Annotated in this window: 412 protein-coding genes, 9 tRNA genes, 3 rRNA genes and 12 pseudogenes (2 of these 436 running past the window's edge); 239 read left to right on the top strand and 197 right to left on the bottom strand. The window is 53.7% G+C overall.

The features are described from left to right. The 3 genes in view from CPH80_RS09580 to CPH80_RS09570 are tightly spaced (at most 37 nt apart) and all read left to right on the top strand, a layout consistent with a single transcriptional unit that may run on beyond the window. On the top strand, positions 1–68 hold the end of the coding sequence (locus tag CPH80_RS09580) for a TAXI family TRAP transporter solute-binding subunit (RefSeq protein WP_096277265.1). Its footprint begins 892 nt before the window's first position; 68 of the gene's 960 nt are visible here — the last part of the coding sequence; its start codon lies off the left edge, out of view; it ends in the stop codon at positions 66–68. A gap of 15 nt (positions 69–83) precedes the next feature. Next, positions 84–641, top strand: coding sequence for a DUF1850 domain-containing protein (locus tag CPH80_RS09575; protein ID WP_227520428.1), 558 nt, complete (start codon positions 84–86; stop codon positions 639–641). A gap of 37 nt (positions 642–678) precedes the next feature. After that, positions 679–2,697 (top strand): TRAP transporter permease, encoded by a 2,019-nt coding sequence (locus CPH80_RS09570; protein ID WP_096277263.1) that lies wholly within the window; start codon positions 679–681, stop codon positions 2,695–2,697. A gap of 99 nt (positions 2,698–2,796) precedes the next feature. On the opposite strand, the gene CPH80_RS09565 is transcribed toward CPH80_RS09570, so the two are convergent. Next, the gene (locus CPH80_RS09565; protein WP_096277261.1) at positions 2,797–3,225 is read right to left on the bottom strand and encodes a hypothetical protein; all 429 of its coding nucleotides are present in this window, start codon (positions 3,223–3,225) and stop codon (positions 2,797–2,799) included. An 89-nt stretch (positions 3,226–3,314) separates the two neighbouring features. Then, a complete protein-coding gene (locus CPH80_RS23330; RefSeq protein WP_227520427.1) occupies positions 3,315–3,422 on the bottom strand; it encodes a hexameric tyrosine-coordinated heme protein in 108 nt (35 codons plus the stop codon). Between the two features lie 50 nt (positions 3,423–3,472). On the opposite strand from CPH80_RS23330, the gene CPH80_RS09555 reads away from it, so the two are divergent. Further along, the gene (locus CPH80_RS09555) at positions 3,473–3,826 is read left to right on the top strand and encodes a DUF1428 domain-containing protein (protein WP_096277259.1); all 354 of its coding nucleotides are present in this window, start codon (positions 3,473–3,475) and stop codon (positions 3,824–3,826) included. 61 nt (positions 3,827–3,887) lie between these two features. Here CPH80_RS09555 and CPH80_RS09550 read toward each other — a convergent pair whose 3' ends face one another. The 12 genes from CPH80_RS09550 to CPH80_RS09495 form a co-directional block, all read right to left on the bottom strand. Next, positions 3,888–5,513, bottom strand: a complete 1,626-nt coding sequence (locus CPH80_RS09550) for a phytoene desaturase family protein (protein WP_096277257.1) — start codon at positions 5,511–5,513, stop codon at positions 3,888–3,890. Beyond that, positions 5,510–6,130: a TetR/AcrR family transcriptional regulator gene (locus tag CPH80_RS09545; protein WP_096277255.1), complete on the bottom strand. Its 621-nt coding sequence runs from the start codon at positions 6,128–6,130 to the stop codon at positions 5,510–5,512. The genes CPH80_RS09550 and CPH80_RS09545 overlap by 4 nt, the downstream gene beginning before the upstream one ends. Positions 6,131–6,279: 149 nt before the next feature. After that, positions 6,280–7,965 carry an AMP-binding protein gene (locus CPH80_RS09540; RefSeq protein WP_096277253.1) on the bottom strand — a complete coding sequence of 562 codons (1,686 nt, stop codon included), beginning with the start codon at positions 7,963–7,965 and terminating at the stop codon, positions 6,280–6,282. Positions 7,966–8,030: 65 nt separating this feature from the next. After that, positions 8,031–8,609, bottom strand: coding sequence for a peroxidase-related enzyme (locus CPH80_RS09535; protein ID WP_096277251.1), 579 nt, complete (start codon positions 8,607–8,609; stop codon positions 8,031–8,033). Between the two features lie 29 nt (positions 8,610–8,638). Next, entirely contained in the window at positions 8,639–9,550 is a 912-nt protein-coding gene (locus CPH80_RS09530; RefSeq protein ID WP_096277249.1) for a hydroxymethylglutaryl-CoA lyase, read from the bottom strand. Further along, positions 9,550–11,577 (bottom strand): acetyl/propionyl/methylcrotonyl-CoA carboxylase subunit alpha, encoded by a 2,028-nt coding sequence (locus CPH80_RS09525; protein WP_096277248.1) that lies wholly within the window; start codon positions 11,575–11,577, stop codon positions 9,550–9,552. The genes CPH80_RS09530 and CPH80_RS09525 overlap by 1 nt, the downstream gene beginning before the upstream one ends. 1 nt (position 11,578) lies before the next feature. Then, positions 11,579–12,412 (bottom strand): enoyl-CoA hydratase/isomerase family protein, encoded by an 834-nt coding sequence (locus CPH80_RS09520; protein ID WP_096277246.1) that lies wholly within the window; start codon positions 12,410–12,412, stop codon positions 11,579–11,581. A gap of 15 nt (positions 12,413–12,427) precedes the next feature. Continuing rightward, entirely contained in the window at positions 12,428–14,035 is a 1,608-nt protein-coding gene (locus tag CPH80_RS09515) for a carboxyl transferase domain-containing protein (protein ID WP_096277244.1), read from the bottom strand. Between the two features lie 64 nt (positions 14,036–14,099). Beyond that, on the bottom strand, positions 14,100–15,266 hold the full coding sequence (locus CPH80_RS09510) for an isovaleryl-CoA dehydrogenase (protein WP_096277242.1): 1,167 nt from the start codon (positions 15,264–15,266) through the stop codon (positions 14,100–14,102). Between the two features lie 57 nt (positions 15,267–15,323). Continuing rightward, positions 15,324–15,770 carry a MerR family transcriptional regulator gene (locus CPH80_RS09505; protein ID WP_096277240.1) on the bottom strand — a complete coding sequence of 149 codons (447 nt, stop codon included), beginning with the start codon at positions 15,768–15,770 and terminating at the stop codon, positions 15,324–15,326. A 107-nt stretch (positions 15,771–15,877) separates the two neighbouring features. Continuing rightward, positions 15,878–17,452, bottom strand: a complete 1,575-nt coding sequence (locus tag CPH80_RS09500; protein WP_096277238.1) for a fatty acyl-CoA synthetase — start codon at positions 17,450–17,452, stop codon at positions 15,878–15,880. A 118-nt stretch (positions 17,453–17,570) separates the two neighbouring features. Continuing rightward, positions 17,571–18,584: an AraC family transcriptional regulator gene (locus CPH80_RS09495; protein ID WP_096277236.1), complete on the bottom strand. Its 1,014-nt coding sequence runs from the start codon at positions 18,582–18,584 to the stop codon at positions 17,571–17,573. A 146-nt stretch (positions 18,585–18,730) separates the two neighbouring features. Between CPH80_RS09495 and CPH80_RS09490 the strand changes: the two are divergent. The 5 genes and pseudogenes from CPH80_RS09490 (at position 18,731) to CPH80_RS09470 (ending at position 24,360) form a co-directional block, all read left to right on the top strand. Continuing rightward, positions 18,731–19,874 (top strand): annotated as a pseudogene (locus CPH80_RS09490) (acyl-CoA dehydrogenase family protein). A 51-nt stretch (positions 19,875–19,925) separates the two neighbouring features. Beyond that, the gene (gene bktB, locus CPH80_RS09485) at positions 19,926–21,113 is read left to right on the top strand and encodes a beta-ketothiolase BktB (protein WP_096277234.1); all 1,188 of its coding nucleotides are present in this window, start codon (positions 19,926–19,928) and stop codon (positions 21,111–21,113) included. A 108-nt stretch (positions 21,114–21,221) separates the two neighbouring features. After that, entirely contained in the window at positions 21,222–21,983 is a 762-nt protein-coding gene (locus tag CPH80_RS09480) for an SDR family NAD(P)-dependent oxidoreductase (protein WP_096277232.1), read from the top strand. A gap of 25 nt (positions 21,984–22,008) precedes the next feature. Next, positions 22,009–23,160, top strand: coding sequence for an acyl-CoA dehydrogenase family protein (locus CPH80_RS09475; RefSeq protein WP_096277230.1), 1,152 nt, complete (start codon positions 22,009–22,011; stop codon positions 23,158–23,160). An 18-nt stretch (positions 23,161–23,178) separates the two neighbouring features. Then, positions 23,179–24,360 (top strand): acetyl-CoA C-acyltransferase, encoded by a 1,182-nt coding sequence (locus CPH80_RS09470; RefSeq protein WP_096277228.1) that lies wholly within the window; start codon positions 23,179–23,181, stop codon positions 24,358–24,360. Between the two features lie 49 nt (positions 24,361–24,409). Here the strand turns inward: CPH80_RS09470 and CPH80_RS09465 are convergent, their stop codons facing one another. Then, positions 24,410–24,718, bottom strand: a complete 309-nt coding sequence (locus CPH80_RS09465; RefSeq protein WP_218972071.1) for an ACT domain-containing protein — start codon at positions 24,716–24,718, stop codon at positions 24,410–24,412. Further along, the gene (ilvG, locus tag CPH80_RS09460) at positions 24,715–26,415 is read right to left on the bottom strand and encodes an acetolactate synthase 2 catalytic subunit (RefSeq protein WP_096277226.1); all 1,701 of its coding nucleotides are present in this window, start codon (positions 26,413–26,415) and stop codon (positions 24,715–24,717) included. Before ilvG ends, CPH80_RS09465 begins: the two co-directional genes overlap by 4 nt. A 526-nt stretch (positions 26,416–26,941) precedes the next feature. Here ilvG and CPH80_RS09455 point away from each other — a divergent pair. The 3 genes from CPH80_RS09455 (at position 26,942) to CPH80_RS09445 (ending at position 32,978) form a co-directional block, all read left to right on the top strand. After that, the gene (locus CPH80_RS09455) at positions 26,942–27,835 is read left to right on the top strand and encodes an efflux RND transporter periplasmic adaptor subunit (protein ID WP_264754824.1); all 894 of its coding nucleotides are present in this window, start codon (positions 26,942–26,944) and stop codon (positions 27,833–27,835) included. 5 nt (positions 27,836–27,840) lie between these two features. Next, entirely contained in the window at positions 27,841–30,924 is a 3,084-nt protein-coding gene (locus tag CPH80_RS09450; RefSeq protein ID WP_096277224.1) for an efflux RND transporter permease subunit, read from the top strand. 164 nt (positions 30,925–31,088) lie between these two features. Further along, complete coding sequence (locus tag CPH80_RS09445) at positions 31,089–32,978, top strand: 7TM diverse intracellular signaling domain-containing protein (RefSeq protein WP_227520426.1); 1,890 nt, start codon at positions 31,089–31,091, stop codon at positions 32,976–32,978. On the opposite strand, the gene CPH80_RS09440 is transcribed toward CPH80_RS09445, so the two are convergent. Both CPH80_RS09440 and djlA read right to left on the bottom strand, forming a co-directional pair. Continuing rightward, positions 32,945–34,063, bottom strand: a complete 1,119-nt coding sequence (locus CPH80_RS09440) for an amidase (RefSeq protein WP_227520425.1) — start codon at positions 34,061–34,063, stop codon at positions 32,945–32,947. The two genes, CPH80_RS09445 and CPH80_RS09440, sit on opposite strands and share 34 nt — an antisense overlap. Positions 34,064–34,342: 279 nt before the next feature. Beyond that, positions 34,343–35,122, bottom strand: a complete 780-nt coding sequence (gene djlA / locus CPH80_RS09435) for a co-chaperone DjlA (RefSeq protein WP_096277220.1) — start codon at positions 35,120–35,122, stop codon at positions 34,343–34,345. A gap of 143 nt (positions 35,123–35,265) precedes the next feature. On the opposite strand from djlA, the pseudogene alkB reads away from it, so the two are divergent. From alkB to CPH80_RS09420, 3 genes and pseudogenes are all read left to right on the top strand, one after another. Continuing rightward, positions 35,266–35,916: pseudogene (gene alkB, locus CPH80_RS09430) on the top strand (DNA oxidative demethylase AlkB). A 166-nt stretch (positions 35,917–36,082) separates the two neighbouring features. Then, complete coding sequence (locus CPH80_RS09425; protein WP_096277219.1) at positions 36,083–37,570, top strand: SulP family inorganic anion transporter; 1,488 nt, start codon at positions 36,083–36,085, stop codon at positions 37,568–37,570. A 1-nt stretch (position 37,571) separates the two neighbouring features. Then, entirely contained in the window at positions 37,572–38,465 is an 894-nt protein-coding gene (locus CPH80_RS09420; RefSeq protein WP_096277217.1) for a universal stress protein, read from the top strand. Between the two features lie 51 nt (positions 38,466–38,516). On the opposite strand, the gene CPH80_RS09415 is transcribed toward CPH80_RS09420, so the two are convergent. The 3 genes from CPH80_RS09415 to CPH80_RS09405 form a co-directional block, all read right to left on the bottom strand. Continuing rightward, positions 38,517–39,710 (bottom strand): NAD(P)/FAD-dependent oxidoreductase, encoded by a 1,194-nt coding sequence (locus CPH80_RS09415; protein ID WP_096281528.1) that lies wholly within the window; start codon positions 39,708–39,710, stop codon positions 38,517–38,519. A 66-nt stretch (positions 39,711–39,776) separates the two neighbouring features. Continuing rightward, positions 39,777–40,580 carry a PhzF family phenazine biosynthesis protein gene (locus CPH80_RS09410; protein WP_096277215.1) on the bottom strand — a complete coding sequence of 268 codons (804 nt, stop codon included), beginning with the start codon at positions 40,578–40,580 and terminating at the stop codon, positions 39,777–39,779. Beyond that, a complete protein-coding gene (locus tag CPH80_RS09405) occupies positions 40,577–40,858 on the bottom strand; it encodes a hypothetical protein (protein ID WP_096277213.1) in 282 nt (93 codons plus the stop codon). Before CPH80_RS09405 ends, CPH80_RS09410 begins: the two co-directional genes overlap by 4 nt. A 191-nt stretch (positions 40,859–41,049) precedes the next feature. On the opposite strand from CPH80_RS09405, the gene CPH80_RS09400 reads away from it, so the two are divergent. The 5 genes from CPH80_RS09400 (at position 41,050) to CPH80_RS09380 (ending at position 47,127) form a co-directional block, all read left to right on the top strand. Next, positions 41,050–42,471 carry a PLP-dependent aminotransferase family protein gene (locus CPH80_RS09400; protein ID WP_096277211.1) on the top strand — a complete coding sequence of 474 codons (1,422 nt, stop codon included), beginning with the start codon at positions 41,050–41,052 and terminating at the stop codon, positions 42,469–42,471. 35 nt (positions 42,472–42,506) lie between these two features. Continuing rightward, entirely contained in the window at positions 42,507–44,135 is a 1,629-nt protein-coding gene (locus CPH80_RS09395) for an acyl-CoA synthetase (RefSeq protein ID WP_096277209.1), read from the top strand. A 152-nt stretch (positions 44,136–44,287) separates the two neighbouring features. Further along, entirely contained in the window at positions 44,288–45,130 is an 843-nt protein-coding gene (locus CPH80_RS09390; protein ID WP_096277208.1) for a metal-dependent hydrolase, read from the top strand. Further along, positions 45,115–46,065 carry a DegV family protein gene (locus tag CPH80_RS09385; protein WP_096277206.1) on the top strand — a complete coding sequence of 317 codons (951 nt, stop codon included), beginning with the start codon at positions 45,115–45,117 and terminating at the stop codon, positions 46,063–46,065. The genes CPH80_RS09390 and CPH80_RS09385 overlap by 16 nt, the downstream gene beginning before the upstream one ends. 27 nt (positions 46,066–46,092) lie before the next feature. Continuing rightward, positions 46,093–47,127: a hypothetical protein gene (locus tag CPH80_RS09380; protein ID WP_096277204.1), complete on the top strand. Its 1,035-nt coding sequence runs from the start codon at positions 46,093–46,095 to the stop codon at positions 47,125–47,127. A 121-nt stretch (positions 47,128–47,248) separates the two neighbouring features. Here CPH80_RS09380 and fdxA read toward each other — a convergent pair whose 3' ends face one another. Together fdxA and mutS are read right to left on the bottom strand one after the other, a co-directional pair. Then, entirely contained in the window at positions 47,249–47,572 is a 324-nt protein-coding gene (fdxA, locus tag CPH80_RS09375) for a ferredoxin FdxA (protein ID WP_096277202.1), read from the bottom strand. A gap of 148 nt (positions 47,573–47,720) precedes the next feature. Continuing rightward, a complete protein-coding gene (mutS, locus tag CPH80_RS09370; RefSeq protein WP_096277200.1) occupies positions 47,721–50,339 on the bottom strand; it encodes a DNA mismatch repair protein MutS in 2,619 nt (872 codons plus the stop codon). A gap of 82 nt (positions 50,340–50,421) precedes the next feature. Between mutS and CPH80_RS09365 the strand changes: the two genes are divergently transcribed. The 3 genes from CPH80_RS09365 (at position 50,422) to CPH80_RS09355 (ending at position 52,626) form a co-directional block, all read left to right on the top strand. Continuing rightward, positions 50,422–50,922, top strand: a complete 501-nt coding sequence (locus CPH80_RS09365; protein WP_096277199.1) for a nicotinamide-nucleotide amidohydrolase family protein — start codon at positions 50,422–50,424, stop codon at positions 50,920–50,922. A gap of 165 nt (positions 50,923–51,087) precedes the next feature. Then, positions 51,088–52,134 carry a recombinase RecA gene (gene recA / locus CPH80_RS09360; protein ID WP_096281526.1) on the top strand — a complete coding sequence of 349 codons (1,047 nt, stop codon included), beginning with the start codon at positions 51,088–51,090 and terminating at the stop codon, positions 52,132–52,134. A gap of 21 nt (positions 52,135–52,155) precedes the next feature. Next, positions 52,156–52,626 (top strand): flavodoxin family protein, encoded by a 471-nt coding sequence (locus CPH80_RS09355; RefSeq protein ID WP_096277197.1) that lies wholly within the window; start codon positions 52,156–52,158, stop codon positions 52,624–52,626. A 113-nt stretch (positions 52,627–52,739) separates the two neighbouring features. Here the strand turns inward: CPH80_RS09355 and CPH80_RS09350 are convergent, their stop codons facing one another. From CPH80_RS09350 to CPH80_RS09320, 7 genes are all read right to left on the bottom strand, one after another. Further along, complete coding sequence (locus CPH80_RS09350) at positions 52,740–53,351, bottom strand: TerD family protein (RefSeq protein ID WP_096277195.1); 612 nt, start codon at positions 53,349–53,351, stop codon at positions 52,740–52,742. A gap of 125 nt (positions 53,352–53,476) precedes the next feature. Then, complete coding sequence (locus tag CPH80_RS09345; protein WP_157746879.1) at positions 53,477–54,349, bottom strand: aldolase/citrate lyase family protein; 873 nt, start codon at positions 54,347–54,349, stop codon at positions 53,477–53,479. Further along, positions 54,349–55,485, bottom strand: coding sequence for a cysteine protease StiP family protein (locus CPH80_RS09340; protein ID WP_096277191.1), 1,137 nt, complete (start codon positions 55,483–55,485; stop codon positions 54,349–54,351). The genes CPH80_RS09345 and CPH80_RS09340 overlap by 1 nt, the downstream gene beginning before the upstream one ends. Further along, on the bottom strand, positions 55,482–56,240 hold the full coding sequence (locus CPH80_RS09335) for a hypothetical protein (protein ID WP_096277189.1): 759 nt from the start codon (positions 56,238–56,240) through the stop codon (positions 55,482–55,484). The genes CPH80_RS09340 and CPH80_RS09335 overlap by 4 nt, the downstream gene beginning before the upstream one ends. Beyond that, positions 56,237–57,406 carry a phosphoribosyltransferase domain-containing protein gene (locus CPH80_RS09330; RefSeq protein WP_096277188.1) on the bottom strand — a complete coding sequence of 390 codons (1,170 nt, stop codon included), beginning with the start codon at positions 57,404–57,406 and terminating at the stop codon, positions 56,237–56,239. Before CPH80_RS09330 ends, CPH80_RS09335 begins: the two co-directional genes overlap by 4 nt. Before the next feature lie 167 nt (positions 57,407–57,573). After that, positions 57,574–58,152: a TerD family protein gene (locus tag CPH80_RS09325; protein WP_096277186.1), complete on the bottom strand. Its 579-nt coding sequence runs from the start codon at positions 58,150–58,152 to the stop codon at positions 57,574–57,576. Between the two features lie 70 nt (positions 58,153–58,222). Beyond that, a complete protein-coding gene (locus tag CPH80_RS09320; protein ID WP_096277184.1) occupies positions 58,223–58,795 on the bottom strand; it encodes a TerD family protein in 573 nt (190 codons plus the stop codon). 693 nt (positions 58,796–59,488) lie between these two features. On the opposite strand from CPH80_RS09320, the gene CPH80_RS09315 reads away from it, so the two are divergent. The 8 genes from CPH80_RS09315 to CPH80_RS09280 all read left to right on the top strand — a co-directional run bounded on the left by CPH80_RS09315 (position 59,489) and on the right by CPH80_RS09280 (position 68,009). Continuing rightward, on the top strand, positions 59,489–60,679 hold the full coding sequence (locus tag CPH80_RS09315) for a TerD family protein (protein ID WP_096277182.1): 1,191 nt from the start codon (positions 59,489–59,491) through the stop codon (positions 60,677–60,679). A 62-nt stretch (positions 60,680–60,741) separates the two neighbouring features. Then, on the top strand, positions 60,742–61,386 hold the full coding sequence (locus CPH80_RS09310) for a vWA domain-containing protein (RefSeq protein ID WP_096277180.1): 645 nt from the start codon (positions 60,742–60,744) through the stop codon (positions 61,384–61,386). A gap of 11 nt (positions 61,387–61,397) precedes the next feature. Beyond that, positions 61,398–62,444 carry a TerY-C metal binding domain-containing protein gene (locus CPH80_RS09305; RefSeq protein ID WP_096277178.1) on the top strand — a complete coding sequence of 349 codons (1,047 nt, stop codon included), beginning with the start codon at positions 61,398–61,400 and terminating at the stop codon, positions 62,442–62,444. Next, on the top strand, positions 62,441–63,997 hold the full coding sequence (locus CPH80_RS09300) for a PP2C family serine/threonine-protein phosphatase (protein ID WP_096277177.1): 1,557 nt from the start codon (positions 62,441–62,443) through the stop codon (positions 63,995–63,997). The genes CPH80_RS09305 and CPH80_RS09300 overlap by 4 nt, the downstream gene beginning before the upstream one ends. Beyond that, positions 63,994–65,487 carry a helix-hairpin-helix domain-containing protein gene (locus tag CPH80_RS09295; protein WP_096277175.1) on the top strand — a complete coding sequence of 498 codons (1,494 nt, stop codon included), beginning with the start codon at positions 63,994–63,996 and terminating at the stop codon, positions 65,485–65,487. The genes CPH80_RS09300 and CPH80_RS09295 overlap by 4 nt, the downstream gene beginning before the upstream one ends. A 59-nt stretch (positions 65,488–65,546) precedes the next feature. After that, positions 65,547–66,200, top strand: a complete 654-nt coding sequence (locus CPH80_RS09290) for a DUF1523 family protein (protein WP_134033473.1) — start codon at positions 65,547–65,549, stop codon at positions 66,198–66,200. 351 nt (positions 66,201–66,551) lie between these two features. After that, positions 66,552–67,001, top strand: coding sequence for a tellurite resistance TerB family protein (locus tag CPH80_RS09285; protein WP_096277171.1), 450 nt, complete (start codon positions 66,552–66,554; stop codon positions 66,999–67,001). Between the two features lie 54 nt (positions 67,002–67,055). Continuing rightward, positions 67,056–68,009 (top strand): calcium/sodium antiporter, encoded by a 954-nt coding sequence (locus CPH80_RS09280; protein ID WP_096277169.1) that lies wholly within the window; start codon positions 67,056–67,058, stop codon positions 68,007–68,009. Positions 68,010–68,159: 150 nt separating this feature from the next. On the opposite strand, the gene CPH80_RS09275 is transcribed toward CPH80_RS09280, so the two are convergent. After that, positions 68,160–68,537, bottom strand: a complete 378-nt coding sequence (locus CPH80_RS09275) for a PilZ domain-containing protein (protein WP_096277166.1) — start codon at positions 68,535–68,537, stop codon at positions 68,160–68,162. Positions 68,538–68,783: 246 nt separating this feature from the next. On the opposite strand from CPH80_RS09275, the gene CPH80_RS09270 reads away from it, so the two are divergent. The 3 genes from CPH80_RS09270 to CPH80_RS09260 are packed head-to-tail and all read left to right on the top strand — an operon-like array spanning position 68,784 to position 73,488. Beyond that, a complete protein-coding gene (locus CPH80_RS09270; protein ID WP_096277164.1) occupies positions 68,784–71,192 on the top strand; it encodes a Lon protease family protein in 2,409 nt (802 codons plus the stop codon). Between the two features lie 39 nt (positions 71,193–71,231). Next, positions 71,232–71,858, top strand: a complete 627-nt coding sequence (fixJ, locus tag CPH80_RS09265; protein WP_096277162.1) for a response regulator FixJ — start codon at positions 71,232–71,234, stop codon at positions 71,856–71,858. A 46-nt stretch (positions 71,859–71,904) separates the two neighbouring features. Then, positions 71,905–73,488 (top strand): response regulator, encoded by a 1,584-nt coding sequence (locus CPH80_RS09260; protein WP_096277160.1) that lies wholly within the window; start codon positions 71,905–71,907, stop codon positions 73,486–73,488. Here CPH80_RS09260 and CPH80_RS09255 read toward each other — a convergent pair. Beyond that, complete coding sequence (locus CPH80_RS09255; protein WP_096277158.1) at positions 73,485–74,360, bottom strand: MaoC/PaaZ C-terminal domain-containing protein; 876 nt, start codon at positions 74,358–74,360, stop codon at positions 73,485–73,487. The two genes, CPH80_RS09260 and CPH80_RS09255, sit on opposite strands and share 4 nt — an antisense overlap. Before the next feature lie 309 nt (positions 74,361–74,669). Between CPH80_RS09255 and CPH80_RS09250 the strand changes: the two genes are divergently transcribed. After that, a complete protein-coding gene (locus CPH80_RS09250; RefSeq protein ID WP_096277156.1) occupies positions 74,670–75,701 on the top strand; it encodes an AraC family transcriptional regulator in 1,032 nt (343 codons plus the stop codon). Between the two features lie 134 nt (positions 75,702–75,835). Continuing rightward, positions 75,836–75,912: transfer RNA gene (locus CPH80_RS09245), tRNA-Asp, on the top strand. Between the two features lie 55 nt (positions 75,913–75,967). Here CPH80_RS09245 and CPH80_RS09240 read toward each other — a convergent pair. Continuing rightward, on the bottom strand, positions 75,968–77,023 hold the full coding sequence (locus CPH80_RS09240) for an AraC family transcriptional regulator (RefSeq protein WP_096277154.1): 1,056 nt from the start codon (positions 77,021–77,023) through the stop codon (positions 75,968–75,970). Between the two features lie 161 nt (positions 77,024–77,184). On the opposite strand from CPH80_RS09240, the gene CPH80_RS09235 reads away from it, so the two are divergent. The 22 genes and pseudogenes from CPH80_RS09235 to CPH80_RS23325 form a co-directional block, all read left to right on the top strand. After that, a complete protein-coding gene (locus CPH80_RS09235; protein ID WP_096277152.1) occupies positions 77,185–79,254 on the top strand; it encodes an NADPH-dependent 2,4-dienoyl-CoA reductase in 2,070 nt (689 codons plus the stop codon). A 115-nt stretch (positions 79,255–79,369) separates the two neighbouring features. Then, entirely contained in the window at positions 79,370–80,614 is a 1,245-nt protein-coding gene (locus CPH80_RS09230) for a DNA repair protein (protein ID WP_096277149.1), read from the top strand. 135 nt (positions 80,615–80,749) lie between these two features. After that, positions 80,750–81,634 carry an NAD(+) kinase gene (locus CPH80_RS09225; RefSeq protein WP_096277147.1) on the top strand — a complete coding sequence of 295 codons (885 nt, stop codon included), beginning with the start codon at positions 80,750–80,752 and terminating at the stop codon, positions 81,632–81,634. 2 nt (positions 81,635–81,636) lie between these two features. Then, positions 81,637–82,656 carry a metallophosphoesterase gene (locus CPH80_RS09220; protein ID WP_096277145.1) on the top strand — a complete coding sequence of 340 codons (1,020 nt, stop codon included), beginning with the start codon at positions 81,637–81,639 and terminating at the stop codon, positions 82,654–82,656. 45 nt (positions 82,657–82,701) lie between these two features. Next, complete coding sequence (locus CPH80_RS09215; RefSeq protein WP_096277143.1) at positions 82,702–83,565, top strand: rhomboid family intramembrane serine protease; 864 nt, start codon at positions 82,702–82,704, stop codon at positions 83,563–83,565. A 163-nt stretch (positions 83,566–83,728) separates the two neighbouring features. Beyond that, complete coding sequence (locus CPH80_RS09210) at positions 83,729–84,022, top strand: YeaC family protein (RefSeq protein ID WP_096277141.1); 294 nt, start codon at positions 83,729–83,731, stop codon at positions 84,020–84,022. Next, the gene (locus CPH80_RS09205) at positions 84,019–84,858 is read left to right on the top strand and encodes a DUF2797 domain-containing protein (protein ID WP_096277139.1); all 840 of its coding nucleotides are present in this window, start codon (positions 84,019–84,021) and stop codon (positions 84,856–84,858) included. Before CPH80_RS09210 ends, CPH80_RS09205 begins: the two co-directional genes overlap by 4 nt. An 84-nt stretch (positions 84,859–84,942) precedes the next feature. Next, positions 84,943–87,591 carry an aminopeptidase N gene (gene pepN, locus CPH80_RS09200; protein ID WP_096277137.1) on the top strand — a complete coding sequence of 883 codons (2,649 nt, stop codon included), beginning with the start codon at positions 84,943–84,945 and terminating at the stop codon, positions 87,589–87,591. Between the two features lie 179 nt (positions 87,592–87,770). Continuing rightward, complete coding sequence (locus CPH80_RS09195; RefSeq protein ID WP_096277135.1) at positions 87,771–89,159, top strand: DUF1329 domain-containing protein; 1,389 nt, start codon at positions 87,771–87,773, stop codon at positions 89,157–89,159. Positions 89,160–89,255: 96 nt separating this feature from the next. Continuing rightward, a complete protein-coding gene (locus tag CPH80_RS09190; protein WP_227520424.1) occupies positions 89,256–90,404 on the top strand; it encodes a WD40/YVTN/BNR-like repeat-containing protein in 1,149 nt (382 codons plus the stop codon). Positions 90,405–90,451: 47 nt separating this feature from the next. Beyond that, positions 90,452–92,836, top strand: a complete 2,385-nt coding sequence (locus CPH80_RS09185) for an efflux RND transporter permease subunit (protein WP_096277133.1) — start codon at positions 90,452–90,454, stop codon at positions 92,834–92,836. A 184-nt stretch (positions 92,837–93,020) separates the two neighbouring features. After that, complete coding sequence (locus CPH80_RS09180) at positions 93,021–94,004, top strand: TAXI family TRAP transporter solute-binding subunit (protein ID WP_096277131.1); 984 nt, start codon at positions 93,021–93,023, stop codon at positions 94,002–94,004. Positions 94,005–94,092: 88 nt separating this feature from the next. Continuing rightward, positions 94,093–96,702, top strand: coding sequence for a TRAP transporter permease (locus CPH80_RS09175; protein ID WP_096277129.1), 2,610 nt, complete (start codon positions 94,093–94,095; stop codon positions 96,700–96,702). 169 nt (positions 96,703–96,871) lie between these two features. Next, entirely contained in the window at positions 96,872–98,797 is a 1,926-nt protein-coding gene (gene thrS / locus CPH80_RS09170; RefSeq protein ID WP_096277127.1) for a threonine--tRNA ligase, read from the top strand. A 2-nt stretch (positions 98,798–98,799) separates the two neighbouring features. Then, positions 98,800–99,339: a translation initiation factor IF-3 gene (infC, locus tag CPH80_RS09165; RefSeq protein WP_096277125.1), complete on the top strand. Its 540-nt coding sequence runs from the start codon at positions 98,800–98,802 to the stop codon at positions 99,337–99,339. Between the two features lie 93 nt (positions 99,340–99,432). After that, positions 99,433–99,624, top strand: coding sequence for a 50S ribosomal protein L35 (gene rpmI, locus CPH80_RS09160; RefSeq protein WP_071264804.1), 192 nt, complete (start codon positions 99,433–99,435; stop codon positions 99,622–99,624). A 44-nt stretch (positions 99,625–99,668) separates the two neighbouring features. After that, positions 99,669–100,022 carry a 50S ribosomal protein L20 gene (rplT, locus tag CPH80_RS09155; protein ID WP_096277123.1) on the top strand — a complete coding sequence of 118 codons (354 nt, stop codon included), beginning with the start codon at positions 99,669–99,671 and terminating at the stop codon, positions 100,020–100,022. 159 nt (positions 100,023–100,181) lie between these two features. Further along, positions 100,182–101,180 carry a phenylalanine--tRNA ligase subunit alpha gene (gene pheS / locus CPH80_RS09150; RefSeq protein WP_096277121.1) on the top strand — a complete coding sequence of 333 codons (999 nt, stop codon included), beginning with the start codon at positions 100,182–100,184 and terminating at the stop codon, positions 101,178–101,180. 60 nt (positions 101,181–101,240) lie between these two features. Next, entirely contained in the window at positions 101,241–103,613 is a 2,373-nt protein-coding gene (gene pheT, locus CPH80_RS09145; RefSeq protein WP_096277119.1) for a phenylalanine--tRNA ligase subunit beta, read from the top strand. A 3-nt stretch (positions 103,614–103,616) separates the two neighbouring features. After that, complete coding sequence (ihfA, locus tag CPH80_RS09140) at positions 103,617–103,919, top strand: integration host factor subunit alpha (RefSeq protein WP_096277117.1); 303 nt, start codon at positions 103,617–103,619, stop codon at positions 103,917–103,919. After that, positions 103,900–104,265 (top strand): MerR family transcriptional regulator, encoded by a 366-nt coding sequence (locus CPH80_RS09135; protein ID WP_096277115.1) that lies wholly within the window; start codon positions 103,900–103,902, stop codon positions 104,263–104,265. The genes ihfA and CPH80_RS09135 overlap by 20 nt, the downstream gene beginning before the upstream one ends. A 54-nt stretch (positions 104,266–104,319) precedes the next feature. Then, a pseudogene (locus CPH80_RS23325) lies at positions 104,320–104,367 on the top strand (hypothetical protein); the annotation flags it as partial. 24 nt (positions 104,368–104,391) lie between these two features. On the opposite strand, the gene CPH80_RS09130 reads toward CPH80_RS23325, so the two are convergent. From CPH80_RS09130 to CPH80_RS09120, 3 genes are all read right to left on the bottom strand, one after another. Further along, on the bottom strand, positions 104,392–104,676 hold the full coding sequence (locus CPH80_RS09130) for a DUF6172 family protein (RefSeq protein ID WP_096277113.1): 285 nt from the start codon (positions 104,674–104,676) through the stop codon (positions 104,392–104,394). Positions 104,677–104,877: 201 nt separating this feature from the next. Further along, a complete protein-coding gene (locus tag CPH80_RS09125) occupies positions 104,878–106,308 on the bottom strand; it encodes an aldehyde dehydrogenase family protein (protein WP_096277111.1) in 1,431 nt (476 codons plus the stop codon). A 95-nt stretch (positions 106,309–106,403) separates the two neighbouring features. After that, on the bottom strand, positions 106,404–107,261 hold the full coding sequence (locus CPH80_RS09120) for a helix-turn-helix transcriptional regulator (RefSeq protein WP_096277109.1): 858 nt from the start codon (positions 107,259–107,261) through the stop codon (positions 106,404–106,406). A gap of 122 nt (positions 107,262–107,383) precedes the next feature. On the opposite strand from CPH80_RS09120, the gene CPH80_RS09115 reads away from it, so the two are divergent. The 4 genes from CPH80_RS09115 (at position 107,384) to CPH80_RS09100 (ending at position 110,262) form a co-directional block, all read left to right on the top strand. Then, positions 107,384–107,908 carry a sterol desaturase family protein gene (locus CPH80_RS09115; protein WP_096277107.1) on the top strand — a complete coding sequence of 175 codons (525 nt, stop codon included), beginning with the start codon at positions 107,384–107,386 and terminating at the stop codon, positions 107,906–107,908. Positions 107,909–108,033: 125 nt separating this feature from the next. Then, on the top strand, positions 108,034–108,672 hold the full coding sequence (locus tag CPH80_RS09110) for an SDR family oxidoreductase (RefSeq protein WP_096277105.1): 639 nt from the start codon (positions 108,034–108,036) through the stop codon (positions 108,670–108,672). 107 nt (positions 108,673–108,779) lie between these two features. Continuing rightward, positions 108,780–109,487, top strand: a complete 708-nt coding sequence (locus tag CPH80_RS09105; protein ID WP_096277103.1) for a hypothetical protein — start codon at positions 108,780–108,782, stop codon at positions 109,485–109,487. 46 nt (positions 109,488–109,533) lie between these two features. Next, complete coding sequence (locus tag CPH80_RS09100; protein WP_096277101.1) at positions 109,534–110,262, top strand: molecular chaperone DnaJ; 729 nt, start codon at positions 109,534–109,536, stop codon at positions 110,260–110,262. 76 nt (positions 110,263–110,338) lie between these two features. Here CPH80_RS09100 and CPH80_RS09095 read toward each other — a convergent pair whose 3' ends face one another. The 4 genes from CPH80_RS09095 to CPH80_RS22405 are packed head-to-tail and all read right to left on the bottom strand — an operon-like array spanning position 110,339 to position 113,297. Further along, complete coding sequence (locus CPH80_RS09095; protein WP_227520423.1) at positions 110,339–110,962, bottom strand: SCO family protein; 624 nt, start codon at positions 110,960–110,962, stop codon at positions 110,339–110,341. Next, positions 110,959–111,801, bottom strand: coding sequence for a cytochrome c oxidase assembly protein (locus tag CPH80_RS09090; RefSeq protein WP_096277099.1), 843 nt, complete (start codon positions 111,799–111,801; stop codon positions 110,959–110,961). Before CPH80_RS09090 ends, CPH80_RS09095 begins: the two co-directional genes overlap by 4 nt. 58 nt (positions 111,802–111,859) lie before the next feature. Beyond that, positions 111,860–113,035, bottom strand: coding sequence for a hypothetical protein (locus tag CPH80_RS09085; protein ID WP_227520422.1), 1,176 nt, complete (start codon positions 113,033–113,035; stop codon positions 111,860–111,862). Continuing rightward, complete coding sequence (locus CPH80_RS22405; RefSeq protein ID WP_227520421.1) at positions 113,007–113,297, bottom strand: hypothetical protein; 291 nt, start codon at positions 113,295–113,297, stop codon at positions 113,007–113,009. Before CPH80_RS22405 ends, CPH80_RS09085 begins: the two co-directional genes overlap by 29 nt. 275 nt (positions 113,298–113,572) lie before the next feature. On the opposite strand from CPH80_RS22405, the gene CPH80_RS09080 reads away from it, so the two are divergent. The 3 genes from CPH80_RS09080 to CPH80_RS09070 all read left to right on the top strand — a co-directional run bounded on the left by CPH80_RS09080 (position 113,573) and on the right by CPH80_RS09070 (position 116,394). Next, positions 113,573–114,733 carry a TauD/TfdA family dioxygenase gene (locus CPH80_RS09080; protein ID WP_157746878.1) on the top strand — a complete coding sequence of 387 codons (1,161 nt, stop codon included), beginning with the start codon at positions 113,573–113,575 and terminating at the stop codon, positions 114,731–114,733. Continuing rightward, positions 114,730–115,329, top strand: coding sequence for an HD domain-containing protein (locus tag CPH80_RS09075; protein ID WP_096277096.1), 600 nt, complete (start codon positions 114,730–114,732; stop codon positions 115,327–115,329). The genes CPH80_RS09080 and CPH80_RS09075 overlap by 4 nt, the downstream gene beginning before the upstream one ends. Positions 115,330–115,455: 126 nt before the next feature. Further along, positions 115,456–116,394 carry a LysR substrate-binding domain-containing protein gene (locus CPH80_RS09070; RefSeq protein ID WP_096277094.1) on the top strand — a complete coding sequence of 313 codons (939 nt, stop codon included), beginning with the start codon at positions 115,456–115,458 and terminating at the stop codon, positions 116,392–116,394. A 647-nt stretch (positions 116,395–117,041) separates the two neighbouring features. Here the strand turns inward: CPH80_RS09070 and CPH80_RS09065 are convergent. The 42 genes from CPH80_RS09065 to CPH80_RS08865 all read right to left on the bottom strand — a co-directional run bounded on the left by CPH80_RS09065 (position 117,042) and on the right by CPH80_RS08865 (position 148,509). Next, on the bottom strand, positions 117,042–119,672 hold the full coding sequence (locus tag CPH80_RS09065; protein ID WP_096277092.1) for a hypothetical protein: 2,631 nt from the start codon (positions 119,670–119,672) through the stop codon (positions 117,042–117,044). Beyond that, positions 119,672–121,162: an RCC1 domain-containing protein gene (locus CPH80_RS09060; RefSeq protein WP_096277090.1), complete on the bottom strand. Its 1,491-nt coding sequence runs from the start codon at positions 121,160–121,162 to the stop codon at positions 119,672–119,674. Before CPH80_RS09060 ends, CPH80_RS09065 begins: the two co-directional genes overlap by 1 nt. Then, the gene (locus CPH80_RS09055; protein WP_096277088.1) at positions 121,162–121,566 is read right to left on the bottom strand and encodes a hypothetical protein; all 405 of its coding nucleotides are present in this window, start codon (positions 121,564–121,566) and stop codon (positions 121,162–121,164) included. Before CPH80_RS09055 ends, CPH80_RS09060 begins: the two co-directional genes overlap by 1 nt. Then, complete coding sequence (locus tag CPH80_RS09050) at positions 121,563–121,913, bottom strand: hypothetical protein (RefSeq protein ID WP_096277086.1); 351 nt, start codon at positions 121,911–121,913, stop codon at positions 121,563–121,565. Before CPH80_RS09050 ends, CPH80_RS09055 begins: the two co-directional genes overlap by 4 nt. 115 nt (positions 121,914–122,028) lie before the next feature. Continuing rightward, entirely contained in the window at positions 122,029–124,800 is a 2,772-nt protein-coding gene (locus CPH80_RS09045; protein ID WP_096277084.1) for a phage tail tape measure protein, read from the bottom strand. 42 nt (positions 124,801–124,842) lie between these two features. Continuing rightward, positions 124,843–125,307 carry a DUF4124 domain-containing protein gene (locus CPH80_RS09040; protein WP_096277082.1) on the bottom strand — a complete coding sequence of 155 codons (465 nt, stop codon included), beginning with the start codon at positions 125,305–125,307 and terminating at the stop codon, positions 124,843–124,845. Between the two features lie 161 nt (positions 125,308–125,468). After that, a complete protein-coding gene (locus CPH80_RS09035; RefSeq protein ID WP_096277080.1) occupies positions 125,469–125,933 on the bottom strand; it encodes a hypothetical protein in 465 nt (154 codons plus the stop codon). Continuing rightward, entirely contained in the window at positions 125,933–126,910 is a 978-nt protein-coding gene (locus CPH80_RS09030; RefSeq protein WP_096277079.1) for a hypothetical protein, read from the bottom strand. Before CPH80_RS09030 ends, CPH80_RS09035 begins: the two co-directional genes overlap by 1 nt. Before the next feature lie 101 nt (positions 126,911–127,011). Further along, a complete protein-coding gene (locus tag CPH80_RS09025; protein WP_096277077.1) occupies positions 127,012–127,446 on the bottom strand; it encodes a hypothetical protein in 435 nt (144 codons plus the stop codon). Further along, positions 127,446–128,021 carry a phage tail protein gene (locus CPH80_RS09020; RefSeq protein ID WP_096277075.1) on the bottom strand — a complete coding sequence of 192 codons (576 nt, stop codon included), beginning with the start codon at positions 128,019–128,021 and terminating at the stop codon, positions 127,446–127,448. The genes CPH80_RS09025 and CPH80_RS09020 overlap by 1 nt, the downstream gene beginning before the upstream one ends. Beyond that, on the bottom strand, positions 128,018–128,326 hold the full coding sequence (locus tag CPH80_RS09015; RefSeq protein WP_157746877.1) for a hypothetical protein: 309 nt from the start codon (positions 128,324–128,326) through the stop codon (positions 128,018–128,020). The genes CPH80_RS09020 and CPH80_RS09015 overlap by 4 nt, the downstream gene beginning before the upstream one ends. A 78-nt stretch (positions 128,327–128,404) precedes the next feature. Next, positions 128,405–129,400: a major capsid protein gene (locus CPH80_RS09010; RefSeq protein ID WP_096277071.1), complete on the bottom strand. Its 996-nt coding sequence runs from the start codon at positions 129,398–129,400 to the stop codon at positions 128,405–128,407. Positions 129,401–129,468: 68 nt separating this feature from the next. After that, positions 129,469–129,804: a head decoration protein gene (locus tag CPH80_RS09005; RefSeq protein WP_096277069.1), complete on the bottom strand. Its 336-nt coding sequence runs from the start codon at positions 129,802–129,804 to the stop codon at positions 129,469–129,471. A 15-nt stretch (positions 129,805–129,819) separates the two neighbouring features. Beyond that, on the bottom strand, positions 129,820–130,911 hold the full coding sequence (locus CPH80_RS09000) for a head maturation protease, ClpP-related (protein ID WP_096277067.1): 1,092 nt from the start codon (positions 130,909–130,911) through the stop codon (positions 129,820–129,822). A gap of 3 nt (positions 130,912–130,914) precedes the next feature. Then, entirely contained in the window at positions 130,915–132,351 is a 1,437-nt protein-coding gene (locus CPH80_RS08995; protein WP_096277065.1) for a phage portal protein, read from the bottom strand. 1 nt (position 132,352) lies between these two features. Beyond that, complete coding sequence (locus CPH80_RS08990) at positions 132,353–132,562, bottom strand: phage head-tail joining protein (RefSeq protein WP_096277063.1); 210 nt, start codon at positions 132,560–132,562, stop codon at positions 132,353–132,355. Next, positions 132,562–134,610: a phage terminase large subunit family protein gene (locus tag CPH80_RS08985; protein ID WP_096277061.1), complete on the bottom strand. Its 2,049-nt coding sequence runs from the start codon at positions 134,608–134,610 to the stop codon at positions 132,562–132,564. The genes CPH80_RS08990 and CPH80_RS08985 overlap by 1 nt, the downstream gene beginning before the upstream one ends. Beyond that, on the bottom strand, positions 134,607–135,095 hold the full coding sequence (locus CPH80_RS08980) for a DUF1441 family protein (protein ID WP_096277059.1): 489 nt from the start codon (positions 135,093–135,095) through the stop codon (positions 134,607–134,609). The genes CPH80_RS08985 and CPH80_RS08980 overlap by 4 nt, the downstream gene beginning before the upstream one ends. A 210-nt stretch (positions 135,096–135,305) precedes the next feature. Continuing rightward, positions 135,306–135,623: a hypothetical protein gene (locus CPH80_RS08975; RefSeq protein WP_096277057.1), complete on the bottom strand. Its 318-nt coding sequence runs from the start codon at positions 135,621–135,623 to the stop codon at positions 135,306–135,308. Positions 135,624–135,626: 3 nt separating this feature from the next. Next, positions 135,627–136,184, bottom strand: coding sequence for a hypothetical protein (locus CPH80_RS08970; RefSeq protein ID WP_096277055.1), 558 nt, complete (start codon positions 136,182–136,184; stop codon positions 135,627–135,629). 2 nt (positions 136,185–136,186) lie between these two features. Further along, positions 136,187–137,095 carry a hypothetical protein gene (locus CPH80_RS08965; protein ID WP_096277053.1) on the bottom strand — a complete coding sequence of 303 codons (909 nt, stop codon included), beginning with the start codon at positions 137,093–137,095 and terminating at the stop codon, positions 136,187–136,189. Between the two features lie 34 nt (positions 137,096–137,129). After that, positions 137,130–137,306 carry a hypothetical protein gene (locus tag CPH80_RS08960; RefSeq protein ID WP_157746876.1) on the bottom strand — a complete coding sequence of 59 codons (177 nt, stop codon included), beginning with the start codon at positions 137,304–137,306 and terminating at the stop codon, positions 137,130–137,132. Beyond that, on the bottom strand, positions 137,296–139,929 hold the full coding sequence (locus CPH80_RS22000; RefSeq protein WP_197703627.1) for a reverse transcriptase/maturase family protein: 2,634 nt from the start codon (positions 139,927–139,929) through the stop codon (positions 137,296–137,298). Before CPH80_RS22000 ends, CPH80_RS08960 begins: the two co-directional genes overlap by 11 nt. Before the next feature lie 105 nt (positions 139,930–140,034). After that, positions 140,035–140,409 (bottom strand): hypothetical protein, encoded by a 375-nt coding sequence (locus CPH80_RS08950; RefSeq protein ID WP_096277049.1) that lies wholly within the window; start codon positions 140,407–140,409, stop codon positions 140,035–140,037. Next, positions 140,406–140,636: a hypothetical protein gene (locus CPH80_RS21635; protein ID WP_143752986.1), complete on the bottom strand. Its 231-nt coding sequence runs from the start codon at positions 140,634–140,636 to the stop codon at positions 140,406–140,408. Before CPH80_RS21635 ends, CPH80_RS08950 begins: the two co-directional genes overlap by 4 nt. Then, positions 140,620–140,892, bottom strand: a complete 273-nt coding sequence (locus CPH80_RS08945; RefSeq protein WP_096277047.1) for a hypothetical protein — start codon at positions 140,890–140,892, stop codon at positions 140,620–140,622. Before CPH80_RS08945 ends, CPH80_RS21635 begins: the two co-directional genes overlap by 17 nt. Next, positions 140,892–141,272, bottom strand: coding sequence for a D-Ala-D-Ala carboxypeptidase family metallohydrolase (locus CPH80_RS08940; RefSeq protein WP_096277045.1), 381 nt, complete (start codon positions 141,270–141,272; stop codon positions 140,892–140,894). The genes CPH80_RS08945 and CPH80_RS08940 overlap by 1 nt, the downstream gene beginning before the upstream one ends. A 132-nt stretch (positions 141,273–141,404) precedes the next feature. After that, on the bottom strand, positions 141,405–141,950 hold the full coding sequence (locus tag CPH80_RS08935) for a hypothetical protein (RefSeq protein ID WP_157746875.1): 546 nt from the start codon (positions 141,948–141,950) through the stop codon (positions 141,405–141,407). Next, positions 141,904–142,140 carry a hypothetical protein gene (locus CPH80_RS08930; protein WP_157746874.1) on the bottom strand — a complete coding sequence of 79 codons (237 nt, stop codon included), beginning with the start codon at positions 142,138–142,140 and terminating at the stop codon, positions 141,904–141,906. Before CPH80_RS08930 ends, CPH80_RS08935 begins: the two co-directional genes overlap by 47 nt. A 19-nt stretch (positions 142,141–142,159) precedes the next feature. Continuing rightward, positions 142,160–142,636: a dATP/dGTP diphosphohydrolase domain-containing protein gene (locus CPH80_RS21995; protein ID WP_197703626.1), complete on the bottom strand. Its 477-nt coding sequence runs from the start codon at positions 142,634–142,636 to the stop codon at positions 142,160–142,162. After that, on the bottom strand, positions 142,633–142,851 hold the full coding sequence (locus CPH80_RS08920; protein WP_096277040.1) for a hypothetical protein: 219 nt from the start codon (positions 142,849–142,851) through the stop codon (positions 142,633–142,635). The genes CPH80_RS21995 and CPH80_RS08920 overlap by 4 nt, the downstream gene beginning before the upstream one ends. Next, the gene (locus CPH80_RS08915; protein WP_227520420.1) at positions 142,848–143,132 is read right to left on the bottom strand and encodes a hypothetical protein; all 285 of its coding nucleotides are present in this window, start codon (positions 143,130–143,132) and stop codon (positions 142,848–142,850) included. Before CPH80_RS08915 ends, CPH80_RS08920 begins: the two co-directional genes overlap by 4 nt. A gap of 59 nt (positions 143,133–143,191) precedes the next feature. Beyond that, positions 143,192–143,503 (bottom strand): hypothetical protein, encoded by a 312-nt coding sequence (locus CPH80_RS08910; protein ID WP_096277036.1) that lies wholly within the window; start codon positions 143,501–143,503, stop codon positions 143,192–143,194. Further along, complete coding sequence (locus tag CPH80_RS08905) at positions 143,500–143,856, bottom strand: hypothetical protein (RefSeq protein ID WP_172898592.1); 357 nt, start codon at positions 143,854–143,856, stop codon at positions 143,500–143,502. Before CPH80_RS08905 ends, CPH80_RS08910 begins: the two co-directional genes overlap by 4 nt. Positions 143,857–143,864: 8 nt before the next feature. Continuing rightward, entirely contained in the window at positions 143,865–144,449 is a 585-nt protein-coding gene (locus tag CPH80_RS08900; RefSeq protein ID WP_096277032.1) for a hypothetical protein, read from the bottom strand. 9 nt (positions 144,450–144,458) lie between these two features. Further along, on the bottom strand, positions 144,459–144,914 hold the full coding sequence (locus tag CPH80_RS08895; RefSeq protein WP_096277030.1) for a hypothetical protein: 456 nt from the start codon (positions 144,912–144,914) through the stop codon (positions 144,459–144,461). Continuing rightward, positions 144,889–145,764 (bottom strand): conserved phage C-terminal domain-containing protein, encoded by an 876-nt coding sequence (locus tag CPH80_RS08890; protein ID WP_096277029.1) that lies wholly within the window; start codon positions 145,762–145,764, stop codon positions 144,889–144,891. Before CPH80_RS08890 ends, CPH80_RS08895 begins: the two co-directional genes overlap by 26 nt. After that, positions 145,746–146,135 (bottom strand): hypothetical protein, encoded by a 390-nt coding sequence (locus tag CPH80_RS08885; protein ID WP_096277027.1) that lies wholly within the window; start codon positions 146,133–146,135, stop codon positions 145,746–145,748. The genes CPH80_RS08890 and CPH80_RS08885 overlap by 19 nt, the downstream gene beginning before the upstream one ends. Then, positions 146,132–146,884, bottom strand: a complete 753-nt coding sequence (locus tag CPH80_RS08880) for a Rha family transcriptional regulator (protein WP_096277025.1) — start codon at positions 146,882–146,884, stop codon at positions 146,132–146,134. Before CPH80_RS08880 ends, CPH80_RS08885 begins: the two co-directional genes overlap by 4 nt. Further along, the gene (locus CPH80_RS08875; protein ID WP_096277024.1) at positions 146,881–147,642 is read right to left on the bottom strand and encodes a hypothetical protein; all 762 of its coding nucleotides are present in this window, start codon (positions 147,640–147,642) and stop codon (positions 146,881–146,883) included. Before CPH80_RS08875 ends, CPH80_RS08880 begins: the two co-directional genes overlap by 4 nt. 115 nt (positions 147,643–147,757) lie before the next feature. After that, on the bottom strand, positions 147,758–148,093 hold the full coding sequence (locus CPH80_RS08870) for a hypothetical protein (RefSeq protein ID WP_096277022.1): 336 nt from the start codon (positions 148,091–148,093) through the stop codon (positions 147,758–147,760). Next, positions 148,090–148,509 carry an endodeoxyribonuclease RusA gene (locus CPH80_RS08865; RefSeq protein WP_096277020.1) on the bottom strand — a complete coding sequence of 140 codons (420 nt, stop codon included), beginning with the start codon at positions 148,507–148,509 and terminating at the stop codon, positions 148,090–148,092. The genes CPH80_RS08870 and CPH80_RS08865 overlap by 4 nt, the downstream gene beginning before the upstream one ends. Positions 148,510–148,650: 141 nt before the next feature. On the opposite strand from CPH80_RS08865, the gene CPH80_RS08860 reads away from it, so the two are divergent. Further along, positions 148,651–148,830, top strand: coding sequence for a hypothetical protein (locus CPH80_RS08860; RefSeq protein ID WP_096277018.1), 180 nt, complete (start codon positions 148,651–148,653; stop codon positions 148,828–148,830). Positions 148,831–149,045: 215 nt separating this feature from the next. On the opposite strand, the pseudogene CPH80_RS23320 reads toward CPH80_RS08860, so the two are convergent. Both CPH80_RS23320 and CPH80_RS08850 read right to left on the bottom strand, forming a co-directional pair. Beyond that, positions 149,046–149,219, bottom strand: a pseudogene (locus tag CPH80_RS23320) (DNA translocase FtsK); the annotation flags it as partial. A 300-nt stretch (positions 149,220–149,519) separates the two neighbouring features. Beyond that, entirely contained in the window at positions 149,520–149,768 is a 249-nt protein-coding gene (locus tag CPH80_RS08850; protein ID WP_096277014.1) for a helix-turn-helix domain-containing protein, read from the bottom strand. 105 nt (positions 149,769–149,873) lie between these two features. Here CPH80_RS08850 and CPH80_RS08845 point away from each other — a divergent pair, with 105 nt between their 5' ends. The 5 genes from CPH80_RS08845 to CPH80_RS08825 all read left to right on the top strand — a co-directional run bounded on the left by CPH80_RS08845 (position 149,874) and on the right by CPH80_RS08825 (position 152,793). Continuing rightward, positions 149,874–150,758, top strand: a complete 885-nt coding sequence (locus CPH80_RS08845) for an XRE family transcriptional regulator (protein WP_096277012.1) — start codon at positions 149,874–149,876, stop codon at positions 150,756–150,758. A 46-nt stretch (positions 150,759–150,804) separates the two neighbouring features. Beyond that, a complete protein-coding gene (locus CPH80_RS08840; protein WP_096277010.1) occupies positions 150,805–151,281 on the top strand; it encodes a hypothetical protein in 477 nt (158 codons plus the stop codon). Positions 151,282–151,493: 212 nt separating this feature from the next. After that, on the top strand, positions 151,494–151,931 hold the full coding sequence (locus CPH80_RS08835; RefSeq protein ID WP_096277008.1) for a type II toxin-antitoxin system RelE/ParE family toxin: 438 nt from the start codon (positions 151,494–151,496) through the stop codon (positions 151,929–151,931). Positions 151,932–151,943: 12 nt separating this feature from the next. Beyond that, positions 151,944–152,372, top strand: a complete 429-nt coding sequence (locus tag CPH80_RS08830) for a helix-turn-helix domain-containing protein (RefSeq protein ID WP_096277006.1) — start codon at positions 151,944–151,946, stop codon at positions 152,370–152,372. Then, positions 152,362–152,793, top strand: coding sequence for a protein-export chaperone SecB (locus CPH80_RS08825; protein ID WP_096277004.1), 432 nt, complete (start codon positions 152,362–152,364; stop codon positions 152,791–152,793). The genes CPH80_RS08830 and CPH80_RS08825 overlap by 11 nt, the downstream gene beginning before the upstream one ends. A 56-nt stretch (positions 152,794–152,849) precedes the next feature. Here CPH80_RS08825 and CPH80_RS08820 read toward each other — a convergent pair whose 3' ends face one another. Both CPH80_RS08820 and CPH80_RS08815 read right to left on the bottom strand, forming a co-directional pair. After that, positions 152,850–153,146, bottom strand: coding sequence for a BrnA antitoxin family protein (locus tag CPH80_RS08820; RefSeq protein ID WP_096277002.1), 297 nt, complete (start codon positions 153,144–153,146; stop codon positions 152,850–152,852). Next, positions 153,133–153,414, bottom strand: coding sequence for a BrnT family toxin (locus tag CPH80_RS08815; RefSeq protein ID WP_197703625.1), 282 nt, complete (start codon positions 153,412–153,414; stop codon positions 153,133–153,135). Before CPH80_RS08815 ends, CPH80_RS08820 begins: the two co-directional genes overlap by 14 nt. Positions 153,415–153,707: 293 nt before the next feature. On the opposite strand from CPH80_RS08815, the gene CPH80_RS08810 reads away from it, so the two are divergent. From CPH80_RS08810 to CPH80_RS08735, 16 genes are all read left to right on the top strand, one after another. Beyond that, positions 153,708–154,097, top strand: a complete 390-nt coding sequence (locus CPH80_RS08810) for a response regulator transcription factor (RefSeq protein WP_096277000.1) — start codon at positions 153,708–153,710, stop codon at positions 154,095–154,097. Positions 154,098–154,111: 14 nt separating this feature from the next. Next, positions 154,112–154,312 (top strand): hypothetical protein, encoded by a 201-nt coding sequence (locus CPH80_RS08805; protein ID WP_096276998.1) that lies wholly within the window; start codon positions 154,112–154,114, stop codon positions 154,310–154,312. A gap of 14 nt (positions 154,313–154,326) precedes the next feature. Continuing rightward, a complete protein-coding gene (locus CPH80_RS08800; RefSeq protein ID WP_096276997.1) occupies positions 154,327–154,521 on the top strand; it encodes a carbon storage regulator in 195 nt (64 codons plus the stop codon). Next, complete coding sequence (locus CPH80_RS08795) at positions 154,514–154,756, top strand: hypothetical protein (protein ID WP_096276995.1); 243 nt, start codon at positions 154,514–154,516, stop codon at positions 154,754–154,756. Before CPH80_RS08800 ends, CPH80_RS08795 begins: the two co-directional genes overlap by 8 nt. Beyond that, a complete protein-coding gene (locus tag CPH80_RS08790) occupies positions 154,749–155,048 on the top strand; it encodes a hypothetical protein (RefSeq protein WP_096276993.1) in 300 nt (99 codons plus the stop codon). The genes CPH80_RS08795 and CPH80_RS08790 overlap by 8 nt, the downstream gene beginning before the upstream one ends. After that, complete coding sequence (locus CPH80_RS08785) at positions 155,038–155,271, top strand: hypothetical protein (RefSeq protein WP_096276991.1); 234 nt, start codon at positions 155,038–155,040, stop codon at positions 155,269–155,271. Before CPH80_RS08790 ends, CPH80_RS08785 begins: the two co-directional genes overlap by 11 nt. Before the next feature lie 3 nt (positions 155,272–155,274). Continuing rightward, the gene (locus CPH80_RS08780) at positions 155,275–155,913 is read left to right on the top strand and encodes an HNH endonuclease signature motif containing protein (protein WP_096276989.1); all 639 of its coding nucleotides are present in this window, start codon (positions 155,275–155,277) and stop codon (positions 155,911–155,913) included. Next, the gene (locus CPH80_RS08775; protein ID WP_096276987.1) at positions 155,910–156,377 is read left to right on the top strand and encodes a hypothetical protein; all 468 of its coding nucleotides are present in this window, start codon (positions 155,910–155,912) and stop codon (positions 156,375–156,377) included. The genes CPH80_RS08780 and CPH80_RS08775 overlap by 4 nt, the downstream gene beginning before the upstream one ends. Then, positions 156,374–156,805 (top strand): hypothetical protein, encoded by a 432-nt coding sequence (locus CPH80_RS22400; protein WP_227520419.1) that lies wholly within the window; start codon positions 156,374–156,376, stop codon positions 156,803–156,805. Before CPH80_RS08775 ends, CPH80_RS22400 begins: the two co-directional genes overlap by 4 nt. Further along, the gene (locus tag CPH80_RS08765) at positions 156,805–157,449 is read left to right on the top strand and encodes a hypothetical protein (protein ID WP_227520418.1); all 645 of its coding nucleotides are present in this window, start codon (positions 156,805–156,807) and stop codon (positions 157,447–157,449) included. The genes CPH80_RS22400 and CPH80_RS08765 overlap by 1 nt, the downstream gene beginning before the upstream one ends. Next, positions 157,449–157,745 (top strand): hypothetical protein, encoded by a 297-nt coding sequence (locus CPH80_RS08760; RefSeq protein ID WP_096276983.1) that lies wholly within the window; start codon positions 157,449–157,451, stop codon positions 157,743–157,745. The genes CPH80_RS08765 and CPH80_RS08760 overlap by 1 nt, the downstream gene beginning before the upstream one ends. Next, positions 157,742–159,271, top strand: coding sequence for a hypothetical protein (locus tag CPH80_RS08755; protein WP_096276981.1), 1,530 nt, complete (start codon positions 157,742–157,744; stop codon positions 159,269–159,271). The genes CPH80_RS08760 and CPH80_RS08755 overlap by 4 nt, the downstream gene beginning before the upstream one ends. A 157-nt stretch (positions 159,272–159,428) precedes the next feature. Then, positions 159,429–159,878, top strand: coding sequence for a hypothetical protein (locus CPH80_RS08750; protein WP_096276979.1), 450 nt, complete (start codon positions 159,429–159,431; stop codon positions 159,876–159,878). Positions 159,879–160,057: 179 nt separating this feature from the next. Then, a complete protein-coding gene (locus tag CPH80_RS08745) occupies positions 160,058–160,372 on the top strand; it encodes a hypothetical protein (RefSeq protein ID WP_096276977.1) in 315 nt (104 codons plus the stop codon). An 11-nt stretch (positions 160,373–160,383) separates the two neighbouring features. Then, positions 160,384–160,569, top strand: a complete 186-nt coding sequence (locus CPH80_RS08740; protein ID WP_157746872.1) for a hypothetical protein — start codon at positions 160,384–160,386, stop codon at positions 160,567–160,569. Further along, positions 160,566–161,642: a phage integrase Arm DNA-binding domain-containing protein gene (locus CPH80_RS08735; RefSeq protein ID WP_096276973.1), complete on the top strand. Its 1,077-nt coding sequence runs from the start codon at positions 160,566–160,568 to the stop codon at positions 161,640–161,642. The genes CPH80_RS08740 and CPH80_RS08735 overlap by 4 nt, the downstream gene beginning before the upstream one ends. A 90-nt stretch (positions 161,643–161,732) precedes the next feature. Here CPH80_RS08735 and CPH80_RS08730 read toward each other — a convergent pair. Both CPH80_RS08730 and CPH80_RS08725 read right to left on the bottom strand, forming a co-directional pair. Then, positions 161,733–161,809: transfer RNA gene (locus CPH80_RS08730), tRNA-Pro, on the bottom strand. Between the two features lie 149 nt (positions 161,810–161,958). Continuing rightward, on the bottom strand, positions 161,959–163,602 hold the full coding sequence (locus tag CPH80_RS08725) for an FMN-binding glutamate synthase family protein (RefSeq protein ID WP_096276972.1): 1,644 nt from the start codon (positions 163,600–163,602) through the stop codon (positions 161,959–161,961). A 270-nt stretch (positions 163,603–163,872) separates the two neighbouring features. Here CPH80_RS08725 and CPH80_RS08720 point away from each other — a divergent pair, with 270 nt between their 5' ends. Then, positions 163,873–165,477, top strand: a complete 1,605-nt coding sequence (locus tag CPH80_RS08720) for a BCCT family transporter (protein ID WP_096276970.1) — start codon at positions 163,873–163,875, stop codon at positions 165,475–165,477. A 103-nt stretch (positions 165,478–165,580) separates the two neighbouring features. Here the strand turns inward: CPH80_RS08720 and CPH80_RS08715 are convergent. From CPH80_RS08715 to CPH80_RS22395, 3 genes and pseudogenes are all read right to left on the bottom strand, one after another. Further along, a pseudogene (locus CPH80_RS08715) lies at positions 165,581–166,057 on the bottom strand (sugar-transfer associated ATP-grasp domain-containing protein); the annotation flags it as partial. Positions 166,058–166,154: 97 nt separating this feature from the next. Then, positions 166,155–166,853, bottom strand: coding sequence for an ATP-dependent zinc protease (locus CPH80_RS08710; RefSeq protein ID WP_096281512.1), 699 nt, complete (start codon positions 166,851–166,853; stop codon positions 166,155–166,157). 68 nt (positions 166,854–166,921) lie between these two features. After that, positions 166,922–167,152 carry a hypothetical protein gene (locus tag CPH80_RS22395; protein WP_227520417.1) on the bottom strand — a complete coding sequence of 77 codons (231 nt, stop codon included), beginning with the start codon at positions 167,150–167,152 and terminating at the stop codon, positions 166,922–166,924. A gap of 497 nt (positions 167,153–167,649) precedes the next feature. Here CPH80_RS22395 and rmuC point away from each other — a divergent pair, with 497 nt between their 5' ends. Both rmuC and CPH80_RS08695 read left to right on the top strand, forming a co-directional pair. Then, positions 167,650–169,068: a DNA recombination protein RmuC gene (gene rmuC / locus CPH80_RS08700; protein WP_227520416.1), complete on the top strand. Its 1,419-nt coding sequence runs from the start codon at positions 167,650–167,652 to the stop codon at positions 169,066–169,068. 5 nt (positions 169,069–169,073) lie between these two features. Next, positions 169,074–169,952 carry a hypothetical protein gene (locus tag CPH80_RS08695; RefSeq protein WP_227520415.1) on the top strand — a complete coding sequence of 293 codons (879 nt, stop codon included), beginning with the start codon at positions 169,074–169,076 and terminating at the stop codon, positions 169,950–169,952. Here CPH80_RS08695 and CPH80_RS08690 read toward each other — a convergent pair. Next, on the bottom strand, positions 169,949–170,974 hold the full coding sequence (locus CPH80_RS08690) for an AraC family transcriptional regulator (RefSeq protein ID WP_096276967.1): 1,026 nt from the start codon (positions 170,972–170,974) through the stop codon (positions 169,949–169,951). The two genes, CPH80_RS08695 and CPH80_RS08690, sit on opposite strands and share 4 nt — an antisense overlap. A 208-nt stretch (positions 170,975–171,182) precedes the next feature. On the opposite strand from CPH80_RS08690, the gene CPH80_RS08685 reads away from it, so the two are divergent. Continuing rightward, complete coding sequence (locus CPH80_RS08685) at positions 171,183–172,289, top strand: CaiB/BaiF CoA transferase family protein (protein ID WP_096276965.1); 1,107 nt, start codon at positions 171,183–171,185, stop codon at positions 172,287–172,289. Positions 172,290–172,412: 123 nt separating this feature from the next. Further along, the gene (locus CPH80_RS08680) at positions 172,413–175,085 is read left to right on the top strand and encodes a penicillin acylase family protein (RefSeq protein ID WP_096276963.1); all 2,673 of its coding nucleotides are present in this window, start codon (positions 172,413–172,415) and stop codon (positions 175,083–175,085) included. A gap of 394 nt (positions 175,086–175,479) precedes the next feature. Here CPH80_RS08680 and CPH80_RS08675 read toward each other — a convergent pair whose 3' ends face one another. Then, entirely contained in the window at positions 175,480–178,335 is a 2,856-nt protein-coding gene (locus CPH80_RS08675) for an MECDP-synthase (protein WP_096276961.1), read from the bottom strand. Positions 178,336–178,624: 289 nt separating this feature from the next. Next, a complete protein-coding gene (locus CPH80_RS08670) occupies positions 178,625–179,404 on the bottom strand; it encodes an enoyl-CoA hydratase (protein WP_096276959.1) in 780 nt (259 codons plus the stop codon). Positions 179,405–179,598: 194 nt separating this feature from the next. Between CPH80_RS08670 and CPH80_RS08665 the strand changes: the two genes are divergently transcribed. Then, positions 179,599–181,113, top strand: coding sequence for a fumarate hydratase (locus tag CPH80_RS08665; protein WP_096276958.1), 1,515 nt, complete (start codon positions 179,599–179,601; stop codon positions 181,111–181,113). A 14-nt stretch (positions 181,114–181,127) separates the two neighbouring features. On the opposite strand, the gene CPH80_RS08660 is transcribed toward CPH80_RS08665, so the two are convergent. Further along, the gene (locus CPH80_RS08660; protein ID WP_096276956.1) at positions 181,128–182,582 is read right to left on the bottom strand and encodes a protein adenylyltransferase SelO; all 1,455 of its coding nucleotides are present in this window, start codon (positions 182,580–182,582) and stop codon (positions 181,128–181,130) included. Positions 182,583–182,660: 78 nt separating this feature from the next. Between CPH80_RS08660 and CPH80_RS08655 the strand changes: the two genes are divergently transcribed. Together CPH80_RS08655 and CPH80_RS08650 are read left to right on the top strand one after the other, a co-directional pair. Continuing rightward, positions 182,661–183,851, top strand: a complete 1,191-nt coding sequence (locus tag CPH80_RS08655; RefSeq protein ID WP_227520414.1) for a DUF3524 domain-containing protein — start codon at positions 182,661–182,663, stop codon at positions 183,849–183,851. A gap of 107 nt (positions 183,852–183,958) precedes the next feature. Continuing rightward, positions 183,959–184,927, top strand: coding sequence for an NAD(P)H-quinone oxidoreductase (locus CPH80_RS08650; protein ID WP_096276954.1), 969 nt, complete (start codon positions 183,959–183,961; stop codon positions 184,925–184,927). Between the two features lie 48 nt (positions 184,928–184,975). On the opposite strand, the gene CPH80_RS08645 is transcribed toward CPH80_RS08650, so the two are convergent. After that, positions 184,976–186,001: an NADP-dependent oxidoreductase gene (locus CPH80_RS08645; RefSeq protein WP_096276952.1), complete on the bottom strand. Its 1,026-nt coding sequence runs from the start codon at positions 185,999–186,001 to the stop codon at positions 184,976–184,978. A 190-nt stretch (positions 186,002–186,191) separates the two neighbouring features. Between CPH80_RS08645 and CPH80_RS08640 the strand changes: the two genes are divergently transcribed. From CPH80_RS08640 to CPH80_RS08615, 6 genes are all read left to right on the top strand, one after another. Continuing rightward, a complete protein-coding gene (locus CPH80_RS08640; RefSeq protein WP_096276950.1) occupies positions 186,192–188,336 on the top strand; it encodes a type VI secretion system Vgr family protein in 2,145 nt (714 codons plus the stop codon). Beyond that, positions 188,333–191,701, top strand: a complete 3,369-nt coding sequence (locus CPH80_RS08635) for a toxin VasX (RefSeq protein ID WP_096276949.1) — start codon at positions 188,333–188,335, stop codon at positions 191,699–191,701. The genes CPH80_RS08640 and CPH80_RS08635 overlap by 4 nt, the downstream gene beginning before the upstream one ends. Beyond that, positions 191,698–192,771, top strand: a complete 1,074-nt coding sequence (locus tag CPH80_RS08630; protein WP_096276947.1) for a hypothetical protein — start codon at positions 191,698–191,700, stop codon at positions 192,769–192,771. Before CPH80_RS08635 ends, CPH80_RS08630 begins: the two co-directional genes overlap by 4 nt. Continuing rightward, complete coding sequence (locus tag CPH80_RS22390) at positions 192,771–193,928, top strand: hypothetical protein (protein WP_096276945.1); 1,158 nt, start codon at positions 192,771–192,773, stop codon at positions 193,926–193,928. Before CPH80_RS08630 ends, CPH80_RS22390 begins: the two co-directional genes overlap by 1 nt. A 78-nt stretch (positions 193,929–194,006) precedes the next feature. Further along, positions 194,007–194,420, top strand: coding sequence for a TA system antitoxin ParD family protein (locus tag CPH80_RS08620; protein ID WP_096276943.1), 414 nt, complete (start codon positions 194,007–194,009; stop codon positions 194,418–194,420). Further along, the gene (locus tag CPH80_RS08615) at positions 194,404–194,982 is read left to right on the top strand and encodes an AAA family ATPase (protein WP_096281505.1); all 579 of its coding nucleotides are present in this window, start codon (positions 194,404–194,406) and stop codon (positions 194,980–194,982) included. The genes CPH80_RS08620 and CPH80_RS08615 overlap by 17 nt, the downstream gene beginning before the upstream one ends. A gap of 30 nt (positions 194,983–195,012) precedes the next feature. On the opposite strand, the gene CPH80_RS08610 is transcribed toward CPH80_RS08615, so the two are convergent. Beyond that, a complete protein-coding gene (locus CPH80_RS08610; protein WP_096276941.1) occupies positions 195,013–195,909 on the bottom strand; it encodes a DUF1853 family protein in 897 nt (298 codons plus the stop codon). 112 nt (positions 195,910–196,021) lie between these two features. Here CPH80_RS08610 and CPH80_RS08605 point away from each other — a divergent pair, with 112 nt between their 5' ends. The 3 genes from CPH80_RS08605 to CPH80_RS08595 all read left to right on the top strand — a co-directional run bounded on the left by CPH80_RS08605 (position 196,022) and on the right by CPH80_RS08595 (position 198,363). Continuing rightward, positions 196,022–196,462, top strand: coding sequence for a VOC family protein (locus CPH80_RS08605; protein WP_096276939.1), 441 nt, complete (start codon positions 196,022–196,024; stop codon positions 196,460–196,462). A gap of 133 nt (positions 196,463–196,595) precedes the next feature. Further along, on the top strand, positions 196,596–198,017 hold the full coding sequence (locus CPH80_RS08600) for a hypothetical protein (RefSeq protein ID WP_096276937.1): 1,422 nt from the start codon (positions 196,596–196,598) through the stop codon (positions 198,015–198,017). Further along, complete coding sequence (locus CPH80_RS08595; protein ID WP_096276935.1) at positions 197,989–198,363, top strand: hypothetical protein; 375 nt, start codon at positions 197,989–197,991, stop codon at positions 198,361–198,363. The genes CPH80_RS08600 and CPH80_RS08595 overlap by 29 nt, the downstream gene beginning before the upstream one ends. An 84-nt stretch (positions 198,364–198,447) precedes the next feature. Here the strand turns inward: CPH80_RS08595 and CPH80_RS23160 are convergent, their stop codons facing one another. Beyond that, positions 198,448–199,059 (bottom strand): cold-shock protein, encoded by a 612-nt coding sequence (locus CPH80_RS23160; RefSeq protein ID WP_096276933.1) that lies wholly within the window; start codon positions 199,057–199,059, stop codon positions 198,448–198,450. 208 nt (positions 199,060–199,267) lie between these two features. On the opposite strand from CPH80_RS23160, the gene CPH80_RS08585 reads away from it, so the two are divergent. Further along, positions 199,268–199,486 (top strand): SlyX family protein, encoded by a 219-nt coding sequence (locus tag CPH80_RS08585; RefSeq protein ID WP_096276930.1) that lies wholly within the window; start codon positions 199,268–199,270, stop codon positions 199,484–199,486. A 68-nt stretch (positions 199,487–199,554) separates the two neighbouring features. On the opposite strand, the gene dapE is transcribed toward CPH80_RS08585, so the two are convergent. The 5 genes and pseudogenes from dapE to map all read right to left on the bottom strand — a co-directional run bounded on the left by dapE (position 199,555) and on the right by map (position 205,916). Beyond that, a complete protein-coding gene (dapE, locus tag CPH80_RS08580; protein WP_096276928.1) occupies positions 199,555–200,685 on the bottom strand; it encodes a succinyl-diaminopimelate desuccinylase in 1,131 nt (376 codons plus the stop codon). A 74-nt stretch (positions 200,686–200,759) separates the two neighbouring features. Then, positions 200,760–201,788, bottom strand: a complete 1,029-nt coding sequence (gene dapD, locus CPH80_RS08575; protein WP_096276926.1) for a 2,3,4,5-tetrahydropyridine-2,6-dicarboxylate N-succinyltransferase — start codon at positions 201,786–201,788, stop codon at positions 200,760–200,762. A 134-nt stretch (positions 201,789–201,922) separates the two neighbouring features. Then, positions 201,923–202,470: pseudogene (locus CPH80_RS08570) on the bottom strand (aminotransferase class I/II-fold pyridoxal phosphate-dependent enzyme); the annotation flags it as partial. 29 nt (positions 202,471–202,499) lie between these two features. After that, complete coding sequence (locus tag CPH80_RS08565) at positions 202,500–205,145, bottom strand: [protein-PII] uridylyltransferase (protein WP_096276924.1); 2,646 nt, start codon at positions 205,143–205,145, stop codon at positions 202,500–202,502. Then, a complete protein-coding gene (gene map / locus CPH80_RS08560) occupies positions 205,146–205,916 on the bottom strand; it encodes a type I methionyl aminopeptidase (protein ID WP_096276922.1) in 771 nt (256 codons plus the stop codon). A gap of 263 nt (positions 205,917–206,179) precedes the next feature. Between map and rpsB the strand changes: the two genes are divergently transcribed. The 18 genes from rpsB (at position 206,180) to CPH80_RS08470 (ending at position 222,294) form a co-directional block, all read left to right on the top strand. Then, on the top strand, positions 206,180–206,923 hold the full coding sequence (gene rpsB / locus CPH80_RS08555) for a 30S ribosomal protein S2 (protein WP_096276920.1): 744 nt from the start codon (positions 206,180–206,182) through the stop codon (positions 206,921–206,923). Positions 206,924–207,016: 93 nt separating this feature from the next. Then, positions 207,017–207,886: a translation elongation factor Ts gene (gene tsf / locus CPH80_RS08550; protein ID WP_096276918.1), complete on the top strand. Its 870-nt coding sequence runs from the start codon at positions 207,017–207,019 to the stop codon at positions 207,884–207,886. A gap of 185 nt (positions 207,887–208,071) precedes the next feature. Beyond that, positions 208,072–208,800, top strand: coding sequence for a UMP kinase (pyrH, locus tag CPH80_RS08545; RefSeq protein ID WP_096276916.1), 729 nt, complete (start codon positions 208,072–208,074; stop codon positions 208,798–208,800). 42 nt (positions 208,801–208,842) lie between these two features. Next, the gene (frr, locus tag CPH80_RS08540) at positions 208,843–209,400 is read left to right on the top strand and encodes a ribosome recycling factor (protein ID WP_096276915.1); all 558 of its coding nucleotides are present in this window, start codon (positions 208,843–208,845) and stop codon (positions 209,398–209,400) included. A 69-nt stretch (positions 209,401–209,469) separates the two neighbouring features. Continuing rightward, positions 209,470–210,240 (top strand): polyprenyl diphosphate synthase, encoded by a 771-nt coding sequence (gene uppS, locus CPH80_RS08535; RefSeq protein ID WP_096276913.1) that lies wholly within the window; start codon positions 209,470–209,472, stop codon positions 210,238–210,240. Between the two features lie 21 nt (positions 210,241–210,261). Beyond that, the gene (locus CPH80_RS08530) at positions 210,262–211,101 is read left to right on the top strand and encodes a phosphatidate cytidylyltransferase (RefSeq protein ID WP_096281503.1); all 840 of its coding nucleotides are present in this window, start codon (positions 210,262–210,264) and stop codon (positions 211,099–211,101) included. A 2-nt stretch (positions 211,102–211,103) separates the two neighbouring features. Continuing rightward, positions 211,104–212,288: a 1-deoxy-D-xylulose-5-phosphate reductoisomerase gene (ispC, locus tag CPH80_RS08525; RefSeq protein WP_096276911.1), complete on the top strand. Its 1,185-nt coding sequence runs from the start codon at positions 211,104–211,106 to the stop codon at positions 212,286–212,288. A 47-nt stretch (positions 212,289–212,335) separates the two neighbouring features. Continuing rightward, the gene (gene rseP, locus CPH80_RS08520) at positions 212,336–213,685 is read left to right on the top strand and encodes an RIP metalloprotease RseP (protein WP_096276909.1); all 1,350 of its coding nucleotides are present in this window, start codon (positions 212,336–212,338) and stop codon (positions 213,683–213,685) included. Between the two features lie 44 nt (positions 213,686–213,729). Beyond that, complete coding sequence (bamA, locus tag CPH80_RS08515; RefSeq protein WP_096276907.1) at positions 213,730–216,048, top strand: outer membrane protein assembly factor BamA; 2,319 nt, start codon at positions 213,730–213,732, stop codon at positions 216,046–216,048. Between the two features lie 47 nt (positions 216,049–216,095). Then, positions 216,096–216,590, top strand: coding sequence for an OmpH family outer membrane protein (locus CPH80_RS08510; RefSeq protein ID WP_096276905.1), 495 nt, complete (start codon positions 216,096–216,098; stop codon positions 216,588–216,590). Positions 216,591–216,638: 48 nt separating this feature from the next. After that, a complete protein-coding gene (gene lpxD, locus CPH80_RS08505) occupies positions 216,639–217,664 on the top strand; it encodes a UDP-3-O-(3-hydroxymyristoyl)glucosamine N-acyltransferase (protein WP_096276903.1) in 1,026 nt (341 codons plus the stop codon). Between the two features lie 11 nt (positions 217,665–217,675). Beyond that, positions 217,676–218,113, top strand: a complete 438-nt coding sequence (fabZ, locus tag CPH80_RS08500) for a 3-hydroxyacyl-ACP dehydratase FabZ (protein WP_096276901.1) — start codon at positions 217,676–217,678, stop codon at positions 218,111–218,113. Next, positions 218,113–218,904, top strand: a complete 792-nt coding sequence (gene lpxA, locus CPH80_RS08495) for an acyl-ACP--UDP-N-acetylglucosamine O-acyltransferase (protein ID WP_096276900.1) — start codon at positions 218,113–218,115, stop codon at positions 218,902–218,904. Before fabZ ends, lpxA begins: the two co-directional genes overlap by 1 nt. 20 nt (positions 218,905–218,924) lie before the next feature. Then, a complete protein-coding gene (gene lpxB / locus CPH80_RS08490; protein WP_096276898.1) occupies positions 218,925–220,106 on the top strand; it encodes a lipid-A-disaccharide synthase in 1,182 nt (393 codons plus the stop codon). Beyond that, positions 220,107–220,748, top strand: coding sequence for a ribonuclease HII (rnhB, locus tag CPH80_RS08485; protein ID WP_096276896.1), 642 nt, complete (start codon positions 220,107–220,109; stop codon positions 220,746–220,748). Positions 220,749–220,863: 115 nt separating this feature from the next. Next, positions 220,864–220,940 (top strand) — tRNA-Met (locus tag CPH80_RS08480). Between the two features lie 239 nt (positions 220,941–221,179). After that, positions 221,180–221,545 (top strand): MbcA/ParS/Xre antitoxin family protein, encoded by a 366-nt coding sequence (locus CPH80_RS08475; protein WP_096276894.1) that lies wholly within the window; start codon positions 221,180–221,182, stop codon positions 221,543–221,545. After that, positions 221,542–222,294, top strand: a complete 753-nt coding sequence (locus tag CPH80_RS08470; protein WP_096276892.1) for an RES family NAD+ phosphorylase — start codon at positions 221,542–221,544, stop codon at positions 222,292–222,294. Before CPH80_RS08475 ends, CPH80_RS08470 begins: the two co-directional genes overlap by 4 nt. A 17-nt stretch (positions 222,295–222,311) precedes the next feature. On the opposite strand, the gene CPH80_RS08465 is transcribed toward CPH80_RS08470, so the two are convergent. Further along, entirely contained in the window at positions 222,312–223,514 is a 1,203-nt protein-coding gene (locus CPH80_RS08465) for a M24 family metallopeptidase (RefSeq protein ID WP_096276890.1), read from the bottom strand. A gap of 189 nt (positions 223,515–223,703) precedes the next feature. Between CPH80_RS08465 and CPH80_RS08460 the strand changes: the two genes are divergently transcribed. From CPH80_RS08460 to CPH80_RS22380, 5 genes are all read left to right on the top strand, one after another. After that, on the top strand, positions 223,704–227,432 hold the full coding sequence (locus tag CPH80_RS08460) for an ATP-binding protein (RefSeq protein ID WP_157746871.1): 3,729 nt from the start codon (positions 223,704–223,706) through the stop codon (positions 227,430–227,432). Then, the gene (locus tag CPH80_RS08455) at positions 227,425–228,060 is read left to right on the top strand and encodes a condensin complex protein MksE (RefSeq protein ID WP_096276886.1); all 636 of its coding nucleotides are present in this window, start codon (positions 227,425–227,427) and stop codon (positions 228,058–228,060) included. Before CPH80_RS08460 ends, CPH80_RS08455 begins: the two co-directional genes overlap by 8 nt. Then, positions 228,060–229,304 carry a hypothetical protein gene (locus CPH80_RS08450; protein ID WP_096276884.1) on the top strand — a complete coding sequence of 415 codons (1,245 nt, stop codon included), beginning with the start codon at positions 228,060–228,062 and terminating at the stop codon, positions 229,302–229,304. The genes CPH80_RS08455 and CPH80_RS08450 overlap by 1 nt, the downstream gene beginning before the upstream one ends. Next, a complete protein-coding gene (locus CPH80_RS08445; protein ID WP_096276882.1) occupies positions 229,294–230,142 on the top strand; it encodes a hypothetical protein in 849 nt (282 codons plus the stop codon). The genes CPH80_RS08450 and CPH80_RS08445 overlap by 11 nt, the downstream gene beginning before the upstream one ends. A 180-nt stretch (positions 230,143–230,322) precedes the next feature. Then, positions 230,323–230,841 carry a hypothetical protein gene (locus tag CPH80_RS22380; RefSeq protein WP_227520413.1) on the top strand — a complete coding sequence of 173 codons (519 nt, stop codon included), beginning with the start codon at positions 230,323–230,325 and terminating at the stop codon, positions 230,839–230,841. Between the two features lie 42 nt (positions 230,842–230,883). Here the strand turns inward: CPH80_RS22380 and CPH80_RS08435 are convergent, their stop codons facing one another. The 4 genes from CPH80_RS08435 to CPH80_RS08420 form a co-directional block, all read right to left on the bottom strand. Next, positions 230,884–233,451 carry a CHASE2 domain-containing protein gene (locus CPH80_RS08435; protein WP_096276880.1) on the bottom strand — a complete coding sequence of 856 codons (2,568 nt, stop codon included), beginning with the start codon at positions 233,449–233,451 and terminating at the stop codon, positions 230,884–230,886. Positions 233,452–233,480: 29 nt separating this feature from the next. Next, positions 233,481–235,124 carry a FecR domain-containing protein gene (locus CPH80_RS08430; protein WP_096276878.1) on the bottom strand — a complete coding sequence of 548 codons (1,644 nt, stop codon included), beginning with the start codon at positions 235,122–235,124 and terminating at the stop codon, positions 233,481–233,483. Next, positions 235,117–235,869, bottom strand: coding sequence for a response regulator transcription factor (locus tag CPH80_RS08425; protein WP_096276877.1), 753 nt, complete (start codon positions 235,867–235,869; stop codon positions 235,117–235,119). The genes CPH80_RS08430 and CPH80_RS08425 overlap by 8 nt, the downstream gene beginning before the upstream one ends. Before the next feature lie 116 nt (positions 235,870–235,985). Beyond that, entirely contained in the window at positions 235,986–238,148 is a 2,163-nt protein-coding gene (locus CPH80_RS08420) for a DNA topoisomerase 3 (RefSeq protein WP_096276875.1), read from the bottom strand. A gap of 137 nt (positions 238,149–238,285) precedes the next feature. Between CPH80_RS08420 and CPH80_RS08415 the strand changes: the two genes are divergently transcribed. Both CPH80_RS08415 and CPH80_RS08410 read left to right on the top strand, forming a co-directional pair. Then, complete coding sequence (locus tag CPH80_RS08415; protein WP_096276873.1) at positions 238,286–238,657, top strand: BolA family protein; 372 nt, start codon at positions 238,286–238,288, stop codon at positions 238,655–238,657. Then, on the top strand, positions 238,654–239,277 hold the full coding sequence (locus CPH80_RS08410) for an L-threonylcarbamoyladenylate synthase (protein ID WP_096276871.1): 624 nt from the start codon (positions 238,654–238,656) through the stop codon (positions 239,275–239,277). Before CPH80_RS08415 ends, CPH80_RS08410 begins: the two co-directional genes overlap by 4 nt. 3 nt (positions 239,278–239,280) lie before the next feature. Here the strand turns inward: CPH80_RS08410 and CPH80_RS08405 are convergent, their stop codons facing one another. After that, positions 239,281–239,946, bottom strand: a complete 666-nt coding sequence (locus CPH80_RS08405; RefSeq protein WP_096276870.1) for a hypothetical protein — start codon at positions 239,944–239,946, stop codon at positions 239,281–239,283. A gap of 242 nt (positions 239,947–240,188) precedes the next feature. On the opposite strand from CPH80_RS08405, the gene CPH80_RS08400 reads away from it, so the two are divergent. Next, the gene (locus CPH80_RS08400) at positions 240,189–241,811 is read left to right on the top strand and encodes a methyl-accepting chemotaxis protein (protein ID WP_096276868.1); all 1,623 of its coding nucleotides are present in this window, start codon (positions 240,189–240,191) and stop codon (positions 241,809–241,811) included. Positions 241,812–241,854: 43 nt separating this feature from the next. Here the strand turns inward: CPH80_RS08400 and rnk are convergent, their stop codons facing one another. After that, the gene (gene rnk, locus CPH80_RS08395; RefSeq protein ID WP_096276866.1) at positions 241,855–242,238 is read right to left on the bottom strand and encodes a nucleoside diphosphate kinase regulator; all 384 of its coding nucleotides are present in this window, start codon (positions 242,236–242,238) and stop codon (positions 241,855–241,857) included. Positions 242,239–242,616: 378 nt separating this feature from the next. Here rnk and CPH80_RS08390 point away from each other — a divergent pair, with 378 nt between their 5' ends. The 21 genes from CPH80_RS08390 to CPH80_RS08285 all read left to right on the top strand — a co-directional run bounded on the left by CPH80_RS08390 (position 242,617) and on the right by CPH80_RS08285 (position 269,006). Further along, complete coding sequence (locus CPH80_RS08390) at positions 242,617–243,747, top strand: aminotransferase class V-fold PLP-dependent enzyme (protein WP_096276864.1); 1,131 nt, start codon at positions 242,617–242,619, stop codon at positions 243,745–243,747. A 169-nt stretch (positions 243,748–243,916) separates the two neighbouring features. Beyond that, a complete protein-coding gene (locus tag CPH80_RS08385; protein ID WP_096276862.1) occupies positions 243,917–244,813 on the top strand; it encodes an ABC transporter substrate-binding protein in 897 nt (298 codons plus the stop codon). A 3-nt stretch (positions 244,814–244,816) separates the two neighbouring features. After that, positions 244,817–245,992, top strand: coding sequence for an ABC transporter permease (locus CPH80_RS08380; RefSeq protein WP_227520412.1), 1,176 nt, complete (start codon positions 244,817–244,819; stop codon positions 245,990–245,992). Beyond that, positions 245,989–246,936: an ABC transporter ATP-binding protein gene (locus tag CPH80_RS08375; protein WP_096276860.1), complete on the top strand. Its 948-nt coding sequence runs from the start codon at positions 245,989–245,991 to the stop codon at positions 246,934–246,936. Before CPH80_RS08380 ends, CPH80_RS08375 begins: the two co-directional genes overlap by 4 nt. Continuing rightward, positions 246,936–247,682: an ABC transporter permease gene (locus CPH80_RS08370; protein ID WP_096276858.1), complete on the top strand. Its 747-nt coding sequence runs from the start codon at positions 246,936–246,938 to the stop codon at positions 247,680–247,682. The genes CPH80_RS08375 and CPH80_RS08370 overlap by 1 nt, the downstream gene beginning before the upstream one ends. A 155-nt stretch (positions 247,683–247,837) precedes the next feature. After that, on the top strand, positions 247,838–248,521 hold the full coding sequence (locus CPH80_RS08365; protein WP_096276856.1) for a PEP-CTERM sorting domain-containing protein: 684 nt from the start codon (positions 247,838–247,840) through the stop codon (positions 248,519–248,521). Positions 248,522–248,590: 69 nt separating this feature from the next. Beyond that, entirely contained in the window at positions 248,591–252,853 is a 4,263-nt protein-coding gene (locus CPH80_RS08360) for a putative Ig domain-containing protein (protein WP_096276854.1), read from the top strand. Positions 252,854–252,874: 21 nt separating this feature from the next. Beyond that, positions 252,875–255,787, top strand: coding sequence for a transglutaminase-like domain-containing protein (locus tag CPH80_RS08355; RefSeq protein WP_096276852.1), 2,913 nt, complete (start codon positions 252,875–252,877; stop codon positions 255,785–255,787). A 651-nt stretch (positions 255,788–256,438) separates the two neighbouring features. Beyond that, positions 256,439–256,885, top strand: coding sequence for a hypothetical protein (locus CPH80_RS08345; RefSeq protein ID WP_096276848.1), 447 nt, complete (start codon positions 256,439–256,441; stop codon positions 256,883–256,885). A gap of 469 nt (positions 256,886–257,354) precedes the next feature. Continuing rightward, a complete protein-coding gene (locus CPH80_RS08335; protein ID WP_096276844.1) occupies positions 257,355–259,262 on the top strand; it encodes a transglutaminase domain-containing protein in 1,908 nt (635 codons plus the stop codon). A gap of 75 nt (positions 259,263–259,337) precedes the next feature. Then, positions 259,338–259,748 (top strand): hypothetical protein, encoded by a 411-nt coding sequence (locus CPH80_RS21625; protein WP_143752978.1) that lies wholly within the window; start codon positions 259,338–259,340, stop codon positions 259,746–259,748. A gap of 525 nt (positions 259,749–260,273) precedes the next feature. Further along, positions 260,274–261,266 (top strand): IS30 family transposase, encoded by a 993-nt coding sequence (locus CPH80_RS08330; protein WP_096281498.1) that lies wholly within the window; start codon positions 260,274–260,276, stop codon positions 261,264–261,266. 341 nt (positions 261,267–261,607) lie between these two features. Continuing rightward, positions 261,608–262,006, top strand: coding sequence for a hypothetical protein (locus tag CPH80_RS08325; protein ID WP_143752977.1), 399 nt, complete (start codon positions 261,608–261,610; stop codon positions 262,004–262,006). Between the two features lie 26 nt (positions 262,007–262,032). Beyond that, positions 262,033–263,511, top strand: a complete 1,479-nt coding sequence (locus CPH80_RS08320; protein ID WP_096276840.1) for a hypothetical protein — start codon at positions 262,033–262,035, stop codon at positions 263,509–263,511. Further along, positions 263,508–264,029, top strand: coding sequence for a hypothetical protein (locus CPH80_RS08315; RefSeq protein WP_096276838.1), 522 nt, complete (start codon positions 263,508–263,510; stop codon positions 264,027–264,029). The genes CPH80_RS08320 and CPH80_RS08315 overlap by 4 nt, the downstream gene beginning before the upstream one ends. 42 nt (positions 264,030–264,071) lie before the next feature. Continuing rightward, a complete protein-coding gene (locus tag CPH80_RS08310; RefSeq protein ID WP_143752975.1) occupies positions 264,072–264,758 on the top strand; it encodes a hypothetical protein in 687 nt (228 codons plus the stop codon). 244 nt (positions 264,759–265,002) lie between these two features. Continuing rightward, positions 265,003–265,215 (top strand): hypothetical protein, encoded by a 213-nt coding sequence (locus CPH80_RS08305; RefSeq protein ID WP_096276835.1) that lies wholly within the window; start codon positions 265,003–265,005, stop codon positions 265,213–265,215. 231 nt (positions 265,216–265,446) lie between these two features. Continuing rightward, positions 265,447–265,896 carry an OsmC family protein gene (locus tag CPH80_RS08300; RefSeq protein WP_197703624.1) on the top strand — a complete coding sequence of 150 codons (450 nt, stop codon included), beginning with the start codon at positions 265,447–265,449 and terminating at the stop codon, positions 265,894–265,896. A 227-nt stretch (positions 265,897–266,123) separates the two neighbouring features. Continuing rightward, positions 266,124–267,821 carry a choice-of-anchor I family protein gene (locus CPH80_RS08295; protein ID WP_096276833.1) on the top strand — a complete coding sequence of 566 codons (1,698 nt, stop codon included), beginning with the start codon at positions 266,124–266,126 and terminating at the stop codon, positions 267,819–267,821. Between the two features lie 91 nt (positions 267,822–267,912). Further along, on the top strand, positions 267,913–268,317 hold the full coding sequence (locus CPH80_RS08290; protein ID WP_096281495.1) for an antitoxin Xre-like helix-turn-helix domain-containing protein: 405 nt from the start codon (positions 267,913–267,915) through the stop codon (positions 268,315–268,317). After that, positions 268,317–269,006 (top strand): RES family NAD+ phosphorylase, encoded by a 690-nt coding sequence (locus tag CPH80_RS08285; RefSeq protein WP_096276831.1) that lies wholly within the window; start codon positions 268,317–268,319, stop codon positions 269,004–269,006. The genes CPH80_RS08290 and CPH80_RS08285 overlap by 1 nt, the downstream gene beginning before the upstream one ends. Positions 269,007–269,072: 66 nt before the next feature. Here CPH80_RS08285 and CPH80_RS08280 read toward each other — a convergent pair whose 3' ends face one another. From CPH80_RS08280 to CPH80_RS08250, 7 genes and pseudogenes are all read right to left on the bottom strand, one after another. After that, positions 269,073–269,696: a DUF6088 family protein gene (locus CPH80_RS08280; protein WP_096276829.1), complete on the bottom strand. Its 624-nt coding sequence runs from the start codon at positions 269,694–269,696 to the stop codon at positions 269,073–269,075. Between the two features lie 103 nt (positions 269,697–269,799). Then, positions 269,800–272,675: pseudogene (locus tag CPH80_RS08275) on the bottom strand (type I restriction endonuclease subunit R). A gap of 49 nt (positions 272,676–272,724) precedes the next feature. Further along, complete coding sequence (locus CPH80_RS08270) at positions 272,725–273,228, bottom strand: GNAT family N-acetyltransferase (RefSeq protein WP_096276828.1); 504 nt, start codon at positions 273,226–273,228, stop codon at positions 272,725–272,727. Then, a complete protein-coding gene (locus tag CPH80_RS08265; protein WP_096276826.1) occupies positions 273,225–273,515 on the bottom strand; it encodes a DUF1778 domain-containing protein in 291 nt (96 codons plus the stop codon). Before CPH80_RS08265 ends, CPH80_RS08270 begins: the two co-directional genes overlap by 4 nt. A gap of 105 nt (positions 273,516–273,620) precedes the next feature. Continuing rightward, a complete protein-coding gene (locus CPH80_RS08260; RefSeq protein WP_096276824.1) occupies positions 273,621–273,821 on the bottom strand; it encodes a CopG family transcriptional regulator in 201 nt (66 codons plus the stop codon). A gap of 54 nt (positions 273,822–273,875) precedes the next feature. Beyond that, positions 273,876–275,162 carry a restriction endonuclease subunit S gene (locus CPH80_RS08255; protein WP_096276822.1) on the bottom strand — a complete coding sequence of 429 codons (1,287 nt, stop codon included), beginning with the start codon at positions 275,160–275,162 and terminating at the stop codon, positions 273,876–273,878. Continuing rightward, positions 275,159–277,135: pseudogene (locus CPH80_RS08250) on the bottom strand (type I restriction-modification system subunit M). The gene CPH80_RS08255 and the pseudogene CPH80_RS08250 overlap by 4 nt, the downstream one beginning before the upstream one ends. A 576-nt stretch (positions 277,136–277,711) precedes the next feature. Here CPH80_RS08250 and CPH80_RS08245 point away from each other — a divergent pair. Next, positions 277,712–278,852, top strand: a pseudogene (locus tag CPH80_RS08245) (IS3 family transposase). Between the two features lie 229 nt (positions 278,853–279,081). Here the strand turns inward: CPH80_RS08245 and CPH80_RS22375 are convergent. From CPH80_RS22375 to CPH80_RS08225, 4 genes are all read right to left on the bottom strand, one after another. After that, entirely contained in the window at positions 279,082–279,723 is a 642-nt protein-coding gene (locus tag CPH80_RS22375; RefSeq protein WP_096276820.1) for a PEP-CTERM sorting domain-containing protein, read from the bottom strand. A 756-nt stretch (positions 279,724–280,479) separates the two neighbouring features. Further along, positions 280,480–280,941 carry a hypothetical protein gene (locus tag CPH80_RS08235; RefSeq protein WP_096276818.1) on the bottom strand — a complete coding sequence of 154 codons (462 nt, stop codon included), beginning with the start codon at positions 280,939–280,941 and terminating at the stop codon, positions 280,480–280,482. Between the two features lie 12 nt (positions 280,942–280,953). Further along, the gene (locus CPH80_RS08230; protein WP_096276816.1) at positions 280,954–281,907 is read right to left on the bottom strand and encodes an IS1595 family transposase; all 954 of its coding nucleotides are present in this window, start codon (positions 281,905–281,907) and stop codon (positions 280,954–280,956) included. An 87-nt stretch (positions 281,908–281,994) separates the two neighbouring features. Further along, positions 281,995–282,969: a hypothetical protein gene (locus tag CPH80_RS08225; protein WP_157746870.1), complete on the bottom strand. Its 975-nt coding sequence runs from the start codon at positions 282,967–282,969 to the stop codon at positions 281,995–281,997. 904 nt (positions 282,970–283,873) lie between these two features. On the opposite strand from CPH80_RS08225, the gene CPH80_RS08215 reads away from it, so the two are divergent. The 8 genes and pseudogenes from CPH80_RS08215 to CPH80_RS22370 all read left to right on the top strand — a co-directional run. Further along, positions 283,874–284,224 (top strand): hypothetical protein, encoded by a 351-nt coding sequence (locus CPH80_RS08215; RefSeq protein ID WP_096276810.1) that lies wholly within the window; start codon positions 283,874–283,876, stop codon positions 284,222–284,224. Between the two features lie 30 nt (positions 284,225–284,254). Continuing rightward, the gene (locus CPH80_RS08210; RefSeq protein WP_096276808.1) at positions 284,255–285,217 is read left to right on the top strand and encodes a DUF932 domain-containing protein; all 963 of its coding nucleotides are present in this window, start codon (positions 284,255–284,257) and stop codon (positions 285,215–285,217) included. A gap of 67 nt (positions 285,218–285,284) precedes the next feature. After that, positions 285,285–286,304 (top strand): YqaJ viral recombinase family protein, encoded by a 1,020-nt coding sequence (locus CPH80_RS08205; RefSeq protein WP_413772264.1) that lies wholly within the window; start codon positions 285,285–285,287, stop codon positions 286,302–286,304. Positions 286,305–286,365: 61 nt separating this feature from the next. Next, on the top strand, positions 286,366–287,253 hold the full coding sequence (locus CPH80_RS08200; RefSeq protein WP_096276805.1) for a hydrolase or metal-binding protein: 888 nt from the start codon (positions 286,366–286,368) through the stop codon (positions 287,251–287,253). Positions 287,254–287,557: 304 nt separating this feature from the next. Continuing rightward, positions 287,558–288,091 (top strand): hypothetical protein, encoded by a 534-nt coding sequence (locus CPH80_RS08195; protein ID WP_157746869.1) that lies wholly within the window; start codon positions 287,558–287,560, stop codon positions 288,089–288,091. 103 nt (positions 288,092–288,194) lie between these two features. Then, on the top strand, positions 288,195–288,536 hold the full coding sequence (locus CPH80_RS08190; RefSeq protein ID WP_096276801.1) for a hypothetical protein: 342 nt from the start codon (positions 288,195–288,197) through the stop codon (positions 288,534–288,536). Positions 288,537–288,643: 107 nt separating this feature from the next. Continuing rightward, positions 288,644–288,958 carry a short-chain dehydrogenase gene (locus CPH80_RS08185; RefSeq protein WP_096276799.1) on the top strand — a complete coding sequence of 105 codons (315 nt, stop codon included), beginning with the start codon at positions 288,644–288,646 and terminating at the stop codon, positions 288,956–288,958. A gap of 323 nt (positions 288,959–289,281) precedes the next feature. Next, positions 289,282–289,422, top strand: a pseudogene (locus CPH80_RS22370) (IS3 family transposase); the annotation flags it as partial. 45 nt (positions 289,423–289,467) lie between these two features. Here CPH80_RS22370 and CPH80_RS08175 read toward each other — a convergent pair. The 5 genes from CPH80_RS08175 to CPH80_RS08155 form a co-directional block, all read right to left on the bottom strand. Continuing rightward, positions 289,468–290,400: a hypothetical protein gene (locus tag CPH80_RS08175; RefSeq protein WP_096276795.1), complete on the bottom strand. Its 933-nt coding sequence runs from the start codon at positions 290,398–290,400 to the stop codon at positions 289,468–289,470. Positions 290,401–290,651: 251 nt separating this feature from the next. Next, entirely contained in the window at positions 290,652–291,539 is an 888-nt protein-coding gene (locus CPH80_RS08170; protein WP_096276793.1) for a hypothetical protein, read from the bottom strand. Positions 291,540–291,792: 253 nt separating this feature from the next. Continuing rightward, a complete protein-coding gene (locus CPH80_RS08165; RefSeq protein WP_096276791.1) occupies positions 291,793–294,444 on the bottom strand; it encodes a DEAD/DEAH box helicase in 2,652 nt (883 codons plus the stop codon). A 2-nt stretch (positions 294,445–294,446) separates the two neighbouring features. After that, positions 294,447–296,267 carry a site-specific DNA-methyltransferase gene (locus CPH80_RS08160; protein ID WP_096276789.1) on the bottom strand — a complete coding sequence of 607 codons (1,821 nt, stop codon included), beginning with the start codon at positions 296,265–296,267 and terminating at the stop codon, positions 294,447–294,449. 212 nt (positions 296,268–296,479) lie between these two features. Further along, on the bottom strand, positions 296,480–296,692 hold the full coding sequence (locus tag CPH80_RS08155; RefSeq protein ID WP_096276788.1) for an AlpA family transcriptional regulator: 213 nt from the start codon (positions 296,690–296,692) through the stop codon (positions 296,480–296,482). Positions 296,693–296,829: 137 nt separating this feature from the next. Between CPH80_RS08155 and CPH80_RS08150 the strand changes: the two genes are divergently transcribed. Further along, positions 296,830–297,132, top strand: a complete 303-nt coding sequence (locus CPH80_RS08150; protein WP_096276786.1) for a hypothetical protein — start codon at positions 296,830–296,832, stop codon at positions 297,130–297,132. Positions 297,133–297,223: 91 nt separating this feature from the next. On the opposite strand, the gene CPH80_RS08145 is transcribed toward CPH80_RS08150, so the two are convergent. From CPH80_RS08145 to CPH80_RS08135, 3 genes are all read right to left on the bottom strand, one after another. Next, positions 297,224–298,120 (bottom strand): protein rep, encoded by an 897-nt coding sequence (locus tag CPH80_RS08145; RefSeq protein WP_096276784.1) that lies wholly within the window; start codon positions 298,118–298,120, stop codon positions 297,224–297,226. Positions 298,121–298,299: 179 nt separating this feature from the next. Then, on the bottom strand, positions 298,300–298,773 hold the full coding sequence (locus CPH80_RS23155) for an AlpA family phage regulatory protein (protein ID WP_319823052.1): 474 nt from the start codon (positions 298,771–298,773) through the stop codon (positions 298,300–298,302). A gap of 175 nt (positions 298,774–298,948) precedes the next feature. Beyond that, positions 298,949–300,361: a hypothetical protein gene (locus CPH80_RS08135; protein WP_096276782.1), complete on the bottom strand. Its 1,413-nt coding sequence runs from the start codon at positions 300,359–300,361 to the stop codon at positions 298,949–298,951. A 190-nt stretch (positions 300,362–300,551) separates the two neighbouring features. On the opposite strand from CPH80_RS08135, the gene CPH80_RS08130 reads away from it, so the two are divergent. Further along, entirely contained in the window at positions 300,552–301,238 is a 687-nt protein-coding gene (locus tag CPH80_RS08130; RefSeq protein WP_157746868.1) for a hypothetical protein, read from the top strand. Positions 301,239–301,257: 19 nt separating this feature from the next. On the opposite strand, the gene CPH80_RS08125 is transcribed toward CPH80_RS08130, so the two are convergent. Together CPH80_RS08125 and CPH80_RS08120 are read right to left on the bottom strand one after the other, a co-directional pair. Then, positions 301,258–302,478 (bottom strand): tyrosine-type recombinase/integrase, encoded by a 1,221-nt coding sequence (locus tag CPH80_RS08125; protein ID WP_096276778.1) that lies wholly within the window; start codon positions 302,476–302,478, stop codon positions 301,258–301,260. Positions 302,479–302,672: 194 nt separating this feature from the next. Continuing rightward, positions 302,673–302,749: transfer RNA gene (locus CPH80_RS08120), tRNA-Arg, on the bottom strand. Positions 302,750–302,835: 86 nt separating this feature from the next. On the opposite strand from CPH80_RS08120, the gene CPH80_RS08115 reads away from it, so the two are divergent. Further along, positions 302,836–303,543, top strand: coding sequence for a TIGR04283 family arsenosugar biosynthesis glycosyltransferase (locus CPH80_RS08115; protein WP_096276776.1), 708 nt, complete (start codon positions 302,836–302,838; stop codon positions 303,541–303,543). Continuing rightward, positions 303,530–304,159, top strand: a complete 630-nt coding sequence (locus CPH80_RS08110; protein ID WP_096276774.1) for a TIGR04282 family arsenosugar biosynthesis glycosyltransferase — start codon at positions 303,530–303,532, stop codon at positions 304,157–304,159. Before CPH80_RS08115 ends, CPH80_RS08110 begins: the two co-directional genes overlap by 14 nt. Here CPH80_RS08110 and CPH80_RS08105 read toward each other — a convergent pair. Both CPH80_RS08105 and CPH80_RS08100 read right to left on the bottom strand, forming a co-directional pair. Further along, positions 304,152–306,995, bottom strand: coding sequence for an insulinase family protein (locus CPH80_RS08105; protein ID WP_227520411.1), 2,844 nt, complete (start codon positions 306,993–306,995; stop codon positions 304,152–304,154). The two genes, CPH80_RS08110 and CPH80_RS08105, sit on opposite strands and share 8 nt — an antisense overlap. An 80-nt stretch (positions 306,996–307,075) precedes the next feature. Beyond that, positions 307,076–307,375 carry a hypothetical protein gene (locus CPH80_RS08100; protein ID WP_096276772.1) on the bottom strand — a complete coding sequence of 100 codons (300 nt, stop codon included), beginning with the start codon at positions 307,373–307,375 and terminating at the stop codon, positions 307,076–307,078. 373 nt (positions 307,376–307,748) lie between these two features. On the opposite strand from CPH80_RS08100, the gene CPH80_RS08095 reads away from it, so the two are divergent. Further along, entirely contained in the window at positions 307,749–309,734 is a 1,986-nt protein-coding gene (locus tag CPH80_RS08095) for an SDR family oxidoreductase (protein ID WP_096276770.1), read from the top strand. Positions 309,735–309,819: 85 nt separating this feature from the next. Here the strand turns inward: CPH80_RS08095 and rnt are convergent, their stop codons facing one another. Continuing rightward, positions 309,820–310,476 carry a ribonuclease T gene (rnt, locus tag CPH80_RS08090; RefSeq protein WP_096276769.1) on the bottom strand — a complete coding sequence of 219 codons (657 nt, stop codon included), beginning with the start codon at positions 310,474–310,476 and terminating at the stop codon, positions 309,820–309,822. 43 nt (positions 310,477–310,519) lie between these two features. Continuing rightward, positions 310,520–311,551, bottom strand: a complete 1,032-nt coding sequence (pyrC, locus tag CPH80_RS08085) for a dihydroorotase (RefSeq protein WP_096276767.1) — start codon at positions 311,549–311,551, stop codon at positions 310,520–310,522. Between the two features lie 241 nt (positions 311,552–311,792). Between pyrC and CPH80_RS08080 the strand changes: the two genes are divergently transcribed. Beyond that, on the top strand, positions 311,793–312,710 hold the full coding sequence (locus CPH80_RS08080; protein ID WP_096276765.1) for a flagellar protein MotY: 918 nt from the start codon (positions 311,793–311,795) through the stop codon (positions 312,708–312,710). A 30-nt stretch (positions 312,711–312,740) separates the two neighbouring features. Here the strand turns inward: CPH80_RS08080 and CPH80_RS08075 are convergent, their stop codons facing one another. Next, the gene (locus CPH80_RS08075; protein WP_096276764.1) at positions 312,741–313,667 is read right to left on the bottom strand and encodes a histone deacetylase family protein; all 927 of its coding nucleotides are present in this window, start codon (positions 313,665–313,667) and stop codon (positions 312,741–312,743) included. 158 nt (positions 313,668–313,825) lie between these two features. On the opposite strand from CPH80_RS08075, the gene CPH80_RS08070 reads away from it, so the two are divergent. Next, positions 313,826–316,570, top strand: coding sequence for a GNAT family N-acetyltransferase (locus CPH80_RS08070; protein WP_096276762.1), 2,745 nt, complete (start codon positions 313,826–313,828; stop codon positions 316,568–316,570). Between the two features lie 44 nt (positions 316,571–316,614). On the opposite strand, the gene rdgC is transcribed toward CPH80_RS08070, so the two are convergent. The 8 genes from rdgC to CPH80_RS08030 are packed head-to-tail and all read right to left on the bottom strand — an operon-like array spanning position 316,615 to position 322,354. Further along, entirely contained in the window at positions 316,615–317,541 is a 927-nt protein-coding gene (rdgC, locus tag CPH80_RS08065; RefSeq protein ID WP_096276760.1) for a recombination-associated protein RdgC, read from the bottom strand. A gap of 19 nt (positions 317,542–317,560) precedes the next feature. Then, positions 317,561–317,761 (bottom strand): DUF2788 domain-containing protein, encoded by a 201-nt coding sequence (locus CPH80_RS08060; protein WP_096276758.1) that lies wholly within the window; start codon positions 317,759–317,761, stop codon positions 317,561–317,563. A gap of 24 nt (positions 317,762–317,785) precedes the next feature. Next, the gene (yaaA, locus tag CPH80_RS08055; protein WP_096276756.1) at positions 317,786–318,556 is read right to left on the bottom strand and encodes a peroxide stress protein YaaA; all 771 of its coding nucleotides are present in this window, start codon (positions 318,554–318,556) and stop codon (positions 317,786–317,788) included. A gap of 13 nt (positions 318,557–318,569) precedes the next feature. Then, positions 318,570–318,803 carry a glutaredoxin family protein gene (locus tag CPH80_RS08050; RefSeq protein ID WP_096276754.1) on the bottom strand — a complete coding sequence of 78 codons (234 nt, stop codon included), beginning with the start codon at positions 318,801–318,803 and terminating at the stop codon, positions 318,570–318,572. Then, positions 318,803–319,552: a YciK family oxidoreductase gene (locus tag CPH80_RS08045; protein ID WP_096276752.1), complete on the bottom strand. Its 750-nt coding sequence runs from the start codon at positions 319,550–319,552 to the stop codon at positions 318,803–318,805. The genes CPH80_RS08050 and CPH80_RS08045 overlap by 1 nt, the downstream gene beginning before the upstream one ends. A 60-nt stretch (positions 319,553–319,612) precedes the next feature. Beyond that, positions 319,613–320,272 carry an HAD family hydrolase gene (locus CPH80_RS08040; protein ID WP_096276750.1) on the bottom strand — a complete coding sequence of 220 codons (660 nt, stop codon included), beginning with the start codon at positions 320,270–320,272 and terminating at the stop codon, positions 319,613–319,615. Continuing rightward, positions 320,262–320,978 carry a bifunctional 2-polyprenyl-6-hydroxyphenol methylase/3-demethylubiquinol 3-O-methyltransferase UbiG gene (gene ubiG / locus CPH80_RS08035; RefSeq protein ID WP_096276748.1) on the bottom strand — a complete coding sequence of 239 codons (717 nt, stop codon included), beginning with the start codon at positions 320,976–320,978 and terminating at the stop codon, positions 320,262–320,264. The genes CPH80_RS08040 and ubiG overlap by 11 nt, the downstream gene beginning before the upstream one ends. Before the next feature lie 35 nt (positions 320,979–321,013). Beyond that, positions 321,014–322,354 carry a TRZ/ATZ family hydrolase gene (locus CPH80_RS08030; RefSeq protein WP_096281489.1) on the bottom strand — a complete coding sequence of 447 codons (1,341 nt, stop codon included), beginning with the start codon at positions 322,352–322,354 and terminating at the stop codon, positions 321,014–321,016. A 148-nt stretch (positions 322,355–322,502) separates the two neighbouring features. Here CPH80_RS08030 and mtnA point away from each other — a divergent pair, with 148 nt between their 5' ends. Continuing rightward, on the top strand, positions 322,503–323,627 hold the full coding sequence (mtnA, locus tag CPH80_RS08025; protein WP_096276746.1) for an S-methyl-5-thioribose-1-phosphate isomerase: 1,125 nt from the start codon (positions 322,503–322,505) through the stop codon (positions 323,625–323,627). Here mtnA and CPH80_RS08020 read toward each other — a convergent pair. The 5 genes from CPH80_RS08020 to CPH80_RS07995 all read right to left on the bottom strand — a co-directional run bounded on the left by CPH80_RS08020 (position 323,616) and on the right by CPH80_RS07995 (position 332,939). Beyond that, positions 323,616–324,404: a helix-turn-helix domain-containing protein gene (locus tag CPH80_RS08020; protein ID WP_096276744.1), complete on the bottom strand. Its 789-nt coding sequence runs from the start codon at positions 324,402–324,404 to the stop codon at positions 323,616–323,618. The two genes, mtnA and CPH80_RS08020, sit on opposite strands and share 12 nt — an antisense overlap. Further along, positions 324,404–326,575 carry a carboxy terminal-processing peptidase gene (locus tag CPH80_RS08015; protein WP_096276743.1) on the bottom strand — a complete coding sequence of 724 codons (2,172 nt, stop codon included), beginning with the start codon at positions 326,573–326,575 and terminating at the stop codon, positions 324,404–324,406. The genes CPH80_RS08020 and CPH80_RS08015 overlap by 1 nt, the downstream gene beginning before the upstream one ends. Positions 326,576–326,873: 298 nt before the next feature. Next, complete coding sequence (locus CPH80_RS08005; RefSeq protein WP_096276739.1) at positions 326,874–329,024, bottom strand: 3-hydroxyacyl-CoA dehydrogenase NAD-binding domain-containing protein; 2,151 nt, start codon at positions 329,022–329,024, stop codon at positions 326,874–326,876. A gap of 32 nt (positions 329,025–329,056) precedes the next feature. Next, positions 329,057–330,265, bottom strand: a complete 1,209-nt coding sequence (locus CPH80_RS08000; RefSeq protein ID WP_096276737.1) for an acetyl-CoA C-acetyltransferase — start codon at positions 330,263–330,265, stop codon at positions 329,057–329,059. A gap of 202 nt (positions 330,266–330,467) precedes the next feature. Further along, positions 330,468–332,939: a DUF349 domain-containing protein gene (locus CPH80_RS07995; RefSeq protein ID WP_096276736.1), complete on the bottom strand. Its 2,472-nt coding sequence runs from the start codon at positions 332,937–332,939 to the stop codon at positions 330,468–330,470. 143 nt (positions 332,940–333,082) lie between these two features. Between CPH80_RS07995 and CPH80_RS07990 the strand changes: the two genes are divergently transcribed. Then, positions 333,083–333,568 (top strand): regulatory protein RecX, encoded by a 486-nt coding sequence (locus CPH80_RS07990; RefSeq protein WP_096276734.1) that lies wholly within the window; start codon positions 333,083–333,085, stop codon positions 333,566–333,568. Positions 333,569–333,571: 3 nt separating this feature from the next. On the opposite strand, the gene mltF is transcribed toward CPH80_RS07990, so the two are convergent. After that, the gene (mltF, locus tag CPH80_RS07985; protein WP_096281487.1) at positions 333,572–335,053 is read right to left on the bottom strand and encodes a membrane-bound lytic murein transglycosylase MltF; all 1,482 of its coding nucleotides are present in this window, start codon (positions 335,051–335,053) and stop codon (positions 333,572–333,574) included. A 313-nt stretch (positions 335,054–335,366) separates the two neighbouring features. On the opposite strand from mltF, the gene purL reads away from it, so the two are divergent. Together purL and CPH80_RS07975 are read left to right on the top strand one after the other, a co-directional pair. Then, a complete protein-coding gene (gene purL, locus CPH80_RS07980; RefSeq protein ID WP_096276732.1) occupies positions 335,367–339,272 on the top strand; it encodes a phosphoribosylformylglycinamidine synthase in 3,906 nt (1,301 codons plus the stop codon). Positions 339,273–339,689: 417 nt separating this feature from the next. Continuing rightward, the gene (locus tag CPH80_RS07975; protein WP_096276730.1) at positions 339,690–340,001 is read left to right on the top strand and encodes a YqfO family protein; all 312 of its coding nucleotides are present in this window, start codon (positions 339,690–339,692) and stop codon (positions 339,999–340,001) included. Here CPH80_RS07975 and CPH80_RS07970 read toward each other — a convergent pair. Continuing rightward, positions 339,996–340,559: an NUDIX hydrolase gene (locus tag CPH80_RS07970; RefSeq protein WP_096276728.1), complete on the bottom strand. Its 564-nt coding sequence runs from the start codon at positions 340,557–340,559 to the stop codon at positions 339,996–339,998. The genes CPH80_RS07975 and CPH80_RS07970 overlap by 6 nt on opposite strands. A gap of 96 nt (positions 340,560–340,655) precedes the next feature. Between CPH80_RS07970 and CPH80_RS07965 the strand changes: the two genes are divergently transcribed. The 9 genes from CPH80_RS07965 to rrf all read left to right on the top strand — a co-directional run bounded on the left by CPH80_RS07965 (position 340,656) and on the right by rrf (position 348,897). Beyond that, entirely contained in the window at positions 340,656–341,237 is a 582-nt protein-coding gene (locus CPH80_RS07965; RefSeq protein ID WP_096276726.1) for an NUDIX hydrolase, read from the top strand. A 13-nt stretch (positions 341,238–341,250) separates the two neighbouring features. Further along, positions 341,251–341,778, top strand: coding sequence for a gamma carbonic anhydrase family protein (locus CPH80_RS07960; RefSeq protein WP_096276724.1), 528 nt, complete (start codon positions 341,251–341,253; stop codon positions 341,776–341,778). A gap of 12 nt (positions 341,779–341,790) precedes the next feature. Further along, the gene (locus CPH80_RS07955) at positions 341,791–341,973 is read left to right on the top strand and encodes a DUF1289 domain-containing protein (RefSeq protein ID WP_096276722.1); all 183 of its coding nucleotides are present in this window, start codon (positions 341,791–341,793) and stop codon (positions 341,971–341,973) included. A gap of 51 nt (positions 341,974–342,024) precedes the next feature. After that, positions 342,025–343,221: a formate-dependent phosphoribosylglycinamide formyltransferase gene (gene purT, locus CPH80_RS07950; RefSeq protein WP_096276721.1), complete on the top strand. Its 1,197-nt coding sequence runs from the start codon at positions 342,025–342,027 to the stop codon at positions 343,219–343,221. Positions 343,222–343,682: 461 nt separating this feature from the next. Further along, positions 343,683–345,222 (top strand): 16S ribosomal RNA (locus CPH80_RS07945). 104 nt (positions 345,223–345,326) lie between these two features. Then, positions 345,327–345,403: transfer RNA gene (locus tag CPH80_RS07940), tRNA-Ile, on the top strand. A 3-nt stretch (positions 345,404–345,406) separates the two neighbouring features. Continuing rightward, a tRNA-Ala gene (locus tag CPH80_RS07935) sits at positions 345,407–345,482 on the top strand. Between the two features lie 307 nt (positions 345,483–345,789). Continuing rightward, positions 345,790–348,684 (top strand): 23S ribosomal RNA (locus CPH80_RS07930). 97 nt (positions 348,685–348,781) lie between these two features. Continuing rightward, positions 348,782–348,897: ribosomal RNA gene (rrf, locus tag CPH80_RS07925) — 5S ribosomal RNA — on the top strand. The 16S, 23S and 5S rRNA genes sit together here with 2 tRNA genes alongside, the layout of an rRNA operon. 60 nt (positions 348,898–348,957) lie before the next feature. Here the strand turns inward: rrf and CPH80_RS07920 are convergent. From CPH80_RS07920 to CPH80_RS07885, 8 genes are all read right to left on the bottom strand, one after another. Then, the gene (locus tag CPH80_RS07920) at positions 348,958–349,638 is read right to left on the bottom strand and encodes a sensor histidine kinase (protein ID WP_096276719.1); all 681 of its coding nucleotides are present in this window, start codon (positions 349,636–349,638) and stop codon (positions 348,958–348,960) included. Beyond that, a complete protein-coding gene (locus CPH80_RS07915) occupies positions 349,635–351,284 on the bottom strand; it encodes a tetratricopeptide repeat-containing response regulator (protein WP_096276717.1) in 1,650 nt (549 codons plus the stop codon). The genes CPH80_RS07920 and CPH80_RS07915 overlap by 4 nt, the downstream gene beginning before the upstream one ends. After that, complete coding sequence (locus tag CPH80_RS07910) at positions 351,281–354,799, bottom strand: PAS domain-containing hybrid sensor histidine kinase/response regulator (RefSeq protein WP_096276715.1); 3,519 nt, start codon at positions 354,797–354,799, stop codon at positions 351,281–351,283. Before CPH80_RS07910 ends, CPH80_RS07915 begins: the two co-directional genes overlap by 4 nt. Before the next feature lie 54 nt (positions 354,800–354,853). Further along, positions 354,854–355,360 (bottom strand): hypothetical protein, encoded by a 507-nt coding sequence (locus CPH80_RS07905; protein ID WP_096276713.1) that lies wholly within the window; start codon positions 355,358–355,360, stop codon positions 354,854–354,856. Positions 355,361–355,458: 98 nt separating this feature from the next. Continuing rightward, positions 355,459–357,240, bottom strand: coding sequence for a sodium:solute symporter family protein (locus CPH80_RS07900; RefSeq protein ID WP_096276712.1), 1,782 nt, complete (start codon positions 357,238–357,240; stop codon positions 355,459–355,461). A gap of 4 nt (positions 357,241–357,244) precedes the next feature. Continuing rightward, the gene (locus tag CPH80_RS07895) at positions 357,245–357,508 is read right to left on the bottom strand and encodes a DUF4212 domain-containing protein (RefSeq protein ID WP_096276710.1); all 264 of its coding nucleotides are present in this window, start codon (positions 357,506–357,508) and stop codon (positions 357,245–357,247) included. Positions 357,509–357,718: 210 nt separating this feature from the next. Then, entirely contained in the window at positions 357,719–358,426 is a 708-nt protein-coding gene (locus tag CPH80_RS07890) for a PolC-type DNA polymerase III (protein WP_096276708.1), read from the bottom strand. A gap of 17 nt (positions 358,427–358,443) precedes the next feature. Next, positions 358,444–360,360 carry a putative nucleotidyltransferase substrate binding domain-containing protein gene (locus tag CPH80_RS07885; protein ID WP_096276706.1) on the bottom strand — a complete coding sequence of 639 codons (1,917 nt, stop codon included), beginning with the start codon at positions 360,358–360,360 and terminating at the stop codon, positions 358,444–358,446. 169 nt (positions 360,361–360,529) lie between these two features. Here CPH80_RS07885 and smrA point away from each other — a divergent pair, with 169 nt between their 5' ends. From smrA to CPH80_RS07845, 8 genes are read left to right on the top strand one after another with little or no spacing between them, the layout of a single operon-like run. Next, positions 360,530–361,111: a DNA endonuclease SmrA gene (gene smrA, locus CPH80_RS07880; RefSeq protein WP_096276704.1), complete on the top strand. Its 582-nt coding sequence runs from the start codon at positions 360,530–360,532 to the stop codon at positions 361,109–361,111. 59 nt (positions 361,112–361,170) lie between these two features. After that, on the top strand, positions 361,171–361,665 hold the full coding sequence (locus tag CPH80_RS07875) for a (2Fe-2S)-binding protein (protein ID WP_096276702.1): 495 nt from the start codon (positions 361,171–361,173) through the stop codon (positions 361,663–361,665). A gap of 1 nt (position 361,666) precedes the next feature. Beyond that, positions 361,667–363,886: a xanthine dehydrogenase family protein molybdopterin-binding subunit gene (locus CPH80_RS07870; protein ID WP_096276700.1), complete on the top strand. Its 2,220-nt coding sequence runs from the start codon at positions 361,667–361,669 to the stop codon at positions 363,884–363,886. Beyond that, complete coding sequence (locus CPH80_RS07865; RefSeq protein WP_096276698.1) at positions 363,879–364,907, top strand: XdhC family protein; 1,029 nt, start codon at positions 363,879–363,881, stop codon at positions 364,905–364,907. Before CPH80_RS07870 ends, CPH80_RS07865 begins: the two co-directional genes overlap by 8 nt. Positions 364,908–364,910: 3 nt before the next feature. Then, complete coding sequence (locus tag CPH80_RS07860; protein ID WP_096276696.1) at positions 364,911–365,537, top strand: methylthioribulose 1-phosphate dehydratase; 627 nt, start codon at positions 364,911–364,913, stop codon at positions 365,535–365,537. Beyond that, a complete protein-coding gene (locus CPH80_RS07855; RefSeq protein WP_096276694.1) occupies positions 365,534–366,094 on the top strand; it encodes a 1,2-dihydroxy-3-keto-5-methylthiopentene dioxygenase in 561 nt (186 codons plus the stop codon). The genes CPH80_RS07860 and CPH80_RS07855 overlap by 4 nt, the downstream gene beginning before the upstream one ends. Next, positions 366,091–366,780, top strand: a complete 690-nt coding sequence (gene mtnC / locus CPH80_RS07850) for an acireductone synthase (protein WP_096276692.1) — start codon at positions 366,091–366,093, stop codon at positions 366,778–366,780. The genes CPH80_RS07855 and mtnC overlap by 4 nt, the downstream gene beginning before the upstream one ends. 30 nt (positions 366,781–366,810) lie before the next feature. Next, on the top strand, positions 366,811–367,866 hold the full coding sequence (locus CPH80_RS07845; protein ID WP_096276690.1) for a DUF3080 domain-containing protein: 1,056 nt from the start codon (positions 366,811–366,813) through the stop codon (positions 367,864–367,866). Positions 367,867–367,884: 18 nt separating this feature from the next. Here the strand turns inward: CPH80_RS07845 and CPH80_RS07840 are convergent, their stop codons facing one another. The 4 genes and pseudogenes from CPH80_RS07840 to CPH80_RS23315 form a co-directional block, all read right to left on the bottom strand. Continuing rightward, entirely contained in the window at positions 367,885–369,699 is a 1,815-nt protein-coding gene (locus CPH80_RS07840) for a GspE/PulE family protein (protein ID WP_096276689.1), read from the bottom strand. Between the two features lie 29 nt (positions 369,700–369,728). Next, complete coding sequence (locus CPH80_RS07835) at positions 369,729–370,088, bottom strand: DUF2069 domain-containing protein (protein WP_096276687.1); 360 nt, start codon at positions 370,086–370,088, stop codon at positions 369,729–369,731. 52 nt (positions 370,089–370,140) lie between these two features. Next, the gene (wrbA, locus tag CPH80_RS07830; protein WP_096281485.1) at positions 370,141–370,746 is read right to left on the bottom strand and encodes an NAD(P)H:quinone oxidoreductase; all 606 of its coding nucleotides are present in this window, start codon (positions 370,744–370,746) and stop codon (positions 370,141–370,143) included. A 45-nt stretch (positions 370,747–370,791) separates the two neighbouring features. After that, positions 370,792–370,914, bottom strand: a pseudogene (locus tag CPH80_RS23315) (arsenate reductase (glutaredoxin)); the annotation flags it as partial. A gap of 131 nt (positions 370,915–371,045) precedes the next feature. On the opposite strand from CPH80_RS23315, the gene CPH80_RS07820 reads away from it, so the two are divergent. From CPH80_RS07820 to CPH80_RS07740, 17 genes are all read left to right on the top strand, one after another. Then, positions 371,046–371,450, top strand: coding sequence for a TlpA family protein disulfide reductase (locus tag CPH80_RS07820; RefSeq protein WP_096281483.1), 405 nt, complete (start codon positions 371,046–371,048; stop codon positions 371,448–371,450). 83 nt (positions 371,451–371,533) lie between these two features. Then, positions 371,534–375,016 carry a DNA polymerase III subunit alpha gene (gene dnaE, locus CPH80_RS07815; RefSeq protein ID WP_096276685.1) on the top strand — a complete coding sequence of 1,161 codons (3,483 nt, stop codon included), beginning with the start codon at positions 371,534–371,536 and terminating at the stop codon, positions 375,014–375,016. Positions 375,017–375,174: 158 nt separating this feature from the next. Beyond that, entirely contained in the window at positions 375,175–376,128 is a 954-nt protein-coding gene (gene accA, locus CPH80_RS07810; protein WP_096276683.1) for an acetyl-CoA carboxylase carboxyl transferase subunit alpha, read from the top strand. Positions 376,129–376,159: 31 nt separating this feature from the next. Beyond that, positions 376,160–377,452, top strand: coding sequence for a tRNA lysidine(34) synthetase TilS (gene tilS, locus CPH80_RS07805; RefSeq protein ID WP_227520408.1), 1,293 nt, complete (start codon positions 376,160–376,162; stop codon positions 377,450–377,452). Between the two features lie 87 nt (positions 377,453–377,539). Beyond that, the gene (locus tag CPH80_RS07800) at positions 377,540–379,171 is read left to right on the top strand and encodes a CTP synthase (RefSeq protein WP_096276679.1); all 1,632 of its coding nucleotides are present in this window, start codon (positions 377,540–377,542) and stop codon (positions 379,169–379,171) included. After that, on the top strand, positions 379,171–380,016 hold the full coding sequence (gene kdsA / locus CPH80_RS07795; RefSeq protein WP_096276678.1) for a 3-deoxy-8-phosphooctulonate synthase: 846 nt from the start codon (positions 379,171–379,173) through the stop codon (positions 380,014–380,016). The genes CPH80_RS07800 and kdsA overlap by 1 nt, the downstream gene beginning before the upstream one ends. Before the next feature lie 78 nt (positions 380,017–380,094). Beyond that, positions 380,095–381,390: a phosphopyruvate hydratase gene (gene eno / locus CPH80_RS07790; RefSeq protein ID WP_096276676.1), complete on the top strand. Its 1,296-nt coding sequence runs from the start codon at positions 380,095–380,097 to the stop codon at positions 381,388–381,390. Between the two features lie 155 nt (positions 381,391–381,545). Continuing rightward, on the top strand, positions 381,546–381,818 hold the full coding sequence (locus tag CPH80_RS07785) for a septum formation initiator family protein (protein WP_096276674.1): 273 nt from the start codon (positions 381,546–381,548) through the stop codon (positions 381,816–381,818). A 33-nt stretch (positions 381,819–381,851) separates the two neighbouring features. Then, on the top strand, positions 381,852–382,553 hold the full coding sequence (ispD, locus tag CPH80_RS07780; protein ID WP_096276672.1) for a 2-C-methyl-D-erythritol 4-phosphate cytidylyltransferase: 702 nt from the start codon (positions 381,852–381,854) through the stop codon (positions 382,551–382,553). 27 nt (positions 382,554–382,580) lie between these two features. Then, on the top strand, positions 382,581–383,060 hold the full coding sequence (gene ispF / locus CPH80_RS07775) for a 2-C-methyl-D-erythritol 2,4-cyclodiphosphate synthase (protein WP_096276670.1): 480 nt from the start codon (positions 382,581–382,583) through the stop codon (positions 383,058–383,060). After that, positions 383,057–384,151 carry a tRNA pseudouridine(13) synthase TruD gene (gene truD / locus CPH80_RS07770; protein ID WP_096276668.1) on the top strand — a complete coding sequence of 365 codons (1,095 nt, stop codon included), beginning with the start codon at positions 383,057–383,059 and terminating at the stop codon, positions 384,149–384,151. Before ispF ends, truD begins: the two co-directional genes overlap by 4 nt. A 33-nt stretch (positions 384,152–384,184) precedes the next feature. Beyond that, positions 384,185–384,955 (top strand): 5'/3'-nucleotidase SurE, encoded by a 771-nt coding sequence (surE, locus tag CPH80_RS07765; protein WP_096276666.1) that lies wholly within the window; start codon positions 384,185–384,187, stop codon positions 384,953–384,955. After that, entirely contained in the window at positions 384,952–385,608 is a 657-nt protein-coding gene (locus tag CPH80_RS07760) for a protein-L-isoaspartate(D-aspartate) O-methyltransferase (protein ID WP_096276664.1), read from the top strand. The genes surE and CPH80_RS07760 overlap by 4 nt, the downstream gene beginning before the upstream one ends. A 74-nt stretch (positions 385,609–385,682) precedes the next feature. After that, positions 385,683–386,597 (top strand): DUF368 domain-containing protein, encoded by a 915-nt coding sequence (locus CPH80_RS07755; RefSeq protein WP_227520467.1) that lies wholly within the window; start codon positions 385,683–385,685, stop codon positions 386,595–386,597. 352 nt (positions 386,598–386,949) lie between these two features. Then, positions 386,950–387,714 carry a peptidoglycan DD-metalloendopeptidase family protein gene (locus CPH80_RS07750; protein ID WP_096281481.1) on the top strand — a complete coding sequence of 255 codons (765 nt, stop codon included), beginning with the start codon at positions 386,950–386,952 and terminating at the stop codon, positions 387,712–387,714. 154 nt (positions 387,715–387,868) lie between these two features. After that, positions 387,869–388,861: an RNA polymerase sigma factor RpoS gene (rpoS, locus tag CPH80_RS07745; RefSeq protein WP_096276660.1), complete on the top strand. Its 993-nt coding sequence runs from the start codon at positions 387,869–387,871 to the stop codon at positions 388,859–388,861. 220 nt (positions 388,862–389,081) lie between these two features. Next, positions 389,082–389,654 (top strand): chalcone isomerase family protein, encoded by a 573-nt coding sequence (locus CPH80_RS07740; RefSeq protein WP_096276658.1) that lies wholly within the window; start codon positions 389,082–389,084, stop codon positions 389,652–389,654. Between the two features lie 71 nt (positions 389,655–389,725). On the opposite strand, the gene nth is transcribed toward CPH80_RS07740, so the two are convergent. Genes nth through metG form a run of 8 tightly spaced genes read right to left on the bottom strand, consistent with a single transcriptional unit; the run spans position 389,726 to position 397,754 of the window. Next, complete coding sequence (nth, locus tag CPH80_RS07735; RefSeq protein WP_096276656.1) at positions 389,726–390,364, bottom strand: endonuclease III; 639 nt, start codon at positions 390,362–390,364, stop codon at positions 389,726–389,728. Positions 390,365–390,392: 28 nt separating this feature from the next. After that, positions 390,393–391,106, bottom strand: coding sequence for an electron transport complex subunit E (locus CPH80_RS07730; RefSeq protein WP_096276654.1), 714 nt, complete (start codon positions 391,104–391,106; stop codon positions 390,393–390,395). Between the two features lie 2 nt (positions 391,107–391,108). Next, entirely contained in the window at positions 391,109–391,810 is a 702-nt protein-coding gene (gene rsxG, locus CPH80_RS07725) for an electron transport complex subunit RsxG (protein WP_096276652.1), read from the bottom strand. Positions 391,811–391,813: 3 nt separating this feature from the next. Next, positions 391,814–392,866, bottom strand: coding sequence for an electron transport complex subunit RsxD (gene rsxD, locus CPH80_RS07720; protein ID WP_096276650.1), 1,053 nt, complete (start codon positions 392,864–392,866; stop codon positions 391,814–391,816). 21 nt (positions 392,867–392,887) lie between these two features. Then, positions 392,888–394,489, bottom strand: a complete 1,602-nt coding sequence (rsxC, locus tag CPH80_RS07715) for an electron transport complex subunit RsxC (protein ID WP_227520405.1) — start codon at positions 394,487–394,489, stop codon at positions 392,888–392,890. Continuing rightward, positions 394,489–395,067 carry an electron transport complex subunit RsxB gene (gene rsxB / locus CPH80_RS07710; RefSeq protein WP_096276648.1) on the bottom strand — a complete coding sequence of 193 codons (579 nt, stop codon included), beginning with the start codon at positions 395,065–395,067 and terminating at the stop codon, positions 394,489–394,491. Before rsxB ends, rsxC begins: the two co-directional genes overlap by 1 nt. Before the next feature lie 15 nt (positions 395,068–395,082). Beyond that, positions 395,083–395,664, bottom strand: a complete 582-nt coding sequence (gene rsxA / locus CPH80_RS07705) for an electron transport complex subunit RsxA (protein ID WP_096276646.1) — start codon at positions 395,662–395,664, stop codon at positions 395,083–395,085. Positions 395,665–395,711: 47 nt separating this feature from the next. Beyond that, positions 395,712–397,754: a methionine--tRNA ligase gene (gene metG / locus CPH80_RS07700; RefSeq protein ID WP_096276644.1), complete on the bottom strand. Its 2,043-nt coding sequence runs from the start codon at positions 397,752–397,754 to the stop codon at positions 395,712–395,714. Between the two features lie 139 nt (positions 397,755–397,893). Between metG and apbC the strand changes: the two genes are divergently transcribed. From apbC to CPH80_RS07680, 4 genes are all read left to right on the top strand, one after another. Further along, the gene (apbC, locus tag CPH80_RS07695; protein WP_096276642.1) at positions 397,894–398,994 is read left to right on the top strand and encodes an iron-sulfur cluster carrier protein ApbC; all 1,101 of its coding nucleotides are present in this window, start codon (positions 397,894–397,896) and stop codon (positions 398,992–398,994) included. Positions 398,995–399,131: 137 nt separating this feature from the next. Then, positions 399,132–399,698, top strand: coding sequence for a dCTP deaminase (gene dcd / locus CPH80_RS07690; RefSeq protein ID WP_096276640.1), 567 nt, complete (start codon positions 399,132–399,134; stop codon positions 399,696–399,698). Further along, positions 399,695–400,294, top strand: a complete 600-nt coding sequence (locus CPH80_RS07685) for a YjaG family protein (RefSeq protein WP_096276638.1) — start codon at positions 399,695–399,697, stop codon at positions 400,292–400,294. Before dcd ends, CPH80_RS07685 begins: the two co-directional genes overlap by 4 nt. 78 nt (positions 400,295–400,372) lie before the next feature. Further along, positions 400,373–401,650, top strand: coding sequence for a valine--pyruvate transaminase (locus tag CPH80_RS07680; protein ID WP_096276636.1), 1,278 nt, complete (start codon positions 400,373–400,375; stop codon positions 401,648–401,650). Here the strand turns inward: CPH80_RS07680 and CPH80_RS07675 are convergent. From CPH80_RS07675 to purM, 3 genes are all read right to left on the bottom strand, one after another. After that, positions 401,647–402,399, bottom strand: a complete 753-nt coding sequence (locus CPH80_RS07675; protein ID WP_096276634.1) for a DUF3108 domain-containing protein — start codon at positions 402,397–402,399, stop codon at positions 401,647–401,649. The two genes, CPH80_RS07680 and CPH80_RS07675, sit on opposite strands and share 4 nt — an antisense overlap. 84 nt (positions 402,400–402,483) lie before the next feature. After that, positions 402,484–403,146, bottom strand: coding sequence for a phosphoribosylglycinamide formyltransferase (gene purN / locus CPH80_RS07670; protein ID WP_096276632.1), 663 nt, complete (start codon positions 403,144–403,146; stop codon positions 402,484–402,486). Next, positions 403,143–404,207 carry a phosphoribosylformylglycinamidine cyclo-ligase gene (purM, locus tag CPH80_RS07665; protein WP_096276630.1) on the bottom strand — a complete coding sequence of 355 codons (1,065 nt, stop codon included), beginning with the start codon at positions 404,205–404,207 and terminating at the stop codon, positions 403,143–403,145. The genes purN and purM overlap by 4 nt, the downstream gene beginning before the upstream one ends. Positions 404,208–404,419: 212 nt before the next feature. Here purM and CPH80_RS07660 point away from each other — a divergent pair, with 212 nt between their 5' ends. From CPH80_RS07660 to CPH80_RS07640, 5 genes are all read left to right on the top strand, one after another. Beyond that, positions 404,420–405,745, top strand: a complete 1,326-nt coding sequence (locus CPH80_RS07660; RefSeq protein WP_096276628.1) for a DUF2066 domain-containing protein — start codon at positions 404,420–404,422, stop codon at positions 405,743–405,745. A gap of 21 nt (positions 405,746–405,766) precedes the next feature. Continuing rightward, complete coding sequence (locus CPH80_RS07655) at positions 405,767–406,327, top strand: CDP-alcohol phosphatidyltransferase family protein (RefSeq protein WP_096276626.1); 561 nt, start codon at positions 405,767–405,769, stop codon at positions 406,325–406,327. Then, positions 406,306–407,022 (top strand): DnaA regulatory inactivator Hda, encoded by a 717-nt coding sequence (gene hda / locus CPH80_RS07650; RefSeq protein ID WP_096276624.1) that lies wholly within the window; start codon positions 406,306–406,308, stop codon positions 407,020–407,022. The genes CPH80_RS07655 and hda overlap by 22 nt, the downstream gene beginning before the upstream one ends. A gap of 84 nt (positions 407,023–407,106) precedes the next feature. Beyond that, positions 407,107–407,904: a ParA family protein gene (locus CPH80_RS07645; RefSeq protein WP_096276622.1), complete on the top strand. Its 798-nt coding sequence runs from the start codon at positions 407,107–407,109 to the stop codon at positions 407,902–407,904. A gap of 11 nt (positions 407,905–407,915) precedes the next feature. Beyond that, complete coding sequence (locus CPH80_RS07640) at positions 407,916–408,251, top strand: YqcC family protein (RefSeq protein ID WP_096276620.1); 336 nt, start codon at positions 407,916–407,918, stop codon at positions 408,249–408,251. Here the strand turns inward: CPH80_RS07640 and nadC are convergent, their stop codons facing one another. After that, positions 408,252–409,091 (bottom strand): carboxylating nicotinate-nucleotide diphosphorylase, encoded by an 840-nt coding sequence (gene nadC / locus CPH80_RS07635; RefSeq protein ID WP_096281479.1) that lies wholly within the window; start codon positions 409,089–409,091, stop codon positions 408,252–408,254. It lies immediately after the preceding gene. Between the two features lie 235 nt (positions 409,092–409,326). Here nadC and CPH80_RS07630 point away from each other — a divergent pair, with 235 nt between their 5' ends. From CPH80_RS07630 to CPH80_RS07615, 4 genes are all read left to right on the top strand, one after another. After that, the gene (locus CPH80_RS07630) at positions 409,327–411,645 is read left to right on the top strand and encodes a DUF1631 domain-containing protein (RefSeq protein ID WP_096276618.1); all 2,319 of its coding nucleotides are present in this window, start codon (positions 409,327–409,329) and stop codon (positions 411,643–411,645) included. Positions 411,646–411,768: 123 nt separating this feature from the next. Next, positions 411,769–412,368 carry a 1,6-anhydro-N-acetylmuramyl-L-alanine amidase AmpD gene (gene ampD, locus CPH80_RS07625; RefSeq protein ID WP_172898645.1) on the top strand — a complete coding sequence of 200 codons (600 nt, stop codon included), beginning with the start codon at positions 411,769–411,771 and terminating at the stop codon, positions 412,366–412,368. Then, positions 412,369–413,256 (top strand): regulatory signaling modulator protein AmpE, encoded by an 888-nt coding sequence (gene ampE, locus CPH80_RS07620; protein WP_096276614.1) that lies wholly within the window; start codon positions 412,369–412,371, stop codon positions 413,254–413,256. It begins immediately after the preceding gene. 98 nt (positions 413,257–413,354) lie between these two features. Then, positions 413,355–415,385 (top strand): methyl-accepting chemotaxis protein, encoded by a 2,031-nt coding sequence (locus CPH80_RS07615; protein WP_096281478.1) that lies wholly within the window; start codon positions 413,355–413,357, stop codon positions 415,383–415,385. Positions 415,386–415,393: 8 nt separating this feature from the next. On the opposite strand, the gene CPH80_RS07610 is transcribed toward CPH80_RS07615, so the two are convergent. The 5 genes from CPH80_RS07610 to CPH80_RS07590 all read right to left on the bottom strand — a co-directional run bounded on the left by CPH80_RS07610 (position 415,394) and on the right by CPH80_RS07590 (position 422,019). Beyond that, the gene (locus CPH80_RS07610; RefSeq protein ID WP_096276612.1) at positions 415,394–415,951 is read right to left on the bottom strand and encodes a cob(I)yrinic acid a,c-diamide adenosyltransferase; all 558 of its coding nucleotides are present in this window, start codon (positions 415,949–415,951) and stop codon (positions 415,394–415,396) included. Positions 415,952–416,007: 56 nt separating this feature from the next. Beyond that, positions 416,008–417,009 carry a ketopantoate reductase family protein gene (locus CPH80_RS07605; RefSeq protein WP_413772266.1) on the bottom strand — a complete coding sequence of 334 codons (1,002 nt, stop codon included), beginning with the start codon at positions 417,007–417,009 and terminating at the stop codon, positions 416,008–416,010. A 38-nt stretch (positions 417,010–417,047) separates the two neighbouring features. Then, positions 417,048–419,900 (bottom strand): valine--tRNA ligase, encoded by a 2,853-nt coding sequence (locus CPH80_RS07600; protein ID WP_096276608.1) that lies wholly within the window; start codon positions 419,898–419,900, stop codon positions 417,048–417,050. 96 nt (positions 419,901–419,996) lie between these two features. After that, the gene (locus tag CPH80_RS07595; protein ID WP_227520400.1) at positions 419,997–420,512 is read right to left on the bottom strand and encodes a DNA polymerase III subunit chi; all 516 of its coding nucleotides are present in this window, start codon (positions 420,510–420,512) and stop codon (positions 419,997–419,999) included. Positions 420,513–420,528: 16 nt separating this feature from the next. After that, a complete protein-coding gene (locus CPH80_RS07590; RefSeq protein WP_096276604.1) occupies positions 420,529–422,019 on the bottom strand; it encodes a leucyl aminopeptidase in 1,491 nt (496 codons plus the stop codon). 249 nt (positions 422,020–422,268) lie between these two features. On the opposite strand from CPH80_RS07590, the gene lptF reads away from it, so the two are divergent. Then, positions 422,269–423,372, top strand: coding sequence for an LPS export ABC transporter permease LptF (gene lptF, locus CPH80_RS07585; RefSeq protein WP_096276602.1), 1,104 nt, complete (start codon positions 422,269–422,271; stop codon positions 423,370–423,372). Next, entirely contained in the window at positions 423,365–424,426 is a 1,062-nt protein-coding gene (gene lptG / locus CPH80_RS07580) for an LPS export ABC transporter permease LptG (RefSeq protein ID WP_096276600.1), read from the top strand. The genes lptF and lptG overlap by 8 nt, the downstream gene beginning before the upstream one ends. Before the next feature lie 17 nt (positions 424,427–424,443). On the opposite strand, the gene CPH80_RS07575 is transcribed toward lptG, so the two are convergent. Further along, positions 424,444–424,995: an RDD family protein gene (locus CPH80_RS07575; RefSeq protein ID WP_096276598.1), complete on the bottom strand. Its 552-nt coding sequence runs from the start codon at positions 424,993–424,995 to the stop codon at positions 424,444–424,446. 141 nt (positions 424,996–425,136) lie between these two features. Here CPH80_RS07575 and alaS point away from each other — a divergent pair, with 141 nt between their 5' ends. The 6 genes from alaS to CPH80_RS07545 all read left to right on the top strand — a co-directional run bounded on the left by alaS (position 425,137) and on the right by CPH80_RS07545 (position 429,999). Continuing rightward, positions 425,137–427,767, top strand: a complete 2,631-nt coding sequence (gene alaS, locus CPH80_RS07570) for an alanine--tRNA ligase (RefSeq protein WP_096281476.1) — start codon at positions 425,137–425,139, stop codon at positions 427,765–427,767. 109 nt (positions 427,768–427,876) lie between these two features. Further along, complete coding sequence (locus CPH80_RS07565) at positions 427,877–429,115, top strand: aspartate kinase (RefSeq protein ID WP_096276596.1); 1,239 nt, start codon at positions 427,877–427,879, stop codon at positions 429,113–429,115. Positions 429,116–429,299: 184 nt separating this feature from the next. Beyond that, positions 429,300–429,509, top strand: a complete 210-nt coding sequence (gene csrA, locus CPH80_RS07560) for a carbon storage regulator CsrA (protein WP_096276594.1) — start codon at positions 429,300–429,302, stop codon at positions 429,507–429,509. Between the two features lie 128 nt (positions 429,510–429,637). Beyond that, positions 429,638–429,727: transfer RNA gene (locus CPH80_RS07555), tRNA-Ser, on the top strand. A gap of 65 nt (positions 429,728–429,792) precedes the next feature. After that, positions 429,793–429,869: transfer RNA gene (locus CPH80_RS07550), tRNA-Arg, on the top strand. Between the two features lie 53 nt (positions 429,870–429,922). Then, positions 429,923–429,999, top strand: a tRNA-Arg gene (locus CPH80_RS07545). 97 nt (positions 430,000–430,096) lie between these two features. On the opposite strand, the gene CPH80_RS07540 is transcribed toward CPH80_RS07545, so the two are convergent. The 7 genes from CPH80_RS07540 to dsbD all read right to left on the bottom strand — a co-directional run bounded on the left by CPH80_RS07540 (position 430,097) and on the right by dsbD (position 437,366). Then, on the bottom strand, positions 430,097–430,657 hold the full coding sequence (locus tag CPH80_RS07540) for a winged helix DNA-binding protein (protein ID WP_096276592.1): 561 nt from the start codon (positions 430,655–430,657) through the stop codon (positions 430,097–430,099). Positions 430,658–430,719: 62 nt separating this feature from the next. Continuing rightward, the gene (locus CPH80_RS07535) at positions 430,720–432,024 is read right to left on the bottom strand and encodes a TRAP transporter large permease (RefSeq protein ID WP_096276590.1); all 1,305 of its coding nucleotides are present in this window, start codon (positions 432,022–432,024) and stop codon (positions 430,720–430,722) included. Between the two features lie 4 nt (positions 432,025–432,028). Beyond that, positions 432,029–432,568: a TRAP transporter small permease gene (locus tag CPH80_RS07530; protein ID WP_096276589.1), complete on the bottom strand. Its 540-nt coding sequence runs from the start codon at positions 432,566–432,568 to the stop codon at positions 432,029–432,031. A 43-nt stretch (positions 432,569–432,611) separates the two neighbouring features. Further along, positions 432,612–433,634 (bottom strand): TRAP transporter substrate-binding protein, encoded by a 1,023-nt coding sequence (locus CPH80_RS07525; RefSeq protein WP_096276587.1) that lies wholly within the window; start codon positions 433,632–433,634, stop codon positions 432,612–432,614. Between the two features lie 297 nt (positions 433,635–433,931). Continuing rightward, positions 433,932–434,732, bottom strand: a complete 801-nt coding sequence (gene dsbG, locus CPH80_RS07520) for a thiol:disulfide interchange protein DsbG (protein ID WP_096276585.1) — start codon at positions 434,730–434,732, stop codon at positions 433,932–433,934. 20 nt (positions 434,733–434,752) lie between these two features. Next, on the bottom strand, positions 434,753–435,568 hold the full coding sequence (locus tag CPH80_RS07515; protein WP_227520399.1) for a prolipoprotein diacylglyceryl transferase family protein: 816 nt from the start codon (positions 435,566–435,568) through the stop codon (positions 434,753–434,755). A 10-nt stretch (positions 435,569–435,578) separates the two neighbouring features. Beyond that, positions 435,579–437,366: a protein-disulfide reductase DsbD gene (dsbD, locus tag CPH80_RS07510; protein ID WP_096276581.1), complete on the bottom strand. Its 1,788-nt coding sequence runs from the start codon at positions 437,364–437,366 to the stop codon at positions 435,579–435,581. Between the two features lie 182 nt (positions 437,367–437,548). Between dsbD and CPH80_RS07505 the strand changes: the two genes are divergently transcribed. From CPH80_RS07505 to CPH80_RS07495, 3 genes and pseudogenes are all read left to right on the top strand, one after another. After that, entirely contained in the window at positions 437,549–438,232 is a 684-nt protein-coding gene (locus CPH80_RS07505; RefSeq protein WP_096276579.1) for a response regulator, read from the top strand. Then, entirely contained in the window at positions 438,229–439,548 is a 1,320-nt protein-coding gene (locus tag CPH80_RS07500) for a histidine kinase dimerization/phospho-acceptor domain-containing protein (protein ID WP_096276577.1), read from the top strand. The genes CPH80_RS07505 and CPH80_RS07500 overlap by 4 nt, the downstream gene beginning before the upstream one ends. Before the next feature lie 13 nt (positions 439,549–439,561). Then, a pseudogene (locus CPH80_RS07495) lies at positions 439,562–440,301 on the top strand (5-oxoprolinase subunit PxpA). 6 nt (positions 440,302–440,307) lie between these two features. On the opposite strand, the gene CPH80_RS07490 reads toward CPH80_RS07495, so the two are convergent. Continuing rightward, the gene (locus tag CPH80_RS07490; RefSeq protein WP_096276576.1) at positions 440,308–442,164 is read right to left on the bottom strand and encodes a methyl-accepting chemotaxis protein; all 1,857 of its coding nucleotides are present in this window, start codon (positions 442,162–442,164) and stop codon (positions 440,308–440,310) included. A 225-nt stretch (positions 442,165–442,389) separates the two neighbouring features. After that, the gene (locus CPH80_RS07485) at positions 442,390–442,926 is read right to left on the bottom strand and encodes a DUF2058 domain-containing protein (protein WP_096276574.1); all 537 of its coding nucleotides are present in this window, start codon (positions 442,924–442,926) and stop codon (positions 442,390–442,392) included. 108 nt (positions 442,927–443,034) lie between these two features. On the opposite strand from CPH80_RS07485, the gene dbpA reads away from it, so the two are divergent. From dbpA to CPH80_RS07465, 4 genes are all read left to right on the top strand, one after another. After that, positions 443,035–444,408, top strand: coding sequence for an ATP-dependent RNA helicase DbpA (gene dbpA / locus CPH80_RS07480; RefSeq protein ID WP_096276572.1), 1,374 nt, complete (start codon positions 443,035–443,037; stop codon positions 444,406–444,408). Positions 444,409–444,637: 229 nt separating this feature from the next. Next, a complete protein-coding gene (locus tag CPH80_RS07475) occupies positions 444,638–444,889 on the top strand; it encodes an OadG family protein (RefSeq protein WP_096276570.1) in 252 nt (83 codons plus the stop codon). A gap of 45 nt (positions 444,890–444,934) precedes the next feature. Next, on the top strand, positions 444,935–446,719 hold the full coding sequence (gene oadA, locus CPH80_RS07470; RefSeq protein WP_096276568.1) for a sodium-extruding oxaloacetate decarboxylase subunit alpha: 1,785 nt from the start codon (positions 444,935–444,937) through the stop codon (positions 446,717–446,719). Positions 446,720–446,732: 13 nt separating this feature from the next. Then, positions 446,733–448,055, top strand: a complete 1,323-nt coding sequence (locus CPH80_RS07465) for a sodium ion-translocating decarboxylase subunit beta (RefSeq protein ID WP_264754823.1) — start codon at positions 446,733–446,735, stop codon at positions 448,053–448,055. A 66-nt stretch (positions 448,056–448,121) separates the two neighbouring features. Here CPH80_RS07465 and CPH80_RS07460 read toward each other — a convergent pair whose 3' ends face one another. From CPH80_RS07460 to imuA, 4 genes are all read right to left on the bottom strand, one after another. Beyond that, on the bottom strand, positions 448,122–450,248 hold the full coding sequence (locus CPH80_RS07460) for a methyl-accepting chemotaxis protein (protein ID WP_096276564.1): 2,127 nt from the start codon (positions 450,246–450,248) through the stop codon (positions 448,122–448,124). A gap of 202 nt (positions 450,249–450,450) precedes the next feature. Beyond that, the gene (locus tag CPH80_RS07455) at positions 450,451–453,582 is read right to left on the bottom strand and encodes an error-prone DNA polymerase (protein ID WP_096276562.1); all 3,132 of its coding nucleotides are present in this window, start codon (positions 453,580–453,582) and stop codon (positions 450,451–450,453) included. Continuing rightward, complete coding sequence (locus CPH80_RS07450; protein ID WP_096276561.1) at positions 453,582–455,000, bottom strand: Y-family DNA polymerase; 1,419 nt, start codon at positions 454,998–455,000, stop codon at positions 453,582–453,584. The genes CPH80_RS07455 and CPH80_RS07450 overlap by 1 nt, the downstream gene beginning before the upstream one ends. A gap of 6 nt (positions 455,001–455,006) precedes the next feature. After that, positions 455,007–455,696 carry a translesion DNA synthesis-associated protein ImuA gene (gene imuA / locus CPH80_RS07445; RefSeq protein ID WP_096276559.1) on the bottom strand — a complete coding sequence of 230 codons (690 nt, stop codon included), beginning with the start codon at positions 455,694–455,696 and terminating at the stop codon, positions 455,007–455,009. A 127-nt stretch (positions 455,697–455,823) separates the two neighbouring features. On the opposite strand from imuA, the gene CPH80_RS07440 reads away from it, so the two are divergent. Next, positions 455,824–456,162 (top strand): 4a-hydroxytetrahydrobiopterin dehydratase, encoded by a 339-nt coding sequence (locus CPH80_RS07440; protein ID WP_096276557.1) that lies wholly within the window; start codon positions 455,824–455,826, stop codon positions 456,160–456,162. Positions 456,163–456,192: 30 nt separating this feature from the next. On the opposite strand, the gene CPH80_RS07435 is transcribed toward CPH80_RS07440, so the two are convergent. Next, positions 456,193–456,363: a DUF2897 family protein gene (locus CPH80_RS07435; RefSeq protein WP_096276555.1), complete on the bottom strand. Its 171-nt coding sequence runs from the start codon at positions 456,361–456,363 to the stop codon at positions 456,193–456,195. 134 nt (positions 456,364–456,497) lie between these two features. Here CPH80_RS07435 and yghU point away from each other — a divergent pair, with 134 nt between their 5' ends. Together yghU and CPH80_RS07425 are read left to right on the top strand one after the other, a co-directional pair. After that, positions 456,498–457,379 (top strand): glutathione-dependent disulfide-bond oxidoreductase, encoded by an 882-nt coding sequence (gene yghU, locus CPH80_RS07430; protein ID WP_096276553.1) that lies wholly within the window; start codon positions 456,498–456,500, stop codon positions 457,377–457,379. Next, positions 457,369–458,094 (top strand): ZIP family metal transporter, encoded by a 726-nt coding sequence (locus tag CPH80_RS07425; RefSeq protein ID WP_096276551.1) that lies wholly within the window; start codon positions 457,369–457,371, stop codon positions 458,092–458,094. Before yghU ends, CPH80_RS07425 begins: the two co-directional genes overlap by 11 nt. A 334-nt stretch (positions 458,095–458,428) precedes the next feature. Here CPH80_RS07425 and CPH80_RS07415 read toward each other — a convergent pair whose 3' ends face one another. Together CPH80_RS07415 and ftsH are read right to left on the bottom strand one after the other, a co-directional pair. Then, positions 458,429–458,566 (bottom strand): hypothetical protein, encoded by a 138-nt coding sequence (locus tag CPH80_RS07415; protein WP_197703623.1) that lies wholly within the window; start codon positions 458,564–458,566, stop codon positions 458,429–458,431. Positions 458,567–458,660: 94 nt separating this feature from the next. Further along, positions 458,661–460,568 (bottom strand): ATP-dependent zinc metalloprotease FtsH, encoded by a 1,908-nt coding sequence (ftsH, locus tag CPH80_RS07410; RefSeq protein ID WP_096276549.1) that lies wholly within the window; start codon positions 460,566–460,568, stop codon positions 458,661–458,663. Positions 460,569–460,886: 318 nt separating this feature from the next. Between ftsH and CPH80_RS07405 the strand changes: the two genes are divergently transcribed. Together CPH80_RS07405 and CPH80_RS07400 are read left to right on the top strand one after the other, a co-directional pair. Then, entirely contained in the window at positions 460,887–461,231 is a 345-nt protein-coding gene (locus tag CPH80_RS07405; protein WP_096276547.1) for a DUF1778 domain-containing protein, read from the top strand. Next, positions 461,188–461,373 carry the beginning of an MbcA/ParS/Xre antitoxin family protein gene (locus CPH80_RS07400; protein ID WP_096276545.1) on the top strand. It continues 495 nt past the right edge of the window, so 186 of the gene's 681 nt are visible here — the first part of the coding sequence; it begins with the start codon at positions 461,188–461,190; its stop codon lies off the right edge, out of view. Before CPH80_RS07405 ends, CPH80_RS07400 begins: the two co-directional genes overlap by 44 nt.

Raw genomic sequence — 461,373 nt, 5'->3', positions numbered from 1 at the left:
TGCATCCAGGTGCACTGCGTTACTTTGAAGAGGTTGGAGCTACGATTCCCGATCGTCTGCGTCTCTAAACCTTGGATGGTTAAATGGCTATGCAAAGACAACGCGGCACGGTTGGGTCACGTTTGGCGTTAGCCAAGCGTTGGCTGACAGCCCTGTTGATGATTTGCTTACCACTGGCCGGAGCGGGGGCTTCCCCCGCTCCGGCGGTTTCCCCTGACCGCCTGCAAGTCGTTACCGAGCATGGTGAAATGTTGGTCGATATCGCCGTTCCGCCCGGAATGCGTTGGTGTATTGAGTGGAACCACTCGGTGAAAGGGTTCACCGTTCTGGACTGCTATCAAAATGTTGCTGGTGTGATGCAGTTAGAGCGTAGCCACCAACCTGATTTTGCGGCGGGCTTAGGGCATACGATAGGGCGGGGTGAGCAAGTCTCCGACGGACAAGGCGGCTACTGGATCAATGCAATTGACGAACCAGTCCCCAATAATCGATACATTTTGCGTGTGGGTGCTGAGGCCGTGAATCATCGCGTGGTATGGCACGAAGGCGATCAGCGTCGGGAAGTGAGTCTAAGTGCCCTCGCCGCTGGGCAACGCGCCACTATTCAACTTATCGAACCCACACCGCCACCGCCTGCGTGAATTATAAGTAAGCCAGACAACGTCTGACGAGGAATCTATGAACGAATCCAAGCAACCGCCAACCGCGATGCCGAGGGTGAACGTGATTCAACCCCGCACGGTGCTTTGGGCCATCACTTTCGTAGCGGTGGGTCTTTCCCTGTTTCAACTCTACGCTGCGGGTATTCAGCCCTTAGGGCTGTTTTATCAGCGCAGTATTCACCTCGCATTGATCATGATGCTGGCGTTTTTAATGTTTCCAGCCTTCGGCCCAACCCGTAAGCGTGGGGTAGTGGGGTGGGGGCTGGACGTGATGTTTTTGGCCGGTGCGGTACTGACGGGCGGCTATTTAGTGCTCAACTTGGATGAGATTTTCAGTCGTGCTGGTTTTTGGAGCAGCACCGATATTCTGGTTGGCTGTATCGCCACAGTGACGGTGCTGGAAGCCAGCCGCCGTGCGGTGGGGTTCAGTATGACCGTGATTGGTCTGCTGGCGATTGTGTACGCGTTTGCTGGGCCGCGGGGTGAGCTGCCGTGGTTGGGCGAGTGGATGCCGGGTATTCTGGACCATCGGGGCTATACCATTGATCGTGTCGCCGGTCAGCTCTATCTGGGGCAAGAGGGCATCTTTGGCCTGCCGCTAGGTGTAGCGGCTACCTATATCTTTATTTTTGTACTGTTTGGGGCCTTCCTGGAGAGCACCGGTGCGGGCAAATTCTTTATTGATATGGCCTATGCGGCCACCGGTCGCCAGCGCGGCGGGCCAGCTAAGGCGGCGGTGTTAGCCTCGGCGGGTATGGGGTCTATTTCCGGCAGTGCGATGGCCAACGTGGTCACCACGGGTGCCTTCACCATTCCACTGATGAAGCGGCTGGGCTATCAGCCCAAACAGGCGGGCGGGATCGAAGCGGCGGCCTCTACCGGCGGGCAGATTATGCCGCCGTTGATGGGCGCGGGCGCCTTCCTGATTGCTGAGTACACCCGTACGCCGTACTTGGATATTGTCAAAGTCAGTATTCTGCCCGCGATTATGTATTTCGCGACGGTGTACCTGTTTGTGCACATCATTGCTCTTAAACAAGGCATGCAGGGGCTGCCCAAAGACGAACTGCCGCAAATGCGCCAAGTGATGAAAGATGGCTGGCACTTTCTGCTGCCGCTGGCCGTGCTGGTTTGGCTGCTGGCGATGAGTATGTCGCCGATGAGAGTAGGTTATTACGCAGTGGTCACAACATTGGTAGTGGCGGTGATACGTTACGCGCTGTGGTTTTTCTTTGTGGCGCCTGGGCAGGGACATCCAGTGACGGCTACTGCGATCAAAGGCGCCCTACGTGCTGGTCTGGCTAAGCTGGTAGGAGGCTTAGAGCTAGGTGCGCGCAATGCGGTGTCGGTGTCCATGGCCTGCGCGGTCGCTGGGATTATTGTCGGCGTGGTGGGCTTAACAGGCCTGGGGCTGAAGTTCTCGTCCATGATGCTGGCCTTCTCCGGTGGCAATATTCTGCTGGCGCTGTTAATGGTGCTGTTGGCCAGTTTGATTCTGGGGATGGGGCTGCCGGTAACCGCCAGTTATATCGTCTTGATTGTGCTGGTTGGACCAGCGTTAACCCAAGAGTTTGGTATTCCGTTATTGGTCGCTCACCTAGTGGTGTTCTGGTACTCCCAAGACTCCAACGTGACGCCGCCGATCGCCTTGGCAGCTTTTGCCGGGGCGGCGATTTCGGGTAGTAAGCCGATGGAAACGAGCTTCCAGGCATGGAAGTTTGCCAAAGGGCTCTACTTGATTCCGCTATTTATGGTCTTTAATCCAGAAATCATCATGGGCGGCCCGGTGCTTGTGGTCATCTGGAACGCAGTCATTGCCCTTTTGGCATTAGGTGCGTTTGCGGCGGCATTGGAAGGGTACCTGTTTACCCGGATGTCGTGGCTGCCTCGTCTGGCCATTACCGCAGCAATTATTGGCGTGTTTTACCCCAGTCTGATGACTGAAATTGCCGGCGTGGTTGTTATGGCGATTGCTATCGGTGCTAACTGGCTGGCGAGCAAACGTGAAGCGCCCCCGACTCCCGTCAATGCTTAATCGTTAGTGGAGTAGTGGAGTAGTGGAGTACGAGCGCGTAATATCGAGTAGGGTGAGGCGGTGACGCCTCACCCTACTCGATACGTCTGCTTCTTAGATCTACTTCGCTTCGAGCATTTTTTGCACACTCATAGCAGAGGTTTTCGCCTCGTCATAATCGTCTGCGTCGAGCCCACTGTTGGCTTTATCAACAGCGCTCTCCAGTTTTTTCTTCATGTCGTCGTCTTTAGTGTCGGGAATGGCACCGTTGCCCATGTCTCCACATGGATTCATCTCATCGCTGTCAAAGCCGTCACCATCTGGGCCAACAAGACAGTTCAATGTGTGGTGCAAGTGCGTGTGCACCCCTTCAACATTTGCCGCCTGCGAAGCAAGACCTGCGTGCATAGCGGCCGTCTTCACTTCGGAGGCCGTGTCTGCAGCCAGGGCTGATGAGGAAATCAGCAGGGCTAGAGTTGTTCCAAAAACAAAAGATACGAACCGTACAGCGAAATCGGAACGAAAGGTAAAGCCAGAATGGATGTTCATTTGTGCTTCTCCTTAACGTGATAAACATGAAATCGCCGGGCCAACATTTTTTGCTAGCCGGCTATTAAGCGTAGCAGCTTTTACGCCCGTCAATAATTGTTGGCCGCCGCTACGGTTTGAAAATTAACCGCAATAACGTGGGAAGTAGCGGTCAGCCCATCCGCAGAGTTTGCGTATGACCTACATCTGCACAACACCTTCTCGTTCTCGACTATATTATAGAGTTAAAGAGACAGGAGAACCGGTTATGGACTATGTAGATGGTTGTGTTTTGGCAGTACCCACCAAGAATAAAACGGCGTATATCGAACACGCGACTAAGGCGGCGAAGCTGTTTAAAAAACACGGCGCCACCCGCCTTGTGGAATGCTGGGGTGAGGATGTGCCCGAAGGGAAGTTAACGTCGTTCCCCATGGCGGTTCAATGCAAAGACGATGAAACGGTTGTGCTGACTTGGATTACCTGGCCCTCGCGCGAAGTGCGGGATGTCGGAATGAAAAGCGTTATGGAGGAATGGGGTGCCGATGGTGACGACAACCCCATGCCGTTTGATGGCGCGCGGATGATCTTTGGCGGTTTTCAGATGATTGTTGACGAATAGCATCGATCCTTTTGATTCTGGCACAGTAATGATGGCAGTGGCGCCAGAATCAAAAAGCTTATCAGCCCACAAACATTTTTTTGGCTAGCGGCAACCCCTTGAAGCCGCTCACCGCCACAGTGGTTAGCAGGCCGCCCAGCATGGCGCCTACTACGCCGCAGGTCATGATGTCTTGGCCAGTTAGGTACAACCCAGGAATGCGGGTTTTGGGTTTTAGCCAATCGAGCTCGAAGCGGTCGGGGGTGTGGTCCAGCCCGTAGATTTCCCCCTCGCTGTAGCGACAAAAGTAATCCGTAGAGAGCGGCGTAGACAGCTCGTAGTAGTCAATTTTGCCGTCCAAGTGCGGGAACTTTCCGTAAAGCTTGGCCAGTAGGCGTTGGGCGTATTCTTCTTTTTTGGCTTCGTATTCATCGCCACGCTTGCCCCACGTTTCGTCCGCCCATTCTTCATACCACTCGAACGGCCCGGGTGCGACGATCTCGATGGTGGCGCGGCCTGGGTAGCGTTCGACAAAGCTGGGATCTTTGGCGGAAGGGAAGGAAATGTAAGTCAACGGGATGTCAGTGCCATCCGGGTCGGCCATGAAGTCCTTCTCCTGTTGCTCGTAATTCGGGCCGGGATAAATCCAGTAGTTGGTTTTCGGCAGGCCGAGATTCTCGGCTGTATCTTGTAGGCCGATATACAGGCAGTTGCTGGCCATGGAGCGCTTAACAGTGGTCAGCTTGTCCTGATAGTAATCCCAGCTTGGTGCATCTTTGGGCAGCAGCTTGTTGAAGGTGTTGAACACGCCGGCGTTGCTTATAACCAAGAGCGCACGTACCTCTGCGCCATCTGCCATGCGAACACCCGCGGCTTTGCCTTTCTCGATCATAATATTCGTGACGTCTGCGTACGTGAACACTTCACCCCCGCTTTGCTGAATTACTGGAATGATGGTCTTCGCCATTTCCGAGGCGCCACCAATAGGGTAGTAGCCACCGTGCAGGTAATGGCGTGCAATCAGTGAATGGATGATGAAACTGGATTTCGCTGGTGGCAGGCCGTTGTCGCCCCACTGGCCAGCGAGTACGGCAATCAAGTCTTGGTTATTGGTGATGCTTTCCAGCACCTCACGGGTCGGCTTGTTGAGAAAATCTGGTGCCCGGCGCTTAGTAAGTTTGCTCAGGGGGCCAGCGAGTAGGTCTGGCAGAACTTTACCCAGCACAATGCCGGGCATGGCTTTCGATACTTGGCGCAGATAATCCAGGTAGGTGTCGATGGCGCTTTCTTCTTCCGGAAACGCCTTAATCAGTTCTGCCCGGAAGGCCTCTGGGCCGGCAACCAGATCCACGTGTTTGTCGCCTAGGAAAATACGGTCGTAGGCAGGATCCATCGGCGCCCAGTGTAGTTGGCCATCAGTGATGTGGTCGAACAGGCGCTTGCCCAAAGTATGGTCAGCGCCCATGTCGCCAATGTAGTGCACACCCACATCCCATTCATACCCGTCGCGGTCGTAACTGTGGGTGAAGCCGCCTGCGGTATAGTGCTGCTCGAACACCACCACTTTTTTACCCATCTTGCTCATGCAAGCTGCGGCAGTGAGGCCGCCAATGCCGGAGCCGATGATAATGGCATCGTAGGGGCCGTTCAGGCGGTTTTCGCGATAACGTTTGCCAACGCGGATGGTGCTGGGTTTTGGGCTGCTCATGGGGTGAGATCCTGTTGTGATTGTTGTTGATCAGGCCGAGAGCCGTCCAGCAGCAAGCTGAGTACGCCCTCGGTTAACATGGGTTCGGCCTTTGCACCGGGCAAATGGCCATCAATTGTGAGCTGCGACAGACCGTGCACCAGAGACCAAGCGGCGGCAGTCATTAGAGAGACCGGCGAAGGCTTGAGGTAACCAAGCTGGCGCGCGCGGGCCACGGTGTCTTCCAGAACCTGAAACGCGCCTTTACCAGCGGCATCCAAGCGCGGGTGTGCACCCATGGGTAATACTCGGCCGCCGAACATCAGGCGGTACAGGTTGGGTTCTTCCTGAGCGAAGGCCACATACACCAGCCCAATTTTGATCAAAGCCTTGCGGGGCGTTTGCTGGTCTACGGCGCGCAGGCGATTACGCAGAGCCTCGAATCCGCTGATAGCCAGCTCAGCCAGCAGAGTATTCCTGTCTGAAAAATGTCGGTACAGCGCCGGTGCGCTAACGCCCAGTTGTTTGGCGAGGGCACGCAGGCTGATGGTAGCATCGCCTTCTGCTCTGAGCGTATTTAGGGCCAGCTGCTGAGCTTGTAAGGGGAGGTCGCCGTGATGATAGGCCGGTTTTGCCATGGGCTGTTGGAGCTCGTTCTATGTTATCGGGGGTAACAATGTTAACTGTGATAACATCACGAAATTGTGTTGCAGTCAAATAGCTTTTCAAAGGCCAAAAAAGCCCCGGGCTTAGCTAAGGAGCACCGGGGCCAGCAACTGTTCAGGTTTTACTTCAACCCCAGCTCTTCAATGGAAATCTCCCGCATTTTGAACTTCTGAATCTTACCAGTAACCGTCATCGGGAATTCATCCACGAATTTGTAATTCCGGGGAATCTTGAAGTGGGCAATCTTACCTTTGCAGAAGGTCATCAGGTCGTCGGCGTCTACCGGATCGGCATCTGGGCGTAGCTTTACCCAGGCGACCAGCTCTTCACCGTACTTATCATCGGGAATACCAGTTACCTGAACTTCCTCGATGGAGGAGTGGGTGTAGAGGAATTCTTCGATCTCTTTCGGGTAGATGTTTTCACCACCGCGAATCACCATATCCTTGATGCGACCGACAATTTGCACATAGCCTTCTTCGTCCATGGTGGCCAAGTCACCGGTGTGCATCCAGCCGGCGTCGTCGATTGCTTCGCGGGTTTTTTCTTCGTTGTTCCAGTACTTCAGCATCACGCTGTAACCGCGGGTGCATAACTCACCAATTTCGCCCCGGGGCAGTACGTTGCCGGTTGCCGGGTCGACGATTTTGGTTTCCAGGTGCGGCTGCGTGCGGCCCACGGTGGTTACTTGCTTCTCGAACGGGTCGAGGGAGCTGGTCTGGGTAGACACCGGGCTGGTTTCGGTCATGCCGTAGGCAATTTGAACTTCTTTCATGTTCATCTTGCCATTAACGCTCTTCATCACCTCCGCTGGGCAAATTGAGCCGGCCATGATGCCGGTGCGCAGAGTCGAAAGGTCGTAGGATTCGAAATCCGGCTCAGCCAACTCCGCGATGAACATGGTGGGTACGCCGTACAGCGCAGTCGCCTTTTCCTGATGAACTGCCTGCAAAACGGCCTTGGGTTCAAAACCTTCACCCGGGTAGATCATGGTAGAACCGTGGGTAATGCAGCCCAAGTTGCCCATCACCATGCCGAAGCAGTGGTACAGAGGTACCGGGATAACCAGGCGGTCTTTCTCAGTAAGTACCTGACTTTCACCCACGAAAAATCCGTTGTTCAGAAGGTTGTGGTGGGTGAGGGTAGCGCCCTTGGGGCTGCCTGTTGTGCCTGAGGTGAACTGGATATTGATAGGATCGTCGAACTGCAGCTGGCTCTGAATCTTGTCCACTTCGCTTTGGCTGACTTCATTCGCAAAGCCGGTGAACTCATTCCAGCTCCACATGCCGGCGTGTTTTTCGGTATCTAGGTTGATCACCGCACGCAATTCAGAAAGTCGCTGGGCTTTGATCTTGCCGGGTGTGCCGGCTTTTATCTCAGGTGCTAGGTCGTAGAGCGCTTTACGGTAATCGGATGCTTTAAAGCTGTCCGCCGTAACCAGCACGCTGATGCCCGACAGGTTCATGGCGTATTCCAGCTCATGCACGCCATAGGCTGGGTTGATGTTGACCAGAATGGCGCCCACTTTGGCGGTGGCAAACTGGGTAACCGTCCACTCATAGCGGTTGGGCGCCCATATGCCCACCCGATCACCGCGCTTGACGCCAATGGCTAGAAAGGCACGTGCGGCTTCATTAACCTTGGCGACGAACTCTTTGTAAGTCCAGCGAATGTCTTGGTGCAAACACACCAGGGCCTCGGTGTCGGGATACTTGCCGGCAGTGCGGTCAAGCATCTCGCCGATGGTCATGCCCAGCAGTGGTGTGGTGGAGGTACCGCTGGTGTAGCTTGGCGTGGTCTGGTTCATTGTCTGCCTCCATTTGTTTTTGTGGTCGAGGTCTAACGGGGTTGATAACAGTGTTGCTTAGCGTGTTAGCGACTCTGGCTGTGATATTCAGGGTTCGGTCGCATGTCGCTGGCAATCGCTACGCGGTTAGTCATGTTGTAAAAGCCAATGAGGTTGCTCACATCCCAGATTGCACGGTCGCTGAAGCCTGCATCCCGCAATGCCTGTACCTCGTCTTCTGCAACCGTTTGGGGGGAGCGGGTTAGCACAGAGGCGAAGTCCAGCATGGCGCGCTGGCGTTTATCCAGTTTGGCAGACCGGTAATTCATCACCAGATGCTCGCCAAGCGCTGGGTCGCCACTCATAACGCGAACAGCAGCTCCGTGGGCTACCAAGCAGTAAAAGCATTTGTTTTCTGAGGAAACCACAACCGCAAGCATTTCCCGTTCAAGTTTGCTGAGTTCACTTTCCCCCATCATCAGCTCATTGTATAAGCGGCTGAAGCCATCCAGCTGTTTCAGGTTATGGGTAAAAACCGTAAGCACATTCGGAACCATACCTAGCTTTTCGATGCAGATATCAAAGTACTTTTTAACATCCGCTGGCAGGTCTTCCATGTCAGGGATAGGAAGATCCAGAGCGACCACATCTTTGTTGTTCGTCATATCCGTTCCTTAGGAGCTTGTTATTGGTGTTAGGCGCTTGGGTTTCCACCCAGCGCCTGTCCCACTTTGGAGCCGTTATGTCGTTTAAGCTGGCCGCTGATCCACTCGCCGGTGGCGACCAGTTTGTTTAGATCTACACCTGTGCTGATGCCCAGGCCGTTGAGCAGATAAAGTACGTCTTCGGTTGCGACGTTGCCGGAGGCACCTTTGGCGTAAGGGCACCCGCCTAAGCCTGCGACCGACGCATCAATAACACCGACGCCTTCTTCCAATACCGCGTACAGGTTGGCTAGCGCCTGGCCGTAGGTGTCGTGAAAATGTGCGGCCAAGCGCTCCACGGGTACGTGCTTCGTCACAGCCTCCAGCATACGCTTGGCTTTCAGCGGCGTACCTACGCCAATGGTGTCGCCCAGGGAAACTTCATAGCAGCCCATATCGGCTAGATCTTTGGCGACCCTCGCTACTTGTTCTGGAGCAATCTCGCCTTCATAGGGGCACCCAAGCACGGTAGAAACATAACCGCGCACGGGGATATTGTGTTTTTTCGCCGCTTCCATCACGGGAAAGAAGCGCTCCAGGCTTTCTGCGATGGAGCAGTTGATGTTTTTCTGGCTGAAAGCTTCCGAAGCCGCGCCAAATACCGCCACTTCGTCTACGCCTGCCGCCAAGGCATTTTCAAAGCCTCTGAGATTGGGGGTCAGGACGGAATAGCGCACACCGGTCTTGCGGTTGATGCCAGCCATCACCTCAGCAGCATCGCCCATTTGTGGCACCCACTTGGGTGAAACAAAGCTGGCGGATTCGATGTGGGTGAGGCCGCAATCGGCCAGCCGGTTGATCAGCCCGGTTTTGATATCCGTGGCAATCACCGAGCCGGCTTCGTTTTGCAGGCCGTCTCGGGGGCTCATCTCAACCAGTCGCACCTGTTGCGGAAAGGCCATTAGCCTGCCTCCTCATCGTTCTGTTCGGCGCTCTTTTTGGTACTCTCTTCGGCAACCTCTATGGCGATTAGTTCGGCCCCATCGGAGACTTGTTCGCCCTCGGAGAAGAATATCTCAGTAACCACACCGTCTGCCGGTGCCTTAATGGCGTGCTCCATTTTCATGGCTTCCATGATGACCAGGGTTTGGCCGGCCGTCACTGCATCGCCGACCTTGGCTTGTACCGCCACAATCGCACCATTCATAGGCGCGCATAAGCCACCTTGAGGCTCCATGTCTGCGAACACGTAGTTTTCCCGGTACAAGGTGCACTGGAAGGTGTCGCCGTGGTAGAAAAGCACAAGTTGGTCGTTGTGCAGGTTGCCGTGAATACTGAGCCGATGGCCATTGATCACAGCCTGCATGTAATCGTCATCCAGCTTCGCTGTGAGGCTGTAAGTACTGCCGTTCACGAATACTTGATAGCAGTCGTCCCGCTCCAGAACCTTCAGTTCGTGAATCTCGTCGCCCACTTGCAACTGAAGTGGTTGAGCGTATTCGGAGTTTAGACGCCAACTGTTGCTGCGGCCGAACGGTGACCAAGGGTCTGTGCTTACGGATTCCCGGGATTTCCGCTGTTCCAGCACAAAGCCGGCGGCCAGCACCAGTGCCTTGTGGGTGTCTAATTTCGATTTCGAGAACAGTAAATCCCGGTGATCTTCGATAAAGCCAGTTGTCAGGTCAGCTTCCCGGAACGGTTGCGCATCGGCCAGAGCATGCAGGAAACGGATGTTGGTTTTTACGCCAGCGATCCGGTAATGCTCCAGGGCCTGAACCATGCGGTTGATAGCCTGACCACGGGTTTCGTCCCATACAATCAGTTTGGCAATCATCGGGTCGTAGTGAATGCTGATGTCGTCGCCTTCGACAACGCCGGTATCCACCCGCACATGGGCGCTCTCATCCGGCGTGCTCAGGTAGCGTAGGTTGCCAGTGGCGGGTAGGAAGTCCTGATCCGGGTCTTCGGCATAAATGCGTGCTTCCAGAGCATGGCCACGGATTTTCACCTGAGACTGCTCAAGCGGCAGGGGCTCACCCCAGGCTACTTTGAATTGCCATTCCACCAAGTCTTGTCCGGTCACCATTTCGGTAACCGGATGCTCTACCTGCAGGCGAGTATTCATTTCCATAAAGAAGAATGAGCCGTCGACATCGTAGAGAAACTCCACGGTGCCTGCGCCCACATAGTTGATGGCTTGCGCCGCTTTAACCGCCGTTTCACCCATGGCTTTGCGGGTTTCTTCGCTTAGCCCGGGTGCTGGCGCTTCTTCCAGAACTTTTTGATGGCGACGCTGAATCGAGCAATCACGTTCTGCCAGATACACGCCATGGCCACTCTGGTCACAGAATACTTGGATTTCCACGTGGCGCGGCTGGGTCAGGTAACGCTCGATTAGCATGTCTGGGTTGCCGAACGCGTTCTTGGCTTCGCGCTTGGCGGCGGCGAGTGCCTCATCAAACTCGCCGATGTTCTCAACCACGCGCATGCCTTTGCCGCCACCCCCGGCAATCGCTTTCAGCAGCAGCGGGAAACCGCATTTTTCGGCTTCAATGCGTAGGGTTTCTGGCGCTTGGTCGTCGCCATGGTAACCGGGTACCAGGGGCACGCCGGCTTTCTCCATGATGATTTTGGCGGCGGATTTGGAACCCATGGCCGCAATGGCAGAGGAGGGCGGGCCGATGAATACCAGATTGTTGGCCTCACATGCCTCGGCAAAATCGGTGTTTTCAGAAAGAAAGCCGTAGCCGGGGTGAATGGCTTGGGCGCCGCTCTTCTTGGCGATTTCGATGATTATGTCAGCGCGCAGGTAGCTTTCGGAGCTGGGCGCTGGGCCAATGCGAAAGGCTTCGTCGGCCAAGGCCACGTGGTGGGCGTTGGCGTCGGCATCGGAATACACAGCAACACATCGGATACCCATGCGTTGTGCGGTCTGGATAATCCGGCAGGCGATTTCGCCTCGGTTTGCAATGAGGATTTTGCTGAACATGTTAGTTGCTCTCCGGAATCCAGTTGGCGCGACGTTTGTTCAGGAAGGCGCTTAGCCCCTCCTGACCCTCTTCGCCTACGCGGATATCAGCGATGCGGTGCGCAGTGTCGTCAATCACGGTGCTGTCGATGGGCTTTTGGCTAACGGCAAACACTAAGCTCTTGGCGGCTTCCATAGCTTCTGGGCCATTCGGGGCAAGCTGTTTCAGCATCTCATCACAGCGGGCGTTCATGGCATCTGCATCGTCGCAGACGATATGCACAAGGCCGAAACGCTCAGCATCACGGGCATCGAATACTTCCGCTGATAGAAAGTAGCGGCGCGCCTGGCGTTCGCCAATGGCGCGCACCACGTAGGGGCTGATGACAGCTGGAATCAGGCCCAGCTTTACTTCGCTCAGGCAGAAGCTGGCTTTTTCTGTGGCTATCACAATGTCGCAGCAGGCGGCTAAACCGACGGCCCCGCCGTAGGCTGCACCCTGAACAAGGCATATGACGGGCTTTTTGAGCTCGTTCAAGCATTCCATCATGCGGGCAAGCTGGCGGGAATCGTCCAAGTTTTCCTGGCGGCTGTTATCTGCCATATGGCGCATCCAGCCAAGATCTGCTCCAGCGGAGAAGTGTTTGCCCTCAGAGCGCAAGATGACCACCTTCGTTTCGCGATCGGTGTGCACGTCTGTGAAAGCGTTGATCAGTTGCTGGATGATCACGTCATCAAACGCGTTGCGCTTTTCTGGCCGGTTCAGCACGATCTCGGTCACGCCGTTTGCGCGGCGCTTGATCAGAATCATCGATTCTTGGTCTGGCTGGTCTGACCGTATGTGGGTATCTGTCATAGTTATTCTCCCCGATTACATCCGGAACACGCCGAAGCGCGTAGGCTTCGCCGGCCGGTTGAGGGTGGCGGAGAGGCTAAGGGCAACCACTTCCCGGGTCTGAGCCGGGTCAATCACACCGTCGTCCCACAGGCGGGCGCTGGCGTAGTAGGGGTGGCCCTGCTCTTCGTAGGTATCGGTAATCGGCTTTTTGAACGCAGCTTCTTCTTCGTCGCTCCATTCTTGGCCTTTACGTTCCATGCCTTCACGGCGAACTTGAGCCAACACGCCGGCTGCCTGTTCGCCGCCCATGACTGAGATGCGGGCATTTGGCCACATCCACAGGAAGTCAGGACTGTAGGCGCGGCCACACATGCCATAGTTGCCGGCACCATAGCTACCACCGATCAATACGGTAATCTTGGGTACGTTGGCGCAGGCAACGGCCATCACCATTTTGGCGCCATGCTTGGCAATGCCTTCGGCTTCGTACTTCTGGCCAACCATAAAGCCGGTGATGTTTTGCAGGAACAGCAACGGGATGTTGCGCTGGCAGCACAGCTCGATAAAGTGCGCGCCTTTCAGGGCGGACTCACTGAACAATATGCCGTTGTTGGCGATGATGCCCACGGGGTAGCCGTGTATGTGGGCAAAGCCGGTTACCAGGGTTTGGCCGTAGAAGCGTTTGAATTCGTCAAATTCGGAGCCGTCTACGGTGCGGGCGATTACGTCGCGCACGTCGAACTGTTTGCGCAGGTCGGTGCCAACGATGCCGTAAACTTCGCCTGGGTCGTACAGTGGCGCTTTGGGTTTGCGAATTTCTACATCAACGGGTTTGCGGCGATTGAGGTTGGAGATACAACGCCGTGCGATGTCTAGGGCGTGAGCGTCGTTTTCTGCGTAATGATCGGCTACGCCGGAGGTTTTGCAGTGTACGTCTGCACCACCCAGGTCTTCGGCTGTTACGACTTCGCCGGTGGCGGCTTTTACCAACGGCGGGCCGGCGAGGAAGATGGTGCCTTGGTTGCGCACGATGATGGATTCGTCGGCCATGGCCGGTACGTAAGCGCCGCCGGCGGTGCATAGGCCCATTACGACGGCGATCTGGGGGATGTCGTCGGCGGACATGCGGGCTTGGTTGTAGAAGATGCGGCCAAAGTGGTCACGGTCTGGGAAGACTTCGTCCTGCCGGGGCAGGTTGGCGCCGCCGGAATCTACCAGGTAGATGCAGGGCAGGCGGTTTTCCAAGGCGATTTCTTGGGCGCGCAGGTGTTTTTTAACTGATAACGGGTAGTAGCTGCCGCCTTTTACGGTGGCGTCGTTGGCGATGATCATGCATTCGGTGCCGGATACGCGACCTACGCCTGCGATAACGCCGGCTGCGGGTACGTCTTCGTCGTAGACTTTATAAGCTGCGAGCTGGCCGATTTCGAGGAACGGTGAGCCGTCGTCCAGTAGGCGGTTGATGCGCTCTCTGGGCAGGAGTTTGCCGCGGGCTAGGTGGCGTTCCTGGTACGAGGGTCCGCCACCTTGCTGGATGGTGGATACTTTGTCCCGCAGGTCTGCAACGACTTTTGCCATGGAGGCCTGGTTGGCCTGAAACTCTTCAGACCTCGGGTTTATTTTGCTCTGCAGTATCGTCATATGGCTTCTGATCCGTGCATCGGGGGTGACGGTCTGGCTTTCCGGGAACCGCTATGAGCACCCATTAATTGTTTAGGAACAGCTCTCGTCCGATCAACATACGGCGAATTTCAGATGTACCCGCACCGATTTCATACAGCTTGGCATCACGCAGCAGGCGGCCAGTAGGGTAGTCGTTGATGTAGCCGTTGCCCCCAAGAAGCTGAATGGAGTCTAGGGCCAATTTGGTGGCCATCTCTGCGGAGTAGAGGATTGCGCCAGCAGAGTCTTTGCGGGTGGTTTCACCACGGTCGGCGGATTGGGCCACCATGTATACGTAGGATCGGGAGGTGTTCATCGCGGTGTACATGTCCGCCACTTTGCCCTGAACCAGTTCAAATTCGCCGATGGCCTTGCCGAACTGCTTGCGTTCGCGGATGTAAGGAACCACAACGTCCAGTGCCGCTTGCATGATGCCCAACGGGCCGCCGGAGAGTACTAGGCGTTCGTAATCGAGGCCGCTCATGAGTACGCAGGCACCGCCGCCTACGGTGCCGAGAACGTTTTCTTTGGGCACTTTGCAGTCTTGGAACACCAATTCGCAGGTGTTGGAGCCGCGCATGCCGAGTTTGTCGAGTTTCTGGTGCCGGCTGAAGCCTTCGGAGTCGCGTTCTACGATGAAGGCGGTGATGCCTTTGGAGCCGGCTTTCACGTCGGTTTTTGCGTAGATAACGTACACGCTGGCTTCTGGGCCGTTGGTGATCCACATTTTGTTGCCGTTCAGCACGTAATGGTCACCGGCGTCTTTGGCGCTCAGTTTCATGGAAATAACGTCGGACCCGGCGTTGGGTTCAGACATGGCCAAGGCGCCAACGTGCTCGCCGCTGACGAGTTTTGGCAGGTATTTCTGCTTCTGCTCTTCGGTTCCATTCCTGTGAATCTGGTTTACGCACAGATTGGAATGGGCACCGTAAGATAGGCCAACGGAGGCAGATGCGCGGCTGATTTCTTCTACTGCAATCACGTGTGCCATGTAGCCCATGCCAGAACCGCCATAGGCTTCGTCTACGGTAATACCTAGCAGGCCCATGTCGCCGAATTTTTTCCACAAATCCGCCGGGAATTCGTTGTTGCGGTCGATTTCTTCGGCTCGAGAAGCAATCTCAGTGGCGGCAAAGCTGTTGACCTGCTCGCGCAGCATATCGAGGGTTTCGCCAAGGCCGAAGTTAAGTTCTGAGTATTGTGATTTCATGTTTGTTTGCCTTTGTTCTGCCAAGTATATGTTTTGCTAATGAATTCGGGTTGGTCATCAGCTCTGTTCTGTGACGTTTCCTGTTTCGCTATTGGTCGGGCTTTGCTGTTTTTTCTGTTTCTGCAGTTCCGTGAGAGCTTCAAGGCAACGGGATTCTGCCGTTTCGATTTCCATTTCCGCCATGGCTATGTCATTTTTCTGCTGTTCCATATGAGCTCGTTTGTTGTTCAGTATGGTCAGCATTTTCAATAATTGCTTTTCGTTACCTGTCAGGGTCTCGTCCCACAGATCGAAAAGTTCTTTTGTTTCAGCGAGTGAAAACCCCATGCGCTTGCCCCGGAGGATCAGCTTCAGGCGCACTCTGTCTATGGTGCTGAAGATTCGAGTTTGTCCGCGCCGTGTTGGCTTTAGCAGGCCCTGATCTTCATAAAAACGGATGCTACGGGTAGTAACGTCAAACTCACTGGAGAGCTCACTAATACTGAACGTTCTCTTTTCGGTCATGTCTATATCCTTTTTCAGGTAAGACTAGTGAAAGTTTACGTTAACGTAAAGTAGTTTCCGGCGTTAAATTATTGGCGTTCAGTACCAGAAGGTGTTCAGAGAGGGAGTTACGCTAGATCTTCTCTGAGCTTTCGTTTTAGCAGTTTGCCAGCGGTGTTCTTGGGCAGTTGCTGCACAAAGTGAATCTGCTTTGGCAATTTGAAGCTGGCAAGCCTGGCTCGAGCGTGGATCATCAAAGCTTCTGCATCTTCCGGGTAGCCTTCTTTAACAACCACTACAGCACAGATTGCTTCTATCCATTTTTCATCTGGTACTCCGATAACCGCGACTTCCGCAACGGATTCGTGTTGGTAAAGGGCTTCTTCTACGTCGCGGCTGGCCACCAGCACACCGCCGGTGTTCACGACGTCCTTGATGCGGTCAACAATATAAATGTAGCCGTCTTCGTCCTGGTAGCCCAGGTCGCCAGAATGGAACCAACCGTTTTTGAATGCTTCTTCGGTCGCCTCAGGTTTGGCCCAGTAGCCTACCATTAGCTGCGGTGAGCGGTGCACCAGTTCTCCCTGTTCCCCGGGTTTGCAATCTTTGCCGGTAACCGGGTCCACAATACGGGTCATAACGGTTTGCATAGGCCGACCGGCCGAAGAGGGGCGGTCGGCGTGTTCTTCCGGTAGTAGAACGGTTGCCAGCGGTGCGATTTCGCTTTGGCCATAGCAGTTGTACAAGCCGGCGCCTGGTAGTTTCTCGCCCAGCTCTTTCACTACTTGGGCGGGCATGATGGATGCGCCGTAGTAAAGTTTATCCACGTGCTGCAGTTTGTCTGGGTTGAATTCTGGGTGGCGTAGCAGCGCAATCCAGACCGTGGGCGGTGCAAAAAAAGCGTTCAGCTGGTCGCTGGCCAACAGTCCAAGAATCGCTTCCGGTGTTGGTGTATTAATCATTCGGCTGTACCCGCCGCTCAGTAACATCGGCATGGTAAACACATGCATTTGTGCTGAGTGGTAGAGCGGCAACGCAGCCAGTGATCGGTCGGTGGGACGAATCTCCAGATGATATTGGCAGGCGCCATAATGCGTCATTAGCGAACGGTGGGTGTGCATGGCGCCTTTTGGGTCTGAGGTCGTGCCGGAGGTATAGAGAATTTGCACCACGTCTGTGTCGGCAAGCGCCAGTTCCGGTGCTGTGTCTTTACCGGCCTCAAGCGCGAGCTGCAATGCGTCGAGTTTGCTTCCGCCGTGGAGGCTGCCGTTAATGTCCGCCTCAGATTTATCCGCGACAGCATCAATTTGGGATTGCAGATCCAGATCGGCAAATAAGGCCTTGCAGCCAGACTGGTTGAGCACGTAGGTAAGTTCGTGTTCAACCAGAGCATAGTTGATGGGCACGTGGATTAGTCCGGCTTTTGTGCAGGCCAGCCAAAGCAGTACGTAGGCATCGGAATTTTTACCATAGGCGCCAACACGGTCACCTTGCTCCAGCCCTAGTTCGATCAGGCGGTGGGCTAGCCGGTTTGAGGCTGCGTGAATCTCTGAGAACGTCCAGGTACGGTCGTCAAACGCCAGCGCAGTGCGGCTACCATGGGTGCTCGCGGAACGGGAAATGGCGTCTCCGATGGTGTTTCGCAGAGCCCGCTGGATACCCGCCGATACGGAGGAAGAAGCGGATGTACGGGAGTTGTTCATGCATATACCTCTTTGCTGTTGTTATTTATTGCGTACAGGCATTAACTCAGAGGAGTGGGTTCCCCGTGAATGATCGGTCAGGTCGAAAAAATTGACCCAATTAGACACCGTTGAGTTTTTACCCTGGCCACTGTGAGGGGGATTTTCCAGTCCAACGCTTGAACGCTCTACAAAACGAAGCGGTTTCTGAAAAGCCAACGCGCTCGCTGATATCGGCAACGCTGAGGTTCTCCGTACTCATAAGCTTGGTTGCGAGCTCTCGCCGCAAAGACATTTTGATAGTGCGTAGGGAGGTGCCCTCTTCTTGCAGTTTTCGCCCTATGCTTCTGGGCGTCATGTGCAACTGTTGCGCAATCTGATCCAGGCCTGGCATGTCTTTGAGGCTTCGCTGTGCCAGTAGAGTGCGAACCCGGTTGCGCAGGCTATCGTCATGATCCGGGCGATGTAGAATATAAGCAGGCGCTTCCTTCAGAAAAACAGCCAACTCAGCCTCACTTCGGATGATGGGCAGTTGCAAATACCTTTCGTGCAAATAAAACCCACAAACAGATTCATCAAACTGCAGCTCGCTGGGGTACATGGCCCGGTATTCCGCAACGTGATTCGGCGCTGGGTAACTGAATTGGGTCGTTGCTAACGGAATTTGCTGATCTACCAACCAACACGCGAATCTTTGCCACATAAGCATTAGGAACTCCTGCAGCAGGTGATCCGTATCTTGGCTGGTGTCGTGAAGGTTCAGGCAGAAAAATACCAGCTTGTTGCTATTGCTTTGACCAAGGCCTATGTCGACGTTGTCACAGGCTATGTTGAAAAAGCGCGCGCTTTTTCTCAGCACCGCACCGAGCGTGGCAGAGCCAAGACAATAATCAGTCATCAGTGCAAACATGCCGTTTTTGCAGCGACTGGTTGAAAGCCCCATGAACTCGTCACGTGTTGCTCTCCATACACCCTTTATAAGCCGGGTAAGTTGCGCTTCGCTGATCAGCTGCTCGGGCTTGTTAAGCCACGCTACCGGCACACCCGCGCTTTCCAAAAGCGCCTCACGTTGAACCCCTTGTCGCTCTGCGCCTCTAATGGATGCCTGCAGATAGTGGTTTGCAATATGAGGTTTGGGCTTGGAATTGGGCATATCTATGGAGGTTCAGTTGCGTAATGAGTCAATTTTTTCGGCTTGTACGGCCATTCTCGGTGGACAGGATAACCCTTTAAATAGACGGTTGCCTGATTAAACAGATTATTAACGGGGTTATAACGGGGCTATATAGGGGAATATGTATGTCCGAACATCAAGAAGATACTGAGCTCTTTCACTCTATGATCAACCGGGTTCTCGACAGGGAAATCGCGCCCTTCTACGGCCAGTGGGAAGAGCAGGCCGCCATTCCGCGCGCCCTATGGAATACTCTGGGGCAGGCGGGCATGCTTGGTATTGATATGCCAGAGGAGTATGGCGGCGCACAGGCGAGCTTTGAAATCTCACAGTTGGCAATTGAAGAAATGGCCCGCAAGGGCTTTGGCGGCCTGGCCGGTAGCTATAATATTCACGCCAACATTGTGATGCCTTATATTCTGCACCTTGGTTCTAACGCCCAGAAGCAGCGGTACCTTCCGGATATGATTAGCGGCGATGTGCTTAGCGCAATCGCGATGACCGAGCCAGGTGCCGGTAGCGATCTAGCCGCTATGCGCACCACGGCTCAACGCACGGATGACGGCTATGTGATTAACGGCGCCAAGGTGTTTATCACCAACGGTTTGCGGGCTGAGCTGGTGATCGTATGTGCGAAAACAGATCCTGCGGCCGGAGCCAAAGGTGTATCGTTGTTTCTGGTGGATAGCAGTTTGCCAGGATTTTCCCGGGGCAAGGACATTCGCAAAATTGGCCAACACGCCAGCGATACTGCCGAGCTGTTCTTCTCGGATCTTGTGGTTCCGCACGATGCACTGGTTAGGTGAAGAAGGCAAAGGGTTTGCCTATTTGATGCAGGAGTTGCCGCGAGAGCGCCTAGGTGTCGGTGCCCAAGCGGTGGGTGCGACAGAGGGAGTGTTGGCGATCACTTTGGATTACGTGCAGCAGCGCCAAGCTTTTGGCCAGAGAATCGCTGATTTTCAGAACACCCGGTTCAAGCTCGCAGAAGCCCGAGCAAGACTGGAGATGGCAAAAGCCTACCTGAAACAGTGCATCGCGAAATACCATAAGGGCGAAATGGGGGCAACCGATGCGGCCATTCTGAAGCTGATGCTCACCGAAATGCAGTGCGATATAGCCAGCGACTGTTTACAAATGTTCGGCGGCTATGGGTACACCCTGGAGTATCCCGTATCGCGATTCTTTGTGGATGCCCGGGTGCAGACAATTTATGCCGGGACATCTGAAATCATGAAAGAGGTTATTGCTCGCTCCATGTTGGGCAAATGAATTATCCGTTCTTCGGACTTACACTGATCTGAACATTAAAGGAAACAAACGATGAAATTAACCGATGTTGTCATTCTCGACGGCGCCCGTACCGCCATTGGTAGTTTTGGTGGCAGCTTGAGCTCGCTAGGCCCGGCCGATCTGGGTACTTGTGCAGCAAAAGAAGCCATTACCCGCGCAGGTGTACCGGCTGAAGACATCGACCATTCTGTGTTTGGCCATATCATTCCAACCGGCCCGGCGGATGCATACGTGGCACGGCATATCGGCTTGAACTCTGGCCTGCAAAAAGGGTCTGCAGCGTTTAATGTGAACCGTTTGTGTGGCTCTGGTGTGCAGTCGGTTATCAGTGCCGCGCAGATGATTGTGATGGGTGACAGCCAGATTGCCTTGGCTGGTGGTGCCGAGAGCATGAGCCAGGGTGCCTATGTGTTGCCCAACGTTCGCAAGGGCCTGCGGATGGGTGATAGCAAAGTGATTGATATGACCATGGGTACGCTCAGCGATCCGTTTGGCAGTGGCCACATGGGCATGACGGCTGAACGAATTGCCGAAAAGTACGGCCTTACCCGTGAAGACTTGGATGCGTTCTCGGCAGAAAGCCACCGCCGCGCTAGTCAGGCCATTGAAAGTGGCTATTTTAAGGAACAGATTGTACCGGTAACGGTAAAACAGGGCCGTAAGGAGTTCACCTTCGATCAGGATGAGCATGTACGGGCTGGCACCACCACTGAAAGCCTTGCCGGCCTGAAGCCAGCTTTCACCAAGGATGGCATCGTAACGCCGGGCAACGCTTCCGGTATTAACGATGGTGCGGCCGCCATGGTACTCACCAGCGCTGCGGAAGCGGAAAAGCGCGGCCTTAAAGCTCGTGCACGCATAGTTGGCTACGCCTTTGCCGGGGTAGATCCCAGTGTAATGGGGCTAGGCCCGATTCCGGCTGTGCGCCGAGTGCTGGAGAAAACTGGCCTTAAGGTGGCAGACCTGGATGTGATTGAATCCAACGAGGCCTTTGCCGCTCAGGCGCTGGCTGTTAGCAAGGAACTTGGCTTTCCTGCAGACAAGGTGAACCCCAATGGCGGCGCTGTTGCTATGGGCCACCCGGTAGGCGCCACCGGTTCTATCCTGATTATTAAAACCCTGGCGGAGCTTGAGCGCACGGGCGGCCGCTATGGCCTGATTACCATGTGCATTGGCGGCGGTCAGGGCATCGCGTTGATTGTTGAGAGCATCAGCTGATCTGACAGACTGATTTATTTTTAAGGCTGAATTGGTTAAAGTTTACGTCAACGTAAAGTTTTATTTATATCCAATTCAGTCAACACATTTGATGTGAAGGATAAGACGATGGAATTCAAAAACATACCGGCCATTGTTACAGGTGGCGCATCCGGGCTTGGCGAAGGTGCAGCTCGGGCTCTGGCCGCAGCTGGCTGCAAAGTCGCGATTCTTGATCTGCAAAAAGAGCAGGGCGAGAAGGTTGCTGCAGACATTGGCGGAATTTTCGTGCATTGCGATGTGAGCTCGGCTGAAAGCGCGGAAGCAGCGCTTGCAACGGCACGCGAGGCTCACGGCCTCTGCGGGGTTGCGGTTAGCTGTGCAGGTATTGGCCCGGCGGCCAAGATTCTGGGCCGCGAAGGTGTTATGCCGTTGGAGAGCTTCAGCAAGGTAATCCAAGTAAACCTGATCGGAACCTTCAACATTCTGAGACTTGCCGCAGCCGATATGGCGCAGCGTGAACCCAACGCAGACGGCGAGCGCGGTGTGATTATTAATACCGCGTCTGTGGCTGCATACGAAGGGCAAATTGGACAGGCGGCTTACAGCGCGTCCAAGGGCGGCGTGGTTGCTTTGACCATTCAGTCGGCCCGGGAACTGGCCCGCGAAGGCATCCGCGTGAACACCATCGCACCTGGGTTGTTCATGACACCGATGATGTCTGGCATGCCCCAAGAAGTGCAGGATAGCCTGGCCGCGACACTGCCATTCCCTAAGCGCCTGGGTAAGCCTGAAGAGTTTGGCATGATGGTGGATCAGATGGTGCGCAACCCGATCCTGAACGGAGAAACTATTCGGCTGGACAGTGCCTTGCGCATGGCGCCCAAGTGAATTTGTTTACAGGTAGGAGCGCGCAATGACTAATTCTGTGGATCAAGAAGAACTCGCACTGTTCCGGGCGTCTGTCATAAAGGCTCTCGAAACCGAAGTCGCGCCACATTACGAGGCCTGGGAGAAGTCGGGGCTTGTACCCCGTGAGCTTTGGAACACGCTCGGCGATGCCGGCATGTTATGTGTGGATATTCCTGAAGATTGCGGCGGGTGTGAGGCACCGTTTCAGTACTCCGTGGTGGTTGGTGAAGAACTGGCTCGCATGGGGTTTGGCGCACTTTCAACCAGCGTAATGGTGCATTCAGACATTGTGGCGCCATACATCAGTCACCTGGGTAATGAAGCCCAGAAGCAGCAGTGGCTGCCGAAAATGGTGTCTGGTGAAGTGGTTGGCGCCATCGCCATGACTGAGCCGGGCGCTGGCAGTGACTTGCAGGCGATGCGCACCAGTGCGGTGCGGGACGGTGACGACTATATTCTGAACGGCTCAAAAACCTTCATCACCAACGGTCAGCATGCCGGTATGGTGATTGTCGCGGCAAAAACCGATCCTTCGGCTGGCGCCAAAGGCATCAGTCTGTTTCTGGTGGATACCACCTTGCCGGGTTATAGCAAAGGGCGGAACCTCGACAAGATAGGGCAGCACAGTGGCGATACCTCTGAGCTGTTCTTTTCAGATATGCGTGTACCGGCAACTGCGCTGGTGGGCGAGGAAGGTAAAGGCTTTGTTTACCTGATGCAGGAATTGCCCCGGGAGCGGCTGGTTATCGGCGCACTGGGTGTGGCCGCCGCCAGAGGTGCGCTGGATCTCACCATAGCCTACACCCAGGAACGGGTATTGTTCGGCCAGAAACTGGCGCAGATTCAGAACACCCGGTTTGAAATTGCCCGAATGGAAACCGAGTACCAGGTTAACAAGGCGTTTGTCGCCCAGTGCATAAACCAGTACGAAGCCGGCGAACTGGATGCGCCTACGGCGTCCATGGCCAAATACAGTGCCACAGAAATGCAGTGCCGAGTGGCAGATGGCTGCCTGCAGCTGTTTGGTGGATATGGTTACACCACGGAATATCCCATTTCCCGTGCATTTACCGATGCCCGTGTTCAGCGCATCTATGGTGGCACGTCGGAAGTCATGAAAGAGATTATTGCCCGCTCTATTTTGGGCAGAGTTTGAAATCAGTGAGGTTTTAATATGAGCGACAACAGCGTTGTGATTGCGGGCTCGGCCCGCACTCCCATGGGCGGCATGATGGGTTCCCTAAGTTCCGTGCGATCTCCGGATTTGGGTGCTGTTTCCATCAAGGCAGCCATTGAACGCAGTGGTCTGCAACCAGCAGATATCCAGGAAGTGATCATGGGCTGCGTGTTGCCCGCAGGGCTTGGCCAGGCGCCGGCGCGCCAGGCTTCACGCGCTTCTGGTATTCCGGACAGTTCCGGCTGCACCACCGTGAACAAGATGTGCGGTTCGGGCATGCAAGCTGTGATCATGGCTCATGACCAGATCAAAGCGGGTACCAACAACATCATGGTTGCCGGTGGCATGGAGAACATGAGCCAGGCACCTTACCTGTTACCGAAAGCTCGCGGCGGCATGCGCATGGGCCACGGCCAGGTGATGGACAGCATGTTTCTTGATGGCCTAGAGGATGCCTACGAAGGTGGCCTTATGGGTGTGTTCGCGCAGCGCACGGCCGATAAGTACAAGGTCACCAGGCAAGCGATGGATGAGTTCGCCATAGGCTCACTGAACAAGGCACTGGCGGCCATAGAAAATGGCTGGTTTGAGCCGGAAATCGCACCGGTTTCTGTTGCAGGTCGTGGCGGTGAAACTCTGGTCGATACTGATGAACAGCCAGGCAAGGCCAGGCCGGAAAAAATTCCAACGCTCAAGCCGGCTTTTGCTAAAGACGGCACGGTAACTGCCGCCAACGCCAGCTCCATCAGTGACGGTGCGTCTGCGCTAGTGCTCGCTTCTGCGGCTGAAGTCAAAGCTCGGGGCCTAACACCCCAAGCACGTATTGTGGCCCACGCGACCTACGCTGGGTTACCGGCGGAATTCTCGGAGGCGCCCATAAGCGCAATCGAAAAGGTGCTGGAGAAGGCAGGCTGGAGCAAGGATGATGTGGATCTGTTTGAGATCAACGAAGCCTTTGCAGTTGTCAGCTTGCTGGCGATCAATGAGCTAAAGCTGCCAGCTGAAAAGGTCAACGTATTCGGCGGGGCCTGCGCTCTCGGGCACCCGATTGGCTCATCCGGCTCGCGAATTATCGTCACGCTCATCAATGCCTTAAAACAGAAGGGGCTGAAGCGTGGAGTTGCTTCTCTGTGTATTGGCGGTGGTGAAGCGACAGCCGTTGCTATTGAACTGATCTGATTATGAGGCACACGCAGGGCAGGCGGTTAACCTGCCCTGCGTGTTTGCATCAGGCTATGCGGTTTGCTGCATGAGTTACCGCAGGCGCGGCAAGTTTAACGTCAGCTACGGTATGCAGCTTCTCAAGTTGTGACTGAAGCATGGCCACCGGCCGGGCGCCCTGAATAGTCAGCGCTATCTCCAGCGTCTCTTCTGCACCCCCCCATTCGCCGTCCAACACACTCTCCACTGCCATGGTTGCAATCCGAAAGCCACGAATGCGAACCACCTGGCACAGGCGCTCAAGCGCGGCCGCTTCATGTTTCATGCGGCAGGTAATCGTGTAGCTGGGTGCTTGTTTGCTGCTTTGCGTGGTCATGCAACTTTCTCCTTTTTGTCCGCTGCAGAACGGCGGGTTTCATCAATCATGTCTCTGTTACTCCCACCTGGTTTTACAACCGGCCAAACGTTTTCTTCCCGGGCAATGGCTACGTGCAACAGCATGGGGCCGTTAAAGGCCAGTATGGTTTCAATGCCCCGCCGAACCTGATCGGTTCGCTCAATTTTCAGTGCCGGGATGTCGAACGCTCGGGCCATGGCCACAAAATCCGGATTGTCATCGAGGTTAATCTGGCTTTCCCGGTTGTTGTAAAACAGTTCTTGTTGCTGACGCACCATGCCCAGGCATTGGTTGTCCATAATGATCAGCTTTACTGGCAGGTTGTATCGGCGAACGGTAGCCAACTCCTGTGCGTTCATCATGAAAGAACCGTCGCCGGTGACATTGATAACGGTGCTTTGGCGGTTGGCAAACTGGGCACCGATAGCGGCTGGCAAACCAAAACCCATGGTGCCAAGGCCACCGCTGGTAAGGTGATGGCGCGGGTGATCAAACTCGTAATGCTGGGCTACCCACATCTGATGTTGCCCAACGTCACACGCGATAACTGTGTCATCCGGTGTAATGCGGGACAGCTGGCGTATGAAAGCCGGGCCGATAATCGGTGCCAGCGGCTCTTCGTTATCTGCCGCTTGAAATCCGCCCGTTGTGCGCCAGGTATGGCACTGCTTGCGCCAACCGTCGATCGCTAAAGGTGCTTCCCGAAGCGCTTCGCTCAAGCCCCCCAGAATTGCATTCAAATCACCGCGCAGCGCGACGTCTGCATGTCGAAGTTTGTTGAACTCAGCGGCATCGGCGTCAATGTGAATCGTTCGCGCATTGGGGGCGAAGCCGTCTAGCTTGCCGGTGGCCCGGTCGTCTAAGCGGGCGCCAATAACCAACAGAACGTCGCACTCGTCTACCGCACGGTTAGCAGCGCGAGAGCCATGCATGCCCAACATGCCAAGGTTGTAAGCGTTGTGCTTACCTGGGTTTCCGATACCTTTGAGAGTCACAACCGCCGGCAGGGCCGAGCACTCAGAAAATGCGCGAAAACTGTCTTCCGCATGGGCTAGGCTGATGCCCCCGCCGCTGTATAGCAGTGGTTTTCGGGCAGCGTGCAACATGGCTACCGCGGCTGTCAGATCCGGGCAGGAATGCGCCTGTTGTGCCGAATGGCTCATGGGCGCTGCGGTGGTATCCGTCAGTAGTACATCTTTAGGGATATCAATCCACACTGGCCCAGGTCGGCCGGTTTGAGCCAGCTCCGTGGCTTCTTCCAGAATAGCGGGCAGCTCGTCCGCACTCTCAACCAAGTAGCTGTGTTTTACGATACCCAGGGTCATCCCCAGAACATCGGTTTCCTGAAAGGCATCTGTGCCGATCAGCCCAGAGGGAACCTGGCCGGTAATAACCAGCATGGGAATGGAATCCCGGTGCGCATTGGCAACGCCGGTAATCAGATTGGTAGCGCCAGGGCCGGAGGTTGCAATACAAACCCCCATCCTGCCGCTGGCCCGGGCATAGCCGTCGGCGGCCAGAGCGCAGCCTTGTTCGTGGCGGCAAAGCACGTGCTCCACGCGTACATCATCCACCAAGGCATCGTATAGCGGCATAATGCAGCCACCCGGATAACCAAAAACGGTTTGGATGTTGTGGCGGTGAAACGTGTCAAGAATGTGCTGCGCGCCGTTCATTATCGTATTTCCTGTTTTTTCTTCCGCAAAAAAGAAACCCCCGGGACCTTGCGGTGCCGGGGGTTTCTGGTGTTTTTGTCAGGTTTGTCGCTATCTCACCTGCTTATCCACGCAAATCCCCCCGGAAGGTACGACGACCACCAGGACGAGCAGTGCAAGGATAATGACTGAGTTGAGATTCATAAAATGGACAACATGCTCTGAATTCGTAAAAGGATTCTGTGTAGAATCTACCTCACGCTTTGAGCAGGTTGCAACCGTTTAATCCTGTTTTTTCAGATAAGATCGTTTTCCGGATCGTCATTCATCGATTTCAGGCTGTATAGGTACTTAATGAGCAAAGTAAAATGGAGTTCACTGGGGCTGTCTGTGGTGGTTGTGATTGCTCTTGTTATCTGGATGGCGACGGGCGAAATCAAAGTCGCCAGTACCAAGCCCCCCCCCCGCACAGCGCGAAGTAACTCAGCAAGAACTGGCACGAGTACAGGTTACAACTCTTAACGCACAATTATATGAGCCTGGCCTTTTGCTCCAGGGCCAGCTTGAGCCATGGAGTGCCGTAACCCTAAGCGCGCGGGTTGCCGGCACAGTTGAAGCCATTGAAGCAAATCTGGGTGATTCGGTAAAAGCCGGAGAGGTGCTTTTAACGCTGTCTGAAGATGGCCGTGGCGCAGGGGTTGAGCGCTGGCAGGCGCGGGCTAAAAAGCTGGAGGCGGACCTGGCAGCGGCGCGAAAACTGCATGCCCGCAACTTAGCGTCGCAATCAGAAATTCTTAATGTGGAAAGCGAACTGGCCGCAGCCAGGGCGGAGTTGAAAGGTGCTCAGCTTTCGGTTTCGCATCTCCGGCCTAGGGCTCCATTTAAGGGCGTGATTAACAGTAAAAGTGTTGAGGCTGGCAGCTTGGTGCAGGTGGGCTCGCCGTTATATGAGTTGGTTCGCACGGATCGCCTCAAGGCCAAAGGGCAGGTGCCCCAAAAATCCGTTGCGCAGGTTGCGCCGGGCCAAAAAGTGCGGGTACGCCCCCTGGACGGAGAAGCACTGGATGGCGTAGTTACCTTTGTGGCCAGTGCTGCAAACCCTGAAACCCGGAGCTTTGCGGTTGAGATTGCTGTTGAAAATCCAGAACAAAAACGTATAGCCGGGGGCAGTGCCAACCTCCGCGTTGCTCTGGCGGATGTCCAGGCCACGTTTATTTCTCCGGCGTATCTTTCTCTGGGGGACGATGGCCGCCCCGGTGTGAAGTATGTTGATGAACAGAACCGGGTCGTTTTTCGCACAGTAACGTTAGTCAGTGTTTCCACCGAAGGTGCCTGGGTCACTGGTTTACCAGATGAAATTCGCCTGATTACCCGCGGCAGTGGCTTTGTCAGTGAGGGCGAGCAAGTGGAGCCAGTTGACGCCTCCGAAGAGCGGGGCTGAGTAATATGCGCGCACTTATTTTCGCCGCCATTGATCGCAGCCGTACCACACTACTTGCCCTGTTGTTTTTGACTCTTGGCGGTATAGCCGCATTCCAGGCTATTCCCCGGGAGGCAAACCCCGACATCACCATTCCCATGGTTTATATCTCCATGACACTGGAAGGTATAAGCCCGGAAGATGCAGAGCGGCTGCTGGTGCGCCCCATGGAGCAGGAATTGCGCTCACTTGAGGGTATCAAGGAAATGCGCGGAACAGCTTCTGAAGGGCATGCCTCGGTAATGCTGGAGTTTGATGCCGGTTTTGACCCGGACACAGCCATGCAGGATGTCCGGGAAAAGGTTGATACGGCTCGTAATAAGTTGCCCCGGGAAGCCGATGAGCCGCGAGTGAATGAGATTAACGTCTCTTTGTTCCCGGTACTTTCTATTGGCCTTTCCGGCCCGCTGTCCGAGCGAGAGCTGATAACGATTGCTCGCAGGCTTCAGGATGCCATCGAGGCGATTCCCGAAGTGCTGGAGGTCGAAATCGGCGGCGACAGGGAGGATCTACTGGAAATTGTTGTGGATCCCCAGGTACTGGAAAGCTACGGCATAGACTTCGACCAGCTCAGCTCGCTGGTCACCCGCAATAACCAGCTGGTGGCAGCGGGATCGCTGGATACCGGCAATGGTCGCATGGCTTTGAAGGTGCCCGGCGTTATCGAGAATATCGAAGACGTTATGTCTATGCCCATCAAGGTTGATGGCGACACCGTGGTTACCTTTGGCGATGTCGCCATGCTGCAGCGCACCTTCAAAGACCCGACTGGGTTCGCGCGCATCAACGGCAAGCCTGCTCTTGTCTTGGAGGTGTCCAAGCGCAGTGGCGCGAATATCATCGAAACCGTGGGCCAGGTACGCGAGTTGATTGCTCGGGCACAACCGCAGCTGCCGGACTCTCTAGATATCCGCTATATCATGGATCAATCCGACGAAGTCCGCGATCTGTTGAGCGATCTGCTCAACAACGTACTGACCGCGATTGTGCTGGTGATCATCGTGATCATTGCCGCCATGGGGCCACGATCAGCCATGCTGGTAGGGCTTACCATTCCTGGCGCGTTCCTAACTGGCATTTTGGTTATTTGGAGTATGGGTTATACCCTCAATATCGTTGTGCTGTTCAGCCTCATTTTAGTAGCTGGCATGCTGGTGGATGGGGCGATTGTTGTATCAGAGCTGGCAGACCGAAACCTGTCTGAGGGGCATACGGTGAAAGGCGCATGGGCGGAGGCGGCCAGCCGTATGGCTTGGCCGATCATTGCGTCTACCGCGACCACTCTGGCGGTGTTTGTGCCCCTTCTGTTTTGGCCCGGAGTGGTGGGCCAATTCATGAAGTTCCTGCCCATCACCGTGATTATCTGCCTGCTAGCCTCTCTGGCGATGGCCCTGGTGTTTCTGCCGGTTCTGGGTGGTGTCAGCGGCGGCCGTCGTGCCCGCACGGTGAGTGAAAGCGGGCGAATGATGCAGGGCTACCGCCGGCTGCTATCCACGCTTCTGTCCTATCCTGGCTTCACGCTGGTGGGCGTGCTGGCGGTGGTTTTATTGGTCTATGCCGCCTATGGCAAGTTCAATTATGGCGTTGAGTTCTTCCCCAGTGTGGAGCCGGATTCTGCTCAGGTGCAGGTTCGTGCACGTGGGGATCTTTCGGTGCTGGAGCGGGATGCCATAGTGCAACAGGTAGAGGATCGTTTGCAGGGAATGCCCGAAGTAAAAGCCCTTTATGCGCGGTCAATGCTGAACGCCAGCACGCAGATGGCTCCGGATGTGATCGGGGTGCTGCAGTTTCAGTTTACCGACTGGTTTACCCGCCGCCCGGCCAGCGCCATTCTTGATGATTTTTTGTCCCGAACTGAAGATATTCCGGGCATTGAGCTGGAGTTCCGCAAGCAGGAAAACGGCCCTGCCGGCGGCAAGCCGATTGAGCTGCAAATCAGCAGCCGCGACAGCAGCAAGCTTAATGGGTTTGTGGATGAGATTGAAAACCAGATGCGCGCCCAAGGCGGTTTTCTGGATATTGAAGATGACCGCAGCCTGCCGGGGATTGAATGGCGGCTAGAGGTTGATCGTGAAGCTGCCGCTCGTTTCGGAACCGATGTGCTCAGCATTGGCAGTGCTGTTCGCCTAGTAACCAATGGCCTGGTGCTGGCCACCTACCGCCCGGAAGATGTACGCGACGAGGTAGATATTGCCGTGCGGGTTCCAAACAACTGGCGCGAGCTTGATCAGTTACAGCGCCAAACCATCAATACAGCCCGCGGGCAGGTTCCGCTGTCACAGTTTTTGGATCTGCAACCGGGGGAGAAAACCGGCAGCATTGTTCGGGTGGATGGTCAGAGAACCGTAACGATCAAATCTGATGTACAACCCGGAGAGCGTGCGGATACTCTGCTGAAAGCGCTTCAGGTGGAGCTTCCAGAGGCGCCAGATGGCGTGTCGGTTAAATTTGCCGGCGAAAATGAAGATCAGCAGCAGGCGTCCAATTTTCTGGTAACGGCGTTTTTGATTGCGATTGCCATGATGCTGCTCATCTTGGTGACCCAATTCAACTCGTTGTACCAGAGCTTTCTGATTCTTTCGGCGATTGTTCTCTCCACGGCGGGGGTTCTTCTGGGATTACTGCTGAACGGCCAGTCCTTTGGCATTGTTATGGTGGGCATGGGCATTATCGCGCTGGCGGGCATTGTGGTGAACAACAATATCATTCTGATTGATACCTACAACCAGATGAAAAAAGAGGGAATGGAGGCCTACGAAGCTGCGCTGGAGACCAGTTGTTTGCGCCTGCGCCCGGTGCTGCTGACTGCCGTTACCACCGTGTTGGGATTAATGCCGATGGTGTTGAGTGTCAACGTAGATCTGCTGACCCCATCCCTCGGGTTAGGTGCCCCATCAACACAGTGGTGGGCGCAGCTTTCAAGTGCTATTGCTGGGGGGTTGGCTTTCGCTACCATTCTAACATTACTACTGACACCGGCGATGCTTGTGTTGGGTGAGCGCGTTGGGCTGGCTATTCGCCGGAAAGTCCGCCGAATCAGGCCGACATAGTAATGCACAAAACTGCATGATCTGTGCAGTTTTGTAGCTTTTCTTGTCGGTTTGCGCCGATTTGCGCCGATTGGTACGAAGTGTAGGCAAAGATATGAACGTTGAGTCATACTTATATTGTAACGCATAACGACATATAAGTCAGCGTAAAATCGGAGCGATTTTTGCAGAAACACTTCGGGTTATTTTGTCTGTTCTTCCTACTGTTTACGTCTGTGCCGGCATTCTCTGCCGACCCAGTCGGTACATGGGATAAGCATTCCAAGCGGATGGAATTGTCCCGCTACGTTGACTATTGGCAGGAGCCAGCCGAAACCGCTGAAATTTCCGACGTTACCCGTTTGGATAGTAAAGCTTGGACTCGCAATGGCAGTGACAGTATCAACCTCGGTTATACTAGGAAGGTTTACTGGTTCCGGATGGCGATGGAAAACGCGACTGGCAGTGAAGCTAATACCTTCCTTGAAATAGGCTATCCCGTTCTCGACCAGATCGCGATCTATATCAACCCAGAACAACGGGGCGCCAAGTCGCTGGTGCTGGGCGATAAACAACCGTTTTACGACCGGCCAATCCTTCACCGCAACTTTGTTGTACCTATTACGCTTGCTCCCGATCAGAAAACTGTGGTTTACCTTCGTGTAGAAACCACCAGCTCGATGCAGGTTCCACTGACCTTGTGGAATCAGGATGCCTTTTACTCAGTAGAACAGTCTCGGAGTATGTTCGAGGGGCTATATTACGGCATTGTGCTGGTGATGATTTTGTACAACCTGTTTGTTTACCTGGCCGTTGGCGAGCGGAGTTTTCTGCATTATGTGGGGTTCATTGCTGCTATGCCGCTGTTCCTTGCCAGCCTCCACGGAGTGGCGTTTCAATACTTATGGCCGGAAGCAACCTGGTGGAACGATCAGTCTATTATCGTATTTCTCAGCCTCGTGGTGCTGTTTGGTGGGACGTTCAGCATTAAGTTTATAAATGTTAGCCGAGAGAATCATCCACTACTGAACCGGTGGACAGTTGGTGTCGTTATCGCCGCTGGGCTGATGGCAACAGCCGGCTTGCTAGTGCCGTATAAGTATATGATTCTGCCCACAATACTGTTGGCTGTTACCGGCTGTTCGACCATGCTAATGCTGAGCATTGTCCGTTGGGTTAAAAAAGATCCGGCGGCCAAATATTACACCTTTGCGTGGGTGTTCATGTTATTCGGTGGCATTGTTCTGGCTATGAGCAAGTTCACGATGTTGCCTCGAAACCTACTAACAGAGAATGCCACCCAGGTTGGCTCTGCTCTTGGTGTTATTTTACTGTCAATCGCGTTGGCGGATCGGCTAAATAAAGACAAAAAACGGGTTTTTGAGGCCCAGCAGCGGCTTTTGTGGGAGGAGCGTAAGGCGCGGGTTGCTCAAACAAAAACCCTGGAAATACAACGTGAAGCCAATGTTCTGCTTGAAGACAGAGTACGGGAACGCACCCGTGATCTTGAAAAACTGAACGAGCAGTTACTTGAATTAAGCGCTACGGATGCGCTAACCGAACTTAAAAACCGTGGTCACTTTGATCGAGTCTTCCAGTCGGCGGTAGTGCACGCCTATCGGTATCAGGAGCCTCTGTCACTTCTGATGCTGGATATTGACCACTTCAAGCAGTTTAACGACAACTATGGCCACCTCGTGGGGGATGATTGTTTGAGGATGGTTGCTCAGTGTGTGCGCCAGCTAGTAACCCGGCCGCAAGATCTGGCGGCTCGCTATGGTGGTGAAGAATTTGTTGTGTTGCTGCCCAACACGCCCCACAAAGGGGCCAATGATGTTGCTGAGCGAATTCGCACAGCGGTTGCAGCAATGGCTTTCCCGTTATCGGGGCAGACACTCCATCTGACCATCAGTATTGGTGTTTGCACAGTGCTGCCGGGTAGGGCGAATGCCACTGACGAGCTTTTCAGCAGAGCCGATGAGGCGTTGTATCAGGCTAAGGCCAACGGGCGTAACTGTGTTGTCGCGTGGGCGCCGCCCCGTCAGAGCGCGGCGCCGGCCATTGCACCCGCTTGACTATAACTCTTAGCATTTTCCCGAAATGCCCACGGGGAATAATCGGATTCTAGTGCGAACGCAAGCTGCAGCAAGGTTCGCTCACCGCCGTACTTCCCCATAAGCTGGATTGAAACGGGAAGATTATCCGCAGTCTGGGCCATGGGCAACGAGATAGCCGGTGCGCCGGTAACATTGGCCAGGGGCGTAAAGTTAGCGTATCGGGTTAGCCGGTCGAACAAGGTATCAAAAGGCACCTCTGGGCTGAGATGGCCAAGCTTTGGGGTGGTATGTCCCAGAACCGGCGTCAGCACTGCATCGAAGCCTTCCATTGCCTTGGCATAGTCGAATCGCGCGCGACGCAAGCGCCACAGGATTGCTGGCAGCCGCCAAGCCCCACTCAGGAACATCCTGCTCATCCCTTCCGTAAGGCCATCTACCCGTCGTTTATCAAAATCCGGATGGGTTATCTTGCGGCCATTGAGCTTCATGCCAAGAGCCAGTAACCCCCAGTACATTGCGAAATCATCGGGGAAAGTTGAGTTCACGGGTATGGGAACAGGCTCGATACGGTGCCCCTGTGCTTCAAGCAGTCGCGCGGTGGCTTCGACGGTTTCACAGGTAATGTCGTCCGTTGCGTGCCCGTTGATGGAATCTATGACCATCCCAATCTTCAGTGGCCGGTCAGGCGGGCCTTCCACTTTACCAACCGCCGCCAATTTTGGGTTGCGGAAATACTGCTCGGCTTGGTGGATAAAGTTGGCGGTGTCGCGTACCGAGCGGGTTACCACGCCGTCGCTGACAATGTTGATAGGCAGAGATTTGGCGGCGTCGTTGTCGATAACGCGCCCACGTGTTGGTTTCAGACCCACCAGCCCGCAGCAGGCCGCTGGTATACGTATTGAACCGCCACCGTCGTTGGCATGGGCAATGGGCACTGCGCCACTGGCGACCAGTGCAGCCGAACCACCAGAGGATGCACCGGTGGAGTAGGCCAGGTTCCAGGGGTTGCGGCTGGGCGCATCATGGAGAGGCTCGGTGGTGGCGTTAAACCCGAACTCCGGCAGTGTGCTTTTTCCAAGGCACAGAAAGCCCTGGGCCAGCATCTGTTGTGCGAACGGGCTGGTTTTCGCGGCGGGATGGCCAGCCGGTACAGCATCTGATCATAACGATCTGCGATCACACCGTGAACCAGCGGTTTCACTTTGTTCAACCGATCAATGGCGGCCTGGGTCAGCTCGGTAACCGATACATCTCTGCGGCGAATACGATCCGCTAGGGCGGTGGCATCGTCATTGCCCAAGGCGTCATTGGTGAACACGCTAGCGGTTTGCGGGGAATCAGAGAATGACATCCGTGGGGACTCCGTAATTGTTTTCAGGGGATCAGGCGCTGTTTTCACGGAATTCTTTGATCACATCGTAAGCGTGGGTAATTTCCTGTGTACGCTCCTCCGCCATTTCGCGCATGCTCTCCGGAAGTCCGCGCCCTGCAAGTTTGTCTGGATGATTCTCGCTCATCAGCTTGCGATACACCTTTTTGAGCTCGGCATCACTGATTGAGGACGATACCCCAAGAACCTTGTAGGCATCGTCTGTTTGCTGGGCGGTAGAGCGTTGTTGGCCGCCTGCCTGGCTGGAGTGCGCCCCGCGCAACATGGCTTCCAATTGATCGATCTGGCTTTCTGGCAGGCCCAGGCCGCGGGCAATGCGCATCAGCATCTCGCGTTCGGCGGGGTGTACCACACCATCTGCCGCAACCGCAGAAAATTGCACTTGAAGAAACATTTGCAGGAAGGCTGGCTGGCCCCCACTAATACGCAGAAAGTGCTGCAGCTCCGCATCCAGATCAAAGCCTTCGGCTTTGCCACGGCTGAACGCAGCTTTGGCTGTCGCCCTTTGGGTTTCGTTAAGTCGGAAGCGCACAAACATGGCCTCGGCCACTTGTATTTCATCTTCTGAGACGACGCCATCTGCCTTGCAAAGGGCGCCCATAACCGCAAATACAGATTCGATGAAGCCCGATTGAATGTTCTGGAGTTTGCCAACCAGGCGGCTTTTTATACGGTTAAGCAGAAACGCACCAATAGCAGCGCCCACAAGAAAACCGAGGAATTTGCCAAAGGCGTAACCAATCAAACCACCAACGATGATTGCAAACAGCATTAAAACGTCCTTAACGAAAAATGGGTCAGGCCGCAGAATATACGTGTTTTTCAGCGGATCTTCATGAATAGGCTTTCATTCGGTTCATCTGTTTTGTTCTGGGCGCGTGAGCTGTCACATTTTTCATGTTAAAAATACAAGCTATGACTCTCGATCTCTTTGCCAGTCAGCCCGCTGAAATAACCACTGAGCCTCTCTCGGAGGGAGCCTTTGTGCTCCGGCAGTTTGCATGCGCGCAAGTGCAGAGCCTGCTGAGTGAAGTTCGACAAATAACGGCAACTGCTCCTCTAAGGCACATGAAAACGCCGGGCGGGCACAGTATGTCTGTCGCCATGACCTGTTGCGGAAGCTGGGGTTGGGTGACCGATGCGCGAGGATATCGCTATCAGTCGGAAGATCCGTGTTCTGGTGATCCTTGGCCGGCTATGCCTTCCGTTTTCATGGATTTGGCCAGGTCGGCCGCGCTGGCTGCGGGATATCCAAACTTCACTCCGAATGCCTGCCTTATTAACCGTTATGAACCCGGCGCAAAAATGGGGCTGCATCAGGACAAAAATGAGCGAGACTTCTCGCAACCGGTTGTATCGGTATCACTGGGGTTGCCCCAGGTGTTCTAGTTTGGCGGGCTGACGCGCAGCGAGCGGCCATCGAACATCCCTCTGGGCCACGGTGATGTGGTGGTCTGGGGTGGGCCTTCACGGTTGCGCTACCATGGTGTTCTCACACTCAAGGCCGGAACGCATCCGCTGACCGGCCCCTGCCGATACAACCTTACCTTTCGTTGCGCTCGCTGATGTCTGCCTGACTACTGAAATCCGGTAAACGGAAAACAAGCACTCTTACGCCGGCACTCGCATTTTGATAGAATGCGCGCCCTTTATTTTTGTCGTAATTGCCGTTATTCAGGCGACGGCAATTCGATGTTCATTAAACAGCGCAGCCACCCGGGTACCTCAAGCTATGCTATATACTCTGAAAGCCAACTGGTTTTCCAACATCAAAGGCGACTTGCTCGCCGGAATTGTGGTTGCCCTCGCGTTGATTCCGGAAGCGATTGCGTTCTCGATCATCGCCGGAGTCGATCCCAAAGTAGGGCTTTACGCCTCATTCTGTATCGCCGTGATCATTGCATTTGTGGGTGGTCGCCCGGGAATGATTTCCGCCGCAACCGGCGCCATGGCGTTGTTGATGGTGACTTTGGTAAAGGAGCACGGCCTGGAGTACCTGTTGGCAGCCACCCTGTTAACCGGTGTGATTCAGGTTCTGGCGGGCTGGTTGAAGATGGGAAGCTTGATGCGGTTTGTCTCTCGCTCGGTGGTTACAGGCTTCGTGAATGCGCTGGCAATCCTGATCTTTATGGCCCAGTTGCCAGAGCTTACCAACGTAACCTGGCACGTTTACGCAATGACCGCCGCCGGGTTGGGTATTATTTATCTGTTTCCCTATGTGCCCGTACTGGGCAAGCTGTTGCCATCGCCGCTGATTTGCATCGTGGCGCTGACCATTGTGGCGGTGCTGTTTAATATTGACGTGCGCACCGTGGGCGACATGGGCGAACTGCCCGATACACTGCCGATCTTCCTCTGGCCAGAGGTGCCGTTGAACCTAGAAACCCTAATGATTATTCTGCCGTATTCCATTCCGTTGGCAATGGTTGGCTTGCTGGAATCCATGATGACCGCCACCATCGTGGACGATCTGACCGATACAGAAAGTGACCGTAATCGCGAGTGCCGAGGGCAGGGGATTGCCAACATCGGGTCTGGTCTGCTGGGGGGCATGGCCGGTTGCGCAATGATTGGTCAGTCGATTATCAACATCAAGTCAGGCGGCCGCACCCGGCTTTCCACGCTCATGGCTGGCGTGTTCCTGCTGTTGATGATACTGGTACTGGACGATATTCTGGTGCGAATTCCCATGGCCGCTCTGGTGGCTGTGATGATCATGGTGTCTATTGGCACCTTCTCCTGGGAATCTATTCGTAACCTGAAAACCCATCCGCTTTCCACCAATATTGTGATGCTGGTCACCGTGTGCGTGGTGGTTGTGACCCATAACCTGGCGCTGGGCGTGTTTGCCGGTGTGCTGCTTGCGGCGCTGTTCTTCGCTAACAAGATCGGGCACTTTATGGAAGTACAGGCAACGTTGGATGAATCATCGGGCACACGCACCTACACAGTGACGGGGCAGGTATTCTTCAGTTCTTCAGAAAAATTCGTTGCAGCGTTTGATTTCCGCGAGGTGGTCGATAAAGTGGTCATAGACGTCAGCCGCGCGCACTTCTGGGACATTACTGCGGTGGGTGCGCTGGATAAGGTGGTGATCAAGTTCCGCCGTGAGGGTGCGGAGGTGGAAGTGATTGGCATGAACCAGGCCAGCGCCACCATCGTTGACCGTTTTGGAGTGCACGACAAGCCGGAAGGCGTTGACCAGTTGATGGGCCATTAATATGCAAGATACGACAGAGAATCCCCAAGCGAATCCTCAGGATACACTGCACGTTGTGGCCTGTATTGACGGTTCCCGCGCTGCCCCGGCGGTGTGTGATTATGCCGCTTGGGCCAGTAAATATATGGGCTCACCACTGACCCTGCTGCACGTGCTCGACCAAGAGCGCTATCCCGCGGAGCCCGACTTGGCCGGTAATATTGGCCTAGGTAGCCGTGAGCACCTTTTGGATGAACTGGCGTTGCTGGATCGCAAACGGGCCAAGCTGGCGCTGGAACATGGCAACCACATGCTGGACGAAGCCGCCCACAGGTTGCAGAACGCCGGCATTGGTGAAATCAAAAAGCGTCAGCGCCACGGTGATTTGACCGAATCGCTGCTGGCTATGCAGGAGCAAACTCGCTTGCTGGTCATGGGGCTGCACGGCGAAAGCAGTTCCGATCGTGATCAGCGCATTGGCAGCCAGCTGGAAACTGTTATTCGCAGCATGAGCCGCCCAATTCTTCTAGTGCCGAATGAGTTTTCAACGCCCAAAAGCGCCATGTTGGCGTTTGATGGCAGTGCAACGGCCTTTCGCGGCGTGGAGCATTTAGCTGCCAGCCCGGTACTCAAAGGGATACCCATGCACCTAGTGGTGGTGGGTGATGAAACGCCTGAAGCCATGGCGCAGCTTCGTAAGGCCGAGGCCATGCTAGCGCCTTTGGAGTCTGAGATTACTCTAGCTATTCGTAGTGGTGAGGTAGAGCCGGCACTGCGCAGTTATCAGGATGAATTCAATATCGATATTCTGGTGATGGGTGCTTACGGCCACTCAAAAATCCGCCGCTTTTTGCTAGGCAGCACGACCACTAGCATGCTGAATTCAGCGAAAACGCCGTTGGTGATTTTGCGATAGATTTTTGGTTAGAATACCAAGCAAGAAAAAGGCGAAGCGGGGCCTGTTTGATCAAACTGTTTGTCCGGCCGCCACTCCGGAAGCCCATGCCCATTGAAAGTTGTGCCCGCCCAGATGGCCGGTTACGTCCACAACTTCGCCGATAAAGTACAGGTTTGGGTGATCCAGCGCGGCCATGGTTTTTGATGAAAGCTGGCGGGTGTCTACCCCGCCCAGTGTAACCTCAGCAGTCCGATATCCTTCTGTTCCCGCTGGCTTCACCGTCCACTGGCCCAGAGTATCTGCAATTTGCTCAAGGTCGTTGTTTCTATAGCCTTGAAGTGGGCCTTGCCAATCATAAAGCTCGTTAAATGCCTGCGCGAAGCGTTTGGGCAGGTGCTGGGCGAGGTATTGAGCCACGGTGGACTGCGGTTTTTGTTTGCGCAGGGACGCCAGATCTTCTTGGATATTGCGTTCCGGTAGCAGGTTAATGGTCAGTGGATCGCCGGGCTGCCAGAAACTGGAGATCTGCAACATCGACGGCCCACTCAGGCCCCGGTGTGTGACCAGCATGGGTTCACGGAAGTGGTGATGGTTGCAGGCTGCTTCTACCGGGCAACTAACGCCAGACAATGGTGCTAGTTGCTGTTTCAGTTCTGGGTGCAGGGTGAAGGGCACCAGCCCGGCCCGGGTGGGCAGAACCGTGAGGCCGAACTGCCCGGCGATCTCGTAACCGAATCCTGTGGCGCCCATGGTCGGAATGGACAAACCGCCGCAGGCGATAACCAGGGATTCACAGGTTAAACTGCCAGAGCCAGTGTTCACGCGGTAGTGTTCAGCCTCTTGGGCAACGCTCTTAACGTTGGTCTTCATGCGAATCTCAGCGCCCGCCCATTCGCATTCCGTCAGCAACATGGCGACTATATCTTTAGCGCTGTCCTTGCAGAACAGTTGGCCGGCGGCTTTTTCTTCGTGCTCTATGCCGTGGCGCTCAACAAGATCCAGAAAGTGCTGCGACGTATAGCGTTTAAGTGCAGAAATGCAGAAGGGCGGGTTGTCTGATAAAAAATTGGCAGGCGTGCTGTTGAGATTGGTGAAGTTACAGCGCCCGCCACCGGACATGAGAATCTTTTTCCCAGGCTTGTTTGCGTGATCGAGTACCAGCACCTTGCGCCCGCGATAGCCTGCTGTGGCGGCGCACATAAGCCCAGCGGCGCCGGCCCCTATGATGATCAGGTCGTATTGGTTGCTGGAACTTGCCGTCATTACTGCCCGCCCTTTAATATATGTGGCGGGCAGTATATCAGCCTCACGCAAGGTGTACGGTTGCTTCTATATATGCACGGCTCCTTCCATATAAAACGCAGCCTGTCCCGCAATGGCAACACGGTCACCTTTCAACTCACAGCGCAAAAAACCACCACGGGCTGAGAGTTGCCGAGCCTCGAGCTTGGTTTTGCCGAGTTTTTGCGCCCAGTAGGGCACCAGAACGCTGTGAATCGAGCCAGTAACCGGGTCTTCATCAAGACCCATGCCGGGCGCAAAGTACCGGCTGACAAAGTCGGCGGTTTCACCAGGTGCAGTGATGATCAAGCCCAGATTGTCGAGCTCTTTTAGCATCCGCATATCCGGCTGCGCAGCTTTCACGGCTGCCTCGTTTTCCAGAACAACCATGTAGTTGGCGTCGCTGGGTACGTAGAAGGCCGTGGTTGGCGCGCCGTCAAGGGCGCCGCTGAGAAGTGCCGGTGTTTCCCGCTCCTCAATAGGAAGGTTGGGGAAGTCTAGAATCAGCCAGTCGCCCGGGGCTTTTTGGACACCCAGTGGTCCGCTTTTGGAGTGAAAACGAATGTGCTCCGCAGGCCAATTCAGCTTATTGAAAATAACCCATGCGCTGGCCAGAGTGGCATGCCCGCACAGAGGCACCTCGATACTCGGAGTGAACCAGCGGATATGGAAGTCAGAGCCCTCAGCGCCAGGCTCGCGCACAAAAAATGCAGTCTCCGACAGGTTGTTCTCTGTGGCCAACGCCTGCAAGGTCTCGTCTGGAAGCCATGTTTCCAGCGGCATGACAGCGGCCGGATTACCCTTGAAAATCTCGCTGGTAAAAGCGTCTACCTGATAGATGGGGTAACTCATGTACTGTTCTCCGGCAGCAAACGCTTAGCATAGTGGCGGGCTTTGTAGCTGGCAAATTGTGCCAGTTCGCGCTCACTGTAAAAATGTAGCTCGGGTAGCGGATTACGATGTGTTACTACCCAGTGCTCGTGGCCCGGCTGGCTGACAGAAAAACCAAGATCTTCAAGCCACCGGTAGCTGATGTATAACCCGCCCCCATACAGGGAGGGAACGTTTGTCTGAAAACCAAAAAGATTGTTCCGGGTTGCGGCGAGGCCGTGAGTGGTGGCAATGCCCATAATGAAGCTCCTTCTTCTGTTTGCGATGTTGTTATTGTCCTCCCATGCTGACAGGCATAACAGATTCAGATAACCTATTTTTGAACCGGTACAGAATGCATTTATAGTAATCTGTACCGGTAGGTTTTTCAGGTATCTGTACTGTTCTTCTCAGATGCCAATCTGTTGCAGCAAAGGGTGGGGCAAGCAGGATGGGCGTTCTATATAACCAAGTGGCAGACAGGCTTCAGGCACTGATTCAGGAGGGCGTGTATCGAGACGGCGATCGCCTGCCGGGCGTGCGGGTGCTGAGCAAGCAGCTTGGGGTCAGTATCTCAACGGTATTGCAGGCGCATCAGACACTAGAGGCTCGAGGCTATCTTCTAGCCCGGGAACGTAGTGGTTACTTTGTGCGCCTGCCAGTGGTCGATGCCCCAGAGCCTGTTATGCATAAGCATCGCAGCCGCCCAGTACCCGTCAGTGCCCGTGAGATGGCTCTGGATTTGTGCGCCGATGAGCGAAAGCGCATGGTGCCTTTAGCCACCGCAGTTCCCCATGCGGACTACCTGCCGTTGCGCCAGATACAACAGAGCACAATTTGGGCGGCCCGGCGTGGCCTTGAAACCTTGGATTATGCCTTTCCCGGCAAAGAGTCATTCCGAAGGCAAATTGCACAGCGTATGGCGGCTGTGGGGGTTCCTATTACGCCCGATGACGTACTGGTTACCAACGGTGCTCAGGAAGCCATTATTCTCGGCTTGCGTGCGGTTACGAAGCCCGGCGACATAGTGGCGATCGAGTCACCGTCGTTTCCCGGAATTCTGCAGGCGTTAGAGGTGGTTGGGTTACGGGCGATGGAAATTCCTACGCATCCGTCTGAGGGCCTTAGTCTCGAAGGTCTACAGTTGGCCTTGGAACAGTGGCCGCTGAAGGCTTGTGTGGTGGTGACCAACCACAGCAACCCCATGGGCGCCAGAATGCCCGATGAGCGCAAGAAACAACTGGTGTCGATGCTGGCTGCCGCGGGAGTACCGTTGATTGAAGATGATATATACGGCGATCTTTACCACTCCGGCGAAAGGCCCAAACCCGCGAAAGCTTTTGACCGCACAGACAACGTCATTTACTGCAATTCCTTTTCAAAAACCATTTCTCCGGGCCTAAGGCTGGGTTGGATGCTGCCTGGGCGCTACATGGCCAGTGCCAGACAACACAAATATTTTGCTAACCTGGCTACGTCTTCCATTCCGCAATTGGCCGTTGCCCATTTTTTGGAGCAGGGTGGTTATGATCGTTATCTGCGTTGTGCACGACAGAATTACCGCGAGGCAGTAGAGCGCATGCGTACTGCGGTGGCACGGTCATTCCCTGCTGGCACGGCAGTAAGCCGGCCCCAAGGCGGTTTTGTGCTCTGGGTACAATTGCCCGCTGGTGTTTCGGGCACCCGGGTTTACCACCGTGCCAGGGCGGAGAATATCAACGTGGCACCGGGCTTGATGTTCTCGATTTCAGACAAGTTCGAGTCCTGCCTGCGACTGAACGGTGGCAACCCCTGGAGCGAGCGGATCGACCAGGCAATCGCAAGGCTTGGCGCGCTGACTCATGAGGAGCAAGCCAATAATATTGGTGTATAGTCTTTGCTCAATAATACGTTACAGAGGACCACATAATGACCTCAATTTTCGATCAGGGCCTTGCCCCCGTTGATGCGAACTACGCCGTTCAATCCCCAATTGATTTTATTGAACGTACTGCCAGTGTGTATCCGGATTTCCCCGCCATTATCCATGGGGCTATCCGCTACACCTGGTCGCAGACCTACGATCGCTCACGGCGCTTGGCGTCGGCATTGAAAGGGCGTGGCATCAATCGGGGCGATACCGTAGCCGCCATGCTGCCCAATATTCCAGCCATGGTGGAGTGCCATTTCGGTGTACCGATGATTGGCGCGGTCTTGAACGCGTTGAATATACGTCTGGATGCAGAAGCCATTGCTTACATGCTGGAGCACGGTGAAGCGAAGGCTGTGATCGCAGATCGGGAATTCGGTGAGGTGGTTCGCGAGGCCGTTAGCCGTATGGACAACAAGCCACTGATCATCGATGTCGACGATCCGGAATACGGCGAGGGTGTTCAGGTCAGCGATCTGGACTACGAAGCCTTCCTGAACGAGGGCGATCCGCAGTTTGAATGGAAATTCCCCGAAAACGAGTGGGATGCTATATCGCTGAATTACACTTCCGGAACCACCGGTAACCCCAAAGGTGTGGTGTATCACCATCGTGGTGCCTATTTGAACGCCCTGGGCAATCAAACCGTGTGGTCCATGGGTATGCACCCGGTGTATTTGTGGACGCTGCCGATGTTCCACTGCAATGGCTGGTGCTTCCCTTGGACCATTACCGCCATGGCAGGCACCCATGTGTGCCTGCGCCGGGTAGATCCGGTGAAGATCTTGCAGTTGATCAAAGAACACCAGGTCACCCACATGTGCGGTGCGCCCATTGTGCTGAACGCATTACTAAATGTGCCGCCCGAGGCCAAAGCAGGTATTAACCACGAAGTCCGTTCCATGATCGCGGGCGCGGCGCCTCCGGCTCAGGTAATTGGCGCGGTTGAGGAAATGGGCATTAAGGTGACTCACGTATACGGCCTAACGGAAGTCTATGGGCCGGTAACGGTGTGCGCTTGGAAATCCGAGTGGGACGAGCTGCCGCTGCATGACCGTGCGACGATTAAAGCCCGCCAGGGCGTTCGCTATCACACGCTTGCGGGCACCATGGTCGGTGACATCAACACGATGGAGGCGGTTCCCAAAGATGGCAAAACCATTGGAGAGATCTTCCTGCGCGGTAATACCGTGATGAAGGGTTATCTGAAAAACCCAAAAGCTACTGAAGAAGCTTTCCGCGGCGGCTGGTTCCACACCGGCGACCTGGCTGTGTGGCACGAAGATGGCTACATGGAAATCAAAGATCGCCTGAAGGACATCATTATTTCTGGCGGCGAGAACATTTCCACCATTGAAGTTGAGGGTGCGCTTTATCGACACCCCGCCATTCTGGAGGCTGCCGTGGTGGCGCGCCCGGATGAAAAGTGGGGCGAGACGCCCTGTGCGTTTGTCACCCTAAAACCGGAAGCAGGAGACGTGAGCGAAGAGGAGATTATAAGCTTCTGTCGCGAACACCTGGCCCGTTTCAAGGTTCCGAAAACCATCGTGTTCTCCGAGCTGCCCAAGACATCGACGGGCAAGATTCAGAAGTTTGTACTCAGAGATCAGGCCAAAGCTCTGGAGTAATGTGCTGACAGAATGTCATTTCGTGACAAACTGTCCGGTTATGACGTCCAACCCTTCCTTTGCTCAGGCGTTCAGGTTTAAATTGGATGAAGTGATGAATTTTCATCCAATTTTCACGACTGGTTGCACTATAACAAAATCAGGAGGCAGTCATGACCGTCAGTTCCACTCCCGAGGGGGTGTCCGTTAAGCCACGGCACTTGCACTTTGATGTCAGCGAAGAGCTGAAAACGCTCTGGCACGGAGATAATGCTTTCCGGACGGCGTTCTTTAATGCGCTATCGCTTCAGTTTCCGGATGGCGAACAGCAATTTATTAACGCGGTGCGGCTATACCAAGGCAAGGTTGATGACCCGAAACTGAAAGCCGAGATTCGTGGTTTTATCGGGCAGGAAGCGCTGCACAGCCGCGAACACAAAGCCTACAATGAGGCACTTAAAGCTCGGGGTTATGACATTGAAGGGTTGGATCGCCGTTTCCGTAAGCATATGGAGTGGGTTGGAAAGCTATCACCCAGCCGACAACTAGCAGGTACATGCGGCGCAGAGCATTACACGGCGGTACTGGCCAATGCTATTCTAAGCCACCCCGAGTGGCTGGAAGGCGCAACGCCGGTTATGGCTAAGCTCTGGCGCTGGCATGCCATAGAAGAAACCGAACATAAATCTGTGGCGTTTGATGTGTACCGGGAGTGCGTCGGTAACGAGCGCCTGCGGCGCATTATTTTCCTGTTTGTGACTTGGAACTTCTTCAAATACACCTTTCTCAACACCTGCAGTCTGTTGAAGGCCGACGGCAAGCTCTGGAACCTTCGCACCTGGATGGGCGGGTTCAGTTTTCTGTGGGGCAAGCCTGGCATTTTACGAAAGTGCCTGCCTGAGTTTCTTGCGTATTTTCGCAAGGGTTTCCATCCTTGGCAGCAGGATAACAGGGCATTGTTGGAGAAAAATCTCCTGGAACTGGACAGGGGAGGCCCGTCATGCGAGTTGGTCTGATCGTTGATTCGGCGTGTGATCTACCCCACGAATTCAGTCGCAAGCACGACTTGTTCATTCTCCCCGTTACGGCGGTTATTGATGGAGAAACCTACATTGATGAACACGACCCTGTAAGAACCCAGGAGTTTTATCAAAAAGGGCTTCTGGAGAAAGGGCGTCACGCAGAAACCCACGCCTTCACTACGGATCAGATTTACGATCTGTTCATGGAGAAGATTGTTCCCCAGTTTGATGTGGCCATCTGTGAAACGGTCACCCGAAGCCGTAGCTTGATTTACCAGAATGCTACGGAAGCCATGAACAGCGTGATGGCCAATCATGAACAAGTGCGCTCTGCTTCGGGCCGTGAAGGCAAGTTTTCCATGCGCGTGATTGATAGCAAGCAGATCTTCGCAGGGCAGGGTTTGCTAGCAGCCCACACGCTCCGGCTGATCGATCAAAAGCTTTCTAAAAATGCGCTGCGAAATGAGGTGGAGCGGTTCTCAGATAAAATATACACCTGCATCATTCCCCGGGATCTTCACTATATTCGCGAACGCGCTAGGCGTCGCGGTGATAAAAGTGTGTCGGCAGTGGCGGCATTTTTGGGCAAAGCTTTGAACATCACGCCGGTGATATTCGGGCAGGGTGTGCAAGGCCAGCCTGTTGCCAAGACCCGCAATTTTGGTATGGCGGTGGAAAAGGTGATGAATTATGCCACTGCCCGCGTTGAGGCTGGGCTGCTGACTCCCTATGTGAGTTTGTCCTGCGGCCTGAGCTGGGCAGAGATCGAAGATTTACCCGGCATAAATCAGCTTAGAAATGCCTGCGAATGCAATGGCGTTGAGCTCCTGCTATCGCAGATGGGTATTACCAGCAGCATCTATGTTGGCCCAGGTAGTTTATGCCTGGCGCTTGCGGCAGAACCTCACGGCTTTAACGATTACCAGTAATTTTCTACATACGCGGCTACCAAAACCATGACCAGTAAAAAGATCGATCCAGCCAGTCAGTTGCTTGAACTGCACGTAAAGCATGAAATGGCCTCGCTGAAAGGCGCAAAACTACACAAGTTTTTGAAACAAGAAGTGGGTGAGCTTCTTGATCATGCCAGTAGCGTTACGTTGAACCGTGTAGCCTCACAAAGCCAAGTGATGGAGACCATTCAGCGTGTTGTTGTAAACATGGAACTGGATGCGGGCATTCCGGAGCTGGCGGGCGAAATGGCAACCCAGGTGTTGAACTCGCCGGTTCAGGCACAGACAACGCTGGGCGAAATCATCACCCGGGAGCAGGCCACCGGCTTTGTGGAGGAAATACTTCAGCTGAGGCATCAGCGCGAGCGGGTGATCAGCGAAATCATGGCACACCCGGTCTACCAGGAACTGATCTCGAACGTGGTCTATCAGGGTGTGGTCAATTACCTCTACGAAGACAACCTGATTACCAAATCGGTACCCGGCGTTGGCTCCATGATGAAATTTGGCAAGCGAATGGCCAACAAGGCTGTTCCTGGGCTGGATGAAACCTTTGAACGCCGGTTCAAGGCCTGGCTTTCAGATAGTTTGCCAGGAATTATCGGCCGCAGTGAGCAGTTCCTACAGCGGGCGCTTTCTGATGACGAAGTTCGGGATACGGTGATGGCGGCCTGGGTAGCCGTCGAAGATAAAACGATTGCGCAGTTGCACGAAGGGCTGGGCGATGTTGAGCTGCAGGAGTTTGTGGTGCTGGGCTATGAGTTCTGGCTGCAGTTCCGGAAAACTGCCTACTTTGAGGGTTGTACCCGGGCCGTGGTTGCGCACCTGTTCGTAAAATATGGCGATCGGCCGCTCACCGACCTACTCGGCGACGTTGGGGTTACCCGTGAGGTAATCATGGCAGAGGTAGACGCCTGGGCCATTCCGGTTATAGACGTGCTTCGGGAAGAGGGCTATGTTGAGGCACTTGTGCGCCGGCGGCTTTCAGCCTTTTACAAATCCGCGGCGGCACGCAAACTCCTGCAGCCGGAATCATAACGTTTACTGCCTGCTATTGATCAGGCATTCAGAGCAGAGCGAGCGCATAAAAAAAGGGAAGCCGGAGTAGGCTTCCCTTTTTTTGTTAAGGCTTAAGCTATAGCTCTAAGCCTTGCTGGAATTATCTTTCCAAGTATTTAAGCTTGTTGGGCTTGCCATCCCATTCTGCGGCATCTGGCAGCGCGTCTTTTTTCTCGGTAATGTTGGGCCATTTCCCCGCCAGATCGGCGTTGATTTCTACGTACTGCTCCTGATCGGCTGGCAGTTCGTCTTCCGAGAAAATAGCTTCAACCGGGCATTCCGGCTCGCACAATGCACAGTCGATACACTCGTCGGGGTCGATTACCAAAAAGTTCGGCCCTTCGTAGAAGCAGTCTACCGGGCACACTTCCACACAGTCTGTGTGTTTGCACTTGATGCAGTTATCAGTAACGATAAACGCCATAATCAGATCCCTGGTCCAGTGGTCAATCTCATCCGGAGCTTGTGGTCTGGCTCCATGGTTATATTTTAATGGGCGATATTGTAGGGAGCCACCCGCACAGCCGCAAGCGTTTGGCTGCTATAACCTTATTACCCAGAGCAACTTCCTGTCAGTTTTTCAATAATCCCTTCAATTCATACAGCCGATTCATAGCGTCTCTGGGTGATAACCCGTCTAGGTCGAGATCCTGCAGGGCGTCTTCCACGGCGCTGGGCTCTGCACTGGAAAACATATCACCTTGGTAGACGGTTTGGCTGGGCGTTGCCGGCTGCTTTTGCCCCGCCTCAGCCACCGACGCGTGCCTGATGGAAGTGGACACGGCGCTGCCTTCCAGCAGTCTTAGCTGTGTTTTGGCGTTATGTATAACATTCTGCGGCACGCCGGCCAGCTTTGCCACCTGCAGGCCGTAGCTCTGGCTGGCTGGGCCTTCGTGCACGTTATGCAAAAACACAATGCTGTCGTCGTGCTCAGTGGCTGTCAGGTGCACGTTTACTGCGAGCTCAAGATCGTCCGCCAATTGTGTGAGCTCAAAGTAGTGTGTAGCAAACAGGGTATAGCAGCGAATTTCTTTTGCCAGATGCTCTGCCGTAGCCCAGGCCAAAGACAAGCCATCAAACGTACTGGTTCCGCGGCCTACTTCGTCCATCAGCACCAGGCTGAACTCGGTGGCGTTGTGCAGAATGTTGGCAGTCTCTGTCATTTCCACCATAAAGGTAGAGCGCCCGCCGGCAATGTCATCTGATGAGCCCATGCGAGTGAAAATGCGATCCACCGGCCCCAGTACGGCACGGTTTGCGGGCACAAAACTCCCCGTGTAGGCCAATAGGGCGATCAGCGCTGCCTGGCGCATATAGGTGGATTTACCGCCCATGTTAGGGCCAGTAATAACCAGCATTCGCCGCTTTGCGTCCATCAGCAGGTTGTTGGGTACGAAAGGCTCATCAAGAAGTTGCTCCACCACCGGATGGCGGCCACCCTCAATATCAAATCCCGGCGAATCGCGGAATTCGGGAGCGGCAAAGCGCAAGGTGGTGGCACGCTCAGCAAAGTTGCTGATCACATCCAGCTCTGCCAGTGCCTGGGCCGCGTCTTGCAGCGGCGCGAGCTGCTCTGCCACCGCCTCCAACACTTCATCGTAAAGGGCTTTCTCTCTGGCCAAGGCACGGCTTTTAGCGCTTAGGGCTTTGTCTTCGAATACTTTCAGCTCCGGTGTGATAAACCGCTCCGCGTTTTTCAGCGTTTGGCGGCGAATATAATCAACCGGCGCTTGAGCCGACTGGGCCCGGCTGATTTCAATGTAGTAGCCGTGCACCCGGTTGTAGCCAACTTTCAAGGTGCTGATGCCTGTGCGTTCACGTTCCCGGGTTTCAACATCCAGAAGGTATTGGCCGGCGTTTTCACTAATATTGCGCAGCTCGTCCAGTTCTTCGTCGAAACCCTCGCGAATTACACCGCCCTCCCGGATCACAACCGGGGGATTATCGATAATGGCGCGCTCCAGCATGTCTGCCAGCTCGGGATACTCGCCAATCACGTTGGCCAATTCGACGATGTGGTGGGAGTTGACCGGCTTTAGTGTTTTCTGAAGTTCGGGCAGAGCTAAGAACGCATCTCGCAGACGGGCGAGATCTCTGGGGCGCGCCGAACGAAGGGCCACACGGGCCAGAACACGTTCAATATCGCCGACTGTTTTAAGCAGGCTGTGTACCGGTTCGTAATGGAAGCCCTCAAGCAGCGCAGATACCGCTTGCTGGCGCCGCTGCACCACGTCCACATCCCGCAGCGGTCGGTTCAGCCAGCGCCGTAGCTCCCGGCCGCCCATGGACGTTGCGGTTTTATCCATCACCCAGGCTAGGGTGTGCTGGTGGCCGCCCATGAGGTTGACGTCAATTTCCAGATTGCGGCGGCTGGTGGCGTCCAGAATGACCGCTTCGTCGCGGCGCTCCTGGGTCAGCTTTCGTATGTGGGGCAGGGCGGTGCGCTGGGTTTCTTTTGCATACTGTAAAAGGCAGCCGGCTGCACAAATGGCAAGGCCGAGGTCGTCGCAGCCAAAACCAATGAGGTCGCGAACCTGTAATTGCTGAGTAATGACCCGGCGCGCCGTGTCGTATTCAAACAACCAGGGCCCCTGACGACGAACGCCGGTAAGGCCAGCAAGCACATCCTGAAACGGGAAGTCCTCACTGACCAGTATCTCCGCAGGGCGCAAGCGCTGCAGTTCCCCCTGCAGGGCTTCCAGGCTGTCCAGCTCTGAAACTACAAACCGACCGCTGGAGATATCCAGTGATGCAAAGCCGAACTGCTCGCGATGATGGAATATGGCGGCCAACAGGTTGTCGCGGCGGTCTTCCAGGTAGGCGTCATCACTCAAAGTGCCGGGTGTAACGATTCTGACTACCTGACGATCAACCGGCCCCTTGCTGGTTGCCGGGTCACCGATCTGTTCACAGATCGCGATGGATTGACCTGCTCTGACCAGCCGTGCAATGTACCCTTCGGATGCATGAAACGGGATGCCTGCCATGGGAATGGGGTTACCGCCGGACTGGCCCCGGGCTGTGAGGGTAATATCCATCAGCTCTGAGGCTTTTTTTGCGTCTTCATAGAACAGCTCATAAAAGTCCCCCATGCGGTAGAACACCAGCTCATCCGGGTGCTGACCCTTGATCTTGAGGTACTGTTGCATCATTGGGGTGTGCAGGGGTTTGTTGTTCTGAGCTACTGACATGGACGAGTCCGAATAATCTTGCTTTGGGTGAAGCCACGGATTGTAAGAAAATAACGCCCGTGATGGAACGAAGGAGAACATTATGCCTGCCAGTGACCACGAACTCGAACATGCAGGAAGCCAGTTGGCTGAACAGCTATTGGCAGCGGGCCACACTCTAGCAACCGCAGAAAGCTGCACCGGTGGCTGGGTTGCTAAGGTATTGACAGACAAGGCGGGCTCTTCCGCCTATGTGGTGGGTGGTTTGGTTACGTATAGCAATGATGCCAAGCAAGCACTACTTGGGGTTACCGATGCCTCCCTAGCTAACCATGGCGCCGTAAGTGAGCCGGTTGTGCGCGAGATGGTCGCTGGGGCATTGGCCACAACCGGCGCGAATTTGGCGGTAGCTGTTAGCGGTGTGGCTGGGCCAGGTGGCGGCAGTGAACTGAAGCCTGTAGGCACGGTTTGGTTCGCTTGGGGCAGTAGCGTTGCGGCCACTGAAGCAGTGGTTCAGTATTTTAGTGGCGACCGTGATCAGGTGCGGCGCCAAGCGGTTCTCTTTGCCCTGCAAGGCGTTAGCGGGTTTTTGGGAAAAGCCTGAGTGTTTTCACAATAACAGGGGTTGGCCTCCTTCCCGGGGTGTGTTTTAATACTGTTCAAATATACAGGGAATTCTGCTGAAACCGCTGTGCAGGTTCCAATTCATTATCTCTCCGCCGGCTTGTATTATCTCGCGGGTGGCCAAGGCAACAGAGGGTTTGCACTGATGGAAGACAACCGCAAAAAAGCATTGAGCGCAGCGCTGAGCCAGATCGAGCGCCAGTTCGGCAAAGGCGCAGTCATGAAAATGGGCGACCAGCCTCGCGAAGCCATGCCTGCGGTCTCCACCGGCTCTCTCGGGTTGGACGTTGCTCTGGGCATAGGCGGCCTGCCTTACGGACGGATTGTTGAAGTGTACGGGCCTGAAAGCTCCGGTAAAACAACACTGACCCTCCAGGTTATCGGGGAAGCACAGAAAGCGGGCAAAACCTGTGCTTTCATTGATGCCGAACACGCCTTGGATCCTATCTACGCAGAAAAAATCGGTATTAACGTAGACGAACTCCTGGTTTCCCAGCCGGATACCGGGGAACAGGCTCTGGAGATTGTCGACATGCTCGTGCGCTCCAACGCGGTAGACGTCATCGTTGTTGACTCCGTTGCCGCCCTTACACCGAAAGCTGAAATTGAAGGCGAAATGGGTGACAGCCACGTTGGTCTACAGGCCCGCCTGATGTCCCAGGCTCTGCGTAAGCTCACGGGCAACGTGAAGAACTCCAACTGCCTGCTGGTCTTTATCAACCAGATCCGTATGAAGATCGGCGTGATGTTTGGCTCGCCCGAAACCACCACCGGTGGTAACGCCCTGAAGTTTTATGCTTCCGTACGCCTTGATATTCGGCGCATCGGCGCTGTAAAAGAGGGCGATGAAGTAGTGGGTAATGAAACCCGCGTTAAGGTCGTGAAGAACAAGGTAGCTCCGCCTTTCCGGCAGGCCGAGTTCCAGATTCTTTACGGCAAGGGCATTTATCAATTGGCTGAAGTGCTCGATATGGGCGTTAAAGAAGGCTTTGTGGATAAAGCAGGCGCTTGGTATGCCTACAACGGCGATAAAATTGGCCAGGGCAAAGCCAATTCATGCAAGTTTTTGGAAGAAAATATGGACATTGCCAAGGAAATTGAAGCCAAGGTACGTGACAGGCTGATGCCGAAGCCGGTTTCCAAGAAAGACGCGGCGGCGGCCGCGGAAGAAGCGAGTAGCGAGCTGCTCTAAAATATCGTGGGGGGGTGCGTTATGGATCGTAAAAAGAAATTGCTTATAGTTTCTCATGCGCCTTCTCCGAATACCCTCACCCTGCGCGAAGCGGTCGCGCAGGGTGCAGGCCATGAAGATATTGAAAACGTAGAAGTAACCGTGCTGGCGCCACTCGATGCCGGTCCAGATGACGTTCTCGCCTGCGATGCCATTATCCTCGGCACTACTGAAAACCTAGGTTATATGAGCGGCGCTCTCAAGGATTTCTTTGACCGCAGCTACTACCCCTGCCTGGAGAAAACGGAAGGACTGCCATTTGCCTTCTACATTCGAGCCGGGCTTGATGGCACGGGCACCCGAAGGGCGATTGAGTCGATTACTACGGGGTTACGCTGGCGTTTGGCCCAAGAGCCACTTATCTGCAAAGGTGATTTTCAATCGGAATTTATCGTCCAATGTGAGGAGCTTGGTCTCTCAATGGCTGCCAGCTTGGATGCTGGAATAATCTGAGTTGTACCTCGGTCACCTCTCATCTTCGCCCCAATAGTGTAGTGGTCAAATTTAGTTGACCACTACACACCGCGTAGCGAACGCGGTGGGCGTGAAATTCCTTAATTAAAACTTCAGTTGGCGTAATCGCGCGCGAAAGCAGCCAGTGACGTCGTCAAGTCATTTTCGGCAATCGCCGCGCCAATGCTGCGGAACTTCCAACTGTTGTCGTTTCGATACACGCTACCCATGATCATGCTCACTTTTCCCGAAAACGTTGGGTCGTTGGCCACATCAAACGTCGCAAATACGCTGCCGGTGCCGGCTTTGCCGTTGTGGATGCGAATACCGGCAAAGGGGATTACGCCGAAGTTTTGCTGGGAAAAAGAATTCAACACCAATGCCAGCGTGGTTACGTTACCAGGCACCTTATTCAAGTTAATTTGAATAACTTCATTGTCCTCGCCATCATCGCCACCGGTGTCGCCCACGCGGTCATCACCGCTATGCTGGATCGATCCACACTTAGATTTTAGCTGACGAAACCACACTGTATCGACCAAACTGCCGTTGGCATCAAACATGCCAACCGAGGCGTCCAGGTCGACAGCGACATGTTTTTTGCCGCCGAAAAAGCCTTTCTTTTCGATCGCGCCCCAGTTAACACCGATTTCGATGTAATCCAGGGTGCCGCCACCTTCCTTCTCAAGACTGATGCGCTGACCTTTTGCGAGATCAATAGACATACAAGTTACTCCATTTGAGCGTTAATGCCGACCAAAAAAGTTCTTCGGCGTTGTGGGTACATTTTTAAACGGTAAAGGATGTTGAATTAGTGAGCTTAATATTGCAATTCCCCGGCGTCGGATGGTTAAGGGATGGCTTGTAATGAGGCAATGCGTTTAGCCCAAGGGGTATGGCAAGTCGCCTCCAACATCTGGCCATTGTCTTTAAGCACGGCGTCACTCGTGTTGAGCAGAGCATGGGCCTGTTGCTGTTGGCGGGCTATTGCTTGCGCAAAGTGCTCTTCAACCAACGCCAGCTGCGCCGGATGGATGCAGGTCTTGGCGTAAAATCCCCAACGAATGTCCTGTGCCACCTCCCGAGACAGCGTGTCGGGCTCACTGATCAAGTCGCACACAGGGGCCGCTAACTCGAATCCCGCTGGGCGAAAAATAGTGATCAGCCGCTCTATGGTAGAGCGTAAGGGCGTGTCATAGATCGTTTGCCCTGGTTGGCGCTTAAGGCCTATGGCACCTAAAAGATCGTTAGCGCCAATACGTAGCGCGATAACCGGGTTACATAAGGCTTCCACCGCTTTAAGGGTGGCGATAGCGGTATCTTCACGAAACAATGACGGGGTTTCTAGGGTTGGCATGATGGCCAATGATGGATGGCCATCAAGCGCTTCACGCCACGCGGGCATCGCGGTGTCGTCGAATTTTGGAATGACAACTCCATCAATGCGCGACACGGCGTCAGTCGATTCAAGTAACTGACGCAGCACAAAGGGATTGCGAGGCCTTACAAAGCGTAGAAACGGCACCTCTTTCGGCGCGGCCTTTAAGGCTTTTATCAGTCGATGCACGGCCCAGGCGACGGCATCGGGTGCCACTGAATCTTCCGTGCACAGGATGATTGATCGAGCGTCATAACAGCCTAGGGCCAGAATCTGCTCCAGAGATTTGTGCGTGGCGGGCACATACAGCGATGCCCCCAGATCGCCATAACGCGGATTGGCCATTAGTGAGCCTCCGTGCGCGCAAGAGTTTTGATTAATGAACACGCATGGAAGGGCATGTGGGGGCATACGTCTACAGGCACGCTTTTTTCCTCAGCCAGCAGCATTAAGTGTTCAACATCGGGGTGACTAGCATCGCGCACTATCAAGAGGGCGGGGACGCGTCGCAGCATGACCCGAGTGGCCTCGGCGATGCCAGGCTTGATGTGATTGATATCGTTGATGCCATAATCGCGCTGTATCTGGCCGAGCATTTCTTGCATCAGGAACCGCTGGCGTGTGAGCTCTCCTTCTGAGGGCAGCGTGGTGCCTTCCGTGTGCTGGCCTAAGTGTTGGGCAACTCGCTCAATAAACGCCCGAGTTTGATCGTACTTTGCCAGATCGCTATAGATGACACAGCCATGAAAGGCGCCAGTAGGTACTTGATGGTTCAGTACCGAGCGCGACACGAGACCTGACACCGTTGCGTTAAGTATTCCTGAAGGTATTGCATAATCCTCGCAGGTAGCAGCGTAATCGGCCGTCCCGCCAATATCAGAAATGACCGCCAGGCGGGGCTGAATAGTGCTCTTGCCCTTAGCGCGGCGGGTATTGTTGTAACGCGTCATGTCTGAGCGCAATTCTCGGGTAATGACGCCCTTTGCCGTCCAGGCATCGACAAAGACAGTGCGTTTAGCATCAACCCCTACCTGGTCTAGTAGGTAATCTAATGCTGTGGTGTCGATTCCGCGATCACGAATAATGGACACGCTGAAGTGATGGCACGGCTGGTCTTCATAATCCACCAAAGCGCGCCGCAGTAACGCGCCAGCAGGCGTGCCAGCACGCACCAAGCTGACCAGGGTAATGGGTGAGGCGCTATAACCTAGATCGCTCACCAGCTGTTGAGCGAGCTGACGTACTTCTCGAGCGAGCCTCGGTGCGTAGCGATCGCAGAGTGTCTCGAACAACGCCAGATAGCGCGGGCTTGGCGCGGCCTCACGATGGATCATTTCGCTGTAATGTGCTTGGCCTGTTTGTATTCTGCGTTCCTTCTCCTCAATAGAGAGATACTCCGCCTCGATCGGGGTGAGAAGGAATTGGCAATCCTCTGGCTGGTAAGAGCCGTGCAGGGGTGTGAGCGGGGCCAAAGCGGTCATTGGTTGAGATCCTTCAAAGAGTTCCAGAGTTGGCTGCGAGTCGGTATGACGGCCATGTCGCTTATGGTCATGAAACGAAGATCAGATAAGCTGTCCCCAAGCGCGATTAACGTGTCCTCGGGCTGGCGCTGGATCACCTCTTCAAGCAAAAAACGGCATGCTTCGGCTTTGCAGGTATAGGGTGGGCGCAAAGCGGCATTTCGGGTGTTGGCATGCAGCGTCAGCCCATGAGCATGCGCAATGCGCGACAGCAGCCCGTGTACCTCCACCGGTAGTGTCTCAGCTGCTTTAATCGATAAATATACCGGCACTGATAGGTCTTCTAGCTGTCGCAGCGTGAACTGCAGGTGCGGATATTCACGCGGCAATGCCTCGCAGAGATCAGCACAAGCTCGACTAATCGCTAAGCGAGCTCCCTTCAGCTGTGGCGCCAACCGCGACTGCCATACGGGCAGTACTTTTCCTTCGTAGGTAACCAGTGCGCCATGACTCACCACGGCATAGCCACCAGGAAAGGGCAGAGACACACGGTCTAGCGCATAACTGGTTCTTCCGGTCACCGGAATAATGAGATCAGCCGCGCCACTGAATAAGTCCCATAGGGTGCGTTGCTGATGCGTTTGAAAGGAGAGTGGTGCACCATGTCCATCCACCGCAGCCAGCTTTACGCGGGCCGCGTCATCAGGCAATGACCGTTCGCTTGCGAACAAGGTATCGTCAAGATCCGTTAGAACGATCAGTCGGCCGCGACTCAAGCCAATTGCTCCTGCGTTTCATCCGAATGCTGACGGTGTGATGCTTCAAGCGTGTGGCTTAGGTGAGGCAAGCCAATGCCATCAAAGGCCAGGGGTACACGTTCCAGCGGCGGATTATAGACGAAGTGGGTTTTACTGCTGTCGCCCGGAGCTGGGTGTTCAAGTCTATTCACCACCTCATCACCGAGTGCGATGGGTGAGCGGGTCGAACTCTGAAATAACATATCCATCCCGGCAGTTTCCAGCGCAAGCGCAATCCGGAAGGGGGTGTCCAGAAACTCTCCCATGCCATAAACAACATGTGGCTTGTTGATGTTGAAAGGGCGTGAGATTAGTTCGTCAGGCAGTAAAGCCTCGCAAATACCAAATATTTTGCCATAAAGGCCATGTCGTTCCAGCGGGAGAGGAGCAGGCTCTTGATGGCGTTGTGCTATTAGCGCATCGCAGAAATCAACATCAACATTATCCGGCAAGACGGCCTGATAGTCCTGGGCGGCGGTGAAGATAAAGGTTCCAGCCATCAGTTGAACGAATTCAACCTCGATGTGATGAGGCAACAAGGCCAATAACTGCGATCGTGCTTCATCATCCAGCCAGCTCACTAACGATACTATGTGCAACCGCCTAATACGGGAAAGCTCAGGTTGCGCCACTAAGGCATGAGCCAGTTGCGCCAGGGTGCGCCCCGTTGATATCTCATCATCGACCAGCACAAGGTCTTCGGTGGTTTGGACGGCCAGACACGCATCGCCCTCAAGGCGGGCCATGTGCATCGTATCGGCGTGTGAGTGTGCCTCTTGGATACGAAGCCAGGGCTCAGGTACCAAGAAGCGAGTCGTGTGCTGAAACACACTGTATTCGTGAAGTCTGCCTAGGTGGCGTGCGACTCCGGCGCCTAAGCCCACAGCCGTTTCGGCCATGCCGACGACATAAGCGGAGTCGCCACGTAGGTTGATAGCCACGGCCAATTCGGCGTGAATACTGTCCATCTTTGAGGGGCGAACCGGGATGTGTTTGCCCAGCACGCGGGAGACAAACAGGTAGCCGCGGCGAGGGTTCAGCCGTGACGCAAAGGCAATCAATTCGTCGAGGCGGTGGCCGTTTTCGGTCAACGTAATTGTTAAGCGACCAGCCTGGATGTCTTTAATCAATCTTTGCGTACTCATAGCCGAAATTCCATAAAGTTTGAAAGCTCCGGAAAACGTATTAGCCACTGCTAACGTGATTTTCAGAACTATCAAAGCCGAACACCGTATACCGGTGCTATCTACCGTTAAGGGATGGAAGGCGGATAGATAGGGAGTGGAAACCGCAGACTCCACTCATACGCCGATTACGAGGCACTTAGACCATACTTAGAGGCGAGATCGCCCAAGCCACCGCTAAAGCCTTGACCGATGGCACGGAACTTCCATTCGCCGTTGTTCCGGTAGAGCTCACAAAAAATCATGGCGTCTTCTACCGAGTAATCTTCTGAGAGGTCGTAACGTACGACTTCTTGATTGTTATCTTCGTTGATGACGCGAGCAAAAGCGTTATCAACTTGACCAAAGTTTTGGCCACGAGCGGCGGAATCGTGAATGGTTACCGTGACGGCAATTTTGTCGACGTCAGTAGGTACCTTGGAAAGATCTACTTTGATGACTTCATCATCGCCATCGCCTTCACCGGTCAGGTTGTCGCCAGTATGCTCAACAGAGCCTTCGGTAGACTTCAGGTTATTGTAGAAAATGAAGTCTTTGTCGCTGCGGCACTTGCCCTCGCTATTGACCAAGAAGACGCTTGCATCTAGATCAAAGTCCTTACCGGTCGTAACACGGGGATCCCAACCCAAACCGATACGGATTTGCTTGATACCCGGTGATTCTTTGCTCAGCGAAATGTTGCCGCCTTTAGAAAGCGAAATAGACATGTTTTCAACCTCATCGTCAGTTTATGGGTAACGTTAATTGGCCAAGCCATCGCCTGGCCAGAGAAAGACCTTAGTTCAGGCCGTAACTAGTCAAAAATGAGGCTAAGCCACCGGCAAAGCCGTCGCCTTTCGCCGCAAAGCGCCATTCGCCATCTTTCTTGTAAATTTCACCAAAGATCACCGCGGTTTCGGTGGAGTAATCTTCAGAGAGGTCATAGCGAGCGACCGGATCGCTGCTGCCATCTTTCAACACGCGTACAAATGCGTTGTTAACCATGCCGAAGTTCTGGCCTCGGTCGTCAGCTTCATGAATGGTGACGACCAAAACAATTTTTGCGACATCAGCATTTAGTTTTTCGAGATCGACAGTGATTGTTTCGTCGTCGCCTTCGCCTTCGCCAGTGCGGTTGTCGCCTGATGACACGACACCACCGCACGGAGAGGAAAGCTGGCTATAGAACACCAGGGAAGCGGCTTCTCCTACGGGCTTGTCATTGGTATCCAGCAACAGCGCAGAGGCGTCAAGGTCAAAGTTCGCTCCATCGGTAATACGGGTATCCCAACCCATGCCCAGCGTGAATTTAGTGGCACCGGGGGCCTCTTTGGATAGATTGATACGGCTGCCTTTACTCAGATCGATCATGCAACTCTCCTTAATACGTCATACTGTTTAGTACCTGGTAATAGGCACTGGCAAATACCCGTCAGGCACTTGCCAGTGCCTCCCTTGGGGGAGGCACTGGTCGACTCATGAACATTTTGCTACCGCTCAATAGCACGATAGCGGAAATAGCATTTCAATCCAATGGGATAGGCCAAACTCGGCCGTTCCTGCCACCACGGAGATACCGCGGAAGATTAAGGCGGCAGCGATCCCGTTATTAAAAATACGAGGCTCATTGCGCTGGTGGTCATCGCCGCGTTCAGGAAGTTGTTGTTTTGAGCTTCATTGCATCGATCTTAAGGTGACAAGAATGATTCATGGGCTTTTGCAACAATTGAGTTGAGCATAATTTCCTCGGATGATAGCGTGTGACTCACGACGCAAAGCTCAGATTACCTTAATAAATATTGAATGCAATAAGGTTAAAGGGTTTTTATTTGCGCCAGTAAAAGCCCGACTTATCCCGTCTGCAGTTATGATGAAATCTCATAACTTAGGGCATATAAAGTTGGTTAAGGTGCGTACTTTCCGTCTCAAATAGGCGTACTGCTTGCACGCTTTTGGAACACTGGTGGAAAAGTAATGACAACATTTTAATGAGTTTCGAAAAATCCAAAGTTAACCTAATAGTATTTAATTAGACGTTTTTTCCTACTTAAGGATACGTAATACATGGGTACCAAGCTGATTGCAGGGCAGAATGCCAAGCTAAGTGATTCACAGCTCACTTTTCGGCTCATCGTCGGTAATAGCCAAGGTGCTAGTCTCGATGCGTCGGCCATTCTTCTGGCCACAACGGGGAAGGTGTCGGCCGATGATGATTTTATTTTCTTCAATCAACCGCAGCATTCATCCGGCGCAGTAATCCAGAAGGATGGGTCAACCTTTGCGATCGATCTGAGCAAGGTGCCTGGCCATCTTGAGCGGATTGCGTTTGTACTTACCGTTGTGCCAGGTTTATCTGCACTGACGAGCGGCTACCGCTTTGAACTATCGGGCAACAGTGACCATTTTGACTTCAGTGGTCAGGGCGCCGGCCGCCCGGAGAAATCGCTCATCGTTTGCGAGCTGTATCGTCGCAACAGTGACTGGAAAGTCAAAGTCGTTGATCAAGGTTTTGCTGGGGGCATGGCGCCGCTGGCCGAGCATTTTGGCGTTGAGGTTGATAGTGATTCCAAACAAGAGCCATCGCCGACACCTACCCCTGCGCCAGCATCTTCAAAGCCGCAAGATAAACCGTCGATCAATCTCAGTAAGGTTACCCTTGAAAAAAAGGGTGACACGATCTCGCTTGAAAAGAAGTCGGGCACCTTCGGAAAAATCCACGTCAACCTGAATTGGGATCAACCGACAGGCGCCAGCAAAAAAGGCCTGTTTAGCTCATTTCTTGGCGGTAACCAAAGCGGCATCGACCTTGATTTAGGCTGTATGGTTGAGCTAAAGGATGGCTCCAAGGGGATCGTCCAAGCCTTGGGTAAAAACTTTGGTAGCCTGGACAGAGCGCCTTATATCTTTCTCGATGGTGATGACAGGACAGGCTCTGTGAATCAAGGCGAGAACCTGTACATCAATGGCAGGCACTGGAGCGACATCAAACGCGTCATGATCTTTGCCTTCATATATGAAGGGGTCGCCAACTGGGCGCAGACCAATGGTCGCGTATCGATTAACGCACCTGATCAGCCTGAAGTCGAAATCCGTATGGATGCTTCCGGTAAAGACCAAAAGTTCTGTGTGATCGCGATGCTAGAAAATCGAAACGGCGCCTTGAGTATTTCCAAAGAGGTGAACTACTTCGGAAGTCATAAGCCAGCGGACGATCACTATGATTTCGGTTTTCAGTGGAAGGCCGGCAGTAAATAACGACGCATAGCCCAATGAAATCAGCGTCATTAATCTGAGCAAAGACTGAGCTAGGAGCTACCATGGATCGTCGTTTACCCATTTATCTACTCATCGACTCGTCGGGCTCAATGCGAGGCGAGCCCATTCAATCTGTCAACGTTGGTTTGTCCGCCATGCTATCGGCGTTGCGCCAAGACCCCTATGCGCTTGAAACCGTTTATCTATCGATCATCACGTTTGATCATGAAGTCAAAGAGCTGCTTCCCTTGCAGGCCTTGGAAAGTGCTCAGGTGAATGACATTGAGTTGCCGCGCTCGGGGGCGACCCACATGGGCGAAGGCCTCAATAAGGTTTGCGACTGTGTTGAGCGGGATATTCTAACGTCCACGTCTGACCAGAAGGGCGATTTCCGACCCATGCTGTTTGTCATGACCGACGGCGCGCCGTCGGATCTGATGGATTTTGAGGCGGCGGTACAGCGCATCAAAGGGATGAAGTTTTCCGAGATTATCGCGTGCGCAGCTGGTCCTAAAGCGAAGCAAGAGCATCTTAAAAAGTTTGCAACCAAAACCGTGAGTCTAGAAACCATGGACAGCGCAGGCTTTGCGACCTACTTCCAATGGGTGTCAGCGTCCATTGCGGCCAACGCCAGTGGCCAACAAAACGGTGCAGAAGACGATATCACTCTGCCACCTCCGCCCGATGAAGTGCAGGTGGTCCTGTAGCCGAGGTTTCAATGAGACGCTTACCCATTTTCTTTGTACTCGATGTGTCAGAATCCATGGCGGGTGAGCCCCACGCGCAACTGCAACGTGCAATGGAGTCTATAGTTGAGCAGTTACGCCAAGACCCTAACGCACTTGAGAGCGTTCATATTTCGGTGATCGCCTTCGCGGGCAAGGCGGGAACCGTGGTGCCTATGGTCGACCTCATGAGCTTTTATCCCCCGCGTTTGCCGCTTGGCGGCGGAACCGCACTGGGCGAAGCCCTGGACGAGCTGATGACTCGCATCGAGGTGGACGTTAAAAAAACCACACCGAATCAGCGAGGAGACTGGGAGCCCGTTATCTACTTGTTGACCGATGGTCGCCCAACGGATCGCACCGAGGCCGCGATCAAGCGTTGGCGCCAGCACTATGCCAGTCGCGCGCACTTAATTGCAGTCACCCTGGGGGGCGCTGCAGACACTCAGGTGCTAAAGCAGCTCACTGATGACGTGGTGTCACTGGATAACGGTACAGGGGAAGATTTGAGTCGCTTTGCCCGCTGGGTATCGGCGTCGGTCGCGGCCCAGAGCCAAGCGCTGGACGCCGGTAAAACCGCACCCGGCATTTCACTTTCTAAGGCCGGCGACGTTGGCATTAGCCTAGTCAAGAAAGGTGACCCAGCACCGGTGGATGATCAGGTGGTTGTCTTTACCGGTCGTTGCCACCGCCATAAAAAACCTTACCTGCTCAAGTACAATGCGGTCGCGGTTCCTGGCGGCCTTGGCGGGATAACCTCCCGGGGTATTTATGGGCTAGAAGGCGCATATCCGCTCAGTGAGGAGTATTTCGAGTGGTCATCGGTGAGTAGCACGAAAGCGTCGGTCAGTAGTGATCAACTGGAGGGAGTACCACCATGCCCTCACTGCGGTGCACTTTCGTCGTTTGCGCTGTGCCGATGCGGCAAGCTGATGTGTTGTAACGGGCCAGGGGTGCAGACGTGCCCTTGGTGCGACGCCGACATTGAGTTTGGTAAAGGTAGCGGCAGCAGCTTTGATGTTGGCAGGGGGCAAGGGTGAAGCGTTCACGAGAATATTACAGGGGCGTTCTCAACAGTTTGATGCGTGATGAGCATAACCGACCTCTTCGTGGTAAGGATTTCGATCGGGTGATGGGAGAGGCTGATGGAGCAACTCTGATTGATGAACTTAGTGGCCGCTTTAAGCGAACCATGGAGGGGCAGCTTAAACTGGAGGGAGAGGGCGAGGAACGCGCAGTGTCTGAACCAAGCAATGTAAATTCCAACGATGTTGACGCCAACACGCTAGACGCCAGCGATGGCAATCCCCTGAAGCCAGGTGAGATACCGGCATACGCCCCTGTTGAACGTCCCCTTCCAGTAATGATGTCTCGTACAGTGAGCTTGCCCAATGGTCGGTCAGGGCAACCTTATAACGTTAGCCTTGATGAGCTACTGGATGACTTGCCGCTGCAGTTGCAGCTCGAGAACGACGCCGGGAGTGGGCTGTCGTTAACCGATGATCACCGGTTGCAGGGAACACCTACCGTCAATGGGTCACTTCAGCTCGCTGTGGTAGGCCTTGATGACCAAGGCGATCCGACACTGCAGCTGCAGCTCAAGCTGGCGCTAATACCCAGCTCGCGTGATCTTTGGAAAAACCTGCCTTCAGATCCTGGTGCACCCTATGCCAAGTCGGATGACGACGTCGATCGGCTGCATATTGGCAAGGGATGGCGCATGGTGATGGGGTCGCAGCGTGGGCGCTCGCATGCCCATCGCGGTGGCCAGCGTGACGATCATGGGGTCATCGCTCGTGCAGCGTCAGGCTGGAACGTGTTAATTGTGGGGGATGGTGCCGGGTCATGTGAGTTTTCACGCCAAGGTAGCCTTCTGGCCACCACCGTGGCGCGCGATACGTTGCTTAGCTCTCTGGGAGGAGACGAAGGGGCGAGGTTAGAAGCTGCGGCGCTTACATGGTTGAAGGATGGCGATTATTCACGCATGCCTCAAGAGTTATTGGTGCCGCTGCAAAGCACCGTGATTACGGCCGTCCACGCAGGACATCGTGCGATTTCACAGGAAGCAGCAGACTCGGGTCATTCGATAAAGGCATTTTCGACGACGCTACTCCTTGCCATCCATAAAGAGACCCCCGAGGGCCACATCGTAGTAACGTTTGGCATCGGCGATGGCGCGATTGCAGCCCTCACAGAAGGACGACAAGCACAGATGCTGAATACGGCGGATTCGGGGCAGCATGCAGGCCAAACCCGTTTTCTTGATGCGCCGCTTTTTCAGGAACAGCAAGGGCTGTATCAACGGGTGACCGTTAAAGTGTATGAAGCGCTAGATGCGTTAGTTTTGGCGACCGATGGTGTTACCGACCCGAAATTCAGTTCTGATAACGATATGCACGACCCAGAGAGCTGGTGGTCACTATACAATGAGCTGGCGCCAACCCTAGCCGGGCCAGACGAAAAGGCTGAACGAGACCCGTTACTGGATTACCTGAGCTTTTTTGTTGAACGTCATCATGACGACCGGACATTGGCCGTGCTTTACCGTGACGCCAGTGCGTCAGTGCAGGGTAAATCGGAGGTATCTGCATGAGTGCCTCTATTGTTACGCTGACAGCCTCCAACGGTGAGCAAGTCCAGTTCCGTGACAAGATCATCGCCACCGGAGGCATGAAAGATGTCTATGCCAGCCCAGACAAGCGCTATGTCGTTGCCTTTTATCGCAGCCAGCTGGACGACGCTGCCCGTCAACGCCTTGAGATGATCACCGGCACCTATCGGGAGCGCATCTTTGACAATGAGCAGGGCGCATACTGGGATCAACTGTTTTGTTGGCCCACGGCTACGGTGGAGCACAATGGCCGTACCGGGGTAGTGTCGCCGTTCTATCGTGACCACTTTTTTTTTGAGCATGGTTCGTTCAACAACGACATGCTCAAGATTCAGGGAAGGGACAAAGAAGGGAAGTGGTTCGCGTCACCCAATAACCAGTTCAAATTCTTGGACGAGCGAGAACGAGGCAACTGGCTTAATTACCTGCAGCTTTGCTTACGCTTGTCACGGGCGATTCGGCGACTTCACGCTGCAGGATTAGCGCATAGCGACTTGAGCTACAAAAATGTCTTGTTATCACCCACTACCGGCAACATCTGCATAATCGACATGGATGGTTTGGTGGTGCCTGACAGGTTCCCTCCTGAGGTGGTTGGCACCCCCGATTTCATTGCCCCTGAGTGCGTTGCGACGAGCCACCTAACCAAAGTGGACCCGCTGCGCGTATTGCCCAGCATATTAACCGATCGCCATGCCCTAGCGGTCATGATGTATTCGCTGCTGCTATTGCGCCATCCTCTGCGTGGCCAGAAGGTGCACGCAGAGGATCCCAGCGAAGACGAATGTCTTACGATGGGTGAAAATGCACTGTTCGTAGAGCACCCAACAGATACCAGCAATCGCATCAGTCCGTTGGAAGCAACCAAGCCGACAGAGCTGCCCTGGAAAGATCCGATAAAACTTCCTTACACGGTGACAGGCCCGTACCTAAAGGCGTTATTCGACCGGGCCTTTATCAAAGGGTTGCATGACCCCCGCAGCCGACCCAGCGCTGACGAGTGGGAAGTTGCGCTGGTCAAGACGGTTGACCTAATTCAGCCCTGCCAAAATGCTGACTGCCAGCAAGGCTGGTTTGTGTTCGACAACACCACGGCGCCACGCTGTCCCTTCTGCAGCACCCGCTATAAAGGGAAATTGCCGGTGATTAACCTCTACTCTTCACGAGGTGACCGTTATCGACCGGATAACCATCGTTTAATGGTGTATTCAAATCAGAGCGTCTTCCCATGGCACGTCGATCGCACGATCACGCCTAACGAGCGCCTCGGTGATGAGCATAAATCGAGGGTGGGGTACTTCGTTTTACACCAGAGTCGCTGGTATTTGGTAAACGAAAAAATGCCTTATTTAAAGAATGCCAAGACGGGTAAGGAGATACCAATCGGCGAGAAGGTGGAGCTGGAGGACGGGCTACAACTACTCACTGGAAATTCGTCCAGCAGTCGATTGTTTTACCTGCAAATGGTTTAAGGTGTTCTTTGAGCGTACGGCCAGACTTTCAAGTTTACGAAAAACGCGAGAAAACTGAGATGAAAAAAATACTGACTGTTCGAAATACCTTGATCGCACTTCCCACCGTTATCCTGATGGCAGCACTCCATTATTCGCTGCCACAGGTAGATGTTGTGCGGGCTGTCGGTGTTGAGATAAAGCGCGTAGATATCACTGAAGGCGATACCGGACAAAACCGCACCCGCGACGTCTACCAACTTCAGATGGAGACGTTAGACGGAAAGCCCAAGGTCTATCGTAATGAGGATAATTTCCTTTATGGTAAGTTTGCTTCTGCGGATTTACAGACGCAAGTTCAATCCTTTGCGGCCGATAAACAGCTGGTTGCACTGCGTCATTACGGTTGGCGGTTGAAATTGTTTTCGACATTCCCGAACGCGGTCAAGGCTTGGCCTGTCGAAAAGGGGTATCGGCATATTCCGATATTCAACATCGTTGTTCTGGCGTTTATTGGCTATCTCATCTTCATGTTGGTCCGGTACATCCGCCGCGTGCGTAATGCATTGGACGCAAAACGACGATCGCTGGACGCTGATCGTGCAGGTCGTGAAGCCGCTGTCTCGCATGAAAAACAAGCGGCGGCAGGTACCCGCCGAGAAACAGAAAGAAAAAATCAGGATGACGTTAATACATTTTTCAACACTGATGATGACAAAAATAATGGCCCTTGAATAAAAAAATTTTCCGGAAAAACCCGGCCGGCATGTCTCATGACACGCCGAGGATAGCGTGAATTTGGGTCGAGTAAGTTGTTCGTCAGGGACTCGCCCCGCGGTGCTTTCTCGTGGGGCTAGTCTGGATCGGGGAACTTTGTTCTAATGATGTACGCATTAAAAACCGGTGCGATAATCATGCGTACGAAGAAGTGGGCAACTTTCACGCCACTGGCCGATTAAGGTAATAACGTCGAATTCTGTCGTTGTATGATTATGTATACGGTTACCATGCTGATGTTTTTTAGCGAGTCAGAGAGAAAATAGACTTTTCTGACTCTACAATGTGTGTAATTTGAGGATAGAGATATGTTCAACTGGTTAAAACAAAATGCGGAACAGGCTCGCTCTAAACTGACGGCGGAAGCCTCCAAGTTCAAGAATCGCTCCTTCATGGAAGCGGTAGTGAGTGGCTGTGCCTTGGTCGCTGCAGCGGATGGAAATATCGACGCGTCTGAAAAGCAGAAGATGGCTGGCTTTATTGAACGAGCCGACGAACTGAAGCATTTTGACATGCGTCAGGTCATTGAGGTCTTCCAGAAGGCCGCTAGTGATTTCGAGTTTGATCATGGGATAGGCAAAGCATCGGCGCTGAAAGCGATCGGCAAGATTAGAGGCAACGACGATCAGGCGCGTCTGCTTGTGCGGGTAGTCTGCGCAATTGGTGCTGCTGATGGCGATTTTGACGCGCAGGAAAGGGCCGTAGTGGTTGAAATTGCGAAAGAACTTGAACTAAATCCTGAAGATTTTGATCTGTAGGTTTGCGAGCTTTTAACACGTATTTGATTTAAGGATCTAATAAGGCAGATGTTAATGCACGAACTTGAAACTTACCAACTGACCGTTATAGCGGTCGGTGCTATTGCTTTTGGTGTTTATTTACTTGTTATAGGTGGCGATTGGACTGTCGATAATGCAGTGGTTGTCGCCGAACGAGCAGGACTGTCTAAGTATTTTATCGCAGCTACTGTCGTAGCTTTTGGAACTTCAGCGCCTGAATTGTTTACGTCTGTTAACGCCAATATTTCAGGTTACCCAGGGATTTCTGTTGGCAATGTAATTGGCTCGAACATAGCGAATATCCTATTGGTGATCGCGGTATCCGCAATGATCGCCCCTTTGGTTTTTAACCGTAAAGACGTGCGCGTAGATACGATTGTTATGATCGGTGCGACCGCAGCGATGGTTGTCGCTATTCTGTCCGGGCTACTGCCACGCTGGGGCGGTTTTGCAATGGTGGCAGCGATAGTGCTTTATATTTTATACCAATACAAAGCCCACAAACTGGATGTTGAGGAAACTGACGAGGACGCGCCAAGTGCGGTAGCGCCTGGACTGATGTTGATTGTTGGTATTCTTACGCTTCTTGTCGGCTCTGAGATCCTTGTTCAGGGTGCGGTTGCAGGTGGCGTGGCTCTCGGCGTGCCCGAAGCGGTGATTGGAATGACCATGATCGCGTTCGGAACCTCGTTGCCGGAACTTACGGCCTGCGTGGCTGCTGCTCGTAAGAACCACTCGGACATGATCATTGGTGGAATCATTGGGTCAAATATCTTCAATATTCTGTCGGTTATGGCATTCGCCGCGATTGCAAAACCTCTTGTAATTGACAGCCGCTTTGCCACCTACGACATGTACATTGTTGTTGCAGTGACACTCCTGTTTGCGGTTTTGCTGTTATTTGCAGGGAGGATTGGACGTTTGGCTGGAGCGCTGATGGCCTTCGGATATCTGGCTTTCTTTGGTGTGCAGTTTATTTTGTACTGATGTTGACTGAAAAGCGCTTCCGGAAGGTGGGGCGCTAAAGTGCGATTGGACATCGAGCTACCAGACGGAGCCCATTACGCCATTCCCTTGTGATGAGGCTACGCTTCCTTTTGGAACTGATGCTCGGCCAGTCTGAAATTCTGAAGCGATCTAACTAGCGAAACGGTTATAAAAACCTTCGATGCGCGACAAAGCGTTATCCACCGTTCTGGAATATCCTTTTTTGTTGAGGCAATAACTGAACTGCACGCTTACCCGGTAACCGGCCTGAAAGGGGTGGCATTCCACGACCCGGGCACAAACCTTCGATTCATTGATGTACTTGCCTTCAAAATCCATAAGCACGCGTGTGCCCGGCTCTAGCGGCCGTGGGCACAGCATAGCCATGCCGTAACGGTTCATATCAAGGCAAGTAACTGGGGCCGGATTCTTACCGCGTCGGAGCAGCCCGCGCTCACGTATCTGTACTCTAAGGCAGGAGGCAGAGTAGCGATCCTTGATCCTGCGATCTGCGGAATCACTCATCATAGACGGGTATCCGTTGCGTATTTTGTAGTTCTTATTGCCGACTATAAGACTAAAAAAGGATTGTCGGTAGGCTAAGTGTAGTGTTGGGATAAAGGTGAGGACAACGAGGAGACGACAAAGTGTGAAGTGGGTCACAAAGGGAGTCTTCTCGGAGCGTTTGCCACAATTCTTCCCCCTGAGCGCGACAGACTGGTTCGTAGAACCTACAATGACCGGCCAATGAGTTAATCGTTACAGGACCCAACCTTGAAGCCACTGTCTCTGCCTCAGCTATACAAAGCCTGCGTTCTTAAAGATCTGCCATTCAAGTCCACCAGACAGCTGGAGCCGCTAGCTGAAATTGTAGGTCAGAATCGAGCCCAGGAAGCAGTGCGCTTTGCGCTGGCTATGCCCCATGACGGCTATAACGTGTATGCCGTAGGGCGTAACGGTTTGGGCAAGCGCACAATGATGTTGCGTTACCTAGAGCATCACCTGGATACCAAGCAGCGAAGCCACGATTGGTGCTATGTCGCCGATTTTGAGGAGCCGCGTATTCCCAAGCTGCTCCAGTTGCCAGCGGGCAAGGGTGTTCAGCTGAAGCAAGACATGGAAAAGCTCATGGGTCGGCTGGTTAAGGTTATTCCTCAGACCTTCGACAGTGACAGCTTTTTGGAGCGCTCAGAGCAGCTTAAAGAAGAGTACGGGAAAAAGCAGGAAGACGAGCTTGAGAAGGTGGCCGCCCAGGCGCGCAGAAAGAAAGTTAGCTTAAATATTACTACCCCCGGCGGTTATCGCCTGGTCGCTATGAAAGGCGATGAGGCCCATACCGCAGAGACATTCAAAGAGCTCACAGAGACGCAGCGAGACAAGTTCGAGGATTCGGTCAACAAACTGGAGAAAAAGCTCCGCCAGGCGCTACGTAAACTGGCTGATTGGGAGCAAGAGTACGCTGATAAGCAACAAGCGCTGAACAAGGAAACCTTGGAAGGCATATCTGGCCACCAGATTGATGCGCTGGTTGAAAGCTATAAGAGTCTTCCAGATGCGGTTGCCTACTTTGAAGCTGTGCGGGTTGATTTGGTTGAGAATCTGGATATTTTTCTCGACGACAACGAAGAGCAGGCAGCCATCGCCTATGCGTCTCTGAACAAAAAGATGCCGCGCCGTTACCTCGTTAACGTGTTAGTGCACCAGAAGACCAACGAAGTTCCCATGGTGGTGGAAGACAACCCGACCTATCACAACCTGTTCGGATACGTTGAGAATGTGACCTACAAGGGTACCGTATTCACTGATTTCTCCCTGATTCGTGCGGGTAGCCTGCATCGCGCCAACGGTGGTTATCTGTTGATGGATGCCATAAAGATGTTAGAGCAGCCATTTGTTTGGGATGGGCTGAAAAGGGCTTTGCGAGCAAGATCCATTGAGATCAATTCCCTTGAGCGTGAACTTACACTGTCGGGCACCATCTCAATTGAGCCCCAAGGTGTGCCTTTGAATGTAAAGCTTGTGCTTTTCGGCGATCGAGAAACTTGGATGCTGTTGCAGGATTACGATCCCGAGTTTGCGGAGTTGTTTCGCGTAACGGCAGACTTCGAGAATGAGATGTACCGCTCTGAAGACAGCCAAGTTATGTACGCGAAGTTTATCGCCAGCGTTGTCAAAGAAAAGAGCCTGCTGCATTGCTCAAACAAAGCGGTGGCAAGAGTCATTGAGTACAGTGCCCGTATGGCGGAGCACCAGAACAGGCTGTCGTTGCATGCGGCTAATATTGCGAACCTGCTCCGGGAGTCGGATTTTTGGGCACGCCAAGCAGGCGCCAAGGTGATTCAGGATGTTCACGTAGAGAGGGCGCTCGAAAGCGCCAAATACCGTAGCAGCCGTATTCGCGATCAGTTTTATGATTCAATTCGAGATGGCTCCACGTTGGTGTCAACGCAAGGGGCCGTGGTGGGCCAGGTTAATGCGCTGTCTGTTTTGTCCACCGGTGGCTTTGAATTTGGCTTGTCTAACCGAGTAACCGCTACCTGCTATTATGGAGATGGCGGCGTCATGGACATTGAGCGAGATGTGAAGCTGGGCGGTAACATCCATTCCAAAGGTGTGATGATTCTCAGTTCCTGGCTTGCTTCTCACTTTGCCGTGAACGATCCGATGCACTTGTCGGCGAGCCTTACGTTTGAACAAAACTATGGTGAGGTGGATGGTGACAGTGCCTCGCTGGCAGAGCTTTGTACGTTGATGTCCTCGCTGTCGGGCGTTCCGGTGCGGCAGGATCTGGCCATTACTGGGTCCGTTAACCAGTTTGGCGAGGTGCAGCCTATTGGTGGGGTTAACGAGAAAGTTGAAGGCTTCTTTGCCACCTGCCAGCTTAAAGGCGGGCTAACAGGCACCCAGGGCGCAATTGTGCCGGCTAACAACGTACAGAACCTCATGCTGGACAGTGAAGTGGTTCAAGCTGTGCGGGAAAGCCGGTTTGCTGTGTACGCGGTTTCGAGTGTTGAAGAAGCCGTGACTTTGCTTTTGGGCAAGCCAGCCGGCAAGGCGGACAGCAAAGGCAACTATCCGAAACAGAGCGTTTTTGGCATTATCCAGCAGAGGCTTGAGACAATGCGTGAGCACGAGCGCCAGGAACACGCCAAGGACGACCAGAAAGATCCGTCAATTCACTGAACGGCGGCCAAAACAAAACAGACAGGAGAGAGCACCCCCATGACTGATATACAGCAAACTGTGTACGTGGTAGAGGACGACGAGGCAGTTCGTGACTCACTGGAACTGTTACTTAAGACTGATGGTAAGACGGTCAAAACCTATGAGGACGCGGCAGTGTTCCTCAAAGACTATTCCGAAACGATGGCCGGGTGCATTGTGCTGGATATTCGTATGCCGGGCATGGACGGCATGGAGCTGCAGAAGAAACTGAATAGCAAGCATTCTATACTGCCGATCATTTTTGTTACCGGGCACGGCGATGTGCCCATGGCTGTTGATGCCATGAAAGAAGGCGCTGTGGACTTTATCCAGAAGCCCTATCGAGAAGAGGCGCTGCTTGAGAAAATCGAGGCTGCGCTGGAGCAGGACCAAGAACAGCGCAAAACGCTTGATGAAAAACAGGAGATTATGCGTCGGATCAAGAGCTTGACCCCTCGTGAGCACGAGATCATGGATCGCATGATAGAAGGGCAGGCCAACAAGGTAATCGCTATCGAGCTGGAAATTAGCCAGCGCACGGTAGAGATTCATCGCTCTCGGGTAATGCACAAGATGGGTACCCACTCACTGGCACACTTGGTTCGTATGGTGCTGTCAGTAAAGGACCTTATCGACGCGCGGTAATCCCGCATGCATTATACGGTTATCTTTTTGACCGGCCTTTTACTATATGACTGAAGTCGTCAGCGAAAATTCAGAGGTTACGGTTCTGCTCGTGGATGACAATCCACAGAACCTGAAAGTTCTCTATGAAACACTGAAAGATCAAGACTATCGGCTGCTGATTGCCAATGAAGGCGAGAAAGCACTGGATCTTGCTCGCCGCCATCAGCCTGAAGTTATCCTGCTTGATATCATGATGCCGGAAATGGACGGCTATGAGGTGTGTCAGCACCTTAAGGCCGACCCTGAAACGGCTGACTGTGCTGTGGTATTTCTCTCGGCTCTAGATGATCTGCAAGCTAAGGTAAAAGGCTTTGCCCTCGGCGGTGCTGACTATATTTCCAAGCCTTTTCAGTCCCAAGAAGTTATTGCCAGGGTCCAGACCCACGCTCGTGTTATCCGGCTTGAGCGTGAGCTGCAAGCACGTAATCGAGAGCTTCAGGGCGACCAAGCCCGCATTCTTAATTCCATCAGTGAAGGCATTTATGGCCTAGATGAGAATGGCACGATCGAGTTCGCCAATCCTGCGGCTGCAATCATTATGCGGTGTCCGGTTGAGGATCTGATCGGGCGCAATTTTTTTGAAACCCACTTTTCCACGGCGTCGGAGTGCCCAGATAGCCTTCCGGTGCAGGCAACTTGCCGCCAGGGTGTAGCCGAGAATCAGCGCGACATCAGAATGTTGCGTACGGATGAAACGGGTTTTCCGGCCGAATACCGCTCCACACCAAAACACGATAGTGATGAGCTGCACGGTGCGGTAGTTGTATTCCGCGACATTACCACCGAGCTGGAAAGTGAGAGGGCGCTTGAGGAAGCACGTGAGCTTGTTCAGGAGCAGCGCCACCAGTTAGCGCACACGTCCCGCCTGACCACCATGGGTGAGATGGCAGCAGGTGTCGCCCATGAGGTAAACCAGCCGCTGACGGCGATTGCCAATTACGCCCGAGTTTCCAAGCGGATGATGGCTGTTGATAACCCGAATCTGAGCCTGCTGAAAGAAACCCTCGACAAGATTGAGGCGCAATCTCATCGTGCCAGTGAAATTATCCGCAGGATTCGCCGGTTTATGAAAAAACCGGCGACAGGTAAAGAAGTGTTGTCCGTATCCGTATTGCTGGAAGATACGCGGCAATTCGCAGAGGTGGATGCGCGTAACAACGAGGGAAAAATTGAGCTTGTGGTGCCTGAGGATTTGCCAGATATTCTGGCGGATCCGATTCAAGTGCAGCAGGTTGCGCTCAATTTAATACGGAATGCGCTTGAGGCCACGCGCAGTGCTGGCTCTGCATTGCCAGTGGAGGTGAGCGCGAGACTGACCGATGATGGCTGTATGCGGATTGAAGTTCGCGACCATGGTATCGGGCTTGCGGAAGATGCAGAAGAAAAGCTGTTTTTGCCTTTTTACACCACCAAAGACGAAGGTATGGGCATTGGATTGCCTACCTGTCGCTCCCTGATTCAAGCTCAGGGCGGGGAGATCGGTTTTGAGCGCCCCGAAGATGGCGGCGCCCGATTCTTCTTTACCCTTCCTGCGGCTAGTGTGTCATCTTGCTCGTCAGGCGATGAGAGCGCCTCTGCCGCTGTTTAGAGCCATTCGATGCGCCCGCTCAGGTGTGGCGCATTGCTTCTTGCGTTCAGCAGCTGATAATCCCACCCAGGTTGCCCTGTGCGCCAGTTCAGTTGCGCAGTGCCCGGTAAAAACAAGGGCTTCTTGAACTGACAGCTCACTTTTACAGGGCCTGAGCGCCATTCATCCTGTTGCTCCATAATGGCTAGCGCGTGTGCCTTGCTCCACATGCCGTGCGCGATTGCCCGTGGAAAGCCAAAAAGTTTTGCGCTCAGGGCGTGCATGTGAATTGGATTACTGTCACCAGAAACTTTTGAGTATTGGCGTCCGATGGATTCTGGTGCGTCCATTTCCGCTGTGTTTGGGTATTGCTCTAGCGTTGGTGGAGCCTTTTTTTCGCCCGGTTCTGTCTGGTGCTCAGATTGCCGGAAGAGCATGGTGCTGGTTTCCTCCCAGACCACTGTGCCTGCAGAGCTGGCTGTGGTTATCATGCCAAATTCTATGCCCCGGCTGGTGCGTTCCTGCTCACCCAGGCACACATGCAGCTTCAGGGCCTCTCCCGTTCCAATCGCCCTATGCTGGGTTATGGTGTTGCGCAGGTGCACCAGGCCTAGGAGCGGCAGCGGAAAGGCTTTTTCGGTCAACAACTTAAGGTGTAGCGGAAAGGCGAGAATGTGGGGCCAAGTAATGGGAATATGATTGCTGGGGCGAAAACCGCACACGCGCTCATATTGGCTCAGTTCACTGCTGGAGGTGTGTGCGCAAAGCAGCTCTGCGGAAAGCTTCGGTAGCGTAATATCTGCCCCGGAGATGTTCTTTTTTGGCAGAATTGCCTTGCCGTAGAGTGGCAGTAAAGCCGGTGGGGTGTCTTGGTAAACGAGTGTGTCTGGCATGAGTTTTCTCCCTGATAGCCGATATGTTGATGGATAGCACATGAAGGATCGACGAAAGATTGCTAATACAGGTGCCTGTGGCGTATGGAATCTGATACAACTGTGAGCCTGTGGCCTGATATGCTGTAATGCAAGACGATAGTATTAGGCGGCTTTTGAACAAGCCAGCCAATTCAGGGCCGGGCAAGTATTGTTTATAAGCCTGCCGCAAGTTTGGCAAACCCGTCCAGGCGGCGCATTGACTTGGGGTGTTCCGGCGGGTGTCCGCTGGGCCAAAGCAGTATCCAATAAATACAAAGCGGGACTTTCATGCAGGAACTACGTGACGCGGGAGTAATGTTGCGCCTTATCTACGAGGCGATGAAAACGAAGGGTATTGATACCGATCTCGTTTTCAGCCGGCTGGGCGTAAATGCAGATTACGTTTACACAGAGCAACTACGTACTCCCCATAGTGCTCAAATGTTTTTTTGGCAGGCCGTTGAGGACGTCTCTGGCGATCCCGATATCGGGCTGCATCTTGGGCAGGTTCTACCGGTGTACAAAGGGCAGGTTCTGGAATACCTGTTTCTCAGTAGCCCAACCTTCGGTGAAGGCTTGCGACGCTCAAAAAATTATCAGCGACTGCTGAGCGATGCTGCTAACACAGATTTCCACATTGTGGGCGATGATGCCTGCATGGTGCTGGATACCGCCTCGGATGATGTTCGGCGCCTTCGGCATTTCAATGAGTGCTTTGTGCAGGGGTTGGTCACATTTTTCCGATCCATCACCGATGACCAATTTCACCCCTCACGAATCGAGTTTGTACATGAGCGTGAGGAAGGGAGTGAGCACGTTAAGGAAGTGCTTGGCTGTGACGTAATATTCGGTGCTGCAGAAAACCGGCTGTACTTCCCCGCCTGCCTGCTTGCCCACACGTCGCCTCACGCAGAGCCGGAGCTGTTGGATTTGCACGAGCGCTTTGCCAGCGAACAGGTTGCTCGCTTGGAAAAAAAGGACATTGTTGGGCAAGTTGAGCGCATTATTGCCGAATTGTTGGATAGTGGTGAAGTGACACTGGATGCGGTGGCGACGCGACTGGGTATTAAGCCCCGCACCCTGCGCACCCGGCTTACTGAAGCAGAAACCAGCTTTAATCAAGTGCTCGCAGATTTTCGCTACCGTCTTGCTCGGCAGCTGTTGGCAACGACGAATGAGTCCATTGATGAGATTGTGTACCTTACGGGATTTTCGGAGCCGAGTACCTTTTACCGGGCGTTTAAGCGTTGGTCCAGCATGACTCCCATTGAGTACAGAAAAACAGCGCAAGGCAAAGATGCAATGGTTGATGCCATGTAAAACGCTGGTTTTCTGAATTTTTTAGGAAAGGCGTTGACATAAGCAGGCACCTCTTTATAATGCGCTCTCGTTGTCACCGAGTAATCAGAGCATTGATTGCAAAGCCTTAAAAAGCAATCGGTTATAACTTGCGCGGAGTGGTAGTTCAGTTGGTTAGAATACCGGCCTGTCACGCCGGGGGTCGCGGGTTCGAGTCCCGTCCACTCCGCCAACTATTTTTCTTCCCCCCTGTTGTGAATCCTCAGCTTTCTATTTTTAAGCTATGTTTATCTAGCCATCGTTCGAAGTTGCTTTCTATGTTCTCCGGGGCTTAGTTCAAACCAGCGTTTGTAGGCTTTGTGCAATGCTGCGGGGTTAGAGAAGCCGAGCAGCCAGGCGATTTCAGATAACGACGTTTCAGTTTCCCGAATATAATCCCGCGCCAGCTGTTTTCTCGTGTCATCCATTAGTTCCCGAAACCCGGTTTTCTCGGCAGATAGTTGTCGCTGCAGTGTCCATGGCGTAACACCCAATTTTGAGGCGATGGTCTCAAGGCTCGGGGTTTCCCCTTTGAATAATGGCGTGAGTAGGCTTCTTACTCGGTCTCCGGTTGTCCAGCCCCGCTGAATCTCCTGCATTTCTTTGTCACAAAGCTGTATCAGCTTCTCGTGCGTGGCGGGTTGCGCCTGTGTGGTCGCTTGATTCCATATGTCCTGTCTTACGGTAATGCTATTGCTGGGTGCGCTGAATTGAACCGGGCAGCGAAACCAAGCTTCAAATAGCTCATCTAAACCTATCGATTCGTATTCTATAGTGATCCTCTCAAGCACATCCCAGCGCCCGGTAACCGTGCGTAGAAACTGTGTCCAGGCGCCCAGTACCGAGTCCACAACAAAATAGTTAAAGGAATTGTAGGGGCGAATGGAGTAGAACTGCAGCCGGCGTTTTTCGGGCTCCGCTATCGGTACCCCTCGGCTGTTGCGGCTGGTTTGCAAGGCGTAGCGAATAAGCGTTTGTATTGCTGCGCCAGAGGTGCTGGCAGATTCCCCGGCCAAGCCTGCGATGCCCGCATCGACAGGCCGAGACAGCGCGCCCATGCGCAGCCCTAGGGCGGGGTTGCCGCAGGCCTCGATGGCCGCGTGGCCCAGCCTCATAAAGCGCGGAATGCTGATGCGTGCAGCGTGTGAGGTGAGGGTTTGCTCGCTGAGTTGAAAGCGCTGCATCAGATTCTGGATGTTTACCCCCTCGGCCCCGGCGGCACGCAGAAGCACGCACACATAGAGAACGCTGATGTCGCCGAGAGGGTTGCGGTCGAGGCGGTCTTGATAGTGAAGTGAGCTCATGGACGTTCTCGAGAGGTGTGTGCTCTGGGGATAATAGAATGTTATTCAAGGATATTGTTGAAGGCAAGCCGCATTGGTAGTTTAGTTGCTATTAAATAGCACCTATTAAACCGAGCTGGGCAGCAAAGGCCTCGCCAATGATTATTTTGAGGAGATCAGCAATGACGACCAACGCTACACCGGGCCTTGCCAAATATCCGCACATGCTTGAGCCGCTTGATTTGGGTTTTACACGGTTGCGCAACCGCACGCTGATGGGCTCTATGCACACCGGCCTTGAGGAAGCGAAAAATGGTTTTGAGCGGCTGGCAGAGTTCTATGCCGAGCGTGCACGTGGCAGCGTTGGCCTTATCGTGACGGGTGGTATTGCACCCAATACCGAAGGCGCTGTGTTCCAGGGCGCGGCCAAAATGACCAACGACGACGAGGTCGAGCAACACAAGGTAATCACCGGTGCTGTGCACAAAGCCGAGGGCAAGATCTGCATGCAGATTCTCCACGCGGGCCGTTATGCGTTTTCTCCCGCGCTGGTAGGGCCTTCTGCTATTCAGGCGCCCATCAACCCGTTCAAGCCTAAAGAGCTGGATGAAGAGGGTATAGAGAAGCAGATTGAAGACTACGCCGTATGTTCGGAGTTGGCACAAAAGGCCGGCTACGATGGCGTAGAAATCATGGGTTCAGAAGGCTACTTCATTAACCAGTTTATTGTGTCTCATGCCAACCAGCGTACCGACCAGTGGGGCGGCAGCTATGAGAACCGTATCCGCCTACCTATTGAGATCGTGCGTCGTGTGCGGGAGCGGGTAGGTGCAGAGTTTATTCTGATTTACCGCCTTTCCATGCTGGATCTCATTGAGAACGGCAGCACGTGGGAAGAAGTAGTGCAGCTGGCGAAGGAAATCGAAAAAGCCGGCGCAACCATCATTAATACCGGTATTGGCTGGCACGAAGCACGAGTGCCTACCATTGCTACATCTGTGCCCCGTGGTGCCTTCACGAAAGTTACCAAGCGTCTAAAAGATGAGGTTAGCATTCCGCTGGTCACCACCAACCGAATCAACATGCCAGACGTTGCCGAGAAAATTCTGGCGGAAGGCGATGCGGATATGGTGTCTATGGCTAGGCCATTCCTAGCGGATGCCGATCTTGTACAGAAAACAGCAGAAGACCGCGCCGAAGAAATCAACACCTGCATTGGCTGTAACCAGGCGTGCCTGGATCATACCTTCAGTGGCAAGCTGACCACTTGCTTGGTTAACCCTCGTGCCTGCAATGAAACCGAGCTTAGCTACGTGAAAACGGCAGCACCTAAATCGATTGCTGTGGTAGGTGCTGGGCCTGCAGGTATGGCTTTCGCATCGGTAGCAGCAGAGCGTGGCCACAAGGTGACTCTGTTTGACGATGGCAAAGAAGTGGGTGGCCAGTTCAACGTTGCCAAACGCATTCCGGGCAAAGAAGAGTTTTATGAAACCCTGCGCTACTACCGCGTGATGCTTGATAAGCACGGCGTGGATGTTCGGCTCGAAACCCGTGTAACGGCTGAAGACCTGAAAGCCGGTAATTTTGATGAGGTTATACTGGCAACCGGCGTGAGCCCCCGCACTCCAGATATTGAAGGCATTGATCACCCGAAAGTGATCGATTACCTCGACGCCCTGTTGGAGCGCAAGCCTGTGGGCCAAAAAGTGGCCGTTATTGGTGCCGGTGGTATCGGTTTTGATGTGTCTGAATTCATTGTGCACAAGGGTGCTTCCGCTGCGCTGGATACTGATCACTTCATGCGCGAGTGGGGCGTGGATCTGACGGTAGAGCACCGTGGTGGCATTAAGGGTATGACGCCGGAAGTTCCGGAACCCGCCCGTGAGGTTTACCTACTGCAGCGCAAAGCAACAAAGGTTGGCAAAGATTTGGGTAAAACCACCGGGTGGATCCACAGGGCGTCGCTTAAAAACCGCAAGGTGCAGATGGTTCCTGGCGTTACTTATCGCAAAATTGACGATGAGGGCCTGCACATTACGGTGACACCTAAGGGTGCAGAGCAGGGCGAGGATCAGATTTTGCCGGTGGATACTATTATCTTGTGTGCTGGCCAAGAGCCTTTGCGTGAGCTTCAGGCAGGGCTTGAAGCAGCTGGGCTGCCCGTGCACCTGATTGGTGGTTCCGATGTGGCAGCAGAACTGGACGCCAAGCGTGCTATCGATCAGGGTTGCCGACTGGCTGCCGGTATTTAATCAAAATAGCCGGATCACAAAACGTTGCAGTTTTTCTCTGCGCACCGGAGACTCTCTGGCTAGACTATAAACTTTGGGTCTGCCAGAGAGTTTTTTGGAATTTAGGGAGTCTGCAATGGTATCTGCCGGCCAGGCAACGGGCGATTATTCGGCGGTGTTCTTCATAGAAGGCAATCAGGTGGCCCGCGAGATGCGTGCCAACGAGTTTGGAGCCTTCCTTGATGGCTATGTTGGGTTATCGGATCTTGCTGAAACAGATGTCAAAGCCGTTCTGGTAGATCTGAGTGGCGATCTGCTTGTGCGTGCGCTTGTGTTTTTTCGCATCTGGTTTGATGAGGAGGGCAGGGCCGACAGCAGCTGGAACGTGCCTATTGAAGAGCTCGCCACCCAAGGGGCTAAAGGGCCGGACATGGGGGGCGGCGCTATTCGTCTTGTCTGCCGTAGCCAGTGCCCAGATCCCCAGTACGCGGCAGAGTTGTGGGATCCGGATATGACCCCGGGCAACAACCATTTCCAAGCTATCCGCAAAGCCGTTGACGCCAATACCCTCAAGTTCCGCCGCGTTCAGCCTGAAGAAGAGGAGAACATTCCTGTGCTTCGTGCCGGGGATAATTCCGATTTAGCTGAAGAAGATCGTATCGGCGCTGATCGTGCCCGCCTAGCTCAGTTGATTCGTGAGCAACGCCTGCGCATTAAGACCCTGCAGAGCGTTCACCGGCATGTGCTTTCTGAAGTACAGCGAGAGCACCGGCTTGAGACCAAAACCCTGCGCAACGAAACCATTGATCTAGAACAGAAGTATGAGCGACAACGCCTCAGCAACGAACAGCTAAAGTACCGTTTGGCGGAGCGTAACCAGCAGTACCTCACCATGCAAGAACAGGTGGATTCCGGTGGTCTAGGGAAAGATCGCAATGATGCCAATGTGAATGCGGAGCTGGTATTGCTGAGGGAGCAGCTGGATCGTAAGCAGCGTGAGCTGGCGCACGGGGATGAAAAGCTTGTTGCCCTCGATCAGGAGGTGCATGAGCTCAGGCACAGGGAACCGCCGGAAAACACAGTGATGGGCCAGCTGAAAGCACAGTCTGTTTTTTTGGTTGGTTATCACCCGGGCGTTGGCCACCTGACCCTGCCTTATGATGAAATCGAAACCTACTTCGGCAACCCCACCGCTTACGCTGCGGAGCGTTGTGGTATGAATGAGCCGGCATACCTTCAGTGGCTTGAGCACTACGAGAGCCCAGTTTGTCAGCACGGCCTTGAAAGCGGGGAGCTTTGTGGCGAGCCGCTACTGCGGGTAAGTCAGCCAGGAGAATTTAAGCCCGGTCTCGACGACCGCTGCGAGAATCATCAGCCCTGAAAATGAGGGGCGCTTATTAGGGCCCCAGAACTTTTTTCAGTATCAGGGTGACTTTCGTTAAACTGTAGGCCAGATTGATATGGGCGTGAGCGGTCTCGTCCACTCTCGTCGTGTTCCGACACCACAGGAAGCTTCATGGAACAATTCAGAAACATAGGCGTTATCGGCCGAATGGGCAGCGTTAAAGTGGTTGAATCATTGCGCCAGCTCAAACAATATCTGGTCGCCAACCATTACCACGTTATCCTTGAGGAGGACACGGCCAGTATGTTGCCTGGCCATGGCTTGCAGGTTGCCAGCAAGAAACTGCTCGGCGAAATTTGCGATCTGGTTATTGTGGTCGGAGGCGATGGGAGCTTGTTGGGCGCGGCTCGGGAACTGGCAAAATCCAAGATACCGCTGCTCGGGGTAAACCGCGGGCGATTAGGGTTCCTTACGGATATTTCGCCCGCTGATCTGGAAGAGCGTCTCGGTAAGGTACTTGAAGGCGAGTACATTGAAGAAACCCGCTTTCTACTTGATGGCAACGTCGAGCGCAACGGGCAGCCCTTGGGTTTTGGTACCGCACTGAATGAGGTGGTCCTGCATCCAGGCAAATCGACCCGCATGATAGGCTTTGACCTGTATATCGATGGCCACTTTGTATACAGCCAGCGTTCAGATGGCTTGATCGTAGCCACTCCCACGGGCTCAACTGCGTACTCGCTTTCAGCGGGGGGACCGATTATGCATCCGAAACTGGATGCCATTGTACTGGTGCCTATGTTCCCTCATATGCTCAGTAGTCGACCGATTGTCGTTGATGGCAAGAGCGAGATAAAGCTGGTTGTCGGGGAAACCAACGAGACCTATCCGCAGATCAGCTTCGATGGCCAGATGAACATTGCCTGTGCGCCGGGTGATATCATTCGCATCGCTAAAAAGCCGTTCAAAATCCGTCTGATTCACCCTAAAGACCATAATTTCTATGCCACCTGCCGGGACAAACTTGGTTGGGCAAGCGAAATAGCAGCGAGTTGATCATGGCTGGAACGAATCATACTGCAAGTCGTGGTTATGACCTCATTGGTGATATACACGGCTGTGCAAATACGTTGGCACAACTGTTGGAGCAAATGGGCTACAGCAAGGTTAACGGGGTTTACCAGCACCGCCGCCGGCAGGCTATATTTATCGGTGATATCATCGATCGAGGCCCGAGAGTCCGTGAAGCCCTACACTTAGTGAGGAACATGGTTGAGCGGGGCTCTGCGCGTATTGTGATGGGTAATCACGAGTATAACGCCCTAGGCTATTGTACGCTGGCACGGGCGGGCAGTGGCAAAACTTGGCTGCGTGAGCACAATTCCCGTCACGACCGTCTGATCCAGGAAACTCTTGCTCAGTTTGATGCGTATCCCCACGAGTGGAACGATTTCCTTGAGTGGTTTTACACCATTCCGTTGTTTATTGATGACGATGACTTCCGCGCGGTGCATGCGTGCTGGGACAGTGAACTCATCGAGAAATTCAAACGCATGCAAGGTGGCGCCTGCATCGACGAGGACTTTCTTCATGCCTCTGCGGCAATCGATTCTTTCGCCGGTCAGGTTATGGATACACTGTTACGAGGCACGGACCTGCGTCTTCCGCAGGGTATGGCGATAACCGGGCGAGACGGATACGTTCGAGAGTTTTTTCGCACCAAGTTCTGGGCGGATAACCCCCGCACCTACGCGGATGTTGTGTTCCAGCCAGACCCTTTACCGCCGGAAGTAGCCAGCCGGGCTCTTACTGAAGCCGAGCGCAGGCAGTTGATCAGCTATCCGCTGGATGCACCTCCGGTGTTTGTGGGCCATTACTGGATGGAGAGCGAACCTGCGCCACTGAAATCCAATGTTGCGTGCATTGATTTCAGCGCCGTGAAATACGGTAGGCTGGTGGCATATCGGATGGACGGTGAGAAGGCACTTTCCGCCGATAAGTTTGTCTGGGTTAACGTTGCCCGGGATCATCACGACTCCCCAGATTATCCCATCAGTGAAGACAGTGTTGCGCGCTAGAGCGTGCAACCTTTAGCCAAAATACTCTTTGAGGCAAGCTAGATTGTGTACCGCGTAAAACAGTTGGATACCAATACAAACCTAAGTGGATTTAGCCAGTGGTTGAAAGGCCGGGGCGTTCCTCACAGAATTAGTGAGGAAGGTGATTTCCAGGTGTTATGGCTGGAAAACCCCGACCATGCCGAACCTGTGCTTGAGGCACTCGATCGGTTCCTCGCGGAGCCCGACATTCAACAGGCGGTAGAGCAGCAGAATCGCTCGCCGGTGTTTGTGGCAGGGCGCTGGCAACCCTCTCCGCGGCATGCCCCGCTGGTGCTGGGTATAATCGTGCTGGGTGTGCTGATGGCCTGGCTTACCAGTCTGGGCAGTAACCAGTTTACCGTTAACCTACTGATTGTTGATCCGCGAGCATACGACTGGGGAAACATGGCTGAGCGCCTCGATGCGCTCTCTGCAACGCTTGCCAGTGGCCAGGTGTGGCGGCTGTTCACTCCGGATTTCCTGCACTTCAGCTGGACCCACATTATTTTTAACTCTGTGATGTTGTGGTTTTTGGGCAGTCAGATTGAATGGTTTGACGGCCGTGGCAGGCTGGTTCTGCTTTTCATCATAACCAGTCTTTTTTCTAACGGGCTGCAATATATCGTTTCGGGGCCTTTTTTTGGCGGCCTTTCGGGGGTTGTTTATGGCATTCTTGGTTATTGCTGGCTTAGCCAACGAAAGGCGCCGCGGTTCCAGTTTCCGCCTGCGCTTGTAACCTTTGCCGTGGTGTGGATGGTGATCGGGTTTACACCCTTGCCTGAAATGCTGGGCCTAGGGCGTATGGCAAATGAAGCGCATTTAGGCGGATTTGTTGCGGGCCTGGCGCTGGCAGCAATTCTGCCGGTCCGTAGAAAACAGCAGGCATAAAAAAACCCCACCAAAAGGTGGGGTATAAAAGAAGCGTATAGCTCCTGATGAGAGAGACCAAATAACACGACCGTCGTTACTTGGTGATGCAATGATAATCATTATCGTTTGTGCCTGTCAAACGATTCCACTACTTTTTATGAAGGTTTTTCAGGAGAACCCGATGACCTACGAAGAACTTATCGAACGACTCGATCCCAATGTTTACCAGAGCTTGCGGCAGTCCATCGAACTCGGGAAATGGCCTGATGGCCGAAAACTTACGCCGCAGCAGCGTGAGATCAGTTTGGAAGCTGTCATCTATTATGAAAACCTGCAGAAGATCCCGGAGCAAGAACGGGTAGGGTTCCTCGATCGCGGCCGCAAGGCGGGTACAGACTGTGACCCTACCGTGCGTCGCAGCCAGTCAGGCGGTAATGGCGTTGATCCCAATCAGTTTGTTGAGGTTAAGTCTTGAGCGACCTTGCTGATGTGACCGGCCGGCTCAGAAAGATGCCGGCAGATGCGGGCGACCCGGTGTCTTATGTTTTAGCGGTGGGTGATGCCCGCGTGCCACTGAACGAGCTTATTGGCAAACCCTTGCGTTTTGATTTTGAGGGTGTGATTCGTTGCATTCACTGCGATCGGGTAACCAAAAAGAGCTTTAGTCAGGGGTTCTGCTACCCCTGTTTCCGTAAGCTGGCGGCGTGTGATACGTGCATCATGAGCCCAGAGAAGTGCCACTACCATCTGGGCACCTGCCGCGAGCCGGAGTGGGGCGAGACTCACTGCATGATTGAACATGTGGTCTATCTGGCCAACTCATCAGGCTTGAAGGTGGGTATTACCCGGGGCTCTCAGGTACCAACACGTTGGATAGACCAGGGAGCGGTTGATGCAATTCCCATGTTTAGAGTGGCTACCCGCTATCTTTCTGGCCTGGTTGAAGTGGCCTGCAAGGCGCATGTTGCTGACCGCACAAACTGGCGTGCGATGCTCAAGGGTGATGTTCCGGAGCTGGATCTCGCGCAAGAGCGCCAGCGGATACTGGCGCTGATCGCAGACGATATTGCCGCCCTGCGGGAAGAGCATGGGCAGGATGCTATCCGTGAAGTGGATGAGCAGGGGCTAGGCCTGAGCTATCCCGTACAAGTATGGCCAGAAAAGATTAAAACCCACAATCTGGATAAAACACCAGAAGTGGAAGGGGTTCTTGAAGGTATCAAGGGCCAGTACCTGATTCTCGACACCGGTGTGATCAATATTCGTAAATTCACCGGTTATGAAGTCCGTTTCCGGGTGATGGGCGCTTAACGCGACCTTCTACCCGCCCGTTCTAATAATGCCTGCCTGGCCCGCTTGGGGTCAGTTGCAGGCTGAGAAATCTGGAGGCAATCAATGCGCACCAATCAGCCAAAAACCACCCGCCTGAGCGAATACAAAGTACCCACATACCTGGTGGACACGGTGGATCTTCGCTTCGAACTCTTTGACGATGGCGCAAGGGTGCATAGCACGCTGTCTGTGCGCCGTAACCCAGAATCGGCCGAGGTGTCTGCCCCGCTCGCGCTGGACGGCGATAGCCTGAAACTGGAGAGTGTCGCACTGAATGGCGAGAAGCTCGCTGCGGACGCCTACGAAGAAACCAGTGAACAACTGGTTATTGCCAAGGTGCCGGCCCAGTTCGAGTTGAAGGTTGTGACATGGGTTGAGCCGCAGAACAATACCCGCCTTGAGGGCCTGTATAAATCGTCGGGCATGTTTTGTACCCAGTGTGAGGCTGAAGGTTTCCGCTGCATTACCTATTTTCCGGATCGGCCGGATGTGATGGCTCGTTACCGTACCCGCATTGAGGCTGACAAAAACGCCTGCCCGGTGTTGTTGTCCAACGGCAACGATGTAGAAAAAGGCGACCTAGAGAATGGACGCCACTTTGTTACCTGGGAAGATCCGTTCCCCAAGCCCAGCTATCTTTTCGCCTTGGTGGCGGGTGATCTGGTTGAAAAAAAGGATGCCTTCACAACCTGTTCCGGTCGAGACATCGATTTGCGCATCTACGTTGAGCCGCGCAATGCGGCAAAAACTCAGCATGCCATGGATTCTCTCAAGCGCTCCATGCGTTGGGATGAAGAAACCTACGGCCGCGAGTACGATCTCGACATCTTCATGATTGTGGCTGTCGACGACTTCAACATGGGGGCCATGGAGAACAAGGGCCTGAATATCTTCAACTCGTCCTGCGTACTGGCCAGTCAGGAGACTGCAACCGATCTCGCGTTTCAGCGCATTGAATCCATTGTTGCCCACGAGTACTTCCATAACTGGTCTGGCAACCGCGTAACCTGCCGTGACTGGTTTCAGCTAAGCCTGAAGGAAGGCTTCACCGTATTCCGCGATTCCACCTTCTCGGCAGACATGGGCTCATCAACCGTGAAGCGTATGGAAGATGTAACCCTGCTGAGAACGGCGCAATTTGCCGAAGATGCAGGCCCTATGGCGCACCCCGTGCGCCCAACGTCTTATATGGAGATTTCCAACTTCTACACCCTGACCATTTATGAGAAAGGTGCAGAAGTCGTTCGCATGATCCACACATTGCTGGGCCCGGATCTGTTCCGCAAAGGCAGTGATGTGTACTTTGAGCGCCACGACGGGCAGGCAGTTACCACTGACGACTTTGTAAAAGCGATGGAAGACGCCTCCGGTCGGGATCTCACGCAATTCCGGTTGTGGTATGAGCAGGCGGGCACCCCAGTGCTGAAGGTATCGGATGAGTACGATGCAGAGCAGGGTATTTACCGCTTAACGATTCAGCAGACCATTCCGGATACCCCGGGCCAGACTGACAAGAAACCGCAGCATATTCCTTTTGCCCTAGGCCTGCTGGGCGCAGATGGCGAGGCTCTGCCGCTCAGTCTTGGAAGCACTGACGATGCTGCGAGTGCGCCAACCGAGCGCGTTCTTGAGTTGACCGAAGCAAGTCATGCGTTCGAGTTTCACGGGCTGGCCCAGAAGCCGGTTCCATCACTGTTGCGCCACTTTTCTGCGCCGGTTCGTGTGGCTTACCCCTGGAGTCGCGAGCAGCTGGTGTTTTTGATGAGTCATGATCCGGATGGCTTCAACCGTTGGGATGCGGGACAGCGCCTCGCCGTTGATGTGATTCAGTCACTGGTTGGCTCTCCCGATGCCGCCGAGGTAGAGCCCCGCTTGGTGGAGGCTTACCGCACTTTACTTGCTGACCCGAAGCTTGATCAGGCGCTGGTGGCAAAAATGCTGCAACTGCCCTCTGAAGCCTATCTGCTTGAGCTGGCGGATAGCCCCGACGTTGCGGCCATTCACCGTGCCCGCGAGCAAGTGTTAAACCATCTCGCAACGTCGTTGCGTGAGGAGCTTATCGCCTGTTATCACCGCAATGCCGAAGTTGGCGCCTACGAAGTTACCCCGGAATCCGTTGCCCGCCGAAGCCTGAGAAATACCGCGTTGGCCTGGTTGTTGATGATCAATGATGAAACCGGCCGCGACCTGGCTCTTACTCAGCTCGGCAACGCCGATAACATGACCGATCGCATGGGCGCACTGCGAGCCCTGGTAAACTCAGATTATGCGGCCGAACGAAGCCAGGCTCTGGCCGACTTCTATGAACGGTTCCAGGATGATCCTCAGGTGGTGGAGCAGTGGTTCTCGGTGCAAACATCCAGCGACCGCGCAGGCCAGTTACCACAAATTCACACACTGTTGGAGCACCCTGCCTTCGATTGGAAAAACCCCAACAAAATACGTTCTGTGGTTGGTGTGTTCGCCGGTCAGAACCTAGCGGCCTTCCATAACCCGGATGGTTCCGGCTATGAATTCCTGGCTGACCAAGTGTATCGCCTGGATGACAGTAACCCGCAGATCGCGGCTCGCTTGGTAACACCGCTTACGCGTTGGAAAAAGTTTGCTCCAGCGTACAGTTCACTGATGCGCTCAGCTCTGGAGCGCATCCGGGACAAGTCTGGGTTGTCTGCTGATCTGTACGAAGTGGTACACAAGAGCCTTGAGGCCTGAGGGCAGGCAAGGGGGACCGGCCGTAATTGTAAGTCGTTGATTACGGCCGGATACAAAATCGCACTTTCGGTCGATAGACAACCTTGACGAATCGGCTAACCTGTGTAAAAGCTTGTATTTCTATCAGGCAACAATAAAAAGCCTTCTCACAGGCTTCCAGTCGAATTCAGGGTTATATAATGAACTATAAAAAGAGTGCGATACTCGGGGGCCTGCTCGCCCTCTCGATAGCATCCTCTTATTCCTTGGCCGGAGTGTCCTCAAATGAAGCATCACGCCTAGGCCAAGATCTCACACCGTTCGGTTCGATTAAGGCCGGAAACAAAGCGGGGACTATCCCCACCTGGACTGGGGGTTTAACAGAGCCTCCTGCTGGTTATGAGGGTACGGGGCAGCACCATATCGATCCGTTCCCAACCGACGAAGTACTCTTCACCATTAATGCGTCTAATAAGGATCGCTACGCCGAGCACCTTTCTGATGGCGTTCTTGCAATGCTTGAAACCTATCCCACCACCTTCCGTGTGCCGGTGTACAAATCCCGACGCACTCACGCGGTACCTGACTGGGTTGCAGAGAACACCAAGGAAAATGCGGTAGACGCAGAGATTGTCGGCAAGGGCGCAGGCCTCGAAGGTGCCTATGGTGGCTATCCTTTCCCGATCCTTCACGGAAATAACGAGCAGAAAGCCTGGCAGGTGATTTGGAATCATTTGGCGCGCTGGCGCGGCGTTTCTATTACCCGTCGATCCAGCGAGGTGGCGGTTCAGAGTGATGGCGACTATGCGTTGGTCACCTCTCAGCAGGAAGTCTTTTTCAACTTTTACAACCCTGAGGGTAATGAAGATGATCTGGACAACATCATGTTCTATTATCTCTCGTTTACCCAGTCTCCGCCCCGCCTTGCAGGTGGCGCTATTCTTATCCATGAAACCCTGAACCAGATCGTTAACCCGAGAAATGGCTGGGGTTATAACGCAGGGCAGCGCCGCGTACGCCGTGCTCCGAACCTGGGTTACGATTCGCCAATTGCAGCCGCTGAAAACCTCCGCACGGCGGATGATAGTGATATTTTCAACGGTGCACTGGATCGTTATAACTGGAATTACGAGGGGTTGAAGGAAATCTACATTCCTTACAACAACTACCGCATCGGCGAAAAAGGCACACCTTATTCCGAAATACTCGGCATTTCTCACCTAAACCCCGATCTTACCCGCTGGGAACTGCAGCGTGTTCACGTGGTTGAGGCGACGTTGAAAGACGATGCGCGCCATATTTATCAGAAGCGCCGTTTCTATGTAGACGCGGACAGTTGGAATACGCTTTTGGTGGATCAGTATGATGGCCGTGGTGAGTTGTGGCGTGTGACCATGGGGCTCGCCAAAAATTATTATGAACTTCCGGGTGTGTGGACGGTTCTGGACGTCTATCATGATCTACAGGCCCGCCGTTATCACGTACTCGGCCTGGATACGGAAGAACCCAATACACGGGTCTTCAATGAAGATATACCGAACAAGCGCTATTTTTCTCCATCTTCCCTGCGCCGCAGGAGTGTCCGCTAAGCTGGGCATTTTCACCGTTGGTGCCGGTATGTTTCCCGTTATTGCCGGCACTGCCGGCCAGAGACGTACAGTTAAACAACATAATAGGCAATTTGAATGGCTAAAAGGTTGACGTGCAAGACTCTGGGGGCAGCCTGCCTCGGGCTTTCCATGGTTTGGTTCGCGCCAGCGGCGTTTGCGCTTGCGGATATCATCGAAACTCCGGCTCGGCAAACCGACCTGGCTCCCACACACCTGCTTAATGACGCTGTGCTTGCGGGTGATCGCATAGTGGCTGTCGGGGAGAGAGGGCACATCATCTACTCCGATGATGACGGGCAAACTTGGACGCAGGGCAATGTTCCTGTCTCTGTGACGCTGACCGCCGTGGATTTTGGATCCGACACCCACGGCTGGGCCGTGGGTCACAGCGGTGTGGTGCTTCATACCGAGAACGCTGGCGAGAGTTGGAGCCTGCAGCTAACCGGCGTAGGTGCAGCCGAACTGGCCATTGCCGGTAAGGAAAAACAGGTTGCTGCCATGGAAGAGCACATTGAAGAGGCGCCTGAATCGGAGAAGGGTGATCTGGAATGGGCTCTGGACGATCTGATTTTCACCATGGAAAACATGCAGTCAGATCTGGATATAGGCCCGGTAAACCCGCTTCTGGGTGTTTGGTTCGAGAATGATCAGCACGGATTTGTTGTGGGTGCCTACGGCATGATCCTGCGTACGGAAGACGGCGGTAATACCTGGAATGATTGGGCGGGGCAGATTGATAATGCCCGGAACTTTCACCTTAACAGTATTGCTCGCATAGCTGGCGGCGCGCTTGCCATCGTTGGTGAGGTGGGGCAGATCTACGTTTCTGTGAATGGTGGGGACACCTGGGAGCAACGGGAAAGCCCTTACGAAGGTTCTCTGTTTGGTGTGATTGGAACCGGCCAGGTTAATGAGATTTTGGCCTTTGGGTTGCGTGGCACCATGCTATTTTCGACGGATCTTGGAAAGAGCTGGCGCATGGTTCCAAACAGTGCCGGTGCAACACTTAACGATGGGGCCGTAGCCGAAGACGGCCGGATAACATTGGTAGGTAATGGTGGCACGGTGCTTATGAGTAGCAATGGTGCAGATTCATTCCGTGAGCACTTTCGTAGTGGCCGGTCTGGCATCATGAGTGTGGTTCCGGTTTCGGGAACCAATCTTCTTATCGTGGGTGAAAGCGGCGTAAAAGTTACTGACGCGCGCGGGAAAAACCTTCAATAACGCCCTGATGTGGCAACAACTGAAAAAATAATAGAGGGGCTTTTTGAATGTCCAACCCGAACCATGACAAGGGTGAGCACTACCTAACAACGCCTAAGGCAGAGCCGTTTCTGGAGCGCCTGATTTTCAACAACCGGGCCGTGATTCTTATCGGCTTTCTGCTGTTGACGGTGTTTTTGGGCTACAACGCGATAAAGATCCAGCCAGATGCAAGTTTTGAGCGAATGATCCCGCTTGAGCATCCTTATGTTATCAATATGCTGGACCACCGGAATGACTTAGAAAACCTTGGCAACTTTGTACGAATTGCCGTGGAAACCAAAACGGGTGATATTTTTTCTGCGGAGTACATGGAGACTCTTAAGCAGATCACCGATGAGGTTTTCTATCTTGATGGTGTTGATCGCTCAGGCCTGAAAACCCTGTGGACATCAAACGTTCGGTGGGTGGAAGTAACGGAACAAGGCTTCCAGGGTGGCACAGTCATTCCAGATGGCTATGATGGCTCGCCTGCAAGCTTAGAGCAGCTGCGCCAGAATATCCTTCGTTCCAACGAAGTAGGGCGCCTGGTATCGGATAATTTCAAGTCCACGATTGTGTACGCACCGCTGTATGAAAAGAACCCGGAAACGGGCGAGCCATTGGATTACGCCACGTTCTCCCGTCAGCTCGAAGAAAAGATCCGCGATAAGTACGAAACACAGAATCCCAATATCGACATTCATATTGTCGGTTTTGCCAAAAAAGTCGGTGACCTTATTGAAGGTATTGGCTCCATCGCCTGGTTTGCGGGCATTACGATTCTGTTGACCACACTTTTGCTGTTCTGGTACTCCCGCAGCATCACCGGCACGCTGGTGCCGGTATTCACGTCGATTGTTGCGGTGTTCTTACAGCTAGGTGCCCTCAGGATTTTGGGCTACGGCTTGGATCCGTACTCGGTTCTTGTGCCTTTCTTGGTTTTTGCCATTGGCATCAGCCACGGTGTTCAGATCGTAAACGCCATGGCTGTCGAAGCCAGCAAAGGTTTCGATGCTGAAACCGCGGCCCGCCTGGCATTCCGTGCGCTCTATATTCCGGGCATGTTGGCGTTGATTTCTGATGCATTTGGCTTTCTTACGCTGTTCTTTATCGAGATCGACGTTATCCGCGATTTGGCCGTAGCGGCGGGCTTGGGTGTGGCCTTCGTTATCCTTACCAATCTGGTGCTGCATGTACTGATCATGTCCTACCTTGGTATTTCCAAGGGTGGTATTCGTCACGTTCAGAATCAGGGCGAAAAGCAGGATCGTAAATGGCGTTTGATGTCGTACTTCGCTCACCCAGGCGTTGCACCGATTTCACTGCTTATTGCTGTGATTGGTCTGGGGCTTGGCCTTTACTACAAGCAGGATCTGAAGGTAGGTGATCTCGACCAGGGAGCGCCCGAGCTTCGTGCGGACTCGCGTTATAACCTAGACAACGCGTACATCATCGATAATTATTCCACCAGCGCCGACGTACTGGTTGTGATGGTTAAAACACCGGTAGAGCAATGTACCCAGTACAACGTTTTGCGAGCCATGGACTCACTGCAATGGGAGCTACAGAACACGCCAGGCGTTCAGTCCTCAGCTTCCCTTGCCGACGTTTCCAAAATCGTGACCAAGGCTCTGAATGAAGGTAACTGGAAGTGGTACGAGATCTCCCGCAACCAGACCATCATTAATGCGTCTATCCGTGAGGCGCCATCTGGGCTTATCAACACCAACTGCAGCCTAACGCCGGTTTTGGTGTTCCTTGAAGACCACAAGGCAGAAACGCTTGAAACGGTGATTGAGAGGGTTGAGGTGTTTGCTAAGGCGAACAGCAACGAGGAGCATACCTTCTTGCTGGCGGCTGGTAATGCCGGTGTTGAGGCGGCTACAAATGAGGTTATCGCCAATGCCAAGGATATGATGCTTATCCTGGTCTATAGCGTGGTGAGCCTGCTTTGTTTTGCTACCTTCCGCTCCATAAGGGCAGTGCTTTGCATTGTGGTTCCACTGGGCCTGACCTCGGTTTTATGTGAAGCGATCATGGCGGTGTCGGGGATCGGCATTAAGGTAGCTACCCTGCCAGTCATCGCGCTTGGTGTAGGTATTGGTGTGGACTACGGCATCTATATTTACAGCAAGCTCGAGCATTACCTACTAGAAGGGAAAACGCTTCAGGATGCCTATTTTGAGACTCTGCGCTCGACCGGTAAGGCGGTTATGTTTACCGGCGTAACGCTTGGGCTTGGTGTGGTAACTTGGATCTTTTCGCCAATCAAGTTCCAGGCGGATATGGGCTTCTTACTGTTCTTCATGTTCCTTTGGAATATGGTTGGAGCAATCTGGCTACTACCGGCACTGGCGCGGTTCCTGCTGCGGCCGGATCAGATGATCGCCAAAGCCCGCGCTGCAAAATAGAACTTGCAGTCAAGCACAAAAAAGCCCGCCGCGCGGGCTTTTTTGTTGTTTTCTCAACTGGTTAGCGAGCTAATCCATACTTTATTTATAGTGTGAAGTGGTCTATGTTCTATAACGAGCGCGATGCTTGCCCGCGAGCTCAGGCGGGCAGTTGATAACAACGATCAAAATAAGGAAAATTCACATGACACTGAAACTTAAAGCCTCCGCATTCGCTGTAGCAGCAGCTTTCAGCTTGGGTGCGGCCTCAACAGCTGTTTCTGCACAGGAACAACGCTTTGTTACCATCGGAACTGGTGGTGTAACCGGCGTTTATTATCCGGCTGGTGGTGCTATTTGCCGCCTGGTTAATATGGATCGCAAAGAGCACGGAATCCGCTGCTCTGTCGAAAGCACCGGTGGTTCTGTTTACAACCTGAACGCCATTCGCCAAAACGAGCTGGATCTGGCGGTTGCGCAATCCGACTGGCAGTACCACGCCTATAACGGCACAAGTCAGTTCAAAGAAGACGGCCCTAACAAAGATCTGCGTGCCGTATTTTCACTGCACCCAGAACCGTTCACCGTGGTGGCCAGCAAAGGCTCGGGCATCAAGAACTTTGACGATCTAGCAGGCAAGCGGGTCTCTGTAGGTAACCCGGGGTCTGGCCAGCGTGCGACAGCCGAAGTGCTGATGGACGAAATGGGCTGGACCTTGGATAAGTTCTCTTTGGCTGCCGAGCTTAAGGCTGCGGAGCAATCCCAAGCCCTGTGCGATGGCAACATTGATGCGTTCTTCTACACCGTGGGCCATCCATCCGGCTCTATCAAAGAGGCAACCACCTCCTGTGATAGTGTGCTGGTTAACGTCAATAATAAGGCGGCCAAAAAGCTGATTGAAGACAACCCGTACTACCGCAAAGCTGTTATTCCTGGCGGCATGTACCGTGGCTCTGATAACGACGTGACCACCTTTGGTGTGGCAGCGACGTTTGTATCTTCTACCAACGTACCAAACGAAGTAGTGTACGAAGTGGTCAAGGCGGTGTTTGAAAACTTTGACAGCTTCAAGCGCTTGCACCCTGCTTTCGCCAACCTGAAGAAGGAAGAAATGGTGTCTGACGCCTTGAGTGCCCCGCTGCACCCGGGCGCTGCCAAGTACTACAAAGAAGCTGGCCTGATCGATTAATTCGGTTACCGGCGAGTAGAGCAACTGCGGGCAACCTCTGCCCGCAGTTTTAATTTATCTTACCCTTTTCCTCTGACAGGACTCTGCTATGACCAATAGCGACCCGAGCGCCGGGGATCGTATCGATAAGCAGAAGGTTGAGGCGTTTCTTCAGACCGAATCCGGTGGAAGGGCTGCAACTGGGTCTGCCGCGATCATTCTTTTTGTTGTTCCTTTACTCTGGTCTCTTTTCCAGCTTTGGATAGCATCCCCACTACCGTACATTTTTGATTTTGGCTTGCTTAACTCTACAGAGTCACGCTCGATTCACCTTGCTTTCGCCTCATTTTTGGCATTTTCAGCGTTCCCCATGATTCGGGGTAAGCACGCGAACAAGGTGCCTATCTACGATTGGGTTTTAGCGTTGGCTGCCGCGTTTACAGCGTCGTATCTATACGTTTTTTATGACCAGCTGGCCACTCGTCCTGGCGCGCCTAATCTCCAAGACATTATTATCGCAATGGCCGGGTTGGTGTTGCTGTTGGAGGCAACGCGTCGTGCGCTGGGGCTCCCTCTAACGATTGTTGCAGGCGTATTCATTATTTACTCCTTGGCCGGCCCTTATATGCCAGCCGTTATTTCTCACAAGGGAGCGAGCCTGAGCAAACTGGCTTCGCACCAGTGGCTTGGCACTGAGGGTGTGTTTGGTGTCGCCCTGGGCGTATCAACCAGCTTTGTTTTCCTGTTCGTACTTTTTGGTGCCTTACTCGAGCGTGCCGGTGCCGGCAATTACTTCATTAAGGTAGCTTACGCAATGCTTGGCCACATGCGCGGCGGCCCGGCCAAAGCGGCAGTGGTTGCTAGCGGTCTTAGCGGCATTATTTCCGGCTCTTCCATCGCCAACGTGGTTACCACCGGCACCTTCACCATCCCGTTGATGAAGCGGGTCGGTTTTCCGGCCACCAAAGCCGGTGCCGTGGAAGTGGCGGCCTCTACCAATGGCCAGCTGACACCACCGATCATGGGCGCCGCAGCGTTTCTGATGGTCGAATACGTGGGCATTTCTTATCTAGAAGTGATCAAGCACGCGATTCTGCCCGCGATGATTTCTTATGTGGCACTTATCTACATCGTGCACCTAGAAGCCTGCAAGATGAATATGAAGGGCGTTGAGCGGCTGAACAAGCCGACTCTGGCCCAGCGCATGCTTGTTTGGGTAATGGTGCTTCTGGGGTTGAGCGCAGTGACCTTAGCGGTTTATTACGGTGTAGGCTGGATGAAAGACGTGTTTGGCAGCGCGGCTATGTGGGTACTCACGCCGTTGTTGCTGGCGGCCTATGTTGGGCTTGTCGGTTACGGGTCGCGCTTCCCAGAACTGGAAGAAGACGGCCCAGATTCTGTAATGGACGAGCTGCCACCGGTGGGGCCAACGGTAAAAACCGGTCTCTATTTCCTGTTGCCGGTGGTAGTGCTTGTGTGGTGCCTTACGGTTGAGCGCTTCTCGCCGCAGCTGTCGGCTTTCTGGGCCACGGTGTTCATGGTATTTATCATCATCACCCAGCGCCCTCTGAAAGCGTTTTTTAACGACCGAGGTAATTACCTGAGCGGTCTGAAACAGGGCGGGCTAGACCTTACCCAGTCACTGGTCACCGGCGCCCGCAACATGGTGGGCATTGGTGTGGCCACGGCAACTGCAGGTATTGTGGTGGGTACTGTAACTCTCACCGGCATTGGCCTGGTGATGACTCAATTTGTGGAGTTCATCTCCGGTGGCAATCTGCTGTTGATGCTAGGGTTTACGGCCGTTATCAGCCTGATCCTGGGTATGGGGCTACCCACCACGGCCAACTACATTGTAGTGTCTACCCTGATGGCGCCGGTCATTGTTAGCTTGGGCGCGGAAAATGGCCTGTTGGTGCCCTTGATCGCAGTGCATCTGTTCGTGTTCTATTTCGGCATACTCGCGGATGATACGCCGCCGGTGGGGCTCGCGGCCTACGCCGCCGCTGCTATTTCGGGGGCGGACCCGATACGAACGGGTATACAGGGCTTCACCTATGACATCCGAACCGCCATTCTGCCGTTCATGTTCATCTTCAATACTCAGTTATTGCTGATAGGGTTGACCGGTTGGTTTGACTTGTTAGTGACGGTGTTCAGCGCGGTGACCGCCATGTTGGTATTCTCAGCAGCCACCCAGGGTTTCTGGTTTACCAAAACCCGTTGGTGGGAAACCATTGGCCTGCTGCTGATTACCTTCACCCTGTTCCGTCCGGGCTTCTGGTGGGACGAAATATACCCGCCCACCAACGATCGCCCCGGTGCAGAGCTGTTGCAGCACGTAGACGAAGTGGCTGCAGATCAGCCCATCATTCTCCAGGCTTCTGGTATGTCGCTGTCGGGTGATGATGTATCCAAGTACCTGAAGCTGCCATTGCCTGCGGGCGACACGCCCGAGAAACGGCTGGCGGCAGCTGGGCTGGAAGTGTCAGCGGCGGGTGAGGTGATGAGCGTCGAGTTCGTTAACTTTGGCAGCGATGCAGAAAAAGCTGGGCTCAGTTTTGGCTGGACTATCGACATCGTGCAGGTGGAAAATCCACGCCCGCCAAAAGAGCTGATGTTTATTCCGGCGTTGCTCTTGCTCGGGCTGTTGGCCTTCGCACAGTTGCGGCGCAGGGCCGGTGAGGGCGAACGACCGGCCTTTGTCCCCTCGCGCTAATCTGGCGGGCACAATGTGCAAGCCCCTAAGCAATCCCCGGCATTAACCTGCCGGGGATTTTTCTGTTAAACTCCGCCCCACTCTTGGCACCGTGGTTTGTATCGCGGCGGCCATTCACACAAGTGGTCTTTGGTATAGATCACCGCTGAGCATCTCCCAGGAGCATTCCATGCCCGTAGTTACCCTGCCTGACGGCAGTCATCGCAGTTTTGCCCAACCCGTCAGCGTACACGATGTGGCGGCCGATATTGGCGCCGGTCTGGCAAAGGCGGCACTGGCGGGTAAAGTCGATGGCAGCCTGGTCGACACCAGTTACCTGATTGAACACGACGCCGAACTGGCCATCATCACCGAGCGCGACGCCGACGGCCTTGAGGTTATCCGCCACTCCACGGCCCACCTGTTGGCCATGGCGGTAAAAGAGCTGTTTCCGGAGGCCCAAGTGACTATCGGGCCGGTTATAGACGGCGGTTTTTACTACGATTTCAAGTACGACCGTCCCTTCACGAACGAAGATCTGGCGCGTATTGAAAAGCGCATGACGGAGCTGACCAAGCAGGACATTCCAGTGTCGCGCTCGGTGCTGTCGCGCAGCGAAGCCGTTGCGTTGTTCACCGAGATGGGTGAAGAGTACAAAGTTCGCATTATCGAAGACATTCCCGGGGAAGAAGATCTGTCTTTTTATCGCCAAGGTGATTTTATCGACCTGTGCCGTGGCCCTCATGTGCCTAGCACCGGCAAAATGAAAGCCTTCAAGCTGACTAAGGTGTCCGGCGCTTTCTGGCGTGGCGATACGGATAACGAACAGTTGCAGCGCGTGTACGGCACCGCTTGGGCTAACAAAAAAGACTTGAAAGCGCATCTGCACCGCATTGAAGAAGCCGAAAAGCGTGATCACCGCAAAGTGGGCAAAAAGCTGGGCTTGTTCCACATGCAGGAAGAAGCTCCGGGCATGGTGTTCTGGCATCCGGCGGGCTGGACCGTGTATCAGAAAATAGAGCAGTACATGCGAGATATCCTGCACCGACACGACTATCAGGAAATCAAGACACCCCAGATAGTGTCCCGCGAACTGTGGGAAAAGTCCGGCCACTGGGACAAGTTCAAAGAAAGCATGTTTACCACCGAGTCGGAAAAACACGACTTTGCTATCAAGCCGATGAATTGTCCGTGTCACATCCAGGTATTCAACCAAGGCCTGAAAAGCTATAAGGACCTGCCGCTGCGCTTGGCGGAATTCGGTTCCTGTCACCGAAACGAAGCCTCTGGTGCGCTGCACGGATTGATGCGCGTGCGTGGTTTTACCCAAGACGACGCCCACATCTTCTGTGAAGAAGATGCCGTTCAGCAGGAAGTGTCCAAGTTTATTGACCTGCTGCACGAGGTGTACAAAGATTTTGGCTTTACCGAGATTCTGTACAAGCTGTCCACTCGTCCGGAACAGCGCGTGGGCTCTGATGAAGTTTGGGACAAATCCGAAGCTGCACTTGAAGAGGCTCTGAACCGCGAAGGTGTCGATTGGGAGCTTTTACCGGGCGAAGGCGCGTTTTATGGCCCGAAAATCGAGTTTTCTTTGAAGGACTGTATCGGGCGGGTATGGCAGTGTGGCACTATTCAGGTAGACTTCTCCATGCCTGGCCGCCTTGGTGCGCAATACGTCGCGGATAACTCCGAACGTAAAACACCGGTGATGCTGCATCGAGCCGTACTTGGCTCGTTTGAGCGGTTTATTGGTATCCTGATTGAGGAGTACGAAGGCGCGTTCCCGACTTGGCTGGCTCCAACCCAGGTGGCAATTCTCAATATTACCGATAATCAGCGTGATTATTGTCAGAATCTGGCGAAAAAGTTGGATTCTTTAGGCTTTAGGGTTAATGCTGACTTGAGAAACGAGAAGATCGGCTTTAAAATCCGCGAGCATACTATTAACAAAGTTCCCTACCTTGTCGTTGTCGGTGATAAAGAAGTCGAGAACAACACCGTTGCGGTGAGAACCCGCAAAGGTAAAGATTTGGGAACCTTATCGCTCGAAGCGTTTGAGCAGCTTCTACAGGAAGATGTTGAGCGCAAGGGCAGAACCAAGATGGAGAATTAACTATTAAACAGCGAGCGAATCGGGGTGGGCGTACTCCAAAGGCACCGATTAATGAGAATATTGATGCAACTGAAGTCCGCCTGATCGATGCCGAAGGCAATCAGGTTGGGGTGGTTTCGATGGAAGACGCCCTCAAGATGGCAGAGGAGGCGACCCTGGATCTAGTTCAGGTTACAGATTCCGATCCGATCGTCTGTAAAATAATGGACTATGGCAAAAAAGTCTTCGATGAGAAAAAGGCGAAGGCAGCTGCCAAGAAGAAGCAGAAACAAACGCAAGTTAAAGAGCTTAAGTTCCGACCAGGAACTGAAGAAGGGGATTATCAGGTAAAACTACGCAACCTGGTACGTTTCCTTGAAGGCGGGGATCGCGGCAAAATCACTATCCGCTTCCGTGGCCGTGAGATGGCGCACCAAGAAATTGGTATGAAGCTCATGGAGCGAATTGAAGTAGATATTGACGCGCTGGCTCAGGTTGAAATGCGGCCGAAAATGGAAGGCCGTCAAATGACCATGATCGTGGCTCCCCGCAAAAAGAAGTGAATTTGATTCAGTGATGAATCCCCTGCCATAAGCGGGGGTTTTGTCGTTCAAGTTCATATTGATGTCATTAAAAACGAATGCGGAGTTTTAAAAATGCCTAAGATGAAAACGAAAAGTGGAGCGGCCAAGCGGTTCAAGAAAACCGCTACCGGCTTCAAGCACAAGTCAGCCTTCACCAGTCACATCCTGACCAAGAAGAGCCCTAAGCGTAAGCGTCAGCTGCGTGGTACTTCATTGGTTGCCAAGTCTGATGTGGCATCCGTAAAGCGTATGCTCGGAAAATAACGAGTACTGCACACACAACGGTTTAAAGGTAGAAGGATTATAGTATGGCTCGTGTTAAGCGTGGCGTGGTTGCACGTCGTCGTCACAAGAAGATTTTAAAGCAGGCCAAGGGTTACTACGGTGCTCGTAGCCGTGTATACCGCGTTGCCAAGCAAGCGGTTATCAAAGCCGGTCAGTATGCGTATCGCGACCGTCGTAACCGTAAGCGTACATTCCGCGCATTGTGGATTGCCCGTATCAACGCTGGTGCGCGTCTTAACGGTCTGTCATACAGCCGTTTGATCGCTGGTATGAAAAAGGCAAATGTTGAAATCGATCGTAAGGTTCTGGCAGATCTGGCCATGAACGAGAGGCAGGCATTTGCTGCTGTTGTTGAGACAGCCAAAGCATCTCTTTGATCGCTTAGTTCTTTCATCGATTACGAATCGATCCGGTGCCAGGTGCTGATCACATAGCGCAATAGGCACCGTTTAATAGGGGAAGGGCACGCTCTTCCCCTATTTTTGTTTCAAAATTTCAATTTTTGAAATTCTCACCTCTGGTTTGGAGCAGGGTCAATGGAAAACCTGGAGCAACTGGTTCAGGACGGTTTAACGGCGGTCGAAGAAGCCGACAGCTTGCAGGCGCTTGATCAAATTCGTGTGGAATACCTCGGTAAGAAAGGCGCTATTACCCAGCAGGCAAAAACCCTGGGTAAACTCTCAGCAGAGGAACGCCCTGCAGCCGGCCAGAAGATTAATGAGGCAAAAGGACAGGTTGAGCAGGCGATTAACGCCAAGCGTAGTGGCCTCGAGAGAATCGCCATTGAGCAAAAGCTTGCCAGTGAGTCTATTGATGTAAGCCTGCCCGGTCGCGGTCAGGATCTTGGTGGTTTGCACCCGGTTACCCGCACACTTCAGCGTATCGAAGAGTTCTTTTCTCGCGCCGGCTACACCGTAGAGCAGGGGCCGGAGATTGAGGACGACTATCACAACTTCGAAGCGCTCAATATCCCCGGCCACCACCCGGCCAGGGCCATGCACGATACCTTCTATTTTAATCCAGGTACGTTGCTACGCACCCACACCTCGCCGGTTCAGATCCGTACTATGGAAGCCGCAAAGCCTCCGTTTCGCATGATCTGCCCTGGGCGGGTTTACCGCTGCGATTCCGACATGACCCACACACCTATGTTCCACCAGGTTGAAGGGTTACTGGTTGAGAAAAATGTCAGCTTTGCGGATCTGAAAAGCACGGTTGAAGAGTTCCTGCGTGTGTTTTTCGAGCGCGATCTTCAGGTACGTTTCCGCCCGTCTTACTTCCCGTTTACCGAACCCTCTGCGGAGGTGGATATCGAGTGGGGCCGCGAGGCGGATGGCAGCATAAAGTGGCTGGAAGTTATGGGGTGCGGCATGGTGCATCCGAAAGTGTTTGGATACTGCGGTATTGATGCCGAGGAGTATCGCGGCTTTGCATTTGGCATGGGTGCCGAGCGCTTGGCCATGCTCCGCTACGGCGTAAATGATCTGCGCATGTTCTTTGAGAACGACCTGCGTTTTTTACGTCAGTTCCGTTAATACGACGTTTCACGGCATCCAAATCGATAGTCGAAACCGCATCAGGACAAGGCAATAACCATGAAATTCAGTGAGCAGTGGCTGCGCGAGTGGGTTAACCCGAAAATCACCTCTCAGGAGTTGATGGATCAGATTACGATGGCAGGGCTGGAAGTAGATGGCTTCGAGCCTGTGGCCGGTAAGTTTCAAGGCGTGGTGGTTGGCGAGGTTCAATCGGTTGAGCCTCACCCAGACGCCGACAAGCTGCGTGTATGTCAGGTTAGTGATGGCAGCCAGACGGTTCAGATTGTGTGCGGGGCCCCCAACGTTCGTGAGGGGCTGAAGGTGCCTTTTGCCGTGGTTGGCGCTGTGCTGCCCGGCGATTTCAAAATTCGCAAAGCCGAACTTCGTGGCCAGCCTTCTGAAGGCATGCTGTGCTCTGAATCCGAGTTGGGGTTGTCTGATAGCCACGAAGGCCTCATGGAATTGCCTGCTGATGCTCCGGTGGGTGCCGCGCTAACTGATTATCTTAAGCTTAACGATGTCGCCATTGATGTGGACCTAACCCCCAATCGGAGTGACTGCCTCTCCCTTAAAGGTATTGCCCGCGAAGTCGCTGTTCTGAATAGCCTGGTTCCCGAGGGGCCGCAGATTGATCCCGTTGAAGCCGTACACTCAGAAGTACCTGATATTCGTGTTGATGCGCCCGAGGGCTGCCCGCGATATCTGGCCCGCATACTTCGCAACGTAAACCTGCAAGCTGAGACGCCTCTGTGGATGCAGGAAAAACTTCGCCGTTCTGGGATTCGGTCGATTGATGCGGCGGTGGATGTGACCAACTACGTAATGTTGGAACTGGGTCAGCCCATGCATGCGTTTGATCGTGATGAGATCACCACGGGTATTGTGGTGCGCATGGCAAAGCCGGCGGAAAAGCTGGTGCTACTGGATGGCCAGGAAGTTGAGTTGACTGAAAAAACGTTGGTGATTGCCGATCATGAAAAGCCCATTGCGATCGCCGGCATTATGGGTGGCGAGCATTCAGGCGTTAGCGAAAAAACCCGCGACTTGGTGCTCGAGTCTGCCTATTTTGAGCCGATTTCTCTCGCAGGCCAAGCCCGCCATTATGGCTTGCACACAGATGCCTCCCATCGCTTCGAGCGCGGCGTGGACTATGAGCTTTCCCGCGACGCTATGGAGCGCGCCACAGGATTGTTGATGGAGATCGTAGGCGGCGAGCCAGGCGAAATTGTTGAAGTGGCCAGTGCAGAGCATCTGCCGAAAGAGCGCACAATTAATTTTCGCTCGCAGCGACTTGCCGATGTGTTGGGCCTAGAAATTGATCGCACCACGGTTGAGGAAATTCTGACCCGGCTAGGCTTGCGCGTCGATAAATTGCTTAAGGATGGTTGGCGCATTCTTGTACCCAGCTTTCGCCCTGATATTTCGATCGAAGAGGATCTGATAGAAGAGGTGGGTCGCATCTATGGTTACAACAACTTGCCGATTACTGAACCGACTGGTGCCTTGGGCCTCAGGCTAAATGACGAAGCGACTCGTCCATTGTCGGCTATACAGAATTATTTTGTGTCTCATGGCTACCAAGAAGCAATCACTTACAGCTTTGTGGATCCGAAGGTGCAAACCCAGGTAGACCCAGAGCGTGAAGGGATTGCATTGGCAAACCCGATCTCGTCAGACCTGTCCGTTATGCGGACGAGCCTTTGGAGTGGCCTGCTGAAAACGGTCGCCCACAACCAAAATCGACAGCAGCCGCGCATTCGCCTGTTCGAAACAGGTTTGCGCTTTCTGCAGGACGATCAGCGTATTGATCAGCAACCCATGTTGGCAGGCGTGGTTGTAGGTCCACAATATTCTGAAAACTGGGTGAACGGTCGCAGAAATGCGGATTTCTTTGACGTAAAAGGGGAGTTGGAAGGGCTCTTCAGTTTGCTGGGCATTGAAATCGGGTTTATTGGCAGCCGACATCCGGCGCTGCATCCAGGCCAAACCGCAGAGCTGCTGCGGGATGGCGAACATGTTGGATGGCTGGGTACGCTGCACCCACAAGTTCAGAAAAATCTTGAACTTAATGGCACTATCCTGATGTTTGAGCTATCCTTGAATTCGATCGTTACTGGATATGTGCCTAATTTCAAAGAAATTTCGAAATTCCCCGAAGTTCGTCGAGATTTGGCAATTATTATTGGTGGCGATGTCGCGTTTGCCGACGTAGAGCGTATAGCCCGAAAACATGCTGGCGAGCGCCTGACCGCGTTGCGTGCGTTCGATGTCTATGAAGGAGAGAGTCTTGGCGAGGGTAACCGAAGCCTAGCGCTTAGCCTGTTCTGGCAGCATCCTGAACGTACGTTGAATGAAGATGAAGTGCATTCGCTCTTCAACGGTGTTATCGATGCACTGAAGGACGAGTTGGGGGCAACACTAAGGAGTTGAGAGATGGCGGCTTTGACGAAAGCGGAAATGGCGGAGCGCTTGTACGAGGAATTGGGCCTGAACAAACGCGAAGCCAAGGAAATGGTGGAAGCTTTCTTCGACGAGATCAGAGGCGCACTCAGCCACAACGAGCAAGTGAAATTGTCGGGTTTCGGCAACTTCGATCTGCGTGATAAAAAGCAGCGTCCGGGGCGAAACCCAAAAACCGGTGAAGAGATTCCGATAAGTGCACGACGTGTTGTTACATTTCGCCCGGGACAGAAACTGAAACAGAAAGTAGAAACGTATGTTGGAACCCAGTCATAACAACGAACTCCCCGCTATTCCCGGGAAGCGCTACTTCACGATAGGTGAGGTTGCGGAGCTGTGCGCAGTTAAGGCTCACGTTCTGCGCTATTGGGAGCAGGAGTTTTCGCAGCTATCACCGGTAAAACGCCGGGGTAACCGCCGCTATTACCAGCGTGCTGATGTGATTACCATCCGCCAGATACGCAGTTTGCTGTACGAGCAAGGTTATACCATTGGCGGTGCCAAGCAAAAGCTGAGCAGCCATGAAATAAAAGATGACACGACTCAGTACAAGCAGCTTATCCGACAGATGATCAGTGAACTCGAAGAGGTTCTGGACGTACTTAACGCGCCAGCAAAATAAGCAGCCTCTTCAAACAAAAAAACCGAAGCGATTCCCCGTCACTTCGGCTTTTTTGTGTCTGAATTAACCTACTCTCATCAGAGGCTCGGTGTTGCGCTTGGAGCTGCCAGAGAAGTGGTTAGCCGGTTACTTTTCACCGGCCGTAATCGCTTTCGGCGTAATTTCTACATAAAGCGTCATAATGTTGTTTTCAACAAGCTCATCGATATGTTTCATCAGCGATGATAGGTGCACCTCAGCCGCTGCCTCTTCCGATTGGCCAAATTTGCAATCGAAGCCCCAATATATTGCATCGGAAGGTAGGGGTTTTTTACGTTCTTTTTTCAGGAATTTTCTGATGTCGTGCTTCACCGAGTCGACGACGCGAGGCACTTTTATTTTCGGATGGTCTAGCTTAAAGGTCTTTTTCATTGGGATCCTACTGGGATGGGCTACCACTGTTTGCTGGAGAGTTTCTAACTATTTGCTGGAGAGTTTCTAATGGCACGCAGTGTAAATTTTAAAGGTGGATTCTACCATGAATTCGTAGGGCGCTCCGGCGCTGGTATGCAGCGCCGGAGGCAAACAGACTAGTGCCCCCGGCTTTTGGGTATTGCGAGTAAGGTATGCGGCTTACCAGTCAGTGACGGACTTTACCTCCAAGAATTCTTCCAGGCCCCAGACGCCGCCTTCACGACTGCCATTACCCGATTGTTTCATGCCGCCGAATGGGAAGCCGGCCGATCCAGACTTGCCGTTGACTTCCACCATGCCAGACCTGACCTGCCTAGCGAGCCTTCGTGCTCTTTCTTTGTCAGCGGTCTGGATGAAGTTGGTTAACCCATAGAGAGTGTCGTTAGCCAGTTCCACAGCCTCCTCTTCGGTTTCAAAAGGTGTGATGGCCAAAACCGGGCCGAAGATCTCTTCGCTCCAGATTGTCATGCCGGGTGTAACATCAGCAAAAACCGTTGGTTTCACGAAATAGCCCTTTTCAAAACCTTCTGGTCGCCCTTCACCGCCGGCAACCAGCGTGGCACCTTCCTCTATGCCCTTTTTAATCAGCGCCTGAACCTTCAGGAACTGTTGCTCGGAGACCACCGGCCCAATATGCCGGCCTTCGGTACCTGCGTGGCCCACGTCGGTTTTGCTGGCAATCATCGCTGCGGTTTCAACGGCCTGCTTATAAATAGACTTTTCCACCAGCATTCGCGTGGGTGCGTTACAGGACTGGCCCGAGTTAACGAAGCAGTGGCGAACGCCCCGGGTCACGGCTTTTTCATCGGCATCTGCAAAGATGATATTAGCGCCTTTGCCGCCTAACTCCAGACCAACCCGCTTCATGGTATCCGCCGCTGCAATTGTAATTGCTTTGCCGGCACGGGTTGAGCCGGTAAAACTGACCAGATCAATGTCCGGATGCTCGGAGAGTTGCGAGCCCACGCCTGCACCGTCGCCGTTAATCAAGTTGAAAACGCCATCCGGGAAGCCCGAGCTATCGATCATCTCTGTTAAAAGCATGGCGGATAACGGCGAAATCTCAGATGGCTTGAGAACCACTGTGCATCCCGTGGCAAGCGCAGGGGCTACCTTCAGCATCACCTGGTTCATCGGCCAGTTCCAAGGTGTTATCAGCGCACAGACGCCCACTGGCTCGTGCACAATGATGTTATCTGGCGCGTGATCGCCAAGCGGATGCTCAAAGTTGAAAGATTTTAGCGCGCGGATGGTGTTTTTTAGATGGGCCGCGCCGGCACCAACCTGTGCGCTTCTCGCAAGATCAATGGGGGCGCCCATTTCTCGGCTGATGGTTTGAGCCATTTCTTCTGCACGCGCTTTGTAGGTTTCGAGCAAGCGCTCCAGCAGCTCAATACGTTGCTCTTTGGTCGATGCCGCCCAAGCCGGGAGTGCTTTTTTTGCAGCCCCGACAGCGTTGTCCGTATCGGCCTGTGCGCCTAGGGTAATCGTGGAAAAGCCCTTCTCATCAGAGGGGTTGATAACCTCAAGCGTCTGGGCTCCCACAGGCGTGACCCACTTCCCATTGATGTAAAACTTGGTTGAATCCATTGCGGCTCCGCTCTTTTTAGGAATTTGAATCATGATAACAGAGTCGTTGGCGCTCTATCTGCGAGTGTCGTTGTCTGGATACGGAGTGTTGGCGGTTACGAGTGTTTTTTGGTTTCCTGCCACTTTTTCGGGGATGCTCCGGCTTCCTGCAAAAAAAAGTGATTAAAGGAGCTTTGCTCTTTGAAACCGAGTAACTGACTGATCTGCAAAATGCTCAAGTTTGAATACTTTAAATAATCCTGCGCATGACCCAATCGAACCTCGGCCAGCAGATGTTGATAACTTGTGCCATGTTGCTTCAGTTGCCGCTGTAAACCGCGCTCGCTTTGCCCCAATATGGATGCGATCTGTGCCAGTTTTGGGCTGTTCGTCAGGCTTCTTTTAAGCTCATTTTTCACCTGCTCAACGACGTGTCGGGAGTCCATTGCCGTGACCGATGGGCGGGCTATGTGCTGCAGCGGCCACGACAGTACATCTGCCGCTATCATGATGCTGTTATAGCTTTGGCTGAATTTGCACTGAGCTCGGAACCCCTGTTGGTACTCTAAGGCCCGGTAATCCGACGGCCTTGGGTGCACAAAACAAACCTCCATCATTGGAATCAAACGCCCTGTCAGCTGCTCGGCCAGATGAATAATGCCGGCAAGCACGCTCTCGCACACCAGCCCCGCATGTTGCCCGATCTTTATCCCCAGGTGCGCATCCTGTAACAGATGGCTCGCACTGAGCACTAGCCGGAAATACTCCTCTATCGCTATTTTTTCCGGTGGGTTAATGATCCAGAGATCACTGACAGCCATTGCGTCAGCAAGCGTTGAAAGCCGTCCACCCGCATACAGATATGCTAACAACACCGGCTGAATGTATGGCCCCACCACATAGTGAGCCGGAGAGTTGGTGGGCTGATCAACTGAGCTGCCAGCCAAGTAGGGGAGGTATTCGCTATCGCCCAATCAGTGTCGCCTTCTAGTAAATTTTATACGGGAACGAGCAATTAAGGCAGCGTAAAGCAGGCTAGTATATTTTTCAAACAGCTTTATCAGTAGCTGAAAATAAAGATAAAAAGAGATGGCGTATGAGCAGCATTCTAACAAGCACGACCGTTGAAGGTGCCGGCATGGATGTATTTGCATATTGGGGTGAGTTTTATAACGACCCTTGGTTCTGGCAGTTTCCCATGGCGACCCTCGCTATCAGCATGGCGGCGTTTCTGATCGTCGCATTGCCCTGGACCGTTGTTGCCTGGCTAGACCCGATCCCGCTGAGAAAGTATAAAATCCAGCAAAAGCCGTTTGAGGTTAAAAAGTTTTTCCTGCCGTCCCTTGGGCGCATTCTTGTAAATAACATTATTTTAGCCACACTTCTGGTGCTGAGCTGGCCATTGTTAAAGCTCACAGCGGTGCATAGCAACGAGCTGCCGGTATGGTATGTGATTGTGGCGCAATTGGTGTTTTTCGTGCTGCTGGACGATTTTTTGTATTACGGCATGCACCGATACATGCATGAGAACAAATGGTTACTGAGGAATATTCACAGCGTGCACCACCGGGTTCGTAATACCTGGGCAAAACTCATATTCCTGCTTATCTGCGGTATTTGAAGGCGAAAAAACGTGGCTTAACGGCGGCTGAGATTGCGAAACAGGAGCGCACGGGTTGAATTGAGCGTGTGTTGCACTGATCTATAGACTGTAGCCATCAGAAATAGCCAATCAGGAGATTCACCATGCATGTGTTCATTGCAGGAGCTAACGGGCAGATAGGGCAGCACCTGTTGCGGGAAATAGCAAACAGCGATCACGAAGCTAGGGCCATGGTTCGGCACCCTGAGCAGGGGCCGGAATTGCAGCAACTGGGCGCCACCGAAACCGTGGTGGGAGATCTGGAACAAGATTGTAGTGAAGCTATGAAGGGCTGCGATGCGGTTATTTTCGCCGCTGGTTCCGGCCCTCATACGGGGCCGGATAAAACCACAGATGTGGATCAAGACGGCGCTATCCGGCTGATCGATAGCGCCAAGGCCGTGGGCATAAAACGCTTTGTCATCGTGAGCAGTATGGGTGCCGAGGATCCGGAGAATGGGCCAGAAAAACTCCGCCATTACCTGCAAGCCAAGCACAACGCCGATGAGCATCTGAAAAACAGCGGCCTGAATTACACCATTGTTCGCCCGGGCCAATTGATTGATGACGAGGGTACGGGCAAGCTCGCGGTCAGTGCGGGGCAAGGGGACTTTGGCAAAATTCCACGGCAGGATGTCGCTCGCGTTCTGCTGGCGGTGCTGGATACGGATACCACTATTAATCGGGTTTTTGAGGTGGCGTCTGGTGACACGCCAGTGGCTGAAGCACTGGCAAAACTTTAACGTTCAAAAGGCCCGCAGGTATCGCGCCGCCGGGCCTGTGAATTGCGCCGCCTTTCCCCTAAGCTTGAAGTAATACATTGGCAGGGCGAGGCGGTTTGTAAAAGCATATGTCCGATAAAGAGCTGCGTAAAAAATCCGATAAACAATCGGTCGACCAGTTTATCCATCAGGTTCGCACAATGCCTAAGCAGGGTGGCGGAGAGTCTGGTGGACAGGGCCGACTAATTTTCGCTCTGGATGCCACGGCCAGCCGGGAGGCTACCTGGGATCAGGCTTGCCACTTGCAGAGTGAGCTTTTCATGGCGACCAAGGATTTGGGCGGCTTGGCGATCCAGCTATGCTACTACCGCGGTTTTAGGGAGTTCAAAGCTACGGGGTTTGTCAGCGAGACCGGCCAGCTGCTTAACCTGATGAACGGCGTTTCCTGCTTGGGCGGACGTACCCAGATTAGCCGGGTGTTAGCGCACGCCAGGAAAGAAACCCGGGCAAAGACAGTCAAGGCCGTGGTGTTTATCGGGGATTTCTGTGAGGAGCCTGTGGACGAACTTTGCCATATTGCCGGGGAGTTAGGCATGCTGCGAACCCCGGTATTCATGTTCCATGAGGGCGCCGATGCACACGCCAAGGCCGTGTTCCAGCAGGTAAGTAAGCTGTCGGGGGGCGCTTATGCGCCTTTTGATCGCAACAGCCCTCAGGTGCTTAAGGATCTTATGGCCGCTGTTGCGGTCTACGCTTCCGGGGGAGCCAAGGCCTTGCAGGACTATTCTAACCGCAGCTCCTCCGAGGTTAAGCGTTTAACTCAACAGCTTAGATAGCACTTCTTCCAATCAACCGGTGGGCCAATTGGCCTGGAGTATCCGAGTGCCACTGACGCTTCTGGTTATCGTAATGACAGTTTTTGCGTGGGTATGGCTACGCAGCCAACCGCCCAGCCAACGAAAACCGGCTATCCTAAAATTGGTGTTGATTGCCGGTGTCCTGATGGCGGTTCTTCTGGCCGTTACCGGCCGTTTGCAAATCTTGTTAGGCTTGCTGGTTTTCCTGTTTCCCTTGCTACGCCGCGTGTTGCCATCTTTGCTGACGGGTCGGATGCGGGGCTCTGGACAGGGCGAAGCAGAGGCCAAGCCCGGCAACCAATCCCATGTTTCCAGCGATATCCTCGACATGACTCTGGATCACGACTCCGGAACCATGAGCGGTGAGATATTGAAAGGCCCCATGGCCGGGCGCGCGCTGGCGGATCTGGGCGAGAGTGAATTCATCGAGTTATTGCAGTATTGCCGGGACCACGACGAGGATTCCGCCCGGCTTCTGGAAACCTATCTGGACCGCCGCTTCGGGGATTCCTGGCGCACTGACGACCTGGCCGGCAATGACAGCGCGCGGGAAGGGGAGCCTGAAAATTCGGGCAGTGGCGGCGCTTTGACCGAGAGCGAAGCCCTGGATGTTCTGGGGCTGGAGGCTGGTGCCAACCGGGATGAGATTATCAAAGCCCACCGTCGAGTGATGCAGAAAATACACCCAGACCGTGGCGGGAGTAACTACCTGGCTGCGCGTGTTAATGAAGCCAAAGAGCGTCTTCTGAGCTAAGGAGCCGACCTGCAGTTGCCGATCCTGAAGCGCCAACTATCAGACGAAGGGTGACTCGGATTGCAGGATCTCAATGTCAAATTCTGTTTTCCTGAGCCAATGCAATCAGGTCTGTCCGGATGTCTTCGACACTCAGGTCAGGTTTGAACAGAAGGCGAGCATTTCCGTTGCGGTCGAATACATAGACGGCGCCACTGTGCGACACGTTGTAGTTGCCCTCCGCATCCGGATCGTCGTAGCCAAAGGTGGTGCGGTAGCGTTTACTCAGCTCCCGCAGCGCTTTTTCTTCACCGGTGAGGCCGATGGCTCTCTCGCTGAAGAAATCCACATAGCTTTTGAGCCGTTCCGGCGTGTCCCTTTGAGGGTCAACGCTGACGAAGACAATCCGGGTGTCGTCCTGCCATTGGTCAGGCATGTCCTTCACGGCGCGGGACAATTTCTGGAGGGTAGCGGGGCAGACGTCGGGGCAGGAGGTGAAGCCGAAGAACAGCATCCGGATCTCACCGTCGGTTTTCTTAGCAGTCACGGTATCGCCGGATGTGTCTGTCAGCTCGAAGGCCAGTTCCGGCATCAGGCCGCTGATGTCCTTGCCGCGCCAGGACTTGTCGTCGCCGAAACAGCCGGCCAGGATTACCGCTGCAATGACTACGACAGTGATCGACAGCATTCTTGGCAGGCGTGAACGGAACTGAATACTCATGAATGGGTTGCCTTCAGCTTTTCGGAATAGGGGGATACCTTACCGTCTTCTCGCATGGCGCGGCGAAGGATGATCAGTATGCCGAGAATGCTCATCATGGCAGGAGGGATCCAGGTGAGCAGCCCGCCCAGGATCTGGTCCGTCTCCGGTGCCATCGGCCAGGCACGGCCGCACACTTCGTAGACGTCATAAACCATGCTTCGGGAGAAAACGATGGTGGCGCCCAGGATTATCTGCGGAATCGCCACCATGGCCAGCAGCAGGATCCGCTTGCCATACCCTAGGGCATCACCGGATACCGGCGAGCGCGGGTCCAAGATAAGCCACCAGAACAGCAGGCCATCCAGCAGCATGCTCCAGTTCATGACCCAGTACAGATTGCGGCTGAGCATGGCATTAAAATGGATGGGCGGCCATAGCCAGAAGTAAATCAGCCCTACGAACAGGAAAGATGCAATAGCAGGGTGCTGCAGGAACCGGTATATCCAGCCCAGAGGGCACAGTGCCTGCCTGATCCCTGGCTTGATCCGGCTGAAGAGAAAGCGCATCACCGGCAGGGGATTGGAGAGTGCGATCAAGAACGGCCCCAGGTGGTGAAGAATCAGGTGCTGGCCCCGGTGAACGAAGAACATGTATTGAGAGTAGTAATCAAACCGGGTTTGCATAACGCCGTAGCAAATCATCACGCCCACCACGAACACCAGTATCCGACCGCTGCCTGGCCGATTGTCTTCAGGCATTTTCAACAGCCCGTAGCCATAGAACCCCAACACAAGCACGCAGCCCAATATCGTCGCTGGCGAAAAATCATACGGTGTCAGGTAGTCTGTAACGGACATCGGACGTTCCTTAAAGCTCTGGCGCAGAACCAGGGCATGGTTTGATCACTGCTAACAGCTAGTCGGTGTCGTTGGCTGCCCAGCTGCCGAACGCCATGTCAGCCACTCGGGCAATTTCGTCCGCCGGCACGGCATCAACGTCCCCTAGTTCCAGCGTGTCGAAGTGGAACGCACAGAGCCTGGATGCAAATTCCGCGATAGGCAAGGACGCCTCGCCACGGATTTCTCCGTTACCCTGCGTCGAGCAATTAACACCCTGGCCCCAGTCCTGACCGCTGTCGTTGTTGGGATTGAAGAAATAGACCCGCATTTCGTAGTCGTTGATCTCCCCGGTTTTGACATCGGTGACCGCGAGAAACCCGTGATTGACCCACCAGCCGTAGAATTCCGGGTTAATCCAGCGGTGAGCGTCGTCATCCCGTTCACTGCAGCGTCGCCACATTTCACCGTAGATACGATCCAGATGAGGAATCAGAATGAGTGATACCGGGTCCACGTCCACGGGTGTTTCTGTCACCAGTCCGAGTTTGAGATTTTTCGAGGAAACTTCATTGCCCTCAAAGCGTATCAGTATTTCGTTGTCCCGGGCCGCCCAAGCCAGTATTTGCAGCAGATAATCCGCCTCGTGGTCGGCCCAAAGAGACAGGCCAATGGCTGACTGGCAGCTGGGGTTGTTGCCCTGGCCAACGCCCAGTGGTTGCCCCAGCAGGTTCAGTACACCCGCCAGCAAAAACACTCTCGGAGGTTTGGCTTCACCGAACACCATTCGCAACAGTTCGCGATTCTCTTCCGACAGGTTGAGATGGATCTGACGCCACAGCGCATCGGGAATCAGATCGTCTGTTTTGTGTTCCCGCAGGTGGCGGATCAGCACAGCATGGTAGGGCGAGGCCAGACCGGTATCGTGCATGATGTTGGCGAAACATTTAGCTTCCTGGGTAAGGTCAGAATCGCCCATATCACCAAGGCGTTGACGATACACCTGCACACCAGGATCTTCTTTGCTCCCCGGGGTGGGGGCAAACAGGCTGTTAACCAGTCGGGAGGCACTTTTATTCACCGACATATCGAGTGTTGGGTCAAACAGACAGCTAGCGATCTGGCCAATCATCTCGCGGATACTGTCGACCTGAACAGGCCGTTGATCCAGCAAACGCCATACTTCCAGTACAAGGCTGTCCAGCAAGTCGGCATAGCCCAGGTGATCAACCAGGTATTGATAGAGAGACTGCAAGCGACTGGCGTGCCAGTGCCGGTTGAAGAAGGGCCGGCCGGGCCCAGTCACTGTTGCCGAATATGCCCGCTGATTCCAGCGCAGAAACCCGGCGATACAGTACATCGAACCCACCAGGCAACGTCATCAACTGACGAGCGCGCTCCAGCAGACCCATACTGGGTGCTTTTTTATCGGCACTGCGGGCGCGGGCAAAGTCTGCTATCGCCGCGTCAAAGTCTCTTGATGCTTTGGTTAAAGCAGGGCTACCGGATAGGCTCAAACGTTGAACTCCTTATTTTTAAAAGCAACGCACAGAGGCAGGATGAACCCTAATTCTACTCAGGGCCAGCGTCTCAATATCTGTAAGGATAGCAGGAGCATCGGTTACCCTTGAGCCTGTGGTGCAAGATGCGAAGTAAATCCAACCTGTCATGTGTCCCGGAACACTGCCATAAGAAAAGTGCATGGTGATGATAACACCACGCCCCTACTGTCCATCTCGAAGGTGCGATACAAAGGGATAATTAAAATGCCATCATCTAAATGAGCTTGGACATGCCAATCACGTCACTGACCCTCACCAATTCGCCCCTTAGCCTCAACTGCGTGACGCCCTCTGGCCTTGAGCCCATCAGCCCTCTATGGCTGCGCGAGCGAACCCAGGATCCGCAGCAGCTGGATGCCTTGACCTGCCAACGGCTATTCGATTCTCACCGAACCGATCCGGACCTAACGCTGGTCGGAGCGCGGCCCTTGAGCGACACGCAAACCGAGTTTTCTTTCAGCGATGGCCACGTTGAGGTCTACGACCTCGGGGCCTTGGCTTCCGAAATTGAAGGCGACAGCAACTTTCCTGAAGCCATTGCCTGGGACAGCGGCATCAATCAGACGGCCCAACGATTCGATTGGCATAAACAGGGCGACAACGAGGCATTTCACAAGGCGCTGACTGCCTATCTTCAGTTTGGCTACATCATTCTCACCGGGGTGCCAACCGATCGTGAGCGAATTCTGGAAGTCGGGAGCCATTTTGGCTACGTGAAGGAAACCAATTTCGGTCGCTACTTTGAAGTTTATTCACGACCTGCCGGTAATGATCTTGCCTATCGCAGTGTGGCGCTGGGCCCGCATACCGACAACCCATATCGCAGCCCAGTGCCGGGTATTCAGATGCTGCACTGTCTGATCAACGAAACCCGTGGCGGCCTTTCCACACTGGCCGACAGCCTCAAGGTGCTTGAAGTGCTGAAACACGAACTGCCTGAAGGCTACGAGCTGTTGCGTACCATCCCAGTGGGGTATCGTTTCATCGATGCGGGTACCGAGCTGACGGCCCGCCGCTGTATGATTCGCACCGACGCTGATGGGAATCCTATTGGGGTTCACTACAGCCCACGTCTTGACCGCCTGCCACACCTGTCCCCGGAAAAAACGCGGCTGTTTCACCTGACCCGTCAGCGCCTTGGCGAATTGTTTGCAGATCCCGCCTTTGAAATCCGCTTTCAACTCAACGCTGGCGAACTTATGCTGTTCGACAACAGCCGAGTCTTGCATGGTCGAACCGCCTTCGATACGCAAGAGGGCAGGCGACACATTCAGGGCTGTTATCTAGACAGCGATGGGCCACGGGAGCGCTTCGCAACGACATTGATTAAGGCTCGCCACGGCGTCCACGAGCGAACATGGGCTGAGAAAACAGAGGAAAGTTACGCATGAATCAGGTGGCATTCACCCAAATGAAAGACGGTACCGCCGAGGAGTACCGGTTTCTAGAGAGGCTCGAAGAACAGTTCAATGCCGGGCTGGTCGATCGCCTCATGCAGGCCCTGCAAAACCTGGAGCACGGTCTGAGTGGCTACCAGGTAAGCCGCCTGGAACACTCGTTGCAAACCGCTGCCCGTGCCGAGGCAGACGGCGGTGACGATGACCTGGTAGTCGGCGCATTACTGCATGACCTGGGTGATGAGCTGGCGCCCTGCAATCACTCGCAACTGGCCGCAAGCATCATTCGCCCCTACGTGAGTGCTGAGGTCACCTGGATAGTTCACCATCACGGGTTATTTCAGAAGGTCTACTACGCGCACCACTTTGGCGAAGATCCGAATGAGCGTGAACGCTATCGTGATCACCCCTGGTACCAGAAATGCGTCGATTTCTGCGAGCGCTACGATCAGGCGGCCTTCGACCCGGGCTATCCGACGCCGCCACTGGGGCATTTCGAACCCGTGCTGCGCCGAGTGTTTTCACGCAGGCCCTTCGACCCTGAGGTAGTCGGCGAGGAGCCTGCTGGAGGTTTCGATAGCCGAGGCTGACGCCGGGGTGGGAGTAGACCAGGCAATTGATTTCGCCCATCGAGTGGCGTATAAATCCTCGTGATAGAGGCGGCTCTTCTGTCCCTGGGCCTTAGCCGCCGGGCCGGATCAGTATCGAGGATATACGTGCCCGCCCGACGAGCTTCCACCCTGTTGCCTCCCGATATGGGGGCTCTCCCATCATTACGCGGTTTGATTGCATTTGAAGCCACGGTCAGGCTGGGTTCGATGACCGCCGCTGCGAGCGAAATGCACACCACACAGCCCACCATCTCTCAGCGTATTCGCGCGTTGGAAGAGAATGTAGGGTGTCCGCTGTTTGACCGCAGGGGCGGTCGGCTATCTCTCAATGCCCGAGGTGAAGCCTTCTACGAAGAACTGGTACCCGGGTTGGCGCGCCTTTGTGGTGCTGTCGTTGACCTCCGTCGGCGAACCCGAGAGCCGTCTCCGGTTGTCAGCATCGCTGCGGGTGCCGGTTTTACTCACATGTGGTTGCGGCCGCGACTGAAGCGCCTCGAACAGACCTTCCCCGATCGTTCGTTTCGCCTGCTGCCCATCGACAGGGACGAAGCCCCTGAGATGCAAAAGGCCGACATCGCGCTGCGTTTCGGGCCACCTCAACGGGATGATCTTGCCGATACGCTAGTGGTTCCGGAAAACGCGTTCCCGGTCTGCAGCCCGGAATACGCGCGCGAGCACAATCTGGGCGCCGAGCTGGATGCCGAAGCACTGAAGCGCATTACTCTGCTGCACCTGGACATGCGTGATCCACGCTGGCTGGATTGGGCTAGCTGGTGCAAGCTGGCACACTTGCCGCCACCTCCGCTGGAAAAGGCTTTCCCCTACAACAACTTTCCTCTGTTGCTCAATGCGGTGATCAGCCACCAAGGCGTTGCCTTGGGCTGGAGCCACGTGATCCAGGACATGCTGGCCAGCGGTCAACTGGTGGCACTAGGGCCACATGTAACGCGCAAAAGCCACGGTTACCGCCTTAGCGTGCGGAACCCTAGTAGTGCAATAATTGCCCCGGTGGTCGACTGGCTGGTACGGGAGTTTGGAGGGTAATTACAGAATATAATAGAGCCGGGTTTATACGCTCAACCTATACCCAGTCATAAACTGACCACAAACGAAAAAGGGCACACCCGAAGATGTGCCCTTTTTCGTTGAAATATGGTCGGGACGGAAGGATTTGAACCTTCGACCCCTTGCACCCCATATAAGGACAGCAGCGCGAGCAGCCTTATGATTTCTCAGGGAAACAGGGTGTTTTGGTGGGGTGTAAAATAGGGAATTTCGGCCTTTACAGATCAAAGGGTTACATTACTGTATTGGATTGGGATTATCTTGGTTTCACCCTTCGGCATCTACCATGTCAATGTGACCCGCTAATTCAGGAAAGCCCCTAGCAATCAGCCTCATAGGCTAAAATCACGCGCAGTTAACGCAGGCCCCGCAACTGTGCGCAATCAATGAGTTGCGCCCTGTATATTACAGCGCGATCTGGGTGCCGAGTGTATAGAGGGATTCGAACCCTATAGCGCGACTGGACAGAACCGGACAGATGCGGAACGGCTAGGCTGACCGATGTAGTCAGTGGACCGAAGCGGCCAGTATAGGTCGGAAGATTGCCCCAATTTTGCCCCAAGAATCGTTTTTACACTAAAGGCGCTGTTTTTGCTGGCTGGGCTTGGGGCAATATACAAATTTTGCTAAATCAGCGAAAGTGCGCGGAAAAAATACAGGTCATCTGAGTTGCGGCCGACTATCTCAAGCACAGGGTCCGAGTAACCAGGGAACATCGTCAGCGCAGAGTACTCGTCATTTTCTCGGCGCCATATGAAAGAACACGCTGACATAGAGGCATCGCCCGCCGATGAGTTCCAGCTGATTGGTCGGTAGATAGCTCTCGGCGCGGGGCCAAGATATCGCGTCATCGTTGGATTCTGCTTTTCCTTGGGGAAGGCGATCCGATACGAAAAATACGTGCCCGGCGCCCCGCTATCAAATATATTGCGCGTTAGCGATGGGTAGGTTCCGGTCTGCGGGCCGAAGGCTGCGGGGTTATTGTAAGTTTCCTCCTCATGAACTTTTACCCCGTCTTTCCACACCGCAAAATGCCAAATTACGGTACCTACTCCGCTTCTGGTATACCCATCATCGTCAGCGTCATATTGCCCCGAAGCTGTCGCGCTATCTTCCAGTCGATCTTCAAACAGGCAGCCGGCTACAAAACCAGAGCGGGCATCAATGTATAGATATTCCGGGGTCAGGGACTTCGACTGAACTGTGTCAGAGTAGTTAAAGGTGAACGTCCGAGGTGATCCTCCACTGTTATCAGATCCAGAAAGGGTCTCGGTCGCCACCAGAGCCCGTGAATGGCCCTCACTAATCGCAGCCAGCACCTCGCCTTCGCATAAAATTTTGAACGACCCACTATTTTCAGAAATAGACCACACGCGAGTCTCGCCGTCGGGCTTGTTTAGCCTCACTGGCTCACCATCATTGTCGTAGCCGTCAATGTAGGCTGATGCAGATTCGCTTGTGTTGTAGCTTCTAACCTCAGTGTATTCCGGGCTCAGCAACGTCACACGCTTTTCATCCTCGCCCACCATCTCCACATAGAGTAGCGACTCGTCCGCCTGGGTGTGATAGGTGTCTGTTCGTGATGTAGTGCCGTTTGCCCAATATGGGGCCCGGTCAACTGGAGAGCTAAGATTAACGCTGAGTGGCGTAACAATACGGGTTCCGCTATATGTCGCAGCTACGCTCTCTGTGGTGATCTCGTTATTTGCAAAACGGGTAATCAAGCGCTCGTTAGCAGGGCTGCTCCCGAACACTACGGTTTGCACGCCCTTTTCGCCAGATCCGCTGAAATACATTCCAGAAAGCGGCTGCCACTGGGTGGCGGGGAATTTGTGTTCAGCCAATAGCGTCAGGGGGCCCAAGGCGTAGGTATCGCGGGCGAATGTAAATTCATAAACCCATATTTGATATGCCGAGTTTTCAGCAACCGAATCAGAATAATTGGATAAAGTGACGCGCAGGTATCTCTGGCCATCTCTGTCGTTAAAAGCGGCGCCTTCCACGTAATAGGCATCGGGCGGTAAATCTTCCCTGTAGTCGTTTGAGTCATAGATTCTAGCGTTCTTATAGAACACCCAAGGCCCGCGCACAGGAGAGCCGGGGCCGCCAACATAACGACGCTCATCTTTGCGCGGGTCGCACACTCTGCTTTCGTGACCATGCCAGCTGAGAATGTCCGACTTGTTCCGACCAATCCACGTCCACAAGCCGTACTGTGTATCTTTGCCGCGCTCAAAACTGAACCCGTTTTCTGATTTGTCTGCTATCCATGCGGGGTCTGCTCCAGATTCCGTGCCTAGCGGCGGGTTGATTTCGGCGCCTGCTCCATCGACAAACGGTTTCCCGTAGGTTTTTGACAAGAAGAACGAGAGGCCTAGTGACGGCAGAAAAATAAAATCAAATATTCCGCAGGGTCTTGGCTCCTGCTCAAACCCAATCACCAGGGGGCCGCTTTGCGTGAAGCGAACCAGCACCCGGTCGCCGTCATCGAAGGCGTCACCGTTGCAGTCCATATATTGAATTGGAACCTCTGAGTATAGGTTGAACTTATTGATATTCAGATCCTGTTCGGATGAAAGCGCCTCGGGCAAAGTAATGACACAGGTATCGTTAACAATATTGCTGATGATTCCAACACGGTAGCGTGGGCGCCACTTCTGCACGCCTGGCATTATCGCCGCGTTGAAATACACCTGCTGGCCGGTTTGGGCTTCCCTTGGCATCAGAACCCCGTCTCGTGTCGGGCTGTAGACCGCCTGATCCACATAGCCGGGCTGTATAACGACGCCCTGACGGCCCTCGTCATTGATATCAACTAGGCCTACATCGCCCGCCAGCGCGTCACTGTAATCAGCGCACCAGGCGTCGATCAGCTTGTCTTCCGGGATATTTGCAAGGACACCCCGGCGCTTGAGTAGGCCGAGGTTTTCGGCAATCAATAGATCTCGGGCATAAATCAGCCGGGCAACAGTCCCCCGCTGCGTCATCAGCTTGGTCTGCAGATCCATCATCTGATCGGCGTTGCCTTCCCGGTTATTTCGGTAGGCCGGAATCAGCAGATCAATGGCGCGGGCCAAGTCGCTGACAACTTCTTCGGCCTGAATTACCAGCAGTTTCTGATCGGGCACAGCTATCGCAAGCCCTGCTATGCGCACATTGGTTTTTTCCAGCTCGGCTTTTACGCGATCTACCGCGTATTTAAGCTTTACAGAGTAGAGCCCATCACCTTTATGACTGACAATCTCGCCCTTAGACATTACTCGTCACTGACCTCGCTGAATCGGTCGCTGCCGTTGGCGTAATAGTTTATGTATGAGGCTCTGAACGCGCGCCCTCGGGCATTCACCGTCATACCCGGCTGCAAGAAAAGGTCGGTTTTGCATCGCACGCGATATTTGCCATTGGTCAGGCTGATTGAGCGGATTTCCATTAGTGTACGAGCGCCGTTTTTTAATGGCCCGCCAAGTCTGTACCCGGAGACAGTCATGGTGACATTGGTGGGCCCCTCGTCGTAGCGTGACGTATCGAACCCGACCCGAACCACCTCTTCTGTCTTGGTGGTGCCGTCGCTGAATTTAAAGCCTTGCCGGATCACCAGGTCACCATTGTTTCGATCCTGCAGCGCCTGCAGGTATTGCCCCGCCTCTGGGATCACCGCCTGAACATATACTGAGCGCGGGGCGGCCTGGTTCGTAGCTTGCCAACTTGAGATTGGAATGGTTGTGTCGTCAAGGCCATCTGCCGAGCCGGTCACCGTTAGTGTATAGATTTCCTGAATCGTGGCAACGGGCAGTGCAGCCACCCAATCCTGAAATGCCAAGCCGCTGAAAATGAACGGCAGTGCAGCGTTGATCTGGCCATCAATAGGTTCCGGTAGGTCGATTTGATCTTGAATTAGAACCTCTAATCCAGCCGGAGGGGTTGAGTGGCCAGCGCTATCTGAACCCCACATGACCACGCTGCCATCATATTTAACCGCAATGCCGGTATCTTCCCCAGCGTAGACAGCGGCAACATTACTCAGGCCGACAGGTGGAACCAGGCTTATTGTTCCTGTCCCGTCATATACGTCTTCTTTGCCCCAATGAACAACCGTTCCATCAGACTTGAGAGCCAAGGAAACATTTCGTCCGGCAGCAACCATTACAACATCGGACAGCCCCACCGGTATGCTGAGTTCGCCAACACTATTGGGTCCCCAGCCGATTACCGTTCCATCACTTTTGAGGGCGAGACAATGGCGAGCGAATCCAGATATTTGATAGATGGCAGAAAGTCCGCCCGGCATAGGGCTGTTAGTATCGCCCCACTCCGCTGTTGTTCCATCCGACTTCAAGGCCCATGTAACATCTGTGCCGCAGGCAACCATTACTACATTGTTCAGTCCGGCAGGAACAATGACGCCATTTGACCCACCCCAGGCAACCACTGTCCCATCGGATTTAACGGCTGCTGCATGGCTGTAAGAACCATCTAAATAGACCACGCCTGCAAGACCGACCGGAACGCTCTCTTGACCGTTTCCGGTGGTTGGCGCACCCCAGCCAGTGACAGTTCCATCATCTTGAAGCGCCAAGCCGTAGCCGCGACCGGTCGCAACGTGAATAACACCAGTCAACGACGGCACTGGCAGCAATCCAGAGCCAGCAGAGCCCCAGGCAACCAGGGTGCCGTCCGCTTTTACTGCAAGGGTGCCGTCCTTTTCTGGGGCCGCTGTGGGGGCGGCTGAACCGCTATAAGTAGCCATTAACCACCCACAGAGATGGATGCAAGCGATATGTTCATGGGTACGCCCACGGCAATATTCGGGTCGGTGATGATAAGATCCGCCCCAGACCCAGGGCCACCAGCGGTCAGATAGGCAGACTCAATATTGCCGCCGTCGATCATTCTTGCCCAGCCCGCCAGCCCCGCTGCATCTGTCCCGCTGTCGCCTGCGATAGCGCCGAAGGCTATAACTCCCGCCTCCTCGGTTCCAATGCCGGGCGAAAGCTCAAAGGTCGCCAGTAAGGTGTCTGTGATGGCCTCGCCCATGGACGCAGGAATGGTTCCATCGTATAGCTGGATGGTTGGGTTTGCTCCGCCCCCGGTGCTTAGATCCGTAAGCAGTGCCTGCGCCGCCGCAGATCTAGCCGATGTTCTCAGTTTCATTGGTCTAGCCGCCTTTCCACGAAGATTCTGAGATGAACAGTGTTTTCGCCTGGCGTGAACTGGTCGGGCGCCCCAAGAAAGCAGCCTTCCCGACAGGAGACGATCAGACGGCTGTACGCTTTCACCATGCGGGCAACGTTATCAGCCTGGCCGCGACTGGCAGGCCGCCACTCAATGTCCAGCGTTCTGTCTGCATCTGAATAGCCGAAATCGTTAACAGAGGCCCCACCGTCCAGCGTGGCTACCCGAGAATTTCGCCGTCCAAATTGAGACAGGCCGGATTGGTCTGGATCATCTATTATTTCGCTTCCGTCAATATCAAAAATAGGCGCATTGATTGTCAGCATCACTGTTCCTCTTTAGTGGCATCTAACCGGGCCTGAATCTCTTTCAAAAGCTGAATCATGAAATCTTCCAGCTTTGGGTTAAGTGACTCGCCACTCACAACGATAGTGCTGCTCATCAGTTAAGCCCCAGCAGCATCTCTTCGCCGTCTGCGTTCACGCGAAGCTGAATCGTTCTTAATATCTCGAACATGAAGGCCTCCAGGTGAGGCTGAAGCCCTGCGCCATCGACTTTGATAAGCGCGTCACCCCGTTTCAGGTTTTCGGTTTTCTGCTTAATATTGTCAACCTGTGCCTGTGTCAGTTTGCTTTGGTCGTCCATCGCCTGCTTACGGAGTTCGTTCTCTTTCTTGATCTGGCTGGCTATATCGAGCTGCGTCATTCGGGATGCGTCATCAATTCCGCCAAACAGCTTTCCGATCAGGTCGCCGGTGCTGGCGAATGTCTCGCCTATGGTTTTTGCAATGGCCTCTACGCGCTTTGCGCCGGCTTCGACTTCGGCAATGTTGAGAGATACCTTGGCCTCAATGAGTTTTATTTTCTCATCTGAGTTCAGTTCCAGAAGCTTGAGGCGGTAGGCTTCAGTTTCCTCTACAACCTTCTCAGTTTTCTTTGCGGCATCATCCAGCGACTTGTTCGATTTAACGATGGTGCCGGAGAAGCTGTTGATCTTCCCGGTGGTTTCGTCATAGCCCAACTGCAGAGATTTGTTGTTGTCGGATAGCTCTTTGGTTGTTTTCGAGATCTCGCCAAGGGCGCCACCGCTCTCGCTGATTTGCCGGTTAAGATCCTCAACGGCACCGGTTGTCTCGCGCTGAGAATTGGTGAATTCTTCTGTATTCTTTGAATTCTCGACCAGTTGCGCAGCGTAAAGGTTGAACTCTTTGCGCTGCTCTTCCGTCATCTCAGTGGTGTAGCCCATGGTTCCGCCGAGAGCCTTATTCATCTCGTCGTAACGCTTGGACACACCTCTCAGCTCTTCGGTTTCATCCGCCAGCTTTTTAACTTCGCCCGTGAGCGGTGCAAACTGCGCGTTGATTTTGGCGATTTCGTCGGCGTTGAATTGGTCATAGAGCCACCCGCCAATGGTGCCGCCAAACGCCTCTTCCATCGGGCCAATGATGTATTCGTTGATTAGCGTACCAACGCCATAGCCGCCAGCCAGTGCCAGCCCTACGAGCCCGCCCTTTCCGGCCACTCCCGCGATTGCACGTACTGCGCCAAGGTTGCCGATCAGAGCCCTGAAGCCCTGAGCCCCCGCGAGGGCAGTGAGGCCGGTGCCAACGGAATCAAGGCCAGTCCCAAGCCCGCCGATAACCGGCAATAACGTATCAACGGTTTTGGAAAGGCCGAGCAATTCGCCAACGCTGCGTTTTGTGGCTTCGTCCAGATCCTCGAACTCCGTAATGCCCTTTCCGATTGCATCGAACAACGGGCTTAAACCATCTACTATGCCAGCAGAGATGGTCACTAGAGCGGTAAATGCGTCCACGACTCTCTGCAGTGCAGACTCAAGCCCCTCAACCGTGCCCAGGTCAATGTCACCAAAAACAGCAGTAAACGCACCGCCAAGCTCATCGCCCAAATCGCCAAAGGAGGACAGGAACTTCGAGAAATCCAGCCCCTCAAAAGCTTCCGGAAGGTTCTTTGCTATTACCTCAACCTGCTGAGCAAATGACTCCATGCCGTTTCTGAGCGCTTCAAACAATACGTCTGCGTTGTCGCCCTGGGCAGCCTCGCGGAAAGAATCGAGCAGGCCGGTCGTGGCCTTGGTTACTTCTTTCGTCTGGTCAATGTACTCAAGGCCAATGGTGGCAGCGGTCGTAGTAAAGGACGCTTTAAGCTGGTTTAGAGCAAAATCAGCGGATTGAGTTTTGACATTAAACTCTTCGATGGCCGAGCCACTAGACTCCATGGCTACTTTTAGGATTTCCTCTGATCTTTTTGTGCCATTTAGCACCGCAAGAAACCGGCTCATTTGCTCGGCGCCAGCAATTATTGTGGCGACCCTTGCCTTTTCGTTGTTATCCAGTCCTTGTGTTGCTTCGATCAGGTCGTAAAGAACATCCTTTGTGTTCCTGCGAACGCCATCCACTTCAAGCTGGATACCCAACTCATCCTTCAGAAGGCCGAGCCGTTCACCGGTCGGTTTTATCAAGTTGCTGATGGCTGTCTTCAGTGCGTTGGCTGACTCAGAGCCTGATCGTGTAACTTCAACCATCGGGGTCAGTAGCGCTGCAGTTTCTTCAAATGACAGGCCCAAGGCTTTCGCGACGGGGCTTAGTATTTTAAAGCCATCGCCAAGCTCAGATACTGACGCGCCTGCTTTGTTGGAGACTCCGTTCAGAATGTCCAGCAAGCGGGCCGCTTCCGACGCTGGCGCCTGAAACCCTGCCAGGGTGCCGATCAGAAGTTCGCTAGCCTCAACAGTCGAAAGATCAGCGGCGTTAACAGCCAGAAGTGATTGCTCGACTAGGAATAGCGAGTCTTTTATGTCGTAGCCGGCCTGCCTATAATCTGCAGCGCTCTGTATGACCAGCGAGGCACTGACGCCAAACTTGCTGGACATGTCCGAGAACACATCACTGTAGTCAGACGCGCTGCCTTCGCTTTCATCCATGACCTTCTGAAGGTCAATCAAGGCAGCTTCGAATGTAACCGCTTCCTTCGTTGCGAACGCAAGCGCGGCGACTCCCAGGGCCGCCAGCGCCAGATCAAGCTTTAATATTGAATCGGTAACGCTGGCGAGTGGGCCGGTAATGCTGCCAACTTGTCCTTCGAGCTTGCCCAGGCCCCTTCCCACGGAGCTTATGGCACCGCCCGTGTTATCGATACCTCCAAAGATGATCTCGACTGTTCTTGATACGGTGGCCATCTTTTCTCCGGGCATGAAAAAACCCCGCCGTGGCGAGGTTCTGTTTGATTCGAGGTTTTAGCGGCAGATGTTGTCTCGGTGCCGCTCCAAGTCTTTTATTTTTTGTTCGTGGTGGTTCTTTTCGCTGATCGTGAGACCTTGCATCTTTGCGTTATGAAATCTCTCGTTTGCGCTTTTTAGGCGGTCTTTTACCCCAGTGCACACATAATCAGGGCTGTCCTTATCGCTACTGCGGGCTACATCGACTGCATCCCTGTAGCGCTCTTTGGCCCTCTCGTAAGCCTGTTCCTGTTTGCGGCTTTCAAGGTCGCGGGCCTGCCGGATAATGTCGGATTCAGAGTTTCCATATTGCCGGCCTGAGCCCATGGCGCCCGGGCTGCTCTCCCGGATCTCCACTTGCTGCTTTTCTCCAGGTGGCGGTTGACTGCCAAAATGAACTTGGCCGCTGGCGTCCGTCCATTTATAGACTCCAGCCATGGCGGGAAATGAAAGGGATATGAGTAAAGCCAGAATCAGGCGCATGAGTGCCTCCGTGTCATGTTTCGACTGAGGATAGCACAGCAATCACCTCTGGCTCTTTTACCACATGCCCCAAAGGTTGATTTCGCAGTCCGTGAGATAGCCCTCTGGAAATACATCAGGCCGGCTCTCATAGAGATACCGGCCCTTCCTGTCCGCAAGGGCTAGGCTTGCTTGGATGCTTGGGTTTTCCCAGAGGGCTTTTGCTTTACCTGGGCCTGTTGCCCCTTGCCAGTCAGCTCCATGATCTTGTTGGCCATAATGCTGAACTCAACCGGGAACACTTCGGCCAGTTTGGCCACGTCCGCCAGTTCCAGCTTTGGGTCAACCGTGGCAAGGCGCACATGCTCAAGGCGCTTTGCAAGCGCTGCAGGAACGTCTTGGTGGTAGCCAATACCGTCCATGATGGCGCCGACCTTTTCCTTGCCGGCGCCAGCCAGCCGTTCAACCAGATCGGATAGCAACTTTCCCTTTGATGCAGATTCTTCAGCTTCGGCAAGCTCGTGCGCAGTCAGCCCACGCACGATTACCTTGCCATCACCAAAGCCAGACTCGGCCAGAGCATCCAGCGTGACTTCCGTTTCACGCGGGACAAAGCTCGCCTTCTGGAAGGCTTTGAGATCCAGCATTATGCAGCCACATCAGAGCCGTCAGACTCAGGCGAGATGGTGCAGGATGCCTGGATCTCATCACCGGCCGGGAAGGTGCGGCTGATGCCAAGCTTGCCCTGATCCAGACGGTAGGCGCTCTGAAACTTGTTCGGGAAGAACTTGAACCATAGGGTTTCGTTCTTCAGCCGCACAAGCGCGTCACTGATGCCGTCGTTCAGGTAGGCGGTAAAGCTGCCCTGGTTCAGCGTTGAACTGGTGGAGCCCAAAGTTGTGCCGTAGATCTGGGTTGAGCTTGTGGAGTGAGAGGTTTCCGCAGGCACGTAATCGGTGCCTTTTGGAACATCCGCAAAGATCGGCTCGGCAAAGCTTGCGTAGACGCTCTTCGACTTGGTTCCAGTGTGGATGATCGGCAGGGCAGAGTTGAAAACCACGTTCCCGTTTCGGTAATCCACTTCGTAAATCGGGAAGTCGTAGCGCTCTTGGTGAAGCCCCACAACTTGGAATATGTCGGATGCCTTGGCCGGGGCGGCGGCCTTGACTGAGTAGCGAACCTGACCAACCTCAATCTTACCGACTGCAATCAAAGGCGGGCCACCGGCAGATCCTCGGGCGCCGAAAGCGCTTCCTTCGGTGCCTGCGGTCGTGCTGATGGTGCCTGTAGCGTCCACGGTGATCGAGTGCACGATGTGCGTGGATGTTGATGCTCTTGCGCACATCAGTGCGGATTCAGCCGATGCCGCAACCGCTACGCCAGCAACGTAAGCCGTGAGCGCAGAAACGTCCACGGTGTTGCTAGCGCCGGCTGACCCGGGCGAAACAGCGCCGCCATTGATCAGGCCGTCAGGGCGGATGACCGGCTCAAAGCCTGAGCGGCGCGACCAGAGCTCTGCGCCTGATTCGAAGGTTGTGGCGTCTCCAGAATCGGACAGGGCTGCAAGCGCCGACTGGTTCTGACCGCCCTCATATTGGATCTTTGCATTTTCAGCGTTTGCCATGATCTTTTCTCCGGGTGCTGATGCCCATTAGCGGGCGGTTTACGATGAATTTCAGGCACAAAAAAAGCCGCTCGAGGGCGGCCTGATCTGAGGGTTTTGGTTTATTGGGTGAACGGATCGCCGTTCTGGGTTTCGAAGGTCAGGTCAAGCTTGAGCCCGCACCCTGTTACTTTCAGGCCGGGCTCGGGGGTCAGGGGCAGAAAGGATGCTTCACTCATTGATTGAGCGAGGCCGTTCAGTGTTGGCTCAAACTGGCCGTTTTTCATGAAAACGCTGGTCACCGCCTGGGCATACATGGCGCCGGCCGCTTCCGCAGGATGGCCAGCAACTTTAAGTTTCACGAACTCAACGGTTACTTCCATGGTGTGCTGAAGGCTGCCATACCTGGTGCGGGCCGTTTCCTGTTCGCCGTCCCACACGCAGATAAATTCGTCCTCGTCGGCGTATTGTTCCCGGCGAAGTACAGGCGTGGAGATCAGGGGCGATAGCCGCGCCATGACTTCCTGCACGATCTGCTCTCGGATAGTTTTCGGCATTACAAAAGCCCTCGGTTAATAAGTCCGACTTGCCGGTCTAGCTCTTTCAGCATGGCTTCGGCGGCGGTCTCCTCGGCTTTCTGGGCGAGGCCTGGTGTTTTCTGGTAAATAACGGGAACAGCTGGGCCGCTCTTGGCTCTGAGGGGAGTTCGGCCATCATACTGAGGGCTTCCTATGTCACGCTCGTATACACCCTTGGTGCCGCCTGTACCGAGTTTAGCGATGAACGAATGCCTGTAGCGCTCGCGGCCTTCGTCTTTCCAGAGCTTGAACGTGACGCCTTTTTTAGTCTGACGTGCGCCGAAATGAATTAGCGGTGTGGATCCACCCTTAATTACAACCTTGGCGGACATGCCGCTAAGGCTGGTGAAGTAAACCGAAGTCTTCTCTCGAATGCGCTTCTTGGTCAGGTTGGCCTTTTGGGCCATTCCATCGACTGCGGCCTTTCGGCCCTTCTTTGCGCCGAGATTTATCGAGCGGTACAAGGCTTTCTGGGAGCCTTGCCGATACGCCGCCAGCAAGTTGAGCGTATCGCGCAGGCTGGCCGGGTCGATTCTTACTGTTGGATCGCTCATTGCTCGCTCACCACCACCTGAATTGTATAGCCGTCATTCGCAATTTTACTCTCGACTTGCCAGACAGTTGGGCCTATGTGGATTTGATCGCGCTTTTTGAGATTGCCCACGTCTTCTGTCAGAAGCTCTGCTTCGTCACGCAGCTCGAATGTTTCAGTCTCGCCAGCGCTAACGGCCTGTACATCTCGGGAAATGTGAACCAGCACGTTGGCAACGGTCGAGCCGTCGTACCGGTAAAGGTCGGCCAGGACGCCCATGGATTTCAGTATCCTCCGGGCGGATTTCTTGAATTGTCGATCGCTCATAATGGTTCTCCGCAAACTGAAACAGCCCCTCGGAAGGGGCTGCTTGGATTTGCAGACAGGTCTGCAGGTTTACAGAGATCAGCCGGTCAGCTTCACAACTGCGTTGGGACGGGTGCACAGGAACAGTGGGTTGGACTGAGATTCCAGCGCCATCCCTTTGTTCATCGCCAGCGGCTCTGCTTTGGTGTAGTAAGGCAGGCCATTGGTGCCAACGGTCTCCATGTAGTTGGCTGGAGCAAAGCGACCAATGAACAGATCGGGCACGCCCTCGGGAATGGCATACGCCTCTCCGTCAGCCACGAACTTAGTGCTGCCCACTTGTCCGCGATACTGCTCAAAGGTGCAGCCGCCAAACTCGAAGCCTCCGCGTACATCGTCGCGCAGAGCTGCGCCATCCTGCCAGCGGGCATAAGCCTCTTTCACAGAGTCGTGGCCTACCAGGTTCTTGAAGTAGGTGCGGCCGCAAACCACGCGAACGCCCGTGAACGACACACCTTTAAGCTCATCCTCGATCTTATCGAGAAGCTCCAGAACTTTTGTCTGTACCTTGGTGCCAGCGGTACCCAACACCAGAGAGTGGGTAACCTGAGAGATACCAAACGAGGTGAATGTGTTCAGCAGCGGGGTTGATCCGTCTGCGTCCATGATGATGCCCTTCACAGCGCCAATTTTCAGGTGCTCCATGGTGGCGTCCAGCTGTTGGCGATGCTTCGCCTGCCGCTTCGCGACATAGTTTGCAACCGCTTCTACCTCGGATTCGGTACCAAACGCCCGCAGGCTCTGGATCTCGTCAGCCATTACCGTAGAGCGCTGTGGCAGGTGCAAGGTGTTGAACGGAATCAAGCTGCGGCGATCTTCATTCACAACCAGCCCGGGCGCGCCGCGATCCGCTGCAGGAACCAGTGCCAGGGTTGCGCCATCCTTCTCGATGCTGAGATGGGTGGTGTTAATGCCTTCGTTGTTGAACAGGCCCAGGGCGCCAAGGCGGCCCGGAACGTGTGGTGTTTCCATGATGGCGGCGGTCAGCGATTGCAGGCTGAACGCGTCATCATTGAAAATATCAAGTGTAGCCATGGTAGAACTCCTGATTTCAGTTTCGTTTCAGCGGCTGTGGGCTGAACCGTTTAAGCGGTTAGGTCTGGTTAGCGGGAAATGATGCCGGCAGCGGCCAGATCGGCGATTGCGTCGGCGTCAGCGCCGGTCAGCAATACTTCGGAAACCTCTGCATCCCGGGCGATAACCGCAGCGGACACGTCAGCGGCAGAACCATCAGCAGGGCCGTAGAGAACCACTGCTGCTGTCTCGGTGCCGTTTGTGGCGCCGGATGCGTAGGCGGTGTGCTTGCCGGATGCGGTGACAACGCCAAGTACCTGGCCTGGCAGGTAAGGCCCGCCGGTCAAGGTGACGCTTTCGCGGGAACGCTCGCCGTTAGCTTCTGATACCAGAAATTCACCGGCACGGACTGTTGCAGTGCTCATATATAACCTCCAGGGTTATGCTTGATTATTCAGTTGGGAATAAGCCTTTTTGAAGTCAGGCTGCTTGCTGTTGCCCGGGCCGGGCGCGTGATGATGATCCAAGTCTTTATCTGCCAAAGCTTTCGCCTCAGCGATAGCAGACCGGATCATCTGGGTTGGATCGTTCAGGTGCTTGAGCATAATTTCGGAGTCAACGCCTGACGCCTTGGCGATGTCCTCCACGTCCTTCGCCATCCGGATTCGAGCCTCAACGGTCGCAATCGGAAGCTTCTCTTTTGACATGGCAACCGCCAGCGATTCCAAGCCAGCGGTAGCGCAGAGATCGATCACCTGGTCCGCTGTTGCTGCTGTCGGATTGCGGAGCGCTTCGAGCTGGCTGGTGATGTCGTCAATCTGGGAGCCGAGCGCCGTGATTGCCTCGTCCTTAATGGTGACAAGAGCCGTGGCGGCTTCTGCCTCAGCTTTGGCCGCGCGGATCTGGCCCTGCATTTCGAGCTGTTGCTTGAACTGGGCTGGGTCGGCGCTGGCAACGGCTTTCAGCTTGGCGTCCTTGTGGGTAGCCAGGCCCCATTCGATGGCCTCGTCAGCACCCATGTAAACGTCACCGCGATCGAGCAGGGCGTTTATCTCGTCTGCCGTTTTCCCGGTACCGGCGACATAGGCTTCAACCAAGGAGGCATCGATGGCGCCGATTCCCTTGGAGTGCTCTTCCATTTCCTTGGCACTGTAGAAGCCGACCATCAGCGTAGATGCACGATGAGTCATGACACTGGTGCCGATACCCATGGTGCGGGTGTCTCCCGCCAGCATGATGATGGTGGCGATACTGGCCGCCATGCCGGTGACCTTAACGTGTACCTCAGCGTTATGGCTTTTGAGGTAGTTCATGATCCGCACGCCAGAAGCTACGTCACCACCTGGGCTGTTGATCTCCAGATCAATTCGATCCAGCTCGCCAAGCGCTTCCACTGCCTCAATGAATTCCCGGGCGGGCTTTTCGCCGGTAAAGTCTGATATCCAATCTGGCGCCCAATCGGAGCCGATCGCTCGGTCAATAATTACCTTGGCCGTCCGATCTCCGGAAGCCTGTGCTTTGAACCATTGCATGGTTTATTCCTCTTCGGTGACGCCCGCTGTTTTGAGCATGTCGGCTTTGCGTTTTTTGGCTGTGACGTTGGCTTGCTGCACATCAACGGCGCGATATCCGCGCTTGGCCACGGCTGCATCCAGGCTTTCAAGATCGTTTTCAATCTCTTTAACCGTCGCGGCCACGTCTTGGGTTGGGTGAATGTGCGGCCAGCGCTGGGTGCGCCAATCACGGCGGTTGTAATCGTCGTACTTGTCGGCATAACCAGGGGCGCGAATTGCTCCGGAGAGCACGGCCGCATCTGTAAACCAGAAGCCGACCCTTTCGCAGATCTGATGGATGGTCAGGTGATCCTGAGCTGTCTCGATCTCGCGGCGATATTCAGTAATCATGGCCCGATAGGTTCGGTCGTTGATGTTCGACCAGTCACCGGTGACCAGTTCGTATAGTGACTTCGCGCCGCCAGCGATGGAAAGTAGCTGTTGGCGCTGGAAGTCGCTGTATCCGGAGCCGGTGTTATCCCCATCAAAGAGGTTCATCTTTTCGCCGGCCGCACCGGTTAGGATGGTTCCGGGCTGGGCATTCACCTCAGGCAGTGGATCGTCATCAGCTACCGGCTCGCCGGTGATGGGGTCAAAGTTCCAGTCTTGGTCGTTGGTGTAGTCTTTTTGCAGAAACCCTGTGAAGGGCGCGCGGGTCTCTTTGCGTACAAGTTCGCTGTCTTCATAGCTGTCGTATGTTTTGGCGCGCAGTAGTGACTGAACAATGTCTGGCTCCCCCCGAACCTGGCCTGGGCGAAGCGGCGAGTAATGGTGAATGATCTGGCTCGCCCGAATCCGGATAAGCCGGTTCAGTGCCATCATGCCCGCATCTTGCGGATGCTCCGGATACATCCAGACCGCGACGAACTGGCCTCGCTTGTTGAACTCCTTGCCCGCAATAATTCGGTTGCCGTTCTTCAGATCCTGATTCAGTGTTTCAGGTACGTGATCCGGCTCAATGATCTGCAGCTGCACAGGAACTGTCATCCCGAAAGAGGCGGGGCGTGAGCGCAATCGAATGAACACCTCGCCTGAGGTGCGGCGGCAACGAACGGCTTGGGCAAGCTGCCCATAGAAATCCAGCGCACCATCTGGGGCTGACATTCCAGTCCATGGGAGCCAGAGCTTTGCTATGGAGTCGTTGAAATCAGTCTGGCTTGATTCGAATATCGGGGTAATCCCGGTACCGACTTCGTTGACCACGTTGCGGGTGATGGCCCGCTCGATCCATGCGTTGTTCCGGAAACTCTGGCGGGCGCGATTTCTCAGCGTGCTCAGTGAGCCATTTAGCGCACGATTGGGGCCACTGGCGGGAGCGTTCCAGCCTGTGGCACGGCGGCCATGGGTAGCGCCTTCGTAAGCCTGAGCTCGGGTGGTCATTACCTGGCCGGACTGAACTCTGATTCTTGGCTTACTCATATCAGAGCCCCTTGGTCACATTCATACGGACGCCACGGCGCGGACGCTTGCCGAGCGCTTTGGTGATCACGCTCTCGATGTGGTACTTGGCCCGTTCGAGTTCGCTAATTGACCGGTACCTGGTGCGCTTGCCATCCGCGAACTGAACTTCCAGAACGCCGGTGGCAATCGCCTCATCGATCGCTTCGATGTCTTCTTGAGTAAATGCCATCAGCCTTGGAACCTGAATCGTGACCGCCGGCGCTGTCGTGACGCGGGCAGTGCGGTGGACTTCTTCGAATCAGACGCTCGTCCGTCAGATTGAATCTCTGAATTGCTATCCCATGGCCGGGCCCAGGGCGGTGGAGACTCCCAGTTGATTTTGTCGTAACCGTGAAGTGTGGCCACCGCATCGCAGTAACCCATGAGATCGAAGGCTTCGTTGTTGCCCTTGCCGGGCTTATCCCATTTTCCGTGGACGTTTCGCTGCTCGTAAGTGAGCTCTTCAAAGAACCACTCCCCAAGCCAGTCCGGGAAATGTATGTAGCCCGGCCCGGGCGTTTCTCGCTCCAAGCAGTTGGCGATTGTGTCCTTGATCAAATTAGTGTTCAGAATGTAAAGGGGGATATCTCCACGGCTGCTGGCGTGCCGATCTTTACGGCCGGTGCTATCCGGGAATGATTCACGAATCCTCGGAGCCCCCAGCCGACTTCCGCCCTTGATCAGCTTGGTCTTTCTGTGCAGGCCCTGGCGTTTCAAGCGCCGGTAAAACTGGTACGAGTTTTCGGTAACCCCGTCCTCGCCGCCAGTGTCGATACCCGACAGCAGAACCGGCATTTCCCGGCCACTACCATCCGCCAGCGGATACCGCCGAGAGATGACGAAGTTGATCAGCAGATCCCAGTCTTCTGGGTACCCGCCCGGGTCAATCCGCATCTTCTCGCCGTCTTCATCAACACGGTCAGATTTGCGCAGGGCGTAGCGGTCGATCAGCCAGCGTTCGCCATGCTCGCCGTACCCAACAACCTGAATGACAAAGCGGCGCTTCTTGCCTCCTTGGACGTCCACGGCTGCGAACAGGCAGCGCACACCCTCAGGCACCTCGCGGTCACCGAGCTTTTCTGCGCGGGACTGGATAACCTCCAGGCTGCGCACGTTCTCAAGTTTTCGGTACCGGTAAGGGCGGCCCCAATCGGTGTTGACGGTGGCCTTCAGCTTTTCCTGTGAGCCGGTCTGCTCATAAACCTCTTCGGCCTGGCGTAGTTTGTATGCCAGGTTCTCCCAGGTCTGGAACTTTGCGGCCGGGCCTTCCATCCAAAACGATGCAATGCGGCTTGCTCGCGGCTGGCCGCTGTATTCGTCTTCGGCGTTCAGGTGGCAGCCTTCTTGAATCCATCTACCGCCCCGGTTCAGATTCCTTTTTGCGTCCGCGCCCTCGATGATCGTTCCGCAAGAGGGGCAGAACGGGTGCGCCGCTTCGAGGTTGAAATTCTCAAGTATTGGCTGGAACCATTCCGCGCAGCTTGGGCACTGCCAATACAGCCGGCGGCGATCGCCCAGGTTGTACAGCGCGAGGGCTCCCTTGGTTGGGGGCGCCTGGTGCGGGAACGCTGGATCACGCTTCCAGTCCGGATCCGTAACCTCCCAGCCCGGAGATGTCTCAACCAGCGTCATGCCGGAGGACATAAATGTCTGTGTCCGCTTCGAGGCGAGACTGAATGGGTCACCTTCGCCGCTCAAGTCTTCATCAAGCCGGTCGTAGTCGGTGAGCGCCACGAACCTGTAATCAGAGGAAGAAAGCACGTTGACCGTGGGCCACTTGATGCCGAGATAGTTTCCGGCGCGAAAGGTCTTGTCGTGAACGTTGTTGTCATGGCCGTGCGGGCTCATGAGCGGAGCCAGCTTCGGCGAATTCCGGAGCATCCGGTCTATCCGCTTTTTGCTGTACTCGCGTGCCTTCTCTTCGCTGACCTGAACAATCAACATATCGCCCGGGTCACAACTGATTACGTAGGCAACCCAGCCATCCAGCAATGAAATCGTTTTCCCGGACCGGGCAGGGCCAATGAAAACAACCGCATCGTATAGCCTGCTGGAAAGGCAGTTCATTGCCTCGGTCATGTAAGGAGTCAGGTCGTCCTTGAACGGGGAAATCTTACCGCCGCCGTCAACCACCATCATGTGATCCGATACGGCATCACTGATCCGGATTCTGCGCGGGGGCTTTATAAGCTCAGCAACCTCTCGCTTGATCTGGGAGGCACTGGCAAGCGAACTCATTCTTCGTCTTCCTGGATGATTCGCAGGTACATCTGTTCGCGCAGCGCATCCATTGTTTCCTGTACTCGCTCAATCGCCTCTGGCGTCAGGCTGCAATCCCGCTCAAGAATGTCGGGTAAGCTATCGAGGGTCGTGGTTACCGCCTTCGCAAGCCGGCTCATTTCAAGATGAACCTCGTCAGCACTCAGCAGCTGGCGAAGCTCTACCTCCAACTTGATCCGCTCGTTCTCGGACTGGTACCAGGCCTTTCGATCCTGAGGCGAAAGCTCATCAGGATCACCATCAGAACCGGCAAAGCTGTCCGCGAACAGGGCCGGGCCCACATCTTTTAACCGGTAGACGTTGGCGTTATTTCGGGTGCCAGATGGCACGACGCCGGCGGCGTTCAAGCGCTTTCTGATCGTATCCCGGTGAAGGCCGAAGGCATCGGCCAGGCGCGTCAGGTTCCAGCTGTACGCATCTTCAAGCCGATTTATTTCAGCCAAGGTTTGTCACCTCAGGTTTCAACAGTGTCAACAGCGGGTATTTCAGGGGCCGTAAGGGTTACAGAGAGGTGCTGCTGTTGGCCCAGGGGGGCCGAAAATTTGCCGAAAACCGCGTGGTTGCCCCGGCCCCGCGGGCTGGCCGAAGTGCCAGGGGCCCCGGATTTACTGGGCTCCACATCACGACTAGAAGTTTGATCGGAATGTTCATCATCACTGCGACACCTTATTGAACGACCGATCTTTAACCACCATCGTCTCCCGGCTCGTTGCTTTGATCCCTGAATACACAGACACAACCTCAACGATTATGTGAGTGCCATCCGGAAGATCGATTGGCGGCACCATTCCGATATACCGGCCAGCGCCAGAGGGGGAGAGAATTACCGGGTTGGTTACACCTGGTGCAGCGGTGCCATCCTCCAGCGTAAGAGTTGCCTCGACTGTTGCACCCGCGATGACATTGCCATCCTGGTCCTTCAGTTCTGGCAGCTCGATGACTCTGCTGTTTTCCCGGTAGTAGATGCGCATTGCTTACACAGCCGCCTGGGTAAACTCAGCAGTGACGGTTATCGTAGAACCTGCGGGCAGCATGACATCCCCCTGGGTGAATGCGCCGGCAGCGAATAGCAGGCCGGTAGATCCACTCTTGGTTGAGTTATCTGCGAGGAATGCACCGCCAATGGAGGTGCTGTTACTGGTAATGGTGAACACGGCAGCGGCGGCATTGTTGTTAACCTTCTGGCTTGCAACGGCGCCCGGACTCCAGGTCTGGCGAACTGCCTCGTCATATCCGGCAACTTCTGTCCAACCAGCATGTGACGCCATAGTGTCGGCAGCGGCCACGGTAGGTGATCCATCCGTCAAGCCGATATACCAAGGGCCGGCACCGATGAGACCACCACTCAGCAACTGGTTCAGACCTGCATTAACAATCAGGTTTTGCCACTCGCAAACATCGATCAACACCCCGTTAGGGTCGCGGATCTCCGCCTTCCAGTTACCCATTGCCCCGGCGTTACCCAGGGGGAGGGAGGTAGGGGCGGCTCCCACTGCTTTCATGTGGTTTTGTGCGTTGCTGGTGTCTTTCATGATTAATGTCCTGGCTTGATCGTGACAGTTTGGTAGAGAGCGGGTTTCGTGTTGATCGAATAGCTGAGGGCTGACCGGAGGACTATCGCACCCATGACGAGGTAGCGGATGCCGGCGTTAACAATTGCGAATGAATCGGATGCAATGGCACCAGAAACGATGCCAGCGGACACGGTAGCCCGCGCAGTCATCAGGTCGCTGGCGGTAACGGTGTCGGACAGTTCAGCGGTGAGCGTTGCAAGAATCAGCCAAGTTGCACTGCTGATAGCGCCTGACTGGATAGCGCCTTGGAATCCAAAATCAACATTGAAGGTGCCGCTGGCGATGGCACCGGATGCAATGCCCGCCAGCTGTGTCACAACGGCTATGTATGCGTCACCGGCAGAGGCTCCATCGATTACGCTTGCGATTGACTCAAGGGCTGCGAGAAACTGATCGGATGCTGCCGAGCCTTCTGAAATCGCCGCACTGATAGCAGAATCGGTCTGCCTTGCGATTTCATCACTGCTTTCCGCGCCGGACAACATATTAGTCAACACCTGAGCCTGGGCAGACCATGACTCTCCAGCGGATGCGGCGGCATTCAGTGCGCCAGAGGCCGAGGCCAGAGCGTCAACGGATGTGCTACCAGTAGCGCCAGATTCAAGCGAAGCGAGGGCAACCGGGCCATCTCCAGTCGTGTCAGAAGCGTTGGCAGCGGAGATTACTGATGCGTTGACTGCTGCGATTGAGTACATATTATCGGAAGCAATCGTGAAGCTGGCGATGGAAGCCACTGAATCACACGCGGCTGACCAGTTGTCTGAGCTGGATGCGGCAGATAGATTGAACGTGTCAATGTCTGGGCCAGCCGCCCAACCATTTACCGCCCTGGTGTTTACTTCCCCGCCATTTACCGCCGCATTGAGCATAGTGTTGCGCCTTCATCCTTTGAGGTTAGTAGGTTTATACAACCCCTGTTGCCGCATCAAACAAATTGTCAAGTTGGTCGTCTGTCAGCTCTATAGCCGCTTGCATCTGCATAACAAATGGGTTCAACCGTTCGAAGCCGGCCTCGCTCCATGCCAGGCCAATCAGCGGGTCTTCTGATGCATCGATAGCCACCTGAATATCATCCAGCAAGCCCGCCTGCAGCAACGCTGCTTTCGCCTGAAACCTCGTGACCTTCATCTTTTCCCTGCGCTTTCTTAGCGACCACTCTTCGTGAGTTTCGACTACTGCGTCTTCCGGTTGCATTGGATCCACCGTGCTGTCTCCTGAATGTTGCTTTTCTGAGCATGGCGGCAACCGCTGGTACTGCGTTGCCGTGCCGGGCGTGGTTCGTCCAGCTGTGTAAATTTTCGCGCACATGGGCTAGGTCAATCTGGCCTCTGGCGTACTCGCTCTGCCATTCTTTTAACTGGCGAGACAGTCGCCGCAAGCTGGCCTTTCGTAGCCTGCGGGCATTCGGCCAAAGGTGGTAGCCAAGGAAATCCAGGCCGCGCCCACCGTGGTGCCGAACAGGAAAAACAAAAGTTTTATGATTGGTTTGTAGCTCCAAGTTGTCGGCCAGCCATGCTTCGGCGTCGATGCGCAGTGCCTGCAGGTGGCGCTTGTCAGGATGCACTACGATCCAGTCATCCATATACCGCACGTACCAGCGCTCCTGGCGGCGGCACTTCATCCACTGGTCTAACGCGTCCAGGTAGATGTTGGCGAACATCTGGCTGGTTAGGTTTCCGATCGGAATGCCCTTGCCGGGTGTTTCTGGCTCACTGTAGCTACGGATGATTTCCTCAATCACGGCCATTATGCGCTTATCGGCTATTCGGCGGCGCAGCAGATTAAGCAGTATTTCGTGGTCAATGCTGGCGAAATACTTGCTGATATCTGCCTTGAGAACAAACACTTCGCCGTGCTCTCTCAGGCATTGACGCAGCATTTCTTGCGCCTTGTTGGCGCCCGCGTGTGTGCCTTTCCCTATGCGGCAGGCATAGCTGCCCGAAATGAATCGCGCTTCCCATATTGGCTCTATGGCAGCAAAGATGGCGTTCTGGACGACGCGATCGCGGAACAGTATGAGCGCCGTAATCTTGCGGCGCCTTGGCTCTGTCACATGAAAGATGATGTAACCGCCGCACTGATACTCATCCCAGATCAGCTCATTTTGTAACTGGATTAGATTGCACTCCAGGTCGCGCTCAAAGTGCCGGCATGGCCAGCTTTTGCGCTTACCCTTTCGGGCCCTGAGGTAGGCTGCGTGTAGAGATTCAAAGGTTGTGATTTCTTCGAATAGACCGGTGAAGGTTTTTGCCATGCCGTGCTCTAAATAGTGGGCGAGCGCTACAGGCCTCCCCGTTGCGGGTACTACGCGCAGCGCTCTAAATATTTTTCGGCTCCTGCCGTGGATCTGGCGTCCTTTCAGTTGAGCGCTGGATGAAAAGCCTTGGCCCTTTAACTTCTGGCCCAACAAGAACTGAGAGCGGGGGCGAAACCCGATATTCGAGTTCGAATTCGTGCGGGCGTTGTTGAGGTTCAACGCGCCCAGCCCGGCATTGCCGGAATTGCTGCGAGCGCCGCCACGGAACGGGAGCCGTTCCCCTGACAGGTTAGTGTAGAGTCGGCCTATCGGGTCATTAATACCCTTGGGAACTATTCCTGCTCTCTTTAAAAGTTCGCTTGCTCCCGTTGTATCCATCGACGCCCAGGGGTTGCTGCTAGAGATATCAAATCCGCTGTCTACGTATGCAGACTCTGCCGGAATTTCGTTGTCAGAAGACAGGAATATTCTGCCGTCCACCGCTTTAAAGCCAGACATCCACTCCCACACATTGCCAACAAGATCCGAAATACCCGACATGGTGCCATCATGACGCCAGCTTGCAGGGCCTGATCCGAGCAATATATTGCCGATGCCGCTGCTATTGCCGGGCGCGCCGTTATCTTGTCGTGTGCCGGTTTCAAATCGCTCATCGTGATGCCGGCCGTAGTTTGTGTTTCCGCGAGGCTCAAAGCCGTTGGCCATGCACCAATGCATTATGGCTGCCCAATCCCAATGGGTTTGTAGGTCAAAGCCGGGGCCGCACGCTTGGCACGCGGCGCGGGCGCTGTCGTAGTTGATGGAGTAACCGGCGGGGATGCCTGGCTGGCTTACCCCTTCGCCGTTTAGGGCTGCGCCTTCGTAAGCGCCCAACCATATTTCAGCATCTTCCACTCCGCTGAATTTGAAGGCCTCGTGTACGCCGGTGCCGAGTTCGCCGCCTGGCGCAACGTCTTCGCAAAGGTACTTTGGTTGTCTGAAAAAGTAAGAAGGCTGATTCTTTGCCGTGTAAAATACGGTCATGTGGCCGCCGCTTGCCGCTTCGACTGAACGGCGCAGGCCGTCGATTAGTGCAGGGGCGTGAGGGAGCTCAGACTCTTTGAGGTATTGGGTATGCGGGTCAGTTGCGGCAAGGTGCTCCTCTGACTGCATGTAAGATGCATGCACTGCTTCAGTAAATCGGAGATCTGCTGTATCGCCCGCCAAAAACTCCTGCGCCGAAGTGCCCTCCTGCGCCCGCTCTACTGTAAGGGAGTCTCCAGACCTCCCCGTAACCCTAACCACCTCCAAGGTGCCATCTCCCTCCAGTGTGAGAGGAAGCCAGTCACCGCCCGACGGGGCGGGGAACATCACGCCATCTCCGCTCTCAAGCGCAACTACCGTGCCCGAAGTCGTTAACGGTGTAGCTAACTTTGAGGTGGCGTTGTTTGCCAGTAGTGCTGTCATTATTTAATTCCTAGCGCGTCAACGAGGCCGTTATGCCTGGTTGCGCAACGATGATATTGATAGCCCCACTCGCGCATGGTTAGCACGACATCCTTGCCAGTTCCGTCAGTCAGGCTCGGCAGGGCTTGAGGGCACTTGGTAGTCAGGTTTGCGGGCAAAGGCTCCCGAGGCAATATCGTTAAGCAGCCGGAAAGCAGGATCATCGGGAGGAATGCACACGTTTGTATAAACGGGCTTTTCGATCTCACGGATAATCCCCCGGTCTATAACTCTCTCGCTTGCTGTGAGTTGACTGAGTCGCCGCTCAACCATCTTTGATACTTCGGCCTGGCCTGCTCTTATCTCATCTGCAAGGGCTTGCTGGGCAGTGACTGCGATCAGCTCCTTGCTGTCTTCAAACCAGCCTCGCGCCATCCAGCCGCCTGCGGTTAGGCCGGCTACTGCGATAAGTGCGATTGCTGGCTTGGCGTAGGGGATCATTTGCGCACCTTGGCGAACGCCTCAAGCGCGTTGTTGGTGTAGTAGGCCGCAACGATGAAGCCGAGAATCCAGCACAATCCCTCAACCAACGGCAACATTGGCTCAGGGATGGTTCCGGTTAGCGCACAAAGCAGGCTTACGAGGATCGAGGCCAGGCAGATATAAGCCATCAATCGCCTGTGATACCACCATTGGCCGGGGTTAGGGTGGCTATCGGTCACTTTCAATCAGCCGATCCAGCTTTGAGTTGATCGTGCGCAGGTCTGTCTTTAGCTCATCGAACTTCTTTTCAGTGCGGCTTTGGTCGTTGATGCGGGACTGCTGAAGGTAATTAACTCCAAGCTCCAGTACAGCGATGCGCCTGTCCTGCCCAGCGATATACCAGAGCGCTGTAACAATTAGCATTAGTGTGGTGATTATGTGCGCCACACCAATTCCTTTATCTACATGCCAGCCCCGGCGGTCGTTCACATCATCCGCCATTAGTAACTCCACACCCACGGGCGCAAATGGCCTTGCGAGTGTGAGAGGTCGTCAAGGTGAATGAAGCGCCCACTGCCCTTCTGCTGAACGCCAATGCCAGTAAAGCCGTGCTTGACTGCTAGCGCGATCAACTCAATAGCATCACCACCACGTACAGCAACATCACAGGCATGGCCGGTGCTGTGCGCGCCTGGCTCAACCTTCTTTGCTTCAATGGGGTGTGTGGCGTCGCGGTAGCCGCTACTGATAACCATGGGCTTGCCGTAGTCGGTGCGAAGCGCTTGCAGTCGAGCCATGAACATATCGTCCATGCGCAGCTTCCCTGTGTGCTTGCACTGAAATTCAGTCGCACTAAAGTTCGGGAAGCTCTGCCAGTTCATGAGGAATCCTGAGTTTCGGGCACAAAAAAACCGCCAGCTCTGGTGGGAGGGCGGTTTTTGTAGGTGGTTTTCGATACTGGGGAAATTAGACCATTTACCGGACGGACAGTCAACAATCGAATTGCCTTACAATTACGACGCCTTCCGGCTTATCCGCTCAAGGGCTCTCGCCTCAATATCCGAAAGCCAAATCATCATGCCCTCGTATGGACGCATCATCCGATTATCCCGGAAGGTAGATTTTGGTATTTCGCACGCCCTAGCCCTTGAGGCCTCTGATACCAGTCGATTACCATTGCCGCCGCACGAGCTGCACTCAACAATTTTTGCCGCTTCTTTCGTCTCGCCGCTCCCTTTGCACTTCCGGCACTTCTTCGCGCCCACGAACTCTTCGATCATTGCCGCAGCAACGTAGCTCCTGCGCATCGGCTCCATATCTGCCCACAAGCTATCCTGATAGCACATTTCCTCCTGAAGCTCCCCGAGAGCCTGTATAGCGCTGCGCACGTCGTCGCAATACTTTGCCATTATCAGATGGAAGTGTAGGGGCTGAAGGCGAGTGCAGGCCGCTGCAATGTCTGTGCGGCTCAACTCAGGTATGCCGCCGAATGATGCGCCGTGTGGAACGCCTTTAGTCGTCAGTCTTGCCATTAGATACACCGCCTTGGTTGCGCTCATTCTCACCCCGTCTCTCGTTTACCCAGTCGGCCCGCCAGCCGGTATACCTGCAATCATCTATCTGCATTCGATACTGTCTTGCCGCCAGCTGCACGATGTTGTCATAAGCTACCGGTGTGTTCTGCGCCTCGATCCTGTCCAACTCTGCCCGATATGCCTCCCGGTCACCGGTGAGGGCGATATCGATCAATTGGTTTGCCGCTATGTGCTCAGGCCTCAACCGGCTTCACCAGATCCACCTCGCCCAAAAACATCAAGCAGCACGCGGCATGTGCGGCATGATGCAGGCCGGTTTCTTCGTTTCGCTCGATGCCCTGCTGCAGTGCGTTGATGTGCCGTTTGGCTGCTGCTATGTACCGGCGCCTAAGATCTGGCACATGGCGCCAGTTATCAGGGCCATACTTTGCGGCCCCGAACGTCAGCACGTGAGCAATCTCCAACTCCATCACCGGGGGTATCAGATCCATCATGGGCTTGTCGGTGTCGTATTTGACGCCCGGGCTGTCGAGGGAAGGATCGACCCCCACGTACTGTCCAAGACAATTTGGCACCATGCATTCGTCTTCGAGCAGTTGGCCGGGAGCCATTTGGCGATTGTGGCCGCAATTGAACCGCGCGCCCTTGTAGTGCTCTCCGTCATTACCGTTCTGGCCTATCGCGTCTATCCGATCCTCGTCAAAGCTCATGCCGATACCTCTACGATTTCAATCTTGTTTTTGCAGTCAGCGCTGCCCATGGAAACAGGAATGCCCTGGTAATCCGGAATGCCGGCCTCTCTGTCCCACTCGGTGAGCGCTAAGAAACGCTGGCAGGTGTGACGCTCAAGGCGCCACTCGTCGAATTCATCGGTAAAAGCGAAGCGGGCAGCGCAGCGTGATACGTCATACGGAAGGGTCTTCACACCGCCCCCTCGCTTACTGCTCTCGCGATCGTTCTGACTACCCACTCAAACTGCTGAGGCCAGAGTTCAGGGCTTATGTGGATCTCGTTGTGGTGCTCCCGGCATAGCGGCATTGCTAACAGGTCGGGCGCTGTCATGCCCATGCCACCCAGACCGACGCCGATAATGTGGTGTGGATCATCTGCTGGCCTTTGGCACATGGCGCACGGCTGAGTTTTAACCCAGTCCAGGTAGTTCCGATTGTCACCCGCACGGGGCTTTCGGCTTGATCTCTTTTTCATAGGAGCCCTCGCCTTCAGCTGGGTTCTGGTTTTCAGCGGCGTTTTGCGCGCAAGCATTATCAATCTCCCCGGTAATGTGAGCCGCCAGCGCCACGACTATTGGCCTTTTCTCTGCCTGTCAGGTTCATAAGCTTCGCTCTCAACTCCGCCAGCTCCTGCTCACGTTCGTTCAGGAGTAAGCACAACTGCTGCACCAGCACATCCATTGGCATACCCTCGCCGGTTTCCTTGTCGACAAGCCCGGATCTATGGCAGTGGTCGCAGTCCAGTTCGTAGAACATCGGCTTCACAACACCCCGGCCGTTGCATTCGGGGCAGCGCTTCAGGGGTCGCTTCTCTTTTCGGAGTGATGGCCCTGAACGCTTCCTCATGCAGCTGAAACCTTCTTCTTGCGCTTGGCCTTCGGGCTCTCAAAACCCGCAAAATCTAGCTCTAGGCTGATAGCGTCCGTGGTTACCTGGTACTGAACGGCTAGGCAGGCCTTTGTCAGGCTGCCCAACCTGCGGTCTAGTCTGTCCTTCTCCCTGATGCACAGGCGGATAAGGTCTTGATCTTCCTTGTCCAGCACGCGCACAGGCATGTTCAGCTTCACTCTTTTGATCGTCGCTTCATTGCGGGTGAACTTCTTGGCGAGCGACTTATCAGAGAGCTCTTCGGCCTGGATGCGCAGTTTTGCCCCAAGCATGTAATCCTTGGCCGCTTCGCGGGCTCTCAGTTTTGCCATCTGGTCTGTCACTTTTCTGGCCTCCGCAACATGCCGGCGCCGTATAGGGCCCGGCAGAAGTCGGTTCGACTTAGCATCCCATCTGACGGGCGGCAGTCCATCGACAGCGCCGCTTCAACAACCTCATCACACTCGCACTGCTCTGGCATGCGGATTGGGCGGAATTCAAAGCGGGGCAAGTGTGCGACCTGATCTTTTCCTAGGTGCGGACACCAGACTACCGCTCTCCATCCGTCTGCATCCTCGTGACTAAACCCGGTCAGCACATATCTCACTGTGCATGAGTACCACTTTGTGTTCCCACCACCTATGCGGAACTCACACTCCACCCCCACCGGGGGCACGCCGGGGGCATCCCATTCACGAAGGGCGGACTTCTCTGGGCGCGGAATAAGTCGCACCGGCGGATCAGCCTTAAAGCCCTCTCGCCACTCCGAAAACCTCATGTGCCAAAGCATTGGAAGGCCGCCCTCATCGATCTTGAACCAAGTTTTCCCTAATTCGTGAACCGCGCAATGAGTTGCATCATCTGGCGAGCCACACAACTTCCAATACCTTGGATCTATTTTTAAACGCTCAATATTAATGCTCATGCTGGTTCCTCAATGGCCCGGGCGGTCTTCGATGAAACAGGCGCCACCATGCAGGACGGCGATAGCGGTCTGGCTGGCGATGCGGCCAACGACTCGGCGCTGTGCGCTACGCCACGCCGGTTCGGGCTGGCCGGGTTGGAACACCTGGTACGCTGCTTTGCGCTTCTGCTCATTGAGCAAGGCGAGCATTCGAGGGATTTCGGGCCACTTGTAGTCAGGATCGCCAGCAGCAAGGCGCTTCTTAAGTTTTCCAAATAGGGCTTCCATGTCATCGAGAGAGAGCTTGCTGATGGTGCTGGCCCATTCACGGCGCATAACCTTAAGCTGTTCGCTGGAGTTGCCCCAGAGTGTTTTGGCTCGGCCCTGACCGTAGATCGTGACGATGCGCGCAAAGAACGCATTGGTTTTGTCGAGCTGTTCGCGGGTGAATTTTGGCGCATTAGAAATTGTCCCTTGCGTATTCAAGGTCGGTGAGCTGCCGCGTGAGCTCGCTGTCAGAATGTCCACTACTTGTCCAATTTTCTGCATTGCCGTCACCGTTACGCTGTCCGTTGCTGTTTGCCGCTGGCATGGGAGCGCCTAGCTGGCCAAGGTAATTATTAAACTTCTCTGCGTTGAACAAAGTGGCTGGCCGCAGGTACTGCTCGCGGTTTTGGTCGCCTAGCCACTCCGCACACTTGCGATCGATCACCGCTTTGAAGTCCGCCAGCGTGGCGCCTTCCTTCGATCTTGCGTGGATCAGCTTTGTGCTGCTGGGGACGGACTTGAAGTTGCGACCCGCTTTGAGATTCAGATACGCAATTGCATCAGCCGCAAAGTCGGGTTGCCCGACAGAGTCTTTAGGATCTCTGGTAACTTGATTACTGGTACACTGATTTGTCGGAGATTTATCCGAGGTCTGTCGGATATTTTTCCGAGGTTGGTCGGATATTTCTCCGCCCTTGATCGGATATTTTTCCGAGGTAGTGCTGGCGGACTTATGGGCATGAGCTGCCGCTTTCTCTTCCTTCATATTCCAGCGCTTACCCTTTTTGGTAATCCTCACCAGTGTGATTTTTGATGTGCTGGATAGCTCCACAACGCCCTTTTCCTGAAGCTGGCGTAGCAGCCTGTAAGCAGTGTCTGGTTTGTCTGTAAGAATGGGCAGCTCGTCGACAATCTTCTGCTTGCTGATCGCATAGAAGATATCTCCGTTTTTATTTACATGGCCGGCCCAGGTCGGGAGCTGGTGGACAAAAGAAAACAGAATCGCCTGCTGAGTGTTTAATTCCCACTCCAGCGACGCCTGCTGATCGACTAGCAATGTGAACTGCACGCGCTCACCCCCTTTTTTGAATTGCAGGAGCGGCGCTGAGTCTGCAAGTTGTCTAAATTGGTCGGGCCAGCATTCAGCTTGTTGAACCTCCGCCCCATGCGTCTCTCGGCGTTGTACTGCTCTTGGCGGGCGTTACGCAGCTCCCTGTATGGTTTGCCGGTGGCGAACTGGAAGGCCTTGGCCTCGGTCACCTCATGCCACTTGCGCTCACCAACTGGGTTGTCCTGGAGGAACTGGTCACGACAGACCTGGTAGTCAACACGGGCTTTGCGCACACGCTCTTTCGCCGCCATAAACGCTGCGGCTTCTTCAGCCAGCTGCAGCAGGAGCTGGGATCTCTCGAATTGAGGCTTTGAATGCTGAATGGTCATGCCGCCGCTCCGCTCTCAAACGCCAGATGGCTGCAGCTGCCATCCCAGTCTTTCCTCATGGTCAGGCGACCTTTCTCGTATTCGGCATAAAGCCATTTAGCGCCCTTCTGGGTCAGAACAACCTTCTCGCAGAGCCGGCCTTCTTTATTGAAGTGGCGGCGCTCAATGAAAAGATCACCGCGATAGGCCGCAGGGGTTCGGTAACCATGTTCGGTTTTCAGAAGGCGCTTGCGCTCTACCAGGTCAGACTGAACGCGATTCAAATGCACACCGTTGAGCATCCGGCAAAACTCAACCGGGGTGAGGCCGTCTTTCAGGTTTGCGGCTAGATCATTGCAGACAGTGTTCAGCCGCTTCGTTTCAGACTGCAGGTGCTGGATAGTGCTGCTCTGATCCTCAATGACTGTCAGAGCTTGCGGGCTTAGATTCTGAATCCACGCCGGCAAGCCACGATTACCCTTAAGCTCATTCTCAAGCTGGTGCAGGCGCTTTATAACTTTGTGCCGAAGCGGGATGCTGTATCCAGTAACCAGAGTCTCGGTCAGTTCTTTGTTTAGGTGGATGCAAGAGGTGTAGTCCCGGCGATCCCTCTCTTCACGGACATGGTCCAGATCTGAGCCATCCCCCAATGCATCAAGCATTGTCTTGATGTCGCGAATAACGTGCTTGTGCTGCTTACCTGTGAGCTCCGCTATTTCGCGGCTGCTCATTGTCATTTCGTCGTTGCTGATCGTTAGGAGGCGCTTCATGCGGAAAGTCTCCGCGCAAGCGCACTGTCGTTCACGCAGCTCAGAAGCTCTGTTGCGGAAAATTCCTTGCCGGAAATCTCAATTAACTTCTCTACTCTCCCATCTCTGAACCAGGCGGCAGGGATCGTGTTCTGCCCAGAAAGTATGGATACATATACAGGAGATACTGACGCTACCTCTGCGACGATCTTTCGCCCGCCACAAGAGCGAACAAAGCGATACATAAGAGTGTTTTTTACTCCGCGCTTATGTGCCAAAGTCCTGCCTAAAACAGAGTTGTTAACGATGGTATCTATGTAGACGTTGCCATTTTCGTAAGCGCCGGAATCGCCAAACCGACACATGCAATACCTGCCAGCGCCCTTGCCGCGCTGATTCCAGCGGCCTGAGTCTTGCCAGATACTCCACCAGTCCCAAAAATTTAGCCTCCATTCCACGCCACGAGAGTTGGCATGGTTCATTTGCGTGGTGTATGCAACCATCACGGAGCCGCTGCCGTCACCGAGATTGATGACAGATCTGTATTGCGCAAATGTGCAGCCGCGAGTCTCTAAAAACCGCTGATCTAGCAGGTCGGCTTCTCGCTTATCTCTAATCTTCTTGCTGATGGACCGCCCGCCATCAGCTGCATGAATGCCTCGCGCCCTTAATATTTGCCCAATGCGAGCCCCCGAGCGCCTAACCTCTTTGGAAATTTTGCGCTGCGACATACCTGATTTAAATTTCGAAATTATTGTGCTAATCTGTTTTTCGTTCATATAAATCTCTCTCTGATTACCCGCCGAGGTGTTTGCTGCACCGTTTGAAGGCGGGTTTTCTCGTTTATGGAACATCACTTCTTAATCAGGGCCACCAACCAGCGCCAAAAGCGCTTCAGGTAACCCGCAATTCCAAAGGGGCGTTCGGGATCTCATCGCTGATCGCAAACGTCACTGGCTCAGACCACTCAGACACACGCTCTGGGTCTTCCTTAGCGAATGACCGCAAGGCCATCACATACTTGCCAGGCGGAAGCTGTATGTCCGCAATTGGCGCCTCGTAACGCTCATCACTGCGCAGGCTTCCCGGGATCGTCATGATCCGCTCGAAAGGCCCACTGCCAGCCTGCAAGCCAACCTCGTACTCGAGCTCATAAGTAATCGGCGTGCCGTCCACGTTGGTGGTGGAAGCCGCCCAGCTCAGGGTTTTTGGGTTAACGATCATGCTCATTCTGAATCTCCGGGTGTTGGGCCTTTCACGGTTATAACCACGCGCACCTCGCCACCGTTGACGATTTGATCGCGGTGCAGGAAGGGACGTGTGCGGAATAAGTGGTCATCGATGCCCAAAGCATCAGCAACACCATCCAGCCCGCTTTTGAACAAACCCGGCAGATTGTTGTCATCGCGCCGGCGGCGATCGGGTGGATAGAAGTCGATGGCAACATGCAATTCAGCACCGCCAGCTACCATGTCTCGAAGTGTCTGCACGTCCCATTTGCCAGCCTGGATGGTTTCCAGTGAAAGCATTTTGCAGTGGTAACGATATTTGTGAGCGGCGGTGGCCTTCTTGGCCCAGTGCCCCCGGGCGTTTGAGCTCATCGCTTTGCTAGGCCAGGGCAGGGCGATTTCGAATTTCTCTGGCATTACCTGCTCCGTTTACTGCTTTAATGCATTTCGTGACATGTCACGTTTTACTGATATTGCCCTTTCGACCTAAAGGTGGGGCCCTGCCTTCTGCTAAGCTGACTGCTGCAACACAAACCAACTCTGAAAAAGGAGGGCCCCATGGCCGCTCAAACTGATTCCCCTGAACGCATTGCCGCTGACATCCTGATTGCGGCAATGCAAAACCCTGGTGATATTGCGCAAAAGCGCCTGATGTCCACTCCCGCAGAAGCGGCAAAGAACTTTCAAATCATCTTCAATACCGTTCTTAACGCCCGCAATAATTTAGAGAAGGACTAAGAGCCAGGGCTCTGCGTTGTTCCGTCCTTGAGCAATTGCAGGGCCTTGTTTAGCTCGCAGGCGGCCTCGCTTAAAGTAAACCCGGCCGCTGCGGCAAACTGAACGACCTTCTCCATCCGCCAGCACAGCTCGTCGTTGTATAGCTTCTCTGGGACTTCAGCTTTTTTGGTGTCTTTTGCTTCTGCAATTTCCGGCATCTTTCCTGACTCCGTAATTAGCACCCCTCTGGCGCCGTTGTGGCCTGCCTTTGTCACCACGCCAGCTTCTTCCATGGCATCAACTAAGTTGGCCGCACGGTTGTATCCGATTTTGTGATGGCGCTGAATCTGGCTTATTGAAATGCGCTGCTCTTCTGCAACGAATGCCACTGTCGCGCTATAGAGCGGGTCAGCCCTTGTTTCTTCGTGATCCTGATTCATGCCAGTCCTCCCTTGTTTGAATGTCAGGCCAGTTTGCTGTCATGGCCCAGGACTACTGCTGCAAATGTCATTGCCTTGATGCTGTAAGCATCCGTGGAGGGCTCTACCTGACACGCAAGCCTGGGGAGACCTGCCAAGTCACCTTGGTTATGGGAGCAAAGCCCTCCCGGACACCCACTGCCTTACAAGCGCGGTGCAAACCCCTGTATAGATATCCACCACCGGTTAACTCGGTATCTGAGCTGGGCGGAAGTGGTTTAATGGAAATCATCAAGCAGCCGCTCCAGATTTCGCTGCGGGCAGGCCGTCAGTTGGGTTTGGGTAGATGTCGGGACGGAGTTCGTGCGGGGTTATCCGCCAGCCAGTAGCTGCAGAGATGGCAAGAACTCTATTAGCTGGTGCCTTCCTGCCCTGCCGATTGAGCCAGTTCCAGACATGGGCCTGTTTTACGCCTATCTCTGCAGCGAGTGCTGATTGGCCGCCCATATATTTAATTGCGAGATCGAGAGAAGTTTCCATAAGCCCGAGAATACAAAATTGCTTGTATTAAATCAACAGTGAAATTTGATCAGTGGCACTAAATTAACAATGAAATTTGATTAGCAATGCGACAAGATTATTTGTATGAACGAAATTAAAGATAGAGTGCTCAGGTGTCGTAAACAACTAGGGCTCACCCAGCAAGAGCTGGCCAAGAAAACTGGCGTAAAACAGCAGAGTATCCAGCAACTTGAGGATGGTTTGGTCAAGCGTCCTCGATACATACTGGAATTAGCTGAAGCACTTGGTGTAGCGGCAAGATGGCTTTTAACTGGAAAAGGGCATGAGCTCGATATTTTCAAAATGGTTGACGCTATGCAGGCGAAGGAAATCAGAGATGTAGGGCAAGAAAGCCTAAGCGACTCAGAGGTTGTCCGGTTGTATGAGGAAAAGCAGCACACAAAGGAGATGGACGAGCAGTGGGCTCGGATGTCTCCAGAGCAAAGAGAGGATGTTGCTGGCCACCCGAACGAAGGCAAGACCGATGAGCTGGAGTTCGTAGGCCGGCTGGATGCCTGGGACAGCAACACACCACTGGATGATGACGAGGTTGAATTGCCGCTGTTCAGAGAAGTAGAGCTGGCAGCAGGCGCAGGCCAGACCGAAGTAGTCGAGAACCGTGGCGCGAAACTCCGCTTTGCAAAATCTACGCTGTCCAGGGCAGGTGTCATGAAGGAGAACGCAGCGTGTGCGTTTGTCCGTGGCAACAGCATGGATCCTGTTATGCCGAACGGTACCTGTGTTGGTGTGAATACCGGTGACACCACCGTTCGAGACGGCGAGATCTACGCGATCGATCATGACGGCATGCTTCGCGTGAAGTATCTGCACCGTCGACCAGGTGGCGGCATCAAGATCGTGAGCCAGAACGCCATCGAGCATGAACCAGAAGACTTTTCCGCCCAGAGAGTGGCTGAAGAGAACATCCGGATCATCGGGCGAGTGTTTTGGTGGTCGGTGCTGAGATAGGTTAAACGTTTTCAAAATACCGATTTAAAGAGAGGGAGCTCTGATTGTGAAGAATGAATCTTTCAGCGACATGAAAGCCGAACTCATGTCCAGCAAGCCCAAGTTGATTTTTATCACAGTGCTGGTTGTTCTTGGTGCATTGGGACTAGTGACGAGCGGACTAAAAATACCCGGCCTTCAAGGGCAGACGGTAAACACCACCTATGACGAGATGATGAAAGAGGTGTACCTGTCGCGACTTACGTCTGCCCAGGTAGCCGAGAAGAAATCCAATTTTGTGGGTAAGCGTGTTAACTGGGTGGGCACCGTCACCGATGTTAAGCCGGGCTCCTGGGGTAACACCGTCGCGCTTAGCGATGGCGAGAAACAAACGCTCACAGATTACTTTCTTGAGGGCGTTTCAAAAGACAAGGCGCTGCGATTGTCTGCTGGGGATGTTGTTCGATTCTCAGGGAAGGTTGACAGGATTCAGGACGGAGTGCTGACCGGCTACGTCTACCTGAACGGTGTAGATCTGAACTAGTGGCGCTAGGCTTGCATTGGTCCGCGCGAGAATAGCACCAGGATTACCGGGCGGGTGTTCTGGTGGTCGGTGTTGCGCTAGCAACACCATAATAAATAAGATGTTTCTCCGGTTTCGAGCCGCGTTGGCGCAGAGTAAGCCTAGAACTATGGCTCTCATCAACAAAATTTAACGATACATTTTGTGAAAAATGTTAACCTATGAGTTAAGATGTGATCGACAAAATCAAGGTAATAGAGATTGAAAGTGACCGCTACACAGTAACGGCGGCCGCTACCGACAGAAAGGGCAAAGTGGAGTGCTCGCTGAATGACTTTCTGACTGAGTGCGTAGATAGCAAGCAGTATCACGGTTCAGCTGTCGGTCTCTATAAGCTTATAGAGATGTTTTCTGTATCTGGGAGCGATGCCCTCACAACCGATCAGTCTCACTTTGTCGACCAGGAAAACAAGATATATCAAATAAAGAAAGGGGATCTCCGGGTTCTCTATTTTTATACCAGTGAAAAAAGAATTGTGATCTGTTCACATGGTTTTTTGAAAAGCACGACGAAGGCTGACAAAAAGGAAGTCAAAAAAGCTGTCAGGCTTCGTAACGAGTACTTGTCATCAGGTCAGCTCGAATTTGTTGAGTTACCGGAAAATGACTAATAGGAGGCTCTAATGGGTATCAATGCGCTGAAAAAGCTGAAAGAGAAAATTCACAGCTCAGAAACCTACTGGTTTGAAAGTGCGAAACTTGAGTTCGTGAAGGCTCTCAATCAGCGCGTCCGTAGACTCGGCATGAAGAATAAAGATTTAGCTAACCATATAGATTCAAGTCCCGCGTATATATCTAAGGTTATGCGTGGTGACGAAAACCTCACGATTGAAAGCATGGTCAAGCTCGCCCGCGCAACTGGTGGCCATATCCATTTCCATATTACTGAGGTCGACGAACGTGTCGCATGGTTTGGTGTAGCTAGAAAGAAGAAGGCAGCTGGCAAGCCAGGAAAGTCCGAGTCAGTATTCAAAAACTTGGTTTTTGATATGGATGACACTTATCAGTGGCTCCAAACTAACGGAAAAGGCGAAGAGTTAAATGCAGCTTGAATTATCCTCTTATACCGTTCCTGAGACGTACTGCAGGGCCAATAGAGATAACGCTAGTAGCGAAATAGATCGGCCACCGGTTGTGAAAACTTTGGTCAGTCATATCTATGATGAAGATGATATTGAGATCGCTGTATCTCTTAATGTCACCAATAAGGATGATGTAACAGAAGAAGATCCATACGAGTTTGATATTGAAGTGTTTGGAGTGTTCAAAGTCGAGCTAGAAGACGGGGACTCCCTCTCAAATATTGAGCATGCATATCCTAGCTTAGTAGTAAATGCTGCAAGAATTCTGTATTCGGGAGCAAGGGATTACCTTCACACGATTACGGGAAAGGCTCCATTTGGAGCCATTACGCTCCCGACAGGTTACTTTAGCCAAAAAGGTATAGATTTTATAACGAGTAAAGATGATTAATCGTCTTAAAGCCCGCTATCGAGCGGGCTTTTTCTTATCCGCAAGAATCCGCCAGCTCACCCCAGCCGCTCAATATCAGACTGGCTGTGATTGCGAAGGTAATCCTGTAGCGCCCGATCCATTCGGCCCTGCCAGCCGCTACCGGTGGCGCGGAATTGCTCTACCACTTCCGGTGACAGGCGAATGGTGATGCGCTCTTTGGTTACCTTGGCCTTGGGCCTTCCCACCGGCCGCAAGCGTTTAAACTCAGCGTCTGTTAGCTCGTAAGTGTCCGGATCGGCGGCAATGCCTGCGTTGATCTCGGCGTCTTCTTCATGTGTTGGCCAGATAGTGCCTGGCTTAAGCTTCGGCATAGCGTTTAATCTCCCGTGTATTGGCTTTACGAAGGCTGATAATTCGGCGTGCCTCTGCGCGATCGGTATAGACCACGCAATAGAGCCTTAGCCCGATATAAGCAAAGCCTACCTCTCGCAGCTCTTCGTATTCCCTTCGCCCATCTGGGCGTGCCCACAGCGTTTCCCATTCAATGTTTTCAGCCTCAGACAAGGACACCTCGTGCTTCGCAAGGTTGATGTCATCTTTGGCGGGGTCGAATTCAATTTCCATATGTTTATTGTACATACAGTAATTGCGATGGCCAAGCCGAATATCTATAACTCTAAGTAAAGCGTTGGGTGCCAGCTACCGGGCGTTTCCGCTCTCCAAGAGCTTGATGATCCATACCCCTATCAACTCTATAGACGCCCACCTAGTAAACCGCAGTGAACCGCTCTCCAAGAGCCGGGGCGTTCTCAGTCTCCAAGACATCGAGTTGGTTAAGATCATTAATTAATAGAAATACAAATATAATTGTTGACAAAGATACAAGTAAATTTGTATCGTCTGTTCATTGATAACGAACAGGGAGTCGAATCATGAGCCGCAAACCAAGAACCACTTATCCAAGAATGCTCGTCGAGCTGGCGGACACCACGCTTTTACCACCACGCAGAGGCGAGGTGGTCATGTGGGCCGCACGCGGCATGACCGCCAAAGAGATTGGGCGGGCACTTCACATCTCTCCAGAGACCGTTAGCTGGCACCTGGACGAAGCCAAAGATCAATTCCACGCAAGCAGTCGAGTAGATCTCATCAGCCAAGGTTGGATGCAGGGGCTTTTCCGTGCCCGGATGCTGGCTTGGGCGCTGTTGGTGCTTTCCGCTGGGCCCGCCCTAAGAAGCCGGCCTTCCCCGGTGAACGGTACCCGACCGCCTGTGACCGCCAGCCGGATAGGTCGCACACAAATTCGCTGCAACTACGCATAAGCAGGAGAACAGTCATGGCAACAATCACGATCGAGCTTCCAGACGACACACCGGTTATTTCTTTGATGCAGTTCGCTGCACAAGTTAAGTGCGACATGACTCTGGTGGAGAGCAACCGGTTTCGGTTTAAGCGCAAAGACAGTCAGAACACTGTGGTTCGTATGCCAACCAGAGCGCGGGCGATCAATGCACCAACAGGGCCAAGTGTAGCCTGAACAGGGAGAGCGGAATGCTGATTTTAACACGCAGGCCTGGTGAAGCCCTGGTTATGGAAACTCAGTCTGGGGATCTCATCAAGGTGGTGGTCATCGAGAACAGCGGTGCACAGGTGCGGCTAGGTGTGATTGCAAACCGAGAGGTCGCGGTAGACCGGGAAGAGATCTACCTGCGCAAGAAAGCAGGGAAGGAGGTGAGCCGTGGCTGATTTGACGGTTATTGAACGGATGAATAAGGCGCGCGAGTTCCGCTCAGAGTGGGGATATCCGCGTGGCCTCGTCATCTTCTTGGGCGACAAGGTTGCCGGGTGGGTCCGCGACCTTGAGGGCGAATGCACATACGTGCCCGACTGCATTGCAGTTGATGAGAGCGGTAGCGAGTGGGTGGCCGTGGGTGGCAACGACTACGACGGTGCTGATCGTTGGGAGAACGCTAATGGCTGATGCATTTGGACTGGTTTGGCCGGGAGAGGAAGAAATCTATACCACCTACACGCCCGGCACAGATGTTAGAGAGGTGATGGAGCGCTACAAACTGCGTCGGGTGCCTTTGATGCTCGAAACCGCCAAGGCGCGGCATGCAGATGAGCTGCACCAGGTGCTCAAGGATCTGACCGGGCTGGTGAAGATGGCCAGTGCACCCCTGAACACTTACCAGGCAGCGATTCGCAATGCGGATGAGCTGCTGAAGCAAATTGAGAGCGAATCCACGGAGGAAGAAAGTCATGGCCAATAGCCTTAGCAACCTTAACGAAGCCCTGTTTAGCCAGCTTGAGCGCTTGAATAATCCAGACCTGTCTGGCGATGCACTGGAAACAGAACTGAAGCGGGCGCAGTCGGTTACCAGCGTGAGCAAGGAGATCGTCTCCAACGCCCGGGTTGTTCTGGAAGCTGAGAAGCACCGCATGGAGTACGGCTCACTGTACGCGCTTCCCAAGATGCTTGAGAACAAGGAGTAGGTCGTGACAGCCACCGCCAGCATTCGTGAATGGACAGCAGCTCAGGATCATTGGCTGAAGGGGCTCTACCCAAGCATGAGCAATACCAAGATTGCCAGCATCATGGGGCGAACCTATCCAGCCATCCAGAACAGAGCCATCAAGCTGGGCTTGAAAAAGTGTCCGGATTACCTGGAACAGGAAAAGCCCGGGCGCTTCAAGAAGGGCGGCACGTCATGGAACAAAGGCATTCACTTCAACAGCGGTGGGCGGTCAGTTCAGTCGCGCTTTAAAGCGGGCCATGCTCCGGCAAACCAACTGCCGATAGGTTCTGAGGTTGTGGATAACTACGGCTACCGCAAGCGCAAGGTGCGGGACGATGCGCCGAAGGGTAGGGGCTATCAAAACTGGAAGTTCGTGCACGTGATTGTCTGGGAGCAGGCCAACGGGCCTCTACCCAAAGGCCACATTGTGAGGTTTCGGGATAGCGACATCACCAACGTAGTGCCCGGCAACTTGGTTGCACTGACCCGGGGTGAGAACGCAGTCATCAACCGTTGGATGGCGATGGGCGCTCTGCCAGAAGGCGGCATGGACGTACTGATTACGATGGCGAAGCTGAGGATCGCGGCGCGGAAAAGAAAAGAGGAGCTGGCAGCATGAAGGACCACCACAGCCCATTGGCAGTGCAAGAGATGCAGATACTCCACTACCTGATGCGGCACGGAGAATCTCATACCAACGATCTGCAGGCCCAGTTTGAAGAATTTGAGACGCGCAAGCAGCTGAGTTTGGCGCTTGGCAACATGAAGCAGGCCGGATTGATTGCCAAGCACAACCCCGGCCGGTGGTCGATCACCGCTGTTGGCAGGATCGCGCTCGATCAGAGCGGTTATCCGGGAACTGACAACGCGGGTAATCCGCCAGCCCAGGCACCGGAAGAAAACAACGATACGTGGCAGCTGCTGGACAAGATTCAGGCGCAAGTACCGGAGAACGCTTCACTGGTAATCGAGTCCGGCGAGCTGTTCTTTGTGGTCGCGGGCCAGAAGTTCGAGATTCAGAGCCCTGGCGACTTCGAAGCCATGGCCCTGGTGGCTGATCGGTATATCGGAGAGGTGGCATGAGCCTCAAGGCTGAGAATCTGAGCCCAGTGAACGACGCTCAAGCCATCGTTGCACTGATCGAGCGCCAAGGGCTGGCATACATGCACTCAAGCGGGTGCGCAGTGCTTGGAGACGGAACGTGGCTGCAGCCAGAGCAATGGGATACATGGCTGAATATTCACGGCCTGTTTGCTGAAGAATCTGGAGCAAGGGGAGAAGAGGGCATGGATAAGGTCACCGAGACTGAGGCAGCAAAGGTTGTTGGTTCATCCGCCAGCGACTGTGAGATCCAGATGATGGGGCAGGCAGATAGAAACCCACTGTCCGCGTTAAACGCCGTAGCCGGAGCTCTGCATTACATGAACTCCAAGGGTATCGAGAGGATAAGCCACAGGCGGGCCCTGGTTAAAGCCGGGCGGAAGGCTTTGGCAGAACTGGAGAAGATCTGATGGATCGTCCAATTTTATTTAATGGCGACATGGTGCGAGCAATTCTGTCAGGCCGGAAGACGCAAACACGGCGGATCATGAAAGTTCAGCCGCCGACTGACAGGCACCAGTTGTTACACATCATGGATTCAACCGACAGACGCCGGGTTGGGAAAAGCCACTGGGCAGTTCTGAACGCTGAAAAAACCAGCGTGATTGAGAGCGACAAAAAATATTTCTCATCTCCATACGGCAAGCCTGGTGACAGGCTCTGGGTAAGGGAGACATGGCGGCAGTTTCAGTCCGTAGACGAATGTGGTTGCAGCGAAAGCCCGTGTGGATGCCCTGATAACGGATCCGCGATCTTCAGGGCAGATGGATCAGACAGTGAGGCCAAGTGGCGGCCATCTATCCACATGCCCCGCTGGGCCACCCGGATCACGCTTGAGATAACCGATGTTCGGGTTGATCGGTTGCAGGATATCAGTGAGGCAGATGCCAAAGCGGAAGGCGTAATGAGTGAGCAGGAGGCAGCTGCATCAGGCCTAGCCTGGTTCGACAAACCCTGCCGGGCTTTCTGGTTCCTGTGGAAAGCCATTAACGGTACCGACTCTTGGGATGCCAACCCATGGGTGTGGGTGATCGAGTTCCGGAGGGTTGATTGATGGCAATGACCGATGCAGAACGTAAGCGCCGCCAGCGTGAGCGGCTGAAGGCCCTCGATGTTAGGCCTTTCCAGATGGAACTGGCAGCCAATGAGCGCAAGGCTATCGAGGAAGCAGCTCAGGGCAGGGGCTTTGAAGATCAGACCGAGTACTTGCTGGCGCTGGTTTATAAGGATCGTGACATGTCACGAAAAGAAAACGTGTGCAGTTACCCAAAGTGCAATTGCCCTTTCGATAAGCCAGAAGGCGCGGCGTGTTACCGGGGACGTACAGAGCAGGAGGCAGGTGAAGCATGAGCGAAGCCAAAAAAGTATTTGAGAAGTGGTGGCAGGACAACTCTGTGAAAATGCAGGGTTGGTATCCTATGGCCATTGCCTGGGCTGCATTCCAGTCGAACTGTAAGGGAATCCTTGATAGCTGCGAGCCTGCAGCATCCGTAAATGTCGTTCACGGGCACCGCGTGCTGCAGTGGACTGGTGAGGCTCTGCCAGTTGGGGCAAAGCTGTACGCCAGTTGTTCGGAAATTCCTAATAGCTCAGACCATATTGCTGACGCCAACAAAATGGTTGCCGATGATGCTGTGGCTAGAATCCTAATTGATCGTGTGGTCGCTGATCTTGATGGTGGATTCGTTGCATGTAACCGGTGCGGGGACCAGGAAGACACGGCAACGCTCGACTGTATGGGCGACCTTAAAAGGCTACAGGAAATTCTAGCCCACCCTGCCAGCGCCGAACCTTGCCGCTTCCACGACCTTGACGACGAAGCGTGCGAGCAATTCAGCGGGCAAGTGCCGTGCGAGCCGTATCCTGCCAGCGCCAAGCCCCTGCAATTCGGCAACGGATCTCTGGTAGTCGCTGACGGAAGTATTGACGGTGTGCCCGCCGTGTTCATCTCCCCCGCGCTTGAGCACGAAAAAGCGCCTGATACCGCGCTCACTGGCAAAGATGCAGGGCGCAGGCGTGACAGACTTTATGGTGATGAAACTGTGTTGATATTCAAGACAGTAGAGCATGCCAGTGCTGTGGCCGGGGCACTGATTCGAGGGAAGACTGCCAGCGCCGATGTGCCTGACGCAATGATTCTTGACGACGAGCCGAATCCGGAAAGCCTGGAGTCAATTGCTCGTGTGGAGAGTTGGAACGAATGCCGGGACTTTTGTTTACGGTTGACCGCTGAATCTCAAACGCCATCCCTCGGCCAGCGCAAAGCCGATCAGGTCGGCAAAACCATAGGCGTACTTGTGCAGAAACCTGATGGTGGAGTGATGGCGATCAGTGACCTTGGGCGATGCACTATGCTGCGGCAGGATGTGACTGGGGCGGGTGATGGAGTGAGTGTGCCGGATATAGAAAATGAATGCCCAGCATGCGGTGGCGATGGGGGCTTAATCCAACCTGGATACCCCAACGGCGCACTGTATGTTTGCCCTGAGTGTGATGGTGATGGCACCACCCCCACAAAGGCCGATGAGGCTGTGAGTGTGCCAGAAATAATAAAGGCGCTGGCCGATAAGATGGAGGTAGCGGAAGGCGAAGACGTGAAAGGCGGCTATATGTGGGACGCCTCAGATTGTGCAGAGTTTATGCGGGAAGAGGCGGGCAAGATAGCCACCACACCCACCAAGGCCGATGGCTGGATTAAGTGCAGTGAGCGGTTGCCTCATGAGGGAGACGGTCATATTTGGATTTTTGATGACAGGGGGCGCTTAGTACTTGGGCCCTACGAGTGGGATATGTTAGAGCCGGATATGGGTGAGACTCACTGGATGAGGACTGGACTGGTGATGCCAGATATGCCAAAGCAGGAGCAAGGCAAATGAGTAAAACCAGGGTCGTAATAGCCTCAAAAATCACCATGGCACACGCAATATCCCAAGCTATGGCTATGCCAGAAGCTCACACCCTTTTTGAACCAGAGAGCCATACGGCCCTTAGCAGAGGTAAGGGAAAAAAGCGCAAACAATGGGAGAAGCAGAAATGAGCACCCCAGAATTTATCTACCTGGTACCCGGCAAGTACGACGGGGAACGCGGCATGATCTGGAGCGACGATCCAGACCCGGACTCTTACTCTGATCCCGAAGAAGCGGTGAAGTATGTGCGCTTTGACAGTATTGAAGCGTTGCAGGCTATGAACGCGGATCTGACAGAAGAAATCGATCACTTGCAAGACTCGCTAATCAGGCAAGGGAAGATGCTGAGCGCTATCGTCAATATTACGAAAGGCCAGCCGGAGGGAAACACCCTGCACTCCACTCATGATGCCGTTGAGAGTGTTGAGCGTTTGCAGGCGCGTATTGCTGAGCTTGAGGTCGCGCTTGAAGCGGCAGCGCTGGACTATCATCTCGCATCTGGCGGGGATCATTTATTTTACGCCATAGCTGCGCTTGAGGTAGAGAAGGCGGGAGATAATGATGGAAGCCTGTAAAAGTTACCGGCGGGGAACGGCGTTTTGCGCCGACGGATTCCCGCAATGCGCCTACTGCTGGAATGGCAGAACGGGAGTATACAACCGCCCGCTATGCCTGAATGACGATCCATCAGAGCACCAAATGAAAGCATTTTTAGATGATGCTGGTATGCCGAAAAAGATAGCGGGAGGTTGTGATGCTTAAAGCTTACAGGATCCATGCGGGTGAGCCGCAAGATGCCGCAGCCTTGGTGTTTGCCGAGTCATTCCGCCAGGCGAAGGTGTTGGGTTTTAATTCTTGCGCTTGTGAAGGCTGCGATTATACCGATGTGCGCGGCGACCATATAAAAAATGACGGGTGGCTGAAAGCGAATGCAGCCGATCAAGAGAAGCTTACCAAAGGAGTTCCGCACGTTATAGACGGCCCGCCATCGTGTGAGGATTGTGAGCTTTGGTATGACGAGCTTTTCGGTGGGCTATGCGAAAGCTGTTCAGAAGAGGCAGGAGGTTAGCGGTGAAACTCATGAAAGCAACTCAGTTCCGGATCCGTTATTTTGAGAAGGGCAGTGAGCCGGACATGAAGACGCTGAAGAAGCTCATTGAAGAGGGCGATCTGCCGGGCCAAAAGATGGGAACGATTTACTACGTCGATCTGGATCGAATCAAAGTTTCCAGCAACCCTCTCGTGAATAAGGTATTGGCAGCATGAGTCCGAGGCCGCGCAACAAAGCCAATAAGCCACTGCCGGATAATCTATATCCGGCCAATGGTGGGAAATCGTACCAGTACCGGCACCCGGTCACCGGTAAGTTCCATGGCATGGGCGTGAGTCGGTTGAACGCTATTGCCGCGGCCAAAGAGCTGAACACAATGCTGATTCCTGACAACGATCTAGTCGCAAAGGTGCTCGGTAACATTACTGTCCGCCAGCACGCCAAGTGGTTTATGGATAATATCGCTCCAGAGCGGGAGTACAAAGCCAGCACCCTGCAGATGTACCAGGTGCAGATTCGTAAGCTTGAGGCTGCCATGGGTGATGTGGCTGCTGAAGATGTAAGTGTTCAGGATCTGGCACAGCTTCTGGAGAAGTATTCGCCGCGGACGGCCAATCAGATAAGGCAGGTTGCAGTGGATCTGTTCCGCGTTGCTGTCAGTCGAGGTCTCAGGGCGGACAATCCAGCCGAGGCAACGTTGAAGCGGAAGGAAAAGAAAGCGCGGAAACGTCTAACTCAAGATGAGTACGATACGATCAAAACAATGAGTCCGCTATGGGCACAGAATGCAATGGACCTCGCCCTGATTACGCTGCAGCGCAGGAGCGATGTTGCCCGTATGAAGTTTGAGAACATCCGCGATGGCAAGCTTTACGTCATCCAGGAGAAAACCGAGAAGTACGATACCGGTTATCTGGCCATAGCGGTTGGCCCGCGGCTGGACAAAGTGATCAAGCGTTGCAGGGATGATATGGCCAGTCCGTACCTGGTGCACCGTCGACCGGAACGGAAGGTGAAGGATAGGGCGGGCATGGATCACTGGACTCAGGTTAAGCCACAGATGTTGACCAGGGCATTTGCAGAAGCCCGGGATGAGTCTGGCTTATTCGATAAAGCCCCGGAAGGTGAGCGGCCAACGTTCCACGAGATCCGTGCACTGGGTATCAAGAACCTCCGAGACAAGGGTGCAGATCCCCAGAAACTTGCCGGCCATTCAAGCGCAAAGATGACGAGCAATTACGATTCAGGGCACGACGAAATAAGGTGGGTTGAGGTCTCAGCAGAATAGAAGGTTTTGGATTTATATTGGATTTGTTTTGGATGGCTCAAAAGCAAAAAAGGCAGACCACTCGTAAGTGCCTGCCTTAATTGACTAATATGGTCGGGACGGTAGGATTTGAACCTACGACCCCTTGCACCCCATGCAAGTGCGCTACCAAGCTGCGCTACGCCCCGATTTGCTAATTACTGCCTTTTCAAAGCCTAGCTTTGAAGACATATGCCAAGGAGACTTAAAGAGGAATCTCAGTGGCTTAGCGGGAGCGAAGTCTACACTAGCTCAGATCAAAAATAAACAGACTTTGCTGGTTTCGCCCCTATATTCTTTACCGAAGCTTGGTTTCCCTGAGTTGTTGAACGAACTTTGGTGGATCAAACGTATCCGGCTGGGATTCCGCCCAGTATTTATCAAAGACCGCTAGGCCAGTTTTACCCTCAAGCAAGGCGCCGGGCGCTAGGAAGGGGAACAGATCAATATACGAGTGCACCTCGGTTCTCGATACCCTGCGTACAATGTGTTCCGGCCCCAGTTCGCCAGGATGGCGCAAGCCTGAGGCCTCCAGCAAGTTCTGCAGCGCATCCAAGGTATTTCTGTGGAAGTTGTAGACCCTCTGGCTTTTATCTTCTACATCTAGCTTGCTGCTTCTTCTGGGATCCTGCGTGGCAACACCGCTGGGGCAGCGCCCGGTATGGCAGTTCAAGGCCTGAATGCAACCCAGCGAGAACATATAGCCGCGGGCCGCATTGCACCAGTCGGCGCCCAACGCCAGCGTGCGCGCAATATTAAAGGCGGAAGTGATTTTACCGGCTGCGCCGATGGCTATGTGTTCCCGAAGGTTGGTACCCACCAGCGTGTTATGCACCAGCAAGAGTGCTTCTGTCATGGGTGTGCCAATGCGGTTGATAAACTCCAGTGGTGCGGCTCCCGTGCCGCCTTCACCGCCATCTATTACAATAAAGTCTGGCTTGAGACCGGTTTTAAGCATGGCTTTCACGATGGCAAACCACTCCCAAGGATGGCCGATGGCCAGCTTGAAACCTACCGGCTTGCCTCCGGACAACTCGCGGAGCTGATCAAGAAACTCAAGCATTCCAATGGGCGTTGAAAAGGCTGAATGCTGAGCGGGGGAAACGCAATCTTCGCCCACGGATACGCCCCGGGCTTCCGCAATTTCTGGTGTTACCTTGGCGCCGGGAAGAATACCGCCATGGCCTGGTTTTGCACCCTGAGACAGTTTGACCTCTATCATTTTTACCTGGTCGAGCGTGGCGTTCTTCTCGAACATTTCAGGGTTGAATGAGCCGTCTTTGTTGCGGCAACCGAAGTAGCCAGACCCGATCTCCCAAACCAGGTCGCCACCGGGCTGTCTGTGGTAACGGGAAATAGAGCCTTCGCCCGTATCGTGGTAAAAACCGCCCATTTTTGCGCCGGTATTTAGGCTCAAAATGGCGTTAGCGGAAAGCGAGCCAAAGCTCATGGCAGAGATATTGAAAACGCTTGCGCTATAAGGCTTGGCGCAGCGCGAGCCAATCTGGATACGAAAATTGCTGTCTGAAATCGTGGATGGCTTTAGTGAGTGATTGATCCATTCAAAGCCCTCTTCGTACATTTTTAACTGCGAGCCAAAGGGGCGCTTGTCCAGCACATCCTTGGCGCGCTGATAGATGAGGGTGCGCTGATCCCTGGAAAAAGGCTGCTCGTCGTTATCGGATTGAATAAAGTACTGGCGAATTTCCGGCCCTATGGATTCAAACAGATAACGGAAGTGCACCATGATGGGGTAGTTTCGGCTGATTGTGTGCGCGGTTTGCAGCACATCGTAGGTGCCAAGAATGACTAAGGCGCCGAATATGCCTGGGATCAGATACCACGCTTCGTAATGCAGGCTGAGAGCCAGTGAGGCAACAAAGCCAGTAATGCTTATAACGTAGGCCGAGTAGCGCATCGGGAAAGTGGTTGTTTTCTCCATGAATCTCTCGCTTTACTTCGTGGATATGGTGAGTGGTTTGCATCATTTTGTTGGCGCCCAGTATATCGATACGGCGCCTGACTGCTATCCGATTGATTGTGCTTTTGGCTTTCAGGGCTTCGAATTTGGTCTATTCTAGGTATAAGTGTTGCTGGTTTTTCGCCTTTTGATGTTTTGAGTTCAAAACACTATTATGGCGCGCTTGTAGCGTTTGCACCCAGATTAAGAGGGGTTTTCGATACTAAATTCTAAACTAGGAGGCGCCAACACGTGGGCGACGTAGTTAAAGATGTAGTTAAAGACGAGTATCAAACCGATTACGTAGCCGGCCAGGATAATATCAATCCATTCGGGCTGGATCTGCATGCACCGGTATTTCCCATCACGGCGATTCTGGTAGTTTTGTTTGTTATAGGGACGCTCATGTTCCCGGAAGTTTCCAAAGAATGGCTGAATGGTGCCAAGAACGAGATTATCGAAACGTTCGATTGGTTCTTCCTGCTAAGTGCCAACATTTTTGTCATCGTGTGCATTGCGCTGATTTTTATGCCTGTAGGCAAAATTCGCCTGGGTGGCATGGATGCGAAACCTGAGTTCTCTACTTTTTCCTGGTTTTCGATGCTCTTTGCGGCAGGTATGGGTATTGGCCTGATGTTTTGGGCTGTCGCAGAGCCAGTCGCCTATTACACTGGCTGGTTCGGCACACCATTTAACGTGGCGGCGAATACCCCAGAGGCGCGGGATCTTGCCATGGGTGGCACCATGTACCATTGGGGTCTTCACCCCTGGGCTGTTTATTCAATCGTCGCGCTTTCACTGGCGTTCTTTGCGTACAACAAGAACATGCCTCTGACCATTCGTTCGGCTTTTTTCCCTTTGTTGAAAGATAAGGTTTGGGGCTGGCCTGGTGATATCATCGATACGCTTGCGGTGGTCGCTACGATTTTTGGTTTGGCTACGTCTCTTGGTTTCGGCGCACAACAAGCCGCCTCAGGACTGCATTATCTGTTTGGTGTGGGGTCTGGCATCAACGTTCAGATGGCCATTATTGTGGGTGTGACTGCCGTTGCGCTTATGTCTGTGCTGCGTGGGCTAGACGGTGGCGTTAAGGTGTTGAGCAACATCAACATGTCCCTGGCGGGCATTCTATTGTTCTTCGTTATTTTTGCCGGCCCCACCATGAGCATTCTGGAAAACCTGTGGGTGACCACTTCGAGCTATGTAACCAACGTTGTGGCCTTTAGTAATCCGTTTGGCCGTGAAGATGAAACCTGGATGCGTGGCTGGACGGTATTCTATTGGGCCTGGTGGATCTCCTGGTCGCCGTTTGTAGGCATGTTTATCGCGCGGGTATCCAAAGGACGTACGGTTCGTGAATTCGTCACCGCGGTTCTTGTTATTCCGACTGTGATCACCTCTGTATGGATGAGCGCTTTTGGTGGCGCGGCATTGGAGCAGATTGACCAAGGCGTTGGTGCTCTCGCAGAAGAGGGTATTACTGAAGTGTCTCTGGCTATGTTCCAGATGTTTGCAAACTTGCCGTTTACCAACATTCTCTCGTTTGTTGGTATTGTGTTGGTGCTGGTGTTCTTTATAACTTCTTCGGACTCGGGCTCGTTGGTTATCGACAGCATAACGGCGGGTGGTAAAACCGATGCGCCGACAGCACAGCGTGTGTTCTGGGTTATTATGGAAGGTGCTATTGCGGCTACGCTGATCTTTGGTGGCGGTGCGGATGCTCTGGGTGCAATCCAGGCGACTGCGATTAGTGCCGGCTTACCGTTTACGGTGATTTTGCTGATCATGACCTGGGGCTTGCTGAAGGGCCTGACCCAAGAGCGTAAGTTGCTGATTTCAAGGGGCGAGATGACATAACATAAGCAGCGAGGCATAAAAAAACCGGAGCACGACCTCCGGTTTTTTTATGCCTGATATTTAGAAAGACAAAAAGCTCAACAACCGTTATACAGCCCGTAGTTTAAAGGCTCGGGAAGGTTTTCATAGCGTAATCTGCCCGCTCCTTGGGTGTGAAATGAGGGCGCTTTAGGGCCTCAACGGCCCGCAATCTTGGCAGCAGGCCACGGCCATTTGCCATCTGAATTGCCAGGCCTGGCCGGGCGTTAAGCTCAAGCAGCAAAGGCCCTTCGTGGGCGTCTACCACTAGATCAACACCCATATAACCCAGGCCAGTTGCTTCATAACACACGGATGCCATTTCCAGCATCTCGCCCCAGGCGTCAATGTTGATGTTTTCCAGTGCAAGGCCGGTATCTGGGTGCAGCGTAATAGTTCGATTGAACTGCACGGCGTTCAGGCTTTTACCTGTGCCAATATCCAAACCTATGCCCACCGCACCCTGGTGTAAGTTAGCTTTGCCATCAGATGCCGTGGTGGCAAGCCGCAACATAGCCATAACCGGGTAACCTTGAAACACGATTATACGTATGTCGGGTACCCAATTCTATGTGTCGCCACACGGCGAGTGAAATACCTGCAGTAATGATCAGGGAAACGGCGATATAAAACGGTAAGCGAGAGGGACTGGTCGCTGTTTATTTTCCGTTATCTTTGTCGGTGCGGATGGATTCAGGCAGTTCCGTTGCGTACTCTTTGCCGACATCAATCAGCATCACATCTCGGAGCACGTTGCGGCCGATAAGCGCCTGGTAAGTTAGATTGCTCCGGTCTGCAAGGGTAAATTCTGCCACTTGCTGATGATCGCCAATGGTGAACTGAAGCTCCACAACCACACGCCGTTCTGCTTCCTCGGTACTGGCTTGGATGACCTTTACGCGTCGAGAGATTTCTTTCTCAAGGGTAATGAAGTTCTCTGTGCCAGGCACGGGTACATCGAAGCGTACCCAGTTGCTACCATCACGCTCAAAGCGGGTAATGTTGCGTGCGTCGATGGAGGAGGTTTCAGCGCCGCTATCAATCCGTGCCTTGTAGATAAGCCCTGGGCCAGCCAGATAAAAGTTTTCAACTTCACCAATAACTACTTTGCCTTTGAGGCGATCGGCCCGGCCTTGTGTTTTGTCGGAAACAGGGCAGGCTTTCTGAGCCGGTATCGGTGGGCAGGAGGGCTTTGCAACCTGGGTCGCGATGGCATCTAGCACTTTTTGTGTAACGGCTTCGTTCTGTTTCAGAACTGTCTCATGCCGAACTGTTGCGTTGTTCTCCATAGTAACCAGTGTTGCACGCTGGCTCTGAACCGAAGCGTTGAGATCGCCCAGGCTGGATTTAGGAACCATAAAATAACTGTCTGTCGAGCAACCCGTCAGCAGAACCGTGCCTGCAATAACCAACCTGTGTATTTGCTTTACAGTTGGTTAAGGGGCGCAGATAGGAAGTGGCTTGTCCCAAGAACCTCGTCGGAGCGCAGGTAATCCTGAATCATTGGGGAACAGTTCAGATATAGCAGCAAAAATTCCCGCTGAATGTCTTGATCCTGAACCCGGGCAGCAAAGGCAATCAGATCACGTACCGCATCGTCTTTGCCGGTTTCTGCCGCTTCTGGGCTCCGGCCATACCGGCTCTTGAGCAGTGACATTAGGCGTTCAAGGTGAAATTCACCGGTGTGGGTGACTTGAGGGAGAATCCTAAAATCGGCTGACCCGTAAAATGCGGGCCCATAACATTCAGGCGAGCTTTCTCCGCACTCATTAAAAGCGCCGTCGGCCTGTAGAAAATCTGAGCCCAGCTTTCGCCAAAGTTCTTTTAACATGGTCAATTGTCCGTTTTAGTTCTAAGTCGACCCGAAAGCCGTTAAAAAAGCGTAATGCCATTAATCGCGGACGACCTTTACTCTTTTGACCTTTACTACTTTTAGTGGATATTACGTTGCGCGTCCAGAGTCGGATTGGTGCGCATTACCAAATTGCCAAGCAGTCGTGATACAGGCCGTGTGTGCGGCCTAGGGCTATGCACCGAGCTATGAGAGCCGAAGAAAAGAACGCTGTGTTCCGATAGAATGTAATGCGTGGGTAAGCTCACGTTAATCCTGATACTTACTGAAAACCCATACTGAAAACGAAAGGAGAGTTGGCTGTGCCAGAGGCCGTCAGTGAATTTGTAGCATCCCAGCCGGGATTAGTGGCGGCATTGGTTACCCTGCTGTTAGCAATCATAATTATTGTTGCCCTGTTTTTGGCGAAGGCGAGGGCGGAAAGCCGGGCTGCAGGCCTGCAATCTGAAGTGGTAGCGCACAGCCGACGGATAGAAGAACTGGCAGAAGAGCGCCAAAGCCAACAATATAAGAGTGATGAGCTTACGGCTGAGTTGAGCGAAGCTCGTGCGGTTCTGCGAGAGCAACAGATTACTCTAAAAGAAGAACGACGCTCTGCGGCGGAGAAACTGGCACTGCTGGAGCACAATCGGGATGCCCTGAAGCAGGAGTTTGAAAATCTCGCCAACCGGATTTTTGACCAGAAAAGTGAGCACTTCACTCAGCAGACCCGCACAAGCCTGGATACCTTACTCAATCCCTTCCGGGATCAGTTGCAGGATTTTCGCAAACGGGTGGAAGATGTTTACACCACAGAAACCCGGGATCGGCAGGCCCTTCGCAGCGAGATAAAATCTCTTCAGGATCTTAATCGTCAGATTACTGAAGAAGCCGCCAACCTTACTCGGGCCCTGAAGGGCGATAAAAAGATTCAGGGCAACTGGGGCGAGCTGATACTTGAACGAGTTTTGGAGAAATCCGGGCTACGCAAGGGCATTGAGTATGAAACCCAAGGCAGTTACCGAGACAGTGAAAATCAGCTTTTAAGGCCAGATGTGGTCGTAAACCTTCCGGATAGCCGCAACCTAGTGATCGATTCCAAAGTATCGCTGCTGGCTTACCAGAAGTGGGTTACGGAAGAAGATGACAGTGCCCGAGAAGAAGCCTTGAACAATCACGTGGAAGCGGTTCGCAACCACATACGCACGCTCAGCGACAAAGACTATAGCCAGCTAGGCGGCCTGCACTCGCCAGACTTTGTTTTCCTTTTTATGCCCATAGAGCCGGCATTTGTGGCGGCTTTTCAGCAGGACGAGAACCTTTTCTCAGAAGCCTTCGAGCGAAAGATTATTGTGGTAACACCGACAACACTGTTGGCGACTCTACGCACGATTGAAAACATCTGGCGGTATGAGCGGCAAAGCCAGAACGCGCGCTTGATAGCAGAGCGCGCCGGCGCGGTTTATGACAAACTCAGGGTGTTTGTAGAAGCCATGGAGCGCCTTGGCGTGCAACTCCATACTACACAGGCCACCTACGATTCGGCTATGAACACGCTGACCAGAGGGCGGGGTAACCTTATTGCTCAAGCTAATCGGTTTGTTGAGCTTGGGGTTAGAGTGAAGAAAGAGCTGCCGAAAGCGATTACGGATCAGGCAGAGGTGGATGCTGATCAGGGAGCACACCCCGAAGAGCCAAATTCCGAGGATCAGGCTATGGGTGCAGTCAACGAGCAGGAGTAATGGTTATGGCAGTAAGTTTTGAGGGTAGCCGTTTACCGGCCTGGAAATCAAAAGGCCGCCAACTGGCCAAAGTGGCGATTGTCGCTTCGGCGCTGGTGGCAGGGCAGGCTGCCGCATTGGCGCCAGAGCACGAAACCCGCCGTCTGATGCTGGCTACTGAAGAAGCGGTAACCGCTGAGAACTGGGGCGAAGCCAGCGAGTACCTGAACCGCTTGCAGCTTTTGGATGCGAACAAGCCGGTTGATTACCACTATTACCGTGGCCAGGTGATGCTTCAGTCTTCCCACTTCAATGAAGCCCAAGCGGCGCTTGAAGCCTACGTGACCAAGGCGGGTGCGGAAGGCAGTCATTACCAGAATGCCCTGAAGCTAATCACCGGGATTGAGCGAGCAAGAAAAGACAAAGCTCAGGCTCCGCAGACGGGCGAAGAAGCCAGAGTGGCTGTGATTGAGCCCGCGGGGGGCAATCGAGTTGCGTCCTTGCGCAGGCTGTACCTGGCAGATTCTGATCGCGAAGCGCTTGTTTTGCATCTCAACAGCTTGTTGGGTGTTGCCGGGTGGCGAACGGATCAGACGGTCGTGCGCCTCGACCGACCAGCAGATATTGAATACCGCCTGAGCAGTGGCGGTGATGCTATTTCCATTCAGGAGATTCGGCGCAACAACTCCGGTGGCGCTACTCGTAAAACCGCGCAAATTCCGGTTTTTGGTATAAACCCCCAAGTCGAGTGGGGCTGTGAGCAGGCCGTGGCTACCTGCTGGGTATACGATCCACGAGATGGCTCGCGGCTGATCCAGCTTTCGCCGAACCGAGGCCAGGCTGAAGAAATAGCCCAAACCCTGGGTAAGCTGATCCGCAACTTGCAGGCGCCCCCAAGCTCCTAACGCTCTGTTTTGACGTTACCCCGCTCGCCTTCTCGATAGGCACCCGGGGTAACCCCCGTCCATTTTTTGAAGGCTCGATGAAAGGTCGAGGGCTCTGTAAATCCGACTTTCGCGGAAATGTCATTAATAGAGAGCTCTTGCCGGCTCAAGTAGTAAATCGCCATATCCCTGCGTAGTAGATCCTTGATCTCTTGGAACGACGTATTTTCTTGCTTCAGCCTGCGGCGCAGTGTTTGCGGGCTGGTGTGTAGCTCCGTCGCAATCCATTCAAAGTCGGGCAGAGGTTTTGAGAAATCCCGGCCAATAAGTCCCCGAATTTTACCGGTAAACGTATTGCTCTCGTCTGGGCGGGATAGCAGATCCGCCGGTGAAGTTTTCAGAAACTGAAGCACTTCCGACTTGTCCCTGATAACCGGTGCTGACAAAAAGCGTTTATCGAACGTCAGAGCTGTGCGGTCAGACTCAAATGCCAGCGTGCAATGAAAAATATGACGATACTCATCGCCATGGGCTGGCCGAGGGTAGTTGAATTCGGCTTTCTCCAGCTCCACCGGCTGCCCGACCAGCCAGCAGCCAAGCCGATGCCAAAGAACTAGGAGACTTTCACGCATAAAATAATGGGGATCGCGAATTTCGCCTTCAATGTGCGAAACCAAGCGCACCTTCTGATTACCCGTTTCCAGCTTCATGGTCACCATAGGCTCGAACAAGCGAGAATACTGATACGCCCGCCGGTACACGGCCTCTAAGGTAGGGCAATCAATAACCAGTGCACACATAGTGGCGAATGTGCCCGCCCGGGCCCGCCTGGGGCCCATGCCCATCAGCTCGTCATCCAAACGGCTCCAGACAATCTGCAGCAACAGGCTGAATTGATCACTGCTTACTCGGGCCATCTCAATGCGCAACAAATCGGTGGATATACCCGCGTCCCGGAGCATCTCTTCGGTATCAAACCCCAAGTGTTCAGCGCCGGCCAGAGCCGCGTGTACAAAGTGCCGGGAAACTGTTAGGTCAGACATCTAACTCGCCATTTAATGAAAACGAGACCTATCATAAAACCCCCAAGCCACAATGCAACCAGAGTGCATCAAGAGTGCATCAAGAGTGTAACCAGAGCGGCTGTAAGAATTAGCTAATTGTTATGGCGTAACAGGCAGTTGGCCCCAGGGGCAAAACCGTGCAGCATGAGGCGAGCCAGAACAACACATCACACACAAGGAGAACACCATGGCAGGTCCTTTGACCTCAATGCGAATTCTAGATTTCAGCACACTGCTGCCCGGGCCATACGCCACCATGCTTTTAGCAGATATGGGCGCGGAAGTATTGAGAGTAGAGGCACCAGACCGGGTAGACCTTACCCGTGTGATGCCACCCCACGATGCGGGTGTGAGCACCTCTCACGCATTCCTTAACCGGGGCAAACAGTCTCTTGCGCTTAACCTGAAAAAAGAAGGCAGCAAGGAAAAAATTCTGGAGCTGGTAAAAGATTACGACATAGTGATCGAGCAGTTCCGCCCCGGCGTGATGGATCGTCTCGGCATTGGCTATGAAACCCTGAAAGCGATCAACCCCAAGCTTATCTACTGCGCCATTACAGGGTACGGCCAAACCGGGCCCTACAAAGATCGGGCAGGGCACGACATCAACTACCTCTCTATTGCCGGCGTCAGCAGCCACTGTGGCCGGGAAGAAAGCGGCCCCCCACCCATGGGCATCCAAATTGCCGACGTGGCAGGCGGCTCTCACCATGCGGTAATGGGCATACTCGCGGCAGTGATCCATCGCCAACAAACCGGAGAAGGCCAGTTTGTGGATATCAGCATGACCGACGCCGCCTTTGCACTTAACGGCATGGCCGGTGCCGCCTCCATTGCCGGTGGCCAGGAACAGAAGCCTGAAGGCGCCATGCTCAACGGCGGCTCGTTCTACGACTACTACAAAACCCAAGACAGCCGCTGGCTTTCTGTAGGCAGCCTGGAGCCCCAGTTCTCCGCAAGGCTATGCGACATACTCCAGCTGGCAGACATGAAGAGTTTTGCCCTCAGCCAAAACCCGGAGCACCAGGTAAAATTCAAAGCTGCGCTTAGTGAAAAGATCCTGCAGAAAACGCTGGAGCAATGGCAGGTAATTTTTGCCGATACGGACGCTTGTGTGGAGCCGGTGCTGACTATTTCTGAGGCGGCTGAACACCCACAGTTAAAAGCTAGGGATATGGTGATTGGGGTTGATCGGGGAGATGGCACGCTGCAGAGGCAGATTGGGTTTCCGATTAAATTTGAGAAGACGCCAGCGTCGACTACGTGCATTGGGCAGCCGCTGGGAGGAAAGTAATCAGAAAGTATGATTTGTTGCTAAACAGGTTGAATGAAGGTTCAGTTTTTAAAGCTTCTGCTAGGCTTAATAGTGTCGCCGATGACGGCGAATCCCGCAATAAACAATTATAAGGGTAACACTATGCAAACTTGGAATAATCGGGCCGTGCGAACAGTGCGCGGCGCAGCGCTGGTGCTGCTGGGCAGCACCATGCTGACCGGCTGTTTTGATGGAAGTAGCTCATCATCTGGATCATCTGAGCCGGAACTCAACACAAACCTGTTTCCGGCGGATGGCAAGTTGGAAGCAACCATAAGGAGAACGGAAGGGGGCGTACCCCATATCAAAGCTGACAACCTGAAGTCAGCGGCATTCGGGCATGGTTACGCGCAGGCGCAGGACAATGTTTGTCTTTTAGCTGAGGCGGTGGTTAAGGCTCGGAGTGAGCGGGCTAAGTATTTTGGGCCTGGTCCTGATGCAGGATTCGGTGTTGGTTTGAATGTCGTTACGGACTTTAGTTATAAAGCTCAAAAAATATACAGTGGCGCTGAAACAGAACTGCCAACGCTCAGTAGCGAAAGTCGCGCCTTGATAGAGGGGTTTGTTGAGGGATATAACCGCTATGTCACCGAAACGGATCCGGGAACATTCCCTGCAGAGTGCAAAAGCCAGGAATGGGTCAAATCTATTACGCCGACTGATCTTCTAGCCCATTATCGGATAGTCGGCCAGTACGCCAGCGGAAATTCTTTTGCCACCGGCGCAGCCTTCCTCGCGGTTCCTCCGGGTGTAAGCCCTGCGCCAACTCCGGTTGCAGCTCTTACCGGCGCTAGCGATCAGATTGAAAAGTTACAACAAGATGTTATCGATACAGCCTTAGCTTCTGCTAAGTCCGTTCAGGATTTTACGGATACAGGCCTGGCGAGTAATGCCTGGGGCATCGGGAAAACCATGACAGAGAAGGGTCGCGGTGCGCTGCTGGCCAACCCTCACTTCCCGTATACCGGCCATCGTCGCTTGTATGAAGTGCAGATGACCGTACCGGGTTATATCAACGTTCACGGCGCCGGTCTGCTGGGCACTGCCATTCCACTGATCAGCTTCAACGAAAATCTTGCTTGGTCACACACCGTGACTACCAGCCGTCGATTCACTTGGTATGAGCTGGTGCTGAAAGACGGCGATGACCTTACGTATGTGAAGGACGGTCAAGAAAAACCAATCACCGTTGAAACATACCAGATCGAAGTGAAGATGCCGGGTATGCCGGAACCATTGGTGCTCGAACGGGACTTTTACCTCTCGGAGTATGGCCCGATGATTGCGGCAAATGCCGTCAATTCGCAATTGCCAGCCTGGGGAGGCAATGGAGCCCTGAACGCAGGTAAAGCTGTTGCGATGACCTATCGCGATGCCAACGCCAACACGGGTGGCCTGCTGGACACTTGGCTGCAGATGAGCCTCGCAAAAAATCTATCTGAGTTCCAGAATGTATTTAAAAACTGCGGTTCGACGCTTTGGACAAATACCACCTACGCCGATGACCAAGGCAACGCGTTCTATATAGATAGTAGCTCCGTACCAAACCTTTCGGACAAGGCCGCTGCGCTGGTTAATTTAAGGCGGTTGCAGCCTTCCTACGCTGGGCTGTTTGATCAGGGAGTTACACTTCTGGACGGTAGCAAGTCTATCGAGGATTGGGTTGAAACCCAGTGTGGCGGATTGACACCCTACGACCAGAAGCCAAAGCTGTTGCGTACCGATTGGGTTCAGAACTCTAACAGTAGCCACTGGGCAACCAATCCCGCCGAATTCCTGACAGGGTATTCGCCACTTTACGGCGACGAGAAAGCACCCATTAATGCCCGTACTCGTTTGGGGATAAAGATGCTTCAGAACCCCATGGAAACTGGCTTCCCCTCGGCTCCTCTTGTCGCAGGGCAGGATGGCAAGTTTAGTGCGGAGGAGATCGTTGGCGTTATCTGGAATAACCGTGCCTGGTACCCAGAGCAGTTGCTACCGGAGCTTTTGGAGCGCTGTAACGACATCGGCAGCACGCCAGTCGACGGCCTTGATCTCACCGCGTGGTGTCAGGCTCTCGATAGCTGGGATGGGCTCTATAATCTTGATAGCGAAGGCGCGCACATCTTCAGGGTGTTTATGGCTAACTACCTAGATGACATAGACGCTGATCTGACTAAGCCATTCAGCCCCGCAGATCCTGTCGGGACACCTGCGTTACCCAGCCAGCAGGGCGCAGGAACGCCTAGTGACACTATGCTTCTTGCCCTCTCTGCAGGGGTGAGTTCGCTTAAGTCTCAGAGCATACAGCCAACAGCGGCTCTGGGGACTCTCCAGTACTATCGTGCATCTGGCGATGCGGTACCGGGCCCCAGTGGAACACCGTCCTTTCAGATGCTCGGAATTCCCTGGCATGGTGGCGATGGCAATATTGATGGCGCGTTCAACGCCGTTGGCGTTTACACCGGTGACGTTGCGGAAGACACACGATTCCCTCGAATTGCACCCAAGACAATTCCTAAAACTGCCGGGCTTTCTGATGGCAGTGACGGAGTTGATGGCTGGTTGATGTCCAGAGGAACGAGCTGGCACTTCGGGCTTGAGTTTACAGACAATGGCCCAGAGGCTTATGGACTTGTGAGCTACTCACAGTCTTCAGATCCCATGTCGCCTTATTTCAAGGATCAAAGCGAGATGTACTCCAACAAGACGTACAGAAAGCTGCCCTTCACGGAAGGCGAGATCACCGCGAGCTTGGTTACCAACGGAGAGACGACGATCAGTAACCAGTAATCAGATTGGAACTGTAGTTTAAGGAAAACAGATAGAAGTCTGGCCCCAAGGACGGGGCTGGCAACATCCCATTTGAGCACACCCTTACGACACTTTGTAGTCTCAGTACCCGCCGCCTCTAGCGCAATCCCTGCCTGTAGGTTGATCAGACCTGCTTGCCGCAGTTTCGATGTTAATTGGGTAGAGATGGTTTGCCAGTGATTTTCTGTGTCGCTGCCCCTTGTATTGCGCTCCATTGTCGGGCCGTCTGGAGTTTATAGTTCTAACACACGCTCAACCACTTTCGCCTGGCATACTTTATCTTGTGCCAAATGCAACGAACCCCGGAAGGCCGGGGTTCGTTGGTATTCTTGTCCCCCGAATAGCTCGCGGCTTGGTTGCTTACAGCTGTCTATCAGTTCTGATCAAGTGCTTTATCGATCGTCAGGCTAGCGCCAAGCGAAGCTTGAACTGCTTGGGAAGCATCACCAGGTATCCCCGGCCCGCTTAAAGCCGCAGCTGTTTGTGTAACCATCGCGCTGAATGCGACGCTGGTATCTGCCGCTCCGCCAGGGCAATTTGCATTAGGTACAAGCGGTGCTACAAACGTGCCGTGATTTGCCTCGGCGCATGGGTTGGTACCAGCGAAGAAGCTCGCAGCTGGCATAGCGCTGCCTGTTGGCGTGCTTGTGTCGATAATGCCAAGACCTTCTGATCCATCAGCGAGAGAAACGCCGCCAGCACCCAGATCGATCAGGGCCATGAGCGGCTCAGTTCCAGCAAGTGGTGCAGACAGAGCGTTGCCTAATGGTTCTACGTTTGCTTCATTGGGCACTGTAGCGTCGCCAACAACCTCCGTGATCAAAATATTGGTTGTAGACGCCCCCAGTTCTTTTGCGAAGCTAACCGGGTCGGATGCATCGAGGATGGACTGGAATACGTAGAAGAAGCTCTCAAATTTGGAACTCCCCTGCGTTACACCAGCTGCGGCCAGCCCATTTAGAAGAGAGCTGGAGAGCCCTGGAGAGTTTTCGATCAGGCGAGTGACTTGACCACTGGTGTCGTGGAGAACAACGGAGTTTAGTGTGGGGAAGGTTAAGGGGTTCAAGCCGGCGTCTGTGTAGACCCCGTTGAGTGTTCCGTTCAGGAGTGGATCGTTCGCAAGGGTTGCAAATGCGGTTCCAGAAATGCCGCCGAGCGAGTGACCGACGAAGTTCACCGGTACGCCTGCCAGATCACCTTGGGTGGTCAAGTCACCATCGATATCAAAGGTCTGTATAGACGCTGCAACGTTCAGCAGATCCACAACGCCTTGGCGCAGGTTGTCACGGCTGTTCATCATATTGCCTGGATTGATAAACAAACTGCCTGACGAGATATCAGCTGGATCGGCTGCAACGGGTTCCAGCTGACCATTATTGGTATAGCCGAAATGGCGTTCACCAATATAGTCAGCACCGATGAGAGCGTTTAGCTGAGCCTCAAGCTGTGAGCCAGCAACAACGTCGGGCCCCTGAAGCGCCAGATTTACCTTGGCCGTCAGAGTAGTCTCGTCCAGAGTATCAAGTCCTGGCACGCTGCCATTTGTTGCGCCAGCTAGGCCATGTAGCGGCTGGTCAATGGCAACAACTGTCTGACAGGCACTTTGGGCGAGCAGGATCGCAGGAAGCATGGAAACACTACGATCGACGGTAATGCCGTGCTGGAGAATTGTTACACCATTGGGTTTACCCGCTCCGGCGTTAACGCAGGAGGTTGGTTGCGCGCCAGTCCCATCCAATACTGGGTGAAAGATAACAACCGGTACGGTGGTCGAGGCGTTCTTTTGCGGGAACGGGAAGTAGCCATTCACGTTCAGTTTGCCGTCGATATCGCGCAGGAATGAGAAGATCTTCTCGCCTGGTGCAAGGTTTTCGTTCAGGTCTGTTTCCAGACTCGTGTTACCAGACCAGCTTCCCGTTACGATTCCTGCACCAGATTCTCCTGGAAGGTTCTGGAAGTAGGGTAGAGCGATGGCGCCTTGGGATACTTGTACCTGTTGCGCAGCCTGCTTAATGGAGTTTGCCGCATCCAGACTGCCAATGGTGGCTAGCGTGGTTGCCGATTCTGCCGGGAAGAAGAACGACGGACGAGGAACTGGAATATGGAGAGTGTCTCCAATCTCTGCGGCTATCTCTGCGCCGATCTTGGTGGGAGTGATTAGGGGCTTAATCTGTCCCAGTCGTGTAATCGCTGCCAGTTCAGTGGCTGTGAGTGTGCTGGGGTCAAGCTGACCTAGGCCCAGCGCTTCGGCCTTCGCGGCGATCTCTCCAAGCTTTGTAGTCAACTCTGAGAAGTTCAGAGTCGGGTAGTTGTCCCTGATTACTTTAAGGTTGGCGGTGAAGCCAATCTTTTGACCCAAGGCTGCGCCGAAGTCCCCGGCAACAGGTGCCATCATGGCTCTCAGAACGTCTGTGTCTGAGTTGGTGGTGAATGAGTAAGCAAGCGCCGATTCGGACCCGGTATTGTTGACTGCGAGAAAGCCATTGGCCAAAGCGTTCAAGTTTTGAAGCAGGCTTTTCACGTTCCCCAGGGCAGGATTGCCCAGAGTACCATCCGCCAGCGCAACGTCTTGAACCGAGCGAGCAATTGGTTTGCCATTGGCGCCAACAACGTCATCAGTGATAATTACCAGATACTTCTGGCCTTTTTCTAGAGGCTCTAGAGGCACAACACGAACTGCGTTGTTGCTACCACCATCAAGGCTTACAACATCGGCTCTGAAGTTAGGTTGCGCGAATCCCAAGCCCTGACCGAAAGGGTTGGCTGCAACAATGCTGCTGGGGTTCGTGTTTGGTAGGGCTAGGGGCGCAGACGCTAAGGCTGGGCCTACGTTCAGTGGCACCAAAAATACCGTTGCATTGGCCATAACTGAGGCCGGATTTAGCGTGCCGTCAAATTTCAGGCTGAATGCGCCGGACGTGGAGAACCCCGAGAGGCGGTTGACTGCATCGTCTGCGGGTGTTTTGCCGGTGGACAGCCCTGTGAAGTCAAAATTGGCGCTTTGCGTCGCGCCCAGCAACAGAATCAGATCCGAGTTAATCGGGAATGCTGCATTTTCCCCAGCTAGTGGATTCGGGTTGTAGAAGGGCCGCACCAAGCTGCGATCAATGGTCGTATCCTCAATCTGATAATCCGGATTAGCATTACCCCCCTCATCAGCGCCACTAAGGCAGCCTGTTAGCCCAAGGGAAGACGCCACGGCAAGACTTATTAGAGTTTTCTTGAACATGGGTGGAACCTTTTCCTGTTGTTGTATCGTTATGTTCGGCAACTAACGGGGCCGGTCTGATGCGGTAAACCCGATGTCAGTGGCCTGTTCTGCTGTAACGGTTGTTTGAAATTGTAGCCAGCGCTTGAAGCCAATTTCTATACCTAGGACTATAGCGCCACTATTGCCAGTGTTGATCAGCCAAAAGTGTGATTCTTGCGGTTTGCATCCTCCACGCACAAAGGGGGCTCGGCCTTAATGCAAAATAGTTGGCCATGGGCCGTTTGTCGAGCCTTAGCAGGCAATGGTGTTATTTGAAGTTCGAGAAATCCGGTTTGCGCTTTTGCATGAAGGCGCCGAAAGCTTCGGCCGCTTCTGGTGATTTCAGGCGTTCTACAAACAACTCCCCTTCGGCCAGCATGGTGTCGGTAAGCTCTTTGTGAGTAGGGCCGCTCAGGAGCGTTTTGGTGGCCCGGATGGCGGCCGGTGGCTGGCTGGCGAGCTTCTGGCAGGCTTCCAGGGCCGCAGTTTCCGTGTCGGCTGGGTCACACACGCGGTTAATCAGCCCAAGGCGATAGGCGTCGTCTGCACTGAAAGCTTCGCCCAGCATGAGTAGCTCTGCAGCCCGTACCCGGCCAATCCAAGAGGGCAGCAACAGGCTGGAGCCACCTTCAGGGCACAGCCCTAGGTTGGCGAACGGCATCTGGAAGCGTGAATTAGTGCCCGCAAAAACCATGTCGCAGTGCAGCAGCATGGTGGTGCCAATGCCTACGGCTGGCCCATTTACCGCGACAACAACTGGTTTGGTGGCGTTGGCTAAAAGAAACAGAAAGCGGCCCACGGGTGTTTCTGTGAAGGCGCCCTTTAGGCCGCTGCCGCTGGCAAAATCGCTCAGGTCGTTACCGGCGGTAAAGCATTCTTCGCTGCCGGTAAACAGTATGCAGCGAATGTCGGCATCTGTTTCTGCCTGCTCAATCGCGTCACCCAGTGTGGTGTACATAGCGTGGGTGAGAGCGTTCTTGCGCTCTGGGCGGTTGATGCGAACAGTCAAAATCTGGTTGTTAATGTCGGTAAGAACAAGGTCTGTCACGGTCTCTCCTTCAGTGCTTTATAAGCTGCTTCCTAAGGTGTTTTTATCATTTGATTAGGATGATACCTTTTTCCCGGCGTTTGTTAAGAAAAGCTTCGCCTTCTGTCGGATCCCGCGCTCTTTCGATTTTCTGGTAAACTGTGCCTCCTGTTTTGACCATACCTTCATAACGATACCAACCTGATGAGGCGCCTATGACCACCGTAATCCGCCAGGATGACCTGATTGAAAGCGTAGCGGACGCGCTGCAGTTCATCTCCTACTATCATCCGAAAGATTTTATTCAGGCTGTTCACGAGGCTTATCTGCGGGAAGAGTCTCAGGCGGCCAAAGATGCCATGGCACAAATACTGATCAACTCGCGCATGTGCGCCCAGGGCCACCGGCCGCTGTGCCAGGACACGGGCATTGTGACCGTATTTGTAAATGTTGGCATGAACGTGCAGTGGGATTGCGCGATGTCACTGGACGACGTGATCAACGAAGGTGTGCGTCGCGCCTATAAGCAGCCAGATAACGTGCTGCGTGCGTCGATTTTGGCCGACCCGGATGGTAAGCGTGAGAACACCGGAGACAACACGCCGGCGATTATCCACTACAAGATCGTGCCGGGCGACACGGTTGAAGTGCAAGTGGCAGCTAAGGGTGGCGGTTCTGAAGCCAAGTCCAAATTTGCCATGTTGAATCCGTCTGATTCGGTGGTGGACTGGGTGTTGAAAATGGTGCCGCAAATGGGCGCTGGCTGGTGCCCGCCTGGCATGCTGGGTATTGGTATCGGCGGAACTGCCGAGAAGGCGATGCAGATGGCGAAAGAGTCGCTGATGGATCCTATCGATATCCACGATCTGCAGGCGCGCGGTGCATCGAACCGTGCAGAGGAACTGCGCCTTGAGCTTTTCGACAAGGTGAATGATTTGGGTATCGGTGCCCAGGGCTTAGGTGGTCTCACCACTGTTCTGGATGTGAAGGTAATGGATTATCCCACCCACGCGGCGAACAAGCCGGTGGCGATTATTCCGAACTGTGCCGCTACTCGCCACGCGCACTTTACGCTGGATGGCACTGGTCCATCTCTGCAAACGCCGCCGAGCCTAGACGACTGGCCGGAAATTACCTGGGAAGTGGGTGAGGGCGTGCGCCGAGTAAACTTGAATACGGTTACGCCGGAAGATGTAAAAGACTGGCAGCCGGGTGAAACCGTTCTGCTGTCTGGCAAGATGCTGACAGGCCGCGACGCCGCGCATAAGAAGATGGTCGATATGATCAACAACGGCGAAGAGCTGCCGGTGGATCTGAAAGGCCGCTTCATCTATTACGTGGGCCCGGTTGATCCGGTACGCGAAGAAGTGGTTGGCCCCGCAGGCCCCACCACGGCAACGCGCATGGACAAGTTTACTCACACCATGCTGGAGAAAACCGGCCTTACCGGCATGATCGGCAAAGCCGAGCGCGGTCAGGCGGGGATTGACGCCATCCGCGAATTTGGAGCGGTGTATCTGATGGCGGTGGGCGGCGCTGCGTACCTGGTGTCAAAGGCCATCAAGCACGCAGAGGTGGTCGCTTTCCCAGAACTGGGTATGGAAGCCATTTACGAGTTTGATGTGGTAGACATGCCAGTGACGGTCGCGGTGGATTCCCGAGGTACGTCTGTGCACCAAACAGGCCCCGCCGAGTGGCATGAGAAGATCATTGCTGCCAAGGCGGTCTGAGGTTAAGTAAATCGTTAGCTCGAGCAACTGATATTCAGGTGTTTGCCCCAGTCTGGCGGCAATGCAGCGTATCTTTCATGCTCGGGCTGTTCGTCATACGGTTTTTCCAGAACTTTGATCAGCTCCTTCATGGGCTCGTAATCGCCATTCTGCGCTTCTAAAATCACTTGGTGCGCCAGATAGTTCCGCAAAATGTATTTGGGGTTTACCCTGCGCATCTCGTACTCACGCTCATCGCGGGCACGGGTTTCTTGTTCTAGCCGCTGTGCATAGCGCGCCAGCCATTTATCCACCACTTCACGATCCACAAACAGATCCCGCACGGGTGCGTGGCCGTGGTCGTACAGGCTGGAGAGTGCGCGGAAGAAAGCTGTGTAATCGGTATGCTGCTCGTTGAGCATGCTGAAGGTATCCATAATCAGGCTCAGATCCCCTTCGTCTTCTTGCATCAGGCCGAGCTTGTCTCGCATGTTTTGTAAAAAGCGCCCGTTGTAGGCGGCTTCATAACGCTGCAAACCGTTGCGAATAGTGTTTTCGTCCATAATCGGCAGCAGGGCATTAGCAAGATACTGACAATTCGCAAAGCCTACCTGGGGCTGGCGGTTATAGGCGTAGCGGCCGCCTTGGTCGGTATGGTTGCAGATGTATCCGGCATCAAAATCGTCCAGAAACGCGAAAGGCCCATAATCGAAGGTATCGCCGATGATCGACATGTTGTCGCTGTTCATCACGCCATGGCAGAAGCCTACGGCTTGCCAGTCGGCAATCAGGCGGGCGGTGCGCTCCACCACTTCTTCAAACCAGCGGGCATGGCGTTCCTCTTCTGCTAGCTGGATCAGGTGTGGGAAGTGAAGAGCTATAACGTGCTCAAGCAGCGTTTTTACCGCTTCCGGGCCTTCGTGGTTTGCAGCAAACTCAAAGTGACCAAAGCGGATATGGCTCTGGGCAACGCGCACCAGGGCTGCGGCGGTTTCGATGGATTCCCTGCGTATCGGGTCCCGTGCGCTAACCATAAACAAGGCACGGGTGGTTGGAATGCCCAGCCCGCTCATGGCCTCGCTGCACAGGTACTCGCGAATGGTTGAGCGTAGCACCGCCCGGCCATCGCCAAAGCGGGAGTAGGGTGTCAGGCCGGCGCCTTTTAGGTGCCAATCCCAACGGCGACCATCGGGGCCTACGGTTTCCCATAAAAGAAGGCCACGGCCATCACCCAGTTCTGGGTTGTAGCCGCCAAACTGATGGCCGGTGTATTTCATGGCAACGGGGTCCATGCCTTCGAGCAGTTCCGTGCCACCGCCAATTCCGGCCCAGTCGGCTTCGTTGGTAACATGAAACCCCATGTCCTGCGCCAGCTTGTGGTTGAAGCAGACCATTTTTGCGTCTTTAAGTGGCGTGGGCTGCACGCGAGTGTAGAAGCTGCCTGGGAGTTCTAGGTAACGATGCTCTACACGAAAATCGTTGCTGCTCATAAATTGCTTATACTCCCAGTTGATACGAATTCTGCTGAATACTTAATTAATTGATCCATCAAAGATGGGAACCTTAACTTGTCTAGTAGTGAGCTTAAACCAACCATACCGCCCCTAAAACCCAGAATACTCCTGCTCTCCGCCTATGACGCAGGCAGCCATAAACGCTGGAGAGAGCAGTTGGTGGTCAGCCAGCCAGAATTTGAGTGGCATGTGCTTGCTCTGTCTCCACGGTTCTTCCGCTGGCGGATTCGCGGTAACGCGCTGACCTGGCTGAGCGAGCCGCTGCTGAAGGAGAGTTGGGATCTGCTGCTGGTGACGTCTATGGTCGACTTGGCCTCGATCCGGGGCTTTCATCCGAACCTGGCCCATACGCCGGCGCTTCTGTATATGCATGAAAATCAGTTTGCCTATCCGGCGTCTGATGCGCAGCACAACAGCATTGACCCTCAAATGGTGAACCTATACAGCGCCCTTTCTGCCGAGGCTGTTCTATTCAACAGCGACTGGAATCGGCGGAGCTTTCTTGAGGGTGTTGAAAAACTCTTCCGGCGATTGCCCGATGGTATCCCGGAGGGAACCCTCGAACGCCTCGCCGCAAAATCTCGGGTTTTGCCGGTCCCCATCGATGATCATGTGTTCCTCAACAAAGAAGGACGCCAGAACCTTGCGGCGGGTGAGCGTTTATGGGGTAACGGCCTTGAGTCTAGGCCTTGCTCATCGCCGCTAAGGATTGTGTGGGCAGCTCGCTGGGAATATGACAAGGGCCCCGACAGGCTGCTCGCGATTTTGCAGGAACTTGATCGCAAGGCGATGAGCTACCAGGTGTGTGTTCTTGGTGAGAGTTTCCGAAAAGTACCTGAAGCCATGACAACCATCCAACAACAGTTTTCCCACCGACTGGTTCAGTTTGGGTATGCTTCAAGTCGCACAGAGTATTACGAGTGGTTGGGCAGTGCGGATGTGATTCTTTCAACCGCGTTACATGAGTTTCAGGGGCTGGCGGTGCTTGAGGCAGTGGCCGCTGGCTGTGTGCCCATTGTGCCCGAAAGGGAGGTCTATCCGGAGCTGTTTGCACCAGAATACCTGTATCCGGATTGTGGTGACGATATTCCCGCCGAGGCGGCCCTCGCAGCGGCGTTGATTGAAAAGCAGGCTGTGAAAAGCCATGGTGAGCGATTGATGGTGCCAGATGTACAGCGCTTCAGCCTTGACGCATTGAGCCCGATATACAAGACGATGCTGTCGGAAGCGATCACCAGATTATGAAAACATTCTCATTACAACCGCCCAGTCACATGGGGTATCCTGACTAGATATTCATGACTGAACACTCGATTCATGACTGGACACCCAAAAGTGCCGAGATCTAATACATGATGAAAGCAATCAAGGTAACCGGTGACTCCCTCACATGGGAGGACTGCGCGAGCTATGAAGAATTGCCGGCAGATCACGTAGCGATTGATGTTGTCTGGACTGCCGTTAACCGTGCCGATCTGATGCAGCGTGCCGGTGTTTATCCATCGCCCCCGGGAGCCTCAACCATACTCGGACTGGAAGTCAGCGGTCGTATCGCTGCGGTTGGCGGATCCGTAACAGGCTTCGAGCTGGGCGATGAAGTGTGTGCGCTGCTTACGGGCGGCGGCTACGCCACTAAGGTTGCGGTTCCTGCGGCTCAGGTGTTGCCTGTTCCCAAAGGGTTTTCGCTGGAAAAAGCTGCGGCTATTCCTGAAGTGTTTGCGACCGCTTGGCTGAACCTTTATCAGGAGGCCGATCTGCAGCCTGGCGAGAGGGTGCTATTGCACGCCGCAGCCAGTGGCTTGGGTACCGCCGTTATTCAGATTGCGACGGCGTTTGGTAACCCAGTATTTGCAACCGCCGGCGATGAAGAAAAGCTGGAAGTGTGTCGCAAGCTAGGCGCGACAGGCACTTGGAACCGAAACGACGGCTCTTTTGTGGATGCAGTAAAGAGCTGGGGCGGTGTGGACATGGTGCTGGACCCGGTCGGCGGAAGCTACATTCAGGACAATCAAAAAGTTCTGAGCGCCGATGGCCGAATTGTTCTGATCGGTCTTATGGGGGGGCGGTTTGCGGAAGTCGATCTGGGGCTGATGTTGATGAAACGCCACAAGCTGATCGGCTCTACGTTACGGTCCCGCTCCGTCGCGGACAAAGGGCGGGTATTGCAGGATTTGTACCGTCACGTTTGGCCATTGCTGGTTGCAGGGCAGATTGAGCCTTTGATCGACAGCTCCTGGCCTATTGAGCAGGTTGAAGAAGCTATGGCTTACGTGGCGGAGAACAAAAACACCGGAAAGGTTCTTCTCAAAGTAGGAGAATAACTTTCTCGGTGCTTGGTGCAGGGTTCTAGATGCTAGATGCCGTTTGCCTTAATCGGCGATGTGCACCAGTTGCTTGCCGAAGTTTTTGCCGTTCAGCATACCCTTGAAGGCCTCAACTGCGTTTTCGAGGCCTTCAGCAACCGTTTCACGGTATTTGATCTGGCCTGAAGTAATGCGGCTGGTAAGGATATCGGTAATCTCTTGGTGCCTGTCTTGCCACTCGGTTACCAAGAAAAAGCGGTGCTCTGGAACCGGGTCGAGGCGCTTGAGAATATCGAACGGCGTCTCTACTTTGTCTGTGCTCTTGGCATTGTAAGCCGAGACAAAACCGCAAATGGGCACCCGTGCCCCAGGGTTCAGAAGTGGAGCAACGGCGCGGGTCACGTCGCCACCTACGTTCTCGTAGTAGATATCTATGCCGTCTGGGCAGGCGGCTTTCAGATCGGCTTCCAGGTTGCCCGCCTTGTAATCCACGCACGCATCAAACCCGAGTTCATCAACCACGTAGCTGCATTTTTCCGGGCCACCGGCAATACCGACTGCCCGGCAACCGTTGGTTTTGGCGGTTTGGCCAACAACCGTGCCCACAGGGCCGGAGGCAGCAGAAACCACCACCGTTTCACCGGTTTTGGGTTTGCCTACATAGGTTAAACCGCAGTAGCCGGTGCGGCCTGGCATACCGGCAACGCCAAGATACGTCTGCAATGGAACACCTTCTATCTGCTGGATCTTGTAAACCATCGGCGCGTCTGCCGGGAAGGTTACATATTCCTGCCAGCCCGAATAACAGGTGACCAAGTCACCGACTTTCAGCTTATCCGACCGGGATTCCACAACCCGCGCTACGGTCTCGCCTGCGATGGGTTCATCAATGGCGATGGGGTCCATATACCCTTTAGCATCGTTCATGCGTGGGCGCATGTACGGGTCTAGAGACAGCCACAGCACCTGCGCAACAACTTCGCCCTCTGTGGGCTCGCGCACCGGGCGCTCTTCCATAACCAGATCGCCTTCCTGGATTTCGCCGTTGGGGCGTTGCTTCAGCACAATGGCACGATTTTGATATTGGCTCATGGTATTCCTCCCTACCTATATAGTTGCGTAACGAAACCAGATTAGCGTGCAGCAGAATTGTGTTGTGGTCAACCTCTCATGTTTTGCGCGGTTCTGCACAGTGGGGTTACATTCCGGAATCTGGAGGTTATAATCGGGCACCGGCTCAGGATGAGCACGAATAACACACTAATCTTCAGGGATCGAAGACATGTCCCAAGCAAGCGGACTGCAGTTTACCGCCCGTGTTGGCGAACTCCCCTCTGATCTATTTTCCGTTGTCGGCTTTACGCTGACCGAACGGCTATCCGAGCTATTTCACGGCCGCCTTGAGCTGGCCAGTACCGATCCAGATGTGGATGTTTCAGACGTTCTGGAACAGCCGGTGGATTTGGTGGTTTGGCAAGACGGTATGGCGCTTCGCCGCTTTACCGGCGTGGTCAACGAGTTTGCCCGTGGCGATAGCGGCCATCGCCGCACCCGCTACGAACTCGTCATCCAGCCGCCCTTATGGCGCTTAGGGTTGATGCACAACAGCCGCATATTCCAAACCCAGACCACAGACGCCATCGTGCGCACCCTGTTGGAAGAGCGGGGCATTGTGAACTCGGTGTTTGATTTAAAGCGCGCGCCCCAGGAGCGTGAATATTGCGTACAGCACCGGGAAAGCGATTTGGCGTTCGTTGAACGGATGGCCGCAGAAGAAGGCTGGCACTACCGTTACCAACATGGCAGCGTAGAGGGGGATGAGCAGCCTGGATTAATCCTATCCGGCCATCATGGCGATGCGCCCCGGCTGGAAGCGGCCGAATATAACGGCAAAGCAGGCGGAAGCACCAAGCAGCCTGCCGTTTTCCGCTTTCGCTACGAAGAGCGAGTACGCGTTGCCTCTGTAGCCACGAAGGATTACACCTTCAAGAATCCGGCTTACGCCCTGATGCACGAGCGAAGCGCAGCCAGCCCCAACCAGCGCCAAGACTATCAACACTTCGACTACCCCGGCCGGTTCAAAGCCGACGCCAGCGGACAGCCGTTTACTGATGCGCGATTGGATGCACTCAGAAACGACGCCAGCACCGCCAACGGCGAAAGCAACCGCGCGGACTTCACCTGTGGCGCTAAAGCCGAACTGACCGAACACGACAGCGCCAACCTGAACCGCGACTGGTTACTCACCGCCGTTACCCACACTGGCAAACAGCCCCAGGCAATGGAAGAAGAGGGCGGGTCTGGCCCAACCACTTACCACAACACGTTCAGTGCCATTCCTGCGGATAAAACCTGGCGACCCCTGAGCGACCACCGCCCGCTGATGGACGGCCCCCAGATTGCCATTGTTACCGGCCCCGAAGGTGAAGAAATTCACTGTGACGAATTTGGCCGGGTAAAAGTACGGTTTCCCTGGGATCGGCGCCAGCGGCCAAATGAGGTAGAGAGCAGCAAGAACGATGAACACAGCAGCGCTTGGTTGCGCGTTAGCCAAGGCTGGGCCGGTGGTCAATATGGCTTCATGGCGCTGCCGAGAATTGGCAACGAAGTCATCGTCTCGTTTCTGGATGGTGACCCAGATCAGCCCATCATTACTGGCCGCACGTACCACGCCACCAACACGCCACCCTATGCGCTGCCAGAGCACAAAACCCGCACCACCCTGAAAACCCAAACCCACAAAGGCGAGGGCAGCAACGAACTACGATTCGAGGACGAAGCAGACAAACAACAGGTCTACGTTCATGCCCAAAAAGACCTGGACCTGCTCACTGAAAACAATCGCACCGAGGTCATCAACAAAGATAGCCACCTGACCGTTGAGAATGACCGTTTCAGCCACGTAAAAAGTAATGACCACATCACCGTTGATGGCGAAACGCGCCAAACCATCGGCGCCGATTGCAGCCAGAACGTTGGCGGCACCCTGCATCAGAAATCTGGCGGCGCCACCTTATGTGAGGCCGGTAGTGAAGTTCACTACAAAGCTGGTGCCAACGTGGTACTGGATGCCGGTGCCGAACTCACCATTTCTGGTGGTGGCAGCTTTATTAAGCTGGATCCTAGTGGAGTTACGCTGAGTGGGCCGGGGATCAAGATTAATTCCGGGGGGAGCCCGGGGAGTGGAAGTGGTGCGAGTCTTCAAAGTGCAGATATGCCAAACGTATTAGATGGCGATATGCCAGTTTCACCGCCTGCGGCGAATCTTGCGAATGTAAGCACACGTCAAAATGTTGCCGCCGTTCCCGTTCAGATAGAAGGGCTGCCAGGTACTGACCGAAAACTCATTGTTGATGTGATTGGCGGGAATGCCAGCAGAGGTTCGGTTGACGTGGTCAAAGGCTCGTCAGAAGGGGGTGAAGCATGACAGATTCAGTGACTTTTACAGACGAGTCCAAAGAGCATTCAGTTCGCCGAAAAGCAGAATACGATGACAGTAATCCGCATGATCTAGTCCTTACGATAGCCAAGCGCGAAGGAGGGCAGATCGCGATCCCTCTCCTGAAAAATGCCCGTTCGAATATTGAACGGGAGGACTATCAGGAAAATACACTGTTAAGGATTAAACCCTTGGCAGAAATTGAAAGCGCACTTCCCATCTCCACCGGTTATGGAGCCCCGGTTTTTCAGGGCAAAGCTGTTGCGATGCTCCGACCGGGTTATCTGTATATATTTCGTCGGGACAGGCTGTGGCGTGAGCTGGAGATCGGGCCAGATTCGAAGGTGAGTGATGTAGATCTGGCAGCAGCGCGGAAAGCGGTGGCGAGCCCAGAAAGCAATTTACGGATAGTGCGTCCCGCCGAAGGTGAATGGCTTGATGATGTGCTTGTACCGGTATTCCTGCAGGGGCAGGGGGTCATGCACGATATCCGAATGGCTTACAGTGAAGTGCAGTGGGATTGGGGGTACGTTCAGAAGCTAGAGGCAGACGAAAAGGCCAGAAATGCTCGAACGACCGGAGTGGGCCACGCCTGGGCAGTAACCAAGGTGGAAGGCCTTAGCTTCCAGACCGGCTTTCCGGCATCACGAGTTGAGGACTTACCAGAGCTCCGTGCAAGGGATCTGGGTGTTGAGCTGATGTTGGAAAGCCCCAGGGACTTCAATCCAGAATTCGAAAAGCCATCTGATTCTGAACTCTGCGCAAAACTAGCCGCCCGCCTGCGCGAAGCACAGGCGGAAGGTGAGGAGCCTATTGATCTCGATATCCGTTGTGATCCTGATGAAGACCGGCTTGCTGAGCTGAGAGGTCAAAAAGGGCTGGCCTGTGTTGCTTTACCAGACCCGCTGTTCAAACTGCGCCATTCTCTTGCTCAGTTGCAGTTGGCTTTGCATTACCTTGATGCCATTGATGTATCGATAAAGGACAGGCCTTTGGTTCATTCAGCCATGTTGATACGTCAGGCCCTGTTTGACCCAAAGGCACCGGCCTCCAGTGACGACGTGATGACACTGCGAGCGGCGGTGGATCAGGAAAAACTCAACAAGATTCTGGAGCACTCAGAGCGCCGCAAGGTGCTTGAAAAAATTACGGTTCACATGGAAGCGTTGGAAAAACTTCTCGATAGCGGCGAGTTTGACGTGACCTGTGGCGACTACCTAAATCACAAGGGCCTCGGGCCTTGTGAAGCTTTTTCTCTCCATGCGAGCCTGCTCGATCTGACTCAGCAAATACCCGGAGTGCTGAGTGCCAATGGTCTGGAAACGCCAACCACAGTGTCTCGACTGCTTAAACTGGGTTTGGGCGAGAGCCTTCTTATAGAGGCCCTGGCAGGAGGCGAGAATGCGAACAACGAGCTCTCGCCCATGCTGACTCAATTAAAGGAGCTGGCCCGGAAGCAAGATATGCTCACGGGGGAGCATCTGAATGAAGTGGGCCTCTCTTCCATCGGTGCTTTGGCACTGCAAGTGAAACAGGAAGAGGGTGACTCCGTCACCAAGGACAATGACAATAGCGGGTCTTCAATCCCTAACGGTGCTGCTGGTAGGGTTGCGGGAATGGTTCAAGCAGCGCTGGGAGGTTGGAGTGGTGCTGTTCTGAAAGCTGCTGAACGTTTGCGCGAAAGTGGCGACCTGACGGCTATCAAGCTGGATCGTGTTTTTACGTCTGTCGCGGAAGTGGCAGATATAGCAGACCCCAATCTCGGCGGCGAATTGCGACTAATGAGCCGAGGGGCCGTTGATCTTACGCGCTATAGCATCGTGGGTATGCATGGGAAAGGACTCTCTTTTGGCCTGACCGATGCAGATCTCCGGAGTGAAGCGCTAACAAGACGCAATGACTATTTGTTCGCGGATCGCGCAAACGCGGCAGGCAAAACGGTGGCATCCACTAGCCCAGCCCGACTGGCTGATGAGATCGGCGAAGCCGCAGTGAAGGCTGCCGCTCATGCTTGGGTATTTGTGCTGCCCGTTAATCACCCAGAAGCCCTTAAGTTCAGCGCATTTAAATTTGATTGGGCGAATAAGGCGAAGGCTATTGCTGATGGGCCTGGGTTGTCTCGGGTTTTGGTGGGGCTGGCTGTATATAACCTTGTTTCCGAAATTTGGTCGTTGAGACAACTAAAATCAGGAGACGTTAGTTACTCGATTACTAGATTTATGAGTGCAGGGTTAGATCTTTCCACTGCATTGATGAAGCTTCACATTGTTAGCTCACCGGCGGATAACAAACTGGTTTCAAAGGCAATACTCAGGCCACTCTTCGAGGTGAAATCCCTGCCAATAGTCGGGCCGCTTATCCAGAAACGGCTTGTGCATGTTGGAGCGAGTACCATTGTGCGCTCTATGTCACTGGTTAATTTCTTTGCGGGTAGTGTGATGGTAGGCGTCAGTGCCTGGGATTACCGTAATAGTGTTAGCAGTGGGGACTTGGATGCTGCTATAGGGCACGGGTTGGCAGTAGCAGGGGGCAGCATTTTTGTAGTGTCGAATTTGATGAGCGGATTGCTGGCGGTACCCGGTTGGGGCTGGGCTTTGTTTGGGCTTGGGCTCGTGGTGGGTGGCAGTGTGTTTGCAGCCATTGCTACTGACAGCCAAATGGAGAGGGTATTGAAACAGGGACCCTTGGGTCTTGGCCCAAGCCACGATGGGCTTCCAAAGGACGATGCGGTTTACTATCCGCAGTTGCTAAGCGTGCTTTCACCCGTAAGCGTATCCGCTAAGCGTTTTGGTGACTTGAGTGATGCTGAAAAAGCGATGTTTGCCGATCATAATCCATCCGCAAACGACTACCGAGTGACGGTGACGTCCCCTCTGATCAGTCGTTTTAAACTTGGTCAGAAGACTCAAAAAGAGATCAGCGCCAAAGGTAATAAGCCGGGCTTAAGATTGGGTGTTCAAGAACTTGAGTACACCCACAGCACTATTGAAACGTCTGCTGGCCAAGTAGATGAGTTTAATATAGCCCGAAAAGCAGCGTTGAAAAAAATAACAACATGGGTTGCCTTGCCGGAAGATAACGCAGTGCATTTTTTGATAGAACGGGATCTTGCTGGTGGTGAAACCCAGGCATTTGGGCGTCGGGAACAACGAGCCATTAGCCTGAGGGTTGTCTTGCAGGCGCGTATCGAAAGTGAAATAGGAACATTCAGGTTTCCTATGCCGGTACTTGATGATTACGAGTCGTTTGATGCAAAGCGCCATGAAATTCTGCCAGATAAGACGTTTCAGCCATTCAATCCATTCAAAAATGATCCCGTTCCTTATTGGCTCGTGAAAGAGGTCACCTTGTGAGCGAAAATGGTGAAAATATCAGCCATGAAAACGGGGGGTTCCGTGGGGATCAGGTTCCGCACCTCCCTGAGCCTGTAAAAAGCAGAAAACAGCTCGGTCAGGATCTTCAACCCGTTGGTGATTACGCTGAGATCGAACCCTATTACCGGGTGTGTGAGGACGTTGGTGACGTCCAGCATCAGGAGCAGAGCGAGCCAGAAGCTTTTACCTCCGGCGATTGGTGGTGGAATCAATGCCAGATTCGCTTCCTTAACGGAAAGGCATTCATTGGCCTATCTGTTTTGTTGTTGCTAATACCCTATATTTGGGGTGGATTAGTTCTGGTGGGCGGAGGATGGTTGTTTTATTACTATTTTTATCTTCTGGTGATGGGTACACCCGATATTTTTTTTATGCTGGCAATGTTGTTTTCGGCACTTATTTGGATACCTATCTCTTTATACATCATCATAAAAACCATGCCCTGGGTCATGGGCGCTTTTGCCCTTCTACTAAGGCCATTCGACAAACTCCTCGCCAAGCTTTTGGACAAAGGCCTGGAGGCGGGTGAAAGCTACTTCAGTCGCGAGACAGGCGAGGTGAGCTTCGCAGTATCCGGTGGTAAGAAACTCACGGCCCCCTTTGCAGAGTTCGATGCCTATGTGGAGCGCGTGGTCGAAATGGGTGGTATCTTCTATCGCTTGATGTTCGTGCATCGCTACACCGGCAAGCAATTTAGTCAAACATCCTTGAGTCGGGTTGAGCCGGCGAAAGAAGAGGTGATGGCGCTATGGGATATGCTCCAACGATACATGGATGTGTCCCGGCCTTTGCCCGACGTGCCAAGGCTGGAGCCATTCCGGCACTTGGACTCGGTAACCGTCGAGCATGACAAACGCATCGGACGTAACCCCCGCTTTTGGCGCGATCTGGATCTGGAAGCTTGGAAGCAAGATGAGGGCGCTGAGTGGCTGAAGCGACAAGCGGAGTATCCCTGGGGGAAGCGCAATTGCCGGCTAACCCCGCAGCTGGGTAAGATCTCAATGGAAGAGTACCGCAAACAGCGGCCTGCGGAAGCCTGGCCGATTTAATGCGCGATCAGGTCAAAAAGTCGGGGCCAGATTTTGTTCTTGGTACCCAGCCAGAACAGCCGCCCCGCGCCGGGCGCTCCGAGCCCTTCCCAAGCGGCCGGCTGACCTTTTTATCACCCAGCCCCCTGCCGACAGATCAACCGCCGGTGGACCATGGTTATGCGGTGGGGAAAGTAAATGACGGCTACCTAGATTTTGGAACCGGAGTGATACCAGCGTTTGGTTGGCAAGCCACTCTGGGCATTCCTTTTTTCTGTTTTTTGTTTATTGCTTTTTTCACTCCCGCGATGGCCTTTCTGTTGTTTTACTGGTTGGGTAACGGATGGCCGGATGCAGTTCATGCGCTTCGTGGTGTGTTTGACGTTACCTTCGGGCTTGCTTTTTGGGCGTGTAGTTTCTTCCTTCTGCTCGGCCTCGGTATCTGGTACCGAGAGCACCTGAAGCTTGAATCCGTAATCCCCACCCGCTTCAACCGCCAACGACGTGAAGTATGCTTTGTACCAGAAGGACAAAGAGAACCGATTTTCGTCCCCTGGGAAGAGCTCGTCGCCTGGGTCACTGAAGCTCAGGGCGTTACCGAATATGGCGTGCAACGCCAGTACGGCTTCGGCATTGGCTTTTACCACCCGGAAACCGGCGAGAAATACACCCTGGAATTTGAAACTCCGGGTTTGCCGCTGGCCATAAGCAACTGGGAAGCGATCCGGGCCTACATGGAGTACGAAGTCCACACCCTGAAAGAAATTCAGGATCCCTTGGATCTTCAAGGCCCAGACGACCCGCCCTGGGAGGGCGTTCACGTTTTCCGCAATGCCCGAAAACGCCTCCATGACGAATATAGAGACGGCAAGCGGGGCGTCGCCTATCTAATCGGCTGGTATCTTTACCATCTCATGACGTTCTGGACGATTCCGAATCGGCTGGTGGAGTGGCAGGTCAAAAAAATTAAGCGCATGAGCCAAAAGACGCTGCCCAAGGCGATGTCTGAATGGTCTGAACCACTATCCGAGGACCAGTGGGCAAAGCCCAGTGACGAACTAAAGCGCCAGAGCAGGCGAGTGTTGGAACTGCAAAAAGCACACCCCGGAAAGTCTACCTTGGAAATTTTTGCGCTCGCAAACGAGGAAGTCAGCGCTGAGAGGTCGATAATAGCTTGACCAAAAATCAACGCTTGTTGCAAGACGCAACACCTGTGGTAATCTGTACTCATGTAATATAAGCCACAGGAGGCTCCCATGACCATTGCCATTCGTCTAGAAGATAATCTGGTTCGTCACGCGGCTGCCGAAGGGCAGGTGCACCGGCGCTCTACGCCCAAGCAGATCGAGTATTGGGCGGAGATTGGTCGTGCGGTTGCGGGAGAGGTGAGTGCAGAGGATCTGATTGCGATCCTTCAAGGCATTCGGCGCGTTAAGGTTGAGCCGGTTGTTCCGGAGCCTGTCACCAGTGATGATTTGTGGGCGGAAGTAGGTCAGGCTCGCGAGACTGGTGAGTTAAGCCGTTCGATTGCCCGGGGGCAGACGGTCTATCAGGCAGCGGCTGATAAGCCGGGATACTTGGAAGCGATTTATCCCAGTGGTATACGTGAGCTAGGCAAGTTTCGCAACGGGCATTTTGAAGCTGTGAGTGGCCGTGACGACGCAGCCTGAACTTTGGCTGCTTGTCGGTGGTAATGGCGCGGGCAAGTCGACGTTTTATGAGCGTTTTCTGGCCCGGCGCAGCATCCCTTTAGTTAACGCGGATAACATTGCGCGTAGCCTTTGGCCGGATTCCCCTGAGAAACACAGCTACGAGGCTGCGCTGATTGCGGAAAAGGAACGATTTCGCCTTTTGCAGGAGCGTCAGAGTTTTTGCTTTGAAACCGTTTTTTCTCATCCTTCGAAAATAGACTTTGTGGGGGCGGCGAAGGCTGCAGGTTTTCGTATCCGCATGTTCTATTTTCATCTGGACACAACGGCTCTCAACAAAGCCCGGGTGACAACCCGTGTGCAGTCTGGCGGCCATAATGTGCCGGAGAAAAAGATAGAGAGCAGGATTCCGAGAACATACGCGAACCTGCACGAATGTGTCGGGCTGGTGGATGAGCTGCATCTTGTTGATAACTCCAGCTTGGATCAGCCCTTTGTTCGTGTGGCTGCTTGGGAAAACGGCGAGTGGCAGCGCTATTGCGAGACGTTACCCGGGTGGGCGAAGGACTTGCTGGATGACTGAAGCTGTTGCGCAAAAGTCTCTACAGGCCGCTCACGGCCAAGTTCCCGGCACCACAAACACCCGATCTGCTTCCACCCAGCTTCCCGTTTGAAGATTTTGCCGCATGATGGCGAACAGCTGCGGAATGGATTTGCTCTCAACGCGCTCCAGAGCTTCCAGAGTATGTGCTGTATCCGGCTGCTCACTCTGAAACCAGTTGCCAATCCAGTGCGGCTTTTCGAGTACAGCCCAGCATGATGTGTCCTGTGCTTTTGCGTCACGGACGTATACCCAGCGCCCGCGCAGATGCTCTGCTGGAACATAATCCGGTGTGACCGCTTGCGGGTCGTCGGGGTAGAACAGGTACCCGGGCATGAAAATGCGTGGCGTCAGCGGGCCGGTTATATGGGATTCAGAGAGCAACGCGAGGGTCTCCGGTAGCTGTGTGCGGCGGCTCTGTTGCTCGAGCAGGCTGGTTGTTTTCATGTCCAGCCGGTCACGGGCATTGGGGCCGTACCAGAGTGTCGAGCCGGCGAGTTCTGATACGCCGAGATAAAACTTGATCGCAATTTCGTGGTGTTCGATGCGATCATCTTTGGTGTTGTGCACCACGAAATCCAGTTCGCCGATGGTGCGCCCGCTTGACTGGATCTGTTGGTTTTTCAGCAAGATGGGCCAGCCAAGCAAGTCTTCCAGCAAAACCTGATACAGTCGCTCGAAATAGAAGCCGAGCCTGCGCTGCGGTGGTTCACTTAACAATGGTGGTGCAGCGTCTGTGTCTTGATCCCAGGCGTTAAGAATATCGGGGTAGTTCGAAGGCAAATACTGTGCGGGCTCAAACGTGATCGGCGAGCGCATGAGTTGCGGCGCCTGGCAAAGCCATGCGAGATGCCTGATTGCAGGCGTTTGGTAGGAGTTGATCAGCCCAGGAGCGAGGTTTGCATTCATTCGTCCAGAATACCGTAAACTGTTCGGTAATAAAGGTGCGAGTGTTTCACTGGGTGGTCGCTTAATCACCAGCCCTCGTCCCGCGATACAATAGGAGATAACAGGAGAAAGTATGCAATACCTACATACGATGATCCGAGTCAGCAATCTTGATCAAACGCTGCATTTTTTTTGCGACCTGCTCGGTATGGTCGAAATTGATCGTAAAAGCAGTGACAAAGGCCGATTTACGTTGGTATTTCTGGCCGCACCGGACGATGAAGCCCGGGCGCGTGAAAACAGGGCACCGATGCTGGAGTTGACCTACAATTGGGATCCGGAAGAGTACCCCGGCGGTCGTAACTTTGGTCATCTGGCTTTCGGGGTGGATGATATCTATGCCCTTTGCGAGCACCTGCAGGCAAATGGCGTAACCATCAATCGCCCGCCTCGGGATGGGCACATGGCATTTATTCGAACCCCAGATAATATATCCATAGAGCTGTTGCAGAAGGGTGACCCGCTGGCGCCCAAAGAGCCTTGGGCCAGCATGGAAAACGCCGGCAGTTGGTAGGGATGTGGCTGCTTGGCCTGCAGGAATTGCACATGTGCGGAAACGGCCATAGAATCATTATGGTTTTGAGCGATACGTTATAGATATAACTTCTAAAGCATCAGGATGATGCGATAAAACAGGGAAATGTTTCATGGAAGACTGGCAAGGATGCCTGGCCCCCCAATGTCAGACTGCGTTGTTGTGTGCCCGCGAAGATGTTGATCGTCGTGGCGGCACCGTCATCACGGTTGAAGACTTTCTGCTTGCATTGCTCGACTCCAGCCCCTCCGCAAGCCACTTTTTGCGTGATTCGGGTGTGGATATGGATGAGCTGATCCGTACCATCCAGTGCGAGCAACCCATTGTCACTGAAGTAGGTGGTGAAGGCCTGCTCTCCTCACAGTTAATCTATTGGCTGGCGACAGCGCGAGAAACCTTTGATACGCCTGCCTGGCTGGACTGGCCGCAACTGCTGGGAGTGCTCGCCAGGTATGCAGAGCGCTTGCAGGAAAAAGCGTATGTGGCGATTCTTGAGCTGGTTTCACGCTGGCCAGAATCGGGTAGTTCGGACGGCGGCGGAGAACGCTTCGAGGAGCCAGGTATTGAGGAGCATGAGGCTGCGCCCGTTGTAATCACCGACCCGGCATGGATCGAGCTGGCGGAAGATGTCTCCATTACGCTGGCCGCAATGCCGGATGCGCTGGTATGGGTTAGGAGCGAGCGCGGTGGAGGCAAATCCGCTTGGCTGCGCTCGCTGTTATCGTCGTTGGCGCAACCCTATGTTGAGATGGATCTGCGCCGTGAAGCTGAGCTGATGTCCAGCGAACTCGCCGTTATTCCTGCTGCTGGCAGAAAACCCTGGCCAATTCTTGTACTTGATAATGTAACGCCGGCGGATCTGTTGATGTTGATGGATCGCCCGTTCGACCTTGCCTCTGAGCTGGTTCTTCGGTGGCAGGGGCCTGTGGTGCTGCTCGGGCCGGATTCGCCAGATAGCGATGAGAGCCGCCGTATTCTGGAGCAACGGCTTGGACGAGCGCTGGAAACCTGTGATATTCCACCTTCCAGTATGATGCAACGCAAGGCCATTATGGTTGCTCATCAAGCGGCTATTGAGCGTCGCTGGAACATTCAGATACCCCGTTCTGCTATTCAGTTTGCTGCCTCCCGGCGTAGCCGGTGTGTCAGTACGCCAGGCGGAATGTTGCAGTGGGTAGAGCGCGCTGCTGCACGGCTGGAGCTTTTTGCTCGGCGCGGGCCAGCAAGTTCAGTGGCCTTTTGCGGGCAAGCGGACACGCTTCGACGCGAAAGCCTGGTTGCCATGGCTCGGCAAGAACCGCTGGATGACCTTGAGCAGTCGCTTGAAGAGATACATCTGTTACGCGCAGCTGCGGAAATAGCGTGGCACGAACGTAAAGCCATGGGGACACTGCGTCGGCTTACGGTGGAAGATCTGCGCGAGGAACTGGAGCGCTGGGTTGCAGCGCGCCCCGGGCCGGTTCACTATGTGCTGCATTGTGACCATCAGCATGGAGAATCTGCGAGTGCAGGATCTGGAAATTTACATTCGTGACCTGGAAGCAGGCGCGGTTTGCCGTTGGCTGGAAAGCCATGTTGAGCAGTTGGCGCTCGATGACAGTGATGTGTCATCCGTTACCAAAGGCACAGGCTATTACGGTGACGATCGCTTAAAAATAACCCTGTACCCACAAGCTTTTGGTAAGCGCTTTACCTCACTGATTATCGAAGGTGAGCGGCTGCCCTGGAGCAGTGATCTGGATTGTGCACGCAGCGCATGGCAAGTGATGGATACAGAAATACGCTGCAGCCCGGGAGAGTGGAAAGAGGGTGAGCGGGCAGAGGAAGAGAAGTGGTGGCGATTGGATAGCCGAGGTGAGCAACTCGCTGTTTGGAATTGAATAGCTTGGAATTGAGCCGCCTAGAATGAAAAAAAGGCAGCCCGCGATTCATAGCGGGCTGCCTTTTTCACATCAACCGACGTTTCAGTCGCTTAGAATCGAAACGTTATCTGCTTGCAGGCCTTTATCCGCTTCAACCACGCTGAAACGAACCAGTTGGCCTTGGCGCAGAACCCGGCGGCCACTTCCACGAATAGCACGGAAGTGAACAAAGACTTCGTCTCCACTGTCTCGGACAATGAAGCCAAATCCTTTTTTAACGTTAAACCACTTTACAGAACCTTCTTCGTCGCCTTCAGGGCTGTTGTCATCATAGTCGGCATCATCATCGGTGTATTTCTGGTTAGAGTTCTGGTTAGAGTTCTGGTTAGAGCTCTGATTAGAACTCTGATTAGAACTCTTATCCCGTGACTGTGAGCTGCTGCGCGAAGACGTGCTGCGTGCAGGCTGCTTAGTTGCGATGATAACGGCCAGAAAACCGGCAATGCCGAAAACAAGGAAGCCGATAATGTATGCGGCGATACCTTGAGCGCTACCGAGAACGAACGGCGTACTTTGGGCCAGTTCACTGCTCTGGGATTGAGACAGGATCTGGAACAGTTCTGGGGTAAAAGAAACCAGCAGAAAGCCAAGGATGAACGGGGCGGGAATGGCGATCAGAATAGCAACAAGGATCGCTTTGGCTGGATTACGCATTGACTGATAATTCTCCATTTCTTATTAACGCTGACGATAAAAAACCGGATATCGGGTAAAATCGCTTATCCGGCCAGTGAATACCGCCTAGTTTCCGGGAAAACGGAAGTAAAGGCGGGCAAAACGGCATGATAACAGATTAACCCGACGGCTGACCAAGCTTCACTTATCCACACGAACGATTCATGTGAGGGAGTTCCGATACCCGATGAGCCACAACGATCTGCAAGCCAGACTGGACGAGCTGGAAACACGGCTTGCCTTCCAAGACGATATTATCAATACCCTGAGCGAACAGGTGACGAAACAGGAGATGGATATTCGTGAACTCTGGAACGCAAAGCGGTTACTGCACAGCCAGTTGAAAGAGGTCTCACCTTCCAATATGAAGCGTGAAGAGGAAGAAACCCCTCCGCCGCACTATTAACACGCGAAAATAAAAAGCCGAAGCAATGGCTCCGGCTCTTAGTGTTAATCAGTTTTCGAATATACCCATCAGGCTAGCAATTCCACCAGAATTTGTTCGTAGATCTGAGATAGCGTATTCAGGTCTTCGGCTTTCACGCACTCGTTCACCTTGTGAATGGTGGCGTTGATCGGGCCCAGTTCCACAACTTGCGCTCCGGTGGGTGCGATGAAGCGTCCATCAGATGTGCCGCCTGAGGTGGAAAGTTCGGTTTCACGCCCGGTCACGTTGCGGATGGCACTCTGGCTGGCAGACACCAGTGCACCTTTATCGGTAAGAAAGGGGCGACCACTGAGGTGCCACTGCAGGTCGTATTTAAAGTTGTGCCGATCAAGAATTGCCACCACTCGCTCTTCCAGGCTTTCTGCCGTGTTCTCGGTGCAGTAACGAAAGTTAAAATGCACCAGGCACTCGCCGGGAATGATATTACTGCCGGTGCCGGCTTCCACCTTTGTGATCTGAAAGGTTGTGGGCGGAAAGTAGTCGTTGCCGTTATCCCAGAATTCGTTAGCCAATGTGTGCAGGGCAGGTGCAACCGCATGAATGGCGTTCTCTGCCAGGTGCGGGTAGGCCACGTGGCCCTGAACTCCTTGCACGGTCAAGTAGCCATGCAGCGACCCGCGACGGCCGTTCTTGATCACGTCACCCACTTCCTGAGTGCTGGAAGGCTCGCCTATCAAACACCAATCCATCTTTTCAGAGCGGGCTTCTAGGGCTTCAATCACCTTTATGGTGCCGTTCTGGGCCGGGCCTTCTTCATCACTGGTGATCAGCAGGGCAATCGAGCCGCGATGATCTGGATGGTTGGTCACAAAACGCTCACAGGCTGTGATGAAGGCCGCAAGGCTGCCCTTCATGTCGGCCGCGCCACGGCCGTGCAGAAACCCGTCTTTGATAATGGGATCAAACGGCGGATGCGCCCAGTTTTTCTCTGGCCCGGTGGGCACCACATCGGTATGGCCGGCAAACGCCAACACCGGCCCCTCTGAACCTTTACGGGCCCAGAGGTTGTCGGTGTCACCAAAGCGCATGTGTTCGGCAGTAAAACCTAGGGAGGCCAGGCGTGACATCATCAGTTCTTGGCAACCAGAGTCATCCGGCGTAATGGATGGCCGGCTAATCAGGTCGATGGCCAGTTCAAGCGTAGGCGAAAGTGACATATCAATCTCTGCAGTTATAAAAATCCCCTCTCCCCAGGCGGGAGAGGGCTAGGGAGAGGGGGTATTCGCGCAAATTAATTATTCGCGTGCAGCGCTTCGTTCAGCTCAATAGCGGATTGATTGGTTTTGCATTCAACCGCGCCAGTCTGGCTATTGCGACGAAACAGCAAGTCTGGCTTGCTGGCCAGATCACGGGCTTTGATGATTTCTACCAGCGTATTGCTGTCATCCAGTAGGGCCACTTTTGTGCCGGCAGTAATGTACAGGCCGGCTTCAACTTTGCATCGGTCGCCCAAGGGAATGCCAATACCGGCATTAGCGCCAATCAGGCAGTTCTCGCCAACGGCAATAACCATATTGCCACCGCCAGACAGGGTGCCCATGGTGGAGCAACCGCCGCCCAAGTCAGACCCTTTGCCGACCATCACGCCAGCAGAGATGCGGCCTTCAATCATGCTGGTGCCTTCGGTGCCGGCATTGAAGTTGATAAAGCCCTCGTGCATTACGGTTGTACCTTCGCCCACATAGGCGCCGAGACGCACGCGCGCTGTGTCTGCAATGCGAACACCCTTGGGCACCACGTAATCGGTCATCTGTGGGAACTTGTCTACCGATTTAATCTCCAGCGTACGGCCTTCCATGCGGGCCTTGAGTTGGCGCTCGGGCAGCTCGTTTAGATCTATGGCGCCTTCGTTAGTCCAGGCTAGGTTTGGTAACAGGCCGAAGATGCCGTCGAGTCTAAGGTCGTGAGGTTTTACTTGGCGATGGGAAATCAGGTGCAGTTTTAGGTAGACCTCCGGAGTGCTGGAAGCGGTGTCGTCAGTCTCTAGCACAGTCACCACCACTGGGCGCTTGCTGCCGGCTGCTTTTTCCGCGAGCGACGCTTGGGCGGTTGCATCAGTTTGGCGCAGGGCACTGGCAAGCTGTGTCAGTTGCTCAGCGGTGGCATGAATAGCCTGATTGCCGCCTTTATAGTTGAGGGACGTTTCTACGACATCGATCAGTTCTGTTGCCGGTGTCATGATTGGCTGTGGATAAAATACCTCCAGCCATTCGCCCTGGTTATTTTGGGTGCCAATACCGATTCCGAATGCAAAACTCATGTGGCAATTGTTCCTGTTTAGTTGATTAGTGTTGCCCCCTCGTTGGCATTAAAGCCGACAAAAATAGAGCTTTCATGCTCGACCAGGGGCTGTTTAACAGTGTCGCAATTTCAGATTTCGTATAGCTTCATAAGTCAGTTTGCCTTCACAAATTCAACAATACGTTTTGCGGCTTCAACACACTCTTCTAGCGGTGCAACCAGTGCCATACGCACTCGGTTTCCCCCTGGGTTGTAGCCGGCCAGAGATAGAATCCCGCATCGGGGAAATTCACATCCATCACCTCACGCAGAATGGGCACAACGGCTTCAAATTTAGCACGGTAAGCGGCCCGATTTTCACGTACGTGATCTTCATCCTGCCAGGCGGCGATACTGGCCAATTGATTATGAACCGGCATAGCGCAGCCATGATAGGTGCGGTAGCTCAGGTAGCCTTTTAAGATGCGCGCATCCCCTGCAACGAAGCCAGACCTCAACCTGGGCAGGTTGCTACGTTTCGAGAGGCTGTGAAAAACCACACAGCGTGCGAAGTCGTGCCGGCCGATAGCCGCGCAGGTCTGCAGCAAGCCTTCAGGCGGATTATTTTCATCGGGATATAACTCTGAGTAGCATTCATCTGAAGCAACAATGAAGTCGTGCCTGTCTGCCAGCTCAATGACTTTCGCCAGTTTTTCAAAAGGGTAGGGATGTAGCTTATCAAGGTTCGGATTCATTGAATGTCATCCAGCATTTTGCACAAGTCTTGTTGCAGTGCGCGGCACACGGAAGGATCGCTGATGGGCTGGCCGTGTTCGTCGGTAACAAAGAACACGTCTTCCACCCGTTCGCCTAATGTCGCGATTTTGGCATTACTCAGGCGTATACGATGATTCAGCAGTACCTGCCCAATCCTGGCCAGAAGGCCGGGTCGGTCAGGCGTAACCACTTCAATCACCGTGCGCTCGTTAATGGTGTCATTGGAAAACACCACCTCGGTGGGGAACGCGAAATGCCGAAGTTGCCGTGGTGTGCGGCGGTGAATAATGTCGGGGTAGTCTTCCGGATCGTCCAGCTCCTCAATCAGGCGCTTGCGCACCCGCTCTTTGCGAGCCGGGTCCACACCTAGCGGTTGGTCTTTTTCGTCGAGCACCACATAAGAGCTGATCGTATAGGGGCCTTCATTTGAGCTGATACGAGCATCAACAATGTTTAGGTTGAGCTGTTCCAGTACCGCTGTTGTTGCAGCAAACAGGGTTGGCCGGTCGTTCATGTAAATAATGATCTGGGAGTAACCATCGGTAGGGCTGCCGAGGGTATCCCGAATAAGTACCAGTGGCCCGGGTGTATCGCCATGGTTGATGATGGCTGCAGTTTGCCAGGCGATATCGACCGTGGAGTCCTGCAGAAAGTAGTCCTCATCAACCGTATCCCAGATGGCATCTATCTGCTCATTGGAAATGTTCTGGGCATGAAGAATTTCACGGGCCTCAGACTGCGTGGCCCGAATCCATGCCTGCCGGTCAACTGGAATATCTGTGCCGCGCCGAAGTGCGCGCTTGGCTTCTACATACAGCTGGCGCAACAGCGATGCGCGCCAGGTGTTCCAGAGCTTGGGGTTAGTCGCGCTTATGTCGCACACCGTAAGGATGTACAGATAATCCAAGTGTGCCTGGCTGGGCACTGCGCGGGCAAAGGACTGGATAATGTCGGGGTCAGAAATGTCTTTGCGCTGGGCTGTCATGGACATCAGTAAGTGGTTTTCCACCAACCAGGATGCCAGCTGGGTGTCGCGCTCACCAAGATGGTGGCGCTGACAGAAGGATTCGGCATCCACGGCGCCAAGCTCTGAATGGTCCCCACCTCGCCCTTTGGCAATGTCGTGGTACAAGCCGGCAATATATAGGATTTCCCGCTTGGGAAGCCCGTGAATCAGCCTGGATGCTAACGGGAAGTCGTCGCGCGCGTCCTCGCCGTTCAGCCGTACCATATTGCGGATAACCCACATGGTGTGGGCATCAACGGTGTAGATGTGGAAAAGGTCATGCTGCATTTGGCCGATAATCTTGCCGAACTCTGGCAAATAGCGCCCCAGTACATTGTATTTCTTCATGGCGGAGAGGGTTTTGTCCAGCGCATGGGGTGTCCGCAGCAATTCCATGAACAGGGATGTCACGGCCAGATCACCCCGGAAGGCATCGTCAATCAGGTGTCTGTGTGCCCGCAAAGACCGGATGGTCGTGGCCCGTATGCCTTTTATTTCAGGGTGCTGGGCCATCAGCACAAAGATTTCCATGATTGCGTAGGGGGAGTAGGCAAATACTTGGTTATTTACCGCCTCTATATAGCTGTTGCGAATCTGGAACCGATTGTTGATGGGCTGAATATCGTCTTCTGTGCCGGTGCCAAGTATCGCCTCATCGTAAAACTGAAGAATAACGTCGGCGAGTTCTGCCAGCGCCAGCACAGTGCGATAGTAGGATTGCATCATCAGCTCGACATCCAGCCGTTTGCCTTCGTCCTTGTATCCCAGCATCTGTGCCAAGGCACGCTGATGGTCGAACAGCAGCCGGTTTTCGTTACGGTCTGCGATCAGCTGAAGCCCGTAGCGCAATTGCCACAGGAGGGTTTCGCCCTGAACCAGAACCTGATGCTCTTCGTCTGTGAGGATGCTGAAGCGGGTCAAATCGGCAATGCTTTGCAGGCCAAAGTGCCGTTTGGTAATCCAGCCGATGGTCTGAATGTCCCGAAGTGCGCCAGGGGAGCCCTTTACGTTGGGCTCCAGGTTATACTCAGTGTCACTGTACTTTCTGTGGCGCCGCCTCTGCTCTTCGCGCTTGGCAATAAAGTAGTCGCGATCGGTGATGATGCTATCGGAGTAGGCTTGTTCGCTGAGCTCCTTACGCAGTTCATCCGGGCCAGCAATTGTGCGGGTTTCCAGCAGGTTGGTCAGGGTGGATATATCGCCCCGCGCCGCGGTTTTGCTTTCTGCAATGCTGCGAACGCTATGGCCGATGTCGAGTTTGAGATCCCAAAGAAGCGTAACGAAAGCGCCAAGATCTTCCTGCCAGCTTGGTTCAATGCCGCTGCGAGTCAGTATCAGCAGGTCGATATCTGAATGAGGGTGTAGTTCACCACGGCCGTAACCGCCAACGGCAATTAGCGCAATATCGGGTGAGCTGGAAAAAGGATACCGGTTCCAGATCAGTTTCAGCACGGTATCAATTGTATCGGCTCTGGCGTGAACCAGAGCCCTTACATCGGCGCCTTGTTGAAAGGCTTCTGCATCTGCATTATAGCGTTGTTTTAGCAGCTCCCTGGCTGCCATAACAGGGGAGGTATCCCCGCTGATCCTGGCCTCCAGCTTCGGGTGATTCACTTAGAAGGACTCCTCCGACCGCTTGGTCAACACTTCGTAGCCATCGGCAGTCACCAGAATGGTGTGTTCCCACTGCGCCGAAAGCTTGTGGTCTTTGGTGACCACAGTCCACTGATCCGGTAGCAGCTTGGTGTGGTACTTGCCTTGGTTGATCATGGGTTCAATGGTGAAGGTCATGCCTTCTTGCAGCTCCATGCCGGTGCCTGGTTTGCCGTAGTGCATCACTTGCGGCTCTTCATGAAACCCCTTGCCGATGCCGTGCCCGCAATAATCCCGCACCACAGAATAACGGTGTTTTTCGGCATGCTGCTGAATCACATGGCCAATATCGCCCAGGCGTGTGCCGGGCCTAACCAGCTCCATGCCTTTATAGAGGCATTCCTGGGTGACCTTGATAAGGCGTTCTGAGCCCGGCTTTGGCTTGCCGACAATCCACATCTTGCTAGTATCGCCGTGGTACTCATCCTTTATAACGGTGACATCGATGTTAAGTATGTCGCCGTCCTTCAGGATTTTCGTTTCTGAGGGTATCCCGTGGCAGATAACGTGGTTTACGGAGGTGCACACGGATTTTGGAAAGCCTTTGTAGTTCAGCGGGGCAGGAATCGCCTCCCGCTCGTTAACAATGTAGTCGTGGCAGATTTGATTGAGCTCTTCGGTGGATACGCCAGGCTTGACATGCTCCCCGATCATATTAAGAACATCCGCCGCCAGGCGGCCTGCTACGCGCATCTTTTCGATTTCTTCTGGAGTCTTGATCGATACTTGCATTGGACTTCCCGTTGATATGTATCAAACGTCTATTTTAAGGGCCCTGCGCCCAGGGTACAAGGAGGCCGTGATGCAAAATTAATGGCGTGAGGCCTGTATTTTATGGTATAAACGCGCCCGCTGGAAACGAATCCGGCAAATTCGCACACGAGTCAGCACGTTGCCCCAGGGTGCCTGCTCCCGCTTTAAATGCTGTACAGGGAGCCTGGTTGGGGTAATTGGACGCGTGGAGGACTAACCCGAAGCTACACTAAGGTAATATCATGGCTCAGGTAAATATGCGTGACCTGCTCAAGGCAGGTGCTCACTTCGGTCACCAGACTCGCTACTGGAACCCGAAAATGTCGAAGTACATCTTCGGCGCCCGTAACAAGATTCACATCATCAACCTTGAGCAGACTGTTCCTGCCATGAACGAAGCGCTCGATTTCGTTCAGAAACTGACAGAGAACAAGAACAAGATCCTGTTCATTGGCACCAAGCGCGCCGCGGCCAAGGTCATCAAGGAAGAAGCCGAGCGGTCCGGCCAGCCTTTTGTTAATCACCGCTGGCTCGGTGGCATGCTGACCAACTACAAAACCATCCGTCAGTCTATCCGTCGCTACCGTGATCTGGATGCCCAGCGTAAAGACGGTACGTTCGACAAGCTGACCAAAAAAGAAGCTCTTGAGCGCACCCGTGAAATGGATAAGCTTGAGCGTTCCATTGGTGGTATCAAGGATATGGGCGGTTTGCCTGACGCGTTGTTTGTTATCGACGTTGATCACGAGCGCATCGCTATCAAGGAAGCCAACAAGCTGGGCATTCCTGTTATCGGTGTAGTAGATACCAACAGTAACCCTGATGGCGTTGATTACGTTATCCCGGGTAACGACGATGCCATTCGCGCGATTCAGATCTACGTGAAGGCCGTTGCAGATACCTGCATGGAATCAACACAGGGTGGCGCTGACGAGTTTGTAGAAGTCGCTGAAGAACCTGCAGGAGCGGCTCCGGCTGCAGAGTGATGCGTAAGCGTCACTTTTGAGATGTAAGGCATATCCTGACGTATTTCAGGGTATGCCTCCCCACCGAATTCAGAAAAGTTAAGAGGATTGGACATGGCTGCAATTACCGCTGCAATGGTCAAAGAGCTACGCGAGCGTACTGGCCTAGGCATGATGGAATGCAAAAAGGCGCTGGTTGAAGCTGGCGGAAGTGTAGACGCTGCGATTGAAGAGCTGCGTAAGTCTTCTGGCCTGAAAGCTGCCAAGAAAGCCGGCCGAACAGCCGCTGAAGGCGTGTCGCTGATCAAGATTTCCGACGACAAGACGGTTGGTTATATTGTTGAAGTGAATTCTGAGACGGACTTTGTTGCCCGCGACGATAACTTCATCAATTTTGCCACCGACGTTTTGAACGTTGCCTTCGAAAAAGGCGAAACCGACGTTGCTAAGCTGATGGAAGGCGATCTGGAATCCAAGCGCGAAGCGCTGGTTCAGAAAATCGGCGAGAATGTTTCCGTGCGCCGTGTAGTTGAGATTAAAGGCCCGGTTGTTGGTGGCTACGTTCACAGCACTAACAAGATTGCCTCAGTTGTTGCACTGACTGCAGGTGATTCCGAGCTGGCCCGAGATATCGCTATGCATGCTGCCGCTGTCAATCCGCGTGTTGCAAGACCGGAAGACATGCCTGCTGACGAGCTCGAAAAAGAGAAAGATGTCATCAAGGCTCAGCCGGATATGGCAGGCAAGCCCGACGAGATCGTTGAGAAAATGATGGGTGGCCGGATCAAGAAGTTCCTCAAGGAGCACAGCCTTGTAGAGCAGCCTTTCGTCAAAAACCCAGAGCAGACCGTGGGTGAACTGGTCAAAGCCGCAGGCGGCGAACTGGTCGGTTTCGCTCGCGTAGAAGTGGGTGAAGGCATTGAAAGAGAAGAAGTAGACTTTGCTGCCGAGGTTGCTGCTGCAGCCGATGCAAGCAAGGCCTGATTTCTTTGTAGGCGCTGTAACCGCGGGTTACAGCGCCATCTGAGTCTGCCACGTTGGTCGGTGTTTTCCGGCTCTCGTGGCGGGCTTGTATCTGAGATGCCCCTTTTTTTTAAGGGATATGTCAGATACAAGCCTGCAATGCGTCTCACGCCGGATAGCAGTCAACAGAGAAAAAGGGGATCAGTATGCCGACACCACCGAAAAACCAGCCAAGATACAATCGTGTTCTGCTCAAGCTCAGTGGTGAGGCCCTTATGGGGGAGCATGAATTTGGCATTGATCCCAAAGTTCTTGACCGTATGGCCCTTGAAATCGGTGCGCTGATTGGCATTGGCGTTCAGGTGGGCCTGGTGATTGGCGGTGGCAACCTGTTCCGTGGTGCTTCCCTTAGCGAGGCCGGTATGGACAGGGTTACGGGTGATCACATGGGTATGCTGGCTACCGTTATGAATGGCTTGGCCATGCGCGATGCTCTCGAGCGTTCCAACATTCGCACCCGCGTTATGTCGGCTATTCCCATGAGTGGTATTGTTGAGCATTACGATCGCCGTCGCGCTGTTCGCGACCTGAAAGACGGTGATGTGGTTATATTCTGTGCAGGCACAGGTAACCCTTTCTTTACAACAGATTCGGCAGCTTGCCTGCGTGGTATCGAAATTGAAGCAGACGCGGTGCTGAAAGCAACCAAGGTAGATGGTGTGTATTCTGCAGATCCGCACCTCGACCCCACCGCAGTGAAGTTTGATCACCTGACTTACGATGAAGTGCTGGATAAAAAGCTGGGTGTGATGGATCTGACGGCCATCTGCCTAGCCAGGGATCAAGGTATGCCGCTGCGAGTTTTCGATATGAGTCGTGCGGGCGCACTGACGCGCATCGTGACCGGCGAAAAAGAAGGTACACTGATTGAATAACGGGTTTCATGATGGCCCGACGAACGAATTGAGGATAATTACGTGATTAACGATATAAGAGCGGAAGCCGAAAAGAAAATGACGAAGAGCCTAGAGGCTCTGAGCTCGGCGTTCAACAAAATCCGGACCGGTCGGGCGCACCCATCCATTCTGGACAGTGTGACGGTTAACTACTACGGTCAGCAAACCCCGCTGAAGCAAGTTGCCAGCATAAACGTGGAAGATAACCGCACGTTGGCTGTGTCGCCGTGGGAGAAGAACCTGGTGCCCGTTATTGAGAAGGCTATCATGGCCGCTGATCTCGGCCTGAATCCCGCTACTAGCGGCGACCTTATTCGTCTTCCGATGCCGATGCTGACCCAGGAAACCCGCAAAAATATGGTCAAGCAATCGAAGGCAGACGCAGAGAATGCTCGCGTTTCTGTCCGGAATGCGCGTCGCGATGCCAACAGCATGATGAAAGAGTTGCTGAAGGAAAAAGACATCAGCGAAGACGATGAGCGCCGGGGTGAAGAAGAAGTCCAGAAGCTTACCGATCGCTACATCGCTGAAGTTGAGAAGGTGCTCAAGGCTAAAGAAGAGGACCTGATGGCGGTCTGATCGCCTAGTTTCACTTGCACGCGAAAACACGGCCAGCAGCGATATTCTGCTAGCCGTACAGGGGATTTCATGACGGGAACAGTATCCGCAGAGATTCCGGTGTCGGCTGATGGCCGGCCCCGGCATGTGGCCATTATCATGGATGGTAATAATCGGTGGGCCAAAGAGCGCCGATTGAAAGGGGTAGCAGGGCACAAGGCTGGCGTGGATGCGGTAAAGGCTGTTGTCGAAACCTGTGCCCGTGAGGGTGTAGAAGTGCTTACCCTGTTCGCTTTCTCAAGCGAAAACTGGCGGCGGCCAAAGGACGAAGTGTCGGCTTTGATGAAGCTGTTTCTCTTTGCGCTGGAACGGGAAGTCAGAAAGCTGCATCGCAATGATATCTGCCTGCGCATCATCGGTGATCGCTCCGCGTTTAACGCAACTCTGCAAGAGCACATGGCCAAGGCAGAGGAGCTCACCCGCAACAACACCAGAATGACGCTTGTCATCGCCGCAAACTATGGCGGACACTGGGATATAACTCAGGCGACTCAGCAGGTTGCCCAAATGGTGAAGGGTGGCGAGCTTGAGCCTTCAGACATTACCGGTGACCTTATCCAGAAGCACCTGAGTATTGGCGACCTCCCAGTGCCGGATCTTATGATCCGTACGGCAGGCGAGCAACGGATCAGCAACTTCATGCTTTGGCACTTGGCTTACACCGAACTGTATTTTTCGCCCGTATTCTGGCCTGATTTTAAAGAAGACGAGATGCGCAAAGCGTTACAGGCCTACGCCGGACGGCAGCGCCGCTTTGGTCAGACGGATGACCAAGTTGCGGCCAAGTCGTCACAAAAATAACGAATGACAGCGACCTCTATTGTGCTAAAAACCCGAATTATCACCGCGCTAATCCTTGCTCCCATCGCTATTGGGGGCATTTTTTTCCTGCCGTCAATGGGTTTCGCGCTGTTTACCGCTGCGATTATCACATTGGGTGCTTGGGAGTGGGCCAACATGTCTGGCCTTGAGAATCAGCCGGGCCGGATTGGTTATGCTGCGGTAATCGCAGTTATTCTGTATAGCCTTCTTGGTGTGTCTGCCGCTGCGGTGCTCTGGCTTGCGCTTCTTTGGTGGATTGTCTGTTTTTTGCTGGTTCGCAGTTATCCTGCAGGTTCAGAGCGCTGGGGCAGTGTGCCTGTGCGAGCGCTTATGGGCGTGTTGGTTCTCGTGCCAGCGTGGGTTGGCCTGAACCATCTTCGTGCGGGCAGCTTTCAGTTTGGCGATACCGACAACAATCTGCTGGTTATTCTGTACGTGTTTTGTATTGTTTGGGTTGCAGACATTGGCGCTTACTTTGCCGGCCGCGCCTTTGGTAAGGCTAAGCTGGCGCCCAGGGTCAGCCCGGGCAAATCTTGGGCCGGCGTGTGGGGAGGTCTGGCGGCTGTTGGTGTTTTTGCCATCGTTGCCAGTACTCTTGTTTCGGCGAGCACTGCTGAAACCATGTTGCTGGTCGCAGCAAGTCTGATAACCGGCTTGGTATCGGTACTTGGGGATCTTCTAGAGAGCATGCTTAAACGCTTCAGAGGTATTAAGGACAGCAGTCGGCTGTTACCTGGGCATGGTGGGATCATGGATCGCATTGATAGCCTTACCGCGGCTGCTCCGGTGTTTGCGCTTATTATCACGCAACTCGGCTGGCTGACAGCCGGGCACGTGTGAATATGGTTAAGCGCTCAGTTACTCTGCTAGGGGCCACGGGATCAGTCGGGCTATCTACACTAGATGTTATCCGCCGTCACCCAGGGCGGTTTTCTGTGTACGCACTAACAGCCGGCACCCGTGCCGAAGAGCTTGCGACGCTCTGCCGTGAGTTTCACCCGAAATTTGCCGTAATGGCCGATCCTGCAGCAGCCCAAAAGCTTGAGAAATTGCTTGTAGATCGGCCGGATATTTCTGTCCTTAGCGGCGAGCCGGGTTTGAGCGCGGTGGCTTCGGCCCCGGAAGCATGCACCGTTGTTGCCGCTATTGTGGGTGCCGCCGGGCTGGCGCCAACGCTTGCTGCTGTACGCGCAGGTAAGCGTGTATTGCTTGCCAATAAAGAAGCGTTGGTTATGTCCGGTAAGCTATTTATGGACGCTGTCGCGGCCTCTGGTGCAGAGTTGTTGCCGATAGACTCCGAGCACAATGCGATCTTTCAGTGCTTGCCGGCCGAGAAAGTTCGCGATCCGGATGGTGCAGGTATTACCCGAATTCTTCTGACTGCTTCCGGAGGGCCTTTTCGAGAGCACAGCGCGGAAGACCTGCGTTCGGTTACGCCAGCACAAGCCTGCGCCCACCCGAACTGGTCCATGGGGCAAAAAATCTCTGTCGACTCCGCAACTCTGATGAACAAAGGGCTCGAACTAATTGAGGCTTGCTGGCTATTTAACATCACGCCGGAGCGCATCGAGGTTCATGTACACCCAGAAAGCATTATTCACTCCATGGTAGAGTATGCCGATGGCTCTGTGCTGGCTCAGCTGGGCAGCCCGGATATGCGTACGCCCATAGCCAATGGTTTGGCTTGGCCGGAACGCATTGCTGCTGGGGTAGCACCGCTGGATCTGTTCACAATAGGACGGTTTCATTTTGAGCGGCCGGATTTGCTTCGCTTTCCTTGCCTGCGTTTAGCAGCGGAAGCCTTTGAAGTGGGTGGCACTGCACCTGCAGTGCTGAACGCGGCAAATGAGGTTGCGGTAGACGAGTTCCTGAAAGGGAATCTGGCTTTTACTGACATTCCGGTTGTGATCGAAAGAACCCTGTCGGCAACGCCCGTGGCGGCTGCAGACAGCTTTGACGTCATCTTTGCGAAGAACTCAGAGGCACGGCAGCGGGCTAGGGAACAAGTTAATCTGTTAACTATCTGATATTCAGAGAATATTTCCGCCGGGCTGGCGCTTAAACCAGGAATGCTATGCAGATTATACAAACCGTACTTGCTCTTGCGCTGACTCTGGGAATACTTGTTACCGTGCATGAGTATGGCCATTTTTGGGTAGCACGCCGGTGTGGCGTGAAAGTACTGCGCTTTTCAGTGGGTTTTGGAAAGCCACTGTTCTCGTGGTATGACCGCCATGGCACCGAATTTGCGATAGCGGCCATCCCATTGGGCGGCTACGTAAAAATGCTCGATGAGCGAGAAGGCCCGGTTCCCGACGAGCTCAAGGATCAGGCTTTTACGTCCAAGGCGCCTTCACGGAGGATAGCCATTGCCGCAGCTGGGCCTGCTGCCAACTTCATTTTTGCCATCTTTGCCTATTGGTTGCTTGGTGTGGTGGGTGTCACCCACGTTGTGCCAATTGTGGGTGATGTTGCCGGCCAAAGCGTTGCCCAAAAGGTCGGTTTACGTGAAGGGATGGAGATTTACGAAATAGACGGGCACCGGGTAAGTTCTTGGCGCGACGTGAATATGCGCATTCTCGAGCGTGCGGGAGAGCAGGGCCAGATAACCTTGGGCGTGTCCGATGGCGGAACACGGGGCACCTTAAGCGGTGAGCTCGGTGGCTGGCGCCTTAGCGATGAAACCCCCGATCCGATTGGTGAGTTTGGGATTACACCCTGGCGGCCAGATGTGCCCGCCGTACTGGGCCAGATTTCAGAAGGCGGTCGTGCCCAAGCTGCGGGTCTTCAAGCAGGAGATCGCATTCTTGCGGTGAATAATGAACCAGTGACCGACTGGTTTGAGCTGGTTGATTTTATTCGCAACGCACCCGAGCAGGCGCTGGCTCTTACCGTTGAACGTGCCGGTTCCGAACGATCCGTGCAGGTTACGCCAGCGGAAAAGAAGCAAGATAATGGCGAAATAATCGGGTTTGTAGGTGCCGGGGTGGAAGCCATTTCCTGGCCCGACAATGTGCTTCGGGAGGTTCGCTATGGCCCGTTAGCCGCGATTCCCATTGCGCTAGATGAAACCTGGGCCGATACCCGCCTTACTCTTGTTGCCATCAAAAAAATGGTTACAGGGCTGTTGTCGCCCAGCAACCTCAGTGGTCCGATTACGATTGCCCGGGTGGCCGAGGCCAGTGTCACTTCCGGGTTTGAAGATTTTGTTCGTTTTCTGGCTTACCTCAGTGTCAGCCTGGGTATTCTCAATCTGTTGCCTGTGCCGGTTCTGGATGGTGGTCACATCGTGTATTACACCATCGAGGCCATCCGCAAAAAACCGCTCTCGGATGGGGTTCAAGCCCTTGGATTACGAATTGGTATGGCAATGATTCTTACATTAATGGTGTTTGCTCTTTACAACGACCTGATGCGGTTGTGAGAATTGCGGGCTCCTTACGCGCATTAACTAGGCGAAATAATTGAATGAGACGTTCTCTTCTAGGTTTAGCCGTTGGCCTCGCTGTTGCCGCAACCGGCATGACGCCAGCATTTGCAGATGAATTTACGGTTGCAGATATTGAGGTGGAAGGCTTGCAGCGTGTTTCTGCAGGTACTGTGTTTTCCTCTTTCCCCGTCAATATCGGCGAGAAAATGGACGAAACCGAACTGACAGATGGGATTAAATCACTGTTCCGGACCGGGTTGTTCACCGATATAGAGGCCAGCCGCGATACCGGTATCCTCATCCTTACCGTGCGGGAACGCCCTTCGATCACCTCGATCGACATTGAAGGCAATAAGAACATAGAAACCGACATGCTCCTGGACGCCCTTGCGGGCGCCGGGCTTCAGGAAGGTCAAGTGTTCCGTCGGGCAACCCTAGAGCGGCTGGAGTTGGAGATTTTGCGCTCCTATATTGGCCAAGGGCGCTACAACGCTCGGGTAAAAGCAACCGCTGAAGTGCTGCCGCGTAACCGCGTTGCGATTCGCCTGGATATTAACGAAGGTACGGTTGCCGCCATCCAGCACATTAACCTGGTGGGCAACCAGGATTTCAACGATGAACAATTGCGTGATCTGTTTGAGCTGCGAACCAGCAGTTGGTGGAATTCCCTCACCAACTCAGACAAGTACGCGCGGGAACGCTTAAGCGGCGATCTGGAAACGCTGCGCTCGTTCTATCTGGATCGTGGTTACCTGGACTTCACTGTGGAATCCAGCCAAGTGTCCATTTCGCCTGACAAACGTCAGGTCTTCATTGCGATAGCACTGAACGAAGGGCCGCAATATACGATTTCGGAAGTCAGGCTCCGAGGCAATCTTATTGTGGGTGAAGAAGAGCTGCGGGAGCTAATCCCCGTGGACGAGGGCGACGTGTTCTCCCGCGCCCGCATGACGGCCATTTCAGAAACACTGGCGTTCCGGCTGGGTACAGAAGGCTATGCGTTTGCGAACGTGAATGCCGTGCCTGAGCCAGGCGAAAATAACACCGCTGCTGTGACCTTTTTTGTTGAACCGGGTAAACGAGCTTATGTTCGTCGGGTTAACTTCGACGGCAACGTATCTACACGGGACGATGTTCTGCGTCAGGAAATGACACAGATGGAAGGCGGTATTGCCTCGTCGGATCGCATTGAGTTTTCTAAAACCCGTCTCGAACGACTTGGCTTTTTCAAAGCGGTCAATGTAGACACGGTTCCTGTACCGGGAACAGACGATCTTGTTGATGTGAATTACTCGGTGGAAGAGCAGCCAACTGGCAGCCTCTCAGCGTCCGTAGGCTTCTCTCAGGATTCGGGCGTTATTCTTGGTGCCAACGTGTCTGAAAACAACTTTTTCGGCACAGGTAAGCGGGTATCGTTTGGCGTAAACGTGAGTGACTCGGTCAAGAGCGCCAACATCTCCTACATGGACCCTTACTACACCGTAGATGGCGTAAGCCGTGGGTTCAGTGTGTTTGCCCGTGAGACCGACTTCGAAGAAGAGGATATCAGCTCCTACCTTCTGGATGAGTATGGTGGCCGTGTTACGTTTGGCTATCCCACGGACAACATTACGCGACTGAACTTCGGGCTAGGCTATACGCTTTCCAAGATCAAAGGCGGCGTGTTTACGTCTAAGGAAGTAACGGATTTTATCGATGAGGAAGGTAACTCATTCAATAATTACTCCCTGTTTGGCAGCTGGCGCCGCAGCACTTTGAACCGAGGTGTGTTGCCAAGCGACGGCTACAGCCACTCGTTGTCGCTCGATGTTACGGTGCCCGGCAGTGACCTTACGTTCTATAAGGCTAGCCATAAAACCGATTTCTACTTCCCGATTACAGAAAGCAACCGCTGGGTTGTGCGCACAAGAACAGAAGTCGGCTACGGCAATGGCTACGGTGATCGCCAAGTGATGCCTTTTTATGAGCACTTTTATGCGGGCGGTTATGGCTCGGTTCGGGGCTATCAAGCCAACTCATTGGGGCGGCGTGCCGAACCTGCACAAAACGATCTTTCAGATCCCGATCCTTTCGGTGGTAACCTCTTGACCGAAGCGTCTCTGGAGCTGATTTTCCCAACACCGTTTGCCGGTGATACCCGGTCTATGCGCACGGCGTTCTTTGTGGATGCCGGGCAGGTCTTTGATCCGGACCGCGGGTTTGACCCAGATCCGGAAGAACTGCGGTTGTCGGCCGGTATCGGCTTCCAGTGGATCACCGCCGTTGGCCCGCTGGCCTTCAGCTTGGCAAAGCCGCTGAACAATAAAACGGGTGACGATACTCAGGTATTCCAGTTCTCGCTTGGCCAAACATTCTGATTCAGAGACACGAGAAACAAAAACGAATGAAACTCAGGAGACCTACTATGTTCAGAATCGTACTGATGTTTGCTGCAGCTATGGCGCTAGCGTTGCCAGCCGTAGCAGAAACCCGTGTTGGCGTTGTAGATCTGCGCCAAGCTTTGTTTTCATCTAACGACGCCAAGTCGTTCAGCGAAGCCATGCAGAAGGATTTCGCCAGCGATGAAGAGAAAGTTCGCGAAACTCAAGAATCAGCACGCATGCTGAAAGAGCGTCTGGAAAAGGACGGGGCGATGATGAACGAGAACGAGCGCACCAAGCTTGCGGGTGAGTTCCAAGAGAAAGTTAAGGAATTCAACTTCCTTAAACAGCGCCTTGATACCACCGTTAACCAGCGCAAACAGGCGTTTCTGGAAGAGGCCCGCCCGGAAGTGGACGCAGCAGTGAAAGAGTTACTGGAAGAAAACGATCTCGACCTGATTCTGCCCAGCGAAGCTGTTGTCTATGTGAAGCCAGAGATGAACCTGACCTCACAGCTTTTAGACAAGCTAAACCGTTAATTCCTGCCTGAGGGCCTCCGGGCTCACGAGCGTGTTGTGGAGCGCGTGATGACAGAACAGTCTTACCGGCTTGGGGAGATAGCAGAAGCTTTGGGAGCAGAGCTTCGCGGCGACCCGGAAACACGGGTTTCCGGCCTTGCGACTCTCCAGGCGGCTGGCCCGGATCAGCTTAGCTTTTTGGCAAACCCCGCCTATGCAAAGCACTTAGCGAATACCCGCGCTGCCGCAGTTATTTTGTCGCCTGCAGCAGCGGGGGATAGTCCGACCAATGTCCTCTTACTCGACAATCCCTACTTAGGCTATGCTCACCTCAGCCACTGGTTCGATCCTGCGCCAGTTGCACCGCCGGGCATTCATGCGGCCGCCGTGGTGGATCCCAGTGCTACGGTGGCAGCCAGTGCCAGCATCGGCCCGCATGTGGTTATTGAAGCGGGAGCTGTGATTGGTGAACACGTTGCTATTGGGCCGGGCAGCATTATTGGTGCCCGCACTAGCATAGGCGCCGGCTCCATCATTCGCCCCAGAGTTACCCTGGCCCACGATGTGGTAGTAGGGCAGCGCTGCCATATTCTCAGCGGTGCGGTGATTGGTTCGGATGGGTTTGGCTTCGCGAATGAAAAAGGTTATTGGCACAGAATTGCACAACTCGGCCGTGTGATTCTTGGTGACGATGTTGAGGTTGGGGCAAATACAACGATTGATCGCGGCGCTCTGGATGACACGGTTATTGGTAACGGCGTTAAGCTCGATAATCTTATTCAGATCGCCCACAACGTCCGCATTGGGGACCATTGCGCCATGGCCGCTATGGTTGGAATTGCGGGCAGCACAAAGATCGGCAGCCACTGTGTATTTGGCGGCGCCTCCGGAGTGGCCGGCCACTTGGAAATCGCAAATCAAGTGCATCTTACCGGCATGACTCTGGTAACCGGGAATATCCCGGAGCCGGGAGTTTATTCTTCTGGCACCAGTGCAGATACGAATCGGCAATGGCGCAAGAACGCCGTGCGTTTCCGTCAGCTGGATACTCTGGCGCGGCGCGTTAAAGAACTCGAAAAGAAATCAGAGGGCTGAGGCCGATCAACATGATGTACATCGATGAAATACTGGAATATCTCCCGCACCGCTATCCGTTTTTACTGGTGGATCGGGTGACCGAGATTGAAAAGTCCAAATCGATCAAAGGCTACAAAAACGTCTCGTTTAACGAGCCGTTCTTTGCTGGCCACTTTCCTGATAACCCGATTATGCCTGGTGTGCTCATTATTGAAGCCATGGCCCAGCTCTCAGGAATTCTCGGATTTGTGACAGTAGGGCGGAAGCCGGGAGACGGGCTGGTACAATACTTGGCTGGGTCCAGCAAGGCGCGTTTCAAGCGTCCTGTTTTGCCGGGAGACCAGTTGTGCATGGAGTCGGAGATAATCTCTGGCAAACGTGGCATCTGGAAATTTCATTGTCGCGCATTGGTCGATGGAGACGTCGTCTGCGTTGCAGAGATACTGACTGCTGAGAGAGAAGTTTAATGGCGACAAATGACTGGTCGGGTGTTCATCCTCAGGCGATTGTAGACCCGTCAGCCAAGCTAGCGGATAACGTAACAGTGGGTCCGTGGAGCTATATTGGCCCCAATGTTGAAATTGGTGAAGGTACAGAAATCCTTTCGCATGTGGTGGTGAAAGGGCCAACGGTTATCGGCCGGAACAACCGGATTTTCCAGTTTTGCAGCGTTGGAGAGGAGTGCCAGGATAAAAAGTACGCCGGGGAGCCAACCACGCTGATAATCGGCGATAACAATACTATTCGCGAGAATTGCACCATTCATCGTGGCACTGTGCAGGATAAGGGTGAAACCCGAATAGGCAGCAACAACCTGTTTATGGCATACGTGCATGTGGCCCACGATTGCGTAATTGGCAACGACATCATTCTTGCCAACTGCGCAACACTTGCCGGGCATGTAACGGTGGGCGACCACGCTATTCTGGGCGGTGGCACCATGGTTCACCAGTTCTGCCATATAGGGCCACACAGTATGGCTGCCGGTGGCAGTATCGTGCTGAAGGATATTCCGGCTTACGTTATGGCCGCTGGCCAGTCGGCAGAGCCTCACGGCATAAACGTTGAAGGCCTCAAACGCCGTGGTTTCGACAAAGAGGTACTGATGACCCTGCGCCGTGCGTACAAGGTTATCTACCGCCAAGGCCTGACCACCGAGCAGGCCGTTGAAACGCTGGAAGAAGCCTATTCCGATACGTCGGAAGTGCGCGTGCTTATCGACTCCCTGCGCGGAGCTCATCGCGGCATTATCCGCTGAGTTGGCAGGAGCCTTGTTTGATGAATCTTCCCCAAACGGCAGTCGTCAGTGATCGCAGAATAACCTTTGGAATGATTGCAGGTGAGGCGTCTGGGGACATTCTCGGCGCCGGCCTGATTCGATCACTTCGCAATCGCTACCCCAAAGCCCGTTTTGTCGGCATTGGTGGCGATGAGATGATTGCCGAAGGCTTCCACTCCCTGGTTCCCATGGAACGGCTCTCTGTTATGGGGCTGGTGGAGGTTCTTGGTCGCATTCGGGAACTCTTCAGGATCCGCGCCCGACTTCTGAGCTATTTCTTTGCCACACCACCGGATGTGGTTATCGGCATTGATTCCCCCGATTTTACCCTTGCCATTGAACGGCGTTGCCGTGAAGCCGGTATTCCATCCGTTCATTACGTCAGCCCTTCTGTATGGGCTTGGCGGCAGAAACGGATTTTTAAAATTGCCAAATCCGTTGATCTTATGCTCACCCTGTTGCCCTTTGAGGCCAGATTTTATGAGGAGCATAACGTGCCCGTTGTGTTCGTAGGGCACCCTCTCGCAGATCTTATTCCCGTTGTCCCCGAAACAAGCAAAGCCCGCCAAGAGCTGGGGCTTGAAGAAGGTGTACCTTTGCTGGCCATACTGCCAGGAAGCAGGGCTGGCGAAGTCGAACGCCTGGGCACCCTGTTTCTGGAAGCTGCGCGCTGGATACAGGCTAAGCGACCGGATGTGCAGTTAGTTATACCCTGTGTGAATCGCGATCGGGAACAGCAGGTTCGCGACCTTATTGAAGCGCTGGATGTGAAGCTACAGGTCACCATTGTGAGAGGTCGATCCCGCGAGGTGATGGCTGCCTCAGACGTTGTGTTGCTGGCCTCCGGGACCGCGACCCTTGAGGCCATGCTGCTGAAGAAACCCATGGTAGTGGGTTATCGGTTAAGTAAGGTGAGCTACGCACTTCTATCCCGTTTGGTGAAAGTGCCTCACTTTTCACTGCCCAACCTGCTGGCTAAGCAACGGTTAGTCCCCGAACTTTTACAGGACGACGCGACACCAGAATCACTCGGCGCAGCCGTATTGGAACGTATGGAAAACCAGCAAGAGCGTGAACGCTTGGTAGAAGCATTTACAGAGCTTCATCACACATTGAAACAGGATGCCGACGAGAAAGCCGCCCAGGCAATCTCGATGCTTCTTGAAAAGAGAGCGCACTGAATGGCCCGCGCACCCGCACTGCCACCTTTTGAGTGCGCTTATCAGGGACGGCTTTTGGCCGGCGTGGATGAAGTAGGGCGTGGGCCGCTTATCGGCGCGGTAGTGACGGCCGCTGTGATTCTGAACCCTGATCGGCCCATTGTTGGGTTGGCCGACTCAAAAAAGCTCACAGAGAAAAAGCGCAATGCCCTCTATGACGAACTCATCGAGCACGCCACCGCATGGTGCCTCGGCCGCTGTGAGGCTCACGAGATTGATCAGATCAATATCTACCAAGCCACGATGATTGCCATGGAGCGAGCCGTTGCCGGCCTTGGTGTCGCGCCTGAATACGTGCTGGTAGATGGAAACAAATGCCCGAAGTGGCACTGGCCCTCAGAGCCGGTGGTAAAAGGAGACAGCCGAGTAGAGGCAATCAGCGCCGCATCCATAATTGCCAAAGTAACCCGAGATCGGGAAATGCAGGAGATGGAGCTAACATACCCGGGTTACGGCCTTGCACAGCACAAAGGCTATCCCACGCCCGTGCACATGGAGGCATTGTTCCGGTTAGGCGTAACGCCAGAGCATCGCAAGTCTTTCCGGCCAGTTCAGGAAGCGATGGAGCAGGTTGGCTTCTTCAAGGCGCCGGTGACACCCTAGGCAGAAAACCTTCGCTACCCAATGGATCTCTTTGAAAACAGTAATTGACAACTGGCACATGAGTCCTTACTATACGCGCACGTTGATCGGGGTCACCCGGTAACAACCAGTTTGATGCGGGGTGGAGCAGTCTGGTAGCTCGTCGGGCTCATAACCCGAAGGTCGTAGGTTCGAATCCTGCCCCCGCTACCATATTAAAAGGCAAATCAGTAACTTACTGATTTGCCTTTTTTCGTTTCTGCCTTCTGAGTTTGCTCCGTGCCGTCACTTCACAACGCTTGGTTTTGCGAGCTTCGCCTTTCCAAACGGCCCTCTTTACTGCTTGGCTTATTGTCCCACTGGTGTCAAATGTATAGTGAATAATCTCTATTTAGTTCTATTTTGTTGTTTATTCACTATACTGAGTACGGCAATAGAATAGGAGTTAGGCAATGACTACAGCAACACAAAAAAATAACGAGATTGATGACCGGCAGGTTCTGGGTAAAGCCTTTTGCAATGCAGCAGAAACGCTAGGTATCAGCAGGGCAGACGCTGCGGGAATCATCGGCCGCGAACGCACCGGTGTTGCCCGTGACGGCATCGATCCGAAGTCAAAGGCGGGTGAGTTGGCCCTGATGCTTATTCGGGTGTACCGGGGCCTGTACGCGGTGGTGGGCGGCGACCAAGAGAATATGAGGCACTGGGTGGCAACTGATAATCAGTATTTTGGGCAGTCACCCCGACAAATGATAGAGAGCTGCCAAGGACTGGTCCGGGTGCTCATGTATCTTGATGCGATCAGGGGCAAAGTTTGAGTTATCTGAATCGCATCAAGGCATCTATTGAGCCGGTAAAAGGCCAAGGGTTTCGGGTAGCTGAATCACAAGAGCACGTCGCCACCACGGATATTGTGGATTCGGCCGCCGAGCAATCGCGCTTAGAAGAGCTGTTAGAGGAAAACAAACCTCGCTACCCTGATTTCGTTGATAATCTTCACTACTTGCTGAAAACGCCGTTCCGTTATCCTCCTCTGATTTACGGATCTCGCTTTGGACAACCGTTTGAGAAAAGCCTGTTCTATGGGGCCGCCGATACTAAAACGGCTTTGGCCGAAACCGCCTTCTACCGGTTCGTGTTTGTCTATGACACGCGGGTGCCCTTTCCTAAGCCGGTGAAATCCCAGCACACAATTTTTGAGGTCGCTGTAAAGACCGACAGTGGGGTTAAATTGCAATCCCCAGACTGGCAAGATGTGCGAGACCAGCTTGTGAGCCCAGTGGACTATCGATTTACCCAAGCGATCGGTACTGAAATGCGAGAAGCCGGTGTTGAGGCTTTTCAGTTCATTTCTGCCCGAGCAGTTGAGGCTGGGATCAACTGGGGACTGTTCAGCCCCCGCGCTTTCCAAAAAGCCAAACCATCCAATCTTCGTCCGATGATTGCCGTAACCACGAAAGAAAAAGTCTCGATCTCAGTGACTGAACCAGATGGCACGTCGACGGCTATTGAATACCCCGTTACACATTTCATGATTTCAGGTCGTATTCCCCGGCCAGCTTCGTAAGTCCAAACTCCCCGTTGCTATAAGAAAATTTCCCTAAGAGACAGTGTATTGGTAGTAATCCGCTCGGCTCCCGTCGCTGTAATACGCACCGTTTCGCTAAAACCGACACCGAACTCCCCCGGCTTGCGCAGGCAGATCGGCAGATGAAACACCATGTCTTCTTCCAGAATTGCCTCGTTGTCGGTGGCTATGAACATCGAGCCGGCGACCCAGGATGGCGGAAACGTCGCGCCGACCGGGTAGCCAAACACACCTGAGAAAAAAGCCCGATCGACGATAGGCGCTAGCGCCGCCTCGCCGGCGCGGGCTGCAGAGGCGGAGCTTGAACCGGCTCGGGCGGCCGACATCACCGCTTCTAGGACGTCAATACAGACCGAGTGAAATTCACGAATTTCGGCGGAGGCCTTGCCGACGACAGCTGTACGCATCATCGGGGCGGTGTAGCGCCGGCGAACCGCACCAAATTCGGTGAACACCACGTCACCGCGTGCAACTTCATAACCTGCGTGATTTGTATGAATGATGCCGCTGCGCACGCCAGTCGTCACAATGGGTTGCATGCTCATGAATTCGCTACCTGCCCCAAGCATGGAGTTGGCACCGGCCTGGGCGATTTCATGGTCAACCACGCCTGCTCGTACCACCGCAGCCGCCGCGTCTAGACCGGCGCCGGTGATGGCCGCACTTTCCTCAAGGTAAGCCATTTCGGCGGGGGATTTAACCAAGCGAACACGATCAATCAGCGCGCCAAAATCGATAAACGTAGCTGTATCCAACGTGTTTTTGAGTGCTAAAAGCAGCCCCGGCCGAAAGGAACCCGCCCAAGGATTGAAGCCGATCTGTGGCGCCGAATTGCCTGCGGCGCGGCGCACCTGCGTAGCCAGTTCGCTTGCGACCGTCTCCGGTGCCTGCCACGGATAGCCGATAACCTCGTCCACCCGGCTCAGATACACGGCGGGGCCAATCTCGATAGCCGGCACGAACAGCACGGTGCGATCGGACGACACCAGAAGCACACACTGGACCGAGACCTCAAAGGTAGTATATCCAGTCAGGTAACACAGTTCTCCGGCTTCGGTCAGCAGTAGCAGATCAAGCCCGGCTTTAGCCATCTCCTGACGAACGCAGGCGAGCCGTGCTTCGTATTCATTGGGCTCGAACGCCAGTACAGGCTCGGGAAATTTCGACTGCAGTTTTTCGCGGTAGGTACGGTAATCCATTGGGTGATCGCTCGCCGTTCGGGAAACCAGTACTCATTAATCGTTCATTCATTCGCAGTATGCAAGGCCCAATATGTAAGGAAAAGGGGGCGAGTTGCTGAGCGATGGCGCTACCCACGGCTTTGTCCCTGACCTATTCCCTGTATACTGCGGGTATCAAAAACGACCTGCCGTTACGGGGAAATCAGTTTGTCTGGCGAGACTGTAAGCTACGGATTAGAAAGCATCGTCCTGCACCACTCCTTCAAGCAAGTGAAGGGACGAACCATCAAAATCGATTGCCGTGAACGAACGCACCTGGGTGGTGTGAACGGGGCCGGCAAAACCTCTGTTCTGGCGCTGGTGCCGGCCTTCTTTGGTGAGGAGCCGGAGCGGATAGTGACCAAGGCATCGGGCAAGCTGTCCTTTTTGGACTATTACCTGCCCAGCTTTCAGAGCCTCATCATTTTTGAGTATCGCCGACACACAGGCCTTCATTGCGCCGTGATGTATCGTCACGCTCAGGGAAAGCCCTGCTACCGATTTGTGGCTGGGTCTGCGGAAGAAACATTCTTCACGCCAGAGGTGAAGGAGCTTCTTCAGGCGGGTGCCAGTGCAGACGATGTGTTTGCTGAGCTCCGTCGGCGCGGCACAACTGTCTCAAAGATTATCGATACCATTACCAACTACCGGGCAATCATTCAGCGCAATCAAAAGCTGCTGAAACGGTTGCCTGCGGATGCCCGGTCGCTGCGCGCATTGGCTGCAGAATTTGGTCTGGGTGACAGCGACACCCAGATGACCAACATTGAACGGCTCACCCATGTGGTGTTGAACAAGCATCGGCTTCTGAGCAGTTTCAAGACCATGATCTGCGAGACTCAGTTTGAAAACATCCACCAGCACGCCAAGCCCCGGGCCATTGATCGCAAAGATTTGATTGCGGATATACAGAGCCTCTCTGCCTTCGCGGGTGAAGAAGAAAAAATCCGTGAATGTCTCAGAAAGGATGCCGAGCGCCGGGCGATACTTGAGCAAACCGATAAAACCGTTGCCAATTTGTTCGTAACCGTTGAGGAAGCTCGGGAAAAAGCCAGCGAGCTGAGCCAGCGCAAAGATCGACTTGAATCAGAGAGAGGCGACCGGCGGGCGGAGTTTGAGGGCACGGATCACCAACTGGCTCGGCAGGTGACCGATCACAACGCCGATTTTGAAACGCTGGATGGGCGCGTAGCGGCTCTGCACCAGCAGAACGATAAGTATGAAGCTGATAATCTGCCAGACTTGGCGCAGAGCTTTGATAATCTGGCCGATTACCGCCAGCGCCTAGCGACAGCGCAAGCCGATTACGACAGCCTGACCGGTAAGGCGTCTGCCATTGAGGGCGAATACGACCTTGAGAAGCAAAGCATTCAGCGCGAGCATGAGAAGCATCAGGCCCAGCGCCAGCAGCGTTTGCGCGAGGCTACTGACGCGCTTACCTCTGCGAAGCACGCTTATGATCTGAAGCTGAACTCGACCAAAACAGACAAAGTAACTGCGGTATCTGAGTACAAAGATACCCGGTCGCTTGAGCGGTCGGAGCTGACCAGTGAGCAAGCCCGGTTGTCAGCGCTTAGGGAAAGCCCCGGCCAGACTGAGGCTGAGCAACAAGAGATTGCCGTCGCGGAGCAGGCATCCGAGGAAGCCACCGAGCAGGTCTCCCAAGCACACGAAAACCGTTTGGAAGCGGGTCGTAAACGGGATCAAGCAGACCGCGACTGGAAAGCCGCTCAAGAACAAGTTCAGCACATGGATGTAAGCGTCCAAGCGCTGGAAGACAGGTTTAACGAGCTGCAGAGGCAGATCACGCCGGAAGATGGCACCTGGTTGTCGCAGCTACGTGCCCAAGACCCAGAATGGGGCAACCGCTTGGCGAAGGTGGTTAATCCGTCTTTACTGCACAGAAAGGATCTCACGCCTACCCGTGATCTAGATGCCAATGGCACCGCGGTTATGGGCTGGCAGCTTGCACTGGATGCCCTACCGATACCGGATTTTGCCGCCTCCGAAGATGCTCTTCAAGTTCGTAGCCGAGGCACAGATACCGAGCGCCAGGCCGCGATCAAACAGCGGGCAGAAACCGAGCGCGAAGCCCAGCGCCGGCACGAAACCTACAAAACCCGCGCGGAAGCCGCTGACCGGCTGGAGACAGAGTTTTCATTGGTTGAGCGCACCCGCAATAACGCCCAAACCAAGCTTGGCAATGTGCGCCTGCGTGTTAAAGAAGCACAGGCCGCCCGGGTCGCAAAAATCACCAAAGATCTCGATGCGGTTCAGCTCAAGCTTAAAGCCTTCGATGAGCAAACCGGGGAAGGTATTCGAGACGTTGAATCTGGTTTTAAACAGCAGATGCTGGATATGCGAGGCCATTGGGCGGAGCAGGAATCTGAGCTTCAAGCCAGCAAAGATCAGCAGGCAGAGCTGATTGCATCGGCAGAGCTTGACCACAAGACGCGCCTAAAGAAAAAGCGTGAGATCTACGATCAGCGCCTCTCTGAGGAAGGCATTGATCCGAAGGTGGTTCAGGAGGCGAGGGAAACGCTGGCCAAACTCGATGAAACAGTCAAAAAGATTGTGGCGTCTGAGGATCTCGTGCGCGGCTACCGAAAATGGCGCGAACAGGAATGGAGCAAGGTTGAGGCGCTTACGGAGCAAGCCAACCAAGCCAAAGCACAGCGCGAGGCAGCCGTTCGGAAACGCGACGAGGCAGAGCGCACCTGGAAGGAACAAGACAGCAAACTGAAGATTTCTATTGCCGAACATCATGGCGCCATCAAATCCCTCCGAGATCAAACGGAAGCCGCAGAAGGTGTGCTCAAACACTTCCACGGAAGAACACTTACGGAAGGATTCCCGGGCAATCTCGCAGACCTTACTCAAGAACTTCAGGGTGCTTACCAGAAGCTGGAGCAGCTGCGTAAAGAGGTGGTGGGAACGTTCGATCAAGCCACATCCATTCTGAACCGGTATGACAACACCCAGATCCAGCAATCCTGGCACAAGCTGTCTTCCCACCGGCGCGGGCAGATGACTGGCGAGGTGCTAGACCATGAGGAAAGCTTCAAGCTGGCGCGGGTTCCAGATCTGCGAGAGCTGCTGGATACCGACATTCCCCAGCTTCGGGATGCGCTGATTGATCAGTTTGTGTCCGAAGCGGGCAGTCTGGTGAAGTATTTCGACAGCTTGGAGGTGATGGCCCGTGAGGTGAAAACGGTATCGAGCCTGCTGAAACGAAAGATCAACACAGACCAGCAAATTGAAAGCCTTAGCGATATTCAGGTTGTGCTTGAGCCTCGAATTTATGAAGACGAAACCTGGCAGCCATTGAAGGAATTCGTGGATCAGTGGCAAGCATGGATCCCCATGAACCGCCGGTCACTGCCGAGCGATGGGGTTCTGAGGCGTTTCAAGCTGGTTACGGACACGCTGAGTGATGCCAAAGTAAAAGATAGTGTCGAGTCGATGATCGACATGCGCCTGGAAATGAAAGAAAACGACCGGCAAGTGGTGATCCGCACAGATGCGGACTTCCTGTCTGCCAGCTCCACTGGCCTTACGTACCTGGCGATCATGACCGTGTTCATGGGGCTTACCCGCTACCTGTGCCCGGATTTGAACACCCGCATTACCTGGCCCATTGATGAGCTGGCCACGCTCAGCCCAAACAACATATCCCACTTGGCTGACATGTTGGAGGCGAACAACCTGACCATGATCTCTGCGTGTCCAAAATTGGACAGAAGCCTGCGCAAGTTCTTTGAGAACAAGATCTCGCTCAAGCAGGGTCGGATTCATACCTATGAAACCACTGCGCATACGGGAAAGCATGCAGAGATGTTCGCCAATGTGAGCCATGGCGAAGAGGCAACAGTGGAGGAGGTGCAAAACCATGAGTAGTCCACTATTCGAACGCACTGTTACGGCCTTGCTTCAAGAGCGGGTGATCTGCGAGGTCAGTGACGACGAGCTATACAACTACCTGCTTATGCCGGGCAACCAAGATGTAGTGAACCGGTTTTTGGCGCAGATCAACCGAACGCTGCGCCAGACCAGCGCTCATGATGCTTTTGTATGTGCGTATCTGGATATCTCGGGTGCTGACACCAAGGATGCGATACGCCATCAGTTCAGGGATGTTGCGAACAACCTTGAGGCGTTTGTGCAGTTCCTGCGGCTGGTCATGATGCTAGAAGCAAACGACCGCCCGGTATTGCCTGGCGATAAGCTGTCTGAAGGCGCCATTCTTGACCGGATTGCGGCAGCACCGGCGCTGGAATCAAAGCTGAGATCGCTGGCGGAAAAAAAGGTGTTTCACACCAAGCGTGCCGATTCAGCCGGCCAGATTCGAGCGGTTCTCTCCAGCCTAGAGAAGATGGGTTATCTGAAACCTATTGGTACCAGTGGCAGTCTGTTCCGGGCCACTGGCCGCTGGAGCTGGCTGTACGATGCCATGACGTTCATTCAGACCCACGAGGGTATTCAAGGGTCTGAGGATGCGGATTCTGAGCAGATGAGGCTTCACTAATGGCTCGCGCTCAAGACGCCCACAGCACGCTCCGGGCCCTGGCCAAGTACGGCGAGGCGATTCTGGAGGCGCACCTTCGAAACGGAAACCGTGTTCCAGATTCTGATGATAATCTCGGGCTGATTGAAACCTTAGAGCATCACCGACTGGTGTGGCGCATTGGTGAATCTGAAGATCTGCAGCTGAAAAAGGTTCTGGTTCAGTTTCTCGATCACATAACCGAGTCGGAGAGGCGCCGCTACGCCAGTGCCCAAGTGCACATTCTGTGGCAACAACTAAGCGAGCTGTTCGAGGAATACAAAGAGGCGAAGAAGCGATCCGCCCTGAGCGACATCGACCGGCTGGAAGGCGAAATCAAAGAGTGCCTGGCGGACGTAATCGAAGATATCCGAAATGCCACGGAAGCGTTCGCCACCTATATAAACACCGGTTTCGCGTACATCACGGATCTGAATCTGCGTATCCGTGAGAACGAGCGGGTTATTGAACGCGCTGGTCGCTTGATTACCCTGTTCGAGAGCTTTCGCATACGGGAACTGGCGGAGCAGGCGGGTTCTGATGCGTTCCTGAAGCGCCTGTTGCTGCGGCACCTACCGGCCACCCTGGAGTCTTCACAAAAGAACCTTTCTTACGCCCTTAACCAGCTGCGCAAGATGCTGGTGCGCATGCGCGAAGATCAGCGGTTGAGCCGGCTGGTCGGTGCTTTTGAGGCCCACTTTATTAACAACCGGGGGTTTGAGCCGTCCATTGACCACCTGGATTTGAGGCGGGTTCCGGAATTCCTTAATACCGTGGCTCCGTTCCAGATACGCGGCTTTGGGGATATCTACGATTCTTCCGATGACCTAGAACTGATAGAGATTGCTGCGAAAGCCCGAACGGTTCCCGTGGAGCTTGAAGACAAGCCAGCGCCGGATGATGTGGATACTGTTAACTTTGATATTGCGGGTGAAACCGAAGCTGAGGAAGACGACCCAGTAGAAGAAGCCATTGAGGAATTGATTCAGCTGGTTGTAGACGGCGCCCTAGGTGAGCGAACCATCCTTGCCTCCGAAGCACTTGCGAGTACTGGCTTGGGGATCGACAAGGCAGACTGGCTGCAGGCCATAGTCTCCGAGATTGAATCCCTGCCAGACGGAGATCAGAGGCACATTGAAGTGGTCTACCACCAGATTCCGCACCGGGTTTATCCAGATAATATTATGGTTTCTGACCTAACCCTGAGGCACAACAATGCCGGCTGAAATCGCTGCCATCGAGCGCCTGCTAAAGACAGGCAAATCGAAGGTTCAGCGTAATCAAATTTGGGAACAGATTTGTGCGGAAAACGGAGTAGGACAGGTCATAGGCAGAGAAATCCACTTTACGCCCGCAGACAAGCGACGCCTGAGAGAATACGTTGTGGCCGAGCATGGCCTAGACCCGCAATTCGACGTCCGCGCCGGTGGCCCCATGGCGATGGCCAGCAAGGACTCTAATGAAAAGCTCAGCAGCGACTCTGTCTTCGGCCACCTGATCGTACTGGCGACCGCCGGCACCGCAAAGGTGAGGGCGAGCGGCGAAGATGTCGCCACTCCCGAAGGCAGTGTGCTCAGCGTGTTACCGGAATGCTTAGATACTGACCACCTTCAGTCTCAAAAACTCGTGATCATCGAAAACGGCGGCGTGATGCCCTATTGGGCCAACCTTCAGCTACCGGCGTCTTGGAAGGATTCAGTGATTCTGTACCGCGGTCACCGAGAGAATGCCCGTTCAGTAGCTGAGATCGCCCGCAACCAACCCGCAGAGAAGCTAGCCTGGTTTTACGATTTTGACCCAGCTGGGCAAGCCCTCGCGCTCGATAAAGATCGAGGGAGCACCCTGGTGCCCGAGAAATGGCGGGAACTCGGCAGGCATACACCGTTTAACCAACCAAAGACCCACCGTAATCAGTCCGCAGCCCTGAAAAGGCTGAAAAGCCGAGCCACCGGTGAGCTTCTCGCCATCGCTGAACATATGGCGAACGAAGAATTGGCGGTGATGCAAGAACACATGGTTCTGCGGCATGTGCCTCTAGCCGCCCTGGCTTTAACGGCTGTCTGATAGACCTCTTTAACTCATCAATACAACCCCGAAAAATCATCTATTATTTTTTCGACCTCTCCGATAGCCCACATAACAAATATCGGGCAAAAAATTGCCTGAGCAATCAGTAACTCGCGTGAATTTGTCGGCTTTATTACGATTTAGTGACGAGATATTGACGATTTTTTAACTGGAGAGATGACGAACCTCACATCGATAATTGTCCGCGTTTTGTACAATTTAACAAATTCGACGATTAATTGGTGTGAAATCGATATGAAACGCGTCATTAAAGTGTCACAGGCATGGATAGCCGCGTTTGCTTTAGGAATCTTGCTCACAGGGTGTGGCGGCGGTTCTGATTCTACGAATACAGGCGCAGCACTAGGAGCGAGTACTGCGGAGCCAGAAACAGGAGGTTCAATAGGTGAGCCGATTGAGAGGTCAGCAGTTCTGAGCTGGAGTGCCCCTGAGAGCCGGGTAAATGGTGAGGGGATTAGAATGGGTGAGCTGGATAAGTACATTATCCACTACGGCCAGAATGCTGATGATCTGGATCGCAAAGTTGTCGTTCGCGGCGCTAAGGAAAATGCGAATATGACGCATAAGGTGAGTGGTCTTGATACTGGCACTTGGTATTTCACAATCCAAGTTCAGGACAGTGGTGGCTTAATCAGTGCTCCCTCAACTTCTGTCTACAAGCAAATAAAATCTTGAAGATTGTTATGGCGACCATCTGAGGTAGCAGTGCTTGCTCGTTTACACCATCGGATCCGTAATCGGGAGCTTCAGAGTAAAAGATGAGCCTTCACCGGGGTTTGAAACCACAGAAATCTCACCTCGGTGCTTCTCGACAACCGTTTTGACAAACGACAGCCCCAACCCAGTACCGTGAATACCCGCAAGCTCGCTACTTTTCTGGCGTCTATATCGGTCGAATAGGTAGGGCAGCTCCTCTGGGTCTATACCAAGCCCGTCGTCTGCAATCGTCAGGCATGCCTGATGCCCTGCTCGAAACACCTGAAGGCTCACCGCTGAACCTTTAGGGCTGTACTGTACGGCGTTAGTCAGCAAGTTGATGACCGCTCGCTCAAGCAGTTCTGCATTGCCTTTTAACCACAAGTCTTCCGTACCTTGCAGCTGTAATGGAATGCGCTTCTCCAATGCCTGCTCGCTCACGCTGTCGCGGGCATTTTCAACAATGGCTAGGAATTCGCACTCATAAAAACGGGTCTCTGTGAGCTGTTCGGCGCGCGCCAGCTGAACAAACTCCTCAGCCAGATGGTAGCTTCGCCGTGCTAGGCGCCCCAGTTGCTCCAACTGGCTTTGACCGATATGTGTGGGGTCGCGCTTCAGCTGTTCGATAAGCGCCAGTTGTGACACCAAGGGTGAGCGGACATCGTGAGAAATAAAGTCGATTGCTTCCCGGTGCTGACGCTGCTGTTCCCGCAGCTCGGAAATGTCAGAAATGTTGGCAATAATGCCGTATTGCGAGCTGTCAGGGAGGGCAAAGGGTGCGAAATGAATGAGAAAATCCTTGTCCTTTATTTTCAAATCCACTGTCCGGCTTTGCAGCAGGGTGAGTGTTTCTGAAACCGTTTCATGCCATGGCGGGGTTTCGCGCGGATCGTGACCTTCCAGAAGGCGGGTCAGCGGAAGCCCGCCTAAGCTGGGCATGGGCTCTCCGAACCATTCTTCAATATGGCCGTTGGCAAAACGGATGATGCCTAATTCGTCGGTTACGATGATGCCGTCCGGCATACGCTCAAAACTGCGGCGGATAAATTCATGAATGTGGTTGAGGCGCTCGGTGGCTACTTTAACGCGCTCAATGCGCGCCGAAATGTTATCGCTTGGCCTGAGTTTTTTTGTCGCGGGTGCCGTTTTGGAAAGCGTTAGTCGGCGCAGGTAGCGCTGAATAGCTTCCCGGCTGAGATCGTTGGGCAGGGTGAAGCCCAGTGTGTAGCAGGCGCTGCCACGGTGTATCTGAACCCAGCTCTGGTTGCCCTCATGTCGCCATACCCCCGGCTCTAGGTTGTCTGGAACCTCGGTTAAGCCCAGGTTTCGGGTGGAGATAATGTCGTTGCCTTCGGCCAATAACCAGCCTTGCGGCTGAAACAGCGCCTGAAAATGCTCAAGAAGTTGTGTTGGCGGGCGCTTTGCCGGCTCTGGCAGTGCCACTCTTGGGCTGCGAACCAGCTCATCCAGTTGTCGATTGAGAAACTGGTTGGTCATGGTCAAGCGTAGGCCACTGGCGATTGGGAACGCCAATAGGGGAATGATGAGCGCGTGGGCAACAGGAAGCCATATCCGGAACGCGGCCAGCATAACGACGCTAAGGCCGAGGATCACGGCGCCGGCCGTAATACATGTGATTAGCGTGCGGGCGGGGCGTATGCGAGGCAACAGAATGGCTAGCGCCAGCAGTGTGATAGCAGCGAGGGCCATGTTAGCCCATTTAGGAGCCCGGCTGATCAGGAGCCCCTGTTGCTCCGCAGAAAGAGTATTTGCGTGGAATTCCACCCCGGACATCGGCTGGCTAAGGCCAGAGAACGCCGTTGGCAGACTGTCCCCCAGCCCGGCAGCAGTCGCTCCTACAAAAACGGTTTTGCCACCAAATACATCCGGTGCCGGGGGCGTGTTAAGTACATCGCTGTAGGAGTAGGTGGGCAGTGTGCCTGCGCCCCCAGTAAGCGGAATAATCCGGTAGTCGTCGCGCACATTCACAAATGAGGGTAACCCCTGTGTATCGGGTTGCCGGGGGCTGGTGCCAGAGGCTGCAAGCGCGAGGCTGGGCCACAGCTGGCGGGCCATGCCGTTAAACAGGTAAAGCCCTCTGGCGATGCCATCGTGGTCCAGCTCAACGTGTGCGTGGCCAAGGCCGGCGGCTGCACTGACTAATTCGCTTGAAGGCAGTTGTTCGCTGAGCAGTATGCGGGAACTGGAGGGCGACAGGTGTAGTGGCAGGATAACCCTGCCATGGGTCTGCATGGCACGTTTAAGCACAGCATCGTCGGGAGACGGTTCTGTGAACAGTACGTCGAATACGATGGTTTCTGCGCCGGCCTGATGCAGTTTTTTGATTAGAGCGGCGTGAGTTCGCCGTGGCCACGGCCAGCGGCCTTGCTGGGAAAGGCTGAGGTCGTCAATGGCGACGATTGCTATGTTGGTGGATGCGGGGGCAGGGCTGGCGAGCATGGCTGAGTCTAGAAGCCAGTAATCAATACGCTGGGGCAGTGCCGTGGTTTCGGCAAGTAAGAATAAGAATAGGAGTGCCAGCCCGAGTGTCCATGGAGTTGTTTTTATTGGCAGCCAATCCCGATTCATGAGTCCTGCTGTGCGTCAGTTGTTCGATGTTAGTCCAGGTACAATTCCCTCCCTGGTCCCCAGCGGCTTTGTAATGGGCCGTCAGAAAGCGCTTTCAGGCGCACAAAATACCGTCTTCCGGGAATAAGACGCAAGGCCGCTGTGGTTTCTGGCAGCGTAGCTTCCTTAATAATCTTGTTAAAACTTGGCTCTTCCGCCAGTTGCATACGGTAATTGGCAGCCGTATCCACCTTTTCCCAAAACACGCGAACCTGGCTGTCTATGTAGTTGATACTGATAATCCGCACCGGCGGCAGTGTTCCGTTTACGATCAGTTTGCGTGGCTGTGTTGTGGCTACAGAATTGCCTCCAGCTTCTGTCACCACGCGCCAGTAATACTGGCCGGGGCTCAGGGGGCGAGAAGGCAGAGCGGTTGTGCCCGGTGCCCATTCGCTGGTCGCGACCAGGCTACGGAAAGCTTCATCTTCGGCAATTTCGACTCGGGCCACTTCATTTTTACCGTTGAGAGCCCAGCGGAACTCTGGCATGTCGTCATTTACGCTGCCGCCGTTTTCCGGTGCCAAAAGGTTGGCTGTGCGGGCCTGTAAATCAACCTGTATGGGCAGTACGCCGGGCATTCCCGCCATGCCATATTGGTCAAGAGCTGCCAAGTGAATCTCATACTCACCGTTATCCAGGCGGCTGATATCGAAGCGGTTGCCGCTGATTTCACGGCTCTCAACCCAGCGCCCGCTTTCTGTTGCAAAGACATCCAAGCGGTAGTTCGTTGCCGGCTTTTGTTTCCAGGTCATCTCTGCCGGGAGCTGAGTGAGCACTCTAGGGAGCGGATTAATCACGGGTGCCGGCGGCATCTTGCGTATGTTCAGCTTGTTTCTACTACCGTTATTACTCGCAACCGTTGCGCTGTAGCCGGCAGGAATTCGTTGGGTCTGGTTCGGCGCTCCAAAATCAACCACGCCTTCGGTTACCTGCAAATGTGTGCCTTGCGGCCCGGTTTTTAGCGAAAATGCGGTGCCGCGAACGGCGGCAACGGCAGAAGGGGTTTCAATTTCAAAACGGGCACCGCCTTCAATCACTGGCTTAACTCGGGTGTGGACTTCCCCTCGGTTCAGTCTCAGCCGCGTGTCTACCATGCCGGACTTGCCGTACTGGGTCAGGCGATTAAATATCAGCCGGGAATCTGGGGAAAGGCGGACTTCTGAACCGTCAGCCAAGGTAATGGTTGCAGCGCCCGCGCCTGAAAGGACTTCATCGCCCACTCGTATCAGGGCATCTTTTATCAGAGGTTTTTTTCGGCCATCGATACTGGATATCAGTTGAACGCTGCCAGAAACCGAGGTGACGCGAGCAGGGTTAGGCTGTCTCTTCAGCCATGACAGAGGAATGCGAATGCGGTCGCCTTCTCCGAGTATGGCGGAATTTTCGATAGAGTTGTGTTGAAGCAGTCGACCGGCGCTATGGCTTTTAACCAGAAGATCGTTGGCGACTTCTGCAAAACTCTCGCCGGGTTTTAGGGTGTAAATCCACTCAGGAACGGCGTTGCCGGTGGAGCTTGCCACCGCTGTCGCCGAGCCGTGAGTAATAGAAAGTTCAGCGCACACAGGCGTGCCCAGCGCCAAAAGAGTCAGCACCAAGAATGCTTTGGTGAGAAAGCGCATGGGGTGTTCACTCATTATACGTGTGTACTTCCCGGTCTGCTGTTTGGGTTTCTGTTATCTCGTCGCTTGTGGCTTGGGCCTTCATGGCTTCTAAGCGATATCCGCGCTGGTAAATTGTTTTGATACGGAAGCCGTTTTCCGGGTTTAGGCCCAGTCGACGCCGTAGGCGGCTCATGTGCGTGTCTACGGTTCGGGTATTGATGTCCTTTGTCAGCCCCCATACCCGCTCCAGAAGTACTTCCCGAGTGAGCAAACGGCCCTGGTTCTGAAACAGGAACAGGGCCAGGTCGAAGTCTTTGTCGGTTAACGCAAGTTCTTCACCGTGGAGGAAAACGGTTCTATGCTGGGTGTTGACCTCAAAAGGACCGTATTTTAGGTCTTCTTTTTCATTGTCTGGATTGGCGCGACGCGCTAGAGCGTTGATGCGAGCGACCAGTTCTGCGGCGCCCGCGGGTTTTGCTAGAAAGTCGTCTGCGCCCGCATCCAGGGCCTCAACGATATCGGCTTCACTGTCGCGCTGGGTGAGAAATACCACGGGAATGGGCCAGTTAATCTGCGCTCTTACGCTTTTCAGGACATCAATGCCGGTCATGTCAGGAATCTGCCAATCAAGAATCATCAGGTCGTAACTGCGGTGTAGCGCCGCGCTGAGAAAGCTCTGACCGGTAGCGAAGCTGTCGCAGTGGTGTCCGCGCTCAGACAGAATGGACTGTATGTGCTGCGCCTGTTCCTGTTGGTCTTCAAGCAGCGCGATGCGCATTGCGCCTCTCCCAGAGTAGATGATGTCTCGTTGTGGTTCTGTTTCGCTGAACGCGATACAGGATATCCTGCTGTATCAGTCAATTATCACAAATTGCGGCTACGTATTCAGTGTCGTTATGTAGCCTTGCGTAAAGGAGTCGCAGGCTTGCCATCGTCGTCATCTAATGTTTGTCGGCAGGCGGGGAAATTACTGCAGCCCCAAAACCAGCCTTTTTTGCCTTTTCTGCGCACCAGAGGCGAGAAACAGTGGGGACAGGGAATGGGCTTTTGCCCGGTACCATCCTGCGGTGTCGCATCCTCAATTTGGCGTGTGCCGCGGCAATCCGGGTAACGGATGCAGGCAAAAAAGCGGCCGAATTTACCGTCCCTCTCAGTCATTGGAGAACGACATTTCGGGCAGTTGGGCGCGGTGCTTAGCGACTTGGCATTAGGTGCGGCAGCAGAGGGCTCGATGAAGCCACGAATTTCCGCTTTCAGTGTTTCTAGGAACTTACGGGGATCGTCTTCGCCCCTGCGGATGCCGTCTAGAGTGGCTTCCCATACAGCGGTTCTGTCTGGCTTGCTGACAGATTCAGGTAGCGCATTAATCAGCACCTTACCTTTGTCGGTGGCTCGGATATGCTTGCTGTCTCGGTATAGATAGTCCCGCTTGAACAGGGTGTCGATAATGTTCGCACGGGTAGCTTCTGTGCCAAGACCGTCGGTCTCTCGCAGGGTTTTTCTCAGCTCAGGGTCCGTTACAAATCGGGCAATGTTGGTCATTGCCGATAGCAGCGTGGCATCGTTGAAGTGCTGGGGAGGCTTGGTTTTGCGCTCGCCTATGCTGCTGTCTTCACAGAAAATAGGTTCGCCTTTATCTAGGCGTGGTAATGGGGCCTTCTCCGCCTCTTTGCGGCCGTCCCGAAGTTTCAGTTCCAGCGCTTTCCAGCCGGGTGTGAGTACCGCAGTTTCCGTTGCGCGGAACCGGTGATCCGATACCCGCACGGTAATCCGGCCTTCGCGATGTATGGCGTCCGCCGAAAACTGCATTAAATAATAGCGGCTTATCAGGCCGTAGATTCGTTGTTCCGCTTCACTGAGTTTGCCATTGGCTACCGCGCGGCTGGTCGGAATGATGGCATGGTGCGCATCTACCTTCTTGTCGTTCCAAACAGCGGTTTTGCGGTTAAAATCGGCTTTGCTACAAGCCTCGCTTAAGTCTGGGACGACCCGGCCAATCGCGCCTGTAACCTGCTCCCGCTGGTCATAATGCCCTTCGGGCAAGTAGCGACAATCTGAGCGTGGGTAGGTGATGAGCTGATGGCGCTCGTACAAATTTTGCGCGGTATCCAGTACGTCTTTTGCGCCCATGCGGAATAGGCGGCCGGCTTCTATCTGCAAGGCAGAGAGCGAAAACGGCAAAGGCGGTGCTTCGGGTCTATCCCGAAAACGGGATTCCATTACCGTACCCGGCCGGCTGTGAACGCTGCCTGCAATTTGCTCGGCTGTTTCGCGATCCAGCAGGCGGCTTTCTTCGTCTAAATGCTCGTGAAACTGTTCGTCTGGGAGCCACTTGGCCGTGAAAGTCTGTTGGTCGGCTTCTTCTTCCTGTGCCTTGAAGCGTGCTTCTATGCGGAAGTACGGCTTAGGATCGAAGTTTTCGATGGTGTTGTCGCGCTCCACCACCAGCCCTAGTACTGGCGTTTGTACACGGCCGACAGAATAGACGCCCTGTTGCCCTTGCTGCTGGTAGTTCAGCGTATAAAAGCGGGTGAGGTTAATGCCATAAAGCCAGTCGGCCCGCTGCCGTGCGAGCGCAGAATGGGAAAGCCTGCGAAATTCCAGGTTGTCTCTGGGCTGTTGTATGGCTTTGGCAACGGCGGCCGGGGTCAGGTCGTTTATGAGTACCCTTTTTACCGGCGCCTCGGTACCGAAATACCGTATCACTTCATCAACCAGCAACTGACCTTCTCTGTCTGGGTCGCCGGCGTGAATAATGGTGTGTGCTTGCCGAATCAGCGATTCCAGCGCGTTGAGCTGCTGGCGCACGCTGTCTTTGGGGGTGACCTGCCATGTGTCGGGGAACATGGGGAGGTCGTGCTTGCGCCAGCTTTTCCAAGCCGGGTTGTAGCTGGCGGGTTCGGCCGGTTCCAGCAGGTGGCCTATGCACCAGCTTACGGTGGCGGCTTCACTGCCTTCGCCGCAGCGGATCCAGCCCTGGCCTTTCTGGTAGGGGCCGGGGAGGGCGGCGGCAATGGCGCGGCCAAGGCTGGGTTTTTCGGCAATGTACAGAAGCATGATTGGGCTTGGTTTTATCTGGGGTGAAGTGGGTTGGGAATGTGGCTGTTTGGCAGTGGGGTGTCAAGGTTCGGGTGGCTTGTCTCTTGTAGTAGACTGTTTATCTTTATTAAGGCGGATATGGGAGTTAGTTAGCGATGAAAATCCAGAACACGCTCGAAACCAAGCTGAATGAGGCGTTTGATGCCAGCATTCTTCAGGTGGAAAACGAAAGCCATAAGCACAGCGTGCCGCCAAATTCAGAGACGCATTTTAAGGTGACGATGGTGTCGCCGGCGTTTGAGGGGCAAATGAAGGTTAAGCGGCATCAGGCTATCTATAAAGTGCTTGCGAAAGAGTTAGAAATGGTCGGTGGCGTGCATGCGCTGGCGTTGCATCTATACTCACCAGAGGAGTGGGAGGCATCTGGGCAGGTTGCGCCGGCGTCGCCGAATTGTATGGGCGGTTCCAAGGCCGATCCGCAGCAAGCGGTTTCAGGCGTTCAAAATCAGAATGGAGGGGATTCATGAGCCAGTTCTTTCAAATTCATCCTGAAAACCCGCAACTGCGGTTGGTTAAACAGGCGGTCGACATCCTTAGAAAAGGCGGTGTTGTGGTGTATCCCACCGATTCGGGCTATGCCATTGGCTGCCACCTGGGAGAAAAACAGGCACAGGACCGAATCAAGCGCATACGTAAACTGGATGACAAGCACAACTTTACGCTGATGTGTCGGGATCTGTCTGATATCGGGGTGTATGCCAAGGTGGATAACACTCAGTACCGGCTTTTGAAAACGTTCACACCTGGGGCGTATACGTTCATTCTGGATGCGACCAATGAAGTGCCACGGCGCTTGCTGAACCCTAAACGTCGCACGATTGGCGTACGGGTTCCCGATAACGCGATTGTTCAGGCGCTTCTGGGCGAGCTTGGCGAGCCTATTATGAGCAGTACACTGATTTTACCCGGCGAGTCCGACCCCATGACAGATCCCTACGATATCCGGGATACGCTGGAGCATGAGTTGGATCTGATTATTGATGGTGGTTTTTGCGGAATGGAGCCCACCACGGTGGTTAACTTTACCGGCGAGGTGCCAGTGGTCACCCGCGTTGGCAAGGGCGACCCGACACCGTTTGAAGTGTAATGCTCAGGCGCGAGTGTTCAGGTTGAAGGCGTAAGCATCTCGATTTCCCGCTGCTTCAAACGGGCTGGTCGGGGCCGAACGGCGCAGGGTGTCGTAACGGTTTACGAGATCCTGCAAGCCGTTGAACTGCTGGTTCTCACTGATCAGAGTGTCCAGCAGTGAATTGTTCACGCCGTAGGCCTGATTAAGCTTCAAAGCGTTATCCATGAAGTGCAGTGTCGGCTCGTTTACGCTCAGCCGGCTGAACGCATCCGTAAAGTTCTTGTTCAGGTTTAGGTCATTCTCTATGCGGGTGCGGGTTTCTTCTGCCAGCTTTCCGCCTACTTCAATTTTGCCGCCATCATCTTTATTCACACTTACAGCGGTGGCCGGGTTCAGGTTGTATTCGGCAAGTTTGTGCCGCAGCGTCTCCCTTATGAAGGCAAGATCCTGCCCTACCGTTTGTTTGTAATCCGACAGTGGTAACTTCTGCGATTTCAGTCGGCCGGCATCACTCAGTGAGTCTCCTGAGGGAGTGAAGCGGTCATCGCCGGGGCTTGCCGGTCTTACTGCCTCTGCGCCGCCAGCACCTTTGGCCTTTTGTTCTTCCGCCCCGCTTGTGGCCGGGCGATTCTCCAGGGTTTGTTGAAAGCGAGTGCTTGCCTGAATAAGAGATGTCAGCAGTGACATGGCTTATGTTCCTCCACCGGCTCGCAAACGCGCGCCAGAAAATGATCGTCTGTCACATGTGGTATGCATGTTCCGGGCCAGTCGGTAAAAGCGCGTGATTCTGATCTGAATCAGTAAATATTTGATGCATATCTATAAAGTTACCCGCCACTTTGCCGTAAACAACAGTGAAGTTTTGAAAGCGCCGGGTTAATCCTCGCGCTCTGATACGTCCTTCGGATTGGTTCTTTGACCAGGTTGCTATGAAAAAACACTATTCCATCCGTTTTCTGCTACTCGCTGCTCTGGCAGCCGCGTTTTCACTCATTCTGGTTTTTACCGTGCTTTACAGCGCTAATGCCCAGCGCGATCACATGGAGGAGTTCAGCCACAAGTATGTGGATGGCCTTGCCAAGTCCTATTTTGATGGGCTGAATACCATGATGGTGACCGGCACGATTAATAACCGTGATGTGCTTCGGGACAAGGTGATGGCTCCGAAGGATGTGCTGGATGTAAGAGTAGTGCGCAGCGACCAGTTGAACCGGATGTTTGGCAAGGGAACGCAAACGGAACAAAAGCGAGGCCCGGACGATAGAAAGGCCTTGGCGGGCGAAAGGATTGAGCGTTATTCAAGCAACGATGACGGGCGCGTATATACGCTGATTGAGCCTGTTATTGCGCGGGAAGACTACCAGGGCGTGAACTGCCTGGGATGTCATCAGGCACAGGAAGGCGATGTGCTGGGAGCAATTCGTGTGGACTACTCCCTGGCAGAGAGTGATGACGGATTGCGTCAGCAATTATTTGCCAGTGGCGGTATTCAAATCGCGATCTTTATAACGGTATTTTTTCTGACTGCGCTGGCTTTGAATCGATTGGTTTTCTCCAGATTGCGCCGGCTTCAGAGAAGTATGGATGAGATTTCTGGAAACTCCGATCTCACCATTGAATTGGACGTTTCCCGTAACGACGAAATCGGTTCCGTATCCCTAGCGTTCAATCGCATGATGGCAAAAATCCGCGAAAGTATGCACACGGTTATGGATAACGCCGAGCAGGTGGAGAAGGCAGCCCGTAGCATTGCAGCAAAAGCCGAAACCACTGGCCGCGAAGTGATGGCGCAGAAGGACAATACCGATCAAGTTGCCAGCGCTACAACGGAAATGGCCGCATCGGCTGTCCAGGTGCGCGAAAACGCCAACCACACGACCCGCAAGTCGGCAGAAACTGCCGAATCAGCCAATAGCGGCGAGCGCTTGGCGCGCACCGCGGTGGAAGGTATTGAGGCCTTGAATACCGAAGTGCAGGGTGGTGCCAAGCGAATCGAAGATCTGAACCAGCGCACCAGCCAGATGGCAAACATGGTGGAAGAAATCTCCAACATTGCCGAGCAGACTAACCTGCTGGCGCTGAACGCAGCCATTGAGGCTGCCAGAGCCGGGGAGCAGGGGCGTGGCTTCTCTGTAGTCGCGGATGAAGTTCGCGCGTTGGCATCGCGCACTCAGGTGTCCACAGAAGAAATCCGCAAAACCATAAGCGGTCTTAAAAACGAAGTGGTTGATTGTGTGGCTACCATGCGCCATGCATCGGACATGGCCGGCCACCAGGTAGAGGCCATTTTGAAAGTAGAATCCGAATTGCAGAGTATTGCCTCCGCTGTTCGTGAAATTACATCCCTGAACCAAGAGATGGAAAGCGCGGCGAATGAGCAGAGCGATGTGTCAGAGGCTATTAATCAGAACGTGATCGAGATCAGCCGTTCGGCAGAGCAGGCGTCAACGGATGCCCAGGAAACAGCGGGTATTGCGGGTGACTTGCTTGTGATGGCAGAAGCGCTCAGAAAAACCATTGAGCAGTTTCAACTGACCAGAAAGGATCGCTGACGGGGTGGTCTTTGCAGGCCACCCCGTAGCCGTTACCCGACGATCAGCCCTGACGGGTAACGTTAATGATCTTAAGATGGATATTGGCGCGGCCACGGATCGGCCATTCGATGGACTCTCCTACCGAAAGCCCAAGCAGGGCCGAGCCCGCTGGCGCTAAAATAGAAATCTTGCCATCTCCGGTACCCACCTCATGGGGATACACCAGGGTCAGTTCGTGCTCCTTGCCGCTATCCGTATTCTGAAAGCGCACACTCGAATTCATCGTTACTACGTGGGCAGGCATTTCTGCAAGCGGCACAAGCGTAGCCCGGCTTAGCTCATTCTCTAGACCGTCTGCAACATCAGAATCACCCTGTTTTTCAATCAGGGTAGACAAACGATTAAAATCTTCTTCAGCAACCAATATTGCCGGCATGTCAGCCATAGTAATCTCCAGAAAAAATAATTAATAACTCAGGATTTCAGGGTTCAAGCGCCGAACCCGGCGTTTCAAAAGCGGATTCAGCGAGAAAAGAGAAAAGCGGGCAACACACCGGCAGTGCCTGCCTGGCGGCGGGCACTTAAATGATAGAAAGGAATGGTCTCTGAGAAAAGCGTTCTCACAGGCTCACCTAGTGTGTTGTTTGGATAAATAAAGGAAAGGCGGGAACTTGGCCACTTTGGTCAATTTATAAGCTTTTGCCGGGTTCCACAAGTAGGCTTGCGTAAAGCCTCAGAAATAAAGCGCATAACGCCAGATTTGTTAGACTGATACCATAAACGATTCATCCACAGACTGCATCAGGCAAGGAACGTCCTACTCATGTCCAAATTGTTTCCTTCTGTTGACCCAGATGGGTTACTGGAATACTCCGTGGTATTCAATGACCGTTCACTAAACCACATGTCGGCACCCTTTCAGCAGGTGATGCGGGATATTTCCTCCACACTGCGGCAAGTCTATAACGCCAAAGGCGCGGTGGTTGTGCCCGGTGGCGGCAGTTTTGGGATGGAAGCCGTCGCCCGCCAGTTTGCCAATGGAGAGCGCTGCCTTATTGTTCGCAACGGCTGGTTCAGTTACCGCTGGACCCAGATACTGGAAGCAGGTCGAATCACCGACAACATATCCGTGCTCAAGGCCAAAACTCTGGACAATACGCCCCAGGCCGCATACGCACCTGTTCCCGCAGAAGAGGTCGCGGACCGCATCAGGGCAGAGAAGCCCGCTGTGGTGTTTGTTCCCCATGTGGAAACCGCGTCTGGCATTGTTCTGCCGGATGAATACCTAAAAACCATTGGCGCAGCGGTTAAGGACGTGAACGGCCTGTTCGTGCTGGATTGCGTGGCCTCCGGTGCTTTGTGGGTTGATACCACGGCCTGTGGCGTAGACGTACTGATCAGCGCGCCCCAGAAAGGCTGGAGTGCCTCACCTTGCGCTGCTCTGATCACATTGAGCGAACGCGCTATCGCCCGCATGGAAGAAACCACCAGCAGTAGCTTTGCGGCAGACCTGCGCAAATGGTCCCAGATAATGCAGGCCTATGAGTCCGGCAGCCACGCCTACCACGCAACCATGCCTACCGACACGCTGGTGGTGCTGCGTAACGCCATGCTAGAAACTCTGAACACCGGCCCGGATCTGCTTTATCAGCGCCAAGTGGAGCTTGGCCAACAGGTGCGGGAGCTGTTCTACAACGCTGGGTTCAAAAGCGTTGCTGCGCCTGGCTTTGAGTCATCCAGTGTGGTGGTTCTGCATACCGACAACATCAACATCCACAACACCAGCCTGTTCCGTGAACAGGGCTTGCAGATTGCGGCGGGCGTACCGCTGATGTGCGATGAACCAGAGAGCTTCCGCACGTTTCGCATGGGGCTGTTTGGTTTGGAAAAGCTAAACAATGTGGAACGAACGGTGGAGAATCTGCAGGTAGCGCTGGAGGCGATTCAGGGCTGATGATACGTTTTTAATGCCTTTCAACTCATTGAATTCTGGGTTGCCCAATGCAGCCCAATAAACAAGAGGAATGCCTGTGTCTCTCCCAAGTTACAGAATATGTCGAGTAAAGCGCCAGTATAAAACTCTGGCTTCGAACAGAGCGTGTCGTGGGATTTCGCAATCGCTGATGCGGTGTCTTGCGCTTGCGCTGCTGTGTGTAACCGGCACGGTTTCGGCGCAGGAGCCGGTGGTGGTTTCCTCAAAAATCGACACAGAGGGGGGAGTCCTCGGTCAGATGATTCTGCAGCGCCTGGAGAGCGGAGGTATTCCAGTAGAAAACCGACTACAGCTTGGTAGCACTAGCATTGTACGCAGTGCGATTAAGGCCGGAGAGATTGATCTTTACCCCGAGTACACAGGCAATGCCGCGTTCTTTTACGATCAGGCAGACAGCCCGGTGTGGAAAAATGCTGCAAAGGCTTACGACATGGCGGCCGAGCTTGACCTCAACGCTGAGGGTATTGTTTGGCTCACCCCTGCGAACGCCAACAACACTTGGGCTATGAGCGTGCGCGGCGATTTGGCTGAAAAGAACAACCTCAAAACCCTGGAAGATTTGGCGGATTACATAAACGCTGGCAAGCCCTTTAAGTTTGCGGCCAGTGCTGAGTTTGTCGGGTCGGCCAGCGCCCTCCCTGCGTTCCAGAAAGCCTACGGGTTCAAGCTAACGTCTGATCAGCTTCTGATTCTGTCTGGCGGAAACACTGCAGCGACCCTGAGGGCGGCGGCGATTAACTCCAATGACGTTAACGGCGCTATGGCCTATGGCACAGATGGCGGTTTGAACGCTTTGGGCCTGAAAGTGATGCAAGACACCAAAGGCGTGCAGCCGGTCTATCAACCGACACCGATTATCCGGGCAAGCGTATTGAAGACCTATCCCAAAATACGCGCGCTGCTAAAGCCGGTGTTTGAGTCGCTTGATCTGGAAACGCTGCAAGAGTTGAATGCAAAGGTGGCGGTCGAAGGTGCCCCTGCAGAAGCGGTGGCCCGGGACTATCTGGAAAGCCTTAGCCTGGATTAATCAGTGCCTTCATCAACAACGCTGCCGAACCGTGTGCTGTCTAACCGTGTAATACCGGTGTTAGCACTGGCTGCGCTCGGATTGGTGTGGCTGCTCAATCTCGGCGTAGTGCTGCCCAACCGTATTGTTTCTGGAAACGGCTACGGCCTCTATGGCGCAACAGGCTGGCTTGGGGCAATCATTGTTTCGTCCCTGCTGTTGGCAGTGGTTGTGCTGGCAACAAGGCCTATTCACACACGCTTTTTGATACTAACGGTATTGCTGACGGCCGCACTGATGGGCTTGCCTCTGCTGCTTGAAGTGTTTGCGCTGCGCAGGCTTCCATCGGATGCCGCTTATGCCCGGATTGGCATAGGTGCCGGGTTCTGGTGTTTGGCGTTTTTTCTGGCCCTGATGCTTTTAGAAACACTGGGCCAGCTCAAAGCCTCCCGTCGCCTGCAGTTATCTACCGTGCTGCTGGTTGTTACTGGTTGGTGGCTCTGCGCCAGCCGTGAGGGGCTGTCTAGCCTGTCGCTTATCCGCGAGTACACCAATCGGGCGGACCAGTTCTCCCAAGCATTAACCGTACATTTGTCATTGTCACTCGGTGCCGTTGCCATAAGCGCGGTGCTGGCTTTCGCTTTGGCGCTGGTTATGGTGCGGCGAGAGCGCTGGCGACGGCCGCTGCTGGGGCTGGTCAGTTTTATGCAGACCATCCCCAGTCTGGCGCTTTTCGGGTTGTTAATTGCGCCGTTGGGCGCTCTATCTGCGGCTTTTCCCTTTTTACAGACACTGGGCATCCGGGGCATTGGCTGGGCGCCCGCGCTGCTGGCACTGATTGCCTATAGCCTGCTGCCATTGGTGCGCAATACCTATGTCGCTTTGATGGAAGTGCCTGAGTCTGTGGTCGACGCCGGGCGAGGTATGGGAATGAGCGAGCGACAGATATTTATGCAGGTGAAACTGCCTCTGGCCCTGCCGGTCATTATTGAAGGCGTGCGAATTACCACCATACAAGCCATTGGCCTGACCGCTGTCGCTGCGCTGATCGGCGCGGGAGGCTTCGGCACGTTCATTTTTCAGGGCCTCGGCCAGGCTGCCATGGATCTGGTACTGCTTGGTGCGTTGCCCACAATCTTCCTGGCGTTGGCGGCCGATGGCATCCTGTCTGCATTGAAATTTCGGGAGACCCCAAAGTGATTGAGCTGAAAGGTGTCACTCGCCGGTTCGGTGATGCGGTGGCGGTTGATGATATTGATCTGACCATAGAAACCGGCGAAGTCTGCGTTCTTGTGGGCAGTTCCGGCTGCGGAAAATCCACCACGCTAAGGATGATCAATCGCCTTTTGCCCCGCACCAGCGGCGAAATTCTTGTGGATGGCGAGGATATCAACAAAGCCGACCCCGAGGCGCTGCGACTGAATATGGGCTACGTCATACAGAGCACCGGGTTGTTCCCCCATTGGACTGTCGCTCGCAATATCGGCGTGGTGCCCGATCTACTCAAATGGCCAGCCCACAAACGTGATAAACGCGTAAATGAACTGCTAACCCTGCTAGGGCTGAACCCGGAAACCGACGCTATCAAATATCCCCACCAGCTTTCCGGCGGCCAGGCCCAGCGGGTGGGCGTGGCACGAGCGCTGGCGGGCGATCCTAATATTCTCTTGATGGACGAGCCTTTTGGCGCACTGGATGCCATCACCCGGGAAAACCTGCAGCAGGAAATGTTACGAATCCAGCGGCAGCTCAATAAAACCACTGTGTTTGTGACCCACGATATTGATGAGGCCTTGAAACTGGCTACGCGTATCGCAGTGATGGATCAAGGGCGAATTATCCAACACGATACGCCGGAGGCGATCCTTCGAAGGCCGGCATCAGCCTTTGTGGAAAACCTGATTGGCAAGGGCGACCGTGGCCTGAAGCTCTTGGCTTTGCGCACGGTGGGCGACCTGATGGAGCGCCATCCACAGCCTCGAAAATCAGAACCCTGTTCCGATGGCCTGAATGAGGCAGACAGCCTTCGTTTTGCGCTATCCGTTATGATCTGGCAAAACTCCGCGGAACTCCCAGTGTTCAATGGGGCAGGCGAAGAGGTTGGCACAGTAAAGCGCGAGCAACTTCTGCAGGTTGGTGCCTGATGCGCGCGTGGTTTGCCCCGATTGCCTGGGTTGCTTCGTTGTGCGCATTAGCGGCTCTGCTCCCCACAATGACACCGCTGTTTTCATGGGTGGAACCCGACACCAACAACGTGATTTACACCAGAGACAGCTTCTACTTTCTGTTGCAGAGCCACATCTGGCTTGTGCTGGCTTCCGCCACGATTGGCACGCTGGTGGCTGTGTCTGCAGGCATCTTTGTGACTCGCCCCGCCGGTCGCGACTTTCTGCCGTTGGTCAGCCAAATAGCCTCCATCGGGCAGACCGTGCCGCCTGTAGCCGTGCTGGCGCTGGCAGTGCCCGTTATGGGTTTTGGCGAGAAACCTACGCTCTTCGCGCTGGTGCTTTATGGCTTACTTCCGATTCTGCGGAATACCCTGGCAGGGTTGGATGGCATTAACTCGGCGGTGCTGGAATCGGCCAAAGGAATGGGCATGTCTTCCGCGCAAGTGCTGTTCAAAGTGGAGCTCCCCTTGGCAGGGCGAGTGATATTAGCGGGAATCCGCACCTCCGTCACCATCAACATCGCCACCGCAGCGATCGGCTCAACCATTGGCGCCCGCACATTGGGCGACCCGGTGATTGCGGGGCTGGTTAACGGCAATACCGCCTACGTTTTGCAAGGAGCCATCCTGATCGGCCTGCTGGCGCTGGCGACTGACAGTTTGTTTGAAGCTATAGAGCGTACTTGGGCTCGGCCCTTTTCAACGCGGGCTTCCGAAGCGTAGGATTCCCGTGCCTTAGTCACCCATCGTGCCGCCTTAAGCTGTGTTGGGGATTTAGTAAGGAGGTCGGTAACAACGCGTTAATTTTTGTTTATTTTTTAATTTTTATTGTTACAATGGCGGGCCACTTGAAACTACATGGATGTTAGGAGTACAGGATGTTAGCCTCATATTTGCGATGGGTTTCCGTTTCGCTCGTCATGATTTTTTCCCCAACTTGTGTTTTTGCTTCAGCAATTCAGCTCAACGAATGGGCGTTTAATGTTGACGGCAATGTTTCAGAGTATTTTGCTGGAGACGAACTGCCGGGTTCCGGCAATCTAGATAGCCAGACAGGGCTCGGTACTCTAGATTTTGCGTTTTCTTCCCCAGGTTCCCATTCGTTACTGGCTTTTTTCGATTTTGAGATTGCGGCGAGTAGCAATACCTATTTCAATGAGTTTGGCAGCGCCACGGGAAGCCCAGTCTCGGGCCAAAGTTGGCAGATCGATGAGCCTGGGTTCTTGTTCGGCACAATCTACGACAACTTTCTTGATGATTCCCTCAATAATACAAATTCCTTGCCCCAGCATGCGTCTGATGATGTCTCCTTCGCATTAGGGTGGAGCTTTGAGCTTTTGGAAAATGAAAGCGCGGAACTCTCGTTGTTTGCTAGCGACACTGCGCCGTTAGAAGGTTTTTTCCTCTCCCATAGCGATCTTGACGCTAACATTAATCAGTCCATTTATTTTTGGGGTGAGCTGAACATCAGCAGTATTCCGGTTTCCGTACCGGAGCCCTCCTCTTTTGCTCTCCTGTTGGTAGGCCTTGTGGGCCTTACCTTTGCCCGGGTGTCTAGATAAGCATTTCCCCCCGGAACTAGGTTTACGCAGATCAAATAATTTCATAAAGATATAAAACAAGGGATTAACATGAAACGGAGCTTTCGCCCCGCCTATTTCACTGGCGTGCTTTTGGCTGGTTTACACCTTTTGTCGTCTCCCCATGCAATGGCCAGTCAGGCTCCGTTAGCTGCTGACGTATTGGTTGTTATCGATGAGTCCGGATCCATGTCTGGCGAGCAACGCTGGATTGGCGAAATGATTCCGCTCCTTGATGACAATCTGAAGCAGTACGGCATTGGCAATGAGGCGCGTGAGAATCTTTACGGATTGATAGGGTACGGTAATTCGAGAGTGGTTCCGCGTTCGCTACTTGTGTCTGGCGAAAAACTAGGGGCGGCTTCGGCATTTGTCGATGCGTCGCGGGGCTTAGTGACAAGCGGCGGCACGGAAGATGGCTGGAGAGGCATTGAGTATGCGCTGGACGAATATTCCAGACGTAACGGCGCCGCAGTTAATATCATTTTGGCAACTGACGAAGACAGAGATAATACGGAAAGCTCAATAACTTATCAGACGGTTAGAGACAAGCTCAATGAAAATAGAGCTCTGTTGAACGCCGTTGTTAACGCCCGAGTGAAGTGCGCTGATGGCACGAGTGCTTTGGGGGTGGATAGTCTCGGAACCGGTTACGTTGCTGATGGGAGCGGAGGCTTCACCACCTGTGAAGGTGCGTCTGCACGGTCGGGTTCTGGCCGTACCATCGCTCACTATGTTGATCTTGCGATGGAAAGCGGCGGTGCGGCTTGGGATCTAAATTTTTTGCGTTCGGGTGGGACAAATGCGGAGTCTTTTACCCGCGCTTTGCTTGATATCAAGGTAGAAGAAATTCTTAGCCAGAGACCTACAGGTGATCTGGTGGCAGTCGTTCAGGCTACGCCCAATCCTGCGGTAGCAGGTGAGACTATTACCTTAGATGGTACAGGATCATTCCATCAGAAAGATGACAGCTTGATTGTCCGTTGGGAATGGGATCTCGATGACGACGGTATCTATGATGCTGAGGGGCCGGTTTTGACAACCAGCTTTCCCGAGCTCGGGGAATACCCGGTTACGCTCCGTGTAACAGACGATAGCCAAACACCATTGGTTGAAACCGCCCGAGTGATCGTTGATGTTGATACTCCACCGTTACAGCCAACCGCTGACGCAGGTGGCCCTTATTTGTTCTGTCCACAAACTCAGCCTTGGTATGTTGACGGTTCGGGCTCAGTAAATCCTGATGATGGGCTTAACGAGTTGAATCAACCAGCAGATCGACTCACTGCGTGGGAGTGGGATTTTGATAACGATCTTGCTTTTGATGATGCCAGTGGTGAACGAATAGATGTTACCAGTCAGTTTTCAGGAATGGGAACAGGGGATTACCTGATCCGGCTGAGGGCAACGGACAATACTTCAAACGCATTCCCAAGTAGTGGTCAACCGAATTTGTCTGATGTCTCGGTTACTCAGGTTCGGATACGGGATGCGTCAGATGCTGCCTGCAACTGCCTGACTGACCTCGCCGTGCGGGCGAAAATGACGAAAATTCAGCTTACTTGGAGCGATTCTGGGGCTTCCAGCTATGCGATTTACAGAAGCGAACAGGAAGGTGGACCCTACACGCAGATTGCCACCACAGACAATCGCTACTCAACGTACCTGGATACTGGTCTTCAGCTAGATACAACGTATTACTACGCAGTGAGCGAGCTGGGCACGGATGGACGCCCGACCTGCCGATCGCGAGAGGTGAATGCAACTCCTACTGCCCGAAGGCTCAATCCCTCAAACCGTCCTCCCGAGATACATTCTTCTCCGATAGTAAGCGCGGTTGAGGGCGAGCTATATCAGTACTCGGTTGAAGCTACAGATCCCGATCGTCGTGATCGCATTGAATTCAACTTGCAAGTAGCCCCAAGCGGTATGGTGATTGATGCAAACACCGGTGAGATTGAGTGGACGCCGGTTAATGCGCAGGTTGGTCAGCAAACAGTCGTTGTTCGGGTTTCGGATAGGCAGGGGGAGTTTGGCGAGCAGGTATTTACGGTCAATGTGACGAACGTTAACCAAGCGCCTCGCATTGTTAGCAGCCCAGAATCCAGCGCGACAGAGCGCCAATCCTATAATTATCAGGTGCAAGCGATAGATCCCGACTTCAGAGACACCCTGTCTTACCAACTGCTCAATGGGCCTCAGGGTATGACGTTAGACTCCGATAGCGGGCTTGTGGTCTGGACACCTCAGGATGGGCAAGCGGGTATTCAGGTAGTCACGATCAGGGTGACCGATGCTGCAGGAGAAGCGGACACCCAAAGCTTTGAACTAAGTGTGCGGGAAAGAAATTATCTTCCTGTCATAAGCAGTAAGCCAGCCGGTGAGGGATCTGTCGCTACTGAATATCGATATCTGGTGCAGGCCACCGATGAAAATGCGGATGACGAACTTACGTTTGCGTTGGGCGAATTCCCTGAAGGGATGGTTATTTCCCCGTTGACGGGAGAGGTTACCTGGACGCCGCAAGCCGGCCAAGAGGGGGTGCATTCTGTATCTGTGGTTGTGTCGGACAGCCGTGGAGCTTCTTCCTCACAGAATTTTGATGTCCTGATTGCAGAGCAGAATTTCGCTCCAGCGTTCACAACAGGCACGCTCCCGGATGCGACTGAAGATCAGAGTTACCGATATACACTAACGGCAGCGGATACGAACAATGATGAAGCGCTGACGTTCAGCCTAATTTCAGGCCCTTCTAACCTTCAGATTGATCCTGCCAGTGGTGAGATTGCTTGGCTGCCCGTCTCTGCTCAGGTTGGTGAAAACCCAATTCGTGTCAGGGTGACTGATTCTCGAGGGCTCTACGACCAGGCAGACTATGTGCTGAACGTTATCAGCGTTAACGTGCCCCTGGAAATCATTTCAACTCCACCGCTAACCGTGGAAGCTGGCTATTCTTATGAATATCAGGTTGTTGCAACCGACGATAGCGGCGTAAACCTGGAATATCGGCTGATAGAGGGTCCGGCAGGATTGTCCATGAGCTCAGGCGGTCTCTTAACCTGGGTGCCGGGAATAAGCGATGCAGGCGCAAACCGTGTCACGATTCAGGTTGTTGATCAGGACGGGGCGTCTGCCACCCAAAGTTTCAGCCTTCAGGTAAACACCGGAAACCAGAACCCAGTTATTGAGAGCAATCCGCCGACCTCTACGAGGGCGGGGCAACCCTATAATTATGCGGTTTCTGCCACGGATGCCGACGGCGATAGCTTGACCTACAGTCTCACTCAAGCACCAGCCGGGATGGTTATCAGCGCGGCGGGGCAGGTCAGCTGGACACCCACAGAAGAGCAGGCCGGTGCCTATGGCGTGGCTATTCGTGTGATGGACGGCAATGGGGGAGGTACCTCCCAATCATTCATGCTTGAAGTAAGCAGCAGTAACGCAGCCCCTTCTATTGTGAGTTCATCGCTGTCGCCAGCAGTGGTTGGTGAGGTTTATCAGTATGCAGTCGTGGCTACAGACCCTGAAGGACAGCCTCTTACCTATACGCTCGTCTCCGCGCCGGGTGGTATGACCATTAATGAAAGCACCGGGCACGTGGAATGGCTGCCGTCGAAAGGCCAGGTTGGAAGCCATCCTGTGGCGATTCGAGTTGAGGACAGTGCAGGCGCATCCGTCACACAGAGTTTCACCCTCACGGTTGTTGAAAAGAATACGGCCCCGGTTATCGAGAGCAATCCACCAACAAGTGGCCTTGTTGACGAACCTTATCTGCATACCTTTCAGGCCTCAGATGAAGATGGCGATTCTCTGAGCTGGAGTTTGGTATCAGGCCCTGCAGGAATGTCTCTTGATTCCGTAACAGGTGTTCTGTCCTGGACGCCGACACCGGCTCAAGCAGGTTCTCAACAATTCACCGTTGCTGTTACTGACTCCAAAGCGACAGTGGGCAAGATATATACAGCCATGATCGGTGGTGACTCAGCGTTACCTCGGCTAGGTAATAAGCCCAAGGATATCGCTGAGGTTGGTAAGCCTTATGTGTACCGAGCCATCGCTATTGATGCAGAGGGCTATGCGGTAGATGTGAAAATTGTCTCGGCTCCGAATGGCATGGTACTCAGCGATGAACAAGGCATACCTACCATCAGATGGACACCCAGTGAGGGTGATTGCGTGAAAAGCGTCACGTTGGAATTACAGGATCGCTTTGGTCGAACCGCTGAAGCTAGCTGGGAAATCAGGGTGCTGGCTGCGCCTAAAAAGTTCAATCGAATTCAGTGCTCAGCGCAATCTCAAGCGTGTGGCGGCTAACAGAACTCAGGGAGAGAGACAATGTTTTCAGATTTTAGAACCGAGGCGATGTTTTCTGCGCGCTTCAAGCGTCTAGCCAGTGCACTGGTGCTGTTTTTTTTCTCGTTCACTTTCTATTCGCCCGCCGTCCTCGCGGCGTTCAATGAAGTGGATCGACAGTCGAATCCGCCGCGAAATTCGCTGGCCTATACAAATCCGCTTGGTGAGACGATAGAGAGCCTTGAGCAACAGGTCAGTTCGTTACACCAGATGGTTATGACAGAGCGGATGGATCAGATTCCGGCGCACCTTAGCAATATCGACGATCTGGCAGATGTGTTTCACGACAGGGATGCACTGGTAAGAGAGGAACTTTATGCCGAGCACCAATCTCTGATAGAGAGCGGCTTGCCAGATGAAATTTTGGCTCGCCATACGCAGTTTGAAGAGAACTATCGGAATCACGCGGACAGCATTGGGCTCAGCCTCGATAAGCTCTCACATTGGGAAGATAGTGCGAGAGATAAAGAAGAGTTGCTCAGCACACTGGAAACCCTGCAAAGCCACTTACAATACCCCGTGCGTAATCCGCAACAAAGCTTCAGCGGAGATCTGGACTTCGTGACGCCGCCACCGCGGAATTTATACACCAACCAGTCGGCCATAGAAGATTTGCTTGGTGTTAACGGCGAGCCCACATGGGATCTGAGCGACTACCTAGAAACGGACAGCGCGACAGCCAACAGCGATCGCATTCAGGATATCGTGGCTGATCTGGGCCCCGATCCACTAGCGTTGTACAAGTGGGTGCATGACACCATTCGTTTCGTACCAAGCTACGGCGTGATGCAGGGTGCTGATTACACCATCCAGAGTGAACAGGGCAACGCCTTTGATACGGCTAGCACTCTGATTGCGCTCTACCGCCAAGCAGGCATCCCGGCACGGTTCAGCTACGGTACAGTGGCGATATCTGCCGAAGCCGCCCAGAGCTGGGTGGGGGGTGTTTCTAATATCGATGCGGCAACAAATATTCTCAGCCAAGGCGGTATTCCACAGCAGCAGTTCTCTTATGGCGGTGCCTCAGAAGAAGTAGAGATGGAGCACGTCTGGGTCGAGGCTTGGATCAACGGCGAATGGGTAGGTCTTGACCCCAGTTTCAAAGAACACACCTTCACCGAAGGCATGGATATCGAGAATGAAGTGCCTCTGGACGCGGAAGCATTCCTGAGCAATGTGCGAGCCTCAGCCACCGTGAGCGAGGCAGAAGGCTGGGTTCAGGGTCTGGACGCCCTTGTGGTCCAAAACGAACTCGACAATTATCAGGCTCGGGTTCAATCGTTCATCGACGGGACTGGCAGCGACACCACTCTTGGCGACGTACTGGGAACGCAACAGATTGTTCCCGAGAGTGCCGACGTAATCGAAGAGGTGGTATTGCCCTTCAATCGCGTGCGCGCCAGCGCCGTCATCCCCAATCTTCCGGAATCGCTGTACTATCGATTCCGCCTGCAGATCGGCAACACCTTTGGTGGCAGTTTCGGCGCACCCGTGCAATGGGCAGGCACAGCAGCTGAACTGAATCGCCTGACGCCAGAGCTTGTTGGTAAATCCCTGGCGATCAGCTTCCGACCGGCCACCGAAGCTGACCAGCAAACACTGGAAAGCTATCTCCCCGACACGATCGAAACGGTTGACGATCTGCCGACACAATTGCCAGCCAACACGATCAACATGATCGGCGAGATCACCGTGGATGGCGAAGTGGTTGCAACCACCCCCTCAGTGACTCTGGGCCAGTCCCTGATGGTGCGCTTAGGCTTTAATGCACCCGAACGCAGCTGGAACTTCAGCGAGAACAATCTTGTTGCCGGTCAGTATCAGGCAGTCGGTATCGACATGCAGGGCATCAGCCCAACACAGCTGACGTCATTGCAGGGACAACTGGAAAGCGTAAAAACCAGGCTGGAGGCTGAGAACTTCAGTGGTCTGACCAAGCACGATCTCGTGGGTGGCATTCTTCAGTCCGGCATTCAGGGTTATTTGGCAGAAACCTACGCCATGGACAAGATCGCCGCCAAGGCATCGGACATTGTGTATCACCGAAGCCCCAGCTACGGTACGTTCTCTACCCAGATGAACGTATCCTACTTTTTTGGCTCACCGCGCAATGTTCTGTTCAGTGGCGTGGTCATGGACGTAGACAGCATGTCGTCCAATACGGAATCCGTGGATAACTGCTATGAGGACTGGGTGGCGTTTAACCGCAGTTCAGGCATGCGTTCCAGTGCCTACGAGCACTTAATCCCGGAACGACTTTTCTCGACCGAAGATGAGCCTGCGGAGGGCGTCTCAACCGCCAAGGCGCTTGCGCTCGCCATGGCCCAGGGGCAGCGTGTATACACGCTGACGCAGGATAACGCGTCGAGCCTGAGTTTGATCACTATTGATTCGGCGGCCCGCTCTGAGATTCAGAGTGCACTTCAGCAAGGCTTTGAGGTGACGGTTCATGCTCAGCCGATCAATGTGAATGGCTGGGAGGGGAGTGGTTATGCCATTATCGATTCTGAGCGTGGGGTTGGGGCTTATAAGATTAGTGGGGGAGTTAGTGGAGGGTTCTTGACCCCCGAACAGTCGAATTGGCTGTTCATTATCGGTCTTGGTTTGGGCCTTGCCGGCGTTTTTATTGCGGCACCAATCATTGTAGTCCTATCCACAGCGATATCACTTGCATTGATTGCTGACCGTTTCCTGGACATTACTTCCGATTTAAGTGGAACCCAGTGCGAGAACAGCGGAGCAGCAGAGCTTTATGTAGGGTTGGCGCTTGGAGTCTTTGCGCTCGGATTTCTGTTTGGTGGTTTGGGTGCGTTTTTTCTCTTGAGCTATATTGCTTTCCTGGCTGCAGGTGCGATAGCCGGGGCAATCAATAGTAATAATTCGATATGTGAATAGCCCAAACGGCTTTTTGCAAGGCTAACTGAATGAAACAAATTGTTTTCTATATATCGATTGCGTTCTTGTCTGCTGGCATATGGGGCCTGGTAAGTGGTCGCATATTTTTTGGAAGCCAGATGGTCTATCGTTGCGATGGTCGTGCAAACTTTTACGCTGGAATCATCGGTTACTTCATGTTGGCTGCGTTATCCTGGTTTTTTAGCAGGCACTTATGACTTTGCTCGTGGTTGCTGCGGGCATCGTTGGCACAGGCTTGTGTCTTTTGATTGTCAGCTCGCTAATTAGTGGGCGATTTACGCCTTGGTCAAAAAACTCAGAGCGTTTTAGAGATGCGCCTTTGTCATTTGTCTTACAGCAGACAATTTTAATTTTGGTGGGGGTATCAATCGTTTGCGGTATTTGGAAGGCAATGAGTTGATAACATTTTCAGCGTGTACCAATGCAAATATACGCCGACAGCCTGGTCCAGGTTAGGATTGGTTAAGCGTCGCAATCCGATTTCATTCGATATCGAATCTCGCCTTTGGCCCTTTCAGAGGCTCCTGGTTCTGGGCCCGACACAGAACAAAGCCCTATAACCTGAGCCAACTCAACATCGACAGCGAAGCCCGCTCGGCAATCCAGAGCGCGTTGTAGCGAGGTTATGAGGTGACGGTCCACCAAGCTCCTCTCAACGTGAATGGCTGGGAGGGGAGTGGTTATGCCATTATTGATCCTGAGCGTGGGGTGGGGGCTTATAAGATTAGTGGTGGTGCAAATGGAGGTGAGGTCAGTCTGCCTAATGGGCAGGCCTTGATTGGATGGTTACTTTCTATTCTTGACAAAGCGAGCAAAACTCCGTTTCTCAAATCTTTGTCGGGTGTTTTTGGGAAAATTTTAGATTTTTTAACGGCATATAATGATTTTCTCGACTGTGGGGTAAAATATGCAGTTGCAAAGTTTATTGCTTCTGCTTTGGTGACGCTTGGAGCAGTAATGTTGATCCTGCCATTATTTGCTATATTTCTAACGTTTGCTTACGCAACTATAATAAGTACTGTAATTGGCGGTTTCTTTGGCACATTGTTTTCATCACAGTGGTCTTGTAAAAAATAAAGAGGATTAAATTTTGGTTCTCTACGGGATGTTTTTTGGAATCGTTAATTTTTTGTTTATTGTTATTTTTGGTTCATTGGCAAGGTCTCTCAACGGAGGAGTGAGTCCTGAAATAATCCTTTTTAGTGGTACGATAGCGATTTTTTCAACTATGCTACTAGCGTTTAAGAAGTATAGGCGCGATTTGAGTCTTTCCGAAAAAAGAATGATTTTAACAATTTCTACAGTAATTGCGGCAGCAATCGAAGCGATCTTTATTTTCTACGCGGTAAGTGTAAATGCAGAAAGCATTTTTATATATGCTCTAAGTGTTGCATTTAAGCTTTTTATTTTCTCTCTAATTATTAAATTTTCATGGACTATTTTTTATTCTAATGAGCGGCACAACTAAACAGGACGCCCACCTTCAAAGAATTGTCAGGGCGGCATTCCCCAGCAGCAGCTCTCCTACGGTGGCGCTATTGAAGAAGTGGAGTTGGAACATGTGTGGGTCGAAGCCTGGATTAACGGCAAATGGGTAGGTCTTGACCCCAGTTTCAAAGAACACACCTTCACCGAAGGCATGGATATCGAGAATGAAGTGCCTCTGGACGCGGAAGCATTCCTGAGCAATGTGCGAGCCTCAGCCACCGTGAGCGAGGCAGAAGGCTGGGTTCAGGGTCTGGACGCCCTTGTGGTCCAAAACGAACTCGACAATTATCAGGCTCGGGTTCAATCGTTCATCGACGGGACTGGCAGCGACACCACTCTTGGCGACGTACTGGGAACGCAACAGATTGTTCCCGAGAGTGCCGACGTAATCGAAGAGGTGGTATTGCCCTTCAATCGCGTGCGCGCCAGCGCCGTCATCCCCAATCTTCCGGAATCGCTGTACTATCGATTCCGCCTGCAGATCGGCAACACCTTTGGTGGCAGTTTCGGCGCACCCGTGCAATGGGCAGGCACAGCAGCTGAACTGAATCGCCTGACGCCAGAGCTTGTTGGTAAATCCCTGGCGATCAGCTTCCGACCGGCCACCGAAGCTGACCAGCAAACACTGGAAAGCTATCTCCCCGACACGATCGAAACGGTTGACGATCTGCCGACACAATTGCCAGCCAACACGATCAACATGATCGGCGAGATCACCGTGGATGGCGAAGTGGTTGCAACCACCCCCTCAGTGACTCTGGGCCAGTCCCTGATGGTGCGCTTAGGCTTTAATGCACCCGAACGCAGCTGGAACTTCAGCGAGAACAATCTTGTTGCCGGTCAGTATCAGGCAGTCGGTATCGACATGCAGGGCATCAGCCCAACACAGCTGACGTCATTGCAGGGACAACTGGAAAGCGTAAAAACCAGGCTGGAGGCTGAGAACTTCAGTGGTCTGACCAAGCACGATCTCGTGGGTGGCATTCTTCAGTCCGGCATTCAGGGTTATTTGGCAGAAACCTACGCCATGGACAAGATCGCCGCCAAGGCATCGGACATTGTGTATCACCGAAGCCCCAGCTACGGTACGTTCTCTACCCAGATGAACGTATCCTACTTTTTTGGCTCACCGCGCAATGTTCTGTTCAGTGGCGTGGTCATGGACGTAGACAGCATGTCGTCCAATACGGAATCCGTGGATAACTGCTATGAGGACTGGGTGGCGTTTAACCGCAGTTCAGGCATGCGTTCCAGTGCCTACGAGCACTTAATCCCGGAACGACTTTTCTCGACCGAAGATGAGCCTGCGGAGGGCGTCTCAACCGCCAAGGCGCTTGCGCTCGCCATGGCCCAGGGGCAGCGTGTATACACGCTGACGCAGGATAACGCGTCGAGCCTGAGTTTGATCACTATTGATTCGGCGGCCCGCTCTGAGATTCAGAGTGCACTTCAGCAAGGCTTTGAGGTGACGGTTCATGCTCAGCCGATCAATGTGAATGGCTGGGAGGGGAGTGGTTATGCCATTATTGATACTGAGCGTGGGGTTGGGGCTTATAAGATTAGTGGTGGGGCTAGTGGAGGAGTTTTAGAAGGTCTTTCAACTCTGGTTTCGACGCTATTAGGAGCTAGTTCTGGGGTCTTGGAAAAGTTTAAACGTACCAATGTTGGCACGTTCATTTTTGATGGTACTGCGAAACGATTACAAAAGTTGGCTGGTGACGCAACAAAAGTCGGGCTGCTTGCACTGACGGTTGATCTTCTAAACGTTTATAAAAGCGGTGCAAACTTCAGTGATTCTCTCGGTCGCGCAAGTGTTGCTTCATTTAGCTTTGCGATAACGTCTTTGTTGATTGCCAGTTTACTTTTATCGGTAGGTCCAACTCTGGGATTAATTGCTGGTGCTGCAATTGCGTTTTCAGTAACATATGTGACGAGCGCATTTAGTAATAGATATTTCAATAACTAATTTTAGTGCCATCGAATGATTAATTTTATTTTAAGTAAAAAATATGACATTGAGTTAATCAAGAAAAGGTAATAAATGAATACGATTATTTGTTTTTCTATTTTAACTGTAGCATTTTTTTCAATTCTATTTTATATCTGGTACCTGACTTGGCCGGTAGCTGAGGGTGTTGTGACTCATGTTGATAAGTGGATTCAGCCCAAAAATGACGTCATCGGGCCAAGGAAAAAACGGAGGTTACGCTACGAGTATGATTGGAATTCAGAGCGATGTGGAACTGCCGGCCAAAGTCTATTTCTGGCCTATGCGTTTTCACCAAAAAAGAATGTCGGTGATCCTATAAGAATCAGTGTTTGCCAGCGATTCCCCGGGATTACGTGTCCATGGCGTCCCGGGTTTGAATTTTTTGTGTTACTGATTTGGGCGACTTTTCTTGTGGTCGGAGCTTTGGTCGGACTTGTAGAATTTACATCAGTGCTTGGATAAACCAGGTAAGACATGCTCATAATTTTAAAATCTATGAGTGGGGACATTCGAAGGGCTAAAATAGCTAGGGCGTTGTATCCATTGACAAACCCCCTCGCCTACCAGAGCCCTATTAATGGGCTTTGGCAAGGCGTTATGGCTAAAACTTGGCGAATCAAAATGGAGCCTAGTTTCACTGAATAAGTTGAAGAGTTACTCCTGCGGAGCGCTAGCCCTCTTTAACAAGTTGACACAGGAAAAAGGAAGGTTATGGAGCAGTTACTCTATCTTCTATCATTGTGTTTGTTGGTGGCTTGTCTGTGGGCAGTCATATCAGGAAAGTTGTTTCTTGGAGGCCAGATAGTAGAGCGTGATTCTGAACGCGCCAGCTTTTATTTGGGATTGTCTGCGTATGTTGTAATAGCTGTGTTTGCCATTTTATTCTTGGATTCATAGAATAAGTGCAGCACTTTGGATGAACAGGTAGAGGTAGGAGGGCCCTTGCCGGTACCCTCATTCGCTTTACCTACCAAAGTGAAGAGAATCATGGGATACCGACAACTGACCCAGGCACAACGATACCAGATTTCGGCCTTCTTGAGAGTAGGCTGGAGCCAGCGGAAAATAGCCCGGGAGATCAACTGCCACAGCTCGACCATCAGTCGGGAGCTACGTCGTAATCGAAGCCTGACTGAATACGAGCCGATGGAAGCCAGTCGTTTGTCCATACATCGGCGCAAAGGAGCTCGCAAATCTCATAAACGAGCGCCCTCATTGATAGATTGGGTGGCCAAGCAGATTCAGAGTGAATGGAGTCCTGATCAGATAGCCGGTTTTATGAGGCGAGTTGGCAGTATCCAAGTCAGCCATCAGTGGATTTACAATCTGATTTACCGGGACAAAATAGCAGGTGGCGACCTCTGGAGGTATTGTCGCTTGCCTTACCAGAGACGTTATCAGCGCCATCTTGCCAAGCGAGCGGGGTTAGGCAAGATCCCGGATCGCGTAGGCATTGAGTGCCGCCCTAAAGCCGTCGATGATCGCCTGCATATAGGCCACTGGGAAGGAGATACAATCCTTCACGGGCATAAGAATTCAGGCGCGGTCACTCTGGTTGAAAGACGGTCCGGCTACCTGCTCGCAGGCTGTGTGCCGAAGCTGAAAGCCCACTTAGTTACAGATGTCATCATCCGTGAGTTAAGGCCGATCAGAGGGGCCGTACAGACGATGACACTGGACAACGGTTCTGAATTTTCGGACCACCAAACATTTAGCAAAGCGTTGTCGCTGACGTCGTATTTCTGTGACCCTTACCGGTCCAGTCAGCGTGGCTCCAACGAGAATACGAATGGCCTATTGAGGCAATACTTTCCGAAAGGCACTGACTTCGCCAAGGTGTCCAGAAAGGCAACCAGGCAAGCGGTGAACAGACTGAATAACCGACCACGAAAACGGCTGGATTATCGCACACCGGCAGAAGTTTTCTGGGGCGAATACTCAGGAGGCTTGGATACGAGCGGTGCTGCACTTATTACTTGAATCCAGGTTTGGAAGGGTTATATAGTGTGGCCTCTTGCCATGGCCTTACTTTTCCTTGTATTGCTAGTGGTGATAATTTCTTCGTCGCTTTTAACTGGTAAATTTACCCCTTGGTCGTTGGCACCTATACATTATCGGACGAATCCTGCTACTTTCTTGCTGTACATTGCAATCTGCTCGTTAGTGGCTGCAGTATTAATGGTAGCGATGTGGAGATTGTGGGATTCGGGTTTGTTGGGGGAGTTTTTGTAGCGTATACAATAACGAGAATGACAACCGCATTCAGCGATCGATTTTTTAACAATTGATTTATTCTATTAATATTGAAAGGTAATATGTAATTGCAAGAGGTTCTTCAGATGTATGCTGGCTTTGATATTTTTCTTTTGGTTGGGGCTCTTGTATCAATTGCATTCTATATTTGGTATCTGACTTGGCCAGTAACTGAAGGTGTAGTAACTCACGTTGATAAATGGATTCAGCCCAAAAATAACATCATCGGGCCAAGGAAAAAACGCAGGCTCCGCTACGAGTATGAGTGGAAGTCTGAGCGGCGTGGAACTGCCGGCCAAAGTCTATTTCTGGCCTATGCGTTTTCACCAAAAAAGAAAGTGGGTGATTCGATAAAAATCAGTGTTTGCCAGCAATTCCCCAGCATTTCGTGTCCGTGGCGTCCCGGGTTTGAATTTTTTGTGTTACTGGTTTGGACGACTTTTATTGTGGTCGGAGCTTTAGTCTAATTTACATCAGCGCTTGGATCGATGACGTGGTATTGCCCTTCAATCGCGTGCGCGCCAGCGCCGTCATCCCCAATCTTCCGGAATCGCTGTACTATCGATTCCGCCTGCAGATCGGCAACACCACCGGTGGCAGTTTTGGTGCACCCGTGCAATGGGCAGGTGCGGCAGCCGAACTGAATCGCCTGACGCCAGAGCTTGTTGGTAAATCCCTGGCGATCAGCTTCCGACCGGCCACCGAAGCCGACCAACAAACACTGGAAAGTTATCTTCCCGACACGATCGAATCGGTTGACGATCTGCCGACACAATTGCCGGCCAACACGATCAACATGATCGGCGAGATCACCGTGGATGGCGAAGTGGTTGCAACCACCCCCTCAGTGACTCTGGGCCAGTCCCTGATGGTGCGCCTGGGCTTTGACGCACCCGAACGCAGCTGGAACTACAGCGAGAATAATCTGGTTGCCGGTCAGTATCAGGCGGTGGGTATTGATATGCAGGGCATCAGCCCAACACAGCTGACGTCATTGCAAACTCAGCTGGAGAGCGTAAAAACCAAGCTGGAGGCTGAGAACTTCAGTGGTCTGACCAAACACGATCTTGTGGGCGGTATTCTTCAGTCCGGCATCCAAGGCTACCTGGCCGAAACCTACGCCATGGACAAAATTGCCGCCAAGGCGTCGGACATTGTGTATCACCGAAGCCCCAGCTACGGTACGTTCTCTACCCAGATGAACGTATCCTACTTTTTTGGCTCACCGCGCAATGTTCTGTTCAGTGGCGTGGTCATGGACGTAGACAGCATGTCGTCCAATACGGAATCCGTGGATAACTGCTATGAGGACTGGGTGGCGTTTAACCGCAGTTCAGGCATGCGTTCCAGTGCCTATGAGCATTTAATTCCGGAACGAATTTTCTCCACTGAAGATGAACCTGCGGAAGGCGTCTCAACCGCCAAGGCGCTTGCGCTCGCCATGGCCCAGGGGCAACGTGTATACACGCTGACACAGGACAACGCGTCGAGCCTGGGTTTGATCACTATAGATTCGGCGGCCCGTTCGGAAATCCAGAGTGCACTTCAGCAAGGCTTTGAGGTGACGGTTCATGCTCAGCCCATCAATGTGAATGGCTGGGAAGGTAGTGGTTATGCCATTATTGATCCTGAGCGTGGGGTTGGGGCTTATAAGATTAGTGGGGGTGTTAGTGGAGGTGTACTGCCATTCTTAACTACTCTAATTGTTGGTATAGCATTTGCCGCGATTATCAGCGTCGGTGTATTGACCGGAGGCTGGGCACTTTTGGCAGCTGGATGGGCTGCAATGAACTTTTTGATGTGGACAAGCGCTATAGGGGATGCAGATAACTGGGAAGAGCTGAATGCCTTAAATTTAGCGACAACTTTAGGGTTATCACTTGGCGTTATCGGTTTGTTTAAATTGGGTATTCAGGCGATCCCATTGATAATTACAGGGGAAGGCTTTGCATTTTTATTGGGATTGATATGATTCGTCTAAGGTTAGCTTTAGGGTTCATTGTTTCAGCTATAGTTTGCATAAAGCTCCAGAACGATGTTTTGAACTTTGGAAGGTTTTATTCAGCTATAGCAAGCGGATTCTTATCGGCTGCTATTTCATTTCTAATATTTATCTATGGGAAATGGTTTATCCATATACTTCGTGAGACAAACGGTAAAATCAGTATATTCTGGAGATTTTTTGATTTATTTATAGTTCCCGCATCGCCGATTTATATATTTACTCTTTCCTTTTCGCCAGCCGCTGCATTTGAACCAGAATTTTTTATACCTCTATTAGCTTGTGTCGCTATTCTCTCGGATCCAGGGCGGAAGATAGAACATTTTCTTTGGAAACGGCGCTTCCATGGATTTGAGAAGCTACCGGACTCGGGCGAAGTCCGATTGCGGGAACTCGTGGAAAAAAAGTGGCTAGTTATTTCTTTGTACGTGTTTTTGCCAATGGGCGGTTATTTTATAAGCCCAATTTATATCGATGCAATTTCTTAAATATTTGGTTGGTGGAAAAAGTCGCGCTGCTATGAGGACTGGGTGGCGTTTAACCGTAGTTCGGGCATGCGGTCCAGTGTCTACGAGCACTTAATTCCGGAACGACTTTTCTCCACTGAAGATGAGCCTGCGGAGGGCGTCTCAACCGCCAAGGCGCTTGCACTCGCCATGGCCCAGGGGCAGCGGATTTATACCCTGACGCAGGACAACGCGTCGAGCCTGAGTTTGATCACCATTGATTCGACGGCCCGGTCTGAGGTTCAGTCGGCGTTGCAGCGAGGCTTTGAGGTGACGGTTCATGCTCAGCCGATCAATGTGAATGGCTGGGAGGGTAGTGGCTATTCCATTATTGATCCTGAGCGTGGGGTTGGGGCTTATAAGATTAGTGGTGGGGCTAGTGGAGGGTTTTTGGATGATGATTTCGTTAATCTTTTGACGCTGCTGGGGATAGGGGTTGGTTTGATTGGCATTCTGGCGAGTGTAGGCTTACTTGTGCTTCTATCTGGAGTTATATCTTTGGTGCTCGCACTTAATGGATTCTTGGAGTTTAGTTCGAGCATCGAGGGGACTAAATGCAGTAATAGTGGAGTCGCTGAATTGTATGTTGGCCTAGTATTCGGTGCAGCAGTTTTCGGATTAACCTTCGCAGGACTCGCTGCATTTGCGTTTTTAGCCTGGGTTGGGTTTTTTGCGGCAGGTGCAATAAGTGGTTCTTTCCTAAAAGGGTAAGACATGCTCATAGTTTTAATATCTATGAGTAAGTAGAAAAATTCGGAAGGGCTTAAGTAACTAGGAAGTGGTATCCATTTATAAAATTTCTCGCCTGCCAGAGCCCTTTTAATGGGCTTTGGCAAGTCGTTGGGGCCAAAGTTTGGTGGTTAAAATGAAGCCTGGTTTCACTGAGTAGATTGAAGATTTGCTCCTGCAGAGCGAGAGCTCTATTTAATAATCTAGCGCAGGAAAAAGCAAGGTTATGGAGCAGTTACTCTATCTTCTATCGTTGTGTTTATTGGTGGCTTGTCTGTGGGCAGTTATATCAGGAAAATTGTTTCTTGGAGGCCAGATAGTTGAGCGTGATTCTGAACGCGCGAGCTTTTATTTGGGATTGTCTGCGTATATTGTAATAGCTGTATTTGCCATTTTATTGGGGCTACTGGTGTTGGCGGGAAAGTTTGGCTGGATTTGATTGCACCTAGAATGTCATCTGTCTGCGACAGTATATTAAAGTCAAACTGAAGCCTTTTTTAATAAGGCTCTAGTCCTGGATTCAAGTAACAGGTGATGCGCTTAAGTGCTCCGGGTTCTTTCTCAGCTAAGCTAAGGCGAATAACGTCTAACCGATTGTATTGACAGAATTTTATTCAATTTTTAGTATGGGCTCACCCAAAAGCTTCAAAACAAATATTTAGGAGAGCCTGTGGATACAAATATATTAGAAGTTGCAGCCCGAAGCGAATGGCGATCAGGCCTGCAAACCCATAGTCAGATACGTGGCTTTGATCCTGTGGTGATGGACGAACCTAAAGCCCTGGGTGGCCAGGATCAAGGCCCGAACCCGTTAGAATATCTTGTGGCATCGCTTAATGGCTGTAAAGGCGTGATGATCCCGCTCGTTGCGAAAGAGTTAAATTTTGAGTTCAGCGAACTGACTTTCGACACCAAAGGGGTCGTTGATCTTCGCGGCCTGATGGGGCGGCCGGATGTTTCCACCCATTTCCAAAGCCTCACCTTCGCAGTGAACATCAAAACCAATGAATCCGCTGAGCGCCTGCAAATGCTGCAAGATGCAGTAGCCGAGCGCTGCCCTGTTTATAATCTTTTGCGCGATGCCAGCGTGTCGTTGCACACCCAATGGACTCGCATCTAAGGCTGCGAAAAGAGCCTGACGGACATACCCTTACTACAGATAAAAACCCAGCCGATGTGACAGTCGGCTGGGTTTTTTGTTCTATATTGAAAACCCTGCGAACCGAGGTCTATCCGGGCGCAAGGTGCCGCCTGACGCCAAACTGTCTTAAAACTGCCCCCGAACTGTCATAGCGCTGCTTTAGGGTGTGTCGGAAATACAAATACATTAGACACACCGAGGCGACCATGGAATTTCGCAAATCTCTTCTGGCTTTGGCCATCACCGGCACAGTCATCGCACTGGCAGGCTGCACAGACGACAATAACGCTACTGACGACGCAACCGGTACCAGCCAAACCCGGATCGAACTGAATGTATTGGGCACCTATGCCAGTGGCGCGTTCGACGAGAGTGCTGCGGAAATTGTCGCTCATGATCCGGCCAATCAGCGTCTGTTCGTAATTAACGCTAACGATTCGAACGTGGACGTGCTGGATATTAATGACCCGGAAATGCCCACTAAACTCAGCACTATCGATGCCAGTGCGGAAGGTGCATCGGCCAACAGCGTTGCGGTCTACGGCAACCTTGTAGCCGTAGCCATTGAAGCGGTGGTGAAACAGGGCAACGGAAAAGTGGTGTTCTACAACACCACCGACCTGAATAAGGTAGGGGAAGTGACGGTGGGTGCGCTGCCGGACATGATCACCTTCACCCGTGACGGCAAGGCCCTATTGGTCGCTAACGAAGGCGAGCCGAGCGATGACTACACGAACGACCCGGAAGGCTCCGTCAGCATCATCGACCTTTCCAGTGGCGTTGGTGCAGCGACGGTAACCGCTGCACGCTTCACTACTTTTAACACCCAACGGGCAGACCTGATATCACAGGGCGTGCGGGTATTCGGGCCAGGAGCCACGGTGGCTCAGGACATGGAGCCGGAATACATTGCCGTATCCTTAGACAACAAAACTGCCTGGGTCGTCCTTCAGGAAAACAACGCCGTGGCGGTGCTGGACATCGCCGCTGGTGAAATTACCGCTATCTTGCCACTTGGATTCAAGGACCATAGCATCGCTGGCAACGAACTGGACGCCAGCAACAAGGACGCCGGCATTAACATCCGCAACTGGCCAGTGTTTGGCATGTATAACCCGGACGCTATCGCCAGCTACGGCTATAACGGCGAGACCTATTATCTCACCGCCAATGAAGGCGACTCGCGAGACTACGATGGTTTCAGCGAAGAATTTCGCATTGCCGATCTGACCCTGGATGCGACGGCGTTCCCGAACGCCGCTGAACTTCAGGAAAAGGCCAATCTTGGGCGCCTTAACGTTACGTCGACACTGGGCCACGGAAGCTCCTGTGATCCGAGCAATCCCGCTAATGTGACATTGAACGGCGGCAAGTACGACACCACATATGTGGAGACGACCTGCGTCTATGAGAAGCTTTATGCCTACGGTGCTCGTTCCTTCTCGATCTGGTCAGCGGACGGCACGCAGGTGTTCGATAGCGGCAGCGATTTTGAGCGCATTACCGCTGACCTTATTCCGGACAACTTTAACGGGAACAACGACGAAAACTCCTTCGATAACCGTTCCGACGATAAAGGTCCAGAGCCAGAAGCCATCACCGTAGGGCAGATTGGCGATCAAACCTTCGCCTTCATCGGCCTTGAACGCGCTGGCGGTATCATGGTGTACAACGTGACGACTCCGCAGAACCCCGAGTTCGTGCAATACCTCAACAATCGGGACTTTTCCGCGTCGCAGACCGATCTGGAAAATGGACTGGCCGGGGATCTGGGGCCGGAAGGGATGGCCTTCATCGCTGCGAGTGAGAGCCCCAACGGTAAGCCCATGCTGGCAGTGGGCAATGAGGTGAGTGGAACCACCACGCTGTATGGCATTGATGTGATTGAGTTGGCAGCTAACTGATTCAGTTTTCTTGATGTGGACGCAATCCTTAAATAAGTCTATTATGAGACTCTCTGGTGGGTTGTGTCCAGTTTACGAAAGAGGGCAAGTGGTGACTGCAACCAAAGCGCAAAAATCGCCGGCTGATGCCCGCAGGAAGAGTGTCAGTGGCCTTAAGGCCGCCTTCAATATCCTGGACAAATGGGGATGCACTGCTGATCAGGCACAGGCGATTTTGAGACTCCCAAAGGCGACTTATTATAAGTACAGGAATGACCCGGAAAGTGCGCGTTTGGATCGAGATCAGCTTACACGCATCAGCTATCTGTTAAATATGCACCAGGCATTACGCATTGTGTTTGAGAATCCGGAGAACGTTTGCGGATTTATGCGCAAGCGGAACCACAACCCCTATTTTCATGGCAGGGCTCCGCTAGAAGTGATCGAAAGTGGCGATTTTGCAACGCTGTACGAAACGTTCAGGCGTATAGATACCCTGCGAAACGGTCTGTGGTAATGGCGCTCGACCTCCCAGCTATTAGTCTCTCGAAAACCAAGGGCTTCCGCTTGATCAACTCCAAGCTTCCTACCATCGACATCTTCAATGACGTGGCAGATCCGGATGAATTCCAGGATCTCTACGATCTGCAGGCCATGACCAACCCCCGCCTTAACCAAGAGGTGGGGAATCTCAACTATATTGATCTAGGCGAGATCCCCTGGGGCATTCCCGGTTGCCACTACGCGGCTGCGTCCTTCACCCATGTTGCTCCAGGCGGCAGCAGGTTCAGCAATGGGGAATTCGGGGTGCTCTATATTGCCGACACCATGGAAACAGCGCTGGCCGAGGTGGAGTACCACCAAGGCAAATATCTGGCAAATGTGGAAGACCTGAAGTTTGACCGGCTGATTTTCAGGGGGCTCGCGTGCACCTTTTCCGGCGATGTTATGCACGACGCCACTGAGCTTGCAGCAGAGCACGAGATTTATCATCCGGATGACTACACGGCTGCCCGGGCGCTGGGAGCCAGGCTCCGTGTCGCCGGATCTGAGGGAGTTCATTACTGGTCAGTACGAAATTCCGGAGCCATCTGCTGGGGCCTCTTCACACCGAGAAATATTCAGTCAATTGTCCAGACTGGGCACTATGAATTTATTGTGCGGGGTGGGGACATTATGGATAGAAGGAAGGTCGTGGGGGTTTGAGTAGTTTGCAGATGGCTTTCAGATCATCATGCTTTTTCGGGTCGCGATAGAAGTCGAAAATGTCCGTCAAACCATCATTTCCTTTTCAAACTGCTCCAATTTGACGTGCCACCCTTCAGGCAGAGGCGTCGCCTTGAGCTTTTTGATCGCCGTGCGGCTCTCGGCTTCAGAAAGTTTCAGCCTGGAAAGTGCCTTTTTCAATTCGCTGAGTTTAACGGAATTGGCTGGGGTGACGGTGAAGCTTCGTAGCAACTCACCTTCAGGGCGTGATTTCCACCGTAGCTTTGATTCCGCAACATGTCGCACCTCAACAACTTCATTACCAACCGAAAACGTCCTGTTGGCGCCGTTACTCCAAAACACGGTTTTGACAGGGGCCTGTGTCTGAAGGCCAAGGCGATAAGCGGACTCAATGCCCTGCCTCACCAGTGTGTAGCCGTTCTGTTGTGCCCATTTTTTGGCTATCTGTTCTGCGCTTGCCGTGATTTTGATCGATGGCATGCTGGCCAAGGTCTTTGGGCGTGCATAAATGCCTTTGGCCACTCGTTCAATTACACCCTCTTGGGCAAGCCTGCTCAGCGCTTTTTGCACAGACGCAGCGGTGCCCAATTCGTGGAACTGACTAATGGAAAACGGGACGCCCCACCTCATGCGCTGCAGTTGGCGGGTCACTTTCTCTGACGTAGACATGTTTTAACCTGACATAAGAAAAGTGAAGTGATTTTATAGTAGACCTTTCGTGTCAGTGCATGCAAGGGAGTTCGTGTCAGGACTATAGTGCTTGAGTGTAAAATTACAGCTTCTGAGGAACTGTTTTTGACCCAGCGAGCATCCGCAATATCAACAACGCAAACCCTCTCTGTGTCTGCTCATCGCCCAACACCTCCATAGAAAGCTTCTCATGGTCCGTCATGGCATCCAGCACCATGTCTGACACCCGCTTCGGAAATAACCCATGCATCACCTGTTCCGGAGAGTGGCTATTCACCTGGGCCATTACCGAGTCATCCCGGCGTATCCTGTCAGCCACGCCCTGGGCGAAGTGAAGCTGGTCTTCATCATTCACTTCTGAACCAAACAGGTCGTTCAGCGTCTCGATGATTTCAGAGATGCGCTTTTTCTCCGGGTCATGAGCCTTGCCGGAGCCCACATCAGAAAGCGGTTTAAGGGCGTACTCTTCGGATTCCTCGGAGAGCTTAAGCTGCTGCTCGTTGCTCTTGGTGAGTCGATAATGAGTCAGGGCCAGTTCTGACACATCGATTTCGTCATCGTCCAGGCGATCTATACGCAACAGGGGCGAAAGGTGCTTGGCGAAGACGCAGAGCTGTTCCAGCTCCCGGTCTTCATAGCTGACGATCTGTGACAGGAACTCGTAAGCCCGCACGAAGCTGGTCAGGTTCTTCTTGAAGAGATCCAGCTGGTCCAGGCCCTCGCCGATATCCTTGAGAGTTTTCTCGGCATTGGTCAGGCCGACTTTGTCACCATCGCTTTCAGCCCGCTTACGTGTGTCCCTGGCTGACTGCTTTTCATCCAGCAGGTTTTTATAGCGCTTGGTGAAGCGGTCTTTTGCTGGCTGGCAGTAGTAGGTGAGTTTGCTGGCTGCCGCCCGGGTGTCGTAGAAGGCGGTGGCGAAGGATTCGACTTCGTTCCAGTGGTAGATCTGTTCCTGGTCGAGCGCTGTCTGCAGGTCATACACCACCTGGGCATCGGAGACGCCCTCCAGCTCAGCATTGGTGTAATAAGGCAAAAAGGCTTCCAGCACTTCCTGGGGATCGTTGAAGAAATCCAGTACGAAGGTCTGCTTGCCCGGGAAGGTGCGATTCAGGCGGGAGAGGGTCTGTACACAGTCCACACCTTTCAGCTTCTTGTCCACGTACATCGCGCATAGCTTGGGCTGATCGAATCCGGTCTGATATTTATTGGCGGCGATCATCACGTTATAATCGTCGGTATCAAAGGCATCCGCCAGGTCACGGCCTTTCAATCCGGGATTCAGCAGTTGGCTATTTTCCGAGACCTCTTCGGGGATTACATCATCCGGCAGAATCGTGCCCGAGAACGCCACCAAGGGATGCACGTCGTGATAATTCTGTTCTTTGGCATAAGCCTGCATGGCCAGCTGGTAGCGCACGGCTTCCTGCCGGCTGCTGGTGACCACCATGGCCTTGGCCTGGCCATCCAGCAGGTGCTTTACATGCTCCCGGAAGTGCTCGACGATCACTTCCACTTTCTGGTTGATGTTGTATGGGTGCAGACGAACCCAGCGGGCCAGCTTGATGCGGGCCTTTTTCGAGTCCACCTCGTCATCCTCGCCGTTGGGGTGGGCCAGCTTCCAGGCGGTGGCGTAGGTGGTGTAGCACTTGAGCACATCCAGAATAAAGCCTTCCTCGATGGCCTGGCGCATGGAGTACAGGTGAAAGGCTTCCGGCTTGTTGCTGCCTGAGGGCGGCTCATCCGGGTTGGGTGACCGACCGAACAACTCCAGGGTCTTTGCCTTGGGGGTGGCGGTGAAGGCGTAGTAACTGATCTTCTCGCTGGGCTTGCGGGCAGTGACCGCCGCATCCAGAAGCTCTTCTGCGCTGATCTCTTCACCTTCAGGGGGCTCTTTACCTTCAGGAAGTGCGGCCCCCAGAATGGACTTGAGCTTGGTGGCAGAGGAACCAGTCTGTGAGGAGTGAGCTTCGTCCGCCACGACTGCATACTGCCCGGAGGCCAGTTGAGGATGCTTGTCCAGCGCTTCAAACAGAGCAGGGAAGGTCTGAATGGTGACGATGATGATGCGGGTGCGCTCAGCTAAGGCTTCCGCCAACTGTTCCGATTTGCTCTGGCTGCCAATGTCACGGGTAATCGGGCGCACAACCCCTTGGGCGTGTTCAAACTGGTAAATAGTGTCCTGCAGTTGCCGGTCTAGCACCGTGCGATCCGTTACCACAATAACCGAGCTGAACAGCTTGTTGCCCTCAGCATCGTACAGTTGGGCCAGCTGATGGGCGGCCCAGGCAATAGAGTTGGATTTGCCAGACCCGGCACTGTGCTGCACCAGATAGCGTTTACCCGGGCCTTCTTCCCGGGTAGCGTCCACGAGCTGATTGACCACATCCCACTGGTGGTAGCGGGGGAAGATCATTGTCTCTTTAGTGGTGCGCTTGCCGTGAAAATCTTCCTCGGTTTTCTTTTCCAGGTGCAGAAAACGCCCGATCACTTTCAGCCAGGCATCTTTCTGAAATAGCTGCTCCCAGAGATAGGCGGTGGCATAGCTGTTTTCATCCGGCGCTTGTGGGTTGCCCGCGCCGCCTTCATCAGTGCCACGATTGAACGGCAGAAAGAAGGTGTCTTTCCCGGCCAGCCGGGTGGTCATGGCGACCTTCAGCGGTTTACGCATACTTTCACCCCCGGCAACTTAAAACCGTGGCGCAGCACCTCTAAGGTGCCGCGCTTATCCAGTTCCCGGGTGGTGGCTTTGATCAGCACCTGTTCCGGGTTCTTCGGGTTGTTTTTGCAGAACTTGTCCCAGCGGCCTGGGTAAGCCGCTTGGAAGTAGCCAACCAGGTCTTCCGGATAAACCGCGTTTATCTTGTCGTACTCCGACGCCTTACCGATCAGCCAGCCCTGACTCTCAAGGGCGATCATGATGTCGTTCTGGAATACTCTCTCGCGGCTGTCCGCCATGACTGCTCCTTATATGGCGAGGGTTGGCCGAAGGCCATAAAAACACGTTTTAATTCGTTTCCTGAACACTGGCTCTTAAATCGCTCAGCGTGACCATCAGCATCATTGGATCAAGGGGCGAAGGGTTGAAACCCAGCCGTTGATAAAAATCTTTAGCCGACTCTGACAAGGCATGAACCACCATTCCCCGGATGCCAATGGCATCAGCCGCCTGAATAACTCGCAATCCAGCGTCGCGAACAAGGGCACGGCCCAACCCTGCGCCTTGATACGTGCGGTCAATGGCCAGCCGTCCAAGTATCACAACCGGAATCGGGTCTGGCATGTTGCGTTTGAAGCGTCCCGGGGTATGGTTTGCAACCACGGCACCCGACGCCAGGGCGTAATAGGCTTTCACATGATTGCCCTCACACACCACAAAGGTTCGGGATGCGCCACTGGCTTGATTCTTCAATGCACGGCGTTTGAGCCAGCAGTCCAGACTGGACTCCGTAGAATCAAAACTCTCCGTGTCGTGCTCCGGCCCAATGGGTGTGGGTGCCGATAGCGTCATTCGGTGTCCCAGGGTGCAGGGGCTTGCATGGTCTTACGCAGCCGCTCATTTGGTTTTGGCGGCAGATCCAGTTGGTCAAGAAACGCCTGATACGCTTCCGGTGTCACTGACAGTATGGCCTGATCCAGAATGGCTTCCTCGGCGGCAATGCGAGCCGCCTCAAGAACGAACTCGGTACGATTCTTTCCCCGAGCCTTGGCGGCGCGATCAATTAAGCTACGCTCTTCGGGTTTTATCCGAATGTTCAGGGTTTCACGCTTGGGCTGGTCAGTGTTTGCTGAAATCATGATGAGATTCCTCTGTTGATAGTTCCAAGCGTAGCAGGGCGTACTGCTAATGTCATTACAGGTAATGCAATCTCAATTTACACATCACCCTATCCTGAAGCTCCATTAGCGGGGAACAGGCAACGGCTGATCAGAATCCAGGCTATCGGCCCAGGCCAACACCGCCTGATGATCGATCACTTGCCCCGCGTCAACTTCGGTCAGCGCCTCTTGCGTCAGTTGGTCACGTTCATCCGCGCGGGCACTCCAGTCCGCCATGGATACCGGCACATGGGTGGTCATTACGCGGGTATTGGATTTAGACATAAGTGCACCTTTTATGGATGTGATTCATTGTGACTCAGTAAAAATCAGCCTGAATCATGCTGTCGCCTCCTGCCCGTCGCGCGCGACCTCCTTAAAGGCACTTTCATCGGCGGGTTGCTGCCAGTTGCGGACATCGATTTTGCCAGTGACGGCGGCTGAGATTATGGCTACGCGGCGCTCTTGTAACAGTGAGATTGCAGTGCCCGCTTTGCTGATGAGTTGATCAAGCCGTGACGTTAACTCTGAAACTCTATGTACGATCTCACTCTGCTCTTGGAAACAAGGCGGGGACGTAACCCACGGCGAAAGCACATTCGAGTTGGATAGGTTTGCTTGTTTTGTGCCTGATGGGAGTGAATAGATTTGGTTCAAATAATCTTCAGACTGAAGTAATAAAAGGAGGAAAGCTGGCTCGATCTTCTCTGATAAAGCAGTTATTTTGGCGACTCGCTGGTTCAGCAGGCTAGTCTCGTCGACGTCATACATTACGGCAAAACCATAGTCTCTTTTGCCAAGAGTCCCCGTAAGAGACATCAGCAGGTCGCCTCGTTTTACTTCAAAGTGTTTGTACTTTCCTCTGCTCGCCACTGGAACGTAGACAGGCTCCCGGTCAAGTTGAAGTTTGCTCTGGTAAAGGTTTCCGATCCGAATTAGTTGAACGCCAGACTCAGAGAATTCATTGCTGCTGAACGCATAGCCACCGTTAATTACCGCCTGGCGCTTTTCCTTGAGCAGTTCGATCAGGCGCTTCTGTTCGTGGATCAGGGTGTCGATTTTGGCGGTTTCGTGGTCGAGGAAGCGGGCGATTTGGATTTGTTCCGAGAAGGGAGGAAAAGGAACGCCAAGGTTTTCAAGTACAGCCATACCTATATTTTGTTGAGTCCCAAAGCTCCAGTTCAACGTGACACTTTCTTGAAAGTTTTTAGACCTCATAGCATGAAAAACGAATCTCGGATTTGCTATTGCCTCGCAGCGTATTACAGCCAAGGGCGACCATATGTTGAAATCCCGGTCTGTTTCAACAATAGCCACGACGCCGGTAGTGGCGCCGGATTTAACCATGAAGATATCATTCCGCTTAGGGCTATATTTTCGAGAGTATCGTCGATGTTCATCATGGGCGATGAATCGCGCCTTGGAGAAATTTATTTCACCTTTTGAAACGGCTTCCGCTGAGATAAATAGTACGCCTTCATCTAAAAACTCGGGGGTTTCGTGTGGGCCATCAGTAATTGGGGTGGCTACAATATGTTTTAGAGCTCTAAAACTCCACGAGTCTGGAATCTGATCGAACTCAGGAGTATTGGTAGTTTTATAGTTGCAATATGCTATAAAACTCATGCCGACAACTCCTCAATCATCTTTTTGATCCTGTTGGTACAGTGCTTGAGATCCGAGTCAATCTCGTCCAGCGGTCGAGGTGATGTGAAGACGTAGAATTGCCGGTTAAACGGAATCTCAAAACCGATAATACCCACCTCGCCATCCTGCTCATCCGTTTTGGACTCATCGATCCAGGCATCCGGCACGTGGGGTATCACCTGCCGCTCGAAGTAGTCGTACACCGACTCACCCAGGGGCACGTTCTCGTTATCCCGTAAACTGCTGTCAGGCTCTGGTTTGCCTTTGCTTTCACAGATATCCGCTTCCGGGTCACGTTCGCTCAACGCATTCATTAAAGCTTTGAGCTGCGGTGTGCCGGGGTAGACCTGGTGTTCAGTCAGCGAGGCTTTCAGTAGCTTCTGGAACCGTGGGCGGTTCTGGTAGAGGATGTTGCTGTCCATGGCGCGACAGGCGGCGAGGATTTTCCCCTGCTCTTCCGCCGGCATTTTCTGGATCGCCTTTTCTTCCGTGATGCGCGCAATACGCTCCTCAGAGGCCTGGAAGTTCAGGCGTAAGGGGCGCTCTACCGTTATGCGACGGTAGCCAAACGCGTCGTTGGGGAAGATCTTGCTCTTCTCCGTTTTCTGGAATTCCCCATAAAGCCGAACAATCTCATCCTGGTCGGCCTCACTGACAAGCTGGCGCTTGCTGCCCAGGGATTTGCGCATCTTGGATGCCCGGTCAGAGGCGTCAATCAGCTGAACCTTGCCCTTACGGTCTGCAGGCTTGTTGTTGGACAGAATCCAGATGTAGGTGGAGATGCCAGTGTTGTAGAACATGTCCGTGGGCAGGGCGACGATGGCTTCCACCATATCGCTTTGCAGCAGGTAACGGCGGATTTCGGATTCACCACTACCGGCACCACCGGTGAACAGCGGCGAGCCGTTCAGAATGATGCCAATGCGCGAGCCGCCATCCCGGGGGTCGCGCATCTTGCTGACCAGGTGCAGCAAAAACAGCAGGGAGCCATCAGAGACTCGTGGCAGGCCCGGCCCAAAGCGGCCATCAAAGCCTTTAAACTTGTGCTAATCAGTGACCTGCTTTTGGACCTTTTTCCACTCCACCCAAAACGGTGGGTTGCTGAGCATAATGTCGGCTTTTAAGTCGTAAAGCTGGTCGTCGGAGAGGGTATTACCCAGTTTGATTTGCTCGACCTTCTGGCCCTTGATCAGCATGTCTGCCTTGCAGATGGCGTAAGACTCCGGATTCAACTCCTGGCCGTGCAGGGAGACGGTCACCTTGTCACTGACCTGCTGAATGTACTCATCCCCTTCTGAGAGGAAGCCGCCTGTGCCAGCGGTGGGGTCGTAGATGGTGACGATGCTGTTGGGCTGCAGCTTATGTTCCTGGCCGGTCAGCACCAAGGAGGTGGTCAGGTGCACAATGTCACGGGGGGTGAAGTGTTCCCCGGCGGTTTCGTTGGAGCTTTCGGCAAACTTGCGAATCAGCTCTTCGAAGATCAACCCCATGCCGAAGTTGGAGATGCGTTTGGGGTTAAGGTCGATGCTGGCGAAGCGTTGCACCACCTGGTAGAGCAGATTGTTAGCACCGAGCTGCTGTACAAAATCCTCAAAATGGAAATGCTCGAAGATCTCCCTGGCATCCTGGCTGAAGGACTGCACGTAGCTCATCAGATCGTCAGCGGTCTGAGTGTCTGACAGCGAACCTAGTGACAGCGGTGAGGCATTGAAAAAGGGCTGCTCAGCTTCGCGCAGGAGCAATTTCTCGCGCACGGCGTCTGGCTTATCAACATGCGCCCTGGCGCCGACCAGCAACTTGTCCTTGGTGGGCTCCAGGACACATTCCAGGCGCCTTAATAGAGTGAAGGGGAGAATGACGCGGCCATACTGGGACTGCTTGAAATCGCCCCGTAGAAGGTCTGCTACGGACCAGATAAAGGCGGCGATCTGACTGTTATTCTCGGCGTTCACTCGGGGACGACTCCATGCGGTTGGTATTCTTAACTGGTGACTGCCCGAGGGTAGCCCAGAGAAAATTGTTTTGTGAGGGGTGAGCTGGAAATGGAGTAATAAACCCGTGGCTCTTCCTGAGGCAATACCATACCAGAATTCAAGAGTTTGGATGAGAGCCAGCTCTGCGATTTCCGAGGGGGCTGATAAACTGGAATTTACTGGGAAGGTCTTTTAAAGCGAAGAGTTGCGATCCTGATTGGATCTTGATGGAAGGGTAACTGGCGCCCTCGGCAGGACTCACATTAACCATTAACTAATTGATTAATATAAGTATTAAATTTATTAATTTTCAATATACCCCTTTTTATACCCCCAGATAAATCTAGATAAACGGGATTGGTTCCCATTGTTAGAGTTTCGTCCATAATTCTATCGCTTGCTAATAGGTTTAAGTATCATTCAATAATTCAGGGTTTTGCACTTAGTCGAATGCCAGCAGTGGTCTAGTCAGCTCTTCATTATTCTATGGCAAGCCCTCGGTAAAGTAGACACCTGATAGCTTTGCACTAAACGCTGAGTCTACAGGTGGTGGTGGTGAGCGGAAAGCGATACTCCGAGGAATTCAAAATTGAAGCGGCCAAGCAGATTGCGGAACGGGGCTATAAAGTATCCGACGTGTGCCGAAGACTGGGTATGGCAGTCTCTAATGGATCAAGCTTTATGGTGACCCCGGCAGTCAGCATCAGCACATCACGGAGCAGCAGGATGAGCTTCGCCAGCTTCGTGCCGAACTGCGTCGGGTGATCGAGGAGCGCGACACACTAAAAAAGGCCGCGTGGTACTTTGCCAAAGAGTCCGAGTAAAGTATCGCTTCATCAGGGCTCACCAGAATGAATTTCGGGCCCGTGTCATGTGGCGAGCCTTGGGTGTCCACTTCAGCGGTTTCTATGCCTGGCGACACATACCCGAGAGCCCGCGCACCAAGACCAACCGCCGCCTGGTTGGTTTGATAAAACAAGCCTGGCTCGAAAGCGGTGGCGTGTATGGCTACCGGAACATCGCGCTGGATATGAGGGGTCTTGGTGAACGATGCAGCAAGAACTGGGTTTACCGGTTGATGACGGCGGAAGGTATCCGTGCTCAGCGCGGCTACAAACGCCACAAGGGCTATTACGGCGGCAAGCCCGCCCATGTTGCACCAAACCATCTGAATCGAGAGTTTGAGGCCTATAAGCCGAATGACCGATGGGTGACTGACATAACCTACAGCCGTGCCTACGAGGGCTTCCTGTACCTTGCAGCGGTTCTGGACTTGTTCTCACGAAAAATCGTTGGCTGGTCCATGAAATCGCAAATGCCGACAGACCTAGTTATGGATGCGCTGCTGATGGCCTCCTGGAAGCGCAGACCTAAGCAGGAGGTCTTGATCCACTCCGATCAGGGCTCACAGGACACCAGCCGCGAATGGCGGGACTTCCTGAAAGATCACCGGCTCAAACCCAGTATGAGTCGGCGCGGCAACTGTCACGACAATGCCGTTGCTGAAAGCTTCTTCTCGTTGCTCAAGAGCGAGCGGGTAAAACGGAAAATCTACAAGGATCGGAAAACAGCTCGTCAGGATATCTTCGATTACATCGAGATGTTTTATAACCCGGTTCGCCGACATGGCAATAACGGTGGGCTTTCCCTCGTGGATTTTGAAAAGCAGTATTTTATGAAGCTGTCAGGTGCCTAGAATCTTAAGGCCCTGCCAATCGGTAGAATAGCAAAAGGCACTGATTTCCTGGGGGGTTCAGTTCAGCCCCAGTGGCTTAAGTTGGCAATAAAGACTCTGGAGAATTTCTCTGTTCGACTGCATCGGCTTTGTGATCAAAAGAAAACCGCCCCTGATCTGGAGGCGGTTCTTGGTGACTACGTAAGGCATTGGTGGAGATGGGTGTTTGCCGCGTTGAAAGAAGGGCTAACTAAGCCTTTAATGCTTGTACCTTGCGGCGACGAGACAAACCCAACCCGGCGAGGCCCAAGCCTAACAATGCAAGTGATCCGGGTTCCGGGACAGTAGCAACGGGGGCGGACCAAAGTGCGTAAACATGGTTCTGCCAGCCGATACTACTAAGACTAGTGGCCGCGGCCAGCGCAGCGCTATAAACTATGTCGCCTCGGAGGTTGGACGAATCTACGTTTCCCGCGACAGCTACGTTAGCAGCCGGAATACCGTTGTCGGAAGTGAAAAATGAATACGGCGTGTTAACGATGCAGACACCCGGAGCACCTCCAGTGCACCCGAACGTCAATTGAGGATCGGAATCGTAGGCGAGACCGCCCGCTACATCGAGAAAGACCTGATCAAGTAAGGCATTAGACGCAAGCTCAGCCGCTGCATAATCAGAAAAGACAAACGTAGAAGGGTCGCAGCCACTAAAGACGGAATCACAAGATCCGTTTTCAAAAGCAACATCATATAGACTGGTACCAACTGTAACGCTTTTGGCTCCCACGAGGATGCCGTCATTAAACTCCAGTATAGGATCAGCCGTGACCGATCCGAACCCTGTGAGCAACAAGAGTGCAATCATCAGTTTCGGCACTAAAATAACCTTTCTCATAAAACCCCCTCTGAATTCAATATGTTGTATAATAACCTTATTAACTCGCTGGGAATTCGGGACAAGTCATGGATGATCCATGGCAGCCTCGAACCGCACATCATCAATCAATTCCACATAAATCGGTCTAAGTGGTTATTCCTTAACGTGTATAAAAGAAGCAAATATTCTGCCATGTTACACAAACTGTTTTATTTCGGTGACCTATAAAAAAATCGGCTTGGCGAAGACAGTTAAGTGTAAAAAATACTGACATATATGTTGTTCTTACTGGCCCTGCGGGAAATTGGCCCGTGGTGACCCGTGGTGACCCGTGGTGAATGGAAGAACGTCAACGTTTTCGGCTGCAGGCGATGATCTGCCTTCAATGAGGTCCGAGATCGAGAATGACAGGCTAAACATTCGGAACTATCAAAACCGGTTCTATTCGAAACGCATTATTTTTCGAAGCTATCAGACGTTTAGAACATCTGGGGCTTGCCAGTAAAAATTCCCGACGTTCATGGGGTATAGACGCTCATTCGATTCACAAACACTCCCTTGAGGTTTGCATGCAACGGCAAGCCTCAAGTAATAGTGTGAATGCTGATACTGGCTCCAATCCGCTAGACCTTGCGTAAGGCGGTAATGACACAAGTGCTATTTTTGGCGAGATCACTGGCGCTTTAAACGGGCTGACGGACCAAGAGATGATTGTAGGGCTGGCGCAAATTGGTCGGCTTGGGAAATCTGCGCCCTAGCCATGTTAATTCAAGATTACAGCTTCCATAGCTCAAAAGACCGCGTGCCACTTCCGTCTGAACGTGTGCAGTCCACCCACAAAACTGGACCGCCCTTGACCGGCGTTATGCTGTGCATGATGCGGCAGGCATAAGTTTGCCCCCCGTCGTCGAAGAACAACTCGCCGGTATCAGATCTGCTTGCATCAGAACGGGCGTTGGCGGCAGGACTTGCGTCGTTCTCCCAAAGTGGCGTGCCTTCAGGAAGCCGATAGCGGAGAACACTGATCGCTTCCCCGTCACGAATTCTTTGCACGGAGCGATAACCCGGAACCATGACTTTTTCCTCCGTGTCGCGGGTGTGAAAAGTGCCAGCGTAATAACCCAGGAATTCTAGCCCACCAACGGGCCCACTCTCACCGTCTATATTCAACAGCAGCTCACCGGCATTGCTGCCAAGTGACCATGTAAAACTTCCGGTCTCTACAGGATCGCTCAAAATCTCACCTGATTAGCAATGAAGCTCAGCCGACCGAATGACCCGCTGAGGCCGTGGCGCGCAGCGCACGGCCGCGATGAGCAGCCGTGTCGGCAGCGCCCTGAGATCAAAGCGGCGGTTGAATCGATAGCTGAACGCGGCAAGGTAGCGCGCCGCATACTTCTGGAAGCCGAAGGCATGGTACGTCCCCGACAGGCTGGTCTTGAGATTGCCAAGCACGGTATTGATCCAATGGAACTCGGGCACGTCCCGGGGTTTGCGCCCCGCCACCACGGTGGGCTGATGCGTACAGTCTGCGCTGGTGACGGCACCGAAGCAGGCCAGACCGTCGGAGTATACCGTGCTGCCAGGCCGCAGCGTCGTCTTGGCCCACTCGGCGATCGCCTCACGGCTGAAGGCCGCGACGGGGGTGAGCCTGACGTACCGCGGACGGCCCGCCTCGTTGAGCGAGACGGCGGCCACGAACGGTACCTTGTTCTCCGATCCGCGTCCGGCCTTGCCGCCGCTGCGCTCGCCGCCCAGGTAGGCATCGTCGATTTGCACTTGACCATCGAGGACGTAGCGCGCCTCGCGCTCCACCATCGCCTCCATCACCTTGTGGTGGATGAGCCAGGCCGTCGGGTAGCTCACCCCGAGGTCACGCTTGAGGGCCAGCGACGACAGCCCGGTCTTGGCCTGGCTGATGAGGTGGATCGCCAGGAACCAGGTGGCCAACGGCAGCTTGGTGCCCTGCATCAGGGTACCGGCGATCAGCGAGGTCTGGTGGCGACAGGCGCAGCACTGGTACAGCGTATGGTGCCGCCGACGCACCCGAGAATAGGCCGTGCCCTCGCAGCGCGGGCAGCGAAAGCCGTTCGGCCAGCGCGTCTGCTCTAACGCCGCCGCACACTGCGCTTCGGTCCCATAGCGCTCGAAAAACTCGGGCATCGACAGGCCGGGCTGGAACTGGATGGGGTTCATGGCCATGGCGTCATCCTCCATCGAGAAGCTATACGTATATACAGTATAGCGCTCGCCGCCATAAAGAAAAGCCGGGCTGACGGTCGTTGCTAATCAAGAAATCTCATAGCCACCCGTTTTATCTGCCTCCAGAGTCAAAAAGCTGTTCTCGCCGGTTAAGTGGGTGCCACCAGAGAATTCCGTAAATTCGCCAGTGACCAGCTGATCGTTGAAGCGATCAACGCCGGTTCGGACGAAGTACTGCACCTCAATCTGGCGGTCAGCTCCAAGGTCAATGTTACAGCTTGCGGTAAACCGGTTACGGTCGCCTGAAAGAATCGTGCAGGTATCCCGGATTGCACCGTTAGTGAAGCTGAATGTCCGGCCATCGACCTGCCAGGTAATATCGGAAGCATTCTGACTGCTGCAAAGGTCCTCGGCGCGAGCACGAGTGCCGATCCAGCCTCTGTCATCACCCTCGTCGCTGCATTGATTCCACTCCTCATAAGTACCGCTGACGCTGTCATTTAAAGTAAGTCGACCAGCGTATTCGCCAAAATTCTGGGTGTAGACATCCCATTGGGAAATCGTACCGTCACTGAGTGTGAGGATGTTCCCTGGCAGTTGCAGACCTTCCAGAGTCAGATCGAAATGGGCAAGAGCGGATTCTTCATCGACCAGAGCGGTAGCTGTATTAAACGACTCGTTCAATTCTACGAGTGCAGACGCAATCTGAGTATCAAAATTGGGGTCATCCAATTGCTGGCCTGCGAGGACATCTGCCAGCCCGTTATTTTCAAGCTCTGTCGGGCTGGGCAAGTCAATACCGTTTTCGGGATTGCCGTCCCGGTCCAGTGTCTGTAGCAGCCTGAGCAGATTTCTTGTGCTCCGCCCATACGGCTCGGAACCGCGAGTCTCGCCACGCAATTCAGCCGGTGTGATGATGGTGTTGGTCCCACTCAATGTCACGGTTCCAAGATCAAGGCCTGCAAGCCTGAAGGTCACTGGCTCGCCTACATTGAACCCAAATCGACCTGCCGCATCGGTCTCGCCGTCGATCCCATTGGCGGAAAAGGTCAGATTGCCCACGGCGGAATCCACAAGATATCCGACTGATTGGGGTGAGCTGTCATTCGAATCGGCCGAGTCACCAGTATCGTCCGGGCTGCTACTGTCGCCGCCTCCACACCCAACCAATAAAAGGGCGGCAAACAGAGGGATCCAAAGAACTCTATTAAAAGTATGCCTGTACGATTTTTCCATGAGATATCTCCAACTTCTTAGCCTCTTAGCCTGGGGCTAGATTTTTCCGTGTTTAACACCCAGATCTCAGATCAGAGAGCATATTATTAATTTGGTGAGATCAGGACCTGAGTTGATCGTTGATAAAATCATCGGACAGAGCGGCAACATTGTTGAACAACAAAGACGACATACACTGACCGCTATTCTTGTTCTAAAAGACCCACGAACGAGAGGCTGATTGAGGCCACGACAAGGCCTGAATATTGGTTTTGTCTTACCACTTAAAAAATATACAAATACCATGCCATACTGCTAAAAATTTATTTATTTCGACTACCTATAAAAAGTTCGATTTAGTGAAGACAGTTAAGTGTAAAAAAAATGGACAAGTATGTTGTGCTTACTGACCTTGCGCGCCCTGTGGGAAATTCACCGGTAGTGACTGGAAGGACGTCGACGTTGTTGGCAGCAGGCGACGATGTGCCTGTGATGGGGCTGGGGATCTTTAACGATAGGTCCAAACACGCGGACTATCAAAACCGAGCTGTGTTCGAGACGCAGCATTTCATGAAGTTGTGAGGTGTCTAGGATATCGGGGCTTGCCACTAACAAGTATTTGAGCAGTCGTGAAAACGCGTGGTAATTAATGCCAGAGCCGCGTCTATCCGAAATTATTTCAAACCTATATCACTCCTGTGAAGTCCGGCACAACCAGTGCCTTGCCCAGTAATTCACAGAGGTCAATCCAATGCCTGAACAATGCCCCAACTGCCAGTCTGTCCGGATCGGCAAGTACAACTACGGTAAGAAAACGGCCGGTGTCATCGGCGCGTCTGCTGGGACCTATGGCGGGTATGCCGCTGCCACGGCTGGCGCTCAGGCGGGTGCGGCTTTGGGAATAGTGGCTGGTCCTGTTGGCGCAGCAGTCGGCGGCATCAGTGGCGCTTTAATCGGTGCGCTTCTGGGCGGCGCAACCGGTGCATCTGCTGGCGTGATTCTGGGCGATGTCCTGGACGACCGTGTCCTCGACAATTACCACTGCCTAGAGTGTGGTTATTCTTTCAGTGCCGATTCCGGCTCTGAGAACGACATCCGTTAATTCCCCCCGCATTTTCTAAGGAGAACAACCATGGCTCATCTCATCGAGCAAATGGCCTATGTTGGCCAAACCCCTTGGCATGGCCTGGGGAATCAACTCACATCAAATCAGCCTCTGGACGTTTGGGCGAAGCAGGCCGGTCTGGATTGGCAGATTGAAGAAAGTCCCGTGCGGTTCGTTACCAATAGCTCCGGCCACCTTGGGGAAATCCTGGCGTATCCGGACAGTAAGGTGCTTTACCGCTCGGATACCAAAGCTCCGCTTTCGGTCGTGGGTAATCGGTTCAAAGTGGTTCAGCCAGAAGAAATACTGGAGTTCTATCGGGACCTGACTGAGGTATCGGGCTTTGAGCTGGATACCGCCGGTGTATTGAAGGGCGGTCGCAAAATGTGGGCCCTTGCCCGTACCGGTCAATCCGGCATGCTCAAGGGCAACGATCAAACGAACGCCTACGTGCTATTGGCTACCGCCTGTGACGGCACCATGGCAACCACCGCACAGTTCACCAGTATCCGCGTGGTCTGTAACAACACACTCGCTGTTGCCTTGAAGGGTGCCACGGCCAACGCGGTCAAGGTGAAGCACAACACAGCTTTCGATGCGAACTTGGTGAAGAAGCAGTTGGGCATATCGGTGTCGGCCTGGGACGACTTCATGTACCGCCTCAAGACTCTGAGTGAGCGCAAGGTAAAAGCCACCGAGGCCAGAAATTACTTCTTGAAAGTGTTTACGGAAGATGTGAAGGAGGGCGTTGGCAAAACCAATGAACGAGCCATGGCAAAAGCGCTTGCACTTTATGAGGGCGAGGGTATGGGCGCAGCCTTGGCGTCATCCGATGGCACAGCCTATGGCTTAGTCAATTCAATAACCGAATTCATTGATCACCACCGCAGAGCTAAGACGATTGATCATCGCGTGGACTCGGCTTGGTTCGGAACCGGCGCTGCCGTCAAAAACCGTGCGCTAGAACAGGCCATGTCCCTTGTGGTTTAACACCCTTTAATAAAACTAAAACGTCATAAAGCCCCGCTTGAGCCTAGTGCTCTTGCGGGGCTTTTTTATGTCTGGAGGAATTACCATGGGCATGAATGCAACAGTAGTTCATAAGCAGCGACCAGCTTTAAGGCTGGTCTCCACCAAAGATCTCAGTCGTGACGAATGGCTGAATGTGCGCAAGCAGGGCATTGGCAGTAGCGATGCCTCTGCAGCCATTGGCATGAACCCGTATCAATCCCAGCTTGAGCTGTGGATGGTGAAAACCGGGCGGGATGCGAGCTTACCAAAGCCGGATTCAGACGACCCCAGCTCACCGGTGTATTGGGGTCATGTTCTGGAGCCCATCGTAGCTGAGCAATACAGCCAGCAGACAGGCAGAAAGGTACGCCGAGTGAATGCGGTACTGCAGCACTCTGACCCGGATAAGCACTGGATGCTGGCGAACCTTGATTACGCCGTAGCAGGCGATGAAGAAGTGCAGATCTTGGAATGCAAAACCGCAGGCGAGTTTGGTACGCGTCTGTGGAAAGAGGGCGTGCCGGATTACATCCAGTGCCAAGTGCAGCATCAGCTGGCTGTGACGGGTAAGCAGGCCGCCGATGTCTGCGTGCTGCTGTGTGGGCAAGAACTGAAAATCTATCGAATTGAACGGAATGAAGAGCTCATCGACGCACTGATTGAGCTGGAGCGCCAGTTCTGGGACTTCGTTGAAACGGATACACCGCCACCAGTTGACGGAACCGATTCTGCCGATCGAGCGCTGCGCCACCTCTACCCAATTGATAAAGGGGAAACCCTGGATTTCAGCCAGAGCAAAGATCTGTCCCAGGCGTTTGACGAGCTTCTGGCCATTCGTTCTGAAATGGAAACCCTGAAATCCACCGAGTCGCATTTGAAGCAGCGCATCCAAAGCCAAATGGGTGAAGCTTCAAAGGCCACTTTCCCAAGTGGGAGCGTTAGCTGGAAACGAAGCAAAGATTCCGTCGGGCTGAATACGAAGAAGCTGCTTCAGGATCAGCCAGGGCTTATGGATCAATATCCAATCACCAAGTCGGGAAGCCGACGGTTCCTCATTCAAGCATGAACACCCCATTGGCCACGCGGGTATGACAAGTGCCCCGCGGCTCTTTTTCAGGAGAGTCATCATGATCAAAGGTTTGGCTATTACGCCTCCCGTGTTGGGGCGCATCAGCATTGGTCGGGTCGTTGAAAAGAACGGCATCCGACTGCCTCAAAAAGATAATCAATTCACCATTACCTCCCAGGTTCAGGAGAAAAGCGGATGGGTTACCCACCCCATAGATGAAGAGCTACGAAAAGACGCGCCGAACGGCAAGCTGCGAACCATTCCTGTGCGCATGCTGTTCAACGAAGCAGATCTTAACCTGCGGGCTGAGTACACCATGTTCGATCGGAAAAGCGGTCGACCTATGTGTGTAGGTAATGGCGACACGTGTAGGCGTCTGACGCAGTCAGGAGTGCAATCTTTGCCATGCCCCTCACCAACCTTGTGTGAGTTTGGTAAAGGCGGGCTGTGTAAGCCCTATGGCCGTCTGAATGTGAAGGTTGGCGATGATGATGACGTGGGCACGTTCATCTTCCGCACAACGGGCTACAACAGCATCCGAACGCTTGCGGCCAGGCTGAGCTACTACCAGGCAGTCTCTGGCGGTCTACTTGCGTATATGCCGTTGGAATTGAAGCTACGGGGCAAAAGCACAACACAGAGCCATCGGACGCCGATCTACTACGTGGATTTGGTTATCAAGGAAGGGGTGCCATTGCAGGAGGCGGTTGCCCAAGCCAGAGAGAAAGCCAGACAGATGAAGGAGGAGGGCGTTGACCAGGCTGCGCTGGATAAGGCGGCAGCTAAGGGATTCGAGAATGCGCTGTTTGAGTATGACGAGGACGAGATGAACCAGGTAGTTGAAGAGTTTTATCCTGCTGCGGCAGACGAAGGCTCGCTGGATAATTCTTCTGTCGTATCAAAACTGCGGAAAGATCTGAACTCCACTAAGTCGGCTTCTGGGTAGATGTTGACGAGTGGTCCTCCACGGGCCACTCGCCTGGGCCCATGCACGTTTTTTTTGTTGGGAAGCGCTGGCTTGAGAGTAAACCGGGCAGGGTTCATCACTCGCAGGCGCAAGCAGGCAATAAAGAATTCAAGCGATCACATGGTGGTGCTCGAGTGATTGAGTTAAGCTACTGTTAAATATAAGACTTGGCCCCGTGTGGCGTGACAGAAAAGTGGCTTTATCGAGAGCACACTTTTTTGAAATATCGTGGAAACGGGGTAGAGCCCATGCGATATATCCACGGTTAGCGATTACAGAAACCATGATGGAACCTTATCAAGTCATCACTATCATCGTTGCAGCTTGTGGAGTGTTATTAGCCGGCGGCGGCCTTATTGTTTCAATAGTTTCGTTACGCCGATCAAGCGCGAATGAAGCCCGATCGCGTCGCCTGCAAGAGAAGCAAGAAGAGCTTACTGAACTTCAGCTGAAGCTTCACCGTGACGAAGTCGAGAAGATTGAAAAGTCAGATATAGCTTCTGCTAGTGATAGGCAAGCTGATATTCGTGTAAACCTTGAAGGTAGTGCTAAGAACGCGAGGTTCGTAATACGAAACTGGGGGTATTCTGCGGCAAAAGATATCGATTTGGAGGTGACGTCAATCGAAGGCAAGTCATCGCCTCTTGTGACTGGCGATGCTGACGTGAAATTACCAATACCACGTTTAGCGCCAGGTGGTGATTGTAGCTTGATAGCGGCTCTCTCATTTGATACGGGGGTAGCATTTGACGTATCGTTGACTTGGGCTGAAGAGGATGGTTCCAAACGACAGCAATCATCAAGGATTTCACTTTGACCTTGATCACCGCTGACAAAGCGCATCACTTTGCAGCCGTCGGCTACCGGACGCTTGCAAGCTCGCGTCGGTTTGCACGACGTAAAAACGAAAAGAGGAAGTTGTGAGAAACCCGCTAATTGTTTCAGCTTTAGCATTATTTCTTGTTGGTTGTAGCGCCTCTCCCAACAATATGCGTAAAAGCGGCCCGGATGAAGTGCATACAAGCTTTAAAGATGCCAAACAGGTGGCTTTGTGTGTTGGTTCATCTTGGGAGGGTCTTGCGGTCGTCAGTTCGCGAGAAATAGAAAATGGATACTCAGTAACGGGTTTGCTTCGTGGCAGACTCCACTATCTAGCGGATATCAACAACCATGAAAACGGGAGTCAAACCAAGCTCTACAAGTTTATGTCAGTTAGCGTAGGCCGAGATGCATTTTTCGGCTGGGCCTCCAAGTGCCAATGAACGAGCAGGCTTTAACAAGTACAAACAAGAAATGCTCCTAATGCAATCGTTAGGTGTCGATGTCTATGCATAGTAATTATTTTTAATTCTATAGTTGAGGGAAAACGATGAGCAAGGTGAAAGAGTTAAAATTCGACGATATTGAATTTGAAATAGATTCAAGTCAGCAATTTGCAACTGTTCTGTTTGACCGGGATGGTGATCAGGAAGAAACTTTAATTACTGTAATTAAAGGTGGAAAAATTAACCAGTTTAATGGAGACAATAAATACAATCCTTCTAAGAGAAGACGTGCTTCTTGTGTATACGTAAAAGAAGAGGGCACTGATAGTACTATTAAAATATGTACCGTCCAGCATAAGGGCTCGACTTTGGTTGAAGTTCATACCGTTTCCAACGATGAAATAAATTATCTTTTTTAAACACCCTGTTTGCTTTGTATCGAGTAGGTGAGACGTCACCGTCTCAGCCCTCTCGCAGAATCGTACATACGGACTACGTATACGACTCATGTAAACGCTTGTGCCGACAGTGCCGGGTCACAGAGCCCCATACGCTGGCGGGTCAGGTCAACCAACCCGAGCGCGCCATGCAACCAACGGCTGCCATCGCATAGCTGGCCAGTGGACTCTGAGGATTGTGCCAGCTTTTCATCCGAAACGATTTGAACGGCAGCTGGTAACCCAGCTGCTTCAATCGCCGGTGCAGGCGCGTTGGCGTTTAACTCACGACAATCGTTTGATCAATGAAATCATTCTTAAGCCGACTGAAAGTGGAGCTGATCTACGCTGAGCATTTTGAGTCGATCGCGACCGCCCAATCCGCTATCTTCGAGTACATTGAAATGTTTTATAACCGGAAGAGAAGACACTCCAGCTTGGGCTATAATAAGCTCGGTGGACTACGAGCGCAGATTCGCATGGCTGAGTGTCTACTTTTCGTGGGTAGGGCCATAAAGTTCGCGAAGGCGCTGCCTTTTCAGCACTGAGGTAGGACTCAGAAAGTGGTATGCAAAGTCGTCATCTTGGGCAAAAAAACTGAACACGTTAGACCCAGAATTAATGTCATGCATACTGCCGATACCAAACGTGCCATGTCTGCCATAGATACTGACAGATGTAGTCTGATCAAGTATGCCTACCCCACTGAAGCTGCCATTTCTCTTCGACGAAGAAATTGTATCTCCTTGACAGTTTGCTACTTCAAAATCGATGTCAAAGATTCGGTAATTAGACGACAAGTTGCTCACTTGCCCATTAAAAACACAACCTTTGTTATCTGCGCCAGTTATGGCGCCACCGCTATCAATTGTGAATGAAATCGTTCGATCGTCCACGAGGAAGTTGTAACCTGTGTACGTCGCACTTAGTTCTTCAAGAGTAATAGGAGGAGCCTGAGTGTCTTGATCCGCTTTGACATACAAAAGTTGAGTTTCCGGCGCCCCACTGGGGTCTGGCGTGCTAAAGGTCTTTTCGTTCAGTACTGTTCCTTGAGTTTCAGTGGGCTCGTGAATGCTGACTCCATTTTTCCAGTCCACAAATGTTTCATGCCATTCGAAATATTGATCGTTTTTGAACTTAGCATTCCCAACCCACTGAGGAGACGGGTGATTCACGCTATTTCTCACTATTCTCCCAGATTTAGTTATTGACACCCAACCAACTTGATACCCCTCTTCTGGGCTTGAGGCTCCACTACTTACTAAATGCACTGTGTATTCGCCGGGCTCCAAATCACCAATACCGTCAATGTACGGGTCTACGTTTGCTTGGCTTTTCGCCTCTTGCTTCGAGTCATCATCCCTTTCAATACAGGCTGATAAGAAAGGGAATGCTAGAACTAACACTGCTATCCGTAGCTTCATGAAGCACTCCACGTATAAGATATTAGAATTATATTTCGAGACCAAGGCTGTCTAATTATTAGGACGCCATCCACTTTTCTATTTATAGCGCGACAATTAGCTTGGCCGGTTCGGACAAGATAGTTGACGCTGCATAGCCATTTTTGGTGGCACAAAAACCGCTTCAATAATGCATCTAAGCGGGCAGTTAACCTCAGCACCAGCAATAAGGAAGCAAGATGTTTCAAGTTTCATGTTTCATGTTTAATCGATTAAAGCGGTGCAGGTGTGGTGGTCGCATAAAAATAACCGGTTCCACCGAGAAAGCTGCGGAAGTTGAAGTGATAAATCCCATCTTTAGGGAACGTGTGCTCAAGGCTTCCAGAACAACTGAAGACTGGTTGACGGTGATAGATGCTGCCTGAGATGTCTTCAGACATGACAGCCCAGCCAAATGCATATTTATTACTGAAGTAATCCCCGAACTCGCTGCAACGTCTTTCCGTTGTGGCATCTTCCCGTGGGTCCACGTAAGCCTGTAGGTAGATCGTTTCACCAGCCTTCCCCTTGTAACCAAAATGGTTCGTTGCTGGGTGGGATGTCAGCTTGTTTTTTCCATCAATATCAATACGCCCCAAGTTTTCAGGATGACCGCCCGTACCTAGCTGGTTCCCAAGCTGAGGCTCGGAATCCGCCGGCAAAATTGTTGCCACGAAGGACCCTTTGGCACTCGGGAATCCGAGTTTTAAATCGTAGTTCCCTGCGTCAATAAATTGGTGGAAGAAATAGGGCGTACATGAACGCTTTATGCTTTCATTCACACCAGATAGATTGAGAATTCGAATGCCGGTGTAATAACCATCCTGTTCGAGGCATCGGCGGTTGTCCGTATCATTAATGACGGTGTCGATGTTCCCTGAAATGATCAGGATGTCGCCTGCGCCCACGCTCACCCCGAAGTGATTATAGAAAGCTTCGGTTTTTATCTCGTTTAGATTTTGGAAATCAATAGGGGTTGGGTCGCTTACAGGCCCGCCTTCATTGAGGATAATTGGCTCGCTTGAATCATCGTTCGAAGAATTGTCTGAGCCGCCACCGCCGCCGCACGCTATGAGTGCCAACGACAAAATACTGAGTGGTAATAATTTGATTAAATTCAATTAAGCTCCTTGATATTATTAGTGTTGATAGGAGACTAAGTTTCGCATAAAAATAATAATTTCAATAGGTTGCAATCCGTAAAAGTTACGCGGTGGGCCTTTTGCCTGCGTAAAATCATCCGAGCGGAAAGAATCGCCAACCTGTGCCTCAGGAAGAGTTCCCCATCATCGGCAGAGGAGCGTTCACCGCACCGTCGCGAAGTTCGGTGCAGATAGCTCCCAGCTAGCAAATTATTGGTTACCTACATATTACCTATTTAATTCCTTCGTCTACTAATCCTTGCTTCCAGTCCTTCTCCATAACCATTCTAAAGCTTAGAGGGTCGCCCTGGTCTTCAAGCGCAAGCTGGCCGATTGACGCTGTTATATCCGCATATCGGGTAAACAGCTCGAACAGTTTGCGTTTGTATTCCGTATCATCATTACCCTTCAAATGGTCACCCTTAGTTTCCAGTACCGAGAAACGGAACTTGCCGTTCTCAACACCGTGCACGCAGGCCAGTAGGTCTGGGTAAACTCGGTGGCGCTGCCAGCCCTGCAAGCCGTAGGAGCGCTGATTGACGGCAATTCGGTGCCACCAATACACACATTTGCTTTCATCCAGATACCAGGCAGTGTTTTTCTCTAGATTATTAAACTCACTCTGGTAAACCTTCTCGAACAAGTTTTTCTCCAGCGGTGTGCCGTTCTTGCGATACAGCAATGGATCCACATCAGATACATCAATTTCTAGAGTTTCGGCAATCTTCCAGTTGAGCGCTGGATCATTGGAGGTCACCAGCCGCAAGGTGATCTCGCCGCTATCGAGTTTGTCCCGAAACAGGACTTCGGCCATAGCGTTAACTTGCTCTCGCAGATCCGCCTTCATCGCTTGAATCAAGTCGAACCGATTCACGTAAATTTGCTCATCGGTGACGCCCTTGTCCCGCAGAGCGACGAAAGTTTCTTCCAGCAAACGCATTCCCTGCCAGGGGTTGGGTATCACATCGAGGAGTTGGCGCACCAGGTAGGGTGCATCCAGACCTTCTTCAGGCAAGGCATCTACCGCTTCTTGATCAAGTTCAAAGATGGTTTGGCCAGATTCCTTTGCCTTTCGGTCCAAGTTAACGCGGGCCACCGTACGTTCGAGTTTATCAGCGTCCATGGTAGCTTTGTCCGCGCCGAGGAACTGCAAGGCTTCCCAATCCAAAATGCCGAGCACATCCCGGTCGTAGTCCAGTGGCCGATAGCCCTCAGGGACACTGGCGTCTCGATGAAGCACTCGTGGCAGAAAGATCGGCGGCAAACCTGCAAACTTGCCCTGCCGCTCAATAGTCTCACGGCGCATGTTCTGCGCCTGCCCACTGCCTGGATCCACCGATTTCACGCTAGAGGCCAGATCGGCCATGCCCTCGTCTTCCAGGCCTTTACGCACACCGTTAATAGCCTGAGTGACATCTTGATCGAAAGTGAACACGTAACACTCATCCAGTGCCGCTATCCCAGTAGCCTGTGCATGGGGCTGACGCAGCACTCTGCCGATCATTTGGGTAAGTGCCGTTGTGGCTGTAGTGCGTGACAATACCGCCAAGACATAGGCGAATGGGCAATCCCAGCCCTCGCGCAGCGCATCTTTGGTGATGATAAAACGCACAGGCGATGTGGGCGAAAGTAGATCTTCATCGGCCAGTTCGTCATCACTGGAGGTCTTGAGGCGGATATACTCTTCCTTCACACCCAATTGATCACGCAAGTATTCCCGGGCATCCTCTGCGTGCACCAGCCCAGCGTCGCGCTGATCTTTGCCAGTGCGTTCAACGCGTACCAGGACGATAGGCCGAATGTAGCGCCCGGTCTTGTTCTGGAACGCCAGTGCCGCCTGCTCCAGTTCTTGCTGCTTGGCATGTGCCAGAGTGAGGGTGTGTTTCCAGCCACCCTTGCCATCGTTGATCACATTGATAGGGAGCTTAATCATTTCCTCGTCCTTGAGATCCGTCCCCGGCACGTTCACCAATACATTGGATTGATGCTTGTTGTTGGTGTTGGGTGTGGCGGAGAGCTCAAGAATGAAGCGGGGATTGAAGCCGGCCAGGGTATCCCGGGCTGTGTCCGAATACGCTTTGTGGCCCTCGTCAACCACCACCACCGGCCTGACCAAGCGCAGCACATTACCCAAACTCTGCTTGATAGAGACCGAACCGGGCACAATACCTTCGCCAAACCCCATGTCCGCCAAATCGTTCTGATCCAGATTCGGCACATGATCGAGTAGTGTCTGGTTAGCCTCGCTGTCATCTTCCATTGGAAAAAAGGAGGTAAAACGGCCACTATCGCGAAACAGGCGCAGTGTTTCCTTGGACTTACGTGCCGCCGAGGGCAGCATTAGCAGCATCACACACAGCTGGCCTTCCACATCCCGGCGAGCGAAGGCATCGCCCTTTTCCAGTAGTTTTACTCGTCCTCCGGAGGCACGCTCTAGCATTTGCCGATATGGATGTTCTCGGTTGGCCAATTGCTTCCAAGTTTGCCGGTAGATGGCCTCTGAAGGCACTACCCACAATATCAGCCCGGTCTGGCGCTTGAAGTAATCTGTCTGCACTCGTTCTAGTGCGGCAGTGGCCAGCAAGGTCTTACCACCGCCCGTGGGTACCTTGAAACAGATATTGGGGGTTGATAGTCCCTGGCCATCATGCCGAGAGAGATAGGGAGCCACGACGGGGTTTCCGCCCTGGTTGAGATAGGGCAGCAGGCGCTCGGTATTGAGTTGATCCCACGCCTCGCGGCAGTAATCGCCCAGAGTAGATGCCTTGCCCTTATTCTTCTGGAACTCGACAAAGTCCTGAGCCTGCTCGCGCTGCTCAGCCAGCACCGTCAGATAGCTGTCCAGCTTGCTCAATACGCCTTGCTGGTATTCCTTCAACTCCATGCTTAACCCCCAAGAATACGATGGACGGCATAGGGCAACTGACAAAATTCGATGCGCCGGGCGGTCAGCTCTTTCTGGCTCATGAACTTGGCCACGGCAAACACGATGGCGCGCTTTCCGCTCTTGTTGCCCTGCCCAATAGCAGCCATTCTTTCGGCGTTCAGTGCCGAGTCATTGGAGCGTAGCCACTCTTTGTTTGGCTGATAGAATAAATGTACTCGGAACAGGTCTGTCTCACCGATAAAGCCATCAGGCGCAGGCTTGCCTATCTTTTCCAATGACTGCCCCGTAGCGGTATAGAAAACGTAGCGTGCCAGCGCGTCGAAGCCAGGCAATCCTTTACCGGTAAGCAAGCTTTCAATATCTATGGGCTCTCCCAGGGTGCAGTAGGTAAAGCTGCCCCCAATCCCTGGAGCGGTTTCCTTCACCTTGCGCTCGCCGGTGACGGTGAGTATCCCGTCTTTGATCTGCTTTTTGATCTTATCGTACTCGTGGCCGTTCAGGTTTTCGATGGAGGCGATATGCTCCAGAACCTTCGCCTGCTTTTTTTCAAAGGTACTCCAGGTGATGTTTTCTCGATGCAACTCTTCTCGCAGGGTGCCGGTGTAGGGATAGCCTTTGATCACCCGGCGAACACGCTCTGCGGTGAGACTGTCGGCGTAGTCTTCGCACTCGACAAGAATAAAGCGGCGATCACCTTGATCGTATTTGTTCAATTCAAGCACAGCGTGTGCTGTGGAGCCACTTCCTGCAAAACTATCCAAGATCAAAGAGTCTCTGTGTGTTGCCATCTGAAGAATTCGATGGAGCAGTCTAACGGGTTTAATCGTATCGAATGCAAGTTCGGAATCTTTCATAATGGACATCAGTTCTTTCTTTGCTTCATCAGTGTGGCCGGCCTCATTACTAGGCCACCATGTCCATGGAACAAAGCCCTCAATCTCGCTTGCATAACGGATTAGATTCGGTTGAGCATCGCCTTTTTTTCCAAAGTATATCCGACCCTCCGCTTGCAACTTGTTAAAGGTGTTCTCGCTCATTCCCCAGCATCGTCCTTCTGGGGGAGTGTGCACTTTTCCGGAAGGAGTCGTTATTTCATAAAATTGATCTTTAGTAGCATGGCCAGCCTGTGCTGTGATCGGGACAGGCCGCCAACGACCTTTGGGATCATTGTTCGGATTGCGATACACCTCCAACTGGTCTTCAGTAGGGTCGAGTTTATTTCTTGTGGCTTTAAAGTGTCCCTTATCCATCGCATACACGTGAACATAGTCGTGAACATCACCTATCGCTTCCCGGTTTTCTCGAGAGTACCGTTTTTGCCAAACGATAGTAGCCACGTGTTGTTCTTCACCAAAGATTTCATCTAGAAGCCCCCTTAGTCTATGGCCTTCGTTATCATCGATCGTCGCAAAAATCACGCCGGTTGGACTAAGCAGCTCTTTTAATAAATTCAACCTTGGCCACATCATGCACAACCACTTCTCATGCCGCTCTAGATCTTCCTTGTCCACCGGGTTGGCGGACTTTTTCAGCCACTCCTTCATCAGCGGTGAGCGTACGTTGTCGTTATAGCACCAGCCCTCGTTGCCGGTGTTGTAGGGCGGGTCGATAAAGATGCAGTCTACTTTGCCAGCATGGGTAGGCAGTAGCGCCTTGAGGGCTTCAAGGTTGTCGCCGTGGATAATGAGGTTGTCGTCCAGTGATGGTTGCTTGCCTTCGACAGGTAGGGACTTGTCCGGCACCACCTGCAACTCTCGAAACGGCACCGAGAGGTGATGTGAGTAGACAAACTGCTTGCCCTTGAATTCTAGCGTTGGCATTAGGTACTCCAGGTCCGATCAAAATACGCCTTGAGGGCGGGTATTTGTGATTCCGCATCTTAATGGGGTGCGAGATTCGTGCAGCGATATTGCACTGTAGATGTGGCATGTTCAAGCGTAGGGCTGAGGTGCGTTTAGTTGCGCGTTTCCCAGGGTGGGCTGATTCAGCTTCCACTGAGCTCCACCAACGTCCATGCCGTTTCCAGAAAAAATTAGAGGCCCCAGCCTCGCGTAGCACCATGAGTCATGTCTCGCTCAACCTGTTTCTCCCGCAACCATTCGTAAATTTCGGAATCAATCCAGCCTACAGATCGGCCTCCCAGAGATATGGGTCGTGGAAATATGCAAGCATCGACGTACTTATAGATGGTTGACCTTGCTAAACCAGTTTTTTCTTGCACTTCTGTCAGCCTGAGTACTCTCATCTGCACTCTCCTTTAGTTCGTCATAGTATCTCCTTCGGGTTGAGTTCCGCTTTCATTTCATATTGTGTAACCTCTGAGTACGGGTGGCCTCATTGTGGTGGTCACGAAGGCACACATCAGTTTAGGGCAGATTGAATATGAGCTTTGGAAACAATACCGACGATACAAATTTTGAGCGGTCTGCAATTTTGCAAGAGGCCGCGGTGCAGATAGTAGTGAAAGAGCGTTCCGAGGATGAAGCAATCAACGTGGCTGAGCAGCTGTATGCCAAACGGATGGAAGCTGAAAAGCTTGGGCGAGTCGTTTTAGACGACCAGGGTAATGCTACGTCCTATCACGACGCAGCTCTAAACCCGGAACCTTTGACAGCATCTCAGCACGAAGCTGTGGGCAATGCCTATCAAAAATTGTGCGAGAAAGAAGGCGTTGAAGCGTTCTAACCATTGAGGAAGACACCTTTCAATTTTTTATCGACTGGCGCCGGTGCTGATACCTTAGACGTTCGGTTGCCAGTCGTATATCGGTTGAACGTTAATCTGAACAGTAGTTATTGGATCGCCCGTCCCATACATGAATGAATGGTTCGTAGCTTTGACGAATTTCCTCAAGCTGCTCGATAGCCTCAAAGTTTGCATGGCCATTCAGCTCTGAAAACAGGGTTCGAATAATACCAAAAGACTCAGCTCGCCTTAGGTCGCGCATCTCATGCGTCATTATTAGAAATCGTCGCCTATCCAGAACTGTCTTTCTGGGTTTCATTGAATAACCTGCATGCCCCACAATTAGGCTCCTGATTTCGTCAGGTTTGCCATTGAATCGTTTGATATGAACCTTAGGCTCGTAATGAGCTTGGAGAGCCTTCTGCCACTCGCTTGCCCATTTCACAGTAGAGACGTAATTGTTGCCTGCGAACATGGACGGCCTTACCAGCAAAAGGCAATGAAAATGGGGGTGAACGGATTCTCTATCGACTTGGCTTTCGGTAACCTCAATAAACCGAATACCTCCGAGCACATTATCCTTCCATAACTTGCGTGTTCTCATTCGCTGGAACGCCTTAACCATAATATCGCCGGTGGGCCGAAGATCCTCCACATTGCAGTCGCGAACAGTTAGCGTCAGATACAACCACTTGCTGTCAAGAAGGTAAGGGTTTTGGTCGAGTAGCTGATGGATTTTGCTACGGTACTTACGTGCTTTTTGCCGTTGGCAAAGGGGGCAGTGAGTATGTTTGCAGTAAAGGGCATCTATAAACGTGTCGTTGCTCGGAGTTCGATAGGTTCGAACGTATTTTGCGCAATTCAGTAACCGGTGGCCGTCGGTTTGTCTGCAGCCGTCTGATAGGAAATGACCTGCAGTTTCCTGGGTCATCTCTTTGTATTTACGAAGGTCTTCGAGGGGCGTGCTTTTGCGCTTTATAGGGCTCATGAGCGATCTCCAGAAAGCATCAACTGGTTAGTTTGTATTTATCTGTTATGAGTGCAGACACAGGCCGGTATCAGAACCAATTTGCCGATGGATGACTCGGAATTTGAGGTCTCAGGTGTGCTAGATAGGATTATTTTTAATGAAGAGATGTTGTCTATTAATTAAATATAAAGAGGGAGTTATGCAACTTCTGACAGAATTCCAGGATTTTCGTAGGTTTGTTCGGCGGCAGAATCGAAGCACTTCGCTAGCCAATGTTTCACCTCTGTCTCTATCCAACCGACGGATGCCCCGGCCAGTGGAACAGGGTGTGGGAAATGTCTCTCGTCGATGTATTTGTACACGGTCGACCGGGCCAGCCCTGTCATTGCCATGACATGTCTGATTCGAAGAACCCGAAGGTCTATTTCGCTTGTATCATCCCCGGTAATGGCGACTGCCCAGAGGGTGACGTGGTCTGAGCCTGAGGGAGCTGCATCGCGCGCTCGTATTTGTTGGATGATCCATTTGTTTACATGGGCTGCGACCCAGCCGACTGACTTGCCTCCGAGAACTGCAGAGTTGGGGAAAGTGCCCAGCTTCATGAATTTGTACACAGATGAACGGCCAAGGCCGGTTGTGTGGGTAACGTCCCTTAGTCTAAAAATTTGCATGGTTGACCCCCTATTCGTTCAAACCATCGGACGGGGGTGTAGAGAATGATCAGTGCTGCAGAAACGATTCCCGGTCGTGAGGGGGCAATGTGTCGATCTAGAACCGGCCTTTGTTGTCATTCCGGATAGTCAATATCGAACAGATATGCTCGCGTGCGGGCTTCAAAGTCAGAAGTTAATTTCTCGCTCTAAATTTAGTCAGTAGTGGGCAGCTCAAAGGGGGTACTGCTAACCCAGTGGCCAAAAGTGTGCTTCCGGTTAACTGATAGACGTCAGCAATTTGTTCAGTTTCGATTTTGTTTTGCTTCGGGTTGTAGTTGATCAACGTCAGTGAGACTGAACCTCCTGTCGCAGTCGATTCTTGATGCCCCTGAGGAGCTGTGAACTCCAGTGCGAAGTGTCCGAACCGTGCTTCGTGTTCTGTGGGTAGGATTTGGTAGTGGTAGTTTTGGGGATGCTCAGGGAGTACTTCCGAGACTTCGAGGGCTTTTTTTGCACCCGAGGCGAGCGAGGCTATTGAAACCGTTAAGCCTGCCTCGATCAGCGTGAGTAAGGGAAAGCCGGGCTGGCTACCCAAACCAGGTCTTTTTTTACCCTGATTTTCCTCGTTGGGCATTTTCATAAAGGCTCGGTAGCCATCAAGCCAATTTACACGAATTTCTTCGCGAATGGTCGCGTGAAGGTCTTTAGGTGAAAGCTCCGAAAGCTCGACCCAGAACTTGGACAATATTTTTGATGCCAGATCAAGACTGACCCAGTGGAGAAAGTTCCAAGCTGAGGGCAGGGGTGGCCTAGCCATCTGTTTTGCTAGTCTGGCCAAATCATCGCGCTCGTTTATTTCCCTATTCTTGGCGGCAGCGCCTTTCGAAAAATGCCGCATGAATTGTATGCGTTCGTGATGTAGATAGTTCAGAGCCGCGTCCGAAATGTAGGGGGCGGATTGCGCAAAAATCACTATCCCTCCTGGTTGAATTTCCATTCCGAAACGTGGGTGCCGGAGGTTTAGCGCATGAACGCTGTTATATCGTCCGATTATCCCGGGAGAGTTTCCGCCAGGCAGTGAAACCCGAACGTAGTGAAATTCCCGGAGCTTTGACATCTGATTCTTGACTTGCCGTATCGCCAACCCAGTTCTTTGAGCGAGATCGGAGAAGCCGATATTTCTGATGATTCCTCCATCGTCGGCTTCCTCGAGCAGAGCAATCAACAGCACCCGCTGAGGTATCGTTAACTGATGCGGCCGTTTACCGATCGACAGTGAATTCCATGTCAGTAACTGGTGGACTTTGCGTTTATGTAAGTGGGGTTGTTTGCTGCGGGCAAACGAACATATTTGCGGTTCTTCAATTTTTACTTGGTACCGAACCTGCGAAATCTCCGTCTGTTTGCTCTCGTGCACTTCCAAAATGCCCGCTGAACGAAGCTCGTTGACTACCTTGTAGAATCTCGACTTCGGCAAATCTACCGCACGAATAAATGCTGTTACCTGCGCCTCCCAGGGAGACTGATCGCCGTAGCGCGCCGTGAATTTCAGTAGGAAGAACTTCGCAAATGGTGAACAACTGATATGTGAAACGAGCAGAAGCATGACAATATTCACTATATTTAGTAGGTACCGTATAGGATACTCATGAACCTTAACGTTTGCACAACGTTGTGTTCATGATATTGTAAATTAGTATGATTTGGTCTGATAATAAGCGTTATTAAATGAGATGGTGTCCTAATTGAACTCAAGAATTGAAAGGTGGACTGATCGAGTGCAGAGCGATGGGCTCGTGGATTTCGCGATTGGGTACCTTCAGGAAAACGGTGAGAAGCTTCCAGCCGATAACCGCAAAAGGTCTGCAACAAGAATGTCGCGAAGAGAGCAGTTGGCTGAAATGGTCATGGAGTTGATGGGCTCCGATAGTCGCAAATATCGGTTCCGGTTACTGCAGGATTCTGTAAGGCAAAAGAGAGCAAGTCTTGTTCGGGAAGGCCAGAAGAGATCAATCAAGCGTTTGGATCTGAAAGATTCTGTGTGTGCCAAATTGGAATCGATGTCCAAATTTAGCAGGCTGCGCCAATCAACATTGGTTGAAAATCTGATAAACGATGAAGCTGCAATCAGAAGAGGGGAGAGCTTCGCTTTAAAGAAGCAGCGCCAGTTGATCAAAGCGGACTTTAAAGTACTATACGAGAAAGAGACTGAACTGAAAGCTAGGGATGCAGGGTTGGCTCAACAAGAGAAAAGTTTTTCCGGGAGGCTGGCTCGCTTGGCAGCTTTTGAAAAACTGGTGAACGCAATCATGAAGTGTGCAGCTGATGATCTTGATGTTCGCGTTGATGTTAGTGCGGGGGGGAGTGTTGAAAATCTTTTCACCTTTGCTTCCCCAGGTGGTTCATCTGAAGAGCTTAAGCCTGTGGCCGATGCGTGGGATGAGGTTCTCAGTCATCTGGGCTCCCACTCTGTTCAGAGCTGATGCGGAAAATTCACAGGTGTTAGTCAGATTCTCTAATCCGTTCTAGATAGTCAGACCATTCCTGCATCATCCTCTTCCGATCTTCAAGACGTGCGGAACGGTTATAGGCAGCGGCTACTTGGTTTCGCTGTTTATGCGCGAGCTGAAGTTCAATAATCTCTGGTTGCCAGCCTTGTTCATGAAGAATGGTCGAGGCGGTGGCTCGAAATCCGTGGCCAACCATTGTGGTGCCGTCATAACCCATAGACTTCAGGGCCACGTTAATTGTGTTTTCCGAAAGTGGGCGACCTCGCTTTACTGATTCAAATGCCAGCTCTTGGTGACCAGTAATGGTGTGTAGCTCTTTCAGAATGGCAACTGCTTGTATCGACAAAGGGACTATGTGGTCCGGAACCTGTCCTGCTCTCTTTGCTTTTTGAGTGCCCTTCATACGTCTACCTGGAATGATCCACGAGCCGGATTCGAGGTCGATCTCCTTCCATTCAGCGTTGCGAAGTTCGCCTGGCCGCAGAAATAGCATAGGGGCCAGCCTTAAAGCTGCCCTGGTTGAAGCGTGGCCGCCGTATGCCTCGATAGCTCTGAGCAGCTTTCCGAGCTCGTTTTGGGTGGTAATGGCAGATCGGTGTTGAGTAGGAACGGTTTTGAGCAGGCCCTTCAATGTGGCGGTAGGGTCTATCTCGGCGCGCCCCTCAGCTACGGCAAACCGAAAGATCTCACCAATGCGCTGTCGGAGTCGATGAGCGGTTTCGTACTTGCCTTGATTCTCGATTGCACGGAGAGCCTCAAGCACCATAATTGGCTTGATCTCAGCAATGGGAATGTGGCCAAGTTTGGGGTAGGTCCAGGTTTCGAGTCTCTTGCGGGCAACTTCAAGAGTGCTGTCAGCGAGCTCGTCCTTCTTGAGTTTTAGCCAATCTTCTGCCACAGCTTTGAACGTATCGGCCTTTTCCTGAAGTGCGGCTTTCTCCTGTTTTTTAGCCTCATTAGGGTCAACGGCGTCGGCAATCTGCTCCCGTGCCTCTGTGCGCCGCTGACGGGCTAACTTTAACGAGACATCCGGGTATACCCCCAAAGCAAGTGTTTTCTCCTTTCCACCGAAGCGGTATTTCATGCGCCAGTATTTGCCAGACGGCTGAATGTCCAGATACATGCCAGCCCCATCGGAGAGCTTGATGCGTTTACCGTAGTTCTCAAAGTTTGCGGACTTGATCTGTCTGTCGGTCAGCTTGTTTGTGGCCATAGTAGGGGCTTTAGCTCATATTGGGGGTATAAAAGATACTATAACGGGATGCATTTCGGTTTGCACCCCCAGATGTACCCCCAGGATGCATAGGTTGCAGCGGATTATTATGGATTGATAAGGATTGACGCTTCTTTAAAAATGTTTAAAAACAGGGATTTATAAGATGTTATGGAGTGGTGCGGAACGTTGACTGGTGCCCTCGGCAGGACTCGAACCTGCTACCTTCCCCTTAGGAGGGGGACGCTCTATCCAGATGAGCTACGAAGGCGCTTCTTTCAGAAGGTCGGTATGATAACGGCCTAAGGCTTATGGCTCAAGGTGTGGCCGTGTTTTCTGCTTGTCTGGGAGTGTGCTTTGTCTGATCCTTTGTCGTTAAGCATCGTTGTGCCTGTCTGGATGGAGGCGGCGGGCGTTGTGGAAACACTTGAGGCGTTGCAGCCGCTGCGTGCTGCGGGCCACGAATTGATTGTTGTGGACGCCGGCAGCACCGATGGCACGGCCGGGTTGGCAAGCCCGCTGGCGGATGTGGTGGTTCAGGCAGGAAAGGGCAGGGCCGTTCAGATGAATGCGGGCGCCTTCGTTGCTAAAGGCGGTGTTCTGCTGTTTTTGCACGCGGATACTCGCCTTCCTTCAAGTGCATTGAATTACCTGGATAAGTTTTTTCAAAGCGATAAATCCTGGGGTCGTTTTGATGTGCGCCTAAGTGGCCAAAGTGCGATGTTCCGGGTGATTGCCTGGTTTATGAATCAGCGGTCGCGGTTAACGGGTATTTGCACGGGTGATCAGGCCTTGTTTGTGCGCAGGGACGTTTTTGAGGCGTTGGGTGGGTTTGCTAGCCTGCCGATTATGGAAGATATTGAGTTTTCGAGTCGGCTTCGCCTGGTTTCCCGACCCTTCTGTATTGAGGAACCGGTGACTACGGATAGCCGGCGCTGGGACCAGGGGGGTGTTTGGCACACGATTTTTCTTATGTGGCGTTTACGTTGGCGTTATTGGCGCGGCGAATCACCAGAAACGCTTGTTCATTCCTACCGTTCGGACGTTCGTAATGCCAAAGACTGAAGCCCCCAATGCATTGTTGATGCAATTTGCCAAGTGGCCGGAAGCTGGCCGGGTAAAAACACGCCTTATTCCCGCGCTGGGTGTTTCTGGGGCGTTGGATGCACATTTAACGCTCACGCTTGCTGTGCTGGATAACTTGTGTGGCTCTGGCCTTACGGTGCAGTTCTGGTGGGATAGGGCAGTAGACTCTGTGCCGGCGGATGCGCAGGGTGTTGTTCGCACGATTGAACAGCGGGGCCTAGGGCAGAAAATACAACAGGGCACTAACTTGGGCGATCGCATGCTGGACGCGCTTGGCACTGGCCTTGAGGCTCACGCCTTGGCTCTGATCGTGGGCAGCGATTGCCCTTCGGTTGAGCCGGCATACGTGCATCAGGCGGTGGCCAGTTTGCAGGAATACGATGTGGTTTTAGGTCCGTCGGATGATGGTGGCTATGTGCTGATCGGCGCGCGCCGGGTGGTTCCGCACATGCTGGATGGCATTGAGTGGGGCACGGAAGCTGTTCTCGAGCAGACTTGCCAGCGGCTGAAGAAGCTGGGGCTCAGCGTTGGTTTGCTGGAGCCCCGCTGGGATGTGGACGAGCCCGAGGACTGGGCGCGGTTTCAGCTTATTTAGCAGTCACCGGCGGTTGCTGCAAAATAAGGTCGCGGGCTTCGCTCGCGCTCAACCCTTCTCCTCCGGTTACTGCACGCAGCGCTCGGTCTCGGTTTAATACCGCATCCGTGAAGGTGGCTTTTAGCTCCTCAAGGCTTACAGATTTGACGGCTTGGGCGAGCTTCTCGCGGGAATCAAAGCCCTCCGAATCCCGGTCAATCTCGCTCCAGTAGCGCCCTGAAATCTCTCCCAGCTGGCGATCCCGCTCCAGAATGCTGCTGATCACCGCCTCTTTTTCACCCTCTAGTCGCTTCTCGTCTAGATTGCTGAGGGTCTTCTCAAAGCCTTTTGTAAATTCGCGAACCGCCTGGTCTATTTCGCTTTGGCTGGCGGTGGGGGATTGAACCACAAAGCCCAGAGCCGGTGTTTCGAGCATTTCAAACGGCGTTGCGTACACAATGTAGCCGAGCTGGCGGGTGGTGCGGAGCTCTTCATAAAATGGGCTGCTTATAATCTGCGCCAGTAGGCGGAACCGGGCGCGTTCTTCAAAGCTGGTGTTCTTGCCCTGCGTGTAGAGGGTGTACCCGGTGTCTGGGTGCTTTACGTTGAGGGAGACCAGAATTTCCTCTGCCGGCAGCTTGCGAACATGGCTGCGCTCAACCGGTACAAAGTCACTCTTGCCCAGAACAATCGCATTAACCTGTTTGGCTATGTTCAACGCGTAGGCTTGCGTAATGTTGCCGTGAGCCAGAAGCACTGGGTCAACTTCGGAGAGTAGTGTCTCGGTGAAAGACAAGAGCTCGTCGAGGGTTACGCTTCGGGCGGCCTCGAGCTTTTCTTCTGTGCTCCAAGTGTCCTCAAGCAGAGCGGTTTGGATAAACTCCGATGTTTGCTCAACCGGTCGGTCTTTGGCTTTGTTCTGCAGGCTGTCTATTAGATTTTGCTGTGAGATACCAAACCGTTGCCGGGTGATCTCCGGTGCCGACACCTGCATGAGAATACGGTTCATCAGGGTGTGCAATTTGTCGTTGTAGCCGCCGACCCGCACTGTGATCCCGCGTAAGTGCGGGTAGATGCTGTAATCCAGCCCTGCAAGGCGAGCGGAATAGGCCCAAGCGTTCAGGTTGGTGTTTATGCTGTCTACCAGTAGCTGCGTCAGCACATGGCTACGTGCGGATACGCGGGCAGCCGGGGTGCGCAGGCTGAAAAACACGCTGGCTTTAGGGGTGTTGAAGCGGGTGTCCCTGGCAAACCAGATAGCCATACCGTTGTTGCTCAGCAACTCGGGCTGGTTCATGGTTTTGCCCGGCACCATGGCTAGGTTTTCCGGCACAAACGGGTTGGGTAACGGAAGGCGAAGCTCCTTCACGAGAGGATCTGAAGCCTTAGCCAAAAGTGTTTCGGTATCCAAGGGTTCAATTTCCCAGGGTGCTTCATACCATTGGGTGAGGTTTGGGTTCTTCAACTCAGGCTGCGGTGCCAACACATAAGCCATCACGTTATCCGGTGTCAGCTTGGCAAGAATCGCCCGGTATTGGTCTGGCGCGTAGCGTTCCATCAACCAGGGCGCGCTGAGGATGTCATCGGCAGGGTAGTCCTGGAGTTGGCTCGACAGGCGCATGGCCTCATGTATTGGGTCGCCTTGTTCGCGAAAACGAAAATCGATTTGTGCCAAGCGCTGCATTTCTTCAAAGCGCTGCTGGCTTATGCCCTGCTCACGAATGATGTCGATGTATTGGAATACCAGAGGCAGAATTTCTTCGTGCTTGCGCAGGCCCTCGGGTGTAAGCGCAATGCTGATGTCCAATGTAGCGTTCTCGCCCGTGTCCATGCCGATGCCTGCCGACAGGCTATCTGCCAGCCCGTTCTTCTTGAGCACATCAAACAGGCTTCCTGGCCCTTCGTGGCCCAGCAGGTTGGCAACGTAGCTGGCGGGCTTGGTGCGGTAGTTTTCCTGCTGGGATGGAATTGGGAAAGACAGCGACAGGCTGCGCACATCTTTGATGGCTTGTGCCGTTACCTTCGCGGGTAGTGAATCGGTTTCAAGAAGGCTGGCAGTATGGGCCCGTGCTTCCAGATTGCGATTCTCTATGGCGTCGAAACGCGACTGCACCATGGTCTCAAGCTCATCCAGAGGCTGTGGCCCATAGACTGCGAGAGTCATCAAGTTCGCAGAGTAATGGCTTTTCCAGAACTCGATCAGGTCGGGCCGAAGAGGGCTATCTTCCGTGTTTTTCAGTGTGGTCAGGTTGCCGACTGCGAACTGGTGAAAAGCATGTTCTGGGTTGCTGGTGGCCTTTTTGACGGAATAGAAGCGACGGCCGTCTTCTTTCTGTTTGGCGCTGAACTCCGAATGAACGGCGTTGCGCTCGCGGTCGACAAGCTCGGCGGTAAACAGGGGCGCAGCAAACTGCTGGGCAAAGCGATCAAGCGCAGATCCCAGGTAATCAGCCTGAATATCAAAGAAATAGTTGGTGTTTTGAAAAGCGGTAAAGGCGTTATGGCTGCCGCCGTGGCTATTGATGAACTGTTGATACTCGCCGGGCTCGGGATACTGCTCAGTGCCGAGAAACAGCATGTGCTCCAGAAAGTGTGAAATGCCCTCACGCTCTTTCGGATCATCACCGCTGCCAACGGCTACGTTCATGGATGCGGCGGCTTTGTCTGCATTCTTGTCGGATACCAGAATAGCCCGCAAGCCATTAGCCAACTCAATGAAGCGGTATTCGTTGTTGTCGTTCGGGCTTTTGCTTGGCGTTTGTGCGGCCGTGGCAAACGAGCTGACAAACAACAGCAAAAGCAGCGCAAACGCATTAACCGTTAGTGCTCGGGCGTTCATTGGGGTACCGATATGCATAGGGCCTCTGTATCCGTTAAGGAGCTGTTGTAAATGTCTTCAGGGTATACGGGTCGGGCAATGTAATGGTGCACCATGTTTCAGTGCATCATTGTTTTGCGAGTTTTTTCCGGCTGCTGGTCGAGAGTTTTGCGGGCCAAATCTGCTGCCTTTTCGCCATCGAGTTCGCCGGAAGCAATACGCTCAAGCACGGTTGCCATAATAGCGACGGACTGGCGGTAATCGGCAAACTCTTCCTGGAATGCACTGTCGATGGCCTGGTACACCGCCTGAATTTTTTGCTCCCGGTCGCCCGCGTTTTTTGCCGTGTCGTTGATGGCTTTCAGGCATGCGCGTGCAATGGTGATGTAGCGTTCGGTGTTTTGGTTGTCATTCTGCATTGTCTAGCTTCCGGATATCGCTTGATCTGTGAAAATAATTGACGCCTGGAGAGGCAGTAAGTTCCTGATTATCGCATTGCTGGCAGGCTGTTTCATTGCTTTGTGGTAATTCAGCTCTGGGGAGTGTGAGTAGCTAATATTGTGCTAGTCTCAAGTACATTGTGTCGGAAATGCATACAGGCGTTCCTGGTAAATTTTTAGAGTAATGGCTCTATTTAAAACAATAAGTTACAGAGTAAAAGCTCTAAAAAATGTCGATACATAAGGTTACAATTAAGTACAATGGCGGCCATGTAGAGCCGATATCAAACTTTGGTCTAAGGCGGTCGGCATAAATCGATAACAACAGAGCAACAGGCAAGGTGGATTATCAATGAATTATTTCCTGACCGGTGGTACCGGGTTTATCGGCCGTTTTCTTGTGCAAAAATTACTGGCACGCGGCGGCACCGTGCATTTGCTGGTACGTGAGCAGTCTCAGGGAAAACTCGATGCACTCAGAGAGCGTTGGGGCGTAGATGAGTCCCGGGTAAAGGCTGTGGTTGGTGACCTTACCAGCGAGAACCTGGGCATTGATGCCAAAACCCTGAAAGCCCTGACAGGAAAGGTCGACCACTTTTTCCACCTTGCAGCCGTTTACGATATGGGTGCCGATGAAGAAGCCCAGCAGGCTACGAACATCGAGGGTACCAGATCCGCAGTTAAAGCCGCCGCAGCCGTGGGAGCGAAGCACTTTCATCATGTTTCATCTATTGCAGCGGCGGGCATGTTTAAGGGCACGTTCCGCGAGGATATGTTCGAAGAAGCCGAGAAGCTGGACCATCCGTACCTGATGACCAAACACGAATCAGAAAAGATTGTCCGTGAAGAGTGCAAGGTGCCATTTCGTATCTACCGCCCGGGTATGGTGATTGGTCATTCGGCCACCGGTGAAATGGATAAGATTGATGGCCCTTATTATTTCTTCAAGATGATCCAGAAAATCCGTCGAACGCTGCCCCAGTGGGTGCCGACGATTGGTATCGAAGGCGGCCGCCTGAATATTGTCCCCGTGGATTTCGTGGTCAATGCTTTGGATCACATAGCGCATCTGGATGGCGAAGACGGTAACTGCTTTCACCTTGTGGACACGGATCCTTATAAAGTTGGCGAAATTCTTAATATATTCAGCGAAGCTGCCCATGCGCCAAAAATGGGTATGCGTATTGATGCCCGCATGTTCGGGTTTATTCCGCCGTTCATCCGCCAGAGCCTGAAAAACCTGCCACCGGTAAAGCGTTTAACGGGCGCTTTGTTAGAAGACATGGGTATTCCCCGCTCCGTGCTGTCGTTTGTTAACTATCCCACCCGCTTTGATGCCCGTGAAACCGAGCGTGTGCTGAAAGGAACCGGTATTGAAGTGCCCCGTCTGCCGGATTACGCGCCGGTGATCTGGGATTTCTGGGAGCGTCATCTGGATCCAGACCTGTTCAAAGATCGCACGCTTAAAGGCACGGTTGATGGCAAGGTAGTGGTGATAACTGGTGCAACCTCGGGTATCGGCTTGGCGACAGCCGGAAAACTGGCGGAGACCGGGGCCATTCTGGTTATTGGCGCCCGTACTCGCAAAACGCTGGATGAGGTAACCGCATCACTGGAGGCCAAAGGGGGCAACGTGCATGCGTACCAGTGCGATTTCTCCAACATGGAGGAGTGCGATCAATTTGTGAAAACCGTTCTGGATAACCACGGTCATGTGGATGTGCTGGTGAACAACGCCGGGCGCTCTATTCGACGTTCGCTGTCGTTGGCATTTGATCGTTTTCACGACTTTGAGCGCACCATGCAGCTTAACTATTTTGGTTCCGTGCGCCTGATCATGGGCTTTGCGCCTTCCATGCTGGAGCGCAAGGGCGGACACGTGGTGAATATTTCATCCATTGGTGTTCTTACCAATGCGCCGCGATTCTCTGCGTATGTGGCGTCTAAATCGGCGCTCGATGCATTCAGCCGATGTGCGGCTTCTGAATGGTCCGATCGCAACGTAACGTTTACCACCATCAATATGCCGTTGGTGAAAACGCCGATGATTGCACCCACTAAGATCTACGATTCTGTGCCGACGCTTACACCGGAAGAAGCAGCAGATATGGTTGCGGACGCGATTGTTTATCGTCCTAAGCGGATTGCGACACGCCTTGGTGTGTTTGCCCAGGTGCTACATGCCGTGGCACCTAAGATGGGCGAGATCGTGATGAACACTGGGTACCACATGTTCCCGGATTCATCGCCAGGAGTAGGCGGCAAGCCCATTGAAAGGCCTAAGGTGTCCACGGAACAGGTGGCATTCGCAGCGGTTATGCGGGGCATTCACTGGTAAGCAGCGCTTTTGGTAAGTTGAATCAAAAAACCCGCTTTGTGAAGCGGGTTTTTTGTGGGTGCTGTGTTGTGGAATGAAGCCTGTGCTATTCGGCTTCATCCGAAATCATAGGTGGCGGAAAGCCGCCCAGATCCAGCCAGCGATTGACGATGCCACAAAACAAATCTGCTGTTTTTTCCGCATCGTAGGCAGCGGAGTGTGCTTCTTTGGGATCAAATGGAATGCCAGCCAGTTTGCACGCTTGCGCCAGTACAGTATGGCCATACGCTAAGCCTGCCAGTGCGGCTGTGTCGAATGTCGAAAACGGATGGAAAGGGTTCCGGCTGATTTCTGCCCGTGATGCAGCTGCAAATACGAAGTTGTGATCGAAGGTAGCGTTGTGGCCAACCAGAACCGCCCGCTTGCAGTCGTGCGCCTTTATCGACTTACGAATGGAGCTGAAAATTTCACTCAGGCCTTCGCGCTCGGGCACGGCTTCCCGTTCTGGACTCCAAGGGTCGATGCCGGTGAAGTCCAGCGCGGACTGTTCCAGGTTGGCGCCCTCAAATGGATCAATCTGTTGCACATGGGTTTCAGCACGCTGTAACCGGCCGTCGTCATCCATGGTTAGCATAACCGCCGCTATTTCCAGCAGAGCATCGCGCCCCGGATTGAATCCGCCTGTCTCCACATCGACAACAACCGGTAAAAAACCGCGAAATCTGCGGGACATGGGGTGCGATTGTTTGATTTCGTCAGTCACTAAAACTCCGGTCGTGGCCGTTTATCAGGAAATTGGGGTAGGTTTACGCTTGGCGCCAGTTAATCGTTTCGCCGGCTTTCAACGGAACGATGGTACCACCTGCCAGAGGTAATTCATCCGGCATAGGCCAAGGTTTTTTCACCAAGGTAATGGTATCGGTATTGCGTGGCAGGCCATAGAAGTCCGCACCGTTGAGGCTGGCAAAGGCTTCTAGCTGGTCTAGAATGCCGAGCTCTTCAAAAATCTCTGCATACAATCCAATCGCGCCGTAGGCGGAATAGCAGCCCGCACATCCGCAGGCAGCTTCCTTTTTATCCTTTGAATGCGGGGCCGAGTCGGTTCCCAAAAAGAACCGTTTGTCGCCACTGGCAATAGCGTCTCTCAAAGCCTGCTGGTGTCGGTTACGTTTGAGAATGGGGAGGCAGTAAAGATGAGGGCGTATGCCACCCACCAGCATGTGATTACGGTTGTACATGAGATGCTGGGGCGTGAGCGTTGCTGCCAGGTTGTCGCCTTGGTGATGGCGTACAAACTCTGCGGATTCGGCGGTGGTTATGTGCTCAAGTACAACTTTAAGGTTGGGGAAGGCTTCCAGCGTGGGTGCCAGAACCCGCTCAAGAAATACCTTTTCCCGATCAAAAATGTCTATGTCTGCATCGGTCACTTCGCCATGAACAAGCAGCAGCATGCCGCACTCAGCCATGGCTTCCAGTACTGGGTAGATATTGCGAATATCTTGTACGCCCGAAGCGGAGTTTGTGGTGGCTCCGGCTGGATACAGCTTTGCCGCGACAATGCCTTCGGCACTTGCCTCAAGGATCTCCGCGCGCGTGGTGGACTCTGTGAGATAGAGCGTCATCAAAGGCTGGAAGTTTGTGCCTTTGGCTGCTTCCAAAATGCGCTCCCGGTACGCGGACGCTTCGGCGGCGTTTGTTACCGGCGGCGCAAGGTTGGGCATGATGATCGCCCGCCCAAAACAGGCCGCGGTTGCCGGTACCACATCTTTTAAAACATCGCCGTCGCGAACGTGGAGGTGCCAATCGTCGGGGCGCACAAGGGTAAGCTGTTCGGTCATGAGCTGGGTTCCGCAGTACCTTCAAAGGGCTGAAACAGAGGCGTGAAAAACGCGTTCGATTTGGACGGCGCTTTGACCCTGAAAAATTTTGCAGATTATAGCAGAAGGCGCCAGTGATTGTTTTTACCCTCGCTGACTAAAGAACACCCGATGGGTGCCGTTAAACAGGGTAGCTACGAAACACCCGTGAACCAACGGTGCCACTGTTACGGCACCCTTATGACACTCTTATGGCAGTTATATGGCAGGTTGCTTCCACCAAAAAACGCTGAAATTGCTGGGAATACTCGCCTTGGGCGCGTTCTTGCCTGGATCTGGCGTGGCCGGAAGCTATGGTGCCGGAATTAGCAACAGCCAGTGGTATCTTGCCGAGTCGGTTTTCGAGTGTTCACTGGTGCATGAAGTTCCGGGATACGGCCGGGCCGTTTTCAGCCACCGAGCCGGAGAAAAGCTGTCTTTTTTCCTAGAATCTGAAGCGCATCTTATGCGGCCTGGCCGTGGCTCTCTGGTTGTTGAGGCCCCAGCTTGGAGGCCAGGTGTCGCACCACGGCCAGTGGGCGCGGTAAACGTAACAGAAGGGCGCCGGCCAGTGTCTCTGGATACGCGCCACGCCGTCATTCTTGCCCAGAGCCTTCTCGAGGGCATGCGCCCTACCGTTACGCAGGACTCTTGGTACGATGGCAGCCCGGTGCGTGTGCAGGTTTCCAACATCAATTTCAGTGGCCAGTATCAGCGCTATCGTTCCTGTGCCGCGAATCTTCTGCCGGTGAATATTGATCAGGTAGGGCGTTCGAGAGTGACCTTCGTCACAGGCAGCAAGAGGCTTTCACAGGCCGACATGAACCACTTGGATAACATTGTGGCCTACATTATGGCCGACTCTACCGTTGAGCGCGTTTTTGTGGATGGGCATACAGACGACGTGGGTAGCCGAATTGATAACCGGGCCTTATCTGAGGATCGCGCCAATGTGGTGGCGGATTATTTGAAAAGCAGGGGCGTCGCCCCGGACTTAATAACAGAAAGATCCCATGGCGATCAGTACCCAGCGTCCCGTCGCCAGGCCGAAAACCGTCGCACAACGATTCGTCTGCAGCGTGAAGGCGAGCGCCCGGGGCTTCAGCAGGCCAATGGTTACGGCAGTGCGTCAGCTGGCTGACGCGCTACGATCTAATGTTTAAATCTGCCTTTAATAAACCGAGCTCAATACTTCCAAGTGGGCATTCACGCTCTCTGCCAGAGCCTTCAGGTGGTAACCACCTTCCAGCGTTGAGATAATCCGATCGTTACTGTGCTCGCTTGCGATGCCTACCAGCATTTCGGTCAACCAACGGTAGTCTTCTGTTTCCAGATTGAGCTCTGCCAGGGGGTCGAGGCGATGAGCGTCAAACCCGGCTGATATGAGAACAACCTGGGGCTTGAATGCATTTAGGCGCTTTATCCATCCTTCTTCCACTAACTTGCGAAAATCCACAGCGGAACACCCAGCTTCAATGGGGATGTTCACAATGTTATCGGCTTGCTGGTGCGCATGGGAGTGCGGATAGAAGGGGTGCTGGAAGCTGGAGCACATCAGTATGCGCTCATCGCCACTCACGATATCCACCGTGCCATTTCCCTGATGCACGTCAAAATCAATGATGGCTATCCGCTCAAGGTGGTGGAAATTGAGGGCTCGCATGGCAGCCAAAGCAATATTGTTGTAAAAACAGAAACCCATGGATTTGCTACGTTCAGCATGGTGGCCGGGAGGCCTTGCACAGATGAACGCGTTGGTAACTTGGCTGCTCATTACCATATCCACGGCTTGGATGTTGGCGCCGGCGGCCAATCTTGCTGCGCGGAGGGTGTCTGGCATCATCGCAGTGTCTGGATCTGTGAATACCCGGCCGCGAGTAGGTTGCATCATATCCAGCTGTTGCAGGTAGCGTTCCGGGTGCACACTTAAAAGCTGGTCGCGGGTGATCTCCTCGGGGCGAACCCAATCTAGCTTTTCGGCCATGCCGGTGTCTGCAATGTAACTGATGATGGTGGCCAGCCGGCCAGGGCTTTCGGGATGCTCTGGCCCCATGTCGTGTTTCATGCAGTCATCGTGGGAAAAAAATGCGGTGGTCATAAATCTCGAAAAGCCCCGATTGTGCTTGTATTTTATTCGATCTTATCAGGGATAATCTCGTCACGCCGGGTTTCTTTGGTCTTATAGGTTCGATAGGCATTTCACATAGGTACTTCAATGCCTAAGATAGGGCAAACACATGCTAGAGGAGAGTCAGCTTGAGCACTCGGTATCTTGAAAGTCTGTTCAATCCCGCTTCCATTGCAGTGATAGGCGCGTCGGAACGATCAGACAACCTTGGCGGCATGGTGTTAAGAAACCTGATGAGTGGTGGCTATCCGGGCCGGCTTCTGGTGGTAAACCGGAACGATTACGACAATGTGCACGGTGTTCCTTGCGTGAAAAAAGTGTCGGGAATGGAGTTCTCTCCAGATCTTGCCATTGTTTGTACACCTCCGGAAACCGTGGCCAAAACCATCCGGCGCTTGGGCGAAGCGGGTGTGCGCACGGCGATTGTGATGACCGGCGGTATGTCTCGTACCCACAGTAAAACCGGGACGCCCCTGATGTATTCGGTTGGGGAGGCTGCCAAGGAAAGCGGCATTAGAGTGCTGGGCCCGAACACGATCGGTCTTATGGTGCCAGCCAGAAGCCTGAACGCCACCTATGCACACATGGGTGTGCTCCCCGGCCGTGTGGCGTTTGTAGGCCAATCGGGCACCATCGCCAGTTCGGTGATTGATTGGGCGTTTGCTCGCGGGGTGGGGTTTTCTTACTTTCTCACCCTGGGTGATGGTATGGACATCGATCACGACGACTTGATTGATTACTTGGCCCAAGATACCCAAACCCGCGCGATTCTCCTGCACATCGAGCATATTCCCAACGCCCGGCGCTTTATGTCGGCCGTGCGGGTGGCGTCCAGAACCAAGCCTGTGATTGTGGTTAAATCCGGGCGCGTACCAGAATCTGAATGGCTTCCCCATGAGTTGCCTGATGGCATCATGCGCAGTGATCCCATATACGATGCCATGCTCCAGCGCGCCGGTGTGCTGCGGGTTGACGGGCTGGGGCAAATGTTCGATGCGCTGGAGACGCTCACCCGTATGCGCCCGCTACGCCGAGAGTCTCTGGCAATTATGGCGAACGGTGTTGGCCCCGGGGTTCTGGCAGTTGATCGGCTGGCGGATCTGGGCGGCGAGCTTGCTAGTCTGTCTGAGTCCAGTATTAACGGCCTTGCGGAGCTATTGCCTCCGTACTGGACGCGCAAGAACCCCATCGACCTTAACTATGATGCGTCCCCTGAATTGTACGGCAAGGCCATAAAAATTCTGGCCAAAGACCCTGAAGTGGCTAACGTGCTGGTGATGTACGCTCCCAGCCTTACAGAAGACAGCCTGCAAATTGCCGATGCTGTGGTGCAGGCCGCAAAGGGCACGCGCCTTAATATTTTCACCTGCTGGCTTGGGCAGAGCACTGTGATGGAGGCTCGCGAGGAGTTTTATCGCGCGGGTGTGCCATCGTTCTTTAATCCCGAGAAAGCCGTGGTTGCCTTTATGCAGCATGTGCGCCATCAGCGTGTTCAACGCCTGCTAACGGAGACGCCGGAATCCTTTACCGATCATTTTTCAGATCACACTCAAACACGGCGCGTGGTGATGAACGCCCTTCGTTCGGATAGGCTGCATCTGTCAAACCAAGAAGCCAGAGCTGTGGTTGACGATTACGGCATCAACACCATTGAGACAATTTATTGTGATGATGTTGAAGAGGTTGTAGAGGCTTTTTCCATAGAGCGTCGGCCTGTGGACATTACTCTGGTGCACGAGCAAGCCTGTGACCCGTTCATGAAGTTGAGCGTTGCCCAGCGCCGCTATAAAGGGACGGTAAAGAAGCTGGATAATGAGTCTGCAATTATAGATGGCTGCCGTTTTCTGATGGAGGAGTACCAAAAACACTTCCCAACCAGCGGTTTTGTTGGTTTTGCTATGCAGCGGTCTTATCAGCACGTCGGTGGCATTGAATTTAGTGTCGGCATCACAAGAGACGCGCAGTTCGGGCCTTTGGTGGTTTGCGGCGCCTCGGGTGCGCATATCAGCGTGATGACAGATCGGCAAATTGCGCTGCCACCGCTGAACATGGTTCTCGCCCGGGAGCTGTTGCGCCGTACCTATATGTATAAGCTGCTCAAAGAGCACAGCTTGAAGCCTGATTCGGATATCAGGGCGGTCTCGGAAACGTTGGTTACCCTCTCCCAGATTGTGATCGATATTCCAGAGATCCGCGGGTTGGAAATTTCGCCCCTGTTATTCAACGATCAGGGCGCGGTAGCCGTGAATGTGGCTATCAACCTGTCTAAAACGCCCGGCCGACCGATTATTCAGCCTTACCCGAGAGAGCTTGAGGAGTGGCTGGTGCTTCCCAAATCTGGGCGCCGGATAATTATCCGCCCGGCTCTGGCAGAAGACGAACCATCGCACCGGGTGTTCCATGAGTTGCAGTCGCCGGAATCCATTCGCTACCGTTTCTTCCAATACCGTAAACACTTCTCCCGGGAAGACGTCGCGCAGATGGTGCAGATCGACTACGACCGGGAAATGGTCTTTATTGCCAATGCGTCGAAAGAGGACGGTGAAGGGGAGGAAACTCTCGGTACCGTAAGAACCTGGACAGACGCGGACAACTTGCAGTGCGAGTTTGCGGTGATGGTTCACGATAAAATGAAGGGTGAAGGCCTTGGTGTTGCGCTGATGCAAAAAATGATCGATTACTGCCGGGCCCGCGGCACGGTGGAAATGGTTGGCGATGTACTGGCAGATAACCGACCGATGTTGCAACTGGCCGAGCACGTGGGCTTTGAGATTAAGTATAACGCTGAAGAAGAGGTCATGGACTTACGGTTGGTGCTGAACGAGCCGGAAAACGACTGGCAAAAGGAGCGGCTGAAGAAGGGCGCCCACTGAGGCCTTTTGAGAAAGGCTTCAGCGGCGCTCATGCGCCTGAGTGATTACTCTTCGACGATGGCCGAACGGTCTTCGCCGCCCATGGCTTCCAACAAGCCTGGAATCAGTTTGGACAACTCTAAAGTCATAAGAGTGAAGGCTGCATCAAATTTTGCCACAGCGTCATCCACGTCTACGTCATCGAGCTGATCCTGTAGCGTTTCGCCAAATTTCAGCCGGCGAATGCCCATTTCTTCATCCAGAACGAAGGACACGTTGTCGTCCCAGGTTAGGGCCAGCTTGGTGACTTCCATTCCCGCTTCCAGATGGTTACGGATTTCGTCTGCCTTCAGGTTCAGTCCTTTGCAGCGAACCACGCCGCCGTCTTCTGCAGGATCTTTCAACTCACATTCATCACCTAGCACCACCGCGCCGGGCAGGTCGATGGTTTCATTAAGCCAGCCGGTGAACGTGAAGATCGGAGACTGTTCCAGCGCCGGCGGGCGCACGGGCAGGGAGCCTAGGCTAGTGCGCAGGGTTGAGGCCAGGTCTTCCGCCTGTTTCGCGGAGCCGGCATCAACCACCAACACGCCGTCCTTTGGAGCCAGATAAGCAAAACAGCGGCGGTTCCGCGAAAATGCCTGGGGCAGCATCTCCAGCATCACCTGCTCTTTAATTTCTTCCTTCTCCTTGCGACGAACCTTGCGACCCTCTTCGATCTCAATGGCTTCGGCTTTATCTTCAACCGCATCTTTTATCACTGGCCCAGGCAGGATCTTTTCTTCCTTGCGCAAGGCAATCAGGTGGTAATCATTGGCACTGTGAACAAGCAGTTCGCCGTGTTTGCCAAGAGGCGGAACCCAGCCTTGGCGAGCGGTTTCTTGTGGGCCACAGGGCTTGAATGCATCTGCGCTGAGCTTTTCTTCCAGCTCTTCAGCAGAAATATCAAACGGCTTGGTAAAACGGAAAACGCGGGCATTACGAAACCACATCAGGCTTGATCCTTGTCTTTCATATTTGCATAACCTCTACGAGTACTGTTTTGACGATGAAACCAACCACACCGGCCCCCAGTACTATAAAAAGGGCGATGGTACCAAACTTCCCGGCCTGTGATTTTTTGGCTAGGTCCCACACAATGAACCCCATCCAGCCAATAAGACCTGTCAGAAGCACCAACATGGCGATCTGGGAAAATACTGCTTCATTCATGTTTTGCTCCGAACTCAATCTGGATTAGTGTTCATCCCGCAGGAAAACCCAGTTGTTCTTGTCGGACTGGTCTTCACTGAAATAGTAGCCATCAAGGTCAAAACCCTTGAGGTCGTTTGCGTCGGTAATGCGATTCAGGATGGCATAGCGGCACATTAGGCCACGTGCTTTCTTGGCGTAGAAGCTGATCATTTTGTACTGACCATTCTTCCAATCCTTGAATTGGGGGGTAATAAGCCGTCCTTCAAGGTCTTTCTTCTTCAGGCTCTTGAAATATTCGTTCGAGGCCAGGTTTACCAGAACGTCGTCGTCGCTCTTCAGCAGGCGGTTTATTTCCTGAGTGAGGCGATCACCCCAAAACGCATACAGATCCTTGCCGCGTTCGTTCTCAAGCTTTGTGCCCATTTCCAACCGGTACGGCTGCATTAGGTCAAGAGGTTTGAGAACGCCGTACAACCCGGACAACATGCGCAGATGCTTCTGGGCGAAACTGAAGTCCTGCTCGCTGAAGCTTCCAGCATCTAGCCCTGTGTATACGTCACCTTTGAACGCCAGCAAGGCTTGGCGGGCGTTCTTCTCAGAGAAGGGCGTGTGCCAGCTCTGAAAGCGTTCGGCGTTCAACTGCCCCAGCTTGTCGCTGATGTTCATCAGGTTGCTCACCTGGTGGGGCTCCAGCTCTTTAAGCTGGTCAATCAGTTCGCAGGCGTCGTCTAGAAAGTCTGGCTTGGTAAAGGTTTCCGTTGCCAGCGGGCTCTCGTAGTCGAGGGTTTTAGCGGGTGAGATAACCATCAGCATGTCAGATAATTCCTCATTGCAGAAACGTGAGTAACTGATCGCGGGTAAATGGCCAGTCGAGTTCCTGCCCAGTATCGCTGCGCCGAAGGACAGGAATTCGCGTGCCGAAACGTTCTACCAGCTCTTTTGAGTGTGCAATATCCACCACATCCACCGGTATTGGCGTTGGCATGGGCGTGCTCACGAGCAAGGCTTCGGCAAGCTCACACAAATGGCATTGAGATGTGGTGTAAAAAAGCAGTTCCATTATTTTAGCTGGGCGTCCACTTGCTGGCCGTTTACGTCGGCGCTGTCACGGCCCATCAGGTACAGGTAAACCGGCATTATATCTTCCGGTGTCGGGTTCTGATTCGGGTTCTCTGCTGGGTAGGCATGGGCCCGCATATTGGTTCTGGTAGCGCCTGGGTTCAGGCTGTTTACCCGAACGTTGGAGTGCTTATCATCCAACTCGTCGGCCAGAAGCTGGGTCAGCCCTTCCACCGCAAACTTTGATACGGCGTAGGCACCCCAGTAAGCCTTTGCCTTGCGACCAACACCGGAGGAGGTGAAGATAATCGACGCAGCATCCGACTTGCGCAACAGGGGAATCATCGCTCGGCTCATTAGAAACGGTGCCGTAGCATTCACGTTCATGACCCTATTCCAGAGCTCCGGGTCGTACATCTCTACCGGGCTGCGGTCGCCTAGAATGCCGGCGTTGTGAAGCAGGCCATCGAGCTTCCCGAAGTTGTCTTCCAGGGTCATGGCCAGTTCTTCGTAATCTTTTACGGCAGCGCCTTCAAAGTTCATCGGCACAATGGCCGGCTTGGGGTGCCCGTCGGCTTCGATTTCGTCGTACACCGATTCCAGCTTGCTTAAGGTTCGCCCCACAAGAATCACAGTGGCACCGTGGGCGGCATAGGTTTTGGCTGCTGTACGGCCGATTCCGCTGCCCGCACCGGTCACCAGTATGATGCGGTCTTTCAGAAGATCGGCGGGTGCCTGATAATCATGCATAACCTGTCTCCGTGTCAGACTGAGAGTTTGTGAAAATGGGTCAGTTTCAAAAGCGCATTATTATAACAGCTTTGCGAGATCGTTGACGGTGTCTGCGATGATGTCTGCTTGCCATAGATCAACGGTTTCAGGCTCTTCGATATAGCCATAGCGCACGGCGATGGTTTTCATGCGGGCATTGCGGCCGGCTTCGATATCGCGTTCGTGATCGCCTACATACACCGCGCGGGCAGGACCTGCGCCGATTTGTTTGCAGGCGAGAAAAAGGGCTTCCGGATGTGGTTTTCGATCGGTGACGTGATCGGGACAAACCAGCGAAGCACAGCGTTCTGCCAAACCAAGGGCCTGAACCAGCGGGGCAGCAAAGCGTACCGGTTTGTTGGTAACAATGCCCCAGGGGATTCCTCGTTGTTCCAGCGATTGAAGCAGCGCATCCATGCCCTCAAAGAGACGGGTTTCAACGGCGACACCGGCCTCGTACAGATCCAGAAAGGCTGTGTGTTTGCCAAGATAATCCGGGTGCTCTGGCTCCAGCCCAAAGCCCACCCGCACCATGGCCCGGGCGCCATTGGAGACGGACCGGCGTATGCGATCTGCCGGAAGTGCCGGGAGCCCGTGTTGCTGGCGCAATTCGTTAAGGCACCGGATAAAATCTGGCGCTGTGTCGATCAGTGTGCCATCCAGATCGAACAGAACGGTTGAGGGTTGTTCAGTCTTCACGGATATCCCGCGCGTGCATCAGATAGTTTACATCCACGTCCCGGCCCAGCTTATAGGAACGGGTAATAGGGTTATAGGTCATACCCGTCAGCTCACGCACATCCAGCCCGGCGTGGCGCAGATGGTCGGACATTTCTGATGGCCGGATAAACTTCTTCCATTCGTGCGTGCCCTTGGGCAGCATGTTCAGAACGTATTCAGCACCCACAATGGCAAACAAGAAGGATTTTGGGTTGCGATTGATGGTAGATACAAACAGGTGCCCGCCGGGTTTGAGAAGGGCAGAGCAGGCTTTGATGATCGAAGCCGGGTCGGGTACGTGCTCCAGCATTTCCAAGCAAGTAACCGCATCGTACTGGCCGGCATGTTCTGGGTCGCGGGCCAGTTCTTCAACGGTGATTTTCTGGTAGTCGACTTTAATTCCGCTTTCCAGGCCGTGTAATCGTGCAACAGCCAGTGGCGCTTCGCCCATGTCTATGCCGGTTACATGAGCACCGCGCAGCGCCATGCCTTCTGAAAGCAATCCGCCGCCACAGCCTATGTCTGCCACCCGTTTGCCCGCGAGGGATACGCGCTCGTCGATGTAGTTCAGGCGCAGCGGATTAATGTCGTGCAGCGGCTTGAACTCGCTGGTGGGGTCCCACCAACGGCTGGCCAGGGCTTCAAACTTGGCGATTTCGTTACGATCCACGTTCTGGTTTGTCATGTTGCGCTCTGCCTGATCAATCTGTAGGAATTCGGTTAGTCAGCCTGCTGCTGGCGGATTTTCTCAGCCCAGCCCTCAACGCGAAGCATAAGATCTGGGACATCAATACGCGTCAATTTTCCATCCTGTACCTGAGGTACGCCGTTAATCCAACTATGGGTTACTGCGCGGCCATGGTTGCTGTAGACAAGATGGGAGGCAGGATCGTAAACCGGCTGAATAAACGGGTCGCTGAGATCAACAGCGATAATGTCTGCCAGCTTGCCGGCCACCAGTGAGCCAAGCTCATGTTCCCGGCCCAGAGCTTTGGCGCCATTGAGCGTTGCCACTTGAAGTGCTTCATGGGCACAAAGAGCGGCTGCATCGTTGGCGACCACTTTTGCAACCATGGCGGCGGTGCGTATTTCGCCGAACAGATCCAAGTCGTTATTGCTGGCTGCGCCATCGGTTCCGATTGCCAGGTTGATTCCGCTCTTTATCAGCTTTTGGGCTGGGCACAAGCCGCTGGCGAGCTTGAGATTGGATTCGGGGCAGTGGATAACGTGCGCGCCTGTGTCTGCAAGCAGCGCAATGTCCGAGTCGCTGATTTGGGTCATGTGAACGCACTGGGTTTTGGCTCCAAGAACGCCAAGCTTCGCCAGCCGTTCAATTGGGCGTTTACCTTGTTTTTCTATGGCTTCCGCCACTTCAAATGCGGTTTCATGCAGATGAATCTGGATGCGAGCGCCTGTTTTTTCAGAGAGCGCGACAGCTTCGAGTAATGGCCCATCAGATACCGTATAGGGTGCATGGGGCCCAATCGCGGGCATAATGTAGCTGTCATCTTTCCATGTATTGATCAACGCCTCGCCTTTGCTCAGATATTCATCCGGCCCAGAGCCCCATACCGTGGGAAAGTCCAGCAGAGGAAAGCATATCTGCGTGCGCATGCCGGTATCGTGAGCCGCTTGGGCTGCAATTTCCGGGAAAAAGTACATGTCCGAGAAGGTTGTTGTGCCGGTTCTCAGCATTTCTGCCATGGCCAGTTGTGTGCCGTCGGCAATAAACTGCTCGCTGACAAAACGGCCTTCTGCCGGCCAGATATGTTCATTCAGCCAAGTCATTAAGGGAAGATCGTCTGCCAGGCCACGAAACAGCGACATGGCCGCATGGCCATGCATGTTGATCAGCCCGGGCATAACCACGTGGTGGGGCAGGTCGATCGTCTCCTTGGTGCGGAATCCGCGATCTGCCTCTGCTATGGGTAACACCGCCGCAATTTTGGTGCCCTGAATAATAACGGCCTGATGTTCAAGGACAATCCCGGACGGTTCAATGGGAATCAGCCAGCGGGCGTTGATACGAATATCGGCTGCGGTAATAGTATCTGCCGTCATTAACTCTGCCTTGCAGTGCCGGCCACGAATGAGGTTGAGCACGAAAAGTGCACAAGCGTGCCGGACAATGAAATGTAGCCCGGAAGTATAACCGTTATACTGGCCGTTTTCAGCGTTATGAAACGCGTTACGTAACGAGAGCCAGGCCATGAATAGTACTAAGGAATCTTCTTCCCCAGCCCCTTCTTTTGGTGGCTCAGCTGCGCATTCTACCCTTTCTATAGATACGGTCGCGCTCAGATGGCATGGCAGCAGCCTAGAGCTGCTTGATCAGCGCCTGTTGCCAGCGCAAGAACACTGGATAACCCTAGAGGGCGCATGTGGCGTTGCCCAGTGCATTCAGGACATGGTCGTGCGTGGCGCGCCGGCCATTGGTATCAGCGCGGCCTACGGCGTGGCACTGGCTGCCCGGCATGCCGAAAACGAGTCGGGAGCCGGAGACTGGAAAGCTGAAATCAAACAGGCTATTTGTGAGTTATCTGCCTCGCGGCCAACCGCCGTGAATCTGTTTTGGGCCTTGCAGCGAATGGAGCGGGTGTTTCACGCTTGCGGATCTCTGGGCGAAGCACAGAAGCGGCTGGCGGATGAAGCTGTGGCTATTCATCAGGAAGACCTGGCCGGAAACCTTGCTATGGCCGATCACGCACTCGAAGCCATGGGGCTTTCTGCCGGAACCTCCACCCCAATTTCGGTACTTACCCACTGCAACACCGGCGCGCTCGCAACGGGTGGCTATGGCACTGCGCTGGGTGTGATTCGCCGGCTCCATGAGACAAAACTGCTGAAGCAGGTGTATGCCGACGAAACCCGGCCCTGGCTACAGGGGAGCCGTCTTACTGCCTGGGAGCTGATGCGGGAGGGTATTTCGGTTACTTTGAATGCCGATGGCGCTGCGGCGGCCATTCTTGCAGCGGGTGAGGTGCGGTGGATCATTGTTGGTGCAGACAGGGTTACCGCCAACGGCGATGTGGCCAACAAGATTGGTACCTACAGCCTTGCAGTGCTGGCGCGCTATCACAACGTTGGGTTTATGGTTGTGGCGCCCTCAAGCACCGTGGATATGTCGCTGGCGTCTGGTGTGGAAATACCCATTGAAGAGCGTGATGGCATTGAGGTTCGGGAGATACGTGGTATTCCATTGGCCCCGGAAGGTGTGTCGGTGTTCAATCCGGTATTCGATGTGACGCCTGCAAACCTGATCGACTTAATCGTTACAGAGAAGGGGGTTGTGCGTAATCCGAATTCCACGGCAATGCAGGCACTATTTGGCTGATGGTTTTTTATCGACGGAAGCTTTGCTGTCCGGCAGCTCGCTCTGTTGTGCGGCAAAGCTGGCGCGAAATTCCTCGATTTGTCTTTCTTGGTCTTCCACGAAGTGCAGTGACATCTCAAAACTCTGCCGGGTGAACTCCAACACCTTGCGAAAGCCTTCATCTGAGAGCGTTCGCGCAGAATCATGGCGGCGGAAAATGTTTATAAATTCCCGCTCCCGCTCAAACTGCAGTGGCACTCTTGCTACGCCCCAGTCGTTCAGGATTTGCCAGACCTCGGGATTATAGTTCCGAGTGGTGCGCATGATAAACGGGATGGGGTCGTTCCGCGCGATCAGGGAGGTTAGGCGAAGAATTAGCTCAAAAGAGAGCGTAGTCGTGCCGTTTTCGATGGCCTCGAGAACGGACTTGTCGCGAAGATCGAGCGCTTCGCTCATTTCCGATAGAGTCAGCCCGGCGACTTCCCGGATGTCTTTCAGAGATTGCCCTGCTGCCAGCATGGCCCGAAGCTGATCCTGGGAGTTGATGAGCGCCCGGCCTACTCGCAGTGAAGTGTCAGTGGCGCGTGCTCCAAATCGGAAAGCCGATCCGGTCAGACTGGCCAGTCGGTCAATGATGCCTTCTGGTGCTTTTTCCGACACGGTCGGTTTGCGCAGCCCGTCAACTTCCTCTTGGGAACGCATGGCGTGGAGTGCATCCAGCAACATGTCCTGCAGGGCACGTGCCCTGCTATGGCTCTCCTGGTCGTTGCTGTCCTGTTTTTCGGTTTTCTCGACCATTACGGTGCTTTTGCCTGAGCTGCAAACTGTTGTGGCGTAAGGATAGAGGCCATCTTATTATCCAGTTCCAGCATGTCTGCCATAATGTGTCCGCCTTCGCGAATCACAAAATCCAATTCTTCGTCGGACGTATCCAAATCCGCAGCTTGCTGATCCTGCCAGTCTTCAAGCTCGTCCAAGGACTCGAAAGGCTCCTCGCCACGCAGCTCCCGGCGCGCATTGGAAATGCTCAACTGGGTGCGCTCGATCTGTTCCTGTTGGGTAGTGCGCTCGTCTATATTCAGGCTCACGGTTTCTCTTTGGCGCTGCTCTTCCAGGAAGTTGATTTCCTGCTGAAGAAGGCTGAACTCCGGGCTGCTGGCAAAGCGATCCTCGTGCCGCTTGCGGAGATCTTCGATAATGCCGCTAAAATCGAAATATCGCGTATGGGGAACTGCGTCGATCTGATCCCAAGGCAGAGCGTGATCCAATGCATCCTCACCGATACGGGTTTTGTCGATGCGCGAAGGTATTTCGATATCCGGAATCACGCCTTTATGCTGAGTTGAGCCCCCCGATACACGATAGAACTTTGACTGAGTGATCTTGAGCTGGCCGTGATTAAGCGGGCGAACAGCTTGTACCGTGCCTTTGCCAAACGTTTGCGACCCAACAACCAAACCGCGACCATAGTCCTGGATCGCGCCAGCAAAAATCTCGGAGGCAGAGGCGCTCATGCGATTGGTAAGCACCACCAAGGGTCCGTCGTAAGAGACTGATGCATCGGTATCATTAAGCACCTGGACTTCATTGCTAGAGTTACGAATCTGCACCGTGGGGCCGGTATCGATAAACAGGCCGACCAGGTCGTTCGCCTCGTGCAACGCGCCGCCGCCATTGTTGCGAAGATCCATTACCAAGCCGTTTACTCCATCTTGTTGCAGTTCCGCAATCAGCTTGCGTACATCACGGGTAGTGCTCTTGTAATTGGGGTCTCCTGCCTGCATGGCCTGGAAATCAGCGTAGAACGTGGGGATGGTAATGACACCAATGGTGTATTTTTCGCCATTGCGCTCAAACTCGATGGTGTCTTTGCTTGCGCTTTGCTCTTCCAGTTTGACCTCATCACGGTTAATGGCGATGGATTTGGTCAGGGTTTCGTCCGTTGCGCTGGCAGGTACTACCTCAAGCGTAACCACGGAGTTGCGCGGCCCTCGGATAAGATCGACTACTTCATCTAGGCGCCAGCCGATCACGTTAACCGGTTTCTCGTCTTCCTGTGCCACCGAGACAATTCTGTCGGCGGGCTTGAGCTGGCCTTGCTTGGATGCAGGGCCACCGGGAACCAATCTGACAACTTTGGTGTACTCGTTATCCGCCTGCAGAACCGCGCCAATACCCTCTAGCGAAAGGCTCATGTTGATGTTGAAGTTTTCAGAGGTGCGTGGTGAAAAATAGGACGTGTGTGGGTCCCACATGCCGGTAAACGCATTCATGTAGGCCTGAAAGGCATCTTCGCTGCGGGCTTGATAAGCGCGCTTTAGCTGGCCTTCATAACGGCGCTTCAGAGTGTCTGTGATGGTGTCGTCGTCCGTGCCGTTAAGGCGCTGGGCAAGCACAGCGTTTTTAATGCGTTTGTTCCACAGTTCATCAAGCGCTTGTTTGTCGGGCTCCCACTGGGCTTCCGAGCGATCAAGCAGAATGCTCTCGCTTGAGCTGAAGTCTAAGTTCGAAATGCCCGCATCAAGGGTCGCAAGGGCAAACTGAAGGCGCTCTATGATGCGTTTCTGAACCAAATTGTAAATATCGAAACCTGGCTGCAGCTGGCCTGTTTTGAGGGCAGACCCTAAGCGATTTTTGATTTTTTCGAGGGCCAGTATATCGCTACCAATCAGATAAACTCTCTGGCCATCCAGGTAGTTCAGGTAGGCATCAAATACATCACCAGACAGTTTGTCGCTGATGCCCAGGTCGCGAAAATGGGTGAACTGCAGCTGCCGAGCAATGAGAATATTCGCTCGTGCCTGGTCAATCGTTGGCGCAACCGGTGTATACGCTTCCGGTTCGACCGCTTTTGCCTGCACTCCAAATGGTGCTGACAAGAGCAGGGCGACGGTGAGCACCTTGCACACACTCATCCTGCAAACTTTGAAAGGCGCGTTACGGGCAGATGTTTTTTCCGCGATGGTCATATAGACATACCTGACGATGCTGGGTACCCGCCAGACGGATCTGGAATCGGTTAACCCGTGGGCTTATGGATTTATTGTAGGCAAGGGCTACACCCGTTGCTATAGGCATGGCGTATCGGTTCGTGACAATATGTCCATGAACTCGTTGGGAAAACGTCAAAAACCGCAGGTATTTCAGGGGGCTGCGGTAGGTTCAGACAAAACGAGCGATGTGGTGGCAGTAGCTGGACGCGGCCAGTTTTAAGTACTGCAGATAGAGAATATGGCGGAGGGGCTGGCCCTCCGCCATTCGGTCACCTTAGGTGAACAGCTTTTTTTGCTCTGCATGCTCTAGCAACAGAGCAGGTGGAGCAAAACGCTCGCCGTGAGCTGCAGCCAGTTCTTTGGCTCGCTCGGTAAACGCTCTCACGCCATACTGGTTAATAAACTGTATGGCGCCGCCAGTCCAAGGTGCGTACCCAATACCGAAGATGCTGCCAATGTTGGCATCTTCTACGGTGCGTAACACGCCTTCTTCTAGGCAGCGAACAGTTTCAATCGCCTGAATGAACAAGATTCGGTCTTTTAGATCCTGCAGTTTCACCTGGCTGGCTTTGTCTTGATCCACGTAGAGTGTTTCAAGCTCTGGCCAGAAGTGCTTCTTGCCCTTGGCTGGGTAATCATAGAAACCGGCGCCAGCAGATTTACCTTTGCGACCGTAGTCGTTAACCATCTGGTCGATGATGGCTTCTGCGGGGTGTGCAGTCCAGGTGCCGCCAGCTGCTTCTACGTCCTTTTTGCTCTGATCGCGAACGTGTTGCATAAGAGTAAGGCTGACTTCATCGCTAATCGTCAGAGGGCCGACGGGCATGCCTGCCAGCAAACCGGCGTTATCGATGCTGGCTGGGTGTATACCTTCGCCCAGCATGCAAATGCCTTCATTTACGAAGGTGCCGAACACGCGGGAAGTGAAGAAGCCGCGGCTGTCGTTAACAACCACAGGAATTTTGCCAATCTGCTGAACGTAATCGAAGGCTCTTGCGAGAGTTTCATCCGACGTTTTATCACCAACAATGATCTCTACAAGCATCATTTTGTCGACGGGTGAGAAAAAGTGCAGCCCGATGAAGTTTTCTGGCTTGTCAGAAGCCTTAGCCAACTGGGTAATGGGGATGGTCGAGGTGTTGGAAGCAAAGATGCCGTTTTTGACCAGCTTTGGCTCGGCTTCTGCAGTCACTTTCGCTTTTAGGTCGCTGTCTTCAAACACAGCTTCGATAACCAAATCACAGCCTTCCAGGTCGGCGGCAGAATCTGTGGCCTTGATACGACCCAGCACTTCCGCCTTCTCTTCTTCAGTCATACGACCGCGGCTTACTTTCTTCGCCAGCAGGTTTTCAGAGTAGCTCTTGCCTTTTTCGGCGCCCTCGACAGAAACGTCTTTAAGAACGACTTCCATACCGCGGCTGGCAGTGGAATAGGCGATGCCTGCGCCCATCATGCCTGCACCTAGTACACCAACCTTTTTAAAGGACGCCTTCTCCACTCCTTCCGGACGGCTACCGCCTCCATTAATGGTGTTGAGCTGAAACCAGAACGTGCCGGTCATGTTCTTGGCGACTTGGCCAGTTACCAGCTCGGCAAAATAGCGGGTTTCAATCAGGCTACCGTTATCGAAATCTACCTGTGCGCCTTCAACAGCCGCGGCCATAATGCGCTCTGGTGCCGGGTAGCAGCCTTTGGTTTTCTGCTTCAGCATGGCAGGCGCAATCGCCAGTTTCTGCGCCATCGCTGGGTGATGAGGCGCGCCACCTGGAAGTTTGAAGCCCTTCTTATCCCAGGGCTGCTGGCACTTAGGGTTGGCTTCAATAAAGGCTCTTGCCTTGGCCATCATGTCTTCTACTGAATCGGCCAGTTCATCAATCATTCCGGCTTTCAGGGCAGCCTTAGGGCGTAGCTTTTTGCCTTCCATCAGAAGCGGGAAAGCCGCTTCCAAACCAATCATTCTGGGCAGGCGCTGAGTACCGCCGCCACCGGGCAGAAGGCCAAGTGTTACTTCAGGGAGGCCCAGCTGAATGCGGTCGTCGTTCAAAACGATGCGGTGATGACAGGCTAGGGCAATTTCCAAGCCGCCACCCAGTGCAGTGCCGTTGATTGCGGCCACTACGGGTTTACCGCAGGTTTCCAGTGCCCGCATCTGGGCTTTCATGCCGTTGACCATGTCTTCAAAGGCCTGAGCATCGTCGCGGGTAACTTTGTGAATTTCGTTCAGGTCTCCGCCGGCAAAGAAGGTCTTCTTGGCAGAGGCAACAATAATGCCGCAGATGTTGTCTAGGTCGCCCTGAACCCTGGGAACGGTTTCGTTGAGAGCTTCACGGAACGCCGCGTTCATGGTGTTGGCGGATTGTCCCGGCATATCGATGGTGAGGGTCAGAATCTGATCTGAACCCAGTTCGTAGCGAATGGCACTCATATTCGGTTCTCCTTACAGAAAAAGTGTGGGGGTCAGACCCGCTCAATGATGGTGGCAATGCCCATGCCGCCGCCGACGCACAAAGTCGCCAGGCCGAAGCGCAAATCACGGCGCTCCAGTTCATCCAGCAGCGTGCCGACAATCATCGCGCCGGTAGCGCCGAGAGGGTGGCCCATGGCGATTGCGCCGCCGTTCACGTTCACTTTTTCATCTGGAATCGAGAGTTCCTTCTGGAAGCGCATCACCACAGCGGCAAAGGCTTCGTTTACTTCAAATAGATCAATCTGATCGACGGTCATGCCAGCTTTTTCCAGTGCCTTGCGGGTGGCTGGGGCAGGGCCGGTAAGCATGATGGTGGGGTCTGTGCTGGTAACGGCAGTGGCCACGATACGGGCACGTGGCTTGAGGCCTAGGGCCTTGCCTTTTGCTTCACTGCCGATCAGCAGGCAGGTTGCGCCATCTACCATGCCGGAGGAGTTGCCCGCATGGTGAACGTGGTTGATGGTTTCCACGTAGTGGTATTTTTCACGGGCTACACTATTAAAGCCCATTTCGCCCATCATCTGGAAGGAAGGCTTAAGGCCGGAAAGGGACTCTACGGTGGTGTCGCCCCGGATGTGCTCATCGCGATCCAGAATGACGACGCCGCTCTGGTCGGTAACAGGCACGATTGATTTGGCAAAGTAGCCGTTCTTCCAGGCGTTGGCCGCTTTTTGCTGTGATTTCACCGCGAAGCCGTCAACATCCTCACGACTGAAGCCATCCAGCGTGGCGATCAGATCTGCGCCAATGCCCTGGGGCATAAAGCCGGTATGCATATTGGTGTGGGGGTCCATTGCCCAGGCGCCGCCATCAGAGCCCATAGGGATGCGGGACATAGACTCGACGCCACCGGCAACAATCAGGTCTTCCCAGCCAGAACGAACTTTCATGGCGGCCAGGTTAACGGCTTCTAGGCCTGAAGCGCAGAATCGGTTGAGGGTGACGCCGGATACACTCTCGTCCCAGTCAGCAGCAAGCGCAGCGGTTTTGGCAATGTCTGCGCCTTGGTCGCCAACAGCGGTAACGCAACCAAGAACAATATCGTCTACCTGAGAGGTATCCAGGTTGTTTCTCTGCTGCAGCGCATTGAGCACGGTGGTTAGTAGTGTAATAGGTTTAACACTGTGCAGTGATCCGTCTTTTTTGCCACGCCCTCTGGGAGTGCGGACCGCATCGAAGATATACGCCTCGGTGGTCATTGCTTGTCCTCTGATGATTATTGCTTGGGGGTTTACGTATAAGAGGTATCACCATAGCCCTTTGGTAGCGTTGTGGGTAATGACGCGCCCTGCCAATCGGATTGGCGAAATTGCTCAGGAGGATGAAAGAAAAATCCCTGGCCGCCGTTGAGAGCGCCAGGGATTTTGTTAGAGAGCATCAGCGAGAGTAGGGCTCTTATGCTCAGTTTGCGATCAGGTTGTCCAAAACCTTGTTCAAACGGCCTGCCAGCGTCGGATCTGCTCCGTCGCCAGCCGGTTTGATGCACCAACCGGCTACCAAGCCCTCAACGCTCTGGAGGGCGCTGTCGGTTTTTTCAGTGGCTCCCATGCCTTCGGCTAGCCGCTTAACCTGTATTTCCATGCGTTTTGCTTGGTCTGCTTCTGGCGAGGGCATCTCCGCAAGAATTTCTGCGCGAATGACAATTTCTTGATCATTCAGTTCTCCCGTCCTTTCTGCGAGAGCTGGCCATTTGCCTGGCAGAGCATCCGCAGGCACATCGCCTTCAGTGCGGGCAAGCACAAGCGCCTGCCATTCAGCGATGCCTGATTTCAGCTTTTGTGCTGTAGCAGCCTGGCTCAATCGCTGCTTCTCTCTTTGGATTTGCTCCCTTACGGCCGCAGACGTTTGGGACGCATCGAGGCTACGAAGGGCAGTGATGGCCTGATCCAGTGCTTGCCCGTCTTGGGTAGAGCTTACATCGGCAATCTCTTGAAGCAGAGTTTCAGCGGCGGTATCAGCTTCCTTTGTCACTTGCTGCTGTTCCGAACGTTCTGTTTCACGGCGCGTAAATATCTCGTCACAGGCCTTGCGAAATGCCTGCCATAGTTTCCGGTCTTCCCTGTGGCGTGTAATGCCGACAGCTTTCCAGTCTGACTGCAGCGCTTTCGCCTTGTTCATGGCTTCTGATAGCGGTTCGTGCTCCGTCAAAGCCCGTGCCTGCTCAACGATTTCCAGCTTAAGCGCTTCATTTTTTATGCGCTCCTGATCGATGGGCGTCTTGAGCTTTCTGAGCAGATCATCAAACTGCTTCTGTACTTGGCGGTTGTCCCGGAACTCTACCGGCCAGGCGGATTTCCATTCCTGACGGGCGGTCTGCAGAATGTGCTCGACAGCCTTCCAATCAATCGTGCTCCAGTCTGCGGCACTCACAAAATGCTCCAGTTCGGTGCAGATCGTCTTGCGCTTCTCTAGGTTCGCCTGCTTCAATCCGGACTTAGCTTTGAAGTAAGTCTTGCACGGCTCATACGCTTTGTCCGATGCCTGTTTGAAGCGTGACCACAAGGTGCGGTCTGACGAACCACCCAGCTCCCGCCATTCATTTTGAAGTTCTTTTATGCGCTCGGATTTTGCTTCTGGCTCAATAGGTTGTTCTGCCAGATATTCCATCTGTTCACAAAGGGCAATCTGTTTGGGCTCGGTGGCAAACCCCTGCCAGTCAGTCAGTTCCCTGAGCTGGCCGGTAAGCAGTTGCATGCGGGCCTGAAAGTTTTTGTTGTTGCGGTGATCAAGGCTTTTCAAAAATTGCTGTGCGGTCTTCAGAAGCTGACGAGACTCCTTGAGCTGTTTGGCTTCAAGGGTTTCTTCCAGTTTATCAAGAGTCGTTTTCAGGCTTTCTGAGGACAGCTGTTGCTGCTTTTGGTCTTCGCCGCTTTTACTAGGCGCTTTCGGCTTTCCCGCCTGCTTGCGTGCAGGCTCCAGCACATCCGGAGTAGGGAAGCCTTCCGGCCAGTTAATCTGTTTCAGTAGATCCGCAGCACGTTGTTGGTCTTCAGGGGTCGCGTCCTGAACATCAACGGCCGCGATGGCGAGCAATGAGTCTTGTGCTTGGCCGATATGGCGAATGGCATTTGTATAGTTGCGCAGCGCCATCATGGAGGATTCGTAGGTTTTCTGCTGCTGTTTTTCAACTTGGGTATCGCGGGTTGCTTCCAGCCAACGGTTTTCTTGAGTTTTCTGGAGAGCGTCCAGCGAAGCCAAGGAGGCGAGTGTTTCGGTTGGCTGATGTCGGAGTTCGTCCAGGGTTTGAGCCATCAGCTCGAGGGTTTCCTCACGTTGTAGGCGCTGTTCACGCTGGTATTTCTCTGCATCCTGAGCCGCTTGCATGTCAGATAGCCGCTCTCGGCAGCGGTGTGCCGATTCAAGAAACTCGCTTAATTGGTTTGGCGTTGCACTGGATTCTACTGTGCCCCAATGGCTGAGAAGTGTGTCCAGGCGAGCCCCGTAGAGTTTGGTATCGTCGCTTTTCGCCTGGTCGCGTGCGCTACTGATTAGTGACGTAATGGTCCCGGAAATGACCTCCTGATGGGCCTGCTCTTCGCGGATAACCTGCAGCTTTTGCCGCACTACTTGATACACACTTTTGTCGCGCCCTTTCGCCTGCTTTTGTACGCGCTGAATGAGTTCCGCATCCAGTAACAGGTCGGCTGCTCTGAGCCGGATGTCTGCCGTTAAACCCTCTACAGCAAGGCCAGCTGCGACGTCCTGAGTTGGGCTGGATTGTAAGGTCTGAAGCTGCTCTTCCCGTCGCTCTTTTTTTAGCTCTGCGCGCTTGTCTTCCGCTGGTGCAGCAATTGGCTGCGTGCGAGCTGGCGCTTTGCGGGCGGGTGCGGTGGGCTTACGAGATTTAAACAGTTTCTGGAAGAATGCAGCCATGAAGATATCCTTAGGGATTGAAACCAGTCTACGGTGTCGGGCAAAGTAAGCCGATACCGGCCATCGGCGCTCATCAAAGAGCCGGGTAGATATGAAACGCGGGGCTAGTTTAGCGTTTTGTGAGCGTTTGCGGGAAGGGGTGAATGGCAAAACAAGAAAATAGCGATGATCAGGAGTACAAGGCACGCTCGGTTGCTTTGAGATTGCTCGCACGTCGTGAGCATAGCCGCCAAGAACTGACGCTGAAGTTGCGACAGCGCAAGCTTGATAGCTCAGTCATATCGCTGGTTTTGGATGATTACGAGAACAAGGGCTGGTTGGATGATGATCGTTTTTCAGATGTGTACTCTCGCCACCGTATTGATCTGGGTTATGGCCCTCTGAGAGTGCTGGCGGATCTGCAGCAGCGCGGTATACACCGCACTCCGAGCTGCCTTGATGAGCTTTCTGACGCAGACTGGATCCGTAATGCGTGTTTGCTCAGGGAAAAACGTTTCGGCTTGCGTGACCTAAGTAGCGACTGGGACGAAAAAGTGCGTCAGGCTCGTTTTTTTACCCGTCGGGGATTCACGGCAAGCCAGGTGGAACGGGCGCTTGAGACCAGTGAACCGATCGATCCTGTTATCTAAGCTTCAGAGTGTTGGCGGTATCATTCCTAGCTCCGGGGATAGTCCGGCTCGCATGTCAGCCCCTTCTTCGGCTTGTTCGCCTTTAGGGGCCTGCTCTAGGCCGACGAACGAAGAGTCTGCAGCGGCTATTGCCTCTGTCGGCTTCATCATCCGCGCGAGCACATCATAGTAACGGCGAATATTCTGCACGTAGAGGACGGGCTCATGGCCACGGGCGTAACCATAGCGGGTCTTTTTGTACCATTCTTTCTGCGCCAGTAGCGGTAGGAACTCTTTCACATCCAGCCATCGGTCTGGGTTTTTACCGGCGCCTTCCGTTAGCCTACGGGCGTCTTCCAGGTGTCCGTAGCCCACGTTATAGGACGCCAGAGCAAACCAGGTGCGATCTGGCTCGGCGATGCGCTCAGGAATTTTCTCGTGAACCATGCGAAAATACTTGGCCCCGCCCTGAATGCTCTCTTCTGCATCCAGCCGGTTATTGATGCCTATGTAGTTTGCAGTGTTGCGCGTCAGCATCATTAGCCCACGAACCCCCGTTGGGGAAGTTGCATTGGGGCGCCAGTGTGACTCCTGATAACCAATGGCTGCGAGTAGGCGCCAGTCCATATCAAATAAGGAGGCGTAATCCCTGAATAAGCTTTTGTAGCTGGGCAATCGGTTTTCCACGTGATGCATGAAGGTGCGTGCGCCTACATAGTTCAGGTGATCCAAGTGGCCGTAAAAACGTTCGGAAAGCTGTGCGATGGTGCCGTCTGAGTGCGCTTTCTCAAGGAATGCTTTAGCTGCGCTGACCAGAGAGTCGTCCTGATTTGCGGGGAATAGCCATGCCAGTTCTTTCGCGTCGCCCAGAACAAACCCTTGCTTTACCTGAGGGAAAAACACGTGGTTGAGATCTAGCTCGTTGGAAGAGACGACCGCATAAGAAAGCTCACCAGTTTCCACTCGAGCAAGAATGCCGGCAGCATCCAAGCCAGGATGAACTTGCCAGAAGATTTCAGGATCTGCGCCGGTGAGAGCCTCAAGCTGGTACTCATGATTGCTATCGGGCACCAAGTGTAGGGTTTGCCCAACGAGATCCGTAAGGGTCTTAGGGCGATCCACATCGCGATTGTAAACGACGATCGACTGGGCTTCGATGCCGGTAGGAAGCGCTGTGTATTGGTTTTCGAACAGCGGTTGCCTAGAAAGACCGGCCAACCCGATGTGCGCAAAATCTCTGGAAAGCACGGACAGAACTTCTGTGTTGTCTTCGGCAACCCGTAGCCGGAGTTCAACGTCAAGTTCCTCTGCGAAGAGTTTGACCAGCTCGTAGTCATAGCCGGTAGGGCCATCGCGGCCTTCGTAATAAATGGAGGGTGCAACACGGGTAATTACGTGTAGCACGCCCTCATTACGGACTTCCTGCAGCGTGCTTGGCTGACTGCATCCGGCGAGGGTCAGTAGGGTTAAGGTCAGCGTGCAGGCGAGGAGTGATGTGCAAGCCATCGCTGCATTGTATGCAGTCAGAATTCTCGGCAAGTCCCTGTTCTCCTTTACCGCTGGATCATCGGGATGCACGCAAACTAGCTGGGGGCATCCGGTGTCTTTTTGGGTGTGGGCTCCATGTCCACTCCTCAATGATCCCTGCTGCTGAAAGAGGGGTCAATCAAGTTGATCAATAAATGTGCAAAACAATGTTAAATACACACTAGGGGAATAACCTTTCCGGCTCTGTATCCCGGCAAAGCTTTCAAGTATGATGTGCGCCTTCTCAGAATGCACCCGGACTCCCCCGTTTCGCGCGATATAGGTTGATATCATGCTCGAACTTCGCGGCGCACCCGCGCTTTCGTCATTCCGCTCTCATAAACTGTACGCCAAGATTCAGGCCATTGTGCCCGAAATTGAGCATGTTTATGCTGAATTCATGCACTTTGTGGATATGGAGGGCGCGCTTTCTGATTCCGAGCAGGCCATCCTTGATCGACTTTTAACATACGGCCCCAGCACTCTGCCGGAAGAGCCGAACGGCGTGCTGTTCCTCGTTGTGCCGCGCCCGGGAACTCTTTCCCCCTGGTCCAGCAAGGCAACCGATATTGCCCGTAATTGCGGTTTGCGCCAGATTCAGCGCATCGAGCGCGGTACGGCTTTTTATATCAAATCGAGTAAGAAGCTTGGTCTGGATCAGCGCGAGAAGGTTGCCGCGCTGCTGCACGACCGCATGACTCAGAAAGTCTTCCACGAAATGGGCGGCGCCCAGTTGTTATTCAGTCATGAAGAGCCGCGTCTTTTGGAGCGCGTCTCCGTTCTTGCTGGCGGTCGAAAGGCGCTGGTGGATGCAAACAGGCGTCTTGGTCTTGCGCTGGCAGATGACGAGATCGATTACCTGGTGAAATCGTTTGTTGGCCTAGAACGGGATCCGACCGACGTTGAGCTGATGATGTTTGCCCAGGCAAACTCCGAGCACTGTCGCCACAAAATATTTAACGCCTCTTGGGACATAGATGGTGAAGGGCAAGAAAAGTCTCTGTTTGCCATGATCCGGAACACCTACGAGATGAACAGCGAGGGCGTACTGTCTGCGTACAAGGATAACGCATCGGTTATCCGTGGCAGTCGTGGTGGTCGTTTTTTCCCGGATCCTGTAACGGGCGTTTACGGTTACAATCAAGAAGACATCCACATTCTTATGAAGGTGGAGACTCACAACCATCCCACTGCGATTGCACCAGCTGAAGGCGCGGCAACGGGGTCTGGCGGTGAAATCCGTGACGAAGGCGCAACTGGTCGCGGCTCCAAGCCGAAGGCAGGGTTGTCTGGGTTTACAGTCTCCAACCTCAATTTGCCGGATGATCCCCAGCCTTGGGAAATCAACTACGGCAAGCCAGACCGAATCGCATCCGCTCTAGACATAATGATTGAAGGGCCTATTGGCGGCGCGGCATTCAATAATGAATTTGGGCGCCCCAACATAGCCGGCTACTTCCGAACATTTGAAGAGCAGGTTGCCGGCCCGGCTGGTGACGAGGTGCGCGGCTATCACAAGCCCATCATGATTGCCGGCGGCCTTGGTAATATCCGCGCAGAACACGTTGAAAAAGGCAACATACCGGTAGGCGCCAAGCTCATTGTGCTGGGTGGGCCTTCCATGCTTATCGGCCTTGGAGGCAGCGCCGCCTCATCCATGGACTCTGGCTCCAGCAACGAGAATCTCGATTTTGCCTCTGTGCAGCGGGATAACCCTGAGATGGAGCGCCGGTGCCAGGAAGTGATTGACAGCTGCTGGCAGATGGGCGAGAAAAATCCCATGTGCTTCATCCACGACGTGGGTGCTGGCGGTCTTTCTAACGCGATGCCGGAACTTGTGAAGGACGGTGGTCGTGGCGGGAAGTTTGAGTTGCGGGAAATTCCCAGCGATGAGCCTGGCATGTCGCCACTAGAGATTTGGTGCAATGAGTCCCAAGAACGTTACGTTATGGCAGTTGCTCCCGAAAACCTGGAGGTTTTTGATGCGCTGTGCCGTCGGGAGCGTTGCCCGTACGCAGTGATTGGTGAAGCAACAGAAGCCCATCATCTTGAACTGAGCGACTCCTATTTCAACGACAAGCCTATTGACTTGCCGATGGATGTGCTCTTTGGCAAGCCACCGCGCATGCACCGCAGCGTTAAAAGAACCTCTTTTACCAAGCCGGTATTTGATTCCACTCAGATTGATCTGAATGACGCAATCCGCAGAGTGTTGCGGCTTCCTTCGGTTGGCTCCAAGAGCTTCCTCATAACCATTGGTGACCGCACGATTACCGGGCTTGTTGCTCGTGACCAGATGGTTGGTCCATGGCAGGTGCCGGTTAGTGATGTTGCGGTTACTGCAAGTTCCTTTGATGTGCTGGCTGGTGAAGCCATGGCCATGGGCGAACGCACGCCGGTGGCAACCATTGATGCACCTGCCTCTGGCCGGATGGCTGTGGGCGAGGCCATTACCAATCTGGCGGCTGCTGCCATTAGTAAGCTTTCTGATATTCGCCTGTCGGCTAATTGGATGTGTGCTGCAGGCCACCCCGGTGAGGATGAAAACCTATACGAAACAGTGCGTGCCGTTGGTATGGAATTGTGCCCGGAGCTCGGGATTACCATTCCTGTGGGTAAAGATTCCATGTCTATGAAAACCACGTGGGAAGAAGATAGCGGCGAACAGAAGAGCGTGACTGCGCCACTGTCGCTGGTTATCAGTGGTTTTGCCCCGGTTACCGATGTTTCGCGCACTTTAACACCACAGCTGATCACGGATGCGGGCGAAACCGATCTAATCCTTCTCGACTTGGCCGCAGGGCAGAATCGCCTGGGCGGATCGGCTCTGGCTCAGGTGTATCGCAGCGTGGGTGCGGTGGCACCGGATTTGGACGATCCAGAGGACATCAAGGCGTTCTTTGCCGTTATTCAAGGCCTGAACGCCGACGACAAGCTTCTCGCGTACCACGACCGTTCCGATGGTGGCCTGTTCGTAACGCTCGCAGAAATGTGCTTTGCCGGTCACACCGGTGTAGATATCAAGCTGGATGGTTTAGCAGACGATTCTAGCCAGTTTGCCCGGGAATTGTTCAACGAAGAGCTGGGTGCAGTTATTCAGGTACGCCGGGAAGACACCGATTTTGTTCTGCAGCAGTTCTCGGCTGCAGGCTTGAGCGAACACATCAACGTGATTGGCACATTGAATGATCAGGATCGCCTGCGCTTGACGTTTGAGGGCGATTCGGTCGTAGATGACTCGCGAACAGAGCTTCAGCGCTTGTGGTCTGAGACTAGCTATCGCATCCAGTCTCTTCGGGACAACGCTGATTGTGCCCTTGAAGAATTTGACAACCTGCTGGATGCGGACGATCCGGGGCTTCATGTGAAGCTTTCTTACGACGTGAACGAAGACATTGCTGCGCCCTACATCAACCTGGGTGCACGCCCGAAGGTTGCAGTTCTGCGTGAGCAAGGCGTTAACGGCCAGGTAGAAATGGCTGCTGCATTCGACCGGGCCGGTTTTGAATCAGTCGATGTGCATATGAGCGACCTGCTTTCTGGGCGGGTGAACCTCGAGACGTTCAACAGCCTAGTAGCCTGTGGTGGGTTCTCATACGGAGATGTGCTGGGCGCTGGTGAGGGATGGGCGAAGTCCATACTGTTCAACAACCGTGTTCGTGACCAGTTTTCGGCCTTCTTCAACCGTCAGGACACGCTTGCATTGGGTGTGTGCAATGGTTGTCAGATGTTCTCCAACTTGCACGAGCTAATTCCGGGCAGCGAGGGGTGGCCACGTTTTGTTCGTAACCAGTCCGAGCAGTTTGAGGCCCGGTTGGCGATGGTTGAAGTGATGCCGTCACCGTCTGCTTTCCTGGAAGGCATGGCCGGTTCGCGTATGCCCATAGCCGTTGCTCACGGTGAGGGTAGGGTAGAGTTCTCAGGGGGCGCGTCTGCAGCGAGCCTGGCAGAGAGTGAGCGAGTAGCGCTGCGCTTCGTGGATAACAGAGGTCAGGCAACGGTGCGTTACCCCTACAACCCAAATGGCTCACAAGAGGGTATTGCAGGTGCTACCACCCGGGATGGCCGTATCACAATCATGATGCCGCACCCTGAACGGGTATTCCGTGCTGTACAGCACTCGTGGCGCCCGAAGGATTGGCAGGAAGATGGCTCTTGGATTCGTATGTTCAGGAATGCGAGGCGCTGGTTCGACTAACTAGAGGTCTGGAACAAAAAAACCGACTTTGGCAAGCCCTGATAGGGTTGCTTTCTTGAGTCGGTTTTTTTGTATGTGGTATTCGGGGATTTCAGTGTTTTTCAAGCTAAATAAATCATATTTTTCAAAAAATACCGCTTGACTCATTTTATTTATGCACATTTTGGGTAGTGCTTTGGGTATTCTCTGAGCAATGCAGTACAAAGGGGTTCATTTTTTGTTCAGTAGCGCTAAGTTATTGATATATAAAGGTTAAGTTTAACGGGTGAATTTGTCACCAATTTAACGTGAGGGCAGTAAATACGGGCTTTATAGAGGTGTTCCCTAAACCTGTCCCCAGAGTTATCCACAGAATCTGTGGGTAAGTGCCTAAGCCATTAATCTGTACAAAAATTATCCTGTTCTGAGGAGGGTTCCATGTACAAAATATGCTATTTCGTCCCTGAAACGCATCTGGAGAAAACCAAGCAGGCGCTTTTTGATATGGGCGCCGGGTGTATCGGGGATTACGATTCTTGCGCGTGGCAGTGTCGCGGGCAGGGGCAGTTTCGTCCGCTTGAGGGCAGCAACCCTTTTTTGGGGGAGAGTGACGCACTGGACGTTGTGGATGAGTTCAAGGTTGAGCTCGTTTGTAGGGATGATCTCATCAAGCAGGCGGTTGATGCGCTCAAGCAGGCCCATCCTTATGAAGAGCCTGCCTATGAGATCTATCGGATGGAGATGTTATAGGTTGTCCTTGCTCCGGATGGCGGCCATAGGGTGGCGGATGTCGCGAACGTGAACACCGAAGGAGTCGTTTTTAATATCTTCCAGAAATAATTCCAGGGTCGTGCGCACCGTAGGGAAAGAGATGTCGTCCCAAGGAATGTTTTCCAGAGCAAACAGGCGGCTTTCAAGGGACTCTTCGCCAGCACCAAAATGCCCGTTTTTAAGGGTCGCCCGGTAGAACATGTGCACCTGGTTTATATGCGGAACATCAATAATGGAATAGAGCCCTTCAATAGTCACTTCGGCCAGGGCCTCCTCCAAGGTTTCACGCTCAGCGGCTTCCACTGTGGTTTCCGAGTTCTCCATATACCCCGCGGGAAGAGTCCAGTATCCGTACCGAGGCTCAATTGCCCTGCGACAAAGCAGGATCTGCCCCTCCCATACCGGCACGGTGCCCGCAATGATGCGTGGGTTTTGGTAGTGTATTGTGCCGCAGCTAACGCACACATAACGGTGACGATTGTCGCCCTCGGGGATGCGTTGTTTAACCGGATGGCCGCATGTGCTGCAGTACTTCATGTTTTTCCCCGTATACTTGAATTGATAACGCGTTCAGTTGAATGATCCTAGCTGTCGCTGTCTCATTCAACACCGGATTTGCCTAGGAGTTCCGATTTGCGTGATTTACTTGTTCAGCGTTTAACAGGCTATGCGCCCCGGAAGCTTGATCTGAACTATCCGGAAGCGGGCATTCTCGTGCCGGTTACTGACGATCCAGGCAATCCTGAAATGATATTTACGCTGCGCTCGACGAATATGAGCACTCATCGTGGCCAGGTTGCTTACCCCGGCGGAAAGCGTGACCCGGGAGACGTGTCGCTAGCTGCCACGGCCTTACGGGAAACTCATGAGGAAGTTGGCCTGCCTCCCGATCAGGTGGAAATTATTTCGCCATTAAGCCAAGTAATGTCGCTTCACGGAATTCTTGTCTCTCCATACGTGGGTGTTGTGCCAGAGGGACATCCGCTGGAGCCCAACCCCGGTGAGATTGATAGTGTCTTCCGTGTGCCTCTTTCCTTCTTTCTTGAAGATCGGCGTGAGCGCACAGATGCGATTCCTTTTCAGAATCAAACCATTCATGTGCCTTGCTACCGTTGGGAGCGTTATCAGATCTGGGGTCTGTCGGCTGTGGTTCTGGTTGATTTTTTGAATGCTGTGTACGATGCCGATATAGACCTGTTTAAACCCCGAACATAATAAGGAAAATTCAATGCTTTATGAGTTGGATGGCCGTGCCCCAGAGTTACAAGGCGACAGTCAGTTTGTTGCAGACAACGCAACCGTGATCGGTAACGTTTTGCTTCACGATAAAAGCAGTGTCTGGTTCAACGTGGTGATCCGCGGAGACAACGAGCTTATTACGATTGGTCCAGAGACAAACGTTCAGGATGGCTCCGTCTTGCATACTGATCCGGGTATGCCGCTGACGCTAGGTAAAGGTGTCACGGTTGGCCATAAAGCGATGCTGCACGGCTGTGAGGTGGGGGACTTTTCACTGATCGGCATTAATGCCGTTGTTCTGAATGGTGCAAAGATTGGCAAGTATTGCCTGATCGGTGCGAACACCCTTATCCCCGAGGGAATGGTCATTCCTGATGGTTCTCTAGTAGTGGGCGCTCCGGGTAAAGTTAAGCGGGAACTGACCGAGCAGCAACAGAAAATGCTCGAGCTGAGCGCCGCGCATTACGTACATAACGCAAGCCGCTATGTGAAGGGCTTGAAGCCCGTAAAAGATTGAGACAAATCCGTTATGGGTGCTGAGGATAAAGTTCGTTCGCCGTGCGTGAGCATATGTGCTCTCGATGAGCGTGATGTGTGTATAGGGTGTCAGCGCACCAGTGATGAGATTTTGCGTTGGACCACAATGACCAACTGTGAACGCAAAGCCGTGCTTGTATGCGTTGCTGAGCGGGAACAGGAGGTTGCACTTTAAACAGGCGCTAAAATCTCTGAAAAGAATAGGGCGCAGGCTGGAGGATGTAGTTTGAATAATGCTGGTCGGGTAACGCTGGGTACGCCACTTAAAGCGAATGCCTTTAGAGTGCTGCTATGTGGTTCCGGGGAACTCGGAAAAGAGGTGGCTATTGAATTGCAGAGGTTTGGGGTTGAAGTAATCGCTGCAGATCGCTATCTCAACGCGCCTGCCATGCAGGTGGCCCACCGCAGCCACGTGATTGATATGCTGGATGCGCAGGCACTACGTAACGTTGTCGAACTTGAGAAACCCGATCTCATCGTCCCGGAAATAGAAGCAATTGCGACTGCCGAGCTGGTCAAGCTAGAGCAGGAGGGGTACCGGGTTATTCCTTCTGCCCGAGCAGTTGACCTTACGATGAACAGAGAAGGGATCCGCCGCCTGGCTGCAGAGGAGCTGGAGCTGCGCACTTCACCTTACTGGTTTGTCGAAACAAAAGAGTTGTTTGTTGATGCCATTAACGCCATTGGGCTGCCGGTCGTTGTCAAACCAGTGATGAGTTCCTCCGGTAAAGGGCAGAGCACGGTTACCGATCAAAGCCAGATTGACGCTGCTTGGGATTACGCCCAGACGGGTGGTCGCGCAGGTAAAGGGAGGGTCATTGTCGAAGGCTTTGTGACGTTCGATTATGAAATAACCTTACTGACGGTGAGGCACTCTGGGGGTGTCAGCTTTTGCGAGCCCATAGGTCATAGGCAGGAAGATGGTGACTATCGTGAATCCTGGCAACCGCAACCCATGAGCGCTAAGGCGTTGGAGAGATCTCGCGAAGTGGCTTTAAAAGTCACCGAAAATCTTGGCGGTTATGGGGTATACGGGGTAGAGCTGTTCATCCATGGGGATGACGTATACTTCTCAGAGGTATCCCCTCGGCCCCACGACACCGGCCTTGTTACGCTTGTGTCTCAGGACTTGTCAGAGTTTGCTTTGCACGCACGGGCAATACTTGGCTTGCCGATTCCTGTAATTCGACAGCACGGCCCTTCGGCGTCTGTGGTTATCCTTCCTGAAGGTGATTCCACAGAAGTAGCCTTTTCTGGGCTGGAACAGGCTCTTTCTGAGCAGGATGTGCAGCTAAGGCTGTTTGGTAAGCCCGAGCTTTCAGGTCGCCGCCGAATGGGCGTCGCCTTGGCTAAGGGCTCTACAATTGAAGAGGCTAAAAGCAAGGCTATAGCAGCGGCTGCAGCGATTAATGTTCATCTATAGATAAAAAGTTCCAAGACCCCGTTGACACCTTCGCCCAGCTCTGTAGAATGCGCATCTCGCTTGAGGGATACGCCAGAACAGCGGGGTGTTTTGAGAGAGTTAACTGTTTGAAAGTGTTGAAGAAAACGATTTAAGCTTTCTTCGAGATAACGGTTGACAGGGTTCGGATTCGATGTAGAATACGTCCCTCGAAACAAGTAAGTATCAGCCGGTCAGTATCGGTAGTTTTAGAAGCGAAGCTTCTGAAGCAACTCGAAAAAAACGGTTGACAGGGTAGCGAAACGACGTATAATTTGCCTCCTTGATTGAGCCACGGCTCAAACGCTCTTTAACAAATTAACCAAGTAATTCGTGTGGGCGCTGGCTGGAGTATTTCGACAAGAAATACCAAGGCAAGCGACTCGTCGAACATTGAGTTTTGTCTTGAGCAAGAATTGAGATCTTCGGATCTTGTATGATTTAAACTGAAGAGTTTGATCATGGCTCAGATTGAACGCTGGCGGCAGGCTTAACACATGCAAGTCGAGCGGAAACGAAGGTAGCTTGCTACCAGGCGTCGAGCGGCGGACGGGTGAGTAATGCTTAGGAATCTGCCCAGTAGTAGGGGATAGCCCGGGGAAACTCGGATTAATACCGTATACGCCCTTTTGGGGAAAGCAGGGGATCTTCGGACCTTGCGCTATTGGATGAGCCTAAGTCGGATTAGCTAGTTGGTGGGGTAATGGCTCACCAAGGCAACGATCCGTAGCTGGTCTGAGAGGATGATCAGCCACATCGGGACTGAGACACGGCCCGAACTCCTACGGGAGGCAGCAGTGGGGAATATTGGACAATGGGCGCAAGCCTGATCCAGCCATGCCGCGTGTGTGAAGAAGGCTTTCGGGTTGTAAAGCACTTTCAGTGAGGAGGAAGGCCTTAAGTTTAATACGCTTGAGGATTGACGTCACTCACAGAAGAAGCACCGGCTAACTCCGTGCCAGCAGCCGCGGTAATACGGAGGGTGCAAGCGTTAATCGGAATTACTGGGCGTAAAGCGCGCGTAGGTGGTTGAGTAAGCGAGATGTGAAAGCCCCGGGCTTAACCTGGGAACGGCACTTCGAACTGCTCGGCTAGAGTGTGGTAGAGGGTAGTGGAATTTCCTGTGTAGCGGTGAAATGCGTAGATATAGGAAGGAACACCAGTGGCGAAGGCGGCTACCTGGACCAACACTGACACTGAGGTGCGAAAGCGTGGGGAGCAAACAGGATTAGATACCCTGGTAGTCCACGCCGTAAACGATGTCAACTAGCCGTTGGGGATCTTGAATCCTTAGTGGCGCAGCTAACGCACTAAGTTGACCGCCTGGGGAGTACGGCCGCAAGGTTAAAACTCAAATGAATTGACGGGGGCCCGCACAAGCGGTGGAGCATGTGGTTTAATTCGACGCAACGCGAAGAACCTTACCTGGCCTTGACATGCAGAGAACTTTCCAGAGATGGATTGGTGCCTTCGGGAACTCTGACACAGGTGCTGCATGGCCGTCGTCAGCTCGTGTCGTGAGATGTTGGGTTAAGTCCCGTAACGAGCGCAACCCCTATCCCTATTTGCTAGCAGTTCGGCTGAGAACTCTAGGGAGACTGCCGGTGACAAACCGGAGGAAGGTGGGGATGACGTCAGGTCATCATGGCCCTTACGGCCAGGGCTACACACGTGCTACAATGGTGCGTACAGAGGGTTGCAAACCCGCGAGGGGGAGCTAATCTCACAAAACGCATCGTAGTCCGGATCGGAGTCTGCAACTCGACTCCGTGAAGTCGGAATCGCTAGTAATCGTGAATCAGAATGTCACGGTGAATACGTTCCCGGGCCTTGTACACACCGCCCGTCACACCATGGGAGTGGATTGCACCAGAAGTGGTTAGTCTAACCTTCGGGAGGACGATCACCACGGTGTGGTTCATGACTGGGGTGAAGTCGTAACAAGGTAGCCCTAGGGGAACCTGGGGCTGGATCACCTCCTTAAACGAAGTTGAAGCTTCGGTCAGAGTCCACACGAATTACTTGGTTAATTGTAAAGAGAGCAAGGGTCTGTAGACCCGACGGTCTTGTCAGTGACAAGCAAAACCGGGTCTGTAGCTCAGTTGGTTAGAGCGCACCCCTGATAAGGGTGAGGTCGGTGGTTCAAATCCACCCAGACCCACCAAATGGGGCTATAGCTCAGCTGGGAGAGCGCCTGCCTTGCACGCAGGAGGTCAGCAGTTCGATCCTGCTTAGCTCCACCATTATTTACCTGACTTCGGTCAGTGTACAGAAACAAGTATTTCAGTTTAGCGTCTGCTAAGTCTGAAGTTTTTCTTTCTGATCACTGGGTCAGATTTGCTCTTTAACAAATTGGATGAGATAGAACACGAAGACTTTTTCTCATAATCTCCGAGAGAAAGTGTTCAATGTGATAACGATTTTTTCAAGCGTTATCCGGTGTTGTCGTTGAAGTGGTTGTTATATCACGTCAAGGCACTGTCTCCACATATTGGCCTCCTGGTTTACCAGGATGTTGATCCATGGAGCACAGTTGTCTTGGGGTTATATAGTCAAGCAACTAAGCGCATACGGTGGATGCCTTGGCAGTCAGAGGCGATGAAAGACGTGGAAGCCTGCGATAAGGTTCGGGGAGCTGGCAAACAAGCTGTGATCCGGGCATTTCTGAATGGGGAAACCCACCTAGTTTCGGCTAGGTATCTTGCACTGAATACATAGGTGTAAGAGGCGAACCGGGGGAACTGAAACATCTAAGTACCCCGAGGAAAAGAAATCAACCGAGATTCCCTAAGTAGCGGCGAGCGAACGGGGACTAGCCCTTAAGCTAGACAACTGGTAGGAGAAGGCTCTGGAAAGTGCCGCCATAGTGGGTGATAGCCCCGTATCCGAAACCTGAGTCTAGTGAAATCGAGTAGGACGGGACACGTGATATCCTGTCTGAATATGGGGGGACCATCCTCCAAGGCTAAATACTCCTGACTGACCGATAGTGAACCAGTACCGTGAGGGAAAGGCGAAAAGAACCCCTGTGAGGGGAGTGAAATAGATCCTGAAACCGTATGCGTACAAGCAGTCGGAGCAGACTTGTTCTGTGACGGCGTACCTTTTGTATAATGGGTCAGCGACTTATGTTCAGTGGCGAGGTTAACCGTTTAGGGGAGCCGTAGGGAAACCGAGTCTGAATAGGGCGATTTAGTCGCTGGGCATAGACCCGAAACCGGGCGATCTATCCATGAGCAGGTTGAAGGTTGAGTAACATCAACTGGAGGACCGAACCCACTGTCGTTGAAAAGCCAGGGGATGACTTGTGGATCGGAGTGAAAGGCTAATCAAGCCCGGAGATAGCTGGTTCTCCCCGAAAGCTATTTAGGTAGCGCCTCGGACGAATACCACAGGGGGTAGAGCACTGTTTCGGCTAGGGGGTCATCCCGACTTACCAACCCGATGCAAACTCCGAATACCTGTGAGTACTATCCGGGAGACACACGATGGGTGCTAACGTCCATCGTGAAGAGGGAAACAACCCAGACCGCCAGCTAAGGTCCCGAAGTACCAGTTAAGTGGGAAACGATGTGGGAAGGCTCAGACAGCTAGGAGGTTGGCTTAGAAGCAGCCATCCTTTAAAGAAAGCGTAATAGCTCACTAGTCGAGTCGGCCTGCGCGGAAGATGTAACGGGGCTCAAACTGGTCACCGAAGCTGCGGCTGCATACATTGTATGCGGGGTAGGGGAGCGTTCTGTAAGCCTGCGAAGGTGAGTTGAGAAGCTTGCTGGAGGTATCAGAAGTGCGAATGCTGACATGAGTAACGACAATGGGAGTGAAAAACTCCCACGCCGGAAGACCAAGGTTTCCTGCGCAACGCTAATCGGCGCAGGGTGAGTCGGCCCCTAAGGTGAGACCGAAAGGTGTAATCGATGGGAAACGGATTAATATTTCCGTACCTTGGATAGCTGCGATGGAGAGACGGAGAAGGCTAGGTGAGCCGGGCGACGGTTGTCCCGGTTTAAGCGAGTAGGGAGTGGGTTTAGGCAAATCCGGATCCACAATTCTGAGACGCGACGACGAGCACCCGTAAAGGGAGTGAAGTCATTGATGCCCTGCTTCCAGGAAAATCTTCTAAGCTTCAGGCTATTTGAGACCGTACCCCAAACCGACACAGGTGGTCAGGTAGAGAATACCAAGGCGCTTGAGAGAACTCGGGTAAAGGAACTAGGCAAAATGGTGCCGTAACTTCGGGAGAAGGCACGCCGGTGGTATGTGACACCCTTCGCGGGTTGAGCAGAAGCCGGTCGAAGATACCAGGCCCCTGCGACTGTTTATTAAAAACACAGCACTGTGCAAACTCGTAAGAGGACGTATACGGTGTGACGCCTGCCCGGTGCCGGAAGGTTAATTGATGGGGTTAGCGCTTGCGCGAAGCTCTTGATCGAAGCCCCGGTAAACGGCGGCCGTAACTATAACGGTCCTAAGGTAGCGAAATTCCTTGTCGGGTAAGTTCCGACCTGCACGAATGGCGTAACGACGGGGGCGCTGTCTCTACCCGAGACTCAGTGAAATTGAAATCGCCGTGAAGATGCGGTGTATCCGCGGCTAGACGGAAAGACCCCGTGAACCTTTACTATAGCTTCACAGTGAACTTTGAACATGTTTGTGTAGGATAGCTGGGAGGCTTTGAAGCGTGAACGCTAGTTTGCGTGGAGCCAACCTTGAAATACCAGCCTGGCATGTTTGAGGTTCTAACTCCGTCCCCTTATCGGGGATGAGGACATTGTGTGGTGGGTAGTTTGACTGGGGCGGTCTCCTCCTAAAGCGTAACGGAGGAGCACAAAGGTGGGCTAAGTACGGTCGGACATCGTACGGTTAGTGTAATGGCACAAGCCCGCTTAACTGCGAGACAGACACGTCGAGCAGGTACGAAAGTAGGTCATAGTGATCCGGTGGTTCTGTATGGAAGGGCCATCGCTCAACGGATAAAAGGTACTCCGGGGATAACAGGCTGATACCGCCCAAGAGTTCACATCGACGGCGGTGTTTGGCACCTCGATGTCGGCTCATCACATCCTGGGGCTGAAGCCGGTCCCAAGGGTATGGCTGTTCGCCATTTAAAGTGGTACGCGAGCTGGGTTTAGAACGTCGTGAGACAGTTCGGTCCCTATCTGCCGTGGACGTTGGAGATTTGAGGAAAGCTGCTCCTAGTACGAGAGGACCGGAGTGGACGAACCTCTGGTGTTCGGGTTGTCACGCCAGTGGCATTGCCCGGTAGCTATGTTCGGACAGGATAACCGCTGAAAGCATCTAAGCGGGAAGCCCCTTCCAAGATGAGATCTCCCTGGGCCCTTGAGGCCCCTGAAGAGCCGTTCAAGACTAGGACGTTGATAGGTCGGGTGTGTAAGCGCTGCGAGGCGTTGAGCTAACCGATACTAATTGCTCGTGCGGCTTGACTATATAACACCCAAGACAATTGCGGATATCGCAACGAAAAAATCAATATCACGGCCTAAAAAGCCAGTTCTATCTCATCCCCCAGTGATCAACCGTTTTGTCTGACGACCATAGCGGCTTGGAACCACCTGATCCCATCTCGAACTCAGAAGTGAAACAGGCCTGCGCCGATGGTAGTGTGGCATTTGCCCATGTGAGAGTAGGTCATCGTCAGACTCTTAATACCAAAAACCCCCAGCGGCTCGCCGTTGGGGGTTTTTTCGTTTTTAGGCTTTGTTATGGAAGCCAGATTTGGAAAACACCGCCACCAAGATGCCCACCATTGCGCAGCTTGATGTAGCCAGCACGCTCTCCCTCGCTGTGAAGGTCCGCTACCGCAGAAACAAAGAACAAGCCAAGGCTTGTGCTGCCGGTGTTGAAGTCGAGGGATTTGAAACTCAACGTTCCGGTATGCTGTATGTTCTCTGGGTAACCTTCTCCATCATCTTCCACTCCGATAACAAGATATCCGTCCTGCTCATTGGCCGTTAGCCTGATTCTGCTTTTGGTATAGCGGATAGCATTGTTAATCGTATTGTTTAGTGCACCGGTAAGCAGGTCGGCATCAAAAAAGCCGTTTATCTCTTCTGCATCAATAGACCACTCGATCCCCAACCCTTCAAGAAGCGGTGTGTGCCTGGCAAGGTGTTCATATAGGAAATCGGGAACAAAATGCTCTTCCATGTGCGCGGAAAGATTGTTTTCGCCCAACCTATAAATCCCTAGGAGCTGTACCAGATCGTTGTGTATCCGCTCTGCTTCGTACTGGAGGGTGTTGAACTTGGAAGAATCGTTCAGCCTGTCTTGGTTCTCTGTCCTCAGTTCATCCAAGGAGTTGAGTAACATTCCTAGTGAGTTTTTCATGTCATGCACGGCCAATGCCAGAACCATGGAGAAGTTGATATTGCGGTTTTTCATTGGTTCAGTGCCTTCAATTTACGTTGCAGAGCAAGGTAGCGTCGATATTGTCCATGCTGCTCAGGCAGCTCAGCCATCCGGCTTAGGTGATACTGGCAGCGTTCCGTCAGATCCTTGACTCCCGCGGTGGTCTCATGCTCTTTTATCAGCACTTGAACCTGGTTTAGGTTCAGGGCTGGGTGATCCGGTATCATTTCTAGGGCTTTGGCGAAGATACTTCGGGCCTCTTTGAGATTGCCGGATTCAAAGGCTGCTATGCCTTCTCGATTAAGACGGCGAGCTTTGATTTTCGTACGAAAGCTTACTGGCTCATCCAACAAATTTTCTATTTTTTTGATAGCGCCAGGGTTTTCACCAAACTGCTCTGCCAGCTCCCCAAGCAATGTTTTGGCCTCAATTCCGTGGCCAAGGCGATAGAGTGTTTTTGCGTAGTCTAGGCCTGTTTCTAAGCCCAGCGAGCGGGTGTTCTTTAGCTTCGGCCGAATACCGTCCAGCATTACTTCGGCTTCTTGTAGGTGTTTTTGGCCCGCGTAGATCCGGCACTGGATAATCTTGCTACGAAGTTCAAGAATATCGTTGGCTGGGAAGCGCTTTTCCAAGCAGCCAAGAGTTGAAAATGCTTCGTTTGCAAGCGTCTCACCCTCTTTGTCCGTATTGCCTTCACTCAGGTCGCACAGGGTATGGCTCAAGGAGAGATAGTGGCCGGCACTGTCATGAATGGAATGAGTCCCCAAGCTGACTGTTTTTCGCCATGACTTTGCGGCGGTTTCCATGTCTTGGTTGGATTCCGCCAATTCAGCTAAGTGTTTTTGACGGAGCAATGCATGGGGTGAATAGTCAGCTGCCCGCTCCAGAATTTTCTGCGCCTGTCCCGGTCTATTCAGGCGCTCAAGGCCATCTGCTAGAAAGTCATAGGCTTCCATATAATCAGGGTGGTTGGCTATTAGTTGTTGCAGGCTCTCCACAGCTTCGTCGTAACGATGGTTGGCCAGTAATACTTTGTCGCGCCCGAATCTGGCCCACGGTAACTCGCGTTGGGAGAGAACTTCGTCGTACACTTTAATGGCATGGGAAAGATCCCCTAGTAGAAAATAGAGTTCCCCGAGGGTTTTCATAAGCCAGGTTTTATAGCGTGGCAGTCGGGCCAGAGCCGTAACACAGAGTGAGATAGCTTCTGGATAATTTTCCCGGTCGATTTCACGGTTGATCGGAAACAAGGCGTTGCGTTGGTTGATTAGGCTACCCAGGCGCTTTTCCAGCATAGCGCGATTCATCGGCTTTGTGAGGTAGGCGTCGGGCTGGTTTTCGCGGGCCCCCATAACCATTTCCCGGGACGTCTCCGAGGTTACCATTAAAAAAAGTGACGATCGTTTTAAAAGCTTCTTGTGGCGAAGCTCCTCCAGAATGTGCTGGCCATTCTTGCCCTCACCCAAATTATAGTCGCATAGCACTACGTCTACATGATTGTATGTGCAGTACTGCACCGCGGGTCTGGCGTCGGCAACCAACTCAATATTGACGGCACCACAGCTGCGAAGCATATGGCGCATTGAGATCCGGAAGTTTTCAAAGTCGTCGATCACAAGATAGGTGAGCTTTGCGAAGGCGCTTGTGTCAGAGGCTGATTTGTTCGCGAGCGTGCTCATGAGCGCTTTTGTTTCAGTAGTTTGTTCACCATGGCTCTCAAAGCCGCAGGCTTAACCGGCTTATAGAGAATTTGATACCCTCGCTCAATCGCCTCGTCGCGAACGTCGGGAGCCGTATATCCGGTAATCAATATGCCCGGTATGTCGTAGCCCCCTGCACTGCGTATTGCGTCCATAGCATCCAGACCGTTCTTGTCATCATCAAGCTGATAATCTGCAAGTATAATATCTGGCTGTCTACCCTGAGGTTTCTCTAGGGCGTCTTCTAAGCTTTCAGCAGCTGTGACATTGCATTTCCAGTTCCCCAGAAGCGCAACCATTCCCTGCAGGATTGCGGGGTCGTTGTCGATACAAAGAACGTTCAGGCCGCCAAGGCTAGAAACGCGCCGCGAGCTTGTAGCTGATGTTTCAGCCGCCTGGTACGCCTGATCTGCTTGGGCAAGGGGAACGGTTATACCAAAAACACTGCCTTTTCCCTGAACCGATTGAACGCTTACAGGATGGTTCAGCATGCCACTGATCCGGTCGACGATCGCGAGGCCGAGGCCAAGGCCCTTCTTGTCTCGGCCGTGCTGAAAGCGACGGAACTCTTCGAAAATAAAGGTTAGCTGATCCTCTGGTATACCGGGGCCGGTGTCCCACACCTCTATGCGCAAATACCCTTTGAGGCGGCGGCAGCCCAACAGAATTTTCCCATCAGGGGTGTAGCGTATTGCGTTGGACAGAAAGTTCTGTACAACCCGGCGCAGGAGCTTGGAATCTGAGTGGATCCAGGCGCTGCTAGGTACGACATGAAGCTTAAGGCCTTGGTCTTCCGCAATAGCAGTAAAGTCGGTGGCCAAGTGACGCATAATGTCGTTAACCGGGAACACGCCAAGTTCCGGTTCCAGCGCGCCCGCATCGAGTTTGGAAATGTCGAGGAGGGTACTGATGATCTCTTCTGCCGCCCCGAGTGAACTGTCGATATGATCCACAAGCTCTTTTGTTTCGGTGTTGTTTTCTTTGCCTGCAAGCGCTGATGTAAATAGGCGCGCGGCATTCAGTGGCTGCAGTAGGTCGTGGCTTGCCGAGGCTAGAAAGCGAGTTTTGCTTTGATTTGCTTGCTCAGCAACGGACTTGGCTTTAAGCATTTGTTCGTTGATAACCTGCAGCTCCTGGGTGCGTTCTTTAACCCGCTGCTCGAGATAGGTGTTGGTTTCTTTAAGCGCCTGCTCAGTGCGGCGCATCGCTGTAATATCCTGGAATGTGGTTACGTAGCCGCCACCGGGGATCGGGCTGCCGTCTATTCGAACAATTGTTCCGTCCGGTCTTTGGCGTTCATAAGAAATAAGCTGGCCTTCGCGCATGTTGCCGTAGTGGTTGGCAACGATCTCATCAATTCGCCGGGCCGGTAGGTTGGAATTGGTGAGGTTATAGCGCATCAGGTCTTCTGCCGGGCGTCCGACTCTTACAAACCCCTTCGGATAGGCGAACAGTTCCAAATAACGATGGTTCCAGACCACCAGTTGTTGTTGCTGATTGACCACTGATACGCCTAGGCTAATGTTCTCGATAGCCGACTGCAGCAACTCCCGGCTGAACGTCATGGCCTGTGATGCTTCATCAACAATGCTGACCACGTCTTCGATCTGCATGTCTCGACCCGTTAGGGTCGATTCCAGAACCACCCGTGCGGTGGACGCGCCAATCACCGACGCGAGTTGGCGCTCTACGTATTTCATCAGGTGAGAGGAAGCTGGGCGATGCAGGTGCAGCCTTATGGCATTGCGACGTTCGTAATTTCGGAATACAACTTCTGAGCGCTCTTCGCCCATGAATCTGTCGGTGAGAGCCTGCAGATCCGACGTTAGTATCTCCTCCTGCCAGCTTTGATGCTGGATCGTATCGCCTTTGGGGTGGGGATCCTGAAAAAACGAGGCAATCTGGATTTTCTCACGCACCCGCTGACGTGTGACCAGAGAAAGCACCACGTAGACCAGCGTATTGATACCCAGGCTCCAGATAATGCCGTGGCTGGTCTGGTCGAGTTTCAGCCCGAATAGCGCGGTTGGCCTTGTCCAGTGAAGCCCCCAGATACCCTCGTTGATTAGCGAGTCGGTAAACCAGCCCGTTGATGCCAGTGCAGGCAGGAGCAAGGTGTAACACCACAGAAAAAAACCGAGAGCTAGGCCCCATGTTGCACCTGTGGCATTACCGCGGCGCCAGAGAATGCCGCCCACAAGCGCCGGGCCAAATTGTGCTGCTGCAGCAAAGGACAGGAGCCCGAACGAGGTCAGGCTGTAATCTTTTCCCGCCATCCGGTAAAAGCCGTAAGCAATCAGTAGAACCACAAAGATGGCGACCCTGCGGATGCCGAGTAGCAGAGAGCTAAGGTCGGCCTGGCGATTCATCCGTGGCCTGAAGAACTTAAGCAAAGCCGGCATGACGATTTCATTGCTCACCATCGTGGCAATGGCGACAGAGCATACGATAACCATGGCAGCCGCTGCGGAGCCGCCACCAAGGAATGCAAGAATGGCCAGCCACTCTTTGCCGGCCATGATGGGCAGCTGAAGGATGAGGATGTCGGGGTTGCTGGCTATGGCTTCTGGAGCCAACAGACCCGCTGCAGCAATAGGTAGCACAAATGCGCTAGCCACAATGAGATAAACCGGCATGGCCCAGCGGGCAACTTCGAAATCGCGGTGGTCGGCGTTCTCTACCACCATTACGTGAAACTGCCGTGGCAAGCAGATGATGGCCAGCATCGCAACGAGAGTTTGGGTGATAAATGCCGGCGCCTCAATGGCATCTGTTGTAAGAATGCCACTAAGATCCGCCTGCTTTACATTGTCCAATAAGTCGCCAAAGCCGTTATAAAGCCCGTACCCAACAAACAGCCCAACGGCAACAAAGGCAACGAGCTTGATCAGTGACTCAAAGGCCACAGCTTGAATCATGCCGCGATGGTGTTCAGTCGACTCCAAGTGGCGGGTGCCAAAAAGCACGGTAAATGCCGTCAGCGCCAGGGTGATGTACCAAGCCGCATCGTTCCAGGCTGCGGTACTCAGCTCCCGGGTGCCCGTGCCTGTGCTGGACAACACACTGAAACCCATGGCGATGGCCTTTAGTTGCAGCGCGATGTAGGGCACGCTGCCAATCAAGGCGAAGGTTGCGATCATGGCAGCCAACAGCTGGGATTTGCCGTACCGGGAGGCAATGAAATCGGCGATGGAGGTGCTGTTGTTACGCTTACTTATGTAAATGATTCGGCGCAAAAGTGGTGCGCAGAAAACAAAAACCAGCAAGGGCCCGAGATAAATGGGTAGAAAGCCCAGCCCCTCCTGAGTGGCCCTTCCCACGGCGCCGTAGAAGGTCCAGGAGGTGAAGTAGACCGCCAGTGACAGTGAATAAACATGCGTCCGCGCAAGGCGCCTGCGATACAGCCCGGGGTGTTTATCTCCCGCCCAGGCGATGATAAACAGGACCGAAATGTAGGTGATGGATATTAAAACCAGCAACCAGACACTAATCATATTTATACAATTCCGTCAGGTAGGGCGGGTTACCTGCCCCCATTTACCAGAGTTTCAGCCGGCACACACAGTGGAATAGAGTACGTCACTGCCATTCAGAGTTTTGAGGTTGTCTACCCGCGGTGTTCCATCAGAGCCGATTGGAACCAGCTCCCGAGTTGCGCAGTTAATAATGTGGATCCGGTGAGAGACTGTGTCTGTGATCTTTTGCTCAAATCGATAGAGGGTAAAACGAATAATATTCGGGTTGTTGGTGTCCCGCGCGATGCTTTTCGTGTCCACCGTGGAAAAAGCAGTCACATAAGGATAGACCATAGTCCAGGGGCGCCAATAAATCCCTTTACTCTCCGTGCTCACAACCACAGCCTCGGTAGGTAAACGCGACTGTTTATGGTCGTACCATGCATACTCTCCGTATATCAGGTAGCCCAGCATACCTGCGCCGGCAAATACCGGGATAAGCCATTTAGGTGCCCTGTTGCGGGTGACTGCCCGTATTCCGAGAGCTATGCCAGCGGCGCCCAGCCCACAGATTACAGTGGCGACAAAAGTCCAAAACATATACGTGTTTCCTTAAAAAAAGAACGGGCTCCCTCATAGAGGAAGCCCGCTCAGTAACAACCTGTCAACTCATTGAGTATATCAGGCTAAGTTGTTGCTTAGTGGTCTTGAGCTTTTCCGGCACCGCGTGGGTAGCGAACGCTTTCAACCAGTTCTTGAATCTCAATGGGTGGCTCATCAGTTGCGTTAGATACAGCGAAGGCTACCGCAAAGTTGACGAGGGCACCGATTGCACCAATCGACAGTGGAGAGATTCCAAATACCCAGTTCTCTGCGATATCTGCAAGGTTGGCCGTGCCCGGAATGAAGAACCATCCCTTGTACACGAAGATGTACGACAAGGTGAACACCAAGCCGCACAGCATACCCGCGACAGCACCCTTATTGTTGATGCGCTTCGAGAAGATACCCATCATCAGAGTCGGGAACAATGAGGCGGCCGCAATACCGAATGCCAAAGCAACAACCTGAGCGGCGAACCCTGGAGGGTTAGCGCCCAGCCAAGTTGCTACCACAATTGCAACGGCCATCGATATTCGCGCTGCCAGCAGCTCACCTTTTTCCGTAATACCGGGATTAATTGAGCCTTTGATCAAGTCGTGACTGATCGCCGAGGATATGGCCAATAGCAGGCCTGCCGCCGTCGACAATGCAGCTGCCAGACCACCGGCTGCGATCAGACCGATGACCCAGCCGGGCAGATTAGCAATCTCGGGGTTAGCGAGCACCAGAATGTCGCGGTTTACGTCGAGCTCGTTGCCTTCCCAGCCGCGGGCTTCTGCCTCATCCTGGAACGCCTTGCCTTCTTCAGACGAGTCATCGTTGTACAGTTGGATACGACCGTCCTCATTCTTGTCCTGGAATGTGATCAGCCCTGTGATTTCCCACTCTTTGATCCAGTTCGGGCGGTTATCGTATTGAATCGGCTCAGCAGCGGTGCCATCCGGATAAATGGTGGACATCAGGTTCAGGCGAGCCATGGATGCAACAGCCGGGGCTGTGAGGTATAACAGCGCAATGAATACCAGAGCCCAGCCAGCAGACCAGCGAGCATCAGCTACTTTTGGAACGGTGAAGAAGCGAATAATAACGTGGGGTAGGCCGGCGGTACCGATCATCAGAGTCAGGGTAAACAGCACCATGTTCAGGTGGCTGTCGACATCTGCAGTATACTCTCTGAAGCCTAGATCCGTAATAACCTGGTTCAGTTTGTCCAGAATCGGCATTCCCGAATCGATATGAGTGGAGAACAAACCTATCGCTGGGATTGGGTTATCCGTCAGCTGCAGGGAAATAAAGACAGCTGGAATGGTGTAGGCAAGGATCAGCACGCAATATTGAGCAACCTGCGTGTAAGTTATGCCCTTCATGCCACCAAGTACCGAGTAGATGAAGATAACGACCGCAGCAATAATCAAGCCCGTAGTGGCATCCACTTCCAAGAACCGGGAGAAGGCCACGCCAGCGCCGGCCATCTGGCCGATAACGTAGGTCAAAGAGGCAGTGATCAGGCAGACAACCGCTACCAAGCGTGCCTGCTTGCTATAGAACCGGTCACCAATAAACTCCGGAACCGTGAACTTACCGAATTTACGCAGGTAAGGTGCAAGAAGCATAGCCAGCAGAACGTACCCGCCGGTCCAGCCCATCAAGTAGGCTGAGCTTGCATAGCCACCGGCTGCAATGATACCCGCCATGGAGATGAATGACGCTGCTGACATCCAGTCGGCACCAATCGCCATACCGTTGGTGATGGGGTGAATGCCGCCGCCGGCGACGTAGAAATCTTTAGTGCTTCCGGCCCTGGCCCAGACAGCAATCATGATGTAGATGAGGAAGGATCCCCCTACGAACATAATGTTAATCGCAAATTGACTCATCCGCTTACTCCTCGTCCACGCCGAATTTTTTATCGAGTCTGTTCATGCGCCACGCGTAGTGGAAGATCAGTGCAATGAACGTGAGAATAGAGCCTTGCTGCGCGAACCAGAAGCCCAAATCCGTGCCACCGATAGCAATTCCGGAGAGCATGGGGCGTAGAAGGATTGCGAAACCATAGGAAACGAGAGCCCATATGATAAGGCTCCCGAATATAAGGCGAAGGTTCGCCTTCCAGTACTGTTCAGCATCGTAGCTATGACCTGACATAGGATTACTCCTGTCTTGTTGTTTTTGGTATGTAGTAACTTTTTAGTGAGCTGAGCGAGCCAGAGAGTTTGTTATTCATGTTAGTACTCCCCCTACTTGTTCTCCTCTTTGACTTTACTGGTCAAGCGATTTATAGATATTGGCAAAAAGTCTAATTATGGGCTTTTGCTGTGACAGGCGTCTGTTTTTTAGGTGTTTCAAATAGTTAGATCACATGCGGTGTATGTTTTTTAGCCGGCGGTGGTAGCGCAGTTTATCGTGCAATTCCCTCAGGGTTTTCAGGCCGTCCTTGTGGGCTTTGTTCAGTGCAATCAGCGTTAGTTCGGCGGTTGCCAAAGCATCGGAAGCTGCGTGGTGTCTTGCACTGACTTCAAGGCCAAAAAAGTCGGCCCAGTTATCAAGCCCCTTGCCACTGGTATGGGCCTTTGGAAAGAATGCAGGTAGTAGGTCTGCTACGTCCATCCAGGTATGGTTCTTGGTGTATCCAAGCTCAGTTTTAAGAGTCTTTTCTAGAAATTTCTGATCGAATGCCGAGTGGTATGCAAGCACTGGGTCGCCATTCATCCATTCCAAAAGAAAAAGCAGTGCATCTTCGGTTTCATGGCCCTGGGTGAGGGCTTCCGTCCCGATTCCGTGAATCAATACTGTCTTTGTTATATCAAGCTCGGGACGCCTCAAAATCAGGTCGAACTGATCGCTGAGGTCGATGGCACCACCGGTGATGGCAACTGCGCCAACGGCGATGACCTCATCCTTGTTTGCATGCAAGCCGGTGGTCTCGAGATCCAACACAATCAAGCGGCACTCAGAGAGCAGCTGATCCCCCGGGCTTTTGGGATTAGGCATGTTCTCGGGCGGTATGTTGCTGTTTAGGCCTGCGCGGCGACGTTCAATCCATTGTCTGATTTGTTCCAACATGGGGCGACGGCCTGGGTTTAGAGTTGGTAGGTAATTTCGAGCTTTTGTTGCAAACGCTGAGCCTGCCGAAACGATTCACGGAGAATGCGCTTGTCCAGTGGATTCAGGTCGTCTGGGTCTATGTAGTTGGTGAGCTCTTCGCCCTTGTCGAGCATTTCCTGATGTGACCTCATGCGGATGGCCTGAATGAGGCTATACGCATCTTTCCACGCATTGGCGTCTTTGGCATCAAAAACGCCTTTCTGGGCAAGCTCATCCATCCTCTCAAGTGTGTTCGCGCTTTCCACTCCGTTGGCAAGCGCGAACACACGCACGGATTCCACGAAAGGTGCTAAGCCCTGGCGTTTCAGATCTAGGCTGCGCTTTTTACCGTCAGAAACATAACGGAAGTTGCGGAACATAGTCAGCGGCGGTTTTCTCTGAAATGCGTTACCCGCAAGCATCTTCTGAAACAGATCGTTCTTGCGGATTCTTGTGAGTACTCTTTCAAGGAGTTGGTGCAAAGAGTCGGTTGGGCCGAACACCGATCTCATATCCAGAAAGATAGATGAGTAGACGAGGTTTTGTGGAGTGGATGCATCAATGAAACGGATAAACCAATCATCCCATTCTCGATCGCTCAGGCACAGCTTGGGGTTGCTGGCCATGATGTTGCCCTTGCACAGAGTGAAACCGCATTCGGCGAGTTCGTCGTTGACGGTGCGGGCGAATGGCAGCAGCTTCTCACGTACCTGATCCTCTGTCATGCCTTCCGGGGTCTTGAACAGAATGCCGTTATCCTGATCGGTCAGCAGAGTCTGCTCCTGCCGGCCTTCGCTGCCAAAGGTGAGCCAGGTGAAGGGAATGCCGGGGTCATTTTTCTTGATATTCAGTTCCAGAACCCGCCGAACGGTGACGTCGTTGAGCGTGGTAATGATTTTCACAACCTGGCCGGAGTCAGCTCCGTGGGCCAGCATGGCATCCACTAGCCGGGATACGTCGGAGCGCAGGCTAACCAGAGTCCGTAGATGCGTTGCAGTGCCGATGGTGCGGGCTAGATTAACCAGATCGACTCGCTGCAGAGAGAACAGATCCCGTTCCGATACTATACCAATCAGTTTTTTCTCTTCATCCACCACGCAAAGATGGGCGAAGTGATGTTCTGCCATCAGCAGAGCCGCTTCGAACGCATCAGCTTGTGCTGTTAGGCAGCAGGGATCTTTCGTCATGAACTGGTGCACAGGGGCATCAAGACTGCCCGCATTCTCGGCAATCATCGTACGCAGGTCACGAAGGGTGAATATGCCGGTTGGGTGTCGGCTGTCGTCGGTGATCACAATGCTGCCTACACCGTTTTCATGCATGCGGGCGACCGCTTTACGCACGGACGAATCCGGCGAGCACACAATGGGGTTGCGAAGGGCGTAGCGTTCAAGAGGCGTGCTCAGTGATATGCTGGATCCCATGGACGCCATGGCGCCAGACTGAATGCGCTGATTTACTTGGTCGAGCAGGCTGCTGACACCGCGCAGGCAGAAATCACGGAATGACTCGCTTTCGGAAAACAGGGTAACGAAGGCGTCTTGCTCGATGCTCAGGCAAAACGTGTCTCCGGCGGCGCGGTGCAGTGTCCGGGTGGGCCGCTCACCTATAATGGCGGCCAGTGGAAAACACTCGCCAAGGCTGATCTCAAACGTGGTTTCGGTTTTGTCAGCTTTCTGGTTAAGGCGCTCGCCCCTGATCCGTCCCTGTTTAACGACGTAAAACTTTCTAACGATACCGTCGTCTGGCGATAGAACCACATCTCCGTCGGCATAGAATCTCAGCGTGGCATGCTCAGCAAAGTGGGCGAGGTGGTCTTCGTCCATGCTTGAGAAGGGGGCGTGCGCTTGCAGGAAGCCCATAATGGCGCGGGTGTTCTGCGGGCGTGTGCTGTCTTGGTTTGCTGCTGCCATAGCCGTCTCCGCTTCTTCGTTATTGTTGTCAGTAAACAGTGTAGATCACTGGGGTGTGTATTTACTCTACGGTTTTGGTCGCAAACCTGCGCAATCTTCCTGCTTTCTTTATGGGAAACGCGCCCGGTGGTAAGGTTCTACCATTCATTAGGTTATTGAAAGTACGGCCATGACTAGCAAAAATGATCGCCTCAGTTTTCTTGAGGCAATGAAGGACGTACGGCGCATCCGAAAATCCAATCGCGCCGAGATAATCATGCCCCGTGAACTGACGCCCGGCCACTTGGAGCGTCAGCGCGCTGCCGTGGAGAGACCACTCAAAGATGCTAACCCGCTGACCTCCGAGAATGTCGATCCCTTAACCGCGCTCGACATTCTCTGCTGGCAACGCCCCGGTATTCAGCATGGTGTTTTTCGCAAGCTCAAGCATGGGCAGTACGCCATTGAAGCAAGGCTGGATTTGCATCGGATGACCGTGGAGCTGGCGCGGCGAGAAGTATTCCAATTCATCGCCGATTGCGTTCGTTATGGATTGCGATCGGTCATAATCCTTCACGGCAAGGGAGAGCGTAACCCAGACGGCGTAGCTCAGCTCAAAAGCCACCTTGCTAAATGGCTGCCCGAACTCCCGAGCGTGCTGGCGTTCCACTCGGCCGAGAAGCGCCATGGCGGCACCGGGGCGGTTTATGTCATGGTGCGTAAAGGTGACCGGGACAAACAACACAATCGTGAGTTGCATGGTTCACCTTAGACCTGAGCCTTAAAGAGCCCGGCGCGTAAAGCTAGGCCAAGCAGTTGGAGAGAGCAGGAATGGCATTGAGCCTTATAGTTAATGGTGAGCAGCGCTCGCTGGATATCGAGGGAGACACGCCTCTTTTGTGGGTGCTGCGTGACGAACTAGGGCTCAAGGGCACCAAGTTTGGTTGTGGTGCCGGCCTTTGCGGTGCCTGCACCGTGCATGTGAACGGGCAGCCCGTGCGCTCCTGTTCAACACCCGTTGAATCAGTTTCTGGCGGCGAAATAACCACCATAGAAGGCCTAGGAAAGGGTGGGCAGTTGCATGCTTTACAGGAGGCGTGGGTGGCCCACGGTGTGCCGCAGTGCGGCTATTGCCAATCTGGCCAGATCATGAGCGCTGCCCATCTTTTGGCAACTAACCCGGCGCCCGCTCGGGACGATATTGTGGCCGCTATGACCGGCAATCTGTGCCGGTGCGGTACTTACTCGCGAATCATTGCTGCAGTGGAGTCGGTGGCTGGAAATTCTCTGGCATACGATGCGGCCGCTGCCCAGGAGGAAAACTGATATGGCGATGAACCGGCGGGATTTTCTCAAAGTAAGTGCCGGCACTTCCGGCTCCTTAATGCTGTCTCTTTCGCTGCCCGGTTGCTCCGGAATGCCAACTGGCTATACGCAGGAAACCGGCAAGTGGAAACCGGATGCCTGGCTTGAAATAACGAATAACGACGAGATTCACTTTACGTTGTCTCGTGTTGAGATGGGGCAGGGCACTTACACCGGGTTAACAACCCTGATCGCAGAAGAGTTAGAGGTTGATCCTGAAGCGATCACGCCACGGTTTGCACCGGTGGCGCCGGAATACCTTAACCCCGCGTATAAGCTGCAGCTTACCGGCGGCAGCACAAGCATCGCGACAAGCTGGGAGCCGTTACGCACAGCGGGTGCGTCGGCACGACAGATGCTCATTATGGCGGCCGCGAGAGTCTGGCAAGTTGAGGCGGGCGAATGTTCAGCGCGGCAGGGCCGGGTGATTCACCCCAATGGCCTCGATTCTATGCGCTATGGTCAGCTGGTAGAGCTGGCCTCCAAAGAAGTGCTACGCGGTGACGTCGCACTGAAACCGCCCAGTGAATGGAAGTACATCGGTAAGCAGAATGGTCGACTGGATGCGCGAGCCAAATCCACAGGCAAAGCTGTATACGGCATTGATGTTGAGCTTCCCGGTATGGTTTACGGCGTGGTAAGCCGTCCGCCCCGATACGGTGCGCGGGTCAAGGACTTCAACGAGAGTGAGGTCCGCGCCATGCTAGGTGTTCTCGACGTGTTTAAAATTGAGCGCGGAGTGGCAATTGTTGCCGACAAATACTGGCGAGCTCGCAAGGCTCAGGATGCGTTGAAAGTTGAGTGGGATAACACCGATGCCTTGTCGCTTTCCACCGACGAGGTTTTTGCTTCATACCGACGTGCTGCCGATGAGGATCGCGGAGAGTCTGAGCGCAGCGAAGGCGATTACGAATCAGCAGCCCGCGAAGCCGGGGACAGTAAGGCTGGGAAGCTAGTTGAAGCTGAATACAGTCAGCCTTATCTCGCTCATTCTACCCTAGAGCCCATGAACGCCACGGCGTGGTACAAAAACGACAGCATCGAAGTTTGGGCACCAACTCAGGCGCCGGATCTTGGCCGCATTGCTGCGGCTCGGGTAACCGATCTTTCCCCGAATGATGTCACGATCAATACCACGTTTCTCGGTGGCGGGTTTGGCCGTCGATTGACCCAGGATTACATCGAAGAAGCAGCGGCGGTGGCTTACCGGGTGAAAAAACCGGTGAAGGTGATCTGGTCACGTGAAGAAGACACTCAGCACGATTTGTATCGCCCAGCCATGTTGCATCGCATGTCGGCCGGCCTTGTGGGTGATCGGCTGACCGGTTGGCATCATCAGATCGTTGGCCCTCAGTTGTTGGACTGGTATGTACGTAACGCTGCGCCTGCGCAGTACCCCTGGGCACCAAAGTTCATGTACGACACGCTGGGTAAAGTTGGCTTGCTCGCCGAGGGTATTGCAACGCCCAAGGATATGTCTGCCATCGAAGGGGCCATAGGGTTCCCCTACAACGTAGACAATATTGACATCCGCCATACACACACGGACCCGGGCGTCCCGGTTACCTTCTGGCGATCCGTGGGCTACTCCCACAACGGTTTTGCTGTAGAGACCTTTATGGACGAGCTGGCTCACGAAGCGGGAGAAGACGCTTACCAGTTCCGCCGCAAGCTGCTGGCAGGCCAGCCCCGGCACTTGGAAGTTCTCGACAGAGCCGTTCGAATAGCGGGTTGGGACGGGCCTTTGGCTGAAGGTCGTGGTCGCGGCATAGCGGTGTTCAAGAGTTTTGGCACTTTCGTGGCGCAGGTGGTGGAAGCCGGTGTAGAGAACGGAACCATCCGCGTTTACAAGGTGGCTTGCGCCGTGGACTGCGGCCAAGTGGTTAACCCGCGCATTGTGGAAGACCAGATTGAAGGCGGGATCATCTTTGGTCTGACTGCAGCGCTTTATGGTGAAATCACCTTTGAGAATGGTCAGGTGAATCAAAGCAACTTCCATGATTACCAGTTGATGCGGCAATATGAGTTGCCCGAAGTGACGGTGGATATTGTTAAGAGCACTGAAGCGCCAACGGGTGTCGGAGAGCCTGGCGTGCCCCCGGTTATTCCGGCCCTGGGCAATGCGTTGTTTGCCTTAACAGGCAGGCGCCAGCGCAGCTTGCCTCTGAAAGCCGATGCGTGACGCAGCGCCCGCTTTGATGGCCGGCGGCCATGCAACGGTTATCAAAGACGTTCTATCATGGCTGGATCAGGGTAAGCGGGTGTGGTTGTGCACCATCGTGGAAACTTGGGGTTCGTCCCCCAGGCCGGCAGGTTCTTGGCTGGCGGTCAGCAATTCCGGGCAATGGAGTGGTTCGGTATCAGGTGGCTGTCTGGAAGAAGATCTTCTGCGCCGCACCGCCGAAGATGGTGCTGATTATCCCGTTGTTATCGATTACGGCATTACCGATAGCGACCGTGATGATTTCCAGCTGCCCTGTGGCGGTCGCATTCGATTACTGGTGGAGCCGTTGGGCGACACATCAAGTAAAAGCAGCACAGCAACTGAACATGTAAGGCAGCTGGCGGAGGCGCTAAACGATCGGGAGCCAGTGGTTCGCCGGGTCAGCTTGCATGCTGGTGCTGCCGTGCTTGAGCGCGCTGTGCCCGCTGCCAGCCCGGGCGTTGTATTTAACGGTGAAGAGCTGCTTCATACGCTGCAGCCAGAATGTAGGCTGCTCCTGATTGGGGCAGGCGAGGTGGCGCGCTACGTGGCTGAATTTGCGACCGCCGCCGATTTTACCGTTTCTCTTTGTGAACCGCGGGAAGCTTTTGCGTCGGGCTGGGGGCACCCTCATCTGCCGCTCGACCGGCGGTTACCAGACGACCTGATTACGGAATCGTTTGATGACCCCTGGTGCGGTGTGTTGGCGTTGGCTCACGACCCGCGAATAGATGATATGGGTTTGTTGGCTGCGCTGCAGTCACCGGCGTTTTACGTTGGTGCCATGGGCTCAAAACGTACGTCGGAGGCTCGGCGAGAGCGCCTTGCGTCACTGGGCCTTGATGACGCGGCACTGCGGCGCTTACGGGCACCGATCGGTATTAATATTCCCAGCAAAACCCCTGCAGAAATTGCCATTTCCGTTGTTGCTGAGCTGATCAAAGCGCGGCATCATTTGCGCACAACCCTCGAGCGATGCTCTTCACCTTTGGGAAGATAGCCCGTGTTTGATGTAAACCGATACGCTGTTGTTGCCGAATCCATTGTGGATGCCGGGCGTTTTCTTTATGGGCGCGGCTGGTCGCCAGCCACAAGCAGCAACTATTCTGCTCGTATCGACAGCGAACACGTTGCCATTACGGTGTCCGGACGCCACAAGGGGCAGTTGGGTGCGGGTGATGTCATGGTGGTAGACCTTCAGGGTAGCCCGGTACAAAGTGACTGCCGCGCTTCTGCGGAGACGTTGTTGCATACGACGCTGTATCAGGTATTTCCGGATGCTGGCGCCGTTCTTCATACGCATTCTGTCAATGCGACCGTTTTGAGCCGGCTTGTACCTGCGGGTGAACTCCTGAAATTTGAGGGCTATGAATTGCAAAAGGCCTTCGACGGCGTGAAGACCCATGAATCAGCCGTGACGGTTCCGGTGTTTGAGAACACTCAGGATATTGAAGCACTCGCCCGGCAGACCCATGAGTGGTTTCTCGAACACCCGGAACAACCGGGCTACCTGATCCGCGGGCACGGGCTATACACTTGGGGTAAAACCATGGCGGATTGCCTGCGACATGTGGAAGCCTTTGAATTTCTGTTTGAATGTGAACTTGCAACCATGAGGGTTCGCCCATGACGACTCTGAGTATTTTTGACGCGCACAACCCGGAAACGGCTCTGACGGTAACGGATAACCCCGCAGAAATCGGTCAGCTACTGAAAGATAAGGGTATCCGCTTTGAGCGCTGGCCAACGCAGGATTTGCCGGCCGATGCGACTCAGGAAAAGATTCTGGAAGCCTATAGTAGTGAGATCTCGAAGTTGAAGGCTGAAAGCGGTTTTCAGACCGCCGATGTGGTTAGCCTCAATCCGGACAATCCCCAGAAAGACGCCTTCCGGCAGAAGTTTCTGGATGAGCACACTCATAGCGAAGACGAGGTACGCTTTTTTGTGCGCGGGCAGGGCATATTCTATCTGCATCTTGGTGATCAGGTCTTTGCGGTTCAGTGCCAGAAAAACGATCTAATCAGCGTGCCTGAAGGCACACAACACTGGTTTGATATGGGCCCTGAGCCTGAGTTTACTTGTATTCGCCTGTTTACCAACACCGAAGGCTGGGTTGCAGATTTTACCGGCGAGGATATCGCCGTGCGCTTACCACGGTTTGAGGCATTGGGAGGAACCGCCGTATGATCCGGGTGATTCTTACGGATATTGAGGGTACAACCAGCTCAATATCCTTTGTGCACGACGTACTGTTTCCCTACGCGGCGGAGCACCTGCCGGCGTTTATCCGCGAGCAGCAGGCCTCCCCTGACGTTTCAGAGCAGCTTGATCTAGTGGCAGATGAATCCGGAGCGAATCGAAAAGATATCGAGGCGCTGATTAAAACGCTCCAAGGATGGATTCGCGAAGACCGCAAAGCGACGCCGCTCAAAGCGCTTCAGGGTATGGTCTGGGAACAGGGGTATCAGCAAGGCGAGCTTAAAGGCCATATCTACGAGGATGCCGCACAATATCTACAAAACTGGCACGACCGAGGGCTGCGTTTGTACGTTTATTCGTCGGGCTCGGTTAAAGCCCAAAAACTGATTTTCGGCTTTACCACGGCGGGTGATTTCACGTCGTTTTTCTCCGGGTACTTCGACACCCGAATTGGTGGCAAGAAAGAGCCGGAAGCCTACAGAAATATTCTCAAGGAGCTTGGTGTAGAAGCCGAGACGATACTGTTCCTCTCAGATGTTGAAGCTGAGCTGGAAGCCGCTGAAACTGCTGGTATGAAAACAGCTTGGCTAGTTCGCGACGGAGATTTGCCGAAGACAGGGCGGTTTGTCGCAAGAGACTTTGCCGAGGTGGATGGCCTGCTGAAAAGACGATAACGTTTTATTGACCAGCGGCTGGAGGTGAGCATGACAGGAGCTCGAACTGGCAAACTGTTTGTCTCGGCTGTGGTGGCGTGTTTGCTGGCGGGATGTAATCCGTTCTCGGATGCCCGTCCGATGATGGACGAATACGTGGAGCGGGTTGGCCGAGTTCTGGATGTGGAACCAGAGTTTTCGGACATTCCAGCATCCGAGCAAATGCCGAGGCGCCGCAACCGAGTGTTACCAATGCCTGAGCTGGAGTTGGGCATGCTGGACTTCTTGTCACTCTACCGCTGTGAACTGCAATACGTGGTTGGAGAGAAAAACTCTGTGATGGGCAAGGTGATGCAGCCCGGTAATCGCCTGCGCTACGAAGTTCGTTTTATCCGCACTGCCGGCGATTGCTTGATTACTGTAGATGAGGAAGGGCTTCAAGATGTTTTAAAGCAGGCCATCATCAGCAAGCGTGAATTTTTGCCTATCGCCATCTGGAACGCAACCTGGGGCGTGGAGGAAGTCGAAACGCTGTTCACACTCGCCAAAGGTGAGTATCCCGTAGAGGCTACAGACCCGCTCTCGGATCTTGCCCGGAACGCGCGCCAGTTAAACAAAGCAGTGACAGCGCTTTTAGAGCAAGATCTCGATGTGGATTTAGACTTTTTGGGTCAGGTGCATCAGCGCTGGCAGGCGGAATACCGAGCAGGCCAGCTGATCAATAGCGCTCATCTCGTCACGGCCCGCCTCGGGGATGCGACACATCTTATTCGCCAGCGCCTAGACAACCGCCCGCTGTGCTTGAACGGCAAACCCAATAACCAAGCTGACATTGTTCACGGCATGTTCTTCAGCATCTATATCGGAAAAATCCAGCCTTACCTCGCTGACCTGCGACGAGCTCGCACGGATCTAATAGAGCCGTTATCTGAATTGGCGGCGATGCAGGTTGATGTGATGCCGGCGCACTTCCAAGGATGGTATGAGTCAACGTTGGCGCTGAAGGGAAACAAAAGCATTTGGGCGAACCTGGATAAAGCCGTAACCGCCCACACCACAAGCTGGCAAACACTTCTTGAGCAGTGCGGGCTAAGGCCTGGAGTATAGGCGTAGGTTGCCCTTCTGCTAGCGTTGGCTTTCGGGCGTTACCCTGAGAATTTCCTCAACGGTGGTCAGGCCGTTGGCCACTTTTTGAGCACCGCTTAACCGCAGAGATTTCATGCCTTCTTTATAGGCGTCCCGGCGCAGTTGTTCCAGATCGCATTGGTCTGTGATCTGGCTCGTTAGTGCGCTTGAAAGCGTCATAATCTCGTAAACTCCCGCTCGGCCCATATAGCCGGTATTGCGACATTCTAAGCAGCCTACCGGTTGATGGAACTGTTTAGGCGGCGGTGCTTTCCAAGGTTTGGTCAGAGTCTGCCAGGCCTCGATGTCGACGGGAGCGGGTATTTTGCAGTGTGGGCACAGCGTGCGAACCAGGCGTTGGGCCATAACACCCAGCACGGTTGCGCGAATTAGATAGGGCGGAATGCCCAGCTCCATCATCCGGGTTAGGGCACTGGGTGCATCGTTGGTGTGCAGTGTGGAGAGCACAAGGTGCCCCGTCAGTGCAGCTTGCACCGCCATCTCGGCAGTTTCCAAGTCGCGGATTTCACCAATCATAATAATGTCCGGGTCCTGTCTCAGCAGTGCCCGGACGCCCGCCCCGAAGGTCAGATCAATATTGGTCTGAACCTGCATTTGATTAAACGCCGGTTCAACCATTTCGATGGGGTCTTCGATGGTGCAGACATTCAGCTCGGCAGACGCGATTTGTTTCAGCGTGGAATACAGGGTGGTGGTTTTGCCAGAGCCCGTGGGGCCGGTTACCAGCACAATTCCGTGGGGCCTTGAGGTTGCTTCTTGCCAGCGCTCGCGGTCTTCGCGGCTGAACCCGAGCTGCTCGTAGGATTTCAAGAGCACGTCTGGGTCAAAAATCCGCATCACCATTTTCTCCCCGAATGCCGTGGGCATGGTGGCTAGGCGCAGCTCCACTTCGCTGTTGTCGGGTTTGCGGGTTTTCAGGCGGCCATCCTGGGGCTTGCGCTTTTCTGCAACGTTCAACCGCCCCAGAATCTTGAGCCGGCTGGTAACGGCCATGCCCACATGCTCGGGAAATTCATAGACGTTATGCAACACGCCATCAATCCGAAAGCGAATGTGGGTTAGCGTACGCCGTGGCTCAATGTGAATATCCGATGCGCGCTGATCAAAGGCGTACTGCAGCAACCAGTCAACAATGCGCACGACATGCTGATCGTTGGCATCTGGGCTGTCACTGGCGCCCAAATCTAGTAGCTGCTCCAGGTTCTGGTGGCCTGCGCTGTTACCCGGAGCCTGACCGCCGCTGGCTTTACTGACCGAGCTGGCGAGCTGATAGAACTCGACCGTGTAGCGGCGGATATCCTCAGGATTAGCCACGACCCGGCGGATATCCCTACCCACGGCCTGGCGCAAATTGCCTTCCCAGTCACTTTTGAAGGGTTCGGCACTGGCTACCAGAATTTCTTCCTGGCCAATTTCTACAGCTAAAATGCCGTGGCGTTGGGCAAACGCGTAGGACATGACCCGGGCAATCGCCGGTGTATCTATTTTCAAGGGATCGATATGGTAATAGGACTGGTCTGCCCAGCGCGCCAGCCATTGTGTCAGCCGGTCGAGATCCAGTGTTTTGCCGGTGTTTTCACTGCTGAGAGCGGCAATGGCCACCAACTCCAATGGATGGCGCTTTGCGGCTTGGTTGCTGGCCGCCCCGAGGTTGGCAGAGAGCACCCGTTCTGCGTTGCGTTGGTTGATTTCGCCATCACTGACCAATGCCGTACAAATGTCCCGCAGAGTCAGTGTGCTCCGTGGCGGCGCAGGCGGTCGCGATGAATGCTTTGTGTTAGTGGGATTGGGCATAGAATCTCACTTTCCGGTATTGGAGCATGTCAGCCTGTAACCGGCCGGTTCACCTTTAGATGAACCATCGCCATGGTGAACAACGCGAAGGTAAGTGTCACGAGAATGACTGGGCCGGGTGCACCCTCGCTCAGCCAGGCGGAAACGACCGCTTGAGTGAAGTAAAAGATCACCACGAAGGCCAGCCAGATATAACCGCGATTGTCGCCACGGAACACAAGCATAACAAGCGCCAGCAGGGGGATGAGCTTGACCGATAGCATCAACACGATGGAAACCCCTTCAACCGGTGCAGGGTAAAAGGTTGTGATTACCAGGGTTACCAGTACTGCTAGATAGAGAAACTGGGTTGCCCGGGCGGTGTGTCGGGCTTTGGGGTTGTGAAGCATGGTCAGGTTCCAAAATAAGTAGGAGGTTTTACGTTGCGCCGTGGTATTTGTGTCAGTCTGCCAATTTAAGCGCCAGCTTTGCTAGGCGCTCTCCAAAGGACTGGCAAAGGGCTTTTTCATGTTTGCTCAACGGCTGCTGCTCAGCGGTTCCCGCCCAGTGTGAGGGGCCGTAAGGCGTGCCCCCGGTCGTCGTCTCACTCAGGTTTTGGTCTGTGTATGGCAAACCGCACAATACCATGCCGTGATGAAGCAGCGGCACCATCATGGTCAGCAGTGTAGTCTCCTGGCCTCCGTGCAGGCTCCCCGTTGAGGTAAACGCGCCTGCCGGTTTACCGACCAGTGCGCCGCTCAACCAAAGATCACCGGTGGTGTCCAGAAAGTGCTTAAGAGGTGCTGCCATATTGCCAAACCGGGTTGGGCTGCCAATGGCCAAGCCGGCGCAGTTGGCCAGGTCGGACTTGCTGGCGTAGGGCGCACCCGTATCGGGGACCTGTGGTAGCGAGGCTTCTGTATCTGGAGATACCGTAGGAACGGAGCGCAGTTTTGCTTCAATGCCGGCCACCCTTGCGACACCCCGGGCGATTTGATTTGCCAGTTCTGCGGTCTGGCCGTTGCGGCTGTAATATAAAATCAGAACATAGGGCCGATGCTCGGGCATTTTGGCTTCCTTCAGTTGGCGGTCGTACAATTAAAGTTCCTACTGTGTTGGTGGTGTTTCCAGGTAGCGTATTATCTCTGGTTCGATACCCTGTTCTGTGAGCAGTTCAAGAGCCTGGCGGAATTTTGAACAGCAGGGGTTGTGGAAAATCCGGATAGGTTCTGTCATGTTCGTGCCTGTTTGTTAAAATGGAGCTGCAATTAACTGTGGCGAGCAGTCTAACAGGAGGTTTTCCCGTGCAGAACCCTGTCATTTACCGGTTACCCCGGAGCGCAGCCGTTGCAGGTGTGCTGTTTCTAATGGCTTTGCTTGTTGGGTGTCAAAAAGTTGAGCTGGAGCGGGCTGAAGGCCCGAAGCTGGCGTGGAATGACCTTCGCGGCCAATGGGTGCTGGTTAACTACTGGGCTGAATGGTGCAAGCCCTGCTTGGAAGAGATCCCAGAGCTGAACGAACTGGATAAGGCGCCGGACATTACCGTTCTTGGTGTGAATTTTGACGATGTGAAGGGTGAAGCTTTGGTGGATCTCGGCAAGCGCATGGGCATTGAATACACCATGCTTGTGCAGGATCCGGGCCCGGAATTTAAATGGGAGCTCCCGATTGCGTTGCCGGCTACCTTTGTTGTGAACCCCGATGGGGATCTTCTGGAGGCCCGTTTTGGACCTCAGACAGAAGAAGATATACGGGCATTGATTGGCGGCTGAATGCTGAAGGCTCTTTCAGGTGCTCTTTTTCAGAGACGCTTTACGCACTCTAATGAATATACATGCAGGAATAACCTGACGTTATGTCGCAGACTTTTGTACACCTTCGCGTGCACTCTGAACACTCCCTGGTGGATGGTTTAGTTCGTGTAAAGCCACTGGTTAAGCGGGTAGTCGAGTTGGGCATGCCGGCTGTGGGGATTACAGAACAGTCCAACATGTGCTCGTTGGTGCGGTTTTACAAGGCGACCACCGGTGCCGGCGTAAAGCCTGTTATTGGCGCAGATCTCTGGCTGGAGAATCCTGATGAACCGGAAAACCCGTTCCGACTGACATTGCTGGCCCGGGATAACGATGGTTATCTCAACCTCACAGAAATTATTTCCCTCGGATATACCGAAGGACAGCGCTACGGCAAGCCGATTATCCAGCGTAAGTGGTTGGAGAGTAGGGCGGGCGGCCTGATTGCTATGTCTGGGGCCAAAATGGGTGATGTGTGTAAAGCATTGCTGGCGGGCAAGCCTGAACTGGCAAAAACTCGGGCCAAGTATTGGATGAACCTGTACCCAGAATCTTATTATCTGGAGTTGCAGCGCACCGGGCGGGCTGGGGATGAAGACTGCCTGCATATGAGTGTTGAACTGGCGCAGAGTCTCGCGCTGCCGGTTGTTGCCACAAACGATGTTCACTTTCTTAAGGCTGAGGACTTCGAGGCCCATGAAGCTCGGGTCTGCATCGGTGAAAGCCGGGCTCTGGACGATCCTCGCCGTGACCGCCGATTTAGCGACCAGCAATACCTTCGCAGTTCAGAAGAAATGGTTGAGCTGTTCAGTGATATTCCTGAAGCCATTCAGAATACTGTAGAAATAGCCCGGCGCTGCTCGGTGACTGTGCGGCTGGGTGAGTACTTCCTGCCTAATTACCCGATCCCAGACGGTCTAACCATGGACGACTACTTCCGGAAGGTCTCGGAAGAAGGGCTGGAAGACCGGCTGGCGAAAACACTCAGCAAGGACGATCCCGAATATGACAGTAAGCGGGAAGCTTATTACAAACGCCTAAATTTCGAGCTGGATATCATTATCCAGATGGGGTTTCCCGGCTACTTCCTGATCGTGATGGACTTCATCAAGTGGGCCAAGAACAACGGTGTGCCGGTGGGGCCTGGCCGTGGTTCCGGTGCCGGCTCGCTGGTGGCTTATGCTCAGCTCATCACCGATCTGGATCCGCTGGAATACGACCTGCTGTTCGAGCGCTTCCTTAATCCCGAGCGGGTATCTATGCCCGACTTCGACGTCGATTTCTGCATGGAAGGGCGGGATCGCGTTATTGCGTACGTGGCTGAAAAATATGGCCGGGAAGCGGTTTCCCAGATCATCACTTTTGGAACCATGGCCGCGAAGGCGGTAGTGCGGGATGTTGCCCGCGTTCAGGGTAAGTCTTACGGCCTCGCCGATAAACTGTCCAAAATGATTCCCTTTGAAGTGGGCATGACGCTGAATGTTGCCGTTGAACAGGAGTCCGCGCTCAAAGAGTTTCTGGAGCAAGATGAAGAGGCCCAAGAAATCTGGGAAATGGCACTTAAGCTTGAAGGCGTGTGCCGGAACGCGGGTAAACACGCCGGCGGCGTGGTTATCGCACCTACCAAGATAACTGATTTTTCCCCGCTTTATTGCGATGCCGACGGCGGCAGCCTCGTCACCCAGTTCGACAAAAACGATGTAGAAGAAGCTGGGCTGGTGAAGTTCGACTTTCTTGGTTTGCGAACGCTCACCATCATCGATTGGACGCTGAAGATGATCAATCCACGGCGGGTGAAGCGCGACTTACCGCCGCTGGATATCAGCGAAATACCGCTCGTAGATGCCCGCTCATTCGACATGCTGAAAAAGGCTGAGACCACTGCCGTATTCCAGTTGGAATCCCGCGGCATGAAGGACTTGATCCGCCGGCTGCAGCCAGATTCCCTAGAGGATATGATTGCACTGGTGGCGCTGTTCCGCCCCGGGCCGCTGCAATCGGGCATGGTTGACGACTTTATCGACCGTAAGCACGGCAAGCAACCGGTGTCGTTCCCGCACCCAGATTTTCAATACGACGGCCTGAAGCCGGTTCTGGGGCCCACCTACGGGGTTATCCTTTACCAAGAGCAGGTGATGCAGATTGCTCAGGTAATGGCGGGCTACACTCTGGGTAATGCGGATATGCTACGCCGCGCCATGGGCAAGAAAAAACCCGAAGAAATGGCCAAGCAAAAGCAGTTTTTCCTGGATGGCTGCGAAAATAATGGCATCAACAAAACCCTCGCGGAAAACATATTTGATCTGGTTGAGAAGTTTGCCGGCTACGGCTTCAACAAATCTCACTCAGCTGCTTACGCGTTGGTGTCTTACCAGACGCTGTGGCTGAAGGCGCACTACACCGCCGAATTCATGGCCGCGGTACTGACTGCGGATATGCAGAACACCGACAAAGTCGTGATACTGGTAGAGGAGTGCCGCAACCTTAAACTGGATCTGGTGTTGCCAGATGTCAGCAGCTCAGAATATGCCTTTACCGTTAACGATGAAGGCCAGGTTGTTTACGGCCTTGGCGCCATCAAAGGATTGGGCGAGGGGCCTATTCAGGCCATTGTGGAGGGCAGGGCCGATGGCGAGCCTTATCAGGATATTTTCGATTTCTGCCGCAAGGTAGATCTTAAAAAAATCAACAAGCGTGCCATGGAAGCTATCATCCGCTCCGGTGCCATGGATAAACTCGGAGCCAGCCGCGCCCAGCTTATGGCCAGTGTGCCGAAAGCGGTACAGCAGGCGGGTCAGCAATCCCGCAACGAATCCGTGGGCATGGTGGATATGTTCGGGGAAATGCTGGAAGCCGGTGATGGTGGCGATCCGTATGCAGATGTAGCCGATATACGGGAATGGCCTGAAAAGCAGCGACTGAAAGGTGAAAAAGATACCCTTGGTCTATACCTTACAGGGCACCCGTTCGACGAATACGAGCGGGAAGTCCGGCGTTTTGTGCGCTCATCCATTGCCGATCTCAAGCCCAATAAATCACCTCAGCGGGTTGCTGGGTTGGTAATTGCGCAGCGAACTATGAAAACCCGCACAGGTTCTACCATGTGCTTCATTACGCTGGATGACCGGAGTGCGCGAATTGAGGCTACGTTGTTTTCGGAAGCCTTTTTTGAGAACCGGGAGCTGCTGCAATCGGATGAGGTGATTGTGGTTGAAGGTCAGGTAAGCCACGATGATTACTCTGGCCAGATGAAAATGCGTGTGAATTCCGTAATGAACGTGCCCAGCGCGCGCAAGCAGTTCAGCCGAGGATTGAAATTAAACCTCCACGCTGACCAACTGCAAAATGGCCTGCTGGACAAAATTGATAGCACGCTGAGGCCGTTTCGCTGTGATGGCAGCCCGGTCTGGATTGAATATAGTAGCCCAGAGGCCAGCACCCGGATTGAACTGGGAGAGGCTTGGCGAGTGCAGCCAGACGACAATTTGTTGATGGAGCTGAAGCATCTGGTGGGCGACCAGTGCGTGGAACTGGTCTATGATTAAGTGACTAAGGCAAAGAATTGCGCGGGAAATTAAATATTTGTCAGATTGCGGGCTCATACCAATGTCCGCTTTAGCCATGACCCGCGCGCTGCTATCTTTGTACCAAATTCTGTATTGGCGGAGCGCTGTCCCGCTTGGCGATAAAATGATGGAACATCATGAACCCTAATTATTTGGATTTCGAACAGCCGATTGCCGACCTTGAAGCTAAGATTGAAGAGCTTCGTATGGTAGGCAACGACACTGATATTAATATTTCTGATGAAATTACCCGGCTGAAGAAGAAAAGCGTCAGCCTGACCGAGAGCATTTTCTCGGATCTGCATCCTTGGGACGTTGCTCGCCTTGCTCGGCACCCGCGTCGCCCCTATACCAAAGACTATATCGAAATGATCTTCGAAGATTTCGATGAGCTCCACGGCGACCGTCGGTACGCAGACGATCAAGCCATCGTGGGCGGTACCGCGCGGCTGAACGATAAACCTGTAATGATTGTCGGCCATCAAAAAGGCCGCGAAGTGCGGGATAAGGTTAAGCGCAACTTTGGCATGCCACGCCCCGAAGGGTACCGCAAAGCCTTGCGCCTGATGGAGATGGCAGAGCGCTTCAGAATGCCCATTCTCACATTTATAGACACCCCGGGCGCTTATCCCGGCATAGGTGCTGAAGAGCGAGGCCAGAGTGAGGCGATCGCGTTCAACCTGGCGGTGATGTCCCGGCTCAAAACGCCCATCATTTCTACTGTGATCGGTGAGGGCGGTTCTGGCGGTGCACTGGCCATTGGCGTGTGCGATCAGCTAAACATGCTGCAGTACTCCACCTATGCAGTTATATCGCCCGAAGGGTGCGCGTCCATTCTCTGGAAAAGCGCCGAATATGCTTCACTGGCAGCAGAGGCTATGGGTGTGACTGCAGATCGCCTGAAGGATCTTGGGCTGGCGGACAACGTTATCTCTGAGCCTCTTGGTGGCGCCCATCGCAACCCCGAAAAAACGGCTGAAGCCCTGCGTGAAACCTTAGCAAACGGTATGGCCGAACTTAGTCGGCTGCCTCTGGATGAGCTGGTATCCCGGCGGTATGAGCGGCTAACCCGCTATGATACCGGGCGCTAAGCCCGTACCTGGGTACGCCTTTTCGGAGACTTTGAGTGCGCCGGTAAAAGCCGTTTCTGGATACCGGCGGCTCTGGGTTGCCCTCAGTGGCGGCCTAGATTCTACCCTCCTTCTGCACCTTGCTGCGCACTGCCACCCTGGCATACGGGCGGTGCATATCAATCACCAGCTTCAAGCCAATGCCGGTGAGACGGAAACCTTCTGCCGGAACCTGTGCGCCGAGCTGGGTGTGCCTCTTACGGTTCAACCGGTGACGGTTGAGCTCGGCAGCGGCCCTGGTGAGGGGCTTGAAGAAACGGCTCGCAAGGCCCGCTATCACGCTTTCGAGGCAATTCTTGAGCCTGGCGACGTTCTGCTAATGGCCCATCACGGTGATGATCAGGCCGAAACGGTGCTCTTCCGTATGTTCCGTGGCAGCGGCGTGGCTGGTCTTGCAGGTATGCCGCAGAGTCGCCCGTTGGGGCGCGGCCACCTTGCCCGGCCATTGCTGGACTTTGAGCGATCAGAGCTTGAGCGCCACGCACATCTGGCTGGGATTTCATGGGTTGATGACCCCAGCAATACCGATCAACGGTTCGACCGTAACTTTCTTCGCCTTGGTATTCTGCCCGCGCTGAAAAAGCGCTGGTCGGGGTTGAATCAGCGCCTTCGACACACTGCGAGCGCGTGTTCGGAAAGTGATTTTTTAAATCAGCAGCTGGCGGAATTACAGTGGCGGGGGTTGGGAGCGTATGAGCGACGCCTGCCGGTCGCAGGATTAAACGCCCTTTCTCTCGCGGAACAGAAAAACCTTCTGCGCTGGTGGATCCGGCGTGCCGGATATTCTTCCCCTTCAATCAATGACTGGTCGCAGGTACTGCATGATCTATTGCAGGCGGCGGAAGACCGATCTCCCGAGTTACGGGCAAACGGTTTTAGTCTGCGGCGCTTCCAAGGCGAGCTTTACCTAGACCCCGAATTGCCTGATTTGCCGCACGAGCCTGTGCTGCTGGAGCCAGGCCAGCCAGTTAGCTGGGGCGAGTGGACAATCAAGCTGATGCCAGTAGCTACAGAAATAACGGACGTGCAGCCAATACGAATATGTACGAGGCAGGGTGGAGAACGCTTACGTTTTCGCTTGGATGGCCCCTCTAAATCGCTCAAAAAATGGCTTCAGGAACAGGCAGTTCCACCCTGGGAAAGGGGTCGTTTACCCCTGGTTTTCAAGGGCCTGGAGGGTGAAGAAGAGCTGATCGCTATTGGCGATTTGTGGTGTTCTGAGCAATACTCGGGAAGCGCGCCTGAGGCAGTCTGGCAGCTGATGGTAGAGCGGGATTGTAATTGAGTCGTTGAGGGCTTTCTGGTAGTCTGGCGTCCCATCTTGAGATGACAATCTCCCTCCTTCACAGAACCTGATAATCATGGAATCTGCATGACGCGTTATATTTTCGTCACCGGCGGTGTTGTGTCCTCACTGGGGAAAGGAATCGCATCAGCCTCCTTGGCTGCGATCCTCGAGGCACGGGGCCTGAAGGTTACTATCCTCAAGCTGGACCCGTACATTAACGTGGACCCAGGTACCATGAGCCCGTTCCAGCATGGTGAAGTCTTTGTTACCGAAGACGGCGCTGAAACAGACCTCGATCTTGGCCACTATGAGCGCTTCATCCGCACGCCGATGAGCCGTCGTAATAACTTTACCGCCGGTCGTGTATACGAAGAGGTTATCCGCAAAGAACGTCGCGGTGATTATCTTGGTGGCACCGTACAGGTTATTCCTCACATCACTGATGAGATCAAACGTCGTGTGGTTGAAGGTGCAGCCGGCGCCGATGTGGCTCTGGTTGAAGTAGGTGGAACCGTTGGCGATATTGAATCCCTGCCGTTTCTTGAGGCCTGCCGCCAGTTGAAGGTTGAAGTGGGCTCCAGTCGCGCGCTCTTCATGCACCTGACATTGGTGCCATACATTGCCACGGCTGGCGAAATCAAAACCAAACCGACCCAGCACTCTGTGAAAGAAATGCGTTCCATCGGTTTGCAGCCAGATATTTTGCTGTGCCGCTCCGACCATGAGGTCGACGTTAGTTCGCGCCGGAAAATCGCTCTGTTCACGAACGTTGAAGAGCGTGCCGTTATTCCGATGCGCGATGCCAAGTTTATTTACGCTATTCCCCGCATGCTGCACGAGCATGGACTGGACCAGCTGGTTGTCGAGCACTTCAGGCTTGATGCCCGCGAGGCGGATCTTAGTGAATGGGATAACGTCGTCGAAGCACTGATGAACCCGGAGCACGAAGTGACGATTGCCATGGTCGGCAAGTACATGGAGCTGCTCGAGGCCTACAAGTCGCTGATAGAATCTCTGCTCCATGCAGGCATCAAGACTCGCACCAAGGTAAAGATCAATTACATTGATTCTGAAGATATCGAGCGCGACGGTACTCAAGCGCTCGACAGTGCGGATGCGATCTTAGTTCCTGGCGGCTTCGGCGAACGCGGTGTAGAGGGCAAGATCCGCACCGTGCAATATGCCCGTGAGAACAAAGTGCCTTATCTGGGTATCTGCCTGGGTATGCAGGTGGCCGTTATTGAATACGCCCGTAACAAGGCGGGCTTAGTGGATGCTCACAGTACCGAGTTCCGTGAGCACACGCCGGAGCCAGTGATTGGTCTGATGACTGAGTGGCTGGACTCTACCGGTGAGCGCGAAGAGCGCACCGACAATTCCGATCGTGGCGGCACCATGCGCCTGGGCGCTCAGGATTGTGTACTGACCGAAGGCTCGAATATTGCCAATTGCTACGGTAAAAAAACCATTCGCGAACGCCACCGTCACCGTTACGAGGTGAACAACCACTTCTTGCCGCAGCTAGAAGCGGCAGGCCTGCAGGTTACTGGGCGTTCCACTGATGGCAAGCTAGTAGAGGTGGTGGAAGTTGAAGACCACCCTTGGTTTGTTGCCTGCCAGTTCCACCCCGAATTCACCTCCACTCCTCGCGACGGCCATCCGCTGTTCAAGGGCTTTGTGGAAGCAGCTCTGGCGAACCGTAAGGAATCCCGGTAATGGCTCAGAGCACCGTTACTGTTGCTGATATCGATATCGCTAACCACAAGCCATTTGTGCTGTTTGGCGGTATGAACGTTCTGGAATCCCAGGAGCTGGCATTCGAAGTTGCTGAAGCCTACGTTGAGGTGTGTCGCAAGCTGGGCATTCCCTATGTATTCAAAGCTTCTTTCGATAAAGCGAATCGTTCTTCGGTGACGTCTTTCCGGGGGCCAGGGCTCGATAAAGGCTTGCAAATACTGGCTGATATTAAGAGCAAGTTCGGTGTTCCGATTATTGCCGATGTGCATGAACCGGCTCAGGCGGCGCCTGCGGCAGAGGTGTGTGACATCATCCAGTTGCCCGCATTTTTGAGCCGCCAGACGGACCTGGTGGTTGCCATGGCGGAAACCGGCGCGGCGATCAATATCAAGAAAGCCCAGTTTTTGGCCCCACATGAGATGAAGCACATCATCACCAAATGTGCAGAGGCCGGAAACGACCGGATTATCTTGTGCGAGCGTGGCAGCAGCTTTGGGTATAACAACCTTGTAGTGGACATGCTCGGCTTTGGCATCATGAAATCCATGGATGTGCCGGTTATGTTTGATGTGACCCACTCATTGCAAATGCCGGGTGGCCGCTCAGATTCTGCCGGTGGGCGCCGTGCTCAGGTAACAGATCTCGCGCTGGCGGGAATGTCTCAGGGGTTGGCGGGGCTGTTTTTAGAGGCGCACCCGAACCCAGATGAAGCTAAATGCGATGGCCCTTGTGCACTGCGGTTGAGCCAGCTGGAGCCTTTCCTGCAGCGGGTCAAGGCGGTTGATGATCTTGTGAAGAGTTTTAAACCTATCGACACCGCCTGAATGGCGGTGTTTGTTTTTTAGCTCTTGATCTAACTTTTATAATGACCTTTGTAATTGAACACTTGGAGACTCCCTAGAATGACCAAGATTGCCAATATTAAAGCCCGTGAAGTTCTGGATTCCCGTGGCAACCCTACTGTGGAAGCGGACGTGATTCTGGAAGACGGTACTCTTGGCCGTGCTTGCGCACCGTCCGGTGCCTCGACAGGCTCCCGTGAAGCGCTGGAACTGCGTGATGGCGATGCGTCTCGGTATCTTGGTAAGGGCGTGCTTAAGGCAGTTGAGACCATTAACAGCAAAATTCTTGAAGCCCTGAAAGGCAAAGATGCAGCCGACCAGCGTGGGTTGGACAACATCATGTTGGAGCTGGATGGTACTGAGAACAAAGCTAATCTGGGCGCGAACGCTATTTTGGCTGTGTCATTGGCAGCGGCGAAAGCGGCAGCGGAGTCTCTGGGCAAGCCGCTCTACGAGCATATTGCTGACATCAACGGCACTTCAGGCAAGTTCAGCATGCCGGTGCCGATGATGAACATTCTGAACGGTGGCGAGCACGCGGATAACAATGTAGATATCCAGGAGTTCATGGTGCAGCCGGTTGCTGCTAAGAGCTTTACAGAAGCCTTGCGTATTGGTGCCGAGATTTTCCACAGCTTGAAGAAAGTGCTGAAGTCTCAGGGTCTGAACACCGCGGTCGGCGACGAAGGTGGCTTTGCTCCTAACCTGCCATCCAACGAAGCAGCTTTGGCTATTATCCAGGAAGCTGTTGAAAAGGCGGGTTACAAGCTGGGTAAAGACATTACCCTAGCTTTGGATTGCGCCGCTTCCGAGTTTTACAAAGATGGCCAGTACGTATTGGCTGGTGAAGGCAAGAGCTTTGATTCTGCGGGCTTTGCCGATTACTTGGCGGGCCTTGCCGAGCGTTACCCCATCGTATCTATTGAAGATGGCATGGACGAAAGCGATTGGGACGGCTGGAAAGTGTTGACCGACAAGATCGGGGACAAAGTACAGCTGGTGGGCGACGATCTGTTTGTGACCAACACTAAAATCCTTAAGCGTGGTATCGACACGGGTGTGGGCAACTCCATTCTGATCAAGTTCAACCAGATTGGCAGCCTTAGCGAGACTTTGGATGCCATCAAGATGGCGCAGGATGCAGGGTTTACTGCAGTGATTTCACATCGTTCCGGTGAAACGGAAGACACAACCATTGCGGATCTTGCGGTTGCTACCTGTGCGGGCCAGATCAAAACTGGGTCTCTTTGCCGTTCTGATCGTGTTGCCAAGTATAACCAGCTGCTGCGCATTGAAGAGGTGCTGGGTAGCAAGGCACCTTATCGTGGCCTGAGCGAGATTAAAGGGCAGGGCTGAGATCAGAGGTCGTCGTGTTTCGAATGAAAATTCAGTCACGATGGCCTGATTGCCCAAGCGGTTAGGTGAATTTGTTGCTAATCTACTCTAAGGTCTATACTCAACGCTTAGTGTTGAATTTTTGATCGGTTAACTCCTGAACGGAATCGGTATTGATGAAGTTGCTCTGGGCTTTCATGGCTGTTCTGATTCTCATGCTGCAGGTGCGCCTGTGGGTCGGGGAAGGCAGCTTTGCGCAGGTCTGGACGTTGGAAAAGTCGATTGCCGAACAGCGTGAGGGGAATGCCGAGCTGGCTACCCGTAATGAGCGCCTGTATGCGGAGGTGCGTAACCTTCGTAACGAGCAGGGCGCGGTGGAAGAGCGGGCGCGGATGAACCTTGGCTTGATTCGCGATGATGAAACCTTCTTTCTTGTTATTGAGCACTGACCTTCCGCTCTCCAGACTTCATGCGGAAACCCTATGGCCTCCTCTAAACACTGGTTGATTGTCCCCGCCGCCGGTATTGGTCAGCGCATGCTGGCCGAGCGCCCGAAGCAGTACCTCCGAATAGATAACCGCTTTATTTTGGATATCACGCTTTCGCGAATGCTTGATACCGGTTTGTTTGCCGGCTGCATGGTGCCTCTGAATACTGAAGATCATTGGTGGCCAAACACTGACGCCAGTAAAAATGACCGTATTCAGACCTGTAATGGCGGTGCCGAGCGGGCAGATTCTGTTCTTTCCGCCTTAAGCGCTCTGGCAGGGCAGGCTGCGGCTGACGACTGGGTGTTGGTTCATGATGCTGCCCGTCCTTGTGTTCACTCAGCCGATTTAGCGAATCTTATTTCGACTTTATCCCATCATCCTGTGGGTGGTCTTTTGGCGGCTCCGGTTGCGGATACGCTTAAAAAAGCGAAACTGAGTCAGTTGCCTGAGGTTATCGGTACAGTGGATCGAAGCCAATTATGGCGGGCGCTGACACCTCAGATGTTTCGTTACGCCAAGTTGGTTGAAGCGTTGGAGCGGGCGTTTAATGAGGGGCAACCGGTTACGGATGAGTCTTCTGCCATGGAGTTTTCCGGTAACATGCCGGTTTTAGTTGAGGGTCGGTCGGATAATATTAAAATTACCGTACCCGCTGACCTGGATCTTGCTGGTTTTATTCTTAGCCGGTTCTGAGTTTTCTGGATTTTCCCGGAGTAAATTATGCGAATTGGTCAGGGTTTTGATGTTCATGCCTTCGGCGAAGGCAATGCTGTTGTTCTTGGCGGCGTTTCCATACCTTATAGTCAGGGCCTGAGAGCTCACTCTGATGGCGATGTGCTGTTGCACGCTTTGGCGGATGCTCTGCTGGGAGCGGTTGTCCTTGGGGATATTGGCCATCTGTTTCCGGACACCAGTGCTGAGTGGGCCGGTGCGGATAGCCGGGATCTGTTGCGCCGGGTGATTGCCCGAGTGGCGGAGGAAGGGTTTGGTGTTCTTAATGTCGATACTACGATCATTGCTCAGGCACCAAAAATGGCACCGCATATCGAGGCCATGCGCTTGAATATCGCGAAGGATTTGGGTATTCCGGCCAGCCGTGTGAGCGTAAAAGCGACCACCAGCGAGAAGCTGGGATTTACCGGCCGTGGTGAGGGTATTGCCTGCCAAGCCGTGTGTCTGCTTGCGCCGGTGACATTGTGAGTGATTCCGGAACTGACACAAGAAAGTGGCGGCTGGACTGGCCGGTATCGGGTGGCACTAGGGTATCCAATGCGCATTTGAAAACCGCGCCGGAAGATTTCCGGGTCAGGGAGGTGCTGGAGGAATTCCCGGAACAAGCGGAGCCTTCCAGTGTCATCAGCGTCACCGGTGAGGGTGAGCATCTGTGCTTACGCATCGAGAAAACCGGCGACAATACGGAATTTGTGGCGGGAGAGCTTGCGAAGGTTGCGGACTGTCGATCCTTTGATGTGGGGTTTTGTGGGATGAAAGACCGCCACGCGGTCACCCGCCAATGGTTCAGTCTTTATCGTCCCGGTATGATGGACGATGATGCGGCATTGATTGAGAAGATTTCAGAGCGCTGGCCGGTAAAATCAGCCCATCGCAGCGTGCGCAAATTGCGGCGTGGTGATCACCAAGGTAATCATTTTACGATTACGCTCCGGCAGGTAAGTGCTGGTCGCGAAGTTGTCGAAAGCGCGCTTGAGCGTTTGAAAGCCCAAGGCGCCCCCAATTACTTTGGCCCCCAGCGTTTCGGCTTTGGCGGCGGTAACTTGGATCGGGCGGTTCATATTGACCCTTCTGCATTGAACCGGCGCGGTGGGCATGGCAAGCGCAGGGGGCAGGGCAAGTCTGCCGGTGGCAGAGATGGCCGGAAAAACGTATTGTACTTTTCCGCCGCCCGCTCCTGGTTTTTTAACGAAGTTCTTGCGGCCCGAGTAGCCGAGGGCAGTTGGCGTGCAGCACTACCGGGCGAGCCTACTGAGCACGCAACTGGCCCGTTGTGGGGCGATGGCGGTACAAGCGCCAACGGTGAAGTAGGGCAACGAGAACGTGACACAGTGGCGCTGACACCGGAGCTGGCTTCTCTGTTTCTGGCGACTCGAATGAAGCCCGAGCGTCGGCCTCTGGTTGCCATGGCAAAGAGCCTGAGCTGGTCATGGTTGGATGATGGTGGATTGGAACTGGACTTTTTCCTCGATCCAGGCCAATACGCCACCACGGTTTTGAGTGATATTTTTGAGCTTGAGGACATGAGCCTCGGCCAACATAACAAACAACACAGCTAGCTATTTAGTGGCTAGCTATTTTTGGAGAGCACTGTGCGTATTCTGTTATCAAATGATGACGGTGTTCATTCACCGGGACTGGTAGCCCTATATGAAGGCCTCAAAGGCCTAGGTGACCTTGAAGTAGTCGCACCGGACAGGGATCACAGTGGTGCCAGCAATGCCTTAACGCTTAACCGCCCCCTTACGGTTGAGCAGCACCCCAATGGTTTTCGATCTATCGACGGTACGCCTACCGATTGCGTGCATCTGGCGGTTAATGGGCTGTTTAAAGAGCCGTTCGACCGGGTGGTTTCCGGTATTAACACCCACGCTAATCTGGGTGACGATATCATCTATTCTGGCACCGTAGCGGCCGCAACTGAAGGCCGTCATCTTGGGTTGCCTGCGATTGCCGTGTCTTTGGTGAGTGAGGGGCGCAATCATTACGACACGGCTGCAAGGGTCGTGCGCATGCTTCTCGAAAGTTCACGTCCTTTTGTTTTGGGGCCTAGATCCATTCTGAATGTAAACGTGCCGGATATACCGTGGGAAGAGCTCGCAGGCTTTCGAGTGACCCGGTTGGGTGACCGGGAGCGCGCCGAGGGTGCTGTCCCTATGACGTGCCCACGGGGCAGGGAGCGTTACTGGATAGGTGCGGCCGGAAAAGGCGGCGATGCCGGCCCGGGAACCGACTTCCACGCTGTTTCACAAGGGTATGTCTCACTGACGCCGGTTCACATCGACATGACTCGCCACGAGGCGTTAGTGTCTCTCAGAACCTGGGTAGACTCTCTTCAGGCCTCCATGGGGGATGGTGCGTGACTGGCGAGCTTCAGGGTATAGGGATGACGTCCAGACGCACGCGCATGCGTTTGGTGCAGCGCCTCAAACAATCGGGTATCGAGTCAGATCGCGTTCTGGAAGTAATGGGGCAGATACCGCGCCACATTTTTTTGGATGAGGCGCTGTCGCATCGGGCTTATGAGGACACGTCACTGCCTATCGGGTATGGTCAGACGCTGTCGCAACCCTACATTGTCGCCCGAATGACCGAACTGCTGCTCAAGCATGAACCCGCCAGAGTACTGGAGCTAGGCACGGGGTCCGGTTATCAAACCGCTGTGTTGTCACAGCTCTTTGGTCAGATTTACAGTGTTGAGCGCATCAAGCCACTTCAGGATCGTGCCCGGGATCGGCTGCGGCAACTTAATATCCGGAATGCCATGCTTAAGCATGCAGACGGCGGTATGGGTTGGCCAGAAAGAGGGCCGTTTGACGGCATTATTGTGACTGCCGCTCCAATGGAGGTGCCAACTGAGCTGCTGGACCAACTTGCAGATGGTGGTGTTTTGGTGGCACCTGTTGGTGAAGAGCAGCAAGTACTTGTTGAAGTAATCCGCAACGGTGACCGATTTGAACGCCGTGAGCTGGAGCCCGTTCGCTTTGTGCCCTTGCTGGGCGGGGTTGTCCGTTGAACGATAAGCAGCAAGAAGCTCTTACGCAAAGCAGCGAACGTACACAACATCCCGCCTCGGTGTTCTTAAGAGGTATGGCGATGGGGGCGGCGGATATTGTCCCCGGCGTTTCCGGCGGCACCATCGCGTTTATAACCGGTATCTACTTCCGGCTTCTGGAGGCGATTAATGCGGTTCCGGGTGCCGTATTCAAGGACTTATTTCGAGGAAGGCTGGGCGCTTTCTGGCAAGCTTGTGACGGCACATTTCTTAGTACGCTGCTGGTGGGGATTCTCGTCAGCATTGTGACACTGGCTTCTGCGATTAGTTTTATGCTTGCCGAGTACCCGATCCTGATCTGGAGCTTTTTTTTCGGGCTCATTCTGGCGTCTGTTTGGCACATGGGCCGCCAGGCACGACATTACCGCGCCACCTTACTCATTCCTCTTGTTGTTGGCATTGTTGCCGCCTGGTGGATTACAACCCTATCTGTAGGCCAGCTCAACCCTTCTGCACTGGCATTTTTTGCCGCCGGCGCTGTGGCAATATGCGCAATGATTCTGCCCGGTATTTCCGGAAGTTTTATTCTGGTTATTATTGGCATGTACGCACCGGTTTTGGCGGCCATCAAATCTTTTGATATCGCTTTTTTGCTGCTGTTTATGGCAGGTTGCTTGGTGGGGTTGCTGTCGGTTGCAAGGCTAATTACCTGGGCGTTCCACCAGTTCCACGACCCAGTGCTTGCTCTGCTTACAGGCTTCATGATTGGCGCACTGAATAAGGTCTGGCCCTGGAAGCAGACGCTTAGTTGGCGAACCAACAGTTTGGGAGAACAGGTACCGCTGAGCGAGGTCAGTATCAGCCCTGGGGCATTTGCGGATCTCGCCGGTCAGGATCCGCAGATTGCCATGGTTGTGGTAATGGCTTTTGCTGGTATTGTTCTTGTTTTGCTGGTTGAGTGGTTTGGTGTGCGCCATCAGCAAGGGGGCGCCGCCGCCGGTATCCAATGACATCCTATAAGGCGGTGTTACCTTTTTGGGCATGTTGTTGTTCCTGCCCGTAACAAAGGGTGTGACGGGTAACAGAAATGGGTGGTGAGTAACTTGGATTCGTTCTTAAAATGTGCAATAAATTAGCGAGTTACTTTTGAAACTTCAGGATCTTCTTTGATTAAATTCAGAGCCTATAAAGATTTCTCATAACCGGGCCGGTGTTATTCTTGTGACATTATTGCGTGGGTCAGCTCAAGCCGCGTTGTCGGCCTCCCCGCGGTTCCCCTTCGGTGCCCAGTTTTTCTTGTGGGTTTTTGAAACCGGTAAATTATTGCTCGTCTTGCTCGCCTTTCTGGTTCTTTTCGGTGCCATGAGCGGTTGCAACACTCAGGCGCTTCACCAGGATGACATTTACAATCCCCCAGTATATTGGGGGCGCCATGTTGTGCGCCAAGGCGAGACTCTGTACGGCATTGCCTGGAATTACGGCCGCGATTACCGCGAGCTGGGCAGTGCCAATGGAATTGACCCGCCTTGGACCATCCAGGCGGGGCAGGTGCTTCGGCTGGATCTTCGTGGCACCGTAAAATCCGGCGGCAATGGACGTACAATGGCAAAGGCACCAAAGCCAGCTTCCAACACCTCCGCCAGGGCGCCACGCACCAAATCGTCTGCACAAACGCCGACCAATACTCGAAAACCCGCCGTCACTCGCAAGCCGGATACATCTGCACCATTGGCTTCCCGCTCCCAAACAGTGGCTAGCATCCCGTGGCGCTGGCCTCACTCTGGCACTGTAATTGCAGGTTATTCAGCATCTGGAAAAGTCAATAAAGGCGTTGATATTGCGGGAAAAGCCGGGGATGCTGTAAGGGCTGCCGCAGATGGAAGTGTGGTCTACGCTGGCAATGGTCTGCTCGGTTATGGCAATTTAATCATTGTGAATCATAACGAGCATTATCTGAGTGCGTACGCTCATAATCGGAAGATTCGGGTAAGTGAGGGGGAGAGAGTAAAAGCCGGGCAAGTTATCGCAGAGCTTGGCAGCAGTGGTTCAGAAAGACCCAAGTTACATTTTGAAATTCGGAAAAATGGAAACCCGGTCGATCCAACCTATTACCTGCCACCACGCTAGTGATAGGCGCGGTGTTTCAAATAAGAAAAAATGATGGCTGAATCGTATAAACGGCCATTGATGAAGTCCTGAATACAAAATAAGTAACCAATGCCCGCAATAAAAAGAAGTATCGGGCGAAAATCCAGGATTGTTGAACGGCGGGGCAAGAGATATGTCAGCAGAACAAGAAGGTATCGTTGTTGATCGTATAACAGATGTTGATGAGTCCGAGGATCAGTTGCTAGCAGAAGAAAAAACCGATAGGGCCGCGCCAGAAGCTGCCGAAGTCGAGGGAGGATTCCCTACCAAAGGGCGTTACTACAGCAGCTCAAAACAACTGGACGCCACACAGTTGTACCTCAATGAAATTGGCTTTTCGCCACTCCTGACACCGGAAGAGGAAGTCTATTTTGCACGCTTGGCGCGCAAAGGTGAGGACTCTGGCCGCAAGCGAATGATTGAGAGCAACCTGCGCCTGGTTGTCAAAATTGCACGTCGCTACGTGAATCGTGGGCTTACGCTGCTGGATCTGATTGAAGAGGGTAACCTCGGGTTGATCCGGGCCGTTGAAAAGTTTGATCCGGAACGCGGCTTCCGTTTCTCCACCTATGCAACCTGGTGGATCCGCCAGACCATAGAGCGGGCTATCATGAACCAGACCCGCACTATCCGGCTGCCTATTCATGTAGTGAAGGAATTAAACCTATACCTACGAGCCGCCCGTGAACTGACGCAGAAGCTTGATCACGAGCCCTCGGCAGAAGAAATCGCCGAGCTGGTTGATAGACCGGTGAGCAACGTAAAGCGTATGTTAGGCCTTAACGAGCGCGTTGCCTCCATGGATACGCCTATCGGGGCTGGCGGTGAAAAGTCCCTGCTGGACACAGTGGCGGATGAGGGCGCGGCTGATCCTGCCGACGTGCTGCAGGACAACAACATGAGTGCCTGCATTGGAAAGTGGATAGATCAGCTCAGCGAAAAGCAGCAGGAAGTGTTGTCCCGACGGTTTGGGCTCCGGGGTTACCCGATCAGTACGCTGGAAGAAGTTGGGCAGGAAATTGGTCTAACCCGAGAAAGGGTTCGTCAGATTCAGGTAGAGGCGTTAAGGCGCTTGCGTGAAATTCTGGAAAAAGAAGGCCTGACTGGAAACCTGCTTTTCAAGTAGCCTTCCTGCCGTAACATCCGAAACGCTGGCCATGTCTCATGGCTGGCGTTTTGTGTTTTAGTGGTCCTTCAAAAGTATCCCTGCAAAAGTATCCCTGCAAATGAGAACTAGGTTGCGCCTAGCCCCTTCCGGTCATTGATAGAATAGCAACGCCGGGGGCCGCAGGTTCGTACCTGGTGACGAATGAACTCTCATAATAATGACTGAAAAGGAAAGGACTATGAAAAATGCGTTTTTGACGGGATTTGCATCTCTGATGCTGGCGGCCACCCTCTCAACTCCTGCTTTGGCATTATCCGTTGGCGGTGTCGATGTCCCGGATACCTATACTGCAGGCGGCACTGAGCTTCAGTTAAACGGCGCAGGCACCCGTTCCAAGTTTTTCATGGATATGTATGTTGGTAGCCTATACGTGCCGCAGACGCAGCAGGATGGTAACGCCGTGGTTGAGGCCGATGAAGCCCAGGCAATTACCCTGCATATTACCTCTGGCATGATCACCAGTGACCGAATGACTGAGGCAACCATGGAAGGCTTCGAGGCCTCCACAGATGGCGATATGTCTTCGGTTAAGGCAGATGTTGATCAGTTTATGTCTGTGTTCAAAGAGGAGATCAATGAAGGCGACGTGTTTGATCTTGTTTATGTTCCCATGGAAGGCGTTAAGGTACTGAAAAACGGCGAACAAAAAGACATGGTGGGTGACCTTGAGTTCAAAAAAGCTCTGTTTGGTATTTGGCTGTCTGATAAGCCTGCCCAAAAGAGCCTGAAGAAAGATATGCTGGGGCAGTAGTGGCACAGTGATCTCAGAAGCACATAAAAAAGCCGGCTCACGCCGGCTTTTTTTGGCTTTGAGTCTGTAGCTTACAGGTAGTCATTTTTTTGTTTAAACTCGCACAGATCCTCAATAATACAAGCACCGCACCTGGGTTTGCGTGCTATGCAGGTGTAGCGCCCATGAAGAATAAGCCAGTGATGGGCGTCTAGCAGAAACTCTTTGGGCACCAGCCGCATCAGGCGTTTTTCCACCTCCAGTACGTTTTTGCCCGGAGCTATGCCAGTACGATTCGATACCCGGAAAATATGGGTATCCACTGCCATGGCTGGCTGTCCGAATGCTGTGTTCAGGACCACGTTAGCGGTTTTGCGTCCGACCCCGGGCAGGGCTTCCAAATCTTCACGGTTGTCTGGAACGATGCTGCTGTGCTTCTCAATTAGCATGCGGCAAGTCTTGATGACATTCTCCGCTTTGCTATTGAAAAGCCCGATGGTCTTGATATAGGTTTTCAGGCCGTCCACGCCAAGCGCAAGTATAGCTTCTGGCGTGTTAGCTACCGGATAGAGCTTGTCAGTCGCTTTGTTGACACCTACATCCGTAGCCTGCGCCGAGAGAATAACGGCAATCAGTAGCTCGAACGAATCGCTGTAGTTCAGCTCCGTTGTCGGGTTAGGGTTGGCTTCCCGTAAGCGGGTGAATATTTCTAGGCGTTTGGCTTTGTTCATTGTGTTTTAGTACGGCTCTGGCCGCGGATCATGAGACGTTTCCGGTAACTCGTACACGTTTGCTACCGGGTGTTGCTGCTGGTTGAGCCGCCTTTTGGCGTTCCTTGAGATGGTTGTCGATGCCGTTTTTTAGGGCAATCAACAAGCCAAGGCCGACGAAAGCGCCTGGTGGCAATACCATAAATAGCATGTCTGGGTAGTTGGCAAAGGGCTCTAATACCCAGTTTGCAGCCATTGGGCCTAGCAACAGGTGCATATCAGCGAACAGAGTGCCTTGGCCGATCAGTTCCCGCATACCACCAAGAATAACAAGCACTATTAAGAAGCCTGCGCCCATCATTGTGCCATCAAGTAGCGCGGGGCCAGGTGCATTGCGTGAGGCAAACGCATCGGCGCGGCCCAGAATGGCGCAGTTGGTGACGATGAGCGGGATGAAGATACCGAGAATTTGGTATAGCTCGTAGGTATACGCCTGCATCAGCAGTTCAGCGCAGGTTACAAATGAGGCAATAATCATCACGAACGCGGGCAGGCGAACGGATTCGCTGACAAAATTACGGATCAAGGAAACGGCCAGGTTAGAGCCCATGAGTACCATCAAGGTTGCTAGCCCTAAGCCGATCGCGTTGACGACGGTACTGGTGACCGCAAGAAGAGGGCATAACCCCAGCACCTGAACCAGTGCCGGGTTATTGTCCCAGAGCCCGTCGCGAATGATTTCGCCGGAAGTCTTAGTCGCCATGATCAGGGTTGCTCCACGTTCAGGGATTGCTCTATCAGATCCCCGGGTGTGATCGCAGGGCCAAGCTCTGACGGGGTTTTATTCAGTTGTGCCCGAATAATTTGCTTGTTTTTCCGGAAATAGATCAGCGTTTTTTGTACTGCTTTCACCACCGCTCTGGGGGTGATAGTAGCACCGGTAAACTGGTCAAAAGCGCCGCCGTTCTTTTTAACATTCCATTCCCGTGGCGCTGGATTACCGAGTGAGCGCCCCTCAAAATCTTTGACCCAGTCGGACTTCCTGGTTTCGATTCGGTCGCCCAGCCCTGGGGTTTCCCTGTGACTGATAACTCTTACACCCAGAACGGTACCTTTAAGATCAATACCCACAAGCAGCTTTATAGTGCCTGAATAGCCATCTGGTGCAACAGCGGGCATGATCATGCCGACAGGCTGCCCGTCTTGGCGTGCTATCCAGGCGGTCACTGGCCCGTCTATGGCAAGCCGGTTGCTTGCGGGCAAAACCACGGTGTCCTTGAGCAGATCATTGTTGTGGGCGCTTTCAGGAATGATTTCAAACAGCGCCTTGGCTTCTGCTCTGGCAGCTTGCTCGGTGATTCGGTCCTCGGTTAGTGCCTGGGTAATCGCAATTGTGCCGCCGGTAATAACCGCAAACATACCAAGCCCTATGGCACTGCGACGAATGGATTGAGTCATAGTCGCCATGATTCAGCTCCTGCCTCGGCCGGGTAGGCCACGACTAGGTTTGTGATGGCCGTAGGTTCTTGGCGGCGTGTAATGATCGATAAAGGGCACGGCAAAGTTCATGAGTAGAACGCTGAACGCCACGGCATCTGGGTAGTTTCCCCAGCTTCGGATCAGATAGATGAGCACGCCAATACCTGCGCCGTAGATTAATTTTCCCTTATGGCTGGTAGCGGCCGACACGGGATCGGTTGCGATAAAAAACGCGCCGAGCATAGTGCTTCCGGCCAAGAGGTGTAGTGACAGGGGAGCATACTGATCTGCGTTGCTGCCGAACGCCAGGCTCATGACGATCAGCGCTCCCAGAAAAGCGGCGGGTATATGCCAAGTGATAATTCGCAGGCCAATCAGAACAAGCCCGCCCACGAGGAATGCTGCATTAACCCACTCCCAACCTTTGGCAAAGCCTTCACCGAATGTGGGGTGTGCCAGAACTTCCGCCGCAGTGTGGTTGGCAATCTTGTGTTTATATTCATCCAGCGGCGTGGCCATCGTCCACCCATCGACCGCTGTTTGCTTCCCCGAGGCAATTGCCGCCAAAGTGTCCCCAAAACTAGGGGCGTTGTTCCAAAGTAGTGCGGGTTCCGCCCAGTTGGTGGTCATGGCAACCGGGAACGAAATCAACACCAGCGCGTAGCCCACCATAGCCGGGTTGAACGGGTTTGAGCCCAGCCCGCCATAGAGCTGTTTGGCGATTACGATCGCGGACATGACCGCCACCACTGATACCCACCAGGGGGCAAACTGCGGCAACGAAAGCCCAAGCAGTAACCCGGTTACGGCGGCGGTATTGTCCTTGAGAAAAAACGCGATCGGTTTGCTGCGAAGCTTCAGGATGGCCGCTTCGCAGGCCAGCGCAATGGTGATACACCAGACAACGTTAATCAGGTTGCCCCAGCCAAAAAATAGGATCTGCGCGAGCAGACCAGGCAATGCAGCAAGTATCACCCAAAGCATCACCTTTGATGTCGGGCGTGCATTATGAGCATGGGGTGAGGACTGTTGAACAAACGCCATGGAAATTGAGCCTGATTTGGGTTATTCGACGGACTTGGGTTTGGTTTTAGTCGCCAATGCTGCATCTGTGCTAGCCTTTTTGCGCGCCAGCGCCTGTTCAACCAATGCAGATCGTGCCGTTCGCTCGTCTACAGCCTCACCGTCAGCCGGGGTCTTTTCAGCTTCGGCTTTCTTTTTGGCTTGGGCTTCCGCTGCAGCGTTAGCACGCTCTTTGCGGCGCAGTTCCTTTTCCTGTTGCTCGCGATCGAGCCGTTCCTGGCGTGCTTCGAACCGTTCTCTGGCCCGGTCTGACTTGTGCTGTTCTGCGCGCTGTACGCGAATTTCACCTTTGGCATAGCGGTAGTACTGCACCAGCGGAATAGAGCTCGGGCACACGTATGAGCAAGCCCCGCATTCGATGCAATCAAACAGGTTCATGTGCTCTGCTTTTTCAAACTCCGTTGCTTTGGCGTGCCAGAACAGCTGTTGTGGCAGCAGCTCCATAGGGCAGACCTCAGCGCATTGGCCACAACGGATGCAGGCCTGCTCCGGAGGCGGTTCTGGCAGTTCACTTGCGGTTGCCGCGATAATACAGTTACTGGTCTTGATCACCGGTACCGCTGTGGTGGTCAGGGTGTAGCCCATCATGGGGCCGCCGAGAACCAGGCGGCTGGCACGATCCCGCTGCAGTCCTGCCTGTTCCAGAAGGTATTCCACGGGGGTACCCAGCAGAACATCAAAATTGCCAGGTTTATCTACCGCCTCACCGGTAACCGTTACCGTGCGACTGATCAGCGGTGTGCCCTCAAAGACCGCCTGGGCAACGACCATGGCGGTTCCAACGTTCTGGCACATAACGCCTATATCTGCCGGGATACCCCCACTGGGCACCTCCATGCCGGTAAGAATGCGGATCAGCTGCTTTTCACCCCCGGAAGGGTATTTGGTTGGCGTGATGGCGATTTCAATTTTGGTGCCCTGGATAGCGTCACGCAGGGCCGTGGCGGCCTCGGGCTTGTTGTCTTCAATGCCAATCACACAGCGCTCAGGGCGCAGAATCCAAGCTATGACCTTGAGGCCGGCAACAACGTCGTCGGCTCGCTCACGCATGGTCATGTCGTCGGCGGTAATGTAGGGCTCGCACTCAGCGCCGTTGAGAATCAGTGTGTCAACTTTACGATCCCGCGATGGCTTCAGCTTGATGTGTGTCGGGAAGCCAGCGCCACCCATACCGGAAATGCCTGCGGAATGGATGATCTCCAAAACCTTGTCTCGGTCGAGTTTACGGTAGTCGCTGACTGGATAACGCTCGCACCACTCATCCTTACCGTCAGGTTTCAAAATTATGCACGTGTCGGCCATGCCGGAAGGGTGAGGCACAGGGTAGTCGCCGATACTTTCAATGACGCCGGATGTCGGAGCATGCACCGGAACGCCCATTCCGTGGCTAATGTCGGCTATTTTTTGGCCTTTCAGCACGCGATCGCCAATCTCAACGATAGGCTTTGCAGGTTCGCCAATATGTTGCTGCAGTGGCAACACCAGCTGCCCGGGAATGCCAGCAGCTTGAATGGGGCGGTTGGTAGAAATCTGCTTGTGCTCCGCGGGGTGAATGCCGCCACTAAAATCCCAAATCTTCGTCATTAGGAGCTGGCCTTCTGGCGATCTGTGGCAATAATTTCGGACGCAGGCTGAGTCCAAATCCAGTCCCGGATATCAGGTTCAATGGTGATCATATCGATACAGTCAACGGGGCAAGGATTAACGCACAGATCACAGCCCGTGCATTCACTTTCGATGACAGTATGCATGTGTTTCGCAGCACCCAAAATGGCGTCCACTGGGCAGGCCTGAATGCATTTGGTGCAACCTATGCATTCATCTTCACGTATAACAGCAACGCGTCGGGCCTGTTCCACGCCGTGCTCGGCATCCAGTGGTTGAGGCTCCACGTCAAGCAAGTCTGCCAATGATTTAATGGTGGATTCGCCGCCTGGTGGACACTTGTTGATGGGGCCACCCTCGGCGATGGACTCGGCATAGGGGCGGCAACCAGGAAACCCGCACTGGCCGCACTGGGTTTGTGGTAGTAGCGCGTCAATTTTCTCTACCAGTGGGTTGCCCTCAACCCGGAAGTGCTCGGAGGCAAAGCCCAGCAAAGCGCCAAACACTAAGGCGAGGCCGAGCAAGGCCAGAACGGCGATAATAATGCCTGTCCACATAAAAGGTCGCCTCCGTTAAACGCTGACCAGGCCGGTAAAGCCCAGAAACGCCAGTGACATTAATCCTGCGGTGACCATACCGATAGCCGCACCTTGGAAGGAAGCGGGGACGTCGGCCACGGCAATACGTTCGCGCATTGCGGCAAACAGCACCAGAACCAGAGAAAAGCCGGCAGCGGCACCAAAGCCGTAGAGTACTGATTCAACGAAGTTGTTGTTTTTGTTCAGGTTAAGAAGTGCTACGCCGAGTACGGCGCAGTTGGTGGTAATCAGGGGTAGGAAGATGCCCAGTACTCGGTAGAGCAGGGGGCTGGTTTTACGAACCACCATCTCTGTGAACTGAACCACCACCGCAATCACTAAGATGAACGTGATGGTTTTCAGAAACGCCAGATCCAGAGGTGCCAGCAGGTAGGTGTAGGCTAGATAACTGCACACCGATGACAGCGTCAGCACGAAAGTGGTGGCCAGCGACATGCCCATGGCCGTTTCCAGCTTGCCTGAAACCCCCATAAAGGGGCACAAACCAAGGAACTGAACCAACACGAAGTTGTTCACCAGAATGGTGCTGACCAATATCAGTAAATACTCTGTCATTAGTGCGTCATCATTGCGTCATCGGAGCGCTCGGCTTCGATTTTTGTTTACATCACCCGCATGCCGGGTGTTGAACCTGAATCTGGCGATAGAAGGAAAATATCCTTGCCACCTGGGCCTGCCGCAAGAACCATGCCTTCAGACATGCCGAATTTCATCTTCCGGGGTTTGAGGTTGGCCACCATTACGGTAAGGCGCCCCTCAAGATCCTCGGGATTGTAAGCAGACTTGATACCAGCAAACACGTTGCGTTCACCATTTCCCAAATCAAGGGTAAGTCGAAGAAGCTTGTCAGCCCCTTCAACATGCTCGGCTTTGACGATTTTTACGACCCTCAGATCCACTTTCGCGAAGTCATCAAAGTCTATTTCATCGGCAATGGCTTCGCTCTTTTCAGGTTGGGCGGGCTCGGCCGGTTTGCCAATCGCTGCGGGCATCTCCTCTTTTGAGGCGTCCAGCATTTTTTCTACTTGTACCATGTCCACCCGGCTCATCAACGGCTTGAACTTGTTGATGCTGTGGTTTTCTAGGCGCTCACTGCGGTTGTTCCAATCAAGCTTCGCATTCAGGAAGGTTTCGGCCGCCTTGGCGGTTTCCGGTAGTACTGGTGCAAGGTACGTCATCAGTAACTGGAACATGTTGAGTGCGTTGGTACAGATGGCCTGTAGATTTTCATTTTGGCCTTCTTGCTTGGCAATCACCCAGGGCTGTTCATCGTTCACATACTGGTTGGCGATGTCTGCCAACTCCATGATGCGGCGCATGGCACGGCCAAATTCCCGAGCTTCATAAAGTTCTTCAAGTTCTTTACCGGTTTCGATGAACTCTTTCAGCTTGTCGTGTTCGGTCACTTCACCCAGCTTTCCATCGAAACGCTTGGTAATGAAACCGGCACTGCGGCTCGCAATATTGACCACCTTGCCTACTAGATCTGAGTTCACCCTGGCGGCAAAGTCCTCGAGGTTGAGATCCATGTCGTCCACGCCGCCTGTCAGCTTGGCGGCAAAGTAATAACGCAGGTATTCCGGGTTCAGGTGGTCCAAGTACGTGCGGGCCATAATGAACGTGCCCCGGGACTTGGACATCTTCTTGCCATTCACCGTCAAAAACCCATGCGCCCAAACCGCTGTTGGCGTGCGGAAGCCAGCGTCGTAAAGCATCGCAGGCCAGAACAGAGCGTGGAAATTGATGATGTCCTTGCCGATGAAATGATAAACCTCGGCGGTGGAATCTTTTTTCCAGAAATGTTCGAAATCGATGTTTTCCCGGTTACACAGGTTTTTGAAACTCGCAAGGTAACCAATGGGTGCATCCAGCCAAACATAAAAAAACTTGCCAGGCGCATCCGGAATTTCAAAACCAAAGTAGGGCGCATCGCGGCTGATATCCCATTCTTGCAGACCAGCGTCGAGCCATTCGGCCAACTTGTTGGCCACCTGTGGTTGCAGCGTACCACTGCGAGTCCACTTGGTTAGGAAGTCTGTAAACTCAGGCAGCTTGAAGAAGTAGTGCTCTGACTCCTTCTCGATCGGCGTCGCACCGGATACCGCAGAGCGCGGGTTGATCAGCTCAGATGGCGTGTAAGTTGCGCCGCAGGCCTCACAGTTATCGCCGTACTGATCGTCGGTTTTACATTTCGGGCACGTGCCTTTGATAAACCGGTCCGCGAGAAACATGTTTTTCTCAGGATCGAAGGACTGAGTGATCGTACGGGTCGCAATGTGGTCGTTATTCTGCAACTGACGGTAGATGTACTCAGAGAAATAGCGATTCTCTTCCGAATGGGTGGTGTAGTAGTTGTCGAAGTGGATATTGAATCCGCTGAAATCCTGCTGGTGTTCTTCACGGATTCGGTCGATCAACTGCTCTGAGGTAATGCCCTCACGCTCAGCGCGGAGCATAATGGCGGTGCCATGGGCATCATCAGCGCAAACGTAGTAGCAATTTTGGCCTCGCATATTCTGATAACGCGCCCAGATATCCGTCTGAATGTATTCCAGCAGATGACCCAGGTGAATGGGGCCATTGGCGTAGGGCAGGGCGCTGGTAACCAGAATATCGCGCTGTTGCTTTGAACTCGCTTGCGTCATGGTGTGTCCGAACCTTTCGTCAGATAAGGGTTGTATGGTCAGAAACGGCCTCAGATGATACCTTTTGAGCAGACATTTTTCACCCGAAACACCTGTTTTCATGCTGAAAAGTCAGTATGAGCTAAGTCCGGAGAACGAGATGACACAGATTTCAGAGCAGGCCCTGCAGGCAGCGGTTCGTGAATACCGAGACCCATACCTGGAAAAGGATCTGTACGACCTAGGTGCCGTAAAATCTTTGGTGACTGACGAAGCAGGCAAAGTAACACTAATGGTCGAACTGCCATACCCCTCAAAAGGCATCGCCGGCGGACTGAAACAACTGGTCAGCAATGCGTTGGAAACCGTGGCTGGCGTTAAAACCGTCGATGTGCACGTGGCCCAAAAAATTCATTCTTACAAAGTCCAGAAAGACTTGCCGTCGGTTCCCGGCGTCAAAAACATCATTGCCATCGCCTCCGGCAAAGGCGGCGTTGGCAAATCCACTACTGCGGTCAACCTAGCCTTGGCACTGCAAGCGGAAGGCGCCCGTGTAGGCGTCCTAGATGCTGACATCTACGGGCCCAGCATCGGCATGATGCTCGGCGTCCCCGATGGCAAACGTCCAGACACACGGGAAGAAAAATACTTCCTGCCCATGGAAGCCCACGGCCTGCAAACCATATCCATGGCCTTCGTAACCACCGACAAAACTCCCATGATATGGCGCGGCCCTATGGTTAGCGGCGCGGTCATGCAGCTTCTGCAACAAACCCTGTGGAACGAACTCGACTACCTCATCGTCGACATGCCACCGGGTACCGGCGACATACAGTTAACCTTGGCCCAGAAAGTCCCGGTCACCGGTGCGGTTATCGTCACCACCCCCCAGGACATCGCCTTGCTCGACGGTAAGCGCGGCATAGAAATGTTCCGCAAAGTCGACATTCCCGTTCTCGGCATTGTTGAAAACATGAGTGTGCACATCTGCAGCAACTGCGGCCACGAGGAACACTTGTTCGGCGAAGGCGGCGGTGAACGCATTGCCGACGAACATGAAACAACCTTGCTGGGCCAACTACCTTTGCACATGACCATCCGCGAACAGACCGACAGCGGCAACCCAACCGTAGTGGCAGAGCCAGATTCCGAGGTAGCCCGCCGCTACCGAGACATCGCTCGCCGGGTTGGAGCAGAGCTTTCAACACGGGAGCACAACCTTAGCAGCTCCATCTCAAGCATGTCCGTAAAGTCGGATTAAGTATTCATAGGGTTCTCGCAGCCACTGAACGCCACCGGCGAATTTCACTAATTGCAGGCAATTAAGAGCTTCGACAGAACCCGGGCGAACAGGTAAACTGTGCCCCAATTTTCCCCAGTGGCTACGAGACTTCACCCATGAGCATCAAATCCGATAAGTGGATTCGCCGTATGGCCGAACAGCACGGCATGATCGAACCGTTCGAAAGCGGTCAGGTTCGTGAAACGGATAAAGGCAAGGTCATCTCCTACGGCACCTCCAGCTACGGCTACGATGTACGTTGCAGCAACGAATTCAAAATCTTCACCAACGTACACTCAGCCACCGTCGACCCTAAAAACTTCGACGAAAAGAGCTTCGTAGACTTCACCGGCGACGTATGCGTTATCCCGCCGAACTCCTTTGCTCTAGCGCGCACCGTGGAGTACCTCCGTATACCCCGCAGCGTACTCACCATTTGCTTGGGCAAATCTACCTACGCACGCTGTGGCATCATCGTAAACGTCACCCCGCTGGAACCCGAGTGGGAAGGGCAGGTTACCTTGGAGTTTTCCAACACCACCAACCTCCCAGCCAAAATTTACGCCAACGAAGGCATCGCCCAAATGCTCTTCTTTGAATCTGACGAAATCTGCGAAACCAGCTACAAAGATCGAGGCGGCAAATACTTCGGCCAAACCGGCGTGACCCTCCCAAGAACATGAACGCCAACCAGTTTCTTAAAGCGGTTTCACAGTTGCAGGGATGGCGCGAATGCGCCTTCGTGCTGGCTCTCGCCGAGCGCTCATTCCCCAACTACGCCCTGTTTGCCGAAGCGCTAGACCTTAAAACCGGCGGCAAAATGCACCAGATGCTGGATCTTGCCTGGGGCATGCTCCAGGAGGATGTGCCAGAAGCGGCCATCCCGCCACTGCTGGCAAAACTGGAAGCACTGTCTCCAGACGTTGAAGCCTATGACGCCTACGGCGTATACCCCGCATTCGACGTCTGCCAGCTTTTGGAGCAGGCACTGCTTAACCGCTTGAACCCCTCAAAGCACAGGGCCACAGATGCCTCGAAACTGGCAACCGGTACGGTAATGAGCTTTATTGAGCTGTCTGAAGGTGAGGGGTTAGAAGAAGATGAGCTGGTTCGCTTATTGGATTCTCATCCCCTGATGAAAGAAGACAAAGCCTTTCAGCGCAACCTAGTGCTAGCTCTTAAGCGCCAACGTACGCCAATAGAGCAGTTTATCACCGAGATTCGGGAAGACGCCGTAAATGAGGGCGTAAGCAACCTTGGTATCTCGCTGGCGGACTAATGTTTCTCTGGCGCAACCCACCAGGCGTTTTAGCAATACCCGTTAAATGTTCAGTACTGATTGGATGGATGTAACCCCATGAAACTCTCCACGTTTGGTCGCAAGTTCACCGCGGATGCCGGCATAACCTCGTTGATGGATGACCTGGGTAACGCCATGGCGTCTGGCGACGACATGATCATGATGGGGGGTGGAAACCCAGGGCACATTCCCGAGATTCAGGCGCGGGTGCAAGAAATTCTCGGTGACATAAGCCGGAGCGAAAGCGACGTTCGCCGGCTGGTAGGTGTTTACGATCCGCCTCAGGGCGAAAAACAGTTTATTGCGTCGCTGGCGGATTTGCTCAGCCGTGAATACGGCTGGGATCTGAAACCCAGCAACATCGCGCTCACTAATGGCAGCCAAGCCGCGTTCTTCATGTTGTTCAATATGTTTGGTGGCGATTACGGCGACGGCCAGCGTAAGCACATATTGCTGCCGTTGGCCCCAGAGTACATCGGCTATGCAGACGCCGGCATCGAGCCGGGCCTGTTTCACGCCGTTCAGCCGGATATTTCTTTCACCGATGCCCACGAATTCAAATACCGTGTGGATTTTGATGCGGTAGAGGTGACCAGAGAAACCGGTGCCATCTGCGTATCCCGGCCAACCAACCCCACCGGCAACGTGGTGACCGACGAAGAGATGGCCCGGCTCGAGGATATGGCGCGCCAGCACGACGTGCCGTTGATCGTAGACGGAGCCTACGGCACGCCTTTCCCAAGCCTGCTGTTTGTGGATGCAACGCCCACCTGGAACGAACAAATTATCTTGTGCCTGAGCTTGTCTAAGCTAGGCTTGCCCGCCGCCCGTACGGGGATCGTGATTGCTGCCGAGCCGGTGATAAAAGCGCTGTCGGGAGTCAATGCCATCATGAACCTGGCGACGGGGAGCTTTGGTGCCATGCTCGCCGAGCCGCTGGTTCGTTCCGGAGAGATTCTGTCACTGAGCCGGGATGTGGTCTGCCCGTTTTATAAGCGAAAAATGCAGCGTGCAGTGGCGGCGTTCCGTGACGCCATGGGCGAGGATAGCTGCCGCTGGTACGTGCATAAGCCAGAGGGCGCCATGTTCCTGTGGTTGTGGTTTCCGGATTTGCCTATTACCAGCCTGGAACTTTACCAACGGTTAAAGGCCCGCGGCGTTCTGGTGGTGTCAGGCCATTACTTCTTCCCGGGGCTGCCGGACGACGACTGGCGGCATCGCCACGAGTGCCTGCGCGTAACCTATTCACAGGACGACGCACGTGTGGCACAAGGGCTGCGTATTATTGCAGATGAAGTTAAGGCCGTATGGGCCGAGGCGGACCGGGAGGTTTAACCTCCCAGATCCACATTCTTAAGCTTCAGTTCGTACTTGCTGCCGTCAGGCTCAACCTGAAGTAGGCGCACCAATACATACTTGTTGTCCGGATCAAACCACATCAACGTTTGTCGCTTGGAATCTTCGCGAACCTTCTCGGCTTTGAGCTGGGAGGATTGGCCACCATCGGAAATGCTGGTGTCGTCACTCACAACGGCAAAGCGCTCGCTATCAATACTGCCGCGATCCAGAACCTGGTACTCCATTTCTCGCTTACCGTTCAAGATGTCTTGGTGCAGCTGCACTTGAAAGCCGAGGGGGTCGAGAACGCCTTTTTCAAGCTCCACCTTGAATGATTCCCCTTTGTATTCTCCTGTAGCTACGCCCGCCTTCCAGTCAAAATCGATGGATTGCTTCCTGTCCTTGATAAGCAAGCCCGACAGCCGATACCGGTACCTGAGCGGAACGACCTGGCCGTTTTCCCATTTAAGGACGAGAGACTCGTCGAGATCGGCAATAAAGGATTTCACCTCAGTGCGGTACAGCCACACATTGTTGCCCTGGGAGGTAAGAATGCGCTTGGCGCTGCCATCAAGGGATATCCCCTTTTCCATAGAGGCACCATAGCTGACTTCAAAGGGGAATAGATCTGGAACTGGCTCTGCATGTGCACTGCTGCCAAGTAGCAGCGCCGGCATGCACAGTAGGCTGGCTGCGATGGTTCGGCTTCTCTTTAGGATGAGCGCACTCAGTTGAGCTGGAAACATTTCGTTGACCTCGAATCCTTCATGGTTGTTGAAAGCTTAGCGGGTCAGCGGGTATCAGTTGGTGACAGTCTGTTAAGGTGCGCCTCAATTGTCTGGGAGGCGCATCGGGCTTTCCATAACATGACCGTCGAAAAGCACCTGATCTCGGCCCAGCTGAATCCGGCCTTCGCAGAACCAGCGCACGACAATCGGATACAGCAGGTGTTCTTTCTGTTGCACTTTGTCTGCGAGGGTTTCGCTAGAGTCTTCCGGTGCCACCGCCACTTCTGCTTGAGCGATCACCGGGCCACCATCGAGTTCTTCGGTGATGAAGTGAATGGAGACACCATGAGTGCGGTCGCCGGCATCGAGAGCTCTCTGATGAGTGTTCAGACCGGTGTATTTTGGCAGCAGTGAAGGGTGAATGTTTATCAGTTTACCGCGAAACGCCCGCGCAAAATCGGGGGTCAGGATTCGCATGAAGCCAGCAAGCACAATGAGATCGGGGTTGTGGCGAAGAATGTGAGCCGTTAGCGCGGCGTCGAATTCTTCTCGCGAACCAAATTCCTTATGATTAACAACAAAGGTTTCAACATTAGCCTGGGCAGCCCGCTCCAGTGCGAAGGCTTTGGGCTGGTTGCAGCCCAAAGCAATAATCTGGCCAGGAAAACCCCGTTCCCGGCTGGCGTCCATTAACGCCTGAAAGTTGGTTCCGCTGCCGGAGGCCAGTACCAGAATTTTCGGTAGGGTTGGTTGATCGGCCTTCATACTGACAGAAGCCCTGGCGCATAGCGCACCACTGCATCTTTCTCGGTATCTTCAGCACGCTCTATCAGGCCCACCTGCCAAGCTTTCTCACCCAGAGCCTTTAGCGCATCCAGTGCTAACTCTTTTTGGCTTTCCGGAACGCATACAACCATGCCGATGCCACAGTTAAATGTGCGATACATCTCTTCGCTAGCCACGCCACCGGCGTTCTGAAGCCATTGGAATACGGGAGGCAGTTCCCAGCTTGTCGTGTCGATGGCAGCAATCATGCCCTTCGGCAGAACCCTAGGGATGTTTTCTGGCAAGCCGCCGCCGGTAATGTGGGAGAGGGCGCTTATATTCACCTGACGGATCAATTGCAGCAGATTTTTAACGTAAATCCGGGTAGGCGCCATCAGGGCGCTTGCCAACGTAGTGTTACCGATGGGCTGGTGTAGGTCGGCTTTGCTGACTTCAAGAATTTTTCGAATCAGCGAGTAGCCGTTCGAGTGCGGGCCTGAGGATTCCAGTGCCAATAGCACATCGCCTGCTCGTACGTTGCTGCCGTCAATAATTTCGCTGCGTTCCGCCACGCCCACGCAAAAACCGGCAAGGTCATAATCGTCGCCTTCATACATGCCCGGCATTTCTGCCGTTTCGCCACCCACCAGCGCACAACCGGCCTGCTCGCAGCCTTCGCCAATGCCTTCGACCACTTTTGCGGCTATATCTACGTTGAGCTTGCCAGTGGCGTAATAGTCGAGAAAAAAGAGAGGCTCTGCGCCGCCGACAATAAGGTCGTTAACACACATGGCGACCAGATCAATGCCAATAGTGTCGTGCTTACCAAGCTGCATTGCCAGTCGCAACTTAGTGCCTACGCCATCGGTGCCTGACACCATAATTGGCTCTTTGTATCCGGCGGGGATCGCGACCATGGCACCAAACCCGCCAAGTCCTCCCAAAACCTCGGGGCGCCGGGTGCGTGCGGCGGTTTCCTTGATACGGCTAACAAGTTCATTGCCGGCGTCAATATCAACGCCGGCATCGCGGTAGGTCAGGGAAGGTTTCTGTTCGCTCATGGTATTCTTAACCGTTTGGCCAGTGGGTCAGGCGGCGGATTTTAGCAGGTGCGGTGTAGGGCTCCAAGTGCAATTGCCTCGAGTGCCGTCTGATTTGTGTGCCCGGGGGTCTTTAGTCAGTCAAGATTGCATTTCGGAAACTCGGGTCGGCTACTCAGGCTTCGGGGCATGGTGTATCCTATGCTCCATTCATGCGAACAGCAGGGTATTCCATGCCAGTATCAGACCAGACCCCGGTTTTAAAGCCGCTGCCGGCCCTTTGGCTCGCCGCTTTTTTTGCGCTCATGCTTGCCATGGCGCCCGCTCCGGCGGCTGCCGTCACGGTATCCGGGCTTTATAATGTTGATGTTCCTGTGTCTGGCTCTGGGCAGGATGCTCTCGCTCAGGGCTACGCAGATGGCTTGGCTCGGGTTTTCGTGCGGATTTCAGGTACCCGCGAGGTGCTTGCGTTTGATGGTGTGCCGGCCCTGCTTGCAAACGCAGAATCGTTATTGCTGTCTTATCAGGTACTTCGTAATGATAACGGCCAAAGTCGGCTGAGTATGGCGTTTGGCGCTGTAGGCGTGAACCGGGCTCTCGCATCGGTTGAGGCACCAGTTTGGGGGGCTAACCGCCCGTTGACCCTGGCTTGGGTGGCAGTAGAGGATCGCGGCGTCCGCACATTAGTTACAGGTAACGGTGCGGGCCAGGCTGATGACAGTGGAAACGGCGCGTGGTCCTCAGCATTTGCCCGTGCTGCCCGGGAGCGGGGACTGCCGGTCACGCTGCCATCAACTGAGTTCAATGGTAATAGGGAAATGCTGTCAGATATTTGGGGGCAGTTCACAGGGCGTGTGCGTAAAGCGTCTGAAGGTGTGGAGCACGACGTTCTTGCTCTGGTTCGGGTGAGTCGATCAGGGGGGCAGTGGCATGCAGGCTGGGTATTTGAGGGTGCAAAGCTCAATAGCAGCGAAGAGTCGGTCAGTGCCGATACGCGAGAAGCGCTGGCAGAGACACTGGTTAACCGCTGGGCGGAGTTGTATGCCGGCCGTTACGCAGTTGCGGCGGGTGAGGTTGGCGACTTGCCTCAGGTTGATATTGTATTGCGCGGTGTCACGTCTGTTTCTGACTACGGCAAAGCCAGTCAGGTTCTTGAGGGCCTGACGCCCGTGGTAAAGGTTGGTGCATCCCGGGTTAAGGGCGAGCAGTTAACGCTTAGGGTAGCGTTTTCCGGCGAACTGAGTCAGCTCAAGCAATATATTGCTCTGGATTCCCGTTTTGTGCCTGTTAAAGGGGAGCCGCAGGAAGCGCAGCCGCCCCGTACGCAAGCACCAGCTGCCTCCTCTGCAGTGCCAGCCCAAGCGCAGGCCGCAGAGGGTGAGCCAGAAGCCACTCCGAAGGGCCAGGCAGGCGCCGGTTCTTCTGGGCAGGCTACGTTTACCTACCAGCCATCTCCGATGGACGAAGAAGAAGCGGAGCAGGCATTTGAATCGCTTTATCAGGTTCTTTATTACCGCTGGCACCCGGTGCCGGTTATCGAGAATGATGGCGGGCAGTAAGCTGCCACCGGAGGCGGTTCTGTGAGGTCACACGCTTGGCGCTGGATTCCCAATGCTCTGACGTTTGTGCGCATTTTGCTGATCGCTCCTTTCGCCAACGCTTTGCTGGTTCAGGAGTATCGCCTCGCTTTGTTAATTTTCGCCGTCGCATCGGTTACAGATGGCCTTGATGGTTTCCTTGCACGGCATTTCAACTGGCGTTCACGGTTTGGTGCTGTGGCCGATCCGTTGGCGGATAAAGCCTTGCTGGTTACGGCCTATCTAATGCTGACATATACATCGGTGTTACCACTGTGGCTGTTTGTGCTGGTGCTGGGGCGGGATATCCTGATTGTTTTAGGTGCTCTTGTTTATCACTACTGTATCGGCCGTTTTGATATGGAGCCGAGCGTGCCTGGTAAGTTGAATACTCTGGTTCAAGTTCTCGTGATTCTGGGTATTATTGTTATTCTGGCTGGATTGCCAGTTCAGCCAGTGTGGCTGGATGCGGGAATATGGTTGGTTGCAGCATCGGCTGCGTTCAGCGGCGGCCATTACATTCTGATCTGGAGTGCACGGGCATGGAGGGCCAAGCAGTCGTGAGCCCCTCTCAACTAGCTCTTGGCATAAAGCTACGGGACGATGCACGTTTCGACAATTTCCATGGTGGCCGCAACCGGAACGCAGCGTTGCGCCTGCTGTCAGTATTCAAGCAGCCAGCTGGGCTGCCAGTGGTAGTGGTCTGTGGTGATTCAGATACTGGCAAAAGCCACTTGCTTCAGGCCGCCTGCCATCATGCGGAGGCTGAGCGGAAAACCTCTGTTTGTATTAGTATTGCTGAGCTTGAGCCCTTTGGGCCGGAAGCGCTAGCGGGCTTGGATGCCATGGACGTTGTCGCGCTTGATGATCTGGATAGAGTGGCGGGAAAAGCGGACTGGGAAGAGGCGGTTTTTCATCTGTACAACCGATTGCACGACAGCGGCCATATGCTGGTCGTGAGTCTCTCCGAGGTTCCTGGCTCCCTGCCTTTTGTGTTGCCGGATCTGGTATCCAGGCTGCATCATGGGCTTACGGTTCAGCTCGGAATTTACCGAGATGATGATCGGTTAAAAATTCTTATGGCCCGTGCTGAACAGCGTGGCCTGACAATGACGGACGACGTTGCAGGCTTTATCATGCGCAGGGCGCCGAGGCGACTTGGAGACCTGCTGAGTATTCTCGATACCCTTGATGAAAATTCCTTGCAGGCTCAGCGACGCCTCACCATTCCGTTTGTGAAAACAGTCATGCAGTGGTAGCAACACAAAAACTAGGCATAACAAAACACAGAGACAGCATTCAAACGATAAGGCACTGAATAAAGTGCCAGATGGAGAGACGACATGAGACGGGTAGTATTCAACCAGAAAGGTGGAGTAGGGAAGTCCAGTATTACCTGTAACTTGGCAGCGATTAGCGCCGCCCGGGGCAAACGGACACTGGTGGTTGATCTGGATCCTCAGGGGAATTCGACCCATTATCTTCTGGGTAAACCTGCCAGTGAGCTTGAAGATACGGTTGCAGACATGTTGGAGCAGACGGTAGCGTTCAAGGTATTCAATCGTCGCCCCGAGGAGTTTGTTCACGCTTCACCGTTCAAGAATCTCTTTGTGTTGCCTTCCAGCCCTGAGCTGGATTTCCTTGAGCGCAAGCTGGAGGCGAAGCATAAAATTTATAAGCTCCGTGAGGCGCTCAAAAAGCTGGGTGAATCCTTCGATGAAATTTACATTGATACGGCACCGGCGCTGAACTTCTATACCCGTTCCGCGCTTATCGCGGCTCAGCGTTGCTTGATCCCTTTCGATTGTGATGATTTCTCTCGTCAGGCGCTTTATAATATTCTCAACGAAATCCGTGATTTACAGGAAGACCACAACGAAGAACTTGTGGTTGAAGGTATTATTGCCAATCAGTTTCAGCCCCGTGCGACCCTGCCAAAGCAACTGGTAAAAGAGTTGATAGCGGAAGGCTTGCCGGTGCTACCGGTACGCTTGTCCAGTTCGGTAAAAATGAAAGAATCCCACCAGTGCCGGCAACCGCTTATTCACATGGCGCCGAAACACCCGCTTACACGCCAGTTTGAAGATCTTTACCGAGTGCTGAATGGCGAGGCGGTAGAGCTTGAGCCTCTTTCAGATTGACACAGGTTTTTATGACAGATTCTGGTGACGTTACAGGGCAGGTTGCGGATTGTCTTCTGGGTATTGAGATGGAGCTGCGTCAGCTCGGTTTGTGGGAAATAGAGCGCCCCCCTGCGGATGCGTTTCAAAGCACCGAGCCATTTTGCCTCGACACGCTGACGTTTACCCAGTGGGTTCAGTTCGTGTTCCTAGAGCGCATGAAGCTGATTGTTGAAAATGATCACCCCTTGCCGGCGGTTTCTGGCATTGCGCCCATGGCCGAGGAGTACTTCCGCGGCCGCCCCGAATCAGGGCTACGTTTGATTCGGGAGCTTGAGGCTGTTGATCAGTTGCTGTCGAGCAACTGATCAATCCAGTCGCATGGAGAGATCTATCGCTCTGACGTCCTTGGTCAACGCGCCAATTGAAATATAGTCGACGCCGGTTTCCGCAATGGGAACCAGTGTGTCTGCGCTGATGCCTCCAGATGCTTCCAGTTTTGCCCGCCCTTTGTTTATGGCGACTGCAGCATGCAGATCATCCATGGAGAATTCATCAAGCATGATGATGTCAGCGCCTGCGCTGAGGGCCTGATCCAACTCCGCCAAGTTTTCAGTTTCTACTTCTACCAGTTTGCCAGGTGCGATCCTGCGGGCTTCACCGATAGCGTCAGCAATAGATCCGCAAGCCGAGATGTGGTTTTCCTTGATGAGAAAGGCATCCCACAGGCCTATTCTATGGTTATGGCAGCCGCCACAAGTCACCGCGTATTTCTGGGCGAGCCGCAGTCCTGGCAAAGTTTTGCGGGTATCCAGAAGGCGTACACCGGTATGAGCCACCCGTGCTGCGTAACCTGCGCAGTTTGTCGCAACCCCTGAAAGAGTCTGCAGCCAGTTCAGCGCAGATCGCTCAGCGGTTAGCAGGCTTCTAGCGGTACCTTTCATGCGAAACAAGACCTGGTCGGGAGACACGGATTCGCCATCCTGAACCAGCCACTCCAGTGACACTGAGCTGTCCACCTGGCGAAACACTTCGTCCACCCACTCGCGGCCCGCTATCGTTGCCTGCTCCCGTGTAATGACACGCCCCGTGGCCTGTTTCTCCAGCGGGATAAGCTGGGCCGTTATATCGCCGTCGCCGATATCCTCCCGCAGGCTCAGCGCGACGGTCTCAATTTGTGATTGGCGTAGGCGTTCAGTGAAAATCATGGTCATGCGTCCGCTTGCGTCTGGGGCCAAAGGATTCTGAAATATTCCGGGTGCACGATTCTATAGCCCGCCAACGGTTTCGCCAAATAATGAAGAAAGTGTGACCTGAGTCCGGTCTACACAAAAGGTGACAAATTCGGACACAAGGTGACGCGGGCAACTCGTATGATGTGTAATCAGAGTAGTTTCAAACCTATGGCCAAGCGTGTTACATGCCCTGGTCGGGAGCCGTTAAATGAAGCAGGATAACAAGGTTGTCAGTTTTTCTGGTCAGAAGCCGTTTTCTCGGTTCGAACTGCCGCCGGCCCTTGTTCGCTTGCGTGATACGTCAGGCTTGGTTCTGAAGGGCGTTCTCGGGCGCTTTTTCGAGCGTGCTGACGATGCTTTGTTTGAATTGGCTGACCGCGCTGGTTCCAACACGGATCAGACCGTTTATTTTGATGCCATGCGCGAATTAAGGCTGCGCCGTAAAGCCATGGCGGTCTCAGTACTGCAGTATGTCAGCCAGGCATTTAACGACATCGGCAAGTTCCGTCCTCGGCACTCTAGCGGGGCTCTGGACGATGTTGATCAAGATTCCCTCAGCCTAGTAGAGCATTCAGATCTGGAGCAGCAGGTTGCTGTTGATAATCTGATCAATAAACTACGTAATCGGTATCAGGGCCCGATCCAGCTTTTGTCGTTGCGGGTAAACCACTTGGTTCCTAAGGTGGAGCTGGCTGATAGCCAAATGCCGCTCAGCCCCGAAGTTATCTGTGGAGGCGTTGCTGAGGCTTGCGCCGATCTGGATATCGACATCCGCGCAAAACTGGTTGTGCTTAAATTGTTCGATCGCTTGCTGGCAGATACCCTTGGTGATTTTTATCAGGACGCTAACCGCACGCTGATCTCAGAAGGTGTTCTGCCAGACGTTAAACGACCACAACCCCGTTCGCCAGGGGGCACTCCCGGTGCCAGATCTGCGACTTCAGCACCTGTGCCGCCAAGTTCTGTGCAGCACGGGAGAGGCGATGAGGCGAGCGAGCTAGGCAGTGGCCAGAGCTATGGGCAGAGCTATGGCCAGAACTATGGCCATGATCAGATGCAAGGTGAAGTTTCTTATGCGACGTTTTCCGAATTGAGCGCACTCCTGCACCAGAAGGGCAACCTATATGCCACGGCCGAGCCGGCCACGACCGATAAAACCTATCTCGATACTAACCGACTGATGGCTCGTCTTAGCGAAGCGCAGGCTTCCTTTGGTCCGTGGGAAGGCGGTGAAGTGGCCTCATTGGACCAGCAGCTCCAACCTGTGCTGCAGGCGGCGAATGGTCAGCAAGCCAACCTTGGCCAAGTGGACAGCGATGTAATCAACCTGGTGTCCATGTTATTTGATTTCATACTCGAAGATCGGCAATTACACTCGGTAATGAAAGCGCTCATCGGGCGCTTGCAGATACCCGTATTGAAGGTTGCCCTGAGCGACAAAACCTTTTTTAACCGGGGCGGTCACCCGGTTCGTAAACTGTTGAACGAGCTTGCCCTCTCTGCCATTGGCTGGAGTGAGAAGCGCCCCGGCCAACGCGATCCTCTGCATGAAAAAATCGGGGTTGTTGTGGATCGGGTACTCAACGAATTTACCGACAATGTGTCGATTTTCGATGAGCTACTGAAGGATTTTTGCCACTTTACGGATCTTGATCGCCGCCGCGGGGAGCTGGTAGAGCAACGGCTGCGGGATGCCGAGGAGGGCAGGGCGCGTCAGGAGCGGGCATGCCAAGTTGCTGAATCACTAATTAAGGATTTTACGGCCGCACGAGATGTTCCGGGGCCCATTCTCGAGATGCTCAATGAGGCCTGGACAAAGTATTTGCAGTGGGTGTTATTGCGGGAAGGCGAAGAAAGTGAGCGTTGGGCCGATGCGAGTGAGCTCACCGGGCATCTTGTTTGGAGTGTGGATCCGCAGCCGGTTGAAGCGACTACCCGAAGCGAACTGCTCCGGGCGATCCCGGCTATTGTTGACGACTTCCGCGTAGCCCTTCAGGAAATATCTTGGGATCCGTTTGCCACGGATACGGCCGTACGCGATTTGGAGCTGGCCCACGTAGACGTATTTCAGCGTTTGGCTACTGCGCCACCTCAGCCAGAAAGAGATCCTGATCCAGTGATCGCTGAAGCGGTTACCGAAGAGCTGCAGGCGGGTGTGGCAGAGCCGAACGAGGCCGAGGCAGCGCCGTCTGTGCTTACTGAGCCCGTTGATGAAGCGCCAGCTTTGGAAGAGACAGAGGTGGTTCCCCAGCAATGGCTGGATCAGACGGACAACCTCCGTGTTGGCGCTTGGATTGAACTCACCCGCGACGGAACCAAACTGCGGTGTAAACTGGCGGCGTTTATCAGAGCCACGGGCAAGTACATTTTTGTCAATCGTAGTGGTGCGAAGGTTGCAGAGTATCGTCGTCAGGAGCTGGCTGCCACGATGGCGAGCGGTGCCGTCAGCATGCTCGATGACGGGCTTATCTTCGATCGAGCGCTGGAATCTATCATCGATAACCTTCGCAGCAGCCGCAAGGATTGATCCGTGGTAACCGGCCTTACTTTGTGATTCAATCAAACCACAATGTAATGCTCTGATAACTATGGATTCACCTTGCCCCACTCAGCCTCTTATCACACTGGTGCGACCGTTTACGGCGAAGACATAAAAGCTCTTCGCGAAACGGGGCGCCTTTCATCTGCGCGCTGGTGTCCGTCGCCGAACTATGGCCCCCGACCAGAAGGTGCGGCTATAAGTCTTCTGGTGGTGCACAGCATCAGCCTTCCTCCCGGTCGGTTTGGTGGGCGTTACATTGAAGACTTTTTCACAAACTGCCTAAACCCCGCCGAGCACCCGTATTTTTCAACCATTGCCGATATGCGCGTTTCTGCCCACGCCCTGATTCACAGGGATGGAGCGGTGGTGCAGTTTGTCAGTCTGTTGGAAAGAGCCTGGCACGCCGGACGTTCGTGCTTTCAGGGTGTTGAAGAGTGCAACGACTTTTCCCTCGGAATTGAGCTTGAGGGCGCGGATGACATTCCTTACACGCCGGAGCAGTATCGTTCGCTTGCAGCGCTTACGACAGTGGTTCGTTCAGCCTGGCCGGCTATTACCAGCGACCGGGTTACTGGCCACTGTGATATCGCGCCCGGCCGCAAGACCGACCCCGGGCCGGCATTTGATTGGCATTATTTTTGGGCGTCTTTACAGGCTGCCCAAGCTGAGAAACCCGGTGGCGAACCGTCTCGAAAAGGAGCTGTGTAAATGATTCTGGTGGTTTTTCTTATTGCCTACCTAGTGCGTCGGCGCCTTGACAGTCTTAATACGATTTCCGGTGATGAGCTATGGCGACGCTGGTTTCGCCATGGCCGCGTAGCTAAAGCCGGCCATGAATCGGGCACTCTGAACGGCCTGCTTTTGGTGGCGGTGCCGGCGCTTCTGGCAGCCCTGAGCGTGTATGTTCTGGCGCTATACGGCTGGCGGATAGCGGCCTATCCGCTGGAAATCCTTGTGCTCGTGCTGATGATGGGCGCGCCTGGCTGGCGGCAATCTATCGAGCCTTATACTGAAGCCTGGCGCAAGGGCGACATGCAGGCAGCTTGGCATTACATACAAGAACGCCTACCTGCCAGCGAGCGCGGTGCAGCGGCATCACCGGAAGTTATGCACCTTTCCTTGTCCCGGGCTTTGATGCTGGCGGTCTTCCAGCGTTTTTTCTTGATTGCATTCTGGTATGTGGTGGGTGGTATCGGCCTGGCGATTTTTGTGCGGGGAATTGTGGCCCTAGCAGAGCAATGGCCCCAGGCCGCCGCAAGGCCGAGATATCTCAAGGCCTGCGAGTGGGTTAACTGGGTACCGGTAAGGTTGCTTTCAATAACCTTCGGAATTGCCGGTGACCTGTCGGGTTGGCTGAGAGAAACCAGGGCAGGGATTGCTGGCATTACGAAAAAAACGCCAGAGGTGCTCATGATTTCTGCTAATGGGTCGTTAACCGGATATGCTCTTGATCCAGCGCGGTTTTCCCAGATTCACCCGGATGAGTGGGCCAGTTTTGGTGGGCGCAGCCTGAGTGCGGTGAGAGACCTGCTCAACCGGAGCATGCTCGTGTGGATATGCGTACTGGCGTTACTGGTTATTGCCGGAGTTGTCTGAAGAGTTGAGTAGCAAAATATAGCACTCAAGTTTTTGGGTGTTCGGGCGATAACAAAAGAACAATAATTCAGTTGTTTGTGATCCAAAGAGAGGCCGATGTGAAGCAACTCATTAATCCCGCAGTAGCACTGATGAACCGGTTGCCGATGCTGTACAAATTCAGCCTCATCAGCATCTTGTTCCTTTTACCGATTGGTGGGTTGTCTTGGCTCGTGATGACTGAGCTCAACCGCTCGGTTGAGACCATGACCCGCGGCGTCGAAGGCCTAGAGCAATTACGTCAGATTGATCGCCTTGTAGATGCTTCTTTTGACTATCGCGATTACCGCGCGCCCGCAGTGGCTAAAAATGAAGACGCCATCATGGCCCGCTCAGATGAAGCCGCGAAGAAAATTAGCGCTATTTTGGATGGCCTGACGGCGGAAGCCCGCTCATTTGACGTGTCTGGCGCTTGGGCCGATCAGGTGGAAGCCCTCAAATCTGATTGGCAGAGCGTCCGCGCAGATGATAACTACCAGACCAACTTTGATCCGCAGTTCAAATACTTCCAGGGATTTGTCCAGAAGGTATTGGCGCTTCTTCCCGGTACCATAGAGAGCTCAGGTTTGGGCCAGGGTACATCAAGAGAAAATCTACTAGTTCTTGGGTTGATCCGTGAAACCCTGCCAGAAGCTCGCAGCGTTATCGGGAAGGCACGCTCCTATGGCATGTATGCGTTGGTAGATGGCCAGATTGGTTATGCTCTCAGTGATAACTTCAACGAAATTTATGATGGCTTGACCAACCGTGGCTCGTTGGTTTCGCCGGCACTCACGCTAGCTGCAGACACTTCACCAGCGCTGGCATCCAAAGCGGGTGATGCATTGAGAAGCGTTGATGAGAGCCTTCTGAACGTCCGTGAACTGGTCGACCTGAATATCATCACGCCGATGCGGCTGGAGCTATCCTGGCAGGAGTATGACTCGCGTATTGCTACTGAGCTGACGGGTTATGGCGAGCTGAAAGCTGCTGCGTTTGATGTGATAGAAGCCAACTTGAATGCCAGTTTGGATCAAGAGGTGAGCCAGCGCCGCCTGATCGTAGTGGCACTAATCGTGGTTCTGCTTATTGTCGTGTACCTCTATATTGGCTTTTTCATGTCCGTGCGCACTGCGATCAACCGGTTCAGTGAGGCGGCGCGCAAAGTGGCGGCAGGGGATATGACGACCCGTATTTCACTCGATAACCGTGATGAGCTGGGTGAACTGACCGGCGAGTTCAACAGCATGACGGATCGCATTGCCGAGCTGATACGGTCTGTTAGTCGAACAACGTCTGACGTTGATCAGCAAGCTGCCAGAGTGAAAGTCACGGCTACTGCCAACAGTGAAGCAGTGGCGAACCAGATGGCAGAAAGTGGCCAGATTAATGAGGCCATGAGCCAAATGGTTGAAGCCGTGAGCGAGGTAACCGAAAGTGCTCACCGGGTTGCAGACAGTGCCACCGCCGCCGAGCAGGATACAGAAACCGGCCGTGGTGTGGTTTCGGATACCGTGGAAACTATCAACCGGTTGGCGACCGAAATTTCCGGTGCCGTGGATGTAATCAACCGAGTAAGCGAAGACAGCGACAACATTAGCCAGGTGCTTGTGGAAATCAAAGCGATCGCCGGGCAGACCAACCTTCTGGCGCTGAACGCTGCCATTGAAGCCGCTCGTGCGGGCGAGCAAGGCCGCGGTTTTGCGGTCGTTGCCGACGAAGTACGCTCACTGTCCCAGCGCACCCATAAGTCTACCGAAGAAATCGAGGGTATGATTTCACGGCTTCAGAGCGGCGTGAAAGATGCTGTCGCCGCCATGACCAACAGCCGTGATGTAACCCAGGCAACCGTTCAGAAATCCGGAGAAGTAACCGAAGCACTGAGCCGGATTGCCAAGGGTATCTCAGTGATTGTGGACATGAGCCACCAGATCGCCCAGGCAGCAGAAGAGCAGTCTGCGGTATCCAAAGATGTGAATGCCAGTGTTGCCCACATTGGTGAACTGGGCACATCGACTGCTGCTAATGCTAAGGAAACACTGGCTTCATCCAGTGAAATGTCCGAACTGACGGCTTCTCTGCAGAGACTTGTGGAAGCGTTTAAGGTTTGAAGTTGGGGCTACATCCCTGACTTCTTTTGATCCCACAAAATCTCTTCAGCGCCGTCCCGACGGGCTAATACCCTTGCGGCTACAAACAGCAGGTCTGATAAGCGGTTCAGATACTGGCGACCAAGAGGATTGATAGAATCTTCATGGCTTAGGGCAACCACCACACGCTCAGCGCGGCGGCACACTGCGCGAGCTAGGTGGCACTGGGCCGTTGCAGGGCTGCCGCCGGGCAGGATGAAATTCTTCAGGGGTGGCAGTGGCTCGTTCAGTTCGTCTAGCAGGTTTTCTAACCAACTGATGTGCTCATCGTTGATCGCCTTACTGCCTGGAATCGCAAATTCACCACCCAAATCAAACAAATGGTGCTGAATGCGGCGCATTGGCTCCAGCATCTCGTCGTCGCTGTCCAGAGTTTCAATTAGCAGACCAATGTGGCAGTTCAGCTCATCGGCCATGCCCATCGCCTCAACACGCTGGGCGTTCTTTGCAATGCGATTACCATCGGCCAGACCGGTAGAGCCGTCATCACCGGTGCGGGTGTAGATCTTGGAAAGGCGATTGCCCATGAAGAACTCCTTATTGGTTAAACGCTGATTAGTTAAGAGCTGATTGGTTAAAATCGTTATAAAGCTTGTACTCGCTCAGTCAACATTTGGTTTACCGGCGTGGCAATGTCATTGCGCTTTCCGCATTGCACAAGGTAACCATTAATAAAATCGATTTCGGTTTTACGTCCCGCCTTAACATCCGCGCGCATGGATGATGTATTGCTGGCGGTATTCCTCGCCACCGTTTCAACACGCTCTCGCAGAACTTCCGGTGCAATGTTCTCTGCGGTTTCCGCATGCAACAAAAGAGATATCTCCCGGCAAAGCCCGTCAATATTCTGCTGATAGAGAGGGGAGTCCAGAATCTCACCGTTAGGGCAGTCCAGCAGAGCCGTAAACGGATTGATCCCCGCGTTGACCACCAACTTCTGCCAGAGCCGCTTTAGAATGCTGTCTTCAGCATGAACCCTCAACCCGGTTGCAGCCAATTGCTGAACGACACCGGCGGTGTGGTTCTCCGCAAAGGCCGTCAGTGAACCCACCCAAGTATCCCCAGCCCCAGCATGAACCAATACATCCGGCGAAGGCCGATTCGCACCCTCGGTGGTACTGGCCACCAGAATCGGCCTCTCTGGCCAGCGTTCGGCAACCGCCTGCTGGCTACCGAGACCGTTCTGAAACAAAACAACAGGCGTGTCGACCGGAATACAAGGTAGCCAGCTCTCCAAAGCGGAGAGCGTATCTCCAGCTTTCGTTGTCACTAGCAGAAGCTGTACGTTCCCCGTTGATTGAAGCCAAGGAAGGCTAACAAAGGTGCGGGCCTCCCCAGAGTCCGGCGAAGCCGTCAGGAAGCCCCTCCCGAAACCTTGTGGAGCCAAGGATGGCGGAACAGAGCGTACAAGGACGTATTCACAGCGTGTTTCGGGAGGGGCTTCCTGACGGCTGAAGCTCCCCCCAAGCCCAAATTCATGTTCGGACATATCATTAAAGAGCCGAGGCAAAAAACCACAGTCCTCAGACGGCAAAAGGGCGGCCCAAAGCCGCCCCAAAGAACCCGCTCCAAGAATGGCAATCAACTCGCCACCCCCGGAACGCTCACCCACAAACACCATACCTACATGGCCTCAATGTCTGCGCGCTGCTGGTTCAACCGGCTCAGGTTACTCCGAGCCTCCGCCAGCTTCTCCTGCTCCTTAGCAACAACCTCAGCCGGCGCCTTAGCAGTAAACTTCTCATTGTTCAGCTTGCCTTCAAAACGCCCGATTTCCTTCTGCAGACGCTCAAGCTCCTTGTCCAGACGCTTCAGTTCTGCATCCTTATCAATCAGACCAGCCATAGGAACCAGCACTTCCATATCGCCCACCAACTGAGTGGTACTCATGGGAGCATTGTCGCCCTCAAACCACTCTAGGCTTTCCAGCTTGGCCAAAGAGCTCAGGAACTGACGGTTCTCATTCATCCGGCGCTGCCCGTCTGCGCTGTTGCCACGGAACAGAACCGGAATCTTCTTCGCCGGGGAAATGTTCATCTCGCCACGGATATTACGCACCGCCACAATCACACCCTTCAGCCAATCAATATCCTCGACGGCCTGTGAATCGTGCTTGCTGGCATCCATCTGCGGGAAAGGCTGCAGCATAATGCTGTCACCGGATTTGCCCGCCAACGGCGCAATGCGCTGCCAGATCTCTTCTGTGATAAACGGCATGATTGGGTGCGCCAAGCGCAGAACGGTTTCCAACACGCGAACCAGAGTGCGGCGTGTGCCGCGTTTGGCTTCGGCGCTAGCACTGTCGTCGCTCAGGGAAGGCTTGGACAGCTCTAGGTACCAGTCGCAGTATTCGTTCCAGATAAACTCATACAACGCGTGGGACGCCAAATCGAAACGGTACTGATCCAAGTGGCGGGTCACATCCTGCTCGCACTGCTGCAGTGCGCTGGTAATCCAGCGGTCTGCCAGCGATAGCTCAACCGGCTCGCCATTCACGCCGCAGTCTTCACCTTCGGTGTTCATCAACACGTAACGGGCGGCGTTCCACAGCTTGTTGCAGAAGTTGCGATAGCCTTCCAGGCGCTTCATGTCCCAGTTAATGTCGCGGCCAGTGGTGGCCATGGCTGCCAGGGTAAAGCGCAGGGCGTCAGTGCCGTGGGCAGAGATGCCTTCTGGAAATTCCTTTTCTGTTTGCTTGGCAATCTTTTTGGCCAGCTTGGGCTGCATCAGGTTACCGGTGCGCTTCTCCAGCAAAGGAGCAAGATCAATGCCGTCGATCATGTCCAGCGGGTCAATCACGTTGCCCTTGGATTTGGACATTTTGTCGCCGTTCTCGTCACGGATCAGGCCGGTGACGTAAACGGTCTTGAACGGAACCTGCGGCGTGCCATCTTCATTCTTCATGAAGTGCATGGTCATCATGATCATCCGGGCAACCCAGAAGAAAATGATGTCGAAACCGGTAACCAGCACATCGGTAGAGTGGAAGGTTTTCAGGCGCTCGTTGATTTCTGGCCAACCCAGAGTGCCGAACGTCCACAGGGCAGAGCTGAACCAAGTATCGAGAACGTCGTCGTCCTGTTTCAGTGCGAAATCCGCCGCCAAGTTGTGCTTCTCGCGCACTTCCTCTTCGCTGCGGCCCACGTAGATATTGCCTTCCGTGTCGTACCAAGCCGGAATGCGGTGGCCCCACCAAAGCTGGCGCGAGATACACCAATCCTGAATGTCGCGCATCCAAGAGAAGTACATGTTTTCGTACTGCTTGGGCACAAACTGAATACGGCCGTCTTCAACAGCTTCAATAGCCGGCTTCGCCAGAGTCTTGGCATCGGCAAACCATTGATCGGTCAGCATGGGCTCGATGATCAGGCCAGAACGGTCGCCACGGGGCGCGCTCAATACGTGATCTTCCACCTGCTGAACCAAGCCAGCGGCGTCCATATCGGCAACGATCTGTTTGCGCGCGTCTTCCCGGGTCATGCCGGCGTAAGTTGCGGGCAAGGAAGCATCCAGCTCAGTATTTTCAGTGCCGTCGCTGTTGAACACTTCGGCCTGTTCGCGAATGTTCGCGTCTTGGGTTAGCACGTTCATCATCGGCAGGTTGTTGCGTTTGCCCACGGCGTAGTCGTTGAAATCGTGGGCTGGGGTAATCTTCACGCAGCCGGAGCCTTTTTCAGGATCGGCGTGGTGATCGGCAATGATTGGAATGCGGCGGTTTACTAGTGGCAGCATGATGAACTTGCCAATCAGGTGCTGATAGCGCTCATCATCCGGGTGCACGGCAACGGCTGTATCGCCCAGCATGGTTTCCGGGCGAGTGGTCGCGACGACTAGATAGTCTTTGCCATCTTGTGTGGTTGCACCGTCGGCCAGCGGGTAGCGCAGATGCCAGAAATAGCCTTTCTCTTCCTTGTTCTCAACTTCCAGATCAGAAATGGCGGTGTGCAGCTTGGGATCCCAGTTCACCAAGCGCTTGCCACGATATACCAAGCCGTCTTCGTACAGACGAACAAACACTTCCTGCACGGCCTTGTAGAAGCCGTCGTCCATGGTGAAGCGTTCGGTGTCCCAGTCTACCGAGTTGCCCAGTCGGCGCATTTGGTCGGTGATGGTGCCGCCAGATTGTTCTTTCCAGTCCCAAATCCGCTTGGTGAATTCTTCTCGGCCCAAGTCGTGGCGGGTTTTGCCTTCTTCAGCGGCGAGTTTGCGCTCAACAACCATCTGCGTAGCGATGCCCGCGTGGTCACTGCCGACCTGCCACAGGGTGTTGTGGCCCTGCATGCGTTTGTAGCGGGTGAGCGTGTCCATGATGGTGTGCTGGAAGGCATGGCCCATGTGCAGGCTGCCGGTCACATTGGGAGGCGGGATAGCGAGGCTGTAAGATTCGCCTTCGCCACTGGGGCGGAAGTAGCCTTTGGATTCCCAGTTCTCGTACCACTGGCGCTCGATGTTTTCTGGCTGGTAGGTTTTTTCCATGGGTTTTGCTGGCGACCGTTTGATTGATTCACAAGGGAAAATTGAAACGCATGATTATACATGGTCGCCCGGATTGCGGCGAACCTGAGCGTTAGGCTAACGCTTTCGTTGATCGTGCACTTGAGGTTCGACACCCAGTGCTCTGAGTTGTTTGAAATGCGACCGAGCTTGGTTGAGAACCGCAGGGTCATTGTGGGCCACGAGAGCAAGGCGCTTGAATCTGTCCGCGTTTGCCGGAAGAGTCTCCGAAAGAATGATAACGGTGTCCCAGTCTTCAGCTACCGGCGGGCACAGCAGTATGCCGACTGATTCGATACAAGGTGTAGCGGCGTCGGGTATCACGCTGTGGGGAATGAACGCATCTGGGCTGAAGTTCCAAATCAAGTCGTCCAGTTCTTCAGCCTGTTGAGCGGTATCACACACAATGCACACCCGGTCGCCTTGCTGCCAAGCTTTGTTTACAAGCTTAGTGGCGTGCAGGTGGCGAGCGGCGGGGGTGTCCTGCAGCAGGATGTGAAACCAGTAACGCTGGTTTCTTGCCTGCTGCTCGGAGCCACCGGCAGCATGGCTGCCGGTTTGTGTTGCCGTACTGCTTTCCACATTGCTATCCAAATTACTTTCCACATTACTACCCGGCATGGGACATCAGGTAATCGACCAACAGCGGAACCGGGCGGCCTGATGAGCCTTTGGCTTTGCCGGAGTGCCAAGCAGTGCCAGCGATGTCGAGGTGCGCCCAGCGGTATTCCTTGGTGAAGCGCGACAGGAAACAAGCAGCGGTAATGGTGCCCGCCGAGCGGCCGCCGATGTTGGCCATGTCTGCAAAGTTGCTGTCTAGCAGGCTCTGGTACTCATCCCACAGCGGCAGGCGCCAAGCTTTGTCGCTGGCGCGATCGCCGGCGGCCAGCAATTCGTTGGCTAGCTCGTCGTTGTTTGCCAACAGGCCAGTAGCCTCGTGGCCGAGAGCAACGATGCAGGCGCCCGTTAGAGTGGCCAAATCAATCACGACTTCCGGGTCGAACTTTTTCACGTAGGTGAGGGCGTCGCACAATACTAAGCGGCCTTCAGCGTCTGTGTTGAGGATTTCCACGGTCTGGCCCGACATAGTGGTCACAATGTCGCCCGGGCGTGTGGCGTTGCCATCCGGCATGTTTTCAGCGGCCGCGATCACGGCAACCACGTTGATTTTTGGCTGGGTCTCCGCAAGTACTTGCATGGCGCCGAATATGGCTGCAGAACCCCCCATATCGTATTTCATTTCATCCATGCCAGCGCCTGGCTTAAGGCTGATACCGCCGGTGTCGAAGGTGATGCCTTTACCTACAAGAACATACGGCTTGTCTTTTGCGTTGCCACCGCGGTATTCCATTACAATCAGGCGGGGCGGCTGAGTGCTGCCTTTGCCGACCGCCAGGAGGGAATTCATACCCAGTTTTTGCATCTGCTTTTCATCAAGGATTTCCGTCTTGATGCAATCGTGGTCGGCTGCCATTTTACTGGCTTGTTCGGCCAGCCACACAGGGTGGCAGATGTTGGGCGGCATGTTGCCCAGGTCACGAGTGAAGTTCATGCCACGGCCGGTCGCCAAACCTAAGTTGAACGCTTCTTTCTGGGCTTTGCCGGTGTCTGAGGCGGCAACCAGAATTTTGCTGAGTTTGCGCGCATCAGGCTTTTCGCTTTTGAAGTCGCTGAACGCGTAGAGCTGGTCTTCCAGCGTGCGACCAACCAGGCTGAGTTTTGCCAGCTCTGAGCTTACGCCTTTATCGCCAGTCAGAGCCGTGTCCGAAAGGGCGATTAACACGCTTTTTGAGGGCCCGTCTTTTAGCACGCCCATCATTGCGATAAGCGCCTTGCGGAAGTTGGGCGGGTTGCGGTCTGCGTCTTTGCCGGTGCCTACAACTAGCAGCCTGCTCCAGGTTTGGTCACTCAACGGAATCAGGTTTGTGTCTGCGTTTTTGCCGCTGATGTCGCCGGCTTTCTGAAGTTTGCTGATCAGCCCGCCTAATGCGCCGTCTGCCTCGGTGGTGGAGGCCGGCCAGTCGCCTTTTTCTGGCAGGGCAATGACCAGGCAGTCGGCTTTGGTGTTCGCAATGGCTTTGCTGTTGAGGCTGAAGTTCATGGAAACTCCTGTTGGTGATCCGTGGAAGCCGCAGTTGTTGGCGGCGGGAATGATTTGTTCCGATACCACCAAGCATTGGGGTTTGAAGGTGGATTATCAAGCGGGGAGAGCAGGTTACTTCGCTTTATCGGCATATAATCTGTCGTGGCCTTAACGTGTCTATACTGTCATTCAGCCCCAAGGTTACATAGAATACGCGCAGTTTTCCTATTCCTCCATGTTCCGGTTTACACGGGCAGAGAAACCGTTTTGAGCATTATTTTCCGCTATCTCATCCGTCAGGTTATGGTCAGCATGGTTGCCGTTTCAGGCATCCTTCTGCTCGTGTTCATGAGTGGGCGTTTTATCAAATATCTGGCGGGTGCTGCTGAGGGTAAGATTGCACCCGGCGTACTGTTTGAAATCATGGCCTACCGTTTTCCCGGGTTTCTTGAGCTCATCCTGCCGCTGGGGCTTTTCATTGGCATATTGCTTGCCTATGGCCGGATGTACCTGGAAAGCGAGATGACCGTTTTATATGCCTGTGGTGTGAGTGATCGCCAGCTGCTTTCAAAAACACTGATAGGTAGCCTTGTGGTGATGGTCGTCGTCGGGAGTATGAGCCTGGTGGTTTCGCCCTGGGGCATGACGCAGGTTGAGAAAATTTTTACCGAACAAGCCAAGGCGACGGAATTCGACTTGCTTGCGCCGGGCCGCTTTCAGGAGCTTTCATCTGGTGGCCGCGTCACCTACACCGAGGCCCTCAGTGATGATAAACGTCGTCTGAAAGGCGTGTTTATTGCCGAATACGGCCGTGATGGCGAGGGTGTAAGCGTCATTGCTGCGGAATCGGGGTCCCAATTGATTGATGAGGAAACGGGCAGTCGTTTCCTTATTTTAGAGAACGGTGCCCGCTACGATGGAATGCCCGGCAAACTGGATTACCAAATCACCGGCTTTGAAGCCTATGGCCTGAAGATCCGCAGCGGTAGCATTGGCGACGTGGAGCTAGACGAGGGGGTTACCACCGGCCAGCTTATGCGCTCGGATGACCCCCGAGACAGGGCCTTGCTGCACTGGCGTTTTTCATTGCCGCTGATTGTTCCAATTGTCACGTTGCTGGCGGTGCGGCTTAGCCGCGTGAACCCCCGACAAGGCCGGTTTTTCCATCTTCTGCCCGCAATGCTTGTGTATGTTGCGTACCTTGGTTTACTCATCGTTGCTCGTGATGCCATGTCAGAAGGTAAGGTGCCTGAATGGCTGGGTATGCTTTGGGTACACGCTATCTTCCTTGCGCTGGGCTTGTGGCTGCATTTTGGCCCGGCCTGGCTTCACAAGCGAAAGGTAACGCGGACAGGGGCAGCCAATGCGTAAGATTGATCATTATGTGATGCGCAATGTTGGCGGGGCCATGCTCCTGGTGATGGTAGTGGTGCTATCACTGGATCTTATTTTTGCCTTCGTTGCTGAGCTGGACGACACCCGGAACAACTACCAAATCTGGGATGCGCTCTGGTATGTGGCTCTCACGTTGCCGCGCCGGATATACGACTACCTGCCGTTAGGGGCCTTTATGGGCTGCTTAGTCGGGCTGGGTTCCATGGCCAGTTCCTCTGAGCTTACGGTTATTCGCGCGGCAGGGGTTTCTCTTAAGCGGGTTGTCTGGTCGGCAATGAAGCCAGCATTGGTGATCGTTTTGGTGGGTGTTCTTATCGGTGAGTATATGGCGCCGCCAGCTGAGCGAGCCGCCCAGAGCTATAAAGCCGTTGCTCTGGGCGCCGGCAAAAATGTCGCGGTGGCCCATGGTGTATGGCATCGCGAAGGGGATGTGTTCATGCATCTTAATGCGGTGCAGCCTAACGGCGTACTGCATGGCATCTCCATGTTCCGTTTCAACGATCAGCGTCAGTTGATGGCTGCCAGTTTTGCGGAGCGGGCGACCTACAAGGGCGACCACTGGATGCTGGAAAACTCCACCACCACTCGCTTAGAAGGTGACTCCACGAGCCGCGAGGAGAATAAGTCTCTGCGCTGGGACACGGGTCTATCGCCTAGTGTATTGAGTGTGTTGATCGTGAAGCCAGAAAACCTTTCTATGACGGGTCTGTACACCTACGCCAGTTACCTTGGCGATCAGGAGCTGAATGCGTCTCCCTATTGGCTGGCGTTCTGGAAGAAAGCTCTAATGCCGTTGGGTACTGGGGTAATGGCGCTGGTGGCTATTTCCTTCATCTTCGGGCCATTGCGCTCGGTTACCATGGGTTTCCGTGTGTTTACCGGCTTGCTTGTGGGGCTGCTGTTCAAGTACATGCAGGATTTGTTGGGCCCAATGAGCTTGGTTTACGGTTTTAACCCCGTACTTGCGGTTGTCGTGCCGATTGCGGTGAATGCGGCGTTTGGTGCGGTATTGATGCGCCGGGCAGGGTAGCTGCCCAGCGCTTTGTTTCAGTCTGTTTTTGGTTTTTTTACCACACTTACAACAACGCTTTCTGAAACCCGGTCGGTTACTGAAAGACCGTTTACTGGGTAGAACAGCGCGACCATTGCCGGAACTGAAAGGAAAAGCGTTGCAGAACCGAGGTAATAGCCAGCGAGTAGGGCTATGAACAACACACCGGCGGCGGTTACGTAGCGACGAAGTGCTTGGCTCCAGCTTACGGATGTGCCATCCAGATTCTCTATACGTATACGCCATACCTGCATGCCCAATGTTTGTCCGACGCGCGTCCAAAAGTATGCAAAGAACAAGTACATCACCAAAAAAAGCGCAAATGTCAGCCCGGGCTCTCCGGATAATTGGCCCGTTTCAGCTTTTTGTAGAGGTGCATCCCAACTGGTGACCCAGCCGTTTGCCCAGCCGGTTATCATGGTGTAAATACCGGTGGTAACCAAGAGCACGGCAATGCTGATCAGACCGTCGTAAACAATGGCGAGAGATCGTTTAATAAACGACGCTGGGGGAAGCAGTTCGTCAGCGGCGTGGAAGCGACGGGGCATGGGTTCTCCTGTGATTTTTCACGTTTTTCATGTACTCGGCGTGTGCTAGAGTAGCGGATTTGCACACGCATGTAAGTATTCGTATTCAATCGCGGATCCGGCCGGTTTACGGTGGGATTTATGGAAGGGTATCAAAGGGCTATGAAAACCGCAGAGTTGCGACAGGCATTTCTCGATTATTTTAAACAGCAAGGTCACTCCATTGTTTCAAGCAGCTCGCTGGTGCCAGCGGATGATCCAACACTGCTGTTCACCAATGCGGGAATGAACCAGTTCAAAGACGTGTTTCTTGGTCGTGAGGAGCGCGACTATAGCCGCGCAACCAGCACCCAGAAATGTGTTCGGGCCGGCGGCAAACACAACGACTTGGAGAATGTTGGCTACACAGCGCGCCACCATACGTTCTTTGAGATGCTGGGCAACTTCAGCTTTGGTGACTACTTCAAACGTGAAGCGATCAACTATGCGTGGACATTTTTAACGGGCGAACAGTGGTTAAATCTGCCCTCTGAAAGGCTGTGGATAACCGTCTATGCAGACGACGACGAAGCCTACGACATCTGGAATAAAGAAGTGGGTGTGCCGGCGGATCGTATTATCCGTATCGGAGACAACGGCGGCGCCCGCTATGCCTCAGATAACTTCTGGCAGATGGGTGACACCGGCCCTTGTGGCCCGTGCTCCGAAATTTTCTACGACCATGGCCCAGATGTAGCAGGCGGCCCTCCTGGGAGCCCAGAAGAAGACGGCGATCGCTACATCGAGATCTGGAACGTGGTCTTCATGCAATACAACCGCACCGCGGATGGTGAAATGCTCAACCTACCTAAGCCTTCCGTGGATACGGGTATGGGCTTGGAGCGAGTGACAGCGGTTCTGCAGGGTGTGCACAGCAACTACGAAATCGATCTTTTTGATGACTTGTTAAAAGCGGCCTCTGAAATGCTTGGTGGCGCTGCAACCACTGAAGCCAGCCTGCGAGTCGTTGCGGATCATATCCGCTCCTGTGCGTTCCTGATTTCCGACGGTGTTATGCCGTCCAATGAAGGTCGTGGCTTTGTGCTTCGGCGCATCATTCGCCGTGCTGCCCGCCACGGGAATAAGTTGGGTGCCGCCGGCCCATTTTTCTACAAGTTGACCGGCGCCCTGGTTGAATTGATGGGCGAGGCTTTTCCGCAGCTGGTCAGTAGCCGGAAGCAGATCGAGAGAGTGTTGCTGCAGGAAGAAGAGCAGTTTGTAAAAACTCTGGATAAAGGCCTGCGCCTTCTCGAGCAAGATATTGCGGAATTGAAAAGCGAGATTATTCCGGGAAAAACCATCTTCACGTTGTACGACACCTTCGGCTTTCCGGTGGATCTCACCAACGACATAGCCCGTGAGCGCGGCTTGACGTTGGATTACGAGGGCTACGAAAAAGCCATGGAGAGCCAGCGTGAGCGGGCCAGAGCAGCCAGCAAGTTTGGTATCGATTACAACGCCGCCAGCCTAGGCATTGAAGGGAAGACCGAATTCACCGGTTATGACCAAGTGGATGGCCACGAGAAAATTCGCGCTGTGGTCGTGAACGGCGAACATAAAACCGCTGAAGCCGGTGATGAGGCCATTGTGGTGCTGGAGCGCACGCCGTTTTATGCCGAATCCGGCGGCCAAGTAGGGGATACCGGGTTGCTGACCTGGAGTGGCGGTCGTTTCAAAGTAACGGATACCCGCAAAGACGGGAATAACCACTTGCATGTGGGCACTCTTATTGAGGGTGAACTGTTTCCCGGTTTAGAAGTGGACGCACGCATTGATCACGGGCGTCGTGACAAGACCCGCCGCAACCACTCTGCAACTCACTTGTTGCACGCGGCTTTGCGTAAGGTTTTGGGCGAACATGTTGGCCAGAAAGGCTCACTCGTTGACCCAGATAAACTGCGTTTCGATTTCTCGCACTTTGAGGCTGTTACACCCGAGCAGCTGAAAGAGATCGAGCGCCAGGTGAACGAACACATTTTGGATAACACCGCGGTGCAGACCGACATAACGGATATGGAGCAGGCGCAGGAAAAAGGCGCCATGGCTCTGTTCGGCGAAAAGTACGGTGATGTTGTTCGTGTATTGAGTATGGGCACGGATAGCTACTCCGTGGAGTTGTGTGGCGGTACTCACGTGGCACGCACAGGCGATATCGGGCTGCTTCGGATTACATCGGAAAGTGGCATTTCTTCCGGTGTTCGCCGCATTGAAGCGGTGACCGGTTTTGGCGCGCTTGAGTGGGTGGATGAAACCGAACGCACTCTGCGTGAAGCGGCTCGCCTAGTGAAAGGCAGCCGGGAAACGATTATCGACAAGGTGCAGCAAACCATTGATCGCAACCGGCAGCTTGAGAAGGACGTTGATGCCCTCAAGGCAAAGCTGGCCAGTTCGGCAGGTAGCGACTTGGTAGATTCTGCGATAGAGGTCGCCGGCCTGAAAGTGGTTGCTTCCGAGCTTGAAGGTGCAGACCGTCAAACGCTCATGGAAACCGCCGACCAGCTTAAAAACAAGCTGGGTGAGGGCGTGGTTGTACTCGCCAGTGTTGAGGATGGAAAGGTGACCCTGGTGGCAGGTGTGACCAAGTCCGCAACGGGCCGAATCAAAGCAGGCGATCTGATGAAGCATCTGGCCGGCTTGGTTGACGGCAAGGGCGGAGGCCGTCCCGATATGGCTCAGGGCGGTGGTAACGACCCCTCAAAGCTTGCCGAAGCGCTTGCCGGTGTGCCGGAGTGGGTTGCGAAAAACATCGCCTAAGCAACTGTTTTTCTGAAGTGGTCGGGGTTTATAATTCTTGCCGCTTGTTTTTTGACGGGCAGGGCGTTCTGCTCTGCCATAGGCCTCAGATTCTCATATTGGAAAGACAATGGCTCTGTTTGTTCAAAAATTTGGTGGCACCTCGGTAGGTACAACCGAGCGCATAGAGGCAGTAGCTGAGAAAGTGTGTGGCTTTCGCAATGCGGGCCATGATGTTGTGGTGGTGGTTTCTGCCATGAGCGGTGAAACCAATCGGTTAATTGGGCTGGCCAATGATATTACGGAAGAGCCCGTTTCGCGCGAAATGGATGTTCTGATTTCTACGGGGGAACAGGTAACCATGTCTCTTCTCTCCATGGCTCTGCAGAAGCGTGGTTGTGATGCGCGTTCTTATACCGGGTCGCAAGTCCGCATACTCACGGACGACGTGCACACTAAGGCACGCATCAAGGCGATCGACGAACAGCGCATACGTGCGGATTTGGATGCGGGTCGTGTGGTGGTGGTTGCCGGATTTCAGGGTGTTGATGAAAACGGCAATATAACCACATTGGGCCGGGGCGGTTCCGATACCACCGCCGTGGCTCTAGCAGCCACGCTGAAGGCTGATGAGTGCCAGATCTATACCGATGTAGACGGCGTTTACACGACAGACCCTCGAGTGGTGGACAGTGCCCGTCGTCTAAAGCGGATTACATTTGAAGAAATGATGGAAATGGCGAGCCTGGGCTCTAAAGTGCTTCAGATTCGCGCCGTAGAATTTGCGGGCAAATACAACGTTCCGTTAAGGGTTCTCTCCAGCTTCGAGGAAGGTGAAGGTACCCTGATTACATTTGAGGAAGAAACCGCCATGGAACAACCGGTCGTCTCCGGCATCGCTTTTAACCGTGACGAAGCCAAAGTTACGATCTCGGGGGTGCCTGACACCCCGGGTAGTGCACTGTGCATTCTGAAGCCAATAAGCGAAGCCAACATTGATGTGGACATGATTGTCCAGAACGTTGGTGAGGATAACCGGACTGCCTTCACCTTTACTGTTCATCGCAACGATTTTAATCGTGCCAAAGACGTGCTTCAGCGCGTTTCAGACGAGCTGGGTGCACGGGGAGTGAGTGGCGACACCAAGATTGCAAAGGTCAGCATCGTCGGTGTTGGTATGCGCTCTCATGCGGGAGTGGCGACCAAAATGTTTGAAGCGCTCTCGGTTGAGGGTATTAACATTCAGATGATTTCCACATCAGAAATTAAGATATCTGTGGTGATCGATGAGAAATATCTTGAGCTTGCGGTTCGCGCCCTTCACAGTGTGTTTGAGCTCGACAAGCCTGGGGTAGAAGAAACCTTGTAACTCAGGCAGCGGCCTAGATGTTTAGGGCTTTAAAAAAAGAGATTTATTTTCTGACCTTGTGCCCGCATGTGATCGTATAAGGGAATGTGCGGGTTATGGTTAGCCAGTGATCTCATTATAACTGATGGAAACCAATCAAAAATTACTTGTCGGAACAGGTAGCTCTGGATAGGGAGTAAGGGATATGTTGATTCTAACTCGCCGTGTTGGCGAAACGTTGATGGTCGGTGATGAAGTCACCGTTACCGTGCTCGGGGTAAAAGGAAACCAGGTGCGAATTGGTGTGAATGCACCAAAAGAAATTGCAGTTCACCGGGAAGAAATTTACCAGCGTATTCAGTCTGAAAAGGGTCTGGAAAAAGGTCTGGATGAGCCGGAGCCCGGCAATAGCTGAGCCGAGAAAAAAGACCGTTCAGGGGCAGCCCGGGCGGTTTTTTTATATGTGGGTGAAATGAAGACGAAAAAAATCACGTTACCCCTATGAAAACAGAAACATTATGGTAATATACGCCCCGTTCTCAAGGAGAGGTGGGTGAGTGGCTGAAACCAGTTCCCTGCTAAGGAACCGTACGCGCAAGTGTACCGAGGGTTCGAATCCCTCCCTCTCCGCCATTTCTTTTTAATAAGAAAGGCAGAACAGGTTGAAGTAACGACCAACCACAATAAGTGATCAACGTGCGGCTGTAGCTCAGCTGGATAGAGTACTCGGCTACGAACCGAGCGGTCGGAGGTTCGAATCCTCCCAGCCGCACCACTTTTTGCAAGTTCCTCTCGAAAAGGCCCTGCCTAATATCGAGAAAAGTTTTAGCGGCTGTAGCTCAGCTGGATAGAGTACTCGGCTACGAACCGAGCGGTCGGAGGTTCGAATCCTCCCAGCCGCACCATAAGTAAGACCAAAACGCCTCCGTCTGTGAATCCCACAGGCTGGGGCGTTTTGCTTTGAGTGGCAGATATTGTCTGACCCGCTCCGGTCGAAACGACTTACAGCGACGCAGCAGACCGCGCCGCTTGGTCGTAGAGCCCGGATATTCCCCTCAAGAAGCCAGCTACAGCGCCCGTGTCAGCTCCTGAAAACCCCAGACTCCGTAGCGAGTCCACTAGGCACTCCTCGCGAATTTCGCGGTAACGCTGGCAAACAGCCGTGCCTTCTTCTGTGGCCGAGTAGTAAGTCTCTTTCCCACGCTTTTCCGACATCACCACCCCGTGCTTCAGCAATTTCTTGAGCGCGTAGGTAACGGTATGGCTATCTTCTACATTCAGCACCAAGCAGATATCTGCGGTTCTTTTTGCGCGATTGCGGTGGTTCACGCTATGCAGCACGAGTACGTCCAGGGGGCTTAGCTCTTGCAGGCCGGCTGCATTCATGCAGCGCACCACCCAGCGATTAAATGCGTTGCCCGCGACAATCAGTCCGAACTCCAGTTCAGATAGCTCCATTGCGCTGCCCGAAGCCAAGTGCGCCGACGAAACGATTGGGCCTACCTTACTGTGGGGAGTGTTGCCGGTATTGTGGTGATGCTTGGAGTCATTGAGTTTTTTCATAATGAGTGAGGTACTCCCTATTTACATACGGGTGCTTCGTTGCCAGGGCAGTTTAACGCCGGCTATCTGCCCATTTTACTGGGTAGATACGTGACGATTTCGGGAAACAGGGTGATGAGAATCACGCCGCTTAAAATCAACAGAAAATAGGGCAGTGCCGCCCAAGCAATCCGCAGAATGTTTTCTCCGGTCAAACCCTGAATCACGAAAAGGTTAAACCCTACAGGCGGAGTAATTTGGCTCATTTCCACGACGATCACGAGGTAAATGCCAAACCACAGAAGGTCGATACCTGCGGCCTGAACCATCGGCAGAATCACCGACGTGGTCAGAACGACTACCGAGATACCATCTAGAAAGCAGCCCAGAAGTATGAAAAACAACGTCAGCGCTACCAGTAACATGTAGGGCGACAAACCTAGGGTGTTGATCCAAGACGCCAGCTCCCGCGGAATGCCGGTGAAGCCCATTGCGGTCGTTAAAAAGTGGGCGCCCACCAGAATGAAGGCAATCATCGACGAGGTTCTTACGGTTCCCATTAGCCCGCTGGCGAACGTGTTCCAGCTCATTGAGCCGCTCTTCCAGGACAGTAGGTGCGCCAGAGCCACCCCGATAGCTGCTGATTCAGTGGGTGATGCCAATCCCGCGTATATAGAGCCGATAACCCCGACAATCAGCAGCATTACCGGAATAAGAGGGCGGCTGCGGCGTACCTTTTCCTTGAACGAGAAGGATTCGGCCTCGCCTACGGGCACGCCGGAAGGGTTCAACAGCGACCAGATCATGACGTAACCCGCAAACAGGGACATGAGCATCAACCCTGGCAGGATACCCGCAACAAACAGACGCGCGATGGACTGTTCCGTTGCTACGCCATAAACAATCAGAATGATGGAAGGGGGAATCAGCAGCCCAAGGGTTGCTGATCCGGCCAGCGTTCCGAGGATCTGGTTCTTGTTGTAGCCACGCTGGGTGAGTTCCGGTATCGACATTTTGCCAATGGTTGCCGCGGTCGCGGCGGACGAGCCAGATATGGCCGCGAAAATGGCGCAGCCTATAATGTTGGTATGCAGGAGCCGCCCGGGCACCTTGCCAACCCAGGGTGAGATGCCACGGAACATCTCTTCCGACAAGCGTGAGCGAAACAGTACTTCGCCCATCCAGATGAACATTGGCAGCGCCGCCAGATTCCAAGACACGCTGGCACTGTAAAACGCAGTCGACAGACTGACTCCCACCGGAATGTCGCTTAAAAAGTACAGTGAAATACAACCGATGGCGGTTAATGAAAAAGCAACCCATAACCCAGCGCCGAGAAACGCCAAAAGTAGACAAAGCAGCAGCACACTTATCCAGATCATTTCCATGTGACTACTCCTGGGGTGCTTCGTTTGTCAGCTGGAGAATACGGCCCGTAACGAGTGAAAACAGTGCATCCAGCAAAGCAATCAACAGCCAGAGAAGGCCTAGGGTCATGACAAGCTGGGGAATCCAGAGGGGGACAGGCACCATGCCGATGGAAAGATCGCCATAATCGTAGCTGTCCCATGCCAGGCGTGCACTATGCCATGTAGCAAAGCCTGTGATAGCGGCCGCAACCAGAGTGACTGCCATATCCACGATACGGTGAACAAATTTGGGTAAGTACTGAAGCACGAGGGTGACGCGGATATGGCCGCCCTGCCAGAATGTGTACGCAAGGCCAAAAAACGTTGCGCCAAGCAGCAAAAATGAAGCGAGTTCCGCAAGCCCTGGTACATTCAGGCCGAGAGCGTTGAAGCCGACCCATCCCAGAAGCTTGTCCAATACGCGGCCCAGTACTTGGGCCACGATTAATACCATGATAAGGGTTAGACACAGCGCAGAAAGTGCGCCGCCCAGCCTGTAAAATGCATCAAGTGCTCGGCGCATCAGTCTGCTCTCTCGTTATCGTCTGCGTGGCGCAGCGTTGTCGTTACCGGTCGTGGTACGCATCAAGTAGAGCCTGACCATCTTCACCGGCACGGTCGAGCCATTCCTCGGTCATCGTTTCACCAATTTTTTGCAGGTGTTTGACCAGCTCCGGGGAGGGCTCAGATACCTCAATGCCGTTATCCTGCATGATTTTTATCTTCGCTTCAGTTTCTGCTTTACTGGCTTCCCAGCCGCGCTTTTCTGCCACTTCAGCGGCGTCTTCCAGCGCCTTTTGAGCCTTCTCAGGTAGGCGATCAAAGGCTTTTGCGTTAACAACGACCATGTTTTTCGGCAGCCACAACTGGGCATGATTAAAGTGGGTCAGGTAATCCCAAGCACGCGTATTGGCGCCGGTAGAAGGCGAGGTGATCATCGCGTCAACACGGCCGGTGCCGAAGGCTGTTGGTATGTCGGGTACCTCAACCTGTGTCGGTATTGCGCCGAGCAATTCCGCAAGTTGTTCGCTGGACTTGTTGTAGGCGCGCATCTTTACGCCTTTCAGTTCTTCACCGGTTTTCACCTCAAACCGGGTGTAGATACCCTGAGGGGGCCAAGGCACTGCAAAAAGAAGCTTTAAACGCTGACCTTCCAAACGCTTGGCGAGCACATCTTTTGAAGCTTGCCAAAGCTTCCAGGCTTGATCGTAATCACTGGCGAGGTAGGGCACTGAATCGACTTCAAACAGCGGGTCCTCGTTTGCGAGGCGCGACATGATCAGTTCACCAATGGGAACCAGCCCGCGACGCACGGAGTTTTTGATTTCCGGATGTTTGATCAGAGAACCACTGCTGTGAACCGTAATATCCAGTTCCCCGTCGGTAGCTTCCCGCACATCGTCAGCGAACTGGCGAATGTTAACGGTGTGGAAATTGGAATCGCCGTAGGGTGTGGGCATATCCCAGTCTGTGGCCTGGGCGCTGCCAACCGCCAACGTCAGGGCTGCGGCTGTGAGCACGCTGCCAAGGCGCTTAATGTACGGGGCAGAAACAGAGTGCTGGTGAGAGGAACTGGTGCTTTTTTGCATGATGTTTGCATCCTGGCACTGACATTCACGATGGACGTCAGTTGTGTCTGTTGTTGTATTTTTTAAAGCACAGATCCGAGGGTCGTTATCGAAACCGGTTCTGTGCTTTATCTGCTCAAAACTAGTTGCGAGCTATCACACTGTCAAACTTATCGTCACGAAAATGTGGGGATGTTATCTCTGTAATACCGATAATATATCAATAAAATGTAGCCTAAGGTGCAGAATGAGAGAGGCTGGAACAGACAGAACCAGGTGGCGCTGGTTCTGCCGTAGAGTCTCAGCCGGGCATCCGGCTCAGGGTTTGGGGCTGCCCATAATCGCTTCCATTTCACCGGGCCGCGGAGCACCCTGTTTCATCTGGATATTTCCATTGCCGTCCCGGTAATAGGTGCTCGGCGTGGCGCTTAGCCCGAGGCTGGACATCAACTGGTTGTTTTTCCGAACTTTTTTAGCATTTTTGCTGACTATGTTGCGATCCACCTCAATGCCACCCTTGCCATGATTCTGCTGGTTTTCTTTTAGAGCCTTGCGGGGGTTATCTGAGCCCAGAATCGTGGCAGCCTTAGGCAGGCTGTCCTGCTTCAGAATGCCCACCATGACATGGCGTAACTGGACTTTTCCGGCATCAATCCAGGGCTCGGCAGCTTGACGAAACCGGTGACAGAACGGGCAGTTCGGATCGGTAAAGGTATATACGATGACCGGTGCGTTGGCATCGCCATCACGCACCCAGTCAGCGTTTTCAACCTGGCTCCAGGCTTTGTCATTCTGCGGCCCCCTGACCAGCTCCTGTATTTTCGACTCAGTGAGGTTCTCACCGCTGGCGGTCAGCATGGTTCCAACGACCACATGCTTTCTGTCCGAAGTGAGATAGAAAGCGACGGCGCGGCCCTGCATATCGCCAACGTAACCGGTCATACCTCCGGGAGCCTCGAAACTGCCGGCGACAGTTACGCCCCGGTCGATCAGTTGCTGAACAGCGTCGGCATACTGCTCTTGCACCTGACCTTGGGCCAGGGCAGGCAGACTCAGGGTGCTGGCGACCAGTGCGGCGGCAAGCAGTGAGGGCTTGAGTAAAGATTCTGGTAGTTGCATAACAAGTCTCCGGATCGGAATCAGTCGGTGTCAAAGTTTCTGAGATTGTGAGCCAGCGTTGCCTGTGACAGCTCTCCGAGGTGGGCGTCTACCTGCTGGTCGTTGGCATCGTAAAACAGCGTTGTTGGCAAGGCCTGGCTGCCGGTCGTTCGGCCAAGGCTGGCGCTGATGTCCGTCAAAACATTTTGCAGCGAGAGCTTATGCTGGCCCATGAATTGAGTGATGGTTTCGGGCTGTTCGCCTTGGTTTACAAAGACAAAGGTGATGTTAGGATTATCCTGCTGAGCTTTTTCCAGTACCGGCATTTCACGGATACAGGGCGGACACCAGCTGGCCCATAGGTTCACTACCATCGGCTTGTTATCAGCCACTTCTGCCAGCGTAACCGGGTTGCCGTCCAGCAGAGTGAACGTAGCCTCGGGTATGCCTCTGGAGCTGCTTTCCATCAAGGTTACCAGTAGTGAAACAGAGCCCCACACCAACAGGCCCGACGCAGCGGCGATGGAGAGTGATCTGCGGATTCTCGGATGGCGCCAAAGCTTCCAGCCAGTCAGAGCCAGTGCGCCAAGCAGGCCGGCGATAACGCTGAAGCCGCCGTCTCTGATATCAATAATGCCCCATAGGTTTTCCTGGTAGTGTTCAAAGTACTGGATAACAAAACCGATACGCGCTGCCACCAGAGCAACCAGAAAAATATCAGACAGGGTTCCTGCCACGGGTACTCCTTCCTTGCGTCCGGTAATAGCACCAACAATCAGAGCAATCACAAACGCACTGATCAACAGAAGCTGAGCCAGAGGCAAGCTCAGCGGACCGATATTAACCGATAACATCATCACTCCTTGTTCATGATTGGCGGGCAGCTGCGAGGCGGTTCAGGAACTGCCTTGCGGAAACTTCACCGATGGTGCGCTGCGCACGGTATTCCTGGCCATCAGGGCCAATGATAAGAATGGTCGGAGGGCCTACGACCTGCAGTTTACGCATGAGTTCCTGATCCAGCTTATCGTTAGCCGTCACGTCAGCTCGCAGTAGTTGCATATCCGAAAGCGCCTCCACAATCTCGGGGTCACCAAATACCTCCTTTTCGATCACTTTGCAGGAGATGCACCAGTCAGCGTAGAAGTCCACCAGTGTCCACTGGCCTTTGCTACCGGCGCTTTCGACTGCCCGGTTCAGATCGTTTACGGACTTGAAACTGTCGAAGCGTGCGTGAGCTTTACTGGCAGCCGGTGTGGCGTTACCGGAACCGGCCAGAGTGGCGAGTGGCTGCCAGAGTTGTGTACCGCCGGCCGCGGCACCGATCACCATCAAGGCTCCCCAGAGGGTGATCACAGCGCCCGTGCTGCTCATCAGAGTTTTTAGTGGTGCTTCTGTACTTTGAGTGTTAACAACCTGCCGCACAGACAGGCCTAAGGCCAGTGCGAGTGCGCCCCACAGAGCCAGAATCAGGGGATCGTCGAGGATACGTTCAAGAAACCAGACGGCGGTACCCAGCAGAATGAATCCGAAAACGGCTTTCACACCGTTCATCCAGGCACCGGGTTTTGGTAACAGCCCGGAACCGATCGTTGCCAGAGCGATAAGCGGTGCGCCCATGCCCAAGCCCAGTGCCAGCAGAGCGAGGCCACCAAAGCTGGCGTTGCCGCTATCTGCTATGTAGATAAGAGCTCCGGCAAGTGGTGCAGTCATACAAGGGCTGGCCAGAAGGGCGGAGATAAAACCCATTACCGCAGCACCACTCAGGCTACCGCCTTTTTGCTTGCTGTTAACCTGGTCCAGGCGGTCGCGGATAAACGCGGGTAGCTGCAGCTCGTAAAGCCCGAACATGGATAGCGCCAGCAATACAAAGATCACGGCCAGAGGCGCTATAAACAGGGGTGCTTGCAGCATGGCCTGCAGGTTCGCGCCGGCCAGTGCCGCGGCAACACCCAGAAGGGCGTAGGTTATGGCCATGGCGACAACGAACACCAGCGAGAGTATAAAGGCCCGGCCACGCAGGGCATCGCTGCCGACAATAACGGCAGATAGAATTGGAATCATTGGCAGAACGCAGGGTGTGAAAACCAGAAGAAGCCCCAGACCAAAAAAAATCACGAGGTTCCATATGAGTCCGCTGCCCGCAAGCTGGCTGGCAAGCGACTGGTCTTCAGCCAGTTCATTGCTGGCCGCTGCTGAAGTCACATCCCCGTTGCTGCCGGGGCCACTGATGTCTGCTGCCTGAACCTCCTGGCCAGAGAAATCCACTCTGACTGTTTGCGGCGGATAACACAGCCCGGCTTTTGCGCAACCTTGCCAAGTCAGTTTCAGAGCGTTGGCGTCACCGGTTGTGATGAGTAGTTCGGCAAGATTGAAGTAGACTTCGGAGTCACCGAAGAACTCGTCGGTAATCGTCTTGCCAGAGGGGTAGCTTACGTCGTTCAATCCGGTGTTGTTGCCTTCAACTTTCATCCGGTCACGGTACAAATAATAACCGGGTGCTATATCCCATAGCAGGGTAACAGTTCCGTCGTTGTTGTCCTGTAAGCTGTACTTAAAGGCCTGGTCTACGGGCAGAAAATCATTGTTGTTTCCCAGCGGAGATTGGCCGTAAGCCGGCAGCCCTGTTGCTAAAAACGAAAGAGCGGATAACATCAGTAACCATGATCGGATCGTTCTCACGAAATACTCCTAGCCTGTCAGGCGTCGCAGACGCTTTCAATTGTGAGGCGGCAGTCTGAAGGCAGGGGATTAAGGAAACATTAAGAGCCGTGAACGAACGCCAGGTTAAGAAGAGCTCCTTGGTGTTTCCGTGTTAACAGGGGCAAGTTTAAATCGTGCACATATTACTGGTAGAAGATGATGACCTTGTTGCGTCCGGGCTGGAAGCCGGCCTGGAGTTGCACCACTGCGTGGTTGATCGCGTACGCACGGGGCGCGAGGCAAGGGCGGCGTTGGAGCACTTTGCCTGTGATGTGGTGATACTGGATCTCGGGCTTCCCGATGGCGACGGTCTGGACGTGTTATCCCACTGGCGACGGCAAGGCATAGATATTCCGGTTCTTATCCTGACGGCAAGAGATGCGGTGCAAGAGCGCGTTAAGGGCCTGGAAGCCGGTGCGGATGATTATGTGCTTAAACCCTTTGAACTGGATGAGCTGGCGGCCCGCCTGCGTGCGCTGGTGCGCCGGGCGGCCGGCCGTTCGGTGTCAGAAATATGCCACGGTGACGTTCGGATGCGACCCTCAACGGGCGAAGTATTCCGGGCCGGGCAGCCTGTCGCACTCTCACGGCGGGAGCTGGCATTGCTGGAAAAACTGCTCAATGCCCGAGGGGTGGTTTTGTCCGAAGATCAACTCAAGGACAGCCTCTATGGCATGGATGTGGATGTTGAGAGCAACGCGCTGAACGTGCACATCTACCATTTGCGTCGCAAACTGGGTAAAGGTCTGATTTTGACTGAGCGTGGCCTGGGGTATCGCCTGGGTGAACCATTAAGCGCGCCCGGAGCGAGAGAATGAGCCTGCGCCGCAGATTGCTCTGGTTTCTGGGGTTGTCTTTCGTGCTGCTCTGGTTGTCTGTGGGTTTGCTGATGTACCTGCATCTGAATCAGCAGGTCTCAAAAACTCTTGATCAGCGCCTCTCGTCTTCCGCCAATATGGTTGCTGGCCTGATTGCTCGCCAGCCAGAAATGCTGGTGGCTACCAACACACATCCTTTGCTTCTTGAACCGGAAAGCGAAGGTGTTGCCTGTCAGATCCGCGCTGCCAATGGGGAGGTGCTGTTACAGACCAGCGGTGTCCGTGGCACATCTCTGAGCGATTCCCGGCCGGGCTTTTCCAGTCGCCGTATTGGTGAGGAAGAGTGGCGCCTGTATACCCTGAATCAGGAGGGTGTTTTCATTACCACGGCGGATCGAATGTCTGAACGCACAATGCTGGAAAATAGTATTATCCTGGTTATGGTGGTTCCTTTTACATTGGCGCTTTTGGGCAGTCTTGCGGTGCTTTGGTGGGGCATTCGTGGCGGTCTCAGACCGCTTCAGCGACTGCACGACGAACTGCGCCAGCGTGATCCGTTCAATCTGGAGCCAGTGCGTATCGGCGATGCACCCTCCGAGCTGGCACCTGTGGTTGAAACTCTGAACGGGCTGCTTGCCCGGGTTGCGCGAACAGTCGCCCGGGAGCAGCGTTTTGCCAGCGACGCAGCCCATGAGTTCCGTACGCCTCTGACCGGCATTAAAACCCATTTGCAAGTAGCCCGGCGAGTGACTGGCGATAAACAACAGCTTGCGCTCGCCAACGCAGAAAAGGGCGTCGTCAGGATGCAGAGAGTTACAGAGCAGCTTTTGATGCTGGCTCGGCTCGAGCAGGGAAATCCATGGCAGGAAGAAAAAGGTAGCAGCGTAAACGATGTTCTTGAGAACGCTCTGGCGGATATTCCGGACCGCAGGCGTTTACGCGTTGAAAATCGTATTGCGAGTGAGAGTGTAAGAGTTCCTCTGACACTGGCAGCGGTTGCCTTGCGCAACCTGGTTGATAACGCCCTGAAGTATTCGGCGAACGAATGTATTGTGATGATTGATAAAGAGTCGAATGCGACCCCGGAAAACCCGGCTGCTGCGTGCTTTCTTGTACGGGATTCTGGTGGGCCTGACCGATCAGATGCCCGCTGGCCTGTAAGCGAAGGGCGCGCCAGTGCGCTCGCCAGCCATGGCCTGGGTTTGACCATTGTTGAAACCATAACCACGCAATATGGTGGCACACTGGTTGCCACTTATAACGATGCGGGCGGGATGGACTGGTTGCTACGGTTGCCTTTGATTTTCAAACCCTGACAGGGTACTGACAATGCTATTGAATTGTGATATTGGTGAAAGTTATGGCGCCTGGACTATGGGTCTGGACGATCAGGTGATGCCGTATATCGACCAAGCGAACATAGCCTGCGGCTTCCATGCCGGGGATCCACTGGTTATGTACAACACTGTGGGGCTGGCGCTGCAGCACAAAGTAACCCTGGGCGCACCCCGGCTTACCCCGATCTCCAGGGCTTTGGGCGGCGCCCAATGGTTTGCCGCCCGGACGAAGTTCACGCCATGGTGCTTTATCAGGTGGGTGCGCTGAGCCAGATTGCCGCCGCGCAAGGCGGGAGCCTCAGCTACGTAAAGCCTCATGGCGCGCTCTATAACGACATGATGCGAGATGAATCTCTTATGCGAGCTATTCTTGGCGCGCTAAGCCAGTCTCCCGGGAAACTGGCACTGATGGCGATGACGACCGCAGATAATCAGCTCCTGAAAGCGCTTTGTGCAGAATACAGGGTTGAGTTACTGCTGGAGGCGTTTGCTGATCGCGCTTATAACGAAGAGGGGTACATTGTACCCCGGAGTACTCCGGGCGCAGTACACCATAGTTCTGACACTATTTTGCGCCAGGTAATGGCCATTTCCCGGGGCGAAGCGATCCAGACGATTGCCGGGAAATCACTCTACCTTGAGGCGGATACCCTGTGCGTTCACGGTGATAACCCGGAGTCTGTTGCCGCTGTGCGCGCTATCCGTAAAGCGCTGGAGGAACAGGCAGCCTGAGCGTTTTCAAAGCCTGAACCGGGATACCAGAGTCTGCAACTCGCTGCCAAGCCGGGCTAACTCTGAGCTGGAACGGGCTGTCTGATCGGAGGAAGCTGCCGATTGATCGGTGACGTCACGAATGCTGGTGACATTCTGGCTGATCTCTTCCGCTACAGATGTTTGTTGTTCCGAGGCGGTGGCAATCTGGTTGTTGTATTGTTTAATTTCTTCCACTGAGTGAGTGATCCGCTCAATGGATGCGCCCGTTGCCGTGGCTCGCTCGAGGGTATGAGAAGCCAGCGACACACTGGACTCCATTGCGGATACGGAATTTTTTGCGCTGCTTTGCAGGGTCGTTACCAGTGCCTCAATTTCTTGTGCAGAACTCTGTGTGCGCTGAGCCAAGGAACGCACTTCATCAGCAACGACGGCGAAGCCACGGCCTTGCTCGCCGGCCCGAGCAGCTTCAATTGCCGCGTTCAGTGCCAGCAGGTTGGTCTGTTCAGCAACAGATTTGATCACATCCAGAACCGTCCCTATGTTGGCGGTTTCCGCTTGCAGGCCCTGAATAATTTGCATGCTCTGGTTTACTTCCTGAGACAGGTTGTTCACCTGGCTCACCGTTTCCCTAACTTCGTGTTCGCCCTTCGTCGCCTGATTGGCCGCATCGGAAGCAATCGTAAAGGCCTGCTCCGCGTTGCGGGCAATATCGGCAACCGTTGCCGTCATTTCGTTCATCGCGGCAGCAACCTGATCGGTTTCCTGCTTTTGGCGGTTAATCCCATCGCTGGTCTGGCTGGTAACAGTTGAAAGCTCTTCGGCAGACGCCGCGATGTTGGTCGCACCAGATTCAATACTTCTCACAAGTTCGCGCAAGCCGCTGACCATGGTTGCCAGAGCTGCCATCAGGCGACCTATTTCGTCCGTCCGATTGTTATCGATATGAACGGAGAGATTGCCAGAAGCAACCTCTGAAGCGATTGCAACGGCGTGGTTGATGGGGGCGGTGATAGATCTGGTGATCAGGTAAGCCATCACAATGCCAAGCAACACCGCAATACCCGTTGCACCAAAAATCAGCGTGATAGCTTGCGTGCGATCGGATTCCATCTGGCTTGTCTGCTGTTCTCGTAGGCTGTTTGCCGATTCGATAACGCGGTTGGCTGTGGCGACCATTTCAGTTGAGAGTTGCTCGCCGGATTCGGTCAGACTGACCACGTTCTGGAATTCACCAACGTAGGCGTCTAGCGCTTTGAACACTTGCTGTTTTTCCTCATCGCTGGTTGCTGAGGATTTCAACGGCCCTTGCATTCGTTTTGCGTCTTCCAGATACGACTTCGCACTGCCAGAATCTCGCTCTACCAAAAACGTTCGCTCAGAGCGGCGCATATCTTCAAAAATTGCCGATGCAAAAAACAGTGAGCTGTTCGCGTTGAGTGATGATCCCAATATCCTAGCTTTGGTTTCCAGTTGGCTGAGCGCTCCACTCCGCTGGCCAATGTTTGCCTCGACATCACCCATCAGTGCCTGGTATATCGCAATATCCATCTGAATGCTTTCAAGGGTGTCGATATCTGCCTTTGCGGTCATTAACGGCTGGATATTTCGTGTAATTTCCAGAACCCGGTCGCCGTGAGCCTGAGACGCACTGACCTTTGCTGTCTCACCTGTTAATAAAAAGTTCTTTTCTTCTATCCGCGCTTCGGTCAGGCCTGTGTTGACCTGTCCAAGCATTGCCACCATATCTGATTGCTGACTGTATGTTTGTAGAGCGCGATTGCCCACCACCCCCACTAAGATGGTGAGCAGCAATAACAGCGCAAAGCCCCCCGCCAGCTTGCTCCGGATGGACATGTCGCCGAAGAAGGTTGCAAATTTCATAGTGTTCCCTTAGATCTGTGAACCGTCGTGATACAAAAAAAGGCGCATCTGTCGCTTTTGTTATCGCTGTATTAAGTACGTTTTCAGGGATAGATTCCAGCCTTTTACGGTAACAATTGATTGCTGAGGCAGGGTAAAGCGATTCATAAATAGCCGAGGGTGGAGTAAACAACTGTCAGGAAAGCATTGGCCGGATGCTGGCTGCCCAGAACCCGGCTTCGGTAACTACCACATCAGGTCATCTGGGATTTCATAACCCGCATACGGATCATCATCACCCAGGTCGTCTTCTTTGCGGTCGTGAAGGGCAACCACGGCCCGTTCGTCGCGCTCGATAATCTTACGGGCCACGCCCTCGGCGAGTATCTCATACTGGTCATTGACGAACACAATGGCGAGCCGGCCGCGGGAGAGCTGGTCGGCCATGATGTCGTCCACATACAATTTCTTGATTTTTTTGTCGTGAACGAACTGATAGGACGTTTCACCCCGGCTACGATCCAGCCGGTTGGTGTCTACCAATTGGCGAATCTGGGCCCTGATGGCATTTTTCTCAGCTTCTTGCTGGCGCTTAAGGTTCAGCTGGCGGTCGTGCTCAGCTTTTTCTTCACGAGCTTGGCGAGCACGGTTTTCGGTTTCATTGACCTGCACGGTGCCTTTGGGCTGTTGTTTGCGCTGCTTATGTTTTTCATTGCGAATTGCCTTGGCCTTTTTCTGGTCGGCCAGGCCCGCTTTCAATAGCTGATCCTGCAGGGACGCCATGGGATAACTCCATTAATTGGTCATAAATTCTGGTATTCTATCTCGATAGTATACGCGTTCGTGTCTACCTTTCTTAACCAGCAACCGCTGATTCCGGGATTTTCTTGTATGCCTTCCTTTAAAGATCTTGACCTGTCTGCAGCCATGCAGGCCAATCTTGCCCAGTTGGGCTTTTCCAAGCCCACGGATATTCAGGCTCAGGCACTGCCTCACTGCCTAGCCGGGCGTGATGTGATCGCCTTGGCGCAGACTGGTAGCGGTAAAACGGCGGCTTTCGGCATAGGGCTGATCGAAAATCTCAAGCCAAAGCTGTTTGCAGTGCAGGGCCTGGTAATGTGCCCGACTCGCGAGCTGGCGGATCAGGTTGCCAAAGCACTGCGAGAAATGGCGCGGGCGCAGGAAAACGTAAAGATTCTCACGCTCTGTGGCGGCGTGTCTATCGGGCCACAGATTGGTTCCCTGGCCCATGGCGCCCATATTGTTGTGGGTACTCCGGGGCGGATTGCTGATCACCTGCGCAAAGGCACCCTGGATTTGAAACGCCTTACGACTCTGGTTCTGGATGAAGCAGACCGGATGCTCGATATGGGTTTTCAGCCCGCCATGGAAGAAATTCTGGGCTACACGCCGAAGCAGCGCCAAACATTGATGTTCTCCGCCACTTGGCCTGAGTCTATTCGTAAGCTCAGTGCAGGCTTTCAGAAAGAGCCGGTGGATGTGCGTGCACAGGCGCAAAGTGGAAATACTGATATCCAGGAGCTGTTCTACGAGATTCCGGCCCAGGAGCGTACTCGTGCCATTGTTAGCCTACTGTCTGAGCATCAACCAGCTTCCTGCCTGGTGTTCTGTTCTATGAAACAGCAGTGCGATGAGCTGGCCTTTGAGTTGGGCGCTCAAGGTTTCTCGGCTCTGGCTTTGCACGGTGATCTTGAACAGCGTGAGCGCGACAGTGTGCTGGTAAGGTTTGCAAACCAGAGTTGCCAGATTCTTGTAGCCACAGACGTTGCAGCCCGCGGGTTGGACATTAAGGCCTTGCCCCTTGTTATCAACGCCGAGCCAGCCCGGGACCCGGAAGTGCACACCCATAGGATAGGGCGCACCGGGCGTGCAGGTGAGGCGGGGCTGGCGGTTACTCTGTGTAGCCCGGCTCAGGGCCATAAGATTAACCGCCTTGAGAGTGACCGTGGCCGCCCGGTGGTGTGGGGCGATACTGAGATCTTGCTCTCGATTCCCGCGCAGCCGATCGTGCCAGCAATGAAAACCCTTTGCATTGCCGCTGGTCGTAAGGAAAAGCTTCGGCCGGGTGACGTGCTTGGTGCGCTTACTGGTGAGGCGGGGCTAAGCGGTAAATCTGTGGGCAAGATTGATCTGTTTGATTTTCAGTGCTTCGTTGCAGTAGAGGCCGGGCAGGCTGGGCGCGCGCTTAAACGTCTTGAAAGTGGGCGCATAAAGGGTCGCAACCTAAGAGTTCGCTTGGTCTGAGTTGGTTTGAGAGTGCGGGGCAACGGACTTTTTCAGTAAGCCAGCGATGGCAGAAAACGCTGGGAAAGTCCGTATAGTCATTTGCGTTTTGGTTGCTCGCGGCGTGCGAAACCGGTAAATTACGCAGGATTTTGACTCCCGGCCTACTTCGGCGCGTCTTAAGACTTAAGTCTTAGGTGTTTCGGTTTCCCGGGTAAATCCATAAACCAATAACAGGTAGCTATTCAATATGGATGAGCTGATGTCACAAGCCGTCGATCTGATGGTTGCAGGTATGGGATTCGTGTTCGCGTTCCTGATTTTTCTAGTGTTCGCGACTCTGCTCATGTCCAAACTGCTTACCCGGTTTGCTCCGCCAGAGCCGGCAACCCCGGCCAAATCACCTCGTGCCAAGTCTAAGGCGCCGGTATCAGTTGACCCTGATACGGCAGAGGCGATCAAGAAGGCGATTGCTCAATTCCGGTCGCGCCACAAGAAGTGACCCGGTAACCGATTAGATAGAACCTTTAAACAGAAGGCTGACACGATGACAGATACAAAGAAACCGCTGGGGATTACGGACGTTATACTTCGCGACGCCCACCAGTCCCTGCTTGCCACCCGTATGCGGCTTGATGACATGCTGCCCATTGCCGAGAAGCTCGACAAAGTTGGTTTCTGGTCTCTGGAATCCTGGGGTGGCGCAACCTTCGACTCCTGTATTCGTTACCTGGGCGAAGATCCCTGGGAGCGCATCCGCGAACTCAAAAAGGTAATGCCGAACACGCCCCAACAGATGTTGCTGCGCGGCCAGAACCTTTTGGGCTATCGCCATTATGCGGATGACGTGGTCGAGCGGTTTGTAGATCGTGCCGCTGAGAACGGTGTGGATGTTTTCCGTATTTTCGACGCGATGAATGATCCGCGTAATCTGCAAACCGCTATCAAAGCGGTTCGCAAGACGGGCAAGCACGCACAGGGCACTATTTCTTATACCACCAGCCCGGTGCACACCATTGAAATGTGGGTTGAGCTGGCGAAGGAAGTCGCCGACATGGGCGCGGACTCCATTGCCATCAAAGACATGGCGGGCATTCTCAAGCCGTACGTGGCCTTTGATCTGGTTACCCGCCTGAAGAAAGAATTGGACATCCCGATTCACATGCAGTGCCACGCGACCACCGGCATGTCTACCGCTACAGCCCTCAAAGCAGCGGAAGCCGGTATCGATAACGTGGATACGGCCATCTCTTCGATGAGTATGACTTATGGCCACTCGCCCACCGAGGCGATTGTTGCGATTCTTGAAGGTACAGACCGTGACACCGGCCTTGACCTGAATCTGCTTGAAGAGATTGCTAGTTACTTCCGCGAAGTTCGTAAGAAGTACGCGAAGTTTGAAGGTAGCCTCCGTGGTACTGATTCCCGCATCCTGATTGCCCAGGTGCCTGGCGGCATGCTGACCAACATGGAAGGTCAGCTTAAAGAGCAGAACGCCGCTCATAGGTTCGACGAAGTACTGGCCGAAATTCCTAAGGTTCGTGAAGATCTCGGGTATATCCCGCTGGTTACGCCAACGTCGCAGATTGTCGGCACTCAGGCAGTGCTGAACATTCTTACCGGTGAGCGTTACAAGTCTATCTCCAAAGAAACCGCAGCCATCCTGAAGGGCGAGTACGGTTCCGCACCGGCGCCGTTCAACAAAGAATTGCAGGATCGGGTTTTGGACGGTGGCGAGGCGATTACGTGTCGCCCCGCCGACAAGATCGAGCCAGAAATGAACAAGCTGACCGACGAGCTGAAAAAACTGTCGGAAGAGAAAGGCATCAAGCTGGCGGATAACACCGTTGATGATGTTCTGACTTATGCTCTGTTCCCACAGATTGGTCTGAAATTTCTAGAGAATCGTGGAAACCCGGATGCCTTTGAGCCGGTTCCTACGGCTGAAGATGCGCTTCCAGTTAAGAAAGCCAATGGCCCCGAAACTTATACCGTTGATGTTAACGGTAAGAAGTATGTGGTTGCGGTTTCTGAAGGTGGCGAGATTTCACAGATTCAGGGTGAGGGCGGTGCCTCTGCACCAGCTGCGTCTTCAGCGCCTGCTCCAGCAGTTGGTGAAGGCGAGCCTGTTATTGCGCCTCTGGGCGGCAACATTTTCAAAGTGTTGGTTTCACCGGGTGATGCCGTGGAAGATGGCGATGTGCTGATCATTCTGGAAGCCATGAAAATGGAAACAGAGATTCGCGCACCAAAGGCCGGCACTGTCGGTGAAGTCTTCATCAAGGTCGGTGATGCCGTCTCTGTTGAAGACGAAATGCTGACAATCGCATAAGGGCCGGCATTCAATGGATAAAATTATGACGTTGTGGACAGGCAGTGGCCTGTTCAATCTAGGGCCCGGCCAGTTCTTTATGATCTGTGTTGGTCTACTTCTGCTGTACCTTGCGATTCGTAAGGGCTTTGAGCCGTTGCTGCTGGTTCCGATCGGTTTTGGTGGCATTCTGGCGAACATTCCAGAGGCAGGGCTAGCCTTGTCTGCTGCTGAAAATGCTATGCATATTGCGAACACGGATGTGCTCGCAGCGCTTGCGAGTGTTCTCGATGTGGGTTATCAGGCAGGCCAAGTGGTTACTCCAGAGGTAACGGAAGCGTTCAAAGAGGCCTATAAGGGCGCAGATTATGCGACGGTTCAGCAGGCCGGTGTTCTTGCCCAGACCCTGGGTTACACCAATGGCATGCTTTACAACTTCTACTCGGTTTCTATCGCCAGTGGTGCGGCCCCGTTGATCATCTTCATGGGTGTGGGTGCCATGACGGACTTTGGTCCGTTGCTGGCTAATCCAAAAACACTGCTGCTTGGCGCAGCCGCTCAGTTCGGTATTTTCGGTACCGTTATTGGTGCGGCGCTGCTCAACTGGAGTGGTGTTATGGACTTCACCATTCTTGAGGCAGCTGCGATTGGCATCATCGGTGGTGCTGATGGCCCGACTTCTATCTATGTATCGAGCATTCTTGCGCCGCATCTGTTGGGTGCCATCGCAGTTGCTGCCTATTCCTATATGGCTCTGGTTCCGATGATCCAGCCGCCTATTATGAAGGCTTTGACGACCAAGAAAGAGCGCGCCATCAAGATGTCTCAGTTGCGCCCGGTAGCCAAGAAGGAAAAGATCATTTTCCCAATTGTGGTACTGATTGCGACTGCGTTGTTCTTGCCAGATGCAGCACCGCTGCTGGGTATGTTCTGCTTCGGTAACCTGATGCGTGAATGTGGCGTGGTCGAGCGTTTGAGCGACACCTCACAGAACGCGCTGATCAACATTGTGACCATTTTCTTGGGTCTCTCTGTTGGCTCCAAGTTGGGTGCTGACAAGTTCCTGGATTTCCAGACTCTGGGTATTCTGTTGCTGGGTATGGCGGCATTCTGTGTCGGTACCGCCTGTGGTGTTCTGATGGCGAAGCTGATGAACAAACTGACCAAGGAGCCAATCAACCCGTTGATCGGTTCTGCCGGTGTGTCTGCGGTGCCGATGGCAGCGCGGGTGTCCAACAAGGTTGGTCTTGAGGCGAATCCGCATAACTTCTTGCTGATGCACGCCATGGGGCCGAACGTTGCCGGTGTTATTGGTTCTGCTGTTGCTGCGGGTGTGATGATCAAGCTGCTTAGCTGATCGTTTGTTCGTAGTGCTGAAAACCCCGCCTTGCGTTAGCTCCGCGGGGTTTTCAGCTTTTTAGACCTAGGTTTTCAATCGGCCCAACTCGTTATCCAGTATTTCAACCTCCTTATCGAGTGACCCACCGCTACCACGCACTCGCTGAGCAAGCTTGCTCAGATCACTGGCGGCATCACCAATGGCGGTCAGGTTACGGTTAATCTCTTCACTAACGGAACTTTGCTCTTCTGCAGCTGTAGCTACCTGAGTGACGTGCTCAACAATGGTACCGATACGCGTTACCACGGTTGCCAGCGAGTGATCGGCTTCACGGGTGCCGTCAACCGCCATGGTGGCCCGCTCAACACCGGCATTGATCACCGCGACGGTTTGGTGCACTTCTTGTTGCAGGCCCTCAATCATCTGACTGATTTCATCAGTTGATTGGCGCGTACGCGATGCCAGCGTGCGCACTTCATCGGCAACCACGGCGAATCCACGGCCCTGCTCTCCGGCTCGAGCGGCTTCAATAGCGGCGTTCAGAGCTAGTAGGTTGGTTTGCTCGGCAACGCCTCGAATCACATCCAGAATACGGTTGATCTCATCACTGCGACTGACGACATGGCCAATCGCTTTGCTAGCTTCGCCCATATCATCGGCCAAGGCGCTTACACCCTCAACCGCAGAGCCAAGGGTGGCCTGGGTAAGGCGAATGCCATCCTGTGCCTGGCGAGCGTTCTCGGCAGATTCACTGGCAAAGCCAGCCACCTCACCGGCTGCCGCTGACATTTCATTCATTGCCGCGACCACACTGTCTACTTCGCGGTGTTGTCGTGTTGTATTTTCCTCGGTATCCCGGGCAATGGTGCCGACATCCGATGCTTGCTCATGCACGCGAACATTCACCGCTTTCAGGTCGTTAATCATATCGCGCAGGCGTGCCAGGAAGGTGTTGAAGCCACCGGCAAGTTCAATCAATTCGGCATGAGTATCAATATTCAGCTCTCGGGTCAGATCGCCTTCAGCGTTACTGAGGCTGTTCATCCGGTCACGAATTTCATCCAACGGCCGAATCACAGAGCGAACCATCACGACCAGCATTAATACCGAAAAAATGGATACAAGAATGCCAACCAGCAACTGACGTTGCGCCGTTGCTGAAACCTCATTTGAAAGCAGCGTGGTTATTTCATCAAGCTGCGCGAGTGCTGCAGCTCGGGGCAACTCAATCAGCAGCGACCATTCCCGGCCGGTGTCCGCCACACTAACCGGGTATGAGACCGCGAGCGTTTCACCGTCATCGTAACGGCCACCGTCGCGATGCAGCGCTGCCATCTCACCTGCCTGCTCGGGCATCACCTCGGCCAACGGCCGCGCCAAGGCGTTACCGTAGTGACTGCTCGCCACAATTAAGCTTTTCTCGCTCAACAAGGTGACGCGTGACTGCCCGTTATAAAGCTGTTCGCTGACAGATTTAACAGTGGCTTGCAGGGTATCGAGGTTGATGTCTACACCGACAACGCCAGCAAAGTTACGACCGGTCATAATAGGCACCACCAGCGTGGTCACCAGTTTGCTGTAGCCGTCTTCAATCTCATAGTTGTACGGTTCCATAATGCAGGAACCTTTGGTTTCCATCGGGCAAAAATACCACTCGGCCTCGCGGGCACCAAATTCGTTCAGAGTGTCATCGTATTTTTCATCAGGATCATCAACCCGTTCAAACTGAATGTCGCCATTACGGTCACGAAAATAGTAGATTTCTAGTGAGCCGGTGCTGGTGCTGTGATCCTCCACCTCCCCGGTGAAGTAGCGATCTTGGCCATCGTAAGCATTGGGTTCAAATTGGGCATAAATGGTACTGAGGTCTTGTTCTGGAATCAGCACTGCACGCACAGTATTGGATAAGGCACTGCGGCTGATCCGTGCAGAGCTATCGGCTGCGATATTTTCTTGAATAATGTTGCGCACGATTCCCGGAACCTTGAACGCTGCATTGAGCTTACCGCTCACTTGCTCGCCGTACTCACCTGCAGTTGCAGACAGGCGATCCATCACAATATCCTGCACCAGCGTGCTGGTGTCTGCGGCCAGACGGTTTTCCATCTGGCTAAGCGATAATTGCGCCGTCACCATCATGCTGACGCCCATCACCAGCAACAAGCTGATAACCAGAGCGTAAAGCTTGACCTTAAGCGGTAGCTTTTTCATATCTCAATTAACCTTGTCGGGTTCAATAATCTATCGGCGTAGTGCGGGGTTGTACATTAGGCTGCGTTATAAATGGGGTTATCGGCCGGCAGGTTGATCACTTGACGTGATAAACGTTGGGTTCCTGTAACAGAACGTCAGCTGAAAGCCGCTTGGGCTCTATGAATTTAAGAGCTATCGCCTTGGGGATTCTGGAAAAGACTTAATGAAAATCCCGGGAGCTGACTGGGAGCGTGTGTATTAAGTGGCTCAGGTCTGAGAGTTTTCCAGCCATGATATGAACAATCTCCCCCTCTCTTTCCAGAACGCCTTTCACGTGTAGCAGCCTTGCGGTGAGTAGCGGTTTGCGTTGCCTTCGGGCGGTTTCCAGCCAAACGATGACGTTTACGTTGCCGGTTTCGTCTTCCAGAGTAACGAAAGTAACGCCGGAGGCGGAGCCGGGGCGTTGGCGGCCGGTTACCAGGCCAGCTACCTGTACGGGGATGCCGGCTTTGGTGGTTTTGAGCTGTTCGGCGCTGAGACAGAACTGTAAGTGGCCTTGTTCTTTGAGTAGGGCCAGCGGGTGGCGTTGAAGGGTTAGGCCCTGGCTGGCGTAGTCGGCGAGTAGGTTCTGGCCTTCGGTGGGTTCTGGTAGTTGGTCGCAGGGTTCCAGTTCGTAGTTTTCGTTGTCTTCTGCTGCTTCTACTGCCGAAAAAAGCTCTGCGGGTTTCTCGTGTCCCAGTAGTTGCCAGTACGCTTGGTGCCGGTTGCTGGCGAAGGCAGGCATGGCGTTGGCGCCGGCTAGGAGTTCCATTTCGCGTTGGTTTAGGTCTGCCAAACGGCGCAGTTCGGCGGAGGATTTATAGCCGGTTTTGGGGCGGTGTTGGCATAGACGCTCGGCGGCGCTTTTTGGGAATCGTTGGATAATTCTAAGGCCCAAGCGCAGCTGGTGGTTAGGGCCTTCTAGGGTGTGATCCCACTGGCTGCTGTTTATGTCTGGCGGCAGCGCTACAACATTATGGCGCTGGGCGTCCTGTATCAGTTGAGATGGGGAGTAGAATCCCATGGGCTGGCTGTTGAGTAGGGCGCAGTAGAAGGCGCTGGGGTGGTGCCGTTTGATCCAGGATGAGACGTAGACAAGCAGGGCAAAGCTGGCGGCGTGGGATTCCGGGAAGCCGTAACCGCCAAAGCCGCAGATCTGCAGATAGAGGCGTTCGGCGAAGTCGGCATCGTGGCCACGTTCCAGCATGCCGTTGATGAGTTTTTCTCGGAATGGGGTCATGTCACCGTGGGATTTCCAGGCGGCCATGGCTCGGCGGAGTTGGTCGGCTTCGCCAGCGGTGAAGCCGGCGGCGACCATGGCCAGTTTGATGACTTGTTCTTGGAAAATGGGCACGCCCAGAGTGCGTTCGAGTACGCCTCGGATGGCGTCGTTGGGGTAATCTACCGGCTCTAGGCCATGTTTGCGGCGCAGGTAAGGGTGCACCATGTCGCCCTGAATGGGGCCGGGGCGCACGATAGCGACTTCAATCACCAGGTCGTAGTAGGTTTCGGGTTTCAGCCTGGGCAGCATGTTGATCTGGGCTCGGGATTCCACTTGGAACACACCAATACTGTCGCCTTTTTGGAGCATGGCATAGGTGGCTGGGTCTTCCTGGGGTATGTCCTGCATACGAAAGGGCTGGCCTTTGTGTTGACTGATCAGCTCTAGAGCTTTGCGGATAGCCGTGAGCATACCCAGTGCGAGAATATCCACTTTCATCAGGCCTAGACTTTCCAGATCGTCTTTGTCCCACTGGATAACGGTGCGGTCGGCCATGGCGGCATTTTCTATTGGCACCAGGTCGGCCAGTGGCCCAGAGCTGATTACAAAGCCGCCCACATGCTGGGACAGGTGGCGGGGAAAGCCGAGCAGAGTGTTCACCAGGGCGAAGAACTGGTCAGCGACTTTCGGGTTGCGGGTCAGGCGTTTGTCGAGAATCTGCTGGCGCCAGTTGGTGGCTTTGTCGCGCCAGTCTATGCCTTCCAACAGTTGCTCCACCAGTGCCGGATCAAACCCGAGAGCCTTGCCAACATCACGGATGGCACTGCGGGGGCGGTAACGGATAACCGTTGCGGCCAGCGCGGCCCGCTCCCGGCTGTACCGTCGGTAAATGTACTGGATAACTTCTTCCCGGCGTTCGTGCTCAAAATCCACGTCGATGTCCGGCGGCTCGTTTCTGTCTTTGGAAATAAAACGTTCAAACAGCACCTCTACCCGGGCTGGGTTTACTTCGGTAATACCCAAGCAGTAGCACACTGCGGAGTTGGCGGCGGAACCTCGGCCCTGGCAGAGAATGCCGCGGCTGCGGGCAAAGGCAACGATGTCTTGGATGGTGAGAAAATAGTGTTCGTACTTCATCTCTGAAATCAGGCCCAGCTCTTTTCGGATCAGAGCTTGAACCGATAACGGAGTGCCCTCTGGATAACGTTGCCGTTCACCTTCCTGAGTGAGTCGTTTTAGGTAAGCCGCTGTGCTTTCTCCCTCTGGCACAAGGTCTGGAGGGTATTCGTAGCGCAGGCTGCCTGGCTCAAAGGTGCACTGCTGGGCGATGCGCAAAGATTCATTCAGCCAGGCCTCGGGAAACAACCGCTGCAATACCGTTAGCGGGCGCAAGTAGCGTTCGCCGTTCTGGAACAGGCAGTGGCCGGCGTTTTCTAAGCTGGAGTGGTTGCGCAAGGCAGCGAGCACATCCTGCAGGGGTTGGCGCTCCCGGCTGTGCATGTGCACCTCGCCGGTGGCCGTAATCGGGCAGCGCAGGTGTTCAGAAAGCCAACGAGCACGGTCTAGTTGCTGTTCTTCGTTGGATTCCAGGGTGCGAGCAGCGGCAATCCAGAGGCGGTGTTCAAACAGTTGGAGTAACCATTCGCCGCAGCACAACGCTTGATTCGCATCAGCTTCAGTTGGTGAGGGCGGTAGCCACAAACATAGGCAGTCATCCAAGGCATGTGTTTCCACGTCCCCACGTAAAAGCTGGTATTGCCCTTTTTCTGCGCGACGGCGAGCGGTGGTTATAAGCTGGCAAAGCTGCCCATAGCCTTTGCGGGTGCGGGCTAAAAGGATAAAACGAGGTGTGCTGACACCGGGTGGGGCATCGTCCAGCTCAAACCAACTCCCGGTAATCAGCTTCACGGGGCTTTCTTTTAGTGCGGCCCAGGCCCGGGGAATACCCGCCACCGAGCAGGCATCGGTGATTGCCAGAGCGGTGTATCCAAGCTCTGCCGCGCGCTCCGCAAGCTCATGGGGGTGGGATGCCCCGGTTAGGAAGGTGAAGTTGCTAAAACAGAACAGCTCGGCGTAGGAAGATTCACTCATTAGCCAAACCATCCGTGTATAAACCAGCCATCCCGTACATCTCGGAATACCCAGGCCAGCTGGCCGCTATTCAGTTGGGCAATGTAATAGTCCCGGTGTACCCGCTGGCCGTCCCACCAGCCGCCGCTGATTCGTTCCGGGCCGGTAAACCAAGCTTGCGGGGTTTCTGTAAGTGGTTGTGGTCCTTGTAAAAGCCACAAGGGCCTACGGGGCAGTTGGCCGGTTTTAGTTGCCGCTGCGCGGCCCGTGCGCTGCACTTGTGACGTGCTCCAGGCTCGTTCGGGTCGGTGATCTGCTTGGGGTGCAAGTTGCTTCAGTGCATTATCCCCAAGCCTTGCTTGTAGGCGGCTCATCAGCGTGTGCCAGGCCTCGTTCAGATCCTGGCTTTCGCCCAGCAAATCTTGGCCCCCGGCAGCTTCCCGCCCAAGAAAGCGCTTTACGGTCAGTTGCAGTGATATAACCGGGGCTTGTAATGGTTGTTGTTCAAACCGCAGGCTGATCAAGCTGAGAAACGCTTCCGCCCGGTGCTCCGGGCCGGAGGTGCGGATGCGTAGAGACGTTGATTCTGCATGCCGGTATCTAAGCACTAGCAACAGGCAGTCGGTATCTTGCTGGCGCCAGCACAAGTCCTTTTCCAGCTCAGAAAGTATGCGTTGCAGCGGAAACAGCAGCCCTTGTGACCGTTCAATTTCCTGCACAAAATCTGCCTGTTGCCGGAAATAATGGGGTGGCTGCCAAGGCGCTTGGGGGTCCGGCCTGGAACCTTGGATTTTCTGGATATACGACAGGGTTTCCGGAGACAGCCGTCGGGCCATCTCCGCTGGCGGTAAACGGAATACCTCGCCCAAAGTATTCAACCCAAGCCGTTGCAGGCGAGTGCAGGTGCGCCCGTCAAACTCCGCAGCTACCAAAGGCAGTAAGCCAAGGGTGCGGAGAATGTGGCCTTTATCAGACGTACATTCTCCCTTGCCGTTACGTGCAATTAGGCGTGCGGCCTGTGGTGTATGGCCAATGCCCGGCCAGGCGGTAAGCTGACGCTCGTGCAGCACTTCTTCCACCGTTTGCCAGACCGCTGGGAGACCACCGTACAATCGTTGCAAACTGCCGATTTCAGCCAGCAAGCCATTTGGCGGAACCAGAACAATGTGGGCAGCATAGCGGTACAGCCAGCGTGCCTGGTCTTCCAGAATTCGGGCTTCCTGCTGCTCATCTGCTCGGACTATGCTCAGATCTGGCGCCAGGCTGACGGCCGTTTTCAGGCGCATGCCAACGCTCACGCCCAAAGCCTGGGCAGCCGGGCAGGCCTGTATCACCTTCTGGCCGGAACCCTCCACAATCGCCAGCGCAGCCATGTTCTCACTGGAGCGGCGAATGTGGTCCAACAGCAGGTGAGGGAAGTGCAAATACAGCCAAAGCATAGGAAATTACCGGGCCGACGTGAGCCAAGGGCCCTGAACTACACGGGGCGCTTCACGATGAAGCAGCCCTGCCCGGTGAGTCATGGCAAGCGAGCACCGCTGGCCAGGCCAGCTGCCACGGCGCTTCACCACATTCACTTTCAGGCTCTGTTGATCGTCGGGCTCCAGCTCAAGGCGCAGGGCAGCCGGTGAGTTCTGTTCGGCGTAGTGTCGTTCACGAAAGAGCACGCAAACATTGCTTCCGGCTTCTGCTGCTAACTGCAACCGCCGAATTTCACGGGCTGCCAGCCTGCCGGGCCAAGCCATCACCAGGCCTGTGACCGGAGAGCGCAAGCAGTTTTCTAGCGTCCACAGGAAATCGCCTTTGTCTTCGGTGTGGATCATGATTACCTGATCCAGATTGACCTCTTCCCGCGCCAGTGCGGGGGCATAAGGCGTGTGTGGAGGGTTTAGCCAGAATACGGTTTTACCTGCCTGTGACAGTCGTTGCATCAGGGGCATTAATAGATTCAGTTCGCCAATGCCGGGTGCATCCAGCAGGCATTCGCTTAAAGCCCCCCGGGGCCAGCCAATGCCGCCGAGCTGATTGTCTAAGGCCTGATAACCAGTTGGCTCTGCCGGTTGTGTGGTTTTGTTGCGCTTGTGGCCCTGCCAGACACGGGCATCCTGCATTAGCGTGTTAATGATCTCGCTCATGATAAAATCTCGAAGTACTGTTTAAATATACAGTATTCCGAAGAGGGTCAGATTTCAAGGCGCAGGTTGATAAAATGCGTAACCGACCCCACGCTTGTATGACAGACATTAGCCTTGGAGGCCTTATATGGGTGGTTTTTCGGAACAACACTGTGAAGCGTGTAACGGGGATGCCCCAAGGGTAACCGGTGCAGAAAAACAGGCATTGAGCGAAGAAGTTCCGAGCTGGGGCATTCTCAAAGTGGGCGGCAAAGAGCAGTTATGCAAAGAGTTTAAATTCAAAAACTTTGTCGAGGCGCTGGCGTTTACCAACAAAGTTGGCGAGCTGGCTGAAGCTGAAAACCATCACCCGGCCATCCTTGTGGAATACGGGAAAGTAACCGTAAGCTGGTGGACTCACGTAATCGGTGGGTTGCATAAAAACGATTTTATCATGGCAGCGAGAACAGACTCGGCTTACCGCTGAGCACGTTCTTGTTTGGGATTTGGCAGAGCCCTAATCCTCGTCGGCTTTTTCCTGCGCCTCAAGCTTTGCCTTACGCTTGCGGATGTTGTCTAGTTTGTCTTTTGGGATATGCATCTTGCTGGCTGACTTTCGCAATATCAAAAGACTGCCTATAACCAAGCCCAAGGAAGCTAGCAGAAAAACCCAACCTATCACTGGCATTTGTACGACTCCTTTGTTGGGATAATTTCACCTATAGTGAAGCACGCGGTTTTATATACACAACCCAATTGACTGAACATTCTGCATTACCTGCATGCAAATCTGACAGGAAGCAGACAAGGAGTATTCACATTATGAGCGATTCAACCTACACCCCGCCCAAAGTCTGGAAGTGGGAATCTGCAAGCGGTGGCGCTTTTTCAAACATCAACCGCCCCATTGCAGGTCCTACTCACGAGAAAGAATTGCCGGTAGGTAAACACCCTTTTCAGCTCTATTCGCTAGCTACGCCAAACGGCGTAAAAGTCACGATTATGCTGGAGGAATTGCTGGAACTGGGTATTAGTGAAGCTGAATACGACGCTTGGTTGATCCGCATAAACGAAGGTGAACAGTTTGGTAGCGGGTTTGTGGGCGTTAACCCTAACTCCAAGATTCCGGCGCTGTTTGACCACTCTCAGGAGCCCGCTGTTCGGGTGTTTGAATCCGGCTCTATTTTGCTATACCTGGCAGAAAAGTTTGACCGGTTTCTGCCTTCGGATATCGCAGGTCGCACCGAGACGCTCAACTGGCTGTTCTGGCAAATGGGCAGTGCGGCGTTTGTTGGCGGCGGTTTTGGACACTTTTTTGCCTATGCACCCGAGAAATACGAATACCCGATTAACCGCTACACCATGGAGGTTAAACGGCAACTGGATGTGCTAGATCGCCAGTTGGCAGATAACAGGTATATTGCTGGTGACCAGTACACCATTGCCGATATGGCGATCTGGCCCTGGTATGGCGCCTTGGTAACCAACACGGTTTACGATGCGGCGGAGTTTCTTGAAGCGCACACCTATACCAATGTGCTGCGCTGGGCCCTGGAGCTGAAAAAGCGGCCGGCTGTTCAGCGTGGGCGCATGGTGAATCGTGCTTGGGGTGAGCCCGAAAGCCAGCTTCATGAGCGCCACGACGCAAGCGATTTCCAGCATAAAACCCAAGACAAGATTGCTGAGCCTTCTGATGATGTCTGACATTGTCTATATTGTTGGTTTGACCGCACTTGCCGGTATCTGTATTCCCCTTGGCGGATTACTGGCAAGAGTTGAACGCATCGGCCCCAACTGGCTGGAACAGGAGTTTCGGCACTTCTTGATCGCTCTGGGCGGCGGCATTTTGTTGGGTGCCGTAACCATTGTGTTGATACCGGAAGGGCAATCGAGCATTGGCAATTCGTTCTGGGCCATACCCGCTATTATTGCCGGTGGGGTGCTGTTTTTCTGGATCGAGCGAATGCTTGGCGTTCATCACAAGGAATCGCCGCAGTTGATGGGCGTGATGCTGGATTTTGTGCCAGAGGCGGCCGCCCTAGGTGGGCTGATTGTAGTTAACCCGAGTCTCGCGCCTCTGATGGCTGTGCTGATTGCCATGCAAAACCTGCCTGAAGGGTTTAACGCCTATCGTGAGTTCCGTGAAAAACCCGGCTATACGCCGAAAAAGACTTTGAGTGTGATGGTGTTGCTTGCAACAGCAGGGCCGATTGCGGGTCTACTGGGGTATTTTTTCCTGTCCGGACAACCAGTGATTCTAGGAACCATCATGCTGGTGGCGTCTGGCGGCATTCTGTATCTGATCTTTCAAGATATTGCGCCCCAGTCCCGGCTGGACAAGCATTGGGGGCCTCCGCTTGGCGCGGTGATCGGGTTTTGCCTAGCGCTGTTTAGCAATATGTTGGTTACTCAGGCCTGAGGGCGTCTGGATTGTATTAACTAAGCGCTCTCAAGTCGTCCAAGGTCACCATCAGCGTCATTGGATCGAGGGGGGACGGGCTGAACCCCAATCGTTCATAAAACTCTTTGGCCGACTCTGATAGGGCATGAACCACCATACAAGTACAACGACCGGAATAGGGTCTGGCATATTCCGCCTGAAGCGCCCAGAGGTTTGGTTTGCGACGACGGCACCTGATGCCAAGGCGTAATAGGCTTTCACCTGAGTGCCTTCACACACCACAAAAGTTCGGGATGCACCGCTGGTTTGGTTTTTCAGAGCACGCCGTTTAAACCAGTTATCAAGGCTTGGCTCAGTGGACTCGAAACTCTCCGTGTCGTGCTCCAATACGATGGGCCTTGGCAGCACGATCGATCAAACTACGTTCCTCGGGCTTGATTCGAATGTTCAGGGTTTCACGCTTGGGCTGTTCGGTATTCGTTGAAATCATGGTGAGATTCCTCAGTTAGTAGCTTCAAGCGTAGCACCGCGTAACGCTATTGTCATTACGCAAAATTAGAGGCCAGTCTACGCCTGAGGAAACCTCAAGCAATTTTTCGAGCAGCTTCTTTATGGAGGATTTTTTCGATATCTTCCGCTGCGAGGTTTTCTTTCTTGAGCACGGCTTTGGCCAGAGCTTCAAGTTGATCCCTGTGATCCGTCAGAAACTCGATGGTGGCTTTTTCCAGAGCCAGGAGTTCTGACTGGATTTCAGCGTCAATCAGCTCTGCCATCTTCTCGCTGTACTCACGTTGCGAGCCCATCTCGCGGCCCAGGAATACGTGCTCCTCGCCAATACTCAGACCCATGGGGCCGATCTTTTCGTTCATGCCCCATTGGCCGATCATCCGGCGGATCAGTTTTGTGGCTTCCTTGAGATCATTCTGGGCGCCGGTGGTCACTTCTCTGTAGATAATCTTCTCTGCCGAGCGCCCGCCGAGCATGACCTTGATGCGATCTCTGAGATAGCTTTCGGAATAGTTGTATCGATCCTCCTTCGGCGTTTGCTCGGTGACACCTAAAGCCATGCCGTGGGGAATAATCGTGACCCGGGTGAGAGGATCGGCCTTTGGCATGTAATAGGCCATAATGGCGTGACCGCTCTCGTGGTAAGCCACGACTTCTCGCTCTTCCTGTGACAGCCGGGCATCACGCTTCTCACCCAGAACGATGCGATCGCGGGCAACCTCAAAGCATTGGGCCGTAACCTCTTTCAGGTTTTCCCTCGCGGCTGTCAGGGCTGCTTCGTTCACCAGGTTTTTCAGGTCCGCACCAGAAAAGCCAATGGTACGGGCTGCCAGTTGCTCCAAGGTTACATCGGCAGCCAGGGGCACTTTGCGAACATGCACCGCGAGGATAGCGACCCGCGCATCCTTGTGGGGAAGTTCCAGAGTGATCTTTCGATCAAAGCGGCCGGGGCGGAGCAGGGCGCTGTCCAGAACATCCGGGCGGTTGGTGGCAGCCAACACAAGAATGTTCTCATGGGATTCGAAGCCATCCATTTCCGTAAGAATCTGGTTCAGTGTCTGCTCCCGCTCATCATTCCCGCCACCGACGCCTGCGCCCCGGGAGCGACCGATTGCATCCAGCTCATCAATAAATATCAGTGCGGGTGCTTCCTTGCGGGCATTCGCAAACATGTCCCGAACCCTTGAGGCGCCCACACCCACAAACATTTCAATGAACTCTGAAGCGCTGACGCTGAAGAAGGCCACTTCAGCTTCTCCAGCAATGGCACGGGCAAGCAGAGTTTTACCTGTGCCGGGCGGGCCTACCAGAAGAACACCTTTGGGCATTGATGCACCCAGTGCCCGGTATTTATCCGGTGACTTAAGGAAATCGATAATCTCTGCGATTTCCCGCTTGGCCGATTCAATACCGGCCACGTCATCCAGTGTGGTAGTGGAGGTTTCTTTCACCGCCCGGCGGGCTTTTGAGCGGCCGTGGTCAAACATGCCACCACCCTGTGTCATGCGTTTCTGTGCGGATCCCCAGAACCAGTACATCAGGGCCAGCATCAATATCCAGGGCAGGAACCCACGGATCAGCTCCTGCCACCACAGCAGCCCTGAGGACTCGGCCCGGACAGTGACATCGTGTGCCTCCAGCAGAGTGAGCAGTTCGGGGTCGTCCATGGGTGGCCGGGTAGTGTTAAACCCGGGGCTTGAGCCCTGTGAGTTGTCAGCGGAACTGAGGGAGGCTCGACCCTGACCGCTGAACAGGCCGGTTATATTCTCTTCCTTGAGCGTTACTTCGGAGACCTGATTGTTAACGACGGCGGTCTTGAATTCGGAGTACGCCAGATCCTGAAGCTTTGGCGTGCTGCTGTCCTGTAGCCACATAAACGCCAGGAAGATGGCGGCGCTGAGCCAGAGAAATGAATACTGCTTGGGTATCTCCGGCTTTTGATTTGCCGGTGGTGTCTGCTTTCCAGAATTGTTGAGAGTGGTCATTTTGGTCTCTGGTCATCCTCCGTATCTACCGTTGTATCTGCTCATGGGTCAGTAGCTCATGGCCGAGAAAGTTCTGCGCCTCGGGTCTGCGCTACCGCACAAAGTGCCGTCTTCTCCTGTCATGTTACTCTGAATGGCCCCCATAGCCGAATGGGTCCCGTTTACAGGAGATCGGTTAAAACCAGTACGGGTGATCGGGATCACCGGAATACGCATGGATTTGTACGGACATTTACTGTACGCTTGAAAAGTGTCTATATGACACTATAAAAAATATAGGTCAACTAAGGGAGCTCTGTGGGAAACTCGCCGAATTCGATGAGAAATTCCGCAGTGAATAATACGATGCAACAGAAAATCGCAAGGCTGGATCTACGATTGGATCCAGACATCAAGAACCTTGCGGTGCGAGCTTCTGCTCTGGTGGGCTCGAAAAATTTGAGCGATTTTGTTGTGCAAGCAATTCGCGAAAAAGCCAGTCGAGCAATCGAGGAAGCAGAAGTTGTGCGGTTGAACAGCGAGGCTTTTGCTGCCTTCAAGGCGACCTGCGAGTCACCAGAGACGGTAAACGAAGCGTTGTCAGCAGCGATGCACCGCCGACATAAACGGAAACTGGATAGTGCTTTTTATAGAAGAGCTGAACAAGAAGCTTCACGATCGTAAAACATTTGATTGCGGGCTTGCTGACGTCAACGAGTTCTTGAAAAAACGGGCGAGTCAGCAAGCCCTGCAATCCGTCAATAGAACGTGGGTGGCGCTTGATGATGCAACAGTAGATCGCCAGCCAGCTCCAATTGTTGGGTTT

It is taken from the genome of Marinobacter sp. LV10R510-11A (assembly GCF_900215155.1).
GTDB lineage: Bacteria > Pseudomonadota > Gammaproteobacteria > Pseudomonadales > Oleiphilaceae > Marinobacter.
The sequence above is the reverse complement of the archived record's forward strand: the minus strand, read 5'-3'. Positions and strand labels throughout refer to the sequence as shown.

Bases quoted from the DNA above. Each gene is read 5' to 3' on its own strand.
- CPH80_RS08020 (WP_096276744.1), bottom strand. From the start codon at position 324,404: ATGGTCGAGAAAACCGAAAAACAGGACAGCAACGACCAGGAGAGCCAT.
- CPH80_RS09255 (WP_096277158.1), bottom strand. From the start codon at position 74,360: ATGCCAGACACACTCGTTTACCAAGACACCCCACCGGCTTTACTGCCA.
- CPH80_RS09225 (WP_096277147.1), top strand. From the start codon at position 80,750: ATGGAACAATTCAGAAACATAGGCGTTATCGGCCGAATGGGCAGCGTT.
- CPH80_RS08665 (WP_096276958.1), top strand. From the start codon at position 179,599: ATGACCACCGTAATCCGCCAGGATGACCTGATTGAAAGCGTAGCGGAC.
- CPH80_RS09015 (WP_157746877.1), bottom strand. From the start codon at position 128,326: ATGAGCGATCGACAATTCAAGAAATCCGCCCGGAGGATACTGAAATCC.
- CPH80_RS09130 (WP_096277113.1), bottom strand. From the start codon at position 104,676: ATGAAAAAGACCTTTAAGCTAGACCATCCGAAAATAAAAGTGCCTCGC.
- CPH80_RS08475 (WP_096276894.1), top strand. From the start codon at position 221,180: ATGACTACAGCAACACAAAAAAATAACGAGATTGATGACCGGCAGGTT.
- CPH80_RS07535 (WP_096276590.1), bottom strand. From the start codon at position 432,024: ATGGAAATGATCTGGATAAGTGTGCTGCTGCTTTGTCTACTTTTGGCG.
- CPH80_RS22400 (WP_227520419.1), top strand. From the start codon at position 156,374: ATGAGCCTCAAGGCTGAGAATCTGAGCCCAGTGAACGACGCTCAAGCC.
- CPH80_RS09345 (WP_157746879.1), bottom strand. From the start codon at position 54,349: ATGGCCAATCCGCGTTATGGCGATCTGGGGGCATCGCTGTATGTGCCC.
- CPH80_RS08600 (WP_096276937.1), top strand. From the start codon at position 196,596: ATGGAAGACTGGCAAGGATGCCTGGCCCCCCAATGTCAGACTGCGTTG.
- CPH80_RS07475 (WP_096276570.1), top strand. From the start codon at position 444,638: ATGGATGAGCTGATGTCACAAGCCGTCGATCTGATGGTTGCAGGTATG.
- CPH80_RS09565 (WP_096277261.1), bottom strand. From the start codon at position 3,225: ATGAACATCCATTCTGGCTTTACCTTTCGTTCCGATTTCGCTGTACGG.
- CPH80_RS07785 (WP_096276674.1), top strand. From the start codon at position 381,546: ATGAAGTTGCTCTGGGCTTTCATGGCTGTTCTGATTCTCATGCTGCAG.
- CPH80_RS07405 (WP_096276547.1), top strand. From the start codon at position 460,887: ATGAGAAATTCCGCAGTGAATAATACGATGCAACAGAAAATCGCAAGG.
- fdxA (WP_096277202.1), bottom strand. From the start codon at position 47,572: ATGGCGTTTATCGTTACTGATAACTGCATCAAGTGCAAACACACAGAC.
- CPH80_RS08900 (WP_096277032.1), bottom strand. From the start codon at position 144,449: ATGAGCATTAATATTGAGCGTTTAAAAATAGATCCAAGGTATTGGAAG.
- CPH80_RS08800 (WP_096276997.1), top strand. From the start codon at position 154,327: ATGCTGATTTTAACACGCAGGCCTGGTGAAGCCCTGGTTATGGAAACT.
- CPH80_RS09290 (WP_134033473.1), top strand. From the start codon at position 65,547: ATGAAAAAAATACTGACTGTTCGAAATACCTTGATCGCACTTCCCACC.
- CPH80_RS09095 (WP_227520423.1), bottom strand. From the start codon at position 110,962: ATGAGTATTCAGTTCCGTTCACGCCTGCCAAGAATGCTGTCGATCACT.
- CPH80_RS08100 (WP_096276772.1), bottom strand. From the start codon at position 307,375: ATGCAGAATGACAACCAAAACACCGAACGCTACATCACCATTGCACGC.
- CPH80_RS09060 (WP_096277090.1), bottom strand. From the start codon at position 121,162: ATGGCTACTTATAGCGGTTCAGCCGCCCCCACAGCGGCCCCAGAAAAG.
- CPH80_RS07415 (WP_197703623.1), bottom strand. From the start codon at position 458,566: ATGATTTCAACGAATACCGAACAGCCCAAGCGTGAAACCCTGAACATT.
- CPH80_RS09570 (WP_096277263.1), top strand. From the start codon at position 679: ATGAACGAATCCAAGCAACCGCCAACCGCGATGCCGAGGGTGAACGTG.
- CPH80_RS08465 (WP_096276890.1), bottom strand. From the start codon at position 223,514: ATGGATTACCGTACCTACCGCGAAAAACTGCAGTCGAAATTTCCCGAG.
- CPH80_RS09295 (WP_096277175.1), top strand. From the start codon at position 63,994: ATGAGTGCCTCTATTGTTACGCTGACAGCCTCCAACGGTGAGCAAGTC.
- CPH80_RS08935 (WP_157746875.1), bottom strand. From the start codon at position 141,950: ATGAGCGCAACCAAGGCGGTGTATCTAATGGCAAGACTGACGACTAAA.
- CPH80_RS09425 (WP_096277219.1), top strand. From the start codon at position 36,083: ATGCTATATACTCTGAAAGCCAACTGGTTTTCCAACATCAAAGGCGAC.
- kdsA (WP_096276678.1), top strand. From the start codon at position 379,171: ATGGCTCAGAGCACCGTTACTGTTGCTGATATCGATATCGCTAACCAC.
- CPH80_RS08945 (WP_096277047.1), bottom strand. From the start codon at position 140,892: ATGGCGGATGATGTGAACGACCGCCGGGGCTGGCATGTAGATAAAGGA.
- CPH80_RS09550 (WP_096277257.1), bottom strand. From the start codon at position 5,513: ATGAGCAGCCCAAAACCCAGCACCATCCGCGTTGGCAAACGTTATCGC.
- pheS (WP_096277121.1), top strand. From the start codon at position 100,182: ATGGAAAACCTGGAGCAACTGGTTCAGGACGGTTTAACGGCGGTCGAA.
- rseP (WP_096276909.1), top strand. From the start codon at position 212,336: ATGCAGATTATACAAACCGTACTTGCTCTTGCGCTGACTCTGGGAATA.
- ftsH (WP_096276549.1), bottom strand. From the start codon at position 460,568: ATGACCACTCTCAACAATTCTGGAAAGCAGACACCACCGGCAAATCAA.
- CPH80_RS09105 (WP_096277103.1), top strand. From the start codon at position 108,780: ATGTCCGATAAAGAGCTGCGTAAAAAATCCGATAAACAATCGGTCGAC.
- CPH80_RS08110 (WP_096276774.1), top strand. From the start codon at position 303,530: ATGCCAAAGACTGAAGCCCCCAATGCATTGTTGATGCAATTTGCCAAG.
- CPH80_RS08830 (WP_096277006.1), top strand. From the start codon at position 151,944: ATGGGTATCAATGCGCTGAAAAAGCTGAAAGAGAAAATTCACAGCTCA.
- CPH80_RS09030 (WP_096277079.1), bottom strand. From the start codon at position 126,910: ATGGCAAACGCTGAAAATGCAAAGATCCAATATGAGGGCGGTCAGAAC.
- CPH80_RS08610 (WP_096276941.1), bottom strand. From the start codon at position 195,909: ATGAATGCAAACCTCGCTCCTGGGCTGATCAACTCCTACCAAACGCCT.
- CPH80_RS09465 (WP_218972071.1), bottom strand. From the start codon at position 24,718: ATGACCACGCAAAGCAGCAAACAAGCACCCAGCTACACGATTACCTGC.
- CPH80_RS07920 (WP_096276719.1), bottom strand. From the start codon at position 349,638: ATGAAAAACCGCAATATCAACTTCTCCATGGTTCTGGCATTGGCCGTG.
- CPH80_RS09390 (WP_096277208.1), top strand. From the start codon at position 44,288: ATGACCGTCAGTTCCACTCCCGAGGGGGTGTCCGTTAAGCCACGGCAC.
- CPH80_RS09235 (WP_096277152.1), top strand. From the start codon at position 77,185: ATGACGACCAACGCTACACCGGGCCTTGCCAAATATCCGCACATGCTT.
- CPH80_RS09065 (WP_096277092.1), bottom strand. From the start codon at position 119,672: ATGTCTAAGGGCGAGATTGTCAGTCATAAAGGTGATGGGCTCTACTCT.
- CPH80_RS09260 (WP_096277160.1), top strand. From the start codon at position 71,905: ATGACTGAAGTCGTCAGCGAAAATTCAGAGGTTACGGTTCTGCTCGTG.
- CPH80_RS08160 (WP_096276789.1), bottom strand. From the start codon at position 296,267: ATGCCAACGCTAGAATTCAAGGGCAAGCAGTTTGTCTACTCACATCAC.
- CPH80_RS08450 (WP_096276884.1), top strand. From the start codon at position 228,060: ATGGCTCGCGCTCAAGACGCCCACAGCACGCTCCGGGCCCTGGCCAAG.
- CPH80_RS08430 (WP_096276878.1), bottom strand. From the start codon at position 235,124: ATGAGTGAACACCCCATGCGCTTTCTCACCAAAGCATTCTTGGTGCTG.
- CPH80_RS07685 (WP_096276638.1), top strand. From the start codon at position 399,695: ATGAACGCCAACCAGTTTCTTAAAGCGGTTTCACAGTTGCAGGGATGG.
- CPH80_RS07800 (WP_096276679.1), top strand. From the start codon at position 377,540: ATGACGCGTTATATTTTCGTCACCGGCGGTGTTGTGTCCTCACTGGGG.
- rsxG (WP_096276652.1), bottom strand. From the start codon at position 391,810: ATGGCGACTATGACTCAATCCATTCGTCGCAGTGCCATAGGGCTTGGT.
- lpxB (WP_096276898.1), top strand. From the start codon at position 218,925: ATGAATCTTCCCCAAACGGCAGTCGTCAGTGATCGCAGAATAACCTTT.
- CPH80_RS07590 (WP_096276604.1), bottom strand. From the start codon at position 422,019: ATGAACTTCAGCCTCAACAGCAAAGCCATTGCGAACACCAAAGCCGAC.
- CPH80_RS09520 (WP_096277246.1), bottom strand. From the start codon at position 12,412: ATGACAGATACCCACATACGGTCAGACCAGCCAGACCAAGAATCGATG.
- CPH80_RS07855 (WP_096276694.1), top strand. From the start codon at position 365,534: ATGACGACTCTGAGTATTTTTGACGCGCACAACCCGGAAACGGCTCTG.
- CPH80_RS09310 (WP_096277180.1), top strand. From the start codon at position 60,742: ATGGATCGTCGTTTACCCATTTATCTACTCATCGACTCGTCGGGCTCA.
- CPH80_RS08740 (WP_157746872.1), top strand. From the start codon at position 160,384: ATGAAAGCAACTCAGTTCCGGATCCGTTATTTTGAGAAGGGCAGTGAG.
- rsxB (WP_096276648.1), bottom strand. From the start codon at position 395,067: ATGTGGACAGGCATTATTATCGCCGTTCTGGCCTTGCTCGGCCTCGCC.
- CPH80_RS08965 (WP_096277053.1), bottom strand. From the start codon at position 137,095: ATGCTCAATGCGGCGGTAAATGGCGGGGAAGTAAACACCAGGGCGGTA.
- rpsB (WP_096276920.1), top strand. From the start codon at position 206,180: ATGGCTCAGGTAAATATGCGTGACCTGCTCAAGGCAGGTGCTCACTTC.
- CPH80_RS09480 (WP_096277232.1), top strand. From the start codon at position 21,222: ATGGAATTCAAAAACATACCGGCCATTGTTACAGGTGGCGCATCCGGG.
- CPH80_RS08210 (WP_096276808.1), top strand. From the start codon at position 284,255: ATGGCTCATCTCATCGAGCAAATGGCCTATGTTGGCCAAACCCCTTGG.
- CPH80_RS09540 (WP_096277253.1), bottom strand. From the start codon at position 7,965: ATGAACCAGACCACGCCAAGCTACACCAGCGGTACCTCCACCACACCA.
- CPH80_RS08645 (WP_096276952.1), bottom strand. From the start codon at position 186,001: ATGAGCCAATATCAAAATCGTGCCATTGTGCTGAAGCAACGCCCCAAC.
- CPH80_RS08185 (WP_096276799.1), top strand. From the start codon at position 288,644: ATGAGCAAGGTGAAAGAGTTAAAATTCGACGATATTGAATTTGAAATA.
- mltF (WP_096281487.1), bottom strand. From the start codon at position 335,053: ATGGCTTGCACATCACTCCTCGCCTGCACGCTGACCTTAACCCTACTG.
- CPH80_RS08435 (WP_096276880.1), bottom strand. From the start codon at position 233,451: ATGAATCGGGATTGGCTGCCAATAAAAACAACTCCATGGACACTCGGG.
- rsxA (WP_096276646.1), bottom strand. From the start codon at position 395,664: ATGACAGAGTATTTACTGATATTGGTCAGCACCATTCTGGTGAACAAC.
- apbC (WP_096276642.1), top strand. From the start codon at position 397,894: ATGACACAGATTTCAGAGCAGGCCCTGCAGGCAGCGGTTCGTGAATAC.
- CPH80_RS07440 (WP_096276557.1), top strand. From the start codon at position 455,824: ATGGGTGGTTTTTCGGAACAACACTGTGAAGCGTGTAACGGGGATGCC.
- CPH80_RS08165 (WP_096276791.1), bottom strand. From the start codon at position 294,444: ATGGAGTTGAAGGAATACCAGCAAGGCGTATTGAGCAAGCTGGACAGC.
- CPH80_RS07630 (WP_096276618.1), top strand. From the start codon at position 409,327: ATGAAGCAGGATAACAAGGTTGTCAGTTTTTCTGGTCAGAAGCCGTTT.
- yaaA (WP_096276756.1), bottom strand. From the start codon at position 318,556: ATGCTGATGGTTATCTCACCCGCTAAAACCCTCGACTACGAGAGCCCG.
- CPH80_RS09040 (WP_096277082.1), bottom strand. From the start codon at position 125,307: ATGCGCCTGATTCTGGCTTTACTCATATCCCTTTCATTTCCCGCCATG.
- CPH80_RS09450 (WP_096277224.1), top strand. From the start codon at position 27,841: ATGCGCGCACTTATTTTCGCCGCCATTGATCGCAGCCGTACCACACTA.
- rpoS (WP_096276660.1), top strand. From the start codon at position 387,869: ATGTCAGCAGAACAAGAAGGTATCGTTGTTGATCGTATAACAGATGTT.
- CPH80_RS09000 (WP_096277067.1), bottom strand. From the start codon at position 130,911: ATGCAATGGTTCAAAGCACAGGCTTCCGGAGATCGGACGGCCAAGGTA.
- CPH80_RS07995 (WP_096276736.1), bottom strand. From the start codon at position 332,939: ATGGCTGCATTCTTCCAGAAACTGTTTAAATCTCGTAAGCCCACCGCA.
- CPH80_RS07425 (WP_096276551.1), top strand. From the start codon at position 457,369: ATGATGTCTGACATTGTCTATATTGTTGGTTTGACCGCACTTGCCGGT.
- CPH80_RS08915 (WP_227520420.1), bottom strand. From the start codon at position 143,132: ATGAAAAAGAGATCAAGCCGAAAGCCCCGTGCGGGTGACAATCGGAAC.
- CPH80_RS07575 (WP_096276598.1), bottom strand. From the start codon at position 424,995: ATGCCCCGTCGCTTCCACGCCGCTGACGAACTGCTTCCCCCAGCGTCG.
- alaS (WP_096281476.1), top strand. From the start codon at position 425,137: ATGAAAACCGCAGAGTTGCGACAGGCATTTCTCGATTATTTTAAACAG.
- CPH80_RS08620 (WP_096276943.1), top strand. From the start codon at position 194,007: ATGACCATTGCCATTCGTCTAGAAGATAATCTGGTTCGTCACGCGGCT.
- CPH80_RS21625 (WP_143752978.1), top strand. From the start codon at position 259,338: ATGAATACGATTATTTGTTTTTCTATTTTAACTGTAGCATTTTTTTCA.
- dbpA (WP_096276572.1), top strand. From the start codon at position 443,035: ATGCCTTCCTTTAAAGATCTTGACCTGTCTGCAGCCATGCAGGCCAAT.
- CPH80_RS08680 (WP_096276963.1), top strand. From the start codon at position 172,413: ATGCAAACTTGGAATAATCGGGCCGTGCGAACAGTGCGCGGCGCAGCG.
- CPH80_RS08015 (WP_096276743.1), bottom strand. From the start codon at position 326,575: ATGACCATCGCGGAAAAAACATCTGCCCGTAACGCGCCTTTCAAAGTT.
- rpmI (WP_071264804.1), top strand. From the start codon at position 99,433: ATGCCTAAGATGAAAACGAAAAGTGGAGCGGCCAAGCGGTTCAAGAAA.
- CPH80_RS22375 (WP_096276820.1), bottom strand. From the start codon at position 279,723: ATGAGAAAGGTTATTTTAGTGCCGAAACTGATGATTGCACTCTTGTTG.
- CPH80_RS08030 (WP_096281489.1), bottom strand. From the start codon at position 322,354: ATGACGGCAGATACTATTACCGCAGCCGATATTCGTATCAACGCCCGC.
- CPH80_RS08075 (WP_096276764.1), bottom strand. From the start codon at position 313,667: ATGACCACCGCATTTTTTTCCCACGATGACTGCATGAAACACGACATG.
- CPH80_RS09230 (WP_096277149.1), top strand. From the start codon at position 79,370: ATGGTATCTGCCGGCCAGGCAACGGGCGATTATTCGGCGGTGTTCTTC.
- CPH80_RS09020 (WP_096277075.1), bottom strand. From the start codon at position 128,021: ATGAGCGATCCAACAGTAAGAATCGACCCGGCCAGCCTGCGCGATACG.
- CPH80_RS07885 (WP_096276706.1), bottom strand. From the start codon at position 360,360: ATGGCAGCAGCAAACCAAGACAGCACACGCCCGCAGAACACCCGCGCC.
- CPH80_RS08870 (WP_096277022.1), bottom strand. From the start codon at position 148,093: ATGAGCATGATCGTTAACCCAAAAACCCTGAGCTGGGCGGCTTCCACC.
- CPH80_RS08400 (WP_096276868.1), top strand. From the start codon at position 240,189: ATGAAAAAACACTATTCCATCCGTTTTCTGCTACTCGCTGCTCTGGCA.
- CPH80_RS08985 (WP_096277061.1), bottom strand. From the start codon at position 134,610: ATGAGTTCGCTTGCCAGTGCCTCCCAGATCAAGCGAGAGGTTGCTGAG.
- CPH80_RS09535 (WP_096277251.1), bottom strand. From the start codon at position 8,609: ATGACGAACAACAAAGATGTGGTCGCTCTGGATCTTCCTATCCCTGAC.
- CPH80_RS07915 (WP_096276717.1), bottom strand. From the start codon at position 351,284: ATGAGCACGCTCGCGAACAAATCAGCCTCTGACACAAGCGCCTTCGCA.
- CPH80_RS09045 (WP_096277084.1), bottom strand. From the start codon at position 124,800: ATGCCCGGAGAAAAGATGGCCACCGTATCAAGAACAGTCGAGATCATC.
- CPH80_RS09110 (WP_096277105.1), top strand. From the start codon at position 108,034: ATGCATGTGTTCATTGCAGGAGCTAACGGGCAGATAGGGCAGCACCTG.
- CPH80_RS08270 (WP_096276828.1), bottom strand. From the start codon at position 273,228: ATGACGCTATCGGCACCCACACCCATTGGGCCGGAGCACGACACGGAG.
- purM (WP_096276630.1), bottom strand. From the start codon at position 404,207: ATGAGCGAACAGAAACCTTCCCTGACCTACCGCGATGCCGGCGTTGAT.
- CPH80_RS09530 (WP_096277249.1), bottom strand. From the start codon at position 9,550: ATGGCCTTTCCGCAACAGGTGCGACTGGTTGAGATGAGCCCCCGAGAC.
- CPH80_RS09275 (WP_096277166.1), bottom strand. From the start codon at position 68,537: ATGATGAGTGATTCCGCAGATCGCAGGATCAAGGATCGCTACTCTGCC.
- CPH80_RS08080 (WP_096276765.1), top strand. From the start codon at position 311,793: ATGGCAGGTTGCTTCCACCAAAAAACGCTGAAATTGCTGGGAATACTC.
- CPH80_RS07450 (WP_096276561.1), bottom strand. From the start codon at position 455,000: ATGCTTTGGCTGTATTTGCACTTCCCTCACCTGCTGTTGGACCACATT.
- CPH80_RS08360 (WP_096276854.1), top strand. From the start codon at position 248,591: ATGAAACGGAGCTTTCGCCCCGCCTATTTCACTGGCGTGCTTTTGGCT.
- CPH80_RS07755 (WP_227520467.1), top strand. From the start codon at position 385,683: ATGGCGATGGGGGCGGCGGATATTGTCCCCGGCGTTTCCGGCGGCACC.
- CPH80_RS08790 (WP_096276993.1), top strand. From the start codon at position 154,749: ATGGCTGATGCATTTGGACTGGTTTGGCCGGGAGAGGAAGAAATCTAT.
- nadC (WP_096281479.1), bottom strand. From the start codon at position 409,091: ATGATTTTCACTGAACGCCTACGCCAATCACAAATTGAGACCGTCGCG.
- CPH80_RS07905 (WP_096276713.1), bottom strand. From the start codon at position 355,360: ATGTTTTGGACTTTTGTCGCCACTGTAATCTGTGGGCTGGGCGCCGCT.
- CPH80_RS08845 (WP_096277012.1), top strand. From the start codon at position 149,874: ATGAACGAAATTAAAGATAGAGTGCTCAGGTGTCGTAAACAACTAGGG.
- djlA (WP_096277220.1), bottom strand. From the start codon at position 35,122: ATGCTGTTTGCAATCATCGTTGGTGGTTTGATTGGTTACGCCTTTGGC.
- CPH80_RS07675 (WP_096276634.1), bottom strand. From the start codon at position 402,399: ATGTTTCCAGCTCAACTGAGTGCGCTCATCCTAAAGAGAAGCCGAACC.
- CPH80_RS08850 (WP_096277014.1), bottom strand. From the start codon at position 149,768: ATGGAAACTTCTCTCGATCTCGCAATTAAATATATGGGCGGCCAATCA.
- CPH80_RS09380 (WP_096277204.1), top strand. From the start codon at position 46,093: ATGACCAGTAAAAAGATCGATCCAGCCAGTCAGTTGCTTGAACTGCAC.
- imuA (WP_096276559.1), bottom strand. From the start codon at position 455,696: ATGAGCGAGATCATTAACACGCTAATGCAGGATGCCCGTGTCTGGCAG.
- CPH80_RS08875 (WP_096277024.1), bottom strand. From the start codon at position 147,642: ATGAACGAAAAACAGATTAGCACAATAATTTCGAAATTTAAATCAGGT.
- CPH80_RS08445 (WP_096276882.1), top strand. From the start codon at position 229,294: ATGCCGGCTGAAATCGCTGCCATCGAGCGCCTGCTAAAGACAGGCAAA.
- CPH80_RS08260 (WP_096276824.1), bottom strand. From the start codon at position 273,821: ATGTCTAAATCCAATACCCGCGTAATGACCACCCATGTGCCGGTATCC.
- CPH80_RS09410 (WP_096277215.1), bottom strand. From the start codon at position 40,580: ATGAGTTACCCCATCTATCAGGTAGACGCTTTTACCAGCGAGATTTTC.
- CPH80_RS09055 (WP_096277088.1), bottom strand. From the start codon at position 121,566: ATGAAACTGAGAACATCGGCTAGATCTGCGGCGGCGCAGGCACTGCTT.
- CPH80_RS08765 (WP_227520418.1), top strand. From the start codon at position 156,805: ATGGATCGTCCAATTTTATTTAATGGCGACATGGTGCGAGCAATTCTG.
- fabZ (WP_096276901.1), top strand. From the start codon at position 217,676: ATGATGTACATCGATGAAATACTGGAATATCTCCCGCACCGCTATCCG.
- CPH80_RS07845 (WP_096276690.1), top strand. From the start codon at position 366,811: ATGACAGGAGCTCGAACTGGCAAACTGTTTGTCTCGGCTGTGGTGGCG.
- CPH80_RS07680 (WP_096276636.1), top strand. From the start codon at position 400,373: ATGAAACTCTCCACGTTTGGTCGCAAGTTCACCGCGGATGCCGGCATA.
- CPH80_RS08000 (WP_096276737.1), bottom strand. From the start codon at position 330,265: ATGACCACCGAGGCGTATATCTTCGATGCGGTCCGCACTCCCAGAGGG.
- CPH80_RS08410 (WP_096276871.1), top strand. From the start codon at position 238,654: ATGAGCCAGTTCTTTCAAATTCATCCTGAAAACCCGCAACTGCGGTTG.
- dsbG (WP_096276585.1), bottom strand. From the start codon at position 434,732: ATGCAACTACCAGAATCTTTACTCAAGCCCTCACTGCTTGCCGCCGCA.
- CPH80_RS07525 (WP_096276587.1), bottom strand. From the start codon at position 433,634: ATGCAAAAAAGCACCAGTTCCTCTCACCAGCACTCTGTTTCTGCCCCG.
- CPH80_RS07660 (WP_096276628.1), top strand. From the start codon at position 404,420: ATGCCAGTATCAGACCAGACCCCGGTTTTAAAGCCGCTGCCGGCCCTT.
- CPH80_RS08045 (WP_096276752.1), bottom strand. From the start codon at position 319,552: ATGCATGATTATCAGGCACCCGCCGATCTTCTGAAAGACCGCATCATA.
- CPH80_RS09220 (WP_096277145.1), top strand. From the start codon at position 81,637: ATGGCTGGAACGAATCATACTGCAAGTCGTGGTTATGACCTCATTGGT.
- CPH80_RS07740 (WP_096276658.1), top strand. From the start codon at position 389,082: ATGAAAAATGCGTTTTTGACGGGATTTGCATCTCTGATGCTGGCGGCC.
- CPH80_RS07515 (WP_227520399.1), bottom strand. From the start codon at position 435,568: ATGATGTTATCGGTTAATATCGGTCCGCTGAGCTTGCCTCTGGCTCAG.
- CPH80_RS08605 (WP_096276939.1), top strand. From the start codon at position 196,022: ATGCAATACCTACATACGATGATCCGAGTCAGCAATCTTGATCAAACG.
- CPH80_RS08215 (WP_096276810.1), top strand. From the start codon at position 283,874: ATGCCTGAACAATGCCCCAACTGCCAGTCTGTCCGGATCGGCAAGTAC.
- CPH80_RS08305 (WP_096276835.1), top strand. From the start codon at position 265,003: ATGGAGCAGTTACTCTATCTTCTATCGTTGTGTTTATTGGTGGCTTGT.
- CPH80_RS09405 (WP_096277213.1), bottom strand. From the start codon at position 40,858: ATGGGCATTGCCACCACTCACGGCCTCGCCGCAACCCGGAACAATCTT.
- CPH80_RS09415 (WP_096281528.1), bottom strand. From the start codon at position 39,710: ATGACGGCAAGTTCCAGCAACCAATACGACCTGATCATCATAGGGGCC.
- CPH80_RS09280 (WP_096277169.1), top strand. From the start codon at position 67,056: ATGCACGAACTTGAAACTTACCAACTGACCGTTATAGCGGTCGGTGCT.
- CPH80_RS09470 (WP_096277228.1), top strand. From the start codon at position 23,179: ATGAGCGACAACAGCGTTGTGATTGCGGGCTCGGCCCGCACTCCCATG.
- mtnA (WP_096276746.1), top strand. From the start codon at position 322,503: ATGAATAGTACTAAGGAATCTTCTTCCCCAGCCCCTTCTTTTGGTGGC.
- CPH80_RS07490 (WP_096276576.1), bottom strand. From the start codon at position 442,164: ATGAAATTTGCAACCTTCTTCGGCGACATGTCCATCCGGAGCAAGCTG.
- CPH80_RS07465 (WP_264754823.1), top strand. From the start codon at position 446,733: ATGGATAAAATTATGACGTTGTGGACAGGCAGTGGCCTGTTCAATCTA.
- rdgC (WP_096276760.1), bottom strand. From the start codon at position 317,541: ATGTGGTTTCGTAATGCCCGCGTTTTCCGTTTTACCAAGCCGTTTGAT.
- purL (WP_096276732.1), top strand. From the start codon at position 335,367: ATGCTCGAACTTCGCGGCGCACCCGCGCTTTCGTCATTCCGCTCTCAT.
- CPH80_RS08880 (WP_096277025.1), bottom strand. From the start codon at position 146,884: ATGAAGCGCCTCCTAACGATCAGCAACGACGAAATGACAATGAGCAGC.
- CPH80_RS09515 (WP_096277244.1), bottom strand. From the start codon at position 14,035: ATGACGATACTGCAGAGCAAAATAAACCCGAGGTCTGAAGAGTTTCAG.
- CPH80_RS07485 (WP_096276574.1), bottom strand. From the start codon at position 442,926: ATGGCGTCCCTGCAGGATCAGCTATTGAAAGCGGGCCTGGCCGACCAG.
- CPH80_RS09475 (WP_096277230.1), top strand. From the start codon at position 22,009: ATGACTAATTCTGTGGATCAAGAAGAACTCGCACTGTTCCGGGCGTCT.
- lpxA (WP_096276900.1), top strand. From the start codon at position 218,113: ATGGCGACAAATGACTGGTCGGGTGTTCATCCTCAGGCGATTGTAGAC.
- CPH80_RS08145 (WP_096276784.1), bottom strand. From the start codon at position 298,120: ATGAGCCCTATAAAGCGCAAAAGCACGCCCCTCGAAGACCTTCGTAAA.
- CPH80_RS09090 (WP_096277099.1), bottom strand. From the start codon at position 111,801: ATGTCCGTTACAGACTACCTGACACCGTATGATTTTTCGCCAGCGACG.
- rnhB (WP_096276896.1), top strand. From the start codon at position 220,107: ATGGCCCGCGCACCCGCACTGCCACCTTTTGAGTGCGCTTATCAGGGA.
- CPH80_RS08745 (WP_096276977.1), top strand. From the start codon at position 160,058: ATGCTTAAAGCTTACAGGATCCATGCGGGTGAGCCGCAAGATGCCGCA.
- CPH80_RS08105 (WP_227520411.1), bottom strand. From the start codon at position 306,995: ATGCATATCGGTACCCCAATGAACGCCCGAGCACTAACGGTTAATGCG.
- CPH80_RS08265 (WP_096276826.1), bottom strand. From the start codon at position 273,515: ATGATTTCAGCAAACACTGACCAGCCCAAGCGTGAAACCCTGAACATT.
- CPH80_RS08205 (WP_413772264.1), top strand. From the start codon at position 285,285: ATGTCTGGAGGAATTACCATGGGCATGAATGCAACAGTAGTTCATAAG.
- CPH80_RS07540 (WP_096276592.1), bottom strand. From the start codon at position 430,657: ATGAAAAAACTCAATGACTCCAAGCATCACCACAATACCGGCAACACT.
- CPH80_RS08125 (WP_096276778.1), bottom strand. From the start codon at position 302,478: ATGGCCACAAACAAGCTGACCGACAGACAGATCAAGTCCGCAAACTTT.
- CPH80_RS08710 (WP_096281512.1), bottom strand. From the start codon at position 166,853: ATGGTTCCTAAATCCAGCCTGGGCGATCTCAACGCTTCGGTTCAGAGC.
- ilvG (WP_096277226.1), bottom strand. From the start codon at position 26,415: ATGAACGGCGCGCAGCACATTCTTGACACGTTTCACCGCCACAACATC.
- CPH80_RS08760 (WP_096276983.1), top strand. From the start codon at position 157,449: ATGGCAATGACCGATGCAGAACGTAAGCGCCGCCAGCGTGAGCGGCTG.
- dnaE (WP_096276685.1), top strand. From the start codon at position 371,534: ATGTCGCAGACTTTTGTACACCTTCGCGTGCACTCTGAACACTCCCTG.
- CPH80_RS09240 (WP_096277154.1), bottom strand. From the start codon at position 77,023: ATGAGCTCACTTCACTATCAAGACCGCCTCGACCGCAACCCTCTCGGC.
- CPH80_RS08405 (WP_096276870.1), bottom strand. From the start codon at position 239,946: ATGTCACTGCTGACATCTCTTATTCAGGCAAGCACTCGCTTTCAACAA.
- CPH80_RS08455 (WP_096276886.1), top strand. From the start codon at position 227,425: ATGAGTAGTCCACTATTCGAACGCACTGTTACGGCCTTGCTTCAAGAG.
- eno (WP_096276676.1), top strand. From the start codon at position 380,095: ATGACCAAGATTGCCAATATTAAAGCCCGTGAAGTTCTGGATTCCCGT.
- CPH80_RS08820 (WP_096277002.1), bottom strand. From the start codon at position 153,146: ATGCCGAAGCTTAAGCCAGGCACTATCTGGCCAACACATGAAGAAGAC.
- CPH80_RS09005 (WP_096277069.1), bottom strand. From the start codon at position 129,804: ATGAGCACTGCAACAGTCCGTGCCGGTGAATTTCTGGTATCAGAAGCT.
- accA (WP_096276683.1), top strand. From the start codon at position 375,175: ATGAACCCTAATTATTTGGATTTCGAACAGCCGATTGCCGACCTTGAA.
- yghU (WP_096276553.1), top strand. From the start codon at position 456,498: ATGAGCGATTCAACCTACACCCCGCCCAAAGTCTGGAAGTGGGAATCT.
- CPH80_RS07500 (WP_096276577.1), top strand. From the start codon at position 438,229: ATGAGCCTGCGCCGCAGATTGCTCTGGTTTCTGGGGTTGTCTTTCGTG.
- CPH80_RS09080 (WP_157746878.1), top strand. From the start codon at position 113,573: ATGCCAATCACGTCACTGACCCTCACCAATTCGCCCCTTAGCCTCAAC.
- CPH80_RS08865 (WP_096277020.1), bottom strand. From the start codon at position 148,509: ATGCCAGAGAAATTCGAAATCGCCCTGCCCTGGCCTAGCAAAGCGATG.
- CPH80_RS09400 (WP_096277211.1), top strand. From the start codon at position 41,050: ATGGGCGTTCTATATAACCAAGTGGCAGACAGGCTTCAGGCACTGATT.
- CPH80_RS09305 (WP_096277178.1), top strand. From the start codon at position 61,398: ATGAGACGCTTACCCATTTTCTTTGTACTCGATGTGTCAGAATCCATG.
- CPH80_RS07960 (WP_096276724.1), top strand. From the start codon at position 341,251: ATGCTTTATGAGTTGGATGGCCGTGCCCCAGAGTTACAAGGCGACAGT.
- CPH80_RS08155 (WP_096276788.1), bottom strand. From the start codon at position 296,692: ATGAGAGTACTCAGGCTGACAGAAGTGCAAGAAAAAACTGGTTTAGCA.
- purN (WP_096276632.1), bottom strand. From the start codon at position 403,146: ATGAAGGCCGATCAACCAACCCTACCGAAAATTCTGGTACTGGCCTCC.
- CPH80_RS08660 (WP_096276956.1), bottom strand. From the start codon at position 182,582: ATGAGCAGCAACGATTTTCGTGTAGAGCATCGTTACCTAGAACTCCCA.
- CPH80_RS22390 (WP_096276945.1), top strand. From the start codon at position 192,771: ATGCGCGATCAGGTCAAAAAGTCGGGGCCAGATTTTGTTCTTGGTACC.
- mtnC (WP_096276692.1), top strand. From the start codon at position 366,091: ATGATCCGGGTGATTCTTACGGATATTGAGGGTACAACCAGCTCAATA.
- pheT (WP_096277119.1), top strand. From the start codon at position 101,241: ATGAAATTCAGTGAGCAGTGGCTGCGCGAGTGGGTTAACCCGAAAATC.
- CPH80_RS08775 (WP_096276987.1), top strand. From the start codon at position 155,910: ATGAAGGACCACCACAGCCCATTGGCAGTGCAAGAGATGCAGATACTC.
- CPH80_RS07875 (WP_096276702.1), top strand. From the start codon at position 361,171: ATGGCATTGAGCCTTATAGTTAATGGTGAGCAGCGCTCGCTGGATATC.
- CPH80_RS07565 (WP_096276596.1), top strand. From the start codon at position 427,877: ATGGCTCTGTTTGTTCAAAAATTTGGTGGCACCTCGGTAGGTACAACC.
- bamA (WP_096276907.1), top strand. From the start codon at position 213,730: ATGAGACGTTCTCTTCTAGGTTTAGCCGTTGGCCTCGCTGTTGCCGCA.
- CPH80_RS08860 (WP_096277018.1), top strand. From the start codon at position 148,651: ATGGCCGCTCAAACTGATTCCCCTGAACGCATTGCCGCTGACATCCTG.
- CPH80_RS08810 (WP_096277000.1), top strand. From the start codon at position 153,708: ATGAGCCGCAAACCAAGAACCACTTATCCAAGAATGCTCGTCGAGCTG.
- CPH80_RS07865 (WP_096276698.1), top strand. From the start codon at position 363,879: ATGCGTGACGCAGCGCCCGCTTTGATGGCCGGCGGCCATGCAACGGTT.
- CPH80_RS08725 (WP_096276972.1), bottom strand. From the start codon at position 163,602: ATGGAGAAAACAACCACTTTCCCGATGCGCTACTCGGCCTACGTTATA.
- ubiG (WP_096276748.1), bottom strand. From the start codon at position 320,978: ATGACAAACCAGAACGTGGATCGTAACGAAATCGCCAAGTTTGAAGCC.
- CPH80_RS08825 (WP_096277004.1), top strand. From the start codon at position 152,362: ATGCAGCTTGAATTATCCTCTTATACCGTTCCTGAGACGTACTGCAGG.
- CPH80_RS08975 (WP_096277057.1), bottom strand. From the start codon at position 135,623: ATGCGCATCTACTACCGGGAAAACAGCAGAGTCATCGAGCTGCCAGAA.
- CPH80_RS08990 (WP_096277063.1), bottom strand. From the start codon at position 132,562: ATGGCATTTACTCAAGAAGACATCGAAGCGATCGATGAGGCGATTGCC.
- CPH80_RS07975 (WP_096276730.1), top strand. From the start codon at position 339,690: ATGTACAAAATATGCTATTTCGTCCCTGAAACGCATCTGGAGAAAACC.
- CPH80_RS09575 (WP_227520428.1), top strand. From the start codon at position 84: ATGGCTATGCAAAGACAACGCGGCACGGTTGGGTCACGTTTGGCGTTA.
- CPH80_RS08950 (WP_096277049.1), bottom strand. From the start codon at position 140,409: ATGATCCCCTACGCCAAGCCAGCAATCGCACTTATCGCAGTAGCCGGC.
- fixJ (WP_096277162.1), top strand. From the start codon at position 71,232: ATGACTGATATACAGCAAACTGTGTACGTGGTAGAGGACGACGAGGCA.
- CPH80_RS09395 (WP_096277209.1), top strand. From the start codon at position 42,507: ATGACCTCAATTTTCGATCAGGGCCTTGCCCCCGTTGATGCGAACTAC.
- CPH80_RS09500 (WP_096277238.1), bottom strand. From the start codon at position 17,452: ATGAACAACTCCCGTACATCCGCTTCTTCCTCCGTATCGGCGGGTATC.
- CPH80_RS08150 (WP_096276786.1), top strand. From the start codon at position 296,830: ATGAGCTTTGGAAACAATACCGACGATACAAATTTTGAGCGGTCTGCA.
- CPH80_RS08690 (WP_096276967.1), bottom strand. From the start codon at position 170,974: ATGTCTGACCTAACAGTTTCCCGGCACTTTGTACACGCGGCTCTGGCC.
- CPH80_RS09355 (WP_096277197.1), top strand. From the start codon at position 52,156: ATGGATCGTAAAAAGAAATTGCTTATAGTTTCTCATGCGCCTTCTCCG.
- CPH80_RS07900 (WP_096276712.1), bottom strand. From the start codon at position 357,240: ATGAGTCAATTTGCGATTAACATTATGTTCGTAGGGGGATCCTTCCTC.
- CPH80_RS08315 (WP_096276838.1), top strand. From the start codon at position 263,508: ATGATTCGTCTAAGGTTAGCTTTAGGGTTCATTGTTTCAGCTATAGTT.
- dapE (WP_096276928.1), bottom strand. From the start codon at position 200,685: ATGTCACTTTCGCCTACGCTTGAACTGGCCATCGACCTGATTAGCCGG.
- CPH80_RS09185 (WP_096277133.1), top strand. From the start codon at position 90,452: ATGTCCAACCCGAACCATGACAAGGGTGAGCACTACCTAACAACGCCT.
- CPH80_RS09505 (WP_096277240.1), bottom strand. From the start codon at position 15,770: ATGACCGAAAAGAGAACGTTCAGTATTAGTGAGCTCTCCAGTGAGTTT.
- CPH80_RS07750 (WP_096281481.1), top strand. From the start codon at position 386,950: ATGAGCGGTTGCAACACTCAGGCGCTTCACCAGGATGACATTTACAAT.
- CPH80_RS23160 (WP_096276933.1), bottom strand. From the start codon at position 199,059: ATGCGTAATCCAGCCAAAGCGATCCTTGTTGCTATTCTGATCGCCATT.
- CPH80_RS08135 (WP_096276782.1), bottom strand. From the start codon at position 300,361: ATGCTTCTGCTCGTTTCACATATCAGTTGTTCACCATTTGCGAAGTTC.
- CPH80_RS07840 (WP_096276689.1), bottom strand. From the start codon at position 369,699: ATGCCCAATCCCACTAACACAAAGCATTCATCGCGACCGCCTGCGCCG.
- map (WP_096276922.1), bottom strand. From the start codon at position 205,916: ATGCAAGTATCGATCAAGACTCCAGAAGAAATCGAAAAGATGCGCGTA.
- CPH80_RS08295 (WP_096276833.1), top strand. From the start codon at position 266,124: ATGGAATTTCGCAAATCTCTTCTGGCTTTGGCCATCACCGGCACAGTC.
- CPH80_RS09190 (WP_227520424.1), top strand. From the start codon at position 89,256: ATGGCTAAAAGGTTGACGTGCAAGACTCTGGGGGCAGCCTGCCTCGGG.
- CPH80_RS08365 (WP_096276856.1), top strand. From the start codon at position 247,838: ATGTTAGCCTCATATTTGCGATGGGTTTCCGTTTCGCTCGTCATGATT.
- CPH80_RS07460 (WP_096276564.1), bottom strand. From the start codon at position 450,248: ATGAAAAAGCTACCGCTTAAGGTCAAGCTTTACGCTCTGGTTATCAGC.
- CPH80_RS09315 (WP_096277182.1), top strand. From the start codon at position 59,489: ATGGGTACCAAGCTGATTGCAGGGCAGAATGCCAAGCTAAGTGATTCA.
- CPH80_RS09125 (WP_096277111.1), bottom strand. From the start codon at position 106,308: ATGGATTCAACCAAGTTTTACATCAATGGGAAGTGGGTCACGCCTGTG.
- CPH80_RS09025 (WP_096277077.1), bottom strand. From the start codon at position 127,446: ATGCCGAAAACTATCCGAGAGCAGATCGTGCAGGAAGTCATGGCGCGG.
- CPH80_RS09385 (WP_096277206.1), top strand. From the start codon at position 45,115: ATGCGAGTTGGTCTGATCGTTGATTCGGCGTGTGATCTACCCCACGAA.
- CPH80_RS07895 (WP_096276710.1), bottom strand. From the start codon at position 357,508: ATGTCAGGTCATAGCTACGATGCTGAACAGTACTGGAAGGCGAACCTT.
- dsbD (WP_096276581.1), bottom strand. From the start codon at position 437,366: ATGTTATCCGCTCTTTCGTTTTTAGCAACAGGGCTGCCGGCTTACGGC.
- CPH80_RS08995 (WP_096277065.1), bottom strand. From the start codon at position 132,351: ATGAGTAAGCCAAGAATCAGAGTTCAGTCCGGCCAGGTAATGACCACC.
- CPH80_RS08735 (WP_096276973.1), top strand. From the start codon at position 160,566: ATGAGTCCGAGGCCGCGCAACAAAGCCAATAAGCCACTGCCGGATAAT.
- ampE (WP_096276614.1), top strand. From the start codon at position 412,369: ATGATTCTGGTGGTTTTTCTTATTGCCTACCTAGTGCGTCGGCGCCTT.
- CPH80_RS08640 (WP_096276950.1), top strand. From the start codon at position 186,192: ATGTCCCAAGCAAGCGGACTGCAGTTTACCGCCCGTGTTGGCGAACTC.
- pyrC (WP_096276767.1), bottom strand. From the start codon at position 311,551: ATGACCGAACAGCTTACCCTTGTGCGCCCCGACGATTGGCACCTCCAC.
- CPH80_RS08095 (WP_096276770.1), top strand. From the start codon at position 307,749: ATGAATTATTTCCTGACCGGTGGTACCGGGTTTATCGGCCGTTTTCTT.
- ispC (WP_096276911.1), top strand. From the start codon at position 211,104: ATGGTTAAGCGCTCAGTTACTCTGCTAGGGGCCACGGGATCAGTCGGG.
- ispD (WP_096276672.1), top strand. From the start codon at position 381,852: ATGGCCTCCTCTAAACACTGGTTGATTGTCCCCGCCGCCGGTATTGGT.
- CPH80_RS09525 (WP_096277248.1), bottom strand. From the start codon at position 11,577: ATGTTCAGCAAAATCCTCATTGCAAACCGAGGCGAAATCGCCTGCCGG.
- CPH80_RS08510 (WP_096276905.1), top strand. From the start codon at position 216,096: ATGTTCAGAATCGTACTGATGTTTGCTGCAGCTATGGCGCTAGCGTTG.
- rplT (WP_096277123.1), top strand. From the start codon at position 99,669: ATGGCTCGTGTTAAGCGTGGCGTGGTTGCACGTCGTCGTCACAAGAAG.
- CPH80_RS07890 (WP_096276708.1), bottom strand. From the start codon at position 358,426: ATGTTGGAACAAATCAGACAATGGATTGAACGTCGCCGCGCAGGCCTA.
- CPH80_RS08280 (WP_096276829.1), bottom strand. From the start codon at position 269,696: ATGTCTACGTCAGAGAAAGTGACCCGCCAACTGCAGCGCATGAGGTGG.
- CPH80_RS07990 (WP_096276734.1), top strand. From the start codon at position 333,083: ATGGCAAAACAAGAAAATAGCGATGATCAGGAGTACAAGGCACGCTCG.
- CPH80_RS08420 (WP_096276875.1), bottom strand. From the start codon at position 238,148: ATGCTTCTGTACATTGCCGAAAAACCCAGCCTTGGCCGCGCCATTGCC.
- CPH80_RS08195 (WP_157746869.1), top strand. From the start codon at position 287,558: ATGATGGAACCTTATCAAGTCATCACTATCATCGTTGCAGCTTGTGGA.
- ispF (WP_096276670.1), top strand. From the start codon at position 382,581: ATGCGAATTGGTCAGGGTTTTGATGTTCATGCCTTCGGCGAAGGCAAT.
- pyrH (WP_096276916.1), top strand. From the start codon at position 208,072: ATGCCGACACCACCGAAAAACCAGCCAAGATACAATCGTGTTCTGCTC.
- CPH80_RS09250 (WP_096277156.1), top strand. From the start codon at position 74,670: ATGCAGGAACTACGTGACGCGGGAGTAATGTTGCGCCTTATCTACGAG.
- CPH80_RS08885 (WP_096277027.1), bottom strand. From the start codon at position 146,135: ATGACCATTCAGCATTCAAAGCCTCAATTCGAGAGATCCCAGCTCCTG.
- CPH80_RS08970 (WP_096277055.1), bottom strand. From the start codon at position 136,184: ATGAAAGACACCAGCAACGCACAAAACCACATGAAAGCAGTGGGAGCC.
- CPH80_RS07530 (WP_096276589.1), bottom strand. From the start codon at position 432,568: ATGCGCCGAGCACTTGATGCATTTTACAGGCTGGGCGGCGCACTTTCT.
- nth (WP_096276656.1), bottom strand. From the start codon at position 390,364: ATGAACAAAGCCAAACGCCTAGAAATATTCACCCGCTTACGGGAAGCC.
- uppS (WP_096276913.1), top strand. From the start codon at position 209,470: ATGACGGGAACAGTATCCGCAGAGATTCCGGTGTCGGCTGATGGCCGG.
- CPH80_RS08635 (WP_096276949.1), top strand. From the start codon at position 188,333: ATGACAGATTCAGTGACTTTTACAGACGAGTCCAAAGAGCATTCAGTT.
- CPH80_RS08685 (WP_096276965.1), top strand. From the start codon at position 171,183: ATGGCAGGTCCTTTGACCTCAATGCGAATTCTAGATTTCAGCACACTG.
- CPH80_RS08695 (WP_227520415.1), top strand. From the start codon at position 169,074: ATGGCAGTAAGTTTTGAGGGTAGCCGTTTACCGGCCTGGAAATCAAAA.
- CPH80_RS08650 (WP_096276954.1), top strand. From the start codon at position 183,959: ATGATGAAAGCAATCAAGGTAACCGGTGACTCCCTCACATGGGAGGAC.
- CPH80_RS09115 (WP_096277107.1), top strand. From the start codon at position 107,384: ATGAGCAGCATTCTAACAAGCACGACCGTTGAAGGTGCCGGCATGGAT.
- CPH80_RS22380 (WP_227520413.1), top strand. From the start codon at position 230,323: ATGACGAACCTCACATCGATAATTGTCCGCGTTTTGTACAATTTAACA.
- CPH80_RS09175 (WP_096277129.1), top strand. From the start codon at position 94,093: ATGACCAATAGCGACCCGAGCGCCGGGGATCGTATCGATAAGCAGAAG.
- CPH80_RS09330 (WP_096277188.1), bottom strand. From the start codon at position 57,406: ATGAGTACGCAAAGATTGATTAAAGACATCCAGGCTGGTCGCTTAACA.
- CPH80_RS08940 (WP_096277045.1), bottom strand. From the start codon at position 141,272: ATGAACTGGCAGAGCTTCCCGAACTTTAGTGCGACTGAATTTCAGTGC.
- rsxC (WP_227520405.1), bottom strand. From the start codon at position 394,489: ATGACGAAGATTTGGGATTTTAGTGGCGGCATTCACCCCGCGGAGCAC.
- pepN (WP_096277137.1), top strand. From the start codon at position 84,943: ATGCGCACCAATCAGCCAAAAACCACCCGCCTGAGCGAATACAAAGTA.
- CPH80_RS08675 (WP_096276961.1), bottom strand. From the start codon at position 178,335: ATGTTCAAGAAAACTCTAATAAGTCTTGCCGTGGCGTCTTCCCTTGGG.
- metG (WP_096276644.1), bottom strand. From the start codon at position 397,754: ATGACGCAAGCGAGTTCAAAGCAACAGCGCGATATTCTGGTTACCAGC.
- hda (WP_096276624.1), top strand. From the start codon at position 406,306: ATGGAGGGCCAAGCAGTCGTGAGCCCCTCTCAACTAGCTCTTGGCATA.
- CPH80_RS09180 (WP_096277131.1), top strand. From the start codon at position 93,021: ATGACACTGAAACTTAAAGCCTCCGCATTCGCTGTAGCAGCAGCTTTC.
- lptG (WP_096276600.1), top strand. From the start codon at position 423,365: ATGCGTAAGATTGATCATTATGTGATGCGCAATGTTGGCGGGGCCATG.
- CPH80_RS09555 (WP_096277259.1), top strand. From the start codon at position 3,473: ATGGACTATGTAGATGGTTGTGTTTTGGCAGTACCCACCAAGAATAAA.
- CPH80_RS09325 (WP_096277186.1), bottom strand. From the start codon at position 58,152: ATGTCTATTTCGCTTTCTAAAGGCGGCAACATTTCGCTGAGCAAAGAA.
- recA (WP_096281526.1), top strand. From the start codon at position 51,088: ATGGAAGACAACCGCAAAAAAGCATTGAGCGCAGCGCTGAGCCAGATC.
- CPH80_RS07610 (WP_096276612.1), bottom strand. From the start codon at position 415,951: ATGGGCAATCGCCTTTCCAAGATCTACACCCGCACCGGTGATGACGGC.
- thrS (WP_096277127.1), top strand. From the start codon at position 96,872: ATGCCCGTAGTTACCCTGCCTGACGGCAGTCATCGCAGTTTTGCCCAA.
- CPH80_RS08060 (WP_096276758.1), bottom strand. From the start codon at position 317,761: ATGAATGAAGCAGTATTTTCCCAGATCGCCATGTTGGTGCTTCTGACA.
- bktB (WP_096277234.1), top strand. From the start codon at position 19,926: ATGAAATTAACCGATGTTGTCATTCTCGACGGCGCCCGTACCGCCATT.
- csrA (WP_096276594.1), top strand. From the start codon at position 429,300: ATGTTGATTCTAACTCGCCGTGTTGGCGAAACGTTGATGGTCGGTGAT.
- CPH80_RS09365 (WP_096277199.1), top strand. From the start codon at position 50,422: ATGCCTGCCAGTGACCACGAACTCGAACATGCAGGAAGCCAGTTGGCT.
- CPH80_RS08370 (WP_096276858.1), top strand. From the start codon at position 246,936: ATGCGCGCGTGGTTTGCCCCGATTGCCTGGGTTGCTTCGTTGTGCGCA.
- CPH80_RS23155 (WP_319823052.1), bottom strand. From the start codon at position 298,773: ATGCAAATTTTTAGACTAAGGGACGTTACCCACACAACCGGCCTTGGC.
- rsxD (WP_096276650.1), bottom strand. From the start codon at position 392,866: ATGGCGTTTGTTCAACAGTCCTCACCCCATGCTCATAATGCACGCCCG.
- CPH80_RS09420 (WP_096277217.1), top strand. From the start codon at position 37,572: ATGCAAGATACGACAGAGAATCCCCAAGCGAATCCTCAGGATACACTG.
- CPH80_RS08285 (WP_096276831.1), top strand. From the start codon at position 268,317: ATGGCGCTCGACCTCCCAGCTATTAGTCTCTCGAAAACCAAGGGCTTC.
- ihfA (WP_096277117.1), top strand. From the start codon at position 103,617: ATGGCGGCTTTGACGAAAGCGGAAATGGCGGAGCGCTTGTACGAGGAA.
- CPH80_RS07835 (WP_096276687.1), bottom strand. From the start codon at position 370,088: ATGCTTCACAACCCCAAAGCCCGACACACCGCCCGGGCAACCCAGTTT.
- CPH80_RS08230 (WP_096276816.1), bottom strand. From the start codon at position 281,907: ATGGCCATGAACCCCATCCAGTTCCAGCCCGGCCTGTCGATGCCCGAG.
- CPH80_RS08330 (WP_096281498.1), top strand. From the start codon at position 260,274: ATGGGATACCGACAACTGACCCAGGCACAACGATACCAGATTTCGGCC.
- wrbA (WP_096281485.1), bottom strand. From the start codon at position 370,746: ATGCCCGAGCATCGGCCCTATGTTCTGATTTTATATTACAGCCGCAAC.
- CPH80_RS07645 (WP_096276622.1), top strand. From the start codon at position 407,107: ATGAGACGGGTAGTATTCAACCAGAAAGGTGGAGTAGGGAAGTCCAGT.
- CPH80_RS09075 (WP_096277096.1), top strand. From the start codon at position 114,730: ATGAATCAGGTGGCATTCACCCAAATGAAAGACGGTACCGCCGAGGAG.
- CPH80_RS08910 (WP_096277036.1), bottom strand. From the start codon at position 143,503: ATGAGGAAGCGTTCAGGGCCATCACTCCGAAAAGAGAAGCGACCCCTG.
- mutS (WP_096277200.1), bottom strand. From the start codon at position 50,339: ATGTCAGTAGCTCAGAACAACAAACCCCTGCACACCCCAATGATGCAA.
- rnk (WP_096276866.1), bottom strand. From the start codon at position 242,238: ATGGCTGACATGCCGGCAATATTGGTTGCTGAAGAAGATTTTAATCGT.
- CPH80_RS08905 (WP_172898592.1), bottom strand. From the start codon at position 143,856: ATGGCAAAACTGAGAGCCCGCGAAGCGGCCAAGGATTACATGCTTGGG.
- CPH80_RS08390 (WP_096276864.1), top strand. From the start codon at position 242,617: ATGTCCAAATTGTTTCCTTCTGTTGACCCAGATGGGTTACTGGAATAC.
- CPH80_RS09035 (WP_096277080.1), bottom strand. From the start codon at position 125,933: ATGCTGGATCTCAAAGCCTTCCAGAAGGCGAGCTTTGTCCCGCGTGAA.
- CPH80_RS07600 (WP_096276608.1), bottom strand. From the start codon at position 419,900: ATGGAAAAAACCTACCAGCCAGAAAACATCGAGCGCCAGTGGTACGAG.
- CPH80_RS07455 (WP_096276562.1), bottom strand. From the start codon at position 453,582: ATGAGTGAATCTTCCTACGCCGAGCTGTTCTGTTTTAGCAACTTCACC.
- CPH80_RS09210 (WP_096277141.1), top strand. From the start codon at position 83,729: ATGACCTACGAAGAACTTATCGAACGACTCGATCCCAATGTTTACCAG.
- CPH80_RS08805 (WP_096276998.1), top strand. From the start codon at position 154,112: ATGGCAACAATCACGATCGAGCTTCCAGACGACACACCGGTTATTTCT.
- CPH80_RS08355 (WP_096276852.1), top strand. From the start codon at position 252,875: ATGTTTTCAGATTTTAGAACCGAGGCGATGTTTTCTGCGCGCTTCAAG.
- CPH80_RS08585 (WP_096276930.1), top strand. From the start codon at position 199,268: ATGAGCCACAACGATCTGCAAGCCAGACTGGACGAGCTGGAAACACGG.
- CPH80_RS09545 (WP_096277255.1), bottom strand. From the start codon at position 6,130: ATGGCAAAACCGGCCTATCATCACGGCGACCTCCCCTTACAAGCTCAG.
- CPH80_RS09440 (WP_227520425.1), bottom strand. From the start codon at position 34,063: ATGCTGGCCCAGGGCTTTCTGTGCCTTGGAAAAAGCACACTGCCGGAG.
- CPH80_RS09510 (WP_096277242.1), bottom strand. From the start codon at position 15,266: ATGAAATCACAATACTCAGAACTTAACTTCGGCCTTGGCGAAACCCTC.
- CPH80_RS07435 (WP_096276555.1), bottom strand. From the start codon at position 456,363: ATGCCAGTGATAGGTTGGGTTTTTCTGCTAGCTTCCTTGGGCTTGGTT.
- CPH80_RS08050 (WP_096276754.1), bottom strand. From the start codon at position 318,803: ATGGAACTGCTTTTTTACACCACATCTCAATGCCATTTGTGTGAGCTT.
- CPH80_RS09195 (WP_096277135.1), top strand. From the start codon at position 87,771: ATGAACTATAAAAAGAGTGCGATACTCGGGGGCCTGCTCGCCCTCTCG.
- tsf (WP_096276918.1), top strand. From the start codon at position 207,017: ATGGCTGCAATTACCGCTGCAATGGTCAAAGAGCTACGCGAGCGTACT.
- CPH80_RS07820 (WP_096281483.1), top strand. From the start codon at position 371,046: ATGGCTTTGCTTGTTGGGTGTCAAAAAGTTGAGCTGGAGCGGGCTGAA.
- CPH80_RS07730 (WP_096276654.1), bottom strand. From the start codon at position 391,106: ATGGCGACTAAGACTTCCGGCGAAATCATTCGCGACGGGCTCTGGGAC.
- CPH80_RS08755 (WP_096276981.1), top strand. From the start codon at position 157,742: ATGAGCGAAGCCAAAAAAGTATTTGAGAAGTGGTGGCAGGACAACTCT.
- CPH80_RS09320 (WP_096277184.1), bottom strand. From the start codon at position 58,795: ATGATCGATCTGAGTAAAGGCAGCCGTATCAATCTATCCAAAGAGGCC.
- CPH80_RS09340 (WP_096277191.1), bottom strand. From the start codon at position 55,485: ATGACCGCTTTGGCCCCGCTCACACCCCTGCACGGCTCTTACCAGCCA.
- CPH80_RS08200 (WP_096276805.1), top strand. From the start codon at position 286,366: ATGATCAAAGGTTTGGCTATTACGCCTCCCGTGTTGGGGCGCATCAGC.
- CPH80_RS09135 (WP_096277115.1), top strand. From the start codon at position 103,900: ATGTTGGAACCCAGTCATAACAACGAACTCCCCGCTATTCCCGGGAAG.
- CPH80_RS22000 (WP_197703627.1), bottom strand. From the start codon at position 139,929: ATGACAGCACTACTGGCAAACAACGCCACCTCAAAGTTAGCTACACCG.
- CPH80_RS07870 (WP_096276700.1), top strand. From the start codon at position 361,667: ATGGCGATGAACCGGCGGGATTTTCTCAAAGTAAGTGCCGGCACTTCC.
- dcd (WP_096276640.1), top strand. From the start codon at position 399,132: ATGAGCATCAAATCCGATAAGTGGATTCGCCGTATGGCCGAACAGCAC.
- CPH80_RS21995 (WP_197703626.1), bottom strand. From the start codon at position 142,636: ATGAGCTTTGACGAGGATCGGATAGACGCGATAGGCCAGAACGGTAAT.
- CPH80_RS09285 (WP_096277171.1), top strand. From the start codon at position 66,552: ATGTTCAACTGGTTAAAACAAAATGCGGAACAGGCTCGCTCTAAACTG.
- CPH80_RS08425 (WP_096276877.1), bottom strand. From the start codon at position 235,869: ATGCGCATCGCGCTGCTTGAAGACCAACAGGAACAGGCGCAGCACATA.
- lpxD (WP_096276903.1), top strand. From the start codon at position 216,639: ATGACAGAACAGTCTTACCGGCTTGGGGAGATAGCAGAAGCTTTGGGA.
- CPH80_RS08785 (WP_096276991.1), top strand. From the start codon at position 155,038: ATGGCCAATAGCCTTAGCAACCTTAACGAAGCCCTGTTTAGCCAGCTT.
- CPH80_RS08385 (WP_096276862.1), top strand. From the start codon at position 243,917: ATGCGGTGTCTTGCGCTTGCGCTGCTGTGTGTAACCGGCACGGTTTCG.
- CPH80_RS08175 (WP_096276795.1), bottom strand. From the start codon at position 290,400: ATGAAGCTACGGATAGCAGTGTTAGTTCTAGCATTCCCTTTCTTATCA.
- oadA (WP_096276568.1), top strand. From the start codon at position 444,935: ATGACAGATACAAAGAAACCGCTGGGGATTACGGACGTTATACTTCGC.
- CPH80_RS22395 (WP_227520417.1), bottom strand. From the start codon at position 167,152: ATGTCACTGCTCAAGAGCCGGTATGGCCGGAGCCCAGAAGCGGCAGAA.
- dapD (WP_096276926.1), bottom strand. From the start codon at position 201,788: ATGAGTTTTGCATTCGGAATCGGTATTGGCACCCAAAATAACCAGGGC.
- smrA (WP_096276704.1), top strand. From the start codon at position 360,530: ATGACTAGCAAAAATGATCGCCTCAGTTTTCTTGAGGCAATGAAGGAC.
- CPH80_RS08750 (WP_096276979.1), top strand. From the start codon at position 159,429: ATGAGCACCCCAGAATTTATCTACCTGGTACCCGGCAAGTACGACGGG.
- CPH80_RS09350 (WP_096277195.1), bottom strand. From the start codon at position 53,351: ATGTCTATTGATCTCGCAAAAGGTCAGCGCATCAGTCTTGAGAAGGAA.
- CPH80_RS07910 (WP_096276715.1), bottom strand. From the start codon at position 354,799: ATGATTAGTGTCTGGTTGCTGGTTTTAATATCCATCACCTACATTTCG.
- CPH80_RS08255 (WP_096276822.1), bottom strand. From the start codon at position 275,162: ATGAGTTTTATAGCATATTGCAACTATAAAACTACCAATACTCCTGAG.
- CPH80_RS08005 (WP_096276739.1), bottom strand. From the start codon at position 329,024: ATGAGTGCCATTCGCTACGAACTGGGTTCAGATCAGATTCTGACCCTC.
- CPH80_RS08815 (WP_197703625.1), bottom strand. From the start codon at position 153,414: ATGTACAATAAACATATGGAAATTGAATTCGACCCCGCCAAAGATGAC.
- CPH80_RS07970 (WP_096276728.1), bottom strand. From the start codon at position 340,559: ATGAAGTACTGCAGCACATGCGGCCATCCGGTTAAACAACGCATCCCC.
- CPH80_RS09010 (WP_096277071.1), bottom strand. From the start codon at position 129,400: ATGGCTACACTTGATATTTTCAATGATGACGCGTTCAGCCTGCAATCG.
- CPH80_RS09495 (WP_096277236.1), bottom strand. From the start codon at position 18,584: ATGCCCAATTCCAAGCCCAAACCTCATATTGCAAACCACTATCTGCAG.
- CPH80_RS07955 (WP_096276722.1), top strand. From the start codon at position 341,791: ATGGGTGCTGAGGATAAAGTTCGTTCGCCGTGCGTGAGCATATGTGCT.
- CPH80_RS09050 (WP_096277086.1), bottom strand. From the start codon at position 121,913: ATGCTGACAATCAATGCGCCTATTTTTGATATTGACGGAAGCGAAATA.
- CPH80_RS07640 (WP_096276620.1), top strand. From the start codon at position 407,916: ATGACAGATTCTGGTGACGTTACAGGGCAGGTTGCGGATTGTCTTCTG.
- CPH80_RS08415 (WP_096276873.1), top strand. From the start codon at position 238,286: ATGAAAATCCAGAACACGCTCGAAACCAAGCTGAATGAGGCGTTTGAT.